The following is a 395974-nucleotide window of genomic DNA, read 5'->3' on the forward strand; positions in this document are numbered from 1 at the left end:
GACCTACCGAAAAGCATAGTGAAATAAACCTGCGAGGTGCACTATGTCTGACAATTTCTTTAAATGGGACCAGGAACGTCTCACAACTCACGTCGATGCGATGGATAACGAGCATAAAAAATTGATCGATATCATGAATCGCCTGTACGACCGCTATGAAGCGAAAGCGACGAAACCAGAATTGCAATCCATCGTTCGCGAATTGGCTTCCTGGACAATCACCCATTTCGAACATGAAGAAAAATTCTTTGATACTTTGGATTACTCGCAAGCTTCGGTTCATAAAAAAATTCATAAGGATTTGATCGAACGCTTGAAAAGCCATGCTGCCGAGTTTGATAAAACAGGCGTACTAACGCCTGCATTCTTCCAATTCCTGAAAACCTGGCTGACAGCCCATATTATGGGAATCGATACCAAGTATGGCGTCATTGCCGCTCAGAAGTCTGCTTAAGAAACTAAAAAGGCTGGTTCATCACCAGCCTTTTAGTTTGAATCTTTGAGGGTCACATTAAACGAGTGGAGAAATCCAGTTCATTGAATCTTTCACTGTGCCTTTTTGAATCCCCGTGATTTCGTTATAAAGCTCAGTACTCAATGGACCCGTTTCGTTGCCATTGATCATCCAGTCTTTTTCATTGTAGTGAATCACGCCAATTGGTGAGATCACTGCCGCTGTTCCAGTACCGAATGCTTCCTTCAACTCGCCTTTTTCCAGGCGTTCAATCACCTCTGTGATTGTGATACGTCTTTCGACGATCGGAAGATTTTTCTTCTTCAAAACTTGAATGATTGCATCGCGCGTCCCTCCGGACAAGATGCTGCCGTTTAAAGCTGGAGTTACGATCTCGTTATTGAAAACAAAGAACGCATTCATAGTACCGACTTCTTCGATACCCAAACGCTCCACATCCAACCACAAAACTTGAGCATAGCCCTTTTGTTTCGCTTCCAAAGCCGCTTTCAAACTGGATGCATAGTTCGCACCGGCTTTCACCGCGCCCAAGCCACCTGGAGCTGCACGCAAGTATTTTTCTTCCGTCCAGATTTTCACTGGTTTTGCGCCTTCAGAGTAATATGAACCCACTGGAGACAACAAAATAAAGAATGTCGTTTCACGAGAAGGACGAACACCAAGGAAAGCCTCCGTACCGATCAAAGTTGGACGGATGTACAAAGAAGTATTTGGACCATGAGGAATCCAACGCTCGTCAACTTTCGTCAATTCATGCAAACCTTGCATGAAAAGCTCCATAGGCGGAGCTTGGAGACACATACGCTCGGCACCCTCAACCAGGCGGTTGTAATTGAAATCAGGGCGGAAGAACACAACCTTGCCATCGTTTTGGCGAAAAGCCTTCATACCTTCGAAAAGCGCCTGACCGTAATGAAATACCGATGCCCCTGGGTCCACAGAAATAGGGCCATAGGGAACGATCGAAGCCTCATACCAACCTTTCCCTTCCGCGTACTTCGCCACAAACATGTGGTCTGTGAAGTACTGACCAAAACCAAGTTGATCAGACGGAGGAAGAGCCTTCGGGGATTTCACGAGAGTTGTAGAGATATTTGTCATGAGACTGTGGTACCTAATTTCAATCCATCGGTCAAACCGCAGTGCCCGTGAAATGCATTTGTGGCAGTTTTTTCTATGCGAGCATCACTAAGAAATAAGGGCTTGGCCCCACTAAGGGAGCCCGTCCACCCATCACATCCAATTGACGGCGGCTCATAGTGACATCTTGGCTTTGTGCTTGGGGTTCCGGTGGTTTTGGTGGTGGAATTTTCGGCTGCTCTCGAGTGGGACAACCCGATAAAACCAGAGTCGCAAAAAAAAGGAGGAGATAACGCCGTTTCATGGCTTTATTCTCCTCCCACTAAATAAGAATTTGTACTTAATTAGGGCTGTTTTTTAATAGCCCCAAAGCGCATTTTTAGTAATGCCAAGGGAACTTTGAGAAATCTCTTTCACGTTTCTCGACGAAAGCTCCACGGCCTTCGACTGCTTCTTCTGTACCGTAAGCCAGTCGAGTCGCTTCTCCTGCAAACAATTGCTGCCCCACCAGACCATCATCGATCATATTGAAACCAAACTTCAACATGCGCATTGCTGTTGGGCTTTTTGTATTCATTTCTGCAGCCCACTCTAAAGCGACCTTCTCAAGATCTTTATGCGGGATCACGGCGTTGACCATACCCATTTCAAAAGCTTCTTGTGCAGAGTAATTGCGCCCCAGGAAGAAAATTTCACGGGCACGTTTTTGACCTACCATGCGCGCAAGGTAGGCTGAACCATAACCGCTGTCGAAGCTTGCGACATCTGGATCAGTTTGTTTAAAGATCGCGTGCTCTTTACTTGCCAGCGTAAGATCGCAAACAACGTGCAAAGAGTGACCACCACCGACAGCCCAACCAGGGACTACGGCAACCACGATTTTAGGCATAAAGCGAATCAAGCGCTGAACTTCCAAAATATGCAAACGACCCAAACGAGCCAAGTCAGCTTTGCCAGAGGCTTCTTTGTCTTCGTATTTATAACCGTCTTTACCACGGATTCGTTGGTCCCCACCGGAACAGAAAGCCCAACCCGCGTCTTTCGGAGAAGGTCCATTTCCTGTGATCAAAACCACACCGACATCAGGAGTGATACGAGCATGCTCCAAAGCCATGTACAATTCATCCACAGTTTGTGGACGGAAGGCATTGCGAACTTCAGGGCGATTGAAAGCGATACGTACCGTGCCCTGATTTTTGGCACGGTGATAAGTGATATCTTTAAAATTAAAACCAGGGACTTCAGTCCACCATTCAGGTGTGAAAATATCGGAAACCATATAACCCCCAAAAGGTACGCCGTACCTTTCTGAAACGCAGTGCACCCCCAAAAGGTACGGCGTACCTTTTAGAGTTTGTCTGTTTTAGCCCAGAGGTGGTGGTCTGCCAATACTAGCCATGTCATGGCCTCCAGCACTGGGATTGCGCGGGTGACGATGCAAGGGTCGTGGCGGCCTTTTTTTGCCACATCCAAAATAGAGCTGGTGGGTTTAAAGGAAACTCGCAATAAAATGTCATCGCCCGTGGAAATACCACCGCGAATTCCTCCGTAAACGTCCTGAGAGCCCTGATGGAACTTTGTTCCCTGAACCTCGGCTGAATCGAAACCCAAACCCAACTCAAATCCGTTCGCAGCCCCTACGCTCATGAAAGCCATGGCCAGGTCCGATTTCAATTTATGAAATACGGGCTGACCTAGGTGCGCCGGCGGAGCCTGAATCAAAATTTCTGCGATACCACCATAGCTGTCGCCGTTTTCCTGCGCTTTCTTTAAAAGCTCTGCGACCTTTTGATCGTCTTTAGAGGGGAAACGCGCTTGATAGGAATCGACATCGACATTGGCCACATTTTTACGATCAGCTTCTGGCAATTGCATGGGACCAATCTGTGAAGCATAGCCAATGACCTTGGTGCGAGCACTGACTTCGTTCAACAACATTTTCGCAACCGCACCGGCCATCACCCGAGACACCGTTTCGCGTCCTGAAGAACGCCCCCCACCTCTGTGATCACTGTGACCAAATTTATTCTTCCAAACATCATCAGCGTGACCTGCACGTGGAGAGCTTTGAATTTTTGAATAATCCTGAGAACGCGCATCTTGATTTCTTACGATGATCGCGATTGGAGTCCCCAAAGTTTTTCCGTCAAAGACACCACTTAAAACTTCCGGAACATCGGTTTCCTGGCGGCCAGAAACAATTTGTCCCGATCCATGGTGCCCCGGTCGACGTCTTTCCAATTCACGAGTCAGAAGACTCGCATCGAATTGAACTCCCGCAGGACAGCCATCAATTAAAACACCCAGAGCTGTTCCGTGACTTTCACCAAAAGATGACATTGTAAAGCGAGATCCAAATTGATTTGCTGAACTCATGCTTTTTCCTCACACTCTTTCCAGAAAACTCGCTGTAGCTGAGCCTGGGCAATAAACATCTTCAAACCGGATTCATAGTTGGCGCCACACAACTGCGCGTACTCTCTGCCCACTGAATCTTCTTTGTAATTCAAATCAAAAACCATGGCTGGCTTCCATTCCGCTGGGGGCATATAAGTCTCGTCCACTCGCGGTGCCGCCCATACAATGACTTTAGGAACAAAGTCAGCTGAAGCTTTAGAACCATCACGGGGCTCACCCGTGCGAGCAGAATAATAAGAGGCATGAGGCAGAACTTTTTCAATCATCGGCAATGTGCCACCGCCGCCCCAGACGACAATCTCTTTTTGCAAAGGCGCGAGCATGCCCACACCTTCGATCAACTCGACAAAGCCAGCTTCATCCGTTGATGCTCCCTGCCACTTCCCTTGTTTTTTATTATAATACAACGTGTTCACAGCGCTAAGGGTTGAATGCTGACACCATTTCGCTGCGGGCTCTTTGTGCGGAGCTGTGACGGCAGCATATTGCAGCCCCATTTCCTGCAATACGGGCATCGCCTGATCCCACTCATCACGGGCAATGCGAATTGCAAAAACCGGAATATTTCTTTCAAAGAAAAAATCAGAATGTTCAACCGGAGTAAAACTGTGGACCACCGGATCACCCAGGACCGCCGCAAAATTCGCTGGTTTTGCAGATGTCATCATCCACTGAAACAAGCTGGGTTGATCGCCGGCACTGCCTTCGCCTTCACGCCAAAAGTTAATCAGTTGTTGGCCTTTTTGGCGAAGTCGGTACCACGTCCAACGACCGTCCGTTGAGCGCGGAATAAAGCTGCGTGCTTCATCCTGTTCTTGTTGCCAGTGATGTAAGCGTGACAGATCTTTGAAACTTTCAATCAGTGGAGCAAATTTTAAATGCGCAACTTCCGATTCCAATTTCTGCAAATCCAGATAATGCGCGCTCTCATGGGCCGACAGAATGATTTTTTCTTTCGGGAGATTTTCTAAGACATCAGTCGGTGCGCCCAGCTCCAGGGGCCAATCAATCCAAGTCGCTTTATTCAAAATGAACTGGGCATTATCAGATTTCCACCAACCGGCGCGGTCTTTGGCAGCACGGAATGAAAAGATAAATTTATCCTGAGGAAACTCACCGATGAAGTGCAGGATGTTTTCCTCACTTAGAAAATCATCCCGCAGTTCAAAGTACTCAACGCCACGACCCGCATAACGTTCTTTGAACATAGGCAGGCGATGGGGTTTTTCAAAAATGGACGCAAGAACCGTCACTCCCCCGCCGATGTTTTGTAATTGATGAGAAAGAATTCGACGTTCCAGATTTAAAACCTGGTGATGATGTTCAAATACGCCTTCTGGCATTAAGTACACTTCGTCGGCCACCGCTTGATAGCGAACTTCACGGGGACTTGCTCGTTTGATGAATTCCTGTAACGGAGTCATGTCGGGATTCAAACGCGGACGATTTAAAAAGATGCGCCCATCCAAATCTGTTTGCCTTTTGACCCACAGTACATGCAGGTCATTGGGAATGATGCTGACATCGAAACCCGCTCCTAAAACCAGAAAGATGTCTTTATAAGGTTTTTGCAAAACCTCCAGGAACATCTGTCTTTCCATTTCACGGAAATAGGCCTCCCCATGCTCCATGAAAAGTTCTCGGATAGTTTTACCGATGCGTTTTTCGATCTCATCATCCAGATCCAAGTAAGCGACATTCGGATTTTGCATGGTTAAGCTCATGCGCTTGATCAATTCTGTTTTGCCGGTGCCACGATGTCCGATGATTAATGTAATCATGGCTTAATCCCGATCATGTCCCAGAATTCCGGAAAACTTTTATTGATAGCTTCGGGATGTTGAATTTTTATTTCATGTCCCATCAACTTCATCAAGACCGCAGCCATCACCATGCGATGATCTTCGTCAGGATTAAAGACGATGCCTTTTTTCAAAGTTTGGCTGGGATTCCCATGAATGACCATGCCATCCTCCAGGACTTCGTGTTGAATTCCCAAAAGATTGAAAAGATCTGCCACCTTGGCGATACGATTGGATTCTTTCGCGACCAAGTGAGGTGCTCCATGCAATTTTGAAACGCCTTCTGCAAAACTGCAGACGACCGCTAGCACCGGGAACAGGTCCGGGCATTGAAACAGATTCCATTCCACAGCACGCAAGTGCTTGGGTTTACTAATCGTCAGAGTTCTGCCGTCCAGCTGAACTCCGACGCCCATTTTTTTAAAGATATCGACGAAAACTTTATCGGGCTGCTCTGTCACTTCCGGAAAATTTTCAATGACTGACGTCCCAGCCAAGGCGCCTGCTGAAGCCATGGTAAACATCGAGCTCATGTCAGCTTCGACTTCGTAAGCCAGTTTTTCCAGACGTTGTTCTGCAGGAACCAAAAATCCTGTGGGAGTTTGCTTGATGCGCAAACCCATTTTTTTAAGCATTTCCAGTGTCAGCAGAAAATAGCTTTCAGAAACTTTGCTGCCGACCAATTCAAAATCCAGATCAAAACTTAAAAGCCAGGAATTAAGAATCAAGGCAGAGGCGTATTGGGAAGACTCGGTCGTGTCGACTTTAATCGGCACGCCTCTGAACTTCTTCCAGCCTTCACTGACGATATGCATTTCATTTTTTTTGATTTGCGCCTGAACTCCCAGCTGACGAAGAAGATCAATCAAACCTTTTTGAGGACGGGACATCAAACGCGGGCTGCCTTTCAGAACATGCACGCCACGAATGCGCGAGGCTCTTAAGGCCATAAAACGAAACGTGGTTCCACCCTCTCCACAATCAATGCGACTGCTTGCTTTCAGCCCCTTAAGGCCTTCTCGCATAAAGCGCACATCATCACATCCCGCAAAACCGTGCAGATCCAAAACTGGAAAATAGCTTTGGACAATCAATGCACGATTGAAAACAGATTTGGATCCCGGGATGCTTCCTTGAAAGTGGAACTTAGCCATGAAGCTCCTCTTCGCGCTGGCGACAGATCTCGATTAAAAGATCATCGACACTGACTTCTTGGATAACGGTCTTGCCAGGTTTTTGTAAGAACACAAAACGCAACGTGGCCGCTTTGGTTTTCTTTTTATCATTTAAAAGCAAACGACGATATTCTTTAAGGTCATTGCTTTTAATGGAAATCATATCATCACGCAGTGGTGATAACAGGAATCCCATAATCGGCTCTGAATAAATTTTCTCAGCCTCTGCGGGTTTCATGATTTTCTTTTGCACACTAAAGCGCACGGCAAAATCCAAACCATAGTTAATAGCGATTCCATGAGGCAATTCGTAATAGCTTTCCAAAACGTGGCCGACAGTATGGCCCAGGTTCAGAACATGACGAACGCCTTTTTTCTCTTCAGGATCTTTGGCGACAACTTTGTATTTGGCTTTAACCGCCGACTCCAGATGCTTCCACAGAACTTTGGAATTCACCTGGCGTTCTTTGGCTAAAGAGCTCCACAACTTTCCACCCTCGATCAGAGCGATCTTTACCAGCTCTCCGAACCCCTCATAGGCACGGGCTTCGGGTTGCGACATCAGCACCGAGCGAACCATCAAGATTTGCTCTGCAGGATAAAATGTGCCGATTTGATTTTTCGCGCCACCAACATTCAGCGCTGTTTTTCCTCCGTGTGCGGAATCAATCGCCGCTAACCACGTTGAAGGAATATGGATCAAGCGCACGCCGCGCTTTAAAATACTTGCAACAAACCCACCAAAATCACCCAGGCTGCCACCACCCACCACAACGATCGTGAGTTTTTTTACAGAAGTTTGTTCTGTTAATTTAGTAATTGCTTTGATGTGACGAGGGAATTGCTCGATATCTTTTAAATGCTCACCCGCTTTCACTGCATATCTTAGGGCGATTTGCTGGGACCATTTTTTAAAGACAGGAGATTTCTGCGCAAGGATCTGATCGTAAATCAGAAGAAGTTCCTCCCCCAGTTTTTTTACTGGAGGAAGTTCGTTCGAAAAGACTAGCGTGCTTTGAGATTTCATCAATGCTTACTTTTGCTCTGCGTATTCAGATTTAGCTTTTGCGTAAGAATCAGAAATTGAATCCCAAGCTTTGCTCATGCCATCTTTCATATGGCTCCAAGCCTTGCCCGAGCTCTTTTTAAGTTTGGAAAGATCTTGCGACATGCTTTCTTGTTTTTTCTCAAGAGCAGCAATTTGATCATTCATTTCTTTTTTAGCTTCGCCAGTTTTATCCGCAGCGGCTTTTTTAAGTTCTGCAGTTTCCTTTTTCATTTCAGCAAGTTTCGCTTCCATCTCTTTTTGGAAAGCGTCTTTTTGTTCTTTGGAGTAGTTGGCTGCCGAAGTAGCGGCGTCAGAGGTTTTTTGTTTAACTTCCTCTGCAGTAGTTGCAAATGCGGGTTGAAATGCAGAAAGGGCGATCAAAAGTGCGAATACAGATTTCATATATGGTCTCCTTAATTCAAGGAGACCAGTTTACATGCCCTATAGGCTCCAGTCCACAGGCTCTTTACCCTTGGACTTTAGATACTCATTCGCTTTTGAGAATGGCTTTGTTCCGAAAAAGCCGCGATGTGCCGACAGCGGCGACGGATGAACAGATTCAATAACGAAGTGCTTTTTACGGTCAACGAAGGCCGCCTTCTTCTGGGCATAGGCGCCCCACAAGATAAAAACAATGTTTTCTTTTTCTTCATTAAGAACATGGATGATCTTATCCGTGAATTCTTCCCAGCCTTTACCTGAATGCGCAGCTGCCTTCCCGTCTTCCACCGTCAAGACGGCATTGAGTAAAAGCACTCCATTTTCTGCCCACTTGGTCAACGAACCGCTTTTAGGAATCTCCACTCCCATGTCGGCCTTCAGTTCCTTAAAAATATTCAGCAATGACGGCGGGAAACGCACTCCATCACGCACTGAGAAACACAAACCATGCGCTTGACCGGGACCGTGATAGGGATCTTGGCCGACGATGACCACTTTCACCTTATCAAGCGGTGTCAAATTCAGCGCCGCAAAGTATTCATCGCCTTGCGGATAGATAGTTTTTCCTGCTTTGGACTCTTTTTGCAAAAATGCTGTCAGACTTTTCATGGAGTCTTTTTCGAACTCTGATGCCAGTTTCGCTTTCCAGCTCGGGTGTAATTCTATTTTATGTTTGGTATTAGATAAATTTTCGATTTTGCCGCTCGTCTCAGAATGATACTCGTCAATAGTCTAGTTTCGCGATTCTAATTCAAACCTATTGGTTTTCAAATTATTTTTCATGCCGACGTTAACTTGACCAGACAAATCTAAGCCTCATTGTTAAACTAGTTATAAGGAAAAGGAGGCCCGCCTATGACGAACCTTCCAAACCCCACTATTCAACTTATTGAGGATAATCCAGAAGTTAAGTCCTTTATCTATCAACAGATAGCGGAATTTGACGGCTTTGTTACTCCTGAAACTGTGGTCACCGTTGTGGCCAGAAATCCGAAAAAACTCGCGCTTCAGTATGAAACGGAAGGCAAGGAATTCAATCGTCGCGATTTGAGCAAGCTCTATCGTATTGCGATTGTTCTATCGGATGGCGAAGCCAAGGTCGAAGCCGAAGGTGTGCATCAAGACATCTATCTTGCGATCAAACTGGCAAAAGACAATCTGATGTTGAAGCTGGTTGAGATTCAAGACTCTGTTGTGAGTCACCAAGATCGCTTGGTGGAGATCAATCACTATCTGCAACCACAGACTCTGCACTAAACTTTAATCGACTCTCTTCAAGCTGATTGGAGGGAGTCTTCCTTTAAGATAGCGGAAGGGATGAGCCATAAGTCCCGGGATGTCTTTAGGGATATTCTCACCTTCAACTCCGACGGCGCCGACATGCTGACCTTGCGGGTTGTACCACGTCTTAAAAACCACATCCCATAGCGATAAAACTTTTCCGAAATTCTTTGCAGAAATCTCTGGCGTGACCGAGTGATGCCAGCGATGCAGTTGAGCCGTATTAAAGATTTTATTAAGCGGTCCCATTTCAAAATCGACATTCGCATGTTCCAGCAATCCCGTCACAGCATTGACCAGTAAAAATAATGCGATCAACTCTTGGGGCACCCCCAACAGGAAAAGCGGGAAAAAATAAAAGAGCCAGTTAAAAAACAAATCCACCGGGTGAAAAACACCTGCATTATCCCAATACACGCGCTCGACCACGTGATGAATGGAATGAAATTTCCAAAAGGCTGTCACCGTGTGACCAAGACGATGGGTCCAGTAAAAAAAGAATTCGCAGATCAAAAGCGCCGGCACCAGCTGCATAAGTAACGGCCACTCTTTGGGCCACAGCGTGTGAATATTGTCGTGGATAAATCCAGATGTAGAACTTAAAAAAGCAAACCCTAAAATGATCTCAACAATCTTTGAAAGTATCGGCAGGACGATGTTCGTCAAAGTAAAATTGTAAATGCGATCCCCGCGAGGAATATTCCATTCTGCACGGTAAGGCATCAATCGCTCTGTAACCGCAATAATCACAATTGCGCCAATAGAAATCAGCGCTGTAAGCACGGCGAGCTTTTCACCCGGAAAGTTGTTCTTGAACAGAAAAAAGAGATAAACCGCAGCTGCTAAAAGAGCTGGATAGTAAACACAGCGGATTGTTTGATGAAGGGCTTTCATATTTCCTCTTTTTCCTTTTCATTATCCAAGCAAGAAGCAGACCCGAAAAGCCCCAGAGATAAGCAATAGGTAAGATCCTGGAAGGATGTAGTTCCAAGGACCGAAACTCGCGGGCTGACGTCAAAAAGTTCGACGTGCTAATCCCTTTTAAAGGCGTTTAGTTCTCCTCTGAGCACCTCTGTGCTGGCACGCCCCTGGCATTTGCTTTCCTCTATATGAAAACATCCGTTAAACGCCTGATTCAAATAGTTTCAATTTTCTTAGTTTGCCAGTCTGCGCTGGCATCTGAAACAGATAATTTCACAAGACGTAATCTTGAAGTTGACGCTCAGGAATGGCTCAACTTGCAGATGAACGAAGCGATTCAAAACGCGGTTCAAAAAGCGGATCCCAACGTGCCTTATTCAGTTCATAAAATTTTATTTAAATCTTTGGGCGGAGTGTTCTGGGCCAAAATTGAAAAGTGGTCTGACAATCCTGTTTCCCCGGCGGAGCAAGTTCAATTCGAAGAATCTATATTCCGCGACGTCGGCCATTTCAAAGGGACTTCCAGTTTTATTCGTCGCCTGGTAAAATTCAAAAGCTATTACTCCCCCGGCATCTATCGCATGGGTGATACAGTCTTTGGAGCCGACAAGTTAGGTCACTTCCTGCAATTGGGTTATTCGATGTATCTGGCTGACGGCCAAAAAAGAAAGCCGGAGTTCAAAGACGTAAGACCTCTGTTTGCAAGATTCGCGGATGTTATTTCTGGCGACGCGAAATTCAGAAAGCAATTGCAATCAAAAGGTTTAGATTTGGCTTACGAATACAGCCACTTTCAAGAAAACGGGGAATGGGGACTTAAAGGCCCGATGGCCCGCTCGTGGGCCGACATGGCTGCCAACGTAGAAGGATATAAATTCTGGTCAGAGCTGACTGGTGGCTCAGACCCCTATGTTAAAAAAGGGGCTGATGGTCGCTGGGTGCAGGTAAAGAAATTCGACTGGGGTCGCTATGTAACACCGGCCTGGGACGAAGCCGTGAATCACACAGACTATGATGAACGATTCCACGATCAAGTTGTAAAGCGCAGCAAAGAGGCGATGGAGAAATCAGGATATACTCTGCCAAGCATTCAAAGTATTTATGACAAATACGGCTTGGATACGAATCAAGTATTTAACAATCAGTGTTCAAAGATATTCGTGTTTTAATTGAATCGATTTGGAAATTAAAAAGGCTCCTGTTGGAGCCTTTTTTCATGATTTCTTTCAATTATTTTCCAACTTCAAAAGCGAGTGGCAGATACTTACTTGAATTCGTCGCTGATGAAGTATTCGCTGCTTTTCTTGCCGCATCCAACTTCACCAGTGTTCCGATGATGTCTTGCAACTGATCAAACGGCGCCAGGTTCGGTGGAAGGTTTTCTTTCAGCTCCATCGTTAATACCGGAGTGCTTCTTTCCATCCACATGTAGCGACCAAGACTGCCCGGATAGTTTCCTAAACTTCTCCACGGCAAGTAATCAAACTTTGGCGGTGGAGAAAATTTCGGACCATCGAAATCCAAAACTTTTAGCGGAGTGTGCACGGACACGATGAAATCAGGTTTGAAATCATCAATATGGTGAAGGGCACATTTCGTTTCCGGCTCGCTGCCACCTTCTTTACCTGGGAAGCGACGAGGATTTTCACTTGTTGTTTTCTTCCAGGAAGCAATCGCGCCCGCATCCCAATCTTTTGTTGGGAAGTTGCGATTCACGTCGATCTTGTTCGCGTTTGTGCGAGTTTTGTATTTCACACCGTCAGGATTTAGAACCGGAACAACTCGCCACGTATTTCTTGGAGCGATACTTTCCAAACGTTCCATCCAATAACGGCCCACTGTTCCCGCATGTGTTTCATCACCATGAATCAGACTGATCACCAAGATACGTTTCGCACCAGTATCACTAGCTGTTTTGTCATAGTGATAAATAGGACGACCCTCAACGCTCACGCATTGCGGATCCATTGTCACTTTAGCACAAGCTTGTTGCAAAAGTTTGTCATCCCACGCGCCTGGGAATTTTTTAAGATCGTTCACGCAGGTCTGATCAAGGTTTGCAAACTCCGCATGCGCTGCGGATACCCCTGCGAGTGAACAAATCATGCTTACTATTAGGTAACGAAGTGGCTTCATCATTTCTATCTATTATCCCACGTCTTTGAATTCTCTCAAGATGAGAAAATGCCTTTTTTCGATCCAATCTGAGAATCGCTATAAAACGACTAAAGTCTTATAGCCATTCGTCCGTAATGTAAAAGGTGATGTTTTTAGCACTCATGTTGTAGTTTTAGGAGGAAGGTATGGTTAATAAAGGTGGTTTTAGTTTCGTCGCGATGTTGGTGATAAATCCCGTCGTGATACTCTTCTACCAAAACTGCTCGATGAGCCCCATCAGCCACGCGCAGAACTCTCCTCCCAAAGTGATCGAGCGTAAAGTCGCTTCTGAGGTGAAACCTATTTTAGCTGAGGTAAAACCAGCTTGTGACACGAACAAAAAAGAGTGCCCAACCCTTAAGGAGTAAGCCTTTCTCCTGATAAATAATGTTGTTGTTCAAAAGCCCTGGCGCATAAAATGCCGGGGCTTTTGTTTTGTCGTTGGCGCGGCGCTGAAATGAAAAACTAGACCATTTTCTTTTTGACTTACACATTATTTACACTGTAAGTTCATATGTAAGTTATGACAAAGAAATTGCCCCTCCCATCACTGACACCTAAAGAAAAATCCGTCCTCGAGTATATCGAGGCGCACATCTTAAGTTCAGGTATTTCTCCGTCATATCAAGAAATTAAGGATCACTTCGGTCTAGCATCGTTCAATTCGGTTCAGAATTATCTGAAGCAATTGACGACGAAGGGTTACATCACAAACCCAGTTAACCAGAAGCGAGCCATCCAAGTGCTTCATTCAGCATCAGCTGTTCAGGATCACTTGCAAGCAAAAGTCTCGACGACGACGGGATCTCATCGCACTAAGCTCCTCCAGGCTCGTGACGAGATCCTGTCCCTTCCCTTACTTGGGAAAGTGGCTGCGGGACAACCTATTGAAAATTTCAAACATGATGAATTCGTAGATGTTCCACCCTCCATGGTTCGCAATCCTTCAAAGTCATTTGCTTTGAAAGTGCAAGGTGATTCCATGATTGATGACGGCATCTTTGATGAAGACATCATTCTTGTTCAGGAACAAAAGTCTGCGGGCAATGGTGACATCGTGGTTGCAACTGTCGACAATGAAGCAACGGTGAAACGTATTTACCTACGCCCTCGCCCTGACAGTGGCAACTCAGATAAACAAGTTGAGCTGCGTCCGTCCAATTCCACAATGAAATCTATGTGGTTCACACCAGATCAAGTTGAGATTCGCGGAATCGTTGTCGGATTGATTCGCAAATTCTAATCTCAAATTCATACGGCTGAATTTTTCTAGATGGTCCTGGTTTGTTCTCAGTCCGGTTCCGTGGAGTGGGTCTTGCCTGCTCCCTAAGCTCCTTTCATAATGTTAAGAAACAGCTTAACCGGGACGTTCAATGAAATTTGTTTTTAGCAGCTTGCTAGTAATGGCTATGATGGCCTTTGTTCAACCTTCGTTAGCCAAATCAAAAAAGAAGTCCACCAAAAAAGACGCAGCCACAGTGACAACGCCAGCACCTGAGGCCACTCCGACCCCAACAGCAACACCTGCTTTAACTCCCACGTCTTCTGCCCCCCCCGCAGAAACGCCAAAAGCCGAAGCCAAAGAATCAGACGATTACACTCGCCCTGTGTTCTTCTCAGTTGAAGAGCCTGATGTAAAAGTCAAAAACCCAACAGTTTCATACGATTTAAAGTCTGATAAAGGTCGTTCTTTAAAGATCGCGGATTTTGTTTTCAACAACGATTCTCTGCGCGCGTCGATTGAGGAAAAAAATCTGCGCATCACTTGGGACACGATGATTATACCAACTGGTGATCTTTCGATCATCGATAGTTATGGTAAAGAATTGTGGAAAGTGAGTTTAGACAAATCCGGTGATTGGAAGTTCTCTGATTTTAAAAGTGAAAAAGCACCTCAGTGGCAATCAGGAAACCACTTCCGCTTTTGCTTAAGATCAGAAAGCGGCAAAGGTTTTACCGCGATGTGCACACAAACCTACGGTGTTGAGATCAAAGACGACACGATCACGCTGGATTACACGAAGTCTGAAACTGCTCCTCGCGTAATTGCATTAAACGAAGAACGTAAAAACTTGAAAGACGATATCGAAGTTGCCGTTGGTGCACCTATTGGCTTTTTAGCTACTTTGAAGTCGGGGGCGACATATGAATTTATGTCAGAACCTATTGCTTTGGATCTTAAAGATTTCGTCGAAAGCGAACAAAAAGGAAATGTGACTTTCAAAGGCGCCCTGCCCGCTCCGATTGGTGACACCAAAATTCTGCCCGGAATTGAATACGGTGCTGTGACGAAGGCTTTGGGCTTTCAAAAATCCATTGCCGAACCCTTAGACCTTTGGCAACTCGACGTTCCTTTGAAAAATCCTCGTCTGCATTTCCATGGAAAATATGGCGGTGTCTTTACCTATAATTTGGAAATTAAAAACTATCCGAGGCTAAAAGACCGTATATTCCTTCATAAAAATGCATTGAAAGGCACTTATAATTCAAAAGATCAAGTCACTGTCAAAGTCGACAAAGATTCAAAAATCGAAGGACTGGCTCCTGCGAATGAAAAAGACAAAGAATCTGATTTAAGAATCTGGAAATTTGAGACGGGGGAAAAATATGCGCTGAACAAGCCCCAACTTCTTTTGAGTGAAGGTGAGACAGGCAAAAGCGAACCCCACAAAGCCTATATCGAAATTTATCGTGGTGGCTCTGGCGAAGCAAGCTTGCGTCTTAGCGGTATTTCCACAACATCAGGAGGCTCTACGTTCATCGGCGAAGCCCATTTGCAATATTGGTTTAATGACCTTTTCGGCTGGCAAAACAATTACCTATCCAAACAACGCTGGGGTGTTTCCGCAAAATACTTCACAACATTAGCTGACGTCGATGCGCAAAGAGAAAACGGCGGCACAGAAAAAGTAAGCCTATCATCTACAGAAGTAGACTTGCGCTACCGCTTTGCCCAGGGCCTCTGGGAGCGCGACGAAACCGTCGGTGCCATCGCAGCCTACGAAGCCCTCTCTGTTGGCGAACAGAACGCCAACAAAATTGGTGTCGGTCTATTCTGGGCCCGTTCAATGCCAAAAACATTCGACAACTGGTTAAACAAGATCTCTTTCTTTAACCACCCCAAATACGTCGACATGGAATTCATCCAATTCGTTAGCTCTACCGACAGCGGAACAAAAATGGGAAATGATTTCCTATTAAACTTCCATGGTAAAATCCTATTCACAAACACCTTCTTTGGCGAACTGGGTTTCGGATTGAAGAAGTACGATTTCACCAAAGCCGACGACTCGGGTGCGAGTCTATCAAGCTTCTACGGCACAATCGGTGCCGGTGTGGATTTCTAATAAATCACAGAAAATCCAAGAAAAAAGGAGCTCTCAAGGCTCCTTTTTTTTTGAATCTATTCCGCCCGCCAACCCGCAGGAACCAGAACATTAAAAAATATTCTGCTCCTTTTTTAAAAAGTAAAATGGTTACGTTTCCTATTTTTTATACACATTTGCTAGTAGTGAACGAACTCTGTTGAGACGCCCTTCACTTTTCTTCCTCCCTTCCGAATTTAGTACGGAATAATTAACCAAGGGGGAGGAACCATGTTTATAAAATCCATTCTTGGAATGTTGCTCGCTGCAAATATTGCTGGCGCAGCGACTTCCAAAGTAGATGATTCTGACAAGGGGTGGACCTGGTATCGTATCGGTGCATACGCGGACGATGATGCTTATAAGTTGATTGCCCACGGCACTCACAACCGCAACGGTTACAGCCAATACACATTTAATGGCACAGGAGTCGCTGTTTATGGGTGGCAAGGTCCTAACGGTGGACAGCTTGAGTTCATAGTCGACGGCGTATCACGCAAAACAGTCAGCGTCGCCAGTTCTGTTGAACGCTATAACTTTAAAATGTTTGAAATCGCAAACCTCAGCAAAGGCAACCACACTCTTAGAATTGTTTCAAAGAATACGAGATGGGTGATGATCGACTATCTATTGATTGAAGATGGCGTCACGACGACACCAGCTCCAACACCGTCACCTACCGTTTCTCCGTCTCCCTCACCAACTGTGACGCCGACACCAACGGTAAACCCTTCACCAACCGCAACGCCACAGGATCCAACTCGTTACACCGATGATCGCGAATTAGTTGTGCGCACGATTGCAAACTTCTCTAAAGCAGATGACGTCGTGAAATTCCTGGATATGGCAAAACGAAACAACTTCAATATCGTCTCCGTTTCCATCAAACAGGACGAAGATGAAAATGTTCCTTCAGGAACTGTTTTCTATCCAAGTAAAATTGCGCCAGTCGCAGCAGTTTACAAAAACTTTGATGTGATCGGCACGATAATCACGGAAGCCGCGAAACGCGGTATTCGTGTCAAAGCCTGGATCCCGCAATTCCACGATCAGGTGGCGGCTCGTAAGAACGCTGACTGGGCGATGAAAGCTTTGGTGAACGGCAAGATCGTTCCATTCCAGGGAAGCAATCCTGACAGCCCGGAATATTTCGTAAATCCCATCAATCCGGAAGTTCAGGATTACGAAATCTCTATCATCAAAGAATTCCTATCCATGTACAAAGTGGATTCCGTAGCCATCGACTGGTTGCGCTTTGATAACTGGAATATGGACATGAGTGATAAAACGCGCAGTGATTTCCAAGCGATCTATGGATATGATCCAGCGACTATCAACTTTGCGCAAAGCTCAACAAAACGAACTCAGTGGAATGAATTCCGCATGCAAAAAGTAGCGGACTACGCTGGCCGAGTAAAAGCCGCAGTAAAATCAGTACAAAACGTCCCACTAGGCTCTTACACTCTGCCACCAGAATTCATAGAATGTGCCCAAAGCGCAAAACGCTTAGCACAGCACTTAGATTTCTTCAGTCCAATGGCGTACTACGACGACTGGGGCTATCAACTAAACTGGGTCTATGACAGCGTAATCGCCGATCTAGTATCGGAAGTAGGTATCACTAAAAAAATCATCCCGGCCTACAACTACTACTGGTCAATAAGCGAGTTCCAGCAAATCTATAAAACGCTAAACACACGCTACCCACAGATCCGAGGAGGCTCCTTCTTCAAATACGGAAAATGGACCGAATCCGACATGACCACAGCCGACCAAGGCAGCAAAAAATAAATCCCGAGGCGGAGGGCACGGACCACAGCGCAGGCGTACTCCAAGTACGCCGAAGCGAGGACCGCTCCCGACAACGCAGTCGATTGGGCTATTTTCACGAGCCGAGCCCCAAAAATACGAAAGGGAACATGGCTCAGCCCTGCTCCCTTTCAATCCCCTCGAGACACAGTAACTCCTGATTAAGGAGTTACCTTAATATTTAATTTTGTAGCTCTTGCTAATCCGTTAGCCGCGAGCGTAGCGTTTGTTCACTGACTCGCGAATCTCAGCACCTTCGATGCTTAGACGAGTCCAAGGAATTGCGCGCAGACGTTCTGGCTCAATTTCCTCTTCAGTTTCTTCGCAGAAACCGAAAGAACCGTTTTCGATACGTGCCAGAGCCGATTCGATTTCCATAAGCTGCGAACGAAGTCTTTCGTGCATGCTTAGGAATTCCTGTTCAGCAAGTACGCGAACCGTTTGGTCGCCTTCGTCGCCGCCCTTTTCCTCGTTCTGGTCCAAATTCAATCGTGCTTCCTTCACTCTATTGAGGATATCTTGCTTCGATTGCAAAAGTCTTTGTCTGCATTCGCCGACCAACTTTTCAGAGATAGCCATACTGCCCCCCTCGTTCCTTCGAGCTTGAGTGCCAATTTGGAACTGAACTATTAAGTTCCAGCCCTGTATTTTTTGCAAGCACAAAATCTTACATCACCTTACAGCTTTCCAACTCATTGATAATACTTATATTTCAATGTTTGTGGACAATGATGCGACTATGCTAAATACCCGAAAAATCGGGCCTTATGACATCTTCTTTCACATCCTGCAGGGCGTTAACATTATACACCCGAAGGTTTGGAAAGAAAACAGGGGGGCCTTTGGAAGCTAGTTATTCTCAGATTAGAACAAATAAAACGTGGTCTGCGGAAAAAACAAAAGGCGACCTACTAGACTTCGGTCGCCTTCAGAACCCCTTATATATGTATAAACAATCTCCCCCGAGACTGCTTAAAGACAATCGGCTACACGAGTAAGGAGGTCGCTAGTTGCCTCTTGAAGCTTATCCGACATGCGCTTGCCTTGAACCCCGCGTGTGCGGAAAGCTTTCGCCGAGGCTTTCATTTCTTTAGTGATAGATTTCTTGGAGGTCTCGCCCGAAGCCACAACGAGATTGTCAGAGTACTCTTCCAAAGTGGAAGCAAACGTCTCATGGTTACTAACCAGGCTGTTCATGATTTGGGATTGAGCGTCTCTCATGGACTGCAGCTCGGTTTTAAGAGCTTTGCAATTGTCATTGGAAGCAGATGCAGCTGTCGTCGCGATGAGGATTGCGGAGGCTAAAATCAGTGCTTTCATGAAGAGACCTTTCGTGTAGATAGGTCTCTTCTAAGCAATCCCCCTGCCACCTCCAACTCGATTTTACAGAGGGAAGAGGTGACATTTCAGGCTAGGATTTGAGAATTTTTTCAAACTCGTCTTTTGTGTCGCCAGCCGTGTAAGGCGCTAGCAAACGAGTCACGTGGCGCTTACCGCGCTCGATTGTACGGCGGCCCGGTTGGCGTTCCGCAGACTCGAAGAACTGCAGGAACGTCGTGGACATTGCCAGCAACGATTCTGCTACGTATTGCATCTCGTGAACGTCATCGATTTTCACCATTTTGCCTTCGCGCACCCATTGACGGTACAAGATGACCATCAACTTCATCATTTTCTGAATATGCGTGCGCCACATTTTAGCAAGCTCCACATCTTTGCGACGAAGAGCATACATTTCGCGGTGGAAGAAACGGTAGCGCCAGTAAAGATCGAAGTTGTCGTTGATGAATTCTTGTGGAGAGACTTTTTTTACGCGACGAGGACGCCATACATCGTATGTTTCCTTAGCCATGCGCTTGAACAGTTCCACCAGGATTTCTTCTTTGTTGTCATAGTGGAAATAGAGGTTGCCAGGGCTGATATCCATCGCTTTTGCGATGTGATTCGTGGTGACAGCAACAACGCCACTGCGATTAAAGAGATCGATGGATGTGAGAAGGATGCGTTCTTTAGTCTTCATGGTATTAAGTCTTTAGTCCAATTTAACTAGGGAGTCACGTCGTAAACCCTTAAAAGTCGCACTCTGAGCCAGTTTGCCGTGACTTCTTTCGAGAATGGCCTTGAAACTGCCAATTTACTGGTGTTACGCTTAAAAGATATGCGATCTAATAGAAAACCTAATTTGTTGAAACTATTCATATTTTCGAGCGTTTGCGGAGTAGCAATTTACTCTCTTGTGGGCTTCACTAAAGCCAGCACTCCAGAAGCACAAGCCGAAAAACAACTTCAATCCCAAATCGAACAGCGTTCTCAAATTGCCAAAGCATTGAACGACAAGATCAAAAACAACGAATTGCCTTCTAAGATGAACGTGCAATGGGATGGCCATGACGAGCAGTTCGCGGTCAACTACACGATCGATTCGTCTCTGCAACAAGAGGCAGATCGTCTTTTGAAATCCTACAAACCTGATTACGGCGCGATCTTTATGATCGATGCGACAACAGGCGAAGTTTTGGCTATGTCGAGTTTCCAACGCGACAACCCCACAGGGAACAACTTGAACCTCCAAGCGACTTTCCCGGCCGCTTCGGTTTTCAAAGTTGTGACAGCGACGGCTGCAGTTGATAAAGCTGGCGTCGAGCCATCCCACAAAATCCACTACAACGGTGGAGCATATACTCTATACAAAAAGAATGTTTTATCGGACCGCGTAACACGTTGGACGAATGTGATTTCGTTGAAAGACGCTTTCGCACGTTCCATCAATACAGCGTTCGGTCGTTTGAGCATCGAAAACCTTCACCCAGAAGATTTGAACGAGTACTCGAACCGTTTCATGTTCAATCAAGAGATCGCTGCTGACTTCCCAGTGGACATGGGCGTTGCCTATATCCCACCGGGCAAAGGTTTCGAAATGGCAGAGGCGGCTTCTGGTTACAACAAAATGAACCGTATGAGCCCTGTTCAAGGTGCCATGATCGCAGCTTCGGTTGCGAATGACGGTAAAGTTGTTGTTCCTTACATCGTAAACTCGATGCAAGACAAAGAAGGCAAAACAGTTTACCAAGGTCAAACTATGCACAAAGGCGAGACGATGACTAAAGAGTCTGCTTTGAAAGTGCGTGAGTTGATGGAGCAAACAGTTATTGCTGGTACTTCTCGTCGCTCTTTCCGCCCGATCACAAAAGATCGCAAGTTTAAAGAAATCGAAATGGGTGGAAAAACAGGTCACTTGACAGGTGACAACCCTAAGGGCCGCGTTGATTGGTTCGTAGGTTACGCTCTGGAAGAAAACAGAAAGATCGCCGTTGCAGCGATCACTGTGAATAAGAAGTTCTGGACAGTTAAATCCGCTCACTTGGGTCAAAGCATGTTTAAGAAATACTTTGCTCCAGTGATCGCAGCTCAACAAGCGAAACGCAGCATCACTTCTGTAGAAAACTAAAAGGTACGGACACACTTTCTCCACAAAATTTAAAAATAAAAAAGGCAGGATCATCTCCTGCCTTTTTTTCTTAGTTCACTCGCTTGCTGATGTACTGAGGAGCGCGGAAATAAACTTTTCCATCATCATTGTCACGAACAGCGACAATACCACCTTGGTAAACGCCCACAACCTGGCCCATATAGTAAGCGCCATTTGTCATAGGACCTGACATCACACGGTCACCCTCGCAGATGCCCTTGGATTTTTCACAACGGATGCTTTTCTTAACAGTTTTTGAATTACGGAAGTAAGACTTGCCATCATCATTATCGCGAACCTGGAAAATTCCATTGTCATAAACAGCGATGATGCTGCCGAAATAGAATTTATCCGAAGTCATGGGACCCGAAAGAACGCGGTCGCCAGTGCATTTACCGTCAAAGCATTGAATAGCTTTAAATACGCTCTGCGGATTGCGCAAATAGCTTTTCCCATCATCATGATCGCGAACCAAAACAGTCCCGTTCGTGTAAGCTCCAATGACAGTTCCTGTATAACCTTTAGAGTCAGATAAAATCGACAGAACTCTGTCGCCGGAGCACATAGGTTTCGAAGTCACACATTCAATTTTTTTGAAAACAACTGCTGACGAGCGCACATATGTTTTGCCGTCATCGTTATCGCGCACCTGAACTTGGCCATTGTCATATACTCCCACGACAACACCGAAATAGTATTTCGAGCCGGCGATACTAACGACCGCATCACCCGTTCTTAAGCGACCGGCAGATGATGGCGGAGGTGGGTTGCCCGGGCCTGGTGGCGCCGGTTGTGGAGGGAATACATCACTTAAAGACAATTCAGGCCAACGCTCATCTGAAGATACCAAGACCGTGACATCGGCTTCGCCGCCGTAAGCTTCCATACGCAAATCGATAGTGAACACACGTTCGTTCAGGTATTCAGAACTCATTGCCGCGCCCGCAGTTAAGAGATCAGGGCTTACCAGGTTGCGTACTGGCGTTGTGTTCACACGCGCGCCACTGATTAGTACTTTACCGGCATTCACGCGGATGGAAACTCTTTGAACAACAACACCCGGGCGAACAGAGATACGGTAGACCGTTCCACCAGAAGCTCTTGAAACATTTGAAATACGCAAAGTACCCGCTTCAGAAGCAGGTGTGCTGGGCTCAGATGGTGGAGGCGGTGGAGGAGGTAGAGGCGTTGGATTTTGATTTTCCGCGGAGCCAGATTCTGAACCCGGATCCAAATCAGGAAGGTCTTCGATGCTATCAGCGCGCGCGATAAGTGAAACTGACAGAATGACTGCAACAAGGGAAAGTAAGGCTTTTTTCATATTGCGAGCTTAGATAACAGATCACCACAAGAAGCCACTACAATTTCCGAAGTCGGTTCTAAAAAAACCGGTGCCTTCAGGTCAACAGGCAGAATTTTCAGACTCTGCCTTGTAAGCCTACTCGTCTTTCTTCTTTTCTTGATGAGTGATTTCAATCGGTGTGACGTCCAACACTTCAACGTCTGTGAGTTCACGCTCTTGAGGGGCCTCTTCGTTTATGTCTCTGAAACCTGAACCATCATTGCGAAATTCGTAATATTTAAAGCCACCAGGACCGCCAGCCTGGGGACCACCGCCGCCCATGCCACCCATGCTGCCAAAGCCGCCGAACCCAAAGGGCCCGCCACCGCCGAAGTTAAAGACACGCGCAGAACCGCTGGCCATTTTTTTCGCCATGTAAAGCTTAAATCTCCACACGATCAAATGACGAAAACCCGGAAGCAATAGGAAAACACCCGCGATGCGAGTAAAGGCAGAAGGGACCAGGAAGCACAAACCAGAAATAAATACCGCGCCTGAGTGCAAAAGTTTATTCGCTGGCAGCTGCCCACGCGAAACCGTGCTTTGCAAACTCATCATGGCCATGCGACCCACGGTGTTCACAATCAGAATACCCAGCAAGCACGGCACAAAGTAAATCAACATGGTGTTGAAAAAACCCGCGATACGCACAACCGAGAAAAAAATAATAATTTCAGCAATCACCCACGGCAGAGGAAGTACGAACATAAAACGTCCTTTTTAAAATTCCAAAGTCGCAACCACTGGGCAGTGATCGGAACCCTCAACTTGATCCAAGATATCAGCAGAAACCAGATGCTTCTCAAGACCACGAGAAATACAGATGTAATCAATGCGCCAGCCACTGTTTCTGTCGCGGGCAAAGTCATAGTACGACCACCAGGAGTAACGATGCTCTTCGTTCGGCTTAAAGTAACGAAAAGTATCGATGAATCCCAAATCCAAGAACGAATCAAACCACGCGCGCTCTTCTGGTAAAAAACCGCTGACTTTGCTTAGGCGAATCGGATCAAAGACATCAATATCATCGCGAGCGACGTTATAGTCACCCACCACAACTATCTGTTTGCCAGTCGCCAGTTTTTCCTTCAGATGTTCGTTCAAATCTTTTAGAAACTGTTGTTTGAAGCTATGGCGTTCATCCCCTGAACCACCATTTGGAAAATAAATATTGTACAGATCAAAATGCGGATGCTCCGTAATAACGATGCGGCCTTCGGAATCATAGGCTTGAATGCCAATTCCATGTTTCACATCTTTGGGTTCATTGACCAAAAAAGTTGCGACTCCTGAATATCCTTTTTTAACAGCAGAAGACCAGTAAGCGTGAGGACGGTGCAACTGACGCGCCTCCACCTCTACCTGATCGATGTGAGCTTTGGTCTCTTGAACACAAAAAATATCTGGATTTTCACGTTTCACGAAATCCACCAAGCCCTTCTTATGGCAGGCACGGATCCCATTCACATTCCAAGAGATGATTTTCACAGTTTCTCCTTGTTTTTCACTCACAAACCGCTATCTATGAATGCAGGCTGTTTTAGCAGGAGTTCGAGTGGGCTTAAAGACAAAATTCATTGCGCAACTTAAAAAATCTTTCCCAGGGCTCAATACAGAGCAATTGGAGAGTCTGGTTGCCGATAACTTGCTTTCCCCATTCCATGTTGAGCTGCCCAAGTCGGTTTTAGAACAGGCGCAACAAATCGTTTCCACGTTCTTTGCCTTGCGTGAAAAGGACTCGTACAAAAGCCATTATCGTGACCTTGCGGCCCTTAAGGGTTTCAAAGATCCCGGCAACAAATCAATCATGATGAGCTATGATTTTCACTTGGATGAAAATCAACAACTAAAGTTGATTGAAGTAAATACCAATGCCTCCTTCTTGGCTTTGGGTCATGAAATGTACAAAACTTTAGAGCTTCCCCTGCCCGTGGCAGACTTCACATGGGATGAAGTTCGCAATGACATTTTGAATGAAATGAAATTACAGGGACATCCTGTGGGCTCGGGACCATTCCGCGTGGCGATCACCGATGAAAAACCTTCAGAGCAAAGACTGTTTGCGGAGTTCCTGGTTTACAACGAACTTTTCAAATCCTGGGGATGGGACTCGCGTATCGTGGACTATCGCGAGCTCTTCAATAACTTTGACCCGCAGTTTATTTACAATCGCTACACAGATTTCTTTTTGTCCGAAGAATCCAGCCAGGTTCTAAAGAACAAATTTGTTAACGGTGACGTATGTCTGTCGCCAAATCCCTACGAGTACTTGCTTCTTGCCGATAAGCAGCGCTTGATTGAGTGGAGCCGACCAGGATTCTTGGAAGCCCAAGGCATGACAGAGCAGGAAATCCAGGTTTTGCGAAATGCCGTTCCAGTCTCCTATGATCTAACCACGACAAATGCCGATGAGCTTTGGTCGATGCGCAAAAAACTGTTCTTTAAGCCGAAAAACGCTTTCGGTTCGAAACAAAGTTATCGCGGGCATTCGATGTCGCGCAAAGCTTTCGAAGACCTGCAAACCAGTGCCACGATTGCAATGGAATACATTCCTGCACCGGAAATTCCATTTGAAACGCCGGAAGGCACGCAGAACTTCAAATACGATTTGCGCTGTTATGCCTATCAGGGACGCCTGCAGCTGGTTCTGGCGCGCCTTTACCAGGGGCAGGTCACGAACTTGCGCAGCCCGTACGGTGGTTTCGCAGGCACTGTCTTCAAATAGGCTCCCACTCTGAGTCTCCATTGGCCGTCTCATCCTTAGACACTCCCCTGGCCAATTCCAATAAACCAAACTTTAGTTTTGGTCTAAAGACTATTCTGTCTAGTCCAGTAGGACTTTTGCTCTTTTTAGGGCTTAATATTTAAGTAAGGCTAGAATGGCCTTATTTCTAGTGTGTCTCATTTTTTCCGCAAGGAGTGTGGAAGTACATGACGGTTAAGCACAACGGCGCTAAAAAATTAGCTCAGGAAAGTTTCTATTCCTCATTTGATCAACTCAATGGTGTGCATCCGTGGATGGAAGCCGTTCAAGACGGCTTCATTGCTTACCGCGTTCGCCAGCTAAATACCGGTAAAATCGCGTACTTCAATTTTATCCTCGCAAAAGAAATGGGTTTGATTCCCCCTGATCATCCAGAAACGATGACAGATGAATTGGAAGACAAACTGATCGAGACATTTTCTATTCAAATCATCAACGAATACGATGAATTAAACAGCCGCCGCATCGATCCTTCGACAATCCGACCTCATAAATATATGGCCACTCGTTATCTGCAGTTGCAACACGCAAACAAGCAGGGAAAAACTTCTGGTGATGGTCGAGGTATTTGGAACGGAACCGTTTATAATCGCGGAATGACATGGGACGTGTCCAGTCGTGGAACTGGTGTAACTCGCCTGTCTCCAGGATCGGTACAGGCTCAGCGTCCATTGAAAACTGGTGGAACCGAATTTGGTTATGGTTGTGGTCTGGCGGAAATCGATGAGCTTTTTGGTGCGTCGATTCTGGCAGAGGTGATGCATCTGCAAGGCATCCGCACCGAGCGTGTGCTTTGCATCGTCGACTTAGGCAAAGGTTATGGTATCGGCGTCCGTGCTGCTCCAAACTTGATCCGCCCCGCTCACTTGTTCCTTTATTTAAAGCAAGAACGCATTCAAGAACTGAAAGCTGCGACCGATTACTTTATTGATCGTCAGGTTTCCAATAAAGCTTGGCCGATCAAAGCTCGTGGCAATGCCAAGTATGACGAGCTTTTATCTTGCGTCTGCAATTCATTTGCGGAATTCACGGCACAGCTTGATACGGACTATATCTTTGCATGGCTTGATTGGGACGGCGATAACGTCCTGGCAGATGCAGGCATCATCGACTATGGAAGCGTTCGCCAATTTGGCATTCGTCACGACAAATATCGTTACGATGACGTTGAAAGATTCTCGACAAATTTGAATGAGCAAAAGTCGAAAGCACGTCTGATCGTGCAGGTTTTTGCACAGATGGTGGATTACTTGCAAACGGGTCGCAAAAAATCTTTGCGCGCCTTTGCAAATCACCCGGTTATCGAACAGTTCAATAAGCAATTCGACAAATGCCGTGCAAATCGTATTTTATACCGTATGGGATTCAATGAATCGCAACGTGAAAACATCATGGCTCACAAAGGTTTGTTCGAAAAATACGACAAAGAGTTTTCATACTTTGAAAGAGCTAAAATCAGCGGAACAACTGAAAAAGTCGCCGATGGAGTCAACCATGCTGCTTTGTTCAACGTGCGCAACATCCTGCGCGAGTATCCGCACCATTTGGCAAAGAATCCTTTGCCATTTGAAAAACGCTTTATGTTGGATAGCGAATTCTTTAAGCAGATTCTGTCCAGCTTTGCGAAAACCCGTGACGCACGTTTAAGCGAAAAGCACCGTCGCCACATTCAAGCGTTCCAATCCGCGTATCGCGAGCTGGTAACAGCAGCTGCGGGCAAAAACAAACCAGAACAAATCCTAAAAGGCATCTGCGATCGAGCAGAAGTTTTGAATTCAGACAAACGCATCACTGGAAATGCCTTGATTGAAATGGTGGATGCGATTATCAATGAGAAGAAGCGCGGACTTTCAATGACTCAAATTCAAAGAATCATTGACCGTCTGGTTTTTGAAAACAGTGGAGTTCCAGAAACACCTGTCAGCCGTTTTTACAAAGAGAAAGAAAAAACTGCCGCAGTGAAGATGGATCTTTACGCAAAACTTCTCAGTCTTGTAGAAGAAAACAAAGAAAGCATCTAAGTTATGACAGCAAAGTATTTGGTCTTGGCGTTGACAGCGGGTCTGTTCACTCTTTCCGGCTGCGCACTCAGCAAAGGCACGATCAAGGATTCTCCCCGCCTTGAGTCTTCCAATATCACTATTCCCCCAATGAGCAAACTAAATCCAAAAGCGATGTCTTTGAATATCGTGGATAACCGGGCTCCAGAGTTCAGACAATATTCTGCAGAAATCAAAGCCGAGATCACTCGTGCTTTAACTTTGGCATTGGGCCGTCAAAATATCGAATTGAAGTCCGGCGCACCAAATGCTCTGACATTGACGATACAAGATTATAAAACAGCTGAATTCCAAGAAGGTTGCGTGCAATTAGTGGGAAGCCTGGACATCCCAAAAAAAGGGAAGGCGAATGCTTCAGCTTACAGCTGCATGGAATTTAAGTCCTTCGGCAGAAAAGTCGGAGCTGATATCGGCGCCGCTTACGAAAACGCTTTGACAGAAGTTTTCAAAGGCATCAATTCAGGAATGGAACAAATTCCTTAAATCCCTACGCGCAACGCAGAATAAACTTATCTGCCCAGCGTGGACAGTTGGTTACGTACCCATTTTCTGATTAATGGGTACTCTTCGACTTCCAGGGTGTGTTTCTTTTCCATCTCGACCCACTCCACTTTAAGGCCCGCAGATTTCAATTTCTCAACGCCGTACTTGGTTTCAGGAAGTGGCAAAATATCATCCGCATGACCGTGAGTGAACATCCATGGCGTTTTCTTGGAATCATCTGCCAGATTGTTTTTCCAGCGAGGATAAAAGTTAAAATACCCACTGATACCAACCACACCACCTAATTTCTTAGGATAGTTCAAACCGATATCGGCACTGATCAGGCAACCTTGGGAAAAGCCAAAGAAGAAAATATTCTCGCTCTTCCAACCCTGGTTTTCCAGTTCATTTAAAAGAGTGAACAGCTTTTCGCGGATTTTCAGAACGCCATTTGCTTGATACGGAGGCTCTCCGTACCAAGTGTATCCCGTCATAAATTTGCGTGGAGCATTCAACAACAGGTAATTCATTTCTGGAATATTCAACTCGTCGTCGAATTGACGAAACGGACGAATGCTGTCGCCACGACCGTGCAATACGATCATCAAGTAATCAGACTTCTTTTTCGCAGGGATAAACTTGTGCTTAAACAAATCAGTGGTAATCATTAGTTCACTCCAGCAATCGCTTTAGAACAGAATAAAATCTGACGAGCTTTTTTCAGCTGAACGTCCTCGTTCACTGCGCCGTCTTCTGTATCCAAGCAGTCCTTGCTGGAAATTAGATTTTTCAACGAACGCACATGGCGCTCGGGAGCCATCAATGGATTCACGAATTGATCTTCTTCACGATCCACAGAGATCTTATCAAAGTTCACGGCCACATCCGGAGACAAACCCTTCATCTGCGGAGACCGACCCGATGGCAGGTAATAGAATCCTTTTGTTTCAAACAATGCGATTTTCTTATTCTGTGTCCAGTATTCACCCTCTTGGAATGAACCCTTACCGAATGTTCTTTCGCCTACTAAAATCGCGCGATTCAAATCACGTAAAGCTCCAGCCACGATCTCTGCTGCACTTGCAGAACCTGCATTAATCAGGACGGCCACGGGTTTATCAAAAATCTTAGGCTCGCCACCAAAGTATTCTTCTGCTTTTTTAGATGGATCCAAATAACGAATGTCGAAGATCTTTTTATCGCCACCCACGAAAAGGCTCGCGATACAAGCGGCCTCTTCCATTTGTCCACCTGGATTGTCACGCAAGTCGAACAACAAGCCACGTACGTGGGCTTTGTTCACGACTTCTAAGGCTTCCTTCATTTTATCGCAGGAACCTTTGGCGAATTTATTTAAACCAATCACGGCGATCGGTTTGATACCTTCGATCACTTGAGTTGTTAATGTGGAAACGACGATTTCAGTGCGCTCCAATTTTTTACGAATCGTTTCGCCATCACGGGAAACCAGCAAAGATACTTTCGTACCTTCCTCACCCTTTAACATTTCCATCACACGGGCTTGCAACAAAGGGTGAACCGGCTTGCCATCGATTTCCAAAAGAATATCGCCACGCTTAAGACCCGCACGATCCGCGGCACTGCCAGGCAAAACTTTGCGAATCGCATAGTTGCCATTTAAACGGCCGACTTGCACACCCGCTGTTGTCATCCTGTTATCCGCACGGGAAACGACTTCTTTAAACATCGCTACCGGCATCAAGTACGTATGGGGATCACGGAATACGGAAATAAAACCATTCAGCCCCACTCCTACCATCAATGATTTTTGCGAGGAAGAGATGTATTTGGCCTCGATTTTTTCCCAAACCTTGATGAATGAAAAGCGCGTCGCCTCAGCGGTGTTCTGGTTAAAAAACTGTTTCCATACAGCCAATTGTTTCTTTTCAGTGGAAAGATCCTGGATAAATCCATCGTGTGCCGGAAGCACATTGCCCTGTTGATCGACCGTCACGTTGTAACGGTTGGCCACCGCGATGATCGCGTTGGCACATGCCAGGAAATAGCGTTCAGAACTGGAGCATGTTGTTGAGTCCAAAAGGTCTTCTAATGCGGCGGGCTCCAGACCCGTATCAGCCCAGTAGCTATCCGTAGATTTCACTGCCGGAACCGACGGCGCATGGTGGTGACGCGTCCACAGGAGGCTCCCCCCAAGGACCGCTACACTCAATGATGCTAAGAAAAATCGACGTGAGCTCAATAACACCCCATGCCTCCCGACAGGTACGAATGGGATTCACCAAAGCAACGTCCATGCCGCCTCAGCTCCAATTGGTTGCATTTTAGGGCGGTATTTTTGAACTATTTGCAGGTTTGGACAGAGCTTCCACAAGGGCTTTTTCTTGTGTATCCCAAAGGGCTGTAATAGGGTGAATTCACTATGATTATTGTAACTGGTGCAAACGGATTTATTGGCAGCGTGATGGTATGGCAACTCAACGAAAAAGGGTTCTCCGATATCATCGCCGTGGATACGGTCGATCTTCAAAAACGCAACCTTCTTCGTAAGCGCGTTTACAGTAAATTTCTTAAGAAGGACGATCTTTGGTCTTTCCTTGAAACCGACGAAGCCAAAAAGAAAGTCACTTGGATCATCCACATGGGAGCTTGTTCTTCCACAACGGAAACCAACAAAGACTTCCTTTGGGAAAATAACACGAACTACACGCAACGCATTTTCGAATGGTGTACGAAAAACCAAAAAAGCATGATCTATGCTTCCAGCGCTGCCACTTATGGTGCCGGCGAGTTGGGTTTTGACGACACGACGGATCCTGAAAAATTAAAACCATTGAACCTGTATGGAGAGTCCAAAGTGTTGTTTGACCGTTGGGCTCTGAAGCAGACGCAAACTCCGGCCCACTGGTACGGTCTTAAATTCTTTAACGTCTTCGGTCCGAACGAATACGAAAAAGAAGGCATGGCGAGCATCGTTTTCAAAGCGCACAACCAAATCAAAGAAACTGGTGTTCTGGGACTATTTAAATCTGCTAACCCTGAATACAAAGATGGCGAATTCATGCGTGACTTCGTTTACGTCAAGGACGTAACGGGCTGGATGGCTGAGTTGATGGAGAAAAAACCAACAAGCGGCATCTACAACATGGGCTTCGGCAAGCCTCGTACCTGGTTGGATTTGGCAAAAGCCACCTTCACAGCGATGGGTAAAGAGATGAAAATAAACTGGATCGAGATGCCAGAAAATATCCGTGGACAGTATCAGTACTACACTGAAGCCAAAACGGATAAATGGAACCAAGCTGGAATGAGCGCTCCGAAATGGCCTCTGGAAAAAGCTGTAGATGATTACATTAAGAATTATCTAAGCCAAGAAGACCCCTTGTTATAAGAAAGCAATGTCATGGAGACGGACTTTTTACCACCGCACCTTAGAAAATACGTCGTTGAGCAGCACTATGAAAAGTACACTCCGATTGATCAAGCAGTCTGGCGCTATATCCTGCGCCAGCTAAAATCCTATTTGTCCAAACATGCCCACGAAAGTTACGTCGAGGGTTTAAGCAAAACAGGTATTTCCGTTGAACGTATTCCTCGCATCGAAGAAATCAGTAACAAATTGAAAGAATTCGGCTGGAGAGCTTTGCCTGTGAGTGGATTTATTCCGCCAGCGGCATTCATGGAATTGCAATCCCTGGGTGTTCTTCCGATTGCCTCTGACATGAGAAGCATCGATCACCTTCTTTACACGCCAGCTCCTGACATCGTTCATGAAGCTGCGGGACATGCACCGATTTTGATTCAGCCAGAATTTGCGGAATACCTTCGTCAATATGCTCAGGTCGCGAAGAAAGCGATTCTAAGCAAAGAAGACCTCGATATGTACGAGGCGATTCGCGAATTATCTGACTTAAAAGAAAATCCAGGCTCCACTGCTGCACAAATCAAAGCGGCAGAGCAAAAGCTTGAGACCGTCAGCAAAAATACCACTCACGTATCTGAAGCTGCAGAGCTGGGTCGCATGAATTGGTGGACGGCAGAGTACGGCTTGATCGGTACTTTGGATAATCCAAAAATTTTCGGAGCTGGACTGCTTTCCAGCAAAGGTGAGTCGCAGGCTTGCTTGCAACCGACCGTTAAAAAGATCCCTCTGTCAGTTGATTGCATCAAGCAAGGTTACGACATCACGGAACAACAACCACAATTGTTTGTAACTCCTGATTTTAAAACTTTGGTGCGTGTTCTGAATGAAATGGCTGACCAGATGGCTTTCCGCTTGGGTGGTTTGCCAGGTTTGAATAAAGCGATTGAAGCTCAATCGGTGAATTCTGCAGAACTTTCCTCAGGCATTCAAATTTCTGGTCAAATCATTGAAGCGATCACGGATTCCGCGCAAAATGTGGCATACCTTCGCCTGCAAGGTCCTTCGCAACTTTCGTTCAAAGATAAACAGCTTCCGGGTCACGACAAGTCTTACCACTTGCATGGTTTTGGCACTCCGGTTGGTTTCTTGAAGACTTATCCTGCGAAAGACCCCTCCGATCTGACTCGCACGGAATGGGCAGATATCGGTGTCGAGATCGGCAGCAAGTCTCGCTTAGAGTTTGTTTCCGGAGTCGTTGTAACGGGGACTGTAAAAGGCATGACAGTGGTTGATGGCAAAACTATTTTGCTTACTTTAACTGATGCGAAAGCTGAATTCCAGGGCCGCATCCTGTTTGATCCTTCATGGGGTCAGTACGATATGGCTTTGGGTGCTAAAGTAACTTCAGTCTTTGGTGGCCCGGCGGACCGTGAAGCTTACGGTGAAACCGAAGACTTCGTCGCAAAACGTGTCCCAGCTCCCCATTACCGGCCCGAAGAGCTTAAACTGCACACACAGTACGGTCGTTTAAGAGAACTTCGTGAAAAGAATATCCAGGCTGCAGAGCTTGAAAAATCTTTATCCGAACTTTTGGCAAACCATGATAAGGACTTCCCACAAGATTGGTTGCTTCGCCTGGAGGCTTTGGAATTGACCAAAGCTCGTTTGAGCAACTCGGCTTTGTTGGCAAAACTTGAAAAGGATCTTCAGGGTTTGGCCAGCAAAGATGAAACTACTAAAAATCTTATCCACGACGGAATTGCTTTATCAGGAAATCTGTAAATGAAACGTCCCTTCGAAGTGCGCATTGTTTTAGTGCGCACGATTTATGAGAGAAATGTCGGCGCCACTTCTCGTGCTATGAGCAACATGGGTGTTGAAAAGTTGATCATGATCGCACCTCAGTGCGAATTGACCTACGAAGCTCAGCAAACGGCAGCGACAGGTCAAACAGGCCTTCAAAACCGTACGACTTATCAATCCTGGGATGAATTCATGGCCAATGAACCTGAAAGCATCAAGATTGCTTTCACTGCCCGTGATGGCAAAGGTCGTCAGGTTCGCGATATCGATGACGTTCTGGCCGATGTAAAAGCCAATGCTCCCCAATTTCAGCATGAATCCGACGAGCCCTATACCGTTCACTTGATCTTTGGTCCCGAAGACTGGGGCCTTGCAGGTGAAGACCTTGAGTTCGCAAACCACTGCGCGTGCTTACCGACTTTTGGTGAAAACTGGAGCTTGAATTTGGCACAAGCAACCTTGCTAGGCATGTTCTCTTTGCGTAAAGCTTGGGGCGGCAACCGTACGAAACTGGATGGCGGCAAAAAACGCAGAGCCCCTCAAGGCATTCAAGGGATCGATCCTGAGAAAACCTTAAAAACGTGGATTGAAGAAATGGGTTTTGATCTTTCGAAACAACGTAAGATCAATGCCTTCACTGTCCTTCGTCGTATGTTTTTGCAAAACACGCCGACTAAAAAAGAGCTCGTGATCCTGGAAACGGTTCTGCAACAATCCATCCGCAAACTCCGCGAATGGAAAGAATTTAAAAACCGCGAACGCTAATCTTAACTTTTGTTAATTCATACATGGTGCTAGGATAAGTGCCATGGATGAAATCGAAGTCCCACTAGAACAAACTCAAGAACATATTCAACATCATGCCCTTCACGAAGGTGACGGCGGCAACAGCTTGATTAATTTAAGTGCTGTGCTTTCTGCAATCCTGGCTGTGTGCGCGGCGATCTGCGCTTTGCTGGCGGGTCACTATTCCAATGAAGCGATGATCGAACAGATCAAGTCATCGGATCAGTGGTCTTACTATCAAGCCAAAGGCATCAAAGGCGCCTTGCAAGAGTTCCGCTTGGAAATGAACACTCAGCAAAACGACGCGGCTAAGCTTGAAGCAATCAAAGCCAAGATTGAAAAGTACAAAGAAGACCAAGAAAAGATCTCGGAAGACGCCAAAGAGAAAGAAGAGATCAGCGAGCTTAAACTTCACCAACACGAACGCCTGGCTATGGCCGTGACGTTTTTTCAGGTGGCGATCGCGATCATAGCGATCGGAGTTTTGACTCGTAAAAAGTTCTTCTTTTATATGGGATCAGGTTCGGGATTACTGGGTTTGATTCTGTTTATTTCGTTCTTGTTCATCAGATAAATAAAAAAAGCGGGCTACATGCCCGCTTCTTCTTCTTGAATCTCAACTTCTTTGTCGCGTACGGCGCGAAGTTGTTCGTCCAGCTTTTGGAGCGCGATTGCGAAGGCTTGACCCATGTCATTCAATTCGTGAATACGACCCATGGTTTCAGTTTCTTCCGCTCCGACCAGGCGTAAGCTTTCAAGCTTTGCCGAGTTTAAATCGATTTCTTTAGTTAATGTTTCAAGCTTTTGGTTGATGCGTTTTCTGTCTTGGATCAAGGCTTTCGTGATTTCACGAACCTGGTTCAGACTTAAAACTTCTAATTTTCCGTTTTCAAAAGCGCTTTTGGTTACTTCAGTGACTTCTTCGTCACCGTGGAAGGCTTCCCAAAATAAAGCCCACTCATTTTTAAGGGAACTTACCATCGACCTATTACTGTCATCACCCATATATCTAAAAATACTCCTGCGCCCTTAGGGCGACTTTGCAGGTTTAGGGCCTTCAGGAATTAAGAAGTAACAAAGCCCATAAACCAAGATCGCAGCTCCGAAAGTGACGTACAAAAAGAGGAGAGCCGTGGTTCTTACCACTCCCACCTCGAGTGCGTATCTCTTAGCTATCCTAGCACAGACGCCTAGAACCTTTCTATCTAGAGCATAGTCCAGTCTGTCGACGCGAGGCAGCGCATACCATAGGGTCAAATATAAGAGCACCCCGGAGCCGAACCAAAGGATAGCGACCAGCCAAATGACGCGAAGCATCCACGTTTCAATTTCAAAAGCCTGAGCTAGACCTTTGCAAACCCCGGCCAAAGCTCCGTCTGAAGCTCGGGTCCAGCGATATTTAATATTCGGAGATCCGGCTGCCATAGTTTCCATTATTGAATTCTCCCCGTGATCATAAAGTCATTTCCGAAGGTTTTATAACTTGGATGTTGAATAAAGATCTTATCCTTCATGGTTTCGATGCGAACTGTTTCTGTCCAAGATTTAGAACCCCCACTGCCCATAATGATGGGAGCCTGGAACATATAAATCCGATTTACCAAATCACTTTGCACGAAGCTGCTGGCGGTTAAAGCGCCGCCTTCAACCAATATGGATCTGAAGCCCAGTTTGTAAAGCTGAGCCAAAAGATCTTCCAAATCCAGATCACCGCCGACTTTGGTTTTTACAAAAACCAACTGCGGAACCTTGGAAAGATTTTGAGCTTTCTTTTGAGTTTCCTCCTTCAGCTCCTCGGACACGCACCAGAACACGTTCTGGGAATCATGCTCCGCACTGACTTTAAGTTCTGGATATTTTGCTAACAGATCGGCCTCGCCGTCGATGACAACGACTTTATTTTTCTTATCAATTTGGGGATGACGGATATTGAGGGAGGGGTTATCGAACTCGATCGTCCCTTTACCGACTAACAAACCATCATAACAAGCCCGCAAATAGTGAACATACTCACGGGATTCAGAACCCGTAATCCACTGACTTTCGCCCGAGCGCAGAGCCACTTGTCCATCCAGGGAGCTTGCCATTTTTAAAGCGACAAAGACTTTCTTGTGACGGAAATTCCACAAAAAGGCTTCGCAGACTTCTTCAAGTTTAATGCGCATTTCCTGATCCAACTTCAAGTCATCGGCTTGATAAAGATCCGCTTCAATTCCCACTTGGCGCAGAATCTCGGCACCTTGCCCGGCGACCAAAGGATTTGGATCAATCAATCCAAACGTGACTCGCTTGATGGGAAGTTTTGCAAGCATCTTTGCACAAGACGGTGTTTTACCTTCGTGAGCACAAGGCTCCAACGTCACGATAACATGGGCACCTTTAATATCTTCGTGAGAGAGGTTTTTTACCGCGTTCACTTCCGCATGAGGGCCGCCGTAAAACTCGTGATGGCCGGCAGAAATAAAGCCTCCCCGCGCATCCAACACAACACATCCTACAAGTGGATTAGGGCTAACACGGGGCCCACCTTTGTATGCCTCACTTATGGCTAATGCCATTGCCGCATCGACGGTCATAGGCGTTCCACGAACGGGTGTAGTAAGACTGCTAATTAGTTCCATGGGGCTTCTCCCGCTTGAATTTGCGGCTCCCAGCTTAGTCTCAAAATGAGGCGATTTCAATCGGAGGATTTTAACGATTTTTAACAAATAAACCCGAAAGAATTTATAAAAATTAACCGATATTTATTTATATCGGGGGGATTAGCATCATGAGCAGTAAAACCAAGAAGAAGGAAGAGCCTGTCTGGTATTACATTATGATGGCGGTAAACTCTCTGGCGATTCTATTTGCTATCGGCATGTTACGAGATCTGATGTGGATCTATTAAGCTTCTAATTTCTTGTAAAATTCCAAAACTTTGGGATCCACGATGATCGATCTGGGATTCCAGCCAATCAAATGCAAACCTTGTGCAGATTTTAATCGGGACAGGGCCACATAAGCTTGCCCAGGCTCCCACAGACGACTCAAGTTACACCACAAGTCATCCAAAGTCGCACCTTGGCTTTTGTGAATCGTCGTTGCGTAAGCCAGCGTCAGAGGAAATTGAATCACCTGTGCCATCACATTGCCTTCCGCATCCTGCAAAGCAAAAGAAACTTTATCCGCAGTTACTTCGCGACCACCATCCTTTTTGATCGTGATTTCATCGGCAGCAATATCAGTCACCACTCCCCGAGTTCCGTTGACCCAACGTTTTTGCGGATCATTTTGCAAAAACATCACCCGGCAGCCCAATTTCAAAACAAGTTTTACCGGCACCGGTGCTGACTTCATCAAAATATCGACGTGTTTTTCAGAGCCAAAATAGATCGAGTCAATCGTAACTTCTTCTTCGTTGATCTCGCTGAGTTTTCTTTGATTGAAATCATCAGCATCCGCTTTTCGCGGAAACAATCTTGTGCCGGGATCGTCTTGATCATGATCACGCAGATGTTCATTCAGAAAATCACGCACGCGCTCGGTCACCAGGCCGTGGCGAACATCACTTAGCACATCCAAAAACAGATTATCAGAAACACGCTGGTTATGAGAAAGCATGACCGATTGAAAACCGGTTTGCTGCCACACCGGATTTAAAAAACACCAATCACGTGGACCCTTTTGGGTAACCGGAGGCAATTGCGCGAAATCTCCAACGGCGATGATACGCATTCCTCCCCAAGGCAAACTGGACTCGCGGGCCTTTTGTGAAAGTGCCTCTGCTATCATCAATGCTTGGCCAGGAATCATCGAAATTTCATCAATAATCACGCCCTCGACTTTACGAAGTCTTGCCATCAATTTATTATCTTTGGAGGCGCGCTGATATGTCGAATCGGGACCACCTTCCATGATACCCAAACCAAAAAAACTGTGGAAAGTTCGGCCACCCAATAGAACTGCTGCCGCTCCGGTACTGGCCAGAATCGGCATGGCCTTTGGGTCCAGTTCGCGCATGAACTGACGAATTAAAAAACTTTTGCCGCTGCCAGCTCCGCCCGTCAAAAAAACGTTCTCTCCGGATCTTAAAAGTTCCAGAGCATCAGCTTGTTCGGGTGAAAGTTCCACAGGGTTTTTTGTCATAAAAAAGGATCATGCCACCGAGGTATGGGCAATAGCAAGATTGTGTTGCCTTTCAAGGCAAAGGGTCATGAAATATTCAAGCATCATTTGAAAGGACTCATATGAATCGCTCATTGTTGATTTTGATGGCAGCGAGTCTAACAGCTCAGTTCTCCTTCGCTGCAAAACCATCTTCTGAAATCCCCGAAAAACGTGAATTCCCCGTAAATACTTCGATCAATCCTTGTGACAATTTCGAAGGCTACGTGTGCTCAAACGTGAAGGAATCTTTCAAGCTTCGTGCGGATCGCAGCTATCATGATTTCGCGTTCAGCGACTCTGCTGAAAGACTTTTGGAAACAAAAAAGAAATTCATGGCGGACTTGCCTAAGGCAAAAGATTTGAATGAGCGCACTCAACAACTTCGCAATTTCTATATGTCGTGCATGGATCCCAAATCCCGCGCGAAGGCAGAAAAAGACGAAGTTAAGCGCGTGCAAAAATCTTTGCAGGGTATCGAATCCTGGGAAGACCTAGTTACGTATCTGAACCAGCAACAATCCAAAGGTGGACAATTCTCCCTGGCGAATATGTGGAGCTATCCTGATCCAGACGATTCAAACAAATTGAACGTGGGTCTGTTTGGTAACTTGATGGGTCTTCCGGATCAAAAATACTATGATCAACCGGAATTGATGAAGGACTATCAGAAACTTTTAACAGCATTCTTTAAAAATGTCGATCCCAAAGGCAAAGACGGAAAAGCCGAAGACCGCGCCAAAGCTGTGATTGAAGTGGAAAAAGACTTCGCGAAAGTTTATCCAACTCCAGCGAAGCGTCGTGAACGTTTTTCTGAAAGACACGTCAGCACTCAAGACGAAGTTGTAAAAAAATATCCCAACCTGAAATTGGATATTCTGTTCAAGAAAGCACCGAAAACAGCTTTGGTTTCTGTGCCACTATTTGAAGGAACTGACTTTGTAAATACGGAAATTGCCAAGCGTCCTTTGGCTGTTTGGAAAGACGTCGCATTAAGAAAGTCCGTATATCAATATCTGGATGATGGTTACACAAAGTTCTATGAACAGCGTTTCGCCTTTAACAAAAAGTACTTCGGTGGACCGGAAACTCGCCCGGTACGCCAAGAGCGTTGTACTGAAGAAATCATGGGTAATTTTGATAAAGAACTTGATGCTGCTTTGATCGAAAAACTATTCCCGAATTTCGATGAAGCCAAGGTTCAGGAAATCGGAACGAAAATCCGTTCAAGCATCCTGGAAGGATTGGAAAATAACAAATGGCTTTCTAAAGACGCCAAGAAAGAAGCGATTAAAAAGATCAAAACAGCTCGCTTGCAATTGGTGAAACCACACAACGATCGCGAATGGGATTTCACTCCCCTGCGCCATTATTCCCAAACAGATATGATGGTGAATGATCGTCTTTTGGCCGAAGCCAACTACAGCAAAATGTTGCACGAGCTGACTGAACCCAACAATAAAGACGCTTGGGGCATGGGACCATTGACCGTCAATGCGTATTATAGCCCAACGGAAAACAAATTCGTTTTGCCGATCGGTATTTTGCAGTATCCGTTCTACAACAAAGACGGCAGCATCACAGAAAACCTGGGTGCGGTGGGTGCAGTGATCGGTCATGAATTGGGTCACGGCATTGACGACAAAGGCTCCAAATTTGACTCTGCTGGTGCCTTGAAAGAATGGATGAAAGATAAGGACCTGGAAGAGTTCTCCAAACGCGGCGAGCGCATGGTTGATCAATTTAATAAAATTGATCACGACGGAAAACTGACATTGGGTGAAAACGTGGCGGATTTGGTTGGATTGACGTTCGCTTATAATGCCGCTTTCCCGGGAAATAAAGGCAGCCTGGAAGACAAAAAGACTTTCTTTACCGCTTATGGACGCTTGTGGTGTACAGTCGCTCGCCCTGACTTTGAGAAACTTCAAAGAAAAACGGACCCGCACTCTTCAGGAATTGCTCGCATTAATGAGCAGGTAAAACATCAGGCCGGGTTTGCAGAAGCTTTCCAATGCAAACCAGGCGATAAAATGACCCTACCTGAGTCTGATAGAGTTAAAATCTGGTAAACTGTACGCACACCGGCTACCGCCCCTTGTCGAGGAAAACTTCAGAATTCCTCATATGTCAGGGGGCATCCCTTGAAGGTATCTAGCTTCGCTGTTATTGTAATACTCTTGGCTCCAGGAGGGCTTTTACGATGACAGTGAAGGTTTACGATTTCACATCAAAAACAGACAATCCTAATTTTGAAGATGTTCACGACATTGCTCCACAGGAACTTCATCAAAACATGTCCAAAGTAAAAATGATCGATGTTCGTCAGCCTGATGAATACACTGGCGAGCTTGGCCACGTCCCAGGTTCCCAGTTGTTAGTGCTCGACACTCTTCCAGATCATTTGGAAGACCTTCCGAAAGACCAAACAATTGTGTTCATCTGTCGCAGCGGAGCCCGCTCAGCTCGCGCCACTGCTTTTGCGAAGATGAATGGATTCACACACGTATTTAATATGCTAGGCGGAATGCTTCATTGGAATGAATTGCAACTGCCTGTTGAAAGATAAGAATTATGCCAGGAAAAGTATTTGTTAACAGAACATTGAATCTTAAAAAGATTCGCTACATCGGTGTTGATATGGACCATACGTTGGTTCGTTATAACTCCGAAAACTTCGAACGACTTTCTCATACTACGATGATCGATAAATTGGTTAAACGTGGTTACCCCGAAACTCTTCGCAAGCTGACGTTTGATTATAACTTCGCGATCCGCGGACTTGTGATCGACCGTAAGATGGGAAATCTTTTGAAATTGAACCGCTACACGGCGATCCGTGCAAGCTACCATGGTTTGAAACCACTTGATTTCAAAACTCATCAAAAACTTTATAAATCGACTTACATCGATCTTTCGAACACGGACTATTTGGCTGTCGATACATCGTTCTCCATTTCATTGGCGAACCTTATTGGCCAGATCGTCGAATTGAAAGACACCGACACAGCCAACAAATATCCAGAATATGTTCAGATTGCTGACGACGTTTTGGATGCTTTGGATGAGGCTCACCGTGATGGCTCATTGAAAGATGAAGTTAAAAAGAACTTGGATCATTACATCATTAAAGATCCCGGATTGGTTGCGGGCCTGGAAAAGTTCCGTCGTCACGGGAAAAAAATCTTTGTTCTTACGAACTCTGATTTCCATTACACGAAATTGCTTTTGGACTATGCGGTTCAACCGTTCCTGAAAGATTTCAAATCATGGCAGGATCTTTTTGAAGTCACGATTACTTTCGCTTCCAAGCCTAAGTTCTTCTATGAAAATCAAAAATATCTGCGCGTGAACCCAGCTGACGGCTCCATGACAAACATGGAAGGCAAGCTGACTCCAGGCATTTACCAAGGTGGTAATGCTAAGAAGTTCACAGCGGACCTTGATTTGAACGGTGATGATATCCTTTACATCGGTGACCATATCTATGGCGACATCCTTCGTTTGAAAAAGGATTGTAACTGGAGAACAGCGATGGTGATCGAAGAGCTGGATTCTGAAGTCGAAAAGAACCGACAAGCGGAGCCAATCAACGCCGAAATCGAGACCTTGATGAAAAAGAAAGAGCCGTTTGAAGACGAGTTGACTGAAATCATGACTCGTAAAATTGAAAAAGCGGCTGACGTGAACGAAGCCCAAATCGAAACTCTGCAAAAAAGTATTTCAGAGATCGATGGCCAGATTAGTTCTCACATCAAAAAACAACAGGCGCTGTACAATGCGAACTGGGGTCAATTGATGAGAGCTGGTAACGAGGAAAGCTATTTCGCTTACCAGTTGGATCGTTACGCTTGCGTATATATGGAAAAATTGGCGGATCTTTTGGAGCTGTCTCCAAGAACTTACTTCCGCGCACCACGCAGACCACTAGCCCACGAGATTTACTAATATGAATAAGACCAACGCACTTTGGATTTTAGGTTTGATTGTTGTAGCGGCCGTTGCTTTTAGCCTGGGAAAACGTTCTGTGCATTGCCACACGGCTCCAGCGATCGATGCAGCAGCCTGTGGAGCTCCGGCGAATACGTTCCCAACGAATTTACCCCCTCCTCCGCCACCGACTGAACCAAACAGTTCACATCAGTAGAAAATAAAAAAACCGGGTTCTAGGACCCGGTTTTTTTATTCTGTGTTTCTGATTTTTTATTTAATGATCGTCAGCTCTTTAAGTTTCGCTTTGATGTCAGAGACCTTTGCGTTTCGACCGTTTAGTATCATGTAGTCAGCTGCCTTTTCGATATTTTCCATGTCTGTCTTATCCAAAAGGGCTTTACGTCTTTTCTCGTTTACGTCCTGTTGCCTTTTCACGCATTCTGGAAGTTGCGGCTGGTCCGTTTCTTCTTTGCACTTATCGACTGGTGAACCCTTGCGTTTACCACCATCGGAAACAATAGAGGCCACCGTGTCGTCTTTAGATGCGCCTTCTGATTCTTCGTCAGATTCTGATTGTGCCGCGATCTTGTTAGCTTCAGCTTGGTCGTCGTCCTGAATATCCTGGCTCATAGCTTCAACCAACTCATCCGACAATGATGCGGTTGCAAGTTGAGCTTGGGCTGAATAAGCAGCCAACTGACCTTTGGTTTCCAGGCGCAAGACGGTCATGATGAATCTCATCAAAATGCCACCTTTTTGCTCCGTTAAATACGATTCGTAAGTCGATTTATCGATTTGCAGTTTCGTCGGAGAAATCCAAGCCAACACCAAAGTGGATTTGTCGTTCGGATCCTTGGAAGCTTTCACTTGAGGAATAAAGAATACATCAGCTGGTGCTGTTTTATTATAAAGGGAAAGAACTGACCACTTTCTGGAAGTAATGGTCTTAACAAAACCGATGGAATCGTCGCCATTGACCTTTAAATTTGAAACAACTGGATCGATATAGTTGCGATAGGCATCGTCATCTTGGAAGTTGAAGTCTTCTTCCTTGATAGCGCTTTGCTCAGCGATGCGTTTGGCTTCTTTTGCAGTCTTGCCATTCATGCTGCCTTTGGCAACGCGAACGCCTGATTTCGAGTGTCCAGTGTCTAAACACCCTGCCGTAAATTGTAAGCAAATTAAGGCCCCGATTACGGGTAAAGCCAATCTCTTCATTATAAGCTCCCAGTTTTTCTATACACCCAGGAGCTTACAATCTCTATGCCCGCCTTATTGCTTTTTAGGGAGCAGGAACTGGCGGTGGATTGTTACCATCGAATAGTGGATAAAGAACGTTCACAGTGTTATTACGCTGAGTAACGACACACTCTTGAGAGATGATTCTGTAGCGCTCGATGGGGAAATGATAGCCGCGCTCGACCCAACCCCAACCAGTCCAATCAACATAACGACGGTATCCTGTGCCCACTCTTTCTGTCACAGAGCGTGTCTCAAAATGATACGTCAAAAGAGGGAAGCGAATTTTAACCACGCCGTCTTTTTCCATTTTCATCTCTGCTTTTTCATCAAAGACGCAACCATATAAACCATCCACGCTGCGCACGCGACCTTTCACAGTCTCGCCGACTTGCACTTCGTGATTTTTTGGCATTTTGAACTCAAAGAACCAGTTCACTTGAGCACCGTTTGCGTAAAAGCTTGTGGTGTTCATCGTCACAGAGCCATCGAACTCGATCAAGTCCGCCTCAGCCGTACGACTTTTATTTTCGTAAGTGCCTTCGAAAATATTTCCTGCCTGAGAAACTCCCGGCAATACCAACATCATCGCTACAATCCATTTATTCACGAAGACTCCCTAGTTTCGGTTAAATAAAATAATATAATCTTTAGGACCCGTTTGCTCCATCATCGTGGAGTACTTGTTGGCCTCAAGTTTCTTGCGATAGGTTCTGCGAGCGACATTGCGAACAGCACAAGAAAACTTGCTTGTTCCTGCCGGGTCCACTTCACCACTGTCGATACACTTGGGCTCAAAAGCCGCTTCCTGAGCGCGTGTCACCGGAAAGGTGCTGACGCTCAAACTGGTCACGTCCAATTTATAATCTGTCTTAAGTTTCGCAACAGGATTCGCATCGATCAGCTGCGAAGCATAAATATTAGGTACAACCACGGCAACCCGAAGTCCCTCGGCGCGGGCTTTATTGATCCCCTCCACTAAGCGCTGCATTTCTTCCTTCATTGCAATGTAAATAGCCGGGCGGAAAAGCTCTACGTAAGGGAGCATCGGCTCAACGATCACGACCTCGTATTTGGAACCTGCTTCTTGATTGCTGTCGATGAATCCCTTCACCAATTCCATCTCTTCAATTTTGTTAGGAGTAACCCCCAGGATCACAACTGGAGCCGCTTTTATCTCTTCACGCAGACGCTCAAAGACCAGCTTCCCCATCTCTTCAGGGGTGGAAACATGAGTAAATTCGATCTTGGGAGTTGTTTCAGGCCCCACAGAAAAATTCATGGAAAAATAAAGACCTACAGCGATGATTAAAACGGCGCCAATCCAATACAAGTGCTTCATAGGACTATCGACCTATCACCGCTGACCCATCATGGCAAGGCTCGTTGTAATCTGTTAAAATTGTGCTAAGTTGCGAACATTACAGCGGACTTGATCCTAATAAGACAGGTACCTAAAAAATTATGGCGACGAATACGAATTTACCAATTTCTTATCTTATTATTGGCTCTGGCCGCGTCGCCCGCCATATTGCTCACTATTTTCATCTGTCAAATATCAACTTTCAAAGTTGGGATCGCTCCCAAGACCCTCATGCTTTGCGCGTTAAGATTGCTGCAGCCACTCACGTTTTGTTAGCAATCAGCGACAGCGCTTTGCAGGGCTTTTATCGCCAACATCTGATGGGGCATGATGAGAAAGTCGTGGTGCATTTTTCTGGCGCCCATTCCTTTAATGGAATGATTGCGGCCCACCCATTAATGACGTTCGGAAATGATCTTTACGAACTGGAATTTTACCGGAAAATCCATTTCACCTTAACCGGAGCCTCCAGCCTGGACGAGGCCTTGCCAGGTCTCACGAATTCCTATTCCTGGCTCCCTTCCGCACAAAAGGCGCTTTATCATACACAGTGTGTGATGGGTGGAAATTTTGTGACTTTGTTGATTGCCAGAATGCTTTCCGGCTTTGCAACGATGAAGGTTCCCGCAGAAGCAGCTCACCTGTACGTGCAAAAAGTTGTGGATAACACTTTTGCAAATCCTGAGACCGCACTGACGGGCCCGCTTGTTCGCAAAGATGCGGAAACAGTGGCGGCGAACCTTAAAGCCCTGGAAAACGATCCGGCTCTGAATATCTACAAAGCATTTCTTGAAACCTATTGGCCTGATTACCCGCGAAAGTGAGGCCCAGCTATGAAATCAATTCTCGACTTCCAGGAAAAGAAAAATAAAAAACAAAAGATCTCCATGATCACTTGTTATGATTATACTTTTGCTTCGATCGTAGCTGAGAGCGATATCGATTGTATTCTGATTGGTGATTCTCTGGCGAATACCATGCACGGCTTTTCTACAACTCTTCCGGCGACTGTAGAAATGATGGCCCTGCATACGGCGGCAGTCGCTCGTGGTGCTGGTACTAAAAAATTCATCACAGCTGACTTTCCCTTCATGGCGAACCGTAAAGGTTTAACCTCGACAATGACGGCAGCTGAGAAAATCATGCAAGCTGGCGCTCATGCTTTGAAATTAGAAGGTGGCGACGAGTACACGTATAAAATCGTACGTCATCTTGTGGACTCTGGTGTGCCGATTATGGGTCACTTGGGTTTAACGCCTCAATCCGTAAATCAATTGGGCGGCTTTAAAGTTCAAGGCCGGGACGACAAGGCTCAGGCAAAAATCCGCGAGCAAGCTTTGCGCCTGCAAGATGCTGGAGCATTTTGTGTTGTGCTTGAATGTGTTCCGTCTAAATTAGCGACCGAAATCACCGAGTCTTTAGATATTCCAACAATTGGTATTGGCGCGGGTCCAGATACAGATGGCCAGGTTTTGGTTCTGCAAGACATGCTGGGCATGAATCCAGGATTCAAACCGAAATTCGTTAAAACTTATTTCAATGGCTTTGAAGCTTTGAAAAATGCTTTCAATACTTACCACTCTGAAGTGGAAGCGGTCGATTTCCCGACCGAGAAAGAGAGCTATTCCTGATGATTCAAGTTCTGCGCACTCCCGCTGAGTTTAAAGCGTGGAGAAAAAATAAAAAAGGCAGCGTTGGTTTCGTACCAACAATGGGTGCTTTGCACTCTGGCCATGAAGAGCTGATGAAAAATGCCCGTCGTGAAAATGATGTGGTGGTGCTTTCTATCTTCGTGAATCCAACCCAGTTCAATGATCCAAAAGATTTCGAAAAATATCCACTGACTTGGGGTCAGGATTTAACAATCGCTGAAAATAATAAAGTCGATGCGATCTTTTACCCGCGCTATCCAGATATGTATCCTGATGAGTACCGTTATAAGGTCGCCGAGAACAGCTATTCCAAACTTTTGGATGGAGCTCACCGTCCGGGACACTTTGATGGCGTGCTTTCAGTCGTGATGAAACTATTCAATATTGTTGCTCCGAACAAGGCCTATTTTGGCGAAAAAGATTTCCAGCAACTGACTTTGATCAAAGGCATGGTTGACGCGTTCTTTATGGATGTCGAAATCGTTCCTGTGGCAACAGTTCGCGATAGTGATGGATTGGCAAAAAGTTCGCGCAACTTGCTGCTGAGTGCGCAGGATCGCGAAAAAGCGCCGACTATATATAAAACTATCACCACGGCAAAATCGGCTGATGAGGCGGCGAAAGCTTTAACCGCAGCAGGTTTTGATGTGGATTATGTGACAGATGTTCACGGACGCCGCTTTGTAGCGGCTCGTTTGGGCTCTGTAAGGTTGATTGATAATGTCCAAATCTAAAGTTCTCTTTATGATGACTGGCTCCATCGCTTGCTACAAAGCCTGTCAGGTGGTTTCGCGTCTGGTGCAAGCCGGTTGTGAGGTTCAAGTTGTGATGACTCCTGCAGCTTTAAAGTTCGTTGGCAATGCCACGCTTGAAGGACTGACAGGAAAGCCTGTTGTCAGTGACATGTACTCGCAAGGCAATGTGATGGATCACATCCATCTGATGCGCTGGGCGGATTTGATATTGGTGGCACCTGCCACGGCAAACTTTATCAATAAGGCAGCTCAAGGCATTGGTGACGACCTGGTATCCACTCTGTTCCTGGCTCATGATTTTAAAAAGCCTTTCTTGATTGCACCTGCGATGAATACTTCTATGTACCTTCATCCGGTGACACAAAAGTCTCTGCAAACTTTGAAATCCTATGGGATAGAAATTCTGGATTCTGCTTCAGGCATTCTTGCTTGCGGTGAAGAAGGTTACGGTAAACTTTTAGATCCTGATGAGATTTTGAAAATTACTTTGGCTCACCTGCCCAGGAAAGCTCCAGAGGCCGAGAACACAGAACAAGCTTTGGCTCCCCGTTCATCCGAACTTTCCAAAGTGAAAGTTCTAGTGACGGCCGGCGGCACGCAAGAACCCATCGACACAGTTCGCACCATTACCAATCTAAGTTCTGGTCGCACGGGAATTTCTTTGGCGGAGTACTTAAGCCAAATGGGTTTTGATGTGACGTTGATTCAAGCCCACGGTACGGCGAAGGCTGAGCACGTAAATCACCGTGATTACTTCACAAGCTTTGCGAGCCTAGATTCTCAACTTAAAAAATATTTGTCAGAGGATGAATACACCCATGTCATTCATGCCGCTGCCGTCAGCGACTATTCTGTGGATTCCATCGAAGTCGATGGCAAAAACTATCGCCCACTGGAAGTAAAAAAAGTCAGCTCGGATGCTGAAGGAATGAATATTCACCTTAAGCGCAATCACAAGATCGTGGATCGCCTGAAAGAATATTCTAAAAACAAGGACGTGAAAGTTGTGGCATTTAAACTGACCAGCCACGCGACACTGGAACAAAAGAAAGCCGCTGTGGATAAGCTCTTCAAAGCTTCCCACGCTGATTTCGTTGTTCACAATGATTTGACAGATATTGATATTGTAAATCGCACTCACAAGTTCACCCTGTACAACCATCAAAGCTTTATTGCCTGTGAGAACCTGGATCAGCTGACAAGTGAGTTGATTCGCGTGATGCTACCAAAGGATAACCTATGATTTTATGTCTTGATGTGGGTAACACCCAAATCTTTGCAGGACTCTTTGATAAGGACAAAATGGTGATGTCTTTCCGTAAGAACTCTAAAAGCGGAGCTTCTTCGGATGAAACGGGCATCTTCTTGCGCACGGCTATTCGTGAAAACGGTTACGACCCCGCACAAGTAAAACAAATTGCGATCTGCTCGGTAGTGCCAGAAGTGATTTATTCTCTGCGTGGTGCCTGCATGAAATACTTCAATATCAATCCCTTCATCCTGCAAGCAGGAGTTAAAACGGGTTTACGCGTGAAGTATCGAAACCCTTTGGAAGTGGGCGCCGATCGTATCGCAAATTCCATCGCAGGAACACACCTGTATCCGAATAAGAACCTGATCATCGTGGATCTGGGCACGGCGACAACATTCTGTGCTGTTTCTAAAGAGAAAGATTACTTAGGTGGCTCCATCGTGTCGGGCCTTCGTCTGTGCATGGAGGCTTTGGAAAGTAAGACAGCCAAGTTGCCATCGGTTGAAATCGTTCCCATGCACGAGGCTTTAGGTCGCACCACAATTGAAAGTATTCAATCTGGTTTGTACTACGGTCACTTGGGCACGATGAAGGAAATCATTGGTCGCATCACACGTGAATGTTTTCAGGATGAAAAGCCTTTCGTTATCGGCACAGGTGGGTTCTCTTCCTTATTTGAAAAAGAAAAAGTTTTCGACGTTATTATCCCTGACTTAGTTTTAAAAGGAATGCTGATCGCACTTCAGCATAATGCTTAGAGGTTATTATGAATGTATCACTACTTAGAACCAAAATTCACAGAGCCACAGTTACAGAATCAGATCTAAACTATGAAGGTTCGATCAGCATCTGCCCGGATCTGATCAAAGCCTCTGGTTTATTGATGAACGAACGCGTGGATATCTATAACTGCAATAACGGCGCACGCTTCTCCACTTACGTAATCTTAGGCGACAAAGGCGACATCTGCCTAAACGGCGCAGCTGCTCGCCACGTTCAAAAAGGTGATCTGGTGATCATCTGCTCTTACTGCGGTCTTTCCATGGAAGAAGCTAAAAAATTCGAACCAACAGTAGTCTTCGTGGACGAAAAAAACCGCGTAAAAGAAAAACGCGCCGAATCCCACAAAAACAATAAAAAGAAAAACAAGTAAAAGGTCGCGCCAGTCCCGGGCTCTCACCCGGGATTTTTCATTTCTTACCTAGAATTGTCGAAAATGGCGATGATGTCGTACCTTCAGATGCAAAATACTGGCAAGAAAATTGAATTTCACCATATCTCACAATCATTCTTAAATTACTTTTACAAATTGGATTATCTGCAAAGATCACCGTCGATACGACAGTTTCATCCCTTCCTTTATCAGTAGCCTTTGATCTTAAAATCTGCACAACAGTTTTTCGACCATTTGTTTCTTCACCGCAGTTATTTGGCTCTGTGATGACAAACTTCAAACGCAAAACCGAGTTGTAATCTTCCTGGAAGTATATAGACCCTTCCATGGGATTTCCCCCCACACTGGTTTCATAGGTCATCAAATTTTCATCTTGGAAAAGACGTGATCCTGCTATTTGCGCGCCAAATTGTCCCGTTCCATTTGAAGCGTCACATGCAAACAGGTCTCGGATACCAAACTGTGAACCAATTTTCCCTTTACGCTTCGCCACGCTGACCAGAGAGGTTGCAACCGCATCCAAAAGATCCCTGCCTGATTTAAAAGGACCGATCTTTTCGTTATCCGTTACTGCTCTACCCTCAAACAGCACCTTATGTTCAAATTCATGAGTTATCAGGAATAAAACTTGGACCGGAGCCATGGTACGCATTGAATCCCTATGAAATTCAATCGCTCCCTCGGGGCCTAAGCTCGTTCTAGCAGCCACCGACATTGCTTTGCCATCGGGTCCTTGAACATATAATGGCTCCTCTCGTAAAACAAAGTCAGTCGGTTTATCTCCACTACTTAGCGTCAGAATCTGATGTCCCACTTTAAAAAAGAAATCACGACAGAACTGAACCTGCTCCACAGACAACCTGTTTGATTGACAGAACTTCTCTTTTTCCTCGGGCTGGTTCAAAACAAATTTCATTGTCGCGTTCATAGATTCCCGAGTCGCGCGTAAAAATTCAAAAACAGGATCTCCACCATTTCCTACAACAGTACCAGATGCATGCCCCTGCTGAACATGCACCAGCAAAATGGCCACGATCAGACAAATTGACTTAAGAATTTGATTCTTCATGAATCGCCCCAATTGGAGTTAGATGAATTGCCACTTGAACTAACGAGTCCTTACCTTGCGGATTATTCTCGATAAACTCCAACAACTGCTGTTGAAAGGAGTCGACCAGGCCCCGCAGTTCATCCATTTTGTTTTTATCGACCGAAACCAACACTGTAGCGGACTTGCGTCGATGCGATGGCAATACCGAAATTCCCCGATGAGCAATATCGAGTGCTTTTTTATGAAAAGACCGGATATTTTCATTGGGAATTTCATTCGTCGTTGCCACAGCACTTTCCTCAGGAACAATTTTTCCTTCAGGAGTTCGTCGCCAGAAGCCTTCTCGAATCAAAAAGTCTACAGACTTTTGAATTCTCTCCGGACTTACAATACCTGAAAGCATTCTGTGCAAATTTTTAGGATCCGAAGAAAAACCCTTCAAATTCACCAAATCCTTCACATAGGGATTAACCCAGTCGGAAAGAATATGGTTCTTTGCAATACGCTTAACAGGAATTTTCTCTTCTGTAGAATTCGAAACTACCTTCAGAACATTTCCCAATAATTGCTTATCGAGATAATCTTGTTCAATTTTGGTAAGTTTAAAAACTACACACAAAGCTGGCAGATTATCACGAGTCACTTGGCGGTGCCCGTTGATGATCTGAGAAACCAGAGTCTGCGACAAGCCACTCACCCGTTGAGTGCGTTGACGTAAACTGAAAGATCCGGTTTTCTTATAGTATTCAAAAAGAGCCCGAAGGAACTTCGCTGGTTCCCCATAGTCAAAGACCACGGGGCGCACGAGTTCCACAGTTTGGTTTTGGGATCTCACTTATAAGTTCCCAAGAACTTACAGCTGATATCGACGTTAAGAAGAGGTTGCCCCGTAACGTCGTCAGTAATTTCCATGCTTGCGGGACCCATTTCGTCGTCATTAAATACCGGGGTTTTTCCATTCACAGAAGTTTTCTTCCAACGTGTCACCGGATCCGAACTAAATGGATCATTACTTTGCATGCAAGCCACTTGGCCATCATCGTAACATGGCTGAATCGGCCCACCGTCATTTTTATGTTTACAGTAGCCGCCCGCCACGCCCATGCATGTGAACTGACGTGCTTCAATCCCTGTAGCTCCTGGGATTTCCCGAGACGCGTGGGAATAGTAAAAATTCAAATTGGCAAAGGCAGTACCATGCTTAGCATCGATTTTAATTTTCATTTGTGTCTGACCCATAGTTTCATCGAAGGGTTTTGTCGTCCCGCCTGATGAAGGAAGGCGCACAACAGAAAGCTCTTGAGACTGAGTACTCTCCGTGCCACTTAAACGATCTTTAATTTTTGCAGTACATGTGAATTTATCCGCGACAACGGCGTGAGAAGTGCTCGCGCCAAGAATAAGTAAAGAAGCTAATACTAGGTGTTTCATTTGATGTCCTTCCAAATTGTTTAATTCAAAAACGATTTCGACGTCGATGAAGAAACTATTGCAGGATATTCTTGCGTAGCCAAGAGGGGCTGGTCATCAAAATGATTGCATATGTAATCACCGCGGCAATGACGTACAAAGGGATATTGACATAGAATTAGTCGATGGATTCGACTTCGATACCGGCGTTCAATAGCATTTCGGCAAGGACGCCGTTACCTTCGATGGTTTTTCCGCTGTAGGTGCCGTCATAGATGCGGCCGCAGCCACACATGGGGGATTTGGATTTTAACATGGCTTCTTTCACGCCGAATTTCAGCGCGATTTCCAAGGCTTTTTGAGCGCCGCACTTGTACTCAGCCGTCACATCTTTGCCGTTTTTATCGATCACCTTGTCACCGATACGTTCAGCCGGTGTGCGGGGCGTGGAAAGCCCTCCCATTTCCTCCGGACAAACGGCGATAGTCATCCCTTCCTCATGGAGGACGGTGACTTCTTCGCGCAGCTGATGCTTTCCATCATAGCGGCACGGTTTTCCGATTAGGCAGGCTGAAACTAGGATCTTTCCTTCGCTCATAAGGCGACAGTTATAGCACATCCTCCCATAAAAGAGGCCCACCATGCACATACTGCAGGATCGTCTAAAGTTTGGACAAAGTAAGTCCGTACCTTTAGAATACCGGCCCATGGGTATTACGTTATTGCAGTTACAGGATGGGCATAAGGCTTACGGGCCTAAGGTTCTTTTTGATCAAGCGACTTTCGCGATCAATGAAGGCGAGCACGTGGGTGTTATTGGCCCCAATGGTGCGGGTAAAACCACTCTTTTTAAAATCCTGGTTGACCAAGAACACTTGGATGAAGGCATTGTGACCAAGTCTCAGCAATTGCGCTTAGGCTACCTGGAACAAGAATCTGACTGGAATATCTCTGAAAAAGTCGAAGAATACCTGGATAAGAACTGCATCACTCCCCTTTGGGAGTTAAAGCAATTCGGTATCAAGCTGGGTCTGACGGAAAGACATTTTCAATCCCATTTGAAGGAACTCAGCGGCGGCTTCCGCATGCGTGTGAAGCTTTTGTATCTGATCGGTCAAGAGCCGAACTTGTTATTGCTGGATGAACCCACGAACTTTTTGGATCTGGAAACTTTGTTAGTTCTGGAAAGCTTTCTGCAAGAATACAAGGGTGCCTTTCTGTTGATCTCGCATGATCGCGAATTCCTTCGTCGCGTTACTGATCACATCTTGGAAGTTGAAGCCGGCGACATCGTAAAATTTGCTGGAAACTTAGACGACTATTTCGAACAAAAAGCGATGTTGGCTGAATTACTACAGAAGCAGGCCATGAGCCAAGCTGCCAAGAAAAAATCCATCATGGACTTCGTCACACGTTTCGGTGCGAAAGCCACCAAAGCCCGTCAGGCCCAATCTCGCCTGAAAGCTTTGGAAAAAATGGAGACTATCGAAATCAAAGCGGCCCCGACCCACTCCCACATTCACATCCCACCTGCGAGTGCGACAGGAAAGGTGATTCTGGAAATCGAGAACGCTGATTGTGGATATGGCGACAAAGTTATTTTGAAAAACGTAAACCTGCGCCTGGAGCGCGGCAATCACTTGGGTATCGTGGGACTGAACGGTGCTGGCAAATCCACTTTGCTAAAATCTTTGGGCGAGCAGATTCCGCTGGTGAAAGGTTCCATCAAATGGGGCCATCAAGTTAGTTTGTCATACTTTGCCCAGCATACGCCCGAGGCTTTAAATCCCGAACACACCGTGATCGAAGCGATGGCGACGTTGGCTCACAAAGACGTGATCCAACAAGACATCCTAAATATCGCGGGAAGCTTGTTGTTCAGCGGCGATGCGATTCATAAAAAAGTAAAAGTCCTTTCCGGTGGTGAAAAGTCACGGGTAGCTTTAGGACAAATTCTTTTGCAAAAATCTCCGTTGTTGCTTCTGGACGAGCCAACGAATCACTTGGACTTCGATACCGTTGAAGCCTTAACGGGAGCTTTGGAAAAATACGAAGGCACGATCGTCACCGTCAGCCATGATCGTGGTTTTATCGGACGTGTTGCAAACAAGATCCTGGAAGTAAATCACGGGCTGCTTACACTTTATCCGGGCACTTATGACGAATATGTGTGGAGTCTTCAAAAGGGCTTCCTGTCTGAGCGAGTATTTAATGATGAAGCGACTCGCAAGCCGACATCCGGACAAACTTCGGATGAAGCGCCCAAATTTAACTACAAAGAAGAACGTAAACGCATTGAAGGCCTGATCAAGAAGGCACTGAAATTGATAGAGGATTCCGACAAACGGATCACCAGCCTGTCATTAAAACGAGACAGCTTGAACGAATCCCTTATTTCAGGCGCAGCGACGAACAGTGCTGCCACCGCCAAAGAACTGCACGAGATCAGTGGTCAAATTGAAGACCTTGAAAATCAAATGTTGCAGGCCATGGAAGATCAACATCAATACGAACAAGAATTAAAGAACCTCATAGGATAAATATGAAAAAACTCATTGCTATCGCTTTTGTTTCCTCAATGTTTGTCGGCTGCGCCAGCCAACTTAAAAAAGACTGTGAATCTACGAACTGGTTTAAATACGGCGAAGAAGTCGCCTTGCGTGGGGACTGGCTGTCTTCCGACGCGAAACTTCTGGCGTGCCGCAAAGAAGAGGCAGAAATCAGCGAATCTCAAGCAGACCTTGGGTTTAAAAGCGGCCGTCAAAAATATTGCACGGGAACTAACTCTTACCTAGTTGGCAAATCTGGTGATGCTTTTTCCAAAGATCTTTGCGATACGCCGGCATTGAAATCGATTGTTTCTGATTACAACAAGGGGTTGCGCGACTATTGCTCTAAAGCAAACGGATTCAATGCGGGTTCTTCCGGCAAGAAGTATAAAAATCTTTGCCCTGCGGATCTTGAAGCAGGTTTTTTGCCAGAATATAAAAAAGGCCGCTTGAAATACGTGGAAGCGCAAATCAAAAACTTGGAAAACCGTCAGCGTGACTTGCAATTGGCGATTGCCAACAAAAACACTCAAGTTGTAACGGCACAAATGAACTTTATGTCGATGCAGAATCGTCGCAACGCTTTAGAAAGCCAAAAGTCCTTTGCACAATCCACAAACAATCTGGCAGACGTCGGTCGATTGACTAACGAGATCCAAAATGCTGATTGGGATGTGAGTCGCGCCAGACAAGAGGTCGACAGAGCCAATGCCGAGAAAAGAAATTTGGAAGCAGAGATTGATCAAACCGCAAAAACCATCGCCGAATACCGCACAGAGATGGCAGGCCTGTAAGCCCTAACACGCCGCACCCCCAAAAGGTACGGCGTACCTTTTTAGAATCTGAACCATTCTATTGCATCGACATATGCTTTTGGTTGGTAAGCATTCGCTGTCTGACTAAAGCGAACCTCCTGCCAGCCTAGGCTCTTAAAGGATGGATTATCCACGTCACGTTTCTTGATAAAATCTTGAACATTTAATACCGATGCTAATTCATCACGCTTCATCAACAGCGATGGCAGATGGAATTGTACGAAGGACATACCTTTGTTCTCTAAGGCAAATCCCTCAGCGCCGGATTTCAAATACTCTCGGTATTTGATTTCGACTTTCGGATCACAGTGCTCAACCACCAATAACTTTTCGGTGCTGTCCGAGTAATCCATCACATAACTGAAACTGTAACCACCGCACTTTTCAACAATCGTGCGATTGGCTTTGATTTGACCAAACGTCTTAATCGGAATCGGGAACTTGGAAGGAAGCATCCATAAGTTATCTTGATCACGAAGTGCGATCTGTGTTTGCGGTTGTTCCTTGGCAATTTTCAACAATTCCTGAAATGCCTTGGTATCCGCGGAAAGTTTTTGGTTACTAACGTAAAGAACATCAAAGCTTGCTTCCGCAAAGGCCTTTTCATATCCATGACTGCGCAGCTCATTTGCGAAATTCGCCGCAAACAGACGATACGTGTTTGAAGTCTTAGTCAAATCAGCCGAAGCCACGTACTGATTGAAGTTCTTTAAGACCGCCGTTGCACGCGTCAAAGTTGATGCGGTTGCATCTCCAGCTACAGAAAGAACCGGATTGTATTCACCACGAATAATCAAACCCATCTTACGCGAAAACTGATAACGCTCCCCCACAGATAATGATTTATAAGCCTTCACCCAGCTATTCAAAAGAAGCGGACGAAGACTCATCTCCAAGACTTCAGGTGCAATCGAAGACAGATTCTTCCCGGAAGCGCAGATCTCATAGTCCTCGGATTGCTTCCATGGAGAATCACAATAAGCCTCAGGTGACTTGATCACATAGGGCCACTTCACCGGAAGAATCGCTGTCTTCACATGCGTGGCTGGGTCCCCGATATCCAAGTCACCAGCCAGCAGATAGACCAAGAAATCAGTCGCGACTTCTTCCATCAACTCTTGCTGCACGAACAGGGTTTCGTTTCTTTCGCGGTACCAGATTTTAGCTAATGCTTTTTCCAGATGTCCTGGAGCTTCAACAAGGTTTTGACCCATATAAATTACATGTCCCTTAATACGGAACATATTCGGGTGATCAGCCAGAATCACCAGCTGCACCTTTTGATAGAACGGTTCAATGCTTTCTAAAAGCCTTTCCGTCGCACCAATGCGCAGGTTTAGATCCCTGAGGTTTTCCCCAAAGTAAGTGCTATAGCGGGTCGCCTTATTAACTGCGCAACGATAAACCAAATCCTCTTGTCGCCCCGAGGTTCTGTCAATTTTCTCGACAACCTTGGAATCGATACAAAGCGGCCTTTGGTTCATCTGCAGAACAACCAGGCTAAGTATGCCAAAACAGGCAAAAGAAATATAAGTGAGCCAACGTGACAACATATCACAGGCTAGGATTGCAAAAGGCAGACCTCCCTAGTTTGAATATTTTCTAGAAATACCGGGTCATGGGAGACCACCAATAAAGGCCCTTGATAGCCCAATAAAACCTCTTCCAAAACCTCAAGGCTTTGCAGATCCAAGTTATTCGTCGGCTCATCGAGCACCAGCAATTCCGGGACTGAATCCGCTAGGAAGACTTTCGCCAAACACAGTTTAAGTTTTTCTCCACCGCTCAGGCTTTGCACCTTTTGATGAACTCGGTCCCCCAAAAATTGAAAAGCGGCAAGCTCATTACGAATCCACTCGGCACCTTTGCCACTCACATCCATGATCGATTCAAGAACCGTCTGTTCAGAATTCAAGATGCTGTACTCCTGATCAATTAAGCTGCAACGTAAAGATCCCATCCTCAGCTCCCCCCGTATTTCACCAGTGGGCTTCTGACCTTTGCTTAAAAGCAACTGGATCAACGTGGTCTTTCCTGCGCCATTTTTCCCCGTAAAGGCCCAACGTTCTGGTCCTTTCATATGCAGATTTAGATTTTCCGGCCACAGCCAACTGTCACTTCCCGCAAAGCGAAAATTAAAATTCGCCAGAGTAAAAATCAATTTCTCCGCTGGAACCAGAGTGCCTATTTCTTTTAACCGAAGAGCTGTCTGACTCCGCACACTGGAAAAATGTGCTTGAAAATCTGCACTGGCATTCTCCGCCCTTTGTGATTCGTTGCTATTTATGGCTCCCAAGGTCACTTGAGCCGCCCTTTTTCTGGCACCTAAAAGGATCTTCGGCATTCCACCTTTTTCACCCTGAAACTGACCGCGCCGCATGCGCTTTTCTTGGGATTGAACCTTACTGTGAAGCTCTTTCTCCGTTTTCTTTTTTTCGCGACGCAATTGATTCAAAGTCGACTGTTCTTGTTCAATCTCTTGAGCTCTTTGCTCGTGATAAAATGAATACGAACCACCATAAGCGCGCATGCCTTGATTCGACATTTCCAGAATAGAGTCCATTTCTTCCAAAAGTTCGCGATCATGGCTAATCACCAAAAGATTCCCCTCAAAACCTTGGAGAAATTCTATTATTCGGCGTTTGGCTTCACGATCCAAATTATTGGTTGGCTCATCCAGTATCAAAAGTCCCGAATTGGTGGCCAAGGCTTTGGCAATTCGCACCCGAGTCCACTCGCCACCACTTAACTGCTGAAGCTCGCGATCAAAAGGGATATCGCCCAAAAGACTTTCCTGAGTGACGGCATCAAGCTGTGCGGAATCCCAGATTTCCACCAGGAATTCCCCCACTGTTTGCACAGGACGCTCTTCGATTTGTCGCAAGTAAGTAACAGGATGACTCGCATGGATCTCCCCTTCCGTCGCTGGGATTTCCCCCGACAGAATTTTTGCCAATGTTGATTTACCAATACCATTGGGACCCACAAGGCCGTAACGACCGATCCCCACGGTAAAACTTAAGGATGTGAATAAGCGCAGGCCATTGCTGAACTCAAAGCCGACGTGATGAGCCGTCAGCTGAAATATTTGATTTTGCATATATGAATATCCGTCAATGAACCTGAACGGTTCTAAATGGAGTTATTAAAAAAGGAATTAAGACGGATTTATTTTCTCATAGACGCCAAGGTATGCACCTTGGCCAAAGCAGTATAGCAAAGGCCTCTGCGATATGCTAGTATCTGCGCCATGAAAAAGCTTTTGATCATCCAACACGAATTGGATGGGCCTCCAGGTACCACCTTGGACTGGGCGTCTCAAAATAACTACGCCATTGAACTCTGGTCCCCTTATCTGGGCGAGCCAGCTCCGACTCGTTTGAACTATGATGGGGCTGTGATCTGCGGTGGCAGCATGGACACCTTCGAGGAAGAAAAGTTCCCGTGGTTGCGCGATGAAAAGAAGCTGATTCGTGATTTAATCGATAACAATGTGAAGATCTTTGGGCTGTGCCTGGGCTCTCAATTGATCGCTGATATCATGGGCGGCAATGTCCACATCCATGAACCAGGCTGGGAAATTGGTTTCGTCCCTGTTGAAACAACCGACGGCGAAACGATTCAGGCTTTTCACTGGCATCACTGCACATTTGATTTACCACCAGGAGCAGAGCTCTTTGCCACGAACAGCTTCTGCAAAAATCAGGGTTATAAAATCGGCAAGAACATCGTTGCCACTCAATTCCATCCGGAAACAACAGAGGATTGGATCAGAGAGTGCGCAGATGAGGTGGGGTCCTCCTACCAAGGTATCGTACAAAATCGTGCGGAGATGCTGGCTGCGCTTCCTTTACAGAAGCCCCTTAAAGAATGGTATTTCCGTCAACTTGATAAGCTATTCAATTCTTAATTTCAAATTCAACAAATAAAAAAGGCCTGGAATAACCAGGCCTTTTTTATTTTAGATTATTATCAGATTACATAAAGATGCGTTCACAACGTAGCATGTAGTTACGTTGTTTTCCTTGCTCTACCAGCTTAAAGAATTTTTGTCCCGCCGGAAGAACAAGGGAATAACCTTTATTGCGGTACATTCCGCGAACAGACGGCTTACTGTTATTCACAAGGTGTATACCAGTTTCTCTGTGGAATTCTTTTTCAAACTCATTAAAGAAGTCTACACCCCATTGATTATATACCGTCTCTGGCAACCACGACGGCGCCGTGTTCCCGTGAAGAATACCCACACCGACGGATGCTCCACCTTTAATCAAGTTTGATTGCTCCCAAGCCTGCGTGATATCAGTTCTGCCAACTTTATCAAAGAACTCTTGAGTCAAATAAGTATCGCCGTAGTCACGAAGAACGATTTTTCCCGTTGGACGGGACTTCTCATCCAACTCAACCAGAAAGTTTTGAGAGTGAGGCGAGTCGTACGTCATTCCTGTCAAAGCAAAGAACTCTGCTAAGGCGCGAGCCAATGGTTTGTTGTAGTGTTCGTTCCAATAGCTTGCAGGATCGTTTGATCCGTTGAGCTTAGCCAGCTCACGGCCTTTTTGTTCATGCACGATCGAGAAACCTGGGACATAAGTTTTACCCGAGTTCGTCAAAGTGTCATAAGAGCGAATGATCATCCCCTGATCGATGACAACCTCACCTTTTGCATTGCGAGTCTCGATACCAAAGGCAACCGGCTCATCCAGCAAAATAATGTTTTCCAGTTTTGGTTGTGTTTTCAGCTGGTCATTCACAAAGTCTGTCATCATACGAATTTGCTTACCGTCGTCCCAGTCCTGATGTTTATCACGCCAGTGACCGCCAGTTTTATCAGTGGAACCTTTAAAGGAGAACTCAGCGTTCGTCACAGGATCGACGATGATATAGCTGCGAGACGCAGTCATATATCCTTTATAATAGACTTTTTTAATTGGAGTGATGCCATTGTCTTTCAGGAAGTTTGCAATTTCTTGCCACCACTTTGTATCTTCAGGATTAATAATCCAACGCAGATACTTCACGCCATTTTCTTCATGAATCAAAGAATCAACGAATTTCTCAGGAGCGCGTTCTGCGATATCAGCTTGAATCAAGCTTACGGGGATATCGTAGTGATAGACACTGACAGCTTGGTCACTGCGAGTGGTTACCGCATTGGCTTTGGTTTCCAATGTCACAAGTTGTTGCAACTCCTTACTGATCGCATGCGAGAAAGACGCAAGGACCATATTGGAAATAAGGGCAAAGCTAAGCGCGCGGTTAAACTTCATAACGTGCATCTCCTGCTAATAAATTTAAATTCGCAGGACATACTTCAATTAAAATACCAAGATTTGGCGGATTCAGATGGATCTATATTGGATTTGAGGACCTTAAAACTCGACAGAGAACAAAATACGGCAATCAGTGTTCAGGGCCTAAACACTGGATAACATGCTCTATTTACTGACTTTTCCCAGAGGTTTCAAGGAACCGACCTTTCCTACTTTTGAAGGAAGTGCATGCTGTATTTTTTCTGACATCCAGGGATCAATCGCAATCAGTTTTTCAAGGTTTAAACCGGTTTTAATGCCCATCCCATGGAACATATAAACAACGTCTTCCGTTGCCACATTGCCTGTTGCCCCCGGAGCGTAAGGGCAACCACCCAAACCACCCAGGCTGGTATCAAAGACACGAACACCCGTTTCGTAAGCGGCAAGAATATTAGCCAAGGCTTGCCCGCGAGTATCATGGAAATGGCCCGCCAATTTTCTAACTGGAACGACCTTTTTGATTTTCTTAAACAGAGATTGAACCTGACCCACATTAGCGACACCGATCGTGTCGCCGATAGACAGCTCATACACGCCAAGCTTATGCATTCTTTGCGCAAGCTTCACTACACGAGCTTCAGGAACTTTGCCTTCGAAGGGACAACCAAAGCAGGTGGAAAGATAACCGCGCACTTTGATTTTATGCTTTTTTGCTAAAGCCATCACTGGTTCGAAACGTTTAAAGCTTTCATCGATGGAACAATTGATATTTTTCAAAGAGAACGATTCCGAACAAGCGGCAAAGATCGCGACTTCTTTAACACCACTAGCGATCGCATCTTGCATGCCACGCTCATTGGGAACCAAAACCGAAAATTCAGTTTTCTTAGGAATCTGACCGGATTTTTGAAGACTGAAAGCTTTGCCAACGACTTCTTTTGTTCCCGCCATTTGCGGAACCCACTGCGGAGAAACAAAGGCCCCGATTTCCACGCGCTTCGTTCCAGCATCAATCAGTCGGCGAGCGAATTCAACACGAGTGTCGGCATCCAAAACGACTTTCTCGTTTTGCAAACCATCTCGTAATCCCATTTCCACAATCGCAACTGAATTCTTAGCCATAATTTTTCTATTCGGCAGAAGGTTTGATTTTCACAAGGGCTTTACCCAAAGCAACTTGCTCGCCAACCACACAAGAAATGTTTTCCACAGTTCCTGCGATATCGCTTTTTAGAGTGTACTCCATTTTCATGGCTTCCATCACCAAAACTGCTTGGCCAGCCTTCACTTCCGCGCCAGCTTGAACCAGAATTTTTGTAACTTTACCCGGCATTGGAGACATCACCGTGTCAGAGGAGCCACCGGCTCCGGCTTTCTTACGTGACTTTCGTCCCGTTCCCGCATCCATCGTGAAAGTGCGCCCGTTTGCGTGAACCCACAATGTTCCCGCAAGCAATTGGGCTTGAGCTTTGTGATCAACTCCGTTGATACGTACTTTGACTTCCATTAGATACCTCTCCAGTAAGTCATCCATGGGGATGCACTTGCAGATGCTGTTACACTCGCTTGCTGAGTTCCCCGAGCCTGAGCCAAGGCTGCAGCTGCGATTTTCTTTTCAGTATCTGTTAGCTCGGGTTCTTTGATTGGATCTGCGAAATATGTTTCGATGAATCTTGTCGTCATCGTTCCCATCACAAATTCTTTGTGGGACAAGATCTCGATCAAATAAGGAATGTTTGTGTGAACGCCAAAAACCACAGAGTCCTTAAGAACGTGGATCATTTTTTGAATAGCCCGTGGACGGCTTTCATCCCATACGATCACTTTCGCAATCATCGGATCATAGTACGGCGTAATAGTATCACCAGAATCAAAACCATATTCGTAACGACGACCCGGCCCCTCGGGCCATTCCACATGCCCCAACAAGCCTGTGCTTGGTACGCCACCTAAGAATGGATTTTCAGCATAGATACGACATTCGATCGAGTGACCACGAGGAACTCGAATCATTTTTGGATCGTGGATGTATTCACCTTGTGCAGTCAGGATTTGCATTTTCACCAAATCCACACCCAGCACTTCTTCCGTCACGGGGTGTTCAACTTGCAAACGAGTATTTACTTCAAGCAAATAGAATTCACCATCTTGCAAAAGGAACTCAACTGTTCCCGCGCCTTTGTATTTGCCCAAAGTTGCAATCGCGCACGCAGCCTCGCCCATACGACGACGAAGTTCTTCCGTCAGTGAAGGAGAAGTTGCCTCTTCAATAATTTTTTGGTGTCGACGTTGTACGGAGCACTCACGGTCAAAGAAATGCACCACATTTCCTGTGGCGTCTCCGAAGATTTGGAATTCAATGTGCTTGGCACGATCCAGGTATTTTTCCAGGAAAACTTTTGGCGAACCAAAAGCAGATTGAGCTTCACGTTGCGCAGATTCAATCAGCTCTGCCGCTTCAGCAGAAGACTTGATCAACTTCATACCACGGCCACCACCACCGGCAGCCGCTTTGACGATCACTGGATATCCGATGCGTTCCGCTTCAGTGATCAAGTTTGGAACTTGTTGGTTTTCGCCTTGATAACCAGGCACCAAAGGCAGGCCTGCTTTTTTTGCAAGTTCTTTACAATGAACTTTATCACCCAAAGAGCGAATTGATTCCGCAGATGGACCGATAAAAGTTAATCCCGCTTTACCAACGGCTTCCGCAAAGTCAGCATTCTCAGACAAAAAGCCAAAGCCAGGATGAATCGCTTGCGCGCCACCAGCCAAGGCTCCATTGATATTCGCTTCGATATTCAGATAACTTTCAGCAGTCGCTGCAGGACCAATACAGATGGTTTTAGTCGCCATTCTGTAAGCTCGAGAATTGATGTCCGCTTCCGAGTGCAAAAGAACCGTTTCGATTCCCAACTCTTCGCAAGCTTTGATGATACGAACCGCGACTTCTCCGCGATTGGCGATAGCGATACGACTGAATTTTCCAGGCATTTTCGTCATGGTGCAAAAGCTCCAATTTAAGAGCTTTATCTATATCGACGAATCTGGCTTAAAGCAACGAAAAGGCGGCGTTTTTCCATGCCTGAAGAAATGGAAAACCCGCTAATTTTGGGGCGGGACTTCGGCCGTGCGGGAAGTCAAAGAGCTTCCAGAAGAAGCTATCATTACACATATAATGGCAACCACTTGCATGGGTGACAGTTGTTCACTTAGGAACAGATACCCCATGACAGCGGCAGCTGCCGGCTCCAGGCTCATCAAAACACCGAAAGTCTTGGAAGGGATTCGTCTCAAGGCGATCATTTCCAAAGAATATGGAAGAGCACTAGAGAAAACCGCCACCGCAAAAGCCATCAGCCAAATCTGTCCTGAGTACTCTGCAAAACGCAACTGGGGAATCGATGTGGGTGACACAGTAATCGCCGCTGCCAACATCCCCATCGCCGTCGCTGTTCCACCTTTGATATGATGGCCCAGCTTTTTACCGAATATAATATACAATCCCCAAAAGGCCCCCGCACCCAGCGCGAAAAGAACTCCTATCACATCAATACTTTGGGAAAAATCAGAATGAGGCAGAATCAAAACGATTCCGCACGCCGCAAAAAATGCCCACATCAAATCCAATAGCTTTTTTGATGCAAACATGGCGACAGTTAAGGGACCTGTGAACTCCAAAGCTACCGCCACACCCAATGGAATTCTTTCCAGCGCCAAGTAGAACAGCAGGTTCATTGCACCCAAAGAAAGTCCATATATCGCAACAGCAATTAAAGATTTTTTTGAAAACTTATGCTTCCACGGCTGATAAATCGCCAACAGTATTAGAGCAGAAATCCAAACGCGCAAAAACGTCGTCGCTTGCGGACCCAAAACAGGAAATAACTGTTTTGCAAATGTGGCACCCGCCTGTATGGATACCATCGCAATTAAAAGGCAAAGAATTGCTTTTAACTTCTCCAAGACGGTTCACGCTTTTCCAGGAAAGACTTCAAACCTTCCTGGCCTTCATCGCTGGCGCGACGTTCAGCAATCAAATGAGTTGTGCGATCACGTTGTTGCTCCCAAGTCATGTTTGCGATGTCATTCAAAAGCTTTTTCGTTTCACGAACAGCCTCGGGCCCACCTTGTTTGTAGTTCCCTAGGACCTTTTGCAAAACATTGTGACCTTCACCCGCCGGGCACACGTCTGTCACCAGACCTGCTTGCTGCGCCACTTGCGGATTGAATACCACTCCCGAAAGCATCAAGGGACGAACTTTGCCAGCAACGGCTTTTCTTTGTACGAAAGCACTGATAACGGCCGGAGCAATTCCCAACTTCACTTCACTGAAACAAAACTGTGTACCCTCTTCAGCGATAACTTCATCACAAACCGCAACCAGGCCAAGGGCGCCACCAAAAGCAGCGCCGTGAACCAAACCGATTACAGGCAAAGAGCATTTAGCGATCGTTTCAAACATGCTGAAAAGACGCAAAGAATCTTCACGGTTTTGGTGATAAGAGAAATTCACCATTTCTCTCATCCAATTCAAATCCGCCCCGGCACAAAAGGATTTACCCTCCCCCTGCAGAACGATGGCGCGAAGATCTGTGCGATTTGCCAACTGATGAAATGTCTCTGTGATTTCAGAAATCATTTCCGGATTAAAGGCATTGCGCACATCGGGCCTATTCAATTTCACATAGGCCACATGATCCATTTCAACCGTGTTAATAAAAGTCATGAAGCAGTCCTACATTCTGAATACGCCTTGAGATTTTTCACCCCAAGACTTGTTAAGGCTGGCAGCAATACCCAAGCCCAAAACTTTACGAGTATCCGCAGGATCGATGATGCCATCGTCCCACAAACGAGCTGATGAATAATATGCGGAGCTTTCGTGTTCGTACTTTTCAAGCGTCGGACGCTTGAACTCGGCTTGCTCTTCAGTTCCCATCGTTTGGCCTTTAGCAGCCATTTGATCCAACTTCACAGTCAATAAAACGTTGGCAGCTTGCTCGCCACCCATCACGCTGATCTTGGCATTTGGCCACATCCACAATTGACGTGGCTGATAAGCACGACCGCACATACCATAGTTTCCAGCACCATAAGATCCACCAATCACGACTGTGAATTTGGGAACGTGAGCATTGGAAACCGCCATTACCATTTTAGCACCGTGTTTCGCGATGCCTTCGTTTTCATATTTCTTACCAACCATAAAACCTGTGATGTTTTGCAAGAAGATCAATGGAACTTCACGCTGCTCACAAAGTTCAATAAAGTGAGCCGCTTTCATCGCACTTTCGCTGAACAATACACCGTTATTCGCGATGATACCGACAGGCATTCCGTAAATATGTGCAAAACCAGTCACCAAAGTTTTGCCGTACAAAGCTTTGAACTCGTGGAATCTTGAACCATCCACGATGCGCGCGATAATTTCACGAACATCAAATGGTACGCGGCTGTCTTTTGGAATTACGCCGTAAATTTCTTTGGCATCAAACATCGGTTCTTCAGAAGGAAGGATCTGCATTGTCACAGTTTTCTTGTGATTCAAATGCGCCACGATAGAACGAGTGATTTCCACTGCGTGTCCGTCATCTTCCGCAAAGTGATCCGTCACACCTGAATTTTCACAGTGCACGTGTGCGCCACCCAATTCTTGAGCGTCAACCACTTCACCTGTCGCAGCTTTTACCAATGGAGGACCACCCAGGAAAATAGTTCCGTTTTCTTTAACGATAACCGTTTCATCACTCATCGCCGGAACGTAAGCACCGCCGGCAGTACAAGAACCCATCACGACAGCGATCTGAGGAATACCTGCAGCAGACATGCGTGCTTGGTTATAAAAAATACGACCGAAATGATCACGATCCGGGAAAACATCGGCTTGCATCGGTAAGAACGCGCCGCCAGAATCCACCAGGTAAATACAAGGCAAGCCATTTTCAAAAGCGATCTCTTGCGCACGCAGATGTTTTTTCACTGTCATTGGGAAGTACGTTCCCCCTTTTACAGTGGCATCATTCGCAACGATCACGCATTCCGTTCCATGAATCACACCGATACCCGTGATAACACCGGCACCAGGAGCCTGGCCTTCGTACATATCCCACGCAGCCAAAGTTGAAAACTCCAGGAAAGCGGTTCCGCCATCGACCAAAGCTTCAATGCGCTCACGCGCTGTCATTTTACCGCGTGCTTTATGTTTTTTCGTGGCATCGGCACCACCACCCTGTTTTACCAGTTCAACTCTTTCTCTCCACTCGCCAACGACTTTTAACATCGCATCGCGATTGGCTTTGAAATCAGAGGAATTTGCATCAATGTGACTATCAAGAATTTCCATAGAACCCTTACTCCGCCGAATTACCGAGCGCTGGAGTGTGTTTTAACTTTAACTGCATTTGCACAGAACCCACGGCCTGATCATTATCGTCAAAAATCTGCACGTCAGCCGATGAAGTGGCTTCGCGGCGATCCCTAAGATCTGCCAGGACCACTTCGCGGGTATTTTCCGCCAACTCCATTCGCAATCTGCAATCACCTGTTTGCACTTTAAAAAACTCAGATTCAATTCGCGTAACAGCAATCTCGAAATTTCCCATGGGAGCATGGCGCATCCACAGAATTTTAACGGCCTCGATGGCAGCGCTTAAAATCGCTCCTTCGTGTAGTTGCCCGATTTCATTCATATTGCGAGTGCGAGCCGGAATCACAACTTCGATTTGCGTATCCTTAAGACGAGAGATGCGTAAACCCATCCCCGCAGAAAAAGGTCTAACGATATCGAGCGCATAACCCAGCGCAGCATGTGATGCCTTAGGGGAAACCTCTTCCAAAAGAGCTGCAAAGTCGGCGGCATTCAGACGAATTCCGCGGTCTTCCAGCTGAGTTTTCAGTCCGTCTTTAGCTTGCTGCAGCTGCTGACGCAGGTTTTGTTCAAGCTCAATTCCCTTAGACATTAAGATTGTCAGCCATTGTTGGTTCATGAGATATCCTTTTCCCTACGAGTATTGAAAAATCTACGATATCATGCTCCGATAAAGACTCGAATATTTCAAAAGAAGATTTCAGCTGAGAGGGTTTGAAATGAAGAAAATTGTAAGCCTGGTTGTTTTCGTTGCTGCTTTGGTTTGGACTTGGAACGTGATTCACACGAACGAAGCTATTGGCTTCGAGACGCACGCTGGCATCCAAACGAAATTGGCTGAGTTGATCAAAGCAACATTGTCTGCAAAAAAACCAAACGCGAAAGATTTGAGAATCGAAAAGCTTTGGACTGAATCCATGAACGATAACAAAGTTCGCGCTGTGTTCGCATACAAATTCAGCGAAACAAGCGAAGCTGGTGAAGCGTTGGAACAAATCATCGAGGGCGAAGCTGTTCTTCACCGCGAACCTACTGAAGACAAAACAGACAAATGGACTTTGCAGTCAGTTAAAACAACGAATGATATCGTCGTTTTCTCTGAAGGCTCCACTGTAACTCCTGACACTGTAACACCTGCTGAAGGGACTCCGGCGGCAACGCCTGCGACGACCCCAGCTCCAGAACATCACTAATGGCCATTCCTAATCACTTTGTTCAAATTGATGAAGAGGGATTTTGTGTTAGCCGCGAAATGCGCATCCAAGATCCCAACTCCGGCCGGGAAATCCTGGAAAACCTGAAACTTCATCAAGGTGGAACATTGTTGAGCACCTTCGGCGACACCCCAGTGATCGTCGAAGCCTTCGACGAACCTCTGATCGCTTTGCAAATCGACAAAAATGATTCTCACTGGTCTATTCGTTGTCCCTACGACACCGAATTTTCATTCTCATTAGACAGCCTGTCTGTGGACGAGTGGGATCGCTTTCATGGATATACAAGAGACCACATTCCTTTCGTCATGTCTCGCAAAGCCCAAGCCGCATTCTTTAACATGGTCGATGAATTCGACGATGATTCGGTGACGGCTGACGGCAAAAATTACGAAGTGCCTCCCTATTGGAACTCCGAAACCGATGTCGAAAAGGAATCCTTCTGGAGCCAAATCTATAAGCGCGAAGAAAATCCGGGCTGGAACTTAGGTGAGCCGGCGGAAGCCTTGAAAGACATGTTTCAACGCCTGAAAATCTCTCGTTCGCGCATTCTGGTTTTGGGTTGCGGCGAAGGGCATGATGCGGCTTTCTTTGCAAAAGCCGGTCACGTGGTGACAGCGGTCGATATTTCCCCTGTCGCTTTGGAAAGAGCAAAAAAACTCTATGGTCACATGGAGAATCTAACTTTCGTTGAAGCCGATTTATTCAATCTGCCTCGCAGTTACGATGCAGCATTTGATATCGTTTTTGAACACACTTGTTATTGCGCGATCAATCCCGAACTGCGCCAGGATTTGGTGAAAGTCTGGAATCGCGTTTTGGCCGAGGGTGGTCACTTGATGGGTGTTTTCTTTGCGATGGAAAAGCGCCAAGGCCCGCCATTCGGTGGCAGCGAATGGGAACTTCGCCAAAGAGTTAAAAACAACTACATCCCTATCTTCTGGGGCCGCTGGCAAGCTTCGCTTCCGAATCGCCAAGGCAAAGAATTCTTCGTTTACGCGAAAAAGAAATAGTTCTTAGTTAAAGAGGTCGTCCATGCATATTGAATTCACACAAGCTGATGAAAGCCACGTTGAAGACTTGGTTGAGCTCGTTAACTCTGCCTATCGCGGAGACAGCTCCAAACAAGGTTGGACAACGGAGGCAGATCTTTTGGACGGTCAACGCGTGGACGAAGAAGGTATTTTAGCCGATATCGAGCGCGATGGGTCTGTAATCTTGATTGCAGAAGACGACGACACAGGTCAACTTTTGGGCTGCGTGCATTTGGAAAATCAAAACGGCAAATGCTATCTAGGAATGCTGACGGTAGACCCGACCCTGCAAAACAAAGGCATTGGAAAAATGCTCATCAATGAAAGTGAAGCCTTCGCCCACTTTTGGGGATGCACGCACCTTTACATGACGGTGATTTCAGTTCGTTCTGAACTGATCAAATTCTATGAAAAAGAAGGTTTCCGTCAAACAGGCGAAAAGAAACCATTCCCCTATGGCGACGAACGCTTCGGCAAACCCAAAGTCGAAAACCTCGAATTCATAGTCCTCGAAAGAAAACTTTAGGTGCCAGGTCCTGTTTCTGTGTACAGCGCACAATTTAGTAGCCGTGCATGAATTGCATAATAACTTCTCTTCTATGTATTAAAAGTTTCCCTCGTTTGGTCCTATCTTTTAGGCAATCGAGGTGCCTATGTTTTCAAAAATTGTTGTAGCAGCGGCTTTGACTCTTTCAGCGCCTTTGGCATTCGCTGATCACATGGGCCCCAATGGCGACAAGTTTTACGACGAAGCCGCTCACTTCACGAATGCGTGCTCCCAAGGCCCATGCAAAGCACCTTACTCTGCCATGTTGGTATACAGCCAAAATCCAAGATTAAATAAATTAAGTCCTCAACAAACAGACATGCTTCGCGCAGTTGCGAACTATCAGGCGCAAATCTGGGGAGACACAATTCTGGAAGGTGACTTCCATTCTGCGGGCCGTACACGTTTGGATTCAGCCGTGGTGTACTTTAAGGGTGATCGCGTAGCTGGATTTAAAATCCGCTATTCAGAAAAAGCCTGGAATACTTCAGAGTGCGCATTTGATGGCAGCAAAGATTCACTGAAATACTGTAAAGAAGGTCGTATTAGCGAGGAAAGCTATGTTTCCCCTGATTTCCAAACTTTCTTTACTGACGAGGATCGCCAAGCTGGCTTCTCTTTGGGCTTGAACTAGTCTATGATCGCCGGATGGCGATAGTAATTGAAACTCAAGATCTGACCCGCGTTTATAAAAGCTACCAAAAGCCCGAGGGATTTACGAATTCCTTAAAAGGTTTTTTCAATCGAAAATATCAGGAAAAAGTAGCTTTAAACAAAACCACTCTACAAATTGAATCTGGTCAAATCGTTGGATTAGTCGGCGCAAATGGTGCTGGCAAAACGACTTTGCTAAAAATGCTTTCTGGCTTAGTAACTCCGACTGGTGGAGAAGCCAGCGTCCTGGGATATCGCCCGTGGGAAAGAAAAAATGAATTCCTTCGCCAGATCAGCATTCTTTTAGGACAGAAAAATCAGTTGTGGTGGGACATTTCTCCCGCAGATTCCTATGCATTGCTTGCTCGTATTTATGATCTGGATCCGGCAGCGGCCCGCAAACGCGTTGCCCACTTGGCAGAGATGCTTCAGTGCACGCACGTCCTGCACACGCAACTTCGACGTTTGTCTTTGGGGGAGCGCATGAAGATGGAAATCATCGGCGCACTTTTACACGAGCCACAGATTTTATTTTTGGATGAACCGACCATCGGTTTAGATATCGTGGCCCAGGAAACGATTCGTGAATTCCTGGATCAATACGTAAAAGAAAAATCTCCGACGATTATTCTTACCAGTCACTATATGGATGATATCGCGCAACTGGCTGACAAATTACTTCTGATCAGCAAAGGCAATATCGTGTACCAAGGCACCGTGGATGAATTCGTTGCCAAATCCAATCAAGAACTAGCTCAAAATGAAGAGGTCGATTTTGAAGAAGTCATTCGCCGTTTTTTGGAAACGGAATCTCGCGTTCGCTAAGCTCGCGATTGTTTCCAATCTCGAGTACAGGCTGAATTATTTCGTCGACGCTGTTTTGCAGCCGGCGCTAACCACAGGAATTGAAATTCTGTTGTGGGTTGCCGTATTCCGCGGAGCTGCCACTGCGGAAATCGCAGGATTCAGTCGCGAATACTATCTAGCCTATGCTTTGTGGGGAGCTTTCTTTGCGCGTATCTGCACCAGCTGGATGTATGAATTCCGCATGATTCAAGAAATTGATTCAGGCAGTATCAATGCCATCCTGACTCGTCCGATGACATACTATGAATACTATTTCTCGCAGTTGATGGGATATAAATTCATCACGACGATCGTCTCCATGATCATTCCGATTTTAGCCGTCATCATCTTTGCATTGCCGACGAAGTTCGAACGCATGCCGCTGGCCTTTGCTTTGGAATTCTACTATTTGATCTTGGTTCACTCGATCAGCTTCGTGGTTGCAGCCTGCGCATTTCATTTGAACAAAATCTACTCCTTCACCGGAGCAAAGAATCTGGCATTGTGGTTATTGACCGGTGAACTTTTCCCGCTGGACTTGATGCCCGAGCCCGTGAAATCAATCGTGATCGCGCTGCCATTCAGCTCAGGAGTTTACGTGCCCGTAGGCTACCTTACAGGGCGCCTTGAAATCGCCTCCGTATATCAATCGTTCATTTCTGTGACGATTGGTATTGTCGTCGTGAACATTATCGGAGCTGTGGTCTGGAAACGCGGACTGAACGCTTACACCGGAACGGGAGCATAAGATGGCAGTGCTTAAAAAATACTGGTTCTTGTATCTTTCCATGTTCCGCGCAAGCTTCATCGCTGATCTTGAATACCGCGTGAACTTCTTAACCAGAATCGTGACCGATATTTTCTGGTACATCGCTCAGATTGCGACCTTCGAAGTCTTGTTCCTGCACACGCCGATGATCGGTGCCTGGAACCAGGCCCAAATGCGCGTTTTCCTGGGAGTGGTCTTCGTCGTCGATGCATTGTACATGATCATCCTGTCGGAAAACCTGGATCAATTCTCAGAAAAAGTCAGAAAAGGTGATTTGGATTTGCTCTTAGCAAAACCCGCAAATTCGCAATTCATGATCAGCATGCAAAAAGCCTGCACTCCTGCGATCGGCAATCTCGGAATTGCCACAACCTGGTTCGTGTATAGCCTCCTTCAATTACCTGATTTTGAATGGCTTCGCTTGCTATGGTTGATCATCCTCATCCCATGCGGATTGATCGCACTGTATTCAATGCGCTTCATGATGGCTGCAACGGCAGTAATCTTTGCCCGCTCCGAAAACCTGCAATTCATCTGGTACCAAATCTACAGACTAGGTATGCGCCCTGATTCGATCTATGTACCTTGGCTGAAGTGGTTCCTGCTAACGGCACTGCCGGTCGGAGTAATCGCCAGCGTACCAGCCAAAGCATTGCTGGAACCTCCCCCGTACGAACTGTTCGCATGGGTTGTAGCCCTGTCAGTGATCTTAATTTACATCACCAACAAGTTCTGGAAATTCGCCCTAAAATCCTACTCCAGCGCCAGCTCCTAAAAGGTGCCGTCGGCACCTTAAATTCCGAGTTGCAACCAAGATAGAATTTTGTCGAAGATCTTCATGTGCAACGGCTTCGCAGGAAGCTCGTTGCGAGACTTCTGAGCATAGTATTCAAATAGATTTTTGAAATAACCGTTGTACCAGCTGGATAGCAGGTGTTCTTTGTCATAGCGAAGGCTTTTCCCCGCTGTCAGACGTTGGGGCTCAGTAACATACACGCGAAGCTTTCCGTCGACATCGTGATTGTGCATACGCGCGTACCATTTTTCGATGGAAACTGCTTTGCCAAAGAATGGATCAATAATCCACCAGCCACCTTCAGAATTTTTCACGGCCGTCGCCACGTGGAAAGTCCAAACTGTGTCGCCCACTAAAGCTTTCATCTGACCAACAACGTAAACTTTGCGGATAGAGGCGTTGTCGACTCCCATGCGCAAAGATTCCAAGTGCGAGTTCATCGCACGACCAAAGCAAAAACCCAGATGTCCGCTTGGATCGTATTTTTTAACATTCAATAAACGAGTCACTGGATTGCGAGTCACTTCTTCATAAATATATTTTGCTTCAGAAGCATCGATAGAATTCTTACGACCCGTACCCGGATTTTCAGTGGAGATTTTCTGCATCTGAGAAAGAACTTCCGCATTTAACGCTGTCGCTTGTTCCGGAGTGACTTTCGCTTGATCCGCATAAAGATTTTCAGCCGCATAACGAGTCAAAGAATCATTCACAAGCTTAGAACCCAACAATGACACACGCTCTGGCAAAGAAAAACCAGCCAGCTCTAAAATACGATCCTTACGAGCAATCTGCTCTTTCGTATAATTATCACCAAAGCCCGGAAGAGTTTCATTCAAACCTTTTTCCGTACGACCCAAAGCACGTGCAAATTGCAACGCCGTAGCCTCTTGATCAGAGACCTTACGATCCAAAAACAATTCCACTTCACGCTTTTGCAAAACATCGTGAGTAGCCATTGTCGTTAATAATTTAAAGAAATCTTTTTGCTCAACCAGATTCAATTCAGAACGCTGATTCACCACACGATCCACCAGATCCATCTGCGAATCCGTCAAAACGCGATTGAACTCATTCTCAACCACATCACGAGTCGCCCCATAAACCGCCGAAGGCTCCAAACCAAAAACCGCCTCACAACGGCTCTGCCCCTGCGCCAAACTGACAACAAACATAACTCCAAAAATGACAATGAAGCCGCGACCGAAAGACATGGTTTTCTCCAATACCCAGAATAAAGCAATCCCAAGGCCAAAAAACCCGCCAACCCATTAGATTTAAACAAGAAAAACTGAACAAACCTTAAACAAAGTCCCAAAAAAGCGCGAGCAGCAAGCGAAAGCAAGCTGCCAGCCAGCCCCCAGAACGGAGTCCAATCTTCGCTAAAAAAGAACGAGCTAGAAAGCGCCAAATGCAAGGCACGAGGAGGAAGGCGTACTACCCGTACGCCGACGACGAGCAACGCAGTCAGTTGGCGTTTTATAGCTCGTTCCGTCTAAGAAAGTGGGATTTCGGTTTTGCTTTAAGCCGGATTCTGTCCTATCCACCTGGTCCCATAATTGTCCCGATGAAATTAGATGATCATTCCTCTAGGAGTGACATTACTGTCACCCTCAAGCGATCTTACCCGGTGGCTACGGACTGGCCGTCCTACTAATGCCACCCTATTTGATCTTGCTCCGCGCAGAGTTTGGCTGTTTTCACTCCGGCGGCTCCCCTGACCCTCCCGTTCCCGGTGTCAGGCTCAATGCCCCGGACATTCTCTCTGTTCCACTGTTCCTTACATTACTGTAGAGGGGCGTTACCCCTTGCGCTGCCATATGGAGTCCGGACTTTCCTCCCTAATATCAAGTATTTGAGTATTATTAGAGCGATCATCCGCAAAACCGAACGGGATTTTTAACACCCTCCAGCAAAATTCGCAAGAGGGTTTTCATCGTCCCATATTTATTTTACTTTCTTCTCACTGACTACAAAAGGAATTTTATATGAAGATCTTCGCATCTCTTATCGTGTCTGCTTTGACCCTGGCTTTATCTGCAACAGCACTTGCAAGCGAAGGCCACACTGGTCCTAATCACCACACTAAAGAAGAACTTGGCCAAAAAATGAACGAATTGTTTCCACCGAAACAAATGAAAGTTGAATCTCAAACGATTCCAGCAAAACCTGAGCTTGCAAGCCCAGAGTACTTTGCCGCAGTTAAAGGTGATTCCGTTACTTTGAAATGGAAAGAAGCGAAAGACGCACAAGAATACCACGTGCAAGTAGCGACTGATGCAAATTTCAAATGGTTGGTTGCGGACGATCAACACGTGAAAGCAACAACATTCGACGTTTCTAAACTTGAAGCTGGAAAACACTACTTCTGGCGTGTGGCATCTGTCAGACCAAACAACTGGAGCACATTCCGCAAATCATACTTTGCGACTTCTATGTTCGAAACTCCAGACGCTGCTGCAGCTGCACCTGCAAAATAGCAATCTCTGACGAATCAAGTTCGTCGTCTAAATAGGCCCTCATATACTTTCTTTTATGAGGGCTCTTTACTGGTTCCGCAACGATCTCCGATTACATGACAATGAAGCACTGACGTGGCTCTGCCAAAATGCGCAGCAAGCTTTGTTCGTCTATTCATATCCATTGAATTTCAGCAGAGCTGGAAAATTTCGGCGTAAATTTTTGTTAGAGACATTGGCGAATCTGCAAAATGAGCTCGAGGATCGCGGTCACAAATTAGTGATCACCTATTCTCACCCGGAGGAAGTTCTTCCCCATTTGATTCACAAATATAAAATCGACACTTTGGTTTACACGGAAGAGTACACACCCGAAGAATTGCGTGAGGAAAAACTAGTCACCTCCCGCATCGTTCTTGATCGCATTGTGCCTTTCGACCAAAGGACACTTTTAAAAAAATCTGCTCTGCCATTTCCGTTGCTGGATTTACCGAACAACCTGGCGGAGTTTCAGGTGCTCTTAAGTAAAAAACCTCCGGAAAAAGTTTTGCCAATTCCTTTGGTGTGGTCCGACCCAATCAGGGCCGACGAATTTGAATTGGACTTAAATCGCGAGCTACGCATGTTCATCACGCCCTCACGATTTATCGGCGGAGAGTTGCAAGCCCTGACTCGGCTGAAAGAATTTATCTGGGACAAGGATCTGCTACGAAGTTTTAAGGATGGATATTCCGAGCTGGTTCACTTTGATGACAGTTCAAAATTTTCGCCATGGCTTTCTAACGGCAGCCTTTCGCCAAGAGTGATTTATTGGGAAGTTAAAAACTATGAGCGCGAACGAACAGCCAATGATTCCACAAACTGGATGATGATGGATTTACTTCGTCGCGATTACTTCAAGTACTATGCGCTTAAGCTTGGACCCTTTCTGTTTCAGGCCGATACCAACCCCACCCATCAGCCCCTGGTGAATGATCGCCTTCAACAAGAACTTTTCAGAAGCTGGAAATTGGGATCGACGGGAAAGGATCCCATCGATGGGAGTATGAAAGAGCTTAATGAAACAGGTTTTATCTCTTATCGTGGGCGCCAGGATGTTGCGAACTTCCTGACCGAAAACCTAAGCCTGGATTGGCGTTGGGGTGCACGCTATTTCGAAGAAATGTTGATCGATTATGATGCCGCCAGCAACTGGGGAAACTGGAACTATCTTGTGGGAGTCAGCGAAGCCACCTCCCCCTCAAAAAATCACGGAGGATTCTATGAGCAACCCGGAATTTGAAAGCTTTGATAACGCCGAAATAGAACAATTCTTTCTATGCCCCTATTGCCGAACAGCTATATCAATGTTGGTTGATATTTCAGAGCCAGGGCGTCAAACGTATGTTGAAGACTGCGAAGTCTGTTGTAAGCCGATTCAAATCACTTACTCCGCTGACCAAGGTCGTCTGGTGGATTTTTCGGCTCATCGGATCTAAACAACGTAATTACAAAACTTTAATTCCCAAGGCCTTTTGTAATTTTATTTAAATGCGTTTCTACAGATAGACTAATCATATGAACAAGTCCGCGTACGAGGCTCTTGTAAATTCCCATGCTCTGATTGAGTTCGATCCCCAAGGAAAAATTCTTTGGGCCAATCGCAACTTTCTGAATCTCGTGGGATATGAGCTGAACGAGATACACGGGAAACATCACTCCATCTTTCTTCCTGCCTACGAACTTCACGAAAAAGAATACAGCGAATTGTGGGACACTTTGCGCGCGGGAAATCCCCAAGTGGGCGAGTTCAAACGCCTGGCCAAAAACGGTAGCGAAATCTGGGTTCATTGCTCTTACACGCCTGTTAAAAACGACAGCGGCGATGTGATCAAAATTCTTAGTATGGCCTTCGATATCACTGAAAAAAGAAATTTGGCTGAAAATCTGGAAAGAAAAAACCAGGAACTTTTGTCAACAGCCGCAAAAGCCCGTGCGGCGACTTATGCAAAGTCGGTGTTTCTGGCGAACATGAGCCATGAAATTCGTACGCCATTGAATTCAATCATCGGCATCACTGACACATTGGCGGAAACTCCCTTAGACGGACAGCAAACTTCATTCGTTGAAATTCTGCAAAGAGCGAACTATCAGCTTATGACAATCATCAATGACGTTTTGGATTTATCCAAAGTGGAAGCAGGCGAAATCATTTTGCACATGCTGCCTTTCAGTCTGCAAAGAATGATCGAGGATATTTTATCGATCCTTGAATTCCGAGCGAAAGAAAAGGGATTGCAACTTAAAGTCTCCGTCGCACCCGAGGTTCAGGAATACTATATCGGAGATTCCGATCGTCTGCGCCAGGTGTTGATTAATCTTTTGAATAACGCGATCAAATTCACCCATGCAGGTACGATCACCTTGAATATTTCGGTGAACAATACTCCGCGGTCGGGCAATTTATTATTTGCGGTTTCTGATACGGGCATTGGCGTATCGAAGCAAAAATTCAAAGACATCTTCCGTCCCTTTACTCAGGCGGATGCCACGACGACCCGTCGTTACGGCGGAACAGGTCTTGGACTTTCGATTTCCCAAAAAATTGTCAGTCTTATGGGTGGAGTGATCTGGCTTGAAAGTGAACCGAACGTGGGAAGTACTTTTTATTTCACCGCTTCTATGCCAGCGACGACAGAGCGAAAAACCAGCATGCACAATCCTTTACAGGGACGCTATCAGCTGAATGACATCAATCACTTCATCGAAGACGAGCGACTGCGTGTCCTGGTGGTGGATGACGTTGATGACAATCGCAATCTTCTGGGAATTTATCTGCAAAAGACTGCTCATCACATCACCTATGCTGAAAGCGGCACCGAGGCAGTTTCACTGGTGGAAAAAGGTCCATTCGACGTGATCTTTATGGATGTGCAAATGCCAGGGATGGACGGACATGAGGCCACCATGCGCATTCGCGAAATCGAACGCGAACAAAACCGCCGGCCTGCACGCATCTTTGCCTGTACAGCCAACGCCTTTGCCGAAGACATCGAAAGAAGTATGAGTGCTGGTTGCGACATGCATCTTTCGAAACCAATCCGCAAAGACACGCTGATTAAAGCAATCAATTCCTGCTTTGCTATGACGGAAGCTGTTGGTTAAGGCCCAAGCGATCTAAAACTGTCTGCGAAGACAATCCACCCGATTCTTCCACAGAATAATACACTTTTATATTCGCGGAATTTTCCATCCACTCATAAATCATTCCTGCGCACATCTTGCAGGGTTTATGCGTGCTGTACAAAACAGAACCTGAGGGGATTTTACCACCATGTTCGCGGTAATATCTGTGAATCAAATTTACTTCCGCATGCAGAGTTTTATTTTTGGAGTTGGAATTCACACCGTAACTTAAAACCTCTCCGTCTTTCGAAACCAAAAGGGCCGCAATATTGCGATCGTGATCGTGCAACACCTCCCCGCGAGGAACTTGCATAGAAAGAGCGTGGGCTGCCTTTAAAAACTCTTCATTGGTCGTTGCCTTTTCACTTCGCAACCACTCAGTTAGCTTTGCCAAAGACATTTTATTTTCTGCATTCAGATGACTGACGTTACTTAGCGCCTCGGCTGCGGAATCTATCTGGATAAACTCCAGGGATTCTTGAAATTCTGAATCTCGCTCTGGAATGATGTCACCTGACGCTCTTTTAGCGACGACTTTGATCATACCTTTACACATTTCTGATAACGGAGCGGTGGTGAAAATACGCTGGCGCAGAATAAAAAAGCTGTGATCGACGTGACGATCAAAAAGTCCCTGCAGTAATTTAACCACGGCAGATGAGGGCGCGATAGAAGCTTTGGGAAAATGGGAGTAATAGACTTTCCCTTTAAACTCTACGAAAGCCACCTGGAAAGTGTCTTTATTGAGTAAAAATGCTAGGTGACGGGCTCTTTTTTCGGCGCTCATTCAAGAATTGGTACCATATCAGATTATTTTTGTCTAAAACCGCCGTATGCAGATGATCAAAAACCGCCTTGAAAAGAACTACAAGAAACTTAAATCCTGGGCTGAGCGCGCAGGTATTCAAGCGTATCGCCTTTATGATCGCGACATCCCGGAATATCCCTTCATCGTGGATATCTATGGAGAGCATTTTTTGATCTATGATAAAGGCGACAGCCGCGACATCGAAAAGAACCATTTGCCTCACGTCGTTGAGGCACTGCAGGCACTTTTCAAAGCGGACGAGTCAAAAATCGTGATTAAAAAACGCGAACGCCAAGAGGGCCTTAAACAATACGAAAAATTGGACCAAAAAGATCAAACATTCACGGTCAAAGAGTCCCAAGCGACTTTCAAAGTGAATCTTTATGACTATCTGGATACAGGATTGTTTTTAGATCACCGTCCAATGCGCCAAAAAATCTATAAAACCGTCAGCGGCAAAAAATTCTTGAATCTTTTCTGCTATACCGGCTCTGTCAGCGTTTTCGCGGCCTTGGCGGGAGCAAAAACCACTTCAGTCGATATGTCCCAGACTTATTTGGGATGGGCTCAAGAGAACTTCGCGCTTAATAATATCCCGTCCGACCAACACAGCTTCATCAACGCCAACGTGCTCGAGTGGTTGGACCGAAACCAGGGAAAACCGGCTTTTGACGTGATTTTCCTGGATCCTCCGACTTTTTCGAACTCTAAAAAAATGACCGATAGCTTTGATGTCGAACGCGATCAGGAGCTGCTGGTGAACGAGTGTATGAGCATGCTGGAACCGGGCGGAGTTTTGTACTTCTCGAACAATAAACGCAAGTTTCACCTGTCACCTGCAATTAAAGAGCAGTACAAGGTTCGCGACATCACCGAGGAAAGCATCCCACAGGATTTCCACGACAAGAAGATCCACGTCTGCTTCGAAATCCGCGCACTTTAGTGTTTTCACTTAATTTTTTGATTTTCGCCCTGGGGACATAATTAACTTGCCCCGGGGGTCAAAAGGTCCTATTTACCCTTTAAATTTTAAGCACAATTTTAAACTTTGGAGGGCACGGAATTGAATGCTTTAGGTCGCCATATTTTGGTTGAGTTCAGCGGTTGTAACGCTGAGGTGTTAAACGACGTTTCTATCATCGAAAGAAGCATGATTGAAGCGGCACAAATCGCAGGTGCTACTGTGATCAACTCGACATTCCACCACTTTTCTCCATGGGGAGTCAGCGGTGTGGTTGTTATCCAGGAAAGCCATTTGGCAATCCATACGTGGCCGGAATACAGATACGCAGCTGTGGATCTTTTCACATGCGGCGAAACTGTTGATCCTTGGGTTTCTTTTGAACACCTGAAAAAAGCATTCCAGGCAAATTACTCTGCGATCGAAATGAATCGTGGTTCTTTGCACGTGATCCAAAAAACAGACTTCAAACCAAAAACAATGCGCGAAAAGCCATCTTTCGATTTGTCAAAAGGCGTGCAAATCGAACGCAATGTTTGGTTCACCGACAAGGACGAAAACCAAGCTTTGTCTTTGCGCTATACAGGCGAAGTTTTGTTTGACGAAACCAATCCTTTCCAACGCGTTCGCGTGTTGGATTCTTACTCTCACGGAAAATTCCTAGCGATCAACAACATGGTTATGTGTTCTGAGCGCGATGAATTCCATTACCACGAGATGATCACTCACCCAGTGATGCAAACTCACGGTAAAGCTAAAAATGTTCTGGTTATCGGTGGTGGTGACGGCGGAACTATTCGTGAACTTTTCAAATATGATGTTGAAAAAGTAACGATGGTTGAAATCGACGAAGCGGTTGTTCGCGCTTCTAAACTTCATTTGCCAAAAATCGCTTCTGAATTCGGCAACCCGAAATTGAATCTTATTATCGGTGACGGCATTCAATTCGTAAAAGATGCTGCTCCAAATTCTTACGATGTTATCATCGTTGATGGTTCGGACCCAGTAGGACCAGCCGAAGGCTTGTTCACAGCCGAGTTCTATGCAAACTGCAAAACGGCATTGAAAGATGGCGGCATGGTGATCACTCAAGGTGAATCCCCAATGTTCCACGAAGGCACTTTCGTTGAGCTTAATAAGTGCTTAAAAGGCATTTTCGGCTCAAGCAGCGTCCACACTATGTTATTCCATGCAACGACGTACCCATCAGGTATGTGGAGCTTGCAAATGGGCGTGAAGGGTTCTACTCACCCAGCAACGGACTTCAACAAAGACAACGCGCGCCAATTTGCTAAGGCTAAGGGCTTGAAATACTACAATGAGGATTTGCACTCTGCAGCGTTCTCATTGCCGACATTCGTTAAGACGATGTTGGGCCAAAACTAAGATCATCAAATGTCTCTTGGGGGGCTCCGTCTCATTGGGCGGAGTCCTGTACAATTCTAAAAAGATAGACCGTCTTCCATTTTCAATATAGTTTCATTTACAGAAACAATTCAGGAGACGTTTTTATGTTCAAACTTCCTACACTTCCGTATGCAAAAACTGATTTGGCTCCTTTGTTCAACGAAGAACAAATGACTTATCACTATGACAAACATCACAAAGCTTATATCGACAACTTGAATAAAGCGATGGAGATAGACTCTTCTTTGAAAGGCAAATCCCTTGAAGAGATCGTTCTTTCTTCTTCTGGCGGTAACTTCAATAACTCGGCTCAAGCTTGGAACCACACTTTCTATTGGTTCAACATGGCTCCCGTAGGCAAAGGCGGCAAAGCTTCTGCTGATCTTGAAACAGCTATCAAACGCGATTTCGGCTCAATGGACGAGTTGAAAGCTAAGTTCGTTGACGGTGGTATGAAAACTTTCGGTTCTGGCTGGATCTGGTTGTGCACAGATGCTTCAGGCAAACTAAGCCTGGTATCTACTTCCAATGCAGCAGTTCCATTTACTAACAACGGCCCAGCTCCAATTATGGTGGCTGACGTTTGGGAACACGCTTACTACGTTGATTACCGCAACCTTCGCCTTAAATACCTTGAAACTTTCTGGTCACAAGTGAACTGGGATTTCGTATCTCAATGTTACGCTTCCAAAAAAGTTCAAGATTTGACGAAAGCAATGACTTAAAAAGGGACTTAAAAAGGTACGGACTTACTTTGTCCAAAAAAAGGGAGCTGATGAAGCTCCCTTTTTTATTTGCCCTCTAACAGAGTCTGGATATTTCGAAAGACAAGCCGGCGGTTACTTTCTTTTCATACAACAGTTCCCTACTTGTTGCTTCTCACCGTTGTTTCACAATAGAGGCAACCGTAAGGAGGTTCTTTATGAAAACCTTGATCGCACTTTTGCTGGCCAGCACATTCTCGTGGAGTGCTTATGCGGCTCCTTCTCATACATTTATGAAAAGTCCCGTTCACGCCAATGAGGAAGTCGCGATTGACTATGATTTCGGTGAAGTCACTGTGGGTAACGGCGCTTCACAAACTTGGGAGTTCACTGCCCCAGATGATGCCGCAGTTTACATCAGCAGTATTACAATCATGGGTGATGACTATTGGGCAGATACCGACTGCTTAGGAAAATTGGATGCCACCTACTCATGCACTTTCACACTGTACTTCGTGCCTGCTAAAGAAGGCGAAGCTATGGGCACTGTGAAAATCATGACCAATATGGATAACGTTACGATCAATGCCAAAGCTAAAGGCATGGCAGCCCCTGCTCAGTAAACGCGAATAAAAAGGGAGTGCTCAAACACTCCCTTTGCGGACTCAGGCTTTAAACCATTTCCTGCGTGGATCTTTTTTATCCACCGGCCAAGTTGTCCAGGAAACTTTCATCTCCATCGCGGCTTTTAGATTTTCTAAAATCAATTCGGCATCTTCGATTTGCCAGAAATCTTTGGCATGCGTGTTCTTATTTTTAAGGGCAATGTCAGACACCAACGAGTAAACCATTCCACTCATCGGTGGGATTAAGAATCCCATCGTGCTTAAAACGCCTTGAAGACGTGATAGAACGGACTTACCACCCACTGAGTGCATCAGCACCATCACCGCACAAGGCTTACCCATTACGGCGGGTGTGGCTTCCATATCGGTCATTTCTTCCAGAAGTCTTTGCATCGGACTTCCCCAAGAATCCCAATAAGTCCCCGTGACAAAAATAACCGAATCACAATTCGCAATTTTCTTTTTCAAAGGCGCACTGACTGAAGTCTTAGCCAGATGAACGACATCATAATCCAGAGTTTTATCAAATTTACGAATTTTCGCGATGAAGGCTGCGCAATTGCCTTTATCACCAGAAGGACTGCCATTAAGAATCAAAACTTTTTTCATGGGAAAAAGGTACGCCGTACCTTTTGGGAATGCACCGCGGAACCGCTACGGTTCTGCACCGCTTCTGGAAAAAGTGCCAGGTCCTATTTACGGATGCGGCGCATACGTAAATAGGACCTGGCACCTAAAAAAGAAGGCGCCCGCTGTTAGGGCGCCTGTTCATGGAGGGATATTGGGAAAAGGACCGCATGATTTAACTAACAATCACCATCAACCTGCCTCCTTTGCGGAAGATCCGGAACCATCTGCGTCCCGGTATACGTTTTGAAAAAAAGGAGCTCGGCGTGGACGGTCTGTAATAACAATATTGTTAATTACATCCTGTACACCGGAGAGCTCCCATGCCGAGCCGACTGCTAAAGCTTTTAATCTTGGACGGAACACTTCGCCTTCGAGAGTGACAACGCCGTCTTCAACAAAGACTTCGATGTGTTCACCACCAATCATGACAAAATCGTTCAACGCTTCCAGAATCAACTTCTTTAACTCTTCATCGGAGCGATAATAGTCAGATGGAACCACAATGCGGTCTTCTATAGACCATACCCCTTCAAAATCGGAGACGAGTTCCAGAGCTGCCATTTTTTTATATGATGTATCGCAACTGCCTGTAACAATTACGGAACATCCGCGCACAATCACATCGAAGTCGGCGGGACTCACTCGTTTATCCCATTTTAATCGCTCGCAGATTTTTGCTCTGAGATCGGTTTCAACTGGTTTACTTTTATGAGAACCCATAGGCCAACTCCTTTCTGATTGCTCGGTTAATTGTTTAAAAAACTTATTCTATTTAATTTTCATTCCCGTCTCTCCAAGCTGGAGTTACCACCCAGCTTGGTTTTCTGCCATCAACTGGGACTCTTCCTCAGTCGGGAAATAATTCAGCATCGGATCATGTCGACGATGCATGGCTTTTTTAGAAGAACGGCGACGCAAAACAGATTTTAAAGAGTCTACCGTTTGCATCACGGCTTTTTTAAAACTGTCATTCGATTTGGCAATTTTAATTACCGATTTCGTATGAGTGGGTTTCAAAATGACCTCGCAAGTATAACTAGGTTTGCGAGCGTGAGTGCGATGTCTTGTAGTCTCGACTCTCACGGTGAGGTGAGCAGCACTATCGTACTTGAAGAAATCTTCAATGGAGGCTTCCACTTTTTCAAGTAAGTAAGCTTCAAGGTTTTCTGTACGTGTGATGTCTCTGTAGTAGATGTCTGTTTGCATATCTACCTCCTTGTTCTTTCATTATCGCTGAGACCCAACAATTCTTTAAATATATAATTTAAATGACATATATAAGTTAAAGTTATAGGTTCAGTCTGGGTCCTATGGAATTCCCTAGTGCTCTTGGACAGTTGGGCGACTGATGTCGTGGTCCGGGTTCCAAAGTGGAGCCAAAATTCGTCTCTAAAACCGGGTGGTATTTTATGTTTAATTTTAATCACTTGTACTATTTTTACGTGACGGCAAAAATTGGCGGCGTTTCAAACGCTGCTAAATATCTGCGAATTTCCCAGCCCAGCCTCTCGTCACAATTGAAAATTTTAGAGAGCAATATCGATGTAAAACTTTTCGAAAAAAAAGGTCGTGTGCTCCAACTTACGTCTGACGGGGAAAAGACTTTCGCCTATGCAAAACGCATGTTCGACGTTGCAAACGAGTTAGCTGAGTCCTTGAAATCCCCAGGCGAAAAAATGACTGAAAGATTTCACATCGGAATTTCTGAACAAGTGGAAAGACCTTTCATTGCAGATATTCTTTCTCCTGTCATTCGCGACAACCGCGGAAAAACCAACAAAATTATTTCCATCACTTCTGCTCCCGACGACGACATCCTGCAACTTCTGCGCACGAAAGAAGCGGACTTGATGCTGACGAATAAACCGATTTACGCGGAGGACGTCGTTGAACTTGCTTCAATTGCGGCTCCCGTAAATTTGATGGTTTCCACTCAGCTTTTGAAAAATCTGAAAATGCGTGTTTCGAAAAACACCAGCGTTCAGGATTTCCTGGCAGCTTTTCCCGGTGGCCTGGTGATTCCTTCTTACAAAATGAAATTACGCCACGAAACTGATCTGTTCATAGAAAACATCAAGACACGCAAAAAGATCTCTTTTGAATCTGATATCATGTCGGTTGTCGGCCGCGCGATCGTTGATGGTGCTGGCTGTGGTTTCTTGCCCCTGCCTTATGTTTTAGAAGAAATCAAAATGGGATTGATCACAGTGATCGGGCCTAAGGCAGGGCTCTGGAAACACTCACTGTACATGATCTCTCACAAAGAAGACGACTACGATGCCCTCACTGAAGACATCGTGAAACGCTTTAAACAATTGGATAAGTGGAGCTAACTTCCACCTAATAGCGTCGCTTTTCGGGTGCGGCTGTTTTGAACTTCGATCACGCAGGAATACGTCGTGGGGCTTTTAGTACGGAAAACGACAGTCATTTTGCCGTTCACAAACTTATGGAAATCAGAAGCGATATCCTTGCCCGGGATGATGACCCAGTATTTGCCATTCGATTCATCAACAAAGACGCGGTAAAAAACGATGTCACGGATTTTCCCGAGAACAGCTGGTAACTCCTGCTCAACGTTCACCGTCTGGCAGAACTCCCCCGCATAAGATTTCACCTTATGCGATTCGATTTCCAAATAGGTCACGCCGATCAAACATGTGATCAGCAAAATAAGGAAAACAGCGCTAATGACTTTTAGGGTACGGCTCACAGTGACCTCAGGAAACATTGCCAATTAAACATTGGCAAGTTTATGGCTTAATAATAATCGGAAAATGAAATTCGCGGAAGTGTTAATTACAACGTTACGAAAAAAGAAAAAAGCCTCCGGGTTTCCCACGGAGGCTTTTCTGTTGTCATTTTAGAATCAAAGCCTAGTAAGGCTGACGAGCCGTTGAGTTGGCAAGATCCATCGCGAACACAACTGCCAGTTTTGAGTACATCGCAGAGTGAGCAAAATTCGTTTTATCATTGATCAGATCTTTCGCCGTGTGGATATTTGGATTATCCGCGCGCATTGTGGATTCAAAAGGCATCAATGTTGGGTAACCTTGTCTGAACCAAGAAGCATGGTCACTGCAACCGTAACCGCATTGATCATCCACGATTCGCGCGTGCAAATAAGCTTCGTTCACAGCTCTTAGGTATTCATGCAACCACTTGCTGGTAAAGTCTGTCATGTTACCGATCACAAACTCCCCCGCACCTGGATAAGAAGTCATATCCAACTGAAGAACTGCAACCACATCACGTTTTTCACCTTTATAAGATTTCGCGATTTCCGCAGAACCCAAAAGACCTGATTCCTCGCCCGCGTACCAGAAAAATTCAACAGTACGTTGCGGTTGTTCTTTTTGGCTGATGATGCGCAAAGTTTCTAGCAAGTTTGCAGACCCGGAAGCATTATCGTCAGCGCCCGGAGCTTGCTGACCGCCGCCCCATCCTTGATTGATGGAATCCAAGTGACCGCCCAAAACTACGATCTCATTTGGACGAGTCGAACCCGTCAAACGAACACGCACTGATTGTTGTGGAGTGGAATCATGGGAGATCAAAGAAATTTCATAAGGAATGTTGGAACTTGCAAGCAAAGTCTGCAAACGTCTTTTCATGTCTTCGACGTGAACGTTTGGAGTTTTGCCACGGTTATAACGGTTTGGATAAGAAGACAACCAAGTCACCCACTCACGCAGATTTTGCTCGCTAACTTCAGCAACCGCTGCTTCGATTTTAGGGCTTTTTTCAACCGCTACGGCTGCAAAAGGGGCTCTTTCGTAAAGGTCGTTTTTAGCTTTAATTTCCGCCAAAGAACTCAACATTGAAGTAAAATTCAAAGCTTGGAAGTTCTTTTCCGTAGTCAAATCTTCAAAGCCGCCGCATTTGCCCACTTTATGAGCGCGCTCTTGGATTTTTAGTTGCATTTCCGGAGTGATAACCGCATATCCGACACCTACAGATTCTTCTTTAGCCAGGACAGGAATGTCCAAAGCCTTAAGGTCCGAAAGGTCCGCCAAAATTGGCTTTGTGGAGAAGGTTTCAAGGGACGCTTGGTGAGCGCCAGCTTGCGATGCAACGAGTAAAAGGGCCATCATGGCAGTTTTCATGGAATCATTCCTTTGAAATAGATTACTTGTTTACAATGTTAGCCAAGTTGTCCACAACCAGCAAAGATAAATCTTGAACGCGCAAACTTTAGTTATGATGAGAACACGATGAAAAATGACATTCTGTTGGTCACACTCAATTCAACTTATCAGCATTCCTCTTTCGGATTGCGCTATTTGTATGCGAATTTAAAAGAACTCCAAGAGCGCGCATCGATCCTTGAGTTTACCACTGCGAAAGATCCTCGCGACATCGCTGAACAGCTTTTAAAACTCAACCCTAAGATTATCGGACTTGGCGTATATATTTGGAATGCCAACGAAAGTTACGAACTGGTGAGCCTCATCAAACGCATCAGCCCCGAGACGATTGTGGTTCTGGGCGGCCCTGAAGTAACACACGAAAGCGAGACGCAAGCGATCTGTAACACCGCTGACTTCACGTTCAAGGGTGAAGCAGATTTCTTGTTCTATGAGTTTTGCCAGAAGTATTTTTCGACCGGCGAATTGCCCCAAGAAAAGTACATAAAGGGTCCTCTTCCAGAGATAAAAAATATCGCATCGCCGTATAGTTTTTATTCCGACGAAGATATCAAGAACCGTGTTCTTTATGTTGAGGTATCTCGCGGTTGTCCTTATCGCTGCGAATACTGTCTGTCGTCTTTGGATAAATCTGTGCGTAACTTCGAGATCACGACGTTCCTGGCGGATATGCAAATCCTGCTAGATCGTGGTGCTCGCCAATTTAAATTCATTGATCGCACCTTTAACTTAAGCCCCACCATCTGCACTCAGATCCTTAACTTTTTCCTGGAGCGCATTGAACTGGGACTGTTTCTGCATTTCGAAATGGTACCGGATCGTCTGCCGACAGAAATCCGCGAGCTGATCAAAAAATTCCCTCACGGCTCTTTGCAATTTGAAATCGGTATCCAAACCTGGAACGTCGATGTCGCAAGACTTGTCAGCCGGAGAAATGATTTAGCGAAAGTTAAAGAGAACTTTAAATTTCTGGCAGAAGAAACCGGCATTCACTCTCACGCCGATCTTATCGTGGGTCTTCCGGGCGAGGATATTGAAAGCTTCGCCAAGGGTTTTGATACACTGGCAGAGCTTCGTCCTGATGAAATCCAAGTGGGTATCTTGAAACGTCTGAAAGGCGCGCCTATTTCCCGTCATGATAAAGAATGGGAAATGGTTTATTCAGAACATCCCCCGTTCCAAATCCTGCGCACAAAAATGATGGATTTCCAAACGATGCAAAAAATGAATCGCTTTGCAAAGTATTGGGACTTATTTGCGAACAGCGGTAACTTTAAAAATTTCGTGGCGGCGATCAAAAGTCGTTCTGAACTTGCTGAACACAAATCATTCTTTTGGGAGTACTTTGCGTTTACTGAATACATGTCGGCAAGACATGCTCAGTCTTTCGGTATTTCTTTAATCAACCTAGTGGAATCAGCTTTGGTTTATTTGACGGATCATCTGCACTGGCCCCATGAAGAAGCAAGACAGCTTTTGATTTCAGATTATATGGCGCCTGGCACTCGTGAACTTCCAAAAGTTTTAAAGGTTTATCCAGAGCCTAAGCAAAAAGGTTTGTCTCCTGAGATGAGAAACAATCTGCCTAAAAGGCAACAGAGACATCTTGTAAAATCGGAGACTCAGTCTTCTTAGTAAGGACTGAGGCGATCATAAAGCTAAATCCTGCGACCAGCATGGCACATCGCCAATACATCAAATTCAGCCATTGCAAGCGCACGCTCTCCCAATCATTGGGAGGGCCTTGGAACTGCCACATATGAATCACGCGGTTTAAGGGCATATTCCCGGTCCACGTCATCACCAGCTCATCGGCCATACAAAGCATTGCAAATAAAACCAGAAAAAACTCAACCCGCTGCCACTGACGGCGCATCACAATCAAATGCACCGCAAGCTTAAACACCACCACCAGACACAATAACGGTGTCCAAGACAGAAATGATCGCTGCATGGATTGATGAAAAGCGATGTAGGACGAAGCCGACAGCTTTTCCATTACGGGCCCCATGCCAATGACAAACGCAAAGGCATTGCCCGCAAGCAGCCCGATCAAGAGCAAACTTGTGTACTTCAAGAATTGGTTAAGTTTCATATGGAGCTACTTATACGCCCCCCAAACAGAAACTCACGTTTCAATTTCTTCACATAACATCAATGGTCGCGGAATTTTTTGGCGTAGCCTGTGTACGAAACATGTTTTGATTTGCACCAGGTAAATTGAAAGTTTTGATGAAGCTCACGAGTTCTTAAAAGATTCCAAGTACTCCTCTGAAAAACCACGGGACGAAGCCCGCGCATGGCTTGAACTTCAAGATCAAACTCTTCCAGCCACACTTGCACTTCTTCGGGTTTTCGAAACAGGCGATATTCAAAATATTTCTCGGGCGTGTGATTTAAGAACCATCTCATAAACTTATTCATCCATAAGTATGAAATTAAAGTCTTGTTTATAGTGCGAAAAAAGAAAATGCCCCCAGGACGCAACACCCGACTCATTTCAGAAATAATCTTCTCAGGGTCGGAAACATGCTCAAAAAGATCCATGGCAACCACAACATCAAAGCTTTCATTGGGAAAGGGCATACGATAGGCATCGCCTTCGACATACTTCACGCGCCCGGTGACATCCATCAGTTCAGCCACTCGCAAACTCGTGCGAGAGATATCAAGCCCTGTCACATCGTGACCGGCTTGGGCGGCAGCGTTTGAAAAAAATCCTGCGCCACTGCCAACATCCAAAATCTCTGCATGAAAGCCGATGTATTTACGAATTTCTCCCAAAATCCAGGCAAGCTGAGATTTGGTTTCTAAGCGAAGCAATGCCATGGGTCCCCTGTTGGAGGAATACCACTCCTTTGCAAGCTCATGATAGAGCTCACTTCGCTGCACATCCTGCTCTTGAAATTTCCGCAGTTCGATTTCTTCTTCTTCCACTCTTTCAAGCTAACAAGGAGTGTGAGCCAACGACGAATCCTGCGAAGTCCAGTGATAATAATCAATCAACAGCCTCGACAACACGTCGAAGGCCTGGCTACAATGTGGGTCATGGATATTATTGAAGTAGTCTGCCGTATGATTTTCGGTTTACAAATGGCCTTTTGGGGCCTGAATGGCTTCTTTAACTGGGTGACAATTCCACCCTCTCCACCGGTCATTGAAAAATTCGTTGAAGCTTGTATTGAAACCCGCTTTATCATGCCAACGACCAAAGTGATCGAAATCGTGTCGGGACTGCTATTGGTTCTGGGAATTGCGGTGAACTTAAACCTAATGCTGTTCGCACCGATCATTTTTGTGATCACATTCCTGCACTTGCTTCATAATCCTAAACCCTGGGGCGTCGTGGTTCCTATCACTCTGCCATTTGCAGTGGTGATTGGATTTCATCTGCCGGCACTGTTTGCCGGAAACTTTTAAAGCAACGCAATCACTGCCAGGATCGCTGGCAAGGCCTGAATAAAGAAAATACGACGACTGACACTGTACGCGCCGTAAAAGCCTGCGATAATCACGCAGACCAGGAAAAACATTTTGATCTGATAGGCAAAGGCTTCGTTGGATTGGAATAAACCCCAAAGCAGGCCGGCACCCAAGAATCCATTATATAAACCCTGGTTGGCAGCCAGAACGGCCGTAGTTTGGGCTTTTTCGAAAGTATTTCTGAAAACCTTCAGGCCTGTTGGCTGAGTCCACAAATACATCTCCAAATACATGAAGATAAAATGTTGTACCGCAACTATCGTAACTAACGTCAGGCCCAAAAACCTCATCTATATTCCCGTCTGGGAGATCTTATAGGCGATCTCGTCTAAGCTTTCGATATCAAACAAGGTCGAAAGCGTCTGTTTTCTTGGAACTTTATCTAAACTCTGCGCCAGCAATCGCAATAAGTCATCAGTTGTTACGATGCCGATCAATTGGTTCTGTTCATCCCCAACTAATATCGAACTGATTTTCAAATCCAGCATTTTTTCGATCGCGGAATGCAAAGGCAAATCATGGGCCATCCACACGACAGGACGAGACATAAAGTCTTCGACTCGGGAATGGTAAGAATTTGCGTTTTTAAGAAGATCTCGTTGAGACAGGACGCCAACAATTTGTTCGTCCGGATCAATGACAGGGAGGTGACGAATTTGATTTCGCTCCATCACCTGTCTTGCATCAGCCAGAGTTGTTCCGACCGAAACTGTGATTACATTATTGGACATGACATCGCGAGCGAGTTTAGCCATAAGGGGCTCCTTTGCAGGTCGTCCCCTTTAGTACACAATACCCATCGCCTTTTTAACATCAGAAAGAGTTTGTGCTGCAACAGTGCGAGCGGCATCTGTGCCAGTACGCAAGATTTCGCGCACATAACCCATGTCTTTTGCATACTCTTCGCGACGTTGGCGCATAGGAGCAATTTTGGCTTCTAAAATCTCCAGAACACGCTTTTTAAGAACGCCATCACCCAAACCACCACGACGGTAGTGTTCTTTCAAAGCTTCGACTTCTGCTTGGTTTGGATCGAAAATATCAAGGAATATAAATGGAACGTGACCTTCAACTGTGCCTGGATCTTCCACTTTTAAGTGATTTGGATCCGTGTACATCGCATTTACTTTTTTCTTTAGTTCATTGGGAGTATCACCCAAGTAAATCGCGTTACCCAAAGACTTGGACATTTTCGCTTTACCATCGATACCAGTCAGGCGGCCCGTTGTACCCACCATTGCTTTTGTATCGTGGAAAACTTCAGTCTTATACAGATGATTAAATCTGCGCGCGATCTCGTTTGTTTGCTCGATCATCGGCTGTTGGTCTTCACCCACTGGAACCAAGTCAGCTTTAAAAGCCAAGATGTCTGCCGCTTGAGAAACCGGGTACGTAAAGAAACCCGCAGGGATTGAATCCTTCATGTTTTTTTGACGGATTTCATCTTTCAATGTGGGATTTCTTTCCAAGCGAGCAACAGTCACCAAGTTCATAAAATAGAACGTCAGTTCAAAAAGCTCTGGAATTTGTGATTGAATAAAGATCGTGCTTTGTTTGGGATCAATACCCACCGCCAGGTAATCAAGTGCAACCTGCTCAACATTCTTACGAACGTGCTCTGGGTTTTCATAGTAATCCGTCAATGCTTGCGCATCCGCGATTAAAACGTATTGATTGTATTCGGATTGCAATTTCACGCGATTTTGCAAAGAGCCAACATAGTGTCCAAGATGTAAAGGGCCTGTGGGGCGATCGCCCGTCAAAATGATCTTTTTCATGACCAAATATTTACCCTAACTTAGGCTTCTGGACAAGCGGACGTGCAAGATGCCGTGCAAATTGATTCATCACCCACAGATGAACATAGGCCTGCGTCACCTTATAAAAGTACCAGGGTAGTCTTGGCCTGAAATCATGGATCGCCGCCAGACACGCGGTCCCACCCAAAACTTCACGAAATTCAAGGCGCCCACGGCCGCTCTTTTTAGAAAAAAGCCCGCCACGAACATAGAAAAGCTCGCGATGTCCCCAGCTGCGATCCGGAGAATACTCCAAAACCAAAAGACGAATGTAAGGAAAGCGATTACAGAAATAAACCCAGCGGTCTTTAACTTCCACTTTCATCACCCGCGGCCGCATGACCGGCAAATAGGCCATGTACTCCAGAGCCACATCCCTGGCGGTCCAACCCGGTGGCAAAGGCAGTCTTTGCACCGAGCGAACTTCATGTTTCGCATCCCGCGCGGCATGAAAAGCATGGGGCTTACTCGCGCCCGAATAGTTCTCAATGGCAAGCTTTAAGGCTTCGTCGATTCCCATGAAATGATGACCCGGAATTTCCAAACGGTGATCTGCACGCACCAACAGGGGATTGCGCAAACTTTCAATCAAGGGATTGATCAAGTTTTTAGGAGCGCTCGTAACCAAGCGAACCCACAGAGCCGACAAATGCGGTGTTAAAAACGGAACCTTCCAAAGAGCTCGTCGTAATCCCATTTGGTCCGCAACTCTTAACATCATTTCACTATAGCTTAAGATGTCCGGACCACCTAAATCATAAATCTTATTATCGGTTGCGGAGCTTTCCATGCAGAAGCGGATACTTTTAAGCACATCATCTAAAGCTACCGGTTGGCTCGCGGTCGAAGTCCACTGAGGACAAACCATCACGGGCAGTCTTTGCACCAGACGAGTCATGATCTGAAAGGACGATCCATCAGAACCAATGATCAAAGCCGCGCGAAGAATCGTGGTTGGAATATCGCTGTTTAAAAAAACACTTTCCACTTCGCGACGACTTTGCAGATGTGCCGACAAGTTTTTACTGTCGTCAGGAACCAAGCCACCGACATATATGATTTTCTTAACTTTGTTCTTTTGAGCGGCTCTAAGAAAATTATCCGCGACGATCAAATCGAAATCTTCAAAGGATCCTTGCGATAAATGAGCTGATGGTTGCATCGAGTGCACCAGATAAACCGCAATTTCCGCACCGTCTAATGCCTTTTCCGCATCCAGCAGACTAAAAAGGTCGCAATTACGCCACTCGCAGGAAGAATGCTCTTCAGAATGCGAGTGCTGTGAGCGGCTTAAGCCCACGATCGAATATGTTCCCTTTAAATGTGCAACCAGAGCTTTGCCAATGAATCCACTGGCTCCGGCAATAGCAACTCGCATGAATGCCTCCGGAAGATTTTGACGGAAATATTACTGACCCAGCTCCGCCATAATGTCCCAACCAAATTTTGCCAGCTTTGCCTCGCCGATGCCATGGACATTTTTAAGTTCATCCAGACTTTGTGGGTTTTGGACTGCTAAATGCTTCAGTGTCAAATCGCCAAAGACAACGAACGCAGGGACATCGAGCTCTTTGGCCTTTTCTTTGCGCCATTTTTTTAAAAGTTGGAAGCGTGCCTCTTGTGCCTCATCAAATACCACCCCATCCATGTCGACTGTGGTCTTTGACACTTTTGAACGGGTTTTGGTTTTTGCAGGAGCTTTCAGGGCTGCCACTGGTCTTACGACCTTGCGCTCGGATTGCGGTAGACATGTATCACAGTGACCACAACGTTCGATCCGTTGGGCGTCTTTGTAGTAAGTAAGAATTTCGGCATGACGGCATTCACCGCCTTCAGCGTAATTGACCAAGGCATCCAAATTTCTCCAGCGAGAATTTTTGATTTCCTTGGGTGCTTCAGAACTTGTGATGAAATAAGTTTGCAGACCTTTATCTTTTTTCGAATAAAGCATCAAACAGGTTGAATCCAAACCATCACGGCCCGCACGACCCATCTCTTGATATAAAGAATCAATCGTCGCAGGCATTTGATAGTGCACCACCAGGCGCACGTCGGGCTGATCGATTCCCATACCAAAAGCATTGGTGGCAACCAGAATTCTTAAGTCCCCACGCTCATAGGACTCTTGTGTTTCTGTACGTTCCGCGGTGGAAAGACCCGCGTGGTAATAGCCAACTTTATCCAAACGACGTTGCAATTGTCCGGCAAGTTCTTCCGTCACCTTACGAGTTCCGCAGTAAATTATGATGCGGCCTTCAGGGGTTTGCTGAATTGATTGCATCAATAAAGCAGCCTTTGCCTCCTCGTCCGCGCAGAATTCGACTTGGTAGTAAAGATTAGAACGATAGAATCCGTGAACACGACGTTCAGGGCTTTTTAGTTTTAAATTAATCGAGATATCCGCAAGAACCGTTGGTGTCGCGGAAGCGGTCAATGCCAATACCGGAATATCGGGACGTAATCTTTTTAAGATTTCAAGCTGACTGTACTCTTCACGGAAATCGTGACCCCACTGCGATACACAGTGAGCTTCATCAATCGCAAACAAAGCGATGGCGCGATTTTGAATCCAACGCTGAAAGCCTTCTTTTTGAACACGTTCAGGAGATAGATAAAGTAAATACGTTCCGCCTTTTTCGATGTCCTGAAAAATCTGACGCTTCTCTGCATCCGTTTGTCCCGCATACAAACAACCCGCCGGGATGCCTTTTCTTTGCAGGGACATAACTTGATCTTTCATCAAAGCGATCAACGGAGAAATAACGATTACCAGCTTGTTTGCATATACTGCTGGAAATTGAAAGCACAGGGACTTACCACCGCCCGTCGGCAAAACTGCGAGCACATCTTTCCCAGAAAGAATGCCGGTGATGATTTCCTTTTGCCCGATACGAAACTGCGAAAGACCAAACGAGGTTTGCAGCGTTTGTTCCAAACGGTTTTGATCGATAGTTTGTACGGGGGAAACAGGGTCCTGAAGCATAGGGCTACTTTCCTTGAAAACAGCCCTTCTTTGCAACCAAGATTCCTGCGTTAAAATGGATTATTTCCCTTGCAGAAGCAGATCCCTGAAGGAATCTCGGACAGGATCAATAGCGACTCTCAAAATCCAGCTTTTCGACTTCCACCGTCGCCAATTTTATCTGAGCGGCCTTAGTTAAGTCTTTCAATTGCTCAAGTGAGGTCGCGCTCGCAATCGGAGCGGTGATACTTGGTCTTTGCATCAACCAGGCCAGTGCGATACTCGCGGGTTTCACCTGGTGATCCAAGGAAATATCATCCAAGGCGCCCAAAATTTTGAGCCCACGCTGATCTAGATAGCTGGTGGCCTTTTCTCCCCGTGCACTTTGTTTTACATCGTCTTTAGAGCGGTACTTGCCCGTCAAAAATCCGCTCGCCAAAGAATAATAGGGAATAACACCCACCTCTTTATTAAGACAAAGTGGCTCAAGTTCTTTTTCAAAAGATTCCCGATCATGCAGATTGTATTTAGGTTGCAAGGTCACGTACGACACAAAGTCTTGTTGTTCCGAAATGTGCAGACTTTCTTTGAGCCGTTTTGCGCTAAAGTTCGAAGCACCGATGGCACGAACTTTCCCCTCTTTCACTAAGGCATCGAATGCTGCCAGGGTTTCCTCGATGGGAGTTTCCATATCATCCGTGTGGGATTGATACAGATCGATATAGTCTGTCTGCAAACGCTTTAAAGAATCTTCCACGGCTTGTTTGATATATGCGGCTTTCAAGCCTTTTTTTTCGGGAGCAAGCTCCATTCCCACTTTCGTGGCAATGACGACTTTATCGCGAATCTTGCGCTCCTTCATCCAGTTGCCAATAATGGTTTCTGATTCCCCACCTTTATTCCCAGGGACCCAGCGCGAGTAAACGTCAGCGGTATCGACAAAATTGAACCCCGACTCAACAAATCCGTCCAACAATTGGAAAGAAGTTTTTTGATCGATCGTCCAACCAAAAACATTTCCTCCAAAGCACAACGGAGCTACTTCAATTCCGGTTTTTCCAAGCTGACGTTTATTCATGCTGATGACTCCTACATTGAATGAAGACCTACACGGTTCCCTTCGGTGTCTTCAAAAATTCCGATGTTACCGTATTGACCGATTGATTTTTTCCCTGAAAGAATCTTGCCGCCATTATCGCTTACTTTTTTTAGTGCAGCTTCAATATCCGGCACGGGAATATAGGGCAGAGTTCCTTCGTGCGAAGGTTTATATCCCGGTCCCTTAACCAGAGCACCCGAGGCGCCGTATTCTTTCATATTTCCTGAAGGAAAAAACGCAAGCTTCAGCGGTCCCATTTCTTCCATTTTGAATTTTAGATCAAATGACTTTTCATAGAAAGTCATTGCGCGTGAAATATCATTTGCAGCCAGCTCAACCCAATTAAACATATTGGATGCCATAATAAAAAACCTCCATCTTGAATCTGTTCTTAAGAATCAGAATCCGTGGAGGTTTCCGTCAATATGACATTGCACACTGTTTCGTGGTTAGCCCGTCAAAGCTTTATTGGCTCTTTTCAGGCGAAGCGCGAGCGTTTTCACAAGGGCCTTAGCCCAGGCGGGTTTGGAGAAAATCACACTCTCGAGAGCTGACATAGGGATTTCAATTAACTCTACCTCAGTGACGGCTTCCACGGTGGCGGAGCGAGGTTCGTGATTGAAATGCCCCATCTCTCCCACGAATTCACCGGGTCCGATTTCCCCAAGGCGAACTCGGTCACCTGTCGTTGCTTCAGAAAATGCATTCAAGGTTCCGTGTTTAACGATATAGACAACTTCCGTGTCGTCGCCTTCCTTGAACAAAGTCTCCCCCACAGTCAAACTGCGAAGCTTGTACTGGGAGCCATCCTTTACTGGCTTGGGAGCAACGATTTTAGAGACAACTTCCAACAAAGCCCATTCTCTATTTGGCTCTGACAGGAATGATAATCGTCCGGATTGCACTTCATGTGGAAACATATCGTGATCGGGAACGTAAGACATCATCACTAAGAAGATGCCGTTATTATTTTTTTCTTTAAGTACTTTGGCGACAATATCGTAGCCTGAACCCTTAGGAAGATACTCGTCGACGAACATGATTTTAGGTCGGACGTTGTCGATTTTGTATTTGGTATCAAACCAGTCGCTGCCGTGAAACACAGAGCAATTGGTGAAATGTTTGTTGAGTATATCTGAAATCGCGGTGATTCGCGTGGGATCACCACTAACAATCAAAAAGCTGTTTTTATCCTGGCTGCGGCTCATACAAAAACCTTCCATAATTTTCAGTCCCATTCCTAGGACCCACAGACGTGCCAGATACTTATATTATCAACCCTAACTGTCTAACTCTCAACATTCTGTCTAAAAGTTACCTACATTTTCTCAGGTTGATTCGTTTTGTATGTGTCGATCTGGGATTATGTTAGTTCAGTTGATATCTTGCGAGATCCGCAGCGAACTCTTGTTTGGACTGAGGGAAGCGTTTGTTCACCGCCTCGATCAGCGACGCTCTCATATTGTGATTAGGGTTATTGGCGATCACCGTTAATAGCCCCTGCTGGCAGCCCGCATAGCTACCACAATTATTCAGATAAATTTCATAAGCCACGATAACCGGGATATAACTTTGATCCGTTGTCGAAGCGATGTTTCGCTCTTGCTCAGTACGAGCATTGTCCATAGTCACAGTCGCTGCTGGCGCATAATCCAAGGATTCTGCCAATGCCACCTCGGCCAACTGCTTATCTCCGCCACGGCCATTTAACATATCCAAGGCTTCGACTCTCTCAAAGTGAGCGGAGTTGGCGCCTTGCAAATCTCTATAGTAATCCCACAGCACCTGTTTCTTATTTGGAAGAGCGTTGAATTTGGCACGAAGCTCTCGGACTCTCACGCGTAGGTCAGATTTATTTTCTGCTGCACGAGTTGTCTTAATAAGATCAACCAAGAGCGCGCGTTCTTTCGTTTCTACGGGAACAGCAGTGACCTTAGCCACTGTCGCTAAAGGAGCCGATGCCGACGCAACATTACGGTTTGGAGCTTTCTGAGTCGTTCCATCAACCACGGCCTGCGGTGGTGGTTGTGGATCGGCTGAATGATCGACGTTTTGTTCCTTCTGACGACTGAAAAATAGAACGGCGATAAGGGCTACAGTGGCTAAAACCACGAAAGTTTGCTTCATTATTAGATTATCCCCGTGTGCCCTAAGAAATTGCAACTGGAAACAAAGTCCATGCTTTAGTCACCTGCTAAGGTTTGGACAGCTGAACTTCATTTAATTCGTTTAAACCTAAAATGACCCCATGGTCCTTTATTTGCTTTGAGTATCTGCCATTGGGGGGCCAATGAAATTTACAGCAACTGCTTTATTTGCAGCGACCGTTCTCACATACAATATTGCCAACGCAGGGATCACTTGTTCTTCAACTGAATGTAAAGCTGAAGACATGCCACTCTTAGATCAAATGGAATCATCAGTAAAAGCTAAGTTCGGATCAATGGCTTGTTTGCCAACGTCATCTACTATGGTGATGGAATCGATCTTTAATTCCAAAAAAGATATCGTCGCAGGAAGCTTCACGGAAAGCCTTTACCAACAAGGTTCCTACGGTGCAGTTGTTATGCTCGGTATTGATATGAAAACGACCTCTGCCAACGGGACCTATGTAAATGATGCTAATAAAACGTTCACAAAAATTGCCCAAGGTTTCTCAGGCGGCGCAAGCGGCTTCAGTTTCCAAAACTCACAAAAATCTCTGACACCAGCAAATCTTCTTGCAGAAATGCAGGGTGGAAGCTTGGGTTCGATTCTTTTTGCATCTTATATTCCTAAATGTTCTGCGATGGCCAGCGGTCGTCAGACTTGCAGCTTCACTCGTCAGTACGGTCACTCCGTCGCTGTGCAAGGAGCGTCTGCTTCTTCAGTTTCAATTTATGACCCGAATGATGAAAAATGGTCTTCTCAGCTTTTGAAATTGGCTGACGATTCCAGTTTCTCGGGTGCGACTTTGTCTTTGCCATCCCATATCGGTGCTGATGCCCGCATTTTGGATAAAAACTACTACACTCAAGGTGAAGTAGACTTGGCTGAATACTTTTACGGTTTGAAAACAACGGCAGGAGCTTCCGAGCCGGTTGTAACCCAACCATCTCCTGCGCCATCTCCAGTGGTTACTCAACCTTCACCGGCTCCATCACCAGTTGTGACTCAGCCGACTCCGGCACCGTCGCCGGTAGTAACTCAGCCAAAACCATCACCATCCCCAGTAGTGACTGCTCCTAAACCATCGCCTTCTCCAGTAGTTACTCAGCCTTCCAAATCGCAAATTTGGCAGCAATGGGCTCAGTACTACCGCAATAAAGGGAAATTCGCCTCCCGCAAATAGTTTCCTCTATGAAAAAACAGGCATAACAGGCGGCAGTTTCGACTGCCGTCTTGCTATTGGAGAGGTTATTGCGTAGAACCGTTCCCTATGATCAGCACATCCAATATCAGCCTCCGTTTCGGTGGCAAAAAGCTTTTTGAAGACGTAAATGTGAAATTCACTCCAGGCAACTGTTACGGCCTGATCGGGGCCAATGGCGCCGGTAAATCCACATTTTTAAAGATTCTTTCCAAAGAGATCGAGCCTAACACAGGCGAAGTCATCATCCCGGGCAACCTACGTCTGTCGATCCTAAAACAGGATCACTACGCATACGACGAGTACGAAGTTCTTAAAACCGTACTAATGGGCAACGAGAAGCTTTACAAAGTCATGACTGAAAAAGACGCGCTTTACGCAAAGCCAGATTTTTCTGAAGAAGACGGCCACCGCGCCTCTGAACTTGAAACAGTTTTTGCCGAGCTTAACGGCTGGGAGGCTGAATCCGAAGCCGGCGTGATGCTGGCGGGTCTTGGAATTGGCGACGAACTTCATAACAAGCTAATGAAGGAACTAAATCCAGGCGAGAAAGTAAAAGTCCTTTTGGCGCAGGCTCTCTTTGGCCGCCCTGACATTCTTCTTCTGGATGAGCCGACGAATCACTTGGACATCTATGCGATCAATTGGCTCGAGGATTTTCTTTTAAACTTCGACAACACTGTCATCGTAATCTCGCATGACCGTCACTTCTTGAATAAAGTTTGTTCGCACATTGCGGATATCGACTATGGCAAAGTAACGACCTTTACTGGCAACTATGATTTCTGGCGCCAAGCGAGCGAGCTAAAACAGCGCATGCTTTCTGATCAGAACAAGAAAAGTGCTGATAAAGCCGACGAACTTAAGGCTTTCATCGCGCGTTTCAGCGCGAACGCTTCCAAATCAGCGCAGGCTTCTTCACGTCAGAAACAACTGGAAAAGCTTGAGTTCAATGACTTGCCAGCTTCCTCCCGTAAATCGCCATTTATCGGTTTCGACGTAAAACGTGAATTGGGTAACGACGTTTTAGTGGTAGATAACATCACTAAGACTTGGGAAGGCGAAACTGTTCTTAAAAACGTTAGCTTCACCCTTAAAAAAGGCGATAAAGTCGCTTTGATGGGTCGCAATGACTTAGCTAAGACCTTACTTATGGAAATCATCGCCGGCCAAATGCAGGCGGATTCAGGCACTTACACGTGGGGTATAACGACGACTCGTGGTTACTTCCCTACGGACAACTCCAAGTACTTCCAAGGCAACGAGGCTTCTCTGGTTGAATGGCTTCGCGAGTTCTCTGAAGACAAAGACGAAAGCTTCCTACGTGGATTCTTGGGCAAGATGTTGTTCTCGGGTTCTGATGCCTTAAAACAACCCACAGTTCTTTCCGGGGGCGAGAAAGTTCGCTGCATGTTCTCGAAATTGATGCTGGAAGGCTCCAATATCCTGATCCTTGACGGTCCAACCAATCACTTGGACCTTGAGAGCATCACCGCCGTAAATGAAGGCCTGCAGCGTTTTAAAGGCACCGTGATCTTCACCTGTCATGATCACGAGCTTTTGCAAACTGTTGCAAACAGAATCATCGAAATCAACGAGACGGTAACTTACGATAATCACATTGATTACGAAGGCTATGTTCAGGCGACTAAAAAGCACTAAAACTGCCATCACATTTAAAAATAAAAAAGGCCGGGTTTTCCCGGCCTTTTCTTTTTAATCTATCTATCTAATTTGACCATGGGCTCAAAGCCCATCTCACCCCAGGACATGGGCTGGAACGGAAGGCGAATCACTTTATACCAAGGATCACGGTACTGCTCGACCACCAAGGAACTCGCATCATACTTCCACTTGTTGTTCAATTTCGTCGCCGTGAAGCTGATAGACATCTTATATTCGTTGCTACGAAGCAGGATGTTTGTTTTGAACAAGCAAGAATTCGAGATATTTCCGATAAGCTTCACTTTCATTTTCGTATTGCTCTCGTCAAACTTATCCCAGTGAAGATTGTAAAGTACAGATCCTGCCGGCTTCTTACTAACTAGATCCAAATCAGGAATCGGCAAAATAGGAACCGGGATCGAGAAACGATAGCACATAGCTTCGTTTTCAATCTCTCTAGAGATATCAATCAAATCCTCACCCACGTTCAAGATCACGTCCGGTGTCGCCGTATATACGTCTTTCGTAAATACCATCGCCGAGAAATCATTACTCCAAGGCAAAAGCGGAGTTACTGACAACTTAGATTGAACAAGCATCGAAACACGCACGCCCAACAAATCCAACTCTTCATGAGAGTAGCCACCATAGTGATGACCGAACTCATGAACCAGGATTGCAACAGCTTCTGGAATTGAAACCGCTGTGTATTCACCTGTCGGTGCTTTGCTATAAAGAAGATCGGAGTTGATATAGATCGGTGTACCTGGAGAGCTTCCCGTTTTTGCTACCCGAACCAAACCATCAATAACAAAGAAACCTGGAGTCTTTTGTTCAGATCCGAAGTAAAGCATGCGGCTTCTGACTTCCTGAGGAAGACCTTTCGCAATGAGGCTAATAATTTGGCGCTGACGAGAATCAAGCTTACAAGCATCGGAAGTCAGGCAGACTTCAATGTATTGTTCTAAACGTTCATAAGCATAAAGAACGTTCTTTTCAGCGATACCACCACCGTTACCGATAAAGTCACCACCAACAAGCGCATTCGCTGCAACTGTCGACATCGTGATCGCCATCATCACCAAAGAGCGGATTTTAAAAACTGAATTCTTTAGGTTACTCACTCTGATCCTCCATGCTGCCGTCCACTTTCGTGAGCGGAAACAATTGAAACGAAAACGTATATACCTCAGATAACGGGCCATCTTCTAGCAGATCCTCGATCTTTTTACGAGTCTTTAAAATCACGTCGTTAACTAGAGGAAGTTTTTCAGGATTCACTGCCGTTGTGATCGAATAAAACTGTCGGCGTTCGACGGGATCATTATGGAGTGAATACTCTGCTAAATGTAAATTTTGAGTATGGTGCTTACGTATTGCAGCTGACGGCACATCTCTATTAATAAAGATTGGTTTCGCTGTTCGCACCATGCGGTTACGACTCTTTTTAAGGAGTTCCAGCCTGAGTAAACGCTCTAGCGCATGTTCCGCCTCAGACTCTTTTATCCCTAACCGCTTTGCAATCCATCGAGGATTCGCTTTGTTATCGGGAAGCTTTGCAAGATTCAAAATCGCAACATAGTACCAATCCGACATCAATCGGAACGTATCTTCCTCCATAAGAAGACGATCGTCGATTTCGACTTTCTTTGATCCCTGTCTGTACTCCGCCCACAGGATTTCTTTCTCCAAGGGGGAAACCAATAAACGCTCCATGACTTTCTCTAAGTTTGTTTTAGAGAGAGATCTTCTATCACCCATCACATCAGACAGTGTTGTGGAACCAATATCCAAATCCCGCGCAAACGCACGCAATGAATAGGAGGGATTGCGCGTTTGGCGCTTGGCGAGCTCCTGCATTAATAACTTTTTTACAGTGATTTCCATGGAACTTATATAGACACAAAACTCTAATAACGCAAGCATTCGGGACACTTTGTCCCGTTTTTAAAAGTCGGGACACAATGTCCCGATGGGGGTCTAGACAGCCCTAAACACCTCGATTATCTCTTGCTCCATACCGCAGCGGCGGAAAAGTTAACGAATAACAAAAACAATCCTAAGGAGGATTAAAATGAAAAAAGTATTCTTGGCTATCGCAATGGTTTTAGGTGTTTCTCAAGCTCACGCTTACACAGCTCCAGCTTGGGCTTGTAACTTGAACTTCAAAGGTACTGCATCGGGCGTTAAAGTTATCCTTGGCAACTATGAATACAATGGTAAAGGGACTTTGGCTTGCATGTCTCCAACAGGTCAAACTGCAGAGTACCCTGTAACTGTTACTATGAAAGCTAAGCCTTTCTCTCCACAAATCGCATTGGGTAAAATGGAATTGACTGGTCAAGCGGCTGAAATCGCTCTTTTCGATTCTAACCCAGAATCAATCCTTGGCACATACTATGTAGCTCAAGCTCAAGGCGCAATCCTTGGTGGCGTTGGTTTGATCACTGCGACTCGTATCGACCTTCCAACAATCGCTCTTAAAGTTTCCTTCCAGTTCGCAAAAGGTTTCGGCGTAAATCTTGGCGTGAACAGAATGGAAATCGCTCTAGATCAAGACCGTAACTAATTCACTGATGAATTGGGAGCGCGAATCCATCAAACCGGGGAAATTAAACGCCCCGGTTTTTCTTTCCCGTGAAATTATTATTTTTGATTAACCGAAGAGGTATTTTCAATGTTCCAAGAACTATCCGGAGAGGCATTCGCCCTTCCCAGCCCAATCAAACAAAAAGAGTTAAGTATGATTCAACCAATTCACATCGGTAGTTATCCTGATTACCGAGATTTTTTAAAAGAAAAATTTGTTGCCGAGAAAACTAAGAAATACTCGTTCTCTTTGCAATTTTGTGCTGACCGTCTTCACGTATCGAAAACTTTCGTGAAGCTTGTGTTTGACAAGAAAAGACACTTCTCGATGGATACGCTTCCGCGTTTGTGGGATCTATTCAAACTTAGCGACAAGGAACGCCTTCATTTGACATTCTTGTTCTGCCACACAATTTCAGACAGCGATTTGTTGAAACACCAATTTGAGGTGATCATGCGCAATGTGCAGAATGAAACTTTAGTAGTTCCAGCCGTAACAGAAGTCCCGTAAAGGCCCAGGTCCACCTCAATTTTTTGTACCCAAGAGTACACTGAGTGCAAGTTCAACCACTCACAAATTGAGGTGTGACATGAAAACAAGCCATCACGTAACATGTTTCAGCCTTTCGCTTATGCTGCTCGTGGGGAATTATGCGAAGGCTGAAGTTTCCACATACATTGACGATGACCGCATTCCTAACATGCTCGAACATATCGACCCCTTCGATCCCAATGTAGAGCAGATCCTTGATCAGTACGATAAAATCTATGAACAAGAAACCGGCAAGCCTGCTCACATCAATACATTGATGGATGACATCCTTGGACCTTTCGGTGGTTGCAGCCGCAATGCATGCTCCGTCTGGGCTCAGGTGGTAAAAAGTTCTCAGCGCATGTACTTGTATGTGAACGGAAGTTTACGCGGCTCCTGGGCGGTTTCCACTGGCATGAAAGGTTATGGCACACCTAATTTTGATCGACATCCCGATGGTCGTATCTATGACCGATATACTTCTACGAAATATCCAGAGGGAGACTATAATGGCTTAGGCAACATGCCTTATGCTGTCTTTATCACTGGAGGTTACGCCCTCCATGGAACTCCACGAGGTAATTGGCCGAAACTGGGAACTCCAGCGTCGCATGGTTGTATACGCATGCACCCTGATAATGGATACACCTTCAACCGCCTGGTAAGATCTTACGGAATCAGTAGGGTTTGGATCACGGTACAGTAAAATGGTGAATCCACACTCCGGCTCCACCGGAGTAGCTTAAAGAAATCTACTCGAAGTGACCAGAGTGGGAATACCTTTCCCACTCCACTTCGTATATTGATATTTCCCGCCGGGTCTGATTTTTTCTGATTTAATTTCCACATCAACCAAAGCATTGAATCCCGCAATCACAGTCAAGAATGCCAGACGCATCACCAACTCTTCACGGTCATCACACTCTTTGATTTCAATCGCATTTTCTTTACGGCTGAACATCTGCGTGAGTTTGGAATCTTCCTTCATGAAGATGCTAATGCCTTTGGCTTTTTTCATCTTCTGCTCATAGTCCTCAAGTGCCGGGGCAATTTCGCGATCATAACAGGGGCCACAGAAAACGGACTTATTAAGCGGAGCTGGAATCACTTTATAAAAAGAGAACGTTCCTTCATCGACGAATTGAGCACATTTTTTACAAACGTGCTCATGGCATATACCACATTCCAAATTGGCTTTAGGTTTTTGGCAGACACAACAGTTCGTATTTTCCATATTGATAATTCCTTGACCAGAAATTACATGACACACCGTTTCGATGCAAGGTCCAAAGCATTAAAGCTTTCTATCTCTCAGCGCAGATTCCTTAAATCGGAGATATTGATGGCAGAACACGAGCTAGTGGGAGCAGCAAAAAATTAGGGGCGAAACTCTTCGCACTTTTTAACAGCGATTTCAGTCACACGATCGTTTTCAGATACCAAGGGAATATAATGCTTCATTCTTAAAAGCGGAGCCCCTTGGTCGTACCAATTTTCCACTGACATATCCACGACAGATCCTCTGGGAGTAATCTGCGTCTCTTTCTTTACGACAGAAATATTTGCGCCTTGAGGTTGGCACGTCTTTAGGTCAACTCCCCAGATGTCTGTTCCTTCAAAAACATACAAGACACTTTCCACCGCGGATGCATCTGTCGTTCCCACCAAAGCAATGCAATAGCCGGTATTTAATTCACGCGAAGAAGTCCAAGCCGCAACACTTGCAGCCGAATCCCCGGCAGAGAGTTCAAAACCATCACGATTATAGTCGACCGCAGAGAACTCCCACTCCGTTTCATTTTGCTGGTATTCACAGGTGATGTGATTGAATTTTTCGGAAGCGATGGCCGCACTTGTCGATAGTGTCAATAAAGCTGCAAACAGAAATCTCATAATCACCTCTGAAGAGGATTTGAGTAAGACAGTCAAATCTTGTCAAGAAATGACTGTCCAAGGCAATAAGCTTACTGTTCTACTTTCGCACCTTTACCATAATAGCCTACTGGTTTTAGACTAAGCTTAACTGAGGAGTTTTCGTTGTGAAAATAGAACGAATCGATCACCTTGTATTTACAGTAAAAGACATTTCTGCCACTTGCGACTTCTATCAGAAAGTCCTGAACATGGAAGTCGTGACGTTCAAAGGAGATCGCAAAGCGCTCTCCTTTGGAAATCAAAAAATAAATCTGCATCAGGTGGGAAAAGAGTTTGAACCCAAAGCAGACAAACCAACTGCGGGAGCTATCGATCTTTGCCTGATAACAAATACTCCACTTGAGGAAGCAAAGAAACACATCGAAAGCTTCGGAGTTAAAATAATCGAGGGCCCTATTGAACGCACAGGCGCAATGGGAACGATCAAATCAATTTATTTTAGAGATCCTGATTTTAATCTGATCGAGGTTTCGAACTATTGAATCTGGCAACACCTGATAAACCGGGAATGCCAGAAAAGAAATTGCCGCCGGATCCACAAATAAGAAGCTAGGAAAATCCTATGAACGTTAAAGACAATGAAATCAAAGCACTACTGGAAAAGTATAAAAAGTTTTCCGTTTACGGCCTAAGCCCCGATCAAACGAAAGCAAGCCACTATGTCCCGTTATACATGCGCGATCATGGATGGGAAATGGTTGGGACCTATCCCAAGAATCATGAAGCGAATGGATTTAAAATCTACTCCTCGCTGAAAGAGGTGCCCGCAGAATACAGAAAATTTGTGGATGTTTTTAGAAGCTCGGACCGTATTCCCGACGTTGTTGATGAAGTCTTGGAGGTCGGCGGCGTTGAAGTCTTATGGCTACAACTGGGAATCAGTAACCCGGAAGCAGAGGCCAGAGCAGAAAAGGCAGGAATCAAAGTAGTCTCTGATCGCTGCCTTATTATCGAACACAAACGCTGGTTTTAGTTTTGCGGAGATTGCGTGGCCGCGGGTTCTACAGCCGGTGTGGTACCCGGCGGCGCCTCTACAACCTTTTTCAGATTTTCGAATCCCTTGTCCATCTGAGTTTTGAACATTTTTTCGCAATCGATCAGAACCGTCATAAGCTTGGTCATAAAGCCACCGTCACCGTGCATGGCCCAAGTGAACTTGGTCGATGCACCTTCGGGAACTAATTTATAGTCGATCAGCTGTTCGCCATGCATAGGCTCTGTCATTGTCAGTTTCATTTGCACGAATTCATTGGGTTTGATCTCTAACATTTCCATTTTTCCCGAGCCGGCGTCTTTATTGCCTTCGAACTCCATGGCTGAGCCCACTTTGCCATCCTCGCCGGTATAGGTCTTTTTCATGTTGGGATCAATCAACTCATAGGGATTCCATTGCCCGCCCAACTTGAAATTTGAAAGATAAGGAAAGATTTTTTCCGCGGGGGCATTGATGACTGTGCTGTTTTCATAGTGAAAGGAGCCGCTACGAGTCGCTACATATCCCAAAAACAAGACGATAATAACTAAGATACCAATTGCTATTTTTTTACCCATTAGAATTCCTCCGAGCTCTTATGGTGTCTTGATTAGATCTTAAGATCAACTAACTAATCCGGCATCACGATAGGCCTGCATCTCGTCCCCAGCGACGAAGCCAAAAATTTTTGGTCCTTGCTCACTGAGCTGAATAAAATAAGTCACATCAAAATCAATCGACTTTATTGGTTTTCCTTGGGGAGTATAGTCGGCGCGATAATAGACTTTTACCATGTCATGAAAACGATCAATCGGTGTCACCATAAGATTGCGAACATGCATCTCTCGGGTTCCGATCTTTTGGTAGAAAGAATAAGCCTTACGCAAAGTCGCAGAAAAAGTAATATTGTTTGATCCTGTTTCTACCGAGTCAGGGCCCGCTGCAAGAAAATGCTCTGTAAAAAAACTTTGGATCAATTCCGTATCAAGATCACCTTTAAGACCGCGATTATATGCTTCAACATATTTCTGGAAAAAATCTTTGTACTGCCGGGCAGGCATAGTGTCCTCCAAAGGAACTCCTATGATAAGCTAACGGCAGATAAGACTCACATGACATTCGTGTCACCATCTGGTGTTATTTTTTCTTGGGATTTTGCTTCATGCAATTGCTTAGAAGTTGTTCCCACACAGCGCGGGCAACAGGCCCCAAGGGTTTATGCTTCATTCGCATAATGTGCAGATCCAGATAAAAAGGTTTCACGTGTTCATCTTTAATCTGAATCAGAGTGCCGCGACTCAATTCTTTTTCGACCTCACTGAAAGGTAAGCTGCCCCAGCCAAAACCATTTATAATCATTCTGTGCTTTAAAGCATGATCAGTGACATAGCTTTTCTTGGAATCAGCCACTAAGCCCTTGCCGTCTTTTTTTAGTAAATTTGCCTTATCCCCCTGCTGTAACACCACGATCTGAGGAAACTGTTTTAAGGATTTATAGGCAAGATTCGGCAACTTCTTCGCCAAAGATTTGGCAACGACCGGAATCATTTCGATTTTATCAAAAAATACGCTTTCAATATTTTCATTTTCCGCTGATTTAGTGGAAATGGAAAAATCTGCGTCACCTGAAAGCAGCGAGTTCAAACCACCACTCATAATTTCTGAACGAAACGTCATTTCAGTGGGATGTTTGCTAAGAATAGTCTCTTGAAACACTCCCTCGATAGCTTCAAATCGAACTAACGGATCCAAAACAACTGTCAAAAATGGTTCTACTTTTTTTGAACCCAGCTCTTGCCCGACAGTTTGCAACTCACGAAACGAAAACAAACACTGCTTGGCCCAGTTATAAAACACCAAGCCTTCCGGAGTTAACTTTGGTCGGTACTCTTCACGATTAAAAAGTTGCAGGTCGAATTCTTCTTCAAGCTTCTTAATCGCCACAGAAAGGCTGGGTTGAGTTTTATAAAGATGTTCGGCCGCAGCCTTAAAACTTCCCTTTTCCACAATCATTTCAAGGGTTTCTAATTGATCAATCGTCACAAACAGGCTCCCGAACTATATAGTCTATATTTATTGTGATCATAAAATCATATTAATTTTTTTCAAGAGAAAATTGCCCGATATTGAATTCATCAACGCGATACACGGAAACGAGATCGCAAAACAAACAAAACAAAAACACCGCAAGGGGAGAACAACATGAAAGCATTTAAAGTTATTTTCGCAACATTGGTAGCATTGACAGCAGTTCAAGCACAAGCCGGCAAACCAGCTAAAGCGCTACTAACACCAACGAATCACACTTTGATCTTAATCGACCACCAGCCACAGATGGCATTTGCAACCAGATCCATCGACATCCAAGAACTTCGCAACAACGTCACGGGTCTGGCAAAATCAGCAAAAGTATTTGGAGTTCCAACGGTCCTAACAACAGTGGCAGAGAAATCTTTCTCAGGTCCCATCTTCCCAGAGCTACAAGCTGTGTTCCCGGATCAAAAACCAATTGATCGTACGACGATGAACACTTGGGAGGATAATCGAGTTACCGACAAGGTTAAACAAATCGGCAAAAAGAAACTTGTTATCGCTGCACTTTGGACTGAAGTATGTGGGGTTGGGCCTGTGCTATCAGCTATAGAAGATGGTTACGACGTTTACTTCGTCGTTGACGCTTCTGGTGGTGTTAGCAATGTCGCTCACGATACGGCTATTACAAGAATGGTTCAGGCCGGTGCTCACCCAATCACATGGATGCAATATCTTCTTGAACTTCAACGTGACTGGGCTCGCGGTGCTACTTACGACGCAACAACTGGTATCGCTAAAGAACACGGTGGCGGCTACGGCTTAGGCATCATCTACGCTAAAGAAATGTTCGGCGCAAAAGAAGGCGCTAAAGAAAGTCACAAATAATCAATCTCTCCCTGGCGCTGGGACCTATAAGTCCCGGCGCTTTTTTCATCTAAGGAATCACCACCATGAAAAACTCAATCACCAAGCAATTTAAGAAAGTCCTACTCATGAGCTCCGCTGCTGCCCTTACTTATGCCTCTTCCTCTGAAGCTCAAACGAAATCATCTCCAGACCTCATCATCCGCAATGCCAAAGTCTTTTCTCACAAGAACGGCTTCCAGGAAGCCTTTGCTGTGAAAAACGGTGTCTTCGTTAAAGTCGGCACGAATGACGAAGTCATGAAATTAAAAGGTGAAAATACCAACGTGATCGATGCCAAGGGTCGCACTGTCATTCCGGGCTTGGTCGATACCCATCACCACCCGATTCGCGCAGGCCTTAACTACAATCTTGAACTTCGTTGGGACGGAGTAAAATCCCTTAAAGAAGGTCTTAAGATGATCAAAGAACAAGCGGCCCGCACTCCTGAAGGACAATGGGTTCGTGTTGTCGGCGGTTGGTCTCCTCATCAATTTATCGAAAACCGCTTTCCCACAATCAAAGAATTAAACGAAGCCTCTCCGGATCGCCCTGTGTTCGTCATGTATCTTTACTCCAAAGCATTCATGAACGATGCTGGCGTGAAAGCACTTAAATACAACAAAGACACGAAATTCCCAGGCGGCGAAGTCGAACTTGATAAAAACGGCAACCCTACGGGTGTGTTGACGGCAAAACCAAATGCTATGGTTCTTTATAAAACACTCGCCTCCACTCCAAAACTTGCAAACCGCGCCGAAGAACGCAATTCCACTGTTCTTTATTTCAACGAACTAAGCCGTCTTGGCTTAACCGGTGTCATTGACGCTGGTGGAGGCGGATTCTTTTTCCCCGAGGATCACCGCATCGCTAAAGAACTTAATGACGAAAAGAAACTCGCAGTGCGCATTCCGTTCTATTTGTTCGCTCCTGTCGCTGGCAAAGAGCTACAAGACTATGAACGCTGGACTGCTGCTGCAAACCCGGAAAGCTTACATGAACTTCACTTGGGCTCTCACTATCACCTGATGGGTGGAGGAGAAAACCTGACGGCCTCTGCTGCTGACTTTGAGGATTTCATGGAGCCACGTCCTGATCTTCCACCCCAAATGGAATCAGAGCTAAAACCAATCTTGAAACTTTTGTTTAAACACCAATGGATATTCCGCATTCACGCAACTTATGACGAATCCATCGCGCGGGTTTTAAATGTGGTTGAAGAAATCAAAAAAGAAGGCGGTCCTTTCCCTGACAGATTCATCATCGATCACGCGGAAACTGTGACATACAAAAACTTGCAACGTATCAAAGCATTGGGTGGCGGTATTTCCGTGCAAGATCGCATGGCTTTCCAAGGTGAAGAGTTCTTTAAACAATACGGCGCCAAAAAAGCCGAAACAGCTCCACCAATTGCAGATATGTTAGCTCTTGGTATTCCAGTCGGCTCAGGAACAGATGCAACTCGTGTGTCTTCATTCAATCCTTGGATTTCTTTATACTGGCACGTCAGTGGTAAAACAGTGGGTGGCTTTAAACACATGAGTGATCGCAATCGCCTGTCTCGTGAAAAAGCCCTTTATCTAATGACAAAAGGTGCTGCTTGGTTCTCGAAAGAAGAAACTTTAAAAGGCGATATCGTTGAAGGTGAATTTGCCGACTTTGCACTTTTGAACAAAGACTACTTCTCTGTTCCTGAAGAACAAATCAAAGAGATCTTCTCGGATATGACAGTGGTCGGTGGCGAGATTAAAACGGCTCAAAAAGAATACTCTGATTTAGCCCCTAAAGCTCCCCGTGCTTTGCCAGATTGGTCCCCCGTCAATACCTATGGCGGCTACCAACACTCACGCTAAGTACATGAAACTCCTGGGATTAACCTCCCAGGAGCCCTCACAACTATATAAAATATATCTATATAGTATATTAATTCTTAATAATTTTTTTATAACCAGAAATCACCGATACTTAGTTCATGGGAGGCAATCATGAATTTCAAGATACCCCTCAAGCGCCGCGGATTTATCTTGGGCGCATTAACGACAGCAATAGGTTTGGTTGCAGGGGCAGTGCCTCTCATAAGAAAGGAAAAAGGTATGTTAACAGTAAGAAGATCAAACGACAGAGGATTGGCAGAACACGGATGGTTGAAATCTCGTCATACGTTTTCCTTTGCAGAATACTATGACCCAGACCACATGCACTTCGGCCCACTTCGTGTCATTAACGAAGACCGAATTGCTGCAAGCTCGGGTTTTGATACACATCCACACCGCGATATGGAAATTATCTCGTACGTAATATCCGGCGGACTACAACACAGAGATTCTATGGGTAACGTGGCAGTAATTAAACCGGGCGAAGTGCAACGCATGAGCGCAGGCACAGGTATTCTTCACTCGGAATACAATGATGAGTCTGATAAAGAAACCCATTTCTTCCAAATCTGGATTATGCCCAACAAACGTGGCGTTCAGCCAGGTTACGGTCAGAAATCCTTCGAGAAAGAACTGGCATCGCAAAAATTGGTGCATGTGATTTCCACAGACGGTCGCGATGGCACCATCGGAATTCATCAGGATGCAGACATGTATATCTCGCGCTTGAAAAAATCCGAAGAGCTTGAGTTCAATATCGGCGAGGACCGCCGTATGTGGCTCCAAGTGGTCAAAGGCAACGTCGAAGTGAATGGTGAAAAGCTTGCGACAGGAGATGCGATTGCGGCTACCGATGTGGCAACTGCAAACATCAAAGCAAGTGATGACTCTGAAATGATTCTATTCAAACTTCCGTAATTAAATATCCCCTTCCAACTGAAAAGGCGAGCCCCCGCGGGTTCGCCTTTTTATTGCGCTAGTAATTCATTCGTACTAAGACGCAAATACGATTCACCGCGTTTTCCCTAATAAAAGTCGAGATATTACACGTTTCACGGTTGACGGGAGAACCCAGATTTTGTCATATGCGACTTCCGAAGAGGAGGTTCTGATGAAAAAATTCGCTCTAGTTTTCGCTGTCACTTTGGTTTCCATGAATGCTTGGTCTTCTGCCATTGTACTTCGTTGCAACTCACCAAAAGGTGAAGTGCTTATTAACTTCGAACCATTGTCGGCTAGCTGGGTTAACAAGGATGGATCTACAACTCCATTCCTTCGTTACGGCAACATCTGCAATCAAGACGTTTCTAATTACAATCCAAAACCGAACTGTCGTGCGGAGGAAAGATCTCAAGATCACTACTGGATTCAAACATTGGAATGTGAACACGGTGGTCAATGGTTTGCAGATGCCGTTATGGAAATCAGCCAAATCACGAAAGACGGTCGCTTCCAATGCAGATCTAAATTCGGCAGCAAAGAAGACATCAAGCTAGAACTTGATAGCTGCCGTCCATTCTAAGAAAACATTTTCGGCTTGGACGCCTGGCTTTTTGATTTTGCCGGGCGTTTGCCCCACTGAAATTTGCGCAGATCCAATTTTACATCTGCGCTAAACTCCACGCCTTCTTTCTCAAGCTTCTTTTTTTGCTCTCGATAATTTCGGCTTCCTACTTCAAATGAAATGCGACCTTGGGAGTTTAAAACTCGGTGCCATGGCAATTTATACGTGGTTGAACAAGAATGCAGAATCCAAGAAACACCACGAGACCCCTGAGGCTTACCTGCCAGCTCTGCAATCTGCTTATAAGTTGCGACCTTCCCACTGGGAATCTTCAGAATCGTTTCGATCACTTTTTTAGAAAATGGTGAAAGTTGAATGACTGACATCAGTTCCCCTTTTGAAGGATTTTATCCAGTTGAGCCTTTTGATATGTTCCAAACTCTAAATTAAACAGACAACGAATTAAAGGATCTTCAACGACATCAACATCCACCGCCTTCTCAACTCGAAGATAAAGTGAAGTCAGGCTTTCCCCTGTGGTTAAAGCGGAATAAAGCTTAGTCGCGATAACTTCTGTTTTCCACTCAGCGGGCTGTGGAATTGTCTCGACACTTTCCATGTCGTCATCACTCAATTTGTAACGGAAAATCTTCTCCGTTCCATCAAAATCAAATAAAGAAAGCTGCCAGAACCGCGCCTTGTTGAAATAGACATCAGCGGACGGACCCACTTCCTTGTATTTCAAAGGCAATTCCTTCTGACAATAAGCAATCACCCGAATCATCTGTTCTTGTGATAATTGAGAAAAATGCTTCGCAATGACCGAAGTCGCCGGAGGAACAAGCGCCGGCTCGTAACGATAATCAACGTCCTGATTTCCAATGACCTTGATCCAAGGCAAAGATTCCGCAGGCTTAATTTCCGAACCATCAAGTTTCAGGCTCATTCCTGGATTCAAACGATTGATATTTGTTTGCGGTAAGACGGGCTCCACCTGTTCAGAAAACAACTGATACGAAATTGGAAAGAAAGCCTGATTATACCAAGACCATTCTTCCATGCGAAACTGACAAGAGCTGGGAATCAGATTTTTAGGAGCGAGAAGGCGAAGCTGCTCCAACCACTCCTGCGGAACTTTTCTATCAGAAGGCGCCGCCCTCAGGGGCTCGATAACTTCCAGCTCTCGCATCGTTTGAAAGGGCCACATCACAAGATCCCAGGGCTTTTCCTGAATAAGCTGATCCATTGTTATTTCATCGACCCATGAATCCACCACATTCAAAATTTTCAGACCCTGCACATTCACCTGAAATATTGAGTCAACATCCACATCCAATGCTGGCAAGGATTTCACCTCAAAAGGACCAACTTGAACAGATCCCCCCAGCTTTAAAGCGTGAACATTCTTAAAACCCAACTGTCTGATCCAATCAAATATTACTGGGTGCACGCAAAACATGTAAATTGGCGTATTTCGATTTAGAAGCTTAAGACTATCGAATGAACAGTGATCATCATGATGATGAGAAGTAAAGACAGCGGCGAGGTTCAGCGCCCTAATACGGTCGGAATCAAATTCAAGAGCTGGATATGCATAGCAGTTACGGCTGAAAGGATTCTCGAAAATCGGATCAAAGGCAATTTGCACACCTTCGCTTTCGAATACATAACCCGCATGAAAAATTCTGGAAACTTTGACAGCCATGATCTCGCTTATACTAGATCATGGCTGCAGACGGCAATTCACTTATTGGAATCTATCTTACGACGCAAATCTCACAGGCTGGCTCAGTGGCAAGGCCTTCTCAGTTTCGTCGACTGCTTCCGGGGCGGCCACGCGTCCAGCTACAATGCGATCTAAGTCATCCACATTTGCCCGAAGCTGCTGGGCTTGACCAGCAAGCTGCTGGGCCGATGCAGCTGCTTCTTCAGAGGCCGCGGCATTTTGCTGAGTCACTTGATCCAGATCATTCATGGCTTTACCCATTTGCACGATGCCGTTAGCTTGTTCTTGACTGGCTGTAGAGATTTCTCCACTTAAATCTGCAATTTTTTTGATGGAAGTAACGATTTCTGAAAACACAATACCGCTTTCTTCCGCCTTCGCGCTGCCCTCTTCAATTCTTTCAACGCTTTCATTAATAAGTGCGGCAATGCTTTTCGCTGACTCGGCACTTCTTTGCGCTAAACTTCTAACAGCATCGGCAACCACCGCGAACCCTCGCCCTTGTTCGCCAGCGCGAGCGGCTTCCACCGCGGCATTTAGCGCCAGCAAGTTCGTTTGAAAGGCGATATCATCAATCACCGAAGTAATATCAGCGATCTTTTTAGAATCAGACGAAATTATTTGAATAGACGTAATTAAGCCACGGATATCCCGCTCGCCTTGCACAGCACTTTCGCGAGTGGACTTAGCAAGGTTCGCTGCTTGCTTGGCGTTTTCGGAATTTGTTTTCACCATGGCCGTCAGTTCTTCAATCGTAGCCACTGTTTCCTCAAGGGACGCAGCCTGTTGCGACGAAGCTGAAGACAAAGCTTGCGAAGATTCCGTGATTTTTTCCGAAGCATGCTTCACTTGCTCTGCACCATTTGCGATCTCTTCAGACACATGAGCGATGGATTTAGCCAAAGAGATGGCAACCCAAGCTCCGCAGACCATACCTAAAATCACGCCGAATAGAATTGTAACTAACACCGTGGTGTTAGTTTCTTTGCCGGTGTTACGGGCTTCGTTAACCCAAGTCTCTCCATTGATATGGTGGAATGAAACAAGACTCGCAATAGCCTTATCATAAGCTGCCGCGTACTTTGGACAATCAACCAGAAAGATATTAATTAATTTCTGCTTATCTTCGTTTGTTCCAGAAAGATAAAGTTTCAATGCATCAGCACCTAAACTCTTGAATGCCACCCAAGTCGAATTTACTTCTTCATATTTTTCTTTCTCGCCTGGCAGAAAGGCATAAGACCTATAAATTTCATCTGCCTTTTCATACGCAGCGATACTGTCGGTCACTTCTTTGACATATTGTAAGCCTTGCTCATGCGACAAGCCCGGCAGCCCCAAACTTCTTAGACTGATTCGAATAGAGCGAAAATGAAGGTACATTTTATCGGCGACTTCGATATTACCCAGAACATCGCCCGTCACCTTTTCATAGGATCTGCCAATTCCTTGAATACCCCAGAACGCAACCCCACCCACAACAATTGGTATCGCCGCCATAAATATACAAAGCGCGAACAACTTTGCCTTCAGACTCATTTTCATATTCACATCCATCTCGCACTAAAATGTTCATATATAGAAGAAGGGATGAACTAAGAACACTGCTTACCTTCTGAATCCACCAAGGTTGGTGGACACATTCATTTCGGGGATGTCACAAGAAAACTTGATTGGTATTTAGCAAGCAAGGCTCTTATTCGGAGAGAAAAAGAAGTTAGTTAATAGTACACATGACTTTGCGACAAACATTCGGTCTCACATTCGAGAAATCCTCGGCGAAACCGTCTAAGACATGTGCGCGACCTCGTTTTCACAGCGTGTTCCATGAATCAAACAAACAAAATTCTTTTTAGTCGTGTCGGCAATATTCATTAAGGCCTCTTGAGTAAGGAAGGCCTGGTGAGACGTCATAATAACATTTGGAAATGTCGTTAAGCGAGCAAGGATGTCATCTGTGATACCTTCGCTGGATTGATCTGTGAAGAACACTCCCTCTTCTTCTTCATAAACATCCAGACAGGCCCCACCAATACGATGAGCTTTCAGTGCTTTGATCAAAGCTTGAGTATCAATCAAGCCACCGCGGCCGGTATTAATCAAAATGGCATTACTCTTCATTTTCGCAAAGGCGCTTTCATTAATAAGATGTTTGGTGGCATCGTTCAGCGGGCAGTGCAAAGAAATGATATCAGATTTTTCAAGCAGCTCATCAAGAGTGACATATTTTGCGATCGCTGCAATTTCGGGATCCGTTTTAATATCACGAACTAAAATTGAACAACCAAAGCCGTTCATAATCTTCGCAAAGACGTGGCCAATTTTTCCGGTGCCGATGATACCCACAGTTTTCCCATGAAGATCAAAACCGACCAGTCCTTCCAATGAAAAATTCATCTCGCGAACATGATAGTGCGCCTTGTGAATCTTTCTATTTAGAGTGAGCAATAAAGCCACCGCATGTTCGGCAACCGCGTAAGGTGAATACTCCGGCACACGAACCACCCGCAGTCCCAACTTTCTAGCCGTCGGCAAATGAACATTGTTAAATCCTGCGCAGCGAAGGGCGATAAAGCGAACGCCCAGTTTATGGAGCTCCGTTAGAACTGCTTCGTTCAAAACATCATTAACGAAAACACAGATACCTTGATAACCGCTTGCAAGCTGCGCGGTTTTTTCAGTAAGTCTCGCCTCCAAAAAATCAAACTCGATTTCAGAGTCTTTCTGAGCTTCTTGAAAAATCTTTTCTTCGTATTTGCGAGCACTGAAAAATGCAACTTTCATGGCAACCCCTGGGTTTGATTTATAAACAATAACCGCAGTAATTGATGAATGCCACCTCTGACACGGTCCTTTTGCAGAAAATCTTTTTCACCCCTATCTAGCGGATATTACGTCGCAATTGCCTCTTTTTGACAAACCATCAAACCCTGGTATACTTAACCTATAAGTTAATTAACCGATAGGTAAAATATGGATCAGTTAAGTCAGACATTTCAAGCTCTCGCAGACCCCACCCGCCGGGCGATGCTCGCGCACCTGGCCAAAGGCGAATCAAATGTGACAGACCTGGCAAAGCCTTTTCTGAAAGAAATGAGCCTTCCGGCCGTCACCAAACATTTGAAAGTTCTTGAAAAAGCGGGACTGATCACCAAAACCAAAGAGGCTCAATGGCGTCCCTGCAAAATTAAAGCAGACGGACTTCGTGATGTGGCTGATTGGATGGAGCACTACCGTACATTTTGGGAAGAAAGTTTTGATCGACTGGATGCTTACTTAAAGACCGTTACTGCCAAAGAAAAGAAATCGAAAGGAAAAAAGAATGGGCGCAAGAAATAAACCTAACGAAATATATCTCACCCGCGTGTACGATGCCCCGGTTAAACTTGTTTGGGATGCCTGGACAGATCCTAAACAAGTGGCCCAGTGGTGGGGTCCTCGTGGTTTCACTATCACCACTCACAGTAAAGACCTTCGCGTCGGCGGTCATTGGTCCTATACAATGCATGGACCTGATGGCAAAGACTGGGAAAATAAAACGATCTATCACGAAGTCGAAAAATATTCTCGCTTAGTCTATGATCATGGTGGCGGCGAAGATCGCCCGCCCCTTTTCAGAGTCACGGTGACCTTCGAGGAAATCAAGGGTGGCAAAACGAAAATGGACATGACCATGGCTCTGGCAAATGCTGAAGCCGCGAAAGAGACAAAAAAATTCATCAAGCAGGCCAGTGGAAACTCCACTTGGGATCGCTTGGCAGAGTTCTTGGACAAAGAGTCCACGGGCAAAGAAAAATTTGTTATCAATCGTGTTTTTGAAGCTCCGATTAACACGATGTTTGAGATGTGGACGGATCCAACACACTTTGCAAAATGGCTTGCACCGACCGGCTTTAGTATGAAGTTCTTGCGCGCAGATATTAAGCCCGGCGCAACGACATTCTATTGCATGGAAAACGATACCGGTTTGAAAATGTATGGCCGAGCAAAGTATCTGGAAGTCTCAGCTCCGAACAAATTGGTTTATACCCAAGAGTTCACCGACGAAAAAGAAAACCAATCGCGTCATCCCATGGCCCCAACATGGCCGGCAGTGATGCAAACCACGGTTCTTTTTGCTGAAGAAAGCCCCACAGAAACTCGCGTGACTGTGACTTGGGAAGTTGTGGGTGATTACACCGCAGAAGAACTTGAAACATTTATCAAAGGACGCGCTGGCATGACTCAAGGCTGGACTGGATCATTTGATAAGCTTGAAGACTACATCGCAAGTAACAGAAATTAATGTTCCTAATACTCCCCCGTGCACCAGAATACGAAGCGCCATGGGAAAATTTTGAACCCTTCCGTAAGCCAGGATCATCGTGGGTAACATACCCAAAAAGCCCACGATGAATCCCTTCAACCAGGGTTGTATATCCCAATTAATAAAGGGTATCAGCAGCCCCAATATGACCCACTGAAAGAAAACCGAGAAAATAGAGAAGCGATATATCGAAGGCTTGGACTTTACGTCCTTAAGCATCGGAATAATATCCAGGCCTCCCGCAACAATACCTATACCAAGAGCAATTATGATTTGAACTAACATATCAGTTATCATAGGAAGTCTTTATATCCGTGTCATCGGAAGTTTGCTATAATGACCTGACATTGCTGTCAGGCTAATGAGGTCTAAAAATGAAATTAATTTCCTGGAACGTGAATGGTCTTCGTTCCGTTCATAAAAAGAACTTCCGTGAATGGTTTGAAAAAGAAAAAGCAGACGTCGTCTGCCTGCAGGAAATTAAAATCACCGACGAGGCGATTAAAAAGGATGAAACATTTTATCATCCGGCAAAATATCACTCTTCCTGGGCTTTTGCGGAAAAGCCGGGATACTCGGGTCTGGCAATCTATTCAAAGAATGAACCCGATGATGTCCGCATCGGTTTGGGAATCCCAAAATTTGACTCTGAAGGTCGTTGGATCGAGGCGGATTTCGGCCCGATTACTGTGGTGAACAGCTATTTCCCGAATAGCCAAAGAGAACACACTCGATTACCTTTTAAACTGGAATTCTGTGCAGCTGCAGAAAAGCGCCTACAAGCTCTTAGGAAGAAAGGCCGCGAAGTCCTGATCTGTGGTGATTTTAATATCGCTCACAAAGAAATTGATCTTCGTAATCCCAAAACCAATATGAAAAATGCGGGCTTCCTGCCAGAAGAGCGCGCGTGGATGACAAAGTTCCTGGATAAGCTTGAATGGGTTGATGCTTTTAGAAAATTTGAGCAAGGCCCGGATCACTACACATGGTGGAGCTATCGACCTGGAGTGCGTGAAAAGAACATTGGTTGGCGCTTGGATTACTTCCTGGTGAACAAAGAAGCGTCAGACAGATTAAAGGCAGCAGCCCATTGCCCAGATGTTATGGGTTCCGACCACTGCCCTGTTCGTCTGACTCTGAAAAAGTAGCCCCTCGTTTTAATGCAAAGCTTTCTTCACTGTATCTTCCAGCGAAGAAGGCTTACGACCCAAAAGCTTTTTAAGATCGTCCCGATCCGTATAAAGATCTCCTCTGACAATCCCAGCGTCTGAATCGGCAAGAATTTCAGCAAATCCCTGTGGAACTCCAAAGCTCATCAATAGTTTCGCATATTCGCCTGTGGGCATATCTTTATATTCAATAGTCTTACCACTTAGTCGCGAAGTCACAGCTGCCAGTTCAGATAAGGTGAATGAATCCCCGCCAAGTTCGTAGACAGCGTTTTTAGAGGTATCTCCCAAAACAACTGCCGCTGCAGCCGCTGCATAGTCCGCTCGAGTAGCGGCACTCACTTTGCCGTTTTGAGCTGCACCTGCGATCACTCCACTTTTTAGAACATTAGCGAATTGCTCTGTGTAGTTTTCGATGTACCAGCTATTTCTTAAGAACGCATGAGGGATACCCGATTGAGAAATCATTTTTTCAGTCGCCAAATGCTCCTGAGCCAAAAGCATTTTGCTCGTGTCAGCCTTTAATATACTTGTGTAAGCAATAAATTTTACCTTTGCGTTTTTTGCGGCATTGATAACATTAGTGTGTTGAGGAACGCGTTGACCTGCTTCACTTCCAGAAATGAAAAGAAGCTTATCCACACCTTCCAATGCCTTTTGCAGACGATCTACATTACCGTAGTCTGCCTCTCGAACAATGATTCCTTTTGAAACAAGGTCTTTAGCTTTTTCTTTGTTTCTAACAATAGCCACCAGCTCTTGAGGTTTCGCGCCTTTGTTTAAAAGAGCCTCCACTGCCAATTTACCCAAATGTCCTGTTGCCCCTGTGATTGCGATCATAAAATCTCCTATCCGATATAGATCCAACAAGTGAACTTATGCTATACTACCCCTGACACTAACATTATGTAAGTACGCACTATTTTGTTACTGTACCGATTCTTAAAAAAACCTGGAGTTTCAAATGGTTACAAAATCCGATAAAAAGACAAAACAGTCACCATGCCCGGTTACCAAAACCATGCAAGTGATTGGTGGAAAATGGAAACCCATGATTCTGTTTAATCTGCTTTCAGGCAGAAAGCGCTTCAATGAATTACAGAGACTGGCTGGAAATCCTTCAGCGCGTGTGCTTACTCTACAACTGCGCGAGCTTGAAGACGACAAAATCATCAAGCGTGATGTCTTTGATCAAATTCCTCCGCGCGTAGAATACTCACTGACCACGAAGGGAAAAAGCCTAAGTTCTGTTTTAGAAATGATGGCTAAATGGGGCCAAGCCCACGGCTAGTCTTTTTTTGATCCGCTTAAATTTTCAAAAAGCTTAGACATCTTGTTAAATAGATCCGCGATGTTTTTGTCGGGGTTTTTGCCCGCTAGCATGGCGCTTTCTTCGATCTTTTCAATACAGCGAAGATCCTGACAAATCAGATAGGAATTGCTGACGTTGGCATTCATCGCAACTGACAAGAGACCAATATCTTCCGAAGAACCATAGGCATTACACCAGTTGCACAAGCCACCCGTCGGCTCCCCACCTGTGTGAGTTCTTTTAAAAGCTACTCCACGGGGCATATCCCAATTCGGCATTTTAAATAAAAGATATGTGTAAACTCCGGACGGTTCTTTCCAGGTAAAGTAAGAACGAATATTGAATGGATATCTCAGGTTATCAGGCAAAAGTAACTTTTTCTGATCACGCTCACGAAAACAGGAAATCAATTCTTCCTCGGAAGAAATCGAGAATACATGTTCGGTTTGATAACTTGTCTCAGATGTTTGCATAGTTAGCCCTCATTCACCATGATACACCACAAACTGTTAGAAGTCATGCAGACGGTCTAAGGTGCATACGACTACACTGGATCGATGAAATTTCTCGTCCTCCTTATTTCTATCACAACGTGGCAGGCAATTGCCAATGCAGAATCCGAATGGAGCTTTGGAGCCGACCTCCAAATGTCAGAGCAATATTTCCCAGAAGAATACGGCGAAAACACCAACACCAGCTTGTTCAAAATCGAAATTGATCCCTTGGCGAAATGGAAACAGGGCGAACACTGGCGCTTTTACCTAAAACCCGTTGTAGTCGCGAACCCCGATAATAAATCTTCTGAGGAGCAAGTTTTTATCGAGCCCTCCGAGGCCTATATAAAATTTCACAAGGACGTTTTAAATATTTCTCTGGGCTATCACCTGCTAACCTGGGGGGTCACCGACGGATACAACCCAATCGACGTCGTGAACCGTCGACAAATTTTTGATCCCACTCGTTCAAAAAAGTTAGGATCCCCTTCGTTGATGATCTCCGAATCGCTGAGTTGGTTTGATTATGACTTTATTTATATCCCCAAAGCCCGCGAAGCGATCATGCCTGGGGAAAACAGCCGGTGGCTTCCTCGTGATGTCTTCATCCCCCAAGTTCCAGAAAACAATCTCGTCTTGCTACTACCTCCAAATCTTCGTTATCACTGGGGGAATAATGAAACTCTGAACGATGCTTTGGATAACAACATTGCGCTCCGATTACAAAAGACGATTTCCATTTTTGATATCTCATTGACCGGTTTTGATGGTGCTGGTGGATACCCCATCATCGAACCTCAGGTCACGGGAACCATTGTCCAGGTGTCTCCCAAAACGGTTATTCAAGTGGATCCCGATGTGACGTTGAACAAGAAACAGCGGAGAATTCGTCAAGGTGGATTTACGTTGGTTAGCCACCAGTGGGACTTTCTATTAAAGTATGCCACCAGCTACACAGATGACTATGGTGACTATGTCAATTTGCCCGGATGGCTGCACGAAAATGTATTGGGCATTGAAAAAACGTTTAACTTCAACGACGCAATGCTGATCGCCATCCTTCAATACTCTTTTTTAGATTCTGAAAAACAAAATGATTCAAATATCTCGCTTACAGAAGTCTTTCGCAGATCCTGGATGGCAGGAGGTCGCTTAACCTGGAAAGAAGTTTGGAATGCCTCGCTCCTTGGACTGTACGACACTCTTAACTACAGCACTTTTTTTGAAATGACCTTAGGTCGAAGATTTTTTGATGCGTGGAGTGTGAACTTCACAGCGGACTTCATTGCTGGGAGCAGCGAAAATCCGCTGGGAGTTTATTCAAAGAATGATTCTTACTTACTATCCGTCAGCCGCTCTTTTTAAGGAGCCAACTGCAATAGCAAGTCGGAGTTAGAAAGGGACGTCGCTTTTTTAATTTTAAGCGTTACACCTTCCATCACCGGAATCGCTGGCAATGCGACATTCATCGTTTTACCCGAAATCGCGCCAAGTATTTTTCCTTCAATCGTGGACGCCGCGAAACGTGTCTTAGGCGAATATTTTTTTACATAAGAAGGATCCCAACTGTATTTCAAATCCATAGTGGTGTTCGTAAACTTTACACTGGCTTTGCTTTCAGAAATACCCACCGTCACATTGCTATTGAATGGAACTACGAAATTCATGAATGGGATATAATTCCCGTTCTTAGGAGCCTGCATCTGGCTTAGCAAATTAAAATTCACTTGATACTTCAAACCGGATCCTGTCAGTTTCGGATCTTTATTCGAGTATACATTGAAAAGAAACTTGCTGGATTTCGGATAGTCCATCAACTCAGGCCATACAAACCATTGCATGAAGCGAGAATTCATGACCGTTGAAAATCCAGAAATCTGGCTAGAATAGAACTGATGCACCCAAGAATCTGCAGAATACGCTTGAGTCATGATTTCTTTAGCCAATCCCCCAGGCAGACGAATCATCGCCTGAGAGCTCGCAGCAAGCTTTGGATCTATTTTTGAAAGAGCCAGCGACTTCGTCGTGTTTTGAGAGGACCTGGTGAAATTCATAATCAAGCGACCTTTAGCCGTGATTTGGTCAGGATGGGTATCATTAAAGCTATCAATCACCATACTCATTTTGACATCAGAGCGTGCACTCACCAATTCTCTCGGAGTGGATAGGTCAAAAGACCACTTACCAACATAATCATTCAGGTACGACAGCAACAATGTCTTCTTAGGATTTACGAAAGCTGCAGAGTCCATTGATATCCGAGAAATTTGTTGGTTCACGATTTGATCAAAGCCATCAGCACCCGTACATGAAAATTCTTGAGCACTCCAAGCGTCCTGTCGCCATGTTAGGCTCACATCTTCCACACGCCCGTTAGCCGTGCTAGAAGCCACTTCCGGTGATACAGCGATAGAAAATGAGCCTGCACCCGGCTTCATATTTAAAACGACATTAGAACATGAGGCTTGAAGGTGAAAACGGCCCGTGATGCCGTTAACAGTACGTTCAATCCATTGGTCTACAGAAATACTAGCAATAGTCATTTGTGCGGCTAAATCTTTAGACTGGAGGATTAACTGAGTTTGCTCAGATCCCAGGTCCGGCTTTTGTAACTGAGTTTTCAGTGCAATAGAAAGTCCTTTAAGCTGAACTTGAACTCCGTCCTGTGCTTCCACCATCTGATCAGGAAATTGCCAGTTTGCCTGAAATTCCTTATTCACCAGTGATTTCCATTTTTCCTCGACAAGATTTTGCTGAAACTGCTTTGGAAGAACAAGCTCAAACTCTGATTCGATAGTGGCAGAGGAAAATGCCGACTGCGAAAACAGAAAAGCAGCAAATACGAAAAAAGACTTTGTGATTTGCGTTTTAGTCATGGGTTAACGTTACGGCTCTTCGCCCAAAATCTAAAGCAAGAATTTCCGTTCGGATGTATTCTCATTTTTCATTCAGTAAAAAGGTCCAACATCGAAGAACTTTTATACTTTTATTGCCGAATTCATAACTTCACATGTTTAACTGTCTCTCTGTTCATCTGTTCATCTTTTCTTCAATTTTCTGCACATTCCAGAGAGGAAAAATTCGTCCGATATATTGTATCTGACTTCAACAAAGGAAAAGGACTGAGCGAATGTTGCAACTGCCTTTGAAAATTTCAAAAAAAGCTCTAGCGATCACATCGTTGATTGGCGTAATTATTTTAACCCTGGCAAGTTTGTTTGCTTTGCCCAAACTTACAACTCAGTACAGCCTTAAGCAGTTTCTTCCCAAAGATAACGCTCTTCTAAAGCTTGACGAAAAAAGTCGTCAGACTTTTCAGCTGTCTGAAGTTCAGCCATTCATCATCACGGCAAAAGTTAACAAGGATAACGGAGATTGGTTTAATCAATCTAAAATCTCCGATCTTGAGCAATTAACTGAGCTAGTGTCGAACTTCCCGGGAGTACGCACCGCACTTTCTTTGGCAACAGTTCAAGGCGCCATCAGCAATGAAAATGGTTTAAGTGTCGGCCCCTTGCTAAAAAATGTGTCTGTTCAGAACTGGAGAACCGAAACCCTTGCAAATCCTATAATTGCGCCGACTCTGATTTCCAAAGACGGTAAGACCGCTTCTATTATTGTCAGCATCAACAGGCTCAATACTCATGAACTGACTGCGCTTCGTCAGAACCTGCAGGTTACGGCGACGGCGGCACTTCCCTTTGCTGATGTTCAGTTGGGTGGAACTCCCGCGGTACAAACGGATGTTGGGCAATTACTGCAGACAGAGCTGCGAAATTTCGTGGTACTTGGATTCGGGGCATGTTTTATCGTCTTGGCCCTTATATTTTCCAACTTCTCCCCGCTGGTTATCTCGTTCATCGTTATCGTTTGCGCTAATATTCTAGTTGTTGCAGTGATGGCATTGATTGGGCTGCCGTTCTCCATTCTTTCAACGACGATTCCAATTTTAACAACCGTGGACGTTGTATCACTCTGTATTCATACGCTCCTCCGATATGCCGAGGAAAAGAAAGCTTCTCCAGAAAAGTCCCATGAAGACCTGGTGATGACGACCCTTAAGGCTATTTTGAAACCAAACATGATCGCTTCTTTGACAACGATGATTGGTTTCCTAAGTCTATTAACGACCAATGTTCCACTTATCCGCGAATATGGCGTAACGGCAGCGATATCCATTGTTACCGGATGGATTGTCACAACGATCTTACTCTTCCCACTTCTTTTATTCTTGAAAGGCCCACAGGCACGCGAATGGGCTTGGGCCAAAGCGCGTTGGGGACTTTATTTATTCCGTCGCAGTGGCTTATGGACGACGGGTATCATCATCGTGTCTTTGGGACTCGCTTTGAAAGGCAACAGCCTGTCCTGGTCAGCTCGTCTTTTTGATGATCTTCCTCAGAATCATCAGGTTCGCTTGTCGACAGAAACTATCGACAGAGAACTGGGTGGCATGATTCCAGTGGACATCGAAATCTCCGGTGCTCAAGATTCATGGAACGATCCCAAACTTATAGAAAGACTGGATTCTCTTTCCGCAGATCTTCGCCAAACGAAAGGCATCGGCAGTGTGGTTAGCTTGCCAGATCTGGTAGCAGCCGCCAGCTTTCAGCACTCACGATTACCGGCAAGCCGCAGCTCCACAGCAGAAATCTTCTTTCTGTATTCATTGTCTAATGAAAGTCCTTTAAAAAACTTTCTAAACGCCGACAGTTCAAAAACACGCGTTTCGGTTAGAACCCAAGATTTACCCGGAAATGAACTGCACGACCTGGTACAAGTCGTACGTAAAAAAACTGAAAACGCCTTTCCGGGAATGGCAGTTCAAGTGACTGGAATGGGGTCTACGATCCATTCCTTAAATAATGATCTTTCCCACGAGCTGATTTTTGGATTCTGGCAATCGATGTTGGCGATCGTTGTGGTTTTAGTTTTCGTCTTTAAATCCCTGCGCTGGTCCCTGGTGGCTTGTATTCCAAATTTAGTTCCGCCGGCAGCCCTACTTGGTTTCCTGGCAATTTCAGAAACGCCAATCAAGCCAAGTGTCGCAATTATTTTCTCGATCGCTCTTGGCTTGGCATTCAACAATACCGTTTATCTTTTGTCTCGTTTGCGAATCATGCAAAAGAACACAAAAAGCGGAAAGCTGGATATCGAAAAAGCTTTGTGGCTTGAGGGCAACCCATGCCTGATCTCCAGTCTTACGTTGTTAGCTGGCTTTTCGGTATTTATGGCTTCATATTTCGCCATGAACCGCATCTTTGGCTTTTATATGCTTTTGTCTATGCTGGCTGGTCTGGTAGGGGATTTGATTCTTTTACCAACGATGCTGAAAAGTTGCCCGTGGCTTCTGGGACCTTTACGTTTTAAGAAGGAGAAAGTTATGGCAACAGCAGCATCAATCCTTCTGGCAATCGTCGTGATCAGTGCTCCATTAAAACTTTGGGCCCAGGGACTGCCTACTGCAGAAACTTTGGGGAAAGAAATGAGTTCTCGAATCAGCACAAAGGATGAAACCTTTATCGCTGATATGAGAATCATCGAAGCCGACGGTTCCAGAAAAGAACGCCAGATGCAAATCTGGCGCATGAGCCCTTCTAAAAAAGATCATTCAATGATGGTCAGAATGCTTAAACCTGCTGACCTAAAAGGCACCGCGCTTTTAGCCACGATGAAAAACGATAAGGAAGACAAATGGATTTACCTTCCCTCATCCAAACAAGTTCGTCGCCTTACCGGCGAAAACAGCAAAGGTGGAATTCTTGGCTCTGAACTAAGTGCCGAAGATTTCGATTTCAATCGCGACTCTTCAGCCACGACTACCGTAAAAAAGGAATTGGAAGTAAAGGGAGCCAAATTCTATTTGGTTGAAAGCGATGTTTCTGCGAACTCTCCGAATTATTCCAAGATCGTCAGCTATGTTTCTGCGAAAGAGTTTTTGCCAATCAAAGCCGAGTGTTTTGATAAACAATCGAAATTGGTAAAGATGATTGATTTTGGTGATTACAAAAAACTTCCGGGTGGAAAATTCCGCGCTGGCAGCATTAAGATCCGTAACGTACAAAATAAACGCGGAACAGATATCACTTTGTCTGACATCAAAATTAATCAGAACCTGAAAGCATCCAAATTTAATCCCAAAGCCCTTTCTGACGATTAATATTATAAATTATTGAAAATATTAGTAAATTCATAGGAACTTGACAAAATTTTGCCGTAACTCAGATTGAAAATACCTGCAATATTTTGAAAGGAGGTCCTATGAAAGTCCTAAACTTGCGTTCATTAATTCAAGACATTGTTCTATTTCTAGGGATAACAGCCCTATTAACAATCATTGTGAATACCACGACTCCCCCCGAATCTATGACAACGGCGTCGATGACATCATCGGCCTCTGAAAAATATTTGACGACGCCTTGACAGGATAATTTCCAAAATCAGTTTTTAAAAAACAAACCATAAAGGAGGTATGAAATGAGAATGTTAACAACTACACCATATTGGACGACACGCAGTCTTACTTCTGGAATCTCCAGTATGTTCGATGAAATGGAGCATATTGCAAAAATTTATGATGATCGGGATTTCACTCCCGCCTGCGATCTTACTGAAAATGAAACGCATTACTTCATGAGCATGGATCTGCCAGGGTTAAACAAAGAAGACTTAAAAATTGATATTACCGATAACCTTCTGACGGTCTCTGGTGAGCGAAAAAGAAAGTCAGCAGACGACAGTCGAAAATATCAATTGCTTGAAAGAAGACATGGCTTTTTCAAAAGAAGCTTTACACTTCCATCAAGCATTGACTCTGCGAAAGTAGAAGCTCGCTATGAAAATGGAGTACTAGAGCTGTACCTTCCTAAAACCGAAGCGGCAAGGCCAAGAAAAATTGAGATTCAAGACGGAAAAACGGGAATTTTTGAACGTCTGATTGGCTAAACCACCACGTTCTCTCTCCCTCTCCAGTGTAGGCTTCTTATCCAGGGGCCTACACTCTTATTGTGCTATCTGCGAGCCGCACTCTTTAGAAATGCTATTTGGCTGCGTAAGCAACTGCAATTTGAGCCGCAAGTTTCGCGTTATTTAGAACCAACTGAATATTCGTCTCAAGGCTTTTTCCAGCCGTCAGCTCTTTTACTTTGCCCAGCAGGAATGGCGTCGAATCTTTGCCTTTGATTCCTTTTTCATTCATTTCAGCTAACGCATTGCTGATGACCTTTTCCATCTCTTTAAAATCAAGGGAGTATTCTTTGGGAACCGGGTTTGCGATAACCACTCCGCCCTTTAAGCCCAAATTCCATTTTGCCTGCAGGATCTCGGCGATGCTTTCGGCCGTTTCCACATTCGCATCTACTTTGAATCCACTTTCCCGTGTGTAAAACGCTGGAAGTTCAGAGGTTTGATATCCCAACACAGGGACGCCCTTTGTTTCCAGGTACTCAAGAGTTAAGCCAATGTCTAGAATTGATTTTGCCCCGGCGCAGATCACGGCGACATTGGTTTGAGCGAGCTCTTCCAAGTCTGCAGAAATATCCATCGTCTGTTCAGCACCGCGATGCACACCACCGATTCCGCCTGTTGCAAAAATACGAATTCCCGCAAGCTCAGCAATAATCATGGTACTCGCAACTGTTGTTGCACCGTCTTTTTTTGCAGCAACAATCATCGGAATATCACGGCGGCTGACTTTAGTGATCTGCATTCCTTTTTTTGCAAAGCTTTCGATTTCTGATTTAGAAAGACCCGCGCGCAAAACACCATCGATGATCGCGATCGTCGCCGGGACTGCCCCGTGGGACCGTACCTGCTCTTCTACCGCCAAGGCCATTTCATAATTCTGTGGATACGGCATCCCGTGAGAGATAATCGTCGATTCAAGAGCGACAACGGGTTTACCGGACTTCAAGGCTTCTGCCACTTCATTTGTCATTTGCACGTTAAGACTTTTCATAGAATCAAAGATGGCACTTTTAATTGCCATTTGCAATTTTGAACGCAAAAGGCGCACCCCCTACACGTCCAGTTTTCATATAGAATATGTCAACTAACCAATATGAAGTTTACCAAATTCCCGGCGACTGGGATAATTAAAGCCTGCCAGATTCATCATCACGAGGTTAAGACACATGTCGCAGACTCTTATTTCCATTTTGCTATTCGCGATAACTGCCAACGCCGGCGAAGTCGTAAGCTTCTTCCCGACAGGATCCGTTAAGCAGGTTCAACAGGCAACCGTACGCTTTTCCACAGACATGGTCGCAATGGGTGACCCACGTTCCAAGACCGATCCATTTAGAATGAAATGCAACATTCGCACAGCCAGCACTGAATACGATCCAGATGCGGGCGCTGAAGAAGTCAAACACTCAACCCGATGGGCAGATAATAAAAATTGGGTTTTAGAGTTCAACGAACCACTTAAATCTGGAGTGACATGCACATTCACTAAGAAGGCAAATCTCAAAGACCTTGCGGGAGCAGACGTAAACGCAGAACCATCCTACACTTTTACAACGGGCGGCCCCGCGATTTTAGAGATCGTGCCCAGACACAATGAAATTGAGCCGGATCAATACTTTGTGCTTTTAACCGATGGAGCTATCGACCCTAATTCTGTAAAGTCATTGGCCTACTTTGAAGTTTCAGGCATTCCCAACAAAGTCGGTGTTAAAATTATCGAAGGAAAAGATCGAGAAGAATCCGTCAAAGCAGCGATTAATAACAACTGGCAGCTTCGCAGAACCTATGAGCCCATCTTGGACCACAATGGAAAAAAGTCTTTCTCCCAAATCAAAGAATTGGAAAGTTTTGTCGTCATATCTGCAACCCAGCGGTTTCCTGAAAAATCCACCGTAGTTTTAAACTGGGTGGATGGAATTCGCTCGAAATCCGGTGTGCCCGTCACAGAAATGCAAACTTTCTCCAATACTGTCATAGAGCCCTTTAACGTAAAGTTTGTCTGTGAGAAAACCACCGCGGATCGTCCATGCAACCCTATCTTGGACATGAGATTGGAGTTTTCAAAATCCATTCCTTTAAAGTCAGTTGATGGAATCAAAGTGGTCTCTGTAGATGGGAAGTCCACGTGGACTCCTGAAGAGTTGAAACCCACAACAGATCGTAAGAAATCAGTAGAGAATCCTTCCTATTTAACCTTCAAAGGTCCTTTCCCCGAAAAAAGTCAGTTTAAGGTCATAATTCCTAAAACAATTAAAGATGAGATTGGGCGATCACTGGCAAATCAAAACAAGTTTCCCTTGTCAGTTGAAACTGATGAGTACACGCCCCTTATAAAGTTCCAGGGAGCATTCGGTTTACTTGAGTCAAAAGCAGATCCCGCAATACCAGTGAGCGTTCGCAACATCGAAAAGAATATCGAAACTCAGCAGGTAAGTTACGAAAGTAATAGCCTAGCTTTCAACTCGGGATCCAAAATTTCTGAAATTCTTGAATGGTACAGAAAAGTTGAAAGAAAGTATGACAATTCAACAGAGCAATCAGCCAGATTAATTCCGGAGTCATCAGGAAACAAAATCTTGATGCCAAAACCAAACGGCGAACGCGAATTCGAACTTATCGGTATTCCGTTTAAAAAGCCCGGCTTCTATGTTGTCGAACTAAAAAGTGTCCGTCTTGGAAACTCTTTGATGGGTGGCAATATGCCGATGTACGTGTCATCTTCCGCACTCGTGACTGATATGGCAGTCCATTTAAAAAAGGGCCGCGAATCTTCATTGGTATGGGTTACACAACTTTCCACAGCAAAACCAGTTGCTGATGCAGATGTAACTTTAGTGAATAATATGGGACGGGAGTTTGCAAAAGGGAAAACTGACAAGAACGGCCTGCTTCGTCTGGGCGATGTATCATTTCCTTGCGAGAAAAGAACAAGCTGGGTGCAAGGATCCGAATGGGATTCTTGCACGACCTATGTGTTCGCCAAAAAAGACGGTGATGTCTCATTCGTATCAAGTTCCTGGAACAAAGGGATTGAAGGCTACCGCTTCAATGTTCCCGGCGATGGCATCACTGGCACCTGGGGCCCTGCCACAATCCATTCCGTTTTAGATCGCATGGCCGCGCAACGTGGCGAAAGCATCAACATGAAGCACATCATTCGTGAATATCACATGAATGGATTTAGTAAGCTGTCAGATGCTGCCCTTCCCAAAAGAGTCCTTATCGTTCACGAGGGAAGCCGCAAGACCTACACCCTGCCCCTCACTTACGATAAATCTACGGGTGCCGCTTTAAATAAATTCGCAATCCCTAGAAATGCGACACTTGGAAGATATGACATATATATCTCCAACACGGAAGCGCCCAAGGAAGCTAAAGACGATGATACGGATATGCGTGATTGGACTGCCAAATCCACGGGACATTTCATTGTCAGTGAATATCGTCTGCCACTAATGAAGGCTTCGATAAAAATTCAAGGTGAACCTTTAATCAGACCAACAGAAGTGAAGGCCGACCTGTCTGCCAGCTATCTATCTGGAGGTCCCGCTAAAGATTTAAAAGTAAAACTACGCACAAGCATTCAGCCAGGATTTTTTCAACCTCAAGTTTCCGGCGCTTCAGACTTTACTTTCTTTTCAGAGCCCGTAAAAACCGGAGTAATTGATTACGAGAAAAGAGAGACACAGGAAGATGCCTTTATCAAAGTACAAGACTTCACATTGCAATCTGATGGCGGCCTTCTCGCAAAAGTAACAGGTCTACCCCAGATCAAAAGAATTCAAGACCTTCACATGGAAATGGAGTACTCGGATCCAAACGGTGAAGTAAAAACTGCGTCGGCCCATGTGCCAATGTTCCCTTCAGAACTGGTGGTTGGACTTCGCGCGGAAAGTTGGACCGCAGACCCTGGTAAAGTGAGCGCAATGGGTGTGATTACTGGAAACACTGGTAAACCACTTAGCAAGCGCTCTTATACTGTTGAAGCCTTTAAGTCTGATTACATTACTCACAGAAAACGTCTGGTGGGTGGTTTTTATTCTTACGATTCGAAAATCGAGAATTCTTCCCTTGGCAAAGTCTGCGATGGCAAGTCTGATGAAAATGGAAGATTCAAATGTGAACCTAAAGGTTTGCCTGCCGGAAATATCATTCTTCAAGCGAAAGTAACAGACGAAAAAGGACATGCAACCTACGCCACGGCGGAGATGACCGTGTTTAAATCCGGTTCAGATAACTGGTGGACTCCAAGTGATAGCGATCGTATCGATATCATTCCCGAACGCATCTCCTATGAACCTGGCGAAAAAGCGAAACTGGTCGTCCAATCTCCGTTCCCAAAATCAACAGTACTTGTCACTGTCGAGCGCGAAGGAATCATGGATGCGTTTGTGACGGATATAACTCGTGATAAACCAAATATCGAAGTGCCGTTAATAGGACAGTTTGCTCCGAATGTATTCATTTCGGCCTTGGTATTAAGAGGTCGCGTTGGAGATCCAAAGCCCACTGCCCTTTTAGATCTGAGCAAGCCCGCCATGAAAATGGGTATAGTCGAAGTCAAAGTCGGCTGGCGCGATCACGAGCTTAAAGTTCAACTGAAGTCTGATAAGACGAAATACAAAGCTAGAGAAAAGGCCCAAATCGAAATCGAAGTAAAAACAGTAAATGGTCAAGCCTTGCCAGCGGGTTCGGAAGTTACCGTCGCAGCCGTTGATGAGTCCCTTCTTCGCTTGAAAGAAAATACAAGTTGGGAATTACTAAAAGAAATGATGGGAGAGCGCGGCCTAGCTATTGAAACCAGCTCCGGACAGAACCAAGTCGTGGGTCGTCGTCATTTCGGAGCAAAAGCTAAGACACCTGGCGGAGGCGGAGGTGCTTCACCGGGCGGCGAGAATCGTGAATTCTTTGATCCGGTTATATTCTGGCAGCCACAAGTTAAGCTCGATTCAGCCGGAAAAGCTAGAGTCACCATTCCGTTAAATGATTCGATGACAAGTTTCCGCATTGTGGCAGTCGCCACAGCCGGATTTAATCATTTTGGAAATGGCAGCACGAACATTCAGTCCACGAAAGACTTGATCATCTATTCAGGATTTTCACCCGTGGCCCGCGAGGGAGATAATCTTAAAAATGCCCTTACACTCAGAAATACAACTGAAAAGCCAATGCTTGTTGATCTGGATATAACCAGCAAAGAAATTCCAAAGATTGGAAAAATCGCAAGCGTAGAACTAAAATCAAGCGAAGCAAAAACAATTGCCATACCTTTCGCGATTCCAACCGGAATTAGTTCCTATACTTTTCAGATTAAAGCGAAGGACAAGATTTCAGGAGCCGAAGATTCAATTAAATCAACCGTTAAGGTCGAAACACCTGTCCCGGTAAAAATCCTACAAGCGACTTTATTTCAATTAGATAAAACTTATCAGATTCCCGTTAAGCAGCCTTTGGATGCGATCCCAAATAAGGGTGGACTTACGCTCGATGCTCGCAACACCCTTGTCACTAGTTTAAGCGGTGTAAAATCATACATGCACGAATATCCTTATACGTGCCTTGAACAACAAGTATCCCGCGGTATTGCCCTGGAAGACAAAGCTGCAACTCAAAGAATCATCGACGATCTTCCGTCCTACATTGACGGATACGGACTACTAAAGTTTTTCACATCTTCTATGTGCGGATCTGCCCAGCTTTCACGCTACGTTCTGAATATTCTGCATGAAAACGGATACAAGATTCCGGACGCGACCAGATCGAAAATTGTCTCTGGCATCGAATCATATGTTTATAATCGCGGTACATGTAATGTGTGGTGGCGGGAATACATGAAGGATACATCAGGAGAAGACAAAGTTCTTCTGATGGAAACTTTGTCCCGCTATGGCGCCTTTGATAACTCGATGTTAGCAATGGTCCAAATAACTCCAAATATTTGGAAGAATGAAACTGCCGCCGCTTGGTTCCAAATACTTAAACGCCAACCGGAAATTGAAAATCGCGACGCCTTACTTAAGCAGGCAGAAAATATTCTGCGCGCACGAGTGAATTTCCAAGGCACGCTGATGAATCTTCAAGGTACTTCAGACGATGAAAGCCAATGGGTGCTTTTCACCTCAAGAGATCAAGAAGCCATGGGACTATTTGGCATCGCCATCGACGAACCTGCTTGGAAAGATGACGTGGGCAGAGTTGCCAGAGGAGTCATCGCAAGACTTCGTCGCGGCGTCTGGGATACAACTATGGCGAACGCTTGGGGTGTCACTCAACTAAGACGTTTCAGCGCAAAATACGAAAAAGATCAAGTCTCTGGCGACACTAAAATCGCCGCAAATGAAGTTGTTGCAAACTTGAACTGGAAAAACAATCCGACAGGAGAAACCAAAGTTCTACCTTGGCCAAAGGATTCCTTGAAAACAAATGTCCCAGTCAAATTTAATCACATTGGAAATGGTAAACCGTGGATGACTTTACAAATCCAAGCGGCGATTCCTTTGAAGCAGCCGCTGGAACTGGGTTACAAAATTGCGCGCAAAATTACTCCGGTTTTCCAGCAAACACCTGGGAAATGGCGCGTAGGGGATGTTGCCAATGTTGAACTTACGATAACAGCCAAAGCGGATCAGCCTTGGGTTGTTGTGCGAGATCCAATTCCTTCCGGAGCCACACCGTTAGGTATGGGTCTATCAGGTTCATCAGTATTGATGGACAAAACGCCTAAAAAAGATTCGGTTGCTGAAATTCAGCAATGGCCAACGGAGTATGACGAAAAATCTCTAACGCATTTCACTTCGTATGCTGGGTACTTGCCTCGCGGAACATATCGCGTAGACTATCGTATCCGCTTAAATTCAGCGGGTGACTTCAGGCTCCCGCCTTCTCGTGTGGAAGCTATGTATTCTCCGGAAACTTTTGTGGAGGCTCCAGTTGCAAACTGGCAAGTTGCTGAATAAACGGCACTATAAAATTTTATCTGGTGTTTCAATCGGTGTCGCCGCGATCGTGGTCGCAGCGGCCTGGATGAGTATTCCCGTGCCACTCTTTCAAACGGTGGCATCAAATTATCAACCTTCTGATTTACTGGTAGTGGATCGCAATGGTTATCCTTTGGAATCCATTCGCAAAGGAAAAAACAAACGAAGCTTGGAGTGGGTCAAGTGGTCGGAAGTCTCCCCCTCTTTCAAAGAACTTCTTATTCAGACAGAAGATAAAAGATTCTATTCACATCTGGGTATCGACTTCTTAGCCCTGGGAAAATCAGGGTGGGATAAAATCATCGGCGGATCAAATCGCGGGGCCAGCACCATCACCATGCAACTAGTTGGTGTTCTAACCCAGGAATCGACAGGTCACCGTCGCAACATTCCTGAAAAGATCCAGCAAATCACTCGTGCCGTTAAAATGGAAATGACGTGGTCTAAAGAACAAATTCTTGAGGCCTATGTGAACCTAGCCCCTTTGCGCGGCGAGCTCCGTGGCTTACGCTCTGCAAGCTTAGGTTATTTCAATAAAAATCCATCAGGTCTAAACAGAGAAGAAGCAGCCTTGCTGGTTGCTCTATTGCGCTCACCAAATTCTTCAGCAGACCTGGTTAGCAAACGCACTTGTAAGATCTTAGGAATAGCTGAATGCAATGACCTTCACAGCAAAACAAGCCAGCTCTTGAAATCTCCTTACAAACTCACTCGGGAACGCGATATCCTTCCCGTGCTGGCATCTTCATTTACCAAATCACGATCAAACACAACGATTCAAACATCCTTGGATTATGGCATTCAGGATCTCGCCATCAAAAGTCTACGCGAACAAATCCGTGCCTTAAAAAATCAGAACGTCAACGATGGCGCCGTACTGGTGATTGAAACGAGTACTGGAAATGTCGTAGCATACGCCGCAAATGCGGGAGCTGGTATTGCTTCAGCGGCACAAATTGACGGAATCCAAATGCGCAGGCAAGCGGGATCAACAATAAAACCTTTTGTCTACGCAACTGCGTTTGACTGGAACTATCTGCACCCGAACTCCCTCTTGGACGACTCCCCTGCTGATATTCCTGTATCTCAAGGACGCGTTTATAACCCAAGAAACTACGATAAAACATTTCGTGGTCTGGTCAGCGTCGGCGATGCTTTGGGTTCAAGTATGAATGTCCCAGCAGTTCGAGCCCTGCAACTGGTTGGAGAACCAAAAGTTTTAGATAAGTTGCGATCTGCTGGATTCGAAAAACTTCAAGAGGACGAATATTATGGTCCAAGCATGGCCCTTGGCACAATTGATGTTACATTATGGGAGCTGACTCAAGGTTACAGAAAATTTGCAATCGACGACTCTCCCTTTTCCAAAGAATCGCGCAAAAGTATTTTTAATATCCTCGCTTCACCAGAATACCGTCGCTTTACTTTCGGAATGGACAGCCTTCTTACTTTGCCATTCGCCGCAGCGGTAAAAACTGGAACCAGCAAAGACATGAGAGATAATTGGTGCATTGGGTGGACACCTCAATATGTCGTTGGAGTTTGGATTGGAAACTTTAACGGAGAGCCGATGTGGAACGTTAGCGGGATGAGTGGTGCCGCTCCGATTTGGAGATCTATCATGTTAGCACTTCACACAAATCCAACAGCAGTTCCTATTCAATATGAACCGCCCGTTGAAGCGCTGCCGATCAAAACAATCACAAAAATTCGCTACCCCGCTAAGGATATGTTAGTGGGTTTCGATCCCGATATACCTAAGCAGAAACAGAAACTTCCAATTGAAATTGAGAATCCGCAAAAAGGACATCAAGTTTTCATTAACAATCGTCTGCTGAATACGGCTCAAGAAACCACAATGTGGCCTTTACAGCGTGGAAAATTCCGTGTTGAACTTAAAAATGCATCTGGGGAACGTATCGATTCAGTGAAGTTTGAAGTGCGTTAGTTTGACTACACTTAGACATCCAGCTTCATGAGTATTTTGATTGCCAATAAACCCCCACCAAGGTTGCAATAAAGACTCACGGAGGAACCATGAGAATTCTAGTATTGATCCTGTCAGTATTTTGCTCGGCGCAAGCCTTGGCTATGACTTCATCCGAAATGAGAGCGAAGGGCTGCATCCCTTTCCGCCAAGATGACGGAACGATCACGATGAAATGCAAAGCCCCGCAATACCAAGTTAGTGAGGTAATTACTGAAATCAATGGTAAACCCGTCGACAGTCCGGCAAAAGCCATGGAACTTTATCAATCGCAAAAGGCCTCAACGATGTCTATCGAGCGTGTCCCTAAAGAAGCACGCGGCATAAATGAAGAAACGACGGACAACAATTAAATGAGAATTTTTAGGCACTCCACCGTGAGTGCCTTGTTTTTCTTTCATTAAAAAGCTGAAATTACCGATTCAAGGTTGCGGAAACCCTCCAATATAAAATAGATTTCTGGGCATGAAAACTCTGCTTTTTGTATTCGGTACTCGTCCTGAAGCCATAAAATGTGCCCCTGTTATTTTAAAAGCCCATAAAGATCCGCGCTTTAAAGTTCTTGTCTGTTCAACAGGTCAGCATCGCGAAATGATTCGTCCATTGTTTGATTTCTTTGGCATCAAGCCTGATTTCGACTTGGATCTTATGCGCCCCGGACAAACTTTGATTGATATCTCCATGGGAGTGATGTCGGGTTTAAACAAGATTCTCAACGAAAACAAAATCGATGCAGTGGTTGTTCAAGGTGATACGACCAGTGGCTTTATTGGAAGCCTTGTTGCTTTCTATAACAAAGTCTCTGTCGTTCACATCGAAGCTGGTCTTCGCTCGGGAGATATCTACTCCCCATTCCCTGAAGAATTTAATCGCAAAGGCACAGCCTTGGTTTCCAAGGTGCACTTAGCACCAACTGAAACCGCTAAAGAAAACCTTTTGCACGAGCACTACCCGGCTGAAGATATTTTCGTAACAGGTAACACCGGCATCGATGCTCTTTTTGAAGTGAAAAGAAAAATCGCGGCAACTCCGCAACTTCAAACAGAAGTGGCTGGAAAATATTCTTTCCTGAATCCAAAACGCAAAATGATTTTGGTAACAGTTCATCGCCGTGAATCCTTTGGTGAGCCCATGGAAGAAGTGATGAAGGGATTGCTCGAACTTTCTCGTCGCGAAGACTTGGAATTGATGATTCCACTTCATATGAATCCTCAAGTTCGTGCCTCTGCTAAAAAGATTTTTGGCGACAATGCTCAGTGGATCGATAAGGGTGAAACTTTAAATCCAGCCAACAAAATCTGGCTGTGTGAGCCCGTCGACTATGTGCCATTTATCTATTTGATGGATAAAGCCCACATGATCATTACTGATTCTGGCGGTGTTCAAGAGGAAGCTCCTTCCCTGGGTAAGCCTATATTAGTTGCCAGAGAAAAAACTGAGCGTCCCGAAGCAATTGCCGCTGGAACCTCTAAACTAATCCCACTTGAGCAGGCCAAATTCTTCAAAATGGCTAGCGAAGTATTGGACACTCCTGAAATTTTTAACCGTATGTCACAGGCTAAAAATCCTTTTGGCGACGGTAAAGCATCTGAGAAAATCTTAGATATTCTGGACACCAAACTTTAACATTAGAGAATACGTTCCAGAAACTTCCATGAAATTTCTGCACCGGCATTGTAATACAAATGCCGGTCGTATATACCACCGAGGTAATCAAGAATTTGTCAATTCGGCGGTGGTTTATCGAACTCATGGTACGTGTTCTGCGATATTCTGCTCTGAGCATAATTTTATCTACAACATTAGTCACGACCACTGCTCAAGCATCCTTCACTTCAAGTGGAGAAATCTATTCGGAAACGAATTACGTTCCTCAGTATGGTTTACTGACGGACACGCAACTTCGTTACGTCTTCTACAAAGACGTACTGGCCGCGGTCTATTTGGGCGCGGTCGTTCAACGTCAGGACAAGACAGCCCCTGATCAAGACACTCTTTATAACAAAGAATATCTAATGGCCGAGGTGGGCTTCCGATTCAAAATCTGGAAGAGCTTACACCTCCTTGCTGAAGCTCGCACTGAAGACCGCAGTCGTTGGGGCGTGTTCTTAGGTGATATGTGGATCTACCCGGTGAGCTCTGTGAATATGTTCACTGAGTTCTACGCGGAAGGTGTGTTGATGCCTTCCTATCATCACGATCCAGTATCTACCGGATGGATCAAACAAGGCCTTCGCTTTCAAATTGATCCGCACCTCATGATCGATCCTTATATTGAGCTTTATGGTCGTCGCAGTCCTACTCCTGATTTGGGTCGTGACACTGATCAGGCGCGCGCGGGCGTCCGCTTCCTGGGTGCATGGAAAAAATGGAGCGTGGGTCTTTTGGTTTATGAAGCCTTCGTGAAAGACGAACGCAGCCACAACGAAGCTCTTTTGTACTTTGGAGGATCATTCTAATGTTGTTTGATACTCTATTTATCCTTTTAGCATTCGCCGTCGTCATTGGTGCTTTGGTCTTCACATTGGATGACCTATTCATCGACCTTTACGCCTTGATCTTTAGAATGAAACCAAAAGTTGTCACTTCTGATTTCATCACTAAGATCAAACAAGCTCCGGAAAAACATTTCGCTATTTTGATCGCAAACTGGAAAGAAGCGGAAGTCATCGCTCCGATGATTCGCGGAAACCTGCGCGGTCTTCAATACAACAACTACACTTTCTTCCTGGGTGTTTACCCTAATGACACTGCCACATGGGAAGCCGCTAAAAAGCTTGAGGACCTGTTCCCGCACAAAGTCGTTGTGATCGTGAACACGCAACCCGGTCCAACTTCCAAAGGCCAGATGCTAAACGAAATGGCTCGCCAGATTATTGATTCCGAAATCGCTACAGGGCGCAAAATCGATTTGTTCCTGATGCAGGACTCTGAAGACGTGCTTCATCCACATTCACTCAGCTTGATGAATCACTATTCCTCTCAAGCAGACTTCGTGCAGATCCCGGTATTTTCTTTTGACGTTCCTGCCGCATCCCTTGTGGGTGGCGTATACATCGATGAATTTTCTGAATCACACACCAAAGATCTTTTGGTACGCGAGCGCATGGGCGCAGCAATTCCGTCTGCGGGCGTGGGCACGTGCATCGGTAAAAATCTAATGTTGAAACTTCAGGATGCACAACAGGGTCAGTTCTTAAAAGAAGACACCCTGACTGAGGACTATCACTTGGGCATGATGACGAAGCAATTGGGTTTTAAATCCAAATTCGCTTGCGTTCAGTACGAAAAAGAAAATGGCAAAAAGGAATTCATCGCGACTCGCGAATACTTCCCGCATTTGATGCAGGCATCGATGCGCCAAAAATCCCGTTGGACTTTGGGAATTGCCTTCCAGGGTATGGACAACCTTTCCTGGAATGGAACTTTCGTCGACAAATACTTTATGTGGAGAGACCGTCGCGGTCCTTTGAACAGCGTCTTGATCGTATTCTCTGCTTTGTTACTGGTTATGTTCGCTTCCGCACGCTCAACAGGACACCTGCCGGAAATTCTGCAAACGAATTTGTTCCAGGCTTTGTTGCTCCTGAATCTTTTGAACATGTCCGTGCGTGTGGTGCAACGAATGAAAGCCGTCTCTCGTACCAATGCGCGTATGCACATTGCGCTGGTCCCCGTCAGATGGCTTCTTGCAAATGTTATTAATATCGGCGCGACAGTGAAAGCTTATCGCCAATACAAAGAAAGTATCAGAACAGGAAAACGCCCGGCGTGGATTAAAACCGAGCACCGTATGCCTGAGCACTTTGGAAAAGAGATTGAGGTTCAAAGCACATGAGACAATTATTAGCGATTTTTAGTCTATTACTTGTCATGAGCGCAACAACTGCAGCCAATGCGGCTTCTTGCGTGAATATCTATTATGATCGTTCACCTGATGCGACATACTGGATGGGCAAAACTTATGCGACTTTCTTGCAAAACCTTATGGGTCACTTCCCAGAGTATCAGCAAGTCGTGTCAACGGTAGAGTCTTATAAAAAAGGCGATATCGATAAGTGCGCGGCAACGATCTATATCGGATCATATTTCGATAATGCTGTTCCTGCGGATTTCCTAAAAGATTTCACTGAGACCAAAACCAATGTCGCTTGGCTTGGTTACAACACGTGGAAGCTTGGCAAAGACTTCGATAACATCTTTGGTTACAGCTATGAAAAAATCAGCTCCCTAGATCGCCAAAATCTTGATTTCAAAGCCCGTCCAAGTTTCTTTAAGAACATCCTGTATAAAGGCGAAAAGTTCTTTAAGTATGGCGACTTCAGCCAAACACAAAACGGTCAGTTTCTGGCAGAGTTCGAACAGTCTTTGTTTAAACCTGTGGCTCCAGAAAAATCTCAAGTTCTGGCAAAAGCCCAACAAAACGTAACCGGCGAAGAAGCACCGTACATTTTGCGCGCAGGAAATCACTTTTATGTGGCGGACGTTCCATTCAGCTTTATGCACGAAGCAGATCGTTACCTGGTATTTGCTGACGTTCTGTTTGATATCTTGAATGCTAAGCCTCGTCACAACGACAAGTATGCTTTCTTGCGTATTGAAGACGTGCACGCCTTGGTCCCATTAAGCTGGTTGTACATCACGAACAAAGTTCTTAAAGAAGAACAAGTTCCGCTTAACATCTCGATCATCCCGATCTTCTATGATCCCTTGTACCAGTACACGAACAACCCTACTGAGCAGTTGTTATCCATGGACCGCGTTCCGGCGTTTATGAACTACATCCAGGATTCCAAAGCTCAAGGTGCAAACTTCATCTGGCACGGTGTTACTCACCAATACAAAAACCAATTCAATCCTCACTCTGGAACGTCCGGGGATGACTTTGAATTCTTTGATGTCGCAAATAATGGCCCGATCGCTGAAGACAGCGTGGGTTACGTGATGGATAAACTTGAGGACGGATTCTCGGTTCTTCAGAAAGCCGGCATCACACCTAAAATCTGGTTAACGCCGCACTATCAAGCGAGCACTTTGGACAATATCATTTTCGCCAATGTGTTTTCTTGGAACGTGGGCCGCGTGATCTATTACAACTTTAAAGCTCAAGGCTTAACTCCATCTGCGGATCCAGCGTTATGGCTTGAAACTAAAGCTGCTAACGGCAAGCAATTGCGCGATCAATTCTTTAAGGATTTGAAAGTGACAACGGGTTCTAAAAACTGGAGTGGTCAGTTTTTCCCATACGAAATTTTCGGAGACGTTCACGGTCAACGTGTTATCCCTGAAAACTTGGGTAACTCGCAACCATTCCAAAATGACCACGTAACAAACCCTCGTAGCAAAGAAGACATCGTAGCTGATGCGAAAAGAAATCTGGTATTGCGTGATGCTTGGGCTTCTTTCTTTTATCACCCGTTCCTGTTCACGACTTACGAAGATGGTGGACGTGGTTCCTACCCAGGCGATGCAAGTGAACTTCGTTTCATTTTGCAGGAGCTAAAAAAGATGGGCTACAAGTTCATCGATATTAATGATTTTACGAATAAGAATACAAAATTTAAAAGACCTGAACCAATTTATAAGGATGTCCAGTAATGAAAAACCTTAAGCACCTTCTATTGCTTTGTGTAGTAGCACCAAGCCTAGCGTTAGCTGCTCTTAACTTGCCAGCTCCGCAAGACCTTTTAACAAAAGCTGCTACAAGCCGTACGGCTTTGCGCGAAGTTATCATGGATCTTGATCTCAATATCTCTGAGATGAGAGACGCAGTAACTTTCGATAAGTACTTTGCATTGCTAGGCCAACTTCAAACGCAAGCTACTAAATCAAACTTGGATCAATACTATCCAAACGCCGTTGAGCAACTTGGTTTGCACATGGTTACAAATGGTATGCGCTGGTTGGATCTTTCTAAAGATTCTTCTGAAAAAGTTCAATACTATGTAACTTGGATGGATGCAGATGCATTGGGCCGTCTTCTTTCAGTGGTTGAGTACCAGCTTGACGTTGTTAAAGATCCAGCTGCTCTTCAAAAAATCACTGCAAACATCGATGCGATCCTGCCTCTTGTTGACAAGAAATCCAGCTCACTTCCGTACGTTCCAGCTGGTTTCCGCCGTCTTCAATCTGACATTGCGGTGACAATGCTTAAGCAAAACCAAATGTCTCCAGAACAAAATCAGTTCTGGATCTCTCAGATCAAAATCTCTTCTTCTTTGTCTGAGTACATCGACGTTTTGAACCAAGGTATCTATGCTTTGGGCACAAAAAACAAAGCTGATGGTCACTTCTATTTGTCTCAATTGCTTCTTTTGAACAAACAAACGACTAAATTGACTGACAGCTCTCCAGCTTGGTTGCTTGCAGGTCTTGGTGATTCTACGATCGAAACTTTGCTTCGCATGGTTCGTTTCGAAGAAAACATCTCTGCTGAGGAATTCACGGCAGCCGTAAATTCGTTGTCTTTGCGCCACGTACAAAGCTTGGTTCAACAATGGATGGCTCAGGACACGATCCCTTCTGGCACTTACTCTGCGAAATACATCGAACTTTCCAGAATGCTGGTTGATATGTCTCGCGCTAAAGGTGCGGCTAAAGACTCTGATGATCTTGCTAAATGGTTGGGTCAAAAATCAGCTCCAGTTTTGGCTAAAGAACAAAACTTGGAAGGTGAATACGCTCTGACTGATAAAAAAGGTCGTTCTTGGAAATTCACAGTAGCAGTTGCTCGTGAGAACATGCTGATCGCGGCTCTTTCTATGCAAGGTGGCGTGGTTTACAAGGCGTTCTTTAACGTAGCTTACAATGTTAAAGGTTCTGGATTCGTAGCTTCTCAACGTGATCAAGACGTTGACCAAGATCAAAATCCACCCATCAAATTCGATTACAAAAACGGCGTAATGACTGTTCAAGATCCATTCGGCCGCGATGGTATGACGACTTTGACTGGCAAAAAGGTTCAAAACTTCACAAACATGTGGGGCACGGCAGTTGCTAACCCGGAGTATGCTGAAGGTATCTACGAAGGCACTATCTACACTCCACAAGGTAAACCATTCTTTGGACGTGTGATCGTAACTGCTTTCAACGGTTACACTTTGGGTCGTATTGATTCCAAAAACCTGACTGTGGATTTAAACATCGGCAGCAAAGGTACTGATGGCGTGATTATCATGACTTCTGGTCGCAACATTGGTTCTTCATGGGTGCAAATCCGTGCAAACGTAACAGCCTACGGTCTTGACGCTTACATCGTTGTAGGTGGCCAAGGACAAGCTAAGACAATGTCCAAACTTAAACGCGTAAGCAAATAGGACTGATTATGAAACTTATTAATCTGATTTCAGCTTTCGTATTGATGTTCGCAGCGAATTCCTTCGCTGCTGACAAATACGTTGCAGGCTTTAACTTAACTGAATCTGAAGGCTTCCTTTACGATGCGGCACCTGCGGGCCAGCCAAAAACATTGGCGCAGCAAGCAGTTGATGAAGCAAAACGCCTTGGTTCGAATCACGTTATCTTGAATCTTCGCGCGATCATGAAGGGTCCATATTCTTCTGAAATCATCCCAGTTACTGCTCCGGCGGAACGTTCTAAAGAAGCTATGCGCATGGCGAAGCTTATTAAGTACATCCAAAGCCAAGGCATGACGGTGGGTATCCGCCCGATTTTCTTCGTGGTTGGTCCAAACGGCGAATTCCCTTACATGGAAAAACAATCCAATGGCACTATGAAAACTTGGTGGCATGGTAACATCCAGCCTAAAGATCCAAATCGTTGGTTTGAATCTTTCCGTGTTTATCTTGATGTTTACATCACGGTAGCGAAGCTTGCGAAAGTGGACGAGTTCACGATCGGTGCAGAGCTTTACTCGATGACTGTGGGTATTGAAGATCAATGGAAAGAATATCCATATGGTTTCCCAGGCCGCTGGTTGGAACTTCTGCGTTATGTTCGTGCCAAATTGCCAAACGCTCGTTTGATGTATGACGTCAACTTTACGGATGACAGCGTGAACAATGGTCCTTTGACTGCATCTGGTGGTGAGTTCGAAAGATGGCGCTACCGTTTGGTGGACCTTGCGGACCGTCCAAATCCAGAAGAACAAAAAATCTGGCAAGACCTTTCCACTTTCTGGAAAGAACTAGATGCTATCGGTTTGGATATCTATCGTTCGTTGGCTTCCAATGACCAAGTGTTACCAAACACCTATGCAGACCTGGTAAGTTCTTTGAAACTTCGCTCTGATTCTTATGCAACTCAGTTGGATACAGGACTTACTCAGATCGAATTGACTTTGGACCACCACAAGAAAGCAATCATCAAAGAAATCGGTTTCCGCTCTGTGGAAAAAGGCTTCATTGATCCATTTGCTTACGCTGGTTCAGGCACAGTAAACATTCAAGACCAAGCTGCGGCTTACCAAGCGATCTTTGAGTCTTTCTGGCAGCCACAATGGCCATGGTTCCAAGGTATCAACTTCTGGGATATCGCAATCGACTCTTCTAAAAAGGGTCGCAATGACAACGGCTTCTCTCCAATCGGTAAAGAAGCGACTGAAAAAGTTGTTAAAGAGAACTTCAAAAATAAATAGTTCCTTAAAAATCCCCGCCCTCGAGCGGGGATTTTTCTTTCTGCCCATCCAAGTTTATGCCATCATTTCTTATCAGCGAGGTGAGACATGCAAGTGGCTTTCGAATGTGATTGCGGAAATGTTAAAGGCACTGTGGAATCCAAACGCCTTAAAGGCTATCGTGCGGTTTGCCTTTGTGATGACTGCCAGGCTTATGCCCACTATTTGAAGCGTGCTGATACTTTAGATGCCAATGGCGGGACGGATATTATTCCGGTGATGCCATCGCATCTTAAGATTCATGAAGGTATGGATAAAATGAAGTCCGTGCGCCTGTACCGATCAGGAATGTTCCGCTATTTCGCGGATTGCTGTAAAACTCCCATTGGCAATGCGATGAGCTCGCCGAAAATGCCTTACATCGGTATGGCTGAGCGTATCTTTGAAAAGAAAAGTTCTGCAGAGAAAGTAAACGAGATCTTTGGGCCCATTCGCGAACGAATGCAGGCACAATTCGCAATCGGAACTTTGCCACCACTTGCCCAAAAAAGAGTTTCATTTCCGTTCATGGCCCGAGTCGTGAAATTCATCCTGACGGCCAAAATCACAGGCGCAGGCTCGCCGTCCCCATTCTTTACTTCAGAAGGCACACCTACGCTGGAACCTTATGTTCTAACGAAAGAAGAGCGCGAATCACTGCGCCCGTTATGTGGAACTTTACGTACTGATATTTAATAGCAACTCGTTTAAGCTAGACCATTCAGCCACTGGGCGGCTTGGTCTTTGTCGGTAAAGAACTGCTGACGATCGCCGCCGATTCTTTTTCGATAATCCGCCATTTTATTTGGATCGTGGTGAACATTGGCAAAAGCTGTGCATCTTTTGCCGTCATCACAACTAATGATCATCTCGGGCTTTTCATCAAACAAGTCAATGAACGCAGGGCGAAGTCCGTGAGTCGCTAATAGCTCGGGAATAACATTTCTCATTGCTTTATGAGCACTGATGGAAACAGGGTCAAAACCATTTAGATCTAACAATACTTTAAATTCGGTATTGGTGGGAATTGATGCCACCGCGACTGACAGAGTGTGCTTCCAAGCGAAGATATCAGCTTCATCGACATTTCCTTTTAAGCTCGTGAAAAGAATTTTGCCATTCTGATCCCAATGACTCTCTGTCACTTTGGTACTCATCTAAAATCCCCTATTTGATATTAACCATTCCCTTGAAGTCTGACGGAACGACGATGGTGTTTACTCTGCCATTTGCAATTGCTTCCGCGATTTTCATATTTGCCATCGCAGCCATATATTCAATGGCACCTTTGTTAGAGTTAAGGGCCGCAATACGCTCAGCCTCTTTCTTAGCGGTTTGAACTTCGACTTCTTTTTGCTTGTATTCATTCTTCGCGCGAACCAGTTCATTCGCTGATGCAACAACAGAATCTGCAGGCAGAATCACACGCACCAGAACTTGGCTTACGGTAATTGACGTATCAAGTTTTTCTTCAGCCAACGTGTGAATGATAAGATCTTTTACTTCGGATTCAATCGCCTGGCGATTGTCATTCATATCCAGGGCATCATATTTGCGTGCAGACTTATAAATCGCGTTTCTTGCTGCCTGATGAACATAGTTATACATCAAGTAAATGTCGCCATCGTGTTCGGCATGGAAAGATCTGTTCTTTTTCACATACAGCTCACTCACCGCTTGGGGATTGATGCTGTAAACAACCATCGCATCAAAATCCTTCATAGTACTGTTATCTTTTGCAAGCGGAGTCATGTCTTCAACACGAACGCTGACATCTTTCACCGGGAAAGTCAGAACGCTGCCGACAATTGTTTGATTAAAGGAGCCTGGAAGCAATTCACCGGAGCTGATTTGTTTGTCGAATCCAATTCGAACTCCCACTTCACCAGTTTCAATACGTGTACAGCTGATCAAAGACGAAATAGAACATGCTAAAAGTAAAACACTGCCGGTTTTCACTGGGGCTCCCATAAAGTTGATTTACTTTATTTCGCCATACGTATTAGTTATGTTTAAGGAAAATCAGAAGGACTGCTCTTAAGACCAGCAACAAAAGTTAACTATTTCTGGAAGGAAACCAACTTGCACTGGAAATCTTCGGATTGATTTGACTGAGTATCGACTTGTTGAACCCAGACCGTAGTTCCAACTGTTTCCGTATATTCAAGAATGACCTGATAGTTGAAGTTCGCGGGATCGATCAAACGAATGATATCGACCAGGTAACCTTCATTGTCTCTATTAAAATCTTTATCGCCGACAAGTTTCATGGTTCCATTGGCAGATTTATAAATCGCCTGCAAAGGATACTCACCTGATGAGGGAGTAATAGAAATTGTGGCTTGATTGGCGCAATCGAATTTCCACGATTTTGCATAAGCTGTTGGACTTGCGAAAACCAACGCCACTGCCAGAAATATATTCGAAAATATCACGGTATAAAAATTCGACATGCACAGATAATACCTTGGGCATTTCGCGTCTTTCAAGACTTCGAAAATTATATTGCTCTCATAAAGAACGCTGAAATTACATGGCATTTCACTTGGATTAGTTAAGAAAAAACAAAGCTATCTTGCGCAGTTATGCCAAACACACTGACTCCTGTTCCAGCAATTACCTGTAAGCAGATCTGTGTGAATTTTTCTTCAAACGGCGAACGGCGGGCGACTCCATTAGTCTTTTGCGAACATTCTTGGAGTTTTTGCTGAGGATTTCTGGCCCTTTTCAAGTTCTGTTTCAAGCTTCAGCGCAATGTTGCCGGCCTCTGATTTTACCAGATACGCCGGCTTTTCTTTAGAACCATTCCGAGTGATTTTCTTACCCTTAATAGTTTTCGTAATCGACTCAAAAAATACCTCTTCGACCTTTCCATGAATAGGTCTACCAAGGTATTTCCACTGAACATTTTCATTCTTTTTAAATGCAGCCATTAGTTCCTTAAATCATAGCGATCCAGATTCATCACTTTATCCCATGCTTTGACAAAATCACGTACAAATTTGTCTTTTCCATCATCGCATGCATAGACTTCAGCGTAGGCTCGTAGCTGCGAGTGATGTCCAAAGACTAAATCCGCAGCTGTGGCAGTCCATTTTATATTTCCATTCTTTTTTGATTTTCCTTCATACAACCCTTGTTGGGAGGAAACATCCCATTCAGTTTCCATATCCAAAAGATTTGTGAAAAAGTCATTCGTTAAGGTTCCGGGTCTGTCGGTCAGGACACCATGCTTAGAGTATTCATGATTTACATCTAATACTCGTAAACCGCCAACCAGCACCGTCATCTCTGGTGCCGTCAGATTTAGCAGGTTCGCCCGATCCAATAACAGTGTTTCAGGCGAAAGTTTGATTTTTGTGTGGATGTAGTTGCGGAATCCGTCTGCTCTTGGCTCCAACACCGCGAATGAATGTACATCTGTCTGTTCCTGAGAGGCATCTGTGCGCCCCGGAGAAAACGGCACAGTTACATCGTGCCCGGCTTTCTTAGCCGCATTTTCGATTGCAGCGCATCCACCTAAAACGATAACGTCAGCTAAGGACACTTGCTTACCACCGCTCAGGGATTTGTTAAATTCCGTCTGAACTTTTTCAAGCACCTGCAAAGCTTTGCCTAACTCTGCCGGTTCATTTACCTCCCAGTTTTTCTGAGGTGACAGACGAATGCGTGCACCGTTTGCTCCGCCGCGCATATCAGTACCACGGAATGAAGATGCTGCAGACCAAGCGGTCGCGATTAAACGGGAGTTGCTAAGACCCGAAGCCAGGATTTTTTCTTTTAGCGCTTTGATGTCTTTTTCATCAATAAATTTAAAGTCCGCCGCAGGAACAGGATCTTGCCACAACTGTGCAGGTGGCACCCAAGGCCCCCAGTATCTTGTAATCGGCCCCATATCGCGATGTAAAAGTTTGTACCAAGCCTTGGCAAAGGCATCGGCAAACTCTTTGGGGTTTTCCAGATAGCGTTTTGAAATCTTCGCGTAAACGGGGTCTGCCAGCAGAGCCAAATCAGTAGTCAGCATCGTTGGTTGATGGCGCTTGGAAGAATCGTGAGCATCTGGAACCAGATCTTTACCGGCAGAATCCTTTGGTCTCCACTGGTGCGCGCCGGCTGGACTCTTCGCAAGCTCCCAATCAAATTTATGTAAGTTTTCAAAAAATCCGTGACTCCACTGCGTCGGCTGACTTGTCCAAGTACCTTCTAGGCCACTCGTAATGGCATCCCCACCTTTTCCTGATCTAAATGAATTCTTCCAGCCAAGTCCCAAGGCATGCATCGGACAACCTTCCGGTTCTTTACCGACATGTTCGTCCGCTCTCGCTGCTCCGTGAGTTTTTCCAAACGTGTGCCCTCCGGCAATCAGTGCAACGGTTTCTTCATCGTTCATCGCCATACGTGCGAAGGTTTCACGAATGTCTCGCGCTGATGATTTTGGATCTGGTTTACCATTCGGACCTTCGGGATTCACATAGATCAAACCCATTTGTACGGCCCCTAGTGCGCCAGCCAATTGCCGATCTCCGCTGTAGCGTTCATCCCCTAACCACGTATCCTCTGGCCCCCAGAAGACCTCCTCTGGTTCCCACACATCTTCGCGACCAAAGGCAAAACCAAAAGTTTTAAAGCCCATGGATTCCAAAGCACAGTTACCGGCAAATACCAAAAGATCGGCCCAGGAAACTTTACGACCGTATTTCTTTTTAATGGGCCAAAGCAGACGACGGGCTTTATCTAGGTTCGCATTGTCAGGCCAGCTGTTCAGTGGCGCAAATCGCTGAGCACCGTCACCACCGCCGCCACGACCATCTTCAATTCGATATGTTCCAGCTGCATGCCAGCTCATACGAATGAACAAAGGACCATAATGACCAAAGTCCGCAGGCCACCAATCCTGAGAGCTCGTCATCAATTTGAAAATATCTTGCTTCAATGCTTCAACATCTAATTTTTTGAATTCCTCTTTATAGCTGAAAGAATCATCCATCGGATTCATTTGTGGAGAATTTTTGTTTAAAACAGAAAGATCTAATTGATTGGGCCACCAATCGCGATTCGATCGAGGGCGCATCGCAGTTTTCGGTTTTGGCGATGGAATGACGGGATTTTCACTTTCACTGCGCGGTTCTGACATGATCGACTCCTCGTGATTGAATTTCTTTTTGTTTATATTTTTATAGATAATTAAAGATATCTTTACGAAGGGATCAGTGAAATCTACAGCACGACTTATTGTAGTATTACAGCACTTTGTCGTTTACTAATGGCGCTAAAGCCTTCGATAATGAACTCACTATGAGTTCCACAAGAGCGGCAAAAGTATTATGGGTGTTATTGGCATTATTTGTTTGTCGTGTACTTGGACAACTTATAGTTGTTTTGTATGCTCCCACATTTTTACCACCCATGAAGGAATGGTATTCGGGCCTCATGCCCTATCAGTACCTGCTTCCCACTCAAATCTTGATCATCGTTTTCTTTACCAAGATCGCTTCAGATATCTCTCGTGGAGTAGGTCGTTTTTCAAAGCCTCACCATAAACTTGGCTCGTTCTTACGAAATTTTGGTTATTTCTATTTCGGCGCGATGATCTTTCGCTATGTCTTGCGTATGTCCTTGTATCCAGAGGAAAGATGGTTTGGCGGAACGATCCCGATCATATTCCATTTTGTGTTAGCGACGTTTCTGATTGTTTGGGGTAAATATAATTTGCGCCCGAGCCCTACCTCAGCCTAGGCCCAGATCTTAAGCTATATAGTGTTTACTCTCCACTTTCTCGAGATAATTCGTAAAAATGGAATCATGAAAAACACTATATATCTTAGTACGTTGACGCTCCTTCTCTCTCTATCAACCACTAGCGCTTTCGCCGTTGAAAATCATGGCTCCCCTGCTGACGATTTCAAAGTAAAACTGAAGGCTGATGTTGCAGCCCCTGCACCAAAGAAAACAGCGCAAGTCGAGCACAAGGCGGCGGAACATCCCGAGGCATCTGCAGTGAAACCTGTAGCTGCGACAACTAAGAAAACTGCTTCCAAAACTCCTTCTAGTTATAAACGTGAGATTCGCACAACTGGTGATCTAACAGTTTACACCGTTACGGGGCGCGCTCCGCACTTGTACATGGTAAGCCGTGACCTTTATGGAAATGAAAAACAATGGAAAGCTATTGCCGAGTGGAACTCTTTGAAAGAACCTTACACTTTGAAACAAGGGCAAGAGCTGGCTATTAAAAAAGCTCCAACGATTTCCAATGCTGAAGCTGATGAAGTTTTAATTAAGAACTACACAAAACTGAATCGCATGGAAACTGTTGCTGGCATCCAGGCGGCACAGGAAAAACCAACAGCTGAAGAAGAAAAGGAAGCACCAGCACCCGCTCCTGCAGTGGCGGCGGCGGCAATTGCTCCCAAATCTGAAGTAGCACCTCTTCCTTCCCCGACTCCGGCAGCAACAGTAGCGGCGGCTGAAGAAACTCCTTACAACCATCCAGAAGAAGCTAAGAAAGAAGAACCGGCTGCGCAAAAAGAAGAAGCAAAAGCTGAGCCGGCTCAAGCACATCATTCAAAATGGGGTTTCAAAACTTCATTGGCTCTTTCAAAGTTCACTTTGGATGGCAAGTTGAACGATGGCACTTCAGATATCTCGTTGGATTCTGATCTTGATTACGGAATCGAACTTGAGCTTGCATATCACATGAGTGAAAAAGCAGAACTAATCATCGGGGCTGCCGTTGAGAAAATGGACATCCACCCTAAAGAATCCGTTGGCGAAATCGAAGGCGAATCTCAATATCTTGCGAAATACACTTTGGGCATGGAATACGAAGCAGTTCCTTTGGTGACTTTGGCAGGTTTGATTAACTATGAACAAACGCCTTTTGTCGAGCCGACGCCGACTGGTGCTGAAGTTAAAGCGATCTATATCCCGCAAGTGCAATTCGGTGCCCGATGGAATGTTGTTAACACTGGAAAATTTAAAACATCGATCATCACAGATGGTCTGGTGCTGATGGCAACCAATCACGATGGTTTGGACTTGAAAACTGGTGGCGGCTTCCTAGCGGGCGTTCGCTTCGCAAATGAGTTTTCAAATAGAACTCTGACTTATGGAGTTTCTTACCGCGACATTTATCAAGACACAGAAGATTCCAAAAACAATCTGCACACTTGGTACGCGAATATCGGTTTGATCTGGTAATAATAGGAGCCACTCATGAGCAAAAAGAATCCAAAAGTGGATGCATTCATTAAGTCAGAGAAAGTATGGCCAAATGAAGCAAAACTGATGAGAGAAGTCTGCTTGGAATGTGGCCTCGATGAAGATTTCAAATGGCGTTTTCCTTGTTACACAAATAACGGCAAAAATCTGATCATGATTCAGACTTTCAAAAACATGTGCGCTTTGATGTTCTTTAATGGCGTACTTTTGAAAGATCCAAAAAAGCTTTTGAAAGCTCCTGGTGACAACTCCCAAGTGGTCAGAAGACTCGAGTTCAAATCGCAAAGTGATGTGATCAAAGTTAAGTCTGCGATGAAAGCACTGATCAAGGAATCAATGAAAGCCAATGAATCTGGTGCGAAGGCTCCTAAGTCTGCTCCGAAATCTTTGACGATGCCTGCAGAGCTTCAAGCTCAGTTAAATAAGAACAAAAAACTGAAGGCAGCTTTCGAAAAGCTAACTCCAGGTCGCCAAAGACTCTATACAATGCATATTGCCTCTGCCAAACAAGAAGCGACTCGCATCGCTCGAGTTGAAAACTGCATCCCCAAAATCATGAAGGGCTTGGGATTAAACGATTAATTCCGATTCTAATGTGGACTATCAATATATTCAAAATAAGCACGGCACAACGCCGTGTCGGCTTTGATGCGATTAAAGCGTAAAACTTTATCCATGCGGCGAGCTTTACAGCGATTTACGATTGGACCAATCAAAGCGCCCGGGCGCTCTTTTAAAACGGGAGCTGCTTCATCCTTGCAACCTTGATCCACGCTATTCCAAGCGGATTCGCAGACAGAACGATCCAAATTATAGCATTGTCCCTGGGGACTGGAAGAGCCGCATGGTTGTTTCGCAAGGCTTTCCTCAATTTCAGCTTGGATGACGTAAGTCACCATCATGTGAATGGCAAAAGCGACTATAGCGAGCGAGCCTGCACCAATTTCCCAATAAATGGGAATTCGCAAAGTTTTCGCCAGTGGGCGGAAGTATATTAGCAGGGCCCCGGCAATAAGAAGAACCACATACAAAATATCTGTCATAGGTTAAGAATATCCCAATTAAATGACAAACTTCAACAACTCGTCGAGGGTTATCAGACTGAGGCGAAACTTCTCCGCTTCCTCAGTGTGACCAAGTCGTTCGTATTCTGCTTTCGCCTGACGACGCACGTCCATCTCGGCTCTAATTATGTCTGCGATCTTTTCCTTCGGAACGGGCCTGCGTGGAACTTCTGTTACAGAAGGATTTAACTTTGCGATCTCTTCTTTGGGAACGGCACTGGCATTATCAACAGCAGTCATGATTGCTCGGATGGCACCGACAACTTCTGATTCACGAGCGGCCATTGCCGCACGAAGCATTTCCAAACTTTGCACGCGAAAATACGGACTTGCATCAAGCATGGCTAGCCCACTTCATTGCATCTTCGGACTTTTCAAAGGAGCGAAACTCGGTGATTTTTCCATTGCGGAATGCAAAGGCATCCGCCACATGACCGTCGATCCAATCCGTCTTGTCTTTTAATCGGACTTTAACATGCACATCCACCACAAACGCATTTCCGACCGCCGTAACTTTCTCGGGGGTGCAGCTGCCTTCAGCCCACGTCGAACGCCCCTTAGAAAAATGATCGCGCATCTCATCCAAACCCCGATAAGTCCCACCCATGGGAGTTCCTTCGAACTCAACCCGAACAATTTGGGGATCTAGTAAACTAAGAGCGGCCGGAATATTATTTCCATTCAAAGCGATATAGAACTGTTTCACCACTTCAATTGCATTCAACTTGCTATCTTCGGCCATACTGTCACCGCTCCATATTTATTATTTCAAGAATTCTAACATGATATTAAGACTTGCCTGAGCCATTGCTGGCGAGTTTTGTGAAACATCACCGATAAAATTGTCATGTGGTCCTGGCAAAACTGCAAAACGTCCTTGCGGAAGCAGTCTTGTTACGTGAACTCCATGCTCCAAAGTAGCGACGTCTTGATCCGTTTGCATGATCAACACCGGGATTTTAACAGAGCGAATTGATTTCTCGGGAATATCTTTGAATTTCTGCATGCGAGTGGAATCGTACTCAAACATCTTAAACAGATCTTGCGGGCGCGGAGATGTTTTCACGTAAGCGTCCTGCAATTCTTTTGGCATCGATGCCAGAGTCGCTTTATTCATCATCTCCCAGAATTGCGGAGGAGCGCCTTTACGACTGTATAGTCCCGATCCCAAAACCATTTTACTCATAAGATCTGGGTAAAGAATGCCAATGTACATTCCCGTCGTAGCGCCATTGCTGAATCCGATGAATTTAGCTTTTTGAATATTTAACTGCTTTAAGGCTTCTGCGATATCACGTGCGGTGTTTTCAAATCCAAATGCTCGTGAAGAAGCCGGGGATTTTCCGTGACCTTGTTCATCGAATGCGATGACACGATAGTGTTTGGCTAATGTTGAAATGCCTCTGCCAAAACTCACATGAATATCAGAGCCGCCACCGTGAAGCAAAACAAGTGGCTCTCCCTCACCATACATCTCATAATAGATGTCAGTGCCGTTAACTTTTAAAGTTCCGCTTTGAACAGCCTGCGCTTTACCTTTATCACAATTTTCAGGAACTTTCGTAGGGTGCGCACAAGATGCGAGAATCAATACCGACAAGACCAAGATACAATTTTTCATCGTCTCTCCAATTCCAGCTGCTGGATGCCATCAAATATAGTCTGATACTAGCACATGATTGTCCCGCAACGTACACTTACAAAACAGGAGAAAATCATCATGCTAAAAGTATACGCCTGCATCTGGTCCGATGACAAAGCTACCGAGATGGCCAAGTTCTATAAATCTGTTTTCAAGGGAACAAAAATCGGAAAGACCGCATACTGGGGCAGTAATCCCATGGGAGTCAAAGAAGGCTCAGTGCTAACGATGCATCTGACTATTCTGGGACAAAAAATTATGTTGTTAAATGGATATACCAAGATGCCGTTCAACGAATCTATATCTTTTGTCATACCTTGCAAAACTCAGCGCGAGATCAACACTTACTGGAAAAAACTTTCCTCCGGTGGCGGGCGCGAAGTTGAGTGCGGATGGGTTGTCGATAAGTACGGCGTTCGCTGGCAAGTGACTCCGGCTGATTTTGATAAATGGAACACAAGTAAGAATAAAAAGAAAAAAGAAGCCGTCATGCATGCCATGTGGAAAATGAAGAAGCTGGATCTTAAAACTTTGCAGAAAGCTTTCGAACAAGGCTAATTTGATACCAAAATATATCAGTTAAAACAGGCACTTATAAGATACTAAACCATATGGTTGACTATTTAAAAGAACTCCTTTAATATTCAACCATATGGTTAACATTCTTTCATCAGACTTAGATAATTTGTTTTATGCACTCTCGGACCCTACTCGTCGACAGATCTTGAAAATGTTGAACGAGGGCACTCACACCATTGGTGAATTGAGTGACCCTTTTAAAATGTCCCTTCAGGCAATTTCAAAACACATCAAAATTTTGGAAAGCGCAAAGCTCTTAAATCGTAAAAAGCTTGGGCGCATTCACGAATGCACTATCAATCCCCAAGCCTTAAAGGTCGCTGAAGAGTGCATCCAATTCTATACGCAGTTCTGGAACGATCAATTGGATGCGTTCGCCGCAAATTTGGAATCTAAAAATAAATCACCCAAAAGGAGCAAGTAAAATGACTTATGAAGTGAAGGCCGAAAAATTAATTCGCCGATCCGCAACTGACGTCTTTGATGCGCTGAAAGGCGGACTCCTTTTTATGAACTGCGGAGCAGACTCCGGCTCGATGCAGATTGATTTCCGCGTGGGTGGAAAATATCAAATCGATTTCAGAAATAAGACTCTGGTCAACTTTGGCGAATTCCTGGAAATCATTCCTAATAAGAAAATCGTTTTTAGCTGGTGCCAAACTTTCGGTCCCGATCAAAAACCCGACACACAAGTTGTAATTGAACTCTTTGAAGATGGCCCTCACACCCGCCTGACACTAAGTCATACAGGATTTAAGGACCAAGCGACGAAAGACGCTCATCAAACTGGTTGGTTCGGTGGACTTGCCGATTTCATCAGTCAAATCGAGAACGGTCAGCTGCGCATGCTTCGCAGCTTTCCAGTTTCAGAACAAAGAATTTTCGAAGCTTGTAAAAATCCGCAAAGCTTTTTTGGCTTAATGGGTGATGTCTCGCGCGGATCTGTCGATTTCAAAGTTGGCGGCAAGTTCCAACTTCCGACAGCGACTGGCGAAATCAAGGGTGAGTTCCTGGAAATTATTCCCGGCAAAAAGATAAAACTATCCTGGCTTATTGGTAACGGCGGTCCGCTGAAGGACAGCCATGTCGTGCTGGCAATCAATGGCAAAGAGGATGGCAGTTCTTATCTTGAAATCGTCCATGAAGGACTGAATAGCCTTGATGAACAAAAAGCCCACCGCAGAGGCTGGGAGACCGTTACAAAAAGAATGACGGAGGTTTTATGAGCGCAAAGAAAAATCTTACGATAACCATGACTTTTGATGAGTCTCCGAAAAAAGTCTTCGACGCCATCGCCAACGTTCGTGGTTGGTGGTCGGAAGATTTAAAGGGCACTTCGAACAAATTAGGTGGCAAGTTTAACTACAAATACAAAGATATTCATACGAGCTCTCAAAAGGTGGTTGAGTTCACACCAAATAAAAAAATCGTCTGGAAAGTTTTAGAAAGCAATTTAAGTTTTCTAAAACAAAAGGACGAGTGGAACGGAACCGAAGTTATTTTCGAAATCAGCAAGAAGGGTGACAAAACTCAACTGCGCTTTACACATGTGGGACTAACTCCGGATGTTGAGTGCTATGAGGCTTGCTTTGATGGCTGGGGATACTTCATCAAAAAAAGCCTTAAGAGTCTGATCAAAACTGGCGAAGGCAAACCGAACCCGAAATGGTAGAATGCATCGTGGCTTCAGATATTCTTCCGACTGCCTGCCTTTACCTTCAGAATAATTCCGCAAAAAATCAGGAGGCTGGAAATTACCAGCCTCTGATGCAGGCTCTCTCCCAGAAATATTACTCCCCCGAATGCGGTTATGGCGGGAACGCTTAACTGCACGATGGCTGCGGTACTTGTCACCAAATCTTTCAATACCAAATACCACAGAACATATCCGAACCCAGAAGTGATCGCTCCCGAAAGAATCGCAAACATCCATCCATGCGGTGTTAAGTTTATCGGAAATAAAATCGCCAGCAGAATCACCAGCGGAGTCGTCATCACAAAGTTTTTGGCCGTTGCATAAATTGGATTTTTATTCTTTTGCCCTATGACCGAATAAAATCCCCACGAAATTCCAGCGATCGCCATAAAGGCCGCGGCATGAAGTGGTGGCATATGTATTCCCGGCAGTAACAAGTATATCAAACCCAACATCGCAAGCGCGACTCCACTCCACTGCCATAAAGTCATGCGTTGTTTTTTAAATAGGGATGCTGCGATCATCGTCAGTTGAACACTGCCGAACAGAATCAGCGCTCCAGTGCCGGCGCTGATTTGCACGTAGGCCAAGGAAAAAAACAGAGCATAAGAAAACAGAAATACTGGCGCGAGGCCTTGCAGTCCTTTAGGCGATGTCGATTCGGCGCTTCGAAATTTGAATAGAAAGAAAACAAGAACCAGTGCTCCCGCAAAAAGTCTGACCAGCGTAAAGCTGATCGGGTTGTTTTGGGAATCGATCAGGGCAAGCCGACAGAGGAGAGAATTGGCCGCAAATGCCATCATTGTTAATGCGGTTAAGATAAAAAGTTTGGGTGTTTTCACTTGAAGTGAGCGTACTTGCTTCATCCCACCTCGTCGTCTTCTGATCCTGCAATAGAATCCCCGCGTCACTTTCACAATTGTTATAAAAGCTCGCTTATTTACTTTGACGGGTGAAGTACTTCTTGAAATTATCTCCTCATCTACATTTCCGGGGGGAAGAATGAAGACAGTACTTATCACGATCGCGACTTTGCTTTGCGCACAAGCTTTTGCTCAAGACGCCACGACATCAACACTTAAGGTCGCAAATCCAGGACAGTCTTCAACGGCTCCTGCTGCCGAAGCAAGCATCTCTACGACAGCTCCGAAACAAGAAAACCCATGGCACTTCACTTTGGGTTCAGAAAACTTCACATACGAAGCTGACCACCGCGGTACTGATGCGGGTCCAATCATCTCTTACAACTTCGTTGGTGCCCGTTACGCGCCTTCAAAATTGTGGGAGCTAGAACTGCGCCAACAATTCCAAATCACATCCAGCCGCGAAAAACTAGCTGGTCGCGACGCGATCCTTCACCGCGACTCTGCAACAGCAATGGCTGAAACAGTTCTACGCGCGGCTTTGAAACCAACAGGTTGGATGGGCTCAAGCGCAGCTTTAATGGATTTAAGATACTACGCTCCGACGGATGCAGTATCTCAGGAAAACCACGAAATGGGCCGCGTGCGTTTTGATAATTACTTTGAATGGACGATGAGTCCTAAGTTCACGATGGCAGGATTGCTGTCTTCACGTGTTTTGTTCAACAGCGGGAATAATCCAAACAAAGCAGTTGGTGCTGATGCTGAATACTATCAAGTGAAAGCTGCACCGATTTTCATTTACACGATGAACGATCACATCAATCCGTATTACGCCTACACATTCGCGGGTAAATCCAGCCAAGCTCAGCGTGGCAACTGGGAACCAGATATGGGGAATATTGGTTCACATGAAGTTGGTTTGAATATGTATTACGGCGCTTTCTACATCAACCCAGCGTTGATCAGCGATACGAATTTGGAAAACGGCAGCGGATCGGTTTTGAGTGCGGATTCGCGAGCGTTTTCGTATGAGAATTTAAGCTATAACTTGAACGTGTACGCAGTTTTTTAGATTTTAGAAACATAGCGAAAGTGAAAAGCCACCTATTAGGTGGCTTTTTTTATTCGTGAAAGACAAATATGATTCGATCAAAAATGAATCGAATGCCAAGTTTGCTTCTTCTCAAGAATCTCTTCAAAGCCGAAATTTCTGTAGAACGCGATAGCTGGCCCTCGGACATCCTCTACTTTTAAAAAAAGTGTTGGAATGTTGCATGCTGATAGTTCCATAGAAATTTTTGCCATTAATTTTCTTGCGTGCCCTTGCCTCAAAAACTTTTCGTGTGTTGCGAGACGATCTATCTTTGCCGATTGCGGATAAATATCCACTTTGGCGACGGCAGCTACTTGCCCGCTAGCCATCTCAATCCTTAGGGATCCGCTTTCAATCCATTCTTGAGCTTCATTTGCAGAAACAGCGTGCAGATTGCTCATAGTTTTTGCTACCTCATCGGCTGGCGCCATTCTATGAGCTTCTTCCACATTTTTAACGCCTAAACATCGAGGTATTGTAAGTTCAAAATGATGAAAGGTTTGAGACTTAATATTGAACGCCGACTGTTTAAAGATATCATTTACATCGTTATCGTCGCATCCAACATCGAATCTTAATCTGTGTTTGGATGAAAATGAATTGCTCGTCAAAAAAGTCTTTACGAGTTCTTCGGCAATGAGTTTTCTATCTTGGCTTCCAGCTTCGACAAATAGTTCCCCGAGGCTCCAGTCGTCACCTTGCTTAAAACATCTGATGAAGCCTAATTTTTTTTCATTTTTGTCGACAGCATAAAACCAACCCTTGGGGGATTCTTCCTCGAAGTAGCTGATCTCATCGGCCATGCTTGTTGGATATCCTAGGGAAACACTTAATAGCTCTTCCAATTCTGATAGAGATGTTAGATCGATGGTTCTTATTTCGAAATTCTTCATAGGGCCTCGCGTGGGTTTTATCGGACGCTACCGGTCGAAGCAAGTAACTTAACTAACGGGGGGAGTATTCGTTAAAAAATATGAGGTCATTATCCTTCAAGCGACTCCATCAGTACTTCATGTGGGCGTGGTGAGAAGTTGAACGAATTATTAGATTACAGACAAAATTCCATAATTCGAATTCGAAACCGATGCTTACCGCGTGGCGAACCCACGACCCGATCAAATGTTCTGCAGTCTCCCCCCACAAGCTGGCTCTGAGCTCAAACCTGCGCCCTGCATTTGTGGCGAGTTGTTTGCACTGTCTACCCAAGTCGAGTGACTGAGATTCGATTCGAAGTGAGACATCGGCACACAGATTATATTTGGGGGTCAGTATGATGAAGAATTTGCTCCTGTTGATGGGCGTGCTAGTGACATCCGTGGCGGCGCAGGCCTACGTCGCCGAGACAGATGTCGAATACGACTATATTAATGGGACGAGCCTTAAGATGGACGTCTATCGTCCCTCTAATCCTGGGACGGCTCTGCGCCCAGCGCTGCTTTTCTTTCACGGTGGTTGCTACAACAGCGGCAGCAAGGCCAGCATCAATGGCGTTGTGAAGGGCCTTGCTGATGAAGGGTTCACAGTTTTCAGTATCGGCTACCGATTAACGCCAGTTGCGAAGTACCCGGCGGGGGTCACCGACGTTAAACAGGCATTGCGATTCATTCGCAAGAATTCGGCGCGCTTTCAGGTCGATCCGAACAAGATCGTCACTCATGGCGAGTCCGCCGGTTCCTACCTCGCTGCCGTCTTAGGTGTTGAAGCCTCAGAGGACAGAAAAGGTAATGTTGATAAATACTCGGGACGAGTTCAACTCGTAGTGGATTGGTTTGGTCGCACCGATTTCACCCTGACACAAACCACTGGAACCGATTGCGCTGTGGATTGGATCGGCCAGCCGCGCAACGACAAAACTATGCCGATTTTCAAAGACGCGTCGATAAAGAATCACGTCGATGAGAATTCGGCAGCCTTCTATATCATTCACGGCACCCACGACACTCAGGTCGACCCGATTCACTCGACAAGCCTCGCAAACACTCTTTGGAATAGAAAGCGTGATGCTGAGGTTGTGCTTTACGAAGGACAAGGCCACGGCTTCTCGCGAACTATTCCGTGGGCTCTTTCACGCGCTCGCATCCTTAAACAATTCGGAATCCCTGATCGCTTAGCCACAAAGAAAGTCGACGGTGCGCCAGCCTACGCAATCAATTCAGGCCAACTGGATAAAATCAATACGTCTAACTTCACGCCTGACAAGTACTTCGTTGGTGGCGCGGCGTATGACTACGGAAACGTGAGTACAGAAGGCACGTCACTGCCAGCACTCTATACCGACTCACGCTATGGCTGGAATTTCGGCTATAAATTGCCGGTGGTCGCCGCAGTCTATCGCGTCGGTCTGTTCTTTGCCGAAAACTCAACTGCCTTCAGCGCAAAGGGTTCGCGAGTGTTTGATGTTTCAATGAGCTTCCCGAATGGTTCTTCCACCATCACGGTACCGGTGCTTCCAAAATTCGATGCAATTGCGCTCGGGGGAAAAAACACAGTGATCCGTCGCTACGTGCACGTCATCACCACAACTCCGACTCTCAACATCGACTTCCAGGGAAGAGTGAACAACGCCTTTATTAACGCGTTCTCGGTTGATCAGATTGGGTACTAAGGAGCAAGCATAAGATCGCGGAGCCTGATGAGGTTCCGCGATTTTCACGATACCGAGGGCGATGGCAGAAAAGTCGGAGTCACGGGAACTCTCACATCACTCGGACCCCGCGATCAAAGAAGCGCTGGAATAAAGTTGATCGGTTCTCATCTATTCTTAAATTGATTAGTACAATCTCATCAGTTTTGAATGGACAATTAATTTTAAGTTCACAACGGCAGGCTTAGATTCCCCACACGTTCAATTCAACAGCGCCAGGAGTCAAAACAAGGCAGTTGGTGCGGATGCTGAACCCTCAAAAAATAAAAACAAACTAGACTTTAGTTATAAATAAACAATAATTGCTACTACTAACGACCTAATTTGAATTTAACTCCTCAACCACCAAGCAAACAAACCGATCTTAGTTGATATGAAATCATCATACGCAACTATTCAAATGAATCTATCCAAATTTTACTCGAAATGGCAAAACTTCTCTGGAAACGAGAGACAAGGATCTCAGATCTTTCTGGCCGATTTTTTTTCCTGCTTTGGGCTAACCTTCGACGATCCAAATGCAATTCCATTTGAGGTAAATACAGGCAAAGGCTTTGCTGATGCTTTTTTAAAAGATTCCGTCGTCTTTGAAATGAAGAGTAAAAAACTTGTTAAGGACAAATCTTCTCTGGAAAAGCAACTACCGCAAGCTTTGAAGTATTGGGATGGCAAGGGCCGTCATGCCCCATTCATCGTTCTATGTAACTTTGTCGACTTTATCATCTTTGACACCAGAGACAGATCTAAACACTACATCAAGATTGGTGAACTAGAATCAAAAGCAGAGTCATTCAATTTTTTGATGAAGCTGAACCCTGCTTTTGCTCCTGAGCAAGAGGCCGTTACACGTCAGGCAGCAAAGATCATGGGAAAACTATACCAAGATTTAAAAAATCGCTTAAAAGGAAGAAAGGAAGAGGTAGATATTTTCGTCTTGCAATGTCTGTTCTGCCTTTTTTCTGAAGATATTGGATATTTGCCTGTTGAAATGTTCTCAAACTCAGTCAGAAGAATCCGCGATGGCGAAGATAACTCCGCCAATATCCTGAGCACTCTTTTTAAAATGATGGACGAAAGAGACTCCGATAGGAAGCGCGGAAAATTCGAGCATGTTAGGTATTTCAATGGACCTCTATTTAGAATTAAACCCGAAATTGTACTGACTGACACCGAAGTCGAGTGCTTATGGGAAGCATGCCAATATGATTGGAAAACTGTGCGCCCAGAAATATTTGGAGCTCTTTTTGAATCATCACAGTCCAAAAAATCGAGACATGCAGATGGCATGCATTTCACTTCAGAAATAGATATCAAAAAAGTTATCTATCCTTGTGTTGTTGAACCTTGGAACGAAATTCTGGAGAACTGCAAGTCACCTAAAGATCTGCAAGAAGCGCATCAAAAACTAAAGTCTTATCGCGTGCTAGATCCAGCATGCGGATCCGGCAATTTTCTTATCGTCGCATATAGAGAATTAAAAAAGATCGAAGAAGGTATCTTCATTAAGTATAAAGCCGCTACCGGGATGACATACAATGAAGTACAAGCAGAGCTTGGATGGTTTCCGCTCACAAATCTATATGGGATCGAAGTGAATGCATTCCCGTCATTGCTAACCAGAGTCTCACTATGGATTACAAAAAAAATGGTTAAAAGTGATCTCAAACTTACTGAGCCTGATTTACCATTAGAAGAATTAAAACATATCATTTGCGCAGACGCTTTAGAGGTTAAATGGGATGATGTCGACGTCGTTGTCGGAAATCCGCCATATCTTGGCTGCAAGCAAATAAGAAAAGCTCGCGGTGACAGATACTTCAAGTGGTTAGGTGAAAGATTCCCAGACCACAGCAAAATGTCAGATTACTGTACATACTGGTTCGAAAAAGTTCTGGAAGATGTAAAGCCAGGAGTGCGCATTGGATTGGTATGTACGAAATCGATTTCACAGACTAATTCTCGATTAGCGAGTTTAGAGAAAATAGTGTCTTCTGGGGGAACCATTTTCAATGCAATTTCCAATAAAAAGTGGTCGGGTGAGGCTAAAGTTCACGTAAGTATTGTAAACTTTGTGCATAAGTCTGGTTTCGTTGGAAAAAAGTATTTAGATAATAAGGAGGTCATGGAGATCTCGTCACGACTTAAAAATTTTGCGATCCAGTCGGAATCCAGAAAACTTAAAGCAAATGGAGGCACAGCCTATGTTGGCCCCGTTCCGAATGGCAAGGGGTTTATTATTGACTCACATACTAGATCTGAGCTTTTGAAAGAAAGTCCAAAAAACAGAGCCGTAATAAAAGAGTTCTTAACTGGTGAAGACCTAGTTCACAATGCTGACCAAAGTGCCTCACGATGGATTATCGATTTCCAAGATTGGCCATTGGAAAAAGCAATGGAATTTAAAGGTCCGATGAAGATTATTACTGAGAAGGTAAAGCCTGTACGCAAAAAAATCAGAGGTTCTACGAACGATGCCAAAAATTATCGTATGAACTGGTGGCGATTCGGAAGGCCACAAATGGGACTACGACAGCAAATTTCACATCTCAAGAAATTTGTGACTGTATCAAGAGTTGGAAAGTACCCAATATTTGTCTTTGTAAACAATAAAAATATTCTTCCCGCCGACTCAACTGTAGCGATAGCTTTTGATTCATTTGGCCAGATGGGAGTATTACAGTCGAAATTTCATACACAATGGTTTAACTACCAGTGCTCTAGCTTAAAAGGTGATGCGCGATACACGAACACAACGGTATTTGAAACATTTCCGTTTCCGGAAAAAATTTCCTCTGAAGTCGGAACTATAATGAAGAAGATTGAGGCCTACAGATCGAAGTTTTGCAAAAAAATGGACATTGGCCTCACAACTTTATACAACCAGATGAACGATGGTGCGCACATTCCTTTAAAACAACTTCATAAACAACTAGATCAAGCTGTTGCTGAATGCTACGGATACCCAAAAGCAAAAATTGAGTCATACAATGATATAATTAACTTTCTAACAGATCTCAATTTGCTTCGCGCAAGCCAAGAAGATGAAATTGCGTTGAGAGAAAAGGCCGCCGAACTTGCGAAAAAAGCGTCGAGAAAAGCGACAAAAAAGAGAGCAGCTTAGTCTATTTAATGAGCTTTAAATATACCGCGTTTTTAAGCCGTCTATTTTCCGTCACTGAGATTTCTCTGAGTGCACGGATATATTCGGCTATGATTTCAGAATTAGCGTCATCATCAAAATCCAGAGATTCCAGTTCACGCTCTATTCTAAGTATTTCGCGTCTTAGAATTACTAGTTCATAATCAGACATAAATTTGTTTAAATTCATATCCCAGCACATATAATAGAGCTATTTGTGGGTCAATCGAAGAACCAGGTTACATCTAACCACAATGCTAATAGCTTTTCCGAAATCAATGATTAAAATTTTTACAAAAAATATGTCTGTTTGCGCTTCGGCTGACTTTGTCACCGCAAAAATACCATCCTGGCATTTTTGCGAACGCACGTCTGCCAGAAGAAAGACTTCATGCATTTAAAAATATAAAACCACCCAGAAGGGTGGTTTTATATTTTTAAATGGTGTGGTGGCGGGAATTGAAAGGTACACTAAGACATTGAAATTAGTATGGACTCATTTGAAAAGTGCCCTAGATACCCCAAAAGTACCCTATGAATCTCTTTAACAGGGGATATTCCTAACTTTTTCGAATTCCCAATTGTTTCTCGTAAGCGTCTAAGTCGAAAGGAGCGCTTGAGATCTCCTTACATACAAGATCAAGCTCTCCAACATTATCTTCAAACAAGACGAGATTATTTTTTGTTTGATTTCGTACAGAGCAATAGAGAATCCCGTTATATCCATGAGCCCGAGCAATTGCGCCAAGTATTTGAGACGAAGATGGAATATTATAGTTAAGATTCAACTCAAACCACTCGTCTTTTAAAGCTCCTTGTGGAATTCCCAAAGCTTTAAAAGTCGAACTACTCGTTACCACGAGAATATCTGGAACACTAACTTGATACTCTACAATTTTATACTTCGCTCGAGGCAACTCATCTGCTCTGGGTTGCTCAAACTCGGGATAACATTGAGTCATATAGTCGTTATGAAAAATTTCTCCATAACAACACTCTTTGTCTTGTCCCAAATAAAGGAGTCTATTTTTGAAAAGCGCCGACTCTTTGAAATTAAATCTGGATGACTTTCGATCAGATCCTACTGTTGATAGAGGTTGATGACTCTCCTTACACAGTCTAAATATTGTCTGATCTTGATATGAAGTATCACAGGCACTATTTATATTTATATCTCGGAGATTATCTACTTCAACTTCCAATCGCGATGAACGTCTGTATAGAAAGTCGTCTTTTTCTTGCTCCGACGAGAACTCATCGTCAGGAGTAGCTGTTATATTTGTACCTAGGTACCACTTTGCAAAGGCCTTAACTTCGGATGGGGATTTAAATATTAAATCTTTTGGATCCGTATAAGACACTTTTCAAACTACCCTAACTGTTGCTCTAGAAACATTTTAACTTTTCGGCTCTTACCTTTAAGCATGTATTCAAGAGGTGTTTGAGAATCAAACTCAGGGCGTGGCAAGACAAGCCACTTTTGCATTTTTGACTTTATTTGCTCAGCACTAAGAGATGGGTCAGCCTCAGAGATAATCTCAATTATTAAGTTAAATATGGACAACCAAGTCTTAACTTTACCATCAGGAGTGGCCAATGGATTTCTGCTAACAGCCGAAGGATCTAAATCTAAGGCAATAGCAATATCAGCATCACTTTTACCAAAAAAATCAGCAAGAATTTTGAGATTCACCTTAGGAGAGTTAGTATCAAAAAAATTTTCTAATACTTGTATCTCTTTAGCAGTCGAATTCATGATTTTGTCCTTTGCAGTTCTGGGTGACAGAGTTACCCCCAAGCCACCAATATTGCAAGATACCTTGCAATATTTATGCAATAAATTATCAATTATGCTTGTTTCTTAATTATTTGATTTTATTGATAAATAAAATATTCATCAAGAAACACCATGTCTAAATTATCGGATAGTGCCAATATTTATTCAAATTAAACGTAATAAAGGTGCCAAAAATGGACCAAAATAAATCAAATAACATCTTTTAATTTTATCTAATTAAGCCCTGATTTAAACCACTATGTCTCTATATATATGAAAATATTGGTGTTTTAAAAATATTCTCATTATGAGACATAGGACTGCTATTTGACCCAACTGCTCTTCTATCCTTTAATAGATTTTCTCGGAAAAATAGATGGTGGAGGCGGGGGGAATTGAACCCCCGTCCGCAAGTGATCCGCGATAAGGCGCTACATACTTAGTCAGTGTTTTAGATTGGTCCTCGGGCTTCCACAGACAAAATCCCTAAGACCTCTCCCCCAGTAATTTTAAGCGAGTCTGCTGGAGAAAACCCAACACGCCGAGGTCCCTAAATGACGATCAATCCAAGAGCGGAACCACCTCAAGGTTGATCGTGCAGATTAATTAAGCTGCAAGTGCGTAATCGTTGCCAATTACAAAATGGACGTTTTTATCGAGGTCCTCATCCGCCCCGGTATGCTCCTTATGTTTCAGCACCCACGTCGAAGCCAGTACGCCCCCAATGTGTGATCAACATAACTCGTTTATTGTAGCACAGATTTTCGATTCGCTTCTCAGCTTTTCAAAGACCCAATATTCCCGCAAAACGATCGGACATAGTGTCTGCGAGAGAATTATAAAACAACACCCAATTCACCACGTCATCGCCCTGTTTTTAAGCATTTTATGTTACACGAGATTAACAATACGCTAACGTAAGCATGACAATTCACCTGGTAAAAGGTCCTGTTATCCACCATTTATAGGGGTCTTCCACAGACTTATCCACATAGTTGCTGAAAAAATGGTGATTTTTCGATTCGAAATTTAAGATTCTTAAATTTTCGCGAAATGGATTCGCATTTTCTGACATGCTTGGAAACTGGGCAAACTCACGCAAAAAGGGACAAAAAAAGGGGGGCAAATAGCCCCCCGTTCGAATCAAAATTTTGATTTAAATTTAGCGGAAAAGTTCAGCCGCTGATGCTGCCGCCGAAGCCAATGAACTTACATTTGAAGGTGCTTTGTTCACTTCCGTTTTCGCTGCCACAGGTACCGCAGGCGCTGCAGGAACCACCGGAGCTACCGGTGTTTGAACTTTCGCTGTCGCTGCAGCTGCTGTTGCTGCCACCGCTGCCTCAGAAGCCTGCGCAAGTACTGCTTCAGCTTTCGCTACAGCCTCTGCCGAAGGAGCCGCAGCTTCCATCACAGATTCAGCCAAGTGCACATCCAAAGCGCTTTGAACAATCGGAGAGTGCGCGTGAGTGCCAACACCCTCAACCGCATTTGTTACCGGGAACAATTGAATGTTCAATTGGTACACTCTTTCGCCTTTTGTTTTCATACGAGCGATCGAGTTGTCTTTGTTCAAACCTTTTCTCATCTGACGAAGTTTGAATTTGATTTCTTCAAACTCTGACTTCGTCAAAGACATCGTAAGCGTTCCGAACTCGCGGTCCGTTGGTTGATCTTGATAAATGGATTCAAGGCCCAAGTACATCAATTGAGATTGAAGCTTACGAACCAATGCCACGGGAATGTCTTCAGGAGATTCAGTCAGGGAGCGGGCTTTTTTGATCTCGCCCGTTTTTTCGTCACGACGAAGCTCACCCGACGCGATCAAGGCTGCCAAAGAGTTTTCGATTTCATCTTCAGAAGCTTTGCCACGAAGAAGTGCTTTCAAAGAAGCTGTGTCGAATGAAACACCTTCTTGATCCACCATCGCGTAAACGATCCAGGCAACCCAGTTCGGAACTTTCTCGAAGGACTTGCGATCGATCTCACCTGTTTTAAGTTTCACACCCACACGGTGCTCAGACATTTTTTTCAGGAAGATATTACGATCTGCAGGATCTGTTGCCTGAGTGAAATTCACCAGCAAACGGAACTCTTCAGTTTGTTCTTTATTAAAGCCCAACGCTTTACCAAATTTACCGATCATGTCTTCAGAAAGGTTGCGCTTTCCTTCGATGATCATTTTCAAATAATTTGGTGATTTGATATTCGCTGCTGCCGAGAAAACTGCGTAGTTATATTGGCGCAAAGAGCTCTTAGTAGCTTTGCGTTTGTACTGATAATAGTCCGCCAAATATTCGCGGTAGTTCATGTAATCAGACAATACTGGCGGAACCAGCGAAGTTGTTGAAATTTCTTTGCCTTTGCCGAACTCAGGTTGATTGTGTTGCATAGAAATCGCTCCTTTGCGCCTAAATAGTTGAACGCAGTTGGAGCTTCAAAACAAGGGGATTCCAATTATCTCACCCCATGTTTTCGCGCGGCATAAAAAAGGGGCTTTCCTTTTTAGGAAAACCCCTTGATAGAGAACATATTTTTTTGAAAACCACTAGCGAGGGCGCGGTCTTGGTGGAGGTGGTGGTTGCGGACCATCACATTTTTCAAGCCACAAAGTCACATTGCGGATATCCAACTGCCCCTGACTGTAGAAAACCAAACTTTCAGCGCCCTGACCAATCACCGCGTTATGTGGATTGATCGTGTAGTTTTGATTCCAAGGACCCACTTGTACACGTTGTGTTTGGAAAACTCCGTTGATTGCAAAATCCAAGAAGGAAACATTCTGCAATGAGTTCGCATCAAATTGCACGCCTACCAAACGATAGCCACGATATTGTTGCCAATTAAAGTATGGAGCTAAATCCAGGCGATCGTTACCGATCATGCGACGATTGATTCCCAAATTTACCGGGAAACCTTGACCGGGTTGTTGGGGACCACCGTTGCCTGGGCAACTGATGTTGACTGCGATTGTTGCGATGTCTGACATGCCACGAACTTCAACTTCCATCAGTCGAACACCATTTCCAATCACTGCTGGGAAACGAGGAACGAAGCTGACAAAACGCTGTGGAGAGTTCACCCATTGATCAACTTGACCATTGATGATGAAACCCATTTGCGTGCGAATATCAGATCCCAACACTTGCACATCAACGGAAGTCACTGTGCAACCTGCGTAACGTTCATTTACTCCCGCAAGAGCAAACAAATTAAAGCGTTCATTAAACACGCGACGTTGGATGTAGATTACTTTTTGTTCTGAGTTATATCCACCGTTACCACCATTACCTGGATATGGTTGACCAGGATATTGCGGAGGCTGCACTGGAGTCGTCGCTGGTGGACGTTCTGGCGCAGGACGCGGAGGAAGTGGGCGTGGCGCTGGTTTAGGACGTGGGCCCGGTTGTGTTTGAGGAGGTTGCCCTGGGCGATTCGGCTCGCCCGGATAAGGAAGATCGTCATCTGGAAGAGGCAGTGGTTTATCGTAGCCACCATTTCTTGGGCCTTGATGTTGTCTTTGTTGCGCTTCAACGACTTGTGGTCCAACCATCATCGTCATGGAAATCGCCAAGAATAAAATCTGCTGTTGTAGAGCCATTTCGTCCCCCTTTGGATCAATTAGAATCTGCGAGGAGGCTATAAAGCAAGCGTTATACCAATTTATTCGGTGTCACTAAGCTCCCAAAATGCTCACTAGAGCGGTGTTTCCAATATCCGTTAAATGTCCGGCAGGCGGATTGGGCATAAAAAAAGGGCCACAGCTTGGAGTCTGTGGCCCTTGGGCAAACAAAGGGGGATCCTTTATTTGTATTTTGGGTTTATTCAACTGATGGCAAATCGTCGCTGCCACCATCTTCGTAACCGCCACCAGGGTTTTGGTTACCGTTGTCGTTACCTTGATCTTGTTGATCTTGGTAATCGTTCAAATCGATCACTGGTTTAGATCTTCTCATGAAAGTGATTGCGAATACGTCTTGTTTGTAAGTGCCGTATTTTCTCATTTTAAATACCAGGCGAATTTGACCTAAACCGTTGTTCGCAGTCAAACGAGCTTCACCAATCATGTTTTGGTAAGTCAGGTGAACACCGCTGCTGATATCGTCGTCATCATTTGGATCTTTCGCCAAACGTTTCAAAACCACATTTGTAGAGTTACCAGATTGCGGAGAAACCAACGGACCAGAGAATGCCAACATTTGGTTTTCATAAGTTTTAAGAACTACTGTGAAACCAGCACGACCGTTAACAACTTCCCATGAACTCATTTTGGAAGATTGAACGCGGTTCGTTCCAGATTTCGTTTCGAATGTGCTAACAGCCATGTCTTTGATGAAATCGTATTCTGGATTGCCAGAACCCGGAGACATCTTAAAGAAAAGATCTGCATTTGATTGACGGAATACGATGTCGATGTGACTTGCAGAACCTGACCAACCCAATTCTACTTTAACCAAAGTAGTTTCGCATTTACCATCAAGGTCCAAACACTGAAGAGTACCACGGATTGGCATAGAACCAGTAGTTTTAGTGCCGTTACCAGTACGAGCAGAACGAAGTCTTACGATTTCGTTCCCGTCTTCAAAAGCAGAATCGCCAACCAAGTTATATACACGAGCGAAGCCGTTTTCTTGAATATTCAAAGTAACAACAGATAGACCAGAGATGCTTTCGAATTTCAATTTAGCTTCAGTAACAGAAGCCGAAAGACCCAATTGATCGCGTTTCAAACCACGCAATACATCCAATGTGTCATCTGGCGAAGAAGAAGTATAAAGCAGACCTTCTTTAGAAACACCACCCGTTAAACGTTTACCATAGGCATTGCTATCAACGTTTGCTGGGTTGTTGTTTCCGTATTGCTTACCCATGATCACGCCATCTTTATTGATTTCATAATCAGGACCTGAAGATTGAGCATTTGTTTTGCCCACAGGTGCAGAAGGATTCACATTTGTGCCGGCGCCACCAAGATCTGGAAGATCCTCGACCTGGCCCGTAGATTCAGTTTGTGTTGGAGGCGGTGGACCACCAACTGTTTTGTCTTTGTTGCAGGCAGTAAGGCCTAGCGTTGCGAGCAAAGCCGCAGTAATCAGAGTATGTTTGTGCAACATTGAAAACCTCCAAGTTTTTTCAGTCACGAGTTTTGATAGGACCAGCAATAGCAAGGCCCAGGCCAAGTTTTGTCACTCCTTAACGGGCTTGTATTGCAATAGACACGTATCCTATGATGGGTTTGAGAAGGAATTACATGCCTGTTTATAATTTGAGCGCATTGATGAATGATTCGAGGCTATTACGACACCACCTGCTGAAAGTGACCGTGGGAGGCCTGATTTTAGCGGCTGCCGCTGCTTTCTTATTTGATCAAAAGCTTGCGGTGTTATTTGGGACGCCTTGGGCGCATCAATTCTGGAGACCCCTTGCTCGCGAGGTCACAAACATCGGTCTTTCCGAGCACTATTTTATCATCGCTATTGGCTCATGGATTATCTGTGCTTTTATAGCTCCAAGAATCGAGGGAATAAAAAAGTACTCAGCCAAGATCGATTATTTCCGCCGCTGGGGCTTGAATTTGTTGTTAGCTCTTTTAGTTTCCGGGGCAATCACTCATGTGATTAAATTCTGCGTCGGCCGACAGCGTCCTCATAAAAGCCCTGTTGGCGATCCATTTGTGTTTGATCACTTTACCACGCACTGGCACTGGCATTCATTTTCTTCAGGTCATTCGCAAGTTATGTTTACGGCGGCAGTGTTGTTCACGTTAGCGTTTCCAAAATGGAAGTGGGCGTGGCTAACTATCGCGGTTCTGGCTTGCGCAACTCGTATTATGATTCAAGACCACTTCTTAAGTGATGCGATCTTTGGAGCGTGTGTGGGTTACATGGGATCATTGCTGGCACTTAAATGGATGCGCAAAGGTAAAAACGCGATCGTTTAAGATCGCTCTGATAAAAAGTCTGTCAGATTTTGTGAAGACTTCAGTGTCTTCACAATTCTTGAATAATCCGGAATGAATTCTTCAACGACTCCCCAGAATTTTGGGGAATGATCCATGTGTTTTAGATGTGCCAACTCATGCACCACCACATAGTCCATCACTTCTTCGCTGAATACGATCAAACGCCAGTTTAGATTTAAAACTTTTCTGGAAGAACAACTCCCCCAGCGTGTTTTCTGTTCGCGGAATTTTAACTGCGACGGATAAAGCTTCATGAGGTTCGCCCAGTGATTTACTTTCTGGGTCAGCAACTTAATCGCTTCTCGCTTATAAAACGCCCTGAATTCCGCGATGGCTTTGGGATGATGTTCAAGCGAAGTATTTGCTTCCCATTGATCTTTGGGTATATGCAAAAACAATTGTTCATCACTAACCGATACAAATGACTTTTTACCCAGAGTGATCACGACCTTAAGTTCGCGCTCGACCCCTAGGAAAGGAAACTTCTCCCCGGCTTTAATGGTTTTCTTAGGATAAAGCTCGGCCATGGCGTCGAACTTGATAAAGTTCTTTTCAATCCATTCGCGCTTTGCGGCCAGGAAATCGAGCACCGTCTTTTGCGAGGTGATTTTGTTAGTCACCACTTTAATGGGGCGATTGGGATAGAGGTAAATCGATAAAGACCTGCGAAAAGGCTTACGGTGAAGCTCCACCGCCCAGTTAGCAAAATCAAAAAGTTCAATCGACCCACTCATAGGAAAGGAGAATGACTTAAGCCAAGAAAAGTGGCAATCTAATTCCCATGGATAATAACTCTTCGTTTTATAATTTGGATCCCGATAAAGTTCTGCAGGCTGCAGAGAACGCGGGCTTTTATCCGACCGGTGAATTTGCGCAGCTGAACTCTTATGAAAATCGCGTGTTTGATATCAAACTCGAGGAACCAGTCGAGCCAAACTCACAAAGCAAGAACGTTATTGCCAAGTTCTATCGTCCTAATCGCTGGAGCAAGGAAGCGATTTTGGAAGAGCACGAATTTTTGTTGTCGTTACGAAACGAAGGCATCCCTGCGGTGGCTCCCCTTTTCCAAGGACATGATTCCACGGTTTCTGAAGTGGATGGAATGTATGTTGCATTTTTTCCGAAAGTTTTAGGGCGCATGCCTCAGGAGTTTTTGGGAGATGATTATCGCAAAGTCGGAAGACTGATGGCGCAGGTTCATAATGTGGGTGCACGCAAGAAAGCTCCACATCGCCCTGTGCTGGATACAAGTTATTACGGCGGCTGGGAAACTTTAGACAATTTGCAGGACTGGGTTACTCCAGAACTGCGCGGTCGCTACAATGCAGCTGCCGAAGACATTTTGTATGCGATCGATGATAGTTTTGATCCGTCTGAATTTATTCGCATCCACGGCGACTGCCACAAAGGAAATTTGCTGAATAACGGAACACAGTTTTTCCTGGTCGACTTTGATGATTTCGTGAACGGCCCGGTGGTTCAGGATTTCTGGATGTTGTTATCCGGGGATCAGGAAACATTCGGTGAAGAAAAAGATTTAATCATTTCTGGTTATGAAGAACTGCGCGAGTTTCCGGATCATCAATGGTCGTGGATTCCCATGCTGCGTGGACTTCGCATTATTTCTTATGCTGGATGGATCGCGAAACGCTGGGTGGATCCAAGTTTCCCAAGAATTTTTCCAGAGTTTAACACATACAGATATTGGGCTGAAGAAGTGGAAGCACTCGAAAAAATCGCGTGGTCGATTAATCCATCTTAAGTGTGAGTTCCAACATGGAACTAGTCTCCCTCTGAAAATCAAAATTATTTCATAAATATTAGTTTACTTTGCATCGGCCTCTTGAGATATTGGATTCACTCTATTGAAAGGAGGCCATCATGCAACTGATGATTAATTCAAAAAATATTCATTCCCATTCTGGGATTACGACCGAGATGGCTTCCGATTGTTTCGTTTTTTAAGGTAACTATCTCGATTCTCATTCTCACTAAATTTTAAAAATCTTGCGCGCGCTGACTTAGTCACGTTCTGCAAACTTATATTTTTTCACAACAAACTCTCGTCAGAGCTTTGGTCCGCGGCCTTTGGATCTGCGCTTTGGCGAGCATTATCCACCCAGGAGGAATTATGAACGCGTTATTGCGTAAACAAGCGGTATGGAAATACCGAAACCAACGAGTCTTATTAAGGCTCGTGGATTCTTCTGCGGATGTGTATGTTGAAAGCGTAGTAAAGGCCGGTCATGTAATGAGCTTCCTCCTGTATTTGGTGTATCGAACACCTGGATTTATGCTCGCCATTTTCGAATGGATCTTACAAGGACCGGAACTAAAGTATCGCTTTCAACCTGATGCTCCAGCAGAAGCTGTTCAACCGAATCTTCAAGCAATTGAAGCGCGGTTAAAATATCAAATATATATTCGATAATTTTGAAGGAGGGTTTTTACCCTCCTTTTTTATTGACGGACTGTCCTTGGGTCGGGAAAGCTTTTAAAGAAAGCAAATTTGACCAAGGATGGATTTATGAAATTACTAATTTCTGTATTGTTACTAAGTTTGATGGTTACGGCTTGTAAGCCCGTTGAAGATCTTGATGCCGATAAAACTCCAGACAAAATCATCAATGAAACTGATTACAGCAAATGCGGTGACAGCACGGGCGCTAAAAATATTATTGGCAACTGGTACTACCAACAGGGAATCGGTAACACTAAGTTCGTAAAGTCTTATTCCATCTCTCGCGAATATATCCGTATCACCAACACATGCACTTTCGATGGCGTTCCAGTGAATGCATCTGCAACTTCCAGAATTGTGTTGAGCATGAACTCGATCAGCTTTCTGGATAGCGCCCTGAACGAAAATGTTTTGCAACGTGAGGGTTACAAACTGACTTGCCAAGCTCGCGTTGAGCCGGTGGATTTCCATTTTAGCTTTAAAGGAAACTGCCTGGTTATGACGTCCGTTGACGGCAAAAGCTCTCTGGCCTTGCTTCCTGCAGCAAATTAGTTTTCATCATAGAGCCCCTGAAGAGATTCCGGGGCTTTTTTGCGTCCAAATCCCCACCTGCCGCGAAGCATAACGCACTCTATCCTTTGTCATGAGGTCCGCCCCTGATCTATATTCCTAGGGCTTATTAACCTTCCACAAGGACAACTCATGAAAAAAATCAAAGTTGCAAATCCCGTTGTTGAGCTCGACGGCGACGAAATGACTCGTATCATCTGGAAATTCATCAAAGAAAAATTGATCCTTCCTTACCTGGACATCGACATTAAGTATTTCGATTTGGGCATGGAACATCGTGATGCTACTAACGACCAAGTAACTGTTGATTCTGCTGAAGCGATCAAAAAGTACAACGTTGGTATCAAGTGCGCGACGATCACTCCAGACGAAGCACGCGTTAAAGAATTCAACTTGAAACAAATGTGGAAATCACCAAACGGCACTATCCGCAACATCTTGGACGGTACTGTTTTCCGTGAACCAATCATCTGCAAAAACGTTCCTCGTTTGGTTCCTAACTGGACAGCACCAATCTGTATCGGCCGTCACGCATTCGGTGACCAATACCGCGCAACAGATTTCGTGACTAAAGGTAAAGGTAAATTGACTGTTACTTTCCAACCTGAAAACGGTGGCGAAACTATCACTCACGAAGTTTACAACTTCAAAGGCGATGGCGTTGCATTGACTATGTACAACACTGATGAGTCTATCAAAGGTTTTGCACACTCTTGCTTCAACATGGCTCTTCAGAAGAAATGGCCTTTGTACCTTTCAACGAAAAACACAATCTTGAAAAAGTACGATGGTCGTTTCAAAGACATCTTCGAAGAAATCTACCAAAAAGAATTCAAAGCTAAATTTGAAGCTGCTGGCATCACTTACGAACACCGTTTGATCGATGACATGGTTGCCTCTGCTTTGAAATGGAATGGTAACTTCGTATGGGCTTGTAAGAACTATGATGGCGACGTTCAATCAGATACAGTTGCACAAGGTTTCGGTTCTTTGGGCTTGATGACTTCAGTTCTTGTAACTCCAGATGGTAAAACAATGGAAGCAGAAGCTGCGCACGGAACAGTGACTCGTCACTACCGTCAACATCAACAAGGTAAACCAACGTCTACAAATCCAATCGCTTCTATCTTTGCTTGGACTCGTGGTCTTGAGCACCGTGGTAACTTGGATTCTAATCCTGAACTAGTTAAGTTCGCTCAAACTTTGGAAAAAGTTTGCGTAGAAACTGTTGAAGCTGGCTTCATGACTAAAGACCTTGCGGTTTGTATCTATGGCGATAAAGTTCCTGCTGATAAATACATGAACACTGAGCCGTTCTTGAACAAACTTGATGAGAACTTGAAAAAAGCTCTTTCAATGTAGTTCGAATTTTATAATTTAAAATTCAAAAAGCCCTGGGGAAACCCGGGGCTTTTTTTTGGTAACAGTTCCCTTTTCGGAATGCGGTGCATACAGAAACAGGACCTGGCACCTTATCGCAAAATAGGACACAGTATATTTTTCGAACTCAAGGTAAAATGTATGAATTTACTCAAAGCCTTAATACTAATAAGCATTCTAACATTTGGTCATATTGGTTTTGCCGAAATGCGGTTTGTTTACCATGCCCCTGAATCTGACCATGATTTTCGCTATAAGTATCATTGGGAAGTTTTGAAAACCGCCTTAGATCTGACAACGAAAAAATTCGGACCGTATTCTTTAACTCCTTCAGAAATACTAACCGAAGATCAGCAACTAGCTGAGATGAAAAAAGGCAGCGCTAAGTTAAACGTCATGATTCGAGAGACCAACAAGGTCTTTGAAACTGAATTGAATGCGGTGAAAATTCCGATCGATCGCAATCTGATTGGCTACCGCGTGCTGTTAATTGACAGAAAAAATCAAGCGCAACTGTCCAAGGTGGATTCGTTAGCGAAACTCCTTACCTTCAAAGTGGGTCAAGGCGCTGGCTGGGGTGATATTTCAATCTTAAAGAACTCGGGCTTCAACGTTATCACCGAAGAGAAGTACGACGACTTATTTAAATCTTTGAGCACTGGAAAATTTCAAATATTTCCCCGTGGAGTGGTTGAGGTTCTTGAAGAATATCGCCAATTCAAAAAGAAGTATCCCAACTTGGTCATAGATGATCATGTTTTGCTTTACTATCCGCTGCCGACTTATTTCTGGTTTCAAGACTCATCCGATGGACGATTGATGGCCCGTCGAGTGGAAGAAGGTTTAAGATTCATGATTAAGAGCGGCTCTTATCGCAATATATTTGATAAGCACTATGCAAAAGTCATCCGCGAATTAGACTTAAATAAAAGAGTCCTTATAAAAATCCCAAATCCTTATTTGCCCTCTTCCGTTCCATTTGATCGCAAGGAGCTTTGGTTCAGCCCTGAGGATTTATAAACTTGCTTTATTGATTTGAATCTTCGGTGGTACGGCCAAGGACAAAGATGTCTTTCAGTTCTTTTAAACCATCTTGCAGAGTATATTTACAACTAAAGCCCGTGGCTTCGATTTTGGCGTTAGAAATCACATAGTCCCTCTTGTCGGGATCTTTCATGTCATGATTATCGGTGATTTTTAAATCTGGAATGACTTTTTGAATCTCTCGGCAGAGTTCAAGCTTCGTCATGTTCGCCGCTGTTAGGCCGACATTGTAGATCTCATTCTGAATTGAGCCCCAATTATCGAGAGCATGAAGATACACACGGGCGGCGTCGGCCACGTGCAGGAAGTTTCTGCGAAAGTGTCCTTCGAACAAATGAATCTCTTTATCGGTTTGGGCCTTCCACATGAAATCATTCACCAGAAGGTCATAGCGCATGCGATAGCTTGCTCCAAACAACGTCGCGAACCGGAAGGAGACGGAATTGCCATGATCAAGGATGGCTTTTTCTGTTTCCACTTTTAGTCTCGCGTAGTGGGACAAGGGCCTTAAGGGGCTTTTCTCGTCACAATGAGCCTCGCCGCCCACTCCGTAACCACTGTTGGTCATGGGGAATAGAACAGCTTGGTTTTTCGAAAGGAGTTTCAATGCATCAACAATGGCTTGATGATTGATCGCCGTTGCTAGGTCTGTGAATTTCTCGCAAACCGGTGCTCCCGTTAAGCACGCCAGCGGTATAAAGGCATCGGCTTGCTTTAACCATTCTTGATAGGCTGAATGATTTCTAACGTCTGTTTTTTTTAAATGAAACTTGCTGTTTCTAAGGTGCCCTTGAAAAACTTTTTGGTTATAGCGGAAATCGTCCAGCGCGAAGACCTCGTGGCCTGCAGCCAGGAGCAGATCAACAAGTTGCGTTCCTTTATAGCCAGCAGCCCCTGTAACTAGAATCTTCATGCCATAACTTCTTCAAAAAATTCAGCGATGTTAAGACCGAGATCGCTTCTTAAAATTTCACGGCCGCCGTACTTATAGGTGTAGCCACCTTCCATATTTAAGGCCATGCGTTTTACTGCGCATTTCAAGTTCCAATCAACGACTGTTTCAGCAATCAAAGTTCCCAAACCGCCGTTTTTAAAATGCTCTTCAAGGCAGATAACGTGAGAAAACGGTTGCAGCTCTTTGCGAAGGCTTTCGTGAACTTTATCAAGTCTTGCGACCTCGATGATATTCAGTTCCTTATTCGCCTTCATGATTTCGGGAACTTTTGCGACCAGATTGCCAGTAACCAACAAGGCTTTTAAAGATCTTGTTTTTCTGAGGTATCTAAAACCAGTTGAAAAATTCATCTCGGACTCGCCCGGGACATGCGGAAGCACTTCACGATCTAAGCGGATATAGCGTGGAGTTTTTGGATGCTCTAAGACGTATTTGGCAGCAGCCTCAGCATTTACAGAGCTGGAAACATTTAGAATCTCAATATTTGGAAAAGCGCGCATGACAGCCACGTCTTCGATTCCGTGATGAGTGGGGCCAGAGTCTGCGTAACTAAATCCTCCGCCCACACCGATGATCTGCACTGGCAGCTTCATGATCGACATCTGCACGCGGATTTTTTCAAGACAGTTCACAGTGATGAAAGAGGCGATGGCAAACGTGAATGCCTTTTTTCCTTCCAAGGCCAAGCCTGCAGCCACAAGGATGGCATTTTGTTCTGAAATACCGGCGTTGTAAAACTGGCCTGGCAAATTGCGACGGATCAGATCCAGAGCGGGAGCCCCCATATCTGCAGAAATCAAAACGACATCGCGATCAATTTTACCGCGCTCGTAAAGTTCAGAAAGAAAAGCATCACGTTGTGACATTTCAGATTGAGCCATTAGAGGATTCCTTTCGCGAGATCTTTACGGGCTTGGTCGATTCCTTTGGCTCCTTGAGGGGGCACTCCGTGCAAGACTGGAATATGGGACATTGACTGGATACCCGCTCCCTTGGTTGTTTCAGCGATGATGACGGTCGGCTGACGATATTTGCGACTGCGAAGACCTTGCATGCTGCTGATGAGCTCTTCGGTGCTATGGCCATTAACGGTCACGACATTAAATCCGAATGATTCAAATTTTTTATCCAATGGTTCAAGTGCCACCATGTTTTCAGTGAAGTCAGTCGTCGCCATAAAGTTACGATCAACGATCACCACAAGGTTATTTAGTTGGTTGTGAGCAGCAAACATTGCGGACTCCCAGATGGAACCCTCATACAATTCGCCATCCCCCAACAGGCAATAAACCAGATGCAAATCACGGTTCATTTTTGCAGCTAACGCAACACCTGCTGCCACGCCAAGGCCATGCCCTAACGCTCCTGTTGTCAGTTCAACGCCTGGGACGCTGTTTTGTAAGTGAACGCCAAAGTTTCCATTCTTTTGCGCAAAGCCTTGCAACCAGTCTTTCGGGAAAAATCCTTTGCTTGAAAGAATACTATATATCAAAGGACTGCATTGTCCTTTACTGATGATCACGCGATCGCGACCGGACCATTTTGGTTCCAGAGGATTTACATTTGCCAGACCACCAAAGTACAGACTGATTAAAATCTCCACGGCTGACATCGAAGAGGTCACATGGCCCGTTCCGGCTTCGATACACATCTCTAACACTTCCGTGCGTGTATCGTGGGCTAGTTTTTTAAGTTCATCGTGAGTCATCATTTTGCCACCTCGTTAAGTGCCTTGCAGAGCTGATCAATCCATTTAAGGGGAAGGGACGGAAAGTTCCCGATATAAAATCCGTTGTGATGGATTTGTTCTGTGTTCACAAATGCCGTTGGATCGATATCAATCCCGCGTGTTTTTAGAAATCCTTGGCGAAGTTGATTTCCTCCGCCTGACATTCCCCGACGGTACTCGACTCCTAAATCTGAAAGTACTTTTTCCACCTTAGATTTTAGGTGAGCTTTATCGGGAAGGATTTGTAGTAAAAGAGCATAACTGGAACTGCCCTTGGTATTATAGCGGGTAAAATATGTATTCTTATCCAAGCCTTTTAGGAATCTGTGCAGGCGCAGACTTCGCTGCGTGTTGTTTTTATCCAGACGCTTTAATTGATTGAGTCCTAAGACCGCCCCAAGCTCGTTGTTGCGAAAATTGAAACCCACCACCGGGAAATCAAATTCTTTATAGACTTGTTTTGAGTTATTTAAATGCTTTTGCAACTGCGCTGGATCTGTTGATTCGCGCAACAGACCGTGTCCCCGCTTTATTCGCACCAGCTGTGCGAATTCAGGATCATTGGTGCAGACCATACCGCCTTCGATTGTCGTCATGTGATGACCATAGTAAAAGGAAAAGTTTGAAGCAAAGCCGATGCTTCCCACTTTGTGGGTACCCATCTTTGCGCCATGAGATTCACAAGCATCTTCAATCAAAGGGATCTTGTGCTTTTTTAAAAGTTGCTGCAGCGGCGTGCTTAAACCATTCAATCCCAGAATATGCGTTAAAAAAACGGCTTTGGTATTTTTGGTAATGGCTTTTTTTGTAGCCTCGTAATCAAGAGCCAAGGTTTCGGGATTAATATCAACGAACACTGGTGTAAAACCATTTTCAATAACAGAAACGATGTCAGAAACCCAGGTGAGTGGTGGAACGATCACCTCGCCCACACTTGCGACATCTCTTAAAGCAGAAAGCGTCAGGAAATTTGCAGCCGACCCGGAGCTGACAAAAATACTATGCTTTACGCCCAACCACTTCGACCATTCTTGTTCGAACTTTTTAACTTTATCACCTTGAGTGAAGCGATCAGAAGTCATGATGTGCTTCACCAAGGCCGTCTTATCGGCTTCAGTGATATTGTTTTGAATCAACGGCCAACGAAAGTCATTCATAGGAGGCCTTTGCTAACACTTTATCCAGAGTATATTTGCGGCTGAGTTTTATCTTTTTCAAATTCTCGATGTATTCAAATGTCTTTGGTCCGAACTTAGATTTGATCAAATTCAAATAGGCCGGGCTATTATGGTAAATACTCCATGCCTGATCGCGGAAAGTTAAGACCTCTGCCGAGCTGATATGCTTAGTCGGTAAAGGTTTGCAATCATAGGAGTGCTGGCTGTAACCCAACCAGTTTTCAGGAAGCTCGATATTATTACGAACGGCTTCTCGATAAAGCTCAGATCCTGGGTAGGCCATGGCAGAATAGAAATTTGCAGTTTCCAGATTAAGCTCGACCGCCAAATCCAAATTTCTTTGCATGGTTTCTAAAGTATCATCTGGAAGACCAAAGACAAAGTTTCCATGGACGTGAATTCCGCCGTCCTTGAGCATTTTGGTTTTTTCGAAGATGTCGTTTTCGGTATAGCGGCCTTTGTTCACTCCGCTTCTTACGGTTTGATCAAAGGCCTCAATACCCAGAACGATCCAGTTAATACCGGCTTTTTTAAGTTTTTCCACGTGTTGCGGTTTCACGGTATCGATGCGACCGAAAACCCAGATGTTGAAGTTAAATTTTCTTTCAATAAGTAGGTCCGCGATCGTTAGGAAATGTTCTTCTTTAAGAACGAACATCTCGTCGGCAATCTTGATATTTTTGACTCCCATGGCAGCAAAGACATCAAATTGCTTAATAATGTGATCTGGCTGCCAATAACGAAACGTGCCTTGTTTTCCGAAGGGCGCACTGATGCAACAAAAACTGCAGCGAAACGGACAACCTAAACTCGTGTAAACAGTCGCGTAGGGTTGCCGGTCTTCAATATGATCAAAGCAATGCCAATTCGGAGCTTTATAATTTCCTGTTGGAAGAGATTGCAGATCCACCTTGGGAAACACGACATGCAACTGATTCTGCTCGATTAATGTTGCCATGGGATTGTGTTGAATGTGACCGTCTTCACGGAACCACAAGCCAGGAACTTTCCTTAGAGCGCTTATGTCATTGAAGTTTGTTTTCAACAAAGCATCCAAAGTTTTGGGACCTTCACCCTCGCAGACATAATCACACGCTTCATCCTGCATTGTCCGTAGCGGTAATGCGGAGATATGGCCACCAAGCATGATAATCTTTAATTCGGGATCCAGTTTTTTTAACTCAGTACACAGATAGCTTGCACCAAACATCGCTTGAGTCGAAGCCGATGGGTGTTGCCCATAGACGACAATACAAATCAAGCGAGGGCGCAGATAGGAAACGCGATCATACGTTTGCGCGACACTCAGATTTTCTGCAGCACAATCCACCTGATCTGCCGAGTGCCCCAGGGTTTTCATAGAGGCCGTAAGCATTCCCATCCACACTGGCATTTCCAGCGTAGCGACACCGCCACTCAAGTTTTGATAGACGTGTTCAGATATGGGTGGATTTAAAAACAATATATCCAAAATTACTCCAAAAATATTATTTGGATAAACAGAGGTTTGTGCAATAATTAATCATGTTATTATATTGCATTATATTCTTGCTCGTCGTCGTGTACTGGCCCGCCAGTATGTTCTGGGATCAAGACATTTTATGGGCTCGTGGAATTTCCAATTACATCGATTGGCCCGTTCACTTTGCGCAAGCATCGAAGGTGCGTTACCAAACCATCGTCGAATGGTATACGCACAATCCCTTCGTGTATGGTGCTCGCAATAACTACCCATTCTGGGCGGATGTTCCATCGGGATTGTTGTTAAGGCTGGGACTTCCTTTTAAAACCGCATTTTTAATTCCCTCGGTTCTTTTTACGGTTCTGTTCTTTTATTGCTCTTACAAATTTTTGAAAAAAAGAAGCTTTTCCAATAACTCCATCGCGGCTGTCCTTTTTCTTTTTCTATTTGCGAGCATGCCAACGGGAGAAGGAACGCAGCCGCAACTGTGGTTAAACACATTCAGCCCGAATCGCAGCCTTCTGATTACATTTTCTTTGCTCTTGGTTGTTTATGATACTTTTAGCGACTTTTTAACAAGTCCCAATGTGCCCAACCTAAGGACACGAGTGATGACTTGGTTAAAACTTACTTTCATCACTCTGATCATGTGTATGACCCATCCCCATACACTTCTTTCAACCGCAGTCGTAGCCACCGTGTTTTCGATAGTGACCTTTTATAAAAAGCGCAAGATTCCAGTTGAAGCAGTACTATGGGCCTTTACCAGTCTTGCGATTATTTTGACCTTCAAACATTACCTGTGGAGTGAGGCGACTACCGGGTACCCGATCTTCAGACCCAATTGGACACAAGAGCGTTTCGCCATCAGTCCATGGATGTTCTGGCCAACCTACGGCGGAGTCGTTTATCTCTTGGGAATGTATTTTGGTATCGTTAAAAAACGTTACTTAGAACTCGCGATCATTCTGATTTTAACCGCATTGCATTTATTGTTTCAGTGGCAGATTAATGAATACGATAATATCAAAAACACGCTGATCATGATGTTTTTGTGTTCGGCACTTATTGTTGAATTCTTTCCTTCGAAAAGATGGCTGGCCGTTTTCTGTGTCATCTGCGTTTTACCTTCCCTAAAGGAGTGGACAGAAATTTATCCCCTGACCACCCGAGAAGAAATGGCCATGGCAGACAAGCTGCAAGTGGAAACTCCTAAAAACTATGTCGCCATCATCGACAGTCGCCACAATCATCCAGTGCCCATGTTCACTTCGATTCCCGTGATGGCATGGTGGGACTTCTATTCTTGGACTCTGGGACTTCGCAACAACCGGGAAACCATTTTTAGAATGCAAATGCTAAGAAGACCCTTGGAAATGACTTTCGTAAAACCACTGTTAGTGATTTCCAGAGACGACGGAAGCTATTCTGACTATGAAACTTCAGGACGATTCAAAGATCTAACGGGCGTCTATTTGCAGTTTGATAAATCTGCGCTTAAGGATGTTCCAGTTTTTGACAAAGGTGCTGGCTACACAATTTACCGCAAATTTGGAATAGAAGGTCAGTGACCTTCTAAATTCACCTGTTCATTCACGATATAATGGGGACGGTTACGAGTCGCCGTGTGCACTTGACGAATATAAAACCCAAAAAGCCATACAATATAAAAAAGTGCCGAAAAGCCAAAACTAATAATCGCCAGGAGCAAACTGTTTTGATTAAAGTTTTTTAGAACTGAAAACCCACTCCACAATGCCCCCAATAAAAAGAGCGAGCCCGTGAAAAATGGCAAATGCAGAGGGAAATAAGAGAAGTGTGTCCACGCTCGGAAAAACTCCAGATAGCTGCGTGGCCCCCCCAAAGAAAAATTAGTTTCGCCCGCGAAACGCGGCTGTCTTTTAAACGGAAGATACGCTTGCTTTAAACCTATCCAATCCGTGTAAGCTCTAAAGTATGGATCCACCTCACCCGACTTTAGAATTTCATTTACTGCACGACGGGTGAGAAGTTTAAAGTTTCCACAATCGACTGAGTATTTGAAAGGATAAGACGCCGACAAAATTCTGTATGAAAGCTTCAACATAATACGCTTGTAAAGCGTTTCACCGTGACGCTCGACCATATGAGTGTTTACGACATCTGCCTGCGTGGTCTTCCAAAGTTTTACAAGTTCTTCGAATAACTCTGGTGGATCTTGCAGGTCGGAATCCATCGTGACCACCAAGTCACCCTTAGCCACTTTAAGTCCGGCAAAAAAGCAAATATCACGACCCATTTGGCGGGTCATTTGCAACAGACGAATGCGCTTGTCGTTCTGAATAGCCTCTTTAATCAAGTGAGGAGAAAAGTCCTTGGAATGATCGTCAACGAAGATCATTTCACCATCGATGTCGAATTCTTGCTTAAGTTTATTTAAAGCAGATGAACATCTTGAGATGAACTCAACAATTGTAGCGCCCTCATTCAAATTAGTCAGTACGACGGATAGAAGCATGTTATCCACTTTGCCATAGGGATTTTAATCATGCTAGCTTTAATGAATGAAGAATTTTGGCCCTGCGATCAAGATCGTCTTTTACTATATTATCCCCATTATTTTCATCGCGAGCTATTTGTTCACCGCAGTCAAAGAAACGCAGTATGGACTTAATCGAGACTATGCGGAAGGAACGACGCTGGCTTTTGTAGAAAAATGGAGAGCCAGCGAAAGTCCCCGCGCACTCTATTCTGCAGAAAATTTTGAACAAGGAAGTATCACCGGATATCCGTTCGCGCACTTGGGATTGGTGTCGACTCTTAGCCATGACGCCAGTAGTGCTTTATCATCTGGAAGAATCATCTCTATCGCATCGGCTATGGCAATCGCCCTGATCGCTTGGTTGATTCTAGCGAATTTCGAATTGGCGAGAATCCAGGACCTTCCATTGCTTACCACATTGATTTTGTATCAGACTGCCATCTTTGATTGGTCTTTGTTGGCGCGCTCCGACCTGCTGGCGGCAATGCTTGAAACGCTGGGCGTTTTATTTTATGCGCAAAGCTTGAAAGCGAATCGGGTTTCTTTAGTTCCGTCTTTGCTTTGCTTCCTGCTCGCATTCTTTTGCAAACAGAACTTCATTGCGGGATTTATCTTAGTCTTTGCTTCTGAGTTCTTCCGTGCTCCCGTTCAGACTTTGAAATCTACGCCGATCTATATTTTTACCGGGGCTGCTATCTTAGGCATTGTCACATGGGTGTTTGGCCTAAACTACTGGGAACACACAGTGACTCAACTAGGTGGGCAAGCTTGGTACTTTTCGCGACTTGTACAAATGCTTTCGAGTTATCTGGTATCGCATCTGTATATTATTATTCTTTCGCTCTCGGCTCTTTTCCTACTTCCTTTCAACAAGCCATTTAGGAATATTTTGATTGCCTGGGTTGCAATCGGATTGTTCCTGGTACTTTTAGGATTAGGTCGCGCTGGCTCTAATTACAATTACTTTATCTCTTTGAGTATTCCGTTAGGCATGCTGGCATTCCTGAGTATTCAAAATCTTTTGAATACCGAATTTTCGGGAAAATCATTTGCCGCGATTTTAATAGTCGCCTTGCTCATGGGATCTGCCTTCTTTGAAAACCATGGCTTTGCCGGAAGACTGACTTATCTTGATCACCGAGCTTGGCCACCAACTCGATCAGATACGAGAAAGGCCATCGAAAATACGAAGTCTCACCTAACAGGATTTTCTGCGACAAATGTGTTTTGTGATGAACCCGGTATTTGTACACTCCTGGGCTTTACCCCTGATTTTACTTATTTTGAGAACAACATGAATACCCAAATGGGTAAGCAAAAAAGCTTTGATCACTATGACACTTTGTTACTGACTGAGTATCCAAGTGAAAACCTGGCTTGGACAAAGTTTAAACTGCCTGCGGGGTTTGTTAAAACAATTCACGAAAAGTATGAACTTCGCAGAATCTCGGACTTGGGATTTATTTTTACACTTAAATAGTTATAAGAATTCGCAGCGGTTGTTCTGAATCACTGCCACGCGATCTAAAATACAATTGTACTTAAAACCGAACCAACCGGGATTTTGCACCCAAGAAACATCTGAAATTTCCTTTTTCAGCAAGTAGGCCTCGGCATTAGCATTCAACGCTGGCACCCGAATAACCACTAAACCTGGCAAGTGATCCCAATCAGCTTTTTCTCCAATTGGTGAACACAGCTGTTGGGAGTATTGAATCTTCTCCAGATGACAAGCTTGATCCTGGGAAACGAAATAATAATAGCGATGGCTTGCCGCAGTCACGGCGAGCACCAATCCCAAAACCAAAAATAGAAAGGTCTTATTCGCTACATTCATTCAGATTAATTCTTGCCTTCAGCACCTGCTTAGTCACTAAATTAACTATGGTAAATAAGAAATTATTGCTACTGGGAAGCTCCGGATTAATTGGCAGCGCGATCTTTAGAAAACTCACTGACCTAAAGTCATTTGAGATAGTATCTCCATCTTCGTATGAGTTGGATTTACGTGATTCCTTTGCCGTCGATAGATACTTTCAAACCCACAAACCTACACATGTCATTCATGCCGCAGGCAAAAGTGGCGGAATCTATGCCAACATTAACAATCCAAGTACTTTCTCGGTCGAAAATACCTTGATGACCGTCAATGTCCTGCAATCTGCATTTAAAGCCGAAACAAAACGACTTTTGCAATTCATCCCGTCTTGCGTTTATCCACTGACTGCCGAACTTCCCTATAAAGAAGAGTCCATCGGCTCAGGGCACATTGAAGAATCCAGCAAATATTTTGCTTATGCGAAACTAAATGCACTGATGATGGCACAAGCCTTTAATCAGCAACACAAGACCGAATTTATTTCGATCATTCCAAGTAACGTCTATGGCCTGGCAATAAAGTCTGCATCAGAAAACTCCCATGTGATTCCTTCTTTAATTCACCGCATGTTGGTTGCAGTAAAAACCAATCAGAAGGACATCCAAATCTGGGGCGACGGCAAAAATAAAAGGGACTTTCTGTATTCAGATGATCTGGCCGAAGCGACTTTGATGATTTTAAATCACGCATCTCCTAAACCAGTTATCAACGTGGCCAGCGGAGAAGTTGTTTCGATCAGCTCCTTGGCTGAGCTGATTCGAGAAACCGTAGATTACAAAGGGAATCTTAATTATAAGAACAATGGCTTAGCTGGGGCTGCTCATAAGTATTTGGATACTTCGACTGCGAATGCACTGGGCTGGAAAGCACGCACAACGCTTAAAGATGGAATCAGATCTTTACTAGTTTAATATTTGCCGGATGGCGCATGCCATCTGGAGGATTGAATATATCGTCCTCTCCGTCTGGCGAAGAAACACGCAAAGACTTTCCAATTTCAAAGAACTGCTCATTGGACAGCTTTTGACGTTCCACCAAAAGATTCAGGTCATCTTTATAGATATTCTGATCATAGGTTTTCAAAACAACGTTTAGATCAATAGAAACTCTGGAGCCTGCGCTCTCTGCGCGATGAGTTCCATGCAGCAACGAAGAATCCACCATCAACATATTGCCCGCGATATTATTGACGTCTAATTCTGTGCTGTCTTGAATAAGATCTTGAGCTTCGTGATAACTGGAAAGAGGTTTCAACCAGGCTGATTCAAACTTTGCCCCTGGCATCCATACTTTCAGAAGGTTATTCGAAAGGTCGCCCAAAATGGGAATATGCAATAGGACTGAGCGCAAAGAACACCCCACCCAAGTTTCAGAGTGAGGAAGTTCTGTGGGATAAGCCCGTGAACCAGCCCCCTGATCAATTCCTTTCAATCGGATATTAAATGGATATATCCAAAACTCCACAGCATGTGCAATTTGGGATTGTTCTAAGATTTCCGCAATCGTTTGGTGGACTTCGGTGAATTTGTGATCGCAATAGGATTTGGGAATTACGATTCCCGAGGTACTGATGTTTTTGGCTTTGGCAGGTAATTCAGTCAGCGCTTTTTGCAAGTCGTCTTCATGAAACTCATTCGCTCCACATGAGGCTTTTAAGTATTCCTGAACCTGAATCTGCAATTTCAAAAACAGGTGACTAGGAATGCCAAAGCTTGCTGTCAATGGAGCTTGCGATCTAAATCCGGTACCAGAAATAGCTTCGTCAAAGAACTTCTTTCTTTGAAAATGGTATTCGTTCATACCGCTTCCTTATTGAAGATACTTTGAAGGTGCTTAAAGCCCGACTCGGTTCCAAAATCTATTTCAGCAAATGGATAAGCCGTAAACTTTGCGCGAGTTTTGATTTTATTAAAAACTTCTTTTTCATAGGAACAAGACATCGGCAAACCCAGCTTATGCCAGTTATGTACGATTTCAGAACTCAAAACCGACAATCCCGTGTAGGTATAAGAATGCGTCTGATAGAGATCCGGCCAAGCATGTGCCTTTTGTTCGGAAATATCGTGAAATGCGGGCTTTGTTTCAAAATTGCGCATAAAGAAAACAGCGTCTTTATTCGCGGTTGATTGCGACTTTACGAGCTCAAAGGGATTCTCTGAAAAATAAGTATCGGCATTAGATAAGATAAAATACTTTTCTTGCAGATAAGGAGCGGTCAAAGTCAACGCTCCCCCTGTTCCCAAGCGAGTTTTCTCTTCCGGAAAGGAGAAGTGCATTGGGTAGTTCAATTTGCCAACTGCATTTTCAATGATCTCCCGATTTGGCCCACCCAAAATGATGACATGTTCAATCCCTGCCGAGTGCCCTTGCGCCAATAAATAATCTAAAAATACTCGGCCTGAGAATTCGGTCAGGCATTTCACTTGGCTTTCGGAATTCAAAAAACTGTTTAGCCGCGAGGCCATGCCTCCAGCCAAGAGAACTAAAGTTTTTGATTCCAATTCCGAATTTACCAAAGTAGCATTTCCCTGAATGGTATTTAAATCGAGTATTCCATATCGCATAGGTTTAATTGGAGGCGGAACAGATCTGCCTTTTTTTACCAACAAACATGGAACCGAAATTATCAATGCTTCGTTTAAAGCCTTCTCTCATTGTGAAATTCGAAAAATCCAAAGTCCACACATTTTTATTGAGACCAATGATTACAAAACGCAGGTTCAGATCGATAAACTTCCAGAGATGGTGTTGATTTCCAGAGATGAATTTCGTATCAGCCTGGCTGTTCTGAATAATTTTGCAGATCTTGTGACATCGCTGGGTGGCGGACTTCATATTAAGACATACTCTGAATTTGCACCGCAGACCGGCTTGGGCGGAAGTTCCGCGCATTTAATCGCGGTTTTAAAGGCTTGTCTAAATTATATGAATCTGAATTGGGACGATAAACAGATTCTGGACACGGCTCATTCGATAGAGCGAGACACACTGAGCATCTTTGGTGGTTTTCAGGATTTCTATCCGTGTCTGTATCAGGGTGCTCACCATCTTTCCAAGAATCCAGGCTCTGAAATCATCCACCGTACTCTGGATGGTAATTTCCTGAACGAGTTAGATTTATCTTTCTTTATCATGGAATCTTCAGCCGTCAGCTTAGGTGAGACCGACTTACCAGAACTGAACTCTTTAAAGATTCAAAAGGATCTGGCTCATCAAGCAGCAAATGCCTGGAAGCAAGGCCAACACTCTGTTTTCAAGAATTTACTGCAAGAGAGTTGGAAGGCGAAAAGCCAGACGGCAAATCTTCCCCATGTATTTGCCACGAAGACCTGCGGCCTTTCAAAAAGAATGAACGTCGTCGCTGTGGAAAAATCCCTGGAAAAACCATTCACCGAAAGCAGTGGCCATGCAGCTCGCAAAATTGAATGGCATTAAGTCTTTCATAGTAAAGCACTTCGAGAAACTAATTTTCCTTAATTGCATAGTCGCTGCGATCGTCCTTTACCTTCATGACATTCTGTATTCTTTAGACGGCGGTGGTCGTTATGCCAGCGGGTTAGATTTTCTGGAAGTTGGAATTCACGGGTACAATGACCACTATTTCTTGGGTGGCGTACAAAATCTTTTTTACCCCCCACTGCACGATATTCTTCTGGCAGTTTATCTAAAACTCAGCCAGTTCATTTTTAACGGAAGCTTAAACCACCGATTAATTTATAGTACTTTCGTCTTTATTATCTTTAGTTTCTTTATATATTCGGTCTATAAGGTCTCGAAACATTTTGCGAGTATTGCGGCAAAAGTCTTTTTGCTAGTTTTCATCAGTTGGTCCCTCTTTATAAATATATATTCTCAGAACATGAATTTGGGATCTTCGCTTAACTTTTACAAAATGCCGAAGACCATCTTTTATCAAGGATTAAGCTTTCAAGACATATTCGTCACGGGCCTAACAAATCAGTTTTTATCCGCAGGATTTCTAGTCCTTGCAATACTATCGCTCACGAAGAAAAACCACATAAGAACCGCTTTTTTAATCTCACTGTCGATTCTTTCACATTTCATTTTTGGATTGGTTATTGTTCTACTCTGTACAGTTAAAATGGCGTTTGATCGAGACTTCAAAAATCTGTTGAAAATAGGAATTATCTGCTTCGGACTAACAGCCTTTTTTATCGTTCCACTTTATATCTACAAAGACTTTATGATTACTCAAGTAGCCATGCCATTCAAAACCGGATTTTGGCTCAGCATGGTAGCTGTCCTATTTCTCCTATTTAAATCCAAGAATTTTTCTTATCATTTGTCATTCTCTGCTCTGCTATTGGTTTCATTTATTGGTCTAGCCAAAATTTTAAACAAATTCAATTTTCCTTATCCCAACTTTCACTACTATCGTCTTCTCTATCCGTCATTGTTGTTATCATTGTTTGCAGTAGCATTTTTTTTGAATGAAGCTCACGCAAAATGGAAGAAGGTAATGCTGACTGGAATATTCAGCCTGGCTTGGTTTGGAAATTTTGGAGGACACTTTTATGCTGCAGATATCTTCACAGCCTATATCCCCGAGTTCGAAAGTATTTCACCTCCTAGCCAAAGCGATTTTGGCAAAGGTCGAACATATTTTTTTGGAATTGGAAGACCGGTAGATTTCGCTGCCGAAATTAATACTCGAATAAACGAGCAAAGACTATTCTTCGTTAAGGGCCTCTATTGGGAAAGCGCTCAAGCTAATAAGCTGATTTCTTCAGTTATTTATAAACTCATGGGCCCGCCGACCGTTTTAGAGGGAATGGGCGAAAAGACATTCGAAACAAAATCCTGTGAATTTTTTAAATGTGCCTTCAAATCTCTAATGAACATCACATCCGTTTCAGAAATATGGATGCCACCCAAAGAGACTTTATTGAAATACTTTGAGCTTGGAATTCCAGAGCGAAAGAAATTTCTTTCTTGTTACGACGACTTATTGAATTCATTAGAAGCGCCATCGGGCCAACTGAAGTTTAGCGCTATGATTCAAAATAGATATATTAATCGTGATACCGCAATTGTGAAGCCTGTAGATAGACGAAACTCTGAAACAACAATCGATGCAATTACAGAACGATGCGAGGCTAATCCCAATGATGATGGCCGAATAGATGAAATTAACCTTCCCTCTATTCATCGTAATTTCTCTGGAAACTACGTGCTTAATCTTCCGGTGCACTTGGCTGAGTACCATGTTTCACTTCAATATTTCCCAGGTCTAAAATATGACACGGGCAAAAGCAAAGGCTTAGTGCCAGTACAGTCAAAGTCCGGAGTAATTATTCAAGGCTCTGAGACCGTCCATCTCTACTATGAGCGCACTTGGATAATGTGGTTTGCATATGTGATAACCGCGTTGTCCGTTACTAGCGGTCTTATAGCTCTTGTGGTGACGTCAGCAAAAAGTAGTCATTCTGATAAATAGGCTTATAATTGGCGCCAATCGCCTGCAAGACGCCCTCCGAAATTCTTGAGACAGGCGGGATATAGGGATTTCTATCCAAAACAATTAGACTGATGTTTTTCCATTCAACTTCCCGAACTAATAAGAACTCATCAAGCTTTCCCCTAGCAATTGCTTGTTTGAATTCAAAAGGAAAGAACGTTACATCTTTTCCGGCAAAGATCAGGAGAGACGGATTTTCTGCCCAGATAGGGCCATCAGTATTCTTAATTTTCTCTATTACAGTCTCTGTTGCGTCTTTAACTTCATCTGACCAAGCAGTTACAAAGACGGGAGCGCCTGGATCATTTAGAAAATAGGTTCGGTATTTAAAGTTTTGCCAACAGGTCAAAATCACAATAATACCTGCGACAAATGACACCAATACAGATTTATTCAGGATTGCAATCCCTCGAAGAGTCAGAAATGTCAAAACAACACAAAGCTCCAGTAAAAAGTTAGATCCGCTCCCCTCTCTCCCCATACCAAAAACATAAGGAAGGGCAAACAATCCTAAAAAAATGATAAGAAGGTCAAAACCTTCAGATTTCAATTTCCATACTCCAACAAGTGCAATCACCAAGATACCTAAGTGAAATACTCCGTTAGCTTTAATTGCGTCCCAAAGAAAAACCCATTCATAACGGTTATTATTTGATCCAAATAAGTGTGCCCACAAAGTGTGTTCACTGAAATAATCTAGACATAAGAATCCAACGACTACTCCTACAACTAAACTGAGCCAGGAGCGATCCATTCTTTTATTTTTCAAATCAATAGCAAACAAAGCACACGGAACCCACAGAGCAGTCTGTTTTGTGAAAATCGCTAGCAGGAAGCAAATCATTGCCTGAAATTTTGCTTTGCTCGAATTTTGTAGATAGTAGTAAAGCCCTGACATTTGAAATAACAACGCCAAGCCATCTAGCCTTCCCATCGCTGTCCAGTTAAAAACCGGATACCATGAAAACCAAAGCAGGAAGGGTAAGGCCCAATCCGTAAATTTTGCGGTTCCTCTATGGGAGTCCACGTAAATTTTTGAAATTAAAGCGCCAACTAAAAGAATCGAAGCTGTATTAATCAATCTTGCTTCTTTAAGCCAGACAATGGGATCCGTGCTGATAACACCAATCAACGACTGAAATATCGGTGTGTAGGAAAAATAGTTCGCAACGTCTGCCGCAGCTTTTGAGTATGGATACCGGCCTTCAACTAATATTTTGACTTGATATAGAATTGTTGATTCGCCGTAGTCGATTGTATAAGGAAATCGAATAATCTGGTATGCACGAGCGACTACCGCGATGTAACAGAGTAGTCCATACACGAGTATTATGATGGTAAGGGGCTTCAGCTCTTTAAAGCGCACTGAATTCATAGCTTGTTATTGGGGCAAGGTAACGAACTGCCTTGGTCACAAACTGAACCATCACACCTATAATACTTCGTTGATGTAGAGACGGACCCCCCAGCCGGAACATCGACATAAACCGTCGTTGCAGGAATAGTGTATGCGTCAATATTTCGTGAAGGAATTGTGATTGTTTGGCTACTTCCACCAGTGGGCGATGTGCCAGAACCAGAACCTGATGATGTGACAATCGTAAACGAAGTCCCCGGGACCGTTTGCGCACGAACATTAATTGCTGGAATTGTTACAGGAATGTGATTACTGCCTCCACCTGAAGAAGTCGTCACTGTACATGAGCGCGACTGGCAGCTTGCATCTACTGTAGCAGAACCGGCACCTTCGCAGCCGTTAGCCATCTTGTAAAACGTTTGGCAATCTGCCGTGCCACCCGCTGAGCCAGTTTTAACCATCTGGCTTCCGCCGCTACAAGCTTTTCCAATCGCATCTTTTATTGGAACACATTTCCAATAACCATTATCTACGATTTGAATTTGATCATCGGGACAGACGTAGGCTCCGGCATTATTTCCATAACACTCTTCGATAGTACCAGAAGGCATGGCATTACTGGTAATAAAGAACACCTTACCCACTTCGATGGGTCGCAGATCAATAGCTCCTTTGTTCAGAGTTGATGTCTGCCTGAATTTCATTTTAACTGTAGCGACATATAACTTTTTTGGCGGAAGCAACTCTGGTGCATCAACTAACTGAGGATCGAATGCACGAATCCATTCTGTAGTGAGCGAAAAGCCTTTTACTTCCTGACCTTCCATTACGGGAACATTTCTGCCATTTGGTGGAGTTCCAGTGTTCTTATCGAGAAAAAAACCAACTCTTACAGACTTTGAGAAATTTGTTGCTTCGGAGGCCGGCACTGGAACCTCAGGACCAAAGACTGCGAAGTTGACAGATGTTTTACAGACCTTTGAATTAGATATAATTGATTGAAGGGATTGAACAATCGCGGCGCGCTCCATAGATGCACGAATTTGAGCTCCCTGTTTGCTGGAATTGACCCCCATCTCGGCTAATACCAAGCCAAGGATAGTTGCTAGTCCAAATCCAACCAATACCTGCACTATGCTCATCGAATCCCCTCAGAACGACCTAGATAAATGACTCCATAAACTGAGCTCTGTATTTATGAGAACACTTGAAATCATTGAAGTAAATACTTAAATATTTACGTATCAGACTAAAACACAGGTTCTTCCACTATTCGTATGATGTATGAAAAAGAGTATATTTTGTGGGTGTTTCCCAGACAACAAACGAACAATAAGACGTGATTATTACAAGGGAAAAAAAAGAACAGCAGCCCCTAAAGCTAGGGCTGCTGTTCTTGAATTCTGACTTTGAATTTTGACCGCTATTTATTTTTAGCGAACTGAATATCAAGGCTGATAGTCACATCGTCGCCGACCAAAACACCCCCGGCTTCAAGGGCAGCATTCCAATTCAGTCCGAAATCTTTACGTTTGATTTTGGTTTTTGCGGAAAGTCCGATTTTAGTATTACCCCATGGGTCCGTATGTTCTGCGGAAGGTCCTTCAACCTCTAGAACAACTTCCTTAGTCACATCACGAATAGTCAGGTCACCGGTTACTTTAAGTTCATCCTCGCCTACGCGTTCGACCTTTTTAGATTTAAAAGTGATCGTTGGAAATTTCTCTACGTCAAAGAAGTCAGCGCTTTTCAAATGGGCATCACGTTGAGCTTCGCGAGTATTGATACTTGCAGCCTCAATACTTGCCTCCACCACAGATTTGGTGATGTCTGAAGAATCAAGGGAAAGAGTTCCACTGATTTTTTCGAAGCCACCATGAACTTTGGCGATCATCATGTGTTTGATGGAAAAGTTTGCGCTGGAGTGTGAAGGGTCGATTTGGAATTTTGCTGTAGTCATAGTGTCCTCCTAAAGACTTAAGTTATTTGCTACTCCCTAACTATCGTCCAAAAAAGATTGTCGCGGCAGAGGACTGTATCGCAAATCATTGTTGCAATTGTGTACCCCCTCCCAAAAATCCGCCCCAGACTTATGTAGCCCTTGTGCATTGTATTCGGGCAAACCTCGCCCCTCCGTCATTTCGTCTTTTAAAAAGAGAGTAAAATGAAATCGATATCAGACTCTGAAAGGAGAATTTTATGAATGTCCTATTTAGAGGCTTTTGGGCAAGCACCATGGCAACGAGTGCGATGACCTTTACGCTGTTCGAATCTTTTAAAAGGTTAGCTCTTCGCGAGAGGAAACCTCTGCCACCCGCACAAATCACAAGATCGCTGACCGATAAATTGCACCTGACTCATAAGACCAACTCGGAAATGCAACAGGAAGCCACAATGATAAACCACTTTGGATACGGAGCCGTCTGCGGAATTGCCTATGCATTGCTGGCATCCAAAGTTCCAGGTAACGCCGCTTTGAAAGGCGGGCTTTTCGGACTAGGAGTCTGGGCTGCAAGTTACTACGGACTTATCCCTGCATTGAAACTACAACCCCAAGGAAGACACATGAGCCCGCAACGAAAACTAATGATGATTGGGACGCACGTGGTTTGGGGAGTCAGCTTAGCAATCGCCGAAGACACCTTGAAAAGAAAAGGTACACAAATGCTGGACGCCAGACGCCGTTCGTAACGGAGGGAAAATGAAAAACTCACAACACCGGGAACAAGTTAAAAGAAATGCTCCACAAGAACTAATAAGAGCGGAAAAGCACAACAGCCGCCCAAAACAAAATCACACACCCGACGGCCCCGCGGAGGAATACATCAACGAATCTCGGAATGACAGCAACGAGCCTCCACCATTTACCACCAAACTATTAACTCAGAAGAAAAAAACCAGCTTCTGGGATATTTTCAGATCACGTAAAAATTAAAAAAGCCAAACTCGAAATGAATTTGGCTTTTAAGCAATCAAATATATTTTTACACAAAGTAAGGCCGTGCCTATTGCCCACTCCACGCCGTGGAGAAAGTGTGTCCGTACCTTTTGAACTACCTTTTGAACTATTTAACTTGAATTTTAAGTTTGTAGGCTGCTTTCGAGCGACACACGCTCTCAACACCTTCAGTTGAACAAACCATTTTCCCGCAATTCATTGTAAGAATGCGATTGTCCTTGTTAAGCTCTTTCAACTCTTTCTTCCACTCGGTACAAGCCTTCTTCCAATTGGCACGAGCTTCTTTAATCAAAGTAGCCTCATCACCCTCAACATCATCCTCACCAGAAGTAATCTCAAATTTGTTCTCAGCAGATGAAGACCCCTTCTTAACAGAAATAGTAGTCTCCCCTTCCTCCGCCGGAATATCCTTAACCCCAATAGACTGTGCAAAAGAAACAGAAACCAAAAGCGAAACCAAAAGTCCCAAACCAAATTTCATAAAGATTTCCTCCAATCCCAAAATCCTACCCAGTCCCCCAGAAACAAAAAAGACTTAACACCACCGCACCCACAAACCAGACAACGCGCGAAGTCGAAGTCCAATTTCTCCAGGGATCCGGCCTATCCAACCAATTCTTACACGGAACTTCGAGCCATTGCGGAATTATCCGAATGAAATCCTCTCACAAACGACCTCCGCGGGGTCTGGAAGACCCTCCCCGAAGGGGAAGCGGCAAGGGCAGGAAGCCCGGGTCGGTTGGGAGAGGATTTCATTCGGATAATTCCGCAATGGGACGACGAGTTATCGCATGTAACGAAACCCCCAGTAGGATAGACCAATCCATGGCCGGGTCCCATGCAATGGTTCCCTTGACGAATCCCGCTAGGTCCGGAAGGAAGCAACGGCACTCGAGGGGCTATGTGATGTGGGGTGCTCGGCCACTTTTTTGTTTAAGCAGTTCGGAGAATGTTTTGTCTTATCAGGTGATTGCACGCAAATGGCGTCCCCAATCTTTCACTGACGTTGTCGGACAGAATCATATTACCCAAACGCTGGCGAACGCGCTTAAAAACAACCGCCTTCCTCATGCACTTCTTTTCACAGGTCCCCGTGGTACTGGTAAAACTTCATCCGCTCGTATTTTGGCTAAAGCTTTGCGCTGTCCAAATGCGGTGAACTTTGTTCCGTGCAACGAGTGTGACTCTTGCCGTGAGATCGCAGGTGGTAACAGCGTCGACGTTATGGAAATCGACGGAGCTTCTAACAATGGTGTCGATTCCATTCGTGAACTTCGTGAGACCGTGGCGTTCATGCCGACCAGCGGAAAATACAAAGTTTATATCATCGACGAAGTTCACATGCTTTCGACAAGTGCCTTCAACGCCCTTCTAAAAACTTTGGAAGAGCCGCCAGGTCACGTGATCTTTATCATGGCAACAACAGAGGTTCACAAAATCCCGCAAACGATTTTGTCTCGTTGCCAACGTTTCGATTTCCGCAGAATCACCACTCGTCAAATCACAGAACGTTTGAAACTGATCTGTGACCAGGAAGGTGTGCAAGCTGAAGAGGAAGCTCTTTGGGTTATCGCTCGCCAGGGTGACGGGTCCATGCGTGACTCGCAAAGTCTGTTGGATCAAGTAATCACTTTCGCCAATGGCCCCCTGACTCGCACGAATGTTGTCGAGATTTTGGGCCTTACTGATCGCGCGTTGTTGTTTGAAACACTGACAGCATTGGTGGAGCGTAACACTCTTGATATTTTGAAGGTGATCGAGAAAATTTCCACAGCGGGCTTTGAACCGCATTTATTCTCTCAAGACTTGTTGGAAATGATCCGTAACTTGCTTTTGGTTAAAGTCTCTGAAACTCAAGCCGCCCAGATTCTGGAAATGCCTGACACTGAATTGCAGGCCTTGAATGATTTGTCTCAACGCCTTTCTGAAGAAGACATTCACATGCTCTTCGACATGGCGTTGAAAGGTGGCAGTGATATTCCGCGCGCTCAAGATCCTCGCATTGTGCTTGAGGTGATTTTGCTTCGCATGGCGTCTGCGCCGAAACTTGCGGACCTTAAGACTTTGCTGGCGAATGGTCCCCAAGCTTCTCACAGCGCAGGTGGGGCCAGGCCCTACGTTCCGCCGGTAGCTCCACCCGTTCCAGGCCACCAGCGACTGAAAGAATCCCAATCCGTTCCCGAAGTTCCGTCGGGTTTGGAAAAAATGAAGGCGACTTTCGAGCAACCCACAAAGAAAACTTCTGATAACAAACCAGCAACGCCGGCACCTGCTCCTGTTGAGGAAGCAAAACCACAAGTTCCAAAACTTGCGACAGGTGCAAATGCACAAGAACGTTGGATGAGTTTTGTTGAATTGCTGCGCCAGGATGATGCTTTGTTTGCGGCAAAAATTGAAAATCTTCTGTTCGTGAAAGAAGAAGGCAAACTTTTGACCTTGGGAGTTCCAACCAAGTTGGTATTCCTGAAAGATCAAATGGCCGATACTCAGGTGCGTAAAAAGCTTCAAGGATTTATTGATTCGTACTGGGGCGCTGGGTATTCTTTTGAAGTATTGATGAAGGGTGATCAAACGGGCGAATCGGCTCAGGCTCTGCAACAGAAAAAAGTGCAGTTGGCTGAAGATGAAATCCGCAACAAGATCACTAACAACCCGATGGTTAAAGCAGCCCAGGAAGCATTCCAGGGTCAGATTAAAAACATCGTAGAACTAAAGCGCGACAACGCGCCTAAAAAGTAAGGAGAACTTATGAAAGGTCTTCCAGGCGGAATGGCTGCTTTGATGAAGCAAGCTAACCAAATGCAAATGAAAATGAAAAAGGCCCAAGAGGAACTTGCTAAGGCTGAGTACGAAGCAACTTCTGGCGGCGGCGCTGTAACAGTTAAAGTTAACGGCGACCACATGATCACTGATTTGAAAATCAGCGCAGACGTTATGAAAGACGGCGACGTTGAAATGCTTCAAGACATGATCATGACTGCAACTAACGAAGCAGTTAAAAAAGCTCGTGATATCTCTTCCAAAGAAATGGAAAAAATCACTGGCGGCATGAACATTCCAGGAATGTTCTAATAAAACGGAGATCCCTTGCTTCACATCACCGCTCTTGAAAAATTAGTCCACGAAATGAGCCGTCTGCCTGGTATCGGGCCGAAGACTGCTCAACGTTTGGCCTATTTCATTCTTAAGTCTGAGAGTGAATTTCCAGAGCGTTTAAGTGAAGCTCTTCTTCGTGTGCGCGCAGAAGTTCACGACTGCCCCCAATGCTTTAACTTTACGGATGCTGATATTTGCCGTTATTGCAAAGATGCACACCGTTTGGATGAAGCTATCTGCGTGGTTGAGGAGCCTTCCGATATCATGCGCATCGAATCTTCTGGTGCTTTTAGAGGCCGTTACCATGTTTTGCATGGTGCGATCTCTCCACTGGAAGGCATCGGTCCTAAAGAACTCAAAATCCATGAATTGATCGACCGAGTGGACGCAGGTTTGCGCGGTGACGGCCCCGTGATTAAGGAGATCATCCTTGCATTGGACGCAGATCTTGAAGGCGATACGACGATTTTGTACCTTGCTAAACAGTTGCAGGGTAAAGGATTGAAACTTTCTCGCATTGCCCATGGAGTTCCTATTGGCAGCGACATCGATTTCGTAGATGATAGAACTATGGGTCGTGCCCTGCAAAATAGAGTGGAGCTGTAATGTCCTTTATTAACTACAATGCCAAAGAGATTCACTGCAAAGTCGTGTATTACGGCCCATCATTGGGTGGTAAGACGACGAACATTCAGTGGGTTTATCAGAAAACGGCTGAGGATCAAAAATCCAAGCTGGTGGCATTGAATACGGACATCGAGCGCACGCTGTTTTTTGACTTCCTGCCACTGAACGTGGGGGAAATCCGCGGTTTCAAAACTCGCTTCCACCTTTACACAGTTCCGGGCCAAGTTGTTTACGATGCTTCCCGTAAGTTGATCCTTAAAGGCCTGGACGGGGTTATCTTCGTCGCTGACTCTCAGATCGAGCGTATGGACGAAAACTTGGAATCCCTTCGCAATTTGGAAACGAACCTTGAACAACAAGGTTACGACATCAAAGAAATCCCATTGATCATGCAGTACAATAAGCGCGACCTTCCGAATGTGGCGTCTTTGGCTGAGATGAGAAGCGCTTTAAACCCTTACAATGCCCCTGAAATCGAAGGCTGTGCTTCCGAAGGCCGTGGCGTATTTGAGTCGTTAAAGACCGCTTCCAAATCCATTATCAACGTTCTTAAAGGTGGCACGACTCTGTAATCAGAGCCCTCTTTTGAGCCCAATTGTAACTTCAATTCGCTTTCATTTTCCAGTTACGACCTAGGCACTGCTGTGCTATAGGATGTCGCACCTATTTGGCGTACAATGTCCTATTACGTTAGGCGTTTATCGCAAAGGCGCGAGGTAATGACTATGAGTTATGATGTTGCTGCTGAAATTCAAAGACTGAAAAAAGAGAAGAACGCCGTTGTTCTGGCTCACTATTACGAAGATGGTGAAATCCAAGACGTAGCAGATTATGTCGGCGACAGCTTCTTTTTGGCTAAAAAGGGCCAAGAAGTAAAAGAGCAAGTAATCTTGCTTGCGGGCGTTGTGTTCATGGCTGAATCCGTAAAGATCATGAACCCGACTAAAACAGTTTTGGTTCCTGAGCTGGAAGCAACATGCTCTTTGGTTAAGGGTGCTCCTTACGATAAATACTTAGCTTGGCGCCAACAACATCGCGATGGTATCGCGGTGACTTACATCAATTCCTCTGCTGAAGTTAAATCCATTTCAGATGTGATCATTACTTCCTCCAACGCCCAGCAAATCGTGAACGCAATTCCTAAAGATCGCAAGATCTTGTTCGGACCGGATCAACACTTGGGTCGTTGGCTGTCTAAAAAATTGGGCCGCGAAATGGAGTTCTGGAATGGTTCATGCGAAGTCCACGTGTTGTTCAATGCGAACCGCTTGGCCGCTCTTATTCAAGAACATCCAGATGCTTTGATCCTGGCCCACCCTGAGTGTGATGATTCCGTTTTGGCTTACGCCAACGTGATTGGTTCAACTCAACACTTGTTGGACTCCGTATCTGCGAATCCTCACAAGAAATTTATCGTCGCGACTGAGACTGGCATTTTCCACCAAATGCAAAAACGCCGTCCTGATGCCACGTTCATTCAAGCTCCGGTTGTTGATGAAGGCTGTAAATGCAATGACTGCCCTTACATGAAAATGAACAACATGGAAAAAATCAAACGCGCGCTTGAAACGTTCAAACCCGAAGTGAATTTGCCAGAAGCCTTGCGCCTGGAAGCAAAAACATCTTTGGATCGCATGATGGATATCACCAGCGGTAAAGCCGTTACTTGGCCTGCTGAATTCACTCTTTAATCTTCACCCAAGGACTCTGACATGCTGATCATCGACAATCACAAGTTAGAGTCTTTACGAAAACATCTGAACTGCCCCGACTTACAGGTCTTTGCTTACGCTGACTGGGGCAGTGAGAATCCCGATCACCGAAAATTGATTCACTCGCATCGCGATCAGATCATTCTGAATTCCAATACTCCCCTGCATTCAAGTATCGCTCATACCCAAGGCATGGGAGTGTTGATGATTTCATCCCATGCGATAGGCGTAGATGTCGAGAACACTCACCGTGTTTCCGAACCCATCGCAAAGCGCATAGCCAAGCCCGGAGAGTACGAGTCCGCCCCCAGCGCTGCCAGCCTATGGACAGCCAAAGAAGCGTGCTTTAAAGCCCTTCGCCCCTTCCGCCAGCCCTCGGTCCTTTCAGAATTTTCTGTAGGGGATTGGCAAAAAATCACATCCCAGTATGAGACATTCACTCTGCTAAATTACTCTGAACACCAAGCCCCGTCTGCCGGAGCTGGCGTGTGTTTCCAGGAGCAGAAATTTAGTTTTGGTTTTTACTGCGTGAACCTTTAACTTTGGTCCGGTCTTGCCGAAGAGTTTAATAACCTGCAATGTCAGACGAAGAGAAACCTTATCTGACTTTGCAGGAGCTCATAGGCAAGTTTCATTAGGGCAAGGTAGGTATAAATGGGAAACACAGCTGCAAATAAACGGATCGCTCCCCGTAAGGAAGTCACACCGATTCATGTGTCGTATATGACTTCACTGGATGATTTCGCCAAGATCGCAAAAAACTGCGAAATCGTGGAAGCATCTTCATCAGGTCTGCTGCTTTTAGTAAAAAGAGAAGATCTGATTCCCACGGCGCTTAGAAAAAATCTGACGTTGGATGTATTGATCGGCGATAGAGTCTTTATGCATCTGGACGAAATGAACCTGGAAATTTCAGGTGTTATTAAAAGAACAAAACTATTGGGTAAAAAAGGTTTCCACATCGCTGTAGATTACAGTGAAGATGCTCCAGAATATTGGAGAGAATGCCTGATGGATCTTTTGCCGGCTCCTGGAGAGATGGACGAAGAATAGTTTCTGTTTCTAATGCCTATGAGACTAAAAAGGGAATCCGACCGGATTCCTTTTTTATTTGGCGTAACTGTTTACCAGCTCGTCGAGCTTGGCATTGAATATCTTTTGGCCTTCGGCACTGGCGTAGTTTTCTGATTTTAACTGCTGCTTATATTGCTCGAGCTCAATCGAAATGATCTTCCAGTTACTTTGACGAAGCTTTTGTTTATCTTCGTCAATTTGTTGTGCTGGCCCCATGATATCGCGGAAATTGGCGCCCGCTTCCATTTGTCTTTGGAGCTCTTTTTCCCGCGCGCCAATCGCTTCCATCTGAGATTTCGTAGCGCTGCTGGTTTTAAGCACGGATTCGATCTTTTCGTTCATCAATCTTGTCGCCCGGTCATTTTCATAATCCCGGCGCACACGAATTACATTTGCCGGGGAAGCCGTCACCATTCCGTTTTTCATGCCCTCACTGGGCCCCGCCCCCGTGTCAACCCATGTGAAGGGCACATTCAGATCTCCCAGCACTGGCTGAATACCTAAGTTTAAAAAGTTTTTCAGCGCCATAAACTCTGGTTTTAGTGCGGAGTCTTCGTCTGTCTTATCGTTCAAATACTTTGCCGTCGCATTCAACTTTGCCAAAACCTCGGCACGAGTCATCTTTTGAATGTCTCCCCAGTGAAGTTCACCGGGGGCACCGACTTTATCCAGAAGTTTATTGTAATCTGCAATTTCACGGGAAAAATTCTGCACGAAATTCTTTTTTATGTCGGCATAATGGATCAGGCGAATCATTGTGTCTGGCGAAGGTACTCCCACTTGTTGTTCTGGGGGCAGGACTTCCTTACAATGAGCATAATCCTGCAGCTTTTCATAAAATCTGCGCAGATCACTGTCTGAAGTATTTGCCGGAGGATTTGCGCACCCTTCTTCGGCATTCAGATAACAAGTATAAATTTTTGCGTCTTTCAGGTAGGCACTTTCGCACATGGACTGAACATTCGCTAAATCCATCGCAAGCTTTTTACTGGAAAACTTACCACCCACACAGATGGCGGCGTCAGTGATTCTGACACCATCCAAACCTTTTAAGGCTTTTTGCAGTTCGTTTTCGTCCTTGATCTGCACAAGGTCTTTTTCTTTCGACAGGAAGTCTTTTAGCAAGGCCCAATTTGCTGGACTATTTCCCAAGGGACCTTGTCTGTCAAAACCGACAACGACTTCCACTTTGGGAAAAGATTTTTTCCAATACAAACTAAGGCTGCTGATGTTCGCAGTATAACAACCCCATAAGGCCAGGGACCGAATACTATCACCCATTGGTGGATTTTTTGTAAAAGCATCGGAAAGATCTTTATCAGTCAGATCACCAAATCTGCCCGCAAAGTGTCCGTTGCCGTCATGGCCTGAAACCACCATCGAAGAAAGCTGCACGCCTTTTTTCTGCAGCTCTGCGATGCTTTTTTCCAGCGTGTTGGCATTGAGTTCATTTTCCTGACGGAATTGATTTTCTTTTGCCATGGCGTCGTTAAGATTCTTTGAAACTGTCGCACAAGCTTCAGTTTTAGCGGTGCCAACGGAGCAGCCTTTTTTCAGAAACTGTTCATTAGCTTTTTGCGTTAGCTCCTTGAACTTTACCTGCTTTGCCATCATTTCTTTGGTCACTTCAGGAATCACGATGACCTTTTCCCCACGCTTTGCTGCCGCAGCTTTCGCAGCTTCGATCTCTTTGGGATTTCCATTAAGATCCAAAAACAAAATATCTGCATGAGCCTGGGCGGAAAACGACAAGATGGCGACAACTGCGGCTAACAAGCATTTATGCATTAGCGCGGCTCCTTGATGAGCATTTGGAATTTCGCTAATTGCTTTTTAGGCAGGGCCGGATATTTTTTCGCAAAAGCTTTCGCACCGCTATTTTGCGCGCGCAAAACAAACATGTCGCGATCATAGTGACTTTTATTTTTGAAGAATTTTGTAAGACCTGCTTTATCAATCAGATCATCGCGTTCACCCGGAGGAATCACCTGATGATCTCTTAAAGATTTATTAACAGGCCCACTGAGCTTTTCGCTGGGATACTCTTTGGAATAAACGGAATAATTAATCTCCGCCGGTGGCGTAAGTGTATTGTTTGATAAAGATGTGGAAGCGCTCAGAAAAATAGCCAGAGCACCGAGATATCTCAGCATGAATTATTCCCTTTTAAATATGATAATCTACGAGGGAACAATTGTAAGGACGAGCCGGTCCAGCTCGCCCTTAGCCTAGCTTAAAGATCAGTGAATTTTGGTAAACCCATTTCAGAAACAAGAACGATGGAATAGTGCGGAGGCAGGAACCAGCTGATGGCTTCTGCAATTCCTTGATGTTCTTTTTCTGAAGGATTTCCCAGTGATTCCAAAGAGAATGCCAAATCATAGTGCTTGCGGTCCTGGCTCATCACCAAAATGCGTGGGCGCATAACAGCCTGGTCACGCAGGAACTCTTTGATAATGTTACGAACGTATTGCGGAAGATAAGAAGGCGCTGGCTCGCCCGCGTGAAGACCTTGGCCTTTTTCCATTTCCACAACACCAACTGGGGCTTCATCAGCCGTGCGATAGAACAACCCAGTTTCTTTGAAGTGCCAAAGCATGCCGTAAGTGAACACGTAATCAGGATAATTTTTTTGCGGATTTACCGCCAAGCCCACACCTTTAAGTGCTGCCCATTGCATGATTTTGTTTGCAGGCTCTGTCGCATCCGGAGAAGTTTCTGCCAGCATGTACGGCCAACCATCCGGTCCCTGTTGAGGAGCATCAAGCATCAACTTTACTTTGCCGGAAGTGATCGCCATGAAGAAATCGATTTCCCATTGGTGATCACGTTGTTCATCATTAATTTTCACAAGTTCGTTCAAAGTCATAAATGCTCCAACAAGGACATCCTATTCCGGCTAAGCCGGAAGGCCTATAAATGAAAAAAGGCCAAACCCATAGGTTCAGCCTTTTTATTTCCCTTAAGAGTTAGGGTCAAGTCGGTATTAGTACTCTTCCACGATCACTAGAGAGCGGTAGCCCACTTTAGTTTGTGGCTTACCGTATTGATCAACCATTTGGCGACCTGTTTTAGTATCGATAACTGGCATTTGGCCTTTGTCAGCTCTAACAACGGCATCGTGGATGATGTTGATTTGACCAGACTTAACACGCACGCAACCAGAGGAAGCGCGTTGACCTAAAGCCGCTACACCGTTTGCTTCGCCACCAGAGATATCTGGAGGTACTTGGTGAACTGCCAAGCCACGAGCATCGTTAAAGAACATTGCGTATGGCATTTGGAATTTAGATTCACCGGAACGATAGTTATAGTCATAAACGCGTTTCACAGAATAGAAACCACGAGTTGTGTGTCTCCAGTGTGAATTACGAGAACCTTTGAAGATTCCGTTGATCACGCCTTTGAATTTACCGATGTATTCCACCTCTTCAGTTCCAGAAGAAATTGGCGTTGTCAGAACCAAGCGGCGATTTGTGTAAAGGCGAAGAGTTTGAGCGCCATTACCGCGAGCTTTTTTATTGATCACGATGATGTTCGTATAGTCGTTATAGTCAGTATCACCCGCCAAGTAAGCGTCTTCGAAAAACAATTGGCCCTTGGGAGCTTCATAAGCATCTTCAACCATCAAACGTTTTTCAGCTTCTTCACGTTTAGAAAGTTTCAACGGTGTTTCTTCCGGGAAGGACTGCGCGAATGCAGCTACAGAGAAAGTGGACGCCAAAAGCGCTGCCAACAACAATTTCATGATCACTCCTAACAAGTACGTTCTGGAACTTCGCACCCCTCGCGAATTCCGATGGAGTCAGATAACTTAGGAGACGAGGGAATGCATTAGTTTTCGAGAAATGAAGCATTCCTCCATACTTTGTAGACAGAAAATTATAAGTATTTAATCCAAGGACGGACACATGATGTGAGCGATTGGTTTATATAGGGCAGATTTTGGGCATAAAAAAACCGCCTTGTGGGCGGTAATTTTTCGATAGGCCAATCTTTTAGAAGATTGGTAGGGAGTACAGGATTCGAACCTGCGACATCCACCTTGTAAGGGTGGCGCTCTACCAACTGAGCTAACTCCCTATCGGTAAGAAGGACCTATGTTTATCTGCGTCCTTCGAACTTTGCAATATCTTTTTTAACTTTTTTAAAAATTCCCGTTAGTGCGACAGGCAAGTATCTTGCGTGAAGCGAAAACGCGAAGAAACCTTCGTCAGCTGCAAATGGGCGATATAATAAGCGCTCTTGTCGCCTAAATCACTCATCGACAATACCATCACGGAACCCGTGTATAGATTACCCATAACCGGTGGTTGAGGAGAATCTTCACGTTTAAATGATGTTAGCTTCAGACGGTACGTAGCACCACCACAGCTAGTCATTTGCGCAAACACGATGTTGTCTCTTTCGAAACCCGGGCCTTCGGCCAACACACGACGAGTTTCCCCATCGATTTGTCTGACCAGAAGCTGGCGACCACCGCTTGCTTGCTTCACAACTTTAAATGCGAAGTAAGATACATAGTTATCCTGTTCGACCTTCCACAAACCTTGGATATCATCCCAAGGGAATGGTTGCGCCAATGTCCAAGGCCATGGGACCGGACGATTGTCTCCAGTCGGCATGATGCTTCCTTCGTCGTAATCCCAAGCATGTGCGTGGTAAGACGAAGTCTGCGCATGACTTACACTGGAAAAGATCAACAGAGCTGCTAAAAAAATATGACGTAACATGAAAACCCCTACTAGTGCTCGAAATGTACTCGAGCAGCTTTATTCATGTAATAGCCGTTTTTGGCTCTAAAAATATATTTTGGTTTCTCGTAATCCGGTTCGATCAATTTACGAAGACGTTTGATCGTCACGTAAATCTTATTGTCATGGATCGCAGGATCATATGGCTGCTTCCAAACATTTTCGACCAGGAATTCCTTAGAATAGATTGTGCCTTGGTTCTGAACGAACAGACGCAATAGATCCAAAAGGATAAATTGATTTTTGAAATCGATACGACCCAATTTACGCTCAGTCACCGCATGGTTAACTTCGTCGAATACAAGGTCATAGCTGTGCTGAGAATCCGCGCCGATTTTCGAAGCGTAGAACTGAGCGATCTTAGCTAGGCGAACGTGATTTTCGGAGTCGATAGATTTTTGAGCCAACGCCAAATAAACGCGAGCCAAATCTTTATCGCCCATTTCGAAATACACATCACCCAATTGGATCATCAGGTAAGAAGCAGAAACCACATTACGAGTCTCTTTAAGAGCATCGTAGGCTTTCCACAATACCGTCACAGCTTCCTCGTGCTTTTTCATTTGCGCAAGGATGTTACCGTTCAAGATCAAAGATGAAATTTTCAAATCAGGAAGATTGTAAACCTGGAAGAACACCTCAAGGTTGTAGATCTCTTTCAAGGCGTCAGCATAACGTGCAACACCTGGAGCAGAGTAAACCATCGCAAGACCGAAGATGGCGTTGCAGATGTCCTCTTTGTTGTCAGAAGCAAGCGCGATCGCAAGCGCTTTTTGTACGTAATCCAAAGCCACTTCAGTTTGGCCTTTGTAAGACGCGCAGACAGCAAGAGTGTAGTAAGTTTTAGAGTTTAGTTCGAAGCCCTCATTCAAAACCAGGTCTTGGAGTTTTTCCTTAGTTTTGTTGATTTCTTCTGTTTGTTCGCGTTCGGCAAAAATACGCAACAACAAGTTTTGGCACTTGAGATATTGAGAGAAGTTCTTTTCAGCGAAATAGCCTTCACTAGCTTCGCGAAGGTGATCCGCTGCGGGACCGAACTCTCCACGATCGCTATAAAGCTTGCCGAGCTCATAGGTGCGATCGAATTGACTCATAAGAAATTAAAACTCCAAGTTTTTTTAAGAAAGGACAGGTTTTGTCAGATTGTCAGGATATCGTCAATGAAGGATGCGAGACGTTGCTCAAAAAGTAGGCATAGTGAGAATTGATTTCAGTAATGTAATCCTAAGCCCTTACCACAACTATGTTTACTCACCGCAACATGTGGGAATTATTTAGAATAATACGTGTCCATAATCGTCGGAAAGATGCTTCTTAACCTCTTGGATAAAGACTTTCACGTTAATGTTTTGTTTGTGACGGATCGGCGTTACCGCCCAAATGTCTTTTTTTCCTTCGTTAAAACTTTCCAAAACCGAAACCAGGCGCCCGCGTTTGATCTCCTCAAAAGCATAGGAACCCGGAAGACGAGCGATTCCCAAACCCGCCAGGGCAGCCTTTTGCATGACTCTGGGGTTATTGCTTTTGAAATTTCCTGAAATTGGAACCTGAAAACTTTTTCCCCGCTTTCTGAAACTCCACGAGCTGCGCTCGCCAATACAGTTGTGATGAATCAAGTCCTGAGGCTCTTTCAGGGGAGGAGCTGATGCCAGATAACTTTTGGAACAAACAATATATTCAAAACGAGAGGCAATTTTTTGCGCCATTAATGAAGAGTTCTCAAGGTGTCCGATACGAATCGCGACATCGAACTTTTCCTCAATTAAATCCACAATTCGCGAGGAGAAATTAAGTTCGACTTTCAAATCCGGATAGCGCTTGGCCATTTCAATCACCACAGGCGCAATATAGTCTTCACCGAAAATTCCAGCCAACGTCACTCGCAAGGTTCCACGAGGAGTGTCTGATAAATCCAAAATTTCCTGCTTTGCCGAATCCAGACTTCTTAAAGACTCGCGACATGTTTCTAGAAATCTTTCCCCGAGATGAGTCAGCTGCACTTTGCGAGTCGAACGAACAAATAGCGCGATTCCCAAGTCGGCCTCTAACTGGCGGATGTTTTTACTGATGTGGGATTTTGAAACGTTCAAAATCTCCGCCGCTTTGGAAAAGCTTCCCACATCGGCAACTTTGACAAACGAAATGATTCCTTGGAGCGACTTTATTGTTTCCATACAGAAACAGTATTGTTCCTTTTGTTGCCTAGTCAAGAAAGCGGTATCTCCTTATAATTCCTTCATTCAATACACCCAAGGAGTCAGTATGAAAGTCAAAGCCGCTGTTGCATGGAAAGCCGGAGCCCCTCTGTCTATTGAAGAGGTTGAGTTAGAAGCACCTAAAAAGGGTGAAGTATTAGTTAAGGTCGTGGCAACAGGAGTTTGTCACACGGACGCGTTCACGCTATCAGGAGCTGACCCAGAGGGTCTTTTCCCGGTGATCCTGGGTCACGAAGGTGGCGGTATAGTTGAAGCCGTTGGTGAAGGTGTCACGACTCTTAAAAAAGGTGATCACGTGATCCCGCTTTACACTCCTGAGTGCAGAGAATGTAAATTCTGTCTTTCTGGCAAAACTAATTTGTGCGTTCGCATTCGTGCGACCCAAGGTAAAGGCTTGATGCCGGATGGAACTTCTCGTTTTTCCAAAGACGGAAAAATGATTCATCACTATATGGGTTGTTCAACATTTGCTGAATACACCGTAGTTCCGGAAATCGCTTTGGCGAAAGTAAATCCCGCGGCTCCTTTGGAAAAGGTTTGCCTGCTTGGTTGCGGAGTAACAACAGGTATCGGTGCAGTTCTGAATACAGCTAAAGTTGAAAAAGGCGCAACCGTTGCCGTTTTCGGTTTGGGCGGTATAGGCCTTTCCGTTATTCAAGGGGCGAAAATGGCGGGAGCCTCCCGTATTATCGCGATCGACATCAACGATGCAAAAAGAGAAATGGCCGAAAAATTCGGTGCCACTGATTTCGTAAATCCCAACAAATTCGACAAACCAATTCAGCAAGTGATCGTGGAAATGACTGAGTGGGGCGTTGATTATTCGTTTGAGTGTGTTGGTAGCACGGCACTTATGCGTGCAGCTCTTGAGTGTGCCCACCGCGGCTGGGGTCAATCGATCATTATCGGCGTGGCGGGCGCAGGACAAGAGATCTCTACCCGTCCCTTCCAACTGGTGACGGGCCGTGTATGGAAAGGTTCTGCATTTGGTGGAGTAAAAGGCCGTACTGAACTTCCAGGATATGTTGATCAATACATGTCTGGTGCGATCAACATCGATGACATGGTGACTTTCGAAATGCCACTTGAAGATATCAACAAAGCCTTTGATTATATGCATGAAGGCAAAAGCATCCGTTCTGTTATCAAAATGTAGGAGAGGCCATGGAAGTAAAACTTCTAAAGTCACATAAGACATTCGAAGGTAAAACTCAATTTTGGGAACACGATTCCACATCGACGAAAACCAAAATGAAGTTTTCAACTTTCGTTCCTGGGGGATTGGTTAAGGGTTGTGTGATCTGGCTTTCGGGACTGACCTGCACCGACGAGAACTTTATCACCAAGGCGGGCGCGCAAAAGTATCTGGCAGAACACCAATTGATGGTGATCTGCCCGGATACCTCCCCGCGTGGACTGCAATTGCCGGGCGAGCACGAGTCTTATGATTTCGGCTCTGGAGCAAGCTTTTACGTGGATGCGAAAACCGAAGGATATGCAAATCACTATCGCATGTTCACTTATATTAGCGAAGAGCTATTTGATTTGATTCAGACACAATTTCAAATTCCGAAGAATAAAATCTCGATCATGGGTCATTCCATGGGTGGCCATGGAGCGCTGGTGATCGGTCTTCGTGAAAGTACAAAGTTTCAATCAATCTCGGCCTTTGCTCCGATTGTGAATCCAACACAATGCCCTTGGGGTGAAAAAGCTTTCACTGGCTATCTGGGCTCAGATAAATCCACTTGGAGCCAATATGATGCAACTGAATTGGTTCGCAGTGGTGCCAGACATGAAAACATCATTCTTATCGATCAGGGTTTGGCAGATGAGTTCTATGAAAAGGGTCAGTTGCTAACCCCGCAATTGGAAAAAGCCTGCTTGGAAGTGGGACAGAATATCGAAGTAAAATACAGAGGTGAGTATGATCACAGTTATTATTTCATCGCGACGTTTATTGAGAACCACATCAAGCACCACGCAAAGTTCTTAACGTAATGAAAATCAGGCTGTGCTTTTAGAGACTTAAAAGCACGGCTCCTGTTCCCACCACCAAGGCGCCAACAATTTGAATTCGGCTCAGTGATTCTTTTAAGAAAAATGAAAATAGAACCGCAAAAAAGATGGATGCGTTTCTAAGTGAAATTGCAAATCCCGGCACAGAAACTTTTAATCCGTAAAGAAATATCACGAACGACATATTAGCTGCGATTCCTGCAGCGATAGCTTTAACGCTTTCAGTGCGCACGACGTGTTTCACGCGACTCACTCGCTCCCCGGTGATCGCAAACCACAGAAATGGCCACGAGATGACCATCGCAACCGCAAAAAGACTTTTGGGTTCAGCCCCGTGATGCAATGCCTGGTGATAACTTAAATGGTATCCGCCAATGAACAGAGCGCAAACCCAGGCCCAGGGCACCTTCGCGAACCATCCAGAAGTTTCTCCATTTCTTTCGCCAAGGCTTGGAAAACTAAGCACCACAATTCCGCCCAACACGAAAACAGCACCCAAAGCTTGTAAAGCTGACGCTGTTTCGCCCATGAAGACTGTGGATATGATCCATACGAAAATCATCGCTCCGCCGCGCATGATAGAATACGCTTTACCCAGCTGACTTTGTTTTAAAGACCACGCAAGAGTTACAAAGTATGCACCCTCTGACAATCCGGAGAGTATTGCCCAACCCACTGGGTTTCCGGCCGAGAATTCATCTGGAAAGAGTATAAGAGAAATTGCAATGACCAGATTGCTGACAGTCATTGCAACAAATAGAAATGCTTCCTTATCCTTGGTGGTTTTCGCGATAGCGTTCCAGCTGGCATGAAGAAAAGCAGAAGTTAAAAGTAAAAGGGCACTTGAATTCATCGGTGCCCATCATACGAAGTAAGATTACTTACGAGAAGAAATTTGTTTATCCATCTGGATTTTCTTTTCTTCCAGACGTGCAAAAATCTGATCGACTTCACGCTCGAACTCTTTTGGGGGCTGCTGAAGTCCATTTAAGAAGGTACTCCAATGACGAGTAAGCCCCGCCATCGCGACTGTTTCTCGCAGCTGCTCTTCATTGGCTCCATGAAGTTTTGCAAACTCGGTATAAATGTAAACACAGTAAGGACATGACGCCTGGGCTGACACTGCCACGCTCAATAGATCAATAGTCGCCGGTGCTAAAGGGGCCTTGGAGTTCATGCTCAGCATTTTGTGTTCATTCCAGGCGCCCGCAATTCCCTTAGCCGCATAGGGTTTTACGAATGCAGGCGTAAAACCCAGAGTACTTTCCATGTCACGATAGGCACCATCCGCATCCCCTATCAAGGGAGTTGTCTCGTGCTCAACGACGGTTCCAGGTTTCTTGTTTTTAAGATTCGCGATCATTTTGTCGACGTCCATTTTAAATTTTGGAAATGCAATCGGAGAACCTTCCCAAAATGTCGCCCACTTGCGAGTGTCCGCCGCAATAGCGATAGCAAAATTTATTTCTTCAGGAGAGGCACCATTGAACTTGGCTGCACGCTTATGAAAGTAGATACAGTATGTGCAAGGAATCTGTGCAGCGACCGCCAACCCAATCAGCTCCTTGGTTTTCGGTGTCAGTGCCGTCGTGGGATTTAGCTGCACATCGCGAAATTCCTGCCACGCACCGGAAATCCCCTCTTGCGGAAACTCTTTTAGAAATGTTGGAACCATACCCATGGTATTTCGAATTTCATCGTAGGCTTTCTGAGCCTCCGGATTTTGCGCCACAACTTTTTCTGAAGGTCTTTGCGCCGCAAAGGCGACAAAAAAGAACAAAAGCGGTGCAAGCAAAGGCAAAAAGAACTTCATAGACTACTCCAGTGTGAATACCTAAATCCTATTCACACCAAAGCTATCCGTTGAGCCACCCCACAAAAAAACAAAGGGCCAGTCTTGCGACCAGCCCTCAGTAAATCTATTTTCGATTTTCTATTTTCGCAAAATGCCGCTTACCACGTTAGTGGTGAGCAACATTCTGTTGTCCTGTGTACTGAGCCTTGATACCAAACTCGCGTTCCTTTTGGATTTTGAAGATCTCTTTTGGATTTTTAACATCCAAAGCATTGATCAACACTTGATCCACATGGTCCACAAGGATGACTTTCAAGTCTTTCATCACTTCCTTAGGGATGTCCTTAAGATCTTTTTCATTCTCTTTAGGACAGATGATCATCTTGATGCCACCACGGTGAGCTGCCAGAGTTTTCTCTTTCAAACCACCGATCGCCATCACACGACCACGAAGGGAAACCTCACCCGTCATCGCAACTGTGCGTTTAACCGGGATCTTAGTGATTGCTGACACGATTGAAGTCGTCAATGCGATACCTGCTGAAGGACCGTCCTTAGGAACTGCGCCTTCTGGTAAATGGATGTGCACGTCGATGTTCGCGAAGTATTCTTTGTCCAAACCGAACAAAGGACCTCTTGAACGTACGTAGCTCATCGCTGCCGCACAAGATTCTTTCATCACGTCACCAAGTTGACCCGTCACCGTGAATTTACCTTTACCAGGTACGACACTTACTTCGACAGCCAACAAGTCACCGCCCACTTCTGTCCAAGCCATACCGTTGGTAAGACCGATTTCATTTTCAGCTTCGATTTGACCGAATTTGAATTTATGAGGTCCCAACAACTCAACCAGTTTTTGTGAAGTTACAACGTAACCTGCATTTTTACCGGTTTCAGCTTTCGTAGAAGTCTTAGCTCCCTTAGCACCTTTTTTAGCAGCAGCTGTTTTACCAGTCGCTTTCTTAGCAGTGCTTTCACCTTTAAAGTCATTCAAAGTTTCGTTCATCACGATATCTTTAGCGACTTTACGGCAAACGTTCGCAACTTGTCTTTCAAGGTTACGGACGCCCGCTTCACGAGTGTAGAAGCGGATGATGTCGCGGATAGCTTCATCTTTAACCGTAACTTTGTGATCTTTCAGACCATGGTTTTCCAATTGTTTTGGAACCAGATAGTTTTTCGCGATGTGGAATTTCTCCTGCTCGATATAACCTTCAAGCTGGATGATTTCCATACGATCCAACAATGGACGTGGGATTGTATGAAGGCTGTTCGCCGTCGCGATAAACATTACTTTTGAAAGATCGTATTCAACTTCAAGATAGTGATCTTGGAACGTAGAGTTTTGCTCTGGATCCAAAACTTCAAGCATTGCTGCTGAAGGGTCACCTCTGAAATCGTTCGCCATTTTGTCGATTTCATCCAGAAGAACCAGTGGATTGCCTTTATCAACCTTGCGCAAAGCTTGGATGATTTTACCTGGCATCGCACCTACGTACGTTTTTCTGTGACCGCGGATCTCTGCTTCGTCTCTCACGCCACCCAAAGAGATACGTGCGAAAGAACGATTCAAAGATTCAGCGATTGATTTCGCCAACGATGTTTTACCTACGCCCGGAGGACCTGCAAGGCACAAGATAGGGCCCTTCATGTCTTTCGAAATCGAAAGAACTGCCAGGTACTCAAGGATACGGTCTTTAACTTTTTCAAGTCCGAAGTGCTCGTCATCCAAAATGCGCTGAGCATTTTTGATGTCATGTTTCTCTTCGGAATAATCCTGCCATGGAAGTGACAAGATCCAGTCGATGTAGTTACGAACAACTGTCGCTTCAGCTGACATCGGTGACATAAGCTTCAATTTCTTGATCTCTTTCATCACTTTGTCTTTAGCTTCTTGAGACATTTTCTTGTTCTTACATTTGATCTCTAGATCTTGAAGCTCAGCTTGGTAGTCGTCTTTCTCGCCAAGTTCTTTTTGAATAGCCTGCATTTGCTCATTCAAATAGTACTCTTTCTGAGAGCGCTCCATTTGCTTCTTCACGCGAGTGCGGATTTTTTTCTCCACTTCAAGGATTTCGATCTCGCCCGTCATCAAGTTCAACAAATGTTCCAAACGCTTGCTGGCATCGATGATCTCAAGAACTGCCTGCTTGTCTTCAAGCTTCAAGTTCAATTGAGCCACGATAATGTCAGCCAACTCACCCGGGTTCTCGATAGTCGAAACTCTCATCAAGATTTCAGGTGGAATGCGTTTGTTCAATTTCACGTACGTTTCGAAAGTTGTTTTCACAGAGCGAACAAGCGCTTGTGCTTCAACTACGTTCGTACCATCTTCGTCCAGGGACTCCACAGCCACCATGAAGAAGTTGTCGTTGTTTACGAAATTCTTAATCTTTACGCGACGTTTACCTTCAACCAAAACCTTCACAGTTCCGTCCGGCAAGCGAAGCAACTGAATGATCGTACCTACGGTACCAATCGCAAAGATGTCCTTGGGTTCGGGATTGTTCGTTTTAGCGTCCTTTTGTGCCGCCAAAACGATATCTGTTTGTTTGGCCATCGCTTCTTCTAGAGCGTTGATACTCTTTTCGCGACCTACAAACAAAGGCATCATCATATGTGGAAAAATGATGAGGTCTCTTAGGGGCAAAAGCGGTAGTTGTGTTACTTTTCCCTCGCTCATATCCTCTCCCTCCCTTGGGTTAACGAGCTTCTTGCACTATTAGAACAAGAGGATCTTCATTCAGGTTAATTAATCCGTTAAAAACCTTAGCGAATCCTTCACTTATTTTAACTATGGTAACGATTGCTGGGAAGTAAATATGTGAGACTGAAATATAAGTCTGGCCCCTTACAGTTTTTGGCCTGTCAGATACCTGCTTATCTTTTAAGCATATCGTATAAAAAGCTGACCCGAAAATTTATCTAAATATCGAGCAGAATTGAGATTCTTTCCTAATTGTAATACCCCCGAAGCAGATTTTAATCCCCTTTTTAAGCGACTTGATCGATAAGTGCTATGTGACACGCGAACAATCCAAATGGGCTCATACCAACTCACTGAGCCTCAAGTTGCTTATAGCGACTTGGGCAGTCAGTTCTTTCGCCACGTTAGTTTTAACGGCGGGCCAGCTTATTTTGGATTATCAGAAAGACTTCGACAAGCTGCAGAATAACTTCTCCATCATCAAGAACTCCTACTTGGATTCCATGGCCGAACACTTATGGTCTTACGACACTCGCCTTTTGGAAATCCAACTGGATGGTTTAAGTCGTTTGCAAGGCGTGAGCTATCTGAAACTGGTTGCAGATAATAAAACGATCTATGAAACCGGCGTCACGGACCCAGCCGAGGAAAGCCACCGCAGCTTCGAGATTTTGCATAAAAATACCAACGAAGTTTTAGGAACACTAGACGTCGAATTGGATGTCAGAAATCTGCGCGAAAAGTACTTCCACGAGGCCATTTGGATTTTCATCCGACAAGCTGCCAAAACCATGATTGTGGTTTTCTGTTTGTACTTTATCTTTAATCGCATTGTGGTTGTGCATATCAAACGTATCGTCGAGCATTTAACGTCTGATGAGCGCACCCGTGGAGAACTACGCCTGAACCGCCCACACAGCGAGGTTAAGGACGAACTTGATATCCTGGTCGATTCCATCAACAAGTTTAAGATTGAACTTCTGGAAGCCAATCAGCAGCTGGAACAGCTGAATCAGGCCCTTGAACACAAGGTCATGAATCGTACCCGCGAACTTACGACGAAAAATCAAAGCTTGGAAAAAGCCATGTTGCAGATCAAGCGTATGCAAGCCACCTTGGTGGCTCAAGAAAAACTGGCATCCCTGGGTAGCTTGACAGCCTCTGTGGCGCATGAGATCCGCAATCCACTGAACTTCGTTTTGAACTTCAGTGAACTTTTAAGTGAGTCTGAAGACACCGAAGAAATTAGAGAAATCAGTCGTGTTATTCTTAAGCACAGCCAGCGTATCGATCAGATTGTTCGCTCCATGCAGATCCTATCTGGTTACGATAGCGACATCTTAGAGGCGACTGATGTAAATGAAGTTGTAAAAAAATCTTATCAGCTAACTATTGCCAATCGTGCATTAGGTTCTGCTTACATCCCGCCCAAGGTGAATTATCGCCTGGCTGACTCTGTGCAAGCACAAACATACTCGGCTTCACTAAGCAGAGCTCTGTCAAACATCATCGATAATTCGATTCATGCTCTTGAGAAAAAAGTTTTAACTGAGAAGAACTTTGACCCTGAATTGACAATCTCCACTGCAGTTCGCGGGGACAATGTGGAAATTTCTATTCGTGACAATGGCATCGGCATTCCATCAATTTTGGGAGAAAAGGTATTTGATCCTTTCCTAACTACCAAAGCACCTGGAGAAGGAGCTGGACTTGGGTTGACTGTCGCATTTAACATTGCCCAAAAGCATGGCGGCACATTAAAGTACTCGAGTGAGTTCGGTCAGTGGACTGAATTCGTAATGTCGTTGCCAATGGTACACGAAAGAATTCATGCATGATTCATATTGTGGTCGTCGATGATGAAGCAGACACACATCTGCTTTATAAATTGAAATTCAAAAAATTTTTCGCTGCCTTGGGTGGCGTGAAATTGGTTTCATTTTTAAGTGCCATCGATTGCCTCAACTATCTTCGCGTTGCAGATACTCCCAAAGTTGACCTAATTATGTCTGATATCAACATGCCAGAGATGGACGGATTTGAACTTCTTCAGGAAGTCCGCAAAATGCATCCGAATATGTTGTTTTATGTGGTTAGTGCCTACGAATCTTCTGAATTCCGCAGCCGTGCTGAGCAACTTGGTGCGCAACGCTTCTTAAGCAAACCCGTCGATTTCCACGCACTTGGCGAAGCTCTTAAAATCGATCTCAATCTTTCTTTGTAATCCAACGTAAATTGCTTTTAACTTTGATCCTGAGGAAATTAGTTTCGTATAACTACGAAATCACGGAGGGATTCCTATGAAAAAGTTAGTTTTAACAGCGTTTTTGCTGATCACGGGAAGTGTTCCAGCGTTCGCATCACCAATCACTGCAGACAATATCGTGGGCCGCTATAATGTCGAAGCATCCTATATGTTTCAAAAGGCTTACTTGAAATTCCGCGTTCTAAATAGCCAGGAATTCGAAATCCAACGTTACTATAAAGACGGCCATGCTGATCCGACTTGCCAAGGCACGTTCGTCGTCACAAACAGCTTTTATTATGATCACACAGGCACCCTGAGCTCGGGTGGACGTTACTTTAAAGGCGTTTTCACTTGTCCTGACGACCGCTCCAAGAAAATCGATTTCAACATCGACTACAAAGGTACTCAGGTTGAGGAGCTGCCAAGAGGCGTGAACGTGACGGCGACCACGTCAATGGTGCCAGGCGCGAAACTAAAAGCCTACGTCATCAAGCTTCCTTAAGGTTTAAAAACAGACTCAAAAAAAGAAAAAACCCAGAGATCAAATCTCTGGGTTTTTTTATACAGCGCATCCCCGAAAGGTACGGCGTACCTTCTAAGCGGAACTTTTCTTAGCTTCTGCTTCTGCTTCAGCTTTCATTTCCTCTTCGGTTTTGTAAACCAACATTGGCTGGCCGCCATCGTTGATCACGTTTTCATCGATGATCACTTCTTTCACGTTATTTTTAGATGGGATGTCGTACATGATGTCGAGCATCGCCGTCTCAAGCACTCCACGCAGACCGCGGGCACCTGTTTTACGTTTCAAAGCCATTTGTGCCACTGCACGAAGTGCTTTATCAGTGAACTTCAATTCAACGCCCTCGAAAGAGAACAATTTTTGGTATTGCTTAGTGATCGCGTTTTTAGGGCGAACCAAGATATCCATCAATGCGTCCTCGTCCAATTGACCAAGAACCGCGATCGCCGGAAGACGACCGATGAACTCTGGGATCAAACCGAACTTAGACAAGTCATCCGGTTCCACTTTCGCAAGTAGATCTGCAGATGCCGCTTCTTTGGCCGTGCGGATTTCCGCAGCGATACCAAGAGTTTTATTTGTCGTTCTGTTTTCGATGATTTTATCCAAACCAACGAATGCACCACCCACGATGAAAAGAATGTTCGTTGTATCCACTTGGATGAATTCCTGTTGTGGATGCTTACGACCACCTTTCGGAGGCAGATTTGCGACAGTACCTTCCAGGATTTTTAGAAGTGCTTGTTGCACACCCTCACCCGATACGTCACGAGTGATGGATGGGTTTTCAGACTTACGGGAAATCTTGTCGATCTCGTCCACGTAGATAACGCCTTTTTGTGCTTTTTCCACGTCGTAGTCAGAAGATTGAAGAAGGTTTAGGACAACGTTTTCAACGTCTTCACCCACGTAACCCGCTTCAGTCAATGTCGTCGCATCCGCCATAGCGAATGGAACGTTAAGGATTTTTGCAATTGTTTGCGCCAACAATGTCTTACCGGAACCCGTTGGACCGATCAAAAGGATGTTGGATTTTTGCATTTCAACTTCTGCAGATTTTTTACCACCAGACATCGCGTTGACACGCTTGTAGTGATTGTGAACTGCTACTGCCAAAGTTTTCTTGGCTTGAGTTTGGCCAATGACGTAATCATCAAGGTAAGTTTTGATATCAGCTGGTTTAGGGACTTTGAAAGTGCCCTTAACTGCTGTCTCTTTCTCTTTTTCCTCGTCGATGATGTCATTACAAAGGTCAATACACTCGTCGCAGATATACACGCCAGGACCAGCAATAAGTTTTTTAACTTCTTTTTGGCCTTTACCGCAGAAACTACATCTCAATGTGCCGTTGGTGTCTTTAGTCGTCATCGCTGATTACCCTTTTTTCGCCTTACGAGATTCTACTACGTGGTCAAGCAAACCGAACTCTTTAGCCTGGTAAGGGTCCATGAAGTTGTCCCTTTCCATTTGTGCTCTCAAGAATTCATAATCACGGCCCGTGTGAGTTTCATAAATTCGAGTCAATTTTTCTTTGGTTTTCAAAAGCTCTTTAGCATGGATTTCGATATCCGTAACCTGACCAGACAAGCCACCACCAGAAAGAAGTGGTTGATGGATCATGATACGAGTATTGGGAAGGCTATAACGCATACCTTTAGTTCCCGCTGTCAAAAGCAAAGAACCCATGGATGCTGCCATACCCATGCAATATGTCGCCACATCGCACTTCACAAACTGCATCATGTCGTAAATCGCCATCCCGGCAGACACGCTGCCCCCTGGGGAGTTGATATACAAGTGAATTGGTTTCTCTGGATTATCAGATTCCAGGAATAGGAATTGCGCGATAAGAGCATTAGCTACTTCATCCGTAACCGCTGTACCAAGGATGATAATACGGTCCTTAAGAAGGCGGGAGTAAATATCGTATGATCTTTCGCCTTTGGAAGTTTGCTCGATGACGTAAGGAATTAGTGCCACTGGTGTCTCCTAATAGTTGTCTGTACCCTTCGGCCGTGCCGAAGTAGCTGAGGTCTTATGCTGTGCTACCTATCGGAATACTCCAGCAAGACTTTATGAAAAAGCCTTTGACCCCCCGGAGTGCTATGTTACATCTAACAAAGCCCGAATTACACAATCATTTTAAGAGGTTTACTATGGCTTTTAACTTACTGAACAAAGATATTGATACTTTGACTTGCCCGGCTTTGGTCGTGTTTTCAAAGTCTTCTTCACAAAAAGACAAGCTTGCAAAAGTGACTCATAATGAGCTGAACAAACAGCTTGTCGATTCAATCAATGAAAAAACGATTACTGGGAAACATCAGGAAGCGATTACTTTCCGTGAATTCAATATCTCTGGCTACCGTCATCTTATTGTTGTCGGTCTTGGTAAAGAAAACGAAATCACTCACGAGTCTGTTCGCCAATCCGTAGCTTCTGCACTTGAAGCGATCAAAGCTTTGAACGTGAAAGAAGCGGCTTTGCATTTTGACGGCATCACTGCTGGTAAAAAAGACGCAGCTGATTTCGCAAAAGCTGTTGCTGAAGGCTTGGTTCTGACTTCTTACGTATTCGACGAATTGAAATCTTCAACTAAAGCTAAAAAAGCTGAAGATGAACTGAACGTTCACGTTGTTACTAAATTGGCGTCTGACAAAGCTGTTAAAGCGGCTTTCAACGAAGGCGCAGTTTTGGGTAACGTGGTTAACTTCTCTCGTCGCCTTGGTGATATGCCAGGCAACTTGATGACGCCAACAATCCTTGCTGACTCTGCAGTGGCAGCAGCTAAAGGTATCGCGAACTTGAAAGTAACAGTTTGGGATAAAGCTCGTATTAAAAAAGAAAAAATGGGCGGCCTCTTGGGTGTTGCTGCTGGTTCTGATCAAGAGCCTCGCTTCATCATCATGGAATACAAAGGTGCTGCTGCTTCTAAAAAACCAGTTTGCTTCGTAGGTAAAGGTCTTACTTTTGACTGCGGTGGTATCTCTATTAAGCCAGGCGCAGGCATGGAAGAAATGAAATACGACATGTGCGGTGGTGCAAACGTCATCGGTACTTTGCTGGCAATCGCTCAATTGAAATTGAAAGTAAACGCAGTTGGTTTGGTAGCTTCTACTGAAAACTTGATCAACGGTTCTGCAACTAAGCCAGGTGATGTTCACACAGCTCGTAACGGTAAAACGTTCGAAGTGAACAACACAGATGCTGAAGGTCGTTTGATCCTTGCAGACGCTTTGTCTTACGCAACTGAGTTGGCTCCACAAGTTATCTGTGATGCTGCAACTTTGACTGGTGCGATGGTTATCGCTTTGGGTAACACACACACTGGTTACTTCACTCGTAACTCTGCTTTGAAAACTAAAATTGAAAAAGCAGCCGTTCAATCTGGTGAGTGGGTTTGGAACATGCCTCTGACAGATTACCACGTGAAAGACATGAAAGGCGTTTACGCTGATCTTTCTAACATCTCTTCTGGCAAAGGTGCTGGCTCTGCAACTGCGGCTGCATTCCTTGAGCAATTTGTTGGCGAAGGTATCCCTTGGGCTCACTTCGACATTGCGGGTACTGGTTGGGCTGTTGGAAATCGTCTTCCATACGCTCCTAAAAAAGGTGCCTCTGGCGCGATGATCCGCACATTCGTTGAAGTTGCTAAACAATACGTTTAGTTCTTTCTGACTAGAATGAATCCGAAGGCCTTGGGGAGACCCGAGGCCTTTTGTTTTTTGTCATCTGGCCTTCGACTTTTGTGGCGGCAAAACCATAATATTCGTATGAAAAGTCGCTTCTATTTTGCCATTCTATTCTTGGCATTTTTAATGTGTTCGTGTGCGACTTTGCCAAAAGACGTGCAGCGCAGTCCCAGCAGCACTTTAGATCCCGATCCAACCACAACTCTTTCAAAACGCGTAAAAGAAAAACTTCAAGGCCAGCACAATCTCTCCGGCTTTCATCCCCTATTCTCCGGTGAAGATGCCTTTGTTGCCAGAATAGCATCCATACGCGCCGCGGAGCGGTCGTTGGATATGCAGTACTACATCTGGAATAACGATCTTACCGGAAACATCATGACTGCTGAAACTATGAAGGCAGCCGATCGGGGCGTGCGCGTGCGCATCCTGCTGGATGATTTGAATCTTGGCCAGTACGAGAAAGCCTTACGGATCATGTCCTCGCATCCCAATATACAAGTGCGCATGGTAAACCCATTCGCCAATCGCAGCTTTCAGATTTTCGATATCACTCGTTTAAGTGAGGTGAATCGCCGGATGCACAATAAAGTTTTTATTGCCGACAGCGAAGTCGCGATCGTGGGTGGTCGCAATATCGGGAACGAATACTTTTGGGCAAGTGACGGAATTAACTTCGGGGATCTTGATTTGTGGGCAATTGGGCCCGTCGTATCAGGACTGTCCAAGGAATTCGATGCCTATTGGAACAGCGAAATTTCCTATCCGATTTCTTCGCTGACAGCCTCTCAGACTGTCAGCGACGGCGATCTAAAAGAGTTTCGGGAAAAACTAAACGATGCCTACGAAAAAGCTTTAGACACCCCTTATACCAAGGGCCTTCGCAACGACAAACTGCTTGCGGATTTTGCCGCTGGAAATATTGAAAAATATTGGGGTGACGCCCATGTGCTATACGACTCCCCTGCAAAATTTAAAGAAGAGCCCAAAGATCAGGTGGACAATCTTCAATCACAACTTCAACCCTATATGAACGGCGCCAAAGAGGAAATCATGATGATCTCTCCTTACTTTGTCCCCGGCGATCAGGGCGTAAATAAACTTTCTGAAAAAGTTAAAAAGGGGGTCCACGTCACCGTACTTACAAACTCACTGGCATCAAGTGATGTTAGCAGTGTCTTTGCCGGTTATAAGGGATATCGAAAAGATTTGATTCGAAGCGGAGTAGAACTTTATGAACTGCGCCCTCGCTTTCACAAAGATCTGGTAAAACAAAAAAAATCCCTGGGTTCAAGCGGCTCTCATGCCGGTCTTCACGGAAAAACTTTGGTGTTTGATCGAAAGTATATTTTCGTGGGGTCGATGAACTTGGATCCCCGCTCGGTGCATATAAATACAGAAATGGGAGTGGTTGTTGAAAGTGCCGAAATGGCAGGTAAGTTTTCCGCTCGATTTAAAGAAAATCTCCCTGAAATTGCGTATGAACTTAGTTTAGATATCGATGGCGATCTGCAATGGACCACGTTCGATGACGGACAAAAAAATACCTTCACTTCTGAACCAGAATCCAGCTGGTGGCAAAGAGTGAAGGCATCATTTATGTCGCTTTTTATTCCTGAAAGTTATCTTTAGAACGTCACTACAATCGGATGACCCAAGTAACGAGCCACTTCATTGCTTTGGATAACCAAGTCAGAGTTATTCAGGTTCTTCATGCGAACTGATTTTAGCAACCAAGTTTTCGGCCAGTGATCTGGAAGATTTGCAAAACGAACAACGGTGCCGGCACCTTCGTTGAATTGGAATTCCCCATCTGCTGGTCTTTCTCCTAAAATTTTTGCGATTGGTAGCCAAAGAGGATTAATTTTCGCCATGTCTTTTGAATATTCACAGGTGCCTTCAACTTCCATTGATGGTTTATCACCAGAAACGGAAACGCCTTCTGCTTCGAATACCAGACTTACTTTAGAGAATTCCTGGCAAGCAAGTTTTCTTTGGCCGTTTTGATCAACGAAAACAAAATGACCTAAGGAAAAGCCAGAACCCTCTGGAGTTTTCTTTAGTTCAAAGCCCGTTACTAAACGTTGCTTTACGGCATCTTGAAGTTTGTCGCCAGAAAGATGAGAAAAATCAAAGCCGGTTCTTACTGCGGCTGGATCACGATCGATGTAAGTACTTGCGGTGTTATAGTGAACAACAGAATAGCCCACGCCAAAGCAAACAAATAAAAGCCCGAAGACTCCCACAAATTTCTGCATATAGTTTTCCTCTTATATGCAGAATAGCATGGGCTTTCGCGGAACTCGCTGTTTCTGTAGGCAGTCCGGCCTATCGTCTAGGGCCCTAGTACGAAATGATCAAACTTTGCACGGGAACGGTCTGGCTCCCAATCTGCATATAGCGCACTTGCGGGTCCAGAGTCATTTGCGGTACGGGAGCGTTTTTGCGTGAACGGTAAGCGGCTTGTATAACTTGAACTTCGCGGCCCTTGGATTGAAGGCTTAAGTTTACTTGGCTCGTATCTTTAGCATTCACCGCAAAGTTAATCACACCTTTATTGGAAACTGCCGATGCGACCTTCTGGCCATTCAAATATATCCCAACAGTATCACCATCACCAGCCGTGGTAAGGGCACTAATATAGCGACCACCTGTATAGTCCGTCGGATTAGAAGAAAACCCTTCGGCCGTGGATTGCCCGACATCGATGATAGTAAGGGAAACGGCGATAGAGCCCGAAGTAGAAGCCGCGCTGGCATTTGAAGAGGCCACTAAAAGTGCCAATACTGACAAACTTACAGTCCAAAACTGCTTAGAGATATTCATCGGGGCTCCTTATCTGGATTTGCAATCGCAGACTTAGGAGCAATAGGTGTTCCCGACTCAGATGTGTTTATTTGAAGTTAGATGGAACATCCCCTGTCTAAAGCTATGACAGGGGACAAAAACGGGAGTTTTACTTATAGCCTTTGAATTCAGCCTTTAGTTCGCGGGCTTCATGGGCAATAGCCAAAAGGCCCAATTTCGCAGTCCAACCATAGACGTTTTCTTGCGGGCAACCTGGCGTATTGATCGCCAAATCAGAGACACAAAGACGCTTATAAACTGCACCGGGGCTGTTTAAACTTTCCGTAGAACTTTTCTCGGAGTGAGTTCTTAAAAAACCACCCGCCAATTCAGAGCCGATCATGTAAATTACGGGCTCTGCACTCGCACCGTCAGATTCAACGATCGAAGGAATGCCTTCTTGAATGATCACTTCCTCAACATCACGGCCGCCTTTGGCAGCTTTCATTTTTTTACGGGATTTATAGCTCCACTCTTTTACTTCTGCCCCAGAACCGACTCGAATAACTGCGAGTCCATAAGTACCCGCATTGTTTTTTACGAATACAAACGGCTCTTGAGTGATTCCGCGTTTTTGGTATTCTGTTTTCAGGTGCGCGAGCATGGCATCCACACGAGCAGCTAATGCGGCCCGACTGTTTTCATCACCAATATCAAAATGCTCGAACAATTCCGTTTCAACGGTCATCAGGAATGGATCGATTTTTGCGATCGCACTGAATTCTTCGACAAGCTGATTGTAGTATTTGAAGTATGTGCTTTTTTTACGTTGATACCAACCCAGCTCACGCGGCGGGTTCATCGGAAATTCAGTAACTGTCTTTGCCCACTCTTCATAAGCTTCAGAGAAATCGTTATTGCTGATAATCAAATCTGGCTTAAACTCTTTCATCAGGCTTCCGCTCATCAAAGCAGAATGAACAGTAATTTCATTTCCAGCAGAGCTGGTAATTTGCATGGGCTGTTCAAGTTCACGAGGAATCGCCACTTTCACTTCAATGCTGGAGGCTTCGATAAGTGATTTAATCGTGAAGACATTTTCCCAATAGAACGCGTTGTTCGTATGCTCTTCCGTAACCAGCAGGATTTTTTTAATTTTTTCGCCATAGTGCTCGATGATGTATTTGTTCATCAAACTAACGGAAGTCTCTTTATCCGTTGGGCAGATGTTGTTAAAGCCGGCCGGAAAAATATTCGCATCCACGTTTGAAATCTTGTAACCGGAGTCACGGATATCATAGCTGGAATAAATCGGATGTTGGAATTCATTGGACTTGGCTTTGAACCAAGAACAGATTTCCTGCATGTTGGCGAGTGTTTGTTTGTGAAGGGTAAGCTTCGCCATTAATTCTCCTTAAAATCTCAACTACAAATTTGGATCGACGCCTTCAGCAGCTTTTGGAGCTGCCTTTTTTTTAGGAAGCGATTGTATAGAAGAACTTTCTTCTCCCGGCAACAACGCATCCGCTTTTGTGCGACCTGATCTTTTGATGCTGTTAAGTTTCTTAGACTCCTCCGTCAGACCCATGGATTCATGGCCCTGATACAGAAGTCTCTCTGTTTTAGTACGTACTTCGTTCGTTAATGTGAAAAACTCAATCTGGTAACTGTTTTGAGTTTGTCCAGATACGGGTTTATATAATTCTGCACGATCAATCAATCCAATCAACGCCCCACCCAAGTGGGCCTGTTGACTCGGGTTTTGCTTTACCGCTTCAACCTGCAGATACAATTCACTGTATGTTGTTTTAAGTTGTTTGAGGGCCTTAGGAGACCAGCGGCTGTCATTCAACTCCATAGTTTTCAGCAGATAGACTTGGACAAACTTTTGCGAGGCCACGAAGGAATCAAAGTTTTCTGGCGAAAGCTGATTGGTTGTAACGCTGCCCATCTGGTAATAGGTTTTTGCGAGCCAATCTTTTTCAAGCTTACTTAAATCGGATTCAGCGCGAATTTTCGCAATGCCTTTTTCCGCCTCATTCAGATATTGAACAGCTTCTTTTTCACGACCCATGCGGCTGTATGCCGCCGCTAAACGCGCTGGAATTTCCGCATGCCCCACAGTTAACGGCAAAGTGTTGCGCAAACTTTGAGCATCCAAAAGATCTGCGACTGTTTTTTGATCATCACCTAAAGCTTCATCACAAAAAGACATGCGATATAAAGCCATCGCTGCGATATCGGGCTGAAGATTTCGCGTCTTTAAAACGACATCACGATAAATTGCCGCGGCCTCCACCCACTTGCCCTGACCTTCCAAGGCTTGGGCCTGACCAATACGGGATGCCTGGAAAAAGTTCGAACGCGGATACGTTTCTTGAAATGTTTGATACTGTTTTTGAGCTTGGACATAACTGCCTGCGGTCAGATTATCTTGGGCAGAATTTAGATCGCGTTCTTCGATCAAGCGCTGATTTTGCAAAGACTGATCGCCACGATTCATCTGAATAAAGCTGCAGCCCGCAAGAAACGAAAAACACAACAGGCTGATCACTTTTTTCATTTGGATTTCTCCTCCTCAGTAATGAGGGCGCTAATTTCTTCCAAGCCTGAAAGATCAGAAACATCTTTGACCAAATCAGGAATCCGCAGAACACGTGCTTCTATCGACATCTTTTTTTCAAATTGGCGATAGATCGCATCCCTATGATTGTAATAGGTCTTCATTTGCATGTACAAGTCCGCGAGCCCTTGCTCTGCTGTTCCACCTTCATAACCTACCCGGAGGTCCAGCCAGTGGGGAAACACACGGTTCAAAATTACTGTGTCCAGATTGTATCCACCCTTACGAATCTCGCGGGAAAAGTATTCGGCTTCTTTAAGCTTCGCCTGATCAAAACTTGTGACCAAAAAGAATTTGGTCGTCGGCGCGACCAACATGCGCTGAACTTCCGTTGTTCGCTGCAAAAGTTTACCCTGCCATTGCTCGATATTGATAAAGAAGTCACCCAATTCACGAATGAACTGCGAGCCCGTCAAAGTTTCTAAAACTTTTAATACCTGACGGGTTCCTGCTTGAATCAAATGACCCAAGATACCGGATTTTTTACCCTCGGGATCGCGGAACCATTTCGCCACGCCTTCACTAAATAGTGCCGAAAGCTTTTGAGGTGCTTTCAGGAAATCCAAAGCGTGCTTCGTCGGTGGAGTATCCAGAATAATCAAATCAAACTTGCCGGACTCATAGACCGAATAGAGTTTTTCCAACGAAGTGAATTCTTGGGAGCCACTAAGGTTTGTGGAAAGTTGTTTGTAAAGACTGTTGTCGAAAATGCGACGAACGGCTTCTGATTTTTGCGCGGCTCTTTCGACGAAATCATCAAAGGTTTTTTTGTGATCGATAACCGAAGCCCACAATTCTCCTTTGAAGTTTTGACCGGGAACTTTCGTCAAATCGTTAGTGCCTTCAATGCCCAAAGTTTGCGCCAAGCGCTTGGCCGGATCGATGGTCAGAACTAAAACTTTCAGACCCTGCTTAGCCGCCAGAACCCCAACCGAAGCGGCAACCGTGGTTTTACCCACTCCCCCACTGCCGACACAGACTAAGACTTTGGTGTTTTTTAAAAAGTCATGGCTCATGGAAGTTTCTCCACAGCTTTTTCAACAAGCGTCCACGGATTTGTTTCAAAAAATAAGGGGACTTTCAGAATTTTTTTAAATTTTGTTTTCGCTTGATCCATCATTTGCGACTGACGATCCAGTTGTTGTTCCAGATACTGTGCAAATAAACCCAAATCCGACGTCGTGAGTGATTCTGCATTTTGCAAAGAAGCACGCGGAATGTTCACGTCTAAAACTTTATTCATCACCAGTGTTGGCTCGACAGAAAATTCTTTCTGCAGCATTTCAGCAAGCTCGGTCGATTCCTTCAGCGGCAATTCTTCCGGAAGCGAAACAATGTGATATTTTGAAACTTCAGGGTCCGTCAGCACACGAATGATGCTGCGACTTTGCTCGCCCATGGGACCAATTTGTACAGCTTGCGCCATTCCCGCGGGCGCTTCCATCAAAGCCTTAAAATGTCCCGTTGCAAAAGCGTCGACCACGACACAATCAAAAGGCATCGGTGGACCATATTTACGGGGACCCGACGTGATTTTTCCCAGCATCGCAAGTTCAGGCAGTCCCGGAGCGATATTGATAAATGCCCTCATAACGGCATTATCAAAGAAAAGTTTGGCCAGGCTTTCCACTTTCACCAGGTATTGGGCGTACTCACGCAAGCAGCTTTCCCCGGTCCATAGCGCCAGGGAGAGATTCGGCTTTATTAACTGAGGATGAAAGGTGACATCTGCTAACTCAAAGAAATCCTTGAAGAAGCTTTGATCTCCAAGTTCTACCAGGAGGACTTTTTTCCCCTGACGGCTGAGTTTTAGTGCGAGAGCGGCAGCCACAACGGACTTCCCTACGCCCCCTTTTCCAGTCACAAAATGAATCTCTTGCTTCATAGATGCTTAAAGTGTCTCTGAGCTTGGAAATATAGGCATTACGCAAAGCATTATGGGGTGCCTTCAGAGAGGGCATAACCTAGTATCCGACGGTTTTAAACGCGTAGGAGTAATCGTATGAAATCAAACGTAGAAAAGGTGTCTAACCTTTCAAGAAAGATGAACATTGAAATCCCAGCTGCTGTTGTTGCAGCATCTTTCAACAAAATGTTCGCTAGCATTCAAAAAGACGTAGAAATCAAAGGCTTCCGTAAAGGTAAGGCTCCTTTGAACACAATCAAATCTATGTACGGCGATCGTGTAAAACAAGACGTTGTCCAAGACCTAGTTCAAAAACACTATGCGCAAGCATTGGAAGAGCACAAACTTGATCCTATCAGCTATCCAGAATTTGAATTCGCTGATGTGACTGCTGACAAAGACTTCTCTTTCTCTGCAGCATTTGATGTTCGCCCAGAGATCAACTTAAAAAAATACGAAGGCTTGGAAGTTGAAAAAGAAGCTTTCTCTTTCGACGCTAAAAAAGTTGACGACGTGTTGAACAACATCCGTTCATCTCGCGCAACATTCGAAGCAGTAACTGAAGATCGCGCTGCTAAGAACGGTGATGTTGCAGTTGTTGATTTCACTGGCTTCATGAATGGTGCTCCACTTGAAAATGGTGCTGGCACGGACCACAACCTTGAGTTGGGCGCAAAACAATTCATCGAAGGCTTTGAAGAAGGCGTTGTAGGAATGAAAAAAGGCGAAACTAAAACTTTGTCTTTGAAATTCCCAGATCCATACCACTCTGCAGAGCTTGCTGGTAAACCAGTAGAGTTCAAAGTGACTTTGAAAGAGATCAAAGCAAAAGTGTTGCCTGAATTGAACGACGAGTTCATCAAATCTTTGGGTGGACCAGAGTCTTTGGCTGACTTGAAAAAAACAATTCAAGAAGACCTTGAGCAAAACGACAAAAAACGTATCGAAGACGGTTTCAAAAACCGCACTTTGAAAACTTTGGTTAAAGAAAACCCAGTTGAAGTTCCTCCTTCTTTGTTGAAAGAGCAAAAAGCTTCATTGGTTGAAGACTTCAAAAAACGCATGGCTGATCAAGGCATGGGCGAAGCTGACTTCTCTTCTTACGTTCAAAAATGGGATGCTGACTTCACAGCGACAGCAACTGAAATGATCCAATCTTCATTCTTGGTTGATGCTATTGCGAAAAAACACGACCTATTCGCGAAAAAAGAAGACTTGGATGCTAAATTTGCTGAGTACGCTCAACAAACTGGTATCGAAGTTTCTCGTATCAAAGAATTCTATGGCCGTCCTGACCAAGCGAGCCGTTTGACTTACCAAATCACTGAAGAAAAAGTGATCAACTTCTTGAACAAAACTATTAAAGTTAAAGAAGTTCCAGCTGGTACATTCAAAGACGAACAAAACTAAAAGGTACGGACACACTTTCTCCATCCAAGGGCTCTCGCAAGAGGGCCCTTTTTCGTGGTACGGACACACTTTCTCCACAACTCTTTTTAATTTGAATTCGCATGCCGTACGATCTTGCATGACCTCTCTCCATGGCACGAAGAAAGATTCTCTACACTCACGAATATCCCTACCATGTAATGGCCCGTTCAAATAATAAGGATTGGTTTTATATTCCAACAGATGCGTGTTGGATGATATTTTCTAAAGCTCTATCAAAGACGAGTGAAAAGTACGAAATGGGAATCCACTCGTTCGTATTGATGAACAATCACTATCATATGCTTTGCCAATGCAGCGAAAAATACACCTTGGGTGAAGCCATGAACTATCTCCAAAAGACCGTAAGCAAAGCCATAAATGCCGAGGCAGACCGAATTAATCATGTCTTTGGAGGACCATACAAAGCCACTCTTATAAGAGAACCCGATCAATTCTCCCGAGTTTACAAGTATGTCGCTCGAAATCCCGTGAAGGCTGGAATCACACACTCTGTGGAGAATTACAAATTTTCTAGCCTGAATTCCAAAGACATTAAGTTACTCAATGAAGACGAGTGGTTTGCGGAGATTCCTGCTAACCGAATTGAATGGCTAAATACCGAATTCGAGGATGAGCAATACATTAGAATCCAGCGTGCTTTAAAAAGAACGGAGTTTAAACTTGCCGATCGTATGAGGTTTGACTGAGACACCTATCAAAACAAGGTGCCTCAGGGTGGAGAAAGTGTGTCCGTACCTTTTCCTTCCAAATACGTCATTAAAGCTGCGGAGTGAAGGCTTTCCAGAACTTTTCTGGGTTTTCGATGAATGGGGTGTGGCCCATACCTACTAGAGAAATCAGTTTTCCTTTTGGAATTTTGCTGATTATGTCTTTGGCCATTTTTGGGTAGTTGCCCATTTTCTTTTTGTTTTCTTCTGGGGCCCAGGCTTTGCCGATGGCTGTTTTGTCTTTTGTTCCGATGATTAGAACTGTCGGCGTTTTTATGTTTTTGAATTCATAATACACTGGCTGAGTGAAAATCGCTTCGGAAGTTAAAGCTGATGTCCATGCCAGACGAGCGGCATCTGGCCCCTCGAACCAACCTTTTGCCGGTACCAGATATTTATCGTATTCAGGTTTCCACTTGCCGTCGTAATAATACTCAAGCTGATAGTTTTTAACCTTCTCAATGTTGCCAGCAAGTTCTTGAGTATAGAGTTGATCGACGCTTTTGTACGTCGTTAAAGTTTTCCAATCTTCAAGTCCCAACGGATCGACCATAAAAAGCTTTGTGATATTTTCGGGATACATCAAAGCATATCGAGCTGCCAGCATTCCTCCCATGGAATGTCCCAGCAGTTGGAATTTTGTGATCTTCAAATTATCGATTAGCATTTTTGAATAAGATGCCAAGGCGTGAAGTGAGTACTGAAACATTTCAGGCTTTGTCGATTTACCAAAACCGATTTGATCAATCATGATCACACGATAGCCTTTACCGACTAAAACTTTTGCCATGTCTTCAAAGTAGTAACCGGAAAAGTTCTTACCATGGAAAAGCACGATCACTTTGTCAGAACCTTTATCCGGCGAGATATCCATATAGGCCATTTTCAAATCTTGGTTCTGTGCGCGAAATGAATAAAAAGAAACCGGAAATGGATAACTGAACTGAGTCAGCTCAGCATCAAATCCCTTCATCGGTTCTGACACCGCGATCTCGGTCTTTTGTGGTTGAGAAGCACAAGCTGATAAAACTAAAAGCGAAAGCAAAAGTATTTTTCTCATATCAATTCTCCCCGAAGGAAAATGATATGAGATCACTGTTAGCATCTAAAGGATTCTTTACTTTTCAGGCCTAAACATGATGGGTGGCAAAATGGAGAAAGTGTGTCCGTACCTAGCGGCAAGACTGATGGATTGTTATCTGCAGTTATTGAACTGTTGGAAATATCTCTGACAAACTGAGTACTGTGAATTGCAATCATTCACGTCTGCTGAGTTGTAGTGAGTCGTTGGGCATGTGCGAGAAGCATTACGAGCAACATTGATCATCACTTCGCCTTGGCTTAGGGGATCGCGGTTGTTTTCGCCATAGATTGCGTAGCTGATTTTATTTTTTCCCGCTGCCAACAAAGGTTTCTGGAACAGAGTCGAAATCCAAAGGTTGATTCCCGCAGAACTGCGTCCACGAGCCCCATCATAGTTGTCTTCTTTCGTGCGAACGGAACCATCTTCACGCAAGTTACTCAACTGATAGCGAACGGCGCGAGCGTCGCGTGGACCAACGAAGTAATCATAAGAAACGGGATCTAAAACAACATCACGACATGTGAAAGTGGCTGCTCCCCCGCCGTTGAAGCCTTCGCAAGTTACGTGAACTTGGCCTTCGATAGGGGTTGCTTTGAACTGGTTGCCTGACGAAAAACCCACAGGTTCTGAAGCTTGAACTACAGTTCCCAAAACGCTTACGCATAATAATGTGAGAATATTCTTAAACAAAGAGGCCCCTCCGCCTGCTAAAGTTGCAGTAGAGTAAGGCCCCTATTTTTTGGAATCAATAACTAGCGCGTCAAACCCTTCATGGTGTTCCACGCCTTAAGATAGCTAAATGCTTGATATGCTTGATAATCTTTCTTCAAGATATTGTCGCGAGGCGATAGTTTCTCGTCTTTTTTCGACCCCACGTCCTTCCACCAAGCAAGCGCGCCCTCTTCAGCTCCCTTTTTGACATCAAGCTTTTCGGCCGCTTTTTCTTTATCGCCCTTTAAGTGACCAGCGATATCGCCCTCACGAGTGGACGTTTGTTTTTGGATCGATTTCGCAAAAACTTCCGGATCGATGTCTTCGATTTCCACATCCGGGTGGATACCTTCTGCTTGGATGGAAACACCACTTGGTGTGTAGTAACGAGCCACGGTTAATTTCAAACCGGAGCCGTCTCCCAACTTGATAACGGATTGAACGGAACCTTTACCGAACGTACGTTGACCGACGATCAAAGCACGTTTGTTGTCTTGAAGTGCTCCGGAAACGATCTCACTCGCGCTGGCTGTGTATTCATTCACCAGGATCACAAGTGGAACATTCTGGTATTTGCCTTTTTTAGTGGCCATTGCCACTTCTTTTTCAGCTTTGTTACGACCAATAGTGCTTACGATCACGCCTTCTTTAAGGAACATGTCGCTGACTTTAACGGCCTGATCAAGCAAACCACCTGGATTTCTACGCAAGTCCAACAACAAACCATTGATTTGGCCTTTGTTGTTTTTTATGTGGTTCGCAATCGCTGTTTCAAGATCTTTACCTGTGTTTTCGATAAAGCTTGTGATTCTAACATAAGCAAAACCATCACCCATATCCGTGTATTTCACAGATTTGATTTTCACAACACCGCGAGTGATTGTGATATCGCGTGGCTTTTCTTCATTTTCACGAACAACTCTTAGAACAATTTTGCTGCCTTTTTTTCCGCGCATGAATGAGGATGCTTCAACCAAGCTCATGCCTTTAGTGCTGTTACCATCGATGGCGATAACTTTATCACCCGCTTTGATACCGGCTTGCCATGCTGGAGCATCTTCAATTGGAGAGATGATCGTTAAAATACCATTTTGATTTGAAATCTCGATACCCAAACCGCCGAACTCACCGCTGGTTTCAGTTTCGAAGTCTTTAAAAATATCTGGAGGCATGAAGTTCGTGTGAGGATCCAACTCACGAAGCATCCCTTTGATAGCTCCATACACCAGTTTTTTCGTGTCAGTTTCTTCAACATAGTATTGCTGAATCAGATTCAAAACTTTACTGAAGTTCTGTAGATCAGCGTAACGCTCTTGAGCGAATGCACGGACTTGAAAACCTGTTTCAGCCATTACGAAAAGGACCAGAAGCAGAATGCCTCCGAGAATATAGGTTTTCCAATAGCGTTTGATAGATTGCATGTGGTTAGAGTCCTTTCATCCACTGTTGCGGGTCGTAGGGTTCAGAAAAATGTCTGATTTCAAAATACAATCCCGAAGGATTATCTGCGGAGGCATCACCGGTTGTCGCTACAACCTGCGCTTGAGTGATTTCTTCGCCCGCCGTCACTTTAATTTCTTCAGCATGGGAATAGACAGAATAGTAGTGATCACCATGATCCACAATAACTGTATTTCCAAATCCAGGAAGTTCGCCCACGTATGAAACTTTACCCTCGAACACGGATTTAACCGGACTTCCCTTGGCCGCCGATATGAAAATGCCTTTGCTGGTTAAAGTGTAAGGGTGATCCTTACCTTTCATAAGTCCAAATTTTTGGGTTACGACTCCAGCAAGAGGTCTTGGAAGCTCACCTTTTGAATCCATAAAGGAAGGTTTGAATAACGTATCAAATACTCCGGCGTCATCGATATTATACTGAGCCGACTTCGTTTTAAGGTCGCTGATCTTATTCTCAGCAAACATCTTACTTTTGCGAATGCCGCTTAAGAGTTTGTTTTTCAAGGATTGCTCAGCAACGAGCTTTTGTTCCTGCGTTGTGATCCCGGCCTCAACAGCTTTCAGATTCTCCAAACGCTGGGCAATCGCTTTTCGTTTGCTTTGCAGGTCCTGGACGTCGTGCCTGTATCCTTTGATTAATTCCAAATCCCGTTGGGCAACAATTCCCAGAATTTTTAAGTTTCTATCCAAAGAAACGGAACTGTCAGCATTCAGAATAAATCTTGCCAGGGGTTGCCCCCCCAATTTGTAGATGGCTTTTAAGCGCTCGGCCAATTGAGTACGTTGAACTTTAGCTTTGGCTTCCAGCTCTTCCACTTTTTCAGTCAGATTGTTGATATTAACTTCTAGAAGTTCCCGTTGTTGGGAAAGAGATCCGCGCTCCGTGACGGTCTTTTTGATCTTTTTATTGATTTCATAAAGTCCTGAAAGGACCTGACGTTGTTTTACTTCGACATCGGCAAGTTTTTGCTTTGTCGCTTCGATATCTTTGGTCAAAGCATCGACCTTTTCTGCAGGCGTAGATTCAGGCATCGCCGCCTGTGCCGCAGAAAATGCGATCGATAATGAAAGTGCCCCAAGGGCCAATGACCATTTCAAGTTTCTTAGGCCCTTTGACTTGCGGCCGCGTAGCCGTCATTAATTTTTCTAACACAAAGGTAAGATGCCAAGGCTCCCATAACCGTTCCACCGATGATTATCACAGCAATCATCCATGGAGAAACAAAGCTCAATTGTTCACCAATTCTTAAGAAACTTAGGCGAGTATCCACGATGCTTTTTCCGACTGTGTACATCCCAAAGGCTATTCCCATGGAAAGTGTCGAGGCGATAAATCCCAGCAGCGCACCTTCTTTTAAGAAGGGTTTGCGAATCATCGCTGCCGTGGCACCGATCATCTCAAACACCACGATTTCATCTCGATGAACTTGAACTGAAGCACGAATTGCATTCGACATCACGAAAATCGAGGCACACAGTACGACCACACCGACTAAATTCAATGCAAGATTAATAGCCGAGACAAAAGCGCTGTATTTTTCAACCCAATCCTGACCATAACTAACGTCATCAATACCGGAGCGACCTTTTAAATCCGTCGCAATCGCCTGCAAGATACTGCTTTGAGCATCTGTTGCAATTTCCGTTTTCAGTTTTACTTGATAACTTGAAGGAATCATTTTTAAAAGTTCATCGTCTTTGCTGATATCCGGTGCATAACTTGCCAGTTGCGCACGAAAGTCAGAAAGAGCCTGGTCTTGAGTCACCAGATTGAAGTTGCCGATGTCTTTATGATTTTTAAAATACTTTTCAAGTTCATCACGGCCTTGAGCTGAAATGTCCGAAGACAAATAAACCGTCAACTGAACATCTTCTCCCCAATGGGTCAGAACATTTCTGAAGTTTTTAGAGATCAGCAGTGACGTAGCCATGACTACAAAGCATGCCGTAACAACAATTAGCGTTGAAAATTTAAGAGCGAGGTTCTTCTGAGTAGGATTCACTTGGTGTCTCCCACGATAATGCCATCTTTAAGTTCCAAAGTTCTTTTATGGCGACGCTTCACCATTTCATGGTCATGAGTCGCGACAAAGACAGTTGTCCCTTGAGAGCAAACTCTTTCCAATAAATCCATGATCTCTTCGCTGAGTCTTGGATCCAAATTTCCCGTCGGCTCATCGGCAATTAAGACACCTGGTTGATGAACGATAGCTCTAGCGATTGCGGTTCTTTGCTGCTCACCACCCGATACAAAGTCCGGATACTGATCATGCTTGTGAGCAAGCCCCACTTGTTCCAAAACTTCATAGACTTTTCGTTGAATTGCGGGAGTTTTATCGCCACGAATTTGTAATGGCAAAGCCACGTTTTCAAACAATGTGCGATCTTTCAAAAGTTTGAAATCCTGAAAGATAACGCCGATTTTTCTGCGAAAAAATGGCACCTGTCCATTACGAATTTCACCCAGATCATAGCCAGCAACTTTTACTTCACCCGATGTGGCTAAATCATAAGCAGAAATCATTTTGAAGAGCGTAGTTTTACCTGCACCACTAGGTCCCGTTAAAAATACAAATTCACCTTTGTCGATTTTCAAATCGATATTTTTTAGAGCATGAACGGGCCCTGGATAGGTCTTATATACGTGGGAGAATTCAATCATTTCTCTATCTTATGAAAGATAAAGACTTATTCATACTCGCCCGAAGTCGAGGTTTTCAGTATTACGGCATACCACCTGACATCAACGTATCAATGATTGTTGAATGCTGGCGATGAAGGGCTTGTTTTATTGCTTCAGCTGGCTGATTAGAGCCGACCTGCAGAACTCTTTCGTGAGGGGTTTTAATCGTTTTCAAGACAGCACCGTTACAAAAAATACGACTGACCAAGAATGGATTCGCCATTCCCCAGTCCTCTGTTTGGATGTGGTATTTCTGTCCGCGCACCGTGATATCCGAATTAAAGCCTTTTTGCATTTCTACAAACCTCGAAATTCAATTTAGCAAAAAAATTGCGCGATCTCATCAAGTTTTTATATGCGCGGTGTTTTGACTCTTCAGGCAAGACACATACTAAATGTCTATGGAGGTAACTATTATGAAGTTCGTTTCTGTTCTATTTATTCCTATTGTTGTAGCTCTATCTTTGGTCGCAAAAGCACAAACACCTGCGCCAACTGAGCCTCCACCATTTTCTGGCGAAGCTGAAGCCGGAGCCATTATGGTAACTGGCAATTCTGATTCAGAGAATTATGCGGCCAAAGGAAAAGCGGCTTATAAAGCAGGCAAAAATATCTATACTTTAAGTGGTCAATATATTCGCACCGAAGCCAATTCAGTCGAAAGCGTACGCAACTGGAATGCAGGAGCTCGTTATGATCACGAGTGGACTGATTATCTTGGCTTTTTTGGTAGCCAAAAAATCGAGAGCGATATTTATTCTGGATACTTGCAACGTGATTCGACAGATATCGGTTTGAAGTACTGGCTGACAAAAACAGACAGCTTCGACTGGACCCTTGAGGCTGGTTATCGTTATTCAAAAACTCAAAATGTTTCAGTTGGCACTACATATGACCAATTGCTCCGTATTTATACCGAGATCAACGCGAAAATCGACAAAGAATTTTCCTTCAAGTACTGGATCGAATATTTGCCAAATATGACTCGCGCTGATGCTTATCAGGTAAATACTGAAGCCTCGATCAATGTTATGTTAAATTCCATCTTCTCATTGAAGCTAGCTTACTTGCTACAATATCAAAACGAACCTGCTCCTCCGGGAGAATACAGCACAACCACGACAACATTGAATCTTGTCGCGAAATTCTAGAAAGGATTTTGTCATGATGAAGGAATTTAAGGCCTTTTTAATGAGAGGGAACGTTTTAGATTTGGCAGTCGGTATCATCATCGGTGCCGCCTTCACTAAAATCGTTGGCTCATTTGTCAGCGATATGTTGATGCCCGTTTTAAGTTTGGGAATGGGCAAGATCGATTTTTCGAATCTGTTTGTCGCACTGAATGGTGAATCTTACGCAACATTGGCAGCAGCGAAAGCAGCCGGCGCAGCCACCCTTAATTATGGTGTATTTCTGAATGCGGTTATTGATTTCGTGATTGTCGCATTTGCAATTTTCATGATCATCAAAGCTGCAAATCGCTTCAAAAAGACAGAGGAAGCAACGGCATCAACGAAGCCCTGTCCCGAATGTCTGACGACGATTCCACTTGCGGCACGCAAATGTTCTGCTTGCGGAAGTTTGCAAACGAGTGGCGCGATAAATGGAAAAACGTCCTCGATGAACGTCTAGTGTTTCATATTGAGACGTAAACTTTCCCCCGAAAAGTGACGATAATAGGCACTGCAATTGCATCCATATATAGTCATCAGGGGGAAAGACAATGTATTCCAAATCACAGACGACGAAGAAGACATCTGTTAATCTTTTTATCAGCATCATATCTTCTTTAGTTATGATGGGTTACACAGCCCATGCGCAAACTTCCGGGACCTCATCGGGTTCTGCAAGCTCTACTTCTTCAAATAATCAAAACTCACAGCAGCAATATCCCTACCCAATGATGACTTCTTATTCCGAAGGGCAAACGTGTAATGACCTACGCTCCAGATACAGCTCTGCCCGCAGAGATATGTTGAGACTTTGCAAAGATGCAGGCGCCGGTGCAAGTTGCGTGGATAAAATTGACTCCTGTAATACTGAGGCCAGTGATACTGGCGGCATCAATCTCTATCAAACTTTAGGTACCGCTGTAGGCGCGGATAATGCATTGGGAACGGCACTTGGGGTTATGGGTCAAAGCAGTAATGTGGGCGGTGGTTGCCCTCAATTCTCGTTTCAAGATTACTTCAGCAAAAAGAAAGAATATCAAGAAGACCTTGATAAAACTGAAGAAGACTTAGCAAAACTATCTGATGATAAAGCAGATATTCAAGCCGACTTTAATAAAAAGATTTCTGACCTTCAAGAGGACCTGAACAAAGCGCAAGAAGATCTGGAGAAAACCAAAGATCAAATCTCTAAGGACAAATTGGAGAACACACAGAAGCTTCAAGAAGCACAAAATGCTGCTAAAGATTCAATGCGCTCTCAAGCTACAACTTTACTTGATCTGCACGGTAAGCTGATCACTTCCCAACGTGATAAATCGCTCAATATGATTGCCCTGACAGAGGCATCCGCAAAAAGAGCCTGTATGAAAACTGTGAATGAAATGAAGTCGCAGTGGCAAAAAGATGGCGCATTAAGCGGATTCAGCTCTGGTACTATGATCGCCAAAGCTAAGCGCTTAAAGCAAGATTTGATCGATACATGGAACGATTGCATGACAGTTTACGATCAGAAAAAGCAAGCTTTACTTGAATCCAAGAAACAAGAAGAAGACATGCTTAGAAAGCAAATTCAAGACACGACTGAGTCTATGGCTCAAACAAAAGATTCTATGGATTCTGCAGAAGCCAATATGGCGCAAATGAATGCCTTGGCAGACAAGCAACAAACTCAGGCCGAAACGAATATGAAGAACACCCAAACTGCGATCCAAACTAAAATGACAGCAGCGAAACAAGAGTTGGAGCAAAAACTTCAGACATTGGCGACCAAAACTACGAACTACAGTCAAAAGATCAATCGCTTGAACACTCAATTATCAAGTCTGGGTGCTGTCCCGCCTTCCGGAGCGACAACGACTGCTCCGCAAGTAGCGGATGAAGTATCTGGTCTTCAAGAAGAGATGAATGAAATCATCGCACAGGCGAAAGATTTGACCCAAGTGAACTGTTCAATTGGGAAAAGTGCCTCCAGTTCCTCAAGGTCCTCATCTGGACTTAAGGAATAGGTGACCAAAGACCAGTATCCCTAGACCCTCACCTTTTCGACTGATAGAATGGGGCTTCGTTTAAAGGAGCCCCAAACAGTGTTAAAAAAAATCATCCTGGCATTCGTCGCTCTCTGCGTTCTTGGTGTTGTCGGCGCCGTTCTTGCCTATCAATCTGTTAAAGCAAGTCTTCCGCAAATCATCACTGTTCAAGATTATAAACCGCAACTGGTAAGCCAGGTTTATGATCGCAATGGCAAAAAAATTGGTGAGTTCCTTAATCAGAAACGCACACTGGTAACTTACGATAAAATTCCCAAAGATCTGGTGCATGCATTCTTAGCGGCTGAGGACGATCAGTTCTTCCAACACAAAGGCATTAATCCCCAGGCGATATTCCGTGCGGCTCTTGCCAATCTTCGCGCAGGCCGCTCGGTGCAAGGTGGTTCTACGATCACACAGCAGGTTGCTAAAACCCTGATGCTGACTTCGGAAAAAACACTGACCCGTAAACTTCGCGACATCATGCTTGCGATGGAGATGGAAAAAAACCTTAAGAAAGAAGACATCCTATTTCTTTACCTAAATCAGATTTACTTCGGTGAAGGCGCTTACGGTGTTGAACAAGCGGCACAAACTTATTACCGCAAACCCGTTTCCAAATTGACTTTGCCAGAGATGGCCATCCTTGCAGGTCTGCCTCAAGCTCCGAGCGCTTACAGCCCGGTTCGTAATCCCCTGCGCGCTAAAGAAAGACAAACCTACGTGCTTCGCCGTATGGCTGAAGTAGGCTTCATCACGAAAGAGCAATCAGATAAAGCAATCAAAGAACCCGTTAAGGTTTTTGTTCGCGAGAATTACGAAGAGTATGCTCCGTTTTACCTGGAAACTGTTCGCCAGATGCTGGTTGCACAAATTGGCGCGGACATGGTTTTAAATAAGGGTCTTCGTATCTACACCAGCCTTGATCTTCAAAAACAATTAGCGGCGCAAGATTCTGTGATGGCTGGACTTAAGAGTTTGGATAAGCGTCAGGGCTTCCGCGGTCCGATCAAGAATCTTTCTTCTGAAGACGACATAGAAAAATTCCTGACAGATGAACGTAAAAAACTTATCGGGGAATCAACTCCTGAACGTACGATTCTTCCCGATGGTAAATTTGCAGACCTTGTTCCTAAAGTGGATGAAAAAGCCGCGAAGGAACATCCGCTTCTGCCTTCATACATCAAGCTTAAGGACTCTGTTCAAGGTGTTGTTCAAGCTGTAGATGACACTGCAGGCTTGGTTTACGTTAAAATTGCCGACACTCAGGGTTTGATTGATTTCGATTCGATGACTTGGGCACGCAAGCCTGACTCCGATAAGCGCTATGATTTAAATACCATTAAAAAACCGTCTGATGCTTTAAAAAAGGGCGACGTGATCTTAGTTAAGGTGACCGCTGATAAGTTCTCTCCTTCTAAAAACGTGACGCCGAAAAAAGGCGCTCCTGACGTAAAACTTCCAGATTTCAACAAGTACGTGGACTTGGAGTTAGATCAGGAACCGTTGGTAGAAGGAGCACTTCTTTCCTTCGATCAGGATTCTCAAGACGTGTTAGCAATGGTGGGTGGAACAAGCTTTGCGAAAAGTGAATTCAACCGTGCGATTCAAGCTCCTCGCCAAACGGGTTCTTCATTTAAATCAATCGTCTATGCTTCCGCACTAGATAAGGGTTATAACCCAGCAACTCCGATTATGGATGCTCCCCTGGTGTTTGAAGGCTCTGCCGGTGATGAAGAAGGTCAGGGTGATGCCAAGGAATCCAAAGCCTGGAAGCCAGCGAACCACTCGAAAAGTTTCGGTGGTGATATCATCGTTCGAAATGCGCTTTCTCAGTCTTTGAATATTCCGGCTGTAAAAGTGATCGAAGACGTTGGTGTTCCTTGGGCCATCGAATACTCTCACCGCCTGGGACTTTTCAGTCCACTGAATCCTGACTTTACGTTGGTTCTGGGCTCTTCAAGTGTGACCTTGTACGAAATGACCAAAGCCTTTTCAGAATTGGGTCGCTTGGGCAAACGCACTCGCCCGATGCTGATTCACAAAGTGACTGATGCTGATGGCAAAACGATTTTGGAAAACGTGTCTTTGGATGCCCGCTTTGAAAAAGAGATGAAACCATACGATGACGATTTTGAAAACCGTCGCAAAGAGTATCTGCAACTTGTTGCTGAGCCCGCGAAACTGGAAGAGTTTAAAAAGAAAGATCCTAAGAAAGCAGCTTTGGCTGAAAACTTGTTCTTCCAGGATCCTGATCAATTGATCAAGCCCACAACAGCATTCGTCATGACATCACTTCTGCGTGGAGTGGTTGAAGACAAGAACGGCACGGGCGCAAGAGCTCGTGCTTTGGGTCGCGAAGTTGCTGGTAAAACCGGAACGACGAACAATTATTATGACGCGTGGTTCATTGGCTATACTCCACAAATCGCAACTGGTGTGTGGGTGGGTTTTGACAAAGAGAAAAGTCTAGGCAAAGGCGAGGTGGGTGGCCGCTCCGCATTGCCAATTTGGGTAGATTACATGAAAGCAGCCCATGAAGGACTTCCACAAGTGACTTTCCCAGTACCAGATGGTATCGTGTTTGCGAACATTGACAGTGAAACTGGCAAACTTGCAAATGCATCAACAAAAAATATTCTGCGCCAGGCCTTCGTTGAAGGAACAGAACCGACTGCTGCTTCCAGCAAGCAAGAAGAAGCAACAGACTTTTACAAACAGGATTTGTCTGAGTGAAGGATATCCACCTCTGGGGTGTGAAACAGAACAATCTTAAGAACATCGAGGTCAAGGTCCCAGTTGGCAAAATGACTGTGATCTGTGGCCCGAGTGGTTCAGGGAAATCCTCTCTGGCGTTTGAAACTTTATTCGCTGAAGGTCAACGCCGCTTTATCGAGAGCATGTCAAACTATGCTCGCCAGTTTCTAAATAAAGCACCAAAGCCTGACATCGAAGGCATTAGCAATATTCCTCCAGCAATTTCGATTGAACAGAAAAACACGGTGAAAAGTTCCCGCTCTACGGTGGGAACAACAACTGAGATCATCGATTACTTGCGCCTGCTTTATGAAAAAATCGGTAAGTCCTATTGCCCAACACACGGGTGTCCTACCGAAAAAGAAAGTGTCACCGAGGCCACTTCCAAGGTGATCAAAGAGTTCACTGGCAAACGTGGATATATTCTAGTCGAAATTTCTGAAAACGGTCGTGTGGCGCAAGCCAAGAAACTGCACTCCTTGCTTTTGCAGGACGGTTACTTGCGTATTTATATTCCTAAGGTTCAACCTTCGATAAAACCTGTCGCGACCAAGAAAGCCACTCTTAAGAAAACCAAAACTAAGGGTGCGGTTAAGAAAACTGTCGAAGAAGTTATCAGCATTCCGATCAGTCCGTCTGGCTTAACCAATGAGGAAATGGGAACTGTTGTTGAGATCGGCGATCCGGCAGCAATTAAAAAAAGACTTCCTAAAGAGACGTTCTATCTGATCATTGATCGTATGAGCTTCAACGAAGACGAACGTGGTCGTATTGCAGACTCGATGACTCAGGCTTACGAGGCGAGCATCAAATACAATTCAAATTTGATTTCTCGCAAAGCCACAATTCTTACGACTGAAGGCCAACGCCTGCAAGTCAGCGAAGAGTCCTCGTGCCCAATTTGTGGTTATACTCCCCCACCTTTGACTTCTCGCTTGTTCAGCTTCAATTCACCGATTGGCGCGTGCCCAACTTGTAAAGGTTTTGGAAATATTTTGGATGTCGACGAAGCCAAAGTAGTTCCAAACCCTGCGATGAGTTTAGCGCAAGGAGCTCTTTCTCCTTTCTGGATGCCCAGTGCGGCCCATGAAAAAAAGCAGCTTCTGGCTTACTGTAAAAAGGCTAAAATCGATATTCACACACCTTGGCAGGATTTGCCGAAAGCTCACCGTGAAGTGATCTGGAATGGTGACGACGATTTCTTTGGTGTGCGGGGATTGTTCGAGTACTTGGATCAAATTAAATACAAAATGCATGTGCGCGTGTTTATTGCACGTTTCCGCAGTCCTTTCTTGTGCCCCACTTGCAAGGGCGCTCGTCTGCGTGAAGAAGCGAATCATGTTTTGGTGGGTAGCGCGAACATCACCGAGCTGTCTTCGATGATTATCGAAGATCTGAATGCGTTTTTCCAAAAAATTGAACTTCCTCCTCATCAGGTTGAGGTTGCTGGTGAAATTCTTAAGCAAATCCGTTCGCGTCTGGAATTCCTGATGCGTGTGGGTGTGCATTACTTGTCATTAAATCGTGAAACCAGAACTCTGTCCGGTGGCGAATACCAACGTTTGATTTTGGCAAATCAGCTGGGTATGGGATTATCACAGGCACTTTACGTGTTGGATGAACCCACAGTTGGTCTTCACCCACGTGACAATGATCGCCTTATTTCAATTCTTAAAGACCTTAAAGAGCTCGGCAATACTCTGGTCATCGTTGAACATGATCATGACGTGATTAAAGCCAGCGAAAATATTATCGAGATGGGTCCTGGCTCTGGATATCTTGGTGGAGAAGTCGTTTACTCTGGACCCACTAAGGAATTTTACAAATACGACAAATCCAACACGGTTCCATATTTATTAGATAATAAACATTCTGCAAATTTACGCACGATTCGTCCCGTCGACATCGATACTTACAAAGTAAAAATCGAGCTTAAAGGCGCTAAGGGACACAATCTAAAGAACCTAGATGTGGTCTTTCCTTTGAATCGTCTGGTGACTGTGACTGGCGTCAGTGGTTCAGGTAAATCAACACTGATTTCAAAAACACTGTATCCTGCTTTAGCACGGGCTCTGGATATTGAATATCTTCCGGCCCAAGAGTACGGCGGCATTGAGGGTGTTGATCACATCAAGAATGTCTTGTTGATCGATCAATCTCCTATTGGTAAATCTGCACGCAGTTCGCCGATCACTTACCTTAAAGCTTTTGATGCGATCCGTACGATTATGGCGACAACGCCTGAATCTCAAGCCCGTGGTTACACTCCAGGAACGTTCAGTTTGAACGTCGATGGTGGTCGTTGCCCTGCATGCAAGGGAACAGGCTTTGAAGAAATCGATATGATGTTCATGGATAACGTCGTGATTCCATGTGACGTTTGCGATGGTAAAAAATATCGCAACGAAATCCTGGAAGTTCAGTACAAGAACAAAAACGTCGCTGAAATTTTGGCAATGACTGTCAATGAAGCGATGAATTTCTTTGTGGCTCATCCGAACATTCGTAAGCCTTTGTCGGTCTTAAAAGAAGTGGGTTTGGATTACCTGCAATTAGGACAGCCTGCGAACTCCCTGAGCGGTGGTGAATCCCAACGTCTAAAAATCGCTAAAGAGCTGTCTCAGGTCCAACAAAAGGCCACCCTGTATATTTTGGACGAACCAACTACAGGTCTTCATTTCCGCGAAGTCGATTTGCTAATGAAAGTCTTAAATAAGCTTATAGAATCAGGCGGCAGCGTCGTTGTGGTAGAGCATAACTTAGATGTGATCCGTGGCTCTGATTATGTTATTGACCTCGGCCCTGAAGCGGGTAAAAAAGGCGGTAATATTGTTGCCCAAGGGTCCCCTGATGACATCATCAAGGCCAAAAAGAGTCTGACGGGCCAATACTTAAAACGCTATATCGACGGGAATGCATAATACCCGCGAGACGGAAGTGGAATGCTACCTGAAATCAAAAAGTTAGTTGCCGAAATTAAACCCCACAAAAGCAGAATGACCGTGGTTGCCATCACGGGAATTTTGAATGCCCTGGCAACAGCCCGTGTGGCCTTACTAACCAAAGTACTTTTCGACGCACTTTCCGCAAACAATCAGCAAGAATTGATGAAACAGGTTCCGATTGTTATTGGTCTTGGCTTCATTCAAGCGATCTCTCGTTATTATCATATCTATAACATGAATTATATTTCTGAAGCCGTGGTCACTCGTATCCGCGAAAAGCTTCAATACAAATTCATGCGCTTAAACTTGTCATTCCATAACAACTACGCAGCAGGCTCTGGTGGTTTGATCAGCCGTATTTTGAATGACATCAAAACGATTCAAGATGGCTTGCGCGTTATCGCCGATATTTTCCTGTATCCGTTATTGCTAGTCGGTTTACTGATCAACTTGATCATCATCGACTGGAAGCTGACTCTTTCAGTTCTTATCATCGCACCGGTTATCGGAATTATCTTAAAGTCCATCGCACGAAGCATGCGCAAGTACATTCCCCGCGAACGTGAAGCTTTGGAATACATGACTTCCACAATTAAAGAAAGCCTGGACGGAGTTCGTGTCATTCAGTCGTTCAATCTTGAAAGAGACATGGCTAAGAAATTGGAAGATCAAGGTGCAAACTATCTTTCCATCCGAAAAACCGTCTATAAACGTCAAGAGGCTTCAGGCCCTGCGACCGAGTTTATCGCAACAGCCCTTATACCGATGATCTTAATCTATAACAGTTACGAAATCGCTGCGGGTCGTGGTACTGCGGGTAATATCATTGGTTTCATCGCTTCGTTATTGATGATCAATGCTCCGATTAAGAAAATTCAAGAAGCTTACGTACGTATTCAAGAAGTCGTCATTTCAGTTCGTCGTATTTTTGAAATCATCGACAATCCTTCCGAGGTTCCACAAACTGCAAACCCAGTTCCGTTCCCTAAGGATTGGAAAAAGATCGTCTATAAAGATGTCAGCTTTGCCTATGGCAAGGACATGATTCTTAAGAACGTAAACCTTGAAATCAATCGCGGTGAAGTTGTTGCCTTAGTCGGCGCCAGTGGCAGCGGTAAATCCACGATCGTAAACTTGTTGGAAAGATTTTTTGATGCCACTTCCGGCGAAATTCTGATCGATGGCGTGAATATCAGAGATATCGGGTTGGTTGAACTTCGCCGCAATATCGCCTTGGTAACTCAAGATGTGTTCTTGTTCAGCGATACAATCGAAAAGAATATCTGGGCCGGTGATTACAATCGCGATCGCGAAGATGTTCAAAAAATGGCAAAACTTGCTAACGCCCATGACTTCATCATGAAAACTCCTCAGGGCTATCAAAGCCGTGTGGGTGATCGTGGAAACTTGCTTTCTGGTGGTGAAAAACAACGCGTAAGCATTGCGCGCGCGATGTTTAAAGATGCACCCGTCTTGATTCTGGATGAAGCAACAAGTGCATTGGATACTGCGAGTGAAATCGAAGTTCAAAAAGGACTTGATCACTTGATGGAAGGTCGTACGGCTTTGGTGATTGCTCACCGTCTGTCGACAATCCAAAAAGCAGATAAGATCGTCGTCATGAGATCCGGCGAAATCGTGGAAATCGGCACTCATGCGAGCCTTCTTTCACTTAAGGGCGAGTACCACAATTTCCATAGTCTTCAGCATAACTAGTTTACTTAAACTGTTCTGAAAGCCACTTCATCACATGCGGCATACGGCAACTCCAATAGGCCGTCGCGTGTGAGTTGTCCGTACCACAATCCTTGATGCCAATTTCAAACTCTGGATGAGCTTTCTTAAGCTCTTCGATGAACTTCTTGGTATCCGGAGTGTCAGTTAGAAACGGATCTTTGGAGCCAATCTCCAGACGGAAGTTTTTAAACGGCAGACAGCGGTCACTGCCGGGTTTTTTTAACTTCTCACAGATATGACGTGCGCTGCGCCCTTCAAAGTCTTTTCCCACACCATAGGAGTAATAGTCTTCTTTAGGTTGCGAGCTGTTACTATTGGGCGTCCAAATTTCTGCTGGCGTTCGAAATACCGGGCTCATTGAATAAACGGTGCATATGAGCTGGGGGTTGCTTAATCCCAACTGCAAAGCCCCGTTGCCACCCATGGAAATTCCAAACAAAGCACGATCACAAGGCTCGTTCTTAATGACCGGATACTTTTCTTCAATATGTTTAATCAGATCCTTGGTCACCATGTCAGCCATCTTCACTTTGGAAATAGCACCATTCATCCAATAGTGACTTTGTCCATTTGGAGCAAAGATTAAAAATGGTCTGCCACCATCGCGTACGACTTTGTCGTAGGATTCAAGTCCCCCTGTATAGATTAGTGAATCCCTGTCGCCACCCCTGCCATGCAAAAAGATCGCATAAGGGTAACGTGATCCCCCATCCTGGACGTATCCAGGAGGAACGATGACGTTGTAATCGACGTTATTTTTTAAACTTTGTGAATAAAAACTATTCGAAAAACAGCGCGTGATAAATATCCGTTGGTTCAAAATCTTTTCATCGAATGGCTGACATTTGTCCGAGTTGGCGAATCCAAAAGATGAAAACAGAAAAATTGAAGTAACAAGAAATAGACATTTCATATCCGTCTACGATACCACATCACATTTTCGTTTCAATTTGGGGCAGCAATTAAACATCGGAAATTACGAAGATATTCAGTTTGCTTTCGTTTTCCCGTCTCAGAATGACCTGGACAAAAGACTGAATTGCATGATGTTTCGACACAACCCTCAAGTCCGTCTAGTTTCTTGACGATAAAAATATCGACAGTTTGAAAGTTACAGAAATTGAAAGGGAGTTTGAAATGATTAATTGGGATGAGTTTGAACATATACATGTTATTAAAAAACTCAAACATATCCTTAGCGCATGGTGGAACATTGACGTTGTATTCACTGATGAGCGCGGGACACTAAGAGGGTTCGACTCCGGCAAAGCTGGCTTCAACAATCCTGCTATTGCAGCTTTGATGAACAAAGAAGCGGGCCAAGCTAGCGTTGCTGAGCTTGTAACTAAATCACTTGATGATCTTCGTACTTCTCAAAACCGCTTTTCCCTTCGCAAATGGGACATGGTCGGTTTTGACGTAGGTGTCTTCCCAATCATGATCGAAAATGATTGCGTTGGTACAGTTGTGGCGATGGGTTTTTTCCGTGAAGCAAACTTCTCTTCTCGTATGACGGAAATCCGCGAGCGTCTAGCAGCTTTCGGTATGTCTGGCGAAGTGATTGAAAAATGCTTGGGTAAATTGAAATTCATGGATGACCATGAACGCACACACTTCACTGAAGTTTGTGAATTGGTTGCTCAAGAGATCGTGACTCTTCACCTTGAGATCTCTTCTCGTGAAGATCGCATCAAAGAATTGAATAAAGAGCTTGGTAACAGATTTAAGTACGACAACATGATCGGTAAATCCAAACCAATGCAATCTTTGTACGCTTTGCTTGATAAAATCAAAGGTGCAGATTCAACAGTTCTTGTTCAAGGTGAAAATGGTACGGGTAAAGAGTTGATCGCTAAGTCGATCCACTATAACTCTCACCGCAAAGACAAACCATTCGTTATCCAAAACTGTTCTGCGTTCAATGACAACTTATTGGAATCAGAACTATTCGGTCACGTGAAGGGTTCATTTACCGGCGCTTTGAAAGACAAAAAAGGTCTTTTCGAAATGGCCGACAAAGGAACATTCTTCCTGGATGAGATCGGTGATACATCTCCACAAATGCAAGTTAAGCTTCTTCGCGTATTGCAAGAAGGCACTTTCACTCCAGTGGGTGCGACTGAAATGAGAAAAGTCGATGTTCGTATCGTTGCAGCGACGAACAGAAACCTTAAAGAGATGGTTGAGCAAGGTACATTCCGTGAAGACTTGTACTACCGTTTGAATGTTATCAACATCCGCGTTCCGCCTCTTCGCGAGCGTAAAGAAGACATCCCGTTCTTGACGGATTTCTTCTTGAACAAAATCCATGAAGCTCAAGGTGGTGTAAAACACCAATTGACGAAACGTGCTCTTGAGAAATTGTACGACTATCCATGGCCAGGTAACGTTCGTGAATTGCAAAATGAAATCGAAAGACTTTGTGTTCTTTCCGGTGAAGAATCAAAATTGATGGGCGAATTGCTTTCTCCAAAAATTTTGGAAGCTGGTGAGAAAAATAAAGTTCAAGGTTCCCGCTTGCAAGGTAAGTTGAAAGACGCTTTGGAAGATCTAGAGCGCGAAATGATCCGTGAGGGTCTTCGCCGCACAGGTTGGAATAAATCGAAACTTGCTAAAGAATTGGGTATCAGCCGTGCAGGTCTTATCATGAAAGTCGAAAAATACGGCTTGGATAAGCGTAAGATCGCTCGCGCCTAATTGGGCAAGCACCCTAAATTATTTACCTATTTGAACTAAAAATAGAGGGCTTTGAAGGTGATCTTCAAAGCCCTTTTTCTTTCCCCAAAAGCCATTCAAGTACTTGATTTCACAAATAATTACTCCCTCCCCTGACAGTTGGTATTGTTCTTGTATATTAGGGTTTCTGTTAAGGGGTGTTCGTTATATGCAAACTACAACTTTGGATTCGTCATTTGTATCTCGTCTTAAGCATCTGGTTGAGACTCGCTATGGAAAAGAGCTGCTGATCCGTCAATTGATGGATATGTCTGCAGTGCAACCACACGAAGATACATATTTGCGTGGGGTGGATTTTCACGTACCTATCAAGGTGAATGGTGCTCTGCTGGGTACCGCCATCGTTCCGGGTGCTGATGATTTAAATGCTGAAAAACGTCAGGGCGTTACCCAGTTGATTCGCATGGTATTAGAACCAGCACTTTATAAATGGTATCTTGAACAAAAAGAATCCAACTTAGTTGAAATCAGCAAAGCCAATTTCGAAACTGAAAACCTTCATGTGTTCGGCGATGACAAATTGCCAAGCATTGATGAGTTGCTGGAAGACTCTTCCAAGGACCTGGCCAAAGGTCTGTCGAAAGAGCTATTATCTCACCTAATCCATCTTGAAGGTCAAACGCCGACAACCAATAAGAAAGTCGCTTTGCAGTTGCATGAACTGACCGGCCGCTGGGCATTTGTTCCCTTCAACGACATCAAGGGGCAACTTCACTCCAGTTTCGATATCGCGAAAATGGGTGAAATGACAATTTTCATCGAAAACATCGAATCATTGAACGCCGCCGAGCAAGAGCTTTTGCTGGAGTATTTGGGTGAAGAACATTCGCCAGATGAACCACTGATTATCACAAGTTCTGCTATGAATCTTGAAGAACTCGCAAAAATAGAAGGTCTTGCATCCAATTTGATCGATGAAGCCTCTGTGAATTGCTTTGAAGTGGACCGCGCTCCATTAACAACTCAAGGCCTGAAAGAAGTCCTGGAGCTGTTCTTTATGAAAGATCCGGCATCGACATAAGTTCTTGAATTTACTTGGAGTGTCTGTGAGAATTTTTCTTATGGTCACTCACGATGAATTTCTAAATTCTTTTTTAAGCCGCTCATTATCTACAGATGCATTCAAGGTATTTTCTCTTGCAGGAGATGCCTCGAATCGTCGCTATTACCGCGTGGTACATGACAATCAATCATGGGTTCTGATGCGCTGGGAACCATTTGATCCCGCCAACTACCCTCTGATGAGTGTTCTCAATCATTTTGCTAAGAACGGTATCCACGTCCCTAAAATCGTCGCGATGTCACCAAGCGAAGGATTGATCCTTCAAGAAGACTTGGGCGATTTGATGCTTGAAAGAAAATTCTGGGAAAGTCAAAGCCACGAGTCCTCTATGGAGTGGTACAAGCTGACAGTCGATGAGGTTGTTAAGATTCATCACAAGGCAACGCTTGATCACGATCCGAACTGCTCTGCCTTTAAGATGAAATTTGATACAGAAAAATTTCTTTGGGAAATGAACTACGGCAAAGATAATTTGTTAGCTGGTGTTTTAAAGTTTCCTTTCAATGACAAATCCAATAAAGAACTTTCTGATATCTTTTTGGATATCTGCTCGCGCCTGGATGCGGAACCGAAACGCATCGCTCACCGCGATTACCACTCACGCAACGTGATGATCAAACTTGATAAAGTTCATGTAATCGATTTCCAGGATGCGCGCCTGGGACCGATCCAGTATGACTTGGTAAGCCTGATGCGTGACTCTTACGTAGATATGAGCGATGAAATGGCCGCGAAGCTGATCAATTACTATTTGGAGCAATCTAAACAGTATTTGCCGAAAGATTTCTCGCGCGAACATTTTGATCGCATGTATGAACTTCAATCCATTCAGCGCTGCTTTAAAGCCTGTGGCAGTTTCGCCAGCTTCTTCCACCAACGTGAAGATCGTCGTTACTTGAAGTATCTTTCCGGCACTCTTCGTCGCGTAATGAAAGCGATTAATGAGTTCCCAGAGTACAAGGTGTTTGCTGATATATTGATTGATTCAGGGGCTCTTGAAAGAAAGTACGAATCTCTATGAATGTAATGGTCCTTGCAGCGGGTGAAGGAACTCGGCTTCGCCCTTATACAACTCAACTTCCAAAGCCTGCCATTCCGTTTTTGACTTTGCCTTTGGCCGCGCACGCTTTGGGATTTCTGCAGGGAATTAAGATTAACAAACTTGTGGTAAATACTTATCACTTGCCTGAAAAGATCCACACTCTATTTAACAAGATTAATCACCAGGCAAATGAACTTATATTTTCAGATGAAAAAGGTAAGATTCTCGATAGTGGTGGCGGGCTGAACAAGGTTCACAGTCACTTCAAAGACGGCGGAGACTTCATCTTGATGAACGCCGACACCGTGATCCTTCCAAAAGACTCCGAGATTCTTAAAAAAGCGATCTCTCACCACCGTTCTACAGGAGCCGTGGCGACGGTACTTGTGATGTCACATCCCGGCCTTGGTACACAGTTCGGCGGAATCTGGGCCGACGGCAAAAATGCCATTAAAGGCTTCGGAAAAGGAAAAGTCGAAGGCGCCGAAACAGCTTGGCATTATATCGGAGTTCAGATTTTTTCGGAAAAAATATTCAACTATCTGCCTAAGCAAGATGTTTCGCATATTTTCTATGACGGTGTCATGGCTGCAGTTAACAGTGGCGAAACAGCACAAGTCTATCCAATAGAATGTACTTGGTTTGAAACTGGAAACCCTACTGATCTTATTGAGGCCTCGAAATACTGCGTGAATGCTTTGTTAGGGGATGACGGCCATGAAAAACAAGCGCTGGAAAAAACCTTCGCTCAATATTCATCATCAAAAGTCATCACTCAAAAATTCAATGAAGCAAACCTGCAGTTTTCTTCTGAAGCCATCATCGATAACGAATCTAAATTTTCTGGATTTGTAAGTGCCGGGCCAGGAGCTGTGATTGGTAAGAATTGTAAGTTGGAAAACGTGATCATCGGAGACGGTGTCCATGTTGCTGACGGCACCACCGTCAACAACACGATTTTGCTTTAAACTATTTTTTCAAATCAACATCCGAGGCGCCAAAGAATGAATCTTGGCTCTCTTTGACTTTATAACGACGAGACATCATCAGGAAAATACTATCTGCCGCAACACCAATCGGCTCGCCGTTATAGTTCTTACTCATGCCTGCAGCCAGTCTTGAATTGTCTTTATCCAACAAACTTGATGACCCACGAGCACCCGCATAGCCTGGATAGGCACCACTTCCACTGCTGCCATCACCACTTGGATAGCGACTGCCGCCTCCGCCACCAGAGCTTTCGTCATAACCCTGCGCCTTCGTCAACGCGCCGATTTTTACTTTCTCTAAGGCTTTCTTTTCGATGTCCTTAGAAGTCGCCATCGCTGCATCAATAGCACCTTGAGGAATCCCCGCAGATGCCATTCCAGCCGCTGAACTTAGATCAGACACGTTATAGGATTTTCCATCTGGAGAAGTAATTTTCGTCGCAGAGCTATTTACCAAACCTTGTGCTTTCAGACTGCTTAAGCCGGCTTCCGCTTTTTTCATATAACTTGAGCCGACTGATGCATTTGATTGATAGTCAGGATCAGAGCTTGATGCCAACCCGGAGTTGTAATTCCCAGAACCGTAAGCATCCGACAGGTCCGCTGTATTGTAAGATTCGCCAGCTTTTTGTCCATTCGCTTTTGACTGCTTCATGGACATAATTCCCATTGCTGTAAATAGAGCAGCTACAGCACAGGCACTACCATCCTCGGGACAGCGTGACCAGTTTTGAGCAGCTACCGCAAACTCTGTGGCACTTGCAACAGCATTGAACGCTTGCGCCGAATTATTTTTACTCGCATTGTTATTCGCGGAGCTGTTAACAGCAGGAATCGATGAAGTTTTGCTGCTTTCCACTCCCGTTTCTGCCGCGAAAGAATACGCAGGAGACAACGCGATGCTAAGACTGCAAACCGATTTAGTAATCGTTTTAAATACTGTCATGTTGTCTCCTAGTTATTTAGTAAAGAAGATTTATTATCCTGGTAGCGATCACGAACTTTTTCCCAGTTCGATTTACCACCCTGACCGGTTACTTCTTTAACCCAATTCTGTTGCGCGCCACCCATCTTTTTTGGATCTTTTGCTCCACCTGGCAAGTAACCACGAAGACCTGACTTATCACTGGAGGAATCACCACCACCCCAGCCTCCGCCACCTCCGCCGCCGCTAGAGCCAGCTAAGATATTAGTGTCGAGAGCTTTATGACCTGATTTATCTTCACCACTAGCTCCGGAGCCACTGCCGCCTCCGCCACCACCAAGGTTTGCGCCGCCACCGCCAACGGGAGCACCAACACCACCACTGCCTGAATCATTGGATGGTGAGCGACCTGTTGTTGAAGGAGTATTGCCCGTTGCCAAATCAGCTGCCGTCAACCCATCTTTGCTTGATGAAGCTGGTGTCGCAGAAAGTGCTGACAAACCACTGCCAGCAGAACTCATTGAAGATTTCGCAGCAATAGAGCCGCAACCTTCAAGCATTGGATTTTTTAAACAGATACATTCTGGAAGATTTGCATTCGCTTCAATCTTACAAGTTTCCGCAGTCGTCGCCACGTCAGTTCCCGCAGAAGAATCCGTCGCTTCCTCGCAGCTCTTACCTTGTTTCAAAGCATTCACCACGCCATAAATACCGGATGCCGCTGAAGCAATTAGCTGCGGATATTTACTTGTACATACTTGCGATTTTCCAGCGATAGATTGAATGTCGCCAGTCTGAAGTTCTTTACCGATAAGATTCAAAATCGTAGCCTGCAAATCTTTGTAACGTGCCACTTGGGCAGAACAGTTCGGATCTTGGGGATTTCTGCACACAGGCGTCGAAGCTTTCACGGCCTTCTGCATGTTTGCAACGGCTTCTTTAGTGCTGGAACAATACCATCCACAGTGACCCTTAGCTGCACCACAAGCTGCCGTATAAGCTGTCAAAGCTGCTTGGGCAATACCCATACCTTTACCAAAAGCACTGCATGAATCACTCACTCCAGATGCGCCTGCGACTGTCCCCAAGACGTTCAGTGCCGCTACGGCATCCTGAATTTTAGGACTCAAATTGGACAGACAGGCATAGGCCGCCACTGATTGACCTTTTACACAAGTATCCCAGTTGCCAATATACTCGTTGTACGCGGCCTTTTCGTTTTTGATCTGATTGTCTTCGATGAATGCGCCGTTCAATCCCACCAACTCACTGAAGTTTTTTTCGAATTGTTTTCTAACGGCTTCCAAACCACCAGCTGTCGCTTCGTTGGTATCGGCAGCAACACTTGAATCAAGTGATGTAACTGGCGCAGAAGCAGACTTAGCACCTGCAATTTGCTTCGGCTTAGCGAAACCTACTTCACTTGCTGGTACCGTTTCTTGTTGTGCGTAAACGTTCCCACCTGCAAATGAGATCGCAAAAAGAATAGTAAACACGCGAGTTATCGCATTTCTCATAGATATTCCCCTACCTGTCTCTTTTCGGACAAAAGTCAGAGAATCTTAACTGTCTCAAGTTGAGAATTTACGAATGAGCTAGAAGTCTGAAGGCGGCGGATTTTTGATTTTAGCCTTGCCGGAGTTATCTCCACCCAGTTGCAGCTCAGAATTCAAATAATCAGAGGAGATCATTTTAACCGAATAACCCGAGGTACCGCCCACAATACAATTGCCAGAAGTTGGCGGAACGGGAGTTTCACCATCGTATTTTGGCTCTACTGTACACTTACCCAGCTTCTCCGTATTCAGGGAGTAGTCCAATAAGCCGTTATCAGCCCAACCCGTAAGTACGTTTTTCCAGTCCTTGGAAAGGTATGTCAGCTTTTGGTCAATATCTAAAGATAGAGTTTGAATCTCTTTGCTCTTTAAAACTTTATATTGGTCTTTCACGCTGAACTCTTCCAAGTTCACATCACCCTGCTTGTAGTCTTTGTGATAGCCAATGTCGGGACGAATGGATTTATCAAAACCAGGATTCGCCTTAGGCATAAACTTTTCTTTAATGCGCTTATAGTAGTTATGATAAAAATCTGGCTCGATAGAGTAATAAGCCATATCAAATTGGTCAGGCAGAATTGCTAAAAGTTCCAAGGCGCGGAATCGCGAGGGACCTTTTACTTCCTCGCTCCAAGCCAATAGATCTCCATTGCCATTACTTTTCCTGGCAAAATCAAACGGCAATTGATTCCAGTGACCGAAGTTAGGAGCCGTATCTTGAAAATCAGGATTATCCTTCGTTCGTTTGTCCCATGTTGGATCCAATTTAAAAATCGCGCGACCAAACTGATATAAAAGGTTTCGACTTTTCAAACCATATTGATCACCAACGAAGCGGCTGTAATTTCCTGCCCGAGTTGGATCTTTGGGATCGCCGATATTGCCAGTATCATAAATTCTTGGGGGAAGATTTGCATCGATCTTACCACCACCTGCAGAACGTTCGGAACCGCTGGGCCATTGCGATTCATACCAAGGGCCCATTCTGCCTCCGAATGGTTTAAAAAATGCGCGCGCTTTTAAATCAACGGCACCCAATGGAGAGAAGGGAATGTTTGGACGAGTGACAGCCGAAACACCAACATACGCCATACACCATGGGTTTTTCTCGACGCCCATTGAGTAGTTATAGGGATCCTCAATCTGACTGCGAAGACCGACGAACTGAGAAAGCTCCGAAATATCTCTCCATAATGGATGCCCTTGGTTTTTTACAACTTCGGCAGGCCAGTTATTGCGATCCGAGGCAAGTTCTCTTGGCACGCGCTCAATATTGTTTGCATCAACATTACAGACCGTATCCACATAACTAAATGCAGGAGCTATACGAATGGGAACCAGCCATTTTGCCGGCAATTCATCTTTTGCAGGATTATTGCAACCATCAGCACCCAAAGAGTTATAAACTTTAAATGACTGCATCCCATCTTTATTTGCAGCCGTCAGATTGTTATCTAAAGTTGCTTTGATGCCTTTTTTTACTGATTCTCCATCTAGATCAAAAAAATCTTCTGTCTCGTTACTCATGGATCTAGAAATTGTTGAAATAAGCAGCATCCTATCTGCTTGATCCATATTGTAACCCACCACCCACTGCGCCAGCAGTCGATAATTGAAGGCTCCAAAATATCGACAACGCTCGAACGCCAAGTTTCGAAATGTTTCCGATATATTTGTCATTGCAACGTTCACACTGTGAAAACCAGCGATCGTTGGGGTTGGTCCGAATACCTTGACTCCGCTCATACCTTTTAAGTCTCTGCAGGTATTCTCGTTCGGCATCGGTTTGAATGGAACATACGTAGCACAAAAAGATGGTGCATCATAAAAGTCTTTGGCCGCCGGATTGATATCATCAGTATCCGCGCGCCCTGGATAAATTTGTAAATTATTAGCTGGGATTTTGTCGAGCGGATGTTCCGACATATCCCCCGCCGATCCAACCATACGATATCGCCACGCCAGCAGTTTCCAACTTTGACGAATCTGATAATTGATATGTGCGATCGCATTCATGTTCTCCGCTTGCTTCATTGCACCGTAATAGGCAGCAAGATCAACGGAGTTCTGTAAGTTGATTTTGTGATGGACCAACAAGCCAACGTTGATGACCATAGCAAAGAAGATAAACAGAATTTGAAATATCAAGGCGACAAATAGCGCGACCTGACCCTGAGGGTTTTTGAGTCTTCGAATAAGTTGGTCACGCAGTTTCATCATGTGGTTAAAAAACATTGTCTCGTATCAATTGCACAGAGGCAATAACTCGACCTTGAAAACTTTGACTTGTTCTATAGTGAGATGACAGACTTTTAGCCATGATAACTAAGGGGAATCTCGACGATGGTCCGTAAATACTTCTCTGCCCTTATTGGCTTCTCAATTTTTACTGCTCCGCTGGTTTCCAACGGTGCCGTTTTGTTTGAGGGATATTCAAAGATTAACGCGAACGACGCCCATATCGGCTACGTGGTCAGCCGCTACGAGTTTGACGACAAGAAAAAGCAATTTATCTCTACGTACTTTATTAAAACCGGAAAAGGTCCCACTGAAACCACAGAAAGTTTGAAAGCTTTCGCGGACGCGGAGCTGGCTCCGATCTCTTACGAATACACATCGCTGTCTGGCAAAGAATCCAAAACGATCGATGCCAAGTTTAAGGCTGGCGCAATGACTGCGATCGTCAGCAACAATGGCAAATCATCAAAAATTGAAAAGAAAATTCCCAAAGGAACTTTCTTGTCGACGTTTCTGGTTTATTTGATGCTGAAAAGTAAAGACGGTCTTCGTTCTGAAACAAAATACGAATATCAAGCCATTGCTGAGGAAGATGCCAGCATCTCCAAAGGCCAAGCTCTGGTTGGTAAAGAGCAGATTTTTAATGATTTCAAAGTATTCAAAATTCTGAACACCTTTAAAGACGCCAAATTCCTTAGCTACGTAAATGACCGTGGCGAAGTCATTGCGACGAATGCAATGGGTACGGGAATTTCAACGGAACTGGTTTCCACTGCCGCAGAAGCGACGAACGGGCAATCTTTCAGTACAACTATTTTGAAAACATTGTTTGCGGGTGTTCCAGCGGGCACTCAAAATGTTGTTGCTCAGGGTAAGAAAGCAAAACCAGCGACACTACCAACCACGACAATTAACGCTCCAGTAACGGCACCAGCGAATCCCGCTCCTGCCACTCAACCAGAAAACGAACCGGGTCAATAGTATGGGAATCAATCAAATTATCGGACAGCACATGTTTATCGGTATTCAAGGTCACTCTTTGACTGCCGACGAAAAGAAATTCATCGTCGATAACAACATCGGTGGTATCTGCCTGTTTGGTCGAAATGTCGCTGATCCAAAGCAGGTTCATGACCTGTGCGCCGAAATCCAATCTTTGCGTCATAAGCAAGCTGACAAGGCTCCCCTATTTATCGGGATAGATATGGAAGGCGGCCGAGTCCACCGCTTGAAGCCGCCATTTACAGTTTGGCCAGCACTTCGCAAATTGGGCGATCTGGATGCCCCAACTGTTTCCTTTCACTTTGCAAATCGTATGGGTCAGGAATTGAAGGCCGTTGGTATCAATTTGGATTTTGCGCCGTCGGTTGACGTCTTTACTAATGAAGCAAACAAAGTTATCGGCGATCGTTCGATAAGTTCTGATCCTGAATCTGTCGCTAAACATGCCTCTGCCCTGGTTCGCGGTTACATCAAAGCTGACGTGATCACTTGTGCAAAACATTTCCCTGGCCACGGAAACACTTTGGTTGATAGCCATGAGGATCTTCCTGTGGAAAACCTGGACAGAGAACGCCTGGAAAGTTGCGAACTGATTCCGTTCAAAAAAGCATTCAAGTCCCGCGTCGACATGGTGATGACTTCCCATATTATGTTCCCAAAAATCGATCCAGATTGGCCAGTGACGTTGTCAGAAATTTTCGTAAAGAAAATGATCAAAGAAGAACTTCGCTACAGAGGCTTAGTGATCACTGACGACTTGGGAATGAAGGCTATGTCTTCTCACTATGGTGTTGATGAAATCCCGGTTCGCGCTCTTCAAGCTGGTTGCGATCTTCTTTTGTATTGCAATGAATTCGACGTACCTCCGCAAGCTGTGGAAGCAATCTTAGGTGCTGTGGCGCAAGGCACTTTGGATCAAGCACAACTAGAGTCATCTTACAGAAGAATTTTGGATCTGAAAAAAGCCAAAATCACCAATCCAGATCCACTGGATATGAGTGAAGTTGTGAAGATCGTTGGCCACGCGGAACATCTTAAGATCGCTGCTGCCATCAACAGCGGCGTCTCCCCAGACGGGTTACTGCCAGAGTAACAGTCATGAAAAAATTACCCAGGCCACCTGCCCCAGCTTAAACAGGGGCTCCCACAAGCTGGCCTGGGAATTGATAATACTCCCCCTATAGTCAGAGGAGTATTTATGGGTTTTGATAAAAACAGCGAAGAACTAAATTCCGAGAATCAGCTCGATTTGTTTTCGTATAACACCTCAAAACTCGATTTTATTCCCGACCTGAAAATCCCGGCTCCTCGCCCGCCAGAAGCAAATAAATCCCCGCGCTTTATGACTTTGTCAGTGGCTCTGCATATCGCTGCAGCTGTCGCGGTTGCCGTCATCAGCGTGCCGTTGGTGAATGAGATCAAAACCGAATCAATTACGATCGAACTTGAAGAGCCAACAGTTCACGAAGTGACCAAGGGTTCTCCGGTGGAGCCCACTAAAGGTGGCGCAGCAGCAGCTCTTCCGGAAAAATCTCCTGTTAAAGAATCTCAAGAAGTTGCTGCCGCTCCTGTTGAAACGGCTCCGGCTCCAACAGAGGCCGCAGTCGTAGCTGCTCCTGAAGTCATTGCAGAACCAGTTCCTGTTATCGAAAAGCCAGCACCTAAAAAAGCTGCGCCGAAAGCCGTAGCTGCCGCAAAACCATCCAGTCCCAAAGCTGCCAAAGCAGCTCCTGCAAAAACAAACTTTGCCGCAGTTCCCATGTCGATTGATGACATCAACTCTCCAGAGCTTGATGAAGGAGAGATCGCCAATCAAAAATCTGAAGCAAAATTAGGTGAAGACTTCAATCAAGACTTCGACGAAATCGACAGCAAGCACGCCAACAAACTTGCCGCTGAAGAATCGCAAATGAATGCGATGGCCGAAGCCTTGTCTGCTGATCAAGAAAGTTCTCTTAAATCTGTTGAAGACCAGAATCAGGCAGATTCTGCAGCTCTAGCAGAGTCTCAAAAGAATCTTCGTCATAAAAATGCCAAAGCGATTGCTTCTGCTTTGGCTGCCGAGAAAGCAGCTGCTGAAGCTGCCGCTCGCGAGAAAGCCGCACAACGTGCAGCTGCGATTGCCGCTGCAACTGCTGCAAAAGGTGCTGACGGCGCTGGTGGCGAAGGCTCAGGTAAAGGTGAAAAACAAGGTGCCGGTGCAGGTAACAACGGACTTGAAAAATCAGGTCAAGAAGTTGCGGGTGCTGCTGAAGGTGTCAGAAGTTTAGATCAATTAAAACAGATGCCTGGAAACCCACGCCCTCAATACAGTGAAGAGGAACGCCTGAAAGGCAATCAAGGTCGCGTAAGTTTTGAAGCTTACATCACTAAAGAAGGTACTCCTGTGAACTTCCGCATGAAGCAATCCACAGGTTTCAGAAACCTGGATGCTAAAACATTGGCAGCTCTTAAAAAGTGGAGATTCTATCCAGGCCAAGAAGGCTGGGTGGAAATGCCATTTAGCTGGGATTTAAAAGGTGGCGTTCAAGAAGTGAAAGGTCGCTTAAGAACTTCGGTAGGGCAGTTACAAGGTAACGGCTACTAATCTCTTGTAACAAATTGTACAAACGCAAAAAGCCTTTGGTGAACCCAAAGGCTTTTTTACTTTTAAAGACAGAGGCTAATTAGTCTTTGAAAAGAACTTTAGCAGATTTAGTAGTACCGTTAGTACGTACTGCTGCTTTACGTTTTTTACCGCTAGTAGTTTTTTTCTTTTCGCGAATGTATTCAGTTTTTTTAGTTTTAGAAGCCACGGTTTACCCCCGGAATATTTATTAAAACTCCGGCCGTGCCGAAGTGCGCCATTATCCCATCAAAGCCGGGATAGGCTAGACGGAACGAGTTAACTATCAAAACGGAATAATCAAGTCAATCGAATGCCTATAATCTGATGATTTTTGTGTATTTCCGAAATAGGCATAGTTTAAACGGAAGCGAGGACCGCTAAACCCGACACCGGCGGAAACCAGGGGTCTGGAGTCGTCAAAATCGTCTGAATAGCCGAATCTGAAGACTATAAAGCGATTTATGAAGGTTTCAAGGCCCAAACCAGCGTATCCCTCGGAATCGCCATCCACGCGAACACGGAACATTCCCTTATAAATATAGTTAAATCCCCCGCCAACCTTGGTTTTATAGCGGAGCTCCTCAGGAGCCGTATTATTGTTCTCACCGAAAACATTATAGACCACCAGACCCAAACCCATGTCTGACATCGGCGTATAAAGAAGGCCCAAATCCCCGTTTACGGAGTGATAGCTGCCCTGTTCAAGAGTCTGCTCAAGGTAATGTCCCGTCAAACCCACGGACCATTTATCTTTAAAGAACTCCGCCAATGTGATGCCGATATCGTGTTCGTTCAGCTCGCCAAGAGTTTTTGTCATCTTGGATTTTTGCACATACGCAGCCGCTGCAGGAAGCGTACTTTCTTTTGTGTTATCACTCAAAAAAGCTGCGAACTCTTTATCTGCGAAAGATGTGAAAAGAAAACGTCCCCCTAGATGAGCCATGGATGCAGGATTCAGGAAACTAGCATCACCGGGCTCCACAGCCGCACGTCCAGTTCCACCCGCTGCTACTGACGCCGAAGAATTATAAACTTGGGCCAGTGCTTGGTTCGAGCTAACATAAATGAGGAGAAAAACAGAAAGTTTTTTTGCAAAGCTCAAAGGATGGAGCATGAATCAATACCTCGCACGCATCGTGTGCACGTTCATTTTAGTGCTCACATACTATCAATCAGTTCATGCTGGCGCCAACAACTTTACGGCCAAACAAATTCGTTCCGGTGATAATCTTTTAAATATTTTGCGCCAACAGGGTTTTTCCACCCGTGAACGTGAAAAAGTTCTGGCATCTGATCTCGGCCTGCGTCGTCTGTTTCTGACTTTAGATACACGCTACCTGGTTCGTCGCGATAAGAACGAAGTAGAACTTCGTGTTTTCGACTCTCAAACTTCTGATGCCTTTCGTATTTTGAAAAAGAATGGTGCGATTCAGGCGGCACCCTACAAACCGCAATTTAGGACAACAGTGCTTAGAATCGACGGGAAAGTTCACGGATCTATTCTGGGCTCCATTCTTCCCAAAATTAACAGCAACTGGGTGGCAACTCGCTTCACTGACGCTTATGTATTTGATATCAAATCTGCAAAAGAACTGCGCCGAGGAGCACCTTTCTGGTTCACAGTTGAAAAGAAATATGAAAATGGTTTGTTCGTAAAATACGGAGAGATTCTACAAACTTCACTAGAGATCGATGGCGACATAGTTCGCAAAAAATTCGTTCGCTCCAAAGACGGTGGCGTGTTCTTTAATGATCAGGATTTGCAGGAAAAGCGCGCTTTCTATTCCCCGGTTAATTACATCAAAATCGCCAGCACCTTTCAGCCAAATCGATTGCATCCCATCACTCGCAAAAGAGTTCCGCATTTGGGTGTCGATTTTGAATTGCCGATTGGTGACCCTGTCTTAGCCGCACGCAAGGGCCAAGTGGTTCGTTATGGAAACAATCATGCGGCGGGGAATTTCATCGTGCTTCGCCATTCAAATGGCATCGAATCCTCGTATAACCATCTTTATAAAATTGATCGCAGAATTCGCGAGGGCTTGATGGTAAATGCGGGAGATAAAATCGCTGAGGTAGGTTGTACAGGTTATTGCACTCGCGCTCACTTGCACTTCGCCTTAAAAATAAAGGGCCGAATGGTCGACCCTTTGAAATATATTAAACCTTATCCACAAAACATGCATCAGCTCTTAGCTTCGCAAGTGGCGTCTAATTAGAATTTTGTACAGATCGTTGCATAGTTTGCGCAACGTTTTGTCGGAATAACACTGTTCGGATAAGAAGCCGCGGAAGTACCAATCAATGGGTTGTAACAAGCAGCACCCGCACTGTATTCCACACCCTGAGCCACACCATTCACCAAATTTTCAGTATAGCATGACGGCACTGTTGCTTTAGGAACCAAGCAACCTTGTGTCACATTAACATCCCACTGGTGAGCCGGGAACTGGCGGCGAACAATGTCGATTTCCGCACGCAAAGCCGCGCTGGCAGTAATTTGTGCCTCGGTGTGAGGGGCACATGAAGCCAGGTCGCGATTCAAATAAACTTTATAAACACGGTTACAATTCCAGTTCGCAATCACATTACCGGAACTCAGATCAACTTCTTGCAGAGTTTGCAATACATTCAGAGGAGAGAAACCATTGGAAACACCCGCTGCCTGACCGAAGGAAAAACGGTAACCGCGACCGTAAGCCAATGCTTTATTTGTGGTACTAGCCGAAACCACGCTTCCAATATTTGTGGAATCATTCAGATATGTCATCGTCATCTGACCTTGCACTTGCAAGATATCACGCAAGCTTTGGGAGATACTTTGATCCGAGTTGAACTTCATATTGGCTTCAAGAGTACGAGTATTCGTGGAGAACGGGAAATAGCGAACCGAAGCCCCACGATTGTTCAACAACGTATCCATGATATATGTCGAAGACAAAACATCAGCCATCGGAATCACATCTGTATTCAAGGCCAAAGAACCTGTTGCAGAATAAACGCTGTTCAAATTTGAGCGGTCACGAATCGCCATCGTCGGCATCACATTGATGTTCGTCGGCGAGTCACCCAGATATTCAGCATACTGGGCTTTAGAAACGGCGTTCGCTGGATAGATCGGGCTAAAATTAGCATCAACATAGGAATAGAAACTTGCAGGGATCGTGATGCCTGCAGTTTGGTAAGCACCCGCGCGGATTGAATAATAAGCGCTGCTGCTCGGTAGAGTTCCTGGCTCAGCGCAAGAGTTATAGGCGATTTGGTCAAATCCACCGTCAAACGCAAATGGGATCGCAGAAATTTTTCCCGCCATTTGTGAACCGTACTTTGAAACGAGCGCCGCGTCCAAGCTGGAATAGTCAGCTACGTCGTCAAGGGATGAGTCAAACCCGGCTTTGCCGCAGTTTTGAAAAGAAACAACAAGAGCCAATGAGGCAGCTATGACCCCAGCAACCTTCAACGTTGTTGGCTTGTTTGGCATTTTCATGGAAATTCCCCCGTTCTTAAACCTTACCACGACGTAGGGAACTTCTCTGGTAAAAAACAGATTTGGGCCCCATTTTCAGCACGGTTTATTATAGCTTGTCTTAGAATGAAACGTTTGCGATTTTAAGAGGATGTCTAAAGTAAAAAAAGCCATAATTCCAGCCGCAGGTCTAGGTACCAGATTTCTTCCAGCAACGAAGACAGTTCCGAAAGAAATGCTAACCATTGTGGATGCACCCATCATTCTTTATGTGGTGGAAGAAGCGATCAAAGCCGGTATTGAAGATATCGTGCTTATCGCCGGCCGTAACAAGCATGCTATCGAAGACTTTTTTGATACGTCTTACGAACTGGAAGATAAACTTCATAAAGATGGAAAAGAGAAGCTTTTAGAGCGCGTTACCAAGGCACGCGATGCTGCGAACATCATCAGCATTCGTCAGAAACAAGCCCTGGGCTTGGGGCACGCAGTCCTTTGCGGCCTGCCGATCGTCGGCAAAGATCCATTTGCGGTCCTATTGGGTGACGAAATCACGATGGAAGCCAATGGTCAGGACAACGTGACATCTCAGTTGGTAAAATCTTTTGAAGAAACTCAAACTTCCACGATTTCGATCATGAAGGTTTCTGAAAAAGACGTTTCCAAATACGGTATCGCTGAAGTTGAAGAAAAATCTCCGGGCTTTTTCAAAGTGACTTCACTGGTGGAAAAACCGAAACCAACAGAAACTAAAAGCCGCTGGGCTTTGCCAGGTCGCTACGTTTTTGACAACGCCATTATGGACCTGTTGGCAAATGCAAAACCTTCTTTGAATGGTGAAATCCAATTAACCGACAGCATGAAGATTTTGTGCGAACAAAAAGGTCTTAATGCGATGACTTTTACTGCCGATCGCTACGATGCTGGTGATAAGCTGGGCTATCTGCAGGCGAACATTGAACTGGCTTTAAAAAATCCAGAACTCAGCACGGATCTAAAGGCGTACATTGTTGAGTTGGCAAAAACTCTTAAGTAAAATCTGCATTCCGACTAAATCGGAATCGCGTGAACCGGGGACTGTATGAGAAAAGTATTAATCGCATCACTTGTTGGAATTTTAAGTCCGGCGCTGGCTTCAGCTTTCATTTTGCCAACCAGAACTATTTTGCAGAAAACTTCTGATAATGCCGGCAGCGGTATCTACGCCATCGAACAAGAAGTTCAATTTGCCAATGGGGATGACACAATTCACGTGCGCGAAACTTGGTTGATCGATAACGATCGCACCATGCGCCTGACAGTCACTGGTACCAAAGAGCTTCAAGGTAACTTCCGCATGCAATTCCTGTATGCAGGTGGACAGCGCTACACGGTTCTTAACGGCGCCAAGAAAAGCGAGAAAACTCCAGACGACTTTTTGGAAAAGTATTTAAATTTCCGCAGCCCTGAAGTTTTCGCCAACAACCTGGCACAGCTTAAAATTATTCCTCACGGTGGCTACTCAAAACGCATTCTTGCTAAAAAAGGTGAAGATGTGAAATACGAGCCAGAATCCTGGGTTCGCTATTCCCGCACAGGCGGAGTTGTGAACTATGCCTTTGGGACACCAACACCTGAAGATGATAAAAATGGCAATCCGGGTCTGTGGATCGAACAAGATCAATTCGTCATTCGTAAAATCCGCCTGCCAAGCCAGGTTGAAATGACGGCTGATAACTACAATCAATTCGCCAAGGGTTTATACTACCCTCGTTCGCGCACAATTCGTTGGGGCAACAACACGGCGACTATTCGACTGATCAGTGCTTCTGCCCGCCCGGCAACTGCTGTGACACAATTCCAACCAAGTTCTTTGGATATCAACACCAAGCTTGACGGTTTGGAAAAACTGGCCGCCAAAGACGCGATCATTGAGTTCTATTCGAGGTTTAGATGAGTGAGGCTCTTCTCTGGAAGGTTGCAGTTGATGCTCCCCTTCCAGAGGCTTTGACATACAGCTACGCTGAGCCTCTGATTCGCGGCCAATTGGTTAACGTTCCTCTGGGAAAAAGAAAAACGAAGGGCCTTGTTCTTGGGCCCACGACGGAAGTTCCCGAATTTAAAGTTAAAGCCATTGATTCTATCGACCAGGAGTACGCTCCCCTTCCGGACGCTTTCGTAAAGTGGCTGGAGTGGCTGGGTAATTACTACCTGCACCCTGTGGGTCAGGTGGTTCAATCGGCTTTTCCTCCGCTTAAAAAAACGGAAAAACAACGGGCAAGCAAACGTGCTCCCGTCATTCCGCAACTTGAAAGCGATAAACTTCCTGAATTAACTCCGGAACAAAAAACCAGCATTGATGGCATCGCTGCCCACCAGGGTTTTTCGACACATTTGTTATTTGGTGTGACAGGTTCCGGAAAAACTGAAGTTTACCTGCGCCTTTTGGATAAGGCGTTAAAAGAAGGAAAACGCGGCCTGGTGTTGGTTCCAGAGATTTCTTTGACGCCACAATTAATTCAACGATTCGCTCGACGCTTTGGTGATAAAATCGCAGCGTTACACTCGCAACTAACCGACCGCGAACGCACCAATCAGTGGTGGGATGTTGTTGAGGGTCGCAAATCTATTTTGATTGGCGCAAGGTCTGCATTGTTCTGCCCGGTTCCCGATTTAGGAATCATTATTGTCGACGAAGAGCATGAGCCATCTTACAAACAAGACGAAAAATTAAAATACAATGGTCGCGATGCTGCCGTCATGATGGGAAAAATCATGAACTGCCCTGTCGTGCTTGGTTCAGCCACTCCAAGTTTGGAGACCTGGAAAAATGCACAAGAAGGCAGATACTTTCTGCATCCATTAAAAAATCGTGTCGCTGGACGGGCACTACCCGATGTTGAAGTCATCGATTTAAGAAAATTGAAAGCCGATGACGATCATCAAAAACTGCTGATCGAAAAATACTCGCACCTTCCTTATTGGATGAGTCCGCAACTATTTGAACGGATGCGCGAAACGTTGGATCGCGGCGATCAGAGCGCGCTATTTTTAAATCGTCGTGGGATTGCCCAAATGGTGGTGTGCCCGGCTTGCGGTCATACTCGCGAATGTCCCAACTGCGATATCTCATTAACTCTGCACGCGGGCTCGCATCTGGTTTGTCATTATTGCGACTATCACGAACAGATGAAAAAGAAATGCCCTGACTGCAAAGAGGGCGAACTGGAAGCGATTGGACTGGGCACAGAGCTTTTAGAAACTGATCTTGCGCGACTTTTCCCAGGGAAAGTTATCGCTCGAGCTGATCGTGATGAAATTCAAAATCGCGCCGATCTGGAAGATCTCATCGCCCGCATGGAAAGTGGCGAGATTGATATTCTCGTCGGAACTCAAATGATCGCCAAGGGTTTAGATTTTCCAAAATTGAAACTTGTCGGTCTGGTGCTTGCTGACGTGGGTTTCAACCTGCCCGATTTCCGCGCCACAGAGAGAAGTTTTCAACTGATCACTCAGATGAGTGGTCGCAGCGGACGTCACGTGAAAGAAGGCGAAAGCCCGGGCCTTGTAATCATTCAAACTTTCAACACTGAACACGACAGTCTGACTTTCGCTCAACATCATGACTTCGAAGGTTTTGCCACTAACGAATTAAATGTGCGCGCAGCTTTGAATTATCCACCGGTGGGTCGACTGGTCAGTTTCCGAATTCAAGGAACGCATTTAGGAAAAGTCGAAGAGACAGCTCGACTTTTAGCTAGACGTGCACACAGCCTAAAGGCTCAGATTGAGAAGTATAAATCTATTGAAATTTTAGGTCCAGCAGAGGCCGCACTTGCGAAGTTGCGAGGACAATTCCGATATCATCTCCTCGTAAAATCGTCTCAAGGCGCGATCACGAATCCGTTTTCACGCCAACTCCTGGGGGACCAGGAATGGGTTCCCTCAGGCGTAAAAATTGTCGTCGATATTGATCCAATGAATTTGCTTTAAGGCAGTTCTGAGACGTAAAATACTTAGGTATGCCCTCTTTGGGTAAGGATGCCTATGATTCAATGCCCGCGTTGCGGAATTCAAGTAACAGAATTACACCCGATAGAAGCAGATCTATCGGCGAAGCTTGCACAAGCTGGCGAAGCACATTTGCCAGCGGAAGTGTGTGCGGGTTGTATTTCTGATTTACGCAGAACCGCTGCAACCAGCAGTGGTGGTGTGTTGATGGCGCAAGAGCGCGCCCGCGAACAGCACCGCCTGGCACTTTGGAAAAGTCGCGTGATGTTGATCAAGCAAGCACGCAACTCCATGGGACAAAAGCTTTACGCGGAAGCCGCGATTGCTTATGAAAAATATCTGAAAATTTTGGATATCGTTTTTGAAGTAAAAAAAGGCGAAAAACTTCGCCCTGAAGCCTTCAAAGAAAGCGCCCGTCATACCGAGCTCACAGTTGTCGCGTCGGTATATTGGGATTTAATGCGCATCTATGACACTCATGACAAGTATCACGAGCGTATGCAGAATTCCGCTAAGCAACTGGCCATCTTCGTTCAGTTCACGCCGATTTATCCAGATATTATTAAAAAGGCCGAATCTTTTGTCCGCTCTGCCAAAAATCCAAATATCGTTAAGAACTTTTTGAAATTGGCTGACAAAGAAAGACCACGCTGTTTTATTGCAACTTCTGCGTTCGGTCCTCAAGCTCTTGAGGTGCAAACGTTGCGAATGTTCCGTGATGATGTTTTAAAAGAAACGTTTTTGGGTCGTAAATTCGTTTACTTCTATTATAAATTGTCTCCTTCAATTGCTTGCTTACTCGATAAGCACTCCTGGCTCAAACCCGCTGTGAGAGCCGTCCTGCGCACATTGATTAAATGCGTTAGCTAAAAATTCATGCCCTTCCTTCTTGCAAAGTCCCGGTCTTCTAGGGGATTGTATTTGCATGGCTCATATTTATGATTACGCAATTGTCGGTAGTGGTTTAACAGGTCTTAGCATCGCAGCAGCTCTCAGCCGCGAAACTAAGAACGTCGTTTTGTTGGAAGGACTGGATATTTCCTCTGGCGCCAACAAACAAATTAATTTCCCCACGGGCCCGATCAACAATGGTATCCGTTTTGTTCCTGATTCAGTTTTGTCTGAAAAAGCTTTGGGTTTCCTGGAAAATCTTCTGGGTCAAAAAGTGATTGCTGATGTTTCGGACGAAGCCCCTATCACCTACGATTCTGGGAACTTTAAAACTTTCCTGGGCTTCGGCGAAAATCCCCCGGCGTTCTGGGAAGAATTGTCTTACTTCACTTCCAGCAAACGCATTGATTTGCATTTGCAGCCTTTTCAATGGGCGCAAATGTTGATGGCAAAATTCACCGGCGATTTCATGCCGCGCTCTTATGTGACAAAGTTCCATCACGAAGGCGATCGCGTACACTCTGTGACTGTGAATGGCTCTAAGACTATTCACGCCCAGAACTTTATCTTTGCCGGTAGTGTTCGTGATCTTGCACTGTTGTTGCCAGAAGATACGATCTCTGCACGCGCTCGTGCAAAACTTAGCAAAAATGCTTATTGGACAGCTTTGTGTATTGATATTTGCCACGGCAAAGCAGTGACTGATTCCACGGCAATGCACATCCTGAACGGCACGACTCAAGATGAAATCGGTCCTTGTGCTGGCCGCTTCCTTCCAGCTGTGGAAGTTGACGGCAATATGATCCAAGCTTCGCAATGGATCACTTTCATTGAATCGGAATCCACTGACGACAGCGAAGTCGTGGGCATGGCTTTAAAGAAAATCAAACGCCAAGTAAAACGCGCTTACCCAGAAGCTTTGGATAACTTGAAAAGTGAAAGAATCTTCGTCTCCCCCTACATCGCCGGAAATGGCGATTTGAAGCTAAGCGCAAATCAGACAATTCCAAGCCTGGAAAACCTATGGATTTCTTCCGCTACTTTGAACGAGCAAAAGAACCTTGTGGGCGCACTTTTACAGGCAGAAATGATCGTGGCTTCCTTGGGATTCAAAGTTGAAGGGGCTGTTGCTTCTGAGGCACCAACTGAAGAGTTCTCTGAGGCATCGCTGTAAGTTACTGAAATAATTAGATCTTTTATGGCGCCGCCGCAGAAATGCTGCGGCGTTTCTTTTTGGCGGTTTTCATTCTTAAAAACATGCTACCAGACTGAGCAAAAGATCCTTGCTCTTCTGTGCCACGCTATGATATCCCGTGAGTCCAACAATAACACACTCTAGAGCACTAACTGGTCCCCGAGTACTGAAAAAGGGGTCTTCCGGCGAATCAAAAAAAGCTGGCTCTGCACTAGAGGAGGATTAACCAGAAAGGACGTACTACCATGGCACAAGTTACCATGAAAGAAATGCTAGACGCTGGAGTTCACTTCGGACACCAAACACAGCGTTGGAACCCAAAAATGAAACCTTACGTATACACAGCTAGAGGCGGTATCCATATTATCGACCTTCAAAAGACTGTTGTTCGCGCTAATAAAGCTGCTGAATACGTAAAAGAAATCGCTGCTAACGGTGGTCGTATGATCTTCGTTGGTACTAAAAAACAAGCTATCGAGCCTGTTCAAGAAGCAGCAGCAAAATGCGGTCAATACTACGTTACTAAACGTTGGTTGGGCGGCATGATGACTAACTTCGAAACGATCAAATCTTCTATCGATCGTCTTCGCAAAGTTGATGCTATGAAAGAAAAAGGCGAATTCAACTACCTTACTAAAAAAGAACGCGCAAAAATCGAAAAAGAATACCTTCGTTTGTCTGAGTTCTTGAACGGTATCCGCGACATGAAAGAAATGCCTTCTGTTATGTTCGTAGTAGACCTTCCTAAAGAACACATCGCAGTTGCTGAAGCGAAACGCTTGGGCATGACTGTTGTTGGTATCGCTGATACAAACTCTGATCCAGAGTCTATCGATTTCCCAATTCCAGGGAACGACGATGCTATCCGTTCTATCAAATTGTTCGCTAACCTAGTTGCAGACGCTTACCTTGAAGGTTCTAAAACTTGGGAACAAAAACTTCGCACAATGACAGACAAACAATCTGACGTTGCTAAAGAAGCTAAATCTGAAGGTAAAGAAGACGCTCCTAAACGTCGCGCTCCTGCAAAAGCTGGTGCTAAAGAAGCTCCTAAAAAATCTGCAGGTCCAGCGGTTGTTAAAGCCAACAAAGGTCGTAAACTTGTTGCTGCTGGTACAGCAGAAGAAGTTGAGATCCAAGCTGAGCTTGAAAACAAAGACGAATCTGCAGAGTAATTTCTGTCAGATCTCTGAAGAAAGGGTGGCTTGACCACCCTTTCCTTTGTCCCGCCTTCGCTGAAGCTTCGGTGTGACAAGTCCCCCTCGGTATCATTGAGGGAATTTTATATAAGTCTTATTTAATTGCCCTACTTCGACGATGTCGAAGTGTAAATTAGAATTGAAGGAGTCTTCCTAATGTCTATTTCCGCTACTCTTGTTAAAGAGCTAAGAGAAAAAACTAACGCAGGTATGATGGATTGCAAAAAGGCGCTTGAAGCGACTTCTGGCGATTTCGACGCTGCTGTTGAATGGTTGCGCGTTAAAGGTCTTGGCGCTGCAGCTAAAAAAGCTGACCGTATCGCTGCTGAAGGTGCTGTATTCGCACAAATCAACGGCAACACAGGTCTTGTTATGGAAATCAACTCTGAAACTGACTTCGTTGCTCGTAACGACGGTTTCAAAGCTTTGGCTGCTGACGTAGCTGAGCACATGTTCAAAACTGAACTTGCTGCTGATGCTTTGTCTCAACCTTTCGCAAAAGACCCTTCTAAAAAATTGGGTGATCTTTTCACTGAAGCAACTGCTACTATCGGTGAAAAAATCGTTCTTCGTCGTCAAGAAAAATACACTTCTACTGCAAACACATTGGTTCACACTTATGTGCACGGTGAAGGTAAAATCGGCGTGATGATTGAAGTTGGCGTTTCTAAACCAGAAGCGACTTCGAACCCAGCTCTTAAAACTTTCGCTCAAGACGTTGCATTGCACATCGCTGCGATGAACCCAATGGCGATCTCTTCTGAACAAATCCCTGCGGATGTTGTTTCTAAAGAGAAAGAAATCCTAACTGCTAAAAACCTTGAGTCAGGCAAAAAACCAGAAATGATCGAAAAGATCGTTGAAGGTCAAATCCGTAAATTCTTGGCTGAAAACTGCTTGATGGATCAAGCTTTCGTTAAAAATCCGGACTTGAAAGTTTCTGATTTGGCGAAAAATGTTGGTAAAGAAATCGGCGCTGACGTTACAGTTAAACGTTTCGTACGTTTTGAATTGGGCGCTGGTATCGAAAAGAAATCCAACGACTTCGCAGCTGAAGTTGCAGCTCAAATGAAAGGACACTAGTTTGAAAGCGCCTGTTTATAAGCGTATTTTGCTGAAGTTAAGTGGCGAGGCTCTTGCTGGTAAGCAAGGAACTGGCATCAACACTGCGACAATCACACAGATTGCGAATGACGTAGCAGAAGCTTACAAGGCAGGCGTTCAAATTGGTCTCGTTATCGGCGGCGGTAACATCTATCGTGGTGTTGCCGCATCTGCTGAAGGCATGGATCGCGCAAGTGCTGACTATATGGGTATGCTTGCGACTTGTATCAATGCCCTGGCTCTTCAGGATGCTCTTGAAAAAGCCGGTGTTCCGACCCGTGTACAAACAGCTATTGAAATGGCTGAAATCGCAGAGCCTTATATCCGCCGCAGAGCTATCCGCCACTTGGAAAAAAACCGCTTGGTGATCTTCGGTGCTGGTACCGGAAACCCTTACTTCACTACAGATACAGCCGCCTCTCTTCGCGCGATGGAAATCGATGCTGAGGTGATCATGAAGGCGACTAAAGTTGACGGTATCTATGATAAAGACCCTGTGAAACACGCTGATGCGAAGAAATTCGATAAGATCAGCTATATTGATGTACTAAATCGCGGCCTACAAGTGATGGACTCAACTGCGATTTCAATGTGCATGGATAACAAACTTCCGATTATTACTTTTGACCTTTCAGTTCCGGGTAATATCCTTAAAGCTGTTCAAGGTGAAAACATCGGTACCCTGGTACAATAGGGCACCACAAGGAGATTCAACATGGCAATTGCTGAGATTAAAAAGAACGCTCAAGCTCAAATGGATAAATCTGTTCTTGCTTTGGGTGAAGAACTTAAAAAAATCCGTACTGGCCGCGCGCAAGTTTCTATGCTTGATGGCGTTCGTGTAAACTACTACGGAAATCCATCTCCACTTTCACAAGTCGCTTCCATCTCTACACCAGATGCGAAATCTTTCCTTATCGCGCCTTGGGAAGTATCTATTCTTAAAGACATCGAACAAGCGATCATCAAATCTGAGTTGGGCATGGCTCCAATGAACGATGGTAAAGTGATTCGTTTGAAAGTTCCTGACGTAACTGAAGAGCGTCGTAAAGACCTTGCTAAACAAGTTAAGAAAATCGCTGAAGAAGCACGTGTAGCTGTTCGTATGGCTCGTCGTGATGCCAACGAAGCTATCAAAAAAATGAAAGCTGACAAAAAAGCGCCTCTTAGCGAAGACGAAGCTAAAAAAGGTGAAGCTGACATTCAAAAAGTGACAGACGATATGATCAAAAAAGTTGATCAAATCGCTGAAGAAAAAGAAAAGTCAATTTTGACAATCTAGGTTTTGGGAGCCCGGTGACTCTACCTAAGCATATTGCAATCATTATGGATGGTAACGGTCGTTGGGCTCAGCTCAAGCGAAAGCCTCGTACTTTTGGTCACATCAAAGGTACTCGTGTCGCTAAGAAAATCATTACTGCATGTTCTCGTAAGGGCATTAAAAACCTTACTCTATACGCATTCTCGACTGAAAATTGGTTCCGTCCTCAAGCTGAAGTTTCCTTCCTGATGAAAATTCTGCGCCGCTATTTAAGCAAGGAAACCAGCAATCTAGTTAAAGAAAACATTCGCTTTTCCGTGATCGGGGATCTTTCCAAAGTTCCTGCTGACGTATTCAACGCTATTCAACAGGCTCGCGAAGCTACATCTAAATGCACAGGCTTGAACCTTGTCTTTGCATTGAGCTATGGCTCTCGCCAGGAAATCACTTTGGCCGTGCGTGATATCGCGCAGATGGTTGCCAAGGGTGCTATTAAACCTGACGAAATCGATGAGGCTTTGATTAGCACTTCGTTAAGCACGTATCCGACTCCAGATCCTGATTTGATTGTTAGAACAAGCGGCGAGCAAAGACTTTCAAATTTCTTGTTATGGCAGGCCGCTTATTCGGAATTCTACTTCACGGAAACTCTGTGGCCTAATTTCACAGAAGCTCATCTTGAGGAAGCCTTGACTGCTTTTTCCGTGAGACAACGCCGTTACGGCAAGGTCTCTACAAATGACAACTTGGAAAAGCTTTCTAACTAGAGCCGCGTCTGCCCTGGTGGCATTGGCAATCATCTTTGCACTTTACTATTTCCTGAAAATTCCAGGTTTGAAAATCATTATCGCATTTGCTGTTGCACTGAGCGTTTGGGAACTTCTGGGAATTCTATTTAAAAATGAAACTTCAAAAACCCTTAGAGCGGCATTCTTCATTCTGTCGTTTTTCGTCTTTGCTGTTTCGACAATGGCTCTGAATTTGGGCGCCATCGTCTATGCCATCTCTTTAATTCTTTTAACGATCATCAGTCTGCTAAAACTTCACAACACAGGTGATTTGCAGCGCATGGGGAAGTTCCAGGCGAATGCTGCTTTGGGATTGATGTACGTGGGATTACTGCCCTCGTTCGCTTTCCGCCTGCTTGATCAAGAGCAAGGTATTTTCTGGTTCATTTATTTGCTGGCTGTTGTTTTCGCTGGCGACACAATGGCTTATGCCTTTGGTGTTCTGTTTGGAAAACACAAAGTGATGCCGTCTGTTTCTCCTAAAAAAACCTGGGAAGGTTCCCTTGGTGGAATTTTGGGCTCCGTAGTTGCGGGGACAATTTGCTGGAAGTATTTGCTGCCGGAATTTTCCGGTTATTTCATTGTGGGACTGGCTGCTGTCTCAGGATATGTCGGTCAGTTCGGAGATTTCTTCGAATCACTTCTTAAGCGTGTTGCTGAGGTCAAAGACTCTGGCAAGATCATGCCGGGTCATGGCGGCGTTTTAGATCGTATTGACGGTGTCCTATTCGCAAGTCCGGTAGTTTTGCTTGGCGTTGTGATCCTGTCTCATCTTTTGTCGTAAGAATAAAGTCGAGCACCCCGACATAAAGTTTGTATTTTAGTAGCTCCAAATAGCTCCATCCAATTAGAATAAGCGGATGGAAATGCTATTAAATTTCGCTGATAAAATCGTGTCTTTTGGGGTTCCTTTTGTCGTTTTGCTTGGAATTTTGATTTTCGTCCATGAGCTAGGTCACTTCCTTGTGGCTCGCTGGTGTGGCGTTAGAGTCGAAGTATTCAGCTTGGGCTTTGGTAAAAAAATTCTGAAATATAAAAAAGGCGACACAACATACGCGCTTTCCATCGTACCCCTGGGCGGTTACGTAAAAATGTTTGGTGAACAGCCAGGCGAAAATATTTCCGAAGAAGACAAGAAAGTTTCTTTCACACATAAAACAGTGTGGCAACGTATCGCCGTAGTACTTGCGGGTCCGTTGATGAACTTTTTCTTTGCGATTCTGGTTTTGGGCGTCGTTGCCTTAGTCGGCGAAGATGCAAAAATGCCTGTCCTCGGAGACATCAATCCAAAAACTGCAGCTTACGAAGCAGGTTTCCGCTCGGGCGATAAAGTCATTTCCATTAATGATAAACAAATCGCAACTTGGGAAGAGATCCAAAAAGCTCTTAGCCTAAAACAAGAACAAGATCTGCATCTTGATGTCGTGGTTCAACACCAAGGCAGCCAAGAGCAATCCAAGATCGCAGTAGTTGCTAAGGCGGAACCAAATCCAAATATCTTGAGCTCATTCAACTACGTTGCCAACGTTGAAGGTCTGGCAGCAATGTCTGCCGGTACGACTGTCGGTGTGGTTGCAAACTCTCCGCTTTATGCATTGGGTTTACGTACAGGTGATTCTATCGTTGGCATCAACGGTACAAAAATCGCCTACTGGAGAGATCTGGAAACGACGCTTGCTAAAATGAACTCCAAAGACACTTTAACTTTGGAGGTTATGGGCAAACGTGAAGGCGATAAAACTGACAAGCCAATCACAGTGACAATGGCTCCTCTTGAAAGCATGAAATCTTTCAGCCTTTCAGCTTTGGGTCTTGAGTCCTCTGAACTTTATCTTTCTAAAGTAATGGATAATTCTCCTGCGAAAGCCGCGGGAATCAAAGAAGGCGACCGCCTGGTTGCAATCAATAACATTACTTTGAACAAATGGGATGATGTTATCGCAAACATCAAATCCTTCGACGGTAAAAACCCAGTCGACATTAAAGTTTTGCGCGAAGGTCAGAATGTTGATTTAAAAATCACTCCTAAAATGACAACTCAGATGACAGCGGCCGGTGGCGAAGAAAAACGCTACACGATCGGTATCGCACCAGTTGTGAACTTGGCTTTGCCTGACACATTGGTGGTTCGCACGAATAACCCACTTGTGGCGGTGGTTCGTGGTACAGAGAAAACTTGGGACTTCACTGTGATGACAGTGATGAGCTTTGTTCGCTTGTTTGAAAATAAGATCTCTCCAAAGAATATCGGCGGCGTGATCTCTATTGGTCAGGCAGCAGGTGAAACTTATAAAATGGGTATTACACCATTCTTGCAAATGATGGCGATCATATCTGTGAACTTGTTCATCCTGAATTTGCTACCGATTCCAGTTTTGGATGGTGGTCACTTGGTATTCTATGTGATCGAAGTTGTTAAGGGTGCGCCTTTAAGTCTTCGAAAAATGGAAATCGCTCAGCAAGTTGGTATGGCGTTGCTAATGAGCCTCATGGTCTTTGCCCTGTTCAATGACTTTACTCGCCTGTTCGGTCTATGAAAATTCTAGCCATGGAAACCAGCACTCTGCTTGGTGGAGTGGCTGTCATTCAAGACGGAAAAGTTGTCGCTGAGGAATCCTCTCAGCGACAAAAGTCCCATACAGAAATTATCTCCCCCTTCGTAGAAAACTGTTTGAAAACCGCGGGCTTGAAACTTGAGGAAATTGACGTGTTTGCTGTCGGTCAGGGGCCGGGGAGTTTTACAGGTATTCGTGTCGCTGCCAACGCGGGTAAGACCTATGCGTATAGCTTTAATAAGCCCATGGTGACGATTGATTCGTTAATGTTGCTGGCAGAGCAATGCCGCCCTTCAAAGCTGCCAGTTCTGGCAATCATGAATGCTTACAAGAACATGGTGTACCTGGGGCTTTTTGATTGTTCGGGTGAAGAACCTGTTTATCTAAAAGGTCCAGCGGCGATTCCCGTTCGCGAATTATCCCAACATATCGACATGGAAGTGATGGTTGTGGGTGATGGTTGGGAAACTTATCACGAGTATTTTCCGGAAAATATGAAAAGCAAAATGCACCGCGATTCGAAATTTCCGGATGAGCCACAAGCGCGCACTCTGGGTTTGATGGCGGAAAAACGTGCTCAGCGTGGACAAACTTTAGACTGGAAATCGTTTATTCCCCTTTATATTCGCGCATCTGAAGCCGAAGAGACAAAAAAAGGAATTTTAATTTCCCCGTTGAAATAGGACAGTCCATGGAACGCGACTTCGAAAACGACAATGTTGAAACTTTGAACTTTAAATCTTCTTCCAATGATAAAGCCCCTGCGAAACTTTGGGTGACAGCATCTGGAAAAGGCGGAGTGGGAAAAACCTTTGTCTCTTCGAGCCTCGGGATCACACTTTCCAAACTTGGTCACACAGTCGTGATTGTTGATTTGGATTTGAGTGGCGCAAACATTCACACAGTTCTTGGCGTAAATCCTTCGCACATGAATATCCGCCACTACTTTGAAGGTGTTAAAACTCTTCAAGATCTGGTGATTCCAACTCAGTATTCGAATCTTTCCTATGTCCAAGGCTTCTGGGATTCCTGGTCGCCAATCGATTTCACCATGGACCAGATCGCAAACTTGATTCCACAAATTCACGCCCTTCGCGCTGATTATGTCATCGTTGATTTGGGAGCTGGTGCTTTGGAAGCGCATTTGGAATTGTTCAAAGCAGCTGATGAAAAGTTTTTGGTGACATCACCAGAACCAACCAGCATCGAAAAAACGTATCGCTTCATTGAAGCCTTCGTGTGCCACTCTCTAAAGCAAGACTCCACTCCGGATGCTTACGGCAACATGCTAACTACTTTGCGCAGCCATCGCCAAAGAACTTTGGGGAAACCGTTTTCATTCCGTTCCTATCTTAAAGAACAAACTGGTTTGAACTACGACTTCTTTGAAAGTTTGACGTCTAAGCCGGTGCGTTTGATCGTTAACAGTTGCCGCTATCAAAATCATTCTGAACTTGGATTTGGAATGAAGAGTGTCTGCAATAAGTACTACGACCTTAGTATTGATTTCGCTGCATCCATCGACTTCGACAATGCGGTGTGGCAGTCGGTAAAAGGCCGTGAACACGTGCTATTTGCACAACCCTTCACGGGGCTAGCGGGACAATTTTTGACCACGTGCAAACAACTTATTGATCCCGAGGAACTTCGCGCCGTAGTATAATAGGTGCATGGAAGCGACAACACGTTCTAATTACTATGAAATTCTTGAATTACCTGCAAACTCACCTCAACACGAAGTGACTGCGGCGTATGAACGTGCTCGCAATACCTACTCTGGTGAAAATCCAGCTATCTATACAATTTTTTCTGAACATGAAGCTCGTGAATTCCTGGTCCTGATCGAGGAAGCGTATCAAGTTCTTGGCAACAAGATCCTAAGAAACATCTACGACCAAAGACTGTTAAGCGGAATGGCTTCATTGAATGATCTGACTTATGCCTCCATCGTTGAAGCGAGCAAAAAAGTCACTCCTGTTGAAGTGAAAGCGACTGAGAAGAAACCTGCTGCTGCTTACACAAAAGATGAAGCCTTCGAGGCGGAGATCAAAGCCCAAGAAAATTGGACTGGCGACTTCCTTAAAAAAGTTCGCGAATACAAAGGGATCACTGTTGAACGCATGAGCGAGATCACTAAGATCAACGCTTGGTACGTGAAAGCCATCGAAAAAACTGAACCTGATAATCTTCCAGCTGTTGTATTTGTACGCGGTTATGTTGTGCAAATCGCAAGAGCTTTGGGTGTTGACGACAAAAAAGCCGCTGACTCCTATATGAAGACATTCAAACAAGCTCTTGGAAAATAAATCCAACTCCGAAAATTCTGAACAGACAATCCAGATCACCGCTCTGCCCGAGATGGTTGGCTTGCGCCTGGATAAAGCGCTGACTTTGCTACCGGAAGTGGAGACTCGCTCGCGGGCTTCGCACCTGATTGAAAACTCCTTGGTGAAAGTGAATGGCAAAGTTGCCAAGGCGTCATTGGCATTAAAATCAACAGATCTGCTGGAAATTACTCTGCCAGCACCAGTTCCGACGGAACTTCAATCCTACGATTTGAAATTAGATGTTTTATTTGAAGATTCCGATGTAATTGTGATCAATAAGCCTGCGGGATTAGTGGTTCATCCCGCTGCAGGCCATGCACACGACACATTGGTGAATGCATTAATCTCGCACACCGATGATCTTTCGATGAAATTTGGGGAAGAGCGTCCTGGCATCGTTCATCGTCTGGATAAAGAAACCAGTGGGATCATCGTTGTTGCTAAAAACGACAAAGCCCACGAGTCTTTAACTTCGCAATTCAAAGAGCGCAGTACTCATCGCATATACTACGCAGTGACTATCGGAACCGCTCGCAATTTAAGTGGAACTATTAAAAGTTTTTTGGCTCGACATCCGGTGGATCGTAAAAAATATGCTTCTGTGATCGGCGATGATCGTCGCCCTTTACAAGATCAAGAAGATCCCCCAATGATCGGAAAATGGGCCGTCACTCACTATGAAACTGTGAATCGCAAAAGCGGTCTTAGCTATATGAAACTTAAGCTTGAAACCGGACGGACTCATCAGATTCGCGTCCACCTTTCTGAAAATGGTTTGCCGATTGCGGGTGACACTCTTTATGGTGCCGACCGTAAAATCAAATCGGTCGAGCAACGTCAGATTCAGGAAGACCTTCGCGCACTGCCAAGATTTTTGCTCCACGCGGCTGAATTGGGTTTCACTCACCCCCGCACTCAAGAGCGCATGTTTTTTAAACAAGATTGGCCGGAAGATATTCTGTCACTGATTAAAAAATGGGGTTTAGTATGAATATAGAAAAAACTCCTCTGGGTTATGAAATTAAAAACTCTCATGTGACGTATTTTTTCGGTGGTAAAGAATCACAAATTCAAAATCTGAAAGCTGCTTATCCTCATTTTGATTTCGTCCGAGTAAAGCAAACTCACAGCGATATCGTCGTGGAATCGAAAGATGCTTCGCTTGATTACCAAGTGAACGCTGATGGACATATTTCAACTGCCCGGTATTTAGCTTTGTGCGTAGTTACTGCCGACTGCGTTCCCGCTTTATTCTATCACGCTAAAAGCGGCACCATTGCTGGTGTTCACGCCGGCTGGCGCGGAGTTGCGAACCGTATTTTAATCAATACGATTCGTGATCTGGTTAAACGCGGAATTCCTCCACAAGAAATTGAAGTTGCTATCGGACCCCACATTCAAAAAGACAGCTTTGAAGTTGGTCACGATGTGCGCGATCAAATTCTTGCCAGTCTTCCGGAATTGTCTAATGAAGAGAAAGAGATGTTTTACACAGACCTATCCACAGAAAAAAGCCTGGTGGATATTAATCTGATCGTAAAAGCTCAGCTGGAATCCCAGGGAATTTCACCGGAGAACGTTTCGACCTTGCACATCGATACTGTGAAAGATCAATTTTTTCACTCTCACCGTCGCGATAAGGAACAAGCCGGTCGTCAGATCAGCTTTGTTGTCAGAACGCCATGAGTATCATTCCTCAAGATTTCTATTTTGAGGATACAACGTCCGTGGCAAAATCCCTTTTGGGAAAAACTCTGCATATAAAAACCACCGGCAAAGAACAGCTCGCACGCATTGTTGAAGTGGAAGCATATTTGGGAATCAAAGATCCCGCCTGCCATACTTTCGGCGGCCGTCAAACTCCCCGCGTGAAATCAATGTATCTGTCGGGTGGCCACAGTTATGTCTATCTGATCTATGGAATGTATAACTGTTTAAATATTGTGACTCGAACTGAAGAGCACCCCGAAGCTGTTTTGATTCGTGCCGTGGAACCGCTTCCTTTGAGTGCGACGTTTAATAAATCGATGCTCGTTTCAAATGGTCCTGGAAAATTATGCCGTCATTATGGAATCACTAAAGAACATGACGGAGTCGCTTTATGGAGGAAAAACTCCCCACTTTATCTTTCGGAAGATGGATTCAATGTTCCAAAAAGTCAGATTGTTTCCAAACCACGGGTGGGCGTAGATTACGCAGGCGAAGCCGCCGAATGGCCTTTACGCTTTTATATCGCCGATAACAAATTCGTTTCAAAAAAATAACCAAACAGAAAATGCTGTGGCGCACCCCCAAAAGGTACGGCGTACCTTTTTCTCTGAATTGGTTTAAGATGAGTGGCGCTATAGGAGGCCACGATGAAAATCAATATTGGTATTAACGACAAAGACAGAAAAGAAATCGCAAAAGGTCTTTCGACTCTTTTGGCCGACACTTACACTCTGTATCTTCAAACTCACAACTTTCATTGGAATGTCGAAGGTCCAATGTTTCAAACTTTGCATTTGATGTTTGAAACTCAATACAACGAATTGGCGTTGGCAGTGGATTTAATCGCAGAACGTATTCGTGCTTTGGGTCACTACGCTCCGGGCACATACGCAGAGTTCTCTAAACTTTCTTCTATCAAAGAAGTTCCAGGAGAAAAATTGAGCGCGACTAAAATGATCGAGACACTTGTTCTTGGTCAGGAAACTGTTGCTCGCACAGCTCGTGGTTTGTTCGCCGTTGTTGAAAAAGCAAGTGACGAACCAACAGCAGATCTTTTGACTCAAAGACTTCAAGTTCACGAGAAAACAGCTTGGATGCTAAGAAGCTTGCTTGAAAAGAAATAAGCCTTAATAAAAGGGTCTCGAAAGAGGCCCTTTTTTCGTTTTTGGGCAAAAAAAATCCCGCCTTGTGAGCGGGATATAAATCTTAAAAAATGGTGGCTTGAGACGGAATTGAACCGCCGACACAAGGATTTTCAGTCCTCTGCTCTACCAACTGAGCTACCAAGCCATTCGGAAATCTCTAGACTGTCGTTAAGAGAGACATTGGTTTAACTTTTGCCCCCCTTGCCTGTCAACAATTAGACTTTGTCGAATGCAGATTTTAGGTCTGAAAGCAGGTCAGTAAGGTCCTCGATACCCACAGACAGTCTGATTAGCGTGTCGTCGATGCCTAGAGCCTTGCGGTTTTCAGCTGGCACGGAGGCGTGCGTCATAATCGCAGGGTGTTCGATCAAGCTCTCTACACCACCCAAACTCTCTGCCAAAGCGAAGATTTCTACGCTTTCCAAGAACTTACGGGCCGCTTCGATTCCTCCTTTGATGTAGAAAGTGATCATGCCGCCGTATCCATGCATTTGCTCTTTCGCCAAAGCATGTTGCGGATGACTTTCCAAACCAGGATAGATCACTTTTTCAACTTTCGAGTGACCTTCCAGGAAGCGAGCGATTGCCATAGCGTTTTCCTGGTGAGCCTTCATACGCAAAGGTAAAGTTTTCAAACTTCTTAAGCACATGAATGAATCAAATGGTCCTTGAATCGGTCCCATAGAATTACTTAGGAAAGCCATGCGCTCCGCGATGTCTTCACGAGATGTCACGGCCACACCGCCAACCACGTCACTGTGACCACCGATATATTTAGTCGCCGAGTGCACTACGATATCCGCACCCAGCTCCAATGGGCGTTGGAAGTAAGGACTCATGAAAGTGTTATCAACTGCGACGATGATGCCTTTCGCTTTGGCGATCGCGCAGATTTTTTTGATGTCGACCAATTTCAAAGTTGGGTTTGTTGGAGTTTCCAGCCAAACCATTTTCGTATTTGGCTTGATCGCTTTTTCAAAGTTTTCAACTTTCGTCAAATCAACGAACGAAAACTCCATACCGTCATGTCTTAGAACTTTATCAAACAGACGGAAAGTGCCGCCGTACATATCGTCCATCGCAATAACGTGATCGCCACCTTTAATAAGGTGCAAAATCACAGTCGTTGCCGCGCAACCTGAGGCGAATGCGAAACCATATTTACCGCTTTCAAGACTTGCCATGCAATTTTCATAAGCGCGACGGGTCGGATTGTGAGTACGAGAATACTCCCAACCTTTGTGAACGCCCGGAGAAGATTGTACATAAGTCGAGGTCATGTACACCGGAGTCATGATTGCTCCGGTTGTAGGATCTGGAGCTTGTCCAGCATGAATCGCACGAGTCGCAAAACCAAGTTTAGAATCTGTTGTTTTCATATCTGCACCGATTATTTAGAAAGATTTTTTAGGGCTTCTTCAGCGGAAACGACACGATTGAAGACATTCTTCGTATCTTCAGCCTTCAAGAAGCTGTTTTCCACCATCCATTGATCGTTAAATGCCTTGCTCAGATATTGACGGCCGCTATCCGGGAAAATCACAACGATATTTGATGGTTTTTCCAAAGTTTCAGCATATTTCATGGCAGCTACCATAGCTGTTCCACTTGAAGGGCCCACCAACAAGCCCTCTTCAGCGACCAGGCGTCTTGTCATCGCGAAAGCCTCGGGATCGCTGACTCGAACAAAGCCATCATAAATATCCAAATGAACATTGTCTGGAAGCATGTCTTCGCCAATACCCTCGACCTTGTAAGAACCTGGGGGATCGACAATTTTCTTATGATAGAACAAGTCATACAAAATCGATCCGATAGGATCGGCGCAAATGACTTTTACGGAAGCTTTTTGCTCTTTAAGATATTTAGCGCAACCAGAAAGAGTCCCACCAGTACCCGCACCACCCACGATGACATCGACTTTTCCATCTGTTTGTTTCCAAATTTCTGGACCAGTCGTCTTGTAGTGACGAGCTGGGTTGTCTTTGTTGTGGTACTGATTCACTAAAAAACCACCCGGAACACCGTCTGCGATTTTTTTCGAGACATTGTAGTGGCTTAAAGGGTGATCAGGCTCCACCATAGGTGTGATGACCACTTGGGCTCCATAAGCTTTTAAAATGGCTCTCTTTTCTTCAGACATTTTCTCCGGCATCACAAAGATACACTTGTATCCCTTAATCACGGCAGCGAGTGCCAAGCCTACGCCCGTATTTCCAGAAGTAGCCTCTACGATCGTACCTCCGGGCTTTAAATCACCGCGCTTTTCGGCCTCTTCAATCATCGCAACAGCGACGCGATCCTTGATGCTCCCGCCTGGATTGAAATACTCCACTTTCGCGAAGAATTTGTGTTTAGAACCTTTAGCTACATTGTGAAGTTCCACAATCGGTGTGTTACCAATAGTTTCCAGGATCGAATTATAGATTTGTGACATGATCGACTAGCTTTCTAAGTCTCTTCTTCTGTTGGGTTGAAGTAAGACTGTGTTCATGGACTGCAAAACTGTATTCATTTGAGTCATTGGATCTACGGAATAATCCATTCCAAGCTCTGAAGTCAGCTGTTTCACAAGATTGCCGTTCGGTTGATCTTTCATCAACTCACTTACCAGCTTTTCAAGCGTCACAGTTTTCTTTTTAGTATCAAGCTCTGCCATGGATTTCCCCCAACTGGGCCACTCTATCACCCCCCTCCCAAAGAGTGAAAAAAATTTTGCAGCAAGGGACCAAAAAGAAGCAGCAGAAAAGCGGGAAACTGAAATAAAAGCAGGGGGACTAGTAATAAGAAAGGAAGTCTCGCAAGCTTTGTACTGATCTCTTCCTGACAGGCCTCAATCAATTCGCATTCAAGGCTTACGATCATATTGTAAATGGCCTCACCGCGTAGGCCACGCTCCAACAGCTGCAAAACAACCTGCCGATGAGGAGATGAGATCTCTTTAATGAGGCCATGAGTGTCCTTTCCTTGCTGCAGGAGCGCCAACCAACGACTGACCTGTTCCGGAAATTCTCCCTGATATCGTTTTAAATAATGAAGCACACCAGATTTGGTGGGTTGACCCTTCTCCAAACCGCGTTTCACGCAAAGTAATAACGATATTGGCGGCGCTACACCTTCCATTTTATCCTCCGACCCACGCTAAAGATAATAAAGAGCCCAAAAACGAACATAAAAAGGGAGCCAAGAATTAAAAATCGGTGGTTCATAAAGCCAAATTGCGCAAATACAAATGCTAAAAGCGCGCCATAAAGGGCGGTGACAATTATCGCCTGCATCTTAATTTGTTGGGTCACTTGTCCGGACCTACGTCGAAAATTTTCTTCCACTTTATACTGCCGACGAAGTGCTTTTGCCTGATCAAGAGAGCGTGTTTGCGAGCGATCTATTTCCAAAAGTTCCGCCTGCAAATCCTTTATCACAGCGGATTTCACGGCGATCTTATTTTCGGAAGTGACGATGGAATTATAAATTTCGCGCAGCTGATTACGTTGCCAACCGCTTTGACTTTCGATTGCCATATGTAGGCTCTGGCGAAAAGATTTTCCGGCCTGAATTCCTAAAACCAGGTTATCAAGCATGGGGATCACGGCAAATTGAAGTCGCTGAATAAGAAAAATGCGGAAAATTTCAGGAAATAACTTTAAACTTATTAAAAGAATGCCGAAGAAAAGCCAGAGCGATACCGTTGATTGAGTAATCGCGGCGATTAAAGCGATCGCAAAGAAGTTTAAGATCATCAAAGATCGCAAACTTCGTTGAGAGATTGCAAATTCCCGCGCGATGTTGGCAAGAGAACGCTGAACAAGTGCTTGTCCGATCATCGAAAGCATAAAAAAAGTGATCAAGTGATGCCTCCTTGGCATCTTGTTGATCGCAAAAAATATGCAAGCAATTTTTTTGTTGACGGCGGTGGTCGATTTGGGAAGACTTAGGTTAAGTAAGGTTTTTTACAAGTAAGTAACAACAACAACGTTTGCATCCTAGGAGGAGCACATGGCAAAGAAAGCAGCAAAAAAAGCTACTAAAAAAGCAGCAAAGAAAACTACTAAAAAAGTAGCTAAAAAAGCTACAAAAAAAGTAGCTAAAAAAGCTACTAAAAAAGCTTCTAAGTAGTTAGACGCTGTACTAATTTAGTACACTGAACCCCAGAGGCAACTCTGGGGTTTTTTTATGCCCGAAATCCGCCACCAGAGCGGGTTTCAAAAGAAAAAGGCCCGCATCACTGCGAGCCTTTTTTATTTAAATTGTGCTTTAAATTTTTAGAAATAATAAAGAGCACCGAACGTGCCTGAAGGAATAAGTTGAGAGCGTTTAACTTCGTACATCGCAACCACTTCCGCAAAGCATGAAACGCCGGCAAAATCTCCGGACAGCTGATTGTACTGAAGACCCAAAGAAGCATTCAAAAAGTCGGTTCCGAAGCGGCCTGTTTTCTTTTCTTCAGCGGTCAAAACGCGGTCCAAAATCCCCGATTCTTTCCAAGATCCGGAGTTTCCCATCGAATTATACCAGCGAGAATATCCCGCCGTGTAATAAGGCGCGATATAATCGCCATCAAAAGCATGCTTCCACGCGAATTGGATCGAATTATAACCTGGACCGGTGCCAAATCCGGCGACAACACCGTTTTCATCTTCAAAATTGAACTCGGTTGCGATTCCTACAAGCCCTAATTGACCACCAACGGACATTCCAACGCCCACTTTACGGGCTTCACGCATATTGAATGTTGATGAATACGTCATGCCCAGTCGCTCGGCGCGCATGGATTGGCTATAATCCTGCTCGATACTGATCGCCTTGCTAGATATTGATGAAGAATCGGCACTGAGATTGGATGTCGAGATTTCTGCCAGAGAAGTTGATGATGCCAACATGATGATAGCTGCAACGCCTGTGAAACGGGAAAACATAAGGGCCTCCTTTTAGCTCAGGATCTAAAAGATACGGGCTCTGACACCTTCTTCTTGAAGAAACTTTTTGATTGCCGGAGCATCCATAGGTTCCAAGCGGAAAAGAAGTTTATGAACCAAATCATACGTGTCTTCAGCCTTTTTAGATCGAAGATTCGTCGTAAAATATGCCATGTCATCGCTGATTTTGACTGCATTATCAAGCAATCTGGATACTTCACGGTTTTTTGTCGTTTTATCCAATAAAACCAGCGTGCGATTAAAGTTTGTCGTCAAAGCATCCAGCTGTTTGATCGTATTTGTTACTGATCCTTCATTTTTTTCCAGGATTTCGATCACTTTTCCGGCCAGTCCATATCCTTGGGACAAGAGTTGATCGATGCGCGGAGGATCTTCACCACGAACATAGTCGCCATTTGCGAACTCACCGGCTGCTGCGTTTCCAGGAGAGATCTCCAAAAACTTTTCCCCGATCACACCCGCAAGATTGATAAAAAACTTCGAGTCCTTACGGACACTCGTCCAGGCTTTTTTATCAATGGTAATTGTCAAACGCAGCTTAACTTCTTCACCGTCAGCCATTTTATGTTCAGGATCAAAAGTGATGGATTTAACTTTGCCCACTTTGATACCCATTACACGAACGGGAGAGCCTTCCTCGATTCCACCCGCAAAATTAAACATCACATTAAGTTCTTTGGTATTCGAAAACGGAGCAATAAAGCCCATGGCATAAGCGAATGCTGCAACCATGATTAGACTTACTAGAGCTAACAAACCGACCTTGGTTTCCACTTTCATAAACGCTCCCGAAAAGGCTCAATAAAGATAACTAAAAGTATAAGACAAAATAAAATCGATAACAATAATTGCAATTGAGGCCACGACCACCGTATTTGTGGTCGCCTTACCAACACCTTCAGCACCCTGCTGACAATTGAATCCGAAATAGCATGCAACCAAAGGAATCACACCGCCAAAACAAGCGCCTTTGATCACGGCAAATAAAACGTCTTTGAATTGCACGAATCTGTGCATGGAACTAATGAACATACCTGGCGTGTAGCCCAAATAAGCCTGACTGATCATCATCGCTGCGAACAAACAAGTCATATTGGAAACCACGGTCAATAAGATGCCACCCAAAACACAGGCGAAAAAGCGCGGAATAACCAGATAATTAATGGGATCAATTCCCAGCATCTTTAAAGCATCCACTTGTTCCGTGATTTGCATCGTTCCCACTTCAGAGGCATAACCCGCACCCACTCGTGAACACAAAAGCAAAGCCGTCACGATCGCCGCTAACTCGCGCAAAATTAATACAGCAGCAAACCCTGGCACCATCGCATCGTTTTGAATCACCATTTTCATATGAAAAGAGGATTCTAGGATCGTCACAACCGCCGCAAAACAAACACAGAAAACGATAATGAAAAGACTGCGATTGGCGACGAAATAAAGCTGTTGAAAGAACTCTTTACGTCGAAAAGGTCCAGTGAATGTTCCCCAGAAAGTATCAGCAAGAAGTGTCATCATGAGCGGTACCCTCTGACCATTTGAAGAATCACATCACCCAAAAAGCTCGTGAACCAATCCATCACAACGATACAAATCATTGTTGTGACCGCCGTTGCCACGACAGCGCGACCCACACCTTTAGCTCCGCCAGATGTGGTGTAGCCTTTATAAGTACAAATAGTTGCTAAAACGATGGCAAAAACCAGACTTTTTATCATTCCACTAAGAATTGAAAGTGGATGAACAATCGTAGGAATATGGCGCGTGTATTCTTCCGGCGTTACACCGGCAAAAGCCTGTGACAAAGCCATTCCGCCGAACACCGACATCATCAATCCCGCCGCCAGCAGAAAAAAACTGGAAATAACGATGCCGATAAAGCGCGGAACGATAATTTCCTGCATGGGATCTGCGCCCAGGCAACGAACAGCATCAATTTGTTCAGTTACGCGCATCGTTCCCAACTCTGCCGAGGTAAATGCGCCTACTTTTCCACTCAACATAAAGGCAATTAGCATCGGGCCGACTTCACGGAAAGTTGCGCTGGTCGCAAGGCCTCCCAAGAATCCCAACGCACCAAACTCGCGAATCGGCATCGCAAATTGGACCGCCATGATCGCACCCACAAAAAATCCTGCCATTGCTGTCGTCGGAAAAGATTCAGTTGAAACCTTCCAAATCTGAACAAATATTTCGTGGGTTTTTAGCTTTTTAACAAAAATAGTGGACAAAATCTTTTGCAAAAATAAAAGCGTGCCGCCGATTTCATCCAGAATATGAACTGCGAGAGAAATCATGCCGGGACCTCTGCCAAAAAGTCCTGCACCAAGGGAACTTCCGATTTTTTCAATTCACCTGGTGTTCCCATAGCCACGATCTGTCCTTTATCTAAAACAATGATTCGATCCGCAATGGAAAGCGCACAATTCATGTCATGGCTGACCACGATCGAAGTTGTTTTCAAAGAGCGTGATAAATCCAAAATCAGCTGGTTCACCGCGGTGGTCGTAACCGGATCAAGCCCCGTCGTGGGTTCATCAAAAAGTAAAATCTTAGGGTCCAGTGCGATGGTGCGGGCAAGGCTCACACGCTTTTGCATTCCATACGAGATTTGCGCCGGAAGCTTGTCTTCCACGTCCTTCAAATGCACCAGGCGTAAGGCTTTCAGAACTTTTTCTTTAATCACTTCCTGGGGAAACTGATAGTGACGGCGTAAACCAAAAGCGACGTTTTCAAAAATCGTCAGGGAGTCAAAAAGAGCCGGGTGTTGAAAAACCATACCGCATTTTTTACGAATCGGAAGATACTCTTCCTCGGTGAATTTTGAAACCTCTTCGCCGTCGATCCAGATCTCCCCTTCATCGGGAGTTAAAAGACCCACTAGATTCTTCAACAAAACGGATTTGCCCGTTCCAGAGGTCCCCAGAATAAAAACGATTTCGCCTTCGCGAATAACAGCAGAGAGTCCATTAAGAACTGTGCGGTCACCAAATCTTTTGACGATCTTTTTGAACTCTATCACTCAGAAATTTTACGGGTTCTTATAAGACAGGGTCAAGCGCCGTCAGTGGACCCTGCAGAAGACCGCGTACAAACTGACGTACTCTTGGATCACTATGGTTCTCGGTCTCCTTGGGAGATCCGGTGATAATAACTTCTTGATCAACAACCATAGCGATACGATCCGCCATCTGATAGGCACGATTCATATCGTTCGTGATTGCCACAACCGTCGAGTTATTTTGCTGCTGCAAAGTCTTAATCAGCGAGATAATTTTTTTGGACGTGATCGGATCAAGGCCAGCCGTGGGATCATCGTAAAAAATAATTTTTGGATCCAGAGCCAATGCCCGCGCGATTCCCAGGCGTTTTTGCATGCCCCCGCTGATCTCGTCGGGATACAAATCTCGTGCGTGCGGAATTCCCACTGCATCCAAAAAGCTCTCAGCTTTCTTTGTTATTTCCCACTCTGTCAGTTGCGTGGTCTCTCGCAGCGGAAAACAGATATTTTCAAGACAGGTCAAAGAATCGAAAAGGGCATTTTTCTGAAACAAAATTCCCATTTTTTTAAGCAGTGGCAAACGCTCTTTGCTGCCTAGTGTTAACCATTCGTTTTGTTCAAGAAAAACTCTGCCATCTTGAGGGGTTACGAGGCCTGATAAAGTTTTAAGTAGAGTCGTCTTGCCTTGGCCACTGGGGCCGACAATCACAAAAGCTTCACCGGACTTTATATCCAGATTTACAGAGCGCAAAACGACCTGTGAGTCAAAAGTCACAGTCACGTTTTCAAGACGTAGTGCACTCGTCATTCTGGCCCACCTTCCATCAGTCCTGCGCCCAGCGGTAATCCTTGTTTCTGTCTATGATTTGATATTGAATGGGTCATCAAACGCAAGTCTAAATTTCGGGAGTTAAATAAATGAATATTCATGAGTATCAGGCTAAAGAAGTCTTGAGAAAGTTCGGAGTAGCAACGCTTAAAGGTAAGCTTGCTCACTCTCCAGAAGAAGCAGTTGCTGCTGCTAAAGAAATCGGTGGATCAGTTTGGGTTGTAAAAGCTCAAATTCACGCTGGTGGCCGTGGTAAAGGTGGCGGTGTTAAAGTTGCTAAGTCTTTGGACGAAGTTGCAGACTACACTAAGAAGATGATCGGCATGACTTTGGTGACTCACCAAACAGGCCCTGAAGGTAAAGTTGTTCAAAAAGTTTTCATCGAACAAGGTTGCAACATCGCTAAAGAATACTACGTTGCTTGCTTGATCGACCGTGCGACGGGAAGAGCTGCAATGATGGCTTCTTCTGAAGGTGGTATGGATATCGAGGAAGTTGCTGAGCACAATCCAAACGCGATCAAAAAAGTAGATATCGATCCAACTGTTGGTTTGATGCCTTTCCAAGCTCGCGAATTGGCTTTCCAAATCGGAATGGCTCCAGAAATCGTTAATAAAGCTGTGAAATTCTTTGCTGGTCTTTACAACGCTTTCATCGCGACTGATTGCTCTATCGCAGAGATCAATCCTTTAGTTGTAACTAAAGAGGGCGATGTTCTTTGCCTGGACGCTAAAATGAACTTCGATTCGAACTCATTGTTCAGACATCCAGATATCGTTGAAATGCGTGATCTTAACGAGGAAGAACCTTCTGAAATTGAAGCTTCTAAGTTCGATCTAGCGTTCATCAAACTTGATGGTAACATCGGTTGCTTGGTGAACGGTGCGGGTCTTGCGATGGCGACTCTAGACATCATCAAGTTGCACGGTGCTGAGCCTGCAAACTTCTTGGACGTTGGCGGCGGCGCTAACAAAGAGAAAGTAACGGAAGCGTTCAAAATCATCCTTAAAGATAAAAACGTTAAAGGCATCCTGGTTAACATCTTCGGTGGTATCATGAAATGTGACATCATCGCTGAGGGTGTGATCGCTGCTTCTAAAGAACTTGGTTTGAAAGTTCCATTGGTTGTACGTCTTGAAGGTACGAACGTAGAACTTGGTAAAAAAATGTTGAAGGAGTCTGGCTTGAACATCACTCCAGCAGACAATTTGACTGATGCAGCTAAGAAAATCGTTGCTGCGATTAAAGGATAAGCGAACATGGCAATTCTTATTAATAAAAACACAAAAGTAATCTGCCAAGGTTTCACTGGTGCTCAAGGTACTTTCCACTCTGAGCAAGCATTGGCATACGGAACTAAAATGGTTGGTGGCGTGACTCCGGGTAAAGGCGGCACGACTCATATCGGTCTTCCAGTGTTCAACACTGTGAAAGAAGCTAAAGCAGCTACAGGTTGCAACGCTTCTGTGATCTTCGTTCCACCTCCATTTGCTGCTGACTCTATCATGGAAGCTGTTGATGCTGATTTGGATCTTGTGATCTGCATCACTGAAGGCATTCCAGTTCTTGATATGGTTAAAGTAAAAGAATACATGAAGGGTAAACGCACTCGTTTGATTGGTCCAAACTGCCCAGGCGTTATCACTCCAGGCGAATGTAAAATCGGTATCATGCCAGGACACATCCACAAACAAGGTCGTATCGGCGTTCTTTCACGTTCTGGTACATTAACTTACGAAGCTGTTGGTCAATTGACTGCACTTGGTATCGGTCAATCTACTTGTGTAGGTATCGGTGGTGACCCGGTGAACGGTACGAACTTCATCGACGTTTTGAAATTGTTCAATGAGGATCCAGACACTGACGGTGTAATCATGATCGGTGAAATCGGTGGTACTGCTGAAGAAGAAGCAGCTGAATACATCAAAGCTCACTTCAAAAAACCTGTGACTGCGTTCATCGCTGGTGCTGCGGCTCCTGCTGGTAAACGTATGGGCCATGCTGGTGCGATCATCAGCGGTGGTAAAGGGACTGCTGAAGCGAAGTTTAAAGCGCTTGAAGCTGCTGGTTGCAAAATCTCTCGCTCCCCTGCTGACATGGGAACGACAATGCAATCTATGCTTAAAAAATAGTTCTACACTCCAGCACATCTGGAAACCAAAACCCACGGTGACGAATCGTGGGTTTTTTTATGCTCGGATCAAGTGGTTGGTTTGATTTTAAAGCCTGTACAAAGGATCCGACTTATACGTCGAAAACGGATCAAATTCCTGCTGGCGAAGCTTTTTGCGCTTGTTGTATTTCTGCCAACGCTCGGCTGCGGCAAATAGATCGTAATCCAGTCCACCTGTTAAAAGCTGATCTTGTAAGTTCGTAGGAATAGCTTGTTCTCCGGTGGTGCGAGTAAACTTTAGAACGGGTTTTGCGAAGGCCGTTTGCTTCTTGGTATTATCCCCATACTTCTCATACAAAAAACTAAAGTGTGCTTGAAAAATCTGACTTTTACCCGTGGGATTCCATTTCGTTTTATCAAAAGATTCCCTCAAACCCTTGATCAATGCCCTTAAAGCATGAACCTTCAAAATGGCATCATCCGCTGTAACTTTTAAACCGCTCTGGACGAAATGTCCCTTTTGATCAACTTCAAATTCTACATAGACATTTCCGAAATGCCCGTACTGCGCCAAAAGTGAGTCAAACAATAGCTGTTCATCGATTTTTTTAAAGACCTGTTGAAAGTAAGACCATTGATTGCCGTCAGAAATAAAACCTTCGGCATCACCAATGTAGTTCGCGTGATCTTTATAGTCTGCGACCGGTCTTTCAATTTCGTTTGTATTCTTGGCGTTTGAATCAGCCACATAGCCGGAACCAAAAAGATTTAAATTCGAACCTTTGATTTTTGCAGCGGTACCAGATTTTCTTGCGGAGTTGGGCGCGGAGCCCGCAAAGTCGAGTTTCTGTTTTGTGGATGGGGTTTGTATCTCAAACTGAATCACTTCCTTTTTTGGAAGCTCGTTATTGAAAGAAGCAAAGAAAAATGCCGCCCCCAAAAGACCATGAATACCCAATGAAAGTAGAAAGTTTAATTTCATGCGCCCTAGATTATGGTCGAGATTTATTCTTGTAAACAATAATCCCCCAAGAATGATCCCTAAGTGTTTAATTTTGTTATTCTTTGTGCCGATAGAAAAGCATGCGGACACTTATTGTTTTTCTAGTATTTGTTTTAAATTCTATGGCTTTAGCAGCTTCGACGACATGTGTGAACGCCGAAAAAACATTGCGCGAAATGAACGCTGAAATTTTCGGAGAAAAATCGTTGCACATCGACATGACCGACAAGGTGAAACAGGCCATGGAACTGGTGAAGAACTGCAAAGTAAGCTTAAGAAAAATTGGCGTACCCGACACGATTTACGCCGATGCTCTTGAGAACAATCGACGTGACGAAATCATCCGACGAAAATTCATCCTTGCGCTTTATGCGACAAGTGGAAGAATCGACAGCCAACTGCAGTCTTTTAAGAAGTACATGCTTGGAACAAAAGATATCAATCCCGAAAAAACTGAAAAGTTTTTGACTGAAATGAAATCTAAGGCTGACCAATCTTTCGCTGCGGAATCTAAATCCTGCACGGCCATTGATCTGCGAAGCAAAACCGGGCCGGTACGCAACCAAGGCACCGATGGCTGGTGCTACGCTTTTACAGTTGCAAATATGGTCTCGTGGAAGTCCGGAAAAGAAATCTCCGCGGCCGGCGTGGCTTTTGGTTATACCGACAATGGCTACCATGATCTATATCGCATGATCGGAATGACTCAAGATCAAATCACAAATCAGGGATTTACTACTGCAGCCTTCCGCGCATCAAAACACGGTGGATTCTGCCTGGAAAGCGAATTACCAAGTGAAGGTTTTAACGGTATCAACACGAATGTACCGCTCGCTTTCTTAGACAAACTGGGCAAGAAGGCCGTGGGCGGAAAAATTTCCGAAGATGAGTTTATCAAAGTCGCTAAGACAATGTTTCCGAATTTAAGCAAAGAGCAATTCTCTGAGATTATTAGAAAATCCAGCAAGTCGACATACTTTAATACTCTGGTAAGAAAAAGCTGCGAACACCGTGTAAGTGCTGACGGCATGGAGATGTCCTTCTTTACCAATTTTGACTCTGAAAAGTTTGGCAAACAGATTGAGAAACATCTGGAGCAAGGCACACCCGTTGAAGTTGGCTACAATGCAGATTTCTTTGCTCATCCTTACAGCCCTTCCGGCAACGCCTATCACTCAAGCTTGCTGGTCGGCCGCAGAATGAATCCGAAAACAGGTCAGTGTGAGTATCTATTAAAAAATACCTATGGCACCACTTGGAAACCAGAGTCTGCAGAATTTGATTCAGCAGATGGATATGCATGGGTTCCAAAGTCCCGTATGATTGAAGCAACAAGGAACGCAAGCTATGTTAAATAAGATCATTCTATTAACTTTATTTTCCATTTCGACTGCTCACGCTGTTGATCAGGTCAAAACTTATGGCTTTGGTGAAACCTCTGCGGAGCTGGTCGCTGATGGCTACAAGTCTGTCATAAAATCAAACGGCAATGAGATTTATGAAAAACGTGGCAACGGCACGTTGTATAAGATCGTTTCTAAAAAAAACGAGTATGTCACTCGCGTGTATGGCGATAGCACCGGAAAGTATCTTCAGTACACTAAGCTTGATAATAAAGGAAAGGTGCTGGGGCAGGCTCAATGTAAATTTAGAAAAGCTGTGATGGCCACTTCATGTGACGTGCAAACGGCGGCAATTTGTAAAGAGCTTATCAACAAAGTCGAATCCGGTGGATTTGATATCGATCTAAAAAAGATAAAAGAGTGTGCGGAAATTTCTGGAAAAGTAAATTATCGTCACGAGGGAACTGACGAGTTTTTTGTGGAAGCAAAAAAACAACTGGAATTGACAAACATGGGTGCACTTCCCAACGTTGTGAAAAGCACACCAAGCTCCCTACAAACTCTGTTAAAAGATTACAACGCTTGTAAAGCGGTAGAGTCTGAACTTTCTGACGATACTGAGTTTTCAGCTGCTAAATCAGCAACCGAAAACGCCAAGGGTACTCGCTAGGATTACTGACAAACCAAACCTGGTTCATTGCCTTCACTGCGAAAATCAAAGTAACGGCGTTGATCCAGGTCATTCACGAACAATTGACCTGTGTATTTTCCTGTCGCCTTGCCATTCGCAATCTGTGGATAAAGTTGCAGATAAACTCCGCCTTGAGTAGCGTCGCCACGCATATTCAAATCACCACTGCCTTGAATTGGAGTTAGCACGATATCTATTTTATAAAGATTGTTAGAACGATCTTCTTTCACAGTCAGGTGCGCATTGATCGTGCTGAAACCAACCCATGGGCTTTGTGGATCAACGGAACGATCCGTTTGAATACGAACTAGATCGCCTGTGATCGTGGTGCAGTTCAATTGTGTAAAAGACGCCACTGCAAATACTGGCAACTGGATCAAAACGGCTAGAATCAATGATTTCATGGACTACCTCTTATTTGAGGACCCGTTTAACCCCTCCTTTGCCACGAGGCAAGCGAGGAATTCCAATTAATAACTGATTGAAAACAGATCCTGCTTTCTAGACGAAGCCTCCAAAGCTGATATATTCTTTTACAAGAGCGAAAACTTCCCATCCCAGGATATCTTGTGCTTAAGGATGTTAAACAGACCTATAAAGAAGGCGGCTTTCGGGCCCTCCGTAAAAAGTACGGTTGGAAGATGTTTGCAGTTATCGTTAGCTATTACCTGGTTCGCGATATCACGCTGTATGTCGTGATCCCCTATTTCGTCATAAAATCGTTCTGAATTTGTGTCAAAATTCTCGACAGTTCACCCAGAAGAAATTTCCATTTCGCCATTAGTTTCCCTCTGAAAAACCCATTCTGCTATGATGCAATTCTATGAAATCATGGGTCGTGCTATTTCCAATTTTACTCGCTGCATGTGGCGCCAAAGAGGCCGGCAGCATGGGACCTATTAACGGGACTGCCGCGTATTATGATGGAGATTCTCGGCAGGAGGTAACCGATTCGGATCGCACATATCTAGTTGGTCAAGCGACCGCGATGATCTTTGACGGCACTCGCAAGAACTTTCCCTCCCTGAAAGATATGTATCCTCTGTGCGAGAATGAACGTTTTCAAGATCAGCGGGTCATCGGATTTTGTTCCGGTGTTTTAGTGGCTCCTAACAAAGTGCTGACAGCCGCTCACTGCATGCAGGAAGCTTCTCGCTGTGAAAAGGGCAAATTCGTCTTTGGCGCAACCGAGGGCGCCCAGAATCTTGCGATTTACAGCTGCAAAAAAGTTCTCTGGATTGATCACACACTGGATTATGCGGTGGTTGAGTTAGATCGAAATGTTGATGAGGTTATCCCTGCGCAGATTGCCACAACGCAGTCACTGAGTAACGGCGATACGGTTTTAAGCATGTCGTATCCCCTGGGACTTCCTTTAAAGCAAGATCTGGGAAAAATTCAAGATGCGGCACCAGATAAGAACTTTTTTAAAGTCGCAGTCGACACGTTTTCAGGTAGCTCTGGTTCCCCGCTTTTCAATCGCCAAGGCGAGGTTATCGGCATCCTAAGTCGTGGCGCTGAAGACATCCTTGAAGACGACATCTATCGCGTGCAAACCAAAGGAGGGTGCGTCAACTTCAATGGCTGCGAAAACGGCCAATGCAGAGGCGAAACCTTCCTCAAGACATCACTGATCAGCGACAAAATTTAAACATGCCTTGACCATTTGCTCTCTGGATTTGATTCTTCAGATATCAACTTTTTCTGATGAACCGAGAGCAATATGAATCCATCACAACGAATTGAATTTTCTAAAAACTGGCTTACACAAAATGTTTTTCCACTTTGGAGCGAAAAAGGAATCGATCGCAAAAACGGCGGCTTTGTTGAAAGCCTGACTTTTGAAGGCGAACCAATGGATCTGCCTCGTCGTGCGATGGTACAGTCTCGTCAGATTTATTCTTTCCTAACAGGTTTACGAATGAAGACTGTTTCTAAAGAAGTTGCCTCCTTCGCAGTTCAACAGGGCGCCAAATACATGGTTGAAAAATTCTCGCAACCATCAGGCGCATTTATTTACTCTGTTAATCCAGATGGTACTCCGAAAAGTTTGAATCCTGATCTATACACTCAAGCTTTCGCTTTATTCGGCTTGGCACAAGCATATCGGCTGGATCCAAAACCCGAATACAAGTCGCGTGCAAAGGAACTGGTAAAGTATCTTTATCGTGAGCGCAGTGTGAAAGCTGGTGGCTTTACCGAGCTCGATGAAAAGGGAACTGTTAGCTACAAATCAAATCCGCACATGCACATGTTTGAATCCGCGATCGCGTGGATGCAAATCGATAAAGATCCAGAGTGGTGGAAGCTGGGCGAGGAACTTGCCCAACTGGCGATCACGAAGTTCATCGACTCGCATACGGGAGTGCTGGGAGAATACTTCGACGAAAACTGGAATCACTTGCGTGAAAATGGTCGCTTTATCTACGAACCCGGCCATCAGTTCGAGTGGTCTTGGTTGTTTTCACTTTATCAAGAACTGACTGGAAAAGACTGCAAGGCCATTCGCCACAATCTATTCCTTTTGGCCGAGAAACATGGAACTGATCCCGTTCGTAAGATCGCCTATGATGAAATGTGGAGCGACTTCACTCCAAAATTGATTTCCTCACGTTTCTGGCCGCAATGCGAGCGCATCAAGGCGGCGGTTCGTTTAGGAACTGAAGTGCCTGCCAATGAAAAAGCTGCCTACCAAAAGGGCGCCGATGACGGGATGGATACCCTGTTTAAGTTCTTTGAGACCCCGAAAAAGGGTATGTGGTACGACCAGCTTTCAGCTCAGGATACTTTTTCTGGAAATTCTTCCAAATCCAGCTCTTTGTACCATATTATCAATGCCTTAGAGGAATACGTAAACTTGCGAAATTAGGACGGAATGCTTGACAGCAGGGTCTCCCCAAGGCTAACAAGAGGACCTTAAAAAAGGGAGACCACTGTGAAGAAGCTTTTCGTCATGGCTTTGCTTTTGGCATCGTCGACAGCTCATGCAGGCGCCATCAAGGAAGTTGCTATCATGGCAATGGACGATGTCGAACAAACTTTGAATCTATTGAATCCTGATTTTCGCTATGTCGTTAAAGGCCAGGGTTTCGCTGAGGCCGATGATTCCACAGGAACGGCAATTCAAACAGTGGTTGAGATCCGCAATTTGATCACTCTGCAAGTTCGCGAGTGGAATTGCACGACCCAGTTCCATAAAACACCAGAATTTTTTGAAATCACATATACAGTTTGTAAATAACAAGGAGATATCTAATGGCTATCGAACAAACATTCTCAATCATCAAACCAAACGCTATGAAAAAAAATGCTATCGGTGACATCATCAGCATGTTCGAAGCAAACGGTTTGAAAATCGCTGCTGCTAAAATCGTAGTTTTGACTGCTGATAAAGCTGGCGAGTTCTACGCTGAACACAAAGCTCGTCCATTCTTTGGCGAACTAGTTTCTTTCATGACTTCTGGCCCAGTTATGTTGATGTGCTTGCAAGGTGAAGGCGCAGTTTTGAAAAACCGCGAAATCATGGGTGCAACTGATCCTAAAAAAGCTAACCCAGGCACAGTACGTTCTAAATTCGGTGACAACATGGGCGAAAATGCAGTTCACGGTTCTGATTCTGTTGAATCTGCTGCTCGCGAACTTGCTTTGTTCTTCGAAAAACACGAAATCTGCAACGTGTAGTTTGTGAACGTAAATTCTCGTATCCAAGTTAAGATCGAGAAAATGGCCATCGGGGGCGCGGGCATTGCCCGCCACGATGGCCTTGTTATTTTTGTACCACTCGCCGCGCCTGAAGACGAACTTCTCGTAGAAATCACGACAGCCAAGAAAAATTTTGCTGAAGCTCGAATCGTTGATATTTTAAAACCGGGCCCTTCACGCAGAACTCCACCATGTCCCGTAGCGGATGTTTGCGGTGGTTGCAACTGGCAACAAATCACTGAAGACGAACAACGAAATCAAAAAGAATCTTTGGTTCTTGAGACGATTAAGAAATTTAATCCAGAATTGAATTTCGAATATCTGCCGGTACAGGCCAGTCCTCGTTCGTTCCGCTATCGCAATCGTATTCAGCCTAAGTTTCACAATGGTCGCTTCGGATTTTTCGCAAGAAACTCCCATGAAATCGTGGAAATCGATGATTGCCCGATCACCGAGGAAATTCTGACGAAAAAATTTGCCGAAGTCAGACAATGGGCCGCAGATAAAAAATCTCGCGATCTCTTGCGCTTAGAAATGTACATCGCTGAAAATGAAGAAGTCCGTTATGGTCTAATCACTGATGAGGATGATGGTATTGGCTTTTCTCAGGTCAACCGTTTCCAAAATCCACATTTGTTAGAAACGACTTTGAATTGGGCCGGAGAAATTGAGTACCCGCAGGTTTTTGACCTTTACGCGGGCTCGGGCAATTTCACCTTTCCGTTAATGCAAAAGTATAAATCTGCCAAAGTGACCGCAGTCGAACTTAATCCTAAATTAGTGGAACGTGGTCGAGGTTTAAATAAAGATAAGCGTCTTCGCTACTTTATGTCGGATGTGGAAAGCTACATGCGCAGAGCCGATATTCAAAATCAGGACCTGGTGGTCCTGGACCCTCCCCGCGCCGGAGCCAGCGAATATATCATGCGATCCTTAGCTGCAGCAGCTCCGCAAAAGATCATTTACATCAGTTGCCACCCTGTTTCCCTGGCGCGTGATCTAAAATGGTTCTTTGCATGGGCGCAAAAGCTCGGCAAAAATTTCCGCCTCGAGCGAATGCAAACATTCGAGATGTTTCCTCAGACAGACCATGTAGAGACTATTGCTGAGCTCAGGGTTGACTCTTAGCTCTCTAATGATACCTTTTTAGACATGCGTAAATGGATTATCGCTGCTTGCATGCTTGCTTTGGCTGGCTGTGCAAGTTGGAGTCAGAACAAAGAAAAGTCGGAATTATATCTTCGAATGGGCAATGCCTTTATCGAAGAGGGTAACTATCCCAATGCGATCGTGGCTCTACAAAAAGCTCAAGAGCTTGATACCACGAACGCCGCTGTACCAAACAGTATGGGCCAAGCGCTATTCATGCGTGAACGCTATGATCTTGCAGAAAAACAATTCCGCAAAGCTGTCGCGATGAACCCAAAATACTCCGATGCCCGGAACAATCTGGCGCGTGTATTGATCGAAGAAGGAAAATACGCAGAGGCAGATAAAGAGCTGACTCTGGTACTCAATGACCTGACTTATTCCGGAGTCGACAAAGCCTTCACCAACTATGGCCTCTCCAAATTCAACCAAAAACAATATGCTGCTGCCCAAGAAGCCTTCTTAAACGTTTTGAAGACTAAATCGGATGATTGCTGGGCAAACTCATACTATGGTCGAGCTTTCTTTGAAGAAAAAAAGTATGCACAAGCTACAGAAGCTTTGGATCGAGCCATTGGCTTTTGCCAGAAGAATCTAATCGACGAGCCTCACTATTACAGCGCACTGGCTTATTACCGTGTGGGCGACAAATCCAAATCTATCGCGCGCTTTGAAGAAATCATTCGTTACTATCCAGATGGCAAATACCGCGACAAAGCCAAGGGCATGCTGGATCTGATTCGAAAGGGACAATAATGAAGAAAACAGGTGAGATTTTAAAGGCAGCTCGTGAAGAAAAAGGCCTCTCTCTGAATGAAGTGGCGTTGTCTCTTAAAATCAGCAGCAAAGTTTTGAAAGCCATCGAAGAAGGTGACGAAAGCCAGCTTCCTGCAAAGACATTTTTGCGTGGTTTCGTAAAAAGCTATGCCACATTTCTGCGTTTGGATGCAGATAAGATCCTTGAAAGCTTTTATGAGGAAATGGGCAGCACTCGCCCCCAACCTTACATCCGCCCAAGCAGCACCCCTGAAAAAGATACTGCCGTCGAAAACAAATCTGAAACAACAGACTCTGCTGAGGCGACAGTTACGCCAATTCGTAAATCTGCACCTGCTTCCAGCAGCAACGACTACTCCCCTTTGAACAAAAAAAACAACACCAAGACAATCGTTGCGGCGGTTCTTTTGTGTGTACTTGCGGGACTTATTATCTTTACGAAAAAGATGATCGATAAATATTCCAAAGAAGCAGAAATTCCACCGTCCGTTGCGCAAACAATGGAAGGTGTAACTCCTGTTGATGGAGAAGCTCCAACTTTGACAGAGCCTTTGACTTCCCAAAGTCCAACGCCAAGCACATCTCCATTGGAAAACTTGACCAAGGCAGATGCTGGCAAAACCGAGCCCGTCAGCAAAGCGACACCGACTGCGACGCCTAAAGCATCTCCTACGCCGTCAGCAACTGAGACGCCAAAGGCATCGCCAAGTCCTTCAGCAACTCACACTCCTTCACCAACCCCATCTGCATCAGCTTCTCCATCACCAACGGCAAGTGCTGCTGCGACGGCGACTGCTTCTCCTTCTCCATCGGCTTCTCCAACTCCGGAAAAACCAAAGCCAGTGGAGCTGATCGTGGAAGCACTCGATACGGTTGAAATAGAATACTCTTCTCCGAATGGCAAACCACAGAAAATCAAATTGTCTGCGGAACAAGTTCATACATTCAAAAGCAAAAGCGGTTTGAAAATTAATTTCTCAAATGGCGGCGCTGTAAATTTGATCTTGAACGGAAAAGAATTGGGCATCCCGGGTGACTTGGGCAAGCCAATTAAATTGAGCTATTAATCTTGAAAGACCTCAAACGACTTTGGCTTATCAGCCTTTTCGTCAAACTGATTCTTGCGGCACTGATTCCTCTCAGTGCCGATGAAGCTTACTACTGGGTCTGGTCTCACCGTCTGCAACTAAGTTATTTCGATCATCCACCGATGGTGGCATGGCTGTTTTCTTTGGGACATTTTCTTGAGCCTTTTCTGCATTCCGTGCGCTGGCCTGCAGTTATTCTGGGGCACGCTTCGATTTGGGTAGGAATTAAACTGCTCAGCAAGCACATGGATCTGGAAAAGATTCGCACTTGGATTTACCTGGTTTTGTTCTCTCCCCTTTTGGGATTTGGTTCGTTGATCGTTACGCCGGATTTGCCAGTGATATTTTTCTGGATCGTGAGTCTTTACTATCTTGATCTGGTGCTGGAGAAGAAAGATCTTAAGAGCTATGCCGCATTTGGTGTGGCACTGGGTTTAGGATTCTGCGCGAAATACCATATCGTTCTTTTTGTTCCATGCCTTCTTTTGTATTTAATAATGGAAAAGAAATGGAACGCGGTTCATTGGAAACTCGTTCCCGCCACCTTGATCACGGGTTTGTTATTTTGCCTGCCGGTGATTCTGTGGAACTATCAAAATGATTTCGCGTCTTTTAGATTTCAATTGGAACATGGATTTGAAAGACCGCACTACAATCCTGAGTGGACGATTTCTTATGTCCTTGCCCAGATCGTTATTATCTTCCCTTGGGTTCTTTGGGCCGCCGTTCGCATAAAGCCCGCAAAACCTGTTCGTTATCTGATGTATTTCGCATGGCTACCTTTGTTGTTCTTCCTGGGCACTTCGTTTAAGGCCCTGGTGGAAGCGAATTGGCCCATCATCGCTTATCCCGCGGTATTTATGCTGGCGGCAATGCACCCACGCATGTCTCAGTGGAAAAAGTATTATATTGGCTTCTTTGGTTCGATTATAGCTGCCGCTGTAGTGATTTTGTTTGTGCCACGATTCAGAACAATCGATCCAAAGATTAACGAGCCTTTTGCTCTTCAGAATCTAGCGCAAGAAACTGCTGAATATCAGCCGCTGTATGGCGACTCCTATCAAATGTCATCTTCGCTGTGGTATTTCAGCAAATCGCCCGTATTTAAACTGAAAGATATCAGTCGTTTTGACTTTTTCGACACGCTTCCCGAAGCAAAACCCGCCGGAAACAAGTTTTATTTAGTGAAGCATCAAGGCAATGGTTTACCCCAGTGGCTTTCCGAACAACAATGGACTTATCAGGAGATTAAGAAAATCGCTCCTGACTTTGTTGTTTTGGAATTCACACGACCATGAAATCACTAGTCGCTTTTTCATTCTTGCTGGTTTTCTATTTCCTGTTTGGATTTTATCTAAACCAGTTCGACACGTCGATTGTGCCAAGACAGCTTTCTGCTGCGCACTCCTCTAACTATTACGACTATAAAGGAGTGATGAACGTTCACACCGATTTGTCGTCCGGGTCTGCCACTCCCAGCTTTGTCATCACCTCTGCAAAACTCGCGAATCTGGATTTTTTAATTTTTACAGATTTGAATTTGTTCAACATGCCAACAAGTTTTGAATCTTATCACGGGAACCTGATGGTGCTTTCCGCAGGGAAGTACAGCTATCTGGATTCTCGACTGATTTATTACTCCTTATCTCAAGAAAGCATCGGTAGCAGTCTTGGCGATGCGCAAGTGACGCTGGCCGATTTACTTTCCCAAAAAACAGGGGCGAACAAAGACTCTCTAACGATTTTAGCACATCCCTATAAAGCCGGATTCACGTGGAGCGGGGAAATTCCCTCCGGTCTTGATGGCTTTGAACTTTGGAATCTAAAAAGTCTTTCGAACCGCGCTTGGCAGGATTCAAAACTTTCTACCATCTGGAGTTTTTTAATTTATCCATTTAATCCGCGGCTGTCTTTTCTGCGCCTTTATTCTGAGCCTACTGACGAAATTGCTTTGTTGGATAAGCTTTCCATGGAACGCAAAATCGTTGTCTATGCTGGTGCAGAGGCCAACGCCCGCGCGATTCCCCTGGCAAATTATTTTATTCGCTTTCCAAGCTACAAGCGTTCCTTTGAGATTATGAGTAATCACGTGATGCTTAAGTCTGAACTGACAGGAAGTTTCAACGGCGACCGCGCCAAGATCTTCAATGCGCTTAAGCAAGGGAATTTCTATATGGCGATGGATATCCTGGGTGATCCCAAGGGTTTTGTTGCGACGATCGATGACGAAAAGCAGTCCTACATGATGGGTTCCGAGATGAAGTTTAAAAAGGGCATGGTCCTTAAAGTAAAACTTCCGACGACGCCTAAAGAATTTTTTGAAATCGTTATCTATCGCAATGGTGAAGCTGTTGCGCGCATCAATCAGCCGGAAACTTCATTTCCCATCACAGCAGCCGGCGTTTACCGCGTTCAGGTGCGTGTGACTTCGACGATGCCAATTCCCGATGCGAAAAAATGGGTCACGTGGATCTATACTAATCCTTATTACGTGCATCCTTAGTGGGTCTTTCGATTACCAAGCCATCGATAGGCTCGGTTTGACAGGCCAAGCGTTCAAAATCCCGAAATCCACGATCCTCAGCGATATCCGCCTCAATATCATTTCGTGGAGGCAGTTTCTCGAGTCCCTGACGAACAAAAATCCGACACGTTCCGCAAGTTCCGAAGCCGCCACAAGTGTGATCCAAAGCGAAGCCTTCACGCACAGCCACATCAAGTACGCTCTGGTCCTTTTGACTCACCAAGACATCAATGCCGTCCGGCAAAAAGGTTATATATTTTCCAGACTTAGGCTTCACGGCGGAAATCTCCTCTAAACAGACAGTCTTTCATTGAAAGGGCCTCTGCCATTTTGTATCAATTATGCCATGAGATTTGTAGCTTTTGACTTTGAAACAACTGGAACTGTACCTGGCGTAGACCAAATTATTGAAATTGGGGCTGTCCGCTTCATTAACGGTGAACCAGAGGCCGTATTTGCGACTCTTGTTGACCCACTTCGCCCGATTGCTCCTGGTGCCTCAAAAGTGAATGGCATTTACGACAATATGGTAAAAGGGAAACCAACGATCGACTCGTTGTTGGACTCTTTGGCTGACTTCTGTGGTGATGACATCATGGTTGCGCACAATGCTCCTTTTGATGCCCAGTTCCTGACTGCAGACGTAAAGAAATACGAATCAAAAGCTCCACGCGGGATCGTCTTGGACTCCTTGCCAATCGCTCGTAAAGTATTCCCGGGCCTTCCAAACTACAAATTGGGCACTTTGGTTCAACACTTGAAAATTCCAACAACTGATTTCCATAGAGCTGAAGAAGATGCGACTTATTTGGGTCATATGTTCACTCAAATGCTGAAAAGAATTTCTGTGGGCGGCCAAGCACCTCAAGTTGCTAACTTGGTGGCTTTGACTGGTAAACCTGAATTGCGTTTCCCACAAATCGTCCGCCAACCGAAACAAATGGATTTCTTCGGCGTTTAGTTTTTCCTAGATTAGTTCAAATAAAAAGGCCGTGGACACACGGCCTTTTTTTATTCTCAATCAAGCTTTAAGCTTTGTGAGCAATCGGATAGCGACGTCCCCGTCCAAAAGCATGCGGAGAAACTTTTAGAATCGGCGCCGCCTGCCAACGTTTAAATTCAGTTCTCATCAGCACAGGATACAACCATTTATCTGCCGCAGTTTTTGGTTCTTTAAACTGCTCAACCAAAGACACCACAGATTTATCCAAATCATCGTACTCTGGCAGTGAATCCTGATCCTTTTGATTTGGGCGAAGCTCTGCTGATGGAGGGCGAGTGATGATTGTTTCCGGAATCACTTCGCCTTCTTTGTTATAATGTTTTGCCAGCGCATAGACTTGTTGTTTCGTCAGGTCTCCCAAGGGCGCCAAACCACCGCACATATCACCGTAAAGAGTTGAATAGCCTGAGGCGTATTCACTCTTATTACCCGTGGTCAGAAGCATGCTGTTGTTTTGATTCGAATACGCCATCAGTGTCAGACCACGCAAACGAGCCTGCAGGTTTTCATTCACAACACTAAATCCGGAAAGGCCGATGCCTTTTTCCAAACCTTTCACCACTTGTTCATACATAGGCGCAATTTCAACGACCTTGAATTCCACGCCAAGGTTTTTCGCCAGAGTTTCCGCCAAAGTTAAACTCATCGATGCGTTGTAAGGGCCCGGCAAAGCCAGGGTGGTCACATTCGCAGGTCCCATTGCATCCACCGCCAGAGCTGCTGCCACTGCGGAATCAATACCGCCACTGGAGCCTAAATGGACTTTCTTCATTCCCGTTTTTGCGCAGAAATCACGAATACCCAGAACCAGGGCACGACGAAGTTCTTCGACACCTTGGATTTTGGGATTCTTACTCCACACTTCTTTTGTGTCGAGATCGATAACGTTTAGATCCTCCTCGAAAGGAAGGCAGGTCATCAGCTTTTTGCCTTTTTTATCCAAAACAAAACTTGCGCCATCAAAAATGATTTCATCCTGCGCACCGACCATGTTCGCATATAAAATAGGCGCGTTGAAATACTCAGCCGTTTTACGGGTGACATATTCACGCTGCTTCATCTTATCCACGAAGTAAGGCGAGGCACTTAAGTTTATCACCATGTCGACTTTTTGTTTTTTTACTTTCGCCAATGGGTTCACTCTATATGCCGAGTGACCTTTAGCATCCGGCCAGGCCCAGATATCTTCGCAAATAGTCAGGAAAAACTTCTTACCCTTCCAGGTGAAATAGTTTTTCGACATATCTCCGGGCTCGATAAAGCGGGCTTCATCAAAAACATCACCCGTCGGTAACAGCTGTTTATGGAAAAGACGTGGCTTTTGACCCTTAACTGCAAAAACAGCAGAGTTGAAATAAGGACGTCCTTTTTTATCTGGATTGCGCGTGATGACTCCGAAAATGACGGCGATGTTTTTGGGAATTTTTTTCAGTAAATCCCGCATTTCGGTTTCTTGTCTTTTAACGATTTGTTCACGTTCCAATAAATCAAAGGGATGATAACCAAACAGTGAACATTCCGGAAATACCACCATTTCGCACTTACGCTGTTGCGCCTGGTGGATATAATCCAAAATCTTTTCTTTATTGGTTTTAAAATCAGCAAGAGTGGGGTTGATTTGCGCCAGAGCTATTCTCATGCGCTCAATATACGCTCACCCCTTGGACTTTCAAGTCGGGTTTTTAATTGTCGATGGGTTTTCGGCCCGAGAAGCCATCGTGGTAACCATGAAAGTGACCAACCTGGGTTTCAGGGAATTTCCAACAGAAATAGCCCTCGCCGCTGTCAAAATCAGCCATCCATAGACCCTTGGGCTCCGCTCCTAATTTTTCAATCTTGGCCTGCCAGCGATCAATAATGACGTTAATTTGCTCTTCGATAACAACAACAGAAGGATGAGTCTTATCGGAATACGCTTCGATCCTGTTCACATGAAGCTTCACTTCGCGATTGGCCTCATCAGTCAACCGATAGATGATCGGTAACAACTGACGTGCTTCTTCAATTGTGAAGAATTTCTTGCGATTGATCTCAATCACATTTTCCAAAAATGGCCCCCTCGAAACAAGCGAGTGCCTTGTATGCTCGAAACAAACGATTGATTCAAGCACTTCCGTTTGGTGACAGACAACTTAAGATTTAATGTGGAATTTTTCTAAACGCGATGCAGGCTATTTTTCACCACTCTTGGAAAATTGCAGAGCCTGCCCACCGAGGAAGATCACGAGTGCAATTATCAACGCGGCGATGAATAACCAACGTATAAAATTTCCAAAAGTTACTGGTTCTTCCGGAGCTTCTGCGACGCTTCTCGCTTCCGGTTTTTTCACTGCAGTTTTCTTAGGTTTCGTACTCATATCAGACGAAACTATAGTGGATTTTTTTCCTGCTTCAGCTTTCTTTTCGAGTTTTTTTCGGTCTTCTTCGGTCATACCACTGATTGGTAAAGAGGCCACACGTCGTCCGCCTTCAACAGCATAAGAAGATCCGTTTTTTGCTTTGTATAAAGTACCAGCGCCACCACCTTCGAGGGTGATTTCAATTACTTTTCCACCGCCAACGTCACTATTTCCAGAGACACCTTTGTTAGGTGCTCTGGCGCTGACGATAGAGTTGCTTCCACGTGGACGAGAGCTTGAGCCAGCATAACTTCCACTGTTTGAAGACGAACTGGAACTGGATTTGGAACTGCTTTTATCGGACGAAGAAGAACTACTGCTGGAACTTCCAGAGTTTGATTTTCCGGTATTGGAGGAATTTGAAGTGTTCCCGGAAACGCCCTGAAAGCTGAATTTACATTCACTCTCTTTAGTGGTGTCAGCACCAAGTGCGGGAAGCTCACCTGTTTCAAGTAAGCATGCAAGATAGTCACCCATGAACGACTGAACAAATGCCTGGAATGGCTTGAAGATCTGAGTCATTAACATCAAGACGAGCGATACCGAAATTACCAGCATCAATACGTACTCAATGACAGCCTGACCGTGATTTTTTTTTAGTCTAGCTGAATATTTAGATTTCTTCACTCGCATGCGCATTTAAGTCATAATACAACATATGAAAAGCAGACTGAATTTCAAACACTTGCTCGTGGTAATCATCTTGCCTTTTGTCTCATTATCGACCATTGCCGGAACGGTTACCCCGACTTCTGGTCAGGATAAAGTCGAAGCTTTGAAAGCGGAAATCAAGAAAGATCCCAAAAACACAAAACTCGTCGTGCAGTTGGCGCAGGAATTTTATACTCAAAAAGACTACGAAAAAGTTACGCTGCTTCTGTGGAAACAGATTGATAAACTTGATCGTCAGGCAATTCTGCTGTTAGCGAAAGCCCACGAAGCCCGCCAGGAAACCGGCGACATGATTCGTGCTTTGAATAATTTGATCAGCAAAAATGACAAGGATTTCGAAGCTTATTCCTTGCTGGGCAATGCCTACACTATGCAGAAGAAGCCGAAAGAGGCGTTAGAGAACTATAAACTCGCTATCGAATCTAACCCCAAGTTCGAGCCACCCTACAACGCCCTCATGAAAATGTACGAAACCCGTCAGCCACCCAACTATTATGAAATGCGCATTCTTGCTCAGGATATGATCGATAATATGGGTAAAAAAGCGGAATACCTGGCGAAACTTTGCGAGATCAACACCAATGATGGAACTTTTGAAGCCGGCGTTACTTCCTGCCGTGAAACAATTCAGAAAGATCCCAAAATTGCAGATGCTCACGTGAATCTGGGTCTTAGCATGAAGGGAATGGGCGAGGACGACAAAGCCAAAGCGACTTTGAAAAAAGCCGCTGACAGCTTCCCCAAGTCAGAGTTCGCACAATACACTTATGGACACCTCCTGGAAGAAGATAAAAGCTCCATAGAGGCGATGAAATACTTTAAGGTGGGCTCCGAGGCAGACCCAAAATCAGCACGCTCCTGGTTGGGATTAGCGACAACATCGTTTGATATTAAAAAATATGAGGTCGCGCTGATCGCATATAAGAATGCCTGCAAGTACGATAAAAAGAACGCTGTCGCCTTCAGAAAAGCGACGACCGTATTAAGAAATTCCCGCGTCTCTGAATGGGTTGGGAAGTTTGAGAGTGCTTCGGAGAACTGCACATTCTAAGCGGCAACGTGATTTAAAATAAAAAAGGCTCCACTTAGGAGCCTTTTTTATTTCTGTATTTACTAGAAGCTTAGTTTTCAGTGACGATTTCACCGATAAGGTCGTATTCCATTGAATCTGTCACATGGACTTTAACCATATCGCCGACCTTAGCTTCACCGTCGTTGATCAATACAACGCCGTCAATATCCGGAGCTTGACCCCAGAAACGACCTTGAAGAAGCAAATCAGTTTCCTCAGAGAAACCTTCCACAATGACTTCGATAGTTTTACCTACGAAATCACGGTGCTTGTTACGAGAAATATTTTGTTGAACTTCCATCAAAGCGTCGTGACGGTAGTCTTTAGTTTCGTCATCAACCTGGTTGTCCATACGGCCACCTGGAGTGTTTTCTTCAGGAGAATACTTGAAGCAACCAACACGGTCGAACTGCTGTTCAGCCACGAAGTTTAAAAGCTCTTCGAATTGCTCCTCAGTTTCACCAGGGAAACCAACGATAAATTGTGTACGGATCACAGCTTCAGGCAAGTGTTCACGGATGTTCATCAACGCCGTTTCGATTTCATCACGAGTCATTTTGCGATTCATTGATTTAAGAACCGCATCATTTACGTGTTGAAGTGGCATATCAAAATAGCGAACGATTTTTTTGCTGTTTTTGATAACTTGAACCATCTCTTGTGTGATGCCATCTGGATACAAGTACATCAAACGGATCCACTGAAGACCTTCAACGTGCTCAAGGGCTTTTAAAAGCTCCACGGGGCTTTCTTTACGAGTTGGATCTTTACGGCGGATGTCCCAGCCGTAGTCAGTGAAGTCATGGCTGATAATGATCAGCTCTTTAACTCCGCCAGCAACCAACAATTTAGCTTCAGCAACGATAGCGTCGATAGAACGAGATTGTAAGTTACCACGGATCAAAGGAATCGCGCAGAATGCACAACGCTTCATGCAACCTTCAGAGATTTTCAAATACGCACGGTGACCCGGTTGAGAGTTCACGCGCGGAGTTGCTTCCTCCTGAAGATATGTTGGAAGATTGAAGAAAGTTTTTTGTTTTTCACCAGCTTCAGAGTTCTTCAAGATTTTAGAGATGTTTTGGAACTCACCAGAACCCACGAACAAATCCGCCTCTGGCAAACCTTCAACAAGGTCGTCCTTATAGCGTTGAGTTAAGCAACCAGCGACAACAACTTTTTTAACTTTGCCTTGTTGCTTAAGATCACTCATATCCAAAATGCGCTGGATAGATTCTTTTTTAGAATCTTCGATGAAACCACAAGTGTTCACGATAACTGTGTCAGCTTCTTCAGCCTCGCCCACAACTTGGAAGCCATCTTTCATTAGAGTTCCCGCCATGATCTCGGAATCTACGAGATTCTTAGGGCAACCCAAGCTGATAAAGTGTACTTTTTTGTTTTCAACTGTTTCTTGCTTCATAGGTTTGTTACCGGTTTACCTTTAGGTGGTTCATACTTAAATAAATTCTTTTTGATACTGTCTTTGAGCTTGATGTCCGAGAACTTCATCGTCACAAGATTCTGTAGGTCATCTGTGTATGAAATCTCTGTGATCTCAGACTTTTTTAAGTCGATGATCATCTGCAAATTTTTAACAGGGAGATCATCTTTGGGGGCGATGAACAGAGTTGATGAAGTTTCTCCGTCTTTTTTCTCGTCCACAACTTTGAAAGTTTTTTGGATATCGCCACCAATCAACGTCGCTGCAATTAATTGCCCCCGCGTTTTTTTATCTGGTTTTCCATGAGCAATCTGTGGATCCCCACCAAATTCTTTCGGCGGATATTGCACGTTCCAGATTGTAACTCCGTCATAAACCACAAGAGCTTCATCCGGAGTTTTTGTTTCCAGGCGAAATTTACTATTCGAAATTGAAAGAGTGCCCGTGTACTTCGTCACTTTTCCTGTCAGGTCTGACTTAACTGTTTTTTCAACAGACATTTCCACAAGCTTCGCTGCGCGATACTTTACGGAAACTTTCTTAAGAGTGGCGTTGGTTTTATCGGCTGCAAATGCACTGACTGAAAGTCCAAAAGATAAAATTAAGGCACTGATTTGTTTAAACATTCGGGCGTTATAGCAGAACGGGTCAGTCTCCGCAAGTAAGCGTCCTATGAGCCAGGGCCCAAGTTTCAAAATGAGGGGGACTTCCAAGGGCTTCGAACGCGGCAAGCGCTGTGGAGCCCGTGGTAACGATATCGTCGGCAAATACCCATAGGGCCTCTGACCAAAATTCAGACACCACTGAAGAATTTTCATCGAGCTCTAGGACAACCTCCACCCGCTTATCTCGGGTTGCGCCACGCTGGTGACGGGTCGAAACCTTTTTTAAACAGGGATGCACCTCTCCCCCGACCGCCTTTGCCAAGGCTTCCGCCCATTGATGGGCGTGATCCTTTTTATGACTTTTCGAGGGGGCCGGAACGACTAGGATTTTTCGGTCAGGCAGACCTTGCAACATTCTTCTGGTCACAAATCGTGTGGCCCAATAACTCCAGTCGGGTCGCTGATGATATCCCTTAAGCCCCGCAATTTGCGTCGATAACAGATCACTAGTTCCTGGATTCCAGCGAAACAACGCCAAAGCCTCAAAGATTGCAAGGGGCCGCACTTCCAGATTTTGCCCCAAATAACTGTTGAGCCTCTGGCGGCAATGTTCACACAGCAAACCTTCGCTTTTCAGCAATGATCCGCAATGCAGACAGGGATGAATGTAGCGGTTTAATAATTTGATTATAGAGTTCATTGCAGACTCTTGGAGCAATTCCCAATCCACCCCCTTGCCTTTCATTTGACAAGATCCTAAGGGCGTCTTAGAACCCAAAATGGGTGGGGATTTTCATGAAATTAATCACAGGTCTGGTTACAGCTTTAGTTATACTTGCACCGAATGCCTTTGCGGGATTGTCTGCACATCGCCAAGCGAATGAGTCGTTCCAAGACGCGCAATCTCGCAGCCGCGGAAATGTTTTGTTTTCTGATCTTGATGGAGAATTTTCCGGCTCAGGTCCCGAGTCATTGGCGAAACCCATGTCTCAGCTTAAGTTAAATGAAATTCCGGCACTGCCCTCCTATCAAGAACTTGTCGCTCAGTTTTACTTTATTCGTGATTCTTATTTTGTGAAAGCAGGATACACTCCTCGTCGCCTGACTTGGCTTTTCCCTGATGACGGTTGCTATGCCCGTGCTGAACTGGCGGCAGAACATCTGATTATGAATCACGCTATCTCACCAAAAAAAGTTTTCGCATTCGGAGAACTTCACGCAGCGACTAACAACTCGCCAAATGGTTGGGTGGAGTGGTGGTACCACGTTGCTGTTATCTATCGCGTGGATAACACAGCTTACGTTCTAGATCCGGCGTTGAATCCGCACCAACCTTTAACTTTGTCTCAATGGGGCGAGGCGATCGGCGGGAACAAAACGGCGGTTAATTACTCTATCTGCTCCAAAGACGCCTTCGATCCAGACAGCGCCTGCATGCAGCCTCCTAAAATTGATGAAGAAATGGCGGAGCAAGAACAGGAAGTCTTTCTTCCGGAAGAATGGAACAGAATTTTAGAATTGGGCCGCGATCCAGAAAAAGAACTCGGCAATCAGCCACCATGGCTGTAAAAAAAGGCTCCTCACGGGGCCTTTTTTATTTGGCTCTGACAGGGAGCCGGTTCGATCAAATTCCAAACTAAATATTGTGATACGGAATTTTTTTGATGATCGTAAAGGCGCGATAGATTTGTTCCAAGCTCATTGCCTGCGCCATTAAATGATTCATGACCATTGGGGAAAGCGCCACTTTTAAATCCGCGCGCTTACGAACCTCTTCGTTGACCCCAAAGGCTCCGCCGATAATAAAGATCGCGCGTTTCTTAGAACTTCCCAGAATGTTTTCGATTTTTTTTGAGAACTGAATTGAATCCAAAACCGATCCACGCTCGTCAAAAAGAATGACGTAGTCGTCTGAATTGATGTTTTTAAGAATGAGCTCGGATTCTTCGTTGCGCTTAAAGTCTGCATCTTCGCGCGCAGACTTTTTGGCTTTTAGACTTTGAATTTCAAAGGGAATGAAAAAGGAAATTTTCTTTTTGTACAACCCGCTGACTTCGTCAGCCCACGCCTCTTTGGCGGTTGCAAGGTTGTACAAAATGAACTTCATTACTATTGTTTCCCAACGTATGGATCTTTAAGAGGCAAAACTGTGCCTTGTCTCCACAAGTTCTCAAGACCGTACTCAAGGCGTACGAAATCATAGAATACGTGAATGATCAAAGTACCGTAATCAACCAAAACCCAACGACCTTCATCAACACCCTCTACGGATTGTGGATGAACATTGAACTCTTCTTTAACTGCGATCACGATGTTTTCTGCCATTGCAGTCGCGTGACGAGTGGAAGTACCAGATGCGATCAAAGCAAACTCACTTGGCGCCGTGATTTTTCTTAGGTCGTAACCAAGTACGTTGATACCTTTGTTCGCAAACAACACGTTAGCGCAGAATTCAGTGAACTTAGTGTAGTCACCGATACGGTCGCCAAGGTTTCTATAAAGTTTGTGTTCTTTGATGTAAGTCTCAACCGCAAGTGGCAAGTACTGCTCAACTGGTTTACCAGAACGAAGCCATTTACGAACTTCACTGGAAGAGATTTCGATATCACGCAAAGTAATGAACTGAATGCTACGACCCGTAGTTAGCTCGATAAAGTTGAAATCGAAGTCCGCCACAAGTGGTTTCAAGTAACCAGGCATTTCATCCAAAGACTCTGGCATGTCGTAACCTGGGCGAGTAGTCACCACCAAGTTCGTTTCAGCCAGAATTTTAGAATAGTCTTTCCACTGACTAAGTTCTTCAAACTTGTCGGCGCCCACGATCAAATACAAATCAGATGCTTCGTATGTTTTACGAAGGTTCATGATTGTATCGATTGTGTAGCTCATGCCACCGCGTTTTAGCTCTTGATCATCAACGAAGTAAGTTTCTCCGTACTGAGCAAAAGCAAGCTTTGTAAGCTCAAGGCGTTGCTCCGCAGAAGGACCTTCCACTGGTGTTTTAAGAGGGTTTTGAGCTGCAGGTATCACGTGGACTTTATTCAAGCCCATTTTCTTTGCCACTGTTTGAATGGCATTGATGTGACCCATGTGAGGAGGATTAAAGCTTCCGCCAAAAATACCAATTTTCATTATTCTTCATCCTTCAAAATCTGGCGACCCAACTCTGTAACAAGTTCTGTGATGTTTTTCCCTGTAACCGCAGAGATGGCCAAAGGGGCAGAGCCTGTCGCTTTTTTGAATTTCATTTTTAGTTTTTCAAGTTGTTCTGTGCTGAGAGTATCAATTTTGTTGAGCACGACAAATTGCGGACGCGTCTGCAAAGGGAAGAAACCCTCTTTGTCCTGATTACTCTCATCATACATTTTTAGTTCATAGTTAAGGTCTTCAAAATCTTGAAGAGGATCACGGCCCGACAATCCCGATGCATCCACTAAGTGAATGAATACGCGTGTACGTTCAACGTGTTTCAAGAATTGAATACCAAGACCCACACCTTCGTGTGCGCCTTTAACCAAACCAGGAATGTCAGCAACCACGAATGAGCTATAGTCACCCGCTTTAACCACACCCAAGTTTGGCGTTAAAGTTGTAAAAGGATAGTCTGCGATTTTTGGTTTCGCTGCCGAGATACGAGAGATCAAAGTCGACTTACCCGCATTGGGGAAGCCGATGATACCAACATCAGCGATCAATTTAAGCTCAAGCTTAACTTCCAACTCTTCGTTGTCTTCACCTGGTTGAGCATGCGTCGGAGCTTGGTTAATGGAAGTTTTGAAAAACTCATTACCTTTACCACCACGGCCACCACGCAAAAGTACGTGTTCATCGATGCCAGTCATGTCGACAACGATTTCACCCTCTAGATTTCTAAGGATTGTACCTTGAGGAACAACCAGAACCAGGTTTTCACCATCAGCACCATGTTTTTGACGGCCGAAACCCATCTCACCATTTTGAGCTGCGTATCTTTTATTTTGTCTGATTTCAAAAAGGGAATTGATATGTCGCGAAGTCTTGATAATTACATCGCCGCCCTTGCCGCCGTCTCCACCATCTGGTCCACCACGAGGAGCACCCGATTCTCTACGGAAACTAACGCAACCCGGACCGCCGCGGCCAGAGGCTAATGTAATTCTAACTTCATCAATGAATTTCATAAGAGCACCAATACTTTGAGGAGAGATATACAACAAAAAAGGAGCCCAGAGAGGCTCCTTTTTATGTATTGTAAAATCTCTTGGTGCTTATCGAAGCTGTGGATCTAGTTAGAACTAGACAGCTTTAGGATAAACACTAACTTTGAAGCGATCTTTTGCAAAACGCTCAAATTTAACAAGACCTTCGATTACAGAATAGATCGTGTGGTCACGACCGATTTTTACGTTGTTACCAACGTGGAATTTTGTACCACGTTGACGAACGATAATTGTTCCAGAAAGAACTTTTTCGCCACCGAAACGTTTAACGCCTAAGCGTTTACTCTGTGAATCACGACCATTCTTTGTACTACCACCGGCCTTCTTACTTGCCATGACTAACCTCGCTTAAAATCTTTTAATTACGCTTTTTTAGAAGCTTTTTTAGCTGTTTTTTTCTTAGCGGTTGCTTTTTTTGCAGTCTTTTTAACTGCTTTTTTAGCAACTTTCTTTTTCGCTACAGTTTTTTTAGCAGCTTTTTTTACAACTTCTTCGCCTTTGTTTTTGTTAGCAGCGCGGTCTTTGCGAGCAGCAACACGAGCTTCAGCAGCTTCAGTGCGTTTCGCAGCAACGTCTACCACATTTGGCGTAGCATCTGTTTTTGTTGTTTTACCATCAAGAGAAATTGCTTTCACGAAAAGTTCAGTGAACTCTTGTTTGTGAGTTGCGAATTTTCTGTAACCTTGACGACGTTTCTTTTTGAAAACGATTTCTTTTCTAGTCTTAGCTTGCTTAGTAACTACAACAGTTACTTTTGCACCTTTAACAAGAGGTTGACCAACATGAGTGGACTCACCACCAACCATCAAGATTTCGTTGATATCAAACTCTGCACCTAGTTTTTGTTCTAGTTTATCAACTTGAACAACATCACCAGCTTGAACTTTATATTGCTTACCACCAGTACGAATAATCGCGTACATTAGAACCTCCAGCTACCCGAATTAAGCCAGTCGTAAATGCCACTTCGCACTAGGCTTTGTCAACCTATTACATGCTAATTTTTTCAGCTTTTCAGGAAGAAGAAGAGATTATCGGTGCAGCCGACTCTTGGCAATAAAAAAGACAGCTTTTTTCAGAATCCAGCCGTTCCGCAATTAGTGCCTGTATTCAAACATTTACCTATATGTTAGGGTCTTAGAAGTTCACCCTTTAGCGCGTCGCTCAATCGAAGCTGCGGATTACTCACGACGGCCTCAATCAATTTTCGATGCGTCTGATAATTTGATTGCGCAGCAACACTTGAAGGATTCTGACTCGAAATAGCTCTGAGTTCCTGCTTTTCTCGCTTCAAAGCTTCGTAGATTGCCTCTGACTTAGAATTCCCGGTTTCTTTGCTGTAGCTCTTAATAAAATAGTCCGCCGCTTTGTCGTATCTTTCGGCGTTCGCATTTATTTTTGCGCCCATCCAGTAGTCACGGTCTGACTTTGTAAGTTTTACATCATTCACCACAGCTTCGAAGGAATCCGCCGCTGATCGGAAGCTTTGTTTCGCTTCGTTGGTTTTACCGGAACTCAAAAGTTTCTCCGCTTGAAGGCGCATGGTGTTTGAATACGTGCGAGCCGCCGCACCACTAGATAGAGAACCCGCAAGACCTTGACGCATTAATAGTTCACGCTCGGTATCGCTAAATCCTGCCGTCTTTAATATGTCAGCTTTATTTTTTAAATCCGTTGCTGAGTACGTTCCGTAACCTCTCCCTGTTTGAGCTGCCACTTCATGGGCATCGATAAGTGCTTTCTGCTCTGCTGATGTCAGAGTGCGGCCCAAGGACTTTTCAGCGGCAGCGATGCGCTCAACATTAGAAAGCTTGGCTGCCTTTTCCAAATCCGCCGCGGTTGCCACCATACGCGCGCCCGAGGTGGCTTTCGAGGCGTCGACGGAAACGCCTGCGATCTTTGCGATGTTTCGCATTCTTGAGGCCTTCAAAGCCCATCCTGCAGGTCCTATGGCGACAGTGCCCACTTCAGCAATGGCTTCGCAAACCATTGCTGCCGCTTGTTGCGAGCTGTAGCACTCCAGTCGAACACCGACTTCCTTCAGTTTTGCTTTCGCCGCATCCAAAAGACTTGTTTCTGTTCCTGGAAGACGTCTTTGCCCCCACTCGACCAACTCTTTTTCATCTGGGGTCAGGGTGGCTTTTTGTAAAAGCATCTTGCGGTTCAAATTAAGACTGAGTTCGTCGGCCTTTTGGCCTTGTTGAAGCTTGATAGTCGCTTTTACTTTGGCACAATTTACTTTCGCCAGAACCGCATCAGAGGGTTTTGCAATTTTTAAAAGCTTGGGCACGTTTTGGTTGTATTGCTCAATCAGTTGCATTTTTCCATTCGGATCGGCGTCGCAAGTTTTATTCGCGGCGTTTTCCAGTTCGACGTCATCGACAAGCTTGCCAACACTCTTTGCACCATCAGCAACAGCAGTTCCCATACCGACAAAGGTGTCTTTCACAAAATTCCAGCCACCGATTGCGCAACCGGAAGTGTAGCTCCAGGCACTGTACTCTTGGGCCAGAGAATTTCCGTCCGAACAGTTCGGGGCTTTATCCGCAGGGTTTTCCCCAGCATCTTTCATTTTGCCGTAAAGATCTGTGCATGCTTTTGATTTTACGATCTGCTCGCAGGAATTTTTTGAAAGGTCATTCAGGGCATCAAAAGCCGAATTAGAAACTGTACTGCAGACTTCACCCCAAGATAGGAGCGGAAGAAGCAAAAATGTCAGCAGCAGCACAAAGTGTTTCATAGTACTCTCGTCGGATATTTAGAGAGTAAAATGAATGGATTTTTAGAAAAACACCGACCTTGTTTCAGTCGGTGCGTTTCAAAATTAGACGAAAAATATCTCGTATTGTTCTAAGTGGTAGTTAGGCTCGATTTTGAAAGCAACGGAGCGACCCAGTTTCTTTTCGATTCCCTCTAGACTCTCCCCTTCAACTTCGTAAATCCAATCGACAACTTCACTGTGGCAATGGATCACGACATTGGTTTTCTTATTCGTTAACATGTCTGCATCACGCTCAAGTTCACGGAAGATCTCATTCGCCACCGTAGATTTGCGTTTGATATAGCCTTTTCCGTCGCAGTAAGAGCATGGCTCACACAAAGTTTTGATCAAGCTTGGACGGATGCGCTTACGAGTCATCTCAACCAATCCCAACTGGGACATGGAAACAATGTTCGTGCGTGCGCGGTCTTTGCTAAGCTCTTCGGCCAAGGCTTCCATTACTTTTTCGCGGTGAGATTCTTTTTCCATATCGATGAAATCGATGATGATAATCCCGCCGCAGTTACGAATACGCAGGTGATGGGCTGTTTCGCGGACCGCCTCTAAGTTTGTTTTTAAAATTGTGTCCTCGAGGTCTTTTTTTCCTACGAATTTACCGGTGTTCACGTCGATCACAACCAAAGCTTCCGCTTCGTCAATCACGATGTATCCCCCGGATTTCAGCCAGATTTTTCTTTCCATCGAACGAGAAATTTCGATGTCGATATCGTACAAATCGAAAAGAGGTTTTCTTTCTTCATATAACACGATGTTTTGTTTGTACTTAGGCATGAATTGCGAAACAAACTTCACAACTTTTTTCTGAACTTCGACGTCGTCAACCCAAACGCTCGTTACATCTTCACTCATCAAATCGCGAAGAGCGCGAAGCTCAACATCAAGTTCCGTATGAAGGGCGCCGGGGGTTTTCTTTTTCTCGTAGTGCTTGAAGATTTCTTTGCTCATACGATCAAGATATTCGATGTCGGCTTTCAACATTTCTTCGGAAGCACCGTCACCGGCCGTTCGCACGATGACTCCCCCGGATGGATTGATTTTTTGAACCAATTGGCGAAGTCTGTCGCGCTCTGCTTCGTCTTCGATACGACGAGAAATTCCCAAGTGTCTTACCGTTGGCAAGAACACCACGAAACGACCTGGAAGGGATAAGTGCGTTGTTAAGCGTGCACCCTTAGTTCCAAGCGGATCTTTCGCCACTTGTACCAAAATACTTTGGCCCTCTTTCAATAAATCCTGAATCGGTGTTTTAACTTGATGAGAGTGGGGCTTGTCGTCGTCACCCTCATCCAAAGGTTCTTCGCGGTCTACGCTGGAAAGAAAATTGTCGTCGACGTCTTCGCGGATGTCGCCAACGTATAAAAAAGCCGCTTTCTCTAGACCAATGTCCACGAAGGCTGCCTGCATTCCCGGAAGTACACGGATCACCGTCCCGCGGTGAATAGACCCGACCAATGTCGGTGAAGTTTTTCGTTCAATTTTCAAATCAGTAAGAATACCGCCTTCAACATAGGCGACGCGTGTTTCTTGAGGTCTAACGTTGATGAGAATTTCTGCGGACACGGGCTCCTCCTGGGTCGTCTCTGTTGATCTTTGGGAGATCAATCTCTCTTCAATAGTCCAGAAACAATCGTGAGAGCAATTAATATTTAAACATTAGAGCATAACTTACCGAAAAGATCACTGAATTAGACCATTTAGGGAGAATAGAATGGCAACGATTGATGAACTGTTTAAACTCATGGTTGAGCAAGGCGCCTCCGACTTGCACATTACAAGTGGTGCCGCACCTTATTTGCGTCTGCATGGGAACATGGTTCCGTTGAACTATCGTGAGCTTTCAAATCAGGATGTTCAGGGACTAATCTTCGAAATTCTTTCTGAAAAGCAAAAGAAAGCCTTTGTTGAAAAGTGGGAGCTGGATTTTGCCTATACTCTGCCGGGAATTGGACGCTTCCGTTGCAATGTATTTATGCAGCGTAAAGGCCTTGGCGCCGTCATGCGTATCATTCCTGAGAAAATTAAAACGGCGCAAGAGCTGGGAGTTCCTCCTGCAGTTCTAGATATGATTGATTGTGATCGTGGTTTGATTCTGGTTACGGGTCCGACGGGTTCCGGTAAGTCCACGACTTTGGCGGCGATGATCCATCAAATCAATTTAACTCGTGAAGCTCATATCATCACGGTTGAAGATCCGATCGAGTTCGTGCATCCAAATATTAAATCATTGGTGAATCAGCGTGAAGTTGGTAGCCATACAAAAACTTTCGCTAACGCCCTGAAAGCCGCTCTCCGTGAAGACCCGGATATCCTGCTGGTGGGTGAGTTGCGTGACTTGGAAACGATCGGCCTTGCGTTGACTGCCGCCGAAACAGGTCACATCGTGTTTGGTACACTACATACCAACAGTGCTGCGAAAACTATTGACCGTATCATCGACGTTTTCCCTGCAGGACAACAAGCTCAGATCAGAACGATGCTTGCAGAATCTTTGCGTGGGGTTGTGGCACAAACACTTTTCTCTCGCGCAGACGGTCAAGGCCGTGTGGCAGCCTACGAGATCATGCGTAATACAAAGGCGATTTCGAATTTGATTCGCGAGGGTAAGATCCATCAGGTGGCGTCTGCGATGCAAACGGGTTCAAGCCAAGGTATGATTCTGTTCGAAAAATATATCGAGGATCTGGTTCGCAAAGGAAAAGTTTCTGCTGCTGATGCTAAGACATTCTTGGGTCAGTCCAGTGGTGGCGATACGGCGATCCAAGCCGCGGGTGGAACAAAAGCCAAAACCGGCTAGAAAACTCAGCTCACTTTTAACGATCAACACAAAGAGCCCTTGGCAAAACCAAGGGCTCTTCTCTTTTCAAAGTCGCCATTGCCCTAAACTTTATTCTGCGGTACCTTTTTCTTTTGAATCTGAATGAGGTGCCTCTTGCAGCTAAATAAGTATATCGACCACACTCTCCTAAAACCCGAAGCGCAGTCCGCGCAAATCGAAAAACTCTGCAAGGAAGCGCGTGAACATGGTTTCTTCAGTGTTTGCGTAAACACTTCTTACGTAAAACAGTGCACAGAATTGTTACGTGGTTCTGATGTGAAGGTTTGCTGCGTCGTGGGCTTCCCTTTGGGAGCTATGGATTCAGTTAGCAAAGCTTTTGAAACTCGTACTGCTATCGCAAACGGTGCTGGCGAAATCGACATGGTTGTACATATCGGTGCTTTAAAAGATCGTCGCTTGGATTATGTTCGCGACGACATCAAAGCTGTTGTTCAGGCGGCACCTGGTATAAAAGTTAAAGTGATCATCGAAACTTCCTTAATCAACGACGAAGAAAAAGTCCTGGCGTGCAAAGCCGCTATGGAGGCGGGAGCTGCGTTTGTTAAAACCAGTACTGGATTCGCTGGTGGTGGAGCAACGGTGGAAGATGTAAAACTTATGAAATCTGTCGTTGGTGACAAACTGGAAGTGAAAGCTTCTGGCGGCGTTAAGAATGCAGAGCAAGCGGTGGCCCTTATTCAAGCGGGCGCGACTCGTTTGGGCACAAGTTCTGGTGTCGCTTTGGTTCAAGGTCAACAATCTCAAGGAGGCTACTAATGTCTTTCCTTCCTGCTGAAATTATTAAAAAGAAACGCAATGGAGGCGAACTATCTAACGACGAGATCCAAGAATTTATTCTGGGTTATGCTCGTGGTTCCATTCCTGATTATCAAATGTCTGCTCTTTTAATGGCGATCTTTTTTAAAGGCATGACCAAAGAAGAAACTTTAGGTTTAACCAAAGCGATGCTTCACTCTGGTGAAGTTGTCGACTTCTCTTCCGTTAAAGGCTTTAAAGTAGACAAACATTCCACTGGCGGCGTGGGAGACAAGACCAGCTTGATTTTGGGGCCGATCGTGGCTGCGGCTGGCGCCCCCGTTCCGATGATTTCCGGTCGTGGCTTGGGTCACACGGGTGGAACTTTAGATAAGCTTGAAGCCATTCCTGGTTTCAACACGCAAAAACCTTTGCCTGAATTTATCGAGCTGGTTCGCAAGAATAATATTTGTTTCATTGGTCAAACCAAAGAGATCTGCCCTGCTGATAAGAAAATCTATGCTTTGCGCGATGTGACTGCAACGGTTGAAAGTCTGCCGTTGATTTGCGCCTCCATCATGTCCAAAAAATTGGCTGAAGGCATCGATGGCTTGGTACTTGACGTAAAATACGGCTCTGGCGCCTTTATGAAAACACCTGTTCTTGCAGAAGAACTTGCAACGAACTTGATGAACATTGCAAAAGGTTACGGCAAAAAAGTTACTTCGCTTTTGACTAATATGGATCAACCCTTGGGTCGCTATGCCGGCAACTCTTTAGAAGTTGATGAGTGTGTTGCGATCATGAAAAATGAAAAATTCATCGGTCCACATGGGTATGATCTTTACGAAGATACGCGCGAGTTAAGTCTGCGTCTTTCTGCTCACATGCTGCTTCTTGCGGGAATTGGTAAAACGGAAGATGAGTCTTACCAAATCGCCGTTGAGACTTTAACTTCTGGAAAAGCACTCGCAAAATTTGAGGAGCTTTGTAAAATTCATGGTGGCGATCTTCGCAATGTTCCAAAACCTAAATTCAATTTGAAAGTTGCTGCTGAAAAATCCGGATTCGTTCAAAGCTTCCATACGGAGAGCATTGGTGTTGCCGGAATTTTAATCAAAGCTGGTCGCGCGCAAACAACTGATATTATTGCGCCTACAGCCGGGATAGAATTTCACGCTAAAGTTGGTGATGAAGTGAAGGCTGGTGACACTTTGTTCACTCTGCATGGTGACGATGAAGGTCTGTTGATGTCTGCAGTTCCGATGCTAAAATCTGCGATTACTATTTCCTTGCAAAAGGTACCAAAGCCTAGTTTGATACTGAAAGTTTTGAGCTAAAACTCAAGGACAATAGGAGAACAACTTGGTACTCAATAAACTTCAAGAATCGATCAGCTTCATCCGTACAAAAACTTCGGCGAAACCGAAGATCGGTGTCGTTCTCGGCTCGGGTTTGGGTGCCTTTGTAAAAGATGTCGAAGTCGAAACTACGATTCCGTACAAAGATATTCCGCATTTCTCCCCTCCTACAGTAGAAGGCCATTCTGGAAATTTGATTTTCGGTAAAGTGAACGGTCAATCCATCGCTATTCTTCAAGGTCGCAATCACTTCTATGAAGGTCACAGCATGGAAAGTGTCGTGTTTCCGACAAGAACTCTGGCAATGTTAGGAATTGAGACTTTGATTCTAACCAACTCTGCTGGTGGTTTTGGTGAAAGCATGCAAGCTGGTGATTTCATGATCATCGAAGACCACATCAACTTGATGGGCACAAATCCTTTGATGGGACCGAACATCAAGGAGCTTGGACCTCGCTTCCCTGACATGACTGAAGCTTACGACAAGCGCTTGATCACAATCATGGAGCAAGTCCTACAAAAACAGGGAACTCGCTATCATAAAGGTATCTACTGTGGCGTAAGCGGTCCTACTTATGAAACTCCTGCTGAAGTTCGTTACTTGAAAATGATTGGCGGTAAAGCTGTCGGCATGAGCACAGTGCCCGAAACAATCGCAGCAAATCACTTGGGCCTTCGCGTGTCCGCTCTTAGCTGCATCACGAATCTGGCTGCAGGCATTTCTTCACAAAAACTTTCTCATGACGAAGTCACTGAGACGGCAAAGCGAGTGGAAATCCAGTTTACTTCGTTCCTCAAAGAATTCATCACAAATATCTAGACTAGAGGCTGTTTATAAACAGCCAAAGGTGTGACTCCACCCCCTGTTTGTTCTGATTTCTCCTCGGGGAACAAACAATTTTTAGTCAATTCGAATATACAAGCTCAAGTTTGCAAATTTGTCTGCCGAACGAATAATCATGAAAAAGTTTATTCTGTTTTCAATTATTCTTAGTGCACTTACCTCGACGATCATTTCTTGCGGCTCTCCGCCGAAGAAAGAAACGGATTCCTCTTCGACGACGCCGACTGTGAAAGATGTTAATTTCGATCAGACGCCAAAAAATACAACTCTTTATGTTGGCGTCCAAACGAGATGGGAAGGTGGTACCGAACTTGTCGCCCAAGGCAATTGCACAGCTCTGACTACTGATACTCCGGAAGCCGGCGCCAAGGACTGCAATATCTTAATTCCTGAAGGCCAGCTCTATTACAGCGACGTGATAATTACGCTGGGGTCTAAAACCGCAGACTTTTGTTCAATTGTATCTTTCACTGCATATTCGTATAGAAGGTCAAAAGTCGATGATTACGTTCCTCCAGGCAGTACCGAGAAAATAAAATGCGCATCCGATGCGGATGCCAAAGCCAACATTGGCTGCTGGGGCGGCGCAGGCCCTCTTATTTATTCCGATTTCCCGAAAACCGTAGGTCAATACTTTATTATGGCTACAGGATTAAGCACCAGCATCACAATTCCTGCAGCGAATACCAAACGCTATGGAAGCAACAGGGCCACAACTAATACGTTGGTAGATCGAACAGTTGATAATGACGACTATGTGGCTGATACGATGAGCGACTACTATATCACTTGCAGGGATATCTGGGCCCAGCCCATCTATCAGTTCAAATTAACGATAAAAGATGAAGATACACAAGGAACCGAAAACATGCCGGCTCGAAATCAAATTGAGGACTGGCAAGGGTTCTAGGAAAAAGACCAAGGTCGAGGGATCTTGGTCTTTTTGTTTATGGGCTTAAGGATAAACTAGCCTCATATTGGGACGATTTTTTCCGATCTATTAACCTGTGTGGGTTAGCATGAAGTCTCATAAATGGGACCTTCGGGCCCGCACAGGGAGTGAACATGGATGTTCAAAAAATACTCTCGGCGGTTGCTTGCGTCTTAGTATTTACAGCTTGTAGCAAAAAATCGTCGAACTCGGTCTTCTCAGACAGCACTGCACTTGATTCTGCAGCTTGTATGGGACAAGCGATCAAAAGCAAATACATCGTTCAGTGGGAAGATGGCCGATTCACTGTTGAATCCGGCACTGATGCTGAATCATTCAAAAAAGAATTTATCGAACCACAATTGGAAAACATTCGCCGTGTCGAATTCGATCGTCGCATTCAAGTTGAAGCCACGAAAGAATACGCTTCGTCGTCTGTAAGCGACACTTGGGGCTTAAGCATGATCAAAGCGAACTCTGCTTACACTCAAGGCGTATATGGTCAAGGTATTAAGGTCGCAGTTGTGGATGCGTATGTGGATGTCACTCATCCGCAGCTTGCGGGCCGAATTGCTGTGAATACGGGAGAAATTCCTAATAACGGAATTGATGATGATAAAAATGGTATTGTTGACGATTACTATGGCGCGAGCTTTGTCTCTGTTCCATCCTCAACGACAACACCCAGCCCCCACGGATCTCATGTCGCTGGGATTATCGCGGCCGACTCAAATTTTGGACCGGTTTCGGGCGTGGCTCCCCGCGCACAAATTATTCCAGCACAGTTCATCGCCAATGATGGTGGTGGTTCTTTAGGTGACGCAATTCTTGCACTTCAATATGCCGCCAGTCGTGGTGCTAAAATCATCAATGCCAGCTGGGGTGGCGCTCCCTGTGTCGCTTCCTTGAGAAATGCGTTCCAAGTTTTGGAATCCCAAGGAATTCTGGTTGTCGTAGCAGCGGGTAATGATGCGCGCGATATCGATGTCTACCCTGAATTCCCGGCTTCTTTTGATCTTTCAAATCAAATCACTGTGGCGGCATCAAGCGTGAGTGACTTCATGACATCTTGGTCGAACAGTGGCTTTAATTTTGTCCATGTGGCGGCACCGGGTGAGCATATTTTAAGCACGATTCCCGGCAACAGTTCGACCTACATGGATGGAACGAGCATGGCAGCACCCTTCGTCTCTGGAACAGCGGCTCTGCTATGGAGCTATAAGCCAAACGCCACTGCAAAGCAGATTAAAGCCGCAATCGAACAGTCAGTTGACGTTACTTCAGGACACGAGTTTAAAGTAAAAACTCGAGGCCGAATCAATATTCAAAAGGCACTTCAAGTACTTGGACAGTTAGTCCCATAAATTCAACAAGATACCTACTGAACGCAGAGCAGAAAAACATGCTCTGCGTCTGTCGTTTTAAGATGATTACTCAAATGCTCATTGATAGAAGTATGCCTTCCGTTTTTTCAAACGTTAAAGAAGGAATTTATGAGCGAAGTATCTTCAGGCATTCAAGCAAAGCTTGCCGATCTAGAAAAAAGAAATGAAGCCGCGATGGCGGGTGGCGGAGCTGCTCGTGTTGCGAAACACAAACAAGGCGGCAGACTTTCTGCGCGCGAACGTTTAGATGTTCTTTTAGATCCAGGCAGCTTCGTTGAGATGGATCGTTTCGTTACTCATCGTTGCACAAACTTCGGCATGGACAAAAATGTTGTTCCGGGCGACGGCGTGGTAACTGGTTACGGTCGTATCAACGGCAAATTGGTTTACGTCTCTTCTCAAGATTTCACTGTTATCGGTGGATCTATGTCTCGCACTCAAGCTAACAAAATTTGTAAAGTGATGGACCTTTCTATCAAGAACGGTGCACCCTTCATTTCTTTGAATGACTCTGGTGGCGCACGTATTCAAGAAGGTATCGAATCACTTGGTGGTTACGCAGATATCTTTACACGCAACACGATGGCTTCTGGTTTAGTTCCACAAATCACAGCAATCATGGGCCCTTGCGCGGGCGGCGCGGTTTACTCCCCGTCGATTACTGACTTTGTATTCATGGTTAAAAACACTTCTTACATGTTCGTAACGGGTCCTGATGTTATCAAGACTGTGACTCATGAAGAAGTAACTAAAGAAGATTTGGGGGGAGCGACAACTCACTCTGCAAAATCTGGTGTTGCGCACTTCGCAGCTGAAGACGACAAGCACTGTTTGTTGCTAATCCGCGAATTGATGAACTTCCTTCCATCAAACAACTTGGATGATGCTCCAGCATTGCCGAACACAGATCGTCCTGACCGCCTGACTGAGGCGATCATGAACTTGATCCCGGAAAATCCTAAAAAACCTTACGACATGCTTGCAGTTATCACTGAGTGCGTGGACGAGGGTTACTTCCTTGAGGTTCACAAGCACTTTGCTGCAAACGTTATCGTAGGTTTCGCCCGTTTCAACGGTCGTCCCGTTGGTATCGTGGCAAATCAACCAAACGTATTGGCTGGTTGCTTGAACATCGAAGCTTCCCGTAAGGCAGCTCGTTTCATCCGCTTCTGTGACGCTTTCAACATCCCTGTTGTTTCATTCGTTGACGTTCCGGGCTTCTTGCCAGGTAAAGATCAAGAGTGGAATGGTATCATCACTCACGGTGCGAAACTTCTTTATGCCTACGCTGAAGCGACTGTTCCTAAAATCACAGTAATCACTCGTAAAGCTTACGGTGGTGCATACATCGTTATGGGATCTAAACTTTTGAGATCTGACGTGAACCTGGCTTACCCTTCTGCAGAAATTGCAGTCATGGGAGCTGAGGGTGCGGTAAGCATCATCAGCCGCGAAGAGATCAACAAAGCAAAAGATCCAGCAGCAGAAAAAGCTCGTTTGACGGCACAATACGAAGAGAAGTTCTCGAATCCGTACGTGTCTGCAGAACTTGGTTACACTGACGAAGTTATCGATCCAGCTTTGACTCGTAAACGCATCATCGATTCTTTGGAAATGCTAAAAAATAAACGCGATATCACTCCGGCTAAAAAGCACGGCAATATCCCTCTGTAGGAGCGAACATGGCATTGTTTAAAAAAATCCTGATCGCAAATCGTGGGGAAATCGCAATTCGTATCACTCGTGCTTGTCGCGAGCTTGGTATCGCATCCGTTGCGGTTTTCTCTGATGCCGATCGTGATAGTTTGCACGTTTTCCTGGCGGATGAGGCCTACCACATTGGGCCTTCTCCCTCCAAAGAAAGTTATTTGAATTACAGAAAAATTCTGGAAGTAGCCAAACAATCTGGAGCAGACGCCGTTCATCCAGGTTACGGCTTCCTGTCTGAAAACACGACATTTGCAAAAGCGTGTGAAGAAGCGGGAATCACTTTCATCGGACCGACTGTCGCTAACATCGAATCTATGGGAGATAAAATCTCTGCCAAAGCTTTGATGAAAAAATCTGGTGTACCAACTGTTCCGGGGTCTGACGGTGGAGTTGAAACAGTCGAAGAGGCCACTAAAATCGCAGAGAAAATTGGTCTTCCAATTATCATCAAAGCCACAGCTGGCGGTGGCGGTAAAGGGATGCGTATCGTTCGCAAAATGGACGAAGTGGAAAGCGCTTTCCGTGCTTGCCGTTCTGAGGGTCAGAATTATTTTGCAAACCCTACTGTTTACATCGAAAAATTCATCAACGATCCAAAGCACATCGAAATCCAAGTATTCGGCGATAAACATGGCAACCATGTTCATTTGTTTGAACGTGAGTGCTCGGTTCAGCGTCGTAACCAAAAGATCATCGAAGAGTCTCCGTCACCTTCAGTTCCTCAGGAAGTGCGTTTGCGCATGGGTGAGGCATCTGTTCGCGCAGCGAAGCAGATCAACTATGTGGGTGCCGGTACGATTGAATATATCTTTGATAACAAAACCAAAGATTTTTATTTCATGGAGATGAACACGCGTCTACAAGTTGAACATCCGATCACTGAGATCGTGACTGGCGTTGACTTGGTTCGCGAGCAAATTAGTGTGGCCGCTGGTAAACCTTTGAGCTTTAAGCAAGAAGACATCAAGCAAAAAGGCCACGCCATTGAAGCCCGTGTTTGTGCCGAAGACCCTGTGACTTATAAGCCAAGTCCTGGGGTGATCCGCGCTTGCCGACATCCACAAGGTCCGTTCATGCGCGTGGATTCTTATGCTTACCCTGGTTACAACGTTCCGATCTATTACGATCCAATGATCTCTAAGGTTATTACTTGGGGTGATACTCGTAATGAAGCGATCGATCGTATGCAACGTGCTTTGTCTGAGTTCGTATTGACGGGTATCAAAACAAACATCGTTCTTCACAAAACTATTTTGGACCACCCGACATTCCGTGACGGTACTTACACGACACAATTTATCGAAAAGAACTTCGAAGTTATCGAGCCAGAGATGTTCAAGCAAGTTGACGACCCTGTGTTCTTGATCGCGGCGGCTATTGAGGCCTACAACGATCGTAAATCGAAGGATATCCGCCAGCTTAACGTTCGCTCCACATGGAGAAGCGTTGGTCGTAAACTTCAGTTGAGGACGTAACATGTATTTCGAAGCAGAACTTAGAGGAAAAAAATATAAAGTAGATGTGACGGAAGGCCGTCATGCATGGAAGATTTCTTTGCAACAAGAAGGCAAAGAATGGGTTCACCACGATATTTCCAAGAATGACTTTAAACACGCAGAGGAGTACATCAGCTTCCTTTTCCAAGGTAAGTCGTACCTGATCGACGTTGTGGGTTCAGACACTGAATACACGGTGTTTACGCGCAACTCGTTCCGTTCTATCAAGATCTTCAATGACGAAATGTTGTTGCATGAATCTTTGAAAAAAGGCGGCGGTTTCGGCGGCGATATGGAGCTTAAAGCTGGTATGCCAGGCAAAATTATCGAGATCTTCGCAAAAGAAGGCGACGTCGTGAAAGCGAATAAGCCCCTTTTGATTATGGAAGCGATGAAAATGGAAAACGAAATGCGCTCGGCTCGCGATGTAAAAATCAAAGAGATCAAAGTCAAACAAGGTGACTCTGTTGAATCAGGTGCGGTGTTGATCAAATTCGAAGAGCCTTAATCGGTTCTTTGATTCAGACAAAATAAAAAGGGAAACTTCTTACGGAGTTTCCCTTTTTTATTATCTAAATTTTACTGGGTCCTGTGAAAGCGAACTATTCGCGTTCGTTTTGTCGGAATTGCGCTTCACGCTTTCTTTCAAAGATGCCGACCATGATCACGCCGATTTCATATAACAAAACCATCGGGATCAACATCATCACCATGCTCATCAAATCTGGCGGAGTGATGATTGCTGCAGCGACAGCCAATCCCATGATCGCGTAGCGACGTTTTTCTTTAAGGAATTTTTGGCTTACAAGGCCCATCATACCTAAGATTGAAATTACCAATGGAAGCTCAAAAGAGACACCGAACATCAAACACATCTGAGTAAAGAACCCAAGATACTGTTCAATCGAAATCATTGGCTTATCGACAGTGCCACCGTAATTCATCAAGAAGTGGAAAGCCATCGGCAAAACCACATAGTACGAAAACGCTGCGCCCAAAATGAAAAGAACGGAACCCGCGAAGATAAACCCCATCGAGTATTTCTTTTCTTTTTGATAAAGGCCTGGCGCTACGAATTTCCAAACTTGGTAAAGCCACAACGGACACGAAATCAAAATTCCACACACAAAGGAAATTTTGATATGTGCGATGAATTTATCCAGCGGGCCCGTATAGATCAATCCGCCACCAGGAAGGTACGGAGCAATCGGTGCACGAATATAGTCGAAAACTTGTTCGCTAAAGTGATAGCAAATACCAGTCGCTGCCAACAAAATCCAAACCATGCGAACCAGGCGGAAACGAAGCTCGCCCAAGTGTTCGTAAAGGGATTGGGCTTTTTGGTCTAATTCTTCAGAAGAGCCCATTAGCCTTTGCTCCCTTTATCGTCGTCATCGTTGGAGTTATTTTGAATTTTAAATTCCATCTGTTGTGGAGTTGAATCCTTTGCCGCATTAACTTGTCCATGTGGCACGTGATCTTCAGAAGTCCAATCACCTGGATCTTCAGTGTCAGCATCTGACTTTACTTCCGGATTTTCTGGAGGCACCTTCGGCGCTTGCTTGTGTCTATCGTACAAATCGATAGGATCGATACGCGCTTGCTGTTTCAAGTCGTCAGTGAATTCACTGGTCGTTCTTTTAAGTTCATTAAGAAAGCGCCCGAGTGTGCGCGCCACTTGTGGAAGTTCCTTGGGGCCGATCACGATCAGCGCCAAGATAGCTAAGAAAATGATTTCTGACATGCCTAAACCGAACATGGTCGCAGATTAGTGGAATCACCCTTGTTTGCCAAGCTTTACTTGGTCTTGAGGCAGGGTCAAAACACCCATTTCCACCAGCTTTTCTTTAGCTAGTTCTGAGCCTGTCCGCTGATAGCGATCATAGAGGCGAAGGATACTTTCATCAGACTTAATAAAGGAATGCTGGCTAATGTAAGTCAGCACGTCAACGAACTCAATAAAGCGCGCTGAGAACGTTTTATAAACTTTCGCCAGGCCATCCTCGCGCGTGCAGTGGGCTAAGTGGGTATAGGCCGCTCCACCAATGTTGGCGTAGTAATCCACATCCACAGTTTTTCTTTGGAGTGAGTCGCCAAAGAAACCACTGATGTACAGTGCGCGGTCGCCAAGCTTTCTAAGCTTTTCAAGCTTCACGGATTGTTCTGCATTTTGCGCGTGCAGGTACATTTCGGCTAATGTTGCTTCCGCTTCAAACAGAGCTTTGGCATCTAGATATTGCTTCAGAAGATTTACGAGATACGCTTCGACAAGAGGAAGCGTCTGAACTTTACGGTCGTAAAGTCCCTTAGATACAAGCTCCTGAAAATAGCCTTCAGGGCTTACGAAAAGTTCTACTGTTTGCGAGCCGGTTTTATCTTTCATCCTTACTCACCGCTGTCCCTACTTTAAGTCTAACAAAGGATGAAGGAATTTCGGTTAATTGTTTTTTAGAAGCTGGACATTGGTTTGGGGGAAAAATAATCTCATTATGAGATGAAATTTGCCGACAAATTTATGCATCGATCAACGCTCCAACCTACAAGAGAGCGCTTAATGTAGCGGATTCTGGAGGATGTGCCTTCAGATAGGCGTCGATTTGTCTTTGAATTTGAGATCTTTTTAAAAGCCGGTTGAAAAGAGCAGCTTTGGATTTTGCATTCGACGCAAAGACGACGTGCAGACTCTTGACCCGTATTACGTGTTCATTGATCTGAAGATTTTCTTGGGCTTGGGGTCCTAGCTTATTAATAAGATATTTCGCATTCACTAGATCAAAAAAAGCTCCGTCCACTCTGCCACCTAAAACTTTTTTGATGTTGGTTTCATCGTCTTTAACTTTTTCAACTTTAACGAGGCCTCGCTCAACCAGGCGATTGAACTCCACAGTGTTTCCGTAATCGATAACTACACCAATGGTTTTCCCTCGAAGATCTTCAAGTTTTGACCATTTTAAAGGGCTTTTTTTCCTTTCAACAAATCCAACGGGAGAGCGATAGACAGAGTCTGATAAATACATTCCCGGAGTAAAGTCTTCCTCCCATGCGGGATAATAACCGTCATATTTCTTCCTTTTCACATCCGAAATTGCGCGCGCCCACGGAAGAAAAACGAACTGAACTTCAATACCGACATCGTTTAGCATCTTGCGCACGCCGGAGATCCCAGGCCCTTTTCCCGCGCAGGTCTCGCACACATAGGGATACCACTCAGAGACGGCAATAACCCACTTTTCCGCCCGTGCAGAGTTGGAAATCATCAAGAAGAAAGTAATGAAAATTACACTGAAAAAACGCGCCATTTTTTTAAGTTTTACTACAGGAAAAACGCCTCTAGCAGCGGTACTTTAAGGCTCTGCCGATTTACAAACCCTCGGTGTATCAAAATGGAACGGCTGCCCTTTCCGCGCAAAGTGTATAACTTCTATACGGTTCCACCGCATCTAATGGGTTTCCACAGGTTTTAACAGTGGCACCGGGCTTGCTCTTTCCAAAGATGAAGAAAGAGCGGGTTGCATGATTAAAGTTAATTTGACTACCAAATTGGATACGAAAAAGAAGAAGTTCACCGCGGGCTTCGTGATGACCGTCGTGGCTCTCACGGGCGTTGTGGCTCTTTATAATTCCGTTCAAATGGTTGATACAGATACTCTATTGGCTGAAACTTCCGCTCCCGTTGAAAAGTCCAATGAGCCTATGGTTCTAGCCGCCGATTCTAATGCTGAAATGGATGGCGAAGCTACTGGATTTAATCTGGAAATTCCTCAATTCGTGGCGCTTGATGAAGACACCGGTCCCATTGCTGAATCTGGCATTGTGGAAAACCGTGAGGAAATCCTAAATGACTATCAAAATTTGATTTCTGAAGAGTTCCATATCCCTGAAAACCTTCGCGATCGCGTGGGTTTCTGGTTTGATATCTATACTCTTCACAATTCAAACAAACGCCTTATCCACCACTCAGTTTACCCGTGGATTGTTTTTGAGGTGGTTGATACGACGGACATCATTAATTCCGACACCCCAAAACACCGCTGGATGAGAAATCTAAAAGCCGACGCTTTGGTAAAACAACAAGTTGAAAAAACTAAGACAGCGTTGAAATCGTTAGCAAAAAAGAAAAATCTTGATGATTTAACTGACGATGAAAAGCGCGTTATGGAAGCACTTTCCCGTCTTGATGGTGAAGTGAAAGAAAAAGCTAAGTTCGCTCTTAAAAATATCCGTGTGCAAACTGGTCAAAGAAACTTCTTCCAAGAAGGCTTGGAAGTATCTCCGAAATACCTTCCAGGTATGGAAGAGATTTTTGAAAATTACAATTTGCCAGTGGAGTTAACACGTATTCCATTCGTGGAAAGCTCGTTCAACAAACACGCTAAATCTAAAGTGGGCGCATCAGGCATCTGGCAATTCATGGGTGGCACTGGCCGTAAATTCATGGTTGTGACTGACAATATCGACGAAAGACACTCTCCGTTTAAAGCTACAGTCGCTGCGGCCCAATTGCTTAAAGAAAACCACATGATCCTAAAGCGCTCTTGGCCTTTGGCAATCACAGCGTGGAACCACGGCCCTCCAGGTATTCGTAAAGGTATGGCAAAAGCTAAATCTCAAGATTTGGGTGAGATTATCGCTAAATACAGAACAAAATCTTTCGACTTTGCCTCTTCAAATTTCTATTCAGAATTTTTGGGAGCTTTGTTCGCCGAGAAGTACCACGAAGAAGCATTCAAAGACTTGAATTACTCTGAAAAGTTGAATCTGCACACAGTGAAACTTTCCAGAAGCATCAATGCGAAAGAACTTTTGCGCAGAAGTAAATTGTCTGAAGATAACTTTATGCTTTTCAATCCGGATCTTAAAAAAGCCGTGCGCGTGAATGCACAAGTTCCATCTGGATTTACTTTGATGTTGGATGACGATGCTCGTGATCAGCTTAAGGGAATTGTTGCAAAAGCAACTTTGGGTAAAAAACGTAAGGTTCCTAAAAGCACAACCGCATCAAGCGAAGTTTCCTTAAGCGAACCAGTAGCTCGCGATCTTTAATCGCAAGCCTCCCATAAAATTTCTAAATATCATTCGGTCCAACCAGAGAAATAATCTCTGGTTGCGAAAAGATCTTCTGAGCCAATTTCTGAATATCTTCAGGTGTAATTGCGAAATACTTATCTGCGACATCCAGGCTTTCACGATAGTCCAAACCATAAATGTCATCAAATAGAATCGCATTGCAGATCGTGCCTTTACGTTGCAATTCAATGTCATGACGACCAATCAAATAGCGTTGTGCCCGAGTCAGTTCTTCCTCGCCAACTTTAACATCAGCAAGCTTGTTGAATTCCGCTTTTAACATCTGAATAGATTTCTGGGCCTTCTCCGGAGAACAGCCAATGTATCCGCCAAAGTATCCGCCTTCAATTCCTTCCATGTGCATTGGTGAAACTGAATAGGCCAAAGAATTCTTATCACGAAGCTCCAGGAACAAGCGACCACCTTGGCCACTTAGGATCGACTGAATAATTTCAAGGGTGTATCTTTCAGGACTTTTCAAAGTAAGGCCCTGATATCCCACGATGATGTGGCTTTGCTCTTTTTTTAACTCATGAAATACGTGGCGGTTCTGAGTCACTTTGGTGATGGGGAAATGATTTTCAATTTTCTTCCCAGCCGGTAAAGCCGCCGTCACTTCTTCAAAAGTTTTCACCCATTTTTTAGCATCGACATCACCCACCACGCATAAAGTAAGATTTTTGGCATGAGCAACGTCGTTATAGTATTTACGAAGCGAAGCCTGGCTGATGGAAGAGATCGATTTATCGTCCCCTAACAAATCACGTGAATACGGATGATTTTTAAAAACTTCTTTCATGAAATTCATCACGCAGATTTGTGATGGATTGTCATTGCGAGATTTCACCTGATTCTTTTGAACCACTTTTTCACGTTCCAAAATCGCTTCGGGGAATTGTGGGTTTAACAATGAGTCCGTATAGATCTCAAGCATCTTGTCTTCGAATGGGGAAAGATAGTCCATCGACATACCGACGGAATTTCTGCCACCAAATGCACCAATCCCTGCCGCAAGTTCATCCACGCGGTGATTGATTTCGTCCTCAGTAAATTTCTTAGATCCTGAAAGCCAGTTTCTAGAAAATAGCTCCGTCAAACCGTTGGTAGTGCCGTCTTCGATGCGGGCACCACCCAAGAAAGCCCCCTTCATGGATACGTAAGGAGTGTCTTTTTGCTCGCGAATCAAAAGCGTTGCGCCCGATTTCAAAGTAATTCTTTGAGTTTCTGGAGTGTGCTTCACCGCTTCAGTATTGATTGAGAATTTTTTAGGAACGAACTTTGCCGGTTTGGCTTTAGAAGGTTTTGTTTCTGCCAACGACTTCTTTAAATTCTTAGCGAAATTTTTCAAAGACTTCTCTGCGATCTTTTTGTCCATGTTTGTCATAAGCGACAAACTGAAAGCATCCGCTTTAAAATACTTCTTAGCAGCTTTTTGGATGTCTTCAGGCTTAAGCGAATAAACTTGTTTCATATATTTACGATAGTGATCGTGGTCACCATAGTAAAACTCATCGCCTCCGGCTTTTCTCGCAATGTTATCCACAGTCTCCATGGAGTAAACTTCGTGGCTTGCAAAATTAGTGATCGCCTTTTGCATTTCCATTGGCGAAGGTGGTTCGTGAATAATGCGAGTCAGCTCTGGAATCATTGCTGACAAAGCCTTATCCAGATTTTCCTGCTCAAGATTAAAAGAAACCGCAAACAATCCATCATCTGGCATTGAATAGCTGAAAGTTCCCACCGAATTTGTTAACGGCTCCCTGATGCGCAAAGTTTGCATCAGGCGAGAAGAATCCCCCTGACCCAAAATGGCTGCCAATACTTCCAGGGCCGCAATGTCCTTGTGCTTAACGTTTGGAATTCTCCAGCTCAAATAGCCCGTTGTTGTTTCGAACTTTGCTTGTTCAATTTTAATACGGATGCTTTTTTGCGCCGGTTCCTTTGTGTGAGATGTTTTGCGCAATTTGAATGGCTCAAAGCCGCCGAACATTTTTTCAACCTTTGTCTTCATCTCCTTGGAATCGAAATCCCCAGCGATAACCAGGAACATGTTCGAAGGGACATAACGACTTTGATAGTATTCACGAATTTTTTTAGCGCTGACTTTATTAACGACCTTATCGTAACCAATTACCGGAATTCCATAAGGATGTTTGCGGAAAATATTTGAAAACAACAGCTGACTTGATCTGCGGCCTGGACTGTCCTGACCACGTTTGATTTCTTCGATCACCACTTCACGCTCGTTATCAATTTCTTGGGGATCAAATGTCGGATAACCCATCATCTCGCTGATGACATCCATCGCGACATCCGTGAATTGTTTTGAAATCGTCACGTAAAAGACTGTTTGGTCAAAGGAAGTATAGGCGTTTAGCTCCCCGCCAGATCCCTCGACCGTAGAGGCAATTTCACCCACTTTGTATTTACGAGTGCCTTTAAAAACCAAGTGCTCGATAAAGTGAGAAATACCCTCTTCGCCCTTTTTCTCGTCAGCAGAGCCTGTTTTCACCCACATTTGAACTGACACCACGGGGGACTTATGACTCTCTAATAAAAGGACTTTTAGACCGTTTTTTAGTTGAAATTTTTTAGACATACTCTAGATAACTCCCATGGCTTTTGGCGTTTACGTTCACATTCCCTACTGTATTCAGCGCTGCACTTATTGTGACTTCGCGACTTATGAGCAAAGTAAGATTTTGCCTCCGGATCAGTACGTCCAATTGCTGTTTGAGGAGATTCGCCAAAAGCATCGCTATTATCAACCTCAAAAGCTAGACACACTTTACTTCGGTGGTGGAACACCCAGTTTGATCCCAGCTCATCTTATTGTAGCCGTCATAAAAGAGTTGGGTAGATATGGCTATACAACTGGACCCGAGACCGAAATCACGATCGAGATCAATCCGGCGACAGTCGACAAAGACAAACTGAAAATGTACATCGACCACGGAGTGAATCGTTTCAGTGTCGGTGCTCAAACTTTTGATGATCGTTTGTTGAAAATGGTTCACCGCGAGCACTCTGCGAAACAGACGCTGGAGACCCTGGACCTTTTGCGGGCCCATAATCTGAATTTTAGCTTTGATATTTTGTTTGCTTTGCCCTCTCAGACTCTTGAAGGCCTCAAAAACGACGTGCGTATCGCTGTTGAACAAGGTGCAAAACATATCAGCCCCTATTGTCTGACAGTTCCTGATGGTCATCCACTTTCCAAAGGCCGGGCTCTTGAGGATGAACAAGTCGATATGTTTGATTTTATCGCGAGCGAATTAACAGGTCGCGGTTTTCAACAATACGAAATTTCTAACTTCGCTATCCCAGGTTATGAATCCCGTCACAACATGTTGTACTGGATTGATCAGCCTTATTGGAGTTTGGGACTAAGTTCTCATTCGTATTCCAAAGAATCCCCGTGGGGGACCCGTTATTGGAATTTGAATTCCATTGGTGAATACAAGAAGCAGATTCTGGAGCACGAAGGCAAAGAGTTTACTTCGCCGTCTTTGCATTTGCCTGAATCCCAAGTCGAGGCCCTGGAAATGCACCAAGCCCTCACGGACTTTTGTCATACTTCGATGCGTTTAATGCGTGGCCTCAATGAGCGCGAGCTTCAGGAGAAATTCCCTGTCGCAGTTTATCATCAGGTTTCAAGTATAATGAGCAAACTGATGGGCAATGGCTGGGTTCAAGCGGACGAAGGGCACTGGTCCTTAACACGAGAAGGCCTTGTTATTAGTAACAAAGTTTTCCAGGAGCTAACCTTCTTAAAAGAAGATGTCTAGGTTCCAAAAATCTGCACCTACCGTAATTGACAATATCTAATGAATACACAATCTTAAGTATTGCGAAAGGATCCCTCATGTCAGAAGAAAACAACTCTCAAAATTCCAATTCTGCGGCATCATCTGAAAATTTCGATGTCTCTTCTGAAATTCAAAAACTTCAAGAACAGGCAGAGAAATATAAAAACGATTTTTTATACCTGCGCGCGGAATTTGAAAACTACAAGCGTAATGCAATCAAAGAACGTTCAGAGTTGATGAAGTACGGTGGCGAGCGCTTTATCCGTGATCTTTTGGATATCGTTGATAATTTCGATCGCGCTCTTCAGGTTAATGTAACCTCTGAAAATATTAATACCTTTAAACAAGGTGTGGAAATGACGGCATCAGAACTTCGCAATCTATTGGTGAAGCATTCTGTGACGGAAATCCCTTCAGAAGGCGTTGCCTTTGACCCAAGCATTCACGAAGCCCTGAGCGCCGAAGCGACTGACAAAGTAGCTCCCGGCCATGTGGCACGCGTGTTTAAAAAACCTTACAAATTGCACGACAAGGTTATTCGCACAGGCCAAGTGGTTGTTGCGAAGAAACCAGAATAAGAGGCTTTGATTGTCTAAGAAGGACTACTACTCCCTTTTAAATGTTTCGCGTACAGCGACTGCGGATGAGATCAAAAAATCATTCCGCAAGCTTGCGATGCAGTATCATCCGGATAAAAATCCTGGCGATAAAAAGGCTGAGGAGAAATTCAAGGAACTCAGCGAAGCATACGAAGTTTTAAGCGATACAAAAAAACGCGAAATGTATGATCAATTTGGCCACGCCGGCCCAGGTTTTGGGGGCGGCGGCGGAGCCGGTGGACCTTTCGGTGGCGCCGGTGGATTCGGTGGTTTTGGCAACAGTGGCGGCTTTGGCGGCGCTGGTGGTGGAGCCGGTGGCGATCCCTTCCAGGATATCTTTGGCGATGTCTTTGGTGATATTTTCGGTGGTGCCCGTGGTGGCCCTGGAGCGGGTGCGCGCACGCGTCGCCCACAAAAAGGTACAGATCTACGCTATACTTTGAATGTTACATTCGAAGAAGCTGCCGTCGGTACTGAAAAAGTAATTAGTTTCATGCGCCAGCGTGGCAACAAAGAAGAATCCGCAAAATTATCTGTTAACGTCCCTGCCGGTGTTAAAGAAGGCCAACGCCTGAAACTTTCGGGCGAGGGCGATGCTGCTGGTGGAAGCGCTGGTGACTTATATGTGATAATCGCCGTTCAAGAGCACCCTTTGTTTAAGCGTGCTGAAAACGATGTGACTCTGGATTTGCCAATCACTTATACCGACGCAATTTTGGGAACTAATATTGAAGTTCCAACTTTGACGGGCAAAGCGATGATTCGCATTCCACCGGGAACTCACTCGGGTCAGAATTTCCGTCTTAAAGGAAAAGGCTTCCCAAAAATTGGCGGTTTTGGCACAGGGGATATGATGGTGCGAATTTTAGTCGACACTCCTCACAATCTTTCCAGCCGACAAAAAGAATTAATTGAAGAATTGGCTAAGTCCGGGGAAGCAACACCCATGGTGAAGGCTTTCCACGAAAAAGTATCTCATTTGATGAGGAATAGAAAATGACATCGAAGCTCGCTCTGATTTTCTCCGCACTTGTAATGGCTTCTTGCACGACCACCACGACAAAGAAAACGGAGATCAAGCAAGCTCCGGTCGCGACTAAGACTAACGGGAAAAAAGGCAAAGGCATGGCAGGACTGGCTGCAAAGCCACCTCCAGAGCCAGTTCCCGCTCCGCAGATTCCTGCACCCGTTGTTAATGATCCGATGGCGGCCCTGAAAAATCTGGTCGTGCTGTCAGTTCAAGCTCCCACGAAACAAGAACAAGATGTTTATCGCCTTAAGGCGATTGAAGATGTTGAAAACCGTTTGAATGAGAAACAACTGGAAGAAGTGGCAGATAATTCTGACTACGGATTCCTGCGTGGTCATGCGATGTCTCGCCTGGGAGACAAAGCTTTGGACGAGCGCGATATCTATAAAGCTAAAAAGTACTATTCCGGTGTGATTGATTATTTGCCGGAAAGTGATCTTGCTGCCCGTGCAAAAGATATTTTGTCACAGCTTGAGGCCGCAAAAACAGTGCAATCAAAAACTATCGGCGTGGTTCTTCCTTTAAGTGGAAAAAATGCGCCGGTCGGTCAACGTGCCCTTCGTGGCCTGGAAATGGGCTTGGGCCTTCACGTTCCGGGTTCAGGGTTCAAGCTTGCGGTGATGGATAGCGAAGGCAATCCCGACTCTGCTCGTCGCGGTGTTGAGCGTTTGGTGAAAGAAGATAATGTTATCGCCGTTGTCGGTAGCTTACTAAGTAAGACAGCTCCCGCGGTGGCAGCGAAATCTGACGAGCTTGGAGTGCCAAGTATTGCACTCTCTCAACGTTCAGGATTAACCGAGATTGGCCCTTCGGTTTTCAGAAACTCCCTGACAAGTGAAATGCAAGTTCGTCAGCTGGTTAGAACAGCGATGGATGATTTGGGCATGAAGAAATTCGCAGTTCTTTATCCGAACGATCAGTATGGAGTCGAGTTTACGAATATCTTTTGGGACGAAGTTTTGGCTCGTGGTGGACAAATTACGGCGATCCAAACTTACTCAACCAAAGAAACTGATTTCCGTCTGGTCGTGCAACGTCTGGTTGGGACGTATTATGGCGAAGGCCGTCAAGATGAATTCAATTTGCGCCTGAAAGATTTGAAAAACTCTGACAAAAAACGTTCTGCTCGCAAAGACAATACAGAGAACGTTCTCCCGCCGGTGACGGATTTTGATGCGATATTTATTCCCGATAGCGCTAAGGCCATGGGTCAAATTGCTGCGATGCTCGCATTTAACGATGTGCGTGGCGTAAAGCTGATGGGCACAAACTTGTGGAACACCGCTGGCATTGCAAAACGCGCCGGTAACTTTGCGAATAACTTGATGTTCGTAGACTCCATGGCACCAACCTCTCAAGAACAATCACGCTTCCTAACTGAATATAAAAATCTGTATGGTGAAACACCGACGCTGATTGAAGTTCAGGCCTATGATGCTGGTTTGATTTTGCGTCAATTGGTGGCCTCAGGAGCCGATTCCAGAGAGGCTTTGACAGCTAAGCTTCTAGGGCTCAAGAAGTTCCCAGGATCCCTTGGCACGCTTTCTATGAGCTCTGAGCGCGAGATCGAGCGCCCTGTAGTTTCCCTTACCGTGGAAAAAGGTGAAATTGCACCCCTACGCGTTCGCCAATAGGCGCTATAAGAATATTTAATGACCTTTTTTTAACCGGCCCCCTCCCCTTCCTCGTCTAAGGAACACTAAGCGGCAAGCAAGTCGCTAATCCTAAAGAAGGGGGCTGTTATGAAGACGCAGATTACAGAAACAATCGTTACCGAGTGCCGTAGAAAACTAATCCTGACAAAACAAGACATTCTGAATCGCATCAGAGCAGCCCAATCCGCTTTCGTACACGCAGAAAAGTCTGGCGACGAAGGAGATGTGTCAGCGGCCCACATCGAGGAACACACTTTTTTAGTTTCACAAGAGCGCATGAGAAACCAACTACTCGAGATCGAGATGGCCCTGGGCAGAATAGAGACTGGTACATTCGGTGTGTGTGAAGAAACCGAAGAGCCCATCGAAGCCGAAAGACTGCTTGCGATTCCTTGGACTCGTCTCAGCATTGAAGGCGCGGAAATGCGCGAAGCAGTAGGCAGAAAGTTTGCACGCTAGAAAAAATCTGTTTCACTTTCTGTTTCTGTTTCACTTTCTGTCTAGACACTTCTCCTCTGACAGCTATGCGGCAAAGCGGTGCTTACTAATTCGTCACGCACTGCTTTTTCCGTGACACTTTTCTTATCCCCCGTAATAACGAGCAAGATTTTCGGCGATGATCATCATATCGGGGGGTGAGATGAACGCAACCGAACTAAGTACGACAGAACTAGAAAACTTGAAGGACTCGTTGCTTTTTCAAAAAGGCTCGATCCTAAACAAGTCACACGAATTCATTGCAGAGCAATCCAGCATCAGTGGCGCTGGTGATGAAGCAGAAGTTGCTTCTCAAGATGTTGCCAACAACATCTCTATTCATCTGCATGAAAGAGACCGCACAGCACTCTATGCAATCGAACGTGCATTGGGAAAAATCGCTGAGGGGACTTACGGCCAGTGCGAATCTTGCGGGGAACTAATCGGTGCCCGCAGACTTCAGGCCAGACCTTTCACAGCCCTTTGTATTGAATGCATGGAAGAACAAGAAGCGCTCTCTCACTGACACGGATGTCAGTCTAATTTTTCATATTTCCATTCAAGCATTTCTCACCACGCTCCGAAAAGTCTCATACATGAAACATTTCCCGCATCAACGCGGAGGAGCGGTATGAGTTTTGACGATAAAGTTCTAGAAATCCCACAGACACTTCCAATGCTACCTGTGAGAGACATCGTTGTTTTCCCCTACATGATTATTCCTTTGTTTGTAGGTCGTGATTCCTCGATCCGTTCTGTCGAAGAAGCTTTGGCAAAAAATCGCCTTATCTTCCTTGCTTCACAAAAAGATATCTCTGAAGAAAATCCAACTCCAGATTCTATCTACACAGTAGGTACAATCGCGATGATCATGAGAATGCGCAAACTTTCTGACGGTCGCGTAAAAATCTTGATTCAAGGTGTAGCTAAGGGTCGTGTTAAGAACTACTCTAAGACTTCTCCTTCTTTCGAAGTTGCAGTTGAAAAAATCGAAGAAATTCCAAATCAAAAATCCGTTGTTGAAAACGAAGGCTTGATCAGAACAGCGAAAGAGCACATCGAGCGCATCATCGCAATGGGCCGCCCTCTTTCTCCAGACATCTTGTTGGTACTAGACGATGTCACTGATCCAGGTCGCATTGCTGACTTGATCGCTTCAAACTTAGGTATCAAAGTTCAAGACGCTCAAAAAGTTCTTGAGACTCATGATTCTACTGAAAGACTTAAAATCGTTACTGAGATCCTGGCTGCTGAGCTTGAAGTTATGCAAACTCAACAAAAGAATCGTCCAAATCAAAAAGACGATGCCAACAAATCTCAACGTGAATACTTCTTGCGCGAGCAAATGAAGGCTATAAAGAATGAGTTGGGCGAACAAGACTCTAAATCTGAAGAGATGGATGAGTTGCGTGACAAGCTGACCAATGCTGGCATGCCTCCTCATGTTGAAGCTGAAGCTATGAAACAATTGGGTCGTTTGGAGCGTATGCATCCAGATGCATCTGAAGCTACAATGGTTCGTACATACCTTGACTGGATGGCGGATCTTCCTTGGAGCAAAAAATCTGAAGATCATATCGATCTTAAGCGCTCTAAAGAAATTCTTGATGAAGATCACTACGAGCTTGAAAAAGCCAAAGACCGTGTCATGGAATTCCTTGCGGTTCGTAAGTTGAAACCAGACCTTAAAGGACCCATCTTGTGCTTTGGTGGACCTCCAGGTGTAGGTAAAACATCTCTTGGTAAATCTATCGCTCGTGCGATGGGCCGCGAATACTTCCGTATCGCTTTGGGCGGCGTGAAAGATGAAGCGGAAATCCGTGGTCACCGCCGTACTTATGTAGGCGCGATGCCAGGTAAAATTATCCAAGCTCTTCGCCAAGCGAAAACAAACAATCCAGTTATCGTACTAGATGAAGTTGATAAATTGGGTTCTGATTTCCGCGGCGACCCTTCAGCAGCAATGCTTGAGGTTTTGGATCCAGAACAGAATGCTACTTTCCGTGATAACTATTTGAATGTGGATTTCGACCTTTCAAACGTGTTGTTCATCGCTACTGCTAACGTGTTGGAGAATATCCCACCAGCATTGCGTGACCGTATGGAAATCTTGAACATCCCTGGTTATACAGAGAACGACAAACTTTTGATCACTAAAAAACATTTGATCAGAAGACAAATCGAAGCAAACGGTATCACTCCAGAGAACATCAGTTTCACTGATGAAGGTATCAAATACCTTATCGCTGGCTACACTCGCGAAGCAGGTCTTCGTAACCTAGAGCGCGAAGTAGGTTCAGTTTGCCGTAAAGTTGCGAAGATGGTGGTAATGGGCGAAAAGAACTTCGTAGAAGTAAACGCTACGACTGTTCCGGAAATCCTTGGTCCTCCACGCTTCCAACGCGACGACAAGATCGCTGACTCTCAAGTTGGTGTTGTGCAAGGTCTTGCATGGACACAAGCTGGCGGTGAAGTGTTGACTGTTGAAGCTTTGAAAATGAAAGGTAAAGGACATCTTTCACTTACAGGCCAACTTGGCGATGTGATGAAAGAATCTGCTCACGCAGCAATGTCTTACGCTCGTGCTCACATGGAAGAATTGAACATTCCTGAAGACTTCTTTGAAAAGTACGATATCCATATCCACTTGCCAGCGGGCGCTATCCCTAAAGATGGTCCTTCTGCAGGTATCACTCTTACAACTGCGCTTGTAAGCTTGATGACAGGTACTCCAGTTCGCCATGACTTGGCAATGACTGGTGAAGTGACTCTTCAAGGTCGCGTACTTCCTGTCGGTGGTATCAGAGAAAAGTGTCTTGCGGCTTTGAATCTTGGTATTACAAATATCATCATTCCAATGGCTTGTAAGAAAGACTTGGCTGATATTCCAAAAGTGTTCAGAGATAATATCAACTTCATCTTCGCAGAGAATCTTGATGAAGTGTTCGCAGTAGCTTTCGATAAAGACGCTGCAACACAAACTAAGAAAACAGGCGTTAAGAAAGAAGCTAAGAAAACAAAATCTCTAGCGGCCTAGCTGGCTTGCACTCCGGCCCAGCCGGAGTAACTAGAGTACATCGCCCCTCCCAAGTTAAGATGTATTGAAAAAGGACTGAGAAATCAGTCCTTTTTCTTTTCCGAATAGACCAGTAAGAATCCAACTGGGGTCTAGCCCCCTTTATGTCCAAGATCATGTTTTAAAGTCCAAAACAGGTGTAAAATTAACTTATGCACCGGAGGATTTATGAAACTTTCTACTAATATCGGTAACAAAGAACGCGTCGTTCGTATCTTCGTTGGTCTTGCGATTGCTTCACTTGCATTCTGGGGTCCCGCAAACATGTGGTTTCTGCTTGGTCTTATTCCAGTTATGACCGGGGTTGTTGGATGGTGTCCTCCCTATCAACTTCTTCATATCAATACGAAGTCAAAAAGCGCTCATCAGTGATTCAGATTTTGTTCGTTAAAGAATTAGTTTTCTAACAAGCACTTTTGTCTGCTAGCATTTGGATATGCGTCTTGTTTCATCCATCTTGTTAGCAGCTTTGTTCATTCAGCCCACTTTCTCTTTTGCAAAGAAGAAAAAGAATCAACCCACATTTTTATCCGGCGTGGTCGAACAATGTCACGACGGCGATACTTGTCGCGTGCGGGTTAAAGGTAAAATTGCCAAGATCCGCTTTGCTGGCATTGACTGCCCTGAGCTTTCTCAAAAATATGGAAAACAAGCCCGCAACTTCACTGAATCTTTAGTTAAAGGAAAGCAAGTTGACCTTGAATGCGATGGCAAATCTTTTGATCGCCTGACTTGCGTGGTATTCGTCGGTGACAAGAATGTGAATTTGATGATCGTGCAACATGGCTGGGCTTACGACTCTACAAAATACTCTAAAGGCAGATATTTAGCATCAGTTGGTGAGGCAAAATCTCAACGCTTGGGAATTTGGGCGGATAAAAATCTTACTAGTCCATATTGCTACCGTCATAAGACGAATAAGAAATGTGCCCTTGATCAAAGCTATATGCCTTAGATTCCTCAAAGATCTCTTCGATCTCTCCTGCCTCATCAAATACGATAATTTGCGCATCGAGCTCTGCCACGCAAGACTGGATTATTGTTTGAGGTGCATACAAACCAATCTTGGTCAGAGCATTGGCACTCATGCTGGTGTCGGCAATCACTGAAACTGTATGCCGGCCACTGATTCCATGTCTTAAAGGATGAAGGTAAAGAGTTGCAGATTCATGATCATATAGATTTCCCCGGGATTCTGTCGTTGCTATTGCATCCTTGAACAAACCTAGTTCTTTTTCGATATTAGCGTTACTCATCCGCACATGAATTGATTTCTTGGGACAATTGAAAAAGCGAATCCCTTCGGCCAAGTGAACCATACCCATAAGATTGGGGTTTTTCTCTCTCATCATTTTCACTGCCTCATCGATGATGTAGCCTCGAATGAGGCATTTTAAATCAAGATTTTTAGATTCCTCCCTAAACGGCTCAAAATATCCGTCTGATAAGGTGCTGATATCTAACGCCTTCTCTAAAACTTCAGCCGTCGGTTTGCTCATTTCAAAAGAATCGTCACCCTCTACCGTAAGAATGCGGCAGATCTCCGATTGCGGATCATCCAAATTAAGGGCGCCCTCAAGCTCGACAAGATGTTGCAGAGTTCCCGTCAGCAAGGACTCCTGACTTCCCGGAGAAAAGAGATTGATTTGAATAAAGTCGCCCAACATCGGCCGACCCGCCTGGGCAGTGATTTCAAGTTGTTTTTCCATATGCCTTAACGTTAAAAGCAAAAAACCCCGGGTGACATCATCAACCGGGGTTTTTGTAAGATAACATTTTAAGGCGACTTATTGTTTGAAGCCTTTCAGGCGATCGTTTTCGGATTCCAAAACTCGAACCAGAGTTTTAAGGTCCGTAACTTCGTCCTTCAGTTGGAAGATCTGTTCTTCCTTTTCTTGAAGGATCTGCGTGTAAGCTTTCTTCAGTTCGTTCAAAAGCTTATTTGCAGCTGTAAGGATCGGCTCATCCTTATTTACTTTAACCGTCTTTTCAGCAAGGTCCTGAGCCTTCACTTCGTCCTTTGAAGAAGCCATTTCCGTTCCTTCTTTCATCATTCCTTGATGAGCACCCACCAAAGCAAGGTTTTCGCTTTCTTGGGAGGGGCGATGTACTCTTTGATGGGTACCCATCGGTTCATCCATGATGAAGTACTTGCCGTCTTCAAATCGGAATCGAATGTCGTCAGCTTTGATTCTTCGGCGGAGAGTACTCACACTAATTCTGTATTTAGTGGAGTAGTCCATTAGCGGTAGCCAAGAACCATTCATCTCAACGTTCATTCGATCCCCTTTACTCACCCTGGCCGAAACCAAAGTGCAAGTAGCCAGCTTTTCGGAAATGGTGGTCGCCTACTCAGCTTGCGTAATCAACCCTATCACAGGACTTCAGTCTGTCAAAGATAGTGTGACTACTTACTCAAATTCAACAAAAAACAGGACCTTGATCTGGCTATTCAGCGACTAGTCAGGGTTTTAAGCTAGACCAACGTATGACCAACCTTGCCCTCCACCACCTGAGATCACATACTTATGCATAGATATGCGTATAAAAGAGAAAAAGAAAATAGCATTGGTCTTAAGTGGAGGTGGCATTAAAGCCGCAGCCTTCCACATTGGTGTTTGCTTGGCCCTTCAAGAAAAGGGCTTCAAGTTTGCCGGTGGAACCAAAGAGATGGTGCGTCAGAATTTCGATGAAAACGATCCGATGACCATTCGATGCTATGTTGGGTCCAGTGCCGGCGCTTTCGTTGCTTCCATTTTGGGGGCTGGATATCCAATCGAATCCCTGATTAACGCCTTTCAGGTTGGTTCAGGATCAACACCGACTTTTGATAAATCGGATCTTCGTTATTTAAAACCAATCTCTTATCGCAATATCTTTAATTTGAACTCCAGTGGTTTACTTCGTTTCATACCCCGCGCTTTATTGGATAAAACCATCGTTAAGGGTGGCGTTGAGTCCCTGATCAAAAACGGCTTGAAGTTAAATGGTCTGTTTTCAACCAGCGGGATCGAAAGTTATCTTCGCAAAGACGTTCTTTTGGACAATGACTTTGCCCGTTTGGGTGTGGATCTATTTGTCATCGGCACACAATTGAACCACACACGCAAAGCTATCTTTGGGAACTTCCCAGAGTCCTATAAAACAGCGAATCACATGTACATCAACCATGCACCAATCAGCACCGCGGTTGCCGCTTCGACTTCGCTGCCTCCGGTTTATGCACCTTATGGAATCAAGCGTCCCGAAGATGGCAAAGAGATCTTCTTTTATGATGGGGAGATTAGGGACACTCTTTCAACTCACGTAGCCGCTGATCATGGCGCAGATCTGGTGATTTCATCTTATTCTACGCAACCTTATCACTATACTGAGGAAATGGGTTCGCTTCATAAGTACGGGATTCCATTGATTTTAAATCAAGCTCTGTATCAAGTAATTCAGCAAAAGATCGCAAAACATATTCAGGCACAAAACGACATTAAGTCGATCTATAATGCGGTTGATGGATATTTAAAGCAGATCAAACTGCCCGATGATCAAAGAGAAAAGTTATTGGGGATTATTCGTGATCGAGTTCATCATCGCCCCGAAGTCGATTATATCTATATTTCTCCACGACCTCAGAACTATGAGATGTTCTTTGTGGATCACTTTAGTTTGAACCCTGAAATTTTAGCCCGCATCGTTCGAATCGGATTTAAATCAGGGATCAACGTTCTTCGTCAGCACGATATCTAAAGCGCTTCCCAACCGGTGGATTCACAGGCAACCATCATCAGTAAGCGCCATCTATCAACAAGTTTTATACTGGCGTCTGCTTGAACTGCCATTTTATCGGCCATTTGCATTCCCGTAATCATCCCCGCCTCGGGATCATCCCCCCGGTAAAAGAAGGCAAGCAAAGTACTTATATTTGCCGCATCCACAGCCGGAGCCGTTCCACCAATTTTCTTCATCAGATTATTTACAAACACATCGTTTGAAAGAATTTGCTCGCAAGCTTGAATTTTGTAAGCCGCTCGCAACGTTGTTGCTGGTTGATTCATCGGCGCAACAACCGTTCCATCACAATCAGCACCACTACTTACATCAAGCATGGGATTTCCTGAGTCACATGGCAGACCAAATGTTCCAGCCCGGGCAACAACAGTGCTAATCAAAAGCTTTGAAAGTACCCGGTTATTTCCCGCAGTATCTGCAACAGAGGGATCTTTAAAAGTATCCATCAACAAACTTTGAATCTGATATCTGTTTGCCAAAAGGGGAGCCTGAGTACTTGGTGTTGGCGTTGAACCACCCGGATGATCTACAGATGTTCCTGACTCAATGGCATCACCAGTTAAAGACGCTAACTCGAAGTTGTTCGATCCCATACAGTTTTGAAAGGCTACACTTATGCCCATCAAACCTGTGACAACAAGCAATGCTCGGGAAGATTTTGATCTTTTCAATCTAGCCTCCCACAATTTTACTTTTGCCGTAGTTATTTACAAACACACCTGTTGATTCATTGAAAGTCACCACTGGTGGAGCAGAGTTTTCCCAGGGATTACTATTAAGCCTCATCAAACCTACGAGACTTGAAGGAACTGCTGCAACTCCCGGAGTTGCACCTTGAGAGCCCTTATACCCCTCGATATCGGCTGCAGCGCCATTTGTTCCACTGCCCGTTGTTGCCATCTTGATATTTCCTGTCACGTAAGGACCATTTTGAATGGCACCGGAATAAATTGATGTCACCATGTGATTGTAACCGTGACCTGTGCCGCCCGTTGGACTTACGTTTCTGGAAAATTCACTGCTGACTTGTAAAACTGATTCGTTCCACAGGTTTGCATTTGTGCCCGAGCGTTTATAAAGATTCAAACTGTCTTTGAACTCCAGAATGCCCGCAAGAATTCCCGAGTAAAACCTGTTTGCAATCAGCAACGTAGAAAGACGTCCATTCGCTCCGTCCATATCAGAATCCATACGAGTCATCGTTACATTCTGGGCGACGCCACCGATTGTCACCGGAAACAAACTCGAGTCCAAACGGAAACCATTATGGAATATTCCAATGTTTGTGGAAAGGTCGTTACGTAGTACATATTCGGCCAAAGCAAATTGCTCCGGCAAATCTGCGAAGTGCATTCTTTTAACAACGTCACGCATATCCGTGCCCGCCTGATAAACGGCACTTACGCGGCCTAAAGAAACACCAGCCTCGGAAGCTGGATAACCATAAATCGCCTGACCCTTCCCATCGAGGTAAGCATCATTTATTCCTGCTGTCGTCATTGCCACAGTCGATAGCATCGCTGTTTTATAGCGAACAACAGCATCAGACCAAAAGCCTTCGATATCCCCCAAGCCAGCCTTAATTTTTTTTGCCGCGTTTTCTAGATTTTTATTCAATGTTTCGGCACCAACGCGATTTGATCTGGCATAAGTTTTCATATAGGCCATCGCCGTATCGTAGGCCGCCTGTTGCGACGCTTTGAGGTTGAACGACGTTGTCATCGTTGATCCAACCTGAAAAGGCGACATCAGTGTCGAGGGGTTCGCTGCCGTTTTTGTGTAGGCCTTATTCGTAGTGCTTGCGAAGAAATTTCCGCTTGTCCCGCTGACCATCACTCCTGCGAAAAGATTCTCAGCTTGATCGGCCATTAATCCCTGCAGGCTTGGCATCCCCGTGACTGGTACCTGCACCAATAAAGAGTTCACATCATGTCCATCGGACTTGGAAGCAAACCCACGCATAACCATCATATTATTCAAAATATCAGAGGCGGCACGACTGCCCCCCTTACCATTGGCAATTTTCGTCTGAAACAAGTAAGGAACTTGCACGCCATTGTAGTTCATTAATTTCAACTCTGCACCGGTCACCACTCCATCTGAGGATGTGAATGCCGTTGCAAGCCACTGGTTATTTGCGGCGATCATACCAATATCTTCACCAGTGCTGAGTTTAAGCCAATGGTCGAACGCAAAGCGAATCGGACCACCGTTAAGCCACAAATTTACGTGATATCTCGTGCTGTCTTGGCTGACTCCCAAAGACTCAGCCCGAGCCTTTTGGACAAAACCAGTCACCACTCTAAACGCCAGAGAATCCATTGCAGCTGGCAAGCTTGCCAAACCAGCTACACTTGTTAGGCCCGTTCTAAGAAAACTGCGTCTATCCATTTTCTTCCCCTATTTTCCAGTGTCCGAAAAATTTGCCGATCTATAATAAGACGACGAGATGATGCTTTCGATCAGCTTTTGAAGCGATTGTGTACTTCGTAGCTCTTGACCCAAATCTTCAACGAACTTTCTGTCTGCAGCTTCGCGTGCTGTCGTCGACTTATTCAATGACACATTCGCTGGATCGGAGCGGTCATAAAGAGACACATTAATGCCGGTGAAATATTGAAAGTATCTTTTGGCAGCACACTGATAGAAGTCGTTGGTATCCGCCATGGCTTTACCGAGACCCTCGACTCCACTTACGCTTTGTTTGATCAATTGCCCGTCAGCATTTGATCTAAACATAAGCACACCTGTGGGTTGTTGTTTTTGGAAGTCAGTGACTGTTTGAGACGACCATCCGGAAACAGAGGCCACGCTAGGTTTGAATTTTCCAATCATGATACTTTTTGTATTGAGTGGCACACCATTACCGTTAATCACATCTACTGTCAGAGAAACAACCAGATTGCGACTGGTGTAAGCGGCTTGGTCCATACTGGCATGACAGCGGATACAACTTGAGGACTGTCTAAAAGGCGCAACAGAGGTAGCATCCAGGTATTGTAAAACATCTGCTTCTCGAAGAGATGGAAGCGACAGACACAACATAGATTCCATCGCCGTCTTTGACCATTTTCTTGGAACCTTTAAAGCACCATCAAAAACTTGCCCTTGAGGATGTCCGCTATTTAGTAAAAAGAAGGCACGCGTTCCCAAGATGCCGCCACCTTGATTCGCATAAAAATCTACACTTCCTTCAGCTCCTGCATTCATAGCGGCACCATTAACTGAAGCCGTACGACCTAATCCTGGAATGGCGTAGTTTTGAAGTACAAACGAGGCTGATGATTCATTAATTGATTTAATCGCGCCTTTTCCCGTCATAAACATATAGGGAACCATTTGCATCCCAGGACTCACGATGCTTCCATCGGCATTCAAATAGGACAGCGATCCCGTCTTGGCAGCCGGATCATTCACGCGTTTACCTTCGAGTCTTGTTGTTCCAGATAACACGTTTCTATATGCGTCACCTGTAAATAAGTTTCGAGTCAGGTAGAGGGCCGGCTCAGACATGTCGATGAACTTGTCCGTGTTGCTTTCAAATTCTGCGCGATACCCTGTGATTTGTTCTTTGTTGGCAGTCGGAAACCAGGTGCGATGAAACTGATAAAAGTTATTCACGATAAGTGTCGCTCTGGAATCGGTATTTTTTAAATTCCCCGATGCATCCATATTTGCTAGTTGAAGCAGACTTTTGCAGGCATCAACACCTGTCCTATTTCCTGCAATGACTTCTTTATACAGACTGTCTGAAAAGGGAACCACCGTGCCCGTCAATTGAGAATAGCATCGAGCATAGATGGCTTTATCTGAAAGTGCGTGTGCATAGGAACCAGCACTCAGCGCAAGCGCAAGTATAAACGTGGCCTTCATTTCTTCCCCCCGACCACTATCGTATCGGTTTCAAATATGAGTCGGTCATAAGTTATTTGGAATCTGGATTCCTAAGTGTTCGGGGAAATTTGGAGTGACTCCAGCTAAAATCTACGAGGCATAGAAATAAAAAAGGCCGCTATTCGCGGCCTTTTTTATTCTCAATTTAAAACAGAATTAAAGGAGGCTTTTTTCAACCGCTGTAAATAGAGGTCCTGATACGAAGCCCAGGAACAAGATTGCGATTGCCATCACAACCACGGTTACTGTTGTTGCATTCAAAGAATGTTCTGCAACGTCAGCTTGGCCTTCTTTCATGTACATAACTACGATTGGGCGCAAGTAGTAGTAAACGGAAATTACGGAGCTAATCATACCCCAAATTGCCAACCACATAAGGCCTTCACCGATAGCTGCATTGAAAAGATAGAACTTACCAAAGAAACCTAAAGTTGGCGGAATACCTGTCAATGAAAGCAAGAACACCGTCAGGCAAAGGGCGATCATAGGTCTTTGTTTTGCCAAACCAGCAAGATCATCAACGTCTACGATATGGTTTTCTGATTTTTCAAGCATGCTTGCAATTGCAAACGCACCCAAAGTCATCAAGCCATAGCTTAGCAAATAGAAGATCACGCCAGAAGCACCGAAAGCTGCATCGTCACTTACACCCGCCGTAATCACACCCACCAAGATATAACCAGAGTGTGCGATCGAAGAGTACGCAAGCATACGTTTCAAGTTATTTTGCAAGATAGCTGCCGTGTTACCCACGATCATAGTGATTACAGCCAACCATTGAAGCATATCAAACAAGTGCTCTGAACCAACCAATGAACGAGTCGCAATCACACGCAAGAAAGCTGCGAAAGAGACCGTCTTAACCGCAGTCGCCATGAAAGCTGTGTGCGGAGTAGGTGCACCTTGGTATACGTCAGGAGTCCAAGCATGGAATGGTGCGATTGAAACTTTGAAGCAGAAGCCCAAAACCACAAACACCATACCGAACAAGAACAGACGGCTTGTTTGAATCAAGTCCGCTGCATTTTCCATGAAGGAAAGGATGTTCGTGTTTCCAGTTGTACCAAAAATAAATGCCACACCGTAAAGGAACAACGCCGAAGCAAATGAACCCAGGATGAAGTATTTAAGAGCGGCTTCTTTAGAAAGCTTTTCTTCGTGGCTCATCGCGATCATCAAGTACAATGCCAAAGACATCATTTCCAGACCGATGAAAACCATCAAAAGATCTACCGCGGAAACCAGAATCAACATACCAACCGCAGAAGACATTGCCAGGAAGATGAGTTCAGAGAACTGTCTACCCTTAGTCGCTGGATTTTCGTACATCATGATCATCGCAGCACCCGCAGACAGAAGCGCAATCACGCCCATCCACTGAGTCACTCCGTCAAAGATCAAACCGTTGTTGAATGCTGTTTTGCCAGCACCACCGAAGACCACCAAAAGACCGACAGCCACCACGATGCCGCCCAAGGCCTGGCAAAGAGTGATGATCGGGTTTTGTTCGCGATTGCCGCGAAGAACTTTCGCTGTGATCGGCACCAAGCTCGCAAGGAACAAGGCGATCATTGGTGAAACAAGAAGAATGTCACTAAGACCAATATTCATATTCATTATTTATCTCCTTGTGCTGCCGCTGTCGTTTGCTCTGTTACCGGAGCTGTCGTCGTTGCAGTTGCTGCCGTAGCTGCAGGCGCACCAGGTTGATTAATTGTCAGATTATAGCTGTTTTTGTTGTGTACCAAGTGATCCACGCTGGCTTTTGAGTAGTTCAAGAAGTTATTCGGGAACAGACCCATCCAGAAAACCATGAGCACCAGAGGAACAAGAACCGCGATCTCACGTGCATTCAAGTCGTGAAGTGGATGATGTTCGTCTTTAACCAACTCACCTTGTTCACCGAAGAATACGCGTTTAAACATCCACAACATGTACACTGCACCCAGAACCACACCCGTTACTGCAAAGTATGCAAACACTGGTTGAGCTTGGAATGTACCCATCAAGATGAAAAACTCGCCCACGAAACCATTTGTCATCGGAACCGCAATCGAAGAAAGCGTGATGATAAAGAAGAAGATCGTGAACAACGGAAGAACCCCTGCCAAACCACCGTATTTAGTGATTTCACGAGAGTGAGTTCTTTCGTAGATCATACCGATCAAGATGAACAGTGCACCCGTTGAGATACCGTGGTTCAACATTTGGTACAAACCACCGTTCATACCGTATGAGTTAAATGCAAACAGACCCAACAAGATGTAACCCATGTGCGAAACCGAAGAGTACGCCACAAGTTTTTTCACGTCCGGCTGAACCATCGCTACCAGGGCGCCATAGATAATTCCCACTGTACCGATAAGCATGAACAACCAAGACCAGTATTCAGAAGCCTCTGGGAATAAAGGAATCACCCAGCGCATGAAACCGTAAGTACCCATCTTAAGCATAACGCCGGCAAGAATTACTGAACCAGGAGTCGGTGCTTCAACGTGGGCATCTGGCAACCAAGTATGCAAAGGGAAAACCGGAACTTTGATCGCAAATGCCAGGGCGAATGCAAAGAACAAAAGCGTTTGAAGGCTAAAGAAAGTTCCACCGATGAACGGGATTTTCAATTTATAGAAATCCAACAAACTTGCACTCATTTGACCAGTCGTCTCTTGGGTCAGGTACATCATATAGATCATCGCAACCAGCATCATGACAGAGCCGGCGAATGTATAGATGAAGAGCTTAACTGTTGCATAGATTCTGCGAGATCCACCCCAGATACCGATCATGAAATACATCGGGATCAAAGCAAGCTCCCAGAAGATGTAGAAGAAGATCGCATCCATCGCCAAGAAAGTACCCAGCATTGCCGTTTGCAAGATGAACAAGCAAACGTGGAAGCCTTTGATTCTTTCAGTCACTGATGTCCAGCTTGCCAAAACAATAATCGGAGTTAAGAACGTCGTTAAAAGAACCAACCACAACGAGATACCGTCGATCCCGAAGAAGTAGCTGATACCAAAACGTTCAATCCACATATAACGCTCAACCATTTGCAGGTTCGCGGTATTTGGGTCGAACTGTTGGAACAACGCCAACGAAACGATGAATTCGATCACCGCAAAACCCATCGCCAAAGGGCGAAGAGTTTTAGCATTCGGCCAAACTGCGACGATCAAAGCAAACAAAAGAGGTAGAAAAACAATTGTACTTAGGATCATAGCTTACCCCAGGATCACATATGAAAGGACAACAACGACACCGAGACCGATGTACATCGCGTATTGCTGCATATTTCCGGTTTGAAGCGAACGACCCAAAGAGCCCATTCCGCGAACCAAATCCCCTGCCCAGTATGTGCACTTGTCGATGAAGTTAACATCAACGTAGTACCACATATTTTTACCCAGGTTTACCAAAGGATTAATGATTCCGCCGAAGTACGCTTCGTCCACGAAATATTTGTTATATACCAAGTTGTAAACAGGCTTGATGCTTTCAGCTATTTTCTTAGGAGTCTCTGGAGACTTCACATAGAACTGATAAGCAACTGAAGCCGAGATTACTGCCAAACCAACCGAGCAACCCATCAACACCCACTCAGTAGATGCATCGAAGTGACCCAAGTTCGGAATCTTAGTGATCATTGGATCCAACCAGTGTTCCCAAACATTTGGAATATGACCCAAATGTTCGCCGATCACGTGAGGGATACCGATCCAACCACCAATCACTGACAACACCGCAAGAACGATCAAAGGAATCGTCATCAATGCTGGAGATTCATGGGGATGAACGTGAGAAGGAACACGTGATTTACCCCAGAACGTAAGGGCCATCAAACGAGTCATATAGAATGCTGTCAAAGTCGCACCCAAAGCACCCGCGGCCCACAAGATCGGAGAACCCATTGGAGAGAAGAATGAATAAGCCAAGATTTCGTCTTTAGAGAAGAAACCCGCAAATGGAGGCATACCGATAATTGCCAACCAACCCAAGAAGAACGTTACGTGAGTGATTGGAAGGTATTTCTTAAGGCCACCCATTTTCCGTATGTCTTGTTCCTCGTGCATCGCATGGATCACAGAACCAGAACCCAAGAACATAAGGGCTTTAAAGAATGCGTGAGTCATCAAGTGGAACATCGCTGCTCCGAAAGCACCTACACCGCAAGCTAGGAACATGTAACCCAGCTGAGACACTGTTGAGTAAGCCAAAACTTTCTTGATATCCCATTGGGTCATACCAATCGTCGCCGCTAGAACCGCCGTTGCCGCACCGATAACTGCAATCACCATCATTGTGTTTGGAGCTACGATGAACAAAGGATTCAAACGAACGATCATATAAACACCGGCAGTAACCATCGTCGCCGCATGGATCAATGCGGAAACTGGTGTTGGGCCGGCCATCGCGTCTGGAAGCCAAACATACAATGGAATCTGTGCAGACTTACCGGTCGCCCCGATGAACAGGAACAAAGTTCCCAAAGTCACGGCGCCCATCCACGAAGCCTCAACAGTTGTTGGAGCCAATGCATTTAGTTCGTGGAAGTTCAAAGTACCGAAAGTCATGAACAAAACAAACATACCCAGCAAGAAAGCGGCGTCACCAACACGATTCGTGATGAAGGCTTTCATCCCTGCAGCTGCTTTTTCTGCATCCGTGAACCAGAAACCGATTAGCAAGTAGGAGCAAAGACCCACACCTTCCCAACCAACAAACATCACTAGCAAGCTGTCACCAAGAACTAGCAACAACATGTTAAAGATGAACAGATTCAAGTAAGCGAAGTATTTTGCAGCACCTTTATCGTGGTGCATGTACCCGATAGAGAACAAGTGGATCAAAGTACCAACGCCCGTGATCACCAGAACCATGATCGCGCTGATTTGATCGACTACGAAACCCGCGTTTACTTTAAATTTATCAATCGCCATCCACTCAAAGAATGTCACAGCAATACGACGGGATTCTGCTGCCATACCTACAAGGTCTGTCACCAAAAGAACCGCGCTGATAAAAGAAATTGCCACTGCCAGAGTTGCAATAACACCTGCAACGTTTGCAGAATGTTTTTTATAACGGAAACCATTGATCAGAAAACCAACCAACGGACTTAGGATAACAATGGCCATTAAAACTGAATGATTCATTCGGCCTATCCTTTCAAGTGCTCAAAGAAGCGAATGTTCACTTCGTTAAAGCGTTTAAAGATCGATACTGCCAAAGCAAGACCCACAGCTGCTTCAGCGGCTGCGATTGTCATTACAAAGAACACCATGATGTGACCCTCAAGATGGCCCATGTATTTAGAGAATGCGATGAACGTCAAATTTACTGAGTTCAACATAAGCTCGATGGACATCAAAAGTACGATCACGTTGCGACGAAGAAGAACTCCTGCCATACCCATAACAAAGACAATCGATGCCAGGACAAGGTAATGAGTCAGTCCAATGTTGTTAATGAAATCAATGTTCATGAGTTCCACCTTTACTGCGAGAAAGTGCTACTGCGCCCACCGCGATCACCAAAAGAAGAACGCCAAGAGCCTCAAAGCCAAAGATATATTTAGAGAATAGGATTTGACCAAGTTGCTTAGTCGTTTCCATGCCCGTTCCAACAGTCACAGGATTGTCTGTGGTTTTGAATACCAATTGCTCAACTGTTTTATAGATAGAGGCAACGATCATTCCCAACAACAAGCCCACGGACATGATTTTCAAAATGCCCGAGAACTTGCCACGCGTGAACGCTGACACATCCTGCTTCAAGTCGAAAAGCATGATAACCATCGTGAACAAAACCATCACGGCGCCGGCATAAACGATCAGCTGAACACCCGCAATAAAGTAGGCATTCAGAGTCACAAACAAAGCTGACATCGTGACCATTGTCATCGCCAGGCTTAGTGCGGAATAAATAGGATTCTTCAATAGGATCACCATCAGGCCTGAGCCCAACAATGCGATCGCTAAAAACCAAAATAGAAAAGCGTCTGCTGTCACTTTTAGCTCCTTACAATGATGCCGCGTAAATCACGAAAGCCGTGATGATGGTGTTAGCCAATGCCCAAGGAAGCATAGTTTTCCAACCAAGATCCATCAATTGGTCGTAACGGAAACGTGGCAAAGTCCAACGAACCCAGATAAATGCCCACAAGAATAGGAAGAATTTTACGTTGAAAACAAGGAAGTGAATCAACGCCACCAAAGCCGAAGCCCAGTTAGCATTCGAAGTCACAGTCATTGCCCATTCGCGAACCTGCTCAACAGTTACATACGGAATCCCGTAACCACCGAAGAAGAAGATCGCCATCAAACCAGAAGCGATCATCATGTGACCGTACTCGCCGATAAAGAACATGTTGAATTTAAAGCCGCCGTACTCTGTATGGAATCCGGCAACCAATTCAGACTCGCCCTCTGCCAAGTCGAAGGGCAAACGGTTGGATTCTGCGAACGTCGCTGTGAAGAACAAAAGCGCGCCCAAAGGTTGGAAGAAAATACCCCAGTTTGGAAGATACTGAGATGTGATCGTGTGACCCATGAATTGGAAGTGCAATGGACCTTGTTGCGCCAAAGTCATATCGCCCAAGTGGAAAGTTCCGTACATCATGATCACACCAACGATGGAAAGGCCCAAAGCCAATTCGTAAGAAATCGTTTGTGCGGAAGCACGAAGAGCACCCATCAAAGAGTACTTATTTCCTGAACCCCAACCTGCCATCAACATCGTGTAAGCAGCCAGAGAAGAAACACCCAAGATGAACACGATGCCAACACCGATGTCATAACCTTGAACCAAGAAAGTGTATGGTCCCCAAGTTTGACCGAACAATTCGAATGTCCCAACGGAAATTGGAGTCGACATTGGAATTGCCGAGAACGCCACCGCGCCCGGAATCAACGCGAATACCGGAGCCGCATAGTACAACAATGGTTTTGCAGTTGAAGGAACGAAAGCTTCTTTCGTTAAGAACTTCACGGCATCGGCCAACAATTGCATCAATCCCAAAGGACCAACACGATTCGGACCAAGACGATTTTGAATGAAAGCAGAACCACGACGCTCAACCCAAACAAGGATCGGCACGAGTTGCACCATCATCAAAAAGATAACAACGAGCTTAAGCCCGTTGACGATAATTTCGAATGAATCTTTACCCATTCCCATTGATTAATCCCATTCCAATGCTTTTGATTTAACTTCCCAGAACAAACCGAAAATGAAAACGGCCAAGAAGAAGATCATAGATCCAAATACAAATGCACCCTGGCCTGAAGCGATGAAATCACGGAATGATGTCGCCCACGGGTACATGAAGATGATTTCAATATCGAAAAGAATGAAGAGAATTGCTGTGAGATAAAACTTCACAGAAACTTTCGTATCTTTTTTATCTAGCGAAGGGAGACCACACTCGTAGGGCTCGTACTTAACCGGATGATAATGGACTTTTCCACCTGTCTTAATTGAAAGCCAGACCAGAAAACTGCCAAATAGCGCAATAAAAATGACGATGAAAATGATTCCACCGAGTGCCACAAACCCTCCAAAGTTGTCGTTATTATTTGGATTTCAATTAGTTATATATGTGGTGCCCCTGAAATCCAAGAAATATGAATGGAAACAAGGCGATAACCATGGCAACATGAGCGCACAAAATGAAAGCCGAAATGACTCATACAAGGCTCGAATCGATACTTGATCGCGCCTTCGAAACAACCCGCGGAAAAATCCAAGTGACCGGAGCTTCTTCTCCGCTCGCGCTCGCTTTCTTTTTGTCTCAGACTTACTCTAAAAAAATCAACGGCTTGCCGCACCTGGTTGTGGTTGGCAGTCAGGCAGAAGCGCTGAAATTACAGCAACTCTTGCAGTTCTTTGACCCGCTTCGTCAGAGCACAATTCTTCCAGCATTCGACGTTTCCGCGTACTCCGGTCTTTATCCGAACACCAGATCTGCAGCGGATCGCGTGCGCTTTCTGGCTAAGGCTCAAGCAGCAAAGGCTGGAGAAATCTTCATCGCATCTCCTGACGCGCTGACTCAGAAAACTATTCCGGTCAAAATTCTTAAGGAAAACTCGCGAAATTTGTCAGTTGGCGATGAGTTGCCAGAAGACATCGCCGATTATTTGAATTCTTTGGGATATGTTTCCGCACCCATGGTTGAAGACAAGGGTCAGTATGCTTTGCGTGGAGGTATCGTTGATATCTTTCCACCAAGTGAAGACACACCTGTGCGTTTGGATTTGTTCGGTGATCAGGTTGGAACTCTTCGCCACTTTAGCATCGATGATCAGCGCAGTTCAGATGAAATCAAATCTTTCGTTCTGACACCGGCCCGTGAAATTTTGTTCCGCGATGAAACCCACGAAAGACTTTTACAAAGAGTGCGCGCGAATATCGATGATCGACCGGTTGAAAAAGCTGAAGCCGATGAAATGCTGCGCTCACTTGTTTTGAAAAACTCTTTCCCGGGGATTGAGTTTTTACTTCCGTATTTTTATGGAGAGCCCGCAAATCCTGTGGATCACTTTCCCGGTCCGGTAAATGTCTGGTTCTTAGATCCGGTTGAAATCTCCCGCAGCGCCGATGAAAACATGGCCGAACTTAAAGCAGACTATGCGACAAGCTCAAGCCACGTGATTCGGCCTGAAATGGATTTGCTGTTTCAAAATTTTGAAACTATCACCTATCCCGAAAACAGCCGTCAGATTTATTTCTCAACTCTTGAGTACTTGGATGCCGACAACGCCGCCGAAGCTCATGTTGAGTATCGCACATCTTTGACTCAGGATTTTTCAAATCTTTCCAATTCAAATCCCGTTGGTTCTGAATTGTGGCTCCAGGCCGCGACGAACAAGCTTCATAAGTGGCGAGATGACGGCTACCGCATTTTCGTCAGCACCAAGAATCAATCCCACATTGATCGTCTGTCATTGATATTTGAAAAACTGGAGCTGAAAGCCGTACGTGGTGGGCAAGACGAGTATAAATGGGATACGTGGCTGCAAGAACAAGATGCAGATAAGCACCTTGTTCACATCGTAAGCCGCTATTTATCTGACAGCTTAAGACTTGATGAAGAGCGCGTGATCTTTTTGCGCGATGAAGATTTTTACGGCAAGAAAATGCGCAGTCGTGAATCCACGGCTGCTCAAGACTTCCAAAAGCAGGCTAAGCGCCTGGCTTTTGGTGATTTAAAACCGGGTGATCTGGTTGTTCACGTTAAACACGGTGTTGGGATCTATGAAGGTCTTAAGATCATGGCAATTGGTGGAGTGGAATCTGAATTCATTCAAGTCGGCTTTAAAGATAAAGATAAACTTTATCTGCCTGTTTACCGCGTGGGACAATTGCAAAAATTCTCCGGAGCTGGCGCCACCACTGTTTTAGATAAGCTGGGCGGAACTGCCTGGGAAAAAACCAAAGCCAAAGTTAAATCCCATGTTCGCGATATTGCCGCCGATTTGTTGGCTCTTTATGCGAAGCGCGCCGAGATGCACCGCCCACCGTTTGATTTCAAAGAAAACGAAATTCAACTTTTCGAAAATGGTTTTCCTTACGAAGAAACCAATGATCAGTTGCGTGCCATCAACGATATCCTGAGCGACTTAAAATCCACGAAACCTATGGACCGCTTGGTCTGCGGCGATGTTGGATTTGGTAAAACAGAAGTCGCAATGCGCGCGGCTTTCTTTGCTGTGCAGGCTCGTCGCCAGGTCGCGATTCTTGCGCCGACAACCGTTCTAACTTTTCAGCACTTTGAAACATTTAAAAAACGCTTTGAAGGTTGGCCTGTTGATATTCGCGTTCTGAATAGATTCGTGACGCCGGCAGAAACTAAAAAAACAATTCAAGATATTAAAGACGGTAAAGTCGATATCATTGTGGGAACTCACAAGCTTCTGGGAAGCTCCATTGGCTTTAAGGACCTGGGGCTTTTAATTATCGATGAAGAGCAAAAGTTCGGCGTTACTCACAAAGAGAAAATCAAAAAAATAAAAACCAGCGTCGATACTCTCACTTTGTCGGCAACACCGATTCCACGAACTTTAAATATGGCACTGGTTGGGATTCGTGATCTAAGCCTTATCAACACCGCACCAGTGGATCGTCTGCCGACTCGTACTTTTGTCACCAAGTTTGATGAAGAAACTATTCGCAAGGCAATTACCGCAGAGATTTCTCGCGGTGGCCAGGTTTACTTTATTCACAATCGTATCGAATCCATCTATGGGTTGGCTGACGAAATCAGAAGCATTGTCCCCGAGGCACGTATAAAAGTCGCCCACGGTCAGATGGAAGAGCACGAGCTTGAAAAAGCGATGCTTTCTTTCTTCCATCACGAAATTGACGTTCTAATTTGTACGGCAATCGTGGAATCCGGAATGGATGTACCACGCGCGAATACAATGTTCATTGATTCTGCTCACATGTTTGGTTTATCTCAGCTTTATCAATTACGCGGTCGCGTGGGTCGTTCGAAAACCCGCGCCTATTGCTATTTAATGATGCCGCGAAATCGTAAGCTCGATAAAGAACAGCAAGAGCGCTTAAAGATCATTCAGGAAAACACCGCTCTGGGCAGTGGTATTAAGATCGCCCAGTATGATTTAGAACTTCGCGGTTCCGGCAATATTCTGGGCGAAGAACAATCCGGCCACGTAAACTCCGTCGGTTATGAACTATACATGGATCTTTTGAATGAAGCCTTGGCAGAAGCTAAGGGCGAAAAAGTTGAAGACATGGAGCTTGATCCTGAAATCAATCTTAAGATCCCAGCTTTGATTCCTGATGCCTACATTAAAGATATTCGTATCCGTTTGGGATACTATAAAGCACTTGCGGAAATTACTTCGAACGAGGATCTGGATAGAATTGAAGAAGAATTGCGCGATCAATTCGGACCGATCCCTGATCAAACCTTGAATCTGATGGGTTTGATGCTTATTCGTCGTCAGTGTAAAGAGCTTGGGGTTCGCGATATCAGCGCTGGCGTTACTTCGATTTCTTTGGTGTTCACAGAAAAAACCAAGTTAGATCCAACACGTGTGATTCAGTTGGCGATGAGGGAAGCGAAAAAGTATTCAATTACTCCCGACAATCGCCTGAATATTAAAATGGCAAATATCTCGTGGTCAGCAGTTCACGAGGAAATGGAAAGACTTTTAAGTCTGATTTAGAATTCCATGCGCAGGCCAACGCCCCAAATCGGATCGGATTCCATATTGGCGTCTTCGTCGCCGCCGGAAGCCAGGTATTGAGTCATAAAGACATCGATGAACGTATTTTCAAGACCATAGTTAAAGGTCGCATTTTTTGCGGCATCATAGTCCATCCAATCCAACTGCAACAACAAACCAAATGTATATGCATAACCCATCGGCGGACTTTCACTGACCGAGTTTGTCGTCGATTTATCTGTAAGACCCATCTGATACATCGACATGCCTACGTAAGGAGCCACATATGGCTCCTTCAAAAGATTATCCAGCGTGAACTTCAAAGTTCCCATGTACTTCGTGATTTCCAAAGTACGTTTGTCTCCGCTTCTGTCGTCTTCGATGCTGCCCATACCTGCAGAAACACCTAAAGCTAAAGATCCCAATGCAAAGTTGTATTTATAATCCAACGATAGATTGAAAATCGGGATCGCTTCGCCATTGAAAAGCTCCTGATAAGTTTTCCCATCGTTTAAGGAAACAAAGCTGCTGGGAACATAGTTTTCGTATTCCAGACCGAAATAAATGCCATGGGTTTCGCGACGGGATTTATAGTCCGCAAGGTTGTCCTGGCGTACGTGAAGTTCCACTAGTGAATCAGGACTATAGACCTCAACAAGACCCTCTTCTTCGGGTGTTGCGGCCGATGCAAACGAAGTCATGAGTACTAACACCAGCGACACCAGTGCTTTGATTTGGATTATAGGACTAAGGTGCAATTTCATGCTGTAACTCAAATCTTGTCTATTCCCACTCGAGGCGAATGATATTCTAAGACCTATGAGTAAGTATATCAGGGAAATCTTCAGAATTTTGAGTAATACTCTTTTGTTTTTTGCATTTCCCGCCCTTGTTCTAGCTCAAGGCAATGCAGCCCCCAGTAAAAGCCTTGATGAAATCATCGATCTTAAAATTTCCCAAATGAGTCTTCAGGAAAAAGTAGGACAATTGTTTATCGTAGGTTTTCCCTACACTAAGACCAATAGAGACCTGGAAAAATTCATTACCGATTATAAACCCGGCGCCTTCCTGCTATTTAAAAGAAATATCGTTTCTCTTGAACAGGTTAAGAAATTAAACGAAGACCTTTACAAAATTTCTTACCAATCGACAAAACTTCCGCCCCTTATAGCAATTGATCAAGAAGGCGGAGCCGTTTCCCGGTTGCCCATTCAACCAAGTCCCCCGAATGCCTTAGCAATTGGCCAAACCCAATCGTCTGAACTTTCTGAAGAGATGGGTTATCAAACGGGACTATTCCTGCGCGAGGTGGGATTTAACATGAACCTTGCGCCGGTGCTGGATATCGCAGATCCCTACAGCACAAGCTTTATCGGTGTCCGGTCTTTTGGTTCTGATCCGAACCTAGTGAAAGAAATTGGTACAGCCTACGCCAAAGGATTGTTGCGCTCTAAAGTTATTCCAACCGCAAAACATTTTCCAGGCACGGGCAACATCAAGGCAGATCCCCACAGTACTGTTGTGAATAATGCCGCCTCTGAAAATGATCTAAAAAAGAAAGACCTTGTGCCTTTTGAGGGCTACTCGTCACTAGGTACGAACGTCGCGGTGATGTTATCGCATTCGATCTATCCAGCACTTGATCCAAAACGTGTGCCTGCAAGTTTTTCCTCAAAGATATCCACAGAACTTTTGCGAAATGATTTGAAATACAAGGGCCTAGTCGTCACAGATGATTTGCAAATGAAAGGTTCTAAAGAAGTATTGCGCACCGATCTTGCCGCCCTCAAGGCCCTGTTGGCTGGGGCCGACATTGTGATGATGACTTGGTCTGTTCCCGATCAAGAACGCGCCATGAAGACTGTTAAGTTGGCTGTGGAAGATGGCAGATTCCCGATCGATTCTTTAAATCAAAAGCTTCACCGAATTCTGGTCACAAAAGCCTTCGCAAATATTTATCGTCGCGATCCAAATCTCCCATCATTAATGGCCGGAGGAACACTAAGCTCGCAAGACTATGTGGAGCTTGAGGATAAAGTTTTAACTGAAAATATTAAAACTAACTTGCTGACTAAAACTCTGCCGGAAGCCCGCGCCAATACGCGCACTCCAGCAGCTGCAGCCGGTAAAGTCTGCGCGTATTCGCCATCAAAAGAGTTTTTAGATAGCTTTAAATCAGCATCTCAAGAAACAGTGATTACCAAACAGCTTTTTGGAACTTCGAAAGTTTCTGACGTCACGACGGTTAACAAATCCTCCCGGTGCAACATTGTATTGATGGCGGTGACAGGTCCCAAAACCGCACGTCTATTACAGATGCTTCCCGTTGAGATTAAGAAGAGCGCTGTTGTGGTTAACTTAGGTTCACCTGGATTGGTTCCCAAAGAACATGGGTATCGCAAGTTAATCCAACTTTACTTCAATCATAAAGATTCGGGAAAAAAGGTTGCAGAACATTTTCTAGAAATTCTAAGTTCCGAATCTGAAAATTTTGCCTGGAATCACTAACGATAGTGAATTTCGACTTCACCTTCTTGGGTGCGTATCTTGCCAAGTTCCATCAAAAGAACACTCATTCGGTCATAGGTATCAATGTTAAGCCCATTCCAAAGTGAAATCTTTGGAATGCGGTCGGGTTTTGCTTCTGGGACAATATATCCTCCGCGCACCTTTACTTGGTACGGGATTTCCTGTTCAGATGTCGCTGGCATATAAGAAATGTCAGCGTTCAAAATTTTGGTAAGGGCTTTTGCGCGAGCATAGGTGCGTCCCGCGCGCATGATATGTCTTTCAATCTTATCAGCAATATCAACCGCTGTAAGTTCAATCAACTCGTCAACTTCGTCTGCGGATAATTCTTGATCAGTCGTTTCAGTTGCTTCGTTTTCATGCTCTTCTTCATCATCCAGCAAGTCGTATTGGCGATTCCACCACAGACCCAAAGCCAACATACTTCGAACTGACTTGAAGATCTCTGGATCAAACGAATTGCGCTCGCAAAACAATTTAAAACCTTCTTCGACCAAGGCTGCATCGATTGGTTCATAAAATACATTGTCATGAAACTTACCATTCACCAGGCATTCTCGAAGATTACGAATAGAATCAAATACAAGGCTGCTTGAAAAAGGGCCGATGTTGAATTCTTCGTTTTGCTCGAAATCGATCTCAGTCATCTCGCGATTAAAAAACACCACATTGCGATGGCCCGCCTTCAGCGAAATATTATATCTGGGATCCCATTTTTTGATTTCATCGGTTTCAAGTAAAGCTGCTTCCAGCGGGCTTCCGCATACCGTCACGCGCAGATCATAAACCTGCGTCAGCATTTCTAGTTTGCGCGAATCGCGATTTTTCTGACCACGGAAGTAACTATTTACACGATCTTTAAGAGAAGTCGCCTTACCGACATACAAGATCTCATCCCATTTGCTGATCATGCGATAAACACCCGGTTGATCTGGCAAGGTCAGACGTTTATCTTTATTCAATGGGTATTCGTATTTGGTCTTTTTTACTTTAGGCGTAACTTTTAGCCACTCTTGCAGCTGTTCCCATGTCTCGATATCAATCTTTAAAAGCTCCGCCACCAAGCTTGTCCAAATCGCTTGAGTAGCAGCTGTTTGTTGTGCAGCTCTTTTTAAATCTTGGGTGGGATAGCCGAAGTATCCAGCCAACCCCTTAATTCCCCGAGTCGGTAAATTAGGGAAAAGTCTTTTTGCGATTTCATGAGTGCAAATAATTTCAAAAGGAAACTCTTTGCCGAATTGTGCGTATTGATGGGTTAAGAATGGCTTTTCAAACTGGGCAAAATGAATAACACAATGATGATTTGCAAACTTTTCTTCTAAGGCAGAAAACACAGCGTCTGCAGGAATTGCCCCTTCCATATCGTCATTGAAAATCCCTGTGATCATTTGAATGCGATAAGGAATTTTTTCGTCATTCGGAAGTTTAATCAGACTGGCTTCCGTGCTGCCATCGGCAGAGGTCCACGCCACTTCTAATATAGCAGCACCACTTTCGGGTTTTGCTCCCGTGGTCTGCAGATCAAAAAAGAACAGTGGCAATTCAGTTAACTTCACGCTTCGACTTTACCCTCAGAAAATTCAAGGCTCTTCCAGAAATCCGTCACATCAGAAATGATTTTTCCAGAGACTAATTCCTGGGCGCCCTGCTCAAACCAGCCCTGGGGCATGGTTTCCGAGTACGTTGTCTCTAAAAATCTGGAATCCATCAAGACGATAATTCCCTTGTCATTTTCAGAGCGAATTACGCGGCCCGCGGATTGAATTGTCTTCGCCATGGCGGGATAGACATACGTGTAATTAAACGCCTGCCCCTTATCATAGGAACGCTCGTAATACTGGCGAATTTGTTCGCGCTCAAAGTCAAAATTAGGCAGTGCCGGCCCAACAACGAAAGCACCAATCAGCATATCACCGGGGAAATCCACACCTTCTGAAAAGATTCCGCCCTGAACTGCCATAAGCAATGTGGGCTTATCCGCACTCTTCATAAAAGACAGGAAATCATCCACCCGCGCAGCTTTCATTTCTCTTTGTTGAACTAATCTTTGATAGGAACCGTCTCGGAGATGTCCTTCGACATCTTTCATAAACTCGAAGCTCGGGAAGAGTGCAATATAGTTCCCGGGCTTTACCGCCATTATCTTTTCCATGGCTTGCGCAATCTTTGGCGCGTTCATCGGGCGATCTTTAAACTTCGTCGAGATTTGCGGAATTAGTAGAATCTTGCGATGCTCTTTCGGGAATGGAGAAACGAATTCGAGACATTTAGTCGTGATTTCATCAAAACCTAAAAGCTTCATGGAATAAGTAAACGGCTTTAGCGTCGCAGAGAATGCGACAACATTTTTAAATGATTTGTAAATTTCATTTAGGTGCCTTGAGGCATCACAACAAGTCACCTTCAGGGTCTCGTTGATTTCACCATAGAGGCGATTCTTTTGGTACGTCTGAAAAAATTCCGGGCCCTGGAGTTCGAGTGCTTGTGCAAAGTCACTCCACATATTTGCCAGACGCAAAACTCCGTCTTGCGTTTGAATCTCGATGTCGGCTTCCAGATATTCGCCCAAGAACTCACGCATTCTGGATTCAAGTTCAAAGACAGGATCAAAATCAATAACCACTGTCCGAGATTCACCACGGTAGGTTTCAATCAGTTCAATCGCTTCTTCGCAAAGCATCTGTGCCCGCTTTTGAAAGCGAATGTTGATTTTTCCTAGTGACGGAATGATGTTCTGCAAATCCCGCGTTGAAATCGCCGGCGAAAAATAATCTTGAGCCCGCGCCGGCAAGTTATGAGCTTCATCGATCACCAGATTTGCTTTTTGGGTAGGCTCCATTAAAGGCAGCTCTAAGCGTCCTAATAGGCTTCGTGTTGAAAAAACATAGTTATAGTCAGCGATGACCACGTCTGCTCTTTCAATCGCCTCTAAAGACAATTCAAAAGGGCACACTTGGTACTGCTCACCCAATTCCTGTAGTTTTGCCTGGCTTAACGAACGAAGCTTCGTAACTTTGTTAACCAGATCGTTTTCTGCCAGTTTTTTGTAATAGTCCTTAGCAAATTCACAATACTGTGGATTACACAAAGGTTCAGCCTTAAAGCACATCTTACTTTTCGCGGTGATCGTCAGCGGTCTGATCGATGCTCCCTGGTCCTGCAGTTTTTCAACCGCTTCTTCGGCAACCTGATGCTGGGAATTCTTTGGTGTTACATAGATCACCTTTTGTCCACGCGCTAAAGAGTCCTTTAGGGAAGGATACAAAACACCTATTGTCTTACCCAAGCCTGTCGGAGCCTGAATAACCATCGATTTTTCCTCGATGAATCCCAACTGAATATTTTCAATCAGCTCTGTCTGGCCAGGGCGTGGTGAAGTAAACGGAAACTTCAGATCCTCTGCAGCGGCCACGCGCTTTTTAAATAGCTTTTCGCGGATCTTGGTCTCTTCAGTGAGTTCCGCCAAGCGCAGCGCCAACCATGATTCGTAATCTTCGATGTCCAATTCAAAATAGATCTCGGACTGTTTAAAGTTTCGCGATGAGACTAAAAGCATTTTAAGCTCTGGAATTTCACCCGTTTGCTTATACAAAATGTAGCCGTATGTGCGCAGTTGCCACACATAGGGATGATTATCATCCATCGTAAGCTTGTGTTCCAATGACTCAACATCGAACGCAGACTTGATTTCTTCAACTTGAAAGCTTGAGCCCTCAATTACACCGTCCGCGCGTCCGGAGATAACAAACAAGTACTGATCGCGCTCAAATTCGATAGAAAGTTTCTTCTCGGCTTCGTAACCGGGAATCTCGCGAATTCTTTTTCTTTGAATGTTCTGATGAATCTCTTGTCCCAGGCGAGGGGTTTGTCCGTATCCGGAATGAGCTTCGATACTGCCCACCCGAGGACATGGCAAGGCAAACTGGCGCAGATCAATTTGAATTTTGCGTAAGTTCTTTTTTGCCATGGTCTCTCTTATATAAACTAATCCAAATTAAAACTAAGTTGCGCTTTTGCTGCAATTTCCTCTGGCGTCGGAGGCCTTTGAAAATGTTCCGCTGATAATCTCCAATCTTTACGATTCAGATTGTATTTGCGGCTGTATACTTCAAACACCTGAGCCAACTGTTCAGCTCGCGGGCCTGTGCCCGTCATACGATTGGCAAAATCAGAGTTATACATTTTGCCATCTCGAACATTCTTTACGGCCTCAATCACCTTGCTCTTACGCAAAGGACGATGCACATCCAACCACTCTTCAAACAACGGAGCAACCGCATGGGGCAATCGCAACATTGTATAACCCGCCGAGCTGGCTCCCGCGTCGGCAGCAGCCTTTAATATCGCGGGTACTTCGTGATCGGTTAAACCCAAGATCACCGGAGCAACATTCACTCCAACAGGAATTCCCGCTTTTGCCAATTCTTCAATCGATCGCAAACGCGCTGCAGGTCTTGATGTGCGGGGTTCCAATGATGCAATCAAGTCCGCATCTAGTGATGTGATTGAAATGGTAACAACGACTCCCTGATACTTTGCCATCTCCTGCAAAATATCTATATCGCGTGTCACCAGATGATTCTTGGTAATGATCGCTCCGGGATTTTTAAACCTATTTAAAACTTCCAAACATCCTCGAGTGAGTTTGTATTCTCTCTCTAATGGTTGGTAGCAATCCGTCACTCCACTCATGACAATCACCTGGGGCTGCCATGATTTTTTCATCAGCGCCTCTTCCAGAAGCCCTGGCGCGTTTTCCTTCACCATGATCTTAGATTCAAAGTCCAATCCCGCCGACATTCCCAGATATTCATGCGTTGGACGAGCGTAGCAATAGATACACCCATGCTCACACCCACGATAAGGATTTACGGAATAAGTGAATCCGATATCTGGACTGTCGTTTTTGGTCAAAACAGCGCGTGACGAATCCTTCAGAACTTGCGTCTGCAAACGAGGTTTCTCGTCTTCTAGATAATTATCAAAATCCTGCGGCTCGGCTTCGAAATGGAGGGAATCAAAACGATTCGGAATATTACTGCTAGCGCCTCTACCCCGGATATCTTTGCGAAATTCTCGGGTCATGGGCGGAGTATCGCACACATGCTACAAAAAACAAAAGGCCCAAGTATGAACTTGAGCCTTTCTTAATTTTATCTTTCGATAAGAACTATTTTTTGCCTGCTTATTTTTTAGCGACGTTTTCAGCCACTTCAATTTTCGCTCTTGCGCGAGTCCACTCTTTTTGGAACTCAGTCCAATCAGCATCTGTAATAACTTCGTCAAGGACGTGTTTTTCAGACTTAGCAAGGTACTCTTTAGTTGCAACAAGATCGATTTCTTCTGGCAAGTCAGCGATGTTCGCTAGAACATTCACGCCTTCAGGGGATACTTGGCAATAACCCCAGCTGATAACAGCTTGGTTTTGCTTTTCTTGACCCTTAAGTCTCCACTTCATCACACCAACACCTAGTGTAGTGATTAGAGGCGCGTGACCAGGAAGAATATTAAGTTCTCCTTTAAAACCAGGTACAGTTACTTCTTCAACCTCTTGGTTTACTAGAAGACGACGCTCTGGAGTCACGATTGTCAGTTTAAACATAAATCACCTTTTCTAAAAGCGACCCTCTCAGGCCGCCTTATGAAAGCGAAGTCCTTTCAGACTACGCTTGCAACTTCTTAGCTTTTTCGATTGCGTCTTCGATTGTACCAACAAGGTAGAATGCTTGTTCTGGAAGAGCATCGTGTTTACCATCAAGGATTTCGCGGAAGCCACGAACAGTATCTTTGATATCAACATATTTCCCTGGCAAGCCAGTGAACTGCTCAGCAACGAAGAACGGTTGAGACAAGAAACGTTGGATTTTACGAGAACGAGATACAACAAGTTTATCTGCTTCAGACAACTCGTCCATACCAAGGATCGCGATGATATCTTGTAGCTCACGGTTACGTTGCAACAATGCTTGAACGTCACGAGCGCATTTGTAGTGCTCTTCACCGATAACAGCTGGATCCAAAAGACGTGATGTAGACGTCAATGGGTGAACCGCTGGGAAGATCGCCATAGCTGCGATATCACGGTCAAGATTCGTTGTCGCATCCAAGTGAGTAAATGTAGTCGCTGGAGCTGGATCCGTATAGTCATCGGCAGGTACGTATACCGCTTGAACTGAAGTGATCGAACCTTTTTTAGTGGAAGTGATACGCTCTTGAAGAGTACCCATCTCAGTTGCCAATGTTGGTTGGTAACCTACCGCTGAAGGGATACGACCCAACAACGCAGATACTTCAGCACCCGCTTGAGTAAAGCGGAAGATGTTATCAACGAAGAAAAGAACGTCTTGGTTTTCAACGTCACGGAAGTACTCAGCTACAGTCAAACCAGTCAAAGCAACACGCGCACGTGCTCCTGGCGGCTCATTCATTTGACCGAAAACCAGAGAAGTCTTAGCCAATACGCCAGACTGTTTCATCTCTTGCCACAAGTCATTACCTTCACGAGTACGCTCACCCACGCCGGCGAATACAGAGAAACCACCGTGCTCAGTAGCGATGTTACGGATAAGTTCTTGGATAAGAACTGTTTTACCCACGCCCGCACCACCGAACAAACCGATCTTACCACCCTTAGCGTAAGGTGCTAGCAAGTCTACGACTTTGATACCAGTCATCAACATTGCTGCAGATGTAGCTTGGTCTTCGAATTTAGGAGCAGTTCTGTGGATACCCCATTGTTCTTTTGCGTTTACAGGGCCCATTTCGTCGATTGGTTCACCAACTACGTTGATGATACGACCCAAAGCTTCGCGACCAACTGGTGCTGTGATTTGTGTGCCCAATGCTTTAACTTTTTCACCACGAACCAAACCTTCAGTTTGGTCCATAGAGATAGTTCTTACAACGCCGTCACCCAAGTGCTGAGCAACTTCAAGAACTAGGTTGTATTCAGCGTCAGAGATAAATTTATTTGATACACGAAGAGCAGAATTGATTGCAGGAAGTTCTCCGCCTTCGAATTCTACGTCCACTACGGGACCCATAACTTGTTTTACTTTACCGAATGCCATTATTCAGCTCCCTATCCTTTAAGCGCTTCAGCGCCCGATACGATTTCGATCAATTCTGTAGTAATTTTTTCTTGTCTCAATTTGTTGTACGTCAGAGTGAGTTTGTTAATCATCTCTTTCGCGTTGTTTGTCGCGTTTTCCATCGCGCTCATACGAGCACCATGTTCACCCGCAACAGACTCGGACATACATCTGTAAACCTGAAGGTCGAAATGCTTTTCAAGCAACTCTTTAATGATTTGCTCTGGAGCTGGTTCGAAGATCATGTCGACAGCAAAGTTCGATGCAGCCTCAGCTTCTGTGTTGAAAGTCGTCAATCCAAGATCAATTGGAAGAAGAGTTTCAGCCGTAACAACTTGAGAGATTGCAGATTGAAACTCGTTATGGATGATACGAACTTCATCGTATGCACCTTCGAGGTAATCATTCATCACGCGATTCGCAACTTTGGAAGCCAATTCATAAGAGATGTCTTTATCAAGCTTCGTGATGTAATCAACCGGCTTAATGCCTCTTCTGGCGAAGTAGTCATGACCACGACGACCGATGAAAAGGAAATCAATCTTCTCAAGATTTGCTTTGTTGTTGTTGTAATAAGCCTCAGTGAATTTATTGATATTGCTGTTGAAAGCGCCGCAAAGGCCGCGATCAGAAGTGATAACAACAAGCAAAACATTCTTTACTTGTTCTTTCTTCTCCATCAACGGGTGCGTAACTTTGTTAGTCACAGCGATATCCGCAATCACCTTACGCAAAGTAAGAGCATAAGGACGCATATTAACGATGTTATTCTGCGCCTTTCTCAACTTTGCAGCAGACACGAGCTTCATGGCTTTCGTGATCTGCTGGGTGTTTTTAGTGGACTCAATCTGAGCCCGGATATCCTTCAAGCTTGCCATTTAAGCACCAAATTACTTGTTAGAAGGTTGGAAGATAGCTTTGAACTCTTCAAGAGCTGCCAACAACGCTTTTTTAGTGTCGTCTGCAATCGCTTTCTTCTCAGTGATAGTTTTGATGATGTCCGCGTGCTTGTTTTTCAAGAACTCGATCATCTCTTTTTCGTATCTCTTAACGTCTGTCTCTGGATAGATATCCACGAACGCGTTACCAGCTGCGAAGATCATGATGATTTGTTCTTCAACTTTTACTGGAGAGTACTGAGGTTGTTTCAAAACTTCGATCAAACGACGACCACGTGCCAACTGTTGTTGAGACGCTTTATCCAAGTCAGAAGCGAACGCTGCGAAAGCTTCCATTGAACGGAACTGAGCAAGTTCAAGTTTCAAAGAACCCGCAACTTGTTTCATCGCTTTAATTTGAGCGGCACCACCCACACGAGAAACTGATTTACCTACAGAGATGGCTGGACGCACACCTTTATAGAATAGATCTGACTCAAGGAAGATCTGACCGTCAGTGATAGAGATAACGTTTGTCGGGATGTATGCAGAGATATCGCCCGCTTGTGTCTCGATGATTGGCAATGCAGTCAAAGAACCGCCGCCTTTATCTGCAGACAATTTAGAAGCACGCTCAAGAAGACGGCTATGGCAATAGAACACGTCACCTGGGTAAGCTTCACGTCCTGGAGGACGACGAAGAAGAAGAGACAATTGACGGTAAGCTTGAGCTTGTTTCGTCAAGTCATCATATACGATAAGAGCATGTCTGCCAGTATCACGGAAGTATTCCGCCATCGCTGTACCAGAGTATGCAGCAAGGTATTGAAGTGGAGCTGGGTCAGATGCATTCGCCGCGATAACAGTCGTGTACTCAAGAGCACCAGCTGCGCGAAGTTTTTCAACAACTAGAGCAACTGTAGATTGTTTTTGACCGATAGCTACGTAGAAGCATTGAACGTTTTGACCTTTTTGGTTGATGATAGTGTCAACCGCGATAGTCGTTTTACCAGTTTGACGGTCACCGATGATCAATTCACGTTGACCACGACCGATTGGTACAAGGGCGTCGATTGCTTTAATACCAGTTTGAAGAGGTTCCTCAACCGGGTGACGGTAAACGATACCAGGGGCTTTAGTTTCAACGATACGTGAGTGAGGCGTGTTGATAGGGCCACGACCGTCAATCGCATTACCTAGGGCGTCTACAACGCGACCGAGAAGTGCTTCACCAACTGGAACGGAAACGATTTTTTTAGTTCTTTTAACAGTGTCGCCTTCTTTGATTTGGCGATCTTCACCGAACAAAACGGTACCAACGTGACCTTCTTCAAGGTTCAATACCATTCCGTAAACTTCACCTGGGAACTCAACTAGCTCACCAGCCATTGCGTTTTCAAGACCGTAGATACGAGCAACGCCGTCCCCTACTGAAAGAACGCTACCTGTTTCACTTACTTCAATCTTTTTGTTGTATTGATTGATTTGCTCTTTGAGAACGCGACTGATCTCGTCGGCACGGATTTGTGTTTCCATTTTTAGTTGGCTCTCCTGTTTAATTCTTCATTAATTTTTTTAAGATGTGTTTCGATGCTGTCGTCAAAAGTCCATCCACCAACTTGGGCTACAGCGCCACCCAAAAGTTTAGGATCCTGTTGGTAAGTAAGAACGATTTTCTTACCAAGCGTTTTGCTTACTTTAGACTCAAGTTCTTTTTGTGCGTCAGCAGACAATGGTTGTGCTGAACGAACAGTTCCGCGAGTAACACCCTCTTCAATATCAAGGTATTCGCGGTATGCAATAGCAACTTCGGAAACAAGTTGGATACGGCCTTTTTCAGCCATCAATACCAGTGTGTTCACTACTTCTTCAGAAGTGCCTTTACCCTCAAGAGCGCCTTTAACAGCTGCTACCTTTTGAGTTGCAGATACTACGGGATTTTTAAAAAACGCAGAAACTGCTGCATCCTTTTCAAATGCATCCGCAGCCGCTTGCAATTCAGCGTATACCTTCGTGTGAACGCCTTTTTGCTTAGCTACAGCAAGAAGAGCTTTCGCATATCTTCTGGATACTTCGTTTACTTTCATCGACTAACCTCGATGTGATTGATGAATTCGTTTTGTAGTTTCTGTTGGTCAGAAGCACCGATGTCTTTTGTCAAAACCATGCGTGCCGCCTCAACTGAATCTGCCAACAATTGTTGGCGTAATTCTTTTTGAGCGCGTTGAGTTTCAAGCTTAGCCGTCAACTCTGCTTCGTCTTTGATACGTTTAGAAACTTGGGCTGCCTCGTCGATGATTTGGTTTTTCAAATCATTCGCATGAGCCTGTGCTTTCGCCAATTGCTCTTGGTGAGTGCTTTGCAAGTTTGCAAGTTTGTTTTTGATATCTACAAATTCACGCTCCGCTTGTTCGCGTGCGAATGCAGATTTTTGAGCGGCTTCAAGATAGGCTGCTTTTCTGCCACCAAAAAAAGATACAATTGAATCTTTCGTGAAATAGATCAAACCACCGATAAGGATGGCGATGTTGATCGCTTGAAAGATTACTGATTTAGGAATTTCAACAGCGTGATGACCACCACCGTGTTCAGCCGCAGAGGCGAAAACGATCGCAGGCGCCAGGATGATAAGAAGGTTTACAAGAACTTTCATTTTCTTCTCTCTCTTATTTGCCCAACAATTTGGATGTGATTGCAAGAGCAACAGTTTGTGTTTGAGCTTTCAATTCTTTTGAAGCTGACTCTACTGCTGCAGTGATTTTTGATCTGTTTGAAGTGATGTGTTGGTCCGCCTCTGCACGAGACTTAGCAACTACAGATTCATACTGTTTGTTAGCCTCTGATTTAGAAGCATCAACAATATTTTTGATTTCAAGATTTAGAGCACGCATTTTTGTTTCGTACTCAGAGTGAAGCTCAACTGATTTCGCTTGGTATTCCAAAGCCAAATCTTCGCCACCCTTAGTTTTGTTTTGTCTTTCTTCAAGTGCATGAGCATATGGAGTGAAAACAAATTTTGTTAAGAATAACAAAGCAATCGCAAAGAACACGAACTGGATGCCGGCTGTAGCGTTGATGCCTAATTGTCCAAAAATATCCATTTTATTGAAATCCCTGTTTTTTTGAACCTCGGAAGTAGCATTTCAAGCCAGAAAAGGTCAAGGTCAAAAACCTATTGAGAATTTAGGCTGCGCTAATGAAAACAGGGGTGCTTAAGACTTGGGCATATAGGACGCACCCTCGAAAACCACGCCCTCGTCGATACGCAAACTTGGAGATGTTACGGTACCTTTGAAGATTGCGGGTGGGTGCATAATAACTCGGCGGCGGGCAAAGAGATTCCCCTCAACCCGGCCACTGATAATAATAGTATCGGCTTCAACTTGGGCTGCCACGGAGGCACCCTCATTAATAACGATGGTATCTTTCGTAAAGATTTCCCCTTTAAAATCACCGCCAATTTGCACGGTGCCTTCAAAGCTGAGCTTTCCTTCGAAATGTGTACCCTGATCAAGGATTGCCGTCACATGACCTGAAAGTACGTCTTCTTGGAAAGTTTGTGGGATATTTACTGCCATCCTTCTTTCAGCCTATCTACTAAATTTGTTAGTTCATCATCGGAATAGAAGTGAATGCTAATTTTACCTTTAGCACCGGAATAATCAATGTTCACTTTTGTGCCCATGATTTTCTGAAGCTCATCACTTAATCCGTTGATCAATCGTTGGGTCACATTGGAATCGAAAGTTGGAACTTCCAATTCGTCAGCTGTTCCCTTAACGATAGCTTGAACCATTTTTTCCAATTTACGAACTGCGATCTTGTCGTTCACGACCTTTTTCGCCATTTCGATTTGTTTTTTTGGTTCTGGCAAAGAAAGAAGTACTTTTGCATGACCCACAGAAAGGTCATTGGCAGAAATCATATCTTTTACTTCGTTTGGCAAAGCTAGCAAACGAACTGCGTTCGCAACAGTAGCACGATCACGACCCACTTTTTCAGCCACTTGTTGTTGAGACAATTTGAACTCTGTGATCAGGCGAGAATATCCTTCTGCCTCTTCAATTGGGTTCAAATCTTCACGTTGAATATTCTCAACAATTGCTAACTCAAGTGCCTGCTTGTCGTCATAAGACTTTAGAATAACGGGGACTTCATGTAACCCAGCAAGCTGAGAAGCTCTCCAGCGACGCTCACCCGCTACGATTTCCAGTTTTCCAGAAGTCGTTCTGCGAGCCACGATTGGCTGAAGAATTCCGTTCTCTTTAATAGACTGAGCAAGCTCCTGAAGAGGCTCTTTTTCAAAAGTTGTACGAGGCTGATATTTGCCTGGAGACAACTTGTCGATTGCGACCTTCCAAATTTTGCTTTCTGGATCCACGGGAGGGGCAACAGTAGCAGCAACATTGACGGAAGGCGCACCAGCAGCTGTCGCCGCAGGTGAAACAGTCGTTGAATTCGCCGGCGCAGCTTTTACGGGAGGGGCTGATGCCGCAGGCGCATTCATTAAATCATTATTAGCAGGTCCACCCAAAAGAGAACCCAGGCCACGGCCTAAGCCTCTCTTTTTGTTTGAGGATTCTACAGCAGTATCAGACATTTACTTCCCCTTCATAGGCGTTCGTGTTTGCAACCTGGCTCGCTTCTGTTTGCTTCGGAACTGATCTTGCGATCACTTCGTGGGCTAATTCCAGATAGCGAACGGAACCGATTGATTTGCTGTCGTACTCAAGGATGGATTGACCATGGCTCGGCGCTTCGCTGAGTCGCACGTTTCTTGGAATAATTGCGTTAAATACTTTTTCACCAAAGTGTTCTTTGATTTGAGTAACAACTTGATGACTCAAGTTATTGCGCACATCAAACATCGTTAGAACGATACCTTCAATATGCAACGAAGGATTTAGGCTCTTCTTGATTAGTCCTGCAGTATTCAAAAGCTGACTCAAACCTTCCAATGCATAGTATTCACATTGAAGAGGCACAAGGAAGCTGTCTGCAGAATTTAGAGCATTCAGAGTAATCAAACCCAAAGACGGAGGACAATCGATGATAACAAAATCGTACTGATCAGCCACGATGGATACTGCTTGCTTCAAGCGGTATTCACGATGCGGCATGTCTACAAGTTCAATCTCGGCACCGACCAAGTCAGGATTAGCCGTACAAATTTTTAGATTTGGATTTGATGTTGGATGAGTAGCCTCAGTCAGTGTTTTTTCACCGATGAGTACGTGGTATGAGTTAGCATCTTGAGTATCATATCGTTTAATACCCAAACCGCTGGAAGCATTCCCTTGAGGATCCATATCGATCAACAAAACACGCTTACCAAGAGTAGCCAACGCTGAAGAGAGATTCACAGACGTCGTTGTCTTACCTACTCCGCCCTTTTGATTAGCTATACAGATAGTTTTAGCCATCATTTCCTCCTTGATAATCAAAATTCGTATTTTTTACACACATGTGCAACTATAAAGACTAGTTTTTCGCACCTCGCCTTAGGTTTTTCTGCATTTTTGCCGATGTTCCACGTGGAACAATACCAATTATGAAGTTTATCACCGCCATTCTTCTTATTCTGACTCTCACTGCCTGCAGTAAGCCGGATCCAAATCCCGAGCTTAAAGATCCTATTTATTCTGATCTACAAGCACAAGTTGGGGCCGCTACGGCGGCACTCGAGGCAGAGAAAAAGAAACTCGAGGGTTTTGAGAAGGAAAAAATGGAAGTAGTTCCTCAGACTGGGCAAATTAAGTACGCCAATAAACGTATTTATGAATCCCAAGCCGCTATCACCCGACTCGAGCAACAAGTGGAGTATTTGAAACTTAAAGTCGAACAACGTGCTAGAACTGCGCAAGCGGCCTATAAAAAGGCATATGCAAACAAGCAGGAATGGCCCGATCCTAAAGAGTGGTCCTCATATCAGGCCGAACAGAAGCTTAGAAATGCCAAAAGAAGCTGGGACGTAAAAGCACGCATGAGAGATGCGGGAGTTACGATAGATACTGGCTTAGGACACGGAGAAGGAGCTGCGGGTGGCGAAGGTCACGGCGGCGGAGAGAAAAAGGCTGAAGGCGGCGGACATTAGAGAATGTTCCACGTGGAACATTCTCTGTTCTGTAGAAATAGCTGCTTAAGAAATCTTTTCGGTGCGAACGACGCCGTATTTTACGGCACCCACGGGAAGCTTATATTCTCCCACCAATGAGGGAGACCAAATCGAGCAAAGCTGAGTCGGAATTTCACCAACCTCAATACCCCACTCTTCGCCCTTAAGGTGATAGACGGATCCCCCTTTAACGACAATCTTACGGGCCATCAAAATAGCTTTGGAAATGTTCCCGAACCCACGGCAAATCGCCCACTTTACAGAGTCAGCCGGCAAGGCCTCGATGTTCTTGTTTTCGACTGTAACATTCTTAAGTTTTAAAGCTTGGATCGCGTGACCCAAAAACTCGCACTTCTTAACGTCTGTATCTACAAGCACAACCTGGATGTTAGGATTCATGATACCAAAAACAATCCCAGGGAAACCGTTGCCGCTGCCAAAGTCATAGACTTTATCTATGGCGGGATTAGACTTTATAATCGCCTTTGTCGCGTTGATAGAATCAGCAAAGTGAAGAGCATCAGCCACAAAAACTGATTTCGCCGAGATTAAACTCAGCGTACGGTTAAATTTTTGAAGTTCTTCATGATAGGCCTTAAGTCGAGATCTGACCTCAGGACTTAGATCGGGGAACCATTCGTCAATACGCCAAAAGATTTGCGGTGGCGCTTCGGAGCCATCATTGTTGCTCATCCGGATTCATCTCCTTGATCTTTTTGTGACCTTTTAGATGAATCATTATAGCTTGGATCGCCGAAGGATTTACACCACTAATCCGTTGAGCTTGACCTAAGGTACGGGGCCTAACGCGTTGCAACTTATCCTTCTCTTCGTTAGAAAGTCCGCGAATATCTCCATACAAAAGAGTGTCTGGAAGTACCAATTCTTCGAGTCTTTTTGACTGATTAATTAGGTCCATCTGACGACGTACATAGCCGGAGTATTTCACTTCGATTTCTACTGGTTCAACGACATTTGGATCGCTATCCAACTCAAAATTTAACAATTCCAAGTGTGAACTCGTTAGCTCGGGACGGCGCAGCAACTCTTCGAAAGACAAAGACTTTGTCATAGCTGATGTCGGAATTTTAGCAAGAATTTCTTGAACGTCTTTGGTTGGATAAACCTTCGTTTCGCGCAGGCGATCGTGCAAAACTTTACGCTTTTCACGTAGTACAGATAAAAGCTCCAGGGACTGCTCAGAAACAATACCCAACTTTTGGGCCCAATGCGCCAACCTGTCGATAGTATTATCTTCTCTAAGAACTAATCTGTGTTCCGCGCGAGAAGTAAACATTCGATACGGTTCACGTGTACCTTTGGTGACAAGGTCATCAATTAAGACACCCATATAGGCTTCATCACGACCCAAAATAAATTCATCACGGCCAAGAATACTATTCGCAGCATTCACACCAGCGATGAAACCTTGAGCGGCCGCTTCTTCATAACCAGAAGTTCCGTTGATTTGACCTGCCAGGAATAGCTGGCGAATCGTTCGTGTTTCCAAGCGATGCCAGATTTGAGTCGGCTCGATATAGTCATACTCGACCGCATAACCATAGCGAGCAACTTTAACATTTTCCAAACCTGGAATAGTTTTTAGAAATTCATCCTGAGTTTCCTCGGGCAAACTTGTTGAAATACCCTGCAGATAAATCAAATCCGTATTCAAACCTTCCGGCTCCAGGAAAGTTTGATGACTCGGTCTTTCATGAAAGCGAGTTACTTTGTCTTCGATCGAAGGACAGTAACGAGGACCGACACCTTCAATAATCCCACAATACATAGGAGATTTATCAAGGTTTCCACGGATAATATCGTGAGTTTTTTCCGTCGTACGAGTCAGATAGCAAAGAATTTGTGGAAGCTTAAGTTGAGTCGAAGATTTGTAGCTGAAAGGATATACCTTTTCATCGCCACCATGAGGAGTCGTCTTCGACCAATCGATGGAATCTTTAAGCAAACGAGCCGGAGTCCCCGTCTTCAAACGTTTTACTTCAAAACCGAATTGCGCCAATTGATCTGACAGACCAATCGAAGGCTTATCACCAACGCGGCCACCCGCCTCTTGGCGAAGACCCGTGTGCATAACACCGTTCATGAAAGTACCCGTGGTGATGATCGTTGCTTTTGCAAAAATCTCGGAACCATCATCCAAAACCACGCCGGCGCACAGGTCTTTATCTAAAATCAGACGTTTCACTTCGCCTTGAAGAACTTCAAGATTTGGCTGAGTGAAAAGAGCGTTTTTTTGGAAAGCAGAGTAAAGATGCTTATCGTTTTGAACTCGAGTTCCGCGAACTGCGGGACCTTTCGAGGAGTTAAGACGCTTATACTGAATTGTTGTTTCATCGGCAGCGATACCCATTTGACCGCCAAGCACATCAATTTCCCGAACCATGTGACCTTTTGCAAGTCCACCAATGGAAGGGTTGCAACTCATATAACCAATACGATCAATGTTCGTGGTTACCATCAAAGTTTGAAGGCCCAAACGAGCGGACGCCAAGCATGCTTCGATTCCGGCATGTCCCGCACCTACGACGATCACATCAAATTTTTTATTAGTCATAAGTTACTTCCCGATACAAAACTCTTTAAATACTCGATCCATGATTTGATCATCGAACCGCTTACCTAAAGTTTCATGAATCGCGATGAGAGATTCTTTAAGCTCTAAAGCTAAGAATTCAGAACCCATCCCCTGATCCACCAAGGTTTGTGACCTTTGAGTATTCTCTAAAGCACGAACCAAGTTTTCATAGTGACGGGCATTGGAAATAAGAACGGTATTTTCCACCTGCAAATCCGCGAATTCTTGGACAAGTTCTTGAAGGACACTCGAACGCACCTTTTTATCAAGAGCACTGACAAAGAACACCCTTCTTGTGAAGAAAGCCTGGGGATCTGCGATTTTCTGGAAAAATTTACTGTTTTTAAGGGCTTTTTCGACCATTTCTAGCGGTTTAGACCCACCAATTCGGTCGATTTTATTAGCTAAAATGAAGGTTTTTTGAGGATCCAAAGACTCCAGAATTTGAGTCTCTTCAGCGCCCATCCCCTTCTCGATATCGAAAACAAAGAACACCACATCGGATTCATTCTGCGCTTCATAGCTTTTTTGAATACCAATACGCTCAACCAAGTCCGTTGCTTCATCGCGAAGGCCAGCCGTATCTACGAAAGTGAACTTAACGCCTTCATATGAAGTATCCCCATGAATCACATCACGGGTGGTGCCCGGAATATCCGTTACGATAGCACGTTCATCTTCTAAAAAAAGATTAAGCAAACTGGATTTACCCACATTCGGAAGACCGGTCAGAACAACTCTGAAACCATCTTTCAAAAGACGACCTACTTTAAAAGTTCCAACCAGATCTTTAAGCGTCGCTTCGATCTTTTTCAGACGAACTTGGACAACGGAATAATCGACCACATCGATACCTTCCGTCGAAAAATCAATACTTGCTTCAGCGTGCGCCAAAATCCAAGTCATGTCGTCTTCGACTTCTTCCAGCTTGTTGGATAACTGGCCTTTTAATTGGCGAAGAGCTAATTTAGCTGCCTGTTGAGATTGGGATTCGATCAAAGCCAGAACGGATTCAGCTTGAACCAAATCCAATTTTCCATTCATGAATGCACGATATGTGAACTCGCCGCGATCGGCGGGACGAGCGCCCAATTGCACCAAAGAATTCAAAATGTTTTGGCAGATCAGTGGACTTCCGTGACAGGAAATCTCGATCACTTCTTCACCAGTGAAAGAGCGACCATTTTGGAAGTAAGTTACCAGAACTTCGTCAATCTCATTGCCGCCGTCTTTCAGATTTCCGAAATAGACTTTATGGGATTCAGGATGTGCAGGTAAGAATTTGCAAAGTTTCGATACGATTTCAAAAGTACGAGGGCCGCTTACTCGAATGACGGAGATACCGCCCACTCCGTGAGGAGTGGAGACCGCGCATATTGTATCCTTGTCACGATCTCCTCGAAGCATGCGACCCTACTTAATACTAATCGTGGTGAGCTTCTTCAGCGTTGCTATTTTGCGCTGAATTGCCACCTTTAGCTGGATAGATTTTGATTTTTTTATACAAGCCATCACCTAGTGAGCGGCTTTTGATACGAGGATCTTTAGCCAAATACTGGTGAACAACTTTGCGATCTTTCGGTGGCAAAGCTCTGTAATATACAGATTTACCTTGCTCGATGCAGATCGCTTTTAAGTTCTCTGCGCGTTCGATAAGAGCGCTTTCAGTTTCATCACGGTATCCACCGCAATCCACTGTGATGTTAGTTTTGTCTTCAGGGAAATTGTGTTGAACAACGCGTTTCAAGAACAACTGGAAAGCATCCAACATTTGTCCTTTTTTATCTTTCAACAATTCTTCGTCCCCACCGGAGAATTGAACAGAAAGAACGGCTCCACCGTCATCTTCTTTTGAAGAGTTGATTTCAAAAGAAAGATCGAACTGAGCTTTTTCGATGATACCCTCTAGAGTCGCTTGAACCAAAGATTCAACTTCGCTGTTAGCGCTCTTGCTTTTTCCCCCGAAAAGCTTACTAAAAAAACCCATTTTACCTCCCAGGTAAAAATAAAAAATCTAAGTAACTATTTCGCCTTAACCACTTTGATAGCTGGCTTGGCAGTTGGATCTCTCATGATCAAATACTGTTGGACGATACCAAACAATGTGCTGACAACCATATAAAGAGTCAGACCTGCAGGTAACTGCAACATGAAGATCGAGAAAACCAATGGCATGAACTGCATAATTTTAGCTTGTGTAGGATCCATCGTTGATGGAGTGATCTTTTGCTGGATGTACATAAATACAGCCATTGATACCGGCAACACATAGAACTTATCGTGTGCTGACAAATCCGTGATCCAAAGGATGAACGGAGAATTGTAAAGCTCGATAGAAGAACCAATCACGCGGTAAAGAGCAAAGAAGATTGGGATCTGAAGAAGCATTGGCAAACAACCAGACATTGGATTTGCACCGTGCTGTTTCATCACTGCCATCATCTCAGTGTTCAATCTCATCGCATCGTCTTTATACTTCTCACGAAGACCAGCAATGATAGGTTGAACCTTTTGCATCGCCTTCATGGATTTAGCAGACATAATGTTGAATGGAAGAACCACGAAACGAACAGCCAAAGTCAAAAGGATGATCGCCACACCCCAGTTGCCAACAACTGTGTGGAACGCCTTCATCACGTACAACAACGGACGAGCGATAAAGCCAAAGAAACCGAAGTCGATGATGTGAGCCATTTCTGGATCAACAGCCTTCAACATGTCGATAGATTTAGGACCTGCATAGAACAAAGATTCAAACTTCATTTGTTCTTTCAACTGAACTGGTTTGTAAACCATTTCAGCTTGCGCAGTTTTCTTTTCGATATTCGCAGTCAATTTAACTTCAGGAATAATATCTGACTTGTCCATCGCTGCCGCTGCAAAGTACTGCGAGCTCACAGAGATCAACTGAGTATTAGGCATGTCCTTAGTTACGTTTTCTTTGGAGTTACTGAAGTTTACAGTCTCGTGCTTGTCATCACTGTGACTAACAAAGAAATCCTGGTGATCGTAAGAAGGCATAAAGAAAGAGTGTGAGCCCTTGTCATGGATGCTTTCAGGAATCAGGATAGAGAAACCTTTTTTGATCTCTTCAGACGGTTGAGAGATAGAGATCGTATTTGTAAATGAAGATTTCGCAGCGTCGAAACTCAACTCACGAGTCACAGTCATGCCGCCAACTTGAGCCACACCAACATAAGAACCCGGTGCTTTTTCAGTCAGGTTGAACACCAACGATTTATCCGCACCCGTCAAACGCATAGAATACAAACCGTCATTATCAGCGCCACCAAGTTTGATTTTGCCACCGGATTTGTCTTCGTAATTATTCACAGTGTAGTTCTTAAGACCCATACCGTGATTTGAAATTTGGAAGGAAACTTTGTCGTTAGAGAATGAGAAAGATTGTTCTTGAACCGGAGTAACTGTTTCAGATTTTGATTCAATTGTGCTGCCAGAAGAAGAAGTGGCAGTAGTTGTCGCACCAGGAGTCGCAGCTGTATCAGCAGTCTGAGTTTGTGCTGGTTTTGGTTTGTTATAGTCAGGATATTTTTTGCCAAGATACGTCTGCCAACCGAAGTAAATCAGAGCGACGGCACCCACTGCAATCAACGTTTTAGGGTCGAAAAAGCCTGGGTTATTATTTTGTTGCTGAGCCATGGAGAATTCCCCCTGAATCTGGGACCGGATCATATCCACAAGGACCACCCGGTCTACATTTACAAATTCGTTTTGTGATTAACCAAACTGCTGTATGCGATTTGTGTTTTTGGATAGCTTCAAGAGCGTAGGCCGAACAACTCGGTTCGAAGCGACAGGAACCACCCAAATGAGTTGTTCCAATTGATCTGTAGGCAGCAACGAAAAACCAAAGCAATGCTTTAAAGGTTTTTTCGAAGAGACCCAATCCCGCGATCCATAGCTTTGACAAATTCCTCGTGTGGGAGGCCTTTATAAAAGTTGGTATCCATGGGTTTGAAGATAATGTTGATGTCGGCTTCAATGGAGTTATCCGTTTTAAGCAACGCCCGGAAGTATTCTCGGCTCCAACGCTTAAGCTTATTTCGCACAACCGCAGGGCCGACTTTTCGACTTGCAGTTACGCCAAAACGCAACTGACCAACGGAGTTCTTCTGATAATTCAGAAGTAACCACTTCGTAGGCCAGTTTCTTTTGCCAGATTGTTTGAGAGAGAGAAACTCAGAGCTGCGCTTAATTCCTAGCGGAGAACTATTTTCCACCTGTAGAAACCGTCAAACGTTTTCTACCTTTAGCGCGGCGGCGATTAAGAACATCTTGACCAGCTTTAGTAGCCATTCTTGCGCGGAAACCGTGAGATGTTTTACGACGTTTGTTTGATGGTTGGTATGTACGTTTCATGTGTTCTCCTGAACTACTCTCTACCGAGAAATTTTACGACGCTAAAAGACGTCAAATACGCCAATTTTTAATCGGCGGCTACATATACGATTCCACAAAGCTGTAATCAACTAGATACGTGGGGCACTAATTAATCACATTGCGTAATCAAGGTCAACTGTTGAAAACTTCAGCTCCCCTTGTTAAGGCTACTCTGCATTTCGAGGGGATGGTCT

388 protein-coding genes, 2 tRNA genes and 3 other RNA genes are annotated in these 395974 nt (G+C 44.8%); 188 read left to right on the forward strand and 205 right to left on the reverse strand.

The window, feature by feature from the left end; all coding sequences use genetic code 11:
• The first annotated feature begins 43 nt into the window (after positions 1–43).
• Positions 44–454, forward strand: coding sequence for a bacteriohemerythrin (locus tag HW988_RS17100; RefSeq protein ID WP_181605355.1), 411 nt, complete (start codon positions 44–46; stop codon positions 452–454).
• 57 nt (positions 455–511) lie between these two features.
• Here the strand turns inward: HW988_RS17100 and HW988_RS17105 are convergent, their stop codons facing one another.
• The 9 genes from HW988_RS17105 to ung form a co-directional block, all read right to left on the reverse strand.
• Positions 512–1576 carry a branched-chain amino acid aminotransferase gene (locus tag HW988_RS17105; protein ID WP_181605356.1) on the reverse strand — a complete coding sequence of 355 codons (1065 nt, stop codon included), beginning with the start codon at positions 1574–1576 and terminating at the stop codon, positions 512–514.
• A 73-nt stretch (positions 1577–1649) separates the two neighbouring features.
• Entirely contained in the window at positions 1650–1859 is a 210-nt protein-coding gene (locus HW988_RS17110) for a lipoprotein (RefSeq protein WP_181605357.1), read from the reverse strand.
• Between the two features lie 75 nt (positions 1860–1934).
• Positions 1935–2834: a 1,4-dihydroxy-2-naphthoyl-CoA synthase gene (locus HW988_RS17115; protein WP_181605358.1), complete on the reverse strand. Its 900-nt coding sequence runs from the start codon at positions 2832–2834 to the stop codon at positions 1935–1937.
• Positions 2835–2902: 68 nt separating this feature from the next.
• Positions 2903–3931: a chorismate synthase gene (gene aroC / locus HW988_RS17120; RefSeq protein ID WP_181605359.1), complete on the reverse strand. Its 1029-nt coding sequence runs from the start codon at positions 3929–3931 to the stop codon at positions 2903–2905.
• Positions 3928–5754: a shikimate kinase gene (locus HW988_RS17125; protein WP_181605360.1), complete on the reverse strand. Its 1827-nt coding sequence runs from the start codon at positions 5752–5754 to the stop codon at positions 3928–3930. Before HW988_RS17125 ends, aroC begins: the two co-directional genes overlap by 4 nt.
• Positions 5751–6929, reverse strand: a complete 1179-nt coding sequence (locus HW988_RS17130; RefSeq protein WP_181605361.1) for a 3-phosphoshikimate 1-carboxyvinyltransferase — start codon at positions 6927–6929, stop codon at positions 5751–5753. Before HW988_RS17130 ends, HW988_RS17125 begins: the two co-directional genes overlap by 4 nt.
• The gene (locus HW988_RS17135; protein ID WP_181605362.1) at positions 6922–7977 is read right to left on the reverse strand and encodes a hypothetical protein; all 1056 of its coding nucleotides are present in this window, start codon (positions 7975–7977) and stop codon (positions 6922–6924) included. The genes HW988_RS17130 and HW988_RS17135 overlap by 8 nt, the downstream gene beginning before the upstream one ends.
• A 6-nt stretch (positions 7978–7983) precedes the next feature.
• Positions 7984–8400 carry a hypothetical protein gene (locus HW988_RS17140; protein ID WP_181605363.1) on the reverse strand — a complete coding sequence of 139 codons (417 nt, stop codon included), beginning with the start codon at positions 8398–8400 and terminating at the stop codon, positions 7984–7986.
• A gap of 39 nt (positions 8401–8439) precedes the next feature.
• On the reverse strand, positions 8440–9135 hold the full coding sequence (gene ung, locus HW988_RS17145) for a uracil-DNA glycosylase (RefSeq protein ID WP_181607869.1): 696 nt from the start codon (positions 9133–9135) through the stop codon (positions 8440–8442).
• Between the two features lie 159 nt (positions 9136–9294).
• Here ung and HW988_RS17150 point away from each other — a divergent pair, with 159 nt between their 5' ends.
• A complete protein-coding gene (locus HW988_RS17150) occupies positions 9295–9696 on the forward strand; it encodes a hypothetical protein (RefSeq protein ID WP_142701665.1) in 402 nt (133 codons plus the stop codon).
• A 3-nt stretch (positions 9697–9699) separates the two neighbouring features.
• Here the strand turns inward: HW988_RS17150 and HW988_RS17155 are convergent, their stop codons facing one another.
• Entirely contained in the window at positions 9700–10614 is a 915-nt protein-coding gene (locus HW988_RS17155) for a sterol desaturase family protein (protein ID WP_181605364.1), read from the reverse strand.
• Positions 10615–10829: 215 nt separating this feature from the next.
• On the opposite strand from HW988_RS17155, the gene HW988_RS17160 reads away from it, so the two are divergent.
• Positions 10830–11810, forward strand: a complete 981-nt coding sequence (locus tag HW988_RS17160) for a hypothetical protein (RefSeq protein WP_181605365.1) — start codon at positions 10830–10832, stop codon at positions 11808–11810.
• A 61-nt stretch (positions 11811–11871) separates the two neighbouring features.
• Here the strand turns inward: HW988_RS17160 and HW988_RS17165 are convergent, their stop codons facing one another.
• On the reverse strand, positions 11872–12780 hold the full coding sequence (locus tag HW988_RS17165; protein ID WP_255490096.1) for a DUF2817 domain-containing protein: 909 nt from the start codon (positions 12778–12780) through the stop codon (positions 11872–11874).
• A gap of 164 nt (positions 12781–12944) precedes the next feature.
• Here HW988_RS17165 and HW988_RS17170 point away from each other — a divergent pair, with 164 nt between their 5' ends.
• The 4 genes from HW988_RS17170 to HW988_RS17185 all read left to right on the forward strand — a co-directional run bounded on the left by HW988_RS17170 (position 12945) and on the right by HW988_RS17185 (position 17954).
• Positions 12945–13166 carry a hypothetical protein gene (locus tag HW988_RS17170; RefSeq protein ID WP_142701670.1) on the forward strand — a complete coding sequence of 74 codons (222 nt, stop codon included), beginning with the start codon at positions 12945–12947 and terminating at the stop codon, positions 13164–13166.
• Positions 13167–13321: 155 nt separating this feature from the next.
• Positions 13322–14041 carry a transcriptional repressor LexA gene (gene lexA, locus HW988_RS17175; protein ID WP_181605366.1) on the forward strand — a complete coding sequence of 240 codons (720 nt, stop codon included), beginning with the start codon at positions 13322–13324 and terminating at the stop codon, positions 14039–14041.
• Between the two features lie 130 nt (positions 14042–14171).
• Positions 14172–16145 carry a hypothetical protein gene (locus HW988_RS17180; protein WP_181605367.1) on the forward strand — a complete coding sequence of 658 codons (1974 nt, stop codon included), beginning with the start codon at positions 14172–14174 and terminating at the stop codon, positions 16143–16145.
• 249 nt (positions 16146–16394) lie between these two features.
• A complete protein-coding gene (locus tag HW988_RS17185) occupies positions 16395–17954 on the forward strand; it encodes a putative glycoside hydrolase (RefSeq protein ID WP_181605368.1) in 1560 nt (519 codons plus the stop codon).
• A 225-nt stretch (positions 17955–18179) separates the two neighbouring features.
• Here HW988_RS17185 and HW988_RS17190 read toward each other — a convergent pair whose 3' ends face one another.
• From HW988_RS17190 to HW988_RS17200, 3 genes are all read right to left on the reverse strand, one after another.
• Positions 18180–18551 carry a TraR/DksA family transcriptional regulator gene (locus tag HW988_RS17190; protein WP_088615720.1) on the reverse strand — a complete coding sequence of 124 codons (372 nt, stop codon included), beginning with the start codon at positions 18549–18551 and terminating at the stop codon, positions 18180–18182.
• Positions 18552–18944: 393 nt separating this feature from the next.
• Positions 18945–19292, reverse strand: a complete 348-nt coding sequence (locus HW988_RS17195; protein ID WP_181605369.1) for a hypothetical protein — start codon at positions 19290–19292, stop codon at positions 18945–18947.
• A 91-nt stretch (positions 19293–19383) separates the two neighbouring features.
• A complete protein-coding gene (locus tag HW988_RS17200; protein ID WP_181605370.1) occupies positions 19384–19992 on the reverse strand; it encodes a TetR/AcrR family transcriptional regulator in 609 nt (202 codons plus the stop codon).
• A 162-nt stretch (positions 19993–20154) separates the two neighbouring features.
• Here HW988_RS17200 and HW988_RS17205 point away from each other — a divergent pair, with 162 nt between their 5' ends.
• Positions 20155–21420 (forward strand): penicillin-binding transpeptidase domain-containing protein, encoded by a 1266-nt coding sequence (locus HW988_RS17205; protein ID WP_255490097.1) that lies wholly within the window; start codon positions 20155–20157, stop codon positions 21418–21420.
• A 70-nt stretch (positions 21421–21490) separates the two neighbouring features.
• Here HW988_RS17205 and HW988_RS17210 read toward each other — a convergent pair whose 3' ends face one another.
• The 3 genes from HW988_RS17210 to HW988_RS17220 form a co-directional block, all read right to left on the reverse strand.
• Positions 21491–22762 (reverse strand): beta-sandwich domain-containing protein, encoded by a 1272-nt coding sequence (locus HW988_RS17210; RefSeq protein ID WP_181605372.1) that lies wholly within the window; start codon positions 22760–22762, stop codon positions 21491–21493.
• Positions 22763–22879: 117 nt separating this feature from the next.
• Positions 22880–23491, reverse strand: coding sequence for an FxsA family protein (locus HW988_RS17215; protein ID WP_181605373.1), 612 nt, complete (start codon positions 23489–23491; stop codon positions 22880–22882).
• Positions 23492–23503: 12 nt separating this feature from the next.
• Entirely contained in the window at positions 23504–24271 is a 768-nt protein-coding gene (locus HW988_RS17220) for an exodeoxyribonuclease III (protein WP_142701681.1), read from the reverse strand.
• A gap of 67 nt (positions 24272–24338) precedes the next feature.
• Here HW988_RS17220 and HW988_RS17225 point away from each other — a divergent pair, with 67 nt between their 5' ends.
• The 3 genes from HW988_RS17225 (at position 24339) to HW988_RS17235 (ending at position 28090) form a co-directional block, all read left to right on the forward strand.
• A complete protein-coding gene (locus HW988_RS17225) occupies positions 24339–25508 on the forward strand; it encodes a hypothetical protein (protein ID WP_181605374.1) in 1170 nt (389 codons plus the stop codon).
• A 206-nt stretch (positions 25509–25714) separates the two neighbouring features.
• Positions 25715–27568: a protein adenylyltransferase SelO family protein gene (locus HW988_RS17230; protein WP_181605375.1), complete on the forward strand. Its 1854-nt coding sequence runs from the start codon at positions 25715–25717 to the stop codon at positions 27566–27568.
• Positions 27569–27571: 3 nt separating this feature from the next.
• Positions 27572–28090, forward strand: a complete 519-nt coding sequence (locus HW988_RS17235; protein WP_181605376.1) for a hypothetical protein — start codon at positions 27572–27574, stop codon at positions 28088–28090.
• 26 nt (positions 28091–28116) lie between these two features.
• Here the strand turns inward: HW988_RS17235 and HW988_RS17240 are convergent, their stop codons facing one another.
• Both HW988_RS17240 and HW988_RS17245 read right to left on the reverse strand, forming a co-directional pair.
• On the reverse strand, positions 28117–28758 hold the full coding sequence (locus tag HW988_RS17240; RefSeq protein WP_181605377.1) for an alpha/beta hydrolase: 642 nt from the start codon (positions 28756–28758) through the stop codon (positions 28117–28119).
• Positions 28758–30212, reverse strand: a complete 1455-nt coding sequence (locus HW988_RS17245; protein ID WP_255490098.1) for a S41 family peptidase — start codon at positions 30210–30212, stop codon at positions 28758–28760. Before HW988_RS17245 ends, HW988_RS17240 begins: the two co-directional genes overlap by 1 nt.
• 279 nt (positions 30213–30491) lie before the next feature.
• Between HW988_RS17245 and rfaD the strand changes: the two genes are divergently transcribed.
• From rfaD to HW988_RS17265, 4 genes are read left to right on the forward strand one after another with little or no spacing between them, the layout of a single operon-like run.
• Positions 30492–31460: an ADP-glyceromanno-heptose 6-epimerase gene (gene rfaD, locus HW988_RS17250; protein WP_181605378.1), complete on the forward strand. Its 969-nt coding sequence runs from the start codon at positions 30492–30494 to the stop codon at positions 31458–31460.
• A gap of 12 nt (positions 31461–31472) precedes the next feature.
• Positions 31473–33215: an aromatic amino acid hydroxylase gene (locus HW988_RS17255; RefSeq protein WP_181605379.1), complete on the forward strand. Its 1743-nt coding sequence runs from the start codon at positions 31473–31475 to the stop codon at positions 33213–33215.
• A complete protein-coding gene (locus HW988_RS17260; RefSeq protein ID WP_181605380.1) occupies positions 33216–34001 on the forward strand; it encodes an RNA methyltransferase in 786 nt (261 codons plus the stop codon). It begins immediately after the preceding gene.
• A 43-nt stretch (positions 34002–34044) separates the two neighbouring features.
• Positions 34045–34596 (forward strand): DUF4337 domain-containing protein, encoded by a 552-nt coding sequence (locus HW988_RS17265; RefSeq protein WP_181605381.1) that lies wholly within the window; start codon positions 34045–34047, stop codon positions 34594–34596.
• Positions 34597–34610: 14 nt separating this feature from the next.
• Here HW988_RS17265 and HW988_RS17270 read toward each other — a convergent pair whose 3' ends face one another.
• The 4 genes from HW988_RS17270 to HW988_RS17285 form a co-directional block, all read right to left on the reverse strand.
• Complete coding sequence (locus HW988_RS17270; protein WP_181605382.1) at positions 34611–35027, reverse strand: hypothetical protein; 417 nt, start codon at positions 35025–35027, stop codon at positions 34611–34613.
• Between the two features lie 24 nt (positions 35028–35051).
• Positions 35052–35456, reverse strand: a complete 405-nt coding sequence (locus HW988_RS19265; protein ID WP_181605383.1) for a PspC domain-containing protein — start codon at positions 35454–35456, stop codon at positions 35052–35054.
• Positions 35456–36643: a bifunctional diaminohydroxyphosphoribosylaminopyrimidine deaminase/5-amino-6-(5-phosphoribosylamino)uracil reductase RibD gene (gene ribD / locus HW988_RS17280; RefSeq protein ID WP_181605384.1), complete on the reverse strand. Its 1188-nt coding sequence runs from the start codon at positions 36641–36643 to the stop codon at positions 35456–35458. The genes HW988_RS19265 and ribD overlap by 1 nt, the downstream gene beginning before the upstream one ends.
• 265 nt (positions 36644–36908) lie before the next feature.
• Positions 36909–38150, reverse strand: a complete 1242-nt coding sequence (locus HW988_RS17285; protein ID WP_181605385.1) for a PIF1 family ATP-dependent DNA helicase — start codon at positions 38148–38150, stop codon at positions 36909–36911.
• A gap of 101 nt (positions 38151–38251) precedes the next feature.
• Here HW988_RS17285 and HW988_RS17290 point away from each other — a divergent pair, with 101 nt between their 5' ends.
• The 4 genes from HW988_RS17290 to HW988_RS17305 all read left to right on the forward strand — a co-directional run bounded on the left by HW988_RS17290 (position 38252) and on the right by HW988_RS17305 (position 42315).
• Positions 38252–40240 (forward strand): M13 family metallopeptidase, encoded by a 1989-nt coding sequence (locus HW988_RS17290; protein WP_181605386.1) that lies wholly within the window; start codon positions 38252–38254, stop codon positions 40238–40240.
• A gap of 131 nt (positions 40241–40371) precedes the next feature.
• A complete protein-coding gene (locus HW988_RS17295) occupies positions 40372–40737 on the forward strand; it encodes a rhodanese-like domain-containing protein (RefSeq protein ID WP_181605387.1) in 366 nt (121 codons plus the stop codon).
• A 5-nt stretch (positions 40738–40742) separates the two neighbouring features.
• Positions 40743–42116 (forward strand): HAD-IG family 5'-nucleotidase, encoded by a 1374-nt coding sequence (locus tag HW988_RS17300; RefSeq protein WP_142701696.1) that lies wholly within the window; start codon positions 40743–40745, stop codon positions 42114–42116.
• Position 42117: 1 nt separating this feature from the next.
• Positions 42118–42315, forward strand: coding sequence for a hypothetical protein (locus HW988_RS17305; RefSeq protein ID WP_181605388.1), 198 nt, complete (start codon positions 42118–42120; stop codon positions 42313–42315).
• A 56-nt stretch (positions 42316–42371) separates the two neighbouring features.
• Here the strand turns inward: HW988_RS17305 and HW988_RS17310 are convergent, their stop codons facing one another.
• The 3 genes from HW988_RS17310 to HW988_RS17320 all read right to left on the reverse strand — a co-directional run bounded on the left by HW988_RS17310 (position 42372) and on the right by HW988_RS17320 (position 44682).
• Positions 42372–43319: a hypothetical protein gene (locus tag HW988_RS17310; RefSeq protein WP_181605389.1), complete on the reverse strand. Its 948-nt coding sequence runs from the start codon at positions 43317–43319 to the stop codon at positions 42372–42374.
• 64 nt (positions 43320–43383) lie between these two features.
• Positions 43384–43950, reverse strand: a complete 567-nt coding sequence (locus tag HW988_RS17315) for a hypothetical protein (RefSeq protein WP_181605390.1) — start codon at positions 43948–43950, stop codon at positions 43384–43386.
• A 9-nt stretch (positions 43951–43959) separates the two neighbouring features.
• On the reverse strand, positions 43960–44682 hold the full coding sequence (locus HW988_RS17320; protein WP_181605391.1) for a hypothetical protein: 723 nt from the start codon (positions 44680–44682) through the stop codon (positions 43960–43962).
• Between the two features lie 122 nt (positions 44683–44804).
• Here HW988_RS17320 and HW988_RS17325 point away from each other — a divergent pair, with 122 nt between their 5' ends.
• The 6 genes from HW988_RS17325 to panD are packed head-to-tail and all read left to right on the forward strand — an operon-like array spanning position 44805 to position 49515.
• Complete coding sequence (locus tag HW988_RS17325; RefSeq protein ID WP_181605392.1) at positions 44805–45527, forward strand: Rossmann-like and DUF2520 domain-containing protein; 723 nt, start codon at positions 44805–44807, stop codon at positions 45525–45527.
• 9 nt (positions 45528–45536) lie between these two features.
• Positions 45537–46334 (forward strand): 3-methyl-2-oxobutanoate hydroxymethyltransferase, encoded by a 798-nt coding sequence (gene panB, locus HW988_RS17330; RefSeq protein WP_181605393.1) that lies wholly within the window; start codon positions 45537–45539, stop codon positions 46332–46334.
• A complete protein-coding gene (panC, locus tag HW988_RS17335; protein WP_181605394.1) occupies positions 46334–47089 on the forward strand; it encodes a pantoate--beta-alanine ligase in 756 nt (251 codons plus the stop codon). The genes panB and panC overlap by 1 nt, the downstream gene beginning before the upstream one ends.
• A complete protein-coding gene (gene coaBC / locus HW988_RS17340; RefSeq protein ID WP_181605395.1) occupies positions 47076–48353 on the forward strand; it encodes a bifunctional phosphopantothenoylcysteine decarboxylase/phosphopantothenate--cysteine ligase CoaBC in 1278 nt (425 codons plus the stop codon). Before panC ends, coaBC begins: the two co-directional genes overlap by 14 nt.
• Positions 48350–49120, forward strand: coding sequence for a type III pantothenate kinase (locus tag HW988_RS17345; protein WP_181605396.1), 771 nt, complete (start codon positions 48350–48352; stop codon positions 49118–49120). Before coaBC ends, HW988_RS17345 begins: the two co-directional genes overlap by 4 nt.
• Before the next feature lie 8 nt (positions 49121–49128).
• On the forward strand, positions 49129–49515 hold the full coding sequence (panD, locus tag HW988_RS17350; RefSeq protein WP_181605397.1) for an aspartate 1-decarboxylase: 387 nt from the start codon (positions 49129–49131) through the stop codon (positions 49513–49515).
• Positions 49516–49552: 37 nt separating this feature from the next.
• Here the strand turns inward: panD and HW988_RS17355 are convergent, their stop codons facing one another.
• The 4 genes from HW988_RS17355 to HW988_RS17370 all read right to left on the reverse strand — a co-directional run bounded on the left by HW988_RS17355 (position 49553) and on the right by HW988_RS17370 (position 52706).
• Positions 49553–50605, reverse strand: coding sequence for a hypothetical protein (locus HW988_RS17355; protein WP_181605398.1), 1053 nt, complete (start codon positions 50603–50605; stop codon positions 49553–49555).
• Positions 50586–51422, reverse strand: a complete 837-nt coding sequence (locus HW988_RS17360; RefSeq protein WP_142701708.1) for a DUF4423 domain-containing protein — start codon at positions 51420–51422, stop codon at positions 50586–50588. Before HW988_RS17360 ends, HW988_RS17355 begins: the two co-directional genes overlap by 20 nt.
• On the reverse strand, positions 51419–52018 hold the full coding sequence (locus HW988_RS17365) for a hypothetical protein (protein ID WP_181605399.1): 600 nt from the start codon (positions 52016–52018) through the stop codon (positions 51419–51421). The genes HW988_RS17360 and HW988_RS17365 overlap by 4 nt, the downstream gene beginning before the upstream one ends.
• A gap of 157 nt (positions 52019–52175) precedes the next feature.
• Positions 52176–52706 carry a DUF523 domain-containing protein gene (locus HW988_RS17370; RefSeq protein WP_370468132.1) on the reverse strand — a complete coding sequence of 177 codons (531 nt, stop codon included), beginning with the start codon at positions 52704–52706 and terminating at the stop codon, positions 52176–52178.
• Here HW988_RS17370 and abc-f point away from each other — a divergent pair.
• Together abc-f and HW988_RS17380 are read left to right on the forward strand one after the other, a co-directional pair.
• Positions 52639–54537, forward strand: coding sequence for a ribosomal protection-like ABC-F family protein (gene abc-f / locus HW988_RS17375; protein ID WP_255490099.1), 1899 nt, complete (start codon positions 52639–52641; stop codon positions 54535–54537). The genes HW988_RS17370 and abc-f overlap by 68 nt on opposite strands.
• Before the next feature lie 2 nt (positions 54538–54539).
• Positions 54540–55340 (forward strand): DUF2799 domain-containing protein, encoded by an 801-nt coding sequence (locus HW988_RS17380; RefSeq protein WP_181605402.1) that lies wholly within the window; start codon positions 54540–54542, stop codon positions 55338–55340.
• A 41-nt stretch (positions 55341–55381) separates the two neighbouring features.
• Here the strand turns inward: HW988_RS17380 and HW988_RS17385 are convergent, their stop codons facing one another.
• Positions 55382–56770, reverse strand: coding sequence for a hypothetical protein (locus HW988_RS17385; RefSeq protein ID WP_255490100.1), 1389 nt, complete (start codon positions 56768–56770; stop codon positions 55382–55384).
• A 152-nt stretch (positions 56771–56922) separates the two neighbouring features.
• Positions 56923–58461, reverse strand: coding sequence for an ABC-F family ATP-binding cassette domain-containing protein (locus tag HW988_RS17390; protein WP_181605404.1), 1539 nt, complete (start codon positions 58459–58461; stop codon positions 56923–56925).
• Positions 58462–58611: 150 nt separating this feature from the next.
• Here HW988_RS17390 and HW988_RS17395 point away from each other — a divergent pair, with 150 nt between their 5' ends.
• Complete coding sequence (locus HW988_RS17395) at positions 58612–59271, forward strand: type 1 glutamine amidotransferase (RefSeq protein WP_181605405.1); 660 nt, start codon at positions 58612–58614, stop codon at positions 59269–59271.
• Positions 59272–59338: 67 nt separating this feature from the next.
• Here HW988_RS17395 and HW988_RS17400 read toward each other — a convergent pair whose 3' ends face one another.
• The 8 genes from HW988_RS17400 to HW988_RS17435 form a co-directional block, all read right to left on the reverse strand.
• Positions 59339–60628 (reverse strand): hypothetical protein, encoded by a 1290-nt coding sequence (locus HW988_RS17400; RefSeq protein ID WP_181605406.1) that lies wholly within the window; start codon positions 60626–60628, stop codon positions 59339–59341.
• 168 nt (positions 60629–60796) lie between these two features.
• A complete protein-coding gene (locus HW988_RS17405; protein ID WP_181605407.1) occupies positions 60797–61735 on the reverse strand; it encodes a hydroxymethylglutaryl-CoA lyase in 939 nt (312 codons plus the stop codon).
• Between the two features lie 7 nt (positions 61736–61742).
• Complete coding sequence (locus HW988_RS17410; protein WP_181605408.1) at positions 61743–62120, reverse strand: biotin/lipoyl-containing protein; 378 nt, start codon at positions 62118–62120, stop codon at positions 61743–61745.
• The gene (locus HW988_RS17415; protein ID WP_255490101.1) at positions 62120–63616 is read right to left on the reverse strand and encodes an acetyl/propionyl/methylcrotonyl-CoA carboxylase subunit alpha; all 1497 of its coding nucleotides are present in this window, start codon (positions 63614–63616) and stop codon (positions 62120–62122) included. The genes HW988_RS17410 and HW988_RS17415 overlap by 1 nt, the downstream gene beginning before the upstream one ends.
• A gap of 102 nt (positions 63617–63718) precedes the next feature.
• Positions 63719–64579 (reverse strand): DMT family transporter, encoded by an 861-nt coding sequence (locus HW988_RS17420; protein WP_181605409.1) that lies wholly within the window; start codon positions 64577–64579, stop codon positions 63719–63721.
• Positions 64567–65343 (reverse strand): enoyl-CoA hydratase-related protein, encoded by a 777-nt coding sequence (locus HW988_RS17425; protein ID WP_181605410.1) that lies wholly within the window; start codon positions 65341–65343, stop codon positions 64567–64569. The genes HW988_RS17420 and HW988_RS17425 overlap by 13 nt, the downstream gene beginning before the upstream one ends.
• A gap of 9 nt (positions 65344–65352) precedes the next feature.
• Positions 65353–66960 (reverse strand): carboxyl transferase domain-containing protein, encoded by a 1608-nt coding sequence (locus HW988_RS17430; RefSeq protein ID WP_181605411.1) that lies wholly within the window; start codon positions 66958–66960, stop codon positions 65353–65355.
• Positions 66961–66967: 7 nt separating this feature from the next.
• On the reverse strand, positions 66968–67603 hold the full coding sequence (locus tag HW988_RS17435) for a DUF4442 domain-containing protein (RefSeq protein WP_181605412.1): 636 nt from the start codon (positions 67601–67603) through the stop codon (positions 66968–66970).
• A gap of 100 nt (positions 67604–67703) precedes the next feature.
• On the opposite strand from HW988_RS17435, the gene HW988_RS17440 reads away from it, so the two are divergent.
• The 7 genes from HW988_RS17440 to HW988_RS17470 all read left to right on the forward strand — a co-directional run bounded on the left by HW988_RS17440 (position 67704) and on the right by HW988_RS17470 (position 72823).
• Positions 67704–68177 (forward strand): hypothetical protein, encoded by a 474-nt coding sequence (locus HW988_RS17440; protein WP_181605413.1) that lies wholly within the window; start codon positions 67704–67706, stop codon positions 68175–68177.
• Positions 68177–69211, forward strand: a complete 1035-nt coding sequence (locus HW988_RS17445; protein ID WP_181605414.1) for a methyltransferase domain-containing protein — start codon at positions 68177–68179, stop codon at positions 69209–69211. The genes HW988_RS17440 and HW988_RS17445 overlap by 1 nt, the downstream gene beginning before the upstream one ends.
• Positions 69212–69233: 22 nt before the next feature.
• Positions 69234–69758, forward strand: coding sequence for a GNAT family N-acetyltransferase (locus HW988_RS17450; protein ID WP_181605415.1), 525 nt, complete (start codon positions 69234–69236; stop codon positions 69756–69758).
• Between the two features lie 127 nt (positions 69759–69885).
• Positions 69886–70413, forward strand: coding sequence for a hypothetical protein (locus HW988_RS17455; protein WP_181605416.1), 528 nt, complete (start codon positions 69886–69888; stop codon positions 70411–70413).
• A 14-nt stretch (positions 70414–70427) separates the two neighbouring features.
• Complete coding sequence (locus HW988_RS17460) at positions 70428–71258, forward strand: ABC transporter ATP-binding protein (protein WP_181605417.1); 831 nt, start codon at positions 70428–70430, stop codon at positions 71256–71258.
• On the forward strand, positions 71209–72027 hold the full coding sequence (locus HW988_RS17465; protein ID WP_255490102.1) for an ABC-2 family transporter protein: 819 nt from the start codon (positions 71209–71211) through the stop codon (positions 72025–72027). The genes HW988_RS17460 and HW988_RS17465 overlap by 50 nt, the downstream gene beginning before the upstream one ends.
• A gap of 1 nt (position 72028) precedes the next feature.
• The gene (locus HW988_RS17470) at positions 72029–72823 is read left to right on the forward strand and encodes an ABC transporter permease (RefSeq protein ID WP_181605419.1); all 795 of its coding nucleotides are present in this window, start codon (positions 72029–72031) and stop codon (positions 72821–72823) included.
• A gap of 17 nt (positions 72824–72840) precedes the next feature.
• Here the strand turns inward: HW988_RS17470 and HW988_RS17475 are convergent, their stop codons facing one another.
• The gene (locus HW988_RS17475) at positions 72841–74058 is read right to left on the reverse strand and encodes a hypothetical protein (RefSeq protein ID WP_181605420.1); all 1218 of its coding nucleotides are present in this window, start codon (positions 74056–74058) and stop codon (positions 72841–72843) included.
• 293 nt (positions 74059–74351) lie between these two features.
• Positions 74352–74734: RNase P RNA component class A (gene rnpB, locus HW988_RS17480), an RNA gene on the reverse strand.
• A gap of 98 nt (positions 74735–74832) precedes the next feature.
• On the opposite strand from rnpB, the gene HW988_RS17485 reads away from it, so the two are divergent.
• From HW988_RS17485 to HW988_RS17500, 4 genes are all read left to right on the forward strand, one after another.
• Complete coding sequence (locus HW988_RS17485) at positions 74833–75324, forward strand: fibronectin type III domain-containing protein (protein WP_181605421.1); 492 nt, start codon at positions 74833–74835, stop codon at positions 75322–75324.
• Between the two features lie 55 nt (positions 75325–75379).
• Positions 75380–76585: a DASH family cryptochrome gene (locus tag HW988_RS17490; protein ID WP_181605422.1), complete on the forward strand. Its 1206-nt coding sequence runs from the start codon at positions 75380–75382 to the stop codon at positions 76583–76585.
• Complete coding sequence (locus tag HW988_RS17495) at positions 76566–76781, forward strand: CPXCG motif-containing cysteine-rich protein (protein WP_181605423.1); 216 nt, start codon at positions 76566–76568, stop codon at positions 76779–76781. The genes HW988_RS17490 and HW988_RS17495 overlap by 20 nt, the downstream gene beginning before the upstream one ends.
• 79 nt (positions 76782–76860) lie before the next feature.
• The gene (locus HW988_RS17500; protein ID WP_181605424.1) at positions 76861–78447 is read left to right on the forward strand and encodes a PAS domain-containing hybrid sensor histidine kinase/response regulator; all 1587 of its coding nucleotides are present in this window, start codon (positions 76861–76863) and stop codon (positions 78445–78447) included.
• On the opposite strand, the gene HW988_RS17505 is transcribed toward HW988_RS17500, so the two are convergent.
• Positions 78425–79255: a Bd3614 family nucleic acid deaminase gene (locus HW988_RS17505; RefSeq protein WP_181605425.1), complete on the reverse strand. Its 831-nt coding sequence runs from the start codon at positions 79253–79255 to the stop codon at positions 78425–78427. The genes HW988_RS17500 and HW988_RS17505 overlap by 23 nt on opposite strands.
• A 46-nt stretch (positions 79256–79301) precedes the next feature.
• On the opposite strand from HW988_RS17505, the gene HW988_RS17510 reads away from it, so the two are divergent.
• From HW988_RS17510 to HW988_RS17525, 4 genes are all read left to right on the forward strand, one after another.
• Positions 79302–80219: a class I SAM-dependent methyltransferase gene (locus tag HW988_RS17510; RefSeq protein ID WP_181605426.1), complete on the forward strand. Its 918-nt coding sequence runs from the start codon at positions 79302–79304 to the stop codon at positions 80217–80219.
• Between the two features lie 120 nt (positions 80220–80339).
• Positions 80340–81623, forward strand: a complete 1284-nt coding sequence (speE, locus tag HW988_RS17515) for a polyamine aminopropyltransferase (protein ID WP_181605427.1) — start codon at positions 80340–80342, stop codon at positions 81621–81623.
• Between the two features lie 125 nt (positions 81624–81748).
• Positions 81749–82369, forward strand: a complete 621-nt coding sequence (locus HW988_RS17520) for a superoxide dismutase (protein ID WP_181605428.1) — start codon at positions 81749–81751, stop codon at positions 82367–82369.
• Between the two features lie 197 nt (positions 82370–82566).
• A complete protein-coding gene (locus HW988_RS17525; RefSeq protein WP_181605429.1) occupies positions 82567–82971 on the forward strand; it encodes a hypothetical protein in 405 nt (134 codons plus the stop codon).
• 42 nt (positions 82972–83013) lie between these two features.
• Here the strand turns inward: HW988_RS17525 and HW988_RS17530 are convergent, their stop codons facing one another.
• The 3 genes from HW988_RS17530 to HW988_RS17540 all read right to left on the reverse strand — a co-directional run bounded on the left by HW988_RS17530 (position 83014) and on the right by HW988_RS17540 (position 84810).
• Positions 83014–83583, reverse strand: a complete 570-nt coding sequence (locus HW988_RS17530; RefSeq protein ID WP_181605430.1) for a flavodoxin family protein — start codon at positions 83581–83583, stop codon at positions 83014–83016.
• 210 nt (positions 83584–83793) lie between these two features.
• Positions 83794–84324: a BON domain-containing protein gene (locus tag HW988_RS17535; RefSeq protein WP_181605431.1), complete on the reverse strand. Its 531-nt coding sequence runs from the start codon at positions 84322–84324 to the stop codon at positions 83794–83796.
• Between the two features lie 84 nt (positions 84325–84408).
• Complete coding sequence (locus HW988_RS17540) at positions 84409–84810, reverse strand: HPF/RaiA family ribosome-associated protein (RefSeq protein ID WP_181605432.1); 402 nt, start codon at positions 84808–84810, stop codon at positions 84409–84411.
• A 203-nt stretch (positions 84811–85013) separates the two neighbouring features.
• Here HW988_RS17540 and HW988_RS17545 point away from each other — a divergent pair, with 203 nt between their 5' ends.
• Positions 85014–85937 carry a LysR family transcriptional regulator gene (locus HW988_RS17545; RefSeq protein ID WP_181605433.1) on the forward strand — a complete coding sequence of 308 codons (924 nt, stop codon included), beginning with the start codon at positions 85014–85016 and terminating at the stop codon, positions 85935–85937.
• Here the strand turns inward: HW988_RS17545 and HW988_RS17550 are convergent.
• Together HW988_RS17550 and HW988_RS17555 are read right to left on the reverse strand one after the other, a co-directional pair.
• Complete coding sequence (locus HW988_RS17550; RefSeq protein WP_181605434.1) at positions 85934–86317, reverse strand: hypothetical protein; 384 nt, start codon at positions 86315–86317, stop codon at positions 85934–85936. The two genes, HW988_RS17545 and HW988_RS17550, sit on opposite strands and share 4 nt — an antisense overlap.
• 163 nt (positions 86318–86480) lie before the next feature.
• Entirely contained in the window at positions 86481–87710 is a 1230-nt protein-coding gene (locus HW988_RS17555) for a M20/M25/M40 family metallo-hydrolase (protein WP_181605435.1), read from the reverse strand.
• A 108-nt stretch (positions 87711–87818) separates the two neighbouring features.
• Here HW988_RS17555 and HW988_RS17560 point away from each other — a divergent pair, with 108 nt between their 5' ends.
• Positions 87819–89387 carry a B12-binding domain-containing radical SAM protein gene (locus HW988_RS17560; protein ID WP_181605436.1) on the forward strand — a complete coding sequence of 523 codons (1569 nt, stop codon included), beginning with the start codon at positions 87819–87821 and terminating at the stop codon, positions 89385–89387.
• Here HW988_RS17560 and HW988_RS17565 read toward each other — a convergent pair.
• Both HW988_RS17565 and ubiG read right to left on the reverse strand, forming a co-directional pair.
• The gene (locus HW988_RS17565; protein ID WP_181605437.1) at positions 89338–89847 is read right to left on the reverse strand and encodes a DUF1772 domain-containing protein; all 510 of its coding nucleotides are present in this window, start codon (positions 89845–89847) and stop codon (positions 89338–89340) included. The two genes, HW988_RS17560 and HW988_RS17565, sit on opposite strands and share 50 nt — an antisense overlap.
• Positions 89848–89906: 59 nt before the next feature.
• Positions 89907–90689 (reverse strand): bifunctional 2-polyprenyl-6-hydroxyphenol methylase/3-demethylubiquinol 3-O-methyltransferase UbiG, encoded by a 783-nt coding sequence (gene ubiG, locus HW988_RS17570; protein ID WP_255490103.1) that lies wholly within the window; start codon positions 90687–90689, stop codon positions 89907–89909.
• Positions 90690–90827: 138 nt separating this feature from the next.
• On the opposite strand from ubiG, the gene HW988_RS17575 reads away from it, so the two are divergent.
• Positions 90828–91172: a hypothetical protein gene (locus tag HW988_RS17575; protein ID WP_255490104.1), complete on the forward strand. Its 345-nt coding sequence runs from the start codon at positions 90828–90830 to the stop codon at positions 91170–91172.
• Here HW988_RS17575 and HW988_RS17580 read toward each other — a convergent pair.
• From HW988_RS17580 to HW988_RS17620, 9 genes are all read right to left on the reverse strand, one after another.
• A complete protein-coding gene (locus HW988_RS17580) occupies positions 91169–91525 on the reverse strand; it encodes a DUF1304 domain-containing protein (RefSeq protein WP_181605438.1) in 357 nt (118 codons plus the stop codon). The two genes, HW988_RS17575 and HW988_RS17580, sit on opposite strands and share 4 nt — an antisense overlap.
• A complete protein-coding gene (locus tag HW988_RS17585; protein ID WP_181605439.1) occupies positions 91526–91990 on the reverse strand; it encodes an HPP family protein in 465 nt (154 codons plus the stop codon). It abuts the gene before it with no gap.
• A gap of 27 nt (positions 91991–92017) precedes the next feature.
• Complete coding sequence (gene trpS / locus HW988_RS17590) at positions 92018–93013, reverse strand: tryptophan--tRNA ligase (protein ID WP_181605440.1); 996 nt, start codon at positions 93011–93013, stop codon at positions 92018–92020.
• Positions 93014–93023: 10 nt separating this feature from the next.
• On the reverse strand, positions 93024–94412 hold the full coding sequence (locus HW988_RS17595) for an NAD(P)H-binding protein (RefSeq protein WP_181605441.1): 1389 nt from the start codon (positions 94410–94412) through the stop codon (positions 93024–93026).
• Positions 94413–94442: 30 nt separating this feature from the next.
• On the reverse strand, positions 94443–96017 hold the full coding sequence (locus HW988_RS17600) for an ATP-dependent DNA helicase RecQ (RefSeq protein ID WP_181605442.1): 1575 nt from the start codon (positions 96015–96017) through the stop codon (positions 94443–94445).
• A gap of 106 nt (positions 96018–96123) precedes the next feature.
• Complete coding sequence (locus HW988_RS17605) at positions 96124–97074, reverse strand: aldo/keto reductase (protein WP_181605443.1); 951 nt, start codon at positions 97072–97074, stop codon at positions 96124–96126.
• A gap of 11 nt (positions 97075–97085) precedes the next feature.
• Positions 97086–97457, reverse strand: a complete 372-nt coding sequence (locus HW988_RS17610; protein WP_255490105.1) for a VOC family protein — start codon at positions 97455–97457, stop codon at positions 97086–97088.
• An 87-nt stretch (positions 97458–97544) separates the two neighbouring features.
• On the reverse strand, positions 97545–98333 hold the full coding sequence (locus HW988_RS17615) for a cyclic nucleotide-binding domain-containing protein (protein WP_255490106.1): 789 nt from the start codon (positions 98331–98333) through the stop codon (positions 97545–97547).
• 130 nt (positions 98334–98463) lie between these two features.
• A complete protein-coding gene (locus HW988_RS17620; RefSeq protein WP_181605445.1) occupies positions 98464–99222 on the reverse strand; it encodes a hypothetical protein in 759 nt (252 codons plus the stop codon).
• A gap of 163 nt (positions 99223–99385) precedes the next feature.
• Here HW988_RS17620 and HW988_RS19215 point away from each other — a divergent pair, with 163 nt between their 5' ends.
• Both HW988_RS19215 and HW988_RS17630 read left to right on the forward strand, forming a co-directional pair.
• Positions 99386–100426: a hypothetical protein gene (locus tag HW988_RS19215; protein WP_181605446.1), complete on the forward strand. Its 1041-nt coding sequence runs from the start codon at positions 99386–99388 to the stop codon at positions 100424–100426.
• 87 nt (positions 100427–100513) lie between these two features.
• Complete coding sequence (locus tag HW988_RS17630) at positions 100514–102106, forward strand: ABC-F family ATP-binding cassette domain-containing protein (protein WP_181605447.1); 1593 nt, start codon at positions 100514–100516, stop codon at positions 102104–102106.
• Positions 102107–102165: 59 nt separating this feature from the next.
• Here the strand turns inward: HW988_RS17630 and HW988_RS17635 are convergent, their stop codons facing one another.
• Both HW988_RS17635 and HW988_RS17640 read right to left on the reverse strand, forming a co-directional pair.
• Complete coding sequence (locus HW988_RS17635) at positions 102166–103233, reverse strand: hypothetical protein (protein WP_181605448.1); 1068 nt, start codon at positions 103231–103233, stop codon at positions 102166–102168.
• Positions 103226–103996, reverse strand: coding sequence for a DUF4423 domain-containing protein (locus HW988_RS17640; protein ID WP_181605449.1), 771 nt, complete (start codon positions 103994–103996; stop codon positions 103226–103228). Before HW988_RS17640 ends, HW988_RS17635 begins: the two co-directional genes overlap by 8 nt.
• A gap of 187 nt (positions 103997–104183) precedes the next feature.
• On the opposite strand from HW988_RS17640, the gene HW988_RS17645 reads away from it, so the two are divergent.
• The 3 genes from HW988_RS17645 to HW988_RS17655 all read left to right on the forward strand — a co-directional run bounded on the left by HW988_RS17645 (position 104184) and on the right by HW988_RS17655 (position 105936).
• Positions 104184–104678 carry a hypothetical protein gene (locus HW988_RS17645; protein ID WP_181605450.1) on the forward strand — a complete coding sequence of 165 codons (495 nt, stop codon included), beginning with the start codon at positions 104184–104186 and terminating at the stop codon, positions 104676–104678.
• A gap of 174 nt (positions 104679–104852) precedes the next feature.
• Complete coding sequence (locus HW988_RS17650) at positions 104853–105209, forward strand: hypothetical protein (protein ID WP_142701763.1); 357 nt, start codon at positions 104853–104855, stop codon at positions 105207–105209.
• A 79-nt stretch (positions 105210–105288) separates the two neighbouring features.
• Positions 105289–105936 carry a L,D-transpeptidase gene (locus HW988_RS17655; protein ID WP_142701764.1) on the forward strand — a complete coding sequence of 216 codons (648 nt, stop codon included), beginning with the start codon at positions 105289–105291 and terminating at the stop codon, positions 105934–105936.
• 36 nt (positions 105937–105972) lie between these two features.
• Here the strand turns inward: HW988_RS17655 and HW988_RS17660 are convergent, their stop codons facing one another.
• Entirely contained in the window at positions 105973–106464 is a 492-nt protein-coding gene (locus tag HW988_RS17660; protein WP_181605451.1) for a hypothetical protein, read from the reverse strand.
• A gap of 143 nt (positions 106465–106607) precedes the next feature.
• Positions 106608–107123 (reverse strand): hypothetical protein, encoded by a 516-nt coding sequence (locus HW988_RS17665; protein ID WP_181605452.1) that lies wholly within the window; start codon positions 107121–107123, stop codon positions 106608–106610.
• 146 nt (positions 107124–107269) lie between these two features.
• On the opposite strand from HW988_RS17665, the gene HW988_RS17670 reads away from it, so the two are divergent.
• Positions 107270–107647 carry a VOC family protein gene (locus tag HW988_RS17670; RefSeq protein ID WP_181605453.1) on the forward strand — a complete coding sequence of 126 codons (378 nt, stop codon included), beginning with the start codon at positions 107270–107272 and terminating at the stop codon, positions 107645–107647.
• Between the two features lie 80 nt (positions 107648–107727).
• Positions 107728–108138, forward strand: coding sequence for a CoA-binding protein (locus HW988_RS17675; RefSeq protein WP_181605454.1), 411 nt, complete (start codon positions 107728–107730; stop codon positions 108136–108138).
• On the opposite strand, the gene HW988_RS17680 is transcribed toward HW988_RS17675, so the two are convergent.
• The 3 genes from HW988_RS17680 to HW988_RS17690 all read right to left on the reverse strand — a co-directional run bounded on the left by HW988_RS17680 (position 108135) and on the right by HW988_RS17690 (position 110181).
• Complete coding sequence (locus tag HW988_RS17680; RefSeq protein ID WP_181605455.1) at positions 108135–108716, reverse strand: SRPBCC family protein; 582 nt, start codon at positions 108714–108716, stop codon at positions 108135–108137. The two genes, HW988_RS17675 and HW988_RS17680, sit on opposite strands and share 4 nt — an antisense overlap.
• Before the next feature lie 45 nt (positions 108717–108761).
• The gene (locus HW988_RS17685) at positions 108762–109211 is read right to left on the reverse strand and encodes a nuclear transport factor 2 family protein (protein ID WP_181605456.1); all 450 of its coding nucleotides are present in this window, start codon (positions 109209–109211) and stop codon (positions 108762–108764) included.
• Positions 109212–109275: 64 nt separating this feature from the next.
• A complete protein-coding gene (locus tag HW988_RS17690; protein ID WP_181605457.1) occupies positions 109276–110181 on the reverse strand; it encodes a LysR family transcriptional regulator in 906 nt (301 codons plus the stop codon).
• Between the two features lie 159 nt (positions 110182–110340).
• Between HW988_RS17690 and HW988_RS17695 the strand changes: the two genes are divergently transcribed.
• The 4 genes from HW988_RS17695 (at position 110341) to HW988_RS17710 (ending at position 114471) form a co-directional block, all read left to right on the forward strand.
• Positions 110341–111057 (forward strand): hydrolase, encoded by a 717-nt coding sequence (locus HW988_RS17695; protein WP_181605458.1) that lies wholly within the window; start codon positions 110341–110343, stop codon positions 111055–111057.
• Between the two features lie 65 nt (positions 111058–111122).
• On the forward strand, positions 111123–112928 hold the full coding sequence (locus tag HW988_RS17700) for an amidohydrolase (protein ID WP_220128770.1): 1806 nt from the start codon (positions 111123–111125) through the stop codon (positions 112926–112928).
• A 240-nt stretch (positions 112929–113168) separates the two neighbouring features.
• Positions 113169–113867: a pirin family protein gene (locus HW988_RS17705; RefSeq protein ID WP_181605459.1), complete on the forward strand. Its 699-nt coding sequence runs from the start codon at positions 113169–113171 to the stop codon at positions 113865–113867.
• 193 nt (positions 113868–114060) lie between these two features.
• On the forward strand, positions 114061–114471 hold the full coding sequence (locus tag HW988_RS17710) for a hypothetical protein (protein WP_181605460.1): 411 nt from the start codon (positions 114061–114063) through the stop codon (positions 114469–114471).
• On the opposite strand, the gene HW988_RS17715 is transcribed toward HW988_RS17710, so the two are convergent.
• From HW988_RS17715 to HW988_RS17730, 4 genes are all read right to left on the reverse strand, one after another.
• Entirely contained in the window at positions 114468–114839 is a 372-nt protein-coding gene (locus HW988_RS17715) for an MGMT family protein (RefSeq protein ID WP_181605461.1), read from the reverse strand. The two genes, HW988_RS17710 and HW988_RS17715, sit on opposite strands and share 4 nt — an antisense overlap.
• Positions 114839–116158 carry an MBL fold metallo-hydrolase gene (locus tag HW988_RS17720; RefSeq protein ID WP_181605462.1) on the reverse strand — a complete coding sequence of 440 codons (1320 nt, stop codon included), beginning with the start codon at positions 116156–116158 and terminating at the stop codon, positions 114839–114841. The genes HW988_RS17715 and HW988_RS17720 overlap by 1 nt, the downstream gene beginning before the upstream one ends.
• A gap of 57 nt (positions 116159–116215) precedes the next feature.
• The gene (locus HW988_RS17725; protein ID WP_181605463.1) at positions 116216–117724 is read right to left on the reverse strand and encodes a methyl-accepting chemotaxis protein; all 1509 of its coding nucleotides are present in this window, start codon (positions 117722–117724) and stop codon (positions 116216–116218) included.
• A 243-nt stretch (positions 117725–117967) separates the two neighbouring features.
• Complete coding sequence (locus tag HW988_RS17730) at positions 117968–118963, reverse strand: 2-hydroxyacid dehydrogenase (RefSeq protein WP_181605464.1); 996 nt, start codon at positions 118961–118963, stop codon at positions 117968–117970.
• 189 nt (positions 118964–119152) lie between these two features.
• On the opposite strand from HW988_RS17730, the gene HW988_RS17735 reads away from it, so the two are divergent.
• The 3 genes from HW988_RS17735 (at position 119153) to HW988_RS17745 (ending at position 121633) form a co-directional block, all read left to right on the forward strand.
• On the forward strand, positions 119153–119518 hold the full coding sequence (locus HW988_RS17735) for a helix-turn-helix transcriptional regulator (protein WP_181605465.1): 366 nt from the start codon (positions 119153–119155) through the stop codon (positions 119516–119518).
• Positions 119502–120464 carry an SRPBCC family protein gene (locus HW988_RS17740; protein ID WP_181605466.1) on the forward strand — a complete coding sequence of 321 codons (963 nt, stop codon included), beginning with the start codon at positions 119502–119504 and terminating at the stop codon, positions 120462–120464. Before HW988_RS17735 ends, HW988_RS17740 begins: the two co-directional genes overlap by 17 nt.
• A 395-nt stretch (positions 120465–120859) precedes the next feature.
• The gene (locus HW988_RS17745; protein WP_181605467.1) at positions 120860–121633 is read left to right on the forward strand and encodes an exodeoxyribonuclease III; all 774 of its coding nucleotides are present in this window, start codon (positions 120860–120862) and stop codon (positions 121631–121633) included.
• Positions 121634–121642: 9 nt separating this feature from the next.
• Here HW988_RS17745 and HW988_RS17750 read toward each other — a convergent pair whose 3' ends face one another.
• The gene (locus HW988_RS17750; protein WP_181605468.1) at positions 121643–122494 is read right to left on the reverse strand and encodes an SDR family oxidoreductase; all 852 of its coding nucleotides are present in this window, start codon (positions 122492–122494) and stop codon (positions 121643–121645) included.
• A gap of 124 nt (positions 122495–122618) precedes the next feature.
• Here HW988_RS17750 and HW988_RS17755 point away from each other — a divergent pair, with 124 nt between their 5' ends.
• Entirely contained in the window at positions 122619–122945 is a 327-nt protein-coding gene (locus HW988_RS17755; RefSeq protein WP_181605469.1) for a helix-turn-helix domain-containing protein, read from the forward strand.
• Here the strand turns inward: HW988_RS17755 and HW988_RS17760 are convergent.
• Positions 122942–123439: an FBP domain-containing protein gene (locus HW988_RS17760; protein WP_181605470.1), complete on the reverse strand. Its 498-nt coding sequence runs from the start codon at positions 123437–123439 to the stop codon at positions 122942–122944. The two genes, HW988_RS17755 and HW988_RS17760, sit on opposite strands and share 4 nt — an antisense overlap.
• Positions 123440–123523: 84 nt before the next feature.
• On the opposite strand from HW988_RS17760, the gene HW988_RS17765 reads away from it, so the two are divergent.
• Positions 123524–124825, forward strand: coding sequence for a hypothetical protein (locus HW988_RS17765; protein WP_181605471.1), 1302 nt, complete (start codon positions 123524–123526; stop codon positions 124823–124825).
• Here the strand turns inward: HW988_RS17765 and HW988_RS17770 are convergent.
• Positions 124822–126336, reverse strand: coding sequence for a hypothetical protein (locus HW988_RS17770; RefSeq protein WP_181605472.1), 1515 nt, complete (start codon positions 126334–126336; stop codon positions 124822–124824). The two genes, HW988_RS17765 and HW988_RS17770, sit on opposite strands and share 4 nt — an antisense overlap.
• Before the next feature lie 254 nt (positions 126337–126590).
• Here HW988_RS17770 and HW988_RS17775 point away from each other — a divergent pair, with 254 nt between their 5' ends.
• The 3 genes from HW988_RS17775 (at position 126591) to HW988_RS17785 (ending at position 130405) form a co-directional block, all read left to right on the forward strand.
• Positions 126591–129620 (forward strand): outer membrane lipoprotein-sorting protein, encoded by a 3030-nt coding sequence (locus HW988_RS17775; protein WP_181605473.1) that lies wholly within the window; start codon positions 126591–126593, stop codon positions 129618–129620.
• 101 nt (positions 129621–129721) lie between these two features.
• Complete coding sequence (locus HW988_RS17780) at positions 129722–129883, forward strand: hypothetical protein (protein ID WP_181605474.1); 162 nt, start codon at positions 129722–129724, stop codon at positions 129881–129883.
• A gap of 54 nt (positions 129884–129937) precedes the next feature.
• The gene (locus HW988_RS17785) at positions 129938–130405 is read left to right on the forward strand and encodes an Hsp20/alpha crystallin family protein (protein ID WP_181605475.1); all 468 of its coding nucleotides are present in this window, start codon (positions 129938–129940) and stop codon (positions 130403–130405) included.
• Positions 130406–130499: 94 nt separating this feature from the next.
• On the opposite strand, the gene HW988_RS17790 is transcribed toward HW988_RS17785, so the two are convergent.
• Positions 130500–131417 (reverse strand): pseudouridine-5'-phosphate glycosidase, encoded by a 918-nt coding sequence (locus HW988_RS17790; RefSeq protein ID WP_181605476.1) that lies wholly within the window; start codon positions 131415–131417, stop codon positions 130500–130502.
• A gap of 175 nt (positions 131418–131592) precedes the next feature.
• Between HW988_RS17790 and HW988_RS17795 the strand changes: the two genes are divergently transcribed.
• From HW988_RS17795 to HW988_RS17840, 10 genes are all read left to right on the forward strand, one after another.
• The gene (locus tag HW988_RS17795; RefSeq protein WP_181605477.1) at positions 131593–137382 is read left to right on the forward strand and encodes an Ig-like domain-containing protein; all 5790 of its coding nucleotides are present in this window, start codon (positions 131593–131595) and stop codon (positions 137380–137382) included.
• Positions 137357–139351 carry a penicillin-binding protein 1C gene (gene pbpC / locus HW988_RS17800; RefSeq protein WP_181605478.1) on the forward strand — a complete coding sequence of 665 codons (1995 nt, stop codon included), beginning with the start codon at positions 137357–137359 and terminating at the stop codon, positions 139349–139351. The genes HW988_RS17795 and pbpC overlap by 26 nt, the downstream gene beginning before the upstream one ends.
• An 89-nt stretch (positions 139352–139440) precedes the next feature.
• Positions 139441–139743, forward strand: coding sequence for a hypothetical protein (locus HW988_RS17805; protein WP_181605479.1), 303 nt, complete (start codon positions 139441–139443; stop codon positions 139741–139743).
• 112 nt (positions 139744–139855) lie between these two features.
• On the forward strand, positions 139856–141016 hold the full coding sequence (wecB, locus tag HW988_RS17810; RefSeq protein WP_181605480.1) for a non-hydrolyzing UDP-N-acetylglucosamine 2-epimerase: 1161 nt from the start codon (positions 139856–139858) through the stop codon (positions 141014–141016).
• Between the two features lie 125 nt (positions 141017–141141).
• The gene (locus HW988_RS17815; protein ID WP_181605481.1) at positions 141142–141849 is read left to right on the forward strand and encodes a hypothetical protein; all 708 of its coding nucleotides are present in this window, start codon (positions 141142–141144) and stop codon (positions 141847–141849) included.
• Positions 141849–143228, forward strand: a complete 1380-nt coding sequence (locus tag HW988_RS17820; protein WP_181605482.1) for a glycosyltransferase — start codon at positions 141849–141851, stop codon at positions 143226–143228. Before HW988_RS17815 ends, HW988_RS17820 begins: the two co-directional genes overlap by 1 nt.
• Positions 143225–144988 (forward strand): DUF2334 domain-containing protein, encoded by a 1764-nt coding sequence (locus HW988_RS17825; protein WP_220128771.1) that lies wholly within the window; start codon positions 143225–143227, stop codon positions 144986–144988. The genes HW988_RS17820 and HW988_RS17825 overlap by 4 nt, the downstream gene beginning before the upstream one ends.
• Positions 144988–146706: a hypothetical protein gene (locus tag HW988_RS17830; RefSeq protein WP_181605484.1), complete on the forward strand. Its 1719-nt coding sequence runs from the start codon at positions 144988–144990 to the stop codon at positions 146704–146706. Before HW988_RS17825 ends, HW988_RS17830 begins: the two co-directional genes overlap by 1 nt.
• Before the next feature lie 8 nt (positions 146707–146714).
• Positions 146715–147986 (forward strand): hypothetical protein, encoded by a 1272-nt coding sequence (locus HW988_RS17835; protein WP_142701797.1) that lies wholly within the window; start codon positions 146715–146717, stop codon positions 147984–147986.
• Between the two features lie 87 nt (positions 147987–148073).
• Positions 148074–148700, forward strand: a complete 627-nt coding sequence (locus HW988_RS17840) for a DUF6151 family protein (RefSeq protein ID WP_181605485.1) — start codon at positions 148074–148076, stop codon at positions 148698–148700.
• A gap of 11 nt (positions 148701–148711) precedes the next feature.
• On the opposite strand, the gene HW988_RS17845 is transcribed toward HW988_RS17840, so the two are convergent.
• The 5 genes from HW988_RS17845 to katG all read right to left on the reverse strand — a co-directional run bounded on the left by HW988_RS17845 (position 148712) and on the right by katG (position 153138).
• Positions 148712–149161 (reverse strand): hypothetical protein, encoded by a 450-nt coding sequence (locus tag HW988_RS17845; protein WP_181605486.1) that lies wholly within the window; start codon positions 149159–149161, stop codon positions 148712–148714.
• Between the two features lie 10 nt (positions 149162–149171).
• On the reverse strand, positions 149172–149963 hold the full coding sequence (locus HW988_RS17850; protein ID WP_220128772.1) for an SPFH domain-containing protein: 792 nt from the start codon (positions 149961–149963) through the stop codon (positions 149172–149174).
• 101 nt (positions 149964–150064) lie between these two features.
• Positions 150065–150457 (reverse strand): hypothetical protein, encoded by a 393-nt coding sequence (locus HW988_RS17855; protein WP_181605488.1) that lies wholly within the window; start codon positions 150455–150457, stop codon positions 150065–150067.
• A gap of 222 nt (positions 150458–150679) precedes the next feature.
• Positions 150680–150937 carry a DUF2945 domain-containing protein gene (locus tag HW988_RS17860; protein ID WP_181605489.1) on the reverse strand — a complete coding sequence of 86 codons (258 nt, stop codon included), beginning with the start codon at positions 150935–150937 and terminating at the stop codon, positions 150680–150682.
• Positions 150937–153138 (reverse strand): catalase/peroxidase HPI, encoded by a 2202-nt coding sequence (gene katG / locus HW988_RS17865; RefSeq protein WP_181605490.1) that lies wholly within the window; start codon positions 153136–153138, stop codon positions 150937–150939. The genes HW988_RS17860 and katG overlap by 1 nt, the downstream gene beginning before the upstream one ends.
• Positions 153139–153299: 161 nt before the next feature.
• Between katG and HW988_RS17870 the strand changes: the two genes are divergently transcribed.
• The 3 genes from HW988_RS17870 (at position 153300) to HW988_RS17880 (ending at position 155807) form a co-directional block, all read left to right on the forward strand.
• Positions 153300–153740 carry a hypothetical protein gene (locus HW988_RS17870; protein WP_181607881.1) on the forward strand — a complete coding sequence of 147 codons (441 nt, stop codon included), beginning with the start codon at positions 153300–153302 and terminating at the stop codon, positions 153738–153740.
• A 66-nt stretch (positions 153741–153806) separates the two neighbouring features.
• Entirely contained in the window at positions 153807–155204 is a 1398-nt protein-coding gene (locus HW988_RS17875) for a hypothetical protein (protein ID WP_181605491.1), read from the forward strand.
• Between the two features lie 15 nt (positions 155205–155219).
• Complete coding sequence (locus tag HW988_RS17880) at positions 155220–155807, forward strand: YdeI family protein (RefSeq protein ID WP_181605492.1); 588 nt, start codon at positions 155220–155222, stop codon at positions 155805–155807.
• Between the two features lie 8 nt (positions 155808–155815).
• Here HW988_RS17880 and HW988_RS17885 read toward each other — a convergent pair whose 3' ends face one another.
• The 4 genes from HW988_RS17885 to HW988_RS17900 are packed head-to-tail and all read right to left on the reverse strand — an operon-like array spanning position 155816 to position 157910.
• On the reverse strand, positions 155816–156268 hold the full coding sequence (locus HW988_RS17885; RefSeq protein ID WP_181605493.1) for a hypothetical protein: 453 nt from the start codon (positions 156266–156268) through the stop codon (positions 155816–155818).
• An 18-nt stretch (positions 156269–156286) separates the two neighbouring features.
• Positions 156287–156631, reverse strand: a complete 345-nt coding sequence (locus tag HW988_RS17890; RefSeq protein WP_181605494.1) for a hypothetical protein — start codon at positions 156629–156631, stop codon at positions 156287–156289.
• Positions 156624–157031, reverse strand: a complete 408-nt coding sequence (locus HW988_RS17895) for a nuclear transport factor 2 family protein (protein ID WP_181605495.1) — start codon at positions 157029–157031, stop codon at positions 156624–156626. Before HW988_RS17895 ends, HW988_RS17890 begins: the two co-directional genes overlap by 8 nt.
• Before the next feature lie 21 nt (positions 157032–157052).
• Positions 157053–157910, reverse strand: coding sequence for an alpha/beta fold hydrolase (locus HW988_RS17900; RefSeq protein WP_181605496.1), 858 nt, complete (start codon positions 157908–157910; stop codon positions 157053–157055).
• 99 nt (positions 157911–158009) lie between these two features.
• On the opposite strand from HW988_RS17900, the gene HW988_RS17905 reads away from it, so the two are divergent.
• From HW988_RS17905 to HW988_RS17920, 4 genes are all read left to right on the forward strand, one after another.
• Positions 158010–158489, forward strand: coding sequence for a VOC family protein (locus tag HW988_RS17905; protein ID WP_181605497.1), 480 nt, complete (start codon positions 158010–158012; stop codon positions 158487–158489).
• Positions 158490–158583: 94 nt separating this feature from the next.
• Positions 158584–158934: a helix-turn-helix transcriptional regulator gene (locus HW988_RS17910; RefSeq protein WP_181605498.1), complete on the forward strand. Its 351-nt coding sequence runs from the start codon at positions 158584–158586 to the stop codon at positions 158932–158934.
• 1 nt (position 158935) lies between these two features.
• Positions 158936–159736: an SRPBCC domain-containing protein gene (locus HW988_RS17915; RefSeq protein ID WP_181605499.1), complete on the forward strand. Its 801-nt coding sequence runs from the start codon at positions 158936–158938 to the stop codon at positions 159734–159736.
• Positions 159733–160182, forward strand: a complete 450-nt coding sequence (locus HW988_RS17920) for an SRPBCC domain-containing protein (RefSeq protein WP_181605500.1) — start codon at positions 159733–159735, stop codon at positions 160180–160182. Before HW988_RS17915 ends, HW988_RS17920 begins: the two co-directional genes overlap by 4 nt.
• 14 nt (positions 160183–160196) lie before the next feature.
• On the opposite strand, the gene HW988_RS17925 is transcribed toward HW988_RS17920, so the two are convergent.
• Entirely contained in the window at positions 160197–161072 is an 876-nt protein-coding gene (locus tag HW988_RS17925; RefSeq protein WP_181605501.1) for a DMT family transporter, read from the reverse strand.
• Positions 161073–161208: 136 nt separating this feature from the next.
• On the opposite strand from HW988_RS17925, the gene HW988_RS17930 reads away from it, so the two are divergent.
• Positions 161209–162144 carry a hypothetical protein gene (locus HW988_RS17930; RefSeq protein ID WP_181605502.1) on the forward strand — a complete coding sequence of 312 codons (936 nt, stop codon included), beginning with the start codon at positions 161209–161211 and terminating at the stop codon, positions 162142–162144.
• 77 nt (positions 162145–162221) lie between these two features.
• Here the strand turns inward: HW988_RS17930 and HW988_RS17935 are convergent, their stop codons facing one another.
• Positions 162222–163058 carry an N-acetyltransferase gene (locus tag HW988_RS17935; protein WP_181605503.1) on the reverse strand — a complete coding sequence of 279 codons (837 nt, stop codon included), beginning with the start codon at positions 163056–163058 and terminating at the stop codon, positions 162222–162224.
• A gap of 377 nt (positions 163059–163435) precedes the next feature.
• On the opposite strand from HW988_RS17935, the gene HW988_RS17940 reads away from it, so the two are divergent.
• Both HW988_RS17940 and HW988_RS17945 read left to right on the forward strand, forming a co-directional pair.
• Positions 163436–164770 (forward strand): alpha/beta hydrolase fold domain-containing protein, encoded by a 1335-nt coding sequence (locus tag HW988_RS17940; RefSeq protein ID WP_181605504.1) that lies wholly within the window; start codon positions 163436–163438, stop codon positions 164768–164770.
• Between the two features lie 412 nt (positions 164771–165182).
• Positions 165183–167930: a DNA methyltransferase gene (locus HW988_RS17945; protein ID WP_181605505.1), complete on the forward strand. Its 2748-nt coding sequence runs from the start codon at positions 165183–165185 to the stop codon at positions 167928–167930.
• 578 nt (positions 167931–168508) lie between these two features.
• Here the strand turns inward: HW988_RS17945 and HW988_RS17950 are convergent.
• From HW988_RS17950 to HW988_RS17975, 6 genes are all read right to left on the reverse strand, one after another.
• Positions 168509–169309: an RES family NAD+ phosphorylase gene (locus HW988_RS17950; protein ID WP_181605506.1), complete on the reverse strand. Its 801-nt coding sequence runs from the start codon at positions 169307–169309 to the stop codon at positions 168509–168511.
• Between the two features lie 8 nt (positions 169310–169317).
• Positions 169318–169704, reverse strand: a complete 387-nt coding sequence (locus tag HW988_RS17955) for a hypothetical protein (RefSeq protein ID WP_181605507.1) — start codon at positions 169702–169704, stop codon at positions 169318–169320.
• Positions 169705–170102: 398 nt separating this feature from the next.
• Positions 170103–170448, reverse strand: a transfer-messenger RNA (tmRNA) gene (ssrA, locus tag HW988_RS17960).
• 439 nt (positions 170449–170887) lie between these two features.
• Positions 170888–172114 carry a TIGR02147 family protein gene (locus tag HW988_RS17965; protein ID WP_181605508.1) on the reverse strand — a complete coding sequence of 409 codons (1227 nt, stop codon included), beginning with the start codon at positions 172112–172114 and terminating at the stop codon, positions 170888–170890.
• Positions 172115–172270: 156 nt separating this feature from the next.
• Positions 172271–173323, reverse strand: a complete 1053-nt coding sequence (locus HW988_RS17970; protein WP_181605509.1) for a hypothetical protein — start codon at positions 173321–173323, stop codon at positions 172271–172273.
• Positions 173324–173543: 220 nt separating this feature from the next.
• Complete coding sequence (locus tag HW988_RS17975; RefSeq protein WP_181605510.1) at positions 173544–174836, reverse strand: hypothetical protein; 1293 nt, start codon at positions 174834–174836, stop codon at positions 173544–173546.
• 137 nt (positions 174837–174973) lie between these two features.
• Between HW988_RS17975 and HW988_RS17980 the strand changes: the two genes are divergently transcribed.
• Positions 174974–175663, forward strand: coding sequence for a phosphatase PAP2 family protein (locus HW988_RS17980; protein ID WP_181605511.1), 690 nt, complete (start codon positions 174974–174976; stop codon positions 175661–175663).
• Here the strand turns inward: HW988_RS17980 and HW988_RS17985 are convergent.
• Positions 175660–176418 carry a M48 family metallopeptidase gene (locus HW988_RS17985; RefSeq protein WP_181605512.1) on the reverse strand — a complete coding sequence of 253 codons (759 nt, stop codon included), beginning with the start codon at positions 176416–176418 and terminating at the stop codon, positions 175660–175662. The two genes, HW988_RS17980 and HW988_RS17985, sit on opposite strands and share 4 nt — an antisense overlap.
• Before the next feature lie 47 nt (positions 176419–176465).
• Between HW988_RS17985 and HW988_RS17990 the strand changes: the two genes are divergently transcribed.
• From HW988_RS17990 to HW988_RS18010, 5 genes are all read left to right on the forward strand, one after another.
• Positions 176466–177446 carry a serine/threonine protein kinase gene (locus tag HW988_RS17990; protein ID WP_181605513.1) on the forward strand — a complete coding sequence of 327 codons (981 nt, stop codon included), beginning with the start codon at positions 176466–176468 and terminating at the stop codon, positions 177444–177446.
• A gap of 369 nt (positions 177447–177815) precedes the next feature.
• Complete coding sequence (locus HW988_RS17995) at positions 177816–178115, forward strand: hypothetical protein (protein WP_181605514.1); 300 nt, start codon at positions 177816–177818, stop codon at positions 178113–178115.
• A gap of 96 nt (positions 178116–178211) precedes the next feature.
• The gene (locus HW988_RS18000) at positions 178212–178697 is read left to right on the forward strand and encodes a hypothetical protein (RefSeq protein ID WP_181605515.1); all 486 of its coding nucleotides are present in this window, start codon (positions 178212–178214) and stop codon (positions 178695–178697) included.
• Between the two features lie 150 nt (positions 178698–178847).
• Entirely contained in the window at positions 178848–180077 is a 1230-nt protein-coding gene (locus tag HW988_RS18005; RefSeq protein WP_088615845.1) for an isocitrate dehydrogenase (NADP(+)), read from the forward strand.
• A gap of 159 nt (positions 180078–180236) precedes the next feature.
• A complete protein-coding gene (locus HW988_RS18010) occupies positions 180237–181115 on the forward strand; it encodes a hypothetical protein (protein ID WP_181605516.1) in 879 nt (292 codons plus the stop codon).
• A 7-nt stretch (positions 181116–181122) separates the two neighbouring features.
• Here HW988_RS18010 and HW988_RS18015 read toward each other — a convergent pair whose 3' ends face one another.
• The 5 genes from HW988_RS18015 to HW988_RS18035 are packed head-to-tail and all read right to left on the reverse strand — an operon-like array spanning position 181123 to position 186472.
• Positions 181123–182052 (reverse strand): NAD(P)-dependent oxidoreductase, encoded by a 930-nt coding sequence (locus HW988_RS18015; RefSeq protein WP_181605517.1) that lies wholly within the window; start codon positions 182050–182052, stop codon positions 181123–181125.
• Positions 182049–182975 carry a transketolase family protein gene (locus HW988_RS18020; RefSeq protein ID WP_181605518.1) on the reverse strand — a complete coding sequence of 309 codons (927 nt, stop codon included), beginning with the start codon at positions 182973–182975 and terminating at the stop codon, positions 182049–182051. The genes HW988_RS18015 and HW988_RS18020 overlap by 4 nt, the downstream gene beginning before the upstream one ends.
• On the reverse strand, positions 182975–183805 hold the full coding sequence (locus HW988_RS18025) for a transketolase (protein ID WP_181605519.1): 831 nt from the start codon (positions 183803–183805) through the stop codon (positions 182975–182977). Before HW988_RS18025 ends, HW988_RS18020 begins: the two co-directional genes overlap by 1 nt.
• Positions 183802–184980: a DegT/DnrJ/EryC1/StrS aminotransferase family protein gene (locus HW988_RS18030; RefSeq protein WP_181605520.1), complete on the reverse strand. Its 1179-nt coding sequence runs from the start codon at positions 184978–184980 to the stop codon at positions 183802–183804. Before HW988_RS18030 ends, HW988_RS18025 begins: the two co-directional genes overlap by 4 nt.
• A complete protein-coding gene (locus tag HW988_RS18035; RefSeq protein ID WP_181605521.1) occupies positions 184973–186472 on the reverse strand; it encodes a B12-binding domain-containing radical SAM protein in 1500 nt (499 codons plus the stop codon). The genes HW988_RS18030 and HW988_RS18035 overlap by 8 nt, the downstream gene beginning before the upstream one ends.
• Before the next feature lie 53 nt (positions 186473–186525).
• Here HW988_RS18035 and HW988_RS18040 point away from each other — a divergent pair, with 53 nt between their 5' ends.
• On the forward strand, positions 186526–188034 hold the full coding sequence (locus HW988_RS18040) for a hypothetical protein (RefSeq protein WP_181605522.1): 1509 nt from the start codon (positions 186526–186528) through the stop codon (positions 188032–188034).
• Here HW988_RS18040 and HW988_RS18045 read toward each other — a convergent pair.
• Entirely contained in the window at positions 188028–188960 is a 933-nt protein-coding gene (locus HW988_RS18045) for a glycosyltransferase (RefSeq protein WP_181605523.1), read from the reverse strand. The genes HW988_RS18040 and HW988_RS18045 overlap by 7 nt on opposite strands.
• A 46-nt stretch (positions 188961–189006) precedes the next feature.
• Here HW988_RS18045 and HW988_RS18050 point away from each other — a divergent pair, with 46 nt between their 5' ends.
• A complete protein-coding gene (locus tag HW988_RS18050) occupies positions 189007–190464 on the forward strand; it encodes a hypothetical protein (protein WP_181605524.1) in 1458 nt (485 codons plus the stop codon).
• Here HW988_RS18050 and HW988_RS18055 read toward each other — a convergent pair whose 3' ends face one another.
• Positions 190465–190821 carry a hypothetical protein gene (locus tag HW988_RS18055; protein WP_181605525.1) on the reverse strand — a complete coding sequence of 119 codons (357 nt, stop codon included), beginning with the start codon at positions 190819–190821 and terminating at the stop codon, positions 190465–190467.
• A 47-nt stretch (positions 190822–190868) separates the two neighbouring features.
• On the opposite strand from HW988_RS18055, the gene HW988_RS18060 reads away from it, so the two are divergent.
• A complete protein-coding gene (locus tag HW988_RS18060; protein WP_181605526.1) occupies positions 190869–191774 on the forward strand; it encodes an NAD-dependent epimerase/dehydratase family protein in 906 nt (301 codons plus the stop codon).
• Here HW988_RS18060 and HW988_RS18065 read toward each other — a convergent pair.
• Positions 191755–192663 (reverse strand): hypothetical protein, encoded by a 909-nt coding sequence (locus tag HW988_RS18065; RefSeq protein WP_181605527.1) that lies wholly within the window; start codon positions 192661–192663, stop codon positions 191755–191757. The genes HW988_RS18060 and HW988_RS18065 overlap by 20 nt on opposite strands.
• Positions 192660–193427 carry an NTP transferase domain-containing protein gene (locus tag HW988_RS18070; protein ID WP_255490107.1) on the reverse strand — a complete coding sequence of 256 codons (768 nt, stop codon included), beginning with the start codon at positions 193425–193427 and terminating at the stop codon, positions 192660–192662. The genes HW988_RS18065 and HW988_RS18070 overlap by 4 nt, the downstream gene beginning before the upstream one ends.
• On the opposite strand from HW988_RS18070, the gene HW988_RS18075 reads away from it, so the two are divergent.
• Both HW988_RS18075 and HW988_RS18080 read left to right on the forward strand, forming a co-directional pair.
• The gene (locus HW988_RS18075) at positions 193396–194298 is read left to right on the forward strand and encodes a hypothetical protein (protein ID WP_181605529.1); all 903 of its coding nucleotides are present in this window, start codon (positions 193396–193398) and stop codon (positions 194296–194298) included. The genes HW988_RS18070 and HW988_RS18075 overlap by 32 nt on opposite strands.
• Complete coding sequence (locus HW988_RS18080) at positions 194270–196321, forward strand: hypothetical protein (RefSeq protein WP_220128773.1); 2052 nt, start codon at positions 194270–194272, stop codon at positions 196319–196321. The genes HW988_RS18075 and HW988_RS18080 overlap by 29 nt, the downstream gene beginning before the upstream one ends.
• On the opposite strand, the gene HW988_RS18085 is transcribed toward HW988_RS18080, so the two are convergent.
• The 3 genes from HW988_RS18085 to HW988_RS18095 all read right to left on the reverse strand — a co-directional run bounded on the left by HW988_RS18085 (position 196272) and on the right by HW988_RS18095 (position 199659).
• A complete protein-coding gene (locus tag HW988_RS18085) occupies positions 196272–197717 on the reverse strand; it encodes a hypothetical protein (RefSeq protein ID WP_181605531.1) in 1446 nt (481 codons plus the stop codon). The genes HW988_RS18080 and HW988_RS18085 overlap by 50 nt on opposite strands.
• Positions 197714–198841 (reverse strand): hypothetical protein, encoded by a 1128-nt coding sequence (locus tag HW988_RS18090; protein WP_181605532.1) that lies wholly within the window; start codon positions 198839–198841, stop codon positions 197714–197716. Before HW988_RS18090 ends, HW988_RS18085 begins: the two co-directional genes overlap by 4 nt.
• 281 nt (positions 198842–199122) lie before the next feature.
• Entirely contained in the window at positions 199123–199659 is a 537-nt protein-coding gene (locus HW988_RS18095) for a YceI family protein (RefSeq protein WP_181605533.1), read from the reverse strand.
• A 239-nt stretch (positions 199660–199898) separates the two neighbouring features.
• On the opposite strand from HW988_RS18095, the gene HW988_RS18100 reads away from it, so the two are divergent.
• Together HW988_RS18100 and HW988_RS18105 are read left to right on the forward strand one after the other, a co-directional pair.
• Positions 199899–200390, forward strand: coding sequence for a DUF1440 domain-containing protein (locus HW988_RS18100; protein WP_181605534.1), 492 nt, complete (start codon positions 199899–199901; stop codon positions 200388–200390).
• A gap of 10 nt (positions 200391–200400) precedes the next feature.
• Entirely contained in the window at positions 200401–200634 is a 234-nt protein-coding gene (locus tag HW988_RS18105; RefSeq protein WP_181605535.1) for a hypothetical protein, read from the forward strand.
• A 130-nt stretch (positions 200635–200764) separates the two neighbouring features.
• Here the strand turns inward: HW988_RS18105 and HW988_RS18110 are convergent, their stop codons facing one another.
• Positions 200765–201139: a hypothetical protein gene (locus HW988_RS18110; RefSeq protein ID WP_181605536.1), complete on the reverse strand. Its 375-nt coding sequence runs from the start codon at positions 201137–201139 to the stop codon at positions 200765–200767.
• Positions 201140–201485: 346 nt separating this feature from the next.
• On the opposite strand from HW988_RS18110, the gene ffs reads away from it, so the two are divergent.
• The 8 genes from ffs (at position 201486) to HW988_RS18150 (ending at position 207146) form a co-directional block, all read left to right on the forward strand.
• Positions 201486–201584: signal recognition particle sRNA small type (gene ffs / locus HW988_RS18115), an RNA gene on the forward strand.
• Between the two features lie 28 nt (positions 201585–201612).
• Positions 201613–203397: a DNA polymerase III subunit gamma/tau gene (gene dnaX, locus HW988_RS18120; protein ID WP_181605537.1), complete on the forward strand. Its 1785-nt coding sequence runs from the start codon at positions 201613–201615 to the stop codon at positions 203395–203397.
• A gap of 9 nt (positions 203398–203406) precedes the next feature.
• A complete protein-coding gene (locus HW988_RS18125; protein WP_142701864.1) occupies positions 203407–203730 on the forward strand; it encodes a YbaB/EbfC family nucleoid-associated protein in 324 nt (107 codons plus the stop codon).
• 15 nt (positions 203731–203745) lie between these two features.
• Complete coding sequence (gene recR, locus HW988_RS18130; RefSeq protein ID WP_142701865.1) at positions 203746–204360, forward strand: recombination mediator RecR; 615 nt, start codon at positions 203746–203748, stop codon at positions 204358–204360.
• A complete protein-coding gene (locus tag HW988_RS18135; protein WP_088615854.1) occupies positions 204360–204953 on the forward strand; it encodes an ATP/GTP-binding protein in 594 nt (197 codons plus the stop codon). Before recR ends, HW988_RS18135 begins: the two co-directional genes overlap by 1 nt.
• Before the next feature lie 147 nt (positions 204954–205100).
• Positions 205101–206072, forward strand: a complete 972-nt coding sequence (gene nadA / locus HW988_RS18140; protein WP_255490108.1) for a quinolinate synthase NadA — start codon at positions 205101–205103, stop codon at positions 206070–206072.
• A 21-nt stretch (positions 206073–206093) separates the two neighbouring features.
• Complete coding sequence (locus HW988_RS18145) at positions 206094–206633, forward strand: 4'-phosphopantetheinyl transferase superfamily protein (protein WP_181605538.1); 540 nt, start codon at positions 206094–206096, stop codon at positions 206631–206633.
• Positions 206634–206747: 114 nt separating this feature from the next.
• The gene (locus HW988_RS18150; RefSeq protein ID WP_181605539.1) at positions 206748–207146 is read left to right on the forward strand and encodes a hypothetical protein; all 399 of its coding nucleotides are present in this window, start codon (positions 206748–206750) and stop codon (positions 207144–207146) included.
• A 54-nt stretch (positions 207147–207200) separates the two neighbouring features.
• Here HW988_RS18150 and HW988_RS18155 read toward each other — a convergent pair whose 3' ends face one another.
• From HW988_RS18155 to HW988_RS18190, 8 genes are all read right to left on the reverse strand, one after another.
• Positions 207201–208955 carry a hypothetical protein gene (locus tag HW988_RS18155; RefSeq protein ID WP_181605540.1) on the reverse strand — a complete coding sequence of 585 codons (1755 nt, stop codon included), beginning with the start codon at positions 208953–208955 and terminating at the stop codon, positions 207201–207203.
• The gene (locus tag HW988_RS18160; RefSeq protein WP_181605541.1) at positions 208955–209320 is read right to left on the reverse strand and encodes a hypothetical protein; all 366 of its coding nucleotides are present in this window, start codon (positions 209318–209320) and stop codon (positions 208955–208957) included. Before HW988_RS18160 ends, HW988_RS18155 begins: the two co-directional genes overlap by 1 nt.
• Positions 209321–209400: 80 nt before the next feature.
• A complete protein-coding gene (locus HW988_RS18165; protein WP_181605542.1) occupies positions 209401–210036 on the reverse strand; it encodes a hypothetical protein in 636 nt (211 codons plus the stop codon).
• 117 nt (positions 210037–210153) lie between these two features.
• Positions 210154–210915 (reverse strand): L,D-transpeptidase, encoded by a 762-nt coding sequence (locus HW988_RS18170; protein ID WP_181605543.1) that lies wholly within the window; start codon positions 210913–210915, stop codon positions 210154–210156.
• A 259-nt stretch (positions 210916–211174) separates the two neighbouring features.
• A tRNA-Val gene (locus HW988_RS18175) sits at positions 211175–211250 on the reverse strand.
• Positions 211251–211327: 77 nt separating this feature from the next.
• Complete coding sequence (locus tag HW988_RS18180) at positions 211328–211900, reverse strand: hypothetical protein (protein WP_142701875.1); 573 nt, start codon at positions 211898–211900, stop codon at positions 211328–211330.
• Between the two features lie 11 nt (positions 211901–211911).
• Positions 211912–213015 carry a winged helix-turn-helix domain-containing protein gene (locus HW988_RS18185; protein WP_142701876.1) on the reverse strand — a complete coding sequence of 368 codons (1104 nt, stop codon included), beginning with the start codon at positions 213013–213015 and terminating at the stop codon, positions 211912–211914.
• 180 nt (positions 213016–213195) lie between these two features.
• The gene (locus HW988_RS18190; RefSeq protein ID WP_181605544.1) at positions 213196–214095 is read right to left on the reverse strand and encodes a LysR family transcriptional regulator; all 900 of its coding nucleotides are present in this window, start codon (positions 214093–214095) and stop codon (positions 213196–213198) included.
• A gap of 88 nt (positions 214096–214183) precedes the next feature.
• Here HW988_RS18190 and HW988_RS18195 point away from each other — a divergent pair, with 88 nt between their 5' ends.
• Both HW988_RS18195 and fghA read left to right on the forward strand, forming a co-directional pair.
• Positions 214184–215293 carry an S-(hydroxymethyl)glutathione dehydrogenase/class III alcohol dehydrogenase gene (locus HW988_RS18195; RefSeq protein ID WP_181605545.1) on the forward strand — a complete coding sequence of 370 codons (1110 nt, stop codon included), beginning with the start codon at positions 214184–214186 and terminating at the stop codon, positions 215291–215293.
• A gap of 8 nt (positions 215294–215301) precedes the next feature.
• Positions 215302–216138 (forward strand): S-formylglutathione hydrolase, encoded by an 837-nt coding sequence (gene fghA / locus HW988_RS18200; RefSeq protein WP_181605546.1) that lies wholly within the window; start codon positions 215302–215304, stop codon positions 216136–216138.
• Between the two features lie 19 nt (positions 216139–216157).
• On the opposite strand, the gene HW988_RS18205 is transcribed toward fghA, so the two are convergent.
• The 3 genes from HW988_RS18205 to lon (HW988_RS18215) form a co-directional block, all read right to left on the reverse strand.
• A complete protein-coding gene (locus HW988_RS18205) occupies positions 216158–217009 on the reverse strand; it encodes a DMT family transporter (RefSeq protein ID WP_181605547.1) in 852 nt (283 codons plus the stop codon).
• A gap of 24 nt (positions 217010–217033) precedes the next feature.
• Positions 217034–217969: a carboxymuconolactone decarboxylase family protein gene (locus HW988_RS18210; protein WP_181605548.1), complete on the reverse strand. Its 936-nt coding sequence runs from the start codon at positions 217967–217969 to the stop codon at positions 217034–217036.
• A gap of 148 nt (positions 217970–218117) precedes the next feature.
• The gene (gene lon, locus HW988_RS18215; RefSeq protein WP_142701882.1) at positions 218118–220637 is read right to left on the reverse strand and encodes an endopeptidase La; all 2520 of its coding nucleotides are present in this window, start codon (positions 220635–220637) and stop codon (positions 218118–218120) included.
• A gap of 338 nt (positions 220638–220975) precedes the next feature.
• On the opposite strand from lon (HW988_RS18215), the gene HW988_RS18220 reads away from it, so the two are divergent.
• From HW988_RS18220 to HW988_RS18230, 3 genes are all read left to right on the forward strand, one after another.
• Positions 220976–222499 (forward strand): ATP-binding protein, encoded by a 1524-nt coding sequence (locus HW988_RS18220; RefSeq protein ID WP_255490109.1) that lies wholly within the window; start codon positions 220976–220978, stop codon positions 222497–222499.
• Positions 222496–222885, forward strand: a complete 390-nt coding sequence (locus HW988_RS18225) for a response regulator (protein ID WP_181605549.1) — start codon at positions 222496–222498, stop codon at positions 222883–222885. Before HW988_RS18220 ends, HW988_RS18225 begins: the two co-directional genes overlap by 4 nt.
• 76 nt (positions 222886–222961) lie before the next feature.
• Positions 222962–223411 (forward strand): hypothetical protein, encoded by a 450-nt coding sequence (locus HW988_RS18230; RefSeq protein WP_181605550.1) that lies wholly within the window; start codon positions 222962–222964, stop codon positions 223409–223411.
• A gap of 93 nt (positions 223412–223504) precedes the next feature.
• Here the strand turns inward: HW988_RS18230 and clpX are convergent, their stop codons facing one another.
• Positions 223505–224797 (reverse strand): ATP-dependent Clp protease ATP-binding subunit ClpX, encoded by a 1293-nt coding sequence (gene clpX, locus HW988_RS18235; RefSeq protein WP_181605551.1) that lies wholly within the window; start codon positions 224795–224797, stop codon positions 223505–223507.
• Positions 224798–224803: 6 nt separating this feature from the next.
• A complete protein-coding gene (locus tag HW988_RS18240) occupies positions 224804–225409 on the reverse strand; it encodes an ATP-dependent Clp protease proteolytic subunit (RefSeq protein WP_181605552.1) in 606 nt (201 codons plus the stop codon).
• Between the two features lie 176 nt (positions 225410–225585).
• Between HW988_RS18240 and HW988_RS18245 the strand changes: the two genes are divergently transcribed.
• Both HW988_RS18245 and HW988_RS18250 read left to right on the forward strand, forming a co-directional pair.
• Entirely contained in the window at positions 225586–227097 is a 1512-nt protein-coding gene (locus HW988_RS18245) for a leucyl aminopeptidase (protein ID WP_181605553.1), read from the forward strand.
• Positions 227098–227202: 105 nt separating this feature from the next.
• Complete coding sequence (locus tag HW988_RS18250) at positions 227203–228750, forward strand: phospholipase D family protein (RefSeq protein ID WP_255490111.1); 1548 nt, start codon at positions 227203–227205, stop codon at positions 228748–228750.
• Here HW988_RS18250 and HW988_RS18255 read toward each other — a convergent pair.
• From HW988_RS18255 to HW988_RS18280, 6 genes are all read right to left on the reverse strand, one after another.
• Positions 228747–229376 carry a hypothetical protein gene (locus tag HW988_RS18255; protein WP_142701889.1) on the reverse strand — a complete coding sequence of 210 codons (630 nt, stop codon included), beginning with the start codon at positions 229374–229376 and terminating at the stop codon, positions 228747–228749. The two genes, HW988_RS18250 and HW988_RS18255, sit on opposite strands and share 4 nt — an antisense overlap.
• 85 nt (positions 229377–229461) lie before the next feature.
• Positions 229462–229944, reverse strand: a complete 483-nt coding sequence (locus HW988_RS18260; RefSeq protein ID WP_181605554.1) for a hypothetical protein — start codon at positions 229942–229944, stop codon at positions 229462–229464.
• 130 nt (positions 229945–230074) lie between these two features.
• Entirely contained in the window at positions 230075–231310 is a 1236-nt protein-coding gene (gene gshA, locus HW988_RS18265) for a glutamate--cysteine ligase (protein WP_181605555.1), read from the reverse strand.
• A gap of 21 nt (positions 231311–231331) precedes the next feature.
• Positions 231332–232468, reverse strand: a complete 1137-nt coding sequence (locus HW988_RS18270) for a hypothetical protein (protein WP_181605556.1) — start codon at positions 232466–232468, stop codon at positions 231332–231334.
• The gene (locus HW988_RS18275) at positions 232465–233544 is read right to left on the reverse strand and encodes an ArsA-related P-loop ATPase (RefSeq protein WP_181605557.1); all 1080 of its coding nucleotides are present in this window, start codon (positions 233542–233544) and stop codon (positions 232465–232467) included. Before HW988_RS18275 ends, HW988_RS18270 begins: the two co-directional genes overlap by 4 nt.
• On the reverse strand, positions 233541–234413 hold the full coding sequence (locus HW988_RS18280; RefSeq protein WP_181605558.1) for an ArsA-related P-loop ATPase: 873 nt from the start codon (positions 234411–234413) through the stop codon (positions 233541–233543). Before HW988_RS18280 ends, HW988_RS18275 begins: the two co-directional genes overlap by 4 nt.
• 117 nt (positions 234414–234530) lie before the next feature.
• On the opposite strand from HW988_RS18280, the gene tig reads away from it, so the two are divergent.
• Together tig and HW988_RS18290 are read left to right on the forward strand one after the other, a co-directional pair.
• Positions 234531–235844, forward strand: a complete 1314-nt coding sequence (gene tig / locus HW988_RS18285) for a trigger factor (RefSeq protein ID WP_181605559.1) — start codon at positions 234531–234533, stop codon at positions 235842–235844.
• A 131-nt stretch (positions 235845–235975) separates the two neighbouring features.
• Entirely contained in the window at positions 235976–236572 is a 597-nt protein-coding gene (locus tag HW988_RS18290; RefSeq protein WP_220128774.1) for a transposase, read from the forward strand.
• A 70-nt stretch (positions 236573–236642) separates the two neighbouring features.
• On the opposite strand, the gene HW988_RS18295 is transcribed toward HW988_RS18290, so the two are convergent.
• From HW988_RS18295 to HW988_RS18325, 7 genes are all read right to left on the reverse strand, one after another.
• A complete protein-coding gene (locus HW988_RS18295; protein ID WP_181605561.1) occupies positions 236643–237653 on the reverse strand; it encodes an alpha/beta fold hydrolase in 1011 nt (336 codons plus the stop codon).
• A gap of 135 nt (positions 237654–237788) precedes the next feature.
• Positions 237789–238367, reverse strand: coding sequence for a hypothetical protein (locus tag HW988_RS18300; protein ID WP_181605562.1), 579 nt, complete (start codon positions 238365–238367; stop codon positions 237789–237791).
• A gap of 62 nt (positions 238368–238429) precedes the next feature.
• Entirely contained in the window at positions 238430–239809 is a 1380-nt protein-coding gene (locus HW988_RS18305; protein WP_181605563.1) for a S41 family peptidase, read from the reverse strand.
• A gap of 4 nt (positions 239810–239813) precedes the next feature.
• On the reverse strand, positions 239814–240947 hold the full coding sequence (locus tag HW988_RS18310) for a murein hydrolase activator EnvC (RefSeq protein ID WP_255490112.1): 1134 nt from the start codon (positions 240945–240947) through the stop codon (positions 239814–239816).
• Positions 240948–240952: 5 nt separating this feature from the next.
• On the reverse strand, positions 240953–241780 hold the full coding sequence (locus HW988_RS18315) for an ABC transporter permease (RefSeq protein ID WP_181605564.1): 828 nt from the start codon (positions 241778–241780) through the stop codon (positions 240953–240955).
• A gap of 68 nt (positions 241781–241848) precedes the next feature.
• Complete coding sequence (ftsE, locus tag HW988_RS18320; protein ID WP_142701902.1) at positions 241849–242511, reverse strand: cell division ATP-binding protein FtsE; 663 nt, start codon at positions 242509–242511, stop codon at positions 241849–241851.
• Between the two features lie 61 nt (positions 242512–242572).
• Complete coding sequence (locus tag HW988_RS18325) at positions 242573–242827, reverse strand: hypothetical protein (protein ID WP_142701903.1); 255 nt, start codon at positions 242825–242827, stop codon at positions 242573–242575.
• 121 nt (positions 242828–242948) lie between these two features.
• Here HW988_RS18325 and HW988_RS18330 point away from each other — a divergent pair, with 121 nt between their 5' ends.
• From HW988_RS18330 to HW988_RS18355, 6 genes are all read left to right on the forward strand, one after another.
• Positions 242949–243683 carry a YdiY family protein gene (locus HW988_RS18330; protein ID WP_181605565.1) on the forward strand — a complete coding sequence of 245 codons (735 nt, stop codon included), beginning with the start codon at positions 242949–242951 and terminating at the stop codon, positions 243681–243683.
• Between the two features lie 13 nt (positions 243684–243696).
• Positions 243697–244164, forward strand: a complete 468-nt coding sequence (gene mscL / locus HW988_RS18335; protein ID WP_181605566.1) for a large conductance mechanosensitive channel protein MscL — start codon at positions 243697–243699, stop codon at positions 244162–244164.
• Between the two features lie 91 nt (positions 244165–244255).
• Entirely contained in the window at positions 244256–245710 is a 1455-nt protein-coding gene (locus HW988_RS18340; RefSeq protein WP_181605567.1) for a hypothetical protein, read from the forward strand.
• A 78-nt stretch (positions 245711–245788) separates the two neighbouring features.
• On the forward strand, positions 245789–248467 hold the full coding sequence (locus tag HW988_RS18345) for a penicillin-binding protein 1A (protein WP_181605568.1): 2679 nt from the start codon (positions 245789–245791) through the stop codon (positions 248465–248467).
• A gap of 20 nt (positions 248468–248487) precedes the next feature.
• Entirely contained in the window at positions 248488–251409 is a 2922-nt protein-coding gene (gene uvrA / locus HW988_RS18350; protein WP_181605569.1) for an excinuclease ABC subunit UvrA, read from the forward strand.
• Between the two features lie 21 nt (positions 251410–251430).
• Positions 251431–253149, forward strand: a complete 1719-nt coding sequence (locus HW988_RS18355; protein WP_181605570.1) for an ABC transporter ATP-binding protein — start codon at positions 251431–251433, stop codon at positions 253147–253149.
• A gap of 1 nt (position 253150) precedes the next feature.
• On the opposite strand, the gene HW988_RS18360 is transcribed toward HW988_RS18355, so the two are convergent.
• The gene (locus HW988_RS18360; protein ID WP_181605571.1) at positions 253151–254083 is read right to left on the reverse strand and encodes an alpha/beta hydrolase family protein; all 933 of its coding nucleotides are present in this window, start codon (positions 254081–254083) and stop codon (positions 253151–253153) included.
• A 224-nt stretch (positions 254084–254307) separates the two neighbouring features.
• On the opposite strand from HW988_RS18360, the gene HW988_RS18365 reads away from it, so the two are divergent.
• The 4 genes from HW988_RS18365 to HW988_RS18380 all read left to right on the forward strand — a co-directional run bounded on the left by HW988_RS18365 (position 254308) and on the right by HW988_RS18380 (position 258979).
• Entirely contained in the window at positions 254308–255867 is a 1560-nt protein-coding gene (locus HW988_RS18365; RefSeq protein WP_142701911.1) for a sigma 54-interacting transcriptional regulator, read from the forward strand.
• A 187-nt stretch (positions 255868–256054) separates the two neighbouring features.
• Positions 256055–256927, forward strand: coding sequence for a hypothetical protein (locus HW988_RS18370; protein WP_181605572.1), 873 nt, complete (start codon positions 256055–256057; stop codon positions 256925–256927).
• Positions 256928–256952: 25 nt separating this feature from the next.
• Positions 256953–257990: an aminoglycoside phosphotransferase family protein gene (locus HW988_RS18375; RefSeq protein ID WP_255490113.1), complete on the forward strand. Its 1038-nt coding sequence runs from the start codon at positions 256953–256955 to the stop codon at positions 257988–257990.
• Positions 257987–258979, forward strand: coding sequence for a sugar phosphate nucleotidyltransferase (locus tag HW988_RS18380; RefSeq protein WP_181605573.1), 993 nt, complete (start codon positions 257987–257989; stop codon positions 258977–258979). The genes HW988_RS18375 and HW988_RS18380 overlap by 4 nt, the downstream gene beginning before the upstream one ends.
• A gap of 1 nt (position 258980) precedes the next feature.
• Here HW988_RS18380 and HW988_RS18385 read toward each other — a convergent pair whose 3' ends face one another.
• The 3 genes from HW988_RS18385 to HW988_RS18395 form a co-directional block, all read right to left on the reverse strand.
• Positions 258981–259946, reverse strand: a complete 966-nt coding sequence (locus HW988_RS18385; RefSeq protein WP_181605574.1) for a hypothetical protein — start codon at positions 259944–259946, stop codon at positions 258981–258983.
• Positions 259947–259954: 8 nt separating this feature from the next.
• Positions 259955–261442: a hypothetical protein gene (locus tag HW988_RS18390; RefSeq protein ID WP_181605575.1), complete on the reverse strand. Its 1488-nt coding sequence runs from the start codon at positions 261440–261442 to the stop codon at positions 259955–259957.
• A 78-nt stretch (positions 261443–261520) separates the two neighbouring features.
• Positions 261521–263716, reverse strand: coding sequence for a Tad domain-containing protein (locus HW988_RS18395; protein ID WP_255490114.1), 2196 nt, complete (start codon positions 263714–263716; stop codon positions 261521–261523).
• A gap of 108 nt (positions 263717–263824) precedes the next feature.
• Here HW988_RS18395 and HW988_RS18400 point away from each other — a divergent pair, with 108 nt between their 5' ends.
• The 3 genes from HW988_RS18400 to HW988_RS18410 all read left to right on the forward strand — a co-directional run bounded on the left by HW988_RS18400 (position 263825) and on the right by HW988_RS18410 (position 267308).
• Positions 263825–264700, forward strand: coding sequence for a hypothetical protein (locus HW988_RS18400; RefSeq protein WP_181605577.1), 876 nt, complete (start codon positions 263825–263827; stop codon positions 264698–264700).
• Between the two features lies 1 nt (position 264701).
• The gene (nagZ, locus tag HW988_RS18405; RefSeq protein ID WP_181605578.1) at positions 264702–265814 is read left to right on the forward strand and encodes a beta-N-acetylhexosaminidase; all 1113 of its coding nucleotides are present in this window, start codon (positions 264702–264704) and stop codon (positions 265812–265814) included.
• A gap of 105 nt (positions 265815–265919) precedes the next feature.
• Complete coding sequence (locus HW988_RS18410) at positions 265920–267308, forward strand: energy transducer TonB (protein WP_181605579.1); 1389 nt, start codon at positions 265920–265922, stop codon at positions 267306–267308.
• A gap of 79 nt (positions 267309–267387) precedes the next feature.
• On the opposite strand, the gene HW988_RS19185 is transcribed toward HW988_RS18410, so the two are convergent.
• Both HW988_RS19185 and HW988_RS18415 read right to left on the reverse strand, forming a co-directional pair.
• Positions 267388–267516 carry a hypothetical protein gene (locus tag HW988_RS19185; RefSeq protein ID WP_255490115.1) on the reverse strand — a complete coding sequence of 43 codons (129 nt, stop codon included), beginning with the start codon at positions 267514–267516 and terminating at the stop codon, positions 267388–267390.
• 96 nt (positions 267517–267612) lie between these two features.
• Complete coding sequence (locus tag HW988_RS18415; RefSeq protein WP_181605580.1) at positions 267613–268443, reverse strand: hypothetical protein; 831 nt, start codon at positions 268441–268443, stop codon at positions 267613–267615.
• Between HW988_RS18415 and HW988_RS18420 the strand changes: the two genes are divergently transcribed.
• Positions 268442–269548: a M23 family metallopeptidase gene (locus HW988_RS18420; RefSeq protein ID WP_181605581.1), complete on the forward strand. Its 1107-nt coding sequence runs from the start codon at positions 268442–268444 to the stop codon at positions 269546–269548. The two genes, HW988_RS18415 and HW988_RS18420, sit on opposite strands and share 2 nt — an antisense overlap.
• Here the strand turns inward: HW988_RS18420 and HW988_RS18425 are convergent.
• The gene (locus HW988_RS18425; protein ID WP_181605582.1) at positions 269545–270816 is read right to left on the reverse strand and encodes a hypothetical protein; all 1272 of its coding nucleotides are present in this window, start codon (positions 270814–270816) and stop codon (positions 269545–269547) included. The genes HW988_RS18420 and HW988_RS18425 overlap by 4 nt on opposite strands.
• Before the next feature lie 130 nt (positions 270817–270946).
• Between HW988_RS18425 and galU the strand changes: the two genes are divergently transcribed.
• The 19 genes from galU (at position 270947) to HW988_RS18520 (ending at position 288939) form a co-directional block, all read left to right on the forward strand.
• Positions 270947–271831 (forward strand): UTP--glucose-1-phosphate uridylyltransferase GalU, encoded by an 885-nt coding sequence (gene galU, locus HW988_RS18430; protein WP_181605583.1) that lies wholly within the window; start codon positions 270947–270949, stop codon positions 271829–271831.
• A gap of 45 nt (positions 271832–271876) precedes the next feature.
• Positions 271877–272731, forward strand: a complete 855-nt coding sequence (locus HW988_RS18435; RefSeq protein WP_181605584.1) for a hypothetical protein — start codon at positions 271877–271879, stop codon at positions 272729–272731.
• Positions 272728–274767, forward strand: coding sequence for a primosomal protein N' (gene priA / locus HW988_RS18440; RefSeq protein ID WP_181605585.1), 2040 nt, complete (start codon positions 272728–272730; stop codon positions 274765–274767). Before HW988_RS18435 ends, priA begins: the two co-directional genes overlap by 4 nt.
• Positions 274768–274821: 54 nt before the next feature.
• Positions 274822–275655, forward strand: coding sequence for a CFI-box-CTERM domain-containing protein (locus HW988_RS18445; RefSeq protein WP_181605586.1), 834 nt, complete (start codon positions 274822–274824; stop codon positions 275653–275655).
• Positions 275656–275710: 55 nt separating this feature from the next.
• Positions 275711–276850, forward strand: coding sequence for an NAD(P)-binding protein (locus tag HW988_RS18450; RefSeq protein WP_181605587.1), 1140 nt, complete (start codon positions 275711–275713; stop codon positions 276848–276850).
• A 266-nt stretch (positions 276851–277116) separates the two neighbouring features.
• Entirely contained in the window at positions 277117–278046 is a 930-nt protein-coding gene (rpsB, locus tag HW988_RS18455) for a 30S ribosomal protein S2 (RefSeq protein ID WP_181605588.1), read from the forward strand.
• Between the two features lie 180 nt (positions 278047–278226).
• Positions 278227–279153, forward strand: coding sequence for a translation elongation factor Ts (gene tsf, locus HW988_RS18460; RefSeq protein ID WP_181605589.1), 927 nt, complete (start codon positions 278227–278229; stop codon positions 279151–279153).
• A gap of 1 nt (position 279154) precedes the next feature.
• Positions 279155–279868, forward strand: a complete 714-nt coding sequence (gene pyrH / locus HW988_RS18465) for a UMP kinase (RefSeq protein ID WP_142701929.1) — start codon at positions 279155–279157, stop codon at positions 279866–279868.
• A 21-nt stretch (positions 279869–279889) separates the two neighbouring features.
• On the forward strand, positions 279890–280456 hold the full coding sequence (gene frr / locus HW988_RS18470; RefSeq protein ID WP_142701930.1) for a ribosome recycling factor: 567 nt from the start codon (positions 279890–279892) through the stop codon (positions 280454–280456).
• Positions 280457–280470: 14 nt separating this feature from the next.
• Complete coding sequence (locus tag HW988_RS18475) at positions 280471–281202, forward strand: isoprenyl transferase (protein WP_181605590.1); 732 nt, start codon at positions 280471–280473, stop codon at positions 281200–281202.
• The gene (locus HW988_RS18480; protein ID WP_181605591.1) at positions 281174–282007 is read left to right on the forward strand and encodes a phosphatidate cytidylyltransferase; all 834 of its coding nucleotides are present in this window, start codon (positions 281174–281176) and stop codon (positions 282005–282007) included. The genes HW988_RS18475 and HW988_RS18480 overlap by 29 nt, the downstream gene beginning before the upstream one ends.
• 76 nt (positions 282008–282083) lie before the next feature.
• Positions 282084–283760 (forward strand): RIP metalloprotease RseP, encoded by a 1677-nt coding sequence (gene rseP, locus HW988_RS18485; RefSeq protein ID WP_255490116.1) that lies wholly within the window; start codon positions 282084–282086, stop codon positions 283758–283760.
• Positions 283757–284461: a tRNA (adenosine(37)-N6)-threonylcarbamoyltransferase complex dimerization subunit type 1 TsaB gene (gene tsaB / locus HW988_RS18490; protein ID WP_181605592.1), complete on the forward strand. Its 705-nt coding sequence runs from the start codon at positions 283757–283759 to the stop codon at positions 284459–284461. Before rseP ends, tsaB begins: the two co-directional genes overlap by 4 nt.
• A gap of 8 nt (positions 284462–284469) precedes the next feature.
• On the forward strand, positions 284470–285441 hold the full coding sequence (locus tag HW988_RS18495) for a P-loop NTPase (protein WP_181605593.1): 972 nt from the start codon (positions 284470–284472) through the stop codon (positions 285439–285441).
• Between the two features lie 7 nt (positions 285442–285448).
• Positions 285449–286084 (forward strand): helix-turn-helix transcriptional regulator, encoded by a 636-nt coding sequence (locus HW988_RS18500; protein ID WP_181605594.1) that lies wholly within the window; start codon positions 285449–285451, stop codon positions 286082–286084.
• A complete protein-coding gene (locus HW988_RS18505; protein WP_255490117.1) occupies positions 286074–287096 on the forward strand; it encodes an RluA family pseudouridine synthase in 1023 nt (340 codons plus the stop codon). Before HW988_RS18500 ends, HW988_RS18505 begins: the two co-directional genes overlap by 11 nt.
• Positions 287093–287791 (forward strand): peptidoglycan editing factor PgeF, encoded by a 699-nt coding sequence (gene pgeF, locus HW988_RS18510; RefSeq protein ID WP_181605595.1) that lies wholly within the window; start codon positions 287093–287095, stop codon positions 287789–287791. The genes HW988_RS18505 and pgeF overlap by 4 nt, the downstream gene beginning before the upstream one ends.
• Positions 287788–288369 carry a DNA-3-methyladenine glycosylase gene (locus HW988_RS18515; protein ID WP_181605596.1) on the forward strand — a complete coding sequence of 194 codons (582 nt, stop codon included), beginning with the start codon at positions 287788–287790 and terminating at the stop codon, positions 288367–288369. Before pgeF ends, HW988_RS18515 begins: the two co-directional genes overlap by 4 nt.
• 93 nt (positions 288370–288462) lie before the next feature.
• Entirely contained in the window at positions 288463–288939 is a 477-nt protein-coding gene (locus HW988_RS18520; protein ID WP_142701939.1) for a Dps family protein, read from the forward strand.
• A 90-nt stretch (positions 288940–289029) separates the two neighbouring features.
• Here HW988_RS18520 and HW988_RS18525 read toward each other — a convergent pair.
• From HW988_RS18525 to HW988_RS18580, 12 genes are all read right to left on the reverse strand, one after another.
• Positions 289030–289105, reverse strand: a tRNA-Phe gene (locus HW988_RS18525).
• A gap of 70 nt (positions 289106–289175) precedes the next feature.
• The gene (locus HW988_RS18530; protein WP_181605597.1) at positions 289176–290339 is read right to left on the reverse strand and encodes a cystathionine gamma-synthase; all 1164 of its coding nucleotides are present in this window, start codon (positions 290337–290339) and stop codon (positions 289176–289178) included.
• 11 nt (positions 290340–290350) lie between these two features.
• A complete protein-coding gene (locus HW988_RS18535; RefSeq protein ID WP_142701941.1) occupies positions 290351–291397 on the reverse strand; it encodes a PLP-dependent cysteine synthase family protein in 1047 nt (348 codons plus the stop codon).
• 6 nt (positions 291398–291403) lie between these two features.
• Positions 291404–291619 (reverse strand): hypothetical protein, encoded by a 216-nt coding sequence (locus HW988_RS18540; RefSeq protein ID WP_181605598.1) that lies wholly within the window; start codon positions 291617–291619, stop codon positions 291404–291406.
• Positions 291620–291645: 26 nt separating this feature from the next.
• Positions 291646–292083, reverse strand: coding sequence for a hypothetical protein (locus HW988_RS18545; RefSeq protein ID WP_181605599.1), 438 nt, complete (start codon positions 292081–292083; stop codon positions 291646–291648).
• The gene (locus HW988_RS18550; protein WP_181605600.1) at positions 292071–292808 is read right to left on the reverse strand and encodes a hypothetical protein; all 738 of its coding nucleotides are present in this window, start codon (positions 292806–292808) and stop codon (positions 292071–292073) included. The genes HW988_RS18545 and HW988_RS18550 overlap by 13 nt, the downstream gene beginning before the upstream one ends.
• A 414-nt stretch (positions 292809–293222) precedes the next feature.
• On the reverse strand, positions 293223–293876 hold the full coding sequence (locus HW988_RS18555) for a hypothetical protein (protein ID WP_181605601.1): 654 nt from the start codon (positions 293874–293876) through the stop codon (positions 293223–293225).
• Between the two features lie 24 nt (positions 293877–293900).
• The gene (locus HW988_RS18560; RefSeq protein ID WP_181605602.1) at positions 293901–294677 is read right to left on the reverse strand and encodes an MlaD family protein; all 777 of its coding nucleotides are present in this window, start codon (positions 294675–294677) and stop codon (positions 293901–293903) included.
• An 18-nt stretch (positions 294678–294695) separates the two neighbouring features.
• Positions 294696–295415, reverse strand: coding sequence for an ABC transporter permease (locus tag HW988_RS18565; protein WP_181605603.1), 720 nt, complete (start codon positions 295413–295415; stop codon positions 294696–294698).
• Entirely contained in the window at positions 295412–296194 is a 783-nt protein-coding gene (locus HW988_RS18570; protein ID WP_255490118.1) for an ABC transporter permease, read from the reverse strand. Before HW988_RS18570 ends, HW988_RS18565 begins: the two co-directional genes overlap by 4 nt.
• A complete protein-coding gene (locus tag HW988_RS18575; RefSeq protein WP_181605604.1) occupies positions 296191–296919 on the reverse strand; it encodes an ABC transporter ATP-binding protein in 729 nt (242 codons plus the stop codon). Before HW988_RS18575 ends, HW988_RS18570 begins: the two co-directional genes overlap by 4 nt.
• Before the next feature lie 19 nt (positions 296920–296938).
• Complete coding sequence (locus HW988_RS18580) at positions 296939–297706, reverse strand: ABC transporter ATP-binding protein (RefSeq protein ID WP_181605605.1); 768 nt, start codon at positions 297704–297706, stop codon at positions 296939–296941.
• A 110-nt stretch (positions 297707–297816) separates the two neighbouring features.
• Between HW988_RS18580 and sucC the strand changes: the two genes are divergently transcribed.
• Together sucC and sucD are read left to right on the forward strand one after the other, a co-directional pair.
• Positions 297817–298980, forward strand: coding sequence for an ADP-forming succinate--CoA ligase subunit beta (gene sucC / locus HW988_RS18585; RefSeq protein ID WP_181605606.1), 1164 nt, complete (start codon positions 297817–297819; stop codon positions 298978–298980).
• Positions 298981–298986: 6 nt separating this feature from the next.
• A complete protein-coding gene (gene sucD, locus HW988_RS18590) occupies positions 298987–299859 on the forward strand; it encodes a succinate--CoA ligase subunit alpha (protein WP_181605607.1) in 873 nt (290 codons plus the stop codon).
• An 87-nt stretch (positions 299860–299946) separates the two neighbouring features.
• Here sucD and HW988_RS18595 read toward each other — a convergent pair whose 3' ends face one another.
• The gene (locus HW988_RS18595) at positions 299947–300822 is read right to left on the reverse strand and encodes a hypothetical protein (RefSeq protein ID WP_181605608.1); all 876 of its coding nucleotides are present in this window, start codon (positions 300820–300822) and stop codon (positions 299947–299949) included.
• A gap of 101 nt (positions 300823–300923) precedes the next feature.
• Here HW988_RS18595 and HW988_RS18600 point away from each other — a divergent pair, with 101 nt between their 5' ends.
• Both HW988_RS18600 and HW988_RS18605 read left to right on the forward strand, forming a co-directional pair.
• Positions 300924–302201 carry a hypothetical protein gene (locus HW988_RS18600; RefSeq protein ID WP_181605609.1) on the forward strand — a complete coding sequence of 426 codons (1278 nt, stop codon included), beginning with the start codon at positions 300924–300926 and terminating at the stop codon, positions 302199–302201.
• Positions 302191–302856 (forward strand): hypothetical protein, encoded by a 666-nt coding sequence (locus tag HW988_RS18605; RefSeq protein WP_181605610.1) that lies wholly within the window; start codon positions 302191–302193, stop codon positions 302854–302856. Before HW988_RS18600 ends, HW988_RS18605 begins: the two co-directional genes overlap by 11 nt.
• Before the next feature lie 2 nt (positions 302857–302858).
• Here the strand turns inward: HW988_RS18605 and HW988_RS18610 are convergent, their stop codons facing one another.
• Entirely contained in the window at positions 302859–303281 is a 423-nt protein-coding gene (locus HW988_RS18610; RefSeq protein ID WP_181605611.1) for a hypothetical protein, read from the reverse strand.
• 165 nt (positions 303282–303446) lie between these two features.
• On the opposite strand from HW988_RS18610, the gene HW988_RS18615 reads away from it, so the two are divergent.
• From HW988_RS18615 to HW988_RS18660, 10 genes are all read left to right on the forward strand, one after another.
• Positions 303447–303605, forward strand: a complete 159-nt coding sequence (locus tag HW988_RS18615) for a hypothetical protein (protein WP_181605612.1) — start codon at positions 303447–303449, stop codon at positions 303603–303605.
• A gap of 95 nt (positions 303606–303700) precedes the next feature.
• Complete coding sequence (locus HW988_RS18620) at positions 303701–304528, forward strand: serine protease (RefSeq protein ID WP_181605613.1); 828 nt, start codon at positions 303701–303703, stop codon at positions 304526–304528.
• 72 nt (positions 304529–304600) lie between these two features.
• Positions 304601–305746: an AGE family epimerase/isomerase gene (locus tag HW988_RS18625; protein WP_181605614.1), complete on the forward strand. Its 1146-nt coding sequence runs from the start codon at positions 304601–304603 to the stop codon at positions 305744–305746.
• Between the two features lie 66 nt (positions 305747–305812).
• Positions 305813–306118 carry a hypothetical protein gene (locus HW988_RS18630; protein ID WP_181605615.1) on the forward strand — a complete coding sequence of 102 codons (306 nt, stop codon included), beginning with the start codon at positions 305813–305815 and terminating at the stop codon, positions 306116–306118.
• A gap of 14 nt (positions 306119–306132) precedes the next feature.
• Positions 306133–306558, forward strand: coding sequence for a nucleoside-diphosphate kinase (gene ndk / locus HW988_RS18635; RefSeq protein WP_181605616.1), 426 nt, complete (start codon positions 306133–306135; stop codon positions 306556–306558).
• Positions 306559–306561: 3 nt separating this feature from the next.
• Entirely contained in the window at positions 306562–307707 is a 1146-nt protein-coding gene (locus tag HW988_RS18640) for a class I SAM-dependent RNA methyltransferase (protein WP_255490120.1), read from the forward strand.
• A gap of 24 nt (positions 307708–307731) precedes the next feature.
• Positions 307732–308484, forward strand: coding sequence for a lipopolysaccharide assembly protein LapB (locus HW988_RS18645; protein WP_181605617.1), 753 nt, complete (start codon positions 307732–307734; stop codon positions 308482–308484).
• Positions 308484–309572, forward strand: a complete 1089-nt coding sequence (locus HW988_RS18650; protein ID WP_181605618.1) for a helix-turn-helix domain-containing protein — start codon at positions 308484–308486, stop codon at positions 309570–309572. The genes HW988_RS18645 and HW988_RS18650 overlap by 1 nt, the downstream gene beginning before the upstream one ends.
• Before the next feature lie 2 nt (positions 309573–309574).
• Entirely contained in the window at positions 309575–310891 is a 1317-nt protein-coding gene (locus tag HW988_RS18655) for a glycosyltransferase family 39 protein (protein WP_181605619.1), read from the forward strand.
• Positions 310888–312096: a hypothetical protein gene (locus tag HW988_RS18660; protein ID WP_181605620.1), complete on the forward strand. Its 1209-nt coding sequence runs from the start codon at positions 310888–310890 to the stop codon at positions 312094–312096. The genes HW988_RS18655 and HW988_RS18660 overlap by 4 nt, the downstream gene beginning before the upstream one ends.
• Here the strand turns inward: HW988_RS18660 and HW988_RS18665 are convergent.
• Positions 312071–312394, reverse strand: coding sequence for a 2Fe-2S iron-sulfur cluster-binding protein (locus HW988_RS18665; RefSeq protein WP_255490121.1), 324 nt, complete (start codon positions 312392–312394; stop codon positions 312071–312073). The two genes, HW988_RS18660 and HW988_RS18665, sit on opposite strands and share 26 nt — an antisense overlap.
• Before the next feature lie 69 nt (positions 312395–312463).
• Here HW988_RS18665 and HW988_RS18670 point away from each other — a divergent pair, with 69 nt between their 5' ends.
• Positions 312464–313078, forward strand: coding sequence for a PolC-type DNA polymerase III (locus tag HW988_RS18670; protein WP_181605621.1), 615 nt, complete (start codon positions 312464–312466; stop codon positions 313076–313078).
• A gap of 67 nt (positions 313079–313145) precedes the next feature.
• Here HW988_RS18670 and HW988_RS18675 read toward each other — a convergent pair whose 3' ends face one another.
• The 3 genes from HW988_RS18675 to HW988_RS18685 all read right to left on the reverse strand — a co-directional run bounded on the left by HW988_RS18675 (position 313146) and on the right by HW988_RS18685 (position 316152).
• Positions 313146–314759 (reverse strand): NAD+ synthase, encoded by a 1614-nt coding sequence (locus tag HW988_RS18675; protein ID WP_181605622.1) that lies wholly within the window; start codon positions 314757–314759, stop codon positions 313146–313148.
• A gap of 43 nt (positions 314760–314802) precedes the next feature.
• Positions 314803–315159: a DUF2203 domain-containing protein gene (locus tag HW988_RS18680; protein ID WP_255490324.1), complete on the reverse strand. Its 357-nt coding sequence runs from the start codon at positions 315157–315159 to the stop codon at positions 314803–314805.
• 132 nt (positions 315160–315291) lie between these two features.
• Positions 315292–316152 carry a hypothetical protein gene (locus HW988_RS18685; protein WP_255490325.1) on the reverse strand — a complete coding sequence of 287 codons (861 nt, stop codon included), beginning with the start codon at positions 316150–316152 and terminating at the stop codon, positions 315292–315294.
• 25 nt (positions 316153–316177) lie between these two features.
• On the opposite strand from HW988_RS18685, the gene HW988_RS18690 reads away from it, so the two are divergent.
• Positions 316178–317242 carry a tetratricopeptide repeat protein gene (locus HW988_RS18690; protein WP_181605625.1) on the forward strand — a complete coding sequence of 355 codons (1065 nt, stop codon included), beginning with the start codon at positions 316178–316180 and terminating at the stop codon, positions 317240–317242.
• A gap of 70 nt (positions 317243–317312) precedes the next feature.
• Here the strand turns inward: HW988_RS18690 and rimO are convergent, their stop codons facing one another.
• Genes rimO through HW988_RS18705 form a run of 3 tightly spaced genes read right to left on the reverse strand, consistent with a single transcriptional unit; the run spans position 317313 to position 320012 of the window.
• Positions 317313–318686 (reverse strand): 30S ribosomal protein S12 methylthiotransferase RimO, encoded by a 1374-nt coding sequence (gene rimO / locus HW988_RS18695; protein WP_181605626.1) that lies wholly within the window; start codon positions 318684–318686, stop codon positions 317313–317315.
• Positions 318683–319333, reverse strand: coding sequence for an outer membrane lipoprotein carrier protein LolA (locus HW988_RS18700; RefSeq protein WP_181605627.1), 651 nt, complete (start codon positions 319331–319333; stop codon positions 318683–318685). The genes rimO and HW988_RS18700 overlap by 4 nt, the downstream gene beginning before the upstream one ends.
• A gap of 22 nt (positions 319334–319355) precedes the next feature.
• On the reverse strand, positions 319356–320012 hold the full coding sequence (locus tag HW988_RS18705; protein ID WP_181605628.1) for a ComF family protein: 657 nt from the start codon (positions 320010–320012) through the stop codon (positions 319356–319358).
• A gap of 95 nt (positions 320013–320107) precedes the next feature.
• Here HW988_RS18705 and HW988_RS18710 point away from each other — a divergent pair, with 95 nt between their 5' ends.
• A complete protein-coding gene (locus HW988_RS18710) occupies positions 320108–320881 on the forward strand; it encodes a protein-glutamine glutaminase family protein (RefSeq protein ID WP_181605629.1) in 774 nt (257 codons plus the stop codon).
• 67 nt (positions 320882–320948) lie between these two features.
• On the opposite strand, the gene HW988_RS18715 is transcribed toward HW988_RS18710, so the two are convergent.
• The 7 genes from HW988_RS18715 to HW988_RS18745 all read right to left on the reverse strand — a co-directional run bounded on the left by HW988_RS18715 (position 320949) and on the right by HW988_RS18745 (position 327853).
• On the reverse strand, positions 320949–321419 hold the full coding sequence (locus HW988_RS18715) for a 23S rRNA (pseudouridine(1915)-N(3))-methyltransferase RlmH (RefSeq protein ID WP_181605630.1): 471 nt from the start codon (positions 321417–321419) through the stop codon (positions 320949–320951).
• A 2-nt stretch (positions 321420–321421) separates the two neighbouring features.
• The gene (gene nadD / locus HW988_RS18720; RefSeq protein WP_181605631.1) at positions 321422–322444 is read right to left on the reverse strand and encodes a nicotinate (nicotinamide) nucleotide adenylyltransferase; all 1023 of its coding nucleotides are present in this window, start codon (positions 322442–322444) and stop codon (positions 321422–321424) included.
• Positions 322444–323472, reverse strand: a complete 1029-nt coding sequence (obgE, locus tag HW988_RS18725; protein WP_181605632.1) for a GTPase ObgE — start codon at positions 323470–323472, stop codon at positions 322444–322446. Before obgE ends, nadD begins: the two co-directional genes overlap by 1 nt.
• A 114-nt stretch (positions 323473–323586) precedes the next feature.
• Positions 323587–323847 (reverse strand): 50S ribosomal protein L27, encoded by a 261-nt coding sequence (gene rpmA / locus HW988_RS18730; protein WP_088615960.1) that lies wholly within the window; start codon positions 323845–323847, stop codon positions 323587–323589.
• 26 nt (positions 323848–323873) lie between these two features.
• Entirely contained in the window at positions 323874–324434 is a 561-nt protein-coding gene (rplU, locus tag HW988_RS18735) for a 50S ribosomal protein L21 (RefSeq protein ID WP_181605633.1), read from the reverse strand.
• Positions 324435–324640: 206 nt separating this feature from the next.
• Complete coding sequence (locus HW988_RS18740; protein WP_181605634.1) at positions 324641–326251, reverse strand: hypothetical protein; 1611 nt, start codon at positions 326249–326251, stop codon at positions 324641–324643.
• 84 nt (positions 326252–326335) lie between these two features.
• Positions 326336–327853, reverse strand: a complete 1518-nt coding sequence (locus HW988_RS18745) for an Rne/Rng family ribonuclease (RefSeq protein ID WP_142701977.1) — start codon at positions 327851–327853, stop codon at positions 326336–326338.
• A gap of 148 nt (positions 327854–328001) precedes the next feature.
• On the opposite strand from HW988_RS18745, the gene HW988_RS18750 reads away from it, so the two are divergent.
• The 9 genes from HW988_RS18750 (at position 328002) to HW988_RS18790 (ending at position 338099) form a co-directional block, all read left to right on the forward strand.
• Positions 328002–329087 carry a type IV pilus twitching motility protein PilT gene (locus HW988_RS18750; protein WP_181605635.1) on the forward strand — a complete coding sequence of 362 codons (1086 nt, stop codon included), beginning with the start codon at positions 328002–328004 and terminating at the stop codon, positions 329085–329087.
• A gap of 135 nt (positions 329088–329222) precedes the next feature.
• Positions 329223–329885, forward strand: a complete 663-nt coding sequence (deoC, locus tag HW988_RS18755; protein ID WP_181605636.1) for a deoxyribose-phosphate aldolase — start codon at positions 329223–329225, stop codon at positions 329883–329885.
• Positions 329885–331204, forward strand: a complete 1320-nt coding sequence (locus tag HW988_RS18760) for a thymidine phosphorylase (protein ID WP_181605637.1) — start codon at positions 329885–329887, stop codon at positions 331202–331204. The genes deoC and HW988_RS18760 overlap by 1 nt, the downstream gene beginning before the upstream one ends.
• 25 nt (positions 331205–331229) lie before the next feature.
• Positions 331230–332045, forward strand: a complete 816-nt coding sequence (locus tag HW988_RS18765; protein ID WP_181605638.1) for a purine-nucleoside phosphorylase — start codon at positions 331230–331232, stop codon at positions 332043–332045.
• A gap of 139 nt (positions 332046–332184) precedes the next feature.
• Complete coding sequence (locus tag HW988_RS18770; protein ID WP_181605639.1) at positions 332185–332979, forward strand: hypothetical protein; 795 nt, start codon at positions 332185–332187, stop codon at positions 332977–332979.
• A gap of 155 nt (positions 332980–333134) precedes the next feature.
• Entirely contained in the window at positions 333135–334364 is a 1230-nt protein-coding gene (locus tag HW988_RS18775) for a S8 family peptidase (RefSeq protein WP_181605640.1), read from the forward strand.
• 129 nt (positions 334365–334493) lie between these two features.
• A complete protein-coding gene (locus HW988_RS18780) occupies positions 334494–336059 on the forward strand; it encodes an acyl-CoA carboxylase subunit beta (RefSeq protein WP_142701983.1) in 1566 nt (521 codons plus the stop codon).
• Between the two features lie 14 nt (positions 336060–336073).
• Positions 336074–337570 carry an acetyl-CoA carboxylase biotin carboxylase subunit gene (accC, locus tag HW988_RS18785; protein ID WP_370468164.1) on the forward strand — a complete coding sequence of 499 codons (1497 nt, stop codon included), beginning with the start codon at positions 336074–336076 and terminating at the stop codon, positions 337568–337570.
• 1 nt (position 337571) lies between these two features.
• Complete coding sequence (locus HW988_RS18790) at positions 337572–338099, forward strand: acetyl-CoA carboxylase biotin carboxyl carrier protein subunit (protein ID WP_181605642.1); 528 nt, start codon at positions 337572–337574, stop codon at positions 338097–338099.
• Positions 338100–338193: 94 nt separating this feature from the next.
• Here HW988_RS18790 and tatC read toward each other — a convergent pair whose 3' ends face one another.
• From tatC to HW988_RS18810, 4 genes are all read right to left on the reverse strand, one after another.
• The gene (gene tatC / locus HW988_RS18795) at positions 338194–338958 is read right to left on the reverse strand and encodes a twin-arginine translocase subunit TatC (RefSeq protein WP_181605643.1); all 765 of its coding nucleotides are present in this window, start codon (positions 338956–338958) and stop codon (positions 338194–338196) included.
• Positions 338958–339335: a twin-arginine translocase TatA/TatE family subunit gene (locus HW988_RS18800; protein ID WP_255490123.1), complete on the reverse strand. Its 378-nt coding sequence runs from the start codon at positions 339333–339335 to the stop codon at positions 338958–338960. Before HW988_RS18800 ends, tatC begins: the two co-directional genes overlap by 1 nt.
• 33 nt (positions 339336–339368) lie before the next feature.
• Positions 339369–339974: a hypothetical protein gene (locus HW988_RS18805; protein WP_181605645.1), complete on the reverse strand. Its 606-nt coding sequence runs from the start codon at positions 339972–339974 to the stop codon at positions 339369–339371.
• A 154-nt stretch (positions 339975–340128) separates the two neighbouring features.
• The gene (locus HW988_RS18810) at positions 340129–340734 is read right to left on the reverse strand and encodes an ABC transporter substrate-binding protein (RefSeq protein ID WP_255490326.1); all 606 of its coding nucleotides are present in this window, start codon (positions 340732–340734) and stop codon (positions 340129–340131) included.
• A gap of 370 nt (positions 340735–341104) precedes the next feature.
• Here HW988_RS18810 and HW988_RS18815 point away from each other — a divergent pair, with 370 nt between their 5' ends.
• Positions 341105–342634, forward strand: a complete 1530-nt coding sequence (locus HW988_RS18815) for a lytic transglycosylase domain-containing protein (RefSeq protein WP_181605647.1) — start codon at positions 341105–341107, stop codon at positions 342632–342634.
• A gap of 22 nt (positions 342635–342656) precedes the next feature.
• Here HW988_RS18815 and HW988_RS18820 read toward each other — a convergent pair whose 3' ends face one another.
• Entirely contained in the window at positions 342657–345257 is a 2601-nt protein-coding gene (locus tag HW988_RS18820; RefSeq protein ID WP_181605648.1) for a pitrilysin family protein, read from the reverse strand.
• 16 nt (positions 345258–345273) lie between these two features.
• Here HW988_RS18820 and hemW point away from each other — a divergent pair, with 16 nt between their 5' ends.
• The 9 genes from hemW to HW988_RS18865 all read left to right on the forward strand — a co-directional run bounded on the left by hemW (position 345274) and on the right by HW988_RS18865 (position 354259).
• Positions 345274–346446: a radical SAM family heme chaperone HemW gene (gene hemW / locus HW988_RS18825; RefSeq protein ID WP_181605649.1), complete on the forward strand. Its 1173-nt coding sequence runs from the start codon at positions 345274–345276 to the stop codon at positions 346444–346446.
• Positions 346447–346523: 77 nt separating this feature from the next.
• Complete coding sequence (gene grpE, locus HW988_RS18830; RefSeq protein WP_181605650.1) at positions 346524–347045, forward strand: nucleotide exchange factor GrpE; 522 nt, start codon at positions 346524–346526, stop codon at positions 347043–347045.
• A 10-nt stretch (positions 347046–347055) separates the two neighbouring features.
• Positions 347056–348066 (forward strand): DnaJ C-terminal domain-containing protein, encoded by a 1011-nt coding sequence (locus tag HW988_RS18835; protein ID WP_142701993.1) that lies wholly within the window; start codon positions 347056–347058, stop codon positions 348064–348066.
• Complete coding sequence (locus HW988_RS18840) at positions 348063–349730, forward strand: penicillin-binding protein activator (RefSeq protein ID WP_181605651.1); 1668 nt, start codon at positions 348063–348065, stop codon at positions 349728–349730. Before HW988_RS18835 ends, HW988_RS18840 begins: the two co-directional genes overlap by 4 nt.
• A gap of 108 nt (positions 349731–349838) precedes the next feature.
• The gene (locus HW988_RS18845) at positions 349839–350210 is read left to right on the forward strand and encodes a TraR/DksA C4-type zinc finger protein (protein WP_181605652.1); all 372 of its coding nucleotides are present in this window, start codon (positions 349839–349841) and stop codon (positions 350208–350210) included.
• A 181-nt stretch (positions 350211–350391) separates the two neighbouring features.
• Complete coding sequence (locus tag HW988_RS18850) at positions 350392–350754, forward strand: TraR/DksA family transcriptional regulator (RefSeq protein WP_142701996.1); 363 nt, start codon at positions 350392–350394, stop codon at positions 350752–350754.
• Positions 350755–350859: 105 nt separating this feature from the next.
• Positions 350860–353265, forward strand: coding sequence for an endopeptidase La (gene lon / locus HW988_RS18855; protein WP_181605653.1), 2406 nt, complete (start codon positions 350860–350862; stop codon positions 353263–353265).
• Positions 353266–353472: 207 nt separating this feature from the next.
• The gene (locus tag HW988_RS18860) at positions 353473–353676 is read left to right on the forward strand and encodes a DUF2892 domain-containing protein (RefSeq protein ID WP_181605654.1); all 204 of its coding nucleotides are present in this window, start codon (positions 353473–353475) and stop codon (positions 353674–353676) included.
• A 64-nt stretch (positions 353677–353740) separates the two neighbouring features.
• Entirely contained in the window at positions 353741–354259 is a 519-nt protein-coding gene (locus HW988_RS18865; RefSeq protein WP_181605655.1) for a thermonuclease family protein, read from the forward strand.
• Here the strand turns inward: HW988_RS18865 and HW988_RS18870 are convergent.
• Together HW988_RS18870 and HW988_RS18875 are read right to left on the reverse strand one after the other, a co-directional pair.
• On the reverse strand, positions 354192–355013 hold the full coding sequence (locus tag HW988_RS18870) for an FAD:protein FMN transferase (RefSeq protein ID WP_181605656.1): 822 nt from the start codon (positions 355011–355013) through the stop codon (positions 354192–354194). The two genes, HW988_RS18865 and HW988_RS18870, sit on opposite strands and share 68 nt — an antisense overlap.
• Positions 355014–355091: 78 nt before the next feature.
• Positions 355092–355583: a hypothetical protein gene (locus HW988_RS18875; protein ID WP_246845767.1), complete on the reverse strand. Its 492-nt coding sequence runs from the start codon at positions 355581–355583 to the stop codon at positions 355092–355094.
• 259 nt (positions 355584–355842) lie between these two features.
• Here HW988_RS18875 and HW988_RS18880 point away from each other — a divergent pair, with 259 nt between their 5' ends.
• Positions 355843–357045, forward strand: a complete 1203-nt coding sequence (locus HW988_RS18880; RefSeq protein ID WP_181605657.1) for a patatin-like phospholipase family protein — start codon at positions 355843–355845, stop codon at positions 357043–357045.
• On the opposite strand, the gene HW988_RS18885 is transcribed toward HW988_RS18880, so the two are convergent.
• The 10 genes from HW988_RS18885 to HW988_RS18930 all read right to left on the reverse strand — a co-directional run bounded on the left by HW988_RS18885 (position 357042) and on the right by HW988_RS18930 (position 368529).
• Positions 357042–357758: a hypothetical protein gene (locus HW988_RS18885; protein ID WP_181605658.1), complete on the reverse strand. Its 717-nt coding sequence runs from the start codon at positions 357756–357758 to the stop codon at positions 357042–357044. The two genes, HW988_RS18880 and HW988_RS18885, sit on opposite strands and share 4 nt — an antisense overlap.
• A gap of 1 nt (position 357759) precedes the next feature.
• A complete protein-coding gene (locus tag HW988_RS18890) occupies positions 357760–359478 on the reverse strand; it encodes a hypothetical protein (RefSeq protein WP_181605659.1) in 1719 nt (572 codons plus the stop codon).
• Between the two features lie 9 nt (positions 359479–359487).
• A complete protein-coding gene (locus tag HW988_RS18895; protein ID WP_181605660.1) occupies positions 359488–360960 on the reverse strand; it encodes a hypothetical protein in 1473 nt (490 codons plus the stop codon).
• Between the two features lie 177 nt (positions 360961–361137).
• The gene (locus HW988_RS18900) at positions 361138–362598 is read right to left on the reverse strand and encodes an NADH-quinone oxidoreductase subunit N (protein WP_181605661.1); all 1461 of its coding nucleotides are present in this window, start codon (positions 362596–362598) and stop codon (positions 361138–361140) included.
• Positions 362598–364199, reverse strand: a complete 1602-nt coding sequence (locus HW988_RS18905) for a NuoM family protein (RefSeq protein ID WP_181605662.1) — start codon at positions 364197–364199, stop codon at positions 362598–362600. The genes HW988_RS18900 and HW988_RS18905 overlap by 1 nt, the downstream gene beginning before the upstream one ends.
• Before the next feature lie 3 nt (positions 364200–364202).
• Positions 364203–366134 (reverse strand): NADH-quinone oxidoreductase subunit L, encoded by a 1932-nt coding sequence (gene nuoL / locus HW988_RS18910; RefSeq protein WP_181605663.1) that lies wholly within the window; start codon positions 366132–366134, stop codon positions 364203–364205.
• A 5-nt stretch (positions 366135–366139) separates the two neighbouring features.
• Positions 366140–366463 (reverse strand): NADH-quinone oxidoreductase subunit NuoK, encoded by a 324-nt coding sequence (nuoK, locus tag HW988_RS18915; protein ID WP_142702008.1) that lies wholly within the window; start codon positions 366461–366463, stop codon positions 366140–366142.
• Entirely contained in the window at positions 366453–366989 is a 537-nt protein-coding gene (locus tag HW988_RS18920; RefSeq protein ID WP_181605664.1) for an NADH-quinone oxidoreductase subunit J, read from the reverse strand. The genes nuoK and HW988_RS18920 overlap by 11 nt, the downstream gene beginning before the upstream one ends.
• Before the next feature lie 10 nt (positions 366990–366999).
• Complete coding sequence (locus HW988_RS18925; RefSeq protein WP_181605665.1) at positions 367000–368157, reverse strand: complex I subunit 1 family protein; 1158 nt, start codon at positions 368155–368157, stop codon at positions 367000–367002.
• A gap of 3 nt (positions 368158–368160) precedes the next feature.
• A complete protein-coding gene (locus HW988_RS18930) occupies positions 368161–368529 on the reverse strand; it encodes an NADH-quinone oxidoreductase subunit A (RefSeq protein ID WP_088615994.1) in 369 nt (122 codons plus the stop codon).
• A 119-nt stretch (positions 368530–368648) separates the two neighbouring features.
• Here HW988_RS18930 and mfd point away from each other — a divergent pair, with 119 nt between their 5' ends.
• On the forward strand, positions 368649–372170 hold the full coding sequence (gene mfd / locus HW988_RS18935; protein ID WP_181605666.1) for a transcription-repair coupling factor: 3522 nt from the start codon (positions 368649–368651) through the stop codon (positions 372168–372170).
• On the opposite strand, the gene HW988_RS18940 is transcribed toward mfd, so the two are convergent.
• Positions 372167–372934 carry a hypothetical protein gene (locus HW988_RS18940; protein WP_181605667.1) on the reverse strand — a complete coding sequence of 256 codons (768 nt, stop codon included), beginning with the start codon at positions 372932–372934 and terminating at the stop codon, positions 372167–372169. The genes mfd and HW988_RS18940 overlap by 4 nt on opposite strands.
• 88 nt (positions 372935–373022) lie before the next feature.
• On the opposite strand from HW988_RS18940, the gene HW988_RS18945 reads away from it, so the two are divergent.
• Positions 373023–374678, forward strand: coding sequence for a glycoside hydrolase family 3 protein (locus tag HW988_RS18945; RefSeq protein ID WP_255490124.1), 1656 nt, complete (start codon positions 373023–373025; stop codon positions 374676–374678).
• On the opposite strand, the gene HW988_RS18950 is transcribed toward HW988_RS18945, so the two are convergent.
• The 13 genes from HW988_RS18950 to HW988_RS19010 form a co-directional block, all read right to left on the reverse strand.
• Positions 374675–376255 (reverse strand): exonuclease domain-containing protein, encoded by a 1581-nt coding sequence (locus tag HW988_RS18950; protein WP_181605669.1) that lies wholly within the window; start codon positions 376253–376255, stop codon positions 374675–374677. The two genes, HW988_RS18945 and HW988_RS18950, sit on opposite strands and share 4 nt — an antisense overlap.
• Positions 376252–378666, reverse strand: a complete 2415-nt coding sequence (locus HW988_RS18955; protein WP_181605670.1) for an ATP-dependent DNA helicase — start codon at positions 378664–378666, stop codon at positions 376252–376254. Before HW988_RS18955 ends, HW988_RS18950 begins: the two co-directional genes overlap by 4 nt.
• 17 nt (positions 378667–378683) lie before the next feature.
• Positions 378684–379784: a PA0069 family radical SAM protein gene (locus HW988_RS18960; protein WP_181605671.1), complete on the reverse strand. Its 1101-nt coding sequence runs from the start codon at positions 379782–379784 to the stop codon at positions 378684–378686.
• 100 nt (positions 379785–379884) lie between these two features.
• A complete protein-coding gene (gene atpC / locus HW988_RS18965; RefSeq protein WP_142702017.1) occupies positions 379885–380301 on the reverse strand; it encodes an ATP synthase F1 subunit epsilon in 417 nt (138 codons plus the stop codon).
• Between the two features lie 61 nt (positions 380302–380362).
• Positions 380363–381769 (reverse strand): F0F1 ATP synthase subunit beta, encoded by a 1407-nt coding sequence (gene atpD, locus HW988_RS18970; protein ID WP_142702018.1) that lies wholly within the window; start codon positions 381767–381769, stop codon positions 380363–380365.
• 11 nt (positions 381770–381780) lie between these two features.
• Positions 381781–382668 (reverse strand): ATP synthase F1 subunit gamma, encoded by an 888-nt coding sequence (atpG, locus tag HW988_RS18975; RefSeq protein WP_181605672.1) that lies wholly within the window; start codon positions 382666–382668, stop codon positions 381781–381783.
• 12 nt (positions 382669–382680) lie between these two features.
• Positions 382681–384204: a F0F1 ATP synthase subunit alpha gene (gene atpA, locus HW988_RS18980; RefSeq protein WP_142702020.1), complete on the reverse strand. Its 1524-nt coding sequence runs from the start codon at positions 384202–384204 to the stop codon at positions 382681–382683.
• A gap of 2 nt (positions 384205–384206) precedes the next feature.
• Positions 384207–384755, reverse strand: coding sequence for an ATP synthase F1 subunit delta (atpH, locus tag HW988_RS18985; protein WP_142702021.1), 549 nt, complete (start codon positions 384753–384755; stop codon positions 384207–384209).
• Positions 384752–385321 (reverse strand): ATP synthase F0 subunit B, encoded by a 570-nt coding sequence (locus HW988_RS18990; RefSeq protein ID WP_142702022.1) that lies wholly within the window; start codon positions 385319–385321, stop codon positions 384752–384754. The genes atpH and HW988_RS18990 overlap by 4 nt, the downstream gene beginning before the upstream one ends.
• A gap of 13 nt (positions 385322–385334) precedes the next feature.
• Complete coding sequence (locus HW988_RS18995; protein WP_181605673.1) at positions 385335–385769, reverse strand: ATP synthase F0 subunit B; 435 nt, start codon at positions 385767–385769, stop codon at positions 385335–385337.
• 111 nt (positions 385770–385880) lie between these two features.
• Positions 385881–386246 carry a polymer-forming cytoskeletal protein gene (locus HW988_RS19000; RefSeq protein ID WP_142702024.1) on the reverse strand — a complete coding sequence of 122 codons (366 nt, stop codon included), beginning with the start codon at positions 386244–386246 and terminating at the stop codon, positions 385881–385883.
• On the reverse strand, positions 386237–387268 hold the full coding sequence (locus tag HW988_RS19005; RefSeq protein WP_142702025.1) for a ParB/RepB/Spo0J family partition protein: 1032 nt from the start codon (positions 387266–387268) through the stop codon (positions 386237–386239). The genes HW988_RS19000 and HW988_RS19005 overlap by 10 nt, the downstream gene beginning before the upstream one ends.
• Positions 387261–388091 carry a ParA family protein gene (locus HW988_RS19010; RefSeq protein WP_142702026.1) on the reverse strand — a complete coding sequence of 277 codons (831 nt, stop codon included), beginning with the start codon at positions 388089–388091 and terminating at the stop codon, positions 387261–387263. Before HW988_RS19010 ends, HW988_RS19005 begins: the two co-directional genes overlap by 8 nt.
• Positions 388092–388219: 128 nt before the next feature.
• Between HW988_RS19010 and HW988_RS19015 the strand changes: the two genes are divergently transcribed.
• Positions 388220–388762, forward strand: a complete 543-nt coding sequence (locus HW988_RS19015; protein WP_181605674.1) for a hypothetical protein — start codon at positions 388220–388222, stop codon at positions 388760–388762.
• Between the two features lie 45 nt (positions 388763–388807).
• Here the strand turns inward: HW988_RS19015 and rsmG are convergent, their stop codons facing one another.
• The 8 genes from rsmG to rpmH are packed head-to-tail and all read right to left on the reverse strand — an operon-like array spanning position 388808 to position 395759.
• Positions 388808–389476, reverse strand: a complete 669-nt coding sequence (gene rsmG / locus HW988_RS19020; protein WP_181605675.1) for a 16S rRNA (guanine(527)-N(7))-methyltransferase RsmG — start codon at positions 389474–389476, stop codon at positions 388808–388810.
• A complete protein-coding gene (gene mnmG / locus HW988_RS19025; protein WP_181605676.1) occupies positions 389463–391358 on the reverse strand; it encodes a tRNA uridine-5-carboxymethylaminomethyl(34) synthesis enzyme MnmG in 1896 nt (631 codons plus the stop codon). The genes rsmG and mnmG overlap by 14 nt, the downstream gene beginning before the upstream one ends.
• A gap of 3 nt (positions 391359–391361) precedes the next feature.
• Complete coding sequence (mnmE, locus tag HW988_RS19030; protein WP_181605677.1) at positions 391362–392786, reverse strand: tRNA uridine-5-carboxymethylaminomethyl(34) synthesis GTPase MnmE; 1425 nt, start codon at positions 392784–392786, stop codon at positions 391362–391364.
• Positions 392787–392802: 16 nt separating this feature from the next.
• Positions 392803–393366, reverse strand: coding sequence for a R3H domain-containing nucleic acid-binding protein (locus tag HW988_RS19035; protein WP_181605678.1), 564 nt, complete (start codon positions 393364–393366; stop codon positions 392803–392805).
• A 35-nt stretch (positions 393367–393401) separates the two neighbouring features.
• Positions 393402–395039, reverse strand: coding sequence for a membrane protein insertase YidC (gene yidC, locus HW988_RS19040; protein ID WP_181605679.1), 1638 nt, complete (start codon positions 395037–395039; stop codon positions 393402–393404).
• A complete protein-coding gene (yidD, locus tag HW988_RS19270) occupies positions 395020–395310 on the reverse strand; it encodes a membrane protein insertion efficiency factor YidD (RefSeq protein WP_370468136.1) in 291 nt (96 codons plus the stop codon). Before yidD ends, yidC begins: the two co-directional genes overlap by 20 nt.
• Positions 395261–395620 carry a ribonuclease P protein component gene (gene rnpA / locus HW988_RS19275; protein ID WP_181605680.1) on the reverse strand — a complete coding sequence of 120 codons (360 nt, stop codon included), beginning with the start codon at positions 395618–395620 and terminating at the stop codon, positions 395261–395263. Before rnpA ends, yidD begins: the two co-directional genes overlap by 50 nt.
• The gene (rpmH, locus tag HW988_RS19055) at positions 395610–395759 is read right to left on the reverse strand and encodes a 50S ribosomal protein L34 (protein ID WP_088616015.1); all 150 of its coding nucleotides are present in this window, start codon (positions 395757–395759) and stop codon (positions 395610–395612) included. The genes rnpA and rpmH overlap by 11 nt, the downstream gene beginning before the upstream one ends.
• Between the last annotated feature and the right edge of the window lie 215 nt (positions 395760–395974).

The sequence above is a fragment of the Bdellovibrio sp. KM01 genome, assembly GCF_013752535.1.
Lineage (GTDB): Bacteria > Bdellovibrionota > Bdellovibrionia > Bdellovibrionales > Bdellovibrionaceae > Bdellovibrio.

Coding starts and splice junctions, on each gene's coding strand:
- lexA (WP_181605366.1), top strand. CDS start 13,322: ATGACAAAGAAATTGCCCCTCCCATCACTGACACCTAAAGAAAAATCC.
- HW988_RS17805 (WP_181605479.1), top strand. CDS start 139,441: ATGAGAATTCTAGTATTGATCCTGTCAGTATTTTGCTCGGCGCAAGCC.
- HW988_RS18190 (WP_181605544.1), bottom strand. CDS start 214,095: ATGGAAACAATAAAGTCGCTCCAAGGAATCATTTCGTTTGTCAAAGTT.
- HW988_RS17870 (WP_181607881.1), top strand. CDS start 153,300: ATGAGTTCCACAAGAGCGGCAAAAGTATTATGGGTGTTATTGGCATTA.
- HW988_RS18540 (WP_181605598.1), bottom strand. CDS start 291,619: ATGGCAGAGCTTGATACTAAAAAGAAAACTGTGACGCTTGAAAAGCTG.
- HW988_RS17755 (WP_181605469.1), top strand. CDS start 122,619: ATGGTTACAAAATCCGATAAAAAGACAAAACAGTCACCATGCCCGGTT.
- HW988_RS17310 (WP_181605389.1), bottom strand. CDS start 43,319: ATGAAGAGATTGGCTTTACCCGTAATCGGGGCCTTAATTTGCTTACAA.
- HW988_RS17230 (WP_181605375.1), top strand. CDS start 25,715: ATGACGGTTAAGCACAACGGCGCTAAAAAATTAGCTCAGGAAAGTTTC.
- HW988_RS18360 (WP_181605571.1), bottom strand. CDS start 254,083: ATGAAATGTCTATTTCTTGTTACTTCAATTTTTCTGTTTTCATCTTTT.
- HW988_RS18255 (WP_142701889.1), bottom strand. CDS start 229,376: ATGCAGAAATTTGTGGGAGTCTTCGGGCTTTTATTTGTTTGCTTTGGC.
- HW988_RS18000 (WP_181605515.1), top strand. CDS start 178,212: ATGAAATTACTAATTTCTGTATTGTTACTAAGTTTGATGGTTACGGCT.
- HW988_RS18445 (WP_181605586.1), top strand. CDS start 274,822: ATGATTCAATGCCCGCGTTGCGGAATTCAAGTAACAGAATTACACCCG.
- HW988_RS18600 (WP_181605609.1), top strand. CDS start 300,924: ATGCGGACACTTATTGTTTTTCTAGTATTTGTTTTAAATTCTATGGCT.
- HW988_RS18960 (WP_181605671.1), bottom strand. CDS start 379,784: ATGACCCGAGAATTTCGCAAAGATATCCGGGGTAGAGGCGCTAGCAGT.
- HW988_RS17700 (WP_220128770.1), top strand. CDS start 111,123: ATGAAAAACTCAATCACCAAGCAATTTAAGAAAGTCCTACTCATGAGC.
- HW988_RS18065 (WP_181605527.1), bottom strand. CDS start 192,663: ATGAACGAATACCATTTTCAAAGAAAGAAGTTCTTTGACGAAGCTATT.
- HW988_RS17400 (WP_181605406.1), bottom strand. CDS start 60,628: ATGAAGTTTAACCGCGCGCTTAGCTTTGCCCTTATTTCCAATATGGTC.
- HW988_RS17945 (WP_181605505.1), top strand. CDS start 165,183: ATGAAATCATCATACGCAACTATTCAAATGAATCTATCCAAATTTTAC.
- HW988_RS17430 (WP_181605411.1), bottom strand. CDS start 66,960: ATGGAAATTCTTGATAGTCACATTGATGCAAATTCCTCTGATTTCAAA.
- HW988_RS18580 (WP_181605605.1), bottom strand. CDS start 297,706: ATGACGAGTGCACTACGTCTTGAAAACGTGACTGTGACTTTTGACTCA.
- HW988_RS18125 (WP_142701864.1), top strand. CDS start 203,407: ATGAAAGGTCTTCCAGGCGGAATGGCTGCTTTGATGAAGCAAGCTAAC.
- HW988_RS17190 (WP_088615720.1), bottom strand. CDS start 18,551: ATGGCTATCTCTGAAAAGTTGGTCGGCGAATGCAGACAAAGACTTTTG.
- HW988_RS17760 (WP_181605470.1), bottom strand. CDS start 123,439: ATGCAAACATCTGAGACAAGTTATCAAACCGAACATGTATTCTCGATT.
- aroC (WP_181605359.1), bottom strand. CDS start 3,931: ATGAGTTCAGCAAATCAATTTGGATCTCGCTTTACAATGTCATCTTTT.
- HW988_RS17210 (WP_181605372.1), bottom strand. CDS start 22,762: ATGAAAAAAGCCTTACTTTCCCTTGTTGCAGTCATTCTGTCAGTTTCA.
- HW988_RS18195 (WP_181605545.1), top strand. CDS start 214,184: ATGAAAGTCAAAGCCGCTGTTGCATGGAAAGCCGGAGCCCCTCTGTCT.
- clpX (WP_181605551.1), bottom strand. CDS start 224,797: ATGACGACTAAAGACACCAACGGCACATTGAGATGTAGTTTCTGCGGT.
- HW988_RS18005 (WP_088615845.1), top strand. CDS start 178,848: ATGAAAAAAATCAAAGTTGCAAATCCCGTTGTTGAGCTCGACGGCGAC.
- HW988_RS18020 (WP_181605518.1), bottom strand. CDS start 182,975: ATGGCTCAATCTGAAATGTCACAACGTGATGCTTTTCTTTCTGAACTT.
- HW988_RS18295 (WP_181605561.1), bottom strand. CDS start 237,653: ATGAGAAAAATACTTTTGCTTTCGCTTTTAGTTTTATCAGCTTGTGCT.
- HW988_RS17895 (WP_181605495.1), bottom strand. CDS start 157,031: ATGGCCGAAGATAGCAAGTTGAATGCAATTGAAGTGGTGAAACAGTTC.
- HW988_RS17435 (WP_181605412.1), bottom strand. CDS start 67,603: ATGAACCAACAATGGCTGACAATCTTAATGTCTAAGGGAATTGAGCTT.
- HW988_RS18425 (WP_181605582.1), bottom strand. CDS start 270,816: ATGAAAATGCCAAACAAGCCAACAACGTTGAAGGTTGCTGGGGTCATA.
- HW988_RS18260 (WP_181605554.1), bottom strand. CDS start 229,944: ATGAATATCTCTAAGCAGTTTTGGACTGTAAGTTTGTCAGTATTGGCA.
- HW988_RS17975 (WP_181605510.1), bottom strand. CDS start 174,836: ATGTTGCACAAACATACTCTGATTACTGCGGCTTTGCTCGCAACGCTA.
- HW988_RS18095 (WP_181605533.1), bottom strand. CDS start 199,659: ATGACTACAGCAAAATTCCAAATCGACCCTTCACACTCCAGCGCAAAC.
- HW988_RS17750 (WP_181605468.1), bottom strand. CDS start 122,494: ATGATCGCAATCACAGGGGCAACAGGACATTTGGGTAAATTGGCAGTG.
- HW988_RS17160 (WP_181605365.1), top strand. CDS start 10,830: ATGAAAACATCCGTTAAACGCCTGATTCAAATAGTTTCAATTTTCTTA.
- HW988_RS17815 (WP_181605481.1), top strand. CDS start 141,142: ATGGTACGTGTTCTGCGATATTCTGCTCTGAGCATAATTTTATCTACA.
- HW988_RS18685 (WP_255490325.1), bottom strand. CDS start 316,152: ATGCGAGTGAAGAAATCTAAATATTCAGCTAGACTAAAAAAAAATCAC.
- HW988_RS18230 (WP_181605550.1), top strand. CDS start 222,962: ATGAAAAAGTTAGTTTTAACAGCGTTTTTGCTGATCACGGGAAGTGTT.
- HW988_RS18305 (WP_181605563.1), bottom strand. CDS start 239,809: ATGCAATCTATCAAACGCTATTGGAAAACCTATATTCTCGGAGGCATT.
- nadA (WP_255490108.1), top strand. CDS start 205,101: ATGACTATGAGTTATGATGTTGCTGCTGAAATTCAAAGACTGAAAAAA.
- HW988_RS17170 (WP_142701670.1), top strand. CDS start 12,945: ATGGTTAATAAAGGTGGTTTTAGTTTCGTCGCGATGTTGGTGATAAAT.
- HW988_RS18385 (WP_181605574.1), bottom strand. CDS start 259,946: ATGACAGTATTTAAAACGATTACTAAATCGGTTTGCAGTCTTAGCATC.
- HW988_RS17710 (WP_181605460.1), top strand. CDS start 114,061: ATGAAAAAATTCGCTCTAGTTTTCGCTGTCACTTTGGTTTCCATGAAT.
- HW988_RS17980 (WP_181605511.1), top strand. CDS start 174,974: ATGCCTGTTTATAATTTGAGCGCATTGATGAATGATTCGAGGCTATTA.
- HW988_RS17290 (WP_181605386.1), top strand. CDS start 38,252: ATGAATCGCTCATTGTTGATTTTGATGGCAGCGAGTCTAACAGCTCAG.
- HW988_RS18070 (WP_255490107.1), bottom strand. CDS start 193,427: ATGCGATATGGAATACTCGATTTAAATACCATTCAGGGAAATGCTACT.
- HW988_RS17610 (WP_255490105.1), bottom strand. CDS start 97,457: ATGGCATCCAATATGTTTAATTGGGTTGAGCTGGCTGCAAATGATATT.
- HW988_RS18520 (WP_142701939.1), top strand. CDS start 288,463: ATGAAAATCAATATTGGTATTAACGACAAAGACAGAAAAGAAATCGCA.
- HW988_RS17300 (WP_142701696.1), top strand. CDS start 40,743: ATGCCAGGAAAAGTATTTGTTAACAGAACATTGAATCTTAAAAAGATT.
- HW988_RS18555 (WP_181605601.1), bottom strand. CDS start 293,876: ATGTTTTCCCGTTTCACAGGCGTTGCAGCTATCATCATGTTGGCATCA.
- obgE (WP_181605632.1), bottom strand. CDS start 323,472: ATGAAATTCATTGATGAAGTTAGAATTACATTAGCCTCTGGCCGCGGC.
- HW988_RS18560 (WP_181605602.1), bottom strand. CDS start 294,677: ATGAAAGTGGAAACCAAGGTCGGTTTGTTAGCTCTAGTAAGTCTAATC.
- HW988_RS18995 (WP_181605673.1), bottom strand. CDS start 385,769: ATGGATATTTTTGGACAATTAGGCATCAACGCTACAGCCGGCATCCAG.
- HW988_RS18780 (WP_142701983.1), top strand. CDS start 334,494: ATGAGCGAAGTATCTTCAGGCATTCAAGCAAAGCTTGCCGATCTAGAA.
- HW988_RS17835 (WP_142701797.1), top strand. CDS start 146,715: ATGAAACTTATTAATCTGATTTCAGCTTTCGTATTGATGTTCGCAGCG.
- HW988_RS17695 (WP_181605458.1), top strand. CDS start 110,341: ATGAAAGCATTTAAAGTTATTTTCGCAACATTGGTAGCATTGACAGCA.
- HW988_RS17215 (WP_181605373.1), bottom strand. CDS start 23,491: ATGTTCGTACTTCCTCTGCCGTGGGTGATTGCTGAAATTATTATTTTT.
- HW988_RS17445 (WP_181605414.1), top strand. CDS start 68,177: ATGGCCATTCCTAATCACTTTGTTCAAATTGATGAAGAGGGATTTTGT.
- HW988_RS17715 (WP_181605461.1), bottom strand. CDS start 114,839: ATGTCAGTCATTCAACTTTCACCATTTTCTAAAAAAGTGATCGAAACG.
- HW988_RS17530 (WP_181605430.1), bottom strand. CDS start 83,583: ATGAAAAAAGTTTTGATTCTTAATGGCAGTCCTTCTGGTGATAAAGGC.
- HW988_RS17600 (WP_181605442.1), bottom strand. CDS start 96,017: ATGCTTCAGGACCCTGTTTCCCCCGTACAAACTATCGATCAAAACCGT.
- rplU (WP_181605633.1), bottom strand. CDS start 324,434: ATGTACGCGATTATTCGTACTGGTGGTAAGCAATATAAAGTTCAAGCT.
- HW988_RS17140 (WP_181605363.1), bottom strand. CDS start 8,400: ATGAAATCTGTATTCGCACTTTTGATCGCCCTTTCTGCATTTCAACCC.
- HW988_RS18605 (WP_181605610.1), top strand. CDS start 302,191: ATGTTAAATAAGATCATTCTATTAACTTTATTTTCCATTTCGACTGCT.
- HW988_RS18530 (WP_181605597.1), bottom strand. CDS start 290,339: ATGAAAACAACAGATTCTAAACTTGGTTTTGCGACTCGTGCGATTCAT.
- HW988_RS19215 (WP_181605446.1), top strand. CDS start 99,386: ATGAAATTTACAGCAACTGCTTTATTTGCAGCGACCGTTCTCACATAC.
- panD (WP_181605397.1), top strand. CDS start 49,129: ATGAATGTATCACTACTTAGAACCAAAATTCACAGAGCCACAGTTACA.
- fghA (WP_181605546.1), top strand. CDS start 215,302: ATGGAAGTAAAACTTCTAAAGTCACATAAGACATTCGAAGGTAAAACT.
- HW988_RS18645 (WP_181605617.1), top strand. CDS start 307,732: ATGCGTAAATGGATTATCGCTGCTTGCATGCTTGCTTTGGCTGGCTGT.
- rseP (WP_255490116.1), top strand. CDS start 282,084: ATGGAAATGCTATTAAATTTCGCTGATAAAATCGTGTCTTTTGGGGTT.
- tsaB (WP_181605592.1), top strand. CDS start 283,757: ATGAAAATTCTAGCCATGGAAACCAGCACTCTGCTTGGTGGAGTGGCT.
- trpS (WP_181605440.1), bottom strand. CDS start 93,013: ATGAAAAAGATCATTTTGACGGGCGATCGCCCCACAGGCCCTTTACAT.
- HW988_RS18750 (WP_181605635.1), top strand. CDS start 328,002: ATGGCAACGATTGATGAACTGTTTAAACTCATGGTTGAGCAAGGCGCC.
- HW988_RS17785 (WP_181605475.1), top strand. CDS start 129,938: ATGAGAATGTTAACAACTACACCATATTGGACGACACGCAGTCTTACT.
- HW988_RS18170 (WP_181605543.1), bottom strand. CDS start 210,915: ATGAAATTGTTGTTGGCAGCGCTTTTGGCGTCCACTTTCTCTGTAGCT.
- HW988_RS18990 (WP_142702022.1), bottom strand. CDS start 385,321: ATGAAAGTTCTTGTAAACCTTCTTATCATCCTGGCGCCTGCGATCGTT.
- HW988_RS18250 (WP_255490111.1), top strand. CDS start 227,203: ATGAAAAGTCGCTTCTATTTTGCCATTCTATTCTTGGCATTTTTAATG.
- yidC (WP_181605679.1), bottom strand. CDS start 395,039: ATGGCTCAGCAACAAAATAATAACCCAGGCTTTTTCGACCCTAAAACG.
- rpmA (WP_088615960.1), bottom strand. CDS start 323,847: ATGGCAAGTAAGAAGGCCGGTGGTAGTACAAAGAATGGTCGTGATTCA.
- HW988_RS17650 (WP_142701763.1), top strand. CDS start 104,853: ATGATTCAACCAATTCACATCGGTAGTTATCCTGATTACCGAGATTTT.
- HW988_RS17630 (WP_181605447.1), top strand. CDS start 100,514: ATGATCAGCACATCCAATATCAGCCTCCGTTTCGGTGGCAAAAAGCTT.
- HW988_RS17595 (WP_181605441.1), bottom strand. CDS start 94,412: ATGCGAGTTGCTATTGCCGGAGCCAGTGGATTCATTGGCAAAGCTCTG.
- wecB (WP_181605480.1), top strand. CDS start 139,856: ATGAAAACTCTGCTTTTTGTATTCGGTACTCGTCCTGAAGCCATAAAA.
- mnmG (WP_181605676.1), bottom strand. CDS start 391,358: ATGACTAATAAAAAATTTGATGTGATCGTCGTAGGTGCGGGACATGCC.
- HW988_RS18810 (WP_255490326.1), bottom strand. CDS start 340,734: ATGCTAAACGATGTCGGTATTGAAGTTCAGTTCGTTTTTCTTCCGTGG.
- HW988_RS18400 (WP_181605577.1), top strand. CDS start 263,825: ATGGTCCGTAAATACTTCTCTGCCCTTATTGGCTTCTCAATTTTTACT.
- HW988_RS17425 (WP_181605410.1), bottom strand. CDS start 65,343: ATGACTTTTATTAACACGGTTGAAATGGATCATGTGGCCTATGTGAAA.
- HW988_RS18955 (WP_181605670.1), bottom strand. CDS start 378,666: ATGGCAAAAAAGAACTTACGCAAAATTCAAATTGATCTGCGCCAGTTT.
- HW988_RS17995 (WP_181605514.1), top strand. CDS start 177,816: ATGAACGCGTTATTGCGTAAACAAGCGGTATGGAAATACCGAAACCAA.
- lon (WP_142701882.1), bottom strand. CDS start 220,637: ATGAGCGAGGGAAAAGTAACACAACTACCGCTTTTGCCCCTAAGAGAC.
- HW988_RS18420 (WP_181605581.1), top strand. CDS start 268,442: ATGAATCAATACCTCGCACGCATCGTGTGCACGTTCATTTTAGTGCTC.
- HW988_RS18050 (WP_181605524.1), top strand. CDS start 189,007: ATGAAGAATTTTGGCCCTGCGATCAAGATCGTCTTTTACTATATTATC.
- HW988_RS18165 (WP_181605542.1), bottom strand. CDS start 210,036: ATGACTTTGAACGAACTTGTGAAAATTAATGATGAACAACGTGATCAC.
- HW988_RS17440 (WP_181605413.1), top strand. CDS start 67,704: ATGAAGAAAATTGTAAGCCTGGTTGTTTTCGTTGCTGCTTTGGTTTGG.
- HW988_RS17745 (WP_181605467.1), top strand. CDS start 120,860: ATGAAATTAATTTCCTGGAACGTGAATGGTCTTCGTTCCGTTCATAAA.
- tig (WP_181605559.1), top strand. CDS start 234,531: ATGAAATCAAACGTAGAAAAGGTGTCTAACCTTTCAAGAAAGATGAAC.
- HW988_RS18155 (WP_181605540.1), bottom strand. CDS start 208,955: ATGCATAAATGCTTGTTAGCCGCAGTTGTCGCCATCTTGTCGTTTTCC.
- HW988_RS18905 (WP_181605662.1), bottom strand. CDS start 364,199: ATGATCCTAAGTACAATTGTTTTTCTACCTCTTTTGTTTGCTTTGATC.
- HW988_RS17935 (WP_181605503.1), bottom strand. CDS start 163,058: ATGAAGAATTTCGAAATAAGAACCATCGATCTAACATCTCTATCAGAA.
- HW988_RS18185 (WP_142701876.1), bottom strand. CDS start 213,015: ATGAGTCAATTCGATCGCACCTATGAGCTCGGCAAGCTTTATAGCGAT.
- HW988_RS18315 (WP_181605564.1), bottom strand. CDS start 241,780: ATGGCTACGTCACTGCTGATCTCTAAAAACTTCAGAAATGTTCTGACC.
- HW988_RS18760 (WP_181605637.1), top strand. CDS start 329,885: ATGTCTTTCCTTCCTGCTGAAATTATTAAAAAGAAACGCAATGGAGGC.
- HW988_RS18495 (WP_181605593.1), top strand. CDS start 284,470: ATGGAACGCGACTTCGAAAACGACAATGTTGAAACTTTGAACTTTAAA.
- HW988_RS17125 (WP_181605360.1), bottom strand. CDS start 5,754: ATGATTACATTAATCATCGGACATCGTGGCACCGGCAAAACAGAATTG.
- HW988_RS18340 (WP_181605567.1), top strand. CDS start 244,256: ATGTATTCCAAATCACAGACGACGAAGAAGACATCTGTTAATCTTTTT.
- HW988_RS17955 (WP_181605507.1), bottom strand. CDS start 169,704: ATGAATTCGACTGCTAAAGAGATACAAGTATTAGAAAATTTTTTTGAT.
- HW988_RS18355 (WP_181605570.1), top strand. CDS start 251,431: ATGCTACCTGAAATCAAAAAGTTAGTTGCCGAAATTAAACCCCACAAA.
- HW988_RS17475 (WP_181605420.1), bottom strand. CDS start 74,058: ATGTCTTTCGGTCGCGGCTTCATTGTCATTTTTGGAGTTATGTTTGTT.
- HW988_RS18075 (WP_181605529.1), top strand. CDS start 193,396: ATGGTATTTAAATCGAGTATTCCATATCGCATAGGTTTAATTGGAGGC.
- HW988_RS17110 (WP_181605357.1), bottom strand. CDS start 1,859: ATGAAACGGCGTTATCTCCTCCTTTTTTTTGCGACTCTGGTTTTATCG.
- HW988_RS17885 (WP_181605493.1), bottom strand. CDS start 156,268: ATGACAGATATTTTGTATGTGGTTCTTCTTATTGCCGGGGCCCTGCTA.
- HW988_RS17415 (WP_255490101.1), bottom strand. CDS start 63,616: ATGACGAAAATGCCTGGAAAATTCAGTCGTATCGCTATCGCCAATCGC.
- HW988_RS18820 (WP_181605648.1), bottom strand. CDS start 345,257: ATGTCTAAAAAATTTCAACTAAAAAACGGTCTAAAAGTCCTTTTATTA.
- HW988_RS18045 (WP_181605523.1), bottom strand. CDS start 188,960: ATGCTTCTATCCGTCGTACTGACTAATTTGAATGAGGGCGCTACAATT.
- HW988_RS17260 (WP_181605380.1), top strand. CDS start 33,216: ATGAAACGTCCCTTCGAAGTGCGCATTGTTTTAGTGCGCACGATTTAT.
- HW988_RS18670 (WP_181605621.1), top strand. CDS start 312,464: ATGAGATTTGTAGCTTTTGACTTTGAAACAACTGGAACTGTACCTGGC.
- HW988_RS17265 (WP_181605381.1), top strand. CDS start 34,045: ATGGATGAAATCGAAGTCCCACTAGAACAAACTCAAGAACATATTCAA.
- HW988_RS18275 (WP_181605557.1), bottom strand. CDS start 233,544: ATGAGCCATGACTTTTTAAAAAACACCAAAGTCTTAGTCTGTGTCGGC.
- HW988_RS18055 (WP_181605525.1), bottom strand. CDS start 190,821: ATGAATGTAGCGAATAAGACCTTTCTATTTTTGGTTTTGGGATTGGTG.
- HW988_RS18110 (WP_181605536.1), bottom strand. CDS start 201,139: ATGAAATTTGGTTTGGGACTTTTGGTTTCGCTTTTGGTTTCTGTTTCT.
- HW988_RS17535 (WP_181605431.1), bottom strand. CDS start 84,324: ATGGGTTCTCATAAAAGTAAACCAGTTGAAACCGATCTCAGAGCAAAA.
- HW988_RS17845 (WP_181605486.1), bottom strand. CDS start 149,161: ATGAGTACCAAAGTGACAGAGAGTCATTGGGATCAGAATGGCAAAATT.
- HW988_RS18675 (WP_181605622.1), bottom strand. CDS start 314,759: ATGAGAATAGCTCTGGCGCAAATCAACCCCACTCTTGCTGATTTTAAA.
- HW988_RS17905 (WP_181605497.1), top strand. CDS start 158,010: ATGCTAAAAGTATACGCCTGCATCTGGTCCGATGACAAAGCTACCGAG.
- HW988_RS17155 (WP_181605364.1), bottom strand. CDS start 10,614: ATGAAAGCCCTTCATCAAACAATCCGCTGTGTTTACTATCCAGCTCTT.
- HW988_RS17105 (WP_181605356.1), bottom strand. CDS start 1,576: ATGACAAATATCTCTACAACTCTCGTGAAATCCCCGAAGGCTCTTCCT.
- HW988_RS17735 (WP_181605465.1), top strand. CDS start 119,153: ATGGATCAGTTAAGTCAGACATTTCAAGCTCTCGCAGACCCCACCCGC.
- HW988_RS17295 (WP_181605387.1), top strand. CDS start 40,372: ATGACAGTGAAGGTTTACGATTTCACATCAAAAACAGACAATCCTAAT.
- HW988_RS18545 (WP_181605599.1), bottom strand. CDS start 292,083: ATGGAAGGTGTAGCGCCGCCAATATCGTTATTACTTTGCGTGAAACGC.
- HW988_RS18435 (WP_181605584.1), top strand. CDS start 271,877: ATGAGAAAAGTATTAATCGCATCACTTGTTGGAATTTTAAGTCCGGCG.
- rpmH (WP_088616015.1), bottom strand. CDS start 395,759: ATGAAACGTACATACCAACCATCAAACAAACGTCGTAAAACATCTCAC.
- HW988_RS18325 (WP_142701903.1), bottom strand. CDS start 242,827: ATGCAAAAAGGCTTTAATTCGGATATCACGGTGCGCGGACAGAAATAC.
- HW988_RS17365 (WP_181605399.1), bottom strand. CDS start 52,018: ATGAAACACCTAGTATTAGCTTCTTTACTTATTCTTGGCGCGAGCACT.
- HW988_RS18060 (WP_181605526.1), top strand. CDS start 190,869: ATGGTAAATAAGAAATTATTGCTACTGGGAAGCTCCGGATTAATTGGC.
- HW988_RS17910 (WP_181605498.1), top strand. CDS start 158,584: ATGGTTAACATTCTTTCATCAGACTTAGATAATTTGTTTTATGCACTC.
- HW988_RS17540 (WP_181605432.1), bottom strand. CDS start 84,810: ATGCAAACAGACATCTACTACAGAGACATCACACGTACAGAAAACCTT.
- HW988_RS17520 (WP_181605428.1), top strand. CDS start 81,749: ATGTTCAAACTTCCTACACTTCCGTATGCAAAAACTGATTTGGCTCCT.
- HW988_RS17740 (WP_181605466.1), top strand. CDS start 119,502: ATGGGCGCAAGAAATAAACCTAACGAAATATATCTCACCCGCGTGTAC.
- HW988_RS17165 (WP_255490096.1), bottom strand. CDS start 12,780: ATGATGAAGCCACTTCGTTACCTAATAGTAAGCATGATTTGTTCACTC.
- HW988_RS17965 (WP_181605508.1), bottom strand. CDS start 172,114: ATGCAACACAATCAACCTGAGTTCGGCAAAGGCAAAGAAATTTCAACA.
- HW988_RS17730 (WP_181605464.1), bottom strand. CDS start 118,963: ATGAAAGTTGCATTTTTCAGTGCTCGCAAATACGAAGAAAAGATTTTT.
- HW988_RS17825 (WP_220128771.1), top strand. CDS start 143,225: ATGAGACAATTATTAGCGATTTTTAGTCTATTACTTGTCATGAGCGCA.
- katG (WP_181605490.1), bottom strand. CDS start 153,138: ATGTCAGAACCGCGCAGTGAAAGTGAAAATCCCGTCATTCCATCGCCA.
- HW988_RS18895 (WP_181605660.1), bottom strand. CDS start 360,960: ATGAAGGCCACGTTTATACTTGCGCTTGCGCTGAGTGCTGGTTCCTAT.
- pgeF (WP_181605595.1), top strand. CDS start 287,093: ATGAATATAGAAAAAACTCCTCTGGGTTATGAAATTAAAAACTCTCAT.
- sucC (WP_181605606.1), top strand. CDS start 297,817: ATGAATATTCATGAGTATCAGGCTAAAGAAGTCTTGAGAAAGTTCGGA.
- HW988_RS18740 (WP_181605634.1), bottom strand. CDS start 326,251: ATGAAACACTTTGTGCTGCTGCTGACATTTTTGCTTCTTCCGCTCCTA.
- HW988_RS17875 (WP_181605491.1), top strand. CDS start 153,807: ATGAAAAACACTATATATCTTAGTACGTTGACGCTCCTTCTCTCTCTA.
- HW988_RS18450 (WP_181605587.1), top strand. CDS start 275,711: ATGGCTCATATTTATGATTACGCAATTGTCGGTAGTGGTTTAACAGGT.
- atpC (WP_142702017.1), bottom strand. CDS start 380,301: ATGTTTAAACTGACAATCGTGACTCCAGAGCGTCGTCTTCTAGTAAAC.
- HW988_RS18100 (WP_181605534.1), top strand. CDS start 199,899: ATGAATGTCCTATTTAGAGGCTTTTGGGCAAGCACCATGGCAACGAGT.
- HW988_RS18815 (WP_181605647.1), top strand. CDS start 341,105: ATGATTAAAGTTAATTTGACTACCAAATTGGATACGAAAAAGAAGAAG.
- HW988_RS19035 (WP_181605678.1), bottom strand. CDS start 393,366: ATGGGTTTTTTTAGTAAGCTTTTCGGGGGAAAAAGCAAGAGCGCTAAC.
- HW988_RS17135 (WP_181605362.1), bottom strand. CDS start 7,977: ATGAAATCTCAAAGCACGCTAGTCTTTTCGAACGAACTTCCTCCAGTA.
- HW988_RS17355 (WP_181605398.1), bottom strand. CDS start 50,605: ATGAAGAATCAAATTCTTAAGTCAATTTGTCTGATCGTGGCCATTTTG.
- HW988_RS17450 (WP_181605415.1), top strand. CDS start 69,234: ATGCATATTGAATTCACACAAGCTGATGAAAGCCACGTTGAAGACTTG.
- HW988_RS17325 (WP_181605392.1), top strand. CDS start 44,805: ATGGCGACGAATACGAATTTACCAATTTCTTATCTTATTATTGGCTCT.
- HW988_RS18270 (WP_181605556.1), bottom strand. CDS start 232,468: ATGAAAAAAGTGATCAGCCTGTTGTGTTTTTCGTTTCTTGCGGGCTGC.
- HW988_RS18390 (WP_181605575.1), bottom strand. CDS start 261,442: ATGAGAAATGCGATAACTCGCGTGTTTACTATTCTTTTTGCGATCTCA.
- HW988_RS17235 (WP_181605376.1), top strand. CDS start 27,572: ATGACAGCAAAGTATTTGGTCTTGGCGTTGACAGCGGGTCTGTTCACT.
- HW988_RS18875 (WP_246845767.1), bottom strand. CDS start 355,583: ATGAACGTTGAGATGAATGGTTCTTGGCTACCGCTAATGGACTACTCC.
- HW988_RS17660 (WP_181605451.1), bottom strand. CDS start 106,464: ATGGAAAATACGAACTGTTGTGTCTGCCAAAAACCTAAAGCCAATTTG.
- HW988_RS17890 (WP_181605494.1), bottom strand. CDS start 156,631: ATGCTTGATGCAAGTCCGTATTTTCGCGTGCAAAGTTTGGAAATGCTT.
- HW988_RS19010 (WP_142702026.1), bottom strand. CDS start 388,091: ATGGCTAAAACTATCTGTATAGCTAATCAAAAGGGCGGAGTAGGTAAG.
- HW988_RS18805 (WP_181605645.1), bottom strand. CDS start 339,974: ATGAAAGATAAAACCGGCTCGCAAACAGTAGAACTTTTCGTAAGCCCT.
- HW988_RS19265 (WP_181605383.1), bottom strand. CDS start 35,456: ATGGAAACTATGGCAGCCGGATCTCCGAATATTAAATATCGCTGGACC.
- HW988_RS18040 (WP_181605522.1), top strand. CDS start 186,526: ATGTTATTATATTGCATTATATTCTTGCTCGTCGTCGTGTACTGGCCC.
- rsmG (WP_181605675.1), bottom strand. CDS start 389,476: ATGAGCAACAATGATGGCTCCGAAGCGCCACCGCAAATCTTTTGGCGT.
- HW988_RS17380 (WP_181605402.1), top strand. CDS start 54,540: ATGAAAAAACTCATTGCTATCGCTTTTGTTTCCTCAATGTTTGTCGGC.
- HW988_RS17565 (WP_181605437.1), bottom strand. CDS start 89,847: ATGAAACTTAACCAATTCTTGAAGTACACAAGTTTGCTCTTGATCGGG.
- HW988_RS17180 (WP_181605367.1), top strand. CDS start 14,172: ATGAAATTTGTTTTTAGCAGCTTGCTAGTAATGGCTATGATGGCCTTT.
- HW988_RS18610 (WP_181605611.1), bottom strand. CDS start 303,281: ATGAAATCATTGATTCTAGCCGTTTTGATCCAGTTGCCAGTATTTGCA.
- HW988_RS17820 (WP_181605482.1), top strand. CDS start 141,849: ATGTTGTTTGATACTCTATTTATCCTTTTAGCATTCGCCGTCGTCATT.
- HW988_RS18415 (WP_181605580.1), bottom strand. CDS start 268,443: ATGCTCCATCCTTTGAGCTTTGCAAAAAAACTTTCTGTTTTTCTCCTC.
- HW988_RS18135 (WP_088615854.1), top strand. CDS start 204,360: ATGTCCTTTATTAACTACAATGCCAAAGAGATTCACTGCAAAGTCGTG.
- HW988_RS18565 (WP_181605603.1), bottom strand. CDS start 295,415: ATGATGACACTTCTTGCTGATACTTTCTGGGGAACATTCACTGGACCT.
- HW988_RS18625 (WP_181605614.1), top strand. CDS start 304,601: ATGAATCCATCACAACGAATTGAATTTTCTAAAAACTGGCTTACACAA.
- HW988_RS18790 (WP_181605642.1), top strand. CDS start 337,572: ATGTATTTCGAAGCAGAACTTAGAGGAAAAAAATATAAAGTAGATGTG.
- priA (WP_181605585.1), top strand. CDS start 272,728: ATGAGTGAGGCTCTTCTCTGGAAGGTTGCAGTTGATGCTCCCCTTCCA.
- HW988_RS17470 (WP_181605419.1), top strand. CDS start 72,029: ATGGCAGTGCTTAAAAAATACTGGTTCTTGTATCTTTCCATGTTCCGC.
- HW988_RS17775 (WP_181605473.1), top strand. CDS start 126,591: ATGTTGCAACTGCCTTTGAAAATTTCAAAAAAAGCTCTAGCGATCACA.
- HW988_RS17920 (WP_181605500.1), top strand. CDS start 159,733: ATGAGCGCAAAGAAAAATCTTACGATAACCATGACTTTTGATGAGTCT.
- HW988_RS17490 (WP_181605422.1), top strand. CDS start 75,380: ATGAGGGCTCTTTACTGGTTCCGCAACGATCTCCGATTACATGACAAT.
- HW988_RS17640 (WP_181605449.1), bottom strand. CDS start 103,996: ATGGAAATCACTGTAAAAAAGTTATTAATGCAGGAGCTCGCCAAGCGC.
- HW988_RS18210 (WP_181605548.1), bottom strand. CDS start 217,969: ATGAAGTTCTTTTTGCCTTTGCTTGCACCGCTTTTGTTCTTTTTTGTC.
- HW988_RS17200 (WP_181605370.1), bottom strand. CDS start 19,992: ATGAAGACTAAAGAACGCATCCTTCTCACATCCATCGATCTCTTTAAT.
- HW988_RS18840 (WP_181605651.1), top strand. CDS start 348,063: ATGACATCGAAGCTCGCTCTGATTTTCTCCGCACTTGTAATGGCTTCT.
- abc-f (WP_255490099.1), top strand. CDS start 52,639: ATGCACATACTGCAGGATCGTCTAAAGTTTGGACAAAGTAAGTCCGTA.
- lon (WP_181605653.1), top strand. CDS start 350,860: ATGAGTTTTGACGATAAAGTTCTAGAAATCCCACAGACACTTCCAATG.
- HW988_RS18015 (WP_181605517.1), bottom strand. CDS start 182,052: ATGAAGATTCTAGTTACAGGGGCTGCTGGCTATAAAGGAACGCAACTT.
- HW988_RS17620 (WP_181605445.1), bottom strand. CDS start 99,222: ATGAAGCAAACTTTCGTGGTTTTAGCCACTGTAGCCCTTATCGCCGTT.
- atpA (WP_142702020.1), bottom strand. CDS start 384,204: ATGGAAACACAAATCCGTGCCGACGAGATCAGTCGCGTTCTCAAAGAG.
- HW988_RS17510 (WP_181605426.1), top strand. CDS start 79,302: ATGCAGATGATCAAAAACCGCCTTGAAAAGAACTACAAGAAACTTAAA.
- HW988_RS18150 (WP_181605539.1), top strand. CDS start 206,748: ATGGGAAACACAGCTGCAAATAAACGGATCGCTCCCCGTAAGGAAGTC.
- HW988_RS18225 (WP_181605549.1), top strand. CDS start 222,496: ATGATTCATATTGTGGTCGTCGATGATGAAGCAGACACACATCTGCTT.
- HW988_RS17780 (WP_181605474.1), top strand. CDS start 129,722: ATGAAAGTCCTAAACTTGCGTTCATTAATTCAAGACATTGTTCTATTT.
- galU (WP_181605583.1), top strand. CDS start 270,947: ATGTCTAAAGTAAAAAAAGCCATAATTCCAGCCGCAGGTCTAGGTACC.
- panB (WP_181605393.1), top strand. CDS start 45,537: ATGAAATCAATTCTCGACTTCCAGGAAAAGAAAAATAAAAAACAAAAG.
- gshA (WP_181605555.1), bottom strand. CDS start 231,310: ATGGCGAAGCTTACCCTTCACAAACAAACACTCGCCAACATGCAGGAA.
- HW988_RS18395 (WP_255490114.1), bottom strand. CDS start 263,716: ATGTTTTTTAACCACATGATGAAACTGCGTGACCAACTTATTCGAAGA.
- mscL (WP_181605566.1), top strand. CDS start 243,697: ATGATGAAGGAATTTAAGGCCTTTTTAATGAGAGGGAACGTTTTAGAT.
- HW988_RS18380 (WP_181605573.1), top strand. CDS start 257,987: ATGAATGTAATGGTCCTTGCAGCGGGTGAAGGAACTCGGCTTCGCCCT.
- HW988_RS17840 (WP_181605485.1), top strand. CDS start 148,074: ATGCAAGTGGCTTTCGAATGTGATTGCGGAAATGTTAAAGGCACTGTG.
- HW988_RS18090 (WP_181605532.1), bottom strand. CDS start 198,841: ATGAGCATAGTGCAGGTATTGGTTGGATTTGGACTAGCAACTATCCTT.
- frr (WP_142701930.1), top strand. CDS start 279,890: ATGGCAATTGCTGAGATTAAAAAGAACGCTCAAGCTCAAATGGATAAA.
- HW988_RS18650 (WP_181605618.1), top strand. CDS start 308,484: ATGAAGAAAACAGGTGAGATTTTAAAGGCAGCTCGTGAAGAAAAAGGC.
- grpE (WP_181605650.1), top strand. CDS start 346,524: ATGTCAGAAGAAAACAACTCTCAAAATTCCAATTCTGCGGCATCATCT.
- rfaD (WP_181605378.1), top strand. CDS start 30,492: ATGATTATTGTAACTGGTGCAAACGGATTTATTGGCAGCGTGATGGTA.
- HW988_RS18480 (WP_181605591.1), top strand. CDS start 281,174: ATGACAACTTGGAAAAGCTTTCTAACTAGAGCCGCGTCTGCCCTGGTG.
- HW988_RS17645 (WP_181605450.1), top strand. CDS start 104,184: ATGAAAAAAGTATTCTTGGCTATCGCAATGGTTTTAGGTGTTTCTCAA.
- HW988_RS17725 (WP_181605463.1), bottom strand. CDS start 117,724: ATGAAAATGAGTCTGAAGGCAAAGTTGTTCGCGCTTTGTATATTTATG.
- HW988_RS17655 (WP_142701764.1), top strand. CDS start 105,289: ATGAAAACAAGCCATCACGTAACATGTTTCAGCCTTTCGCTTATGCTG.
- panC (WP_181605394.1), top strand. CDS start 46,334: ATGATTCAAGTTCTGCGCACTCCCGCTGAGTTTAAAGCGTGGAGAAAA.
- HW988_RS17665 (WP_181605452.1), bottom strand. CDS start 107,123: ATGAGATTTCTGTTTGCAGCTTTATTGACACTATCGACAAGTGCGGCC.
- HW988_RS19000 (WP_142702024.1), bottom strand. CDS start 386,246: ATGGCAGTAAATATCCCACAAACTTTCCAAGAAGACGTACTTTCAGGT.
- HW988_RS18410 (WP_181605579.1), top strand. CDS start 265,920: ATGGGTTTTGATAAAAACAGCGAAGAACTAAATTCCGAGAATCAGCTC.
- tsf (WP_181605589.1), top strand. CDS start 278,227: ATGTCTATTTCCGCTACTCTTGTTAAAGAGCTAAGAGAAAAAACTAAC.
- HW988_RS17405 (WP_181605407.1), bottom strand. CDS start 61,735: ATGGCTAAGAATTCAGTTGCGATTGTGGAAATGGGATTACGAGATGGT.
- HW988_RS18010 (WP_181605516.1), top strand. CDS start 180,237: ATGAATTTACTCAAAGCCTTAATACTAATAAGCATTCTAACATTTGGT.
- HW988_RS17555 (WP_181605435.1), bottom strand. CDS start 87,710: ATGAAAACTGCCATGATGGCCCTTTTACTCGTTGCATCGCAAGCTGGC.
- HW988_RS17580 (WP_181605438.1), bottom strand. CDS start 91,525: ATGAGGTTTTTGGGCCTGACGTTAGTTACGATAGTTGCGGTACAACAT.
- HW988_RS18160 (WP_181605541.1), bottom strand. CDS start 209,320: ATGCTGAGATATCTCGGTGCTCTGGCTATTTTTCTGAGCGCTTCCACA.
- HW988_RS17185 (WP_181605368.1), top strand. CDS start 16,395: ATGTTTATAAAATCCATTCTTGGAATGTTGCTCGCTGCAAATATTGCT.
- HW988_RS18290 (WP_220128774.1), top strand. CDS start 235,976: ATGGCACGAAGAAAGATTCTCTACACTCACGAATATCCCTACCATGTA.
- HW988_RS17855 (WP_181605488.1), bottom strand. CDS start 150,457: ATGTCGAATTTTTATACCGTGATATTTTCGAATATATTTCTGGCAGTG.
- HW988_RS17790 (WP_181605476.1), bottom strand. CDS start 131,417: ATGAAAAGTCTTAACGTGCAAATGACAAATGAAGTGGCAGAAGCCTTG.
- HW988_RS17585 (WP_181605439.1), bottom strand. CDS start 91,990: ATGGCTAAACTCGCTCGCGATGTCATGTCCAATAATGTAATCACAGTT.
- ndk (WP_181605616.1), top strand. CDS start 306,133: ATGGCTATCGAACAAACATTCTCAATCATCAAACCAAACGCTATGAAA.
- rpsB (WP_181605588.1), top strand. CDS start 277,117: ATGGCACAAGTTACCATGAAAGAAATGCTAGACGCTGGAGTTCACTTC.
- HW988_RS17720 (WP_181605462.1), bottom strand. CDS start 116,158: ATGGCTGTCAAAGTTTCCAGAATTTTTCATGCGGGTTATGTATTCGAA.
- HW988_RS17615 (WP_255490106.1), bottom strand. CDS start 98,333: ATGGGACTGAAAATTATGGAAGGTTTTTGTATGAGCCGCAGCCAGGAT.
- mnmE (WP_181605677.1), bottom strand. CDS start 392,786: ATGCTTCGAGGAGATCGTGACAAGGATACAATATGCGCGGTCTCCACT.
- HW988_RS18770 (WP_181605639.1), top strand. CDS start 332,185: ATGAAAAAGTTTATTCTGTTTTCAATTATTCTTAGTGCACTTACCTCG.
- HW988_RS18500 (WP_181605594.1), top strand. CDS start 285,449: ATGGAAGCGACAACACGTTCTAATTACTATGAAATTCTTGAATTACCT.
- HW988_RS18595 (WP_181605608.1), bottom strand. CDS start 300,822: ATGAAATTAAACTTTCTACTTTCATTGGGTATTCATGGTCTTTTGGGG.
- nadD (WP_181605631.1), bottom strand. CDS start 322,444: ATGAAAATTGGTATTTTTGGCGGAAGCTTTAATCCTCCTCACATGGGT.
- HW988_RS18025 (WP_181605519.1), bottom strand. CDS start 183,805: ATGATGACTCACGATGAACTTAAAAAACTAGCCCACGATACACGCACG.
- HW988_RS18180 (WP_142701875.1), bottom strand. CDS start 211,900: ATGTTACGTCATATTTTTTTAGCAGCTCTGTTGATCTTTTCCAGTGTA.
- HW988_RS18105 (WP_181605535.1), top strand. CDS start 200,401: ATGAAAAACTCACAACACCGGGAACAAGTTAAAAGAAATGCTCCACAA.
- HW988_RS17680 (WP_181605455.1), bottom strand. CDS start 108,716: ATGGGTAAAAAAATAGCAATTGGTATCTTAGTTATTATCGTCTTGTTT.
- HW988_RS18245 (WP_181605553.1), top strand. CDS start 225,586: ATGGCTTTTAACTTACTGAACAAAGATATTGATACTTTGACTTGCCCG.
- HW988_RS17930 (WP_181605502.1), top strand. CDS start 161,209: ATGAAGACAGTACTTATCACGATCGCGACTTTGCTTTGCGCACAAGCT.
- HW988_RS17485 (WP_181605421.1), top strand. CDS start 74,833: ATGAAGATCTTCGCATCTCTTATCGTGTCTGCTTTGACCCTGGCTTTA.
- sucD (WP_181605607.1), top strand. CDS start 298,987: ATGGCAATTCTTATTAATAAAAACACAAAAGTAATCTGCCAAGGTTTC.
- HW988_RS17240 (WP_181605377.1), bottom strand. CDS start 28,758: ATGATTACCACTGATTTGTTTAAGCACAAGTTTATCCCTGCGAAAAAG.
- HW988_RS17970 (WP_181605509.1), bottom strand. CDS start 173,323: ATGGCTCTACAACAGCAGATTTTATTCTTGGCGATTTCCATGACGATG.
- HW988_RS18515 (WP_181605596.1), top strand. CDS start 287,788: ATGAGTATCATTCCTCAAGATTTCTATTTTGAGGATACAACGTCCGTG.
- HW988_RS17770 (WP_181605472.1), bottom strand. CDS start 126,336: ATGACTAAAACGCAAATCACAAAGTCTTTTTTCGTATTTGCTGCTTTT.
- nuoL (WP_181605663.1), bottom strand. CDS start 366,134: ATGAATCATTCAGTTTTAATGGCCATTGTTATCCTAAGTCCGTTGGTT.
- HW988_RS18925 (WP_181605665.1), bottom strand. CDS start 368,157: ATGGGAATGGGTAAAGATTCATTCGAAATTATCGTCAACGGGCTTAAG.
- atpG (WP_181605672.1), bottom strand. CDS start 382,668: ATGGCAAGCTTGAAGGATATCCGGGCTCAGATTGAGTCCACTAAAAAC.
- HW988_RS18620 (WP_181605613.1), top strand. CDS start 303,701: ATGAAATCATGGGTCGTGCTATTTCCAATTTTACTCGCTGCATGTGGC.
- HW988_RS17765 (WP_181605471.1), top strand. CDS start 123,524: ATGAAATTTCTCGTCCTCCTTATTTCTATCACAACGTGGCAGGCAATT.
- HW988_RS18660 (WP_181605620.1), top strand. CDS start 310,888: ATGAAATCACTAGTCGCTTTTTCATTCTTGCTGGTTTTCTATTTCCTG.
- HW988_RS18710 (WP_181605629.1), top strand. CDS start 320,108: ATGAAATTAATCACAGGTCTGGTTACAGCTTTAGTTATACTTGCACCG.
- HW988_RS17455 (WP_181605416.1), top strand. CDS start 69,886: ATGTTTTCAAAAATTGTTGTAGCAGCGGCTTTGACTCTTTCAGCGCCT.
- HW988_RS18205 (WP_181605547.1), bottom strand. CDS start 217,009: ATGAATTCAAGTGCCCTTTTACTTTTAACTTCTGCTTTTCTTCATGCC.
- HW988_RS17195 (WP_181605369.1), bottom strand. CDS start 19,292: ATGAAAGCACTGATTTTAGCCTCCGCAATCCTCATCGCGACGACAGCT.
- ribD (WP_181605384.1), bottom strand. CDS start 36,643: ATGGAACTAATTAGCAGTCTTACTACACCCGTTCGTGGAACGCCTATG.
- HW988_RS18280 (WP_181605558.1), bottom strand. CDS start 234,413: ATGAAGCAAGAGATTCATTTTGTGACTGGAAAAGGGGGCGTAGGGAAG.
- HW988_RS17390 (WP_181605404.1), bottom strand. CDS start 58,461: ATGCAAAATCAAATATTTCAGCTGACGGCTCATCACGTCGGCTTTGAG.
- HW988_RS17940 (WP_181605504.1), top strand. CDS start 163,436: ATGATGAAGAATTTGCTCCTGTTGATGGGCGTGCTAGTGACATCCGTG.
- nagZ (WP_181605578.1), top strand. CDS start 264,702: ATGGGAATCAATCAAATTATCGGACAGCACATGTTTATCGGTATTCAA.
- tatC (WP_181605643.1), bottom strand. CDS start 338,958: ATGGGCTCTTCTGAAGAATTAGACCAAAAAGCCCAATCCCTTTACGAA.
- HW988_RS18080 (WP_220128773.1), top strand. CDS start 194,270: ATGCAGCTCGCAAAATTGAATGGCATTAAGTCTTTCATAGTAAAGCAC.
- HW988_RS17395 (WP_181605405.1), top strand. CDS start 58,612: ATGAAAAAGCTTTTGATCATCCAACACGAATTGGATGGGCCTCCAGGT.
- HW988_RS18860 (WP_181605654.1), top strand. CDS start 353,473: ATGAAACTTTCTACTAATATCGGTAACAAAGAACGCGTCGTTCGTATC.
- HW988_RS17675 (WP_181605454.1), top strand. CDS start 107,728: ATGAACGTTAAAGACAATGAAATCAAAGCACTACTGGAAAAGTATAAA.
- HW988_RS18900 (WP_181605661.1), bottom strand. CDS start 362,598: ATGAATATGAATATTGGTCTTAGTGACATTCTTCTTGTTTCACCAATG.
- HW988_RS18365 (WP_142701911.1), top strand. CDS start 254,308: ATGATTAATTGGGATGAGTTTGAACATATACATGTTATTAAAAAACTC.
- HW988_RS18085 (WP_181605531.1), bottom strand. CDS start 197,717: ATGAATTCAGTGCGCTTTAAAGAGCTGAAGCCCCTTACCATCATAATA.
- HW988_RS17860 (WP_181605489.1), bottom strand. CDS start 150,937: ATGGCTGCATTTAAAAAGAATGAAAATGTTCAGTGGAAATACCTTGGT.
- HW988_RS17270 (WP_181605382.1), bottom strand. CDS start 35,027: ATGGGTGATGACAGTAATAGGTCGATGGTAAGTTCCCTTAAAAATGAG.
- HW988_RS18865 (WP_181605655.1), top strand. CDS start 353,741: ATGCGTCTTGTTTCATCCATCTTGTTAGCAGCTTTGTTCATTCAGCCC.
- HW988_RS17130 (WP_181605361.1), bottom strand. CDS start 6,929: ATGGCTAAGTTCCACTTTCAAGGAAGCATCCCGGGATCCAAATCTGTT.
- HW988_RS17460 (WP_181605417.1), top strand. CDS start 70,428: ATGGCGATAGTAATTGAAACTCAAGATCTGACCCGCGTTTATAAAAGC.
- HW988_RS17410 (WP_181605408.1), bottom strand. CDS start 62,120: ATGGAAGTCAAAGTACGTATCAACGGAGTTGATCACAAAGCTCAAGCC.
- rimO (WP_181605626.1), bottom strand. CDS start 318,686: ATGAAGCAAGAAACAGTTGAAAACAAAAAAGTACACTTTATCAGCTTG.
- HW988_RS18715 (WP_181605630.1), bottom strand. CDS start 321,419: ATGAAGTTCATTTTGTACAACCTTGCAACCGCCAAAGAGGCGTGGGCT.
- HW988_RS17370 (WP_370468132.1), bottom strand. CDS start 52,706: ATGGGCCGGTATTCTAAAGGTACGGACTTACTTTGTCCAAACTTTAGA.
- HW988_RS19015 (WP_181605674.1), top strand. CDS start 388,220: ATGAAGTTTATCACCGCCATTCTTCTTATTCTGACTCTCACTGCCTGC.
- HW988_RS17575 (WP_255490104.1), top strand. CDS start 90,828: ATGATTTTCGGTTTACAAATGGCCTTTTGGGGCCTGAATGGCTTCTTT.
- HW988_RS17525 (WP_181605429.1), top strand. CDS start 82,567: ATGAAAACCTTGATCGCACTTTTGCTGGCCAGCACATTCTCGTGGAGT.
- HW988_RS18145 (WP_181605538.1), top strand. CDS start 206,094: ATGCTGATCATCGACAATCACAAGTTAGAGTCTTTACGAAAACATCTG.
- HW988_RS17320 (WP_181605391.1), bottom strand. CDS start 44,682: ATGAAGCACTTGTATTGGATTGGCGCCGTTTTAATCATCGCTGTAGGT.
- HW988_RS18700 (WP_181605627.1), bottom strand. CDS start 319,333: ATGTTTAAACAAATCAGTGCCTTAATTTTATCTTTTGGACTTTCAGTC.
- HW988_RS17560 (WP_181605436.1), top strand. CDS start 87,819: ATGAAAAATGACATTCTGTTGGTCACACTCAATTCAACTTATCAGCAT.
- HW988_RS17100 (WP_181605355.1), top strand. CDS start 44: ATGTCTGACAATTTCTTTAAATGGGACCAGGAACGTCTCACAACTCAC.
- HW988_RS18370 (WP_181605572.1), top strand. CDS start 256,055: ATGCAAACTACAACTTTGGATTCGTCATTTGTATCTCGTCTTAAGCAT.
- HW988_RS18940 (WP_181605667.1), bottom strand. CDS start 372,934: ATGAAATTGCACCTTAGTCCTATAATCCAAATCAAAGCACTGGTGTCG.
- HW988_RS18850 (WP_142701996.1), top strand. CDS start 350,392: ATGAACGCAACCGAACTAAGTACGACAGAACTAGAAAACTTGAAGGAC.
- mfd (WP_181605666.1), top strand. CDS start 368,649: ATGAAAGCCGAAATGACTCATACAAGGCTCGAATCGATACTTGATCGC.
- HW988_RS18870 (WP_181605656.1), bottom strand. CDS start 355,013: ATGGAAAAACAACTTGAAATCACTGCCCAGGCGGGTCGGCCGATGTTG.
- HW988_RS17345 (WP_181605396.1), top strand. CDS start 48,350: ATGATTTTATGTCTTGATGTGGGTAACACCCAAATCTTTGCAGGACTC.
- HW988_RS17500 (WP_181605424.1), top strand. CDS start 76,861: ATGAACAAGTCCGCGTACGAGGCTCTTGTAAATTCCCATGCTCTGATT.
- nuoK (WP_142702008.1), bottom strand. CDS start 366,463: ATGAACATTGATTTCATTAACAACATTGGACTGACTCATTACCTTGTC.
- HW988_RS17925 (WP_181605501.1), bottom strand. CDS start 161,072: ATGAAGCAAGTACGCTCACTTCAAGTGAAAACACCCAAACTTTTTATC.
- HW988_RS18775 (WP_181605640.1), top strand. CDS start 333,135: ATGGATGTTCAAAAAATACTCTCGGCGGTTGCTTGCGTCTTAGTATTT.
- HW988_RS19005 (WP_142702025.1), bottom strand. CDS start 387,268: ATGTCTGATACTGCTGTAGAATCCTCAAACAAAAAGAGAGGCTTAGGC.
- HW988_RS18690 (WP_181605625.1), top strand. CDS start 316,178: ATGAAAAGCAGACTGAATTTCAAACACTTGCTCGTGGTAATCATCTTG.
- HW988_RS18570 (WP_255490118.1), bottom strand. CDS start 296,194: ATGATTTCTCTCGCAGTTCATATTCTGGATGAAATCGGCGGCACGCTT.
- HW988_RS17605 (WP_181605443.1), bottom strand. CDS start 97,074: ATGAATAAACGTCAGCTTGGAAAAACCGGAATTGAAGTAGCTCCGTTG.
- HW988_RS17305 (WP_181605388.1), top strand. CDS start 42,118: ATGAATAAGACCAACGCACTTTGGATTTTAGGTTTGATTGTTGTAGCG.
- HW988_RS18890 (WP_181605659.1), bottom strand. CDS start 359,478: ATGGATAGACGCAGTTTTCTTAGAACGGGCCTAACAAGTGTAGCTGGT.
- HW988_RS17150 (WP_142701665.1), top strand. CDS start 9,295: ATGACGAACCTTCCAAACCCCACTATTCAACTTATTGAGGATAATCCA.
- HW988_RS17915 (WP_181605499.1), top strand. CDS start 158,936: ATGACTTATGAAGTGAAGGCCGAAAAATTAATTCGCCGATCCGCAACT.
- HW988_RS17900 (WP_181605496.1), bottom strand. CDS start 157,910: ATGAAAAATTGTATCTTGGTCTTGTCGGTATTGATTCTCGCATCTTGT.
- ftsE (WP_142701902.1), bottom strand. CDS start 242,511: ATGATTGAATTCTCCCACGTATATAAGACCTATCCAGGGCCCGTTCAT.
- HW988_RS18880 (WP_181605657.1), top strand. CDS start 355,843: ATGCGTATAAAAGAGAAAAAGAAAATAGCATTGGTCTTAAGTGGAGGT.
- HW988_RS17115 (WP_181605358.1), bottom strand. CDS start 2,834: ATGGTTTCCGATATTTTCACACCTGAATGGTGGACTGAAGTCCCTGGT.
- HW988_RS18030 (WP_181605520.1), bottom strand. CDS start 184,980: ATGAATGACTTTCGTTGGCCGTTGATTCAAAACAATATCACTGAAGCC.
- hemW (WP_181605649.1), top strand. CDS start 345,274: ATGGCTTTTGGCGTTTACGTTCACATTCCCTACTGTATTCAGCGCTGC.
- HW988_RS17880 (WP_181605492.1), top strand. CDS start 155,220: ATGAGCAAAAAGAATCCAAAAGTGGATGCATTCATTAAGTCAGAGAAA.
- HW988_RS17830 (WP_181605484.1), top strand. CDS start 144,988: ATGAAAAACCTTAAGCACCTTCTATTGCTTTGTGTAGTAGCACCAAGC.
- HW988_RS17505 (WP_181605425.1), bottom strand. CDS start 79,255: ATGAGCGCCGAAAAAAGAGCCCGTCACCTAGCATTTTTACTCAATAAA.
- HW988_RS18845 (WP_181605652.1), top strand. CDS start 349,839: ATGAAGACGCAGATTACAGAAACAATCGTTACCGAGTGCCGTAGAAAA.
- HW988_RS18535 (WP_142701941.1), bottom strand. CDS start 291,397: ATGTCACAAATCTATAATTCGATCCTGGAAACTATTGGTAACACACCG.
- HW988_RS17285 (WP_181605385.1), bottom strand. CDS start 38,150: ATGACAAAAAACCCTGTGGAACTTTCACCCGAACAAGCTGATGCTCTG.
- atpD (WP_142702018.1), bottom strand. CDS start 381,769: ATGGCATTCGGTAAAGTAAAACAAGTTATGGGTCCCGTAGTGGACGTA.
- HW988_RS17795 (WP_181605477.1), top strand. CDS start 131,593: ATGTCGCAGACTCTTATTTCCATTTTGCTATTCGCGATAACTGCCAAC.
- HW988_RS17545 (WP_181605433.1), top strand. CDS start 85,014: ATGTTTAATTTTAATCACTTGTACTATTTTTACGTGACGGCAAAAATT.
- HW988_RS17495 (WP_181605423.1), top strand. CDS start 76,566: ATGAGCAACCCGGAATTTGAAAGCTTTGATAACGCCGAAATAGAACAA.
- HW988_RS17985 (WP_181605512.1), bottom strand. CDS start 176,418: ATGAGTGGGTCGATTGAACTTTTTGATTTTGCTAACTGGGCGGTGGAG.
- HW988_RS18330 (WP_181605565.1), top strand. CDS start 242,949: ATGAAGTTCGTTTCTGTTCTATTTATTCCTATTGTTGTAGCTCTATCT.
- HW988_RS17255 (WP_181605379.1), top strand. CDS start 31,473: ATGGAGACGGACTTTTTACCACCGCACCTTAGAAAATACGTCGTTGAG.
- HW988_RS18705 (WP_181605628.1), bottom strand. CDS start 320,012: ATGAACTCTATAATCAAATTATTAAACCGCTACATTCATCCCTGTCTG.
- atpH (WP_142702021.1), bottom strand. CDS start 384,755: ATGAAAGTAAACGAAGTATCCAGAAGATATGCGAAAGCTCTTCTTGCT.
- HW988_RS17990 (WP_181605513.1), top strand. CDS start 176,466: ATGGATAATAACTCTTCGTTTTATAATTTGGATCCCGATAAAGTTCTG.
- HW988_RS17705 (WP_181605459.1), top strand. CDS start 113,169: ATGTTAACAGTAAGAAGATCAAACGACAGAGGATTGGCAGAACACGGA.
- HW988_RS18800 (WP_255490123.1), bottom strand. CDS start 339,335: ATGTCAGAAATCATTTTCTTAGCTATCTTGGCGCTGATCGTGATCGGC.
- coaBC (WP_181605395.1), top strand. CDS start 47,076: ATGTCCAAATCTAAAGTTCTCTTTATGATGACTGGCTCCATCGCTTGC.